This is a genomic window from Kitasatospora sp. NA04385 (genome assembly GCF_013364235.1).
Taxonomy (GTDB): domain Bacteria; phylum Actinomycetota; class Actinomycetes; order Streptomycetales; family Streptomycetaceae; genus Kitasatospora.
In genome coordinates this window covers 4,863,629-5,325,001 of the sequence record NZ_CP054919.1, presented here as the reverse complement: position 1 = coordinate 5,325,001, position 461,373 = coordinate 4,863,629, and the positions used below count along the sequence as shown (strand labels likewise).

390 protein-coding genes, 2 tRNA genes, 7 pseudogenes and 2 riboswitches (2 of these 401 only partly in view) are annotated in these 461,373 nt (G+C 73.6%); of the genes and pseudogenes, 154 read left to right on the top strand and 245 right to left on the bottom strand.

The genetic code is table 11. The annotated features are described in order from the left end of the window. The 5 genes from HUT16_RS23795 to HUT16_RS23775 all read right to left on the bottom strand — a co-directional run. Nucleotides 1-129, bottom strand: partial view of a nucleotide disphospho-sugar-binding domain-containing protein gene (locus tag HUT16_RS23795; protein ID WP_176190116.1) — the 5' portion only. The gene continues 1,092 nt to the left of window position 1, outside the view; 129 of the gene's 1,221 nt are visible here — the first part of the coding sequence; its start codon is at nt 127-129; its stop codon lies off the left edge, out of view. Nucleotides 130-270: 141 nt separating this feature from the next. Further along, the gene (locus HUT16_RS23790) at nt 271-1,464 is read right to left on the bottom strand and encodes a nucleotide disphospho-sugar-binding domain-containing protein (RefSeq protein WP_254897963.1); all 1,194 of its coding nucleotides are present in this window, start codon (nt 1,462-1,464) and stop codon (nt 271-273) included. A gap of 61 nt (nt 1,465-1,525) precedes the next feature. Then, nucleotides 1,526-2,188: a TetR/AcrR family transcriptional regulator C-terminal domain-containing protein gene (locus HUT16_RS23785; RefSeq protein ID WP_176190115.1), complete on the bottom strand. Its 663-nt coding sequence runs from the start codon at nt 2,186-2,188 to the stop codon at nt 1,526-1,528. Nucleotides 2,189-2,329: 141 nt separating this feature from the next. Continuing rightward, nucleotides 2,330-4,015 (bottom strand): MDR family MFS transporter, encoded by a 1,686-nt coding sequence (locus HUT16_RS23780; protein WP_176190114.1) that lies wholly within the window; start codon nt 4,013-4,015, stop codon nt 2,330-2,332. A 38-nt stretch (nt 4,016-4,053) separates the two neighbouring features. Continuing rightward, a complete protein-coding gene (locus tag HUT16_RS23775) occupies nt 4,054-5,130 on the bottom strand; it encodes a ketoacyl-ACP synthase III family protein (protein WP_176190113.1) in 1,077 nt (358 codons plus the stop codon). Between the two features lie 230 nt (nt 5,131-5,360). Here HUT16_RS23775 and HUT16_RS23770 point away from each other — a divergent pair, with 230 nt between their 5' ends. Beyond that, nucleotides 5,361-7,070, top strand: a complete 1,710-nt coding sequence (locus HUT16_RS23770; RefSeq protein ID WP_176190112.1) for an MDR family MFS transporter — start codon at nt 5,361-5,363, stop codon at nt 7,068-7,070. A gap of 55 nt (nt 7,071-7,125) precedes the next feature. Here HUT16_RS23770 and HUT16_RS23765 read toward each other — a convergent pair whose 3' ends face one another. After that, complete coding sequence (locus tag HUT16_RS23765; protein WP_176190111.1) at nt 7,126-8,136, bottom strand: ketoacyl-ACP synthase III family protein; 1,011 nt, start codon at nt 8,134-8,136, stop codon at nt 7,126-7,128. Between the two features lie 157 nt (nt 8,137-8,293). Between HUT16_RS23765 and HUT16_RS23760 the strand changes: the two genes are divergently transcribed. Then, nucleotides 8,294-8,953: a TetR/AcrR family transcriptional regulator C-terminal domain-containing protein gene (locus HUT16_RS23760; protein WP_176190110.1), complete on the top strand. Its 660-nt coding sequence runs from the start codon at nt 8,294-8,296 to the stop codon at nt 8,951-8,953. Here the strand turns inward: HUT16_RS23760 and HUT16_RS23755 are convergent. The 11 genes from HUT16_RS23755 to HUT16_RS23705 form a co-directional block, all read right to left on the bottom strand. Next, a complete protein-coding gene (locus HUT16_RS23755; protein WP_176190109.1) occupies nt 8,926-10,329 on the bottom strand; it encodes a class II 3-deoxy-7-phosphoheptulonate synthase in 1,404 nt (467 codons plus the stop codon). The genes HUT16_RS23760 and HUT16_RS23755 overlap by 28 nt on opposite strands. Before the next feature lie 76 nt (nt 10,330-10,405). Next, on the bottom strand, nt 10,406-12,601 hold the full coding sequence (locus tag HUT16_RS23750; RefSeq protein WP_176190108.1) for an anthranilate synthase component I: 2,196 nt from the start codon (nt 12,599-12,601) through the stop codon (nt 10,406-10,408). 32 nt (nt 12,602-12,633) lie between these two features. Further along, nucleotides 12,634-14,295, bottom strand: a complete 1,662-nt coding sequence (locus tag HUT16_RS23745) for an AMP-binding protein (RefSeq protein ID WP_176190107.1) — start codon at nt 14,293-14,295, stop codon at nt 12,634-12,636. Between the two features lie 330 nt (nt 14,296-14,625). Further along, nucleotides 14,626-16,245, bottom strand: coding sequence for an FAD-dependent oxidoreductase (locus tag HUT16_RS23740; protein ID WP_176190106.1), 1,620 nt, complete (start codon nt 16,243-16,245; stop codon nt 14,626-14,628). Next, nucleotides 16,242-17,228 carry a dTDP-glucose 4,6-dehydratase gene (gene rfbB, locus HUT16_RS23735; protein ID WP_176190105.1) on the bottom strand — a complete coding sequence of 329 codons (987 nt, stop codon included), beginning with the start codon at nt 17,226-17,228 and terminating at the stop codon, nt 16,242-16,244. Before rfbB ends, HUT16_RS23740 begins: the two co-directional genes overlap by 4 nt. Continuing rightward, nucleotides 17,225-18,289, bottom strand: coding sequence for a glucose-1-phosphate thymidylyltransferase (locus tag HUT16_RS23730; RefSeq protein ID WP_176190104.1), 1,065 nt, complete (start codon nt 18,287-18,289; stop codon nt 17,225-17,227). The genes rfbB and HUT16_RS23730 overlap by 4 nt, the downstream gene beginning before the upstream one ends. A 296-nt stretch (nt 18,290-18,585) precedes the next feature. Continuing rightward, the gene (locus HUT16_RS23725; RefSeq protein ID WP_176190103.1) at nt 18,586-19,827 is read right to left on the bottom strand and encodes an FAD-dependent monooxygenase; all 1,242 of its coding nucleotides are present in this window, start codon (nt 19,825-19,827) and stop codon (nt 18,586-18,588) included. Nucleotides 19,828-19,912: 85 nt separating this feature from the next. Next, complete coding sequence (locus HUT16_RS23720; protein ID WP_176190102.1) at nt 19,913-20,671, bottom strand: SDR family oxidoreductase; 759 nt, start codon at nt 20,669-20,671, stop codon at nt 19,913-19,915. Continuing rightward, entirely contained in the window at nt 20,664-22,832 is a 2,169-nt protein-coding gene (locus tag HUT16_RS23715) for an AMP-binding protein (protein WP_176190101.1), read from the bottom strand. The genes HUT16_RS23720 and HUT16_RS23715 overlap by 8 nt, the downstream gene beginning before the upstream one ends. Further along, complete coding sequence (locus HUT16_RS23710; RefSeq protein WP_176190100.1) at nt 22,825-23,775, bottom strand: aromatase/cyclase; 951 nt, start codon at nt 23,773-23,775, stop codon at nt 22,825-22,827. The genes HUT16_RS23715 and HUT16_RS23710 overlap by 8 nt, the downstream gene beginning before the upstream one ends. Before the next feature lie 29 nt (nt 23,776-23,804). After that, the gene (locus HUT16_RS23705) at nt 23,805-24,587 is read right to left on the bottom strand and encodes an SDR family NAD(P)-dependent oxidoreductase (RefSeq protein ID WP_176190099.1); all 783 of its coding nucleotides are present in this window, start codon (nt 24,585-24,587) and stop codon (nt 23,805-23,807) included. Nucleotides 24,588-24,760: 173 nt separating this feature from the next. On the opposite strand from HUT16_RS23705, the gene HUT16_RS23700 reads away from it, so the two are divergent. Next, nucleotides 24,761-25,201 (top strand): nuclear transport factor 2 family protein, encoded by a 441-nt coding sequence (locus HUT16_RS23700; protein WP_176190098.1) that lies wholly within the window; start codon nt 24,761-24,763, stop codon nt 25,199-25,201. A 221-nt stretch (nt 25,202-25,422) separates the two neighbouring features. On the opposite strand, the gene HUT16_RS23695 is transcribed toward HUT16_RS23700, so the two are convergent. The 6 genes from HUT16_RS23695 to HUT16_RS23670 form a co-directional block, all read right to left on the bottom strand. Next, nucleotides 25,423-25,692 (bottom strand): acyl carrier protein, encoded by a 270-nt coding sequence (locus tag HUT16_RS23695; RefSeq protein ID WP_176190097.1) that lies wholly within the window; start codon nt 25,690-25,692, stop codon nt 25,423-25,425. Nucleotides 25,693-25,758: 66 nt separating this feature from the next. Next, entirely contained in the window at nt 25,759-27,012 is a 1,254-nt protein-coding gene (locus tag HUT16_RS23690) for a ketosynthase chain-length factor (RefSeq protein ID WP_176190096.1), read from the bottom strand. Continuing rightward, nucleotides 27,009-28,280, bottom strand: a complete 1,272-nt coding sequence (locus HUT16_RS23685; RefSeq protein WP_176190095.1) for a beta-ketoacyl synthase — start codon at nt 28,278-28,280, stop codon at nt 27,009-27,011. The genes HUT16_RS23690 and HUT16_RS23685 overlap by 4 nt, the downstream gene beginning before the upstream one ends. A 160-nt stretch (nt 28,281-28,440) precedes the next feature. Next, on the bottom strand, nt 28,441-29,187 hold the full coding sequence (locus HUT16_RS23680) for a thioesterase II family protein (RefSeq protein ID WP_254897962.1): 747 nt from the start codon (nt 29,185-29,187) through the stop codon (nt 28,441-28,443). After that, nucleotides 29,184-29,954, bottom strand: a complete 771-nt coding sequence (locus tag HUT16_RS23675) for a cyclase family protein (protein WP_176192839.1) — start codon at nt 29,952-29,954, stop codon at nt 29,184-29,186. The genes HUT16_RS23680 and HUT16_RS23675 overlap by 4 nt, the downstream gene beginning before the upstream one ends. 135 nt (nt 29,955-30,089) lie before the next feature. Beyond that, nucleotides 30,090-30,908 (bottom strand): AfsR/SARP family transcriptional regulator, encoded by an 819-nt coding sequence (locus HUT16_RS23670; RefSeq protein ID WP_176190093.1) that lies wholly within the window; start codon nt 30,906-30,908, stop codon nt 30,090-30,092. 274 nt (nt 30,909-31,182) lie between these two features. On the opposite strand from HUT16_RS23670, the gene HUT16_RS23665 reads away from it, so the two are divergent. From HUT16_RS23665 to HUT16_RS23650, 4 genes are all read left to right on the top strand, one after another. Continuing rightward, the gene (locus tag HUT16_RS23665) at nt 31,183-31,353 is read left to right on the top strand and encodes a hypothetical protein (protein ID WP_176190092.1); all 171 of its coding nucleotides are present in this window, start codon (nt 31,183-31,185) and stop codon (nt 31,351-31,353) included. Beyond that, nucleotides 31,350-33,629 carry a TOMM precursor leader peptide-binding protein gene (locus tag HUT16_RS23660; RefSeq protein WP_176190091.1) on the top strand — a complete coding sequence of 760 codons (2,280 nt, stop codon included), beginning with the start codon at nt 31,350-31,352 and terminating at the stop codon, nt 33,627-33,629. Before HUT16_RS23665 ends, HUT16_RS23660 begins: the two co-directional genes overlap by 4 nt. Nucleotides 33,630-33,675: 46 nt before the next feature. Continuing rightward, nucleotides 33,676-35,220, top strand: a complete 1,545-nt coding sequence (locus HUT16_RS23655; RefSeq protein WP_176190090.1) for a SagB family peptide dehydrogenase — start codon at nt 33,676-33,678, stop codon at nt 35,218-35,220. Between the two features lie 122 nt (nt 35,221-35,342). Further along, on the top strand, nt 35,343-36,509 hold the full coding sequence (locus tag HUT16_RS23650; protein WP_254897961.1) for a sensor histidine kinase: 1,167 nt from the start codon (nt 35,343-35,345) through the stop codon (nt 36,507-36,509). 25 nt (nt 36,510-36,534) lie between these two features. On the opposite strand, the gene HUT16_RS23645 is transcribed toward HUT16_RS23650, so the two are convergent. The 19 genes from HUT16_RS23645 to HUT16_RS23560 form a co-directional block, all read right to left on the bottom strand. After that, on the bottom strand, nt 36,535-37,140 hold the full coding sequence (locus HUT16_RS23645; protein WP_176190088.1) for a DNA-binding response regulator: 606 nt from the start codon (nt 37,138-37,140) through the stop codon (nt 36,535-36,537). 161 nt (nt 37,141-37,301) lie between these two features. Then, nucleotides 37,302-38,156, bottom strand: a complete 855-nt coding sequence (locus tag HUT16_RS23640; RefSeq protein ID WP_176190087.1) for a 4'-phosphopantetheinyl transferase superfamily protein — start codon at nt 38,154-38,156, stop codon at nt 37,302-37,304. Next, a complete protein-coding gene (locus tag HUT16_RS23635) occupies nt 38,144-39,880 on the bottom strand; it encodes an acyl-CoA dehydrogenase family protein (protein ID WP_254897960.1) in 1,737 nt (578 codons plus the stop codon). Before HUT16_RS23635 ends, HUT16_RS23640 begins: the two co-directional genes overlap by 13 nt. Beyond that, complete coding sequence (locus HUT16_RS23630; protein WP_176190086.1) at nt 39,877-41,586, bottom strand: fatty acyl-AMP ligase; 1,710 nt, start codon at nt 41,584-41,586, stop codon at nt 39,877-39,879. The genes HUT16_RS23635 and HUT16_RS23630 overlap by 4 nt, the downstream gene beginning before the upstream one ends. Nucleotides 41,587-41,717: 131 nt before the next feature. Beyond that, entirely contained in the window at nt 41,718-42,053 is a 336-nt protein-coding gene (locus HUT16_RS23625) for a DUF6059 family protein (RefSeq protein ID WP_176190085.1), read from the bottom strand. A 229-nt stretch (nt 42,054-42,282) separates the two neighbouring features. Then, nucleotides 42,283-42,477 carry a LuxR C-terminal-related transcriptional regulator gene (locus tag HUT16_RS38495; protein WP_303392094.1) on the bottom strand — a complete coding sequence of 65 codons (195 nt, stop codon included), beginning with the start codon at nt 42,475-42,477 and terminating at the stop codon, nt 42,283-42,285. Between the two features lie 31 nt (nt 42,478-42,508). Then, nucleotides 42,509-45,304: an AAA family ATPase gene (locus HUT16_RS38490; protein ID WP_254897959.1), complete on the bottom strand. Its 2,796-nt coding sequence runs from the start codon at nt 45,302-45,304 to the stop codon at nt 42,509-42,511. Nucleotides 45,305-45,378: 74 nt separating this feature from the next. Continuing rightward, entirely contained in the window at nt 45,379-45,591 is a 213-nt protein-coding gene (locus HUT16_RS23615; protein ID WP_176190084.1) for a hypothetical protein, read from the bottom strand. A gap of 190 nt (nt 45,592-45,781) precedes the next feature. Further along, nucleotides 45,782-47,281: an Asp-tRNA(Asn)/Glu-tRNA(Gln) amidotransferase subunit GatB gene (gene gatB, locus HUT16_RS23610; RefSeq protein WP_176190083.1), complete on the bottom strand. Its 1,500-nt coding sequence runs from the start codon at nt 47,279-47,281 to the stop codon at nt 45,782-45,784. After that, entirely contained in the window at nt 47,278-47,883 is a 606-nt protein-coding gene (locus HUT16_RS23605) for a DUF4276 family protein (protein ID WP_176190082.1), read from the bottom strand. Before HUT16_RS23605 ends, gatB begins: the two co-directional genes overlap by 4 nt. Nucleotides 47,884-47,906: 23 nt before the next feature. Beyond that, nucleotides 47,907-49,172 carry an AAA family ATPase gene (locus HUT16_RS23600; protein ID WP_176190081.1) on the bottom strand — a complete coding sequence of 422 codons (1,266 nt, stop codon included), beginning with the start codon at nt 49,170-49,172 and terminating at the stop codon, nt 47,907-47,909. A 33-nt stretch (nt 49,173-49,205) separates the two neighbouring features. After that, complete coding sequence (locus HUT16_RS23595) at nt 49,206-49,445, bottom strand: hypothetical protein (protein WP_176190080.1); 240 nt, start codon at nt 49,443-49,445, stop codon at nt 49,206-49,208. After that, a complete protein-coding gene (gatA, locus tag HUT16_RS23590; protein ID WP_176192836.1) occupies nt 49,442-50,944 on the bottom strand; it encodes an Asp-tRNA(Asn)/Glu-tRNA(Gln) amidotransferase subunit GatA in 1,503 nt (500 codons plus the stop codon). Before gatA ends, HUT16_RS23595 begins: the two co-directional genes overlap by 4 nt. Further along, entirely contained in the window at nt 50,941-51,237 is a 297-nt protein-coding gene (gene gatC, locus HUT16_RS23585) for an Asp-tRNA(Asn)/Glu-tRNA(Gln) amidotransferase subunit GatC (RefSeq protein WP_014138188.1), read from the bottom strand. The genes gatA and gatC overlap by 4 nt, the downstream gene beginning before the upstream one ends. Nucleotides 51,238-51,404: 167 nt before the next feature. Further along, nucleotides 51,405-52,931: a bifunctional diguanylate cyclase/phosphodiesterase gene (locus tag HUT16_RS23580; protein WP_303392093.1), complete on the bottom strand. Its 1,527-nt coding sequence runs from the start codon at nt 52,929-52,931 to the stop codon at nt 51,405-51,407. A gap of 364 nt (nt 52,932-53,295) precedes the next feature. Continuing rightward, a complete protein-coding gene (gene ligA / locus HUT16_RS23575; protein ID WP_176192834.1) occupies nt 53,296-55,701 on the bottom strand; it encodes an NAD-dependent DNA ligase LigA in 2,406 nt (801 codons plus the stop codon). Between the two features lie 29 nt (nt 55,702-55,730). After that, a complete protein-coding gene (locus tag HUT16_RS23570; protein ID WP_303392144.1) occupies nt 55,731-56,750 on the bottom strand; it encodes a methionine synthase in 1,020 nt (339 codons plus the stop codon). A 70-nt stretch (nt 56,751-56,820) separates the two neighbouring features. Continuing rightward, nucleotides 56,821-57,510 carry an SDR family oxidoreductase gene (locus HUT16_RS23565; protein ID WP_176190078.1) on the bottom strand — a complete coding sequence of 230 codons (690 nt, stop codon included), beginning with the start codon at nt 57,508-57,510 and terminating at the stop codon, nt 56,821-56,823. An 11-nt stretch (nt 57,511-57,521) separates the two neighbouring features. Next, nucleotides 57,522-58,058 carry a TIGR00730 family Rossman fold protein gene (locus HUT16_RS23560; protein WP_030919470.1) on the bottom strand — a complete coding sequence of 179 codons (537 nt, stop codon included), beginning with the start codon at nt 58,056-58,058 and terminating at the stop codon, nt 57,522-57,524. A 437-nt stretch (nt 58,059-58,495) separates the two neighbouring features. Between HUT16_RS23560 and HUT16_RS23555 the strand changes: the two genes are divergently transcribed. Next, nucleotides 58,496-60,133, top strand: coding sequence for a HEAT repeat domain-containing protein (locus HUT16_RS23555; RefSeq protein WP_176190077.1), 1,638 nt, complete (start codon nt 58,496-58,498; stop codon nt 60,131-60,133). Here the strand turns inward: HUT16_RS23555 and mnmA are convergent. The 4 genes from mnmA to HUT16_RS23535 form a co-directional block, all read right to left on the bottom strand. Next, nucleotides 60,130-61,263, bottom strand: coding sequence for a tRNA 2-thiouridine(34) synthase MnmA (gene mnmA / locus HUT16_RS23550; RefSeq protein ID WP_176190076.1), 1,134 nt, complete (start codon nt 61,261-61,263; stop codon nt 60,130-60,132). The genes HUT16_RS23555 and mnmA overlap by 4 nt on opposite strands. Before the next feature lie 41 nt (nt 61,264-61,304). Then, on the bottom strand, nt 61,305-62,660 hold the full coding sequence (locus tag HUT16_RS23545) for an MFS transporter (RefSeq protein WP_254898354.1): 1,356 nt from the start codon (nt 62,658-62,660) through the stop codon (nt 61,305-61,307). 151 nt (nt 62,661-62,811) lie between these two features. Next, the gene (locus HUT16_RS23540) at nt 62,812-63,303 is read right to left on the bottom strand and encodes a MarR family winged helix-turn-helix transcriptional regulator (protein ID WP_176190074.1); all 492 of its coding nucleotides are present in this window, start codon (nt 63,301-63,303) and stop codon (nt 62,812-62,814) included. Between the two features lie 48 nt (nt 63,304-63,351). Continuing rightward, complete coding sequence (locus HUT16_RS23535) at nt 63,352-64,533, bottom strand: cysteine desulfurase family protein (RefSeq protein ID WP_176190073.1); 1,182 nt, start codon at nt 64,531-64,533, stop codon at nt 63,352-63,354. Nucleotides 64,534-64,636: 103 nt separating this feature from the next. Between HUT16_RS23535 and HUT16_RS23530 the strand changes: the two genes are divergently transcribed. Beyond that, entirely contained in the window at nt 64,637-65,458 is an 822-nt protein-coding gene (locus HUT16_RS23530) for an IclR family transcriptional regulator (protein ID WP_176190072.1), read from the top strand. Here the strand turns inward: HUT16_RS23530 and HUT16_RS23525 are convergent. The 6 genes from HUT16_RS23525 to HUT16_RS23500 all read right to left on the bottom strand — a co-directional run bounded on the left by HUT16_RS23525 (nt 65,394) and on the right by HUT16_RS23500 (nt 68,886). After that, nucleotides 65,394-66,053 carry a trimeric intracellular cation channel family protein gene (locus tag HUT16_RS23525; RefSeq protein ID WP_176190071.1) on the bottom strand — a complete coding sequence of 220 codons (660 nt, stop codon included), beginning with the start codon at nt 66,051-66,053 and terminating at the stop codon, nt 65,394-65,396. The two genes, HUT16_RS23530 and HUT16_RS23525, sit on opposite strands and share 65 nt — an antisense overlap. A gap of 45 nt (nt 66,054-66,098) precedes the next feature. Then, nucleotides 66,099-66,878: a ferritin-like domain-containing protein gene (locus HUT16_RS23520; protein ID WP_176190070.1), complete on the bottom strand. Its 780-nt coding sequence runs from the start codon at nt 66,876-66,878 to the stop codon at nt 66,099-66,101. A gap of 208 nt (nt 66,879-67,086) precedes the next feature. Further along, nucleotides 67,087-68,001: a hypothetical protein gene (locus HUT16_RS23515; protein ID WP_176190069.1), complete on the bottom strand. Its 915-nt coding sequence runs from the start codon at nt 67,999-68,001 to the stop codon at nt 67,087-67,089. A gap of 58 nt (nt 68,002-68,059) precedes the next feature. Further along, nucleotides 68,060-68,341, bottom strand: a complete 282-nt coding sequence (locus HUT16_RS23510; protein WP_176190068.1) for a hypothetical protein — start codon at nt 68,339-68,341, stop codon at nt 68,060-68,062. Further along, nucleotides 68,338-68,646 carry a hypothetical protein gene (locus tag HUT16_RS23505; RefSeq protein ID WP_176190067.1) on the bottom strand — a complete coding sequence of 103 codons (309 nt, stop codon included), beginning with the start codon at nt 68,644-68,646 and terminating at the stop codon, nt 68,338-68,340. Before HUT16_RS23505 ends, HUT16_RS23510 begins: the two co-directional genes overlap by 4 nt. Before the next feature lie 39 nt (nt 68,647-68,685). After that, nucleotides 68,686-68,886: a hypothetical protein gene (locus HUT16_RS23500; RefSeq protein ID WP_176190066.1), complete on the bottom strand. Its 201-nt coding sequence runs from the start codon at nt 68,884-68,886 to the stop codon at nt 68,686-68,688. A 176-nt stretch (nt 68,887-69,062) separates the two neighbouring features. Between HUT16_RS23500 and HUT16_RS23495 the strand changes: the two genes are divergently transcribed. Continuing rightward, nucleotides 69,063-70,343, top strand: coding sequence for a helix-turn-helix transcriptional regulator (locus HUT16_RS23495; RefSeq protein ID WP_176190065.1), 1,281 nt, complete (start codon nt 69,063-69,065; stop codon nt 70,341-70,343). Here the strand turns inward: HUT16_RS23495 and HUT16_RS23490 are convergent. Then, a complete protein-coding gene (locus HUT16_RS23490) occupies nt 70,329-70,955 on the bottom strand; it encodes an HAD family phosphatase (RefSeq protein ID WP_176190064.1) in 627 nt (208 codons plus the stop codon). The genes HUT16_RS23495 and HUT16_RS23490 overlap by 15 nt on opposite strands. 227 nt (nt 70,956-71,182) lie before the next feature. Between HUT16_RS23490 and HUT16_RS23485 the strand changes: the two genes are divergently transcribed. After that, entirely contained in the window at nt 71,183-71,911 is a 729-nt protein-coding gene (locus HUT16_RS23485; RefSeq protein WP_176190063.1) for a GntR family transcriptional regulator, read from the top strand. Between the two features lie 380 nt (nt 71,912-72,291). On the opposite strand, the gene HUT16_RS23480 is transcribed toward HUT16_RS23485, so the two are convergent. The 7 genes from HUT16_RS23480 to HUT16_RS23450 all read right to left on the bottom strand — a co-directional run bounded on the left by HUT16_RS23480 (nt 72,292) and on the right by HUT16_RS23450 (nt 80,731). Continuing rightward, a complete protein-coding gene (locus HUT16_RS23480; RefSeq protein WP_176190062.1) occupies nt 72,292-73,341 on the bottom strand; it encodes an ABC transporter ATP-binding protein in 1,050 nt (349 codons plus the stop codon). Nucleotides 73,342-73,369: 28 nt separating this feature from the next. Further along, nucleotides 73,370-74,434, bottom strand: coding sequence for an ABC transporter ATP-binding protein (locus HUT16_RS23475; protein ID WP_176190061.1), 1,065 nt, complete (start codon nt 74,432-74,434; stop codon nt 73,370-73,372). Further along, nucleotides 74,431-75,429 carry an ABC transporter permease gene (locus HUT16_RS23470; protein ID WP_176190060.1) on the bottom strand — a complete coding sequence of 333 codons (999 nt, stop codon included), beginning with the start codon at nt 75,427-75,429 and terminating at the stop codon, nt 74,431-74,433. Before HUT16_RS23470 ends, HUT16_RS23475 begins: the two co-directional genes overlap by 4 nt. Nucleotides 75,430-75,545: 116 nt before the next feature. Beyond that, the gene (locus HUT16_RS23465) at nt 75,546-77,321 is read right to left on the bottom strand and encodes an ABC transporter substrate-binding protein (RefSeq protein WP_176190059.1); all 1,776 of its coding nucleotides are present in this window, start codon (nt 77,319-77,321) and stop codon (nt 75,546-75,548) included. Between the two features lie 28 nt (nt 77,322-77,349). Beyond that, a complete protein-coding gene (locus HUT16_RS23460) occupies nt 77,350-78,348 on the bottom strand; it encodes an ABC transporter permease (protein WP_176190058.1) in 999 nt (332 codons plus the stop codon). Nucleotides 78,349-78,995: 647 nt separating this feature from the next. After that, a complete protein-coding gene (locus tag HUT16_RS23455) occupies nt 78,996-79,820 on the bottom strand; it encodes an enhanced serine sensitivity protein SseB C-terminal domain-containing protein (protein ID WP_176190057.1) in 825 nt (274 codons plus the stop codon). Between the two features lie 143 nt (nt 79,821-79,963). Continuing rightward, nucleotides 79,964-80,731, bottom strand: coding sequence for an enhanced serine sensitivity protein SseB (locus HUT16_RS23450; protein WP_176190056.1), 768 nt, complete (start codon nt 80,729-80,731; stop codon nt 79,964-79,966). Between the two features lie 143 nt (nt 80,732-80,874). Then, nucleotides 80,875-80,977: riboswitch (glycine riboswitch) on the top strand. Nucleotides 80,978-81,126: 149 nt separating this feature from the next. Between HUT16_RS23450 and gcvT the strand changes: the two genes are divergently transcribed. The 6 genes from gcvT to HUT16_RS23420 all read left to right on the top strand — a co-directional run bounded on the left by gcvT (nt 81,127) and on the right by HUT16_RS23420 (nt 86,377). After that, nucleotides 81,127-82,245, top strand: coding sequence for a glycine cleavage system aminomethyltransferase GcvT (gene gcvT / locus HUT16_RS23445; RefSeq protein ID WP_176190055.1), 1,119 nt, complete (start codon nt 81,127-81,129; stop codon nt 82,243-82,245). Nucleotides 82,246-82,346: 101 nt separating this feature from the next. Then, on the top strand, nt 82,347-82,721 hold the full coding sequence (gcvH, locus tag HUT16_RS23440; protein ID WP_030919412.1) for a glycine cleavage system protein GcvH: 375 nt from the start codon (nt 82,347-82,349) through the stop codon (nt 82,719-82,721). A gap of 18 nt (nt 82,722-82,739) precedes the next feature. Continuing rightward, entirely contained in the window at nt 82,740-84,008 is a 1,269-nt protein-coding gene (glyA, locus tag HUT16_RS23435) for a serine hydroxymethyltransferase (RefSeq protein WP_176190054.1), read from the top strand. A gap of 159 nt (nt 84,009-84,167) precedes the next feature. Next, nucleotides 84,168-85,535, top strand: coding sequence for an L-serine ammonia-lyase (locus HUT16_RS23430; protein ID WP_176190053.1), 1,368 nt, complete (start codon nt 84,168-84,170; stop codon nt 85,533-85,535). 124 nt (nt 85,536-85,659) lie between these two features. Beyond that, entirely contained in the window at nt 85,660-85,929 is a 270-nt protein-coding gene (locus tag HUT16_RS23425) for a type II toxin-antitoxin system Phd/YefM family antitoxin (RefSeq protein ID WP_176190052.1), read from the top strand. Next, nucleotides 85,919-86,377, top strand: a complete 459-nt coding sequence (locus HUT16_RS23420; protein ID WP_176190051.1) for a type II toxin-antitoxin system VapC family toxin — start codon at nt 85,919-85,921, stop codon at nt 86,375-86,377. Before HUT16_RS23425 ends, HUT16_RS23420 begins: the two co-directional genes overlap by 11 nt. 259 nt (nt 86,378-86,636) lie before the next feature. Here the strand turns inward: HUT16_RS23420 and HUT16_RS23415 are convergent, their stop codons facing one another. From HUT16_RS23415 to HUT16_RS38485, 5 genes are all read right to left on the bottom strand, one after another. Continuing rightward, the gene (locus tag HUT16_RS23415; protein WP_368662708.1) at nt 86,637-87,155 is read right to left on the bottom strand and encodes an ATP-binding protein; all 519 of its coding nucleotides are present in this window, start codon (nt 87,153-87,155) and stop codon (nt 86,637-86,639) included. A 142-nt stretch (nt 87,156-87,297) separates the two neighbouring features. Then, nucleotides 87,298-88,515: an Ig-like domain-containing protein gene (locus HUT16_RS23410; RefSeq protein WP_254897958.1), complete on the bottom strand. Its 1,218-nt coding sequence runs from the start codon at nt 88,513-88,515 to the stop codon at nt 87,298-87,300. Nucleotides 88,516-88,701: 186 nt separating this feature from the next. Beyond that, complete coding sequence (locus HUT16_RS23405; RefSeq protein ID WP_254897957.1) at nt 88,702-89,946, bottom strand: Ig-like domain-containing protein; 1,245 nt, start codon at nt 89,944-89,946, stop codon at nt 88,702-88,704. 191 nt (nt 89,947-90,137) lie between these two features. Further along, on the bottom strand, nt 90,138-91,142 hold the full coding sequence (locus tag HUT16_RS23400) for an Ig-like domain-containing protein (protein ID WP_254897956.1): 1,005 nt from the start codon (nt 91,140-91,142) through the stop codon (nt 90,138-90,140). Further along, nucleotides 91,115-91,321, bottom strand: a complete 207-nt coding sequence (locus HUT16_RS38485) for a hypothetical protein (protein WP_254897955.1) — start codon at nt 91,319-91,321, stop codon at nt 91,115-91,117. Before HUT16_RS38485 ends, HUT16_RS23400 begins: the two co-directional genes overlap by 28 nt. 222 nt (nt 91,322-91,543) lie before the next feature. On the opposite strand from HUT16_RS38485, the gene glgX reads away from it, so the two are divergent. The 7 genes from glgX (at nt 91,544) to HUT16_RS23365 (ending at nt 103,390) form a co-directional block, all read left to right on the top strand. Then, nucleotides 91,544-93,745, top strand: a complete 2,202-nt coding sequence (glgX, locus tag HUT16_RS23395) for a glycogen debranching protein GlgX (RefSeq protein ID WP_176190048.1) — start codon at nt 91,544-91,546, stop codon at nt 93,743-93,745. A 151-nt stretch (nt 93,746-93,896) separates the two neighbouring features. Next, a complete protein-coding gene (locus tag HUT16_RS23390; protein ID WP_176190047.1) occupies nt 93,897-95,741 on the top strand; it encodes an ABC transporter ATP-binding protein in 1,845 nt (614 codons plus the stop codon). Continuing rightward, entirely contained in the window at nt 95,738-97,570 is a 1,833-nt protein-coding gene (locus HUT16_RS23385) for an ABC transporter ATP-binding protein (protein ID WP_176190046.1), read from the top strand. Before HUT16_RS23390 ends, HUT16_RS23385 begins: the two co-directional genes overlap by 4 nt. A 166-nt stretch (nt 97,571-97,736) precedes the next feature. Continuing rightward, nucleotides 97,737-99,689, top strand: coding sequence for a discoidin domain-containing protein (locus HUT16_RS23380; protein WP_176190045.1), 1,953 nt, complete (start codon nt 97,737-97,739; stop codon nt 99,687-99,689). A gap of 82 nt (nt 99,690-99,771) precedes the next feature. Beyond that, nucleotides 99,772-101,493: an ABC transporter ATP-binding protein gene (locus HUT16_RS23375; RefSeq protein ID WP_176190044.1), complete on the top strand. Its 1,722-nt coding sequence runs from the start codon at nt 99,772-99,774 to the stop codon at nt 101,491-101,493. Beyond that, nucleotides 101,490-101,630, top strand: a complete 141-nt coding sequence (locus HUT16_RS23370; protein WP_176190043.1) for a hypothetical protein — start codon at nt 101,490-101,492, stop codon at nt 101,628-101,630. Before HUT16_RS23375 ends, HUT16_RS23370 begins: the two co-directional genes overlap by 4 nt. Continuing rightward, nucleotides 101,627-103,390 carry an ABC transporter ATP-binding protein gene (locus tag HUT16_RS23365; protein ID WP_176190042.1) on the top strand — a complete coding sequence of 588 codons (1,764 nt, stop codon included), beginning with the start codon at nt 101,627-101,629 and terminating at the stop codon, nt 103,388-103,390. Before HUT16_RS23370 ends, HUT16_RS23365 begins: the two co-directional genes overlap by 4 nt. A 56-nt stretch (nt 103,391-103,446) precedes the next feature. Here the strand turns inward: HUT16_RS23365 and glgP are convergent, their stop codons facing one another. Next, nucleotides 103,447-106,131 (bottom strand): alpha-glucan family phosphorylase, encoded by a 2,685-nt coding sequence (gene glgP, locus HUT16_RS23360; RefSeq protein ID WP_176190041.1) that lies wholly within the window; start codon nt 106,129-106,131, stop codon nt 103,447-103,449. A 1,028-nt stretch (nt 106,132-107,159) separates the two neighbouring features. Here glgP and HUT16_RS23355 point away from each other — a divergent pair. The 7 genes from HUT16_RS23355 to pyk all read left to right on the top strand — a co-directional run bounded on the left by HUT16_RS23355 (nt 107,160) and on the right by pyk (nt 120,279). Next, on the top strand, nt 107,160-109,115 hold the full coding sequence (locus HUT16_RS23355; RefSeq protein WP_176192832.1) for an alpha-1,4-glucan--maltose-1-phosphate maltosyltransferase: 1,956 nt from the start codon (nt 107,160-107,162) through the stop codon (nt 109,113-109,115). Further along, complete coding sequence (treS, locus tag HUT16_RS23350; protein ID WP_176190040.1) at nt 109,112-110,830, top strand: maltose alpha-D-glucosyltransferase; 1,719 nt, start codon at nt 109,112-109,114, stop codon at nt 110,828-110,830. The genes HUT16_RS23355 and treS overlap by 4 nt, the downstream gene beginning before the upstream one ends. A 269-nt stretch (nt 110,831-111,099) precedes the next feature. After that, nucleotides 111,100-112,590: a maltokinase gene (locus HUT16_RS23345; RefSeq protein ID WP_254897954.1), complete on the top strand. Its 1,491-nt coding sequence runs from the start codon at nt 111,100-111,102 to the stop codon at nt 112,588-112,590. 451 nt (nt 112,591-113,041) lie between these two features. Continuing rightward, nucleotides 113,042-115,201 (top strand): 1,4-alpha-glucan branching protein GlgB, encoded by a 2,160-nt coding sequence (gene glgB / locus HUT16_RS23340; protein WP_254897953.1) that lies wholly within the window; start codon nt 113,042-113,044, stop codon nt 115,199-115,201. A 179-nt stretch (nt 115,202-115,380) separates the two neighbouring features. Next, nucleotides 115,381-117,534, top strand: coding sequence for a phosphate acetyltransferase (pta, locus tag HUT16_RS23335; protein WP_176190039.1), 2,154 nt, complete (start codon nt 115,381-115,383; stop codon nt 117,532-117,534). Further along, nucleotides 117,531-118,736, top strand: coding sequence for an acetate kinase (locus HUT16_RS23330; RefSeq protein WP_176190038.1), 1,206 nt, complete (start codon nt 117,531-117,533; stop codon nt 118,734-118,736). The genes pta and HUT16_RS23330 overlap by 4 nt, the downstream gene beginning before the upstream one ends. A gap of 112 nt (nt 118,737-118,848) precedes the next feature. Next, nucleotides 118,849-120,279: a pyruvate kinase gene (gene pyk, locus HUT16_RS23325; RefSeq protein ID WP_176190037.1), complete on the top strand. Its 1,431-nt coding sequence runs from the start codon at nt 118,849-118,851 to the stop codon at nt 120,277-120,279. A gap of 92 nt (nt 120,280-120,371) precedes the next feature. Here the strand turns inward: pyk and HUT16_RS23320 are convergent, their stop codons facing one another. The 4 genes from HUT16_RS23320 to HUT16_RS23305 form a co-directional block, all read right to left on the bottom strand. After that, on the bottom strand, nt 120,372-121,610 hold the full coding sequence (locus HUT16_RS23320) for a hypothetical protein (RefSeq protein ID WP_176190036.1): 1,239 nt from the start codon (nt 121,608-121,610) through the stop codon (nt 120,372-120,374). Next, nucleotides 121,607-122,245, bottom strand: a complete 639-nt coding sequence (locus tag HUT16_RS23315) for a DUF6114 domain-containing protein (RefSeq protein WP_176190035.1) — start codon at nt 122,243-122,245, stop codon at nt 121,607-121,609. The genes HUT16_RS23320 and HUT16_RS23315 overlap by 4 nt, the downstream gene beginning before the upstream one ends. Before the next feature lie 153 nt (nt 122,246-122,398). Next, on the bottom strand, nt 122,399-123,049 hold the full coding sequence (locus HUT16_RS23310) for a DUF6230 family protein (protein WP_176190034.1): 651 nt from the start codon (nt 123,047-123,049) through the stop codon (nt 122,399-122,401). Nucleotides 123,050-123,638: 589 nt separating this feature from the next. Further along, nucleotides 123,639-124,619, bottom strand: a complete 981-nt coding sequence (locus HUT16_RS23305) for a tetratricopeptide repeat protein (protein ID WP_176190033.1) — start codon at nt 124,617-124,619, stop codon at nt 123,639-123,641. A gap of 400 nt (nt 124,620-125,019) precedes the next feature. Here HUT16_RS23305 and HUT16_RS23300 point away from each other — a divergent pair, with 400 nt between their 5' ends. Next, nucleotides 125,020-125,622 carry a TetR/AcrR family transcriptional regulator gene (locus HUT16_RS23300; protein ID WP_176192829.1) on the top strand — a complete coding sequence of 201 codons (603 nt, stop codon included), beginning with the start codon at nt 125,020-125,022 and terminating at the stop codon, nt 125,620-125,622. 7 nt (nt 125,623-125,629) lie between these two features. Here HUT16_RS23300 and HUT16_RS23295 read toward each other — a convergent pair whose 3' ends face one another. The 4 genes from HUT16_RS23295 to HUT16_RS23280 form a co-directional block, all read right to left on the bottom strand. Then, nucleotides 125,630-126,502 carry a sigma-70 family RNA polymerase sigma factor gene (locus HUT16_RS23295; RefSeq protein WP_176190032.1) on the bottom strand — a complete coding sequence of 291 codons (873 nt, stop codon included), beginning with the start codon at nt 126,500-126,502 and terminating at the stop codon, nt 125,630-125,632. Between the two features lie 117 nt (nt 126,503-126,619). Continuing rightward, nucleotides 126,620-128,320 carry a methylmalonyl-CoA mutase gene (locus tag HUT16_RS23290; protein ID WP_176190031.1) on the bottom strand — a complete coding sequence of 567 codons (1,701 nt, stop codon included), beginning with the start codon at nt 128,318-128,320 and terminating at the stop codon, nt 126,620-126,622. Nucleotides 128,321-128,497: 177 nt separating this feature from the next. Then, nucleotides 128,498-128,839: a DUF3817 domain-containing protein gene (locus tag HUT16_RS23285; RefSeq protein WP_176190030.1), complete on the bottom strand. Its 342-nt coding sequence runs from the start codon at nt 128,837-128,839 to the stop codon at nt 128,498-128,500. Nucleotides 128,840-128,916: 77 nt separating this feature from the next. Continuing rightward, nucleotides 128,917-129,456, bottom strand: coding sequence for a MarR family winged helix-turn-helix transcriptional regulator (locus HUT16_RS23280; RefSeq protein ID WP_176190029.1), 540 nt, complete (start codon nt 129,454-129,456; stop codon nt 128,917-128,919). 463 nt (nt 129,457-129,919) lie between these two features. Here HUT16_RS23280 and HUT16_RS23275 point away from each other — a divergent pair, with 463 nt between their 5' ends. Continuing rightward, nucleotides 129,920-131,554, top strand: a complete 1,635-nt coding sequence (locus HUT16_RS23275; protein WP_176190028.1) for a M4 family metallopeptidase — start codon at nt 129,920-129,922, stop codon at nt 131,552-131,554. A gap of 78 nt (nt 131,555-131,632) precedes the next feature. Here the strand turns inward: HUT16_RS23275 and HUT16_RS23270 are convergent, their stop codons facing one another. Further along, nucleotides 131,633-131,956 carry a DUF3817 domain-containing protein gene (locus tag HUT16_RS23270; RefSeq protein ID WP_254897952.1) on the bottom strand — a complete coding sequence of 108 codons (324 nt, stop codon included), beginning with the start codon at nt 131,954-131,956 and terminating at the stop codon, nt 131,633-131,635. Between the two features lie 168 nt (nt 131,957-132,124). On the opposite strand from HUT16_RS23270, the gene HUT16_RS23265 reads away from it, so the two are divergent. The 4 genes from HUT16_RS23265 (at nt 132,125) to HUT16_RS23250 (ending at nt 135,311) form a co-directional block, all read left to right on the top strand. Further along, complete coding sequence (locus HUT16_RS23265) at nt 132,125-132,898, top strand: DUF2127 domain-containing protein (protein ID WP_176192828.1); 774 nt, start codon at nt 132,125-132,127, stop codon at nt 132,896-132,898. Nucleotides 132,899-133,015: 117 nt separating this feature from the next. Then, complete coding sequence (locus HUT16_RS23260; protein ID WP_176190026.1) at nt 133,016-133,654, top strand: AIM24 family protein; 639 nt, start codon at nt 133,016-133,018, stop codon at nt 133,652-133,654. Then, the gene (locus HUT16_RS23255) at nt 133,654-134,304 is read left to right on the top strand and encodes an AIM24 family protein (protein ID WP_176190025.1); all 651 of its coding nucleotides are present in this window, start codon (nt 133,654-133,656) and stop codon (nt 134,302-134,304) included. Before HUT16_RS23260 ends, HUT16_RS23255 begins: the two co-directional genes overlap by 1 nt. Before the next feature lie 218 nt (nt 134,305-134,522). Continuing rightward, complete coding sequence (locus HUT16_RS23250; protein WP_254898352.1) at nt 134,523-135,311, top strand: AIM24 family protein; 789 nt, start codon at nt 134,523-134,525, stop codon at nt 135,309-135,311. 65 nt (nt 135,312-135,376) lie between these two features. Here the strand turns inward: HUT16_RS23250 and HUT16_RS23245 are convergent, their stop codons facing one another. From HUT16_RS23245 to HUT16_RS23220, 6 genes are all read right to left on the bottom strand, one after another. Then, nucleotides 135,377-136,564, bottom strand: coding sequence for a cytochrome P450 (locus HUT16_RS23245; protein ID WP_176190024.1), 1,188 nt, complete (start codon nt 136,562-136,564; stop codon nt 135,377-135,379). Next, nucleotides 136,561-137,109: an ATP/GTP-binding protein gene (locus HUT16_RS23240; RefSeq protein ID WP_176192826.1), complete on the bottom strand. Its 549-nt coding sequence runs from the start codon at nt 137,107-137,109 to the stop codon at nt 136,561-136,563. Before HUT16_RS23240 ends, HUT16_RS23245 begins: the two co-directional genes overlap by 4 nt. A gap of 67 nt (nt 137,110-137,176) precedes the next feature. Further along, the gene (locus HUT16_RS23235; RefSeq protein WP_176190023.1) at nt 137,177-137,530 is read right to left on the bottom strand and encodes a DUF742 domain-containing protein; all 354 of its coding nucleotides are present in this window, start codon (nt 137,528-137,530) and stop codon (nt 137,177-137,179) included. Further along, nucleotides 137,527-137,946 carry a roadblock/LC7 domain-containing protein gene (locus HUT16_RS23230; RefSeq protein ID WP_176190022.1) on the bottom strand — a complete coding sequence of 140 codons (420 nt, stop codon included), beginning with the start codon at nt 137,944-137,946 and terminating at the stop codon, nt 137,527-137,529. The genes HUT16_RS23235 and HUT16_RS23230 overlap by 4 nt, the downstream gene beginning before the upstream one ends. Further along, nucleotides 137,943-139,310: an ATP-binding protein gene (locus tag HUT16_RS39315; protein WP_176190021.1), complete on the bottom strand. Its 1,368-nt coding sequence runs from the start codon at nt 139,308-139,310 to the stop codon at nt 137,943-137,945. Before HUT16_RS39315 ends, HUT16_RS23230 begins: the two co-directional genes overlap by 4 nt. 110 nt (nt 139,311-139,420) lie before the next feature. Further along, entirely contained in the window at nt 139,421-140,392 is a 972-nt protein-coding gene (locus HUT16_RS23220; RefSeq protein WP_176190020.1) for an MBL fold metallo-hydrolase, read from the bottom strand. Nucleotides 140,393-140,582: 190 nt separating this feature from the next. On the opposite strand from HUT16_RS23220, the gene HUT16_RS23215 reads away from it, so the two are divergent. Beyond that, nucleotides 140,583-141,101, top strand: a complete 519-nt coding sequence (locus HUT16_RS23215; RefSeq protein WP_254897951.1) for a MarR family winged helix-turn-helix transcriptional regulator — start codon at nt 140,583-140,585, stop codon at nt 141,099-141,101. Nucleotides 141,102-141,129: 28 nt separating this feature from the next. On the opposite strand, the gene meaB is transcribed toward HUT16_RS23215, so the two are convergent. Then, nucleotides 141,130-142,083, bottom strand: a complete 954-nt coding sequence (gene meaB, locus HUT16_RS23210; RefSeq protein WP_176190019.1) for a methylmalonyl Co-A mutase-associated GTPase MeaB — start codon at nt 142,081-142,083, stop codon at nt 141,130-141,132. A gap of 85 nt (nt 142,084-142,168) precedes the next feature. After that, nucleotides 142,169-143,359: an acetyl-CoA C-acetyltransferase gene (locus tag HUT16_RS23205; protein ID WP_176190018.1), complete on the bottom strand. Its 1,191-nt coding sequence runs from the start codon at nt 143,357-143,359 to the stop codon at nt 142,169-142,171. A 243-nt stretch (nt 143,360-143,602) separates the two neighbouring features. Here HUT16_RS23205 and mce point away from each other — a divergent pair, with 243 nt between their 5' ends. Both mce and HUT16_RS23190 read left to right on the top strand, forming a co-directional pair. Next, nucleotides 143,603-144,037 carry a methylmalonyl-CoA epimerase gene (gene mce / locus HUT16_RS23200; protein ID WP_176192824.1) on the top strand — a complete coding sequence of 145 codons (435 nt, stop codon included), beginning with the start codon at nt 143,603-143,605 and terminating at the stop codon, nt 144,035-144,037. A 4,846-nt stretch (nt 144,038-148,883) separates the two neighbouring features. Beyond that, the gene (locus tag HUT16_RS23190) at nt 148,884-149,813 is read left to right on the top strand and encodes a cellulose-binding protein (RefSeq protein WP_176190016.1); all 930 of its coding nucleotides are present in this window, start codon (nt 148,884-148,886) and stop codon (nt 149,811-149,813) included. Nucleotides 149,814-149,915: 102 nt separating this feature from the next. Here HUT16_RS23190 and HUT16_RS23185 read toward each other — a convergent pair whose 3' ends face one another. Then, nucleotides 149,916-150,707, bottom strand: a complete 792-nt coding sequence (locus tag HUT16_RS23185; protein WP_176190015.1) for an alpha/beta fold hydrolase — start codon at nt 150,705-150,707, stop codon at nt 149,916-149,918. Nucleotides 150,708-150,803: 96 nt separating this feature from the next. Here HUT16_RS23185 and HUT16_RS23180 point away from each other — a divergent pair, with 96 nt between their 5' ends. Both HUT16_RS23180 and HUT16_RS23175 read left to right on the top strand, forming a co-directional pair. Further along, entirely contained in the window at nt 150,804-151,820 is a 1,017-nt protein-coding gene (locus HUT16_RS23180) for an ABC transporter ATP-binding protein (RefSeq protein WP_176190014.1), read from the top strand. A 1-nt stretch (nt 151,821) separates the two neighbouring features. Further along, entirely contained in the window at nt 151,822-152,589 is a 768-nt protein-coding gene (locus tag HUT16_RS23175) for an ABC transporter permease subunit (RefSeq protein WP_176190013.1), read from the top strand. Nucleotides 152,590-152,596: 7 nt separating this feature from the next. Here HUT16_RS23175 and HUT16_RS23170 read toward each other — a convergent pair whose 3' ends face one another. After that, entirely contained in the window at nt 152,597-152,911 is a 315-nt protein-coding gene (locus HUT16_RS23170) for an ATP/GTP-binding protein (RefSeq protein ID WP_176190012.1), read from the bottom strand. A 399-nt stretch (nt 152,912-153,310) separates the two neighbouring features. On the opposite strand from HUT16_RS23170, the gene HUT16_RS23165 reads away from it, so the two are divergent. Then, nucleotides 153,311-154,423 carry an LLM class flavin-dependent oxidoreductase gene (locus HUT16_RS23165; RefSeq protein WP_176192823.1) on the top strand — a complete coding sequence of 371 codons (1,113 nt, stop codon included), beginning with the start codon at nt 153,311-153,313 and terminating at the stop codon, nt 154,421-154,423. Nucleotides 154,424-154,593: 170 nt separating this feature from the next. Here HUT16_RS23165 and HUT16_RS23160 read toward each other — a convergent pair whose 3' ends face one another. Further along, nucleotides 154,594-154,986, bottom strand: coding sequence for an SCO5389 family protein (locus tag HUT16_RS23160; protein WP_176190011.1), 393 nt, complete (start codon nt 154,984-154,986; stop codon nt 154,594-154,596). Between the two features lie 606 nt (nt 154,987-155,592). Between HUT16_RS23160 and nucS the strand changes: the two genes are divergently transcribed. Further along, complete coding sequence (gene nucS, locus HUT16_RS23155) at nt 155,593-156,252, top strand: endonuclease NucS (RefSeq protein ID WP_033214724.1); 660 nt, start codon at nt 155,593-155,595, stop codon at nt 156,250-156,252. 364 nt (nt 156,253-156,616) lie between these two features. Here nucS and HUT16_RS23150 read toward each other — a convergent pair whose 3' ends face one another. The 29 genes and pseudogenes from HUT16_RS23150 to HUT16_RS23015 all read right to left on the bottom strand — a co-directional run bounded on the left by HUT16_RS23150 (nt 156,617) and on the right by HUT16_RS23015 (nt 187,947). Continuing rightward, nucleotides 156,617-158,908 carry an ATP-binding protein gene (locus HUT16_RS23150; protein ID WP_176190010.1) on the bottom strand — a complete coding sequence of 764 codons (2,292 nt, stop codon included), beginning with the start codon at nt 158,906-158,908 and terminating at the stop codon, nt 156,617-156,619. Between the two features lie 143 nt (nt 158,909-159,051). After that, entirely contained in the window at nt 159,052-159,387 is a 336-nt protein-coding gene (locus HUT16_RS23145; protein WP_176190009.1) for an STAS domain-containing protein, read from the bottom strand. 576 nt (nt 159,388-159,963) lie between these two features. Further along, nucleotides 159,964-160,536: a cob(I)yrinic acid a,c-diamide adenosyltransferase gene (locus tag HUT16_RS23140; protein WP_176190008.1), complete on the bottom strand. Its 573-nt coding sequence runs from the start codon at nt 160,534-160,536 to the stop codon at nt 159,964-159,966. Nucleotides 160,537-160,597: 61 nt separating this feature from the next. Further along, entirely contained in the window at nt 160,598-161,098 is a 501-nt protein-coding gene (locus HUT16_RS23135; protein WP_176190007.1) for a DUF2550 domain-containing protein, read from the bottom strand. A gap of 127 nt (nt 161,099-161,225) precedes the next feature. Continuing rightward, entirely contained in the window at nt 161,226-161,609 is a 384-nt protein-coding gene (locus HUT16_RS23130; RefSeq protein ID WP_176190006.1) for a F0F1 ATP synthase subunit epsilon, read from the bottom strand. A gap of 217 nt (nt 161,610-161,826) precedes the next feature. Further along, entirely contained in the window at nt 161,827-163,281 is a 1,455-nt protein-coding gene (gene atpD, locus HUT16_RS23125; RefSeq protein ID WP_176190005.1) for a F0F1 ATP synthase subunit beta, read from the bottom strand. 2 nt (nt 163,282-163,283) lie between these two features. After that, nucleotides 163,284-164,198 carry a F0F1 ATP synthase subunit gamma gene (locus HUT16_RS23120; protein ID WP_176190004.1) on the bottom strand — a complete coding sequence of 305 codons (915 nt, stop codon included), beginning with the start codon at nt 164,196-164,198 and terminating at the stop codon, nt 163,284-163,286. Nucleotides 164,199-164,231: 33 nt separating this feature from the next. Further along, nucleotides 164,232-165,806 carry a F0F1 ATP synthase subunit alpha gene (gene atpA, locus HUT16_RS23115; RefSeq protein WP_033252986.1) on the bottom strand — a complete coding sequence of 525 codons (1,575 nt, stop codon included), beginning with the start codon at nt 165,804-165,806 and terminating at the stop codon, nt 164,232-164,234. Nucleotides 165,807-165,960: 154 nt separating this feature from the next. Next, on the bottom strand, nt 165,961-166,776 hold the full coding sequence (locus tag HUT16_RS23110) for a F0F1 ATP synthase subunit delta (protein ID WP_176190003.1): 816 nt from the start codon (nt 166,774-166,776) through the stop codon (nt 165,961-165,963). Beyond that, the gene (locus HUT16_RS23105) at nt 166,773-167,327 is read right to left on the bottom strand and encodes a F0F1 ATP synthase subunit B (RefSeq protein WP_176190002.1); all 555 of its coding nucleotides are present in this window, start codon (nt 167,325-167,327) and stop codon (nt 166,773-166,775) included. Before HUT16_RS23105 ends, HUT16_RS23110 begins: the two co-directional genes overlap by 4 nt. A gap of 41 nt (nt 167,328-167,368) precedes the next feature. After that, complete coding sequence (atpE, locus tag HUT16_RS23100; RefSeq protein WP_176190001.1) at nt 167,369-167,599, bottom strand: ATP synthase F0 subunit C; 231 nt, start codon at nt 167,597-167,599, stop codon at nt 167,369-167,371. 80 nt (nt 167,600-167,679) lie between these two features. Continuing rightward, complete coding sequence (gene atpB, locus HUT16_RS23095; protein WP_176190000.1) at nt 167,680-168,489, bottom strand: F0F1 ATP synthase subunit A; 810 nt, start codon at nt 168,487-168,489, stop codon at nt 167,680-167,682. Between the two features lie 282 nt (nt 168,490-168,771). Beyond that, nucleotides 168,772-169,125: a hypothetical protein gene (locus HUT16_RS23090; RefSeq protein ID WP_254897950.1), complete on the bottom strand. Its 354-nt coding sequence runs from the start codon at nt 169,123-169,125 to the stop codon at nt 168,772-168,774. Nucleotides 169,126-169,477: 352 nt separating this feature from the next. Continuing rightward, nucleotides 169,478-170,851 (bottom strand): glycosyltransferase family 4 protein, encoded by a 1,374-nt coding sequence (locus tag HUT16_RS23085; protein WP_176189998.1) that lies wholly within the window; start codon nt 170,849-170,851, stop codon nt 169,478-169,480. Between the two features lie 163 nt (nt 170,852-171,014). Further along, complete coding sequence (glyA, locus tag HUT16_RS23080; RefSeq protein ID WP_176189997.1) at nt 171,015-172,277, bottom strand: serine hydroxymethyltransferase; 1,263 nt, start codon at nt 172,275-172,277, stop codon at nt 171,015-171,017. Between the two features lie 165 nt (nt 172,278-172,442). Further along, nucleotides 172,443-173,078 carry a protein-tyrosine-phosphatase gene (locus HUT16_RS23075; RefSeq protein ID WP_176192822.1) on the bottom strand — a complete coding sequence of 212 codons (636 nt, stop codon included), beginning with the start codon at nt 173,076-173,078 and terminating at the stop codon, nt 172,443-172,445. A 35-nt stretch (nt 173,079-173,113) separates the two neighbouring features. Then, entirely contained in the window at nt 173,114-173,761 is a 648-nt protein-coding gene (locus HUT16_RS23070; RefSeq protein WP_176189996.1) for an L-threonylcarbamoyladenylate synthase, read from the bottom strand. 239 nt (nt 173,762-174,000) lie between these two features. After that, nucleotides 174,001-174,867, bottom strand: a complete 867-nt coding sequence (prmC, locus tag HUT16_RS23065) for a peptide chain release factor N(5)-glutamine methyltransferase (RefSeq protein ID WP_176189995.1) — start codon at nt 174,865-174,867, stop codon at nt 174,001-174,003. 19 nt (nt 174,868-174,886) lie between these two features. Continuing rightward, nucleotides 174,887-175,963 (bottom strand): peptide chain release factor 1, encoded by a 1,077-nt coding sequence (prfA, locus tag HUT16_RS23060; RefSeq protein ID WP_176189994.1) that lies wholly within the window; start codon nt 175,961-175,963, stop codon nt 174,887-174,889. Nucleotides 175,964-176,083: 120 nt separating this feature from the next. Beyond that, on the bottom strand, nt 176,084-176,308 hold the full coding sequence (gene rpmE / locus HUT16_RS23055) for a 50S ribosomal protein L31 (protein WP_033214688.1): 225 nt from the start codon (nt 176,306-176,308) through the stop codon (nt 176,084-176,086). A 124-nt stretch (nt 176,309-176,432) separates the two neighbouring features. Then, nucleotides 176,433-177,650 (bottom strand): LCP family protein, encoded by a 1,218-nt coding sequence (locus HUT16_RS23050; RefSeq protein ID WP_176189993.1) that lies wholly within the window; start codon nt 177,648-177,650, stop codon nt 176,433-176,435. Between the two features lie 145 nt (nt 177,651-177,795). Further along, entirely contained in the window at nt 177,796-179,229 is a 1,434-nt protein-coding gene (gene rho / locus HUT16_RS23045; protein WP_303392092.1) for a transcription termination factor Rho, read from the bottom strand. Nucleotides 179,230-179,734: 505 nt separating this feature from the next. Further along, nucleotides 179,735-179,878: pseudogene (locus HUT16_RS39310) on the bottom strand (hypothetical protein); the annotation flags it as partial. Between the two features lie 533 nt (nt 179,879-180,411). Continuing rightward, entirely contained in the window at nt 180,412-181,329 is a 918-nt protein-coding gene (thrB, locus tag HUT16_RS23040; protein WP_176189992.1) for a homoserine kinase, read from the bottom strand. A gap of 282 nt (nt 181,330-181,611) precedes the next feature. Further along, nucleotides 181,612-182,709 (bottom strand): threonine synthase, encoded by a 1,098-nt coding sequence (thrC, locus tag HUT16_RS23035; protein ID WP_176189991.1) that lies wholly within the window; start codon nt 182,707-182,709, stop codon nt 181,612-181,614. Between the two features lie 11 nt (nt 182,710-182,720). Continuing rightward, a complete protein-coding gene (locus tag HUT16_RS23030; protein ID WP_176189990.1) occupies nt 182,721-184,013 on the bottom strand; it encodes a homoserine dehydrogenase in 1,293 nt (430 codons plus the stop codon). A gap of 132 nt (nt 184,014-184,145) precedes the next feature. Beyond that, nucleotides 184,146-185,537: a diaminopimelate decarboxylase gene (gene lysA, locus HUT16_RS23025; RefSeq protein WP_176189989.1), complete on the bottom strand. Its 1,392-nt coding sequence runs from the start codon at nt 185,535-185,537 to the stop codon at nt 184,146-184,148. A gap of 100 nt (nt 185,538-185,637) precedes the next feature. Beyond that, nucleotides 185,638-187,293 (bottom strand): arginine--tRNA ligase, encoded by a 1,656-nt coding sequence (gene argS, locus HUT16_RS23020; protein ID WP_176189988.1) that lies wholly within the window; start codon nt 187,291-187,293, stop codon nt 185,638-185,640. Between the two features lie 117 nt (nt 187,294-187,410). Further along, the gene (locus tag HUT16_RS23015; protein ID WP_176189987.1) at nt 187,411-187,947 is read right to left on the bottom strand and encodes a response regulator; all 537 of its coding nucleotides are present in this window, start codon (nt 187,945-187,947) and stop codon (nt 187,411-187,413) included. 214 nt (nt 187,948-188,161) lie between these two features. On the opposite strand from HUT16_RS23015, the gene HUT16_RS23010 reads away from it, so the two are divergent. After that, nucleotides 188,162-188,233: transfer RNA gene (locus HUT16_RS23010), tRNA-Arg, on the top strand. A 102-nt stretch (nt 188,234-188,335) separates the two neighbouring features. Beyond that, the gene (locus HUT16_RS23005; RefSeq protein ID WP_176189986.1) at nt 188,336-188,683 is read left to right on the top strand and encodes a hypothetical protein; all 348 of its coding nucleotides are present in this window, start codon (nt 188,336-188,338) and stop codon (nt 188,681-188,683) included. Nucleotides 188,684-188,901: 218 nt separating this feature from the next. Here the strand turns inward: HUT16_RS23005 and HUT16_RS23000 are convergent, their stop codons facing one another. The 4 genes from HUT16_RS23000 to HUT16_RS22985 all read right to left on the bottom strand — a co-directional run bounded on the left by HUT16_RS23000 (nt 188,902) and on the right by HUT16_RS22985 (nt 194,212). Continuing rightward, complete coding sequence (locus HUT16_RS23000) at nt 188,902-189,876, bottom strand: serine protease (protein WP_254897949.1); 975 nt, start codon at nt 189,874-189,876, stop codon at nt 188,902-188,904. Nucleotides 189,877-190,093: 217 nt separating this feature from the next. Continuing rightward, a complete protein-coding gene (locus tag HUT16_RS22995) occupies nt 190,094-191,590 on the bottom strand; it encodes an MFS transporter (RefSeq protein ID WP_254897948.1) in 1,497 nt (498 codons plus the stop codon). Nucleotides 191,591-191,762: 172 nt separating this feature from the next. Further along, entirely contained in the window at nt 191,763-193,475 is a 1,713-nt protein-coding gene (locus HUT16_RS22990) for a DUF885 domain-containing protein (RefSeq protein ID WP_176189985.1), read from the bottom strand. 56 nt (nt 193,476-193,531) lie between these two features. After that, the gene (locus HUT16_RS22985; protein ID WP_254897947.1) at nt 193,532-194,212 is read right to left on the bottom strand and encodes a rhomboid-like protein; all 681 of its coding nucleotides are present in this window, start codon (nt 194,210-194,212) and stop codon (nt 193,532-193,534) included. 108 nt (nt 194,213-194,320) lie between these two features. Between HUT16_RS22985 and HUT16_RS22980 the strand changes: the two genes are divergently transcribed. Continuing rightward, nucleotides 194,321-195,082: a TetR/AcrR family transcriptional regulator gene (locus tag HUT16_RS22980; RefSeq protein ID WP_176189984.1), complete on the top strand. Its 762-nt coding sequence runs from the start codon at nt 194,321-194,323 to the stop codon at nt 195,080-195,082. 211 nt (nt 195,083-195,293) lie between these two features. On the opposite strand, the gene HUT16_RS22975 is transcribed toward HUT16_RS22980, so the two are convergent. From HUT16_RS22975 to HUT16_RS22965, 3 genes are all read right to left on the bottom strand, one after another. Further along, on the bottom strand, nt 195,294-196,133 hold the full coding sequence (locus tag HUT16_RS22975; RefSeq protein ID WP_176189983.1) for a fumarylacetoacetate hydrolase family protein: 840 nt from the start codon (nt 196,131-196,133) through the stop codon (nt 195,294-195,296). Between the two features lie 183 nt (nt 196,134-196,316). Then, nucleotides 196,317-197,426 carry a DUF6745 domain-containing protein gene (locus HUT16_RS22970; protein WP_176189982.1) on the bottom strand — a complete coding sequence of 370 codons (1,110 nt, stop codon included), beginning with the start codon at nt 197,424-197,426 and terminating at the stop codon, nt 196,317-196,319. A gap of 70 nt (nt 197,427-197,496) precedes the next feature. Further along, complete coding sequence (locus HUT16_RS22965; RefSeq protein WP_176189981.1) at nt 197,497-197,823, bottom strand: hypothetical protein; 327 nt, start codon at nt 197,821-197,823, stop codon at nt 197,497-197,499. A gap of 202 nt (nt 197,824-198,025) precedes the next feature. Between HUT16_RS22965 and HUT16_RS22960 the strand changes: the two genes are divergently transcribed. From HUT16_RS22960 to HUT16_RS22940, 5 genes and pseudogenes are all read left to right on the top strand, one after another. After that, nucleotides 198,026-198,976: an STM4015 family protein gene (locus tag HUT16_RS22960; protein WP_176189980.1), complete on the top strand. Its 951-nt coding sequence runs from the start codon at nt 198,026-198,028 to the stop codon at nt 198,974-198,976. A gap of 15 nt (nt 198,977-198,991) precedes the next feature. Continuing rightward, nucleotides 198,992-200,065: pseudogene (locus HUT16_RS22955) on the top strand (STM4014 family protein); the annotation flags it as partial. A gap of 270 nt (nt 200,066-200,335) precedes the next feature. Next, nucleotides 200,336-201,157, top strand: coding sequence for an STM4013/SEN3800 family hydrolase (locus HUT16_RS22950; protein WP_176192818.1), 822 nt, complete (start codon nt 200,336-200,338; stop codon nt 201,155-201,157). Continuing rightward, nucleotides 201,154-202,503, top strand: a complete 1,350-nt coding sequence (locus tag HUT16_RS22945; protein ID WP_176189979.1) for an STM4012 family radical SAM protein — start codon at nt 201,154-201,156, stop codon at nt 202,501-202,503. Before HUT16_RS22950 ends, HUT16_RS22945 begins: the two co-directional genes overlap by 4 nt. Further along, nucleotides 202,500-203,351 carry an STM4011 family radical SAM protein gene (locus HUT16_RS22940; protein WP_176189978.1) on the top strand — a complete coding sequence of 284 codons (852 nt, stop codon included), beginning with the start codon at nt 202,500-202,502 and terminating at the stop codon, nt 203,349-203,351. The genes HUT16_RS22945 and HUT16_RS22940 overlap by 4 nt, the downstream gene beginning before the upstream one ends. Nucleotides 203,352-203,382: 31 nt before the next feature. Here the strand turns inward: HUT16_RS22940 and HUT16_RS22935 are convergent, their stop codons facing one another. The 6 genes from HUT16_RS22935 to HUT16_RS22910 are packed head-to-tail and all read right to left on the bottom strand — an operon-like array spanning nt 203,383 to nt 208,742. Beyond that, nucleotides 203,383-204,372: an ABC transporter substrate-binding protein gene (locus HUT16_RS22935; protein ID WP_176189977.1), complete on the bottom strand. Its 990-nt coding sequence runs from the start codon at nt 204,370-204,372 to the stop codon at nt 203,383-203,385. 30 nt (nt 204,373-204,402) lie between these two features. Beyond that, on the bottom strand, nt 204,403-205,176 hold the full coding sequence (locus HUT16_RS22930; RefSeq protein ID WP_303392091.1) for an amino acid ABC transporter ATP-binding protein: 774 nt from the start codon (nt 205,174-205,176) through the stop codon (nt 204,403-204,405). Beyond that, nucleotides 205,173-206,120, bottom strand: a complete 948-nt coding sequence (locus HUT16_RS22925) for an amino acid ABC transporter permease (protein WP_176189976.1) — start codon at nt 206,118-206,120, stop codon at nt 205,173-205,175. The genes HUT16_RS22930 and HUT16_RS22925 overlap by 4 nt, the downstream gene beginning before the upstream one ends. A 14-nt stretch (nt 206,121-206,134) precedes the next feature. Beyond that, entirely contained in the window at nt 206,135-207,061 is a 927-nt protein-coding gene (locus HUT16_RS22920; protein ID WP_176189975.1) for an ABC transporter substrate-binding protein, read from the bottom strand. After that, on the bottom strand, nt 207,058-207,621 hold the full coding sequence (locus HUT16_RS22915; RefSeq protein WP_176189974.1) for a GNAT family N-acetyltransferase: 564 nt from the start codon (nt 207,619-207,621) through the stop codon (nt 207,058-207,060). The genes HUT16_RS22920 and HUT16_RS22915 overlap by 4 nt, the downstream gene beginning before the upstream one ends. Beyond that, complete coding sequence (locus HUT16_RS22910; RefSeq protein ID WP_176189973.1) at nt 207,618-208,742, bottom strand: LLM class flavin-dependent oxidoreductase; 1,125 nt, start codon at nt 208,740-208,742, stop codon at nt 207,618-207,620. Before HUT16_RS22910 ends, HUT16_RS22915 begins: the two co-directional genes overlap by 4 nt. Before the next feature lie 582 nt (nt 208,743-209,324). Here HUT16_RS22910 and HUT16_RS22905 point away from each other — a divergent pair. The 3 genes from HUT16_RS22905 (at nt 209,325) to HUT16_RS22895 (ending at nt 214,583) form a co-directional block, all read left to right on the top strand. After that, nucleotides 209,325-210,335, top strand: coding sequence for an amino acid ABC transporter permease (locus HUT16_RS22905; protein WP_176189972.1), 1,011 nt, complete (start codon nt 209,325-209,327; stop codon nt 210,333-210,335). 5 nt (nt 210,336-210,340) lie between these two features. Beyond that, nucleotides 210,341-212,227, top strand: a complete 1,887-nt coding sequence (locus HUT16_RS22900; protein WP_176189971.1) for an FAD/NAD(P)-binding domain-containing protein — start codon at nt 210,341-210,343, stop codon at nt 212,225-212,227. A gap of 70 nt (nt 212,228-212,297) precedes the next feature. Next, nucleotides 212,298-214,583 (top strand): FdhF/YdeP family oxidoreductase, encoded by a 2,286-nt coding sequence (locus tag HUT16_RS22895; RefSeq protein ID WP_176189970.1) that lies wholly within the window; start codon nt 212,298-212,300, stop codon nt 214,581-214,583. A gap of 38 nt (nt 214,584-214,621) precedes the next feature. On the opposite strand, the gene HUT16_RS22890 is transcribed toward HUT16_RS22895, so the two are convergent. Next, entirely contained in the window at nt 214,622-216,160 is a 1,539-nt protein-coding gene (locus HUT16_RS22890) for an NlpC/P60 family protein (protein ID WP_176189969.1), read from the bottom strand. A gap of 286 nt (nt 216,161-216,446) precedes the next feature. Here HUT16_RS22890 and HUT16_RS22885 point away from each other — a divergent pair, with 286 nt between their 5' ends. Both HUT16_RS22885 and HUT16_RS22880 read left to right on the top strand, forming a co-directional pair. Further along, the gene (locus HUT16_RS22885; protein ID WP_176189968.1) at nt 216,447-217,610 is read left to right on the top strand and encodes an inorganic phosphate transporter; all 1,164 of its coding nucleotides are present in this window, start codon (nt 216,447-216,449) and stop codon (nt 217,608-217,610) included. Between the two features lie 14 nt (nt 217,611-217,624). Next, nucleotides 217,625-217,852, top strand: coding sequence for a hypothetical protein (locus HUT16_RS22880; protein ID WP_176189967.1), 228 nt, complete (start codon nt 217,625-217,627; stop codon nt 217,850-217,852). 114 nt (nt 217,853-217,966) lie between these two features. Here HUT16_RS22880 and HUT16_RS22875 read toward each other — a convergent pair whose 3' ends face one another. Next, a complete protein-coding gene (locus tag HUT16_RS22875) occupies nt 217,967-219,544 on the bottom strand; it encodes an MDR family MFS transporter (protein ID WP_254897946.1) in 1,578 nt (525 codons plus the stop codon). Between the two features lie 107 nt (nt 219,545-219,651). Next, nucleotides 219,652-220,116, bottom strand: a complete 465-nt coding sequence (locus HUT16_RS22870; protein ID WP_176189965.1) for a MarR family winged helix-turn-helix transcriptional regulator — start codon at nt 220,114-220,116, stop codon at nt 219,652-219,654. Nucleotides 220,117-220,238: 122 nt separating this feature from the next. Between HUT16_RS22870 and HUT16_RS22865 the strand changes: the two genes are divergently transcribed. Next, entirely contained in the window at nt 220,239-221,282 is a 1,044-nt protein-coding gene (locus tag HUT16_RS22865; protein ID WP_176189964.1) for an ABC transporter permease, read from the top strand. A 46-nt stretch (nt 221,283-221,328) separates the two neighbouring features. Here HUT16_RS22865 and HUT16_RS22860 read toward each other — a convergent pair whose 3' ends face one another. The 3 genes from HUT16_RS22860 to HUT16_RS22850 form a co-directional block, all read right to left on the bottom strand. Further along, on the bottom strand, nt 221,329-221,862 hold the full coding sequence (locus tag HUT16_RS22860; protein ID WP_176189963.1) for a GtrA family protein: 534 nt from the start codon (nt 221,860-221,862) through the stop codon (nt 221,329-221,331). 90 nt (nt 221,863-221,952) lie between these two features. Continuing rightward, on the bottom strand, nt 221,953-224,346 hold the full coding sequence (lon, locus tag HUT16_RS22855; RefSeq protein ID WP_176189962.1) for an endopeptidase La: 2,394 nt from the start codon (nt 224,344-224,346) through the stop codon (nt 221,953-221,955). A gap of 147 nt (nt 224,347-224,493) precedes the next feature. After that, nucleotides 224,494-225,195 (bottom strand): rhomboid-like protein, encoded by a 702-nt coding sequence (locus HUT16_RS22850; RefSeq protein WP_176189961.1) that lies wholly within the window; start codon nt 225,193-225,195, stop codon nt 224,494-224,496. Between the two features lie 307 nt (nt 225,196-225,502). Here HUT16_RS22850 and HUT16_RS22845 point away from each other — a divergent pair, with 307 nt between their 5' ends. From HUT16_RS22845 to HUT16_RS22815, 7 genes and pseudogenes are all read left to right on the top strand, one after another. Further along, nucleotides 225,503-226,228, top strand: a complete 726-nt coding sequence (locus HUT16_RS22845) for a response regulator transcription factor (protein WP_033212075.1) — start codon at nt 225,503-225,505, stop codon at nt 226,226-226,228. Between the two features lie 130 nt (nt 226,229-226,358). After that, nucleotides 226,359-227,516 carry a cell wall metabolism sensor histidine kinase WalK gene (locus tag HUT16_RS22840; RefSeq protein ID WP_254897945.1) on the top strand — a complete coding sequence of 386 codons (1,158 nt, stop codon included), beginning with the start codon at nt 226,359-226,361 and terminating at the stop codon, nt 227,514-227,516. A gap of 301 nt (nt 227,517-227,817) precedes the next feature. Continuing rightward, nucleotides 227,818-231,559, top strand: a pseudogene (locus HUT16_RS22835) (multifunctional oxoglutarate decarboxylase/oxoglutarate dehydrogenase thiamine pyrophosphate-binding subunit/dihydrolipoyllysine-residue succinyltransferase subunit). Between the two features lie 214 nt (nt 231,560-231,773). Continuing rightward, entirely contained in the window at nt 231,774-233,645 is a 1,872-nt protein-coding gene (locus HUT16_RS22830) for a serine/threonine-protein kinase (RefSeq protein ID WP_176189959.1), read from the top strand. A gap of 60 nt (nt 233,646-233,705) precedes the next feature. Continuing rightward, on the top strand, nt 233,706-233,888 hold the full coding sequence (locus HUT16_RS22825; RefSeq protein ID WP_176189958.1) for a DUF6104 family protein: 183 nt from the start codon (nt 233,706-233,708) through the stop codon (nt 233,886-233,888). A gap of 237 nt (nt 233,889-234,125) precedes the next feature. After that, on the top strand, nt 234,126-235,019 hold the full coding sequence (locus HUT16_RS22820; RefSeq protein ID WP_176189957.1) for a DUF4097 family beta strand repeat-containing protein: 894 nt from the start codon (nt 234,126-234,128) through the stop codon (nt 235,017-235,019). Continuing rightward, nucleotides 235,019-236,035, top strand: coding sequence for a PadR family transcriptional regulator (locus HUT16_RS22815; RefSeq protein ID WP_176189956.1), 1,017 nt, complete (start codon nt 235,019-235,021; stop codon nt 236,033-236,035). The genes HUT16_RS22820 and HUT16_RS22815 overlap by 1 nt, the downstream gene beginning before the upstream one ends. Before the next feature lie 75 nt (nt 236,036-236,110). On the opposite strand, the gene HUT16_RS22810 is transcribed toward HUT16_RS22815, so the two are convergent. Beyond that, nucleotides 236,111-237,073 (bottom strand): zinc-binding dehydrogenase, encoded by a 963-nt coding sequence (locus HUT16_RS22810; RefSeq protein ID WP_176189955.1) that lies wholly within the window; start codon nt 237,071-237,073, stop codon nt 236,111-236,113. A gap of 153 nt (nt 237,074-237,226) precedes the next feature. Next, the gene (locus HUT16_RS22805; RefSeq protein WP_176189954.1) at nt 237,227-238,420 is read right to left on the bottom strand and encodes an NADP-dependent malic enzyme; all 1,194 of its coding nucleotides are present in this window, start codon (nt 238,418-238,420) and stop codon (nt 237,227-237,229) included. A 560-nt stretch (nt 238,421-238,980) separates the two neighbouring features. Here HUT16_RS22805 and HUT16_RS22800 point away from each other — a divergent pair. The 5 genes from HUT16_RS22800 to HUT16_RS22780 all read left to right on the top strand — a co-directional run bounded on the left by HUT16_RS22800 (nt 238,981) and on the right by HUT16_RS22780 (nt 243,807). Then, nucleotides 238,981-239,952 (top strand): ABC transporter substrate-binding protein, encoded by a 972-nt coding sequence (locus HUT16_RS22800; protein ID WP_176189953.1) that lies wholly within the window; start codon nt 238,981-238,983, stop codon nt 239,950-239,952. Between the two features lie 338 nt (nt 239,953-240,290). Continuing rightward, entirely contained in the window at nt 240,291-241,229 is a 939-nt protein-coding gene (locus tag HUT16_RS22795; protein WP_176189952.1) for an ABC transporter substrate-binding protein, read from the top strand. A 36-nt stretch (nt 241,230-241,265) separates the two neighbouring features. Then, on the top strand, nt 241,266-242,264 hold the full coding sequence (locus HUT16_RS22790) for an amino acid ABC transporter permease (protein WP_176189951.1): 999 nt from the start codon (nt 241,266-241,268) through the stop codon (nt 242,262-242,264). Between the two features lie 38 nt (nt 242,265-242,302). After that, nucleotides 242,303-243,055: an amino acid ABC transporter ATP-binding protein gene (locus tag HUT16_RS22785; RefSeq protein WP_176192816.1), complete on the top strand. Its 753-nt coding sequence runs from the start codon at nt 242,303-242,305 to the stop codon at nt 243,053-243,055. A 164-nt stretch (nt 243,056-243,219) separates the two neighbouring features. Beyond that, nucleotides 243,220-243,807, top strand: a complete 588-nt coding sequence (locus tag HUT16_RS22780; protein ID WP_176189950.1) for a CGNR zinc finger domain-containing protein — start codon at nt 243,220-243,222, stop codon at nt 243,805-243,807. A gap of 243 nt (nt 243,808-244,050) precedes the next feature. Here the strand turns inward: HUT16_RS22780 and sodX are convergent, their stop codons facing one another. After that, nucleotides 244,051-244,458: a nickel-type superoxide dismutase maturation protease gene (sodX, locus tag HUT16_RS22775; RefSeq protein ID WP_176189949.1), complete on the bottom strand. Its 408-nt coding sequence runs from the start codon at nt 244,456-244,458 to the stop codon at nt 244,051-244,053. A gap of 104 nt (nt 244,459-244,562) precedes the next feature. On the opposite strand from sodX, the gene sodN reads away from it, so the two are divergent. From sodN to HUT16_RS22755, 4 genes are all read left to right on the top strand, one after another. Further along, nucleotides 244,563-244,958 carry a superoxide dismutase, Ni gene (gene sodN / locus HUT16_RS22770; RefSeq protein ID WP_030457790.1) on the top strand — a complete coding sequence of 132 codons (396 nt, stop codon included), beginning with the start codon at nt 244,563-244,565 and terminating at the stop codon, nt 244,956-244,958. A 361-nt stretch (nt 244,959-245,319) separates the two neighbouring features. Further along, nucleotides 245,320-245,799 (top strand): GNAT family N-acetyltransferase, encoded by a 480-nt coding sequence (locus tag HUT16_RS22765; RefSeq protein ID WP_176189948.1) that lies wholly within the window; start codon nt 245,320-245,322, stop codon nt 245,797-245,799. 168 nt (nt 245,800-245,967) lie between these two features. Further along, nucleotides 245,968-246,381 (top strand): anti-sigma regulatory factor, encoded by a 414-nt coding sequence (locus HUT16_RS22760; protein WP_043915977.1) that lies wholly within the window; start codon nt 245,968-245,970, stop codon nt 246,379-246,381. A 37-nt stretch (nt 246,382-246,418) separates the two neighbouring features. Continuing rightward, nucleotides 246,419-247,411, top strand: a complete 993-nt coding sequence (locus tag HUT16_RS22755; RefSeq protein WP_176189947.1) for an RNA polymerase sigma factor SigF — start codon at nt 246,419-246,421, stop codon at nt 247,409-247,411. Nucleotides 247,412-247,496: 85 nt separating this feature from the next. On the opposite strand, the gene HUT16_RS22750 is transcribed toward HUT16_RS22755, so the two are convergent. Then, on the bottom strand, nt 247,497-247,925 hold the full coding sequence (locus HUT16_RS22750) for a hypothetical protein (RefSeq protein ID WP_176189946.1): 429 nt from the start codon (nt 247,923-247,925) through the stop codon (nt 247,497-247,499). A gap of 51 nt (nt 247,926-247,976) precedes the next feature. On the opposite strand from HUT16_RS22750, the gene HUT16_RS22745 reads away from it, so the two are divergent. Next, nucleotides 247,977-248,948: a diacylglycerol kinase family protein gene (locus HUT16_RS22745; protein WP_176189945.1), complete on the top strand. Its 972-nt coding sequence runs from the start codon at nt 247,977-247,979 to the stop codon at nt 248,946-248,948. A gap of 342 nt (nt 248,949-249,290) precedes the next feature. Further along, entirely contained in the window at nt 249,291-249,542 is a 252-nt protein-coding gene (locus HUT16_RS22740) for a WhiB family transcriptional regulator (RefSeq protein ID WP_014138019.1), read from the top strand. Between the two features lie 354 nt (nt 249,543-249,896). On the opposite strand, the gene HUT16_RS22735 is transcribed toward HUT16_RS22740, so the two are convergent. The 3 genes from HUT16_RS22735 to HUT16_RS22725 form a co-directional block, all read right to left on the bottom strand. After that, complete coding sequence (locus tag HUT16_RS22735) at nt 249,897-251,417, bottom strand: sensor histidine kinase (RefSeq protein ID WP_176189944.1); 1,521 nt, start codon at nt 251,415-251,417, stop codon at nt 249,897-249,899. Nucleotides 251,418-251,870: 453 nt separating this feature from the next. Next, complete coding sequence (locus HUT16_RS22730) at nt 251,871-252,929, bottom strand: SIS domain-containing protein (RefSeq protein ID WP_176189943.1); 1,059 nt, start codon at nt 252,927-252,929, stop codon at nt 251,871-251,873. 193 nt (nt 252,930-253,122) lie between these two features. Beyond that, complete coding sequence (locus HUT16_RS22725) at nt 253,123-254,424, bottom strand: extracellular solute-binding protein (protein WP_176189942.1); 1,302 nt, start codon at nt 254,422-254,424, stop codon at nt 253,123-253,125. Between the two features lie 1,211 nt (nt 254,425-255,635). Between HUT16_RS22725 and HUT16_RS22720 the strand changes: the two genes are divergently transcribed. The 8 genes from HUT16_RS22720 to HUT16_RS22685 all read left to right on the top strand — a co-directional run bounded on the left by HUT16_RS22720 (nt 255,636) and on the right by HUT16_RS22685 (nt 264,692). Next, on the top strand, nt 255,636-256,931 hold the full coding sequence (locus HUT16_RS22720; protein WP_254897944.1) for an extracellular solute-binding protein: 1,296 nt from the start codon (nt 255,636-255,638) through the stop codon (nt 256,929-256,931). Nucleotides 256,932-257,111: 180 nt separating this feature from the next. Next, nucleotides 257,112-258,077 (top strand): carbohydrate ABC transporter permease, encoded by a 966-nt coding sequence (locus tag HUT16_RS22715; RefSeq protein ID WP_254897943.1) that lies wholly within the window; start codon nt 257,112-257,114, stop codon nt 258,075-258,077. Next, nucleotides 258,074-259,000, top strand: a complete 927-nt coding sequence (locus HUT16_RS22710) for a carbohydrate ABC transporter permease (protein WP_176189940.1) — start codon at nt 258,074-258,076, stop codon at nt 258,998-259,000. Before HUT16_RS22715 ends, HUT16_RS22710 begins: the two co-directional genes overlap by 4 nt. 64 nt (nt 259,001-259,064) lie before the next feature. After that, entirely contained in the window at nt 259,065-260,639 is a 1,575-nt protein-coding gene (locus tag HUT16_RS22705) for a glycoside hydrolase family 3 protein (protein ID WP_176189939.1), read from the top strand. Nucleotides 260,640-260,822: 183 nt separating this feature from the next. Further along, entirely contained in the window at nt 260,823-261,608 is a 786-nt protein-coding gene (locus HUT16_RS22700) for a GntR family transcriptional regulator (RefSeq protein WP_111554193.1), read from the top strand. A 235-nt stretch (nt 261,609-261,843) separates the two neighbouring features. After that, nucleotides 261,844-262,152: a DUF3311 domain-containing protein gene (locus HUT16_RS22695; RefSeq protein WP_368662707.1), complete on the top strand. Its 309-nt coding sequence runs from the start codon at nt 261,844-261,846 to the stop codon at nt 262,150-262,152. A 20-nt stretch (nt 262,153-262,172) separates the two neighbouring features. Further along, on the top strand, nt 262,173-263,768 hold the full coding sequence (mctP, locus tag HUT16_RS22690; RefSeq protein ID WP_176192813.1) for a monocarboxylate uptake permease MctP: 1,596 nt from the start codon (nt 262,173-262,175) through the stop codon (nt 263,766-263,768). 165 nt (nt 263,769-263,933) lie between these two features. Beyond that, nucleotides 263,934-264,692, top strand: a complete 759-nt coding sequence (locus HUT16_RS22685; RefSeq protein ID WP_176189938.1) for a histidine phosphatase family protein — start codon at nt 263,934-263,936, stop codon at nt 264,690-264,692. A gap of 74 nt (nt 264,693-264,766) precedes the next feature. Here the strand turns inward: HUT16_RS22685 and HUT16_RS22680 are convergent, their stop codons facing one another. Then, entirely contained in the window at nt 264,767-265,750 is a 984-nt protein-coding gene (locus HUT16_RS22680) for a GlxA family transcriptional regulator (RefSeq protein WP_176189937.1), read from the bottom strand. Nucleotides 265,751-266,019: 269 nt separating this feature from the next. Here HUT16_RS22680 and HUT16_RS22675 point away from each other — a divergent pair, with 269 nt between their 5' ends. The 3 genes from HUT16_RS22675 (at nt 266,020) to HUT16_RS22665 (ending at nt 270,467) form a co-directional block, all read left to right on the top strand. Beyond that, complete coding sequence (locus HUT16_RS22675) at nt 266,020-266,526, top strand: GNAT family N-acetyltransferase (protein WP_176189936.1); 507 nt, start codon at nt 266,020-266,022, stop codon at nt 266,524-266,526. 193 nt (nt 266,527-266,719) lie between these two features. Further along, nucleotides 266,720-266,858: riboswitch (cobalamin riboswitch) on the top strand. A gap of 175 nt (nt 266,859-267,033) precedes the next feature. Continuing rightward, complete coding sequence (locus HUT16_RS22670) at nt 267,034-269,448, top strand: ribonucleoside-diphosphate reductase subunit alpha (RefSeq protein ID WP_176189935.1); 2,415 nt, start codon at nt 267,034-267,036, stop codon at nt 269,446-269,448. After that, nucleotides 269,448-270,467 carry a ribonucleotide-diphosphate reductase subunit beta gene (locus HUT16_RS22665; RefSeq protein WP_176189934.1) on the top strand — a complete coding sequence of 340 codons (1,020 nt, stop codon included), beginning with the start codon at nt 269,448-269,450 and terminating at the stop codon, nt 270,465-270,467. Before HUT16_RS22670 ends, HUT16_RS22665 begins: the two co-directional genes overlap by 1 nt. Before the next feature lie 74 nt (nt 270,468-270,541). On the opposite strand, the gene def is transcribed toward HUT16_RS22665, so the two are convergent. The 8 genes and pseudogenes from def to HUT16_RS22625 all read right to left on the bottom strand — a co-directional run bounded on the left by def (nt 270,542) and on the right by HUT16_RS22625 (nt 278,066). Then, the gene (gene def / locus HUT16_RS22660) at nt 270,542-271,180 is read right to left on the bottom strand and encodes a peptide deformylase (RefSeq protein WP_176189933.1); all 639 of its coding nucleotides are present in this window, start codon (nt 271,178-271,180) and stop codon (nt 270,542-270,544) included. A 72-nt stretch (nt 271,181-271,252) separates the two neighbouring features. After that, on the bottom strand, nt 271,253-272,236 hold the full coding sequence (locus HUT16_RS22655; RefSeq protein ID WP_176189932.1) for a hypothetical protein: 984 nt from the start codon (nt 272,234-272,236) through the stop codon (nt 271,253-271,255). Between the two features lie 22 nt (nt 272,237-272,258). After that, on the bottom strand, nt 272,259-273,680 hold the full coding sequence (locus HUT16_RS22650; RefSeq protein WP_254897942.1) for an HD-GYP domain-containing protein: 1,422 nt from the start codon (nt 273,678-273,680) through the stop codon (nt 272,259-272,261). Beyond that, nucleotides 273,677-275,032, bottom strand: coding sequence for an HD-GYP domain-containing protein (locus tag HUT16_RS22645; protein WP_254897941.1), 1,356 nt, complete (start codon nt 275,030-275,032; stop codon nt 273,677-273,679). The genes HUT16_RS22650 and HUT16_RS22645 overlap by 4 nt, the downstream gene beginning before the upstream one ends. Before the next feature lie 225 nt (nt 275,033-275,257). Next, nucleotides 275,258-275,620, bottom strand: a complete 363-nt coding sequence (gene rsrA, locus HUT16_RS22640; protein WP_100836423.1) for a mycothiol system anti-sigma-R factor — start codon at nt 275,618-275,620, stop codon at nt 275,258-275,260. Continuing rightward, entirely contained in the window at nt 275,617-276,330 is a 714-nt protein-coding gene (locus HUT16_RS39305) for a sigma-70 family RNA polymerase sigma factor (protein WP_100836424.1), read from the bottom strand. Before HUT16_RS39305 ends, rsrA begins: the two co-directional genes overlap by 4 nt. A 320-nt stretch (nt 276,331-276,650) precedes the next feature. Beyond that, nucleotides 276,651-277,275, bottom strand: a pseudogene (locus HUT16_RS22630) (alpha/beta family hydrolase). 53 nt (nt 277,276-277,328) lie between these two features. Further along, nucleotides 277,329-278,066 (bottom strand): SOS response-associated peptidase, encoded by a 738-nt coding sequence (locus tag HUT16_RS22625; protein WP_176189930.1) that lies wholly within the window; start codon nt 278,064-278,066, stop codon nt 277,329-277,331. Between the two features lie 134 nt (nt 278,067-278,200). On the opposite strand from HUT16_RS22625, the gene HUT16_RS22620 reads away from it, so the two are divergent. The 5 genes from HUT16_RS22620 to hisN all read left to right on the top strand — a co-directional run bounded on the left by HUT16_RS22620 (nt 278,201) and on the right by hisN (nt 282,565). Beyond that, nucleotides 278,201-278,905, top strand: a complete 705-nt coding sequence (locus tag HUT16_RS22620; RefSeq protein WP_176189929.1) for a M50 family metallopeptidase — start codon at nt 278,201-278,203, stop codon at nt 278,903-278,905. Between the two features lie 28 nt (nt 278,906-278,933). Further along, nucleotides 278,934-280,253: a 3-phosphoshikimate 1-carboxyvinyltransferase gene (gene aroA / locus HUT16_RS22615; protein WP_176189928.1), complete on the top strand. Its 1,320-nt coding sequence runs from the start codon at nt 278,934-278,936 to the stop codon at nt 280,251-280,253. A gap of 15 nt (nt 280,254-280,268) precedes the next feature. Then, nucleotides 280,269-281,324 (top strand): ribosome small subunit-dependent GTPase A, encoded by a 1,056-nt coding sequence (rsgA, locus tag HUT16_RS22610; RefSeq protein WP_176189927.1) that lies wholly within the window; start codon nt 280,269-280,271, stop codon nt 281,322-281,324. A gap of 100 nt (nt 281,325-281,424) precedes the next feature. Then, nucleotides 281,425-281,748, top strand: coding sequence for a multidrug efflux SMR transporter (locus tag HUT16_RS22605; protein ID WP_176189926.1), 324 nt, complete (start codon nt 281,425-281,427; stop codon nt 281,746-281,748). 19 nt (nt 281,749-281,767) lie between these two features. Next, nucleotides 281,768-282,565, top strand: a complete 798-nt coding sequence (hisN, locus tag HUT16_RS22600; protein WP_176189925.1) for a histidinol-phosphatase — start codon at nt 281,768-281,770, stop codon at nt 282,563-282,565. A 73-nt stretch (nt 282,566-282,638) separates the two neighbouring features. Here the strand turns inward: hisN and HUT16_RS22595 are convergent, their stop codons facing one another. The 4 genes from HUT16_RS22595 to HUT16_RS22580 all read right to left on the bottom strand — a co-directional run bounded on the left by HUT16_RS22595 (nt 282,639) and on the right by HUT16_RS22580 (nt 290,319). Then, nucleotides 282,639-284,570 (bottom strand): tetratricopeptide repeat protein, encoded by a 1,932-nt coding sequence (locus HUT16_RS22595; RefSeq protein ID WP_176189924.1) that lies wholly within the window; start codon nt 284,568-284,570, stop codon nt 282,639-282,641. A gap of 353 nt (nt 284,571-284,923) precedes the next feature. After that, nucleotides 284,924-286,945, bottom strand: a complete 2,022-nt coding sequence (locus HUT16_RS22590; protein WP_254897940.1) for a glycosyl hydrolase family 18 protein — start codon at nt 286,943-286,945, stop codon at nt 284,924-284,926. Between the two features lie 273 nt (nt 286,946-287,218). After that, nucleotides 287,219-287,292, bottom strand: a tRNA-Met gene (locus HUT16_RS22585). Between the two features lie 57 nt (nt 287,293-287,349). Next, complete coding sequence (locus HUT16_RS22580; protein ID WP_176192811.1) at nt 287,350-290,319, bottom strand: UPF0182 family protein; 2,970 nt, start codon at nt 290,317-290,319, stop codon at nt 287,350-287,352. Between the two features lie 163 nt (nt 290,320-290,482). On the opposite strand from HUT16_RS22580, the gene HUT16_RS22575 reads away from it, so the two are divergent. Continuing rightward, a complete protein-coding gene (locus tag HUT16_RS22575; protein WP_176189922.1) occupies nt 290,483-291,043 on the top strand; it encodes a PPA1309 family protein in 561 nt (186 codons plus the stop codon). A gap of 34 nt (nt 291,044-291,077) precedes the next feature. Here the strand turns inward: HUT16_RS22575 and HUT16_RS22570 are convergent, their stop codons facing one another. From HUT16_RS22570 to HUT16_RS22555, 4 genes are all read right to left on the bottom strand, one after another. Next, on the bottom strand, nt 291,078-292,163 hold the full coding sequence (locus HUT16_RS22570) for a PDZ domain-containing protein (protein ID WP_176189921.1): 1,086 nt from the start codon (nt 292,161-292,163) through the stop codon (nt 291,078-291,080). Nucleotides 292,164-292,241: 78 nt separating this feature from the next. Beyond that, the gene (locus tag HUT16_RS22565) at nt 292,242-292,409 is read right to left on the bottom strand and encodes a hypothetical protein (protein WP_176189920.1); all 168 of its coding nucleotides are present in this window, start codon (nt 292,407-292,409) and stop codon (nt 292,242-292,244) included. Nucleotides 292,410-292,569: 160 nt separating this feature from the next. Next, nucleotides 292,570-293,010 carry a molybdenum cofactor biosynthesis protein MoaE gene (locus tag HUT16_RS22560; protein ID WP_254897939.1) on the bottom strand — a complete coding sequence of 147 codons (441 nt, stop codon included), beginning with the start codon at nt 293,008-293,010 and terminating at the stop codon, nt 292,570-292,572. 171 nt (nt 293,011-293,181) lie between these two features. Beyond that, complete coding sequence (locus tag HUT16_RS22555) at nt 293,182-294,231, bottom strand: NAD-dependent epimerase/dehydratase family protein (protein ID WP_254898349.1); 1,050 nt, start codon at nt 294,229-294,231, stop codon at nt 293,182-293,184. Between the two features lie 290 nt (nt 294,232-294,521). Between HUT16_RS22555 and HUT16_RS22550 the strand changes: the two genes are divergently transcribed. Together HUT16_RS22550 and HUT16_RS22545 are read left to right on the top strand one after the other, a co-directional pair. Then, nucleotides 294,522-296,177, top strand: coding sequence for a zinc-dependent metalloprotease (locus HUT16_RS22550; protein ID WP_176189917.1), 1,656 nt, complete (start codon nt 294,522-294,524; stop codon nt 296,175-296,177). An 11-nt stretch (nt 296,178-296,188) separates the two neighbouring features. Next, entirely contained in the window at nt 296,189-296,743 is a 555-nt protein-coding gene (locus HUT16_RS22545; protein WP_254898348.1) for an NUDIX hydrolase, read from the top strand. A gap of 129 nt (nt 296,744-296,872) precedes the next feature. On the opposite strand, the gene HUT16_RS22540 is transcribed toward HUT16_RS22545, so the two are convergent. Further along, nucleotides 296,873-297,592: a M48 family metallopeptidase gene (locus HUT16_RS22540; protein WP_254897938.1), complete on the bottom strand. Its 720-nt coding sequence runs from the start codon at nt 297,590-297,592 to the stop codon at nt 296,873-296,875. Between the two features lie 218 nt (nt 297,593-297,810). Between HUT16_RS22540 and HUT16_RS22535 the strand changes: the two genes are divergently transcribed. The 4 genes from HUT16_RS22535 (at nt 297,811) to HUT16_RS22520 (ending at nt 301,701) form a co-directional block, all read left to right on the top strand. After that, complete coding sequence (locus HUT16_RS22535) at nt 297,811-298,920, top strand: ThiF family adenylyltransferase (protein ID WP_176189915.1); 1,110 nt, start codon at nt 297,811-297,813, stop codon at nt 298,918-298,920. Nucleotides 298,921-299,209: 289 nt separating this feature from the next. Then, nucleotides 299,210-300,550 (top strand): AarF/ABC1/UbiB kinase family protein, encoded by a 1,341-nt coding sequence (locus HUT16_RS22530; RefSeq protein WP_176189914.1) that lies wholly within the window; start codon nt 299,210-299,212, stop codon nt 300,548-300,550. Between the two features lie 24 nt (nt 300,551-300,574). Beyond that, entirely contained in the window at nt 300,575-301,159 is a 585-nt protein-coding gene (locus HUT16_RS22525; protein WP_176189913.1) for a hypothetical protein, read from the top strand. Continuing rightward, nucleotides 301,138-301,701: a barstar family protein gene (locus HUT16_RS22520; RefSeq protein WP_176189912.1), complete on the top strand. Its 564-nt coding sequence runs from the start codon at nt 301,138-301,140 to the stop codon at nt 301,699-301,701. The genes HUT16_RS22525 and HUT16_RS22520 overlap by 22 nt, the downstream gene beginning before the upstream one ends. 21 nt (nt 301,702-301,722) lie before the next feature. Here the strand turns inward: HUT16_RS22520 and HUT16_RS22515 are convergent, their stop codons facing one another. The 5 genes from HUT16_RS22515 to HUT16_RS22495 form a co-directional block, all read right to left on the bottom strand. Continuing rightward, nucleotides 301,723-302,793 carry a phosphotransferase gene (locus HUT16_RS22515; protein ID WP_176189911.1) on the bottom strand — a complete coding sequence of 357 codons (1,071 nt, stop codon included), beginning with the start codon at nt 302,791-302,793 and terminating at the stop codon, nt 301,723-301,725. A 229-nt stretch (nt 302,794-303,022) separates the two neighbouring features. Beyond that, complete coding sequence (locus HUT16_RS22510) at nt 303,023-303,268, bottom strand: hypothetical protein (protein ID WP_033212161.1); 246 nt, start codon at nt 303,266-303,268, stop codon at nt 303,023-303,025. 164 nt (nt 303,269-303,432) lie between these two features. Then, nucleotides 303,433-303,801 (bottom strand): WhiB family transcriptional regulator, encoded by a 369-nt coding sequence (locus HUT16_RS22505; RefSeq protein ID WP_285734674.1) that lies wholly within the window; start codon nt 303,799-303,801, stop codon nt 303,433-303,435. Nucleotides 303,802-303,972: 171 nt separating this feature from the next. Then, nucleotides 303,973-304,389 (bottom strand): hypothetical protein, encoded by a 417-nt coding sequence (locus HUT16_RS22500; RefSeq protein ID WP_176189910.1) that lies wholly within the window; start codon nt 304,387-304,389, stop codon nt 303,973-303,975. Nucleotides 304,390-304,548: 159 nt separating this feature from the next. After that, nucleotides 304,549-306,837, bottom strand: a complete 2,289-nt coding sequence (locus HUT16_RS22495) for an ATP-dependent DNA helicase UvrD2 (RefSeq protein WP_176189909.1) — start codon at nt 306,835-306,837, stop codon at nt 304,549-304,551. A gap of 168 nt (nt 306,838-307,005) precedes the next feature. On the opposite strand from HUT16_RS22495, the gene HUT16_RS22490 reads away from it, so the two are divergent. After that, complete coding sequence (locus HUT16_RS22490) at nt 307,006-307,257, top strand: mycoredoxin (protein WP_030917164.1); 252 nt, start codon at nt 307,006-307,008, stop codon at nt 307,255-307,257. 232 nt (nt 307,258-307,489) lie between these two features. Here HUT16_RS22490 and HUT16_RS22485 read toward each other — a convergent pair whose 3' ends face one another. From HUT16_RS22485 to HUT16_RS22460, 6 genes are all read right to left on the bottom strand, one after another. After that, on the bottom strand, nt 307,490-308,281 hold the full coding sequence (locus HUT16_RS22485) for a GntR family transcriptional regulator (protein WP_176189908.1): 792 nt from the start codon (nt 308,279-308,281) through the stop codon (nt 307,490-307,492). Between the two features lie 254 nt (nt 308,282-308,535). Further along, nucleotides 308,536-309,477 carry an NAD(+) diphosphatase gene (gene nudC, locus HUT16_RS22480; RefSeq protein ID WP_176189907.1) on the bottom strand — a complete coding sequence of 314 codons (942 nt, stop codon included), beginning with the start codon at nt 309,475-309,477 and terminating at the stop codon, nt 308,536-308,538. A 43-nt stretch (nt 309,478-309,520) separates the two neighbouring features. Then, nucleotides 309,521-310,918 carry a dipeptidase gene (locus tag HUT16_RS22475; RefSeq protein WP_176189906.1) on the bottom strand — a complete coding sequence of 466 codons (1,398 nt, stop codon included), beginning with the start codon at nt 310,916-310,918 and terminating at the stop codon, nt 309,521-309,523. Between the two features lie 77 nt (nt 310,919-310,995). Further along, nucleotides 310,996-313,824, bottom strand: coding sequence for an FtsX-like permease family protein (locus HUT16_RS22470; RefSeq protein WP_176189905.1), 2,829 nt, complete (start codon nt 313,822-313,824; stop codon nt 310,996-310,998). Continuing rightward, on the bottom strand, nt 313,821-314,585 hold the full coding sequence (locus HUT16_RS22465; protein ID WP_176189904.1) for an ABC transporter ATP-binding protein: 765 nt from the start codon (nt 314,583-314,585) through the stop codon (nt 313,821-313,823). Before HUT16_RS22465 ends, HUT16_RS22470 begins: the two co-directional genes overlap by 4 nt. Nucleotides 314,586-314,615: 30 nt before the next feature. Continuing rightward, complete coding sequence (locus tag HUT16_RS22460; protein ID WP_176189903.1) at nt 314,616-315,233, bottom strand: PadR family transcriptional regulator; 618 nt, start codon at nt 315,231-315,233, stop codon at nt 314,616-314,618. 78 nt (nt 315,234-315,311) lie between these two features. Here HUT16_RS22460 and HUT16_RS22455 point away from each other — a divergent pair, with 78 nt between their 5' ends. Beyond that, nucleotides 315,312-316,220, top strand: coding sequence for an endonuclease/exonuclease/phosphatase family protein (locus tag HUT16_RS22455; RefSeq protein WP_217712094.1), 909 nt, complete (start codon nt 315,312-315,314; stop codon nt 316,218-316,220). Between the two features lie 182 nt (nt 316,221-316,402). Here the strand turns inward: HUT16_RS22455 and HUT16_RS22450 are convergent, their stop codons facing one another. The 4 genes from HUT16_RS22450 to HUT16_RS22435 all read right to left on the bottom strand — a co-directional run bounded on the left by HUT16_RS22450 (nt 316,403) and on the right by HUT16_RS22435 (nt 324,673). Continuing rightward, nucleotides 316,403-317,590, bottom strand: coding sequence for a PP2C family protein-serine/threonine phosphatase (locus tag HUT16_RS22450; protein ID WP_176189902.1), 1,188 nt, complete (start codon nt 317,588-317,590; stop codon nt 316,403-316,405). A 200-nt stretch (nt 317,591-317,790) separates the two neighbouring features. Beyond that, on the bottom strand, nt 317,791-320,979 hold the full coding sequence (locus tag HUT16_RS22445) for an ATP-dependent DNA helicase (protein WP_176189901.1): 3,189 nt from the start codon (nt 320,977-320,979) through the stop codon (nt 317,791-317,793). Continuing rightward, nucleotides 320,966-324,238 carry an ATP-dependent DNA helicase gene (locus tag HUT16_RS22440; RefSeq protein WP_176189900.1) on the bottom strand — a complete coding sequence of 1,091 codons (3,273 nt, stop codon included), beginning with the start codon at nt 324,236-324,238 and terminating at the stop codon, nt 320,966-320,968. The genes HUT16_RS22445 and HUT16_RS22440 overlap by 14 nt, the downstream gene beginning before the upstream one ends. A gap of 105 nt (nt 324,239-324,343) precedes the next feature. Then, a complete protein-coding gene (locus HUT16_RS22435; RefSeq protein WP_176189899.1) occupies nt 324,344-324,673 on the bottom strand; it encodes an MGMT family protein in 330 nt (109 codons plus the stop codon). A gap of 142 nt (nt 324,674-324,815) precedes the next feature. Here HUT16_RS22435 and HUT16_RS22430 point away from each other — a divergent pair, with 142 nt between their 5' ends. Continuing rightward, a complete protein-coding gene (locus tag HUT16_RS22430; protein ID WP_254897937.1) occupies nt 324,816-327,521 on the top strand; it encodes a lysylphosphatidylglycerol synthase transmembrane domain-containing protein in 2,706 nt (901 codons plus the stop codon). A 377-nt stretch (nt 327,522-327,898) separates the two neighbouring features. Here the strand turns inward: HUT16_RS22430 and HUT16_RS22425 are convergent, their stop codons facing one another. After that, nucleotides 327,899-328,810, bottom strand: coding sequence for an NAD-dependent epimerase/dehydratase family protein (locus tag HUT16_RS22425; RefSeq protein ID WP_176189898.1), 912 nt, complete (start codon nt 328,808-328,810; stop codon nt 327,899-327,901). A 153-nt stretch (nt 328,811-328,963) separates the two neighbouring features. On the opposite strand from HUT16_RS22425, the gene HUT16_RS22420 reads away from it, so the two are divergent. Further along, complete coding sequence (locus HUT16_RS22420; RefSeq protein WP_176189897.1) at nt 328,964-329,677, top strand: TetR/AcrR family transcriptional regulator; 714 nt, start codon at nt 328,964-328,966, stop codon at nt 329,675-329,677. A gap of 61 nt (nt 329,678-329,738) precedes the next feature. Here HUT16_RS22420 and moeZ read toward each other — a convergent pair whose 3' ends face one another. From moeZ to HUT16_RS22395, 5 genes are all read right to left on the bottom strand, one after another. Further along, nucleotides 329,739-330,917: an adenylyltransferase/sulfurtransferase MoeZ gene (moeZ, locus tag HUT16_RS22415; RefSeq protein ID WP_176189896.1), complete on the bottom strand. Its 1,179-nt coding sequence runs from the start codon at nt 330,915-330,917 to the stop codon at nt 329,739-329,741. Nucleotides 330,918-331,077: 160 nt separating this feature from the next. Beyond that, entirely contained in the window at nt 331,078-332,022 is a 945-nt protein-coding gene (locus tag HUT16_RS22410) for an NAD(P)-dependent oxidoreductase (protein WP_176189895.1), read from the bottom strand. Beyond that, a complete protein-coding gene (locus HUT16_RS38465; RefSeq protein ID WP_176189894.1) occupies nt 332,019-333,317 on the bottom strand; it encodes a hypothetical protein in 1,299 nt (432 codons plus the stop codon). The genes HUT16_RS22410 and HUT16_RS38465 overlap by 4 nt, the downstream gene beginning before the upstream one ends. After that, the gene (locus HUT16_RS22400) at nt 333,314-334,885 is read right to left on the bottom strand and encodes a DUF3492 domain-containing protein (RefSeq protein WP_176189893.1); all 1,572 of its coding nucleotides are present in this window, start codon (nt 334,883-334,885) and stop codon (nt 333,314-333,316) included. Before HUT16_RS22400 ends, HUT16_RS38465 begins: the two co-directional genes overlap by 4 nt. A gap of 285 nt (nt 334,886-335,170) precedes the next feature. Continuing rightward, the gene (locus HUT16_RS22395; protein WP_176189892.1) at nt 335,171-336,088 is read right to left on the bottom strand and encodes an alpha/beta fold hydrolase; all 918 of its coding nucleotides are present in this window, start codon (nt 336,086-336,088) and stop codon (nt 335,171-335,173) included. 233 nt (nt 336,089-336,321) lie between these two features. Here HUT16_RS22395 and HUT16_RS22390 point away from each other — a divergent pair, with 233 nt between their 5' ends. From HUT16_RS22390 to HUT16_RS22380, 3 genes are all read left to right on the top strand, one after another. Then, entirely contained in the window at nt 336,322-336,978 is a 657-nt protein-coding gene (locus HUT16_RS22390) for a TetR/AcrR family transcriptional regulator (RefSeq protein WP_176189891.1), read from the top strand. 141 nt (nt 336,979-337,119) lie between these two features. Continuing rightward, nucleotides 337,120-337,347, top strand: coding sequence for a DUF3107 domain-containing protein (locus HUT16_RS22385; protein ID WP_030459953.1), 228 nt, complete (start codon nt 337,120-337,122; stop codon nt 337,345-337,347). A 121-nt stretch (nt 337,348-337,468) separates the two neighbouring features. After that, nucleotides 337,469-337,744 (top strand): hypothetical protein, encoded by a 276-nt coding sequence (locus tag HUT16_RS22380; RefSeq protein WP_176189890.1) that lies wholly within the window; start codon nt 337,469-337,471, stop codon nt 337,742-337,744. Nucleotides 337,745-337,766: 22 nt separating this feature from the next. Here the strand turns inward: HUT16_RS22380 and HUT16_RS22375 are convergent, their stop codons facing one another. Beyond that, nucleotides 337,767-338,492, bottom strand: a complete 726-nt coding sequence (locus HUT16_RS22375) for a ferritin-like fold-containing protein (RefSeq protein ID WP_176189889.1) — start codon at nt 338,490-338,492, stop codon at nt 337,767-337,769. Between the two features lie 573 nt (nt 338,493-339,065). Between HUT16_RS22375 and HUT16_RS22370 the strand changes: the two genes are divergently transcribed. The 5 genes from HUT16_RS22370 (at nt 339,066) to HUT16_RS22350 (ending at nt 344,843) form a co-directional block, all read left to right on the top strand. Next, on the top strand, nt 339,066-341,402 hold the full coding sequence (locus HUT16_RS22370; protein ID WP_368662706.1) for a DEAD/DEAH box helicase: 2,337 nt from the start codon (nt 339,066-339,068) through the stop codon (nt 341,400-341,402). Between the two features lie 213 nt (nt 341,403-341,615). Continuing rightward, nucleotides 341,616-342,458, top strand: a complete 843-nt coding sequence (locus tag HUT16_RS22365) for an alpha/beta fold hydrolase (protein WP_176189888.1) — start codon at nt 341,616-341,618, stop codon at nt 342,456-342,458. A 426-nt stretch (nt 342,459-342,884) separates the two neighbouring features. Continuing rightward, entirely contained in the window at nt 342,885-343,028 is a 144-nt protein-coding gene (locus tag HUT16_RS22360) for a hypothetical protein (RefSeq protein WP_162869915.1), read from the top strand. Nucleotides 343,029-343,276: 248 nt separating this feature from the next. Further along, nucleotides 343,277-343,915, top strand: a complete 639-nt coding sequence (locus HUT16_RS22355) for a DUF6758 family protein (RefSeq protein WP_176189887.1) — start codon at nt 343,277-343,279, stop codon at nt 343,913-343,915. Nucleotides 343,916-343,994: 79 nt separating this feature from the next. Next, the gene (locus HUT16_RS22350) at nt 343,995-344,843 is read left to right on the top strand and encodes a PHP domain-containing protein (protein WP_176189886.1); all 849 of its coding nucleotides are present in this window, start codon (nt 343,995-343,997) and stop codon (nt 344,841-344,843) included. Between the two features lie 38 nt (nt 344,844-344,881). Here HUT16_RS22350 and HUT16_RS22345 read toward each other — a convergent pair whose 3' ends face one another. Continuing rightward, entirely contained in the window at nt 344,882-345,550 is a 669-nt protein-coding gene (locus HUT16_RS22345; RefSeq protein ID WP_254897936.1) for a suppressor of fused domain protein, read from the bottom strand. A gap of 437 nt (nt 345,551-345,987) precedes the next feature. On the opposite strand from HUT16_RS22345, the gene corA reads away from it, so the two are divergent. Further along, nucleotides 345,988-347,103, top strand: a complete 1,116-nt coding sequence (gene corA / locus HUT16_RS22340; protein WP_176189885.1) for a magnesium/cobalt transporter CorA — start codon at nt 345,988-345,990, stop codon at nt 347,101-347,103. Nucleotides 347,104-347,134: 31 nt separating this feature from the next. Here corA and HUT16_RS22335 read toward each other — a convergent pair whose 3' ends face one another. Next, complete coding sequence (locus HUT16_RS22335; protein ID WP_254898346.1) at nt 347,135-347,995, bottom strand: DMT family transporter; 861 nt, start codon at nt 347,993-347,995, stop codon at nt 347,135-347,137. A gap of 179 nt (nt 347,996-348,174) precedes the next feature. Here HUT16_RS22335 and HUT16_RS22330 point away from each other — a divergent pair, with 179 nt between their 5' ends. The 5 genes from HUT16_RS22330 (at nt 348,175) to HUT16_RS22310 (ending at nt 352,478) form a co-directional block, all read left to right on the top strand. Beyond that, the gene (locus tag HUT16_RS22330) at nt 348,175-348,708 is read left to right on the top strand and encodes a hypothetical protein (RefSeq protein ID WP_176189883.1); all 534 of its coding nucleotides are present in this window, start codon (nt 348,175-348,177) and stop codon (nt 348,706-348,708) included. A gap of 163 nt (nt 348,709-348,871) precedes the next feature. Beyond that, entirely contained in the window at nt 348,872-350,158 is a 1,287-nt protein-coding gene (locus tag HUT16_RS22325; protein WP_176189882.1) for a CBS domain-containing protein, read from the top strand. A 76-nt stretch (nt 350,159-350,234) separates the two neighbouring features. Beyond that, nucleotides 350,235-350,801, top strand: coding sequence for a DUF1003 domain-containing protein (locus HUT16_RS22320; protein ID WP_254898345.1), 567 nt, complete (start codon nt 350,235-350,237; stop codon nt 350,799-350,801). 56 nt (nt 350,802-350,857) lie between these two features. Next, complete coding sequence (locus HUT16_RS22315; RefSeq protein ID WP_176189880.1) at nt 350,858-352,018, top strand: Mrp/NBP35 family ATP-binding protein; 1,161 nt, start codon at nt 350,858-350,860, stop codon at nt 352,016-352,018. 145 nt (nt 352,019-352,163) lie between these two features. Beyond that, complete coding sequence (locus HUT16_RS22310) at nt 352,164-352,478, top strand: hypothetical protein (RefSeq protein WP_176189879.1); 315 nt, start codon at nt 352,164-352,166, stop codon at nt 352,476-352,478. A 12-nt stretch (nt 352,479-352,490) separates the two neighbouring features. Here the strand turns inward: HUT16_RS22310 and HUT16_RS22305 are convergent, their stop codons facing one another. The 4 genes from HUT16_RS22305 to sigE form a co-directional block, all read right to left on the bottom strand. After that, nucleotides 352,491-353,144 carry a hypothetical protein gene (locus HUT16_RS22305; protein WP_254897935.1) on the bottom strand — a complete coding sequence of 218 codons (654 nt, stop codon included), beginning with the start codon at nt 353,142-353,144 and terminating at the stop codon, nt 352,491-352,493. 242 nt (nt 353,145-353,386) lie between these two features. Beyond that, nucleotides 353,387-353,809 (bottom strand): sec-independent translocase, encoded by a 423-nt coding sequence (locus HUT16_RS22300; RefSeq protein WP_176189877.1) that lies wholly within the window; start codon nt 353,807-353,809, stop codon nt 353,387-353,389. A 133-nt stretch (nt 353,810-353,942) separates the two neighbouring features. Further along, nucleotides 353,943-354,824, bottom strand: coding sequence for an anti-sigma factor (locus HUT16_RS22295; RefSeq protein WP_176189876.1), 882 nt, complete (start codon nt 354,822-354,824; stop codon nt 353,943-353,945). Further along, entirely contained in the window at nt 354,821-355,642 is an 822-nt protein-coding gene (gene sigE / locus HUT16_RS22290; RefSeq protein WP_176189875.1) for an RNA polymerase sigma factor SigE, read from the bottom strand. The genes HUT16_RS22295 and sigE overlap by 4 nt, the downstream gene beginning before the upstream one ends. Before the next feature lie 175 nt (nt 355,643-355,817). Between sigE and HUT16_RS22285 the strand changes: the two genes are divergently transcribed. Further along, the gene (locus tag HUT16_RS22285; protein WP_176192807.1) at nt 355,818-356,450 is read left to right on the top strand and encodes an O-methyltransferase; all 633 of its coding nucleotides are present in this window, start codon (nt 355,818-355,820) and stop codon (nt 356,448-356,450) included. 108 nt (nt 356,451-356,558) lie between these two features. Here HUT16_RS22285 and HUT16_RS22280 read toward each other — a convergent pair whose 3' ends face one another. Further along, nucleotides 356,559-356,726, bottom strand: coding sequence for a DUF3117 domain-containing protein (locus HUT16_RS22280; RefSeq protein ID WP_014137929.1), 168 nt, complete (start codon nt 356,724-356,726; stop codon nt 356,559-356,561). Nucleotides 356,727-357,043: 317 nt separating this feature from the next. On the opposite strand from HUT16_RS22280, the gene HUT16_RS22275 reads away from it, so the two are divergent. Beyond that, a complete protein-coding gene (locus HUT16_RS22275; protein WP_176189874.1) occupies nt 357,044-357,844 on the top strand; it encodes an enoyl-CoA hydratase/isomerase family protein in 801 nt (266 codons plus the stop codon). A gap of 127 nt (nt 357,845-357,971) precedes the next feature. Here the strand turns inward: HUT16_RS22275 and HUT16_RS22270 are convergent, their stop codons facing one another. After that, a complete protein-coding gene (locus HUT16_RS22270; protein ID WP_176189873.1) occupies nt 357,972-358,541 on the bottom strand; it encodes a DNA-3-methyladenine glycosylase I in 570 nt (189 codons plus the stop codon). Continuing rightward, the gene (locus HUT16_RS22265; RefSeq protein ID WP_254897934.1) at nt 358,538-359,008 is read right to left on the bottom strand and encodes a DivIVA domain-containing protein; all 471 of its coding nucleotides are present in this window, start codon (nt 359,006-359,008) and stop codon (nt 358,538-358,540) included. Before HUT16_RS22265 ends, HUT16_RS22270 begins: the two co-directional genes overlap by 4 nt. Nucleotides 359,009-359,191: 183 nt before the next feature. On the opposite strand from HUT16_RS22265, the gene folP reads away from it, so the two are divergent. Continuing rightward, entirely contained in the window at nt 359,192-360,004 is an 813-nt protein-coding gene (gene folP / locus HUT16_RS22260) for a dihydropteroate synthase (RefSeq protein WP_176192805.1), read from the top strand. Nucleotides 360,005-360,023: 19 nt separating this feature from the next. Here the strand turns inward: folP and HUT16_RS22255 are convergent, their stop codons facing one another. Together HUT16_RS22255 and dapE are read right to left on the bottom strand one after the other, a co-directional pair. Continuing rightward, nucleotides 360,024-360,806 (bottom strand): TIGR00730 family Rossman fold protein, encoded by a 783-nt coding sequence (locus tag HUT16_RS22255; RefSeq protein ID WP_176189872.1) that lies wholly within the window; start codon nt 360,804-360,806, stop codon nt 360,024-360,026. 135 nt (nt 360,807-360,941) lie between these two features. Beyond that, complete coding sequence (gene dapE, locus HUT16_RS22250) at nt 360,942-362,015, bottom strand: succinyl-diaminopimelate desuccinylase (protein WP_176189871.1); 1,074 nt, start codon at nt 362,013-362,015, stop codon at nt 360,942-360,944. A 209-nt stretch (nt 362,016-362,224) separates the two neighbouring features. Here dapE and HUT16_RS22245 point away from each other — a divergent pair, with 209 nt between their 5' ends. Then, on the top strand, nt 362,225-363,196 hold the full coding sequence (locus HUT16_RS22245; protein WP_176189870.1) for a hypothetical protein: 972 nt from the start codon (nt 362,225-362,227) through the stop codon (nt 363,194-363,196). Between the two features lie 409 nt (nt 363,197-363,605). Further along, nucleotides 363,606-363,746, top strand: a pseudogene (locus HUT16_RS22240) (ATP-binding protein); the annotation flags it as partial. A gap of 799 nt (nt 363,747-364,545) precedes the next feature. Here HUT16_RS22240 and dapC read toward each other — a convergent pair. After that, a complete protein-coding gene (dapC, locus tag HUT16_RS22235) occupies nt 364,546-365,691 on the bottom strand; it encodes a succinyldiaminopimelate transaminase (protein ID WP_303392090.1) in 1,146 nt (381 codons plus the stop codon). 22 nt (nt 365,692-365,713) lie between these two features. Next, nucleotides 365,714-366,040 (bottom strand): ferredoxin, encoded by a 327-nt coding sequence (gene fdxA, locus HUT16_RS22230; protein WP_030459925.1) that lies wholly within the window; start codon nt 366,038-366,040, stop codon nt 365,714-365,716. A gap of 127 nt (nt 366,041-366,167) precedes the next feature. On the opposite strand from fdxA, the pseudogene HUT16_RS22225 reads away from it, so the two are divergent. Together HUT16_RS22225 and HUT16_RS22220 are read left to right on the top strand one after the other, a co-directional pair. After that, nucleotides 366,168-367,174: pseudogene (locus tag HUT16_RS22225) on the top strand (GNAT family N-acetyltransferase). 49 nt (nt 367,175-367,223) lie between these two features. Continuing rightward, the gene (locus tag HUT16_RS22220) at nt 367,224-368,093 is read left to right on the top strand and encodes a transglutaminase-like domain-containing protein (RefSeq protein ID WP_176189869.1); all 870 of its coding nucleotides are present in this window, start codon (nt 367,224-367,226) and stop codon (nt 368,091-368,093) included. A 55-nt stretch (nt 368,094-368,148) separates the two neighbouring features. Here the strand turns inward: HUT16_RS22220 and HUT16_RS22215 are convergent, their stop codons facing one another. The 5 genes from HUT16_RS22215 to HUT16_RS22195 all read right to left on the bottom strand — a co-directional run bounded on the left by HUT16_RS22215 (nt 368,149) and on the right by HUT16_RS22195 (nt 373,952). After that, on the bottom strand, nt 368,149-368,787 hold the full coding sequence (locus tag HUT16_RS22215) for a response regulator transcription factor (RefSeq protein ID WP_176192803.1): 639 nt from the start codon (nt 368,785-368,787) through the stop codon (nt 368,149-368,151). A 1-nt stretch (nt 368,788) separates the two neighbouring features. Further along, complete coding sequence (locus HUT16_RS22210) at nt 368,789-370,027, bottom strand: sensor histidine kinase (protein ID WP_176189868.1); 1,239 nt, start codon at nt 370,025-370,027, stop codon at nt 368,789-368,791. An 8-nt stretch (nt 370,028-370,035) separates the two neighbouring features. Next, nucleotides 370,036-370,758: an ABC transporter permease gene (locus HUT16_RS22205; protein WP_176189867.1), complete on the bottom strand. Its 723-nt coding sequence runs from the start codon at nt 370,756-370,758 to the stop codon at nt 370,036-370,038. Continuing rightward, the gene (locus HUT16_RS22200; protein ID WP_176189866.1) at nt 370,755-371,714 is read right to left on the bottom strand and encodes an ABC transporter ATP-binding protein; all 960 of its coding nucleotides are present in this window, start codon (nt 371,712-371,714) and stop codon (nt 370,755-370,757) included. The genes HUT16_RS22205 and HUT16_RS22200 overlap by 4 nt, the downstream gene beginning before the upstream one ends. A gap of 120 nt (nt 371,715-371,834) precedes the next feature. Continuing rightward, the gene (locus HUT16_RS22195) at nt 371,835-373,952 is read right to left on the bottom strand and encodes a prolyl oligopeptidase family serine peptidase (protein WP_176189865.1); all 2,118 of its coding nucleotides are present in this window, start codon (nt 373,950-373,952) and stop codon (nt 371,835-371,837) included. Nucleotides 373,953-374,191: 239 nt separating this feature from the next. Here HUT16_RS22195 and HUT16_RS22190 point away from each other — a divergent pair, with 239 nt between their 5' ends. The 3 genes from HUT16_RS22190 (at nt 374,192) to HUT16_RS22180 (ending at nt 375,788) form a co-directional block, all read left to right on the top strand. Further along, nucleotides 374,192-374,386 carry a DUF2304 family protein gene (locus HUT16_RS22190; protein ID WP_176189864.1) on the top strand — a complete coding sequence of 65 codons (195 nt, stop codon included), beginning with the start codon at nt 374,192-374,194 and terminating at the stop codon, nt 374,384-374,386. A 62-nt stretch (nt 374,387-374,448) separates the two neighbouring features. After that, on the top strand, nt 374,449-375,336 hold the full coding sequence (gene mshB / locus HUT16_RS22185; protein WP_176189863.1) for an N-acetyl-1-D-myo-inositol-2-amino-2-deoxy-alpha-D-glucopyranoside deacetylase: 888 nt from the start codon (nt 374,449-374,451) through the stop codon (nt 375,334-375,336). Then, the gene (locus tag HUT16_RS22180) at nt 375,333-375,788 is read left to right on the top strand and encodes a DUF6113 family protein (protein ID WP_176189862.1); all 456 of its coding nucleotides are present in this window, start codon (nt 375,333-375,335) and stop codon (nt 375,786-375,788) included. Before mshB ends, HUT16_RS22180 begins: the two co-directional genes overlap by 4 nt. Before the next feature lie 592 nt (nt 375,789-376,380). Here the strand turns inward: HUT16_RS22180 and HUT16_RS22175 are convergent. Continuing rightward, nucleotides 376,381-376,524 (bottom strand): hypothetical protein, encoded by a 144-nt coding sequence (locus HUT16_RS22175; protein ID WP_176189861.1) that lies wholly within the window; start codon nt 376,522-376,524, stop codon nt 376,381-376,383. 2,072 nt (nt 376,525-378,596) lie between these two features. On the opposite strand from HUT16_RS22175, the gene HUT16_RS22165 reads away from it, so the two are divergent. The 6 genes from HUT16_RS22165 (at nt 378,597) to HUT16_RS22140 (ending at nt 386,978) form a co-directional block, all read left to right on the top strand. Continuing rightward, complete coding sequence (locus tag HUT16_RS22165; RefSeq protein ID WP_176189859.1) at nt 378,597-380,321, top strand: ABC transporter family substrate-binding protein; 1,725 nt, start codon at nt 378,597-378,599, stop codon at nt 380,319-380,321. Between the two features lie 496 nt (nt 380,322-380,817). Continuing rightward, on the top strand, nt 380,818-381,861 hold the full coding sequence (locus tag HUT16_RS22160; RefSeq protein ID WP_176189858.1) for an ABC transporter permease: 1,044 nt from the start codon (nt 380,818-380,820) through the stop codon (nt 381,859-381,861). 89 nt (nt 381,862-381,950) lie between these two features. Further along, nucleotides 381,951-383,711, top strand: coding sequence for an ABC transporter substrate-binding protein (locus HUT16_RS22155; protein ID WP_176189857.1), 1,761 nt, complete (start codon nt 381,951-381,953; stop codon nt 383,709-383,711). An 82-nt stretch (nt 383,712-383,793) separates the two neighbouring features. After that, nucleotides 383,794-384,771, top strand: coding sequence for an ABC transporter permease (locus HUT16_RS22150; RefSeq protein ID WP_176189856.1), 978 nt, complete (start codon nt 383,794-383,796; stop codon nt 384,769-384,771). A gap of 61 nt (nt 384,772-384,832) precedes the next feature. Then, nucleotides 384,833-385,900 (top strand): ABC transporter ATP-binding protein, encoded by a 1,068-nt coding sequence (locus HUT16_RS22145; RefSeq protein ID WP_176189855.1) that lies wholly within the window; start codon nt 384,833-384,835, stop codon nt 385,898-385,900. 10 nt (nt 385,901-385,910) lie between these two features. Beyond that, a complete protein-coding gene (locus HUT16_RS22140) occupies nt 385,911-386,978 on the top strand; it encodes an ABC transporter ATP-binding protein (protein ID WP_176189854.1) in 1,068 nt (355 codons plus the stop codon). Nucleotides 386,979-387,047: 69 nt separating this feature from the next. Here HUT16_RS22140 and HUT16_RS22135 read toward each other — a convergent pair whose 3' ends face one another. From HUT16_RS22135 to typA, 11 genes are all read right to left on the bottom strand, one after another. After that, entirely contained in the window at nt 387,048-388,067 is a 1,020-nt protein-coding gene (locus HUT16_RS22135; RefSeq protein ID WP_176192802.1) for an ABC transporter ATP-binding protein, read from the bottom strand. A gap of 55 nt (nt 388,068-388,122) precedes the next feature. Continuing rightward, complete coding sequence (locus HUT16_RS22130) at nt 388,123-389,175, bottom strand: ABC transporter ATP-binding protein (RefSeq protein ID WP_176189853.1); 1,053 nt, start codon at nt 389,173-389,175, stop codon at nt 388,123-388,125. A gap of 18 nt (nt 389,176-389,193) precedes the next feature. After that, entirely contained in the window at nt 389,194-390,207 is a 1,014-nt protein-coding gene (locus HUT16_RS22125; protein WP_176189852.1) for an ABC transporter permease, read from the bottom strand. Next, nucleotides 390,200-391,126, bottom strand: a complete 927-nt coding sequence (locus HUT16_RS22120; RefSeq protein WP_176189851.1) for an ABC transporter permease — start codon at nt 391,124-391,126, stop codon at nt 390,200-390,202. The genes HUT16_RS22125 and HUT16_RS22120 overlap by 8 nt, the downstream gene beginning before the upstream one ends. Nucleotides 391,127-391,208: 82 nt before the next feature. Then, a complete protein-coding gene (locus HUT16_RS22115) occupies nt 391,209-392,831 on the bottom strand; it encodes an ABC transporter substrate-binding protein (RefSeq protein ID WP_176189850.1) in 1,623 nt (540 codons plus the stop codon). A gap of 151 nt (nt 392,832-392,982) precedes the next feature. Further along, nucleotides 392,983-394,002, bottom strand: coding sequence for an ABC transporter ATP-binding protein (locus HUT16_RS22110; protein WP_176189849.1), 1,020 nt, complete (start codon nt 394,000-394,002; stop codon nt 392,983-392,985). Beyond that, nucleotides 393,995-395,047 carry an ABC transporter ATP-binding protein gene (locus HUT16_RS22105; RefSeq protein WP_176189848.1) on the bottom strand — a complete coding sequence of 351 codons (1,053 nt, stop codon included), beginning with the start codon at nt 395,045-395,047 and terminating at the stop codon, nt 393,995-393,997. Before HUT16_RS22105 ends, HUT16_RS22110 begins: the two co-directional genes overlap by 8 nt. 17 nt (nt 395,048-395,064) lie before the next feature. Continuing rightward, complete coding sequence (locus HUT16_RS22100; protein WP_176189847.1) at nt 395,065-396,015, bottom strand: ABC transporter permease; 951 nt, start codon at nt 396,013-396,015, stop codon at nt 395,065-395,067. After that, the gene (locus tag HUT16_RS22095) at nt 396,008-396,934 is read right to left on the bottom strand and encodes an ABC transporter permease (protein ID WP_176189846.1); all 927 of its coding nucleotides are present in this window, start codon (nt 396,932-396,934) and stop codon (nt 396,008-396,010) included. The genes HUT16_RS22100 and HUT16_RS22095 overlap by 8 nt, the downstream gene beginning before the upstream one ends. A gap of 141 nt (nt 396,935-397,075) precedes the next feature. Then, nucleotides 397,076-398,710: an ABC transporter substrate-binding protein gene (locus tag HUT16_RS22090; protein WP_176189845.1), complete on the bottom strand. Its 1,635-nt coding sequence runs from the start codon at nt 398,708-398,710 to the stop codon at nt 397,076-397,078. Between the two features lie 356 nt (nt 398,711-399,066). Continuing rightward, the gene (gene typA, locus HUT16_RS22085; protein WP_176189844.1) at nt 399,067-400,971 is read right to left on the bottom strand and encodes a translational GTPase TypA; all 1,905 of its coding nucleotides are present in this window, start codon (nt 400,969-400,971) and stop codon (nt 399,067-399,069) included. Between the two features lie 212 nt (nt 400,972-401,183). On the opposite strand from typA, the gene HUT16_RS22080 reads away from it, so the two are divergent. Next, a complete protein-coding gene (locus tag HUT16_RS22080) occupies nt 401,184-402,320 on the top strand; it encodes a hypothetical protein (RefSeq protein WP_176189843.1) in 1,137 nt (378 codons plus the stop codon). Here HUT16_RS22080 and HUT16_RS22075 read toward each other — a convergent pair. The 5 genes from HUT16_RS22075 to HUT16_RS22055 all read right to left on the bottom strand — a co-directional run bounded on the left by HUT16_RS22075 (nt 402,317) and on the right by HUT16_RS22055 (nt 410,121). After that, entirely contained in the window at nt 402,317-404,740 is a 2,424-nt protein-coding gene (locus tag HUT16_RS22075; protein ID WP_176192801.1) for a SpoIIE family protein phosphatase, read from the bottom strand. The genes HUT16_RS22080 and HUT16_RS22075 overlap by 4 nt on opposite strands. Nucleotides 404,741-404,935: 195 nt before the next feature. Beyond that, on the bottom strand, nt 404,936-407,731 hold the full coding sequence (locus tag HUT16_RS22070) for a SpoIIE family protein phosphatase (RefSeq protein WP_254897933.1): 2,796 nt from the start codon (nt 407,729-407,731) through the stop codon (nt 404,936-404,938). A gap of 245 nt (nt 407,732-407,976) precedes the next feature. Continuing rightward, nucleotides 407,977-408,369 carry an NUDIX domain-containing protein gene (locus tag HUT16_RS22065; RefSeq protein ID WP_176192799.1) on the bottom strand — a complete coding sequence of 131 codons (393 nt, stop codon included), beginning with the start codon at nt 408,367-408,369 and terminating at the stop codon, nt 407,977-407,979. Between the two features lie 599 nt (nt 408,370-408,968). Further along, nucleotides 408,969-409,181 carry a hypothetical protein gene (locus HUT16_RS22060; RefSeq protein ID WP_176189842.1) on the bottom strand — a complete coding sequence of 71 codons (213 nt, stop codon included), beginning with the start codon at nt 409,179-409,181 and terminating at the stop codon, nt 408,969-408,971. Between the two features lie 130 nt (nt 409,182-409,311). After that, nucleotides 409,312-410,121 (bottom strand): methyltransferase domain-containing protein, encoded by an 810-nt coding sequence (locus HUT16_RS22055; protein WP_176189841.1) that lies wholly within the window; start codon nt 410,119-410,121, stop codon nt 409,312-409,314. Nucleotides 410,122-410,269: 148 nt separating this feature from the next. On the opposite strand from HUT16_RS22055, the gene HUT16_RS22050 reads away from it, so the two are divergent. The 4 genes from HUT16_RS22050 to HUT16_RS22035 all read left to right on the top strand — a co-directional run bounded on the left by HUT16_RS22050 (nt 410,270) and on the right by HUT16_RS22035 (nt 412,819). After that, the gene (locus tag HUT16_RS22050) at nt 410,270-410,854 is read left to right on the top strand and encodes a pyridoxamine 5'-phosphate oxidase family protein (protein ID WP_176189840.1); all 585 of its coding nucleotides are present in this window, start codon (nt 410,270-410,272) and stop codon (nt 410,852-410,854) included. 93 nt (nt 410,855-410,947) lie between these two features. Next, on the top strand, nt 410,948-411,643 hold the full coding sequence (locus HUT16_RS39850; protein ID WP_176189839.1) for a dihydrofolate reductase family protein: 696 nt from the start codon (nt 410,948-410,950) through the stop codon (nt 411,641-411,643). Next, the gene (locus HUT16_RS39845; RefSeq protein ID WP_176189838.1) at nt 411,630-412,091 is read left to right on the top strand and encodes a deaminase; all 462 of its coding nucleotides are present in this window, start codon (nt 411,630-411,632) and stop codon (nt 412,089-412,091) included. The genes HUT16_RS39850 and HUT16_RS39845 overlap by 14 nt, the downstream gene beginning before the upstream one ends. A gap of 71 nt (nt 412,092-412,162) precedes the next feature. Next, on the top strand, nt 412,163-412,819 hold the full coding sequence (locus HUT16_RS22035; RefSeq protein WP_176189837.1) for an HAD-IA family hydrolase: 657 nt from the start codon (nt 412,163-412,165) through the stop codon (nt 412,817-412,819). A gap of 270 nt (nt 412,820-413,089) precedes the next feature. On the opposite strand, the gene HUT16_RS22030 is transcribed toward HUT16_RS22035, so the two are convergent. The 11 genes and pseudogenes from HUT16_RS22030 to HUT16_RS21980 all read right to left on the bottom strand — a co-directional run bounded on the left by HUT16_RS22030 (nt 413,090) and on the right by HUT16_RS21980 (nt 425,850). Continuing rightward, the gene (locus tag HUT16_RS22030) at nt 413,090-414,391 is read right to left on the bottom strand and encodes an alpha/beta fold hydrolase (protein WP_176189836.1); all 1,302 of its coding nucleotides are present in this window, start codon (nt 414,389-414,391) and stop codon (nt 413,090-413,092) included. 47 nt (nt 414,392-414,438) lie between these two features. Then, nucleotides 414,439-415,827: an MFS transporter gene (locus tag HUT16_RS22025; protein ID WP_176192798.1), complete on the bottom strand. Its 1,389-nt coding sequence runs from the start codon at nt 415,825-415,827 to the stop codon at nt 414,439-414,441. Between the two features lie 143 nt (nt 415,828-415,970). After that, on the bottom strand, nt 415,971-416,558 hold the full coding sequence (locus tag HUT16_RS22020) for a TetR/AcrR family transcriptional regulator (RefSeq protein ID WP_176189835.1): 588 nt from the start codon (nt 416,556-416,558) through the stop codon (nt 415,971-415,973). A 145-nt stretch (nt 416,559-416,703) separates the two neighbouring features. After that, nucleotides 416,704-416,949 (bottom strand): annotated as a pseudogene (ilvN, locus tag HUT16_RS22015) (acetolactate synthase small subunit); the annotation flags it as partial. After that, nucleotides 416,946-418,748, bottom strand: a complete 1,803-nt coding sequence (locus HUT16_RS22010) for an acetolactate synthase large subunit (RefSeq protein WP_303392089.1) — start codon at nt 418,746-418,748, stop codon at nt 416,946-416,948. The gene HUT16_RS22010 and the pseudogene ilvN, both read right to left, overlap by 4 nt. A gap of 316 nt (nt 418,749-419,064) precedes the next feature. Then, nucleotides 419,065-420,279 carry an MFS transporter gene (locus HUT16_RS22005; protein WP_176189833.1) on the bottom strand — a complete coding sequence of 405 codons (1,215 nt, stop codon included), beginning with the start codon at nt 420,277-420,279 and terminating at the stop codon, nt 419,065-419,067. A 31-nt stretch (nt 420,280-420,310) separates the two neighbouring features. Further along, the gene (locus HUT16_RS22000) at nt 420,311-421,375 is read right to left on the bottom strand and encodes a methyltransferase (RefSeq protein ID WP_176189832.1); all 1,065 of its coding nucleotides are present in this window, start codon (nt 421,373-421,375) and stop codon (nt 420,311-420,313) included. 11 nt (nt 421,376-421,386) lie between these two features. Next, entirely contained in the window at nt 421,387-423,213 is a 1,827-nt protein-coding gene (locus tag HUT16_RS21995; RefSeq protein WP_176189831.1) for an FAD-dependent monooxygenase, read from the bottom strand. Then, a complete protein-coding gene (locus HUT16_RS21990; protein ID WP_217712092.1) occupies nt 423,192-424,358 on the bottom strand; it encodes an FAD-dependent monooxygenase in 1,167 nt (388 codons plus the stop codon). The genes HUT16_RS21995 and HUT16_RS21990 overlap by 22 nt, the downstream gene beginning before the upstream one ends. Before the next feature lie 3 nt (nt 424,359-424,361). Continuing rightward, the gene (locus HUT16_RS21985; protein ID WP_176189830.1) at nt 424,362-425,030 is read right to left on the bottom strand and encodes a cupin domain-containing protein; all 669 of its coding nucleotides are present in this window, start codon (nt 425,028-425,030) and stop codon (nt 424,362-424,364) included. Then, a complete protein-coding gene (locus HUT16_RS21980) occupies nt 425,014-425,850 on the bottom strand; it encodes a sugar phosphate isomerase/epimerase (RefSeq protein ID WP_176189829.1) in 837 nt (278 codons plus the stop codon). The genes HUT16_RS21985 and HUT16_RS21980 overlap by 17 nt, the downstream gene beginning before the upstream one ends. 585 nt (nt 425,851-426,435) lie before the next feature. Here HUT16_RS21980 and HUT16_RS21975 point away from each other — a divergent pair. Next, on the top strand, nt 426,436-427,272 hold the full coding sequence (locus HUT16_RS21975) for a UbiA family prenyltransferase (protein ID WP_176189828.1): 837 nt from the start codon (nt 426,436-426,438) through the stop codon (nt 427,270-427,272). A 29-nt stretch (nt 427,273-427,301) separates the two neighbouring features. Here the strand turns inward: HUT16_RS21975 and HUT16_RS21970 are convergent, their stop codons facing one another. Further along, complete coding sequence (locus HUT16_RS21970) at nt 427,302-427,916, bottom strand: helix-turn-helix transcriptional regulator (RefSeq protein ID WP_176189827.1); 615 nt, start codon at nt 427,914-427,916, stop codon at nt 427,302-427,304. 268 nt (nt 427,917-428,184) lie between these two features. After that, complete coding sequence (gene ychF / locus HUT16_RS21965; RefSeq protein WP_176189826.1) at nt 428,185-429,258, bottom strand: redox-regulated ATPase YchF; 1,074 nt, start codon at nt 429,256-429,258, stop codon at nt 428,185-428,187. A 330-nt stretch (nt 429,259-429,588) separates the two neighbouring features. Here ychF and HUT16_RS21960 point away from each other — a divergent pair, with 330 nt between their 5' ends. After that, nucleotides 429,589-430,023 carry a DUF6542 domain-containing protein gene (locus HUT16_RS21960; RefSeq protein WP_176189825.1) on the top strand — a complete coding sequence of 145 codons (435 nt, stop codon included), beginning with the start codon at nt 429,589-429,591 and terminating at the stop codon, nt 430,021-430,023. A gap of 40 nt (nt 430,024-430,063) precedes the next feature. Here the strand turns inward: HUT16_RS21960 and ppgK are convergent, their stop codons facing one another. Both ppgK and HUT16_RS21950 read right to left on the bottom strand, forming a co-directional pair. Next, on the bottom strand, nt 430,064-430,840 hold the full coding sequence (gene ppgK, locus HUT16_RS21955; protein ID WP_176189824.1) for a polyphosphate--glucose phosphotransferase: 777 nt from the start codon (nt 430,838-430,840) through the stop codon (nt 430,064-430,066). Nucleotides 430,841-430,993: 153 nt separating this feature from the next. Continuing rightward, nucleotides 430,994-431,968, bottom strand: a complete 975-nt coding sequence (locus HUT16_RS21950; protein ID WP_176189823.1) for a 4-hydroxy-3-methylbut-2-enyl diphosphate reductase — start codon at nt 431,966-431,968, stop codon at nt 430,994-430,996. Between the two features lie 84 nt (nt 431,969-432,052). Here HUT16_RS21950 and HUT16_RS21945 point away from each other — a divergent pair, with 84 nt between their 5' ends. From HUT16_RS21945 to HUT16_RS21935, 3 genes are all read left to right on the top strand, one after another. Beyond that, the gene (locus tag HUT16_RS21945) at nt 432,053-433,405 is read left to right on the top strand and encodes an APC family permease (protein WP_176189822.1); all 1,353 of its coding nucleotides are present in this window, start codon (nt 432,053-432,055) and stop codon (nt 433,403-433,405) included. Nucleotides 433,406-433,414: 9 nt separating this feature from the next. After that, complete coding sequence (gene xseA / locus HUT16_RS21940) at nt 433,415-434,632, top strand: exodeoxyribonuclease VII large subunit (protein ID WP_176189821.1); 1,218 nt, start codon at nt 433,415-433,417, stop codon at nt 434,630-434,632. A gap of 167 nt (nt 434,633-434,799) precedes the next feature. Continuing rightward, nucleotides 434,800-435,516, top strand: a complete 717-nt coding sequence (locus HUT16_RS21935; RefSeq protein ID WP_176189820.1) for an RNA polymerase sigma factor — start codon at nt 434,800-434,802, stop codon at nt 435,514-435,516. Here HUT16_RS21935 and HUT16_RS21930 read toward each other — a convergent pair. Further along, complete coding sequence (locus HUT16_RS21930; protein ID WP_176189819.1) at nt 435,450-435,929, bottom strand: GNAT family N-acetyltransferase; 480 nt, start codon at nt 435,927-435,929, stop codon at nt 435,450-435,452. The genes HUT16_RS21935 and HUT16_RS21930 overlap by 67 nt on opposite strands. A 73-nt stretch (nt 435,930-436,002) precedes the next feature. On the opposite strand from HUT16_RS21930, the gene HUT16_RS21925 reads away from it, so the two are divergent. Beyond that, nucleotides 436,003-436,242 carry an exodeoxyribonuclease VII small subunit gene (locus HUT16_RS21925; protein WP_176189818.1) on the top strand — a complete coding sequence of 80 codons (240 nt, stop codon included), beginning with the start codon at nt 436,003-436,005 and terminating at the stop codon, nt 436,240-436,242. Between the two features lie 134 nt (nt 436,243-436,376). Continuing rightward, nucleotides 436,377-436,970: a malonic semialdehyde reductase gene (locus HUT16_RS21920; protein ID WP_176189817.1), complete on the top strand. Its 594-nt coding sequence runs from the start codon at nt 436,377-436,379 to the stop codon at nt 436,968-436,970. 107 nt (nt 436,971-437,077) lie between these two features. On the opposite strand, the gene HUT16_RS21915 is transcribed toward HUT16_RS21920, so the two are convergent. After that, complete coding sequence (locus HUT16_RS21915) at nt 437,078-437,608, bottom strand: DUF4245 domain-containing protein (protein WP_254897932.1); 531 nt, start codon at nt 437,606-437,608, stop codon at nt 437,078-437,080. A gap of 224 nt (nt 437,609-437,832) precedes the next feature. Here HUT16_RS21915 and glpX point away from each other — a divergent pair, with 224 nt between their 5' ends. Beyond that, nucleotides 437,833-438,873 (top strand): class II fructose-bisphosphatase, encoded by a 1,041-nt coding sequence (glpX, locus tag HUT16_RS21910; protein ID WP_176189816.1) that lies wholly within the window; start codon nt 437,833-437,835, stop codon nt 438,871-438,873. 87 nt (nt 438,874-438,960) lie between these two features. Here the strand turns inward: glpX and HUT16_RS21905 are convergent, their stop codons facing one another. Together HUT16_RS21905 and HUT16_RS21900 are read right to left on the bottom strand one after the other, a co-directional pair. Next, nucleotides 438,961-439,296, bottom strand: coding sequence for a WhiB family transcriptional regulator (locus tag HUT16_RS21905; RefSeq protein ID WP_254898342.1), 336 nt, complete (start codon nt 439,294-439,296; stop codon nt 438,961-438,963). Nucleotides 439,297-439,551: 255 nt separating this feature from the next. Further along, nucleotides 439,552-440,289 carry a DUF1707 domain-containing protein gene (locus HUT16_RS21900; RefSeq protein ID WP_176189814.1) on the bottom strand — a complete coding sequence of 246 codons (738 nt, stop codon included), beginning with the start codon at nt 440,287-440,289 and terminating at the stop codon, nt 439,552-439,554. Nucleotides 440,290-440,450: 161 nt separating this feature from the next. Between HUT16_RS21900 and HUT16_RS21895 the strand changes: the two genes are divergently transcribed. Then, nucleotides 440,451-442,112 (top strand): fumarate hydratase, encoded by a 1,662-nt coding sequence (locus HUT16_RS21895; protein ID WP_176189813.1) that lies wholly within the window; start codon nt 440,451-440,453, stop codon nt 442,110-442,112. Nucleotides 442,113-442,193: 81 nt separating this feature from the next. Here HUT16_RS21895 and HUT16_RS21890 read toward each other — a convergent pair whose 3' ends face one another. After that, nucleotides 442,194-442,403 carry a hypothetical protein gene (locus tag HUT16_RS21890; protein WP_176189812.1) on the bottom strand — a complete coding sequence of 70 codons (210 nt, stop codon included), beginning with the start codon at nt 442,401-442,403 and terminating at the stop codon, nt 442,194-442,196. 211 nt (nt 442,404-442,614) lie between these two features. On the opposite strand from HUT16_RS21890, the gene HUT16_RS21885 reads away from it, so the two are divergent. From HUT16_RS21885 to HUT16_RS21875, 3 genes are all read left to right on the top strand, one after another. Next, a complete protein-coding gene (locus HUT16_RS21885) occupies nt 442,615-445,587 on the top strand; it encodes an AfsR/SARP family transcriptional regulator (RefSeq protein ID WP_176189811.1) in 2,973 nt (990 codons plus the stop codon). A gap of 425 nt (nt 445,588-446,012) precedes the next feature. Then, complete coding sequence (locus HUT16_RS21880) at nt 446,013-446,750, top strand: bifunctional 2-polyprenyl-6-hydroxyphenol methylase/3-demethylubiquinol 3-O-methyltransferase UbiG (RefSeq protein WP_176189810.1); 738 nt, start codon at nt 446,013-446,015, stop codon at nt 446,748-446,750. Nucleotides 446,751-446,802: 52 nt separating this feature from the next. After that, the gene (locus tag HUT16_RS21875) at nt 446,803-448,557 is read left to right on the top strand and encodes an ATP-binding SpoIIE family protein phosphatase (RefSeq protein WP_176189809.1); all 1,755 of its coding nucleotides are present in this window, start codon (nt 446,803-446,805) and stop codon (nt 448,555-448,557) included. Here the strand turns inward: HUT16_RS21875 and HUT16_RS38455 are convergent. The 4 genes from HUT16_RS38455 to HUT16_RS21855 form a co-directional block, all read right to left on the bottom strand. After that, nucleotides 448,554-449,318 (bottom strand): HNH endonuclease, encoded by a 765-nt coding sequence (locus HUT16_RS38455; protein WP_254897931.1) that lies wholly within the window; start codon nt 449,316-449,318, stop codon nt 448,554-448,556. The genes HUT16_RS21875 and HUT16_RS38455 overlap by 4 nt on opposite strands. Beyond that, nucleotides 449,315-449,875, bottom strand: coding sequence for an AAA family ATPase (locus HUT16_RS21865; RefSeq protein WP_176189808.1), 561 nt, complete (start codon nt 449,873-449,875; stop codon nt 449,315-449,317). The genes HUT16_RS38455 and HUT16_RS21865 overlap by 4 nt, the downstream gene beginning before the upstream one ends. Next, nucleotides 449,815-450,222: an ATP-binding protein gene (locus HUT16_RS38450; RefSeq protein WP_303392088.1), complete on the bottom strand. Its 408-nt coding sequence runs from the start codon at nt 450,220-450,222 to the stop codon at nt 449,815-449,817. Before HUT16_RS38450 ends, HUT16_RS21865 begins: the two co-directional genes overlap by 61 nt. A gap of 153 nt (nt 450,223-450,375) precedes the next feature. After that, on the bottom strand, nt 450,376-451,317 hold the full coding sequence (locus HUT16_RS21855; protein WP_176189807.1) for a LysR substrate-binding domain-containing protein: 942 nt from the start codon (nt 451,315-451,317) through the stop codon (nt 450,376-450,378). Nucleotides 451,318-451,482: 165 nt separating this feature from the next. Here HUT16_RS21855 and HUT16_RS21850 point away from each other — a divergent pair, with 165 nt between their 5' ends. Together HUT16_RS21850 and HUT16_RS21845 are read left to right on the top strand one after the other, a co-directional pair. Next, nucleotides 451,483-452,034 (top strand): peroxiredoxin, encoded by a 552-nt coding sequence (locus HUT16_RS21850; RefSeq protein ID WP_176189806.1) that lies wholly within the window; start codon nt 451,483-451,485, stop codon nt 452,032-452,034. A gap of 4 nt (nt 452,035-452,038) precedes the next feature. Beyond that, nucleotides 452,039-452,572, top strand: a complete 534-nt coding sequence (locus HUT16_RS21845) for an alkyl hydroperoxide reductase (protein ID WP_176189805.1) — start codon at nt 452,039-452,041, stop codon at nt 452,570-452,572. A gap of 94 nt (nt 452,573-452,666) precedes the next feature. Here the strand turns inward: HUT16_RS21845 and HUT16_RS21840 are convergent, their stop codons facing one another. The 4 genes from HUT16_RS21840 to HUT16_RS21825 all read right to left on the bottom strand — a co-directional run bounded on the left by HUT16_RS21840 (nt 452,667) and on the right by HUT16_RS21825 (nt 457,945). Next, entirely contained in the window at nt 452,667-454,094 is a 1,428-nt protein-coding gene (locus tag HUT16_RS21840; RefSeq protein ID WP_176189804.1) for an AI-2E family transporter, read from the bottom strand. 449 nt (nt 454,095-454,543) lie between these two features. Then, on the bottom strand, nt 454,544-455,152 hold the full coding sequence (locus HUT16_RS21835; protein ID WP_368662705.1) for a transglycosylase SLT domain-containing protein: 609 nt from the start codon (nt 455,150-455,152) through the stop codon (nt 454,544-454,546). A 475-nt stretch (nt 455,153-455,627) separates the two neighbouring features. Then, entirely contained in the window at nt 455,628-456,959 is a 1,332-nt protein-coding gene (locus HUT16_RS21830; RefSeq protein WP_176189802.1) for a PhoH family protein, read from the bottom strand. 191 nt (nt 456,960-457,150) lie between these two features. After that, nucleotides 457,151-457,945: an isoprenyl transferase gene (locus HUT16_RS21825; RefSeq protein WP_176189801.1), complete on the bottom strand. Its 795-nt coding sequence runs from the start codon at nt 457,943-457,945 to the stop codon at nt 457,151-457,153. Between the two features lie 336 nt (nt 457,946-458,281). On the opposite strand from HUT16_RS21825, the gene HUT16_RS21820 reads away from it, so the two are divergent. After that, on the top strand, nt 458,282-459,889 hold the full coding sequence (locus tag HUT16_RS21820; protein ID WP_176189800.1) for a chitinase: 1,608 nt from the start codon (nt 458,282-458,284) through the stop codon (nt 459,887-459,889). A 102-nt stretch (nt 459,890-459,991) separates the two neighbouring features. Here the strand turns inward: HUT16_RS21820 and HUT16_RS21815 are convergent, their stop codons facing one another. Further along, nucleotides 459,992-460,660 carry a prepilin peptidase gene (locus HUT16_RS21815; protein ID WP_176189799.1) on the bottom strand — a complete coding sequence of 223 codons (669 nt, stop codon included), beginning with the start codon at nt 460,658-460,660 and terminating at the stop codon, nt 459,992-459,994. A gap of 118 nt (nt 460,661-460,778) precedes the next feature. On the opposite strand from HUT16_RS21815, the gene HUT16_RS21810 reads away from it, so the two are divergent. After that, a protein-coding gene (locus HUT16_RS21810; protein WP_176189798.1) for a pyridoxal phosphate-dependent aminotransferase crosses the window boundary here: on the top strand, nt 460,779-461,373 show its 5' end (the start). The gene runs 620 nt beyond the window's last position; 595 of the gene's 1,215 nt are visible here — the first part of the coding sequence; the start codon lies at nt 460,779-460,781; the stop codon falls past the right edge of the window.

Here is a 461,373-nt window from a genome sequence, read left to right as displayed (position 1 = left end):
GACGTGGGCGGTGCAGTTCGGCGGGACGGCGACCCGCACCTCATGGCCCGCCGCCTGGAACGCCCAGGCCAGCGGGACCATCGGGAAGAGGTGGGACGGTGAGGCCCAAGTGGTGAAGAGGACGCGCACTGTTCTCCTCCATGCGCTCGATTCGGCGGACGACGCGTCCAGCGTCCCGTCCCCCGCTCGAACGGGGCTGGAAAACGGAGCGGGGCGCTCGGCCCCGGCGCGCGGCTTCGGCGCACGAACGGCTTCGGCGGACGGACGGCTTCAGCGCGCGGCGGCGAGGGCGGCCAGGTCGGCGACCAGGTCCGCGGGCGCCGGGGTGGCCAGCATCTCGGCGCGCAGCACGGCGGCGGCGGCGCGGTGGGCCGGCTCCTCCAGCAGCCGGGCGGCGGCGGAGGCCACCGCCGCCGGGTCGCGCTGCTGCTCGGCGGCGGGCAGGCTCAGGCCGGCCCCGAGCTCGGTGGTGCGCTCGGCGTGCTCGGCGGTCCACGGGGTCTGCGGCAGGACCAGCTGCGGCAGGCCGCGGCCGATCGCGGCCAGGCCGGTGCCGCTGCCCCCGTGGTGGACCACCAGGTCGCAGCCGTCCAGGAACAGGTCGAGCGGGGTGGGGTCGACCAGCCGGACGTTGCCGGGCAGCGGGCCGAGGGCCTCCCGGTGCTCGGCGCCGACGGTGGCCACCGTCTCGGTGCCGGGCAGCTCGGCCAGGCCGCGCAGCGCGCCGGCCAGCACCGCCGGGCCCTCCAGGGCGAGGGTGCGCAGCCCCAGCGAGACGCAGATCCGGCGCCGGTCCGCGGGGCGGGCGGCCCAGTCCGGGCGCACCCCGGTGCCGTTGCTGGGCACGAAGCGGACGGGGGTGGCGGGCGCGGCCTCCGGGTGCTGGAGGCTGGGCGGGCAGGGGTCGAGCACCAGGTCGGGCCCGGCCAGCCCGGACAGGCCGTGCGCGGCGCAGGTCGGCGCCAGTGCCTGCTGGACGCGGTCGAAGCTGCGGCTGCTGAACGAGTCGACGCCCCAGCGGTGGTGGACCACCGGGACGCCCAGGACGCCGCCGACGACCAGCGAGGCGTACTCCAGCGGGTCGGCCAGCACCAGGTCCGGCCGCCACTGCCCGGCCAGGTCGAGGGCGGGGTCGAGCACGTCCTCGACCCGGGCCCGCCAGCGCTCGGCGAGGGACTCCCACGGCGGCTCCCGGCGCGAGCCGCCCTCCGCGCCGGGGTCGGCCTCGCCCCGGGCGCGCCGCTCCCGGCGGGTCTCGATCTCGCGCTGCTCGTGCCCGATCACGGCGATCGGCAGACCGCCCTCCCGGGCGGCCCCGACCAGGTCGGGCTGGCCGGCGACCAGCACCTCGTGGCCGGCCGCCCGGGCCGCCCAGGCGACCGGGAGCAGCGGGAGCAGATGCGTGGGAACGGGGCTGGCCATCAGCAGGACGCGCACGGCGGTGTCCTCTCTGTCGGTGCTCACGGAGGGATCGGGGGTGTTCGGGGTGTTCGGGGTGTTCGGGGGCCGGACCGGCGGCGGGCGTTCAGGGGCCGGACGCGGCGGCGGCGGGAAGCGCGGGAGCGGGAAGCGCGGTGGCGAGGCCGCGCAGCAGCAGGTCGAGGCCGGCCAGGAAGGGTTCGGTGCGGTCGACGGGCCACTCGGTGAGCCAGTCGGCCATGTGCGGGAAGCCCTCGGCCCGCAGCGCGCCGGCGAGTTCGCGGGCCCGGGCGTCGTCCCTGGTGCGGGGGCCGCGGGCGTCCTCCTGGAGGGCGAAGCCGGTGATGTAGCTGAGCAGGGCGTCGCCCGCGAAGGCGGCGGTGGTCAGGTCGAAGCCGGCGCCGCGCAGGACGGCGATGATCCGTTCGGCGATCCGCATCGCGTTGGTCGGGCCGGGGGCGGCCTGGGCGGTGGCGACCAGCCGGGCGGCCTCCTGGTGGGCGAGCAGCGCGGTGCGGACGGCGACGGCGAGGCGGCGCAGTTGCTGCTGCCAGGGGCCGTGCGGCGGGGCGAGGCCGGCGACGACCTCGCCGAGGATCAGGTCGGCGACGCCGGCGAGCAGTTCCTGCTTGTTGGCGACGTGCCAGTAGAGGGCGCCGGGCCGGACCCCGAGCCGTTCGGCGAGGCGGCGGGTGGAGAGGGCGTCGAGGCCGGCCTCGTCGAGCAGTTCGAGGGCCGAGCGGACGACCTGGTCGCGGCGCAGGGCCATGGTTCTCCTCGGGTCTCCCCGCGCGCGGCGCGCGGGTGCCGTACGGGGCGTCGTGCGGACGGCATGCGGCCGGCACGTGGGCGGCACGTGGGCGGCATGCGGGAACGGCCCCCGGCGGGCCGGGGGCCGTTCTGGCGGGGTTCAGCCGCTGGTGGCGGGCTGCGGTGCGGTGCCGGTGGCCGGTCCCGCGCCGGTGCGGGCGGCGGTGGCGGACCCGGCCGGCCCGGCGGCCTCGTCGTGGACGACCTCGTGCTCCAGGTCGATGACGTCCATGTCGCTGATCTCCCGCAGCGGCATGTCCCGCAGGAAGAAGGAGAGCAGCAGGGAGATCACCAGGACGCCGGCGGCGACCAGGAAGACCCGGTCGGTGGCGTCGGAGAAGGCGCGGATCGCGAGGTCCCGGGCCTGGGCGGGGAGGGCGGCGAGCTTCTCGGCGTGGAAGCCGTGCTCGCCGGGGGCCTGGACGCCCTTGCCGTCGATGAAGGAGTCGTAGTTGACGGTGAGGATGGCGCCGAACACCGCGCCGCCGAAGGACTGGCCGAGGGTGCGGAAGTAGGTGGCGGTGGTGGTGCCGGTGCCGAGGTCCCGGGAGGGGACGGCGTTCTGCACGGCCAGCAGCAGGACGCTCATCAGCAGGCCCATGCCGATGCCGAGCAGGAACACGGCGACGGCCAGCAGCCAGTAGCTGCTGTCGGGCTTCATCAGGCCGAGCAGGGCGAGGCCGGCCACCGAGGCGGCGGAGCCGATGATCGGGAAGATCTTGTAGCCGCCGCGGGAGGAGATCATCCCGCCGGAGGCGATCGAGGCGCCGAGCATGCCGATGACCAGCGGGATCATGTGCAGGCCGGCCGAGGTGGCGGAGTAGCCGAAGACCACCTGGAGGTAGGTGGCGACGTAGATGATGCCGCCCATCATGGCGAAGCCCATCACGAACAGCATCGGGGTGGCGATGGCGACCACCGGCTCGCGGAACAGCCGCAGCGGGATGATCGGTTCGGCCGCCCGGGCCTGCCGCCACACGAACAGCGCCAGCAGGGCGACGCCGGCCGCGGCCAGGCCGAGGATCTGCCAGGAGCCCCAGGCGTAGCGGTTGCCGCCCCAGGTGGTGAGCAGCAGGATCGCGGAGGTGCCGGCCACGGCGAGCGCCGAGCCGAGCAGGTCGAGGTCGCGGCCGCGGGAGCGCTTGGGCAGCTTCAGGGTGAAGTGGACGACGGCCAGGCCGACCAGGCCGATCGGCAGGTTGACGTAGAAGATCCAGCGCCAGTTGGTGTGCATGCCGAACAGCGCGTGGTCGCCGGTCAGGTAGCCGCCGAGGATGGGGCCGAGGACGGTGGAGACCAGGATGACCACGGCGGCGATGCCCTGGAACTTCGGGCGGTCCTTGGGGGCGACCACGGTGGCGAGCACGATCAGCGAGACGCTGTAGAGGCCGCCGGCGCCGAGGCCCTGGATGACCCGGGCGCCGATCAGCTGGACCATGCTCTGCGAGACGCCGCACAGGGCCGAGCCGGCCACGAAGATGCCGGCCGCGGACAGGAAGACCCGGCGCGGGCCGAAGATGTCGGAGATCCGGCCGTACAGCGGCTGGGTGGCGGTGGACGCCAGCATGTAGGCGGTGATCAGCCAGGGCATCAGGTCGATGCCGGAGGCGGGGTCGAGGTCGCGGACGATCGGCAGCGTCGCGACGGCGACGATGGCCTGGTCGAGGGCGCTGAGCATGGCGGCCAGGATGACGCCGGCGACGGTCCACTTGACCTGTCGTGGTGTCATCAGGAACCGGTCGCCGACCGGGGCGGCGGCCCCCGCGGCGGTCGTCGGGGCACTCATGGGGTTCTCCATTCGGATGTGGCGGTGGTCGTCGCGGGTCAGCCGGTCGGGCCGGACGCGTCGCGGGGACCCGCCTGGACGGGGAGGTGGGCGGCCGGGTCGAGGATCTCGACCACGGCGGCGCCGAGGGTGATGCCGGCACCGAGGCCGACGACCAGGAGGTGGTCCCCGGCGGCGAGTTCGCCGCGCAGGAGCAGCTGGTCCAGGTCGAGCAGCGGGTCGCTGGCGCCCGCGTGGCCGAGGGAGCGGCCGATCTCGAAGGTCGAGGCGGACATCGGCAGGCCGAGCGGTTCCATGACCCGGTCCTCGGTGCCCTTGCCGCTCATGTGGGTGAAGGCGACCCGGGTGACGTCGGAGAGTTCGACCCCGGCCTCGTCCAGGGTGCGGCGGATCAGTTCGTCCTGGCCCTTGACCAGCAGGTCGCGGCCGGCGGCCACCGCCTCGCCGCCGTGGGTGCGGAACTCGACCATGCGCCGGACCAGGTCGATCGGCTGCTCCAGCGGGAGGTGGGGCGGGTACATCGGCTCCACGCCGCGGTGCATCTGCTCCAGGGCGGAGATGGTGACGGTGTTGACGGCGCGCAGCCGGGCGAAGCCGGGGCGCCGGGTGAGCACCACGGCGGTGCCGGCGTCCCCGAAGAGGAAGCCGGGGCACAGCCGCCAGCGGTCGGTGTTCGGGTGCGAGAAGTTGTCCGCCGAGGTGATCATCACGGACTGCCGGTCGGGGTCGGCGGCGAGCTGCCCGACGGCGAGCTCGAACGCGGCGAGCACGCCGGTGCAGGCCTGCCGGACCTCGTAGGCCGGGACCGGGCGGGCGTCGAGCCGGCGGGCGACGTAGGCGCCCGGGTGCCAGAGCTCCAGGCCCTGGTTGAAGACGTCGACGTGGATGAAGGCGTCGAACTCCTCGCCGCTCCAGCCGTACCGCTCCATCGCGGCGCGGCCGGCGGCGACCGCCAGGTCGACGGCCGGGGTGTCCTCGGCGACGAGCGCGCCGGTGAGGCCGTGCACGGCGAGCTGGTCGGCGTCGCACTGCCCCCGGGCTATCGCGTCCTCGGTGTCGACGCGGTCGGGAAGGTGGACGCCGAGCGCGCCCAGGTAAATATTCGGCGTGCGCACGTCAATTTCTCCTCGCTCCCGGGCGGCCCCGGCGCGCGACAGCGGTCGCCGGACGATGGCCCACCGAGTCTGCGGGCCGCCGCTCGGCCGCCGCTCGAGTCCGGGTGGAGCCCGCGCGCGGGGCGCCCGGGACGCGCCGTCACCCTTGCGGGGCTTGCGCGGTGCCGGGGCCGTGGCTAAATTGAACACTGACCAATTGGTCACCGTTCAATTTTCCGGGGAGTGTCGTCATGGCCGTCGCACGGAGCACCGCACCCGAGCCCGCGGGCTCGCCGACCGCCGGCGCCAGGCCGAGCCGGCGGATGATCTGGGCCCTGGTGGGCGTGGTGGTCACCTCGTTCCTGAGCGCCCTCGACCAGACCGTCACCGCGGTCTCGGTGTTCCCGATCGCCCGCGACCTCGACCCGGTGAACGGCGTCAGCCTGATGTCCTGGGTGATCGGGGCCTACATGCTGGGCTCCACCGCGACCCAGCCGCTGTACGGCCGGATCGCCGACATCTTCGGCGCCAAGCGGGTGTTCCTGTTCTCCGCCGTCGGCTTCCTGGTCGCCTCCGGGCTGTGCGGCGTCGCGCAGAGCATGGGGCAGCTGATCGCCTTCCGGGCCCTGCAGGGCATCGGCGCGGGCGGCCTGTACAGCGTGTCGCTGATCCTGATGGCCCGTTCGGTGGCGCCCAAGGACCGGGCGAAGTTCCAGGGCATCGCCGGCATCGTGATCCTGCTCGCGACCATCGCCGGCCCGCTGATCGGCGGCTTCCTGACCGGTGACCACACGGTGTTCGGCCTGCACACCTCGTGGCGCTGGATCTTCTACGTCAACCTGCCGATCGGCGCGGTCGGCATCACCATGGTCGTCACCCTGCTGAAGCTGCCGCACGAGCAGCGCTCGCACCGGGTCGACTACCTGGGCGCGCTGCTGGCCTCCGCGGGCACCGCCCTGCTGCTGCTGATGACCACCTGGGGCGGTACCGAGTACCCGTGGTCGGACCCGCTGATCTGGGTGCTGGGCGCGGGCGGCGCGGCGCTGCTGGGGCTGTTCCTGTGGCGGCAGGCGAAGGCCCCCGAGCCGCTGGTCCCGCTGAGCCTGTTCCGGGTGCGGACGGTCGCGGTCTCCGGTCCGATGCTGTTCGTGGTGGGCTTCGCGATGATGGGCGCGATCACCTACGTCGCGCTGTACCTGCAGCTGGTGAACGGCCTCAACCCGACCCAGACCGGCCTGCGGATGATGCCGATGATCCTGGGCATCCTGGTCTCCTCGATCGGCTCCGGCATCGTGATCTCGGCCCGCGACGGGCGCTACCGGATCTTCCCGATCATCGGCGCGGCGGTCTCCGCGGCCGGCCTGGGCGTGCTCGGCCTGCTCTCGGCGGGCAGCTCGTACTGGCTGCTGGCGGGCGGCCTGCTGCTGCTGGGCGCAGGCCTGGGCCTGCTGATGCAGGTGCTGGTGCAGGCGGTGCAGAACTCGGTGCCGAACGCCGAACTGGGCTCGGCCACCACCTCGGCGATCTTCCTGCGCACCCTGGGCCAGTCCTGCGGCGCGGCGGTGTTCGGGGCGATCCTGGCCAACCGGTTCGACGCCCGGGTGGCGCTCCACCCCGAACTGCCGGCCGGCCTCAAGCCGGAGGGCCTGGCGCACCTGGCCGGCTCGGCCCGGGACGCCGCGGTGGACGCCTTCACCGGCTCGCTGGACGTGGTGTTCCTGGTCGCCGCCGCGGTGATGCTGGTGGCCTTCCTGCTCTCCTTCCTGCTCAAGGAGATGCAGCTGCGCGAGATCGACGACTTCGAGGCGCTGGCCAGCGAGCTGGGCGACGAGTCCCTGGCCGGGGGCGCGGCGGTGGCCGGGAGCCCGGCGGCGGCCGGGAGCACGACCGCGGCCGGGGGCGCGGCGGTGGCCGGGCCGCGCGGCCCGGAGGACGACAGCGCGCCGAGCACCCTGCGGTGAGCGGCGCGGAAGGGCCCGGGGCGGTCGCTCGCCCCGGGCCCGGTCCGGTTCCGGATCAGCTCCAGTCGGGCACCTCGAGGATCTCCACCACCGCGGCGCCGATCGAGATGCCGGGCCCGACGCCCAGCATCAGCACCCGGTCGCCGGGGGCGACCCGGCCGGCCGCGACGATCCGCTCCAGGGTGACGAACTGGTCGCTCGCCCCGAGGTGGCCGAAGCCGCGGCCGAACTCCCAGCCGGAGCGCTCCATCGGCAGCCCGAGCGGTTCGATCAGCCGCTTGGCCACGTGCGGGCGGGAGTTGTTCATCGACACCACCCAGGCGACCTCGTCCAGCTGGGTGCCGGACTCGGCCAGCACCCGGGCCAGCACCTCGTCGCGGGCCTTGCCGAGCAGCTCCTGCCCGTCCGGCACCAGCTTCAGCTCGGCGAACTCCCGCACCCGGGCGCCGAAGTCGAGCGGCCGCCCGGCGGTGGCGCCGGGCGGGAAGAGCGGTTCGGCGCCGCGGTGCAGTTGCTCCAGCTGCGGCACCGAGACGGTGGCCAGCGAGCGCAGCCGGGCGAAGCCGCCGCGCCGGTCGATCACCAGGGCGACGCCGGCGTCGCCGAGGTACGAGCCGGGGTGGGCGGTCCAGCGGTCCACCAGCGGGGAGTCGAAGTTCTCCGCCGAGGTGAGCAGCGCGGCCGGGTGGGACGGGTCGGTGACGAGCCGGCCGATCGCCAGCTCCAGCGCGCTGAACAGGCCGTTGCAGCCCTGCCGGACCTCGATCGCGGGGACGTCGGTGCCGAGCGTCTCGCGGGCGATGTACGAGGGCGGCAGCCAGCCGTCCGGGCCCTGGTGGAAGACCGAGGCGTGCAGCAGGAGCCCGATGTCGGCGGGGTCGACGGCGCCGCGCGCGAAGGCCTGCCGGACGGCGCGGGCCGCGAGCTCCGGCGGCGCCACGTCCCCGGCGACCAGGGCTCCGGTGAGGCCGCCCTCCTCGGAGGACTGGGCGTCGGGGGCCGGCGGCGGCACGGACTCGGGCACGTGCGTCCCGAGCGCCCTGAAGAAGACGCTGTCGACCTGCACGGTTTCCTCCTGCGTACTGGGGGTTCCGGGCGGTGGGCCCCGGGCGCGTCGATTCTGCGGCGGCGGCCTCGAAGCCCCCTGGAGTACCGCTTCCCTACGATGGGACCCCTGGCCGCGCCCGTACCACGGCGCGGCGGAGAGAACGAGGTGACACCCGATGCCGCTGCAACGGACCGACGTGGTCGACGCCGCGATGAGGCTGCTGGACGACACCGGGCTGGACGGCCTGAGCACCCGCCGGCTGGCGACCGAGCTGGGGGTGCGCCCGGGCGCGCTGTACTGGCACGTGGCCAGCAAGCAGGACCTGCTGGACGCGCTGGCCGAGCGGGTGCTCGGCGAGGTGCCGGAGCAGGCCGGCCCGGCCGGTGCGCACTGGACCGAGCGGACCGCGGCGCTGGCCCGGGCGATGCGGGCGGCCATGCTGGCGCACCGGGACGGCGCCCGGCTGCTGGCCGGGGCGTCCGCGCTGGGCCCCAACCGGCTGGGCTTCGCGGAGCGGCTGATGGAGGTACTGGGGCACTCGGGCGCCCCGCTGGCGGCGACCGCCGCCGCGGGGGACGCCGTGATGAGCTACGTGACGGGCTTCGTGCTGCAGGAGCAGAGCAGCCCGCAGATCGGGCCGGAGGGCTTCGATCCGGACGGCGGGGACGGGCCGCGGGGGGCCGCGGCGGCGCCGTTCGACGCCGGGCGGTTCCCGCACCTGGCGGCCCGGCTGACCCAGTGGTCGCCGGACACCCCGCGGCAGACCTTCGCCGCGGGCCTGGAGATCCTGGTCGAGGGCCTGACGGTCTACCTGGGGAAGGCCGCGGCGGCCTGACGGCCCGTCCGCCCGCCCTGGCCGCGCAGCAGTTCGGCGGTGCGGAAGGCCAGGTCGACGGACTGGCTGCGGTTGAGCCGCGGGTCGCAGCCGGTCTCGTAGCGGCGCGGCAGGTCGGCGAAGGTGACCTCGTGGGAGCCGCCGACGCACTCGGTGACCTCCTCGCCGGTGAGTTCCAGGTGCAGGCCGCCGGGGTGGGTGCCGAGCGCCCGGTGCACCTCGAAGAAGCCGGTGACCTCGTCCATCACGTCGTCCAGCCGGCGGGTCTTGTGGCCGGTGGGGGCCTGCACGGTGTTGCCGTGCATCGGGTCGCACACCCAGGCGACCGGGGCTCCCGCCGCGGCGATCCGCTCGACCAGCCGGGGCAGCCGGTCGCGGACGGCGCCGGCGCCCATCCGGGAGATCAGGGTGAGCCGGCCGGGCTCGCCGTGCGGGTCGATCCGCCGGACCAGCTCCAGCACCTCGTCCGGTTCGGCGGTCGGCCCGATCTTGACCGCGACCGGGTTGCGCAGCGAGGCGGCGAACGCCACGTGCGCGCCGTCGATCCGGCGGGTGCGCTCGCCGATCCACAGCAGGTGCGCGGACAGCGCGTAGCGGGCGCCGGTGTACGGGTCGAGCCGGGTGAGCGCGTCCTCGTAGTCCAGCAGCAGCGCCTCGTGGCTGGTGAACACCTCGGCGGGGCCGCCGATGCCGCCGCCGCGGGCGCCGAAGGCGCGCAGCAGCCGCAGGGTGGCCTCGAAGTCGCGCACCGGGCCGCGGTAGCGCTCGCGGGCGGGCGAGTCGGCCACGAAGTCCCGGTTCCAGGCGTGCACCCGTTCCAGGTCGGCGCTGCCGCCGTCGCTGGCGGCCCGGATCAGCTCCAGGGTGCGGGCGGCGGTGCGGTGGGCGGTGCGCAGCCGCTCGGGGTCGGGGCGGCGCTCGTCGGCGGTGAAGCCGGCCCCGTTGACGGCGTCGCCCCGGTAGGAGGGCAGGGTGCGGCCGTCGCGGGTCTCGTGACCGCTGGAGCGCGGCTTGGCGTACTGGCCGGCCATCCGGCCGACCTTGACCACCGGCAGCGAGGAGGCCTGGGTGAGCAGCAGGGCCATCTGCTGGAGGGTGCGGACCTTGTCGCTGACCTGGCCGGCCGAGACGCCGTCGAAGGTCTCCGCGCAGTCGCCGCCCTGGAGCAGGAAGGCCTCGCCGCGGGCGACGGCGGCGAGCCGGTCGCGCAGGCGGTCGCACTGGCCGGCCGAGACCAGCGGGCGGGCGGCGGACAGGTCGGCCAGCACCCGGCGCAGCGCCACCGGGTCGGGCCAGTCGGGCTGCTGGTCGGCGGGCAGGTCGCGCCAGGAGCGGTGGAGGGTGCGGACGGGGGCTTCGAGCGGAACGGTCGTCATGGTGTGGGCTGCGCGGTGCGGGCCGGCGCAGCGCTCCTTCCTGTTCCTGGGCCTGGGGCCGGTTTCCGGAGGTCGGTCAGCGGGTGGCGGCGGTGCGGGTGAGGGCGGCGACGGCGTTGGCGACGAGCCGTTCGCCGACGCCGTCTTGGCCGCTCATCAGCGACTCGGGGTGGAACTGGACGGCGGCCAGCGGCTCGTCGCGGTGCTCGACCGCCATCGGCACGCCGTCCGCGGTCTCGGCGGTGATCCGCAGCTCGGCGGGCAGCCGGTCGGGCAGCGCGTACAGCGAGTGGTAGCGGCCGACCCGGAACCGCTCGGGCAGCCCGGCCAGCAGCGGGCTCTGCGGGTCGAGCACCCGGACCTCGGACGGCTTGCCGTGCACGGGCCGGTCCAGGACGCCGAGTTGGCCGCCGAAGTACTCGACCAGGCCCTGCAGGCCGAGGCAGACGCCGAACACCGGCAGGCCGAGCCGGCGGGCCTCGGCGATGGTCGCGCCGACCGCGAAGTCGTGCGGGCGGCCGGGGCCGGGCGAGAGCACCACCAGGTCGGGGCGGGTGCCGCTGAGCAGCGACAGGTGCCGGCCGGCCCGGTAGGTGTCGACGGTGGCGCCGGTGCGGCGGAAGTAGTCGGCGAGGCAGTGGACGAAGGAGTCCTGGTGGTCGATCAGCAGGATCCGGCGGCCCGCGCCGGGCCCGGCGGTGCGGGCGGCGGGCCCGGCGGCGGGGCGGCGCGGGCGCTCCTGGTCCAGCACCGCCAGCAGGGCGCTGGCCTTGAGCTCGGTCTCGGCCTCCTCGGCCGCGGGCACCGAGTCGTGCAGCAGGGTGGCGCCGGCCCGGACGGTGGCCACGCCGTCGCGGATCTGGATGGTGCGCAGGGTGAGCACCGTCTCCAGGGTGCCGTCGAAGCCGATCCGGCCGACCGCGCCGCCGTACCAGCGGCGCGGCGAGCGCTCCTCGCGCTCCAGGAACTCGACGGCGGCGAGCTTGGGCGCGCCGGTGACGGTGACCGCCCACAGGTGGGTGAGGAAGCCGTCCAGGGCGTCCCGGTCGGGGCTGAGCACGCCCTCGACCCGGTCGACGGTGTGGATCAGGGTGGAGTACAGCTCGATGCTGCGCCGGGAGGTGATCCGCACGGTGCCGGGCTCGCAGACCCGGGCCTTGTCGTTGCGGTCCACGTCGGTGCACATGGTCAGCTCGGACTCCTCCTTCACCGAGCCGAGCAGTTCGCGGATCCGCTCGGCGTCCTCGACGGCGTCCCGGCCGCGCGGGGCGGTGCCGCTGATCGGGGCGGACTCCACCACCAGCCGGTCGCGGTCGGCGCCGAGTTCGCGGCGCACCCGGACGAAGGTCTCCGGGGAGGCGCCGACCAGGTACTCGCCGCCGCCGAGGTTCATCAGCAGGCTGTGCGGGGCCGGGTTGGACTCCCGCAGCCGGCGGAACAGCTCGGACGGCGGGGCCGGGCAGGCCCGCCGGAACACCTGGCCGGGGACGACCTCGAACAGGTCGCCGGCCCGGAACAGCGGCATCGCCCGGGCCACCACCTCGGCGTACTCCCCCGGCCGGTGGTCGCGCGGCTCGTCCGGGACGCCCGGGCGGAACGCCGACTCCTCGTTCCCGCCGGGCAGTTCGGCGGTGCTCGCGCCGTCCACCGCGTAGGCGTAGCGGTGCCGGACGGCCTCGTCGCGGCGCAGGTCGAGTTCCAGGATCTCGTCGGGCAGATGCAGCACCAGGTCCCGGTCGGCGGCGGCGCGCTCCTGGCGGGCCTCGACCCGCAGCAGCTTGAGCACCAGGTCGTAGCCGAAGGCGCCGTACAGGCCCAGCAGGCGGTCGTCGGGGGCGGTGAGGGCGGCGGTCAGCGCGCGGACGGCGGTGAAGACGCCGGCCTGCCGGGTGCGGTCCTCCTCGCGGAAGCCGTCGGGGCCGGCCGGGATCCGGCCGTGCAGCCGGTCGGGTCCGTCGGCCTCCAGGACGAGGGTAACGGCCAGGGCGGTGCGCAGCGCGGGCAGCAGCAGCCGGCCGCGGGCGTTCAGGGCGTGCAGCTCCAGCCGGTCGCCGCGGGCGGTGAGGGCGAGCGGCGGGTCGACGTAGCCGACGGCTCTGTCGGCGCCCTGGAAGGCGAGCAGTCCGCTGCGCCCGTCGAGCGCGGCCTCCAGCCGGGTGCGGGCCAGGGCGGCGCTGCCGGCGGGTTCGGTGGTGCGGGTGATCCGGACGCCGGCGGGGGTGGTCCAGGACCACTGGCCGGCGGTGGGGGCGGCGGTGTCGAGCACGGTCATCGCGGTTCTCCTCGGGTGGCGGGTGCGGGTGGTCAGGCGACGGGCTCGAACGCGTCGCGGGCGGGGGCCGGCAGCGGCTGGGCGGCGACCGCGCGGAGCACGTTGCGCTGGAGCTTGCCGGTGTTGCCGTGCGGCAGCCGGTCGACGAACTCGACGATCCGCGGGTACTTGTAGGGCGCGATGGCGGACTTGACGTGCGCCTGGAGCTCGGTGGCGGTGCGCTGGTCGGCGGGGGTGCCGGGGGCGAGCACCACGAAGGCCTTGACCACGTTGCCGCGCTTGGGGTCGGGGACGCCGACCACGCCGCACTCGGCGACCGCGGGGTGGGTCTGCAGGGCCTGCTCGACCTCGGGGGCGGCGATGTTGTACCCGGCCGAGACGATCATGTCGTCGGAGCGGGCCTGGTACCAGAAGTAGCCGTCGGCGTCCCGGACGTAGGTGTCGCCGGTGAGGTTCCAGCCGTCCCTGACCTGGGTGCGCTGGCGCGGGTCGTCCAGGTAGCGGCAGCCGGTGGGGCCCTGGACGGCGAGCAGGCCGGGCTGCCCGTCGGGCACCGGGCGGCCGTCCTCGTCGACGATCCGGGCCCGGAAGCCGGGGACGACCCGGCCGGTGGCGCCGGGGCGGATCTCGTGGTCGGCGGCGGAGATGAACACGTGCAGCATCTCGGTGGAGCCGATGCCGTCGATCAGCCGGATGCCGGTGGCGTCCCGGAACGCCCGCCAGGTGGCGACCGGCAGGGTCTCGCCGGCCGACACGCAGCGGCGCAGGGTGCCCAGGTCGTAGCGGTCGAGGTGCGGGAGCACCGCGCGGTAGCCGGTGGGGGCGGTGAACAGCACGGTGACCCGGTGCCGGGCGACGGCGGCGAACAGTTCGTCGGGGGTGGCGCGCTCCAGCAGCAGGCTGGCGGCGCCGACCCGCAGCGGGAAGACCAGCAGCCCGCCGAGGCCGAAGGTGAACGCGAGCGGCGGGGTGCCGGCGAACACGTCGTCGGGGCGCGGGCGCACCACGTGCGCGGAGAAGGTGTCGGCGATGGCCAGCACGTCGCGGTGGAAGTGCGCGGTGGCCTTGGGCACCCCGGTGGTGCCGGAGGTGAACGCGATCAGCGCCACGTCGTCCGCGGCGGTGTCCACCGCCCGGAACGGGCCGGGCCGGGCCGCCGCCAGCCGGGCCAGCTCGCTGTCCGCGCCGCCGAACCGGACGACCCGCAGGCCCTCCGCCGCCAGCGGGTCGAGGTCCTCGGTGTGCCGCTCGTCGCAGAGCGCCAGCCGCAGCCGGGCCCGGTCGACGACGGTGCGCAGCTCGCCGGTGCGCAGCAGGGTCAGGGTGGTGACGGCGACCGCGCCGGCCTTCAGCACGGCCAGCCAGCAGGCGGCCAGCCAGGGCGTGTTGGGGGCGCGCAGCAGGACGCGGTGGCCGGGCAGCACGCCGAGGTCCTCGGTGAGCGCCCGGGCGATCCGGTCGGTGGTGTCGCGCAGTTCGGCGTAGGACCAGGTGGTGCCCGCGTCGTCGATCAGGCAGGGGCGGTCGCCGCCGAGCCGGGCGATGGTGCCGTCGAGCAGTTCGGCGGCGGCGTTCAGCCGGTCCGGGTACGCCAACTCGGGCAGGTCGCGCACCAGTTCGGGCCACTCCCCGGCCGGCGGCAGGCGGTCGCGGGTGAAGGTGTCGACGTGTCCGCTCGGGGACGGGTGTGCCATGGCTCCTCCGTACGTGGTGGCCGGGGTCCGGTTGCGGGAGTGTCGGAACGCCCGCCTGAGCCCTGCTGCACCGGGGGTGGAGTCCGCCTCGAACCGGGCCCGGGCGCCGGGCCCGGCGCCCGGGCCCGCGGGCACGCGCGAGGGCCGGCCCGACGGGTGGTCGGACCGGCCCTGCGGCAGAACGGAAGAGGGGGTGCGCGACGACAAGGGCGCGGGAGGGCACGGAAAGGCGCGGCGGGGCGCGGCCGGCCCGGGTGCCCGTGCGGGCACCCGGATCGGCCGTCGCGCGCCGCCGCGTCCCCGGTGCGGCCCGCGGCCGCCGACCGGGCCTCAGCGGGCGGGTAGCGGGTCGGCGGCGTGCTCGCGCAGCCCCAGGGCGCGCAGCGCCCGCTCGGGCCCGGAGGCGGTCAGGCCGGGCCCGGAGGCGGCCAGGTAGCCGTCGGGGCGGACCAGCAGCCAGCCGCCGGCCGGCACGCCGAGGTCGGCGGCGATCCGGCCGTCCGGGTCGGCCAGCGGGCCGGGGACGTCGGGGCGGCCGGTGCGCACCACGGTGCGGACCCGGACGGCGGGCCAGGCCTCGGCGAGGCGGCGCAGTTCGGCGTGGTCGGCCTCGACCGCGAAGGACAGCAGCGTCCAGCCGGGGGTGCGCAGTTCGTCCAGCAGCAGTTCCCAGCCGGGGGTGGGGTCGGTGACCAGGGCGATCCGGCCGCCGGGGGCGACCTTGGCCGTGCCGGGCCCGGCGGGCCCGTCCGGCAGGGCGAGCGGCCCGGCGCCGTAGCCGAGGCCGAGGGCCGACATGCCGCCCATGATCTTGCGTTCCAGCTTGGACTTCACCGGCTTGAGGTTGCGCAGCACGGTGAACAGGGTGCGCAGCGCGGCGGCGGCCCGGCGGCTGCGCAGCTGCACCAGCATGGTGGCCATCTTCGTCGACCGGAGCAGTTCGGCGCCGACCGGGACGCGCTCCTCGCCGTAGCTGTCGAGCAGTTCCTCCCCGGCCTGTCCGGCCAGGACGGCGGCGAGCTTCCAGGACAGGTTGACGGCGTCCTGGACGCCGGTGTTCATGCCCTGCCCGGAGGCGGGGCTGTGCACGTGGGCGGCGTCGCCCGCGAGCAGCACCCGGCCCCGGCGCATCTTCTCGATCATCCGCTGCTGGATGGTGAACACCGATACCCAGCTCGGGAGTTCGACCCGGGCGGGCTTGCCGGTGCCGGTCGCGATCTTCTCGGCGAAGCGGCGGGCCACCGCCTCGTCGCTCTCGTACGAGGCGTCGGCGGTGTCCAGCAGCCGCCACTTGCCCGGGTCCGGGAAGGGGACCATCATCACGGTCCCGGCGGGGGTGCGCATCCAGTGGATGCTGTCCCGGGGCAGGTCGCAGTCGACGATCGCGTCGGCGATCAGCCAGGTCTCGCTGGAGTCGCCGAGCAGCGGCATGCCGAGCTTCTTGCGGACGGTGCTGCGGCCGCCGTCGCAGCCGACCAGCCAGTCGAAGCCGACCGTCTCGGCGCTGCCGTCGGGCAGCCGGAGCACGGTGGTGACGCCGTCGCCGCCGTCCTCGAACTCCTCCAGCCGCACGCCCCACTCGACCTGGACGCCGAGCCGGGCGACGGCGGTGCGCAGCACCTCCTCGGTGATCACCTGGTCGACCATCAGGGTGAACGGGAAGCGGGTGGGCAGCCGGCTGTAGTCGGTGTCGAAGCGGACCAGCCGGCGGCCGTTCTGGTGCAGCGTGAAGTGCTCGACGCGCTGGCCGCGGGGCAGCAGGTCGTCCAGCACGCCCATCTGGTCGTAGGTCTCCAGGGTGCGGGCGTGGGTGGCCAGGGCGCGGCTGGTGGTGGCCGGTCCGCTCGCGGCGTCGACCAGCCGGACCTTCACGCCGTGCCGGGTCAGTTCGTGGGCCGCGGTCAGCCCGACCGGGCCCGCGCCGACCACGAGTACCTGTGCGTCGCTCATGCTGCCTGCTCCTCCTCGCGGTGCTTGACGGCCTTCCACCAGGCCGGGTTGTCGCGGTACCAGTCGACGGTCTCGGCCAGGCCGCGGGCGAACGGGACCTGCGGCCGGTAGCCGAGCTCCTCGCGGATCTTGCTCTCGTCGAGCGAGTAGCGCAGGTCGTGGCCCTTGCGGTCGGCGACCTTGCGGACGGCGCTCCAGTCGGCGCCGAGGTGGTCCAGCAGCAGTTCGGTGATCTGCCGGTTGGTCAGTTCGTTGCCGCCGCCCACGTTGTAGACCTCGCCGGGGCGGCCGCCCTCCAGCACCAGCTGGATCGCCCGGCAGTGGTCGTCCACGTGCAGCCACTCGCGGATGTTGGCGCCCTCGCCGTACAGCGGGACGGGCCGGCCCTCCAGCAGGTTGGTGGTGAACAGCGGGATGAGCTTCTCGGGGTGCTGGTACGGGCCGTAGTTGTTGGAGCAGCGGGTGATCGACACGTTCAGCCCGTGGGTGCGCCAGTAGGCGCGGGCGATCAGGTCGGAGCCGGCCTTGGAGGCGGCGTACGGGGAGTTCGGCAGCAGCGGCCACTCCTCGGTCCAGGAGCCCTCGTCGATGGTGCCGTACACCTCGTCGGTGGAGACGTGCACCACCCGGCCGACGCCGGAGCGCAGCGCGGCCTCCATGACGTTCTGGGTGCCGCCGACGTTGGTGCGGACGAACTCGGCGGCCGACTCCAGCGAGCGGTCGACGTGCGACTCGGCGGCGAAGTGCACCACCGCGTCGTGGCCGGGCATCAGCCGCAGCAGCAGGTCGAGGTCGCAGATGTCGCCGTGCACGAAGTGCAGCCGGGGGTCGGCGGCCGGCAGGTTCTCGCGGTTGCCCGCGTAGGTCAGCTTGTCGACGACGGTGACCTCGGCGCCCTCGGCGCCGGGGTAGCCGTCCGCGAGCAGGGTCCGCACGTAGTGCGATCCGATGAAACCGGCACCACCGGTGACCAGGACCTTCATGCCGCCACCTCCACCTGGGTGTGGTCACCGACCACCAGGCGGTGGTGGTGCTTGCTGCGCACGCTGGTGACGGCCGCGGACCGGCCGATCAGCGAGCCGTGCACGCCGCGGACGCCGGAGACCGTGGCGCCGTCCAGCGCGATCGAGTGGTCCACCCAGGTGTCGCTGAGCAGGCAGTCCCGGCCGATCGCGGTGTGCGGGCCGATGTGGCTGTTCTCCACCACGCTGCCGCGGCCGACCACCACCGGCCCCTCGATCCGGGAGTTGACCACCCGGGCGCTCTCCTCGACGATCACCTCGCCGATCAGGACGCTGCGCTCGTCGACCTCGCCGCGCACCGAGCGGGTGATCCCGTCCAGCAGCTCCCGGTTGCACTCCAGGACGTCCTCCACCCGGCCGGTGTCCTTCCAGTACCCGGAGTACTCGCGGGCCCGGACGTCGGCGCCCTCGGCGACCAGCCACTGGATGGCGTCGGTGATCTCCAGCTCGCCGCGCGCGCTGGGCACGATCGCGGCGACCGCCCGGTGGATGTCCGGGGTGAAGAAGTAGACCCCGACCAGCGCGAGGTCGCTGCGCGGCTGGGCCGGCTTCTCCACCAGCCGCAGCACCCGGCCGTCCGGGTCGACCTCGGCGACGCCGAACGCCCGCGGGTCGGGGACCTTGCACACCACGACCTGGGCGCTGGGCCGCTCGGCCCGGAACTCGGCGGCGATCTCGGTGACGCCCTGCGGCAGCATGTTGTCGCCCAGGTACATCACGAAGTCGTCGTCGCCGAGGAACTCCCGGGCGACGGAGACCGCGTGGGCCAGCCCGAGCGGCTGCTGCTGGCTCAGGTAGGTGATCCGCACGCCGAGCGCGGAGCCGTCGCCGAGCACGGCCTCGATCTCCGGGCGGCGCTCGCCGACGACCACCCCGACCTCGGTGACGCCGAGGGCGCGGATGCCGTCGAGCACGTGCTCGATGACCGGGCGGTTGGCGATCGGGATCAGCTGTTTGGGCATGGAGTAGGTGAAGGGTCGCAGGCGGGTGCCCGACCCACCTGACAGCACCAGAGCCTTCATGGATCCTCTTCTCAGCGAATCTTCTCAGCGAGTACGGCGTGCACCGGGCTCCCGGACAGCGGGAGGATCCGAGCGTCCGGTCGAGAAACGCTGGAAGCGGACTGCACCCGGCCCCGACCTGGAACGATGCCGCACCGGCCGGCCGCGCGGCACCGGCGCCCCCGGGCCGGCCCGCGCCCGGGCACGCCGAAGGGGCGCCCCGCCGGACTGGATCGGCGGGGCGCCCCGGGGCGCGGTCGTGCGGACGGACGGACGGGCGAGCGGGCGGTACGCAGGTAGGGATCAGGAGGCAGGGGTCAGCCGCGGTCGGTGAAGCACTCCTCGGCGATCCGCACCCGGCGGTTGCCGAAGGCGATCCGGTCGAGGATCTTGCGGCCCAGCGGGGTGCGCTGGACGAACCCGGCGAGCTTGGGCCGGATCCGGGCGGCCAGGCCGCCGGTGGAGAGCATGGCCTTGCTCTGCAGGCCCTGGAGCTTCATCACGGCGGCGATGTCCGGCCCGCGCCGCGCCTCGAACTCGCCGAGCCGGGCGGCCGAGGTGTCGCCGTCGGCGAGCGCCCGCACCAGGATCGGGTGCAGCACCACCGCGTCCTGGATCGCCAGGTTGATGCCCTGGGCGCCGATCGGGCTGTGGGTGTGCGCGGCGTCGCCGATCAGCACCAGGCCGTCGTCGGCCCAGCGTTCGGCGCGGCCGGAGAACACGTCCAGCAGGGTGACGTCGCGCGGTGAGCGGATCTGTTCGCGGATCAGCTCGGCGTACGGCGGGATCGCCCCGGCCAGCTGCTCCTTGATGTGCTCGATGCCGCGGCCGGCGATCTCCTGGTAGCCCTTGTGCGGCAGGGTCCAGCCGATCTGCGCGCCGTCGGGGTAGGAGTCGTAGGCGAGCACCGGGTTGCCGCCGTCGCGGAAGACCCGCACGTCGCGGCGCTCGCCCGGGGCGCGCTCGGGCAGCTTGAGCTTGAACCAGAGCACGTCCAGGTCGAAGGCCTCGGTGCGGCCGGCCTCGATCCCGGCCAGTTTGCGCACCTTGGAGTAGCGGCCGTCCGCGCCGACCACCACGGGGGCCCGGACGGTCAGCGCGCCGGCCCGGACGCCGGTGGTGCGGCCGTCCTCCCGGAGCAGTTCGCCGACCCGGTGGCCGTCGAAGTACGCGAAGCCCTCGAACTTCTCGCAGTGCAGCAGCAGTTCGTCCAGCAGGTGGGCCTGCGGCAGGCTCAGCAGGTGGTCGTGCGGGGCGGGCAGTCGGCGGTAGTCGATGTCGAGCAGCACCCGCTCGCCCTCGACCAGCCGGAACCGCTCGTGCGGGTGGGCGCCGCGGGTGCGGGCGCCGGAGAGCACGCCGAGCCGGTCCAGCAGCGCCATCGCGCCGGGCTGCAGGATCTCGCCGCGGAACTCCCGCTGGTGGGCGCGGGCGCGTTCGACCACGGCGACCCGCAGCCCGGACTTCAGCAGCAGCAGGGCCAGCACCAGCCCGGCCGGTCCGGCGCCGACCACGCAGACGTCCGCACCGGCCTCGCGGCCGGTGTCCTCCTCGGTCATGGAACAGCTCCTCTCGGTGGGGTGCGGCCGGGGGTGTGCGGCCGGGGTGTGCGGCCGGTGGTGTCCGGCAGATGGTGTTCCGGCCCTAGAGCAGGCCGAGCCCGCCGTCGGCGGTGACGGTCTGGCCGTGCAGCCAGGCCGCTTCGGGGCTGCACAGCAGGGCCACCACGTCGGCCAGGTCCTCCGGGGTGGTGAGCCGGCCGGCCGGGGTGCGGGCGGCGAGGGCCGCGGCGACCTCGGGCTGCGGGGTGGCCGGGCCCTTGTCGAGCTTCATGGTGGAGACCGCGTTGACGGTGATGCCGCGGCCCGCCAGTTCGACCGCCAGGTAGCGCACCAGGCTCTCCAGCGCGGCCTTGGCGACGCCCGCGGCGACGTACCGGGGCACCACCGAGCGGGCGCCGCTGCTGGAGACCGCGACGATCCGGCCCGGCCCGCCGCCCATCAGTTCGGCGATCCGGGCGCCGCCGCGCAGCAGCGGGTCGAGGGCGGCGCCGACGGCGGCGGTGACCGCCGCGGCGTCACCGCCGACGGCGGGGGTGGGCCGCCAGGGGGCGGCGTTGTGGACGAACACGTCGAGCCGGCCGTACCGGTCGCGGACCTCGCCGAGCAGCAGGTCGAGCCCGGCGGCGGTGGTGACGTCGGCCCGGACGGCGACCGAGGCGCCGGGCAGGCCGTCGAGCTCCTTGAGGGCCAGTTCGGCGTCCTGGTCGGAGTGCGCGTAGTTGACCACCACCCGGGCGCCCCCGGCGCGGAGCCGGCGGGCGACCGCCAGCCCCACGCCGCGGGTCGCCCCGGTGACGACGGCGGTGCGGCCCGCCAGCCGGAGGTCGGAGTGCTCAGACACCGGTGGGCACCGCGGGCGTGCGGGTGCCGGCCACCGGCGCGGCGGTGCGGGCCTCGGAGTCGGCGAGCGCGGCCAGGTCGGCGTGCTCGGGCAGCGCGCGGGCCGCCGCCAGGGCCGCCGCGTCCGCCCAGCGGGTGAGCGCGGTGTAGCCGCCGGGGCGCATCAGGGCCTTGGCCAGGTCGGCCTGGGCGAGGCCGACCCGCTGGGCGGCGGCGGTCCAGGCGGCGAAGGCGGCCTCGAACTTCTCGGCGTCGCCGGTGACGGTGAAGCGCTCGACCGCCAGCACGGTGCCGGTGTCCTCGCCGTCGACGCGCAGCACGCCCGTGGACGGCTCGGCCTGGACGTCCACCAGCTGGTGGAACTCCTTGGCGTGCGCCTGGAAGGTCTCGCTGCCCAGCACCTGCTGGAAGTCGGCGGGGGTGGCCCACCAGCCGAAGTTGACGTACACGCCGGTGTCCACGGTGTCGCGCACCGCCTGGTGGGCGCGGAAGCCGAACTGGGCGCGCATCCACTGGACGTGGTCGAGGAAGCGCTGCTCGAACGCCTCGCCGCCGGCCGGGTCCTTGAGGACGAAGGTGTTGATGACGGTGAACAGCGGGGCGGCCATGCCCTCGCTCCCTTCGGTCTGCGGGTCGCTCAGGCCCAGCCGGGCGGCGAACTGCCCGCCCAGGACCCGGCGTTGGATCTTTCCGTTGCCCGAGCGCGGGATCGTGTCGACCGCCTCGGCGTGCACCAGCCGCTGGTAGTAGGGCAGCTCGGCGTTGACCTGCCCGAGCACCTCGGCGAGCCGCTCGGGCTCGTCCAGCACCAGCAGCGCGCCGGCCACCCGGTAGCCGTGGCCGTCGGGCAGCCCGACCACCACGGCCTCGCGGACCAGCGGGTGGGCGGTGAGGGCCTGTTCGACCTCGGACGGGGCGACCAGGAAGTTGTCGACCTTGAACACGTCGCCGAGCCGGTCGACCAGGAACAGCCGGCCCTGCTCGTCGGTCCGGCCGATGTCGCCGGTGGTGAACCACTCGTCCGGGGCGCGCTCGGGCCCGCCCAGGTAGCCCTTCATCACCTGCGGGCCGCGCAGCTGCACCTCGCCGGGCTGTCCGGCGGGCAGTTCGGCGCCGCTGTCCAGGTCGACCACCCGGCACTCGGTGCCGGGGACCGGGCGGCCGACCGAGCCGTGCGCGGGGTGGTCGGGGTCGTCGCTGTGGGTCAGCGGCGAGGTCTCGGCCAGGCCGTAGCCCTGGAACACCGGGATGCCGAAGCGCTCGGTGAGCGTGCGGGCGGCCTCCACCGGCAGCGCGGAGCCGCCGGAGGCGATCCGGGTGACGGTGCGCAGCGCCAGCCCGTCGAGGGCCGGGTCGGCGGCCAGCCGGGCGAGCCGGACCGGGAGGCTGTAGAAGTGCGTGGCGCCGTGGGTGTTGGCGGCGTGCACCGCGTCGACCGGTTCGGGCGCGGTGCACAGCACCTGGGTGGCGGCCGCGGCGACGGCCGAGTTGAGGTGCATCGGGTGGTAGGTGGGCAAGTGGTTGAGGGTGACGGCGTCGGCGTCGAGCAGGTGCGCGGCGGCGATCTGCTCGGCGTTGACGGTCAGGTTGCGGTGGGTCAGCCGGACGGCCTTGGGCAGTCCGGTGGTGCCGCTGGTGAACTGGATGCAGGCGGTGTCGTCGGGGTCGACGGCGGGCGGCCGCCAGCCCTCGTCGGCGGGGGCGGTGTCGACCAGTTCGTCCAGGGTCGGGGTGGTGCCGTCCTCGGCGCCGCCGATCAGCACCACCTCGCGCAGGTCGGGCAGGTCGGCGCGGACGGCGTTCAGCTTGGGCAGCAGCCCGGCGTCGACGAAGGCCAGCCGGGCCCGGCTGGTGGCCAGCACGTGCCGCACGCCGATCTCCGGGATCAGCGGGTTGACCACCGCGACGACCTGGCCGGCCCGGGCGGCGCCGTAGTAGGCGACCGCGAAGTCCGGGTGCAGCGCGGAGGCCACCGCGACGGTGCCGGGGCCGTCCAGCCGCTCGGCCAGGGCCCGGGCCACCGCGGTGGCCCGGGCGTCCAGCGCGGCGAAGTCCAGCGCGGCGGTGCCGTCGGTGACGGCGGTGCGCCCGGGGTGCGCGGCGGCGGCCCGGGCGGGCAGCGCGTCCAGCCGGCCGGCCCCGGACGGCGTCCGGTCAGCCACGGCGGGCCTCCGCGAAGGCCGCCGCGTGCTTGAGCGTGGTGGTGCTGTTGGTGCTCAGCGCCCGGTGCACGTAGGCGCGGGCGTCGGCGACGGTCTTGCCCTCGCCGAGGATCCGCTCGATCGCGGACGGCTTGAGGGTGACGGTGTGCCGGGAGGTGACGTCGACGCCGCCCTCGACCGGGACGATGGTCCAGCGGCCGGTGTGCGCGGTCATCAGCGCGGGCACGGCGATCTGCTTGTAGACGATGCGGTCCTCGCCGAACACCACCCGGATCGACTTGGTGGTGTGCACCGAGCCGTCGGCGGTGCTGGTGTCCATCGCCATCACCTGGACGCCGGGGACGTCCTCCTGGAGGTCGAGCGCGGCGACGTGCGGCAGGCGCTCGGGCCACAGGTCGGCCCGGTTGAGGAAGTCGAAGACGTCCGCGCCGGCGCCGGCCACGTGCACGGTGTCGTCGAAGCTGAAGACCAGCTCGTCGAGCTCGGCGCCCAGTTCGGCGATCTGCCGGATGCCGGCCAGCTCGGACTCGCTGTTGCGGTCCAGCGCGGCGTTGATCCAGGCGACGTTCTCCGGCAGGTCGTCGACCGCGGTGAAGTCGTGGTGGAGCTCCAGCAGGGAGTGGCCCTCGTCGACCGGGGTGACCAGCCAGGTGCCGCCCATCGAGGCCACCGGCGCCTGGGACACCTCCTGGCGGAAGGTCACCTTGAGGTTCTCGGCGTCCAGTTCGCGGCGCGAGACCCAGCTCTTGACCTCGCCGTTGGCGGTCGCCCAGATCCGGATCCGCTCGCTGCCGGCGGTCTGCTCCAGGTGCTCGACGTGCACGTTGGGCGCGAAGTACTGCGGCCAGGTGGTGACGTCCGCGACGATCCGGTAGACCGTCTCGGCGGGGGCGTCGACGGCGGTGCTGTGCAGGGTGCGGTACTGCTGCAGGGTGTCGGACATGTCAGGTCTCCTTCGGCCCGCGGCGGGGCTCAGTAGTTGCCCAGCCCGCCGCAGACGTTCAGCGCCTGCGCGGTGATGGAAGCGGCGGTGTCGGTGGCCAGGTAGCCGACCAGGCCGGCCACCTCCTCGGGGGTCGAGTAGCGGCCGAGCGGGATCTTGGCCTGGAAGCGCTCCAGGATCTGGTCCTCGGTGGCGTCGTACGCGGCCGCGTAGCCCTGCCGGACCCGCTGCGCCATCGGGGTCTCCACGTAGCCGGGGCACACCGCGTTGACGGTGACGCCGGTCTTCGCCAGCTCCAGGCCGAGGGCCTTGGTGAAGCCGACCACGGCGTGCTTGGAGGCCGAGTAGGGGGCGCCCAGCACGACGCCCTGCTTGCCGCCGGTGGACGCGATGTTGACCACCCGGCCCCAGCCGCGCTCCTGCAGGCCGCCCCGGTTGAGCACCTCGCGGGTGGTCAGGAACACGCTGTTCAGGTTGGTGTCGATCACGTCGTACCAGAGCTCGTCGGCGATCTGCGCGGTGACGCCGCCGCCGCTGCGGCCGGCGTTGTTCACCAGCACGTCGATCCGGCCGTACTGCTCCAGCGCGGCGTCCACCAGGGCCTTCACCTGCTCGGGGCGGCGGATGTCGGCAGTGGTGCCGGACACCTCCAGGCCCTCGGCGCGCAGCTCCTTGACGGTCAGTTCGACCGTCTCCGCGTTGCGCGCGCAGATGAACACCGCCAGGCCGCTGGTCGCCAGGCCGCGGGCGACGGCCAGGCCGATCCCGCTGGTCGCGCCCGTCACCAGGGCCACCCTCTGCTCGCCGGTCATCCTGTGCTCTCCTCTCGGTGGGTCGACGCGACCAGCGTGCCGACGCCTTCTCGACACCCGATCGAGCGGCACTGGACGCCGCTGCTCCAGTTCCGTTCGAGGACCGTGCGACCCCGGACGGCCAGGCTCGTCGCTGTCAGAACCGACGGGTTGCCAGCTGAGAGGACCACCCCATGACCACCGTGACGGCGCAGGTGCCCGCCACCGCCGAGCTGTACTTCGAGGTCCAGCAGTTCTACGCCCGGCAGATGCAGCTGCTCGACAGCGGCCGGGTCGCCGAGTGGGCCGACACCTTCACCGAGGACGGCGTCTTCGCCGCCAACGCCCACCCGGAGCCGGCCGTCGGCCGGGCCGGGATCACCTCGGCCGCCCAGGCCGCCACCGACGCCTACGCGGCCAAGGGCATCCAGCGCCGCCACTGGCTGGGCATGGTCTCGGTCGAGCCGCGCGGCGAGGACGCCGCGTTCGGCCGCTGCTACGCCCTGGTGATCGAGACCCCGAAGGGCGGCCAGGCGATCGTCAAGGTCAGCACCGTGTGCGAGGACCTGCTGGTGCGCGGCGCCGACGGCGCCTGGCTGGTCAAGGACCGCCAGGTGTACCGCGACGACCTCTGATCCCCCCGTTCCACCTCCCCCGCCGGTGCCCGCCGCCTCTCTCCCCCGGAGGCGGCGGGCACCGGCACGTGCGCGTCCGGGACCGGGCGGGCGGGCGGCTCTCCCGGGCGGCGCGCCGGAACGCCGGAACGCCGGAACCGCGCGGTGCGGAGGGCTGCTCGGGGTGAGCCCTCCGGACCGCGCGGTTCCGCGCTGCGGGTGCGTGTCGCCGCGTCGGCGCGTCAGGCGGCGACGGCGGCCTGCTCGGCGAGGCTGGCGTTGATGAACTCCAGCAGCAGGCGCGGGGTGTGGGCCTCGGCGACGGTGTCCTCGGCCAGCTCGATGTCGTACTCGCGCTCGATCCGGCCGGTGGTCTGCAGGACCGCCAGCGAGTCGTAGCCGAGGTCGTCCAGCGGGGTGTCGAGGACGTCGCCGCTGAGGTCGACGCTCTCGTCCTCGCCCGCGCACTCGCGCAGCAGGGTGGTCAGCTCGTCCAGGGTCATCTGGGACATGTCGGTGGTTCCTTCCGTGGTGGGGTGCCGCTTGAGGGTGTGGTGGTGGGGGTGGCTCGGACGGGGTCAGGCCGCGGTGACCACGGCGGCGGAGTTGAAGCCGCCGGCGCCCCGGGCGAGGACCAGTGCGGTGCGGACGGGGGCCGGGCGGGCGCTGCCCAGCACCAGGTCGAGGTCCAGGCCCTCGGCCGGGTGCTCGACGTTGACGGTGGGCGGGATCACCTGGTCGCGCAGGGTCAGCAGGGCCGCCGCCAGGTCGAGCGAGCCGCCGCCCGCGTAGAGCCGTCCGGTCATCGTCTTGGGGGCGGTGACCGGCACGCCGCGCGGCCCGAAGACCTCGCGCAGCGCGTCGGCCTCCTGGCGGTCGAGCGCGGGGACGCCCGCCGCGTCGGCGAACACCACGTCGACCTGGTCGGGGGTCAGCTCGGCCTCGGCGAGGGCGAGTTCGATCGCCCGGCGCAGTCCGGGCGGCAGGCCGCGGCCCGGTGCCGGGTCGAAGGTGGCGGCGTACCCGGCGAGCCGGCCGTACGTCGGCACGCCGCGGGCGGCCGCGGACTCGGCGCTCTCCAGGATCAGGATCGCGCCGCCCTCACCGGCCACGTGGCCGCCGGCGGCGGTGTCGAAGGGCAGGTAGGCGCGGGTCGGGTCGGCCTCGGTGGAGAGCCGGCCGCCGGCCAGCTGGGCGGCCCAGCCCCAGGGGCAGATGGCGCCGTCGACGCCGCCGGTGACGATCATCCGGCTGCCCTTGCGGAGCTGCCGGCGGGCCTGCGCGACGGCGTCGATGCCGCCGGCCTGCTCGCTGACGATGACGCCGCTGGGGCCGCGCAGGCCGTGCCGGATGGAGATCTGGCCGGTGTTGACGGCGTAGAACCAGGCGAAGGACTGGTACGCGGAGACGTACTTGCCGCCCTGGCTCCACAGCGCCTGCAGTTCGCGCTGGCCGAACTCGAAGCCGCCGGCGGAGGCGGCGGTGACCACGCCCGCCGCGTACTCGTCGATCTGCTCGGGGTCGAGGCCGGCGTGGCCGATGGCCTCCTCGGCGGCGACCAGGGCGAGCCTGGTCATGTGGTCGGTCTGCGGCAGCAGCCGGCTGGGGATGCGGGCGGCCGGGTCGAAGCCGGGGACCTCGCCGGCCAGGGTGGCCGGGTAGCCGCTGGCGTCGAAGCGCTGCACCGGGCGGATGCCGCTGCGGCCCTCCAGGGTGGCCCGCCACCAGTCCTCGGTGCCCAGGCCGTTGGGGGCGGCCACGCCGATGCCGGTGAACACGGCGGCGACGGTGCGGGCGGCCGGGGCGGTGTGCTCCAGCAGTTCGGCGGTCATGCGGCGGTCCTCCGCTCGGGTCGGGTGAGCACGATGGCGCTCTGGAAGCCGCCGAAGCCGCTGCCGACGCTCAGCACGGTGTCGATCTTCCGCTCGCGGGCGGTGATCGGGGTGTAGTCGAGGTCGCACTCCGGGTCGGGCTCGTGCAGGTTGGCGGTCGGCGGGACGACGCCGTGCTCGATGGCCAGGGCGGAGGCGGCGATCTCCAGCGAGCCGATGGCGCCCAGCGAGTGGCCGATCATCGACTTGATGGAGCTGACGGGGGTGGCGTACGCGTGGTCGCCGAGGCTGCGCTTGAACGCGGCGGTCTCGTGCCGGTCGTTCTGCTTGGTGCCGGAGCCGTGCGCGTTGATGTAGTCGACCGCGGTGCCGGGCAGCCGGGCCTCGTCCAGGGCGACCCGGATCGACTCGGCCATCTCCTTGCCGTCGGGGCGCAGGCCGGTCATGTGGTAGGCGTTGGAGCGGGTGGCGAAGCCGCCGATCTCGGCGTAGACGTGCGCGCCGCGGCGGCGGGCCGCCCCCAGCTCCTCCAGGACGAAGATCGCCGAGCCCTCGCCGAGCACGAACCCGTTGCGGGTGCGGTCGAACGGCCGGGAGGCGTGCTCCGGGTCGTCGTTGCGCGGCGAGGTGGCCTTGATGGCGTCGAAGCAGGCGACCGAGATCGGCGAGATCGGGGCCTCGGTGGCGCCGGCGACCATGACGTCGGCGCTGCCCTCGCGGATCAGCTCGACCGCGTGGCCGACGGCGTCCAGGCCGGAGGTGCAGCCGGTGGAGACCACGCCGGCCGGGCCCTGGGCGCCGACCGCCCAGGCCACCTCGGTGGCGAAGGAGCTGGGGACGAAGTGGTCGAACAGGTGCGGGACGGCGTAGCGGTGGTCCACCAGCCAGCCGCGGCCGCCGTCGCTGACCACGTTGTACTCGGTGTCCAGGCCCATGGTGGCGCCGACCGCGCTGCCGATGGTGATGCCGATCCGGTGCGGGTCGGCGGCGGCCAGGTCGAGTCCGCTGTCGGCGACCGCCTCGCGGGCGCTGACCACGGCGAACTGGGCCGCCCGGTCCATCCGGCGGATCTCCTGCGGGCCGAGGCCGGCCGCGACCGGGTCGAAGTCGGCCTCGGCGGCGATCCGCGAGCGGAACGAGGAGGCGTCGAAGAGCGAGATCGCCCTGGTCGCGGTCCTGCCGTCGGTGAGCAGCGACCAGAACGCCTTGGTGCCGACCCCGCCGGGGGCGACCACGCCGATCCCGGTGATGACCACTCGCCGGCTCATGGCCGCCTCCCCTTGATCGTGTTCACGCCCGTTCCTTCCTCTCGTGGCCGCTCGCGGCCTCTTCACGGCTTTCCCGGCCCTCCGGGTGGCCTCGGGTACCTCTCGTGCTCCGCGGACCGCGACCGCACCGTGTTCCGGCCGGTAGCCTGCGCCGTCCGCCTCAAGCCGCGCTCGACACCAGCCGGGGCGCCGCCGCGGCCTCGCCGAGCACCCCGGCGAGCAGGGCCGGCAGGGTGCGTTCCCGGACGAAGAAGTGCCCGCCGGGGACGGTCCGCAGCTCGAACCCGTCCAGCGCGTAGCGGCTCCACTGGGCGACGCCCTCGGGGGTGGCGATGGCGTCGCCCCGGCCCGCGACGGCCAGCACCGGGCTGTGCAGCGCCGCGCCGCCGGCCGCGCACAGGGCCTCGCCCAGCCGCAGGTCGTCGCGGAGCGCGGGCAGCACCCGGCGCCGCCACAGGCCGGTCTCCTGCGGGTCGACCGCGCCGGGCGGCAGCACCCCGTGGTCGACCAGCCGGTGCAGCAGTCCGTCGTCCGGGAGGGCGGCGGCGGCGAGCACCGGCGAGCGCAGGTGCGGGGGCAGCACGGCCCCCACGGCGACCAGCCGGGGCAGCGGCCGGCCGGAGCGCTGGAGCGCGGCGGCGTAGGTGTGGGCGACCAGGCCGCCCAGGCTGTGCCCGTAGAACGCGAACGGGCGTTCCAGCAACGGCCCGATCAGGGAGTCGAGTTCGGCGATCAGCCGGTCGGGGTCGGTGATCCGCTGCTCCCTGATCCGCGGCCCCCGGCCGGGCAGCAGGACCGGCACCACCTCGGCGGCGGAGCCCATCGCGCTCTGCCAGCGGGCGAACGCGGAGACGCCGGCCCCGGCGTGGTGGAAGCAGATCAGCCGGGGCGGGCCGCCGGTGCTCACTCGTCCACCAGGGCGACGGCGCGGGTCCAACCCGCTCCGGCACCGGCGATCTTGACGGGGAAGCAGGAGACCCGGAAGCCGTGCGCAGGCAGGGTGTCCAGTGCGGCGAGCCGTTCGACCTGGCAGTACTCGCGGCGCCGCCCGGCGAAGTGGGCGGGCCACAGCACGGACTTGTCGCCGGTCTCCTGGTAGGCGCGGATCATGTGCCCGAACGGGGCGTCCAGGCTCCACGCGTCGGTACCGATCACCCGGACGCCGAGGTCGAGCAGGAGGTCGGTGGCCGGGCCGTCGAGCCCCGCGAAGTCGGTGAAGTACCGCGGGGTCCCGGCGTGCCGCGAGGCGCCGGTGTGCAGCAGCACGATGTCCAGCGGGTCGGGGCGGCGGCCGCAGTCGGCGAGCGCCTTCTCGATCCGCTCGACGCCGATCACGCCGGTGCCGACGTCGCTGACGTCGAGCACCTGGGCGGGCCGCAGGAACCAGTCGAGCGGCATGGCGTCGATGTGGCGCGGCACCCCGTAGTCGCCGACCGAGCCGTAGTGCGAGGGCGCGTCGACGTGGGTGCCGGTGTGGCTGGTCAGGGTGAGCGTGTCCAGCGAGAGCAGCTCACCCCCCGGCAGGTCGGCCGGGTCGAATTCGAGACCGAAGTGCAGGCGCATCTCCTCGGCCATGTGGCGGGCGCCCTCGGCGGGCGTCATGATCTCGTGGACGATCGGGTCCGGCTCCCAGCCGGCCGCGTCCACCGGTGACGACAGGTCGATGATCCGCAACTTCTCCCCCACGCTCGGGTCGGGTGCTCCGTCGCCGGGGTGGCGGCGGATCGCGTGGGAGCACTGTGCTGGCCCGGTCTCGAACCCCGTTCGAGGCTCGGCGGAGCGGAACCGGGGCCACCGGTCGGACGCGGCTCAGGCGGCGAACAGGTCCAGCACGGAGGTGCGCTGACGCGGCGTGCGGTCCAGCGCCGGGTCGGCCGCCAGCATCGCCTGCTGGAGCTTGCGCACCCGGGGCGACGGCTCCAGGCCCAGTTCCTCCACCAGGCGCCCCCGCAGCCCCTGGTAGACCTCCAGCGCCTGCCACTGCCGGCCGGAGCGGTACAGCGCCACCATCGCCTGGGCGTGCAGCCCCTCGTGCAGCGGGTGGCGGACGGTGAGGCCGGTGAGCTCGGCGACCAGGTCGGCGTGCCGCTCCAGCCGCAGGTCGGCCTCGATCCGGCGCTCCAGCACCCGCAGCCGGCTCTCCTCCAGGCGGGCCAGCTCGATGTCGAGCAGCGGCCCGGCCTTGACGTCGACCAGGGCCGGGCCGCGCCACAGCGCCAGCGCCTCCCGGTAGATGACGGCGGCGGCCTCGTCGTCGCCCGCGTCGGAGGCATCCCGGCCGAACTCGGCGAGCCGGTCGTACTCGTGCACGTCGACCGCGCCGGGCTGGACCTCCAGCAGGTAGCCGCCGTGCCGGGTGACCAGGACGTCCTTGGCGCCGCACGGGGCGTCCGGGCCGAGGCCCTGGGCGATCAGCCGGCGCAGGTGGAGGATGTACGTCTGCAGCGTGGTGAGCGCGCTGCGCGGCGCGTCCATGCCCCACAGCTCCTCCAGCAGGGTGGGGACCGGGACGACCTGGTTGGCGTACAGGGCGAGCAGCGCCAGGATCTGCCGGGGCTTGCCGGCGCTGGGCACGATCGAGCCGAACCGGGTCTCGGCTTCGAGGGGACCGAGCACTCTGATGTCCATGGGTGTTCCCTCCGTGTGGTGACCCGCGGGCGGCCTGGGGCTCGTCCGGGGGGTGCGGTACCTGACCGGTTCCGCTGCCGTACCAGGCTCCCGCGGCGGCGGTGCGGGCAACCAGTGCCAGGCTCCCGAGGGGAGTGTGCGTTTCGGCAGGCCCCGACCGTGAATCCTTCACATCCGAGTCGTGAGCCCGGCACTGGCCGCCCCGGGGCGGACGGCGGAACACTCTGTCGCATCGAGCCAGCCCCGATCACGACCCGACCGCAAGGAGACCGCCATGGGTGCCAACGCCTCCGTCCTGGGCCACGCCGACGACCTGTTCATCGAGGATCTCGGCCAGAGCGCCGCGGCTGCGGCCGGGCCCGTCACCGGCACCCTGTGCTTCTGCCGGGCCGCCGACGCCTACCTGGCCGCCCCCGCCGAGACCACCACCGGGCGCCGGGCGTGAGCGGGCTCCTCGGCCCGGCCGGCGACGGTCCGTTCCTCTCCTTCCGGCCCCACCTGAGCGTGGAGCAGGTCCCCGGCGAGGCGGTCTACCTGATATCGGACCAGCAGGTCACCGCCCTGCACGGGGCACAGATCGCCCGGCTGGCACCGCTGCTGGACGGGACGAGGAGCCTGGACGGCCTCCAGCGGGACACCGCGGGGGAGCTCACCGCGGAGCAGACCGCCGGCCTGGTCGGCAAACTGCTGCGGGCCGGGCTGGTGCACGAGCGCCCGGCCGGCCGGCCCACCGACCAGGAGGTCTACTGGTCCGCGGCCGGCCGGGACGGCCACCGGGCCGGCCGGCTGCTGGGCGCGGCCACCGTCGCCGCGCTCGACCCGGCCGGCACCGACCCGGCCGAACTGCGCGGCGCCCTGGACGCCGCCGGGCTGCGCACCGCGGACGGCCCGGACGGCGCCGACCTGTCGGTGGTGCTCTGCGAGGACTACCTGGACCCGCGGCTGGCCGGCGTCGACGCCGCGCACCGGGCGGCCGGCCGCCCCTGGCTGCCGGTGCGGGCCAACGGCGTGCAGACCTGGATCGGCCCGTTCTTCGGCGCCGCCGACGGCCCGTGCTGGTCCTGCCTGGCCGACCGGCTGTGGCGCGGCCGGCAGGTCGAGGCGCACGTGCAGCGCTCGCTCGGGCACGACGGCCCGGTGCCGCGCCCCGGCTGCTCGCTGCCCGCCGCCCGGACCGCCGCGCTGCAACTGGCGGCCCTGGAGGCCACCAAGTGGCTGGCCGGGCACCGCTACGAGGGCCAGCGGGCGCTGTGGTCGCTGGACAGCCTGACCCTGGAGGGCCGCCGCCACCCGGTGACCCGCCGCCCGGAGTGCCCGTGCTGCGGCGACCCGGGCCTGGTCGCGGCCCGGATCACCGCCCCGGTGGTGCTGCGCCCGCGCCCCAAGGCGCACGTCGACGGCGGCGGGCACCGGGCGCTGACGCCCCGGCAGGTGATGGACCGCTACGGCCACCACGTGGACCCGCTGACCGGCCTGGTCAAGGAGATCCGCCGGGACGAGCGCGGCCCGGCCGAACTGAACTGCTTCCACGCCGGGATCAACCCGGTGGGCGGCGCCGGCGGCCTGGCCTCGGTCCGGGCCGGGCTGCGCGCGCACGCCTCCGGCAAGGGCGCCACCCCGGCGCAGGCCGAGGTCGGCGCGCTGGCGGAGTCGCTGGAGCGCTACTCCGGGCACCTCCAGGGCGACGAGCCGCTGGTCACCGGCCGCTACCGGGACCTCGCGGCGGACGCGGTCCACCCGGACGCGGTCCAGCTGTTCGACCCCCGGCAGTACGAGGGCCGGGAGCGCTGGAACGCCGGACAGGGCGCCTTCCAGCAGATCGCCGACCCGTTCGACGAGGACGACGAGATCGACTGGCTGCCAGTGTGGTCGCTGACCGAGCGCCGCCAGAAGCTGATGCCCGCCGCGCTCCTCTACTACAACGCCCCGCAGCGGCGCGGCCGCCGCTACTGCCTGGCCAGCTCCAACGGCGCGGCGGCCGGCGGCACCCTGGAGGACGCCGTGCTGCAGGGCTTCCTGGAGCTGGTGGAGCGCGACGCCATCGCCCTGTGGTGGTACAACCGCACCGTGCAGCCCGGCGTCGACCTGGACTCCTACCGCGACCCGTGGATCACCCGGGTGCGCGAGCTGCACGCCTCGCTGCACCGCGAGGTGTGGGCGGTCGAGCTGACCAGCGACCTCGGCATCCCGGTGGTCGCGGCGTTCTCCCGGCGCACCGACAAGCCCGCCGAGGACGTCATGCCCGGCTTCGGCGCCCACCTGGACCCGGAGATCGCCCTGCGCCGCGCGCTCGCCGAGGTGAACCAGCTGCTCCCGAACGTGGTGGACGCGCGGGCCGACGGCACCGGATACGGTTTCACCGACCCGCAGGCGATGGCGTGGATGCACACCGCGAAGGTTGCCGAACTCCCTTACCTGCTGGCCGATCCGAGCCGGCCGGCGGGCCGGATCGCCGCTCCGGCGTTCGCCCCGCACGACGACCTGCTGGACGACGTGGCGGCCGCCGAGCGGCTGGTGCGCCGGGCCGGCCTGGAGATGCTGGTGCTGGACCAGACCCGTCCCGAGGCCGGCCTGCCGGTCGCCAAGGTCGTGGTGCCGGGCCTGCGCCCGCACTGGAACCGGTTCGCGCCCGGCCGGCTGTTCGACGTGCCGGTGCGGCTCGGCCGGCTCGCCGCTCCGACCCCGTACGACCTGCTCAACCCGATTCCCCTGTTCGTCTGACCGCACTCACCCGTGCTCGTCCGGACCTGGCGCGGACCGCGCCTGGATGGCTATGCGTATCGACAACCTGGTAGCTCCACAGCTCAGCGAACTCTGGTCGCTGCGCGAGGACACGTTGGTGGAGAGTGACGACGGGCAGGCCTCGCTGACCGTCCACGACCGTTGGGGCACCGTGGTGTTCGAGGACCCGGACCCGGCGCTGCGGCAGGCCCTGGAGCGGATGACGCTGGGGCCGGTCTCGCTGAGCAACGTGCTGCCCGGCTTCCCCGGGCTGTGGGAGGTCGACCGGCCCGGCGGGCACGGCGCGGAGGTGACCAGGCTGCTGCGCGACCTGGACCGGATCCGCGGCAGCCTGGTGCGCTCGCTGGCGCTCGGCGGCACGCCGGTGCTCAGCGTGGTGCCGCTGGCCCGGGGCGCCTGGTTCACACCGCGCCCGGCGCCCGCGGACCGGCCGTGCCGGCTGTCCCGGTTCACCGTGATGCGCTGGGCGGAGGGCGGGCTGCGGCTGGAGTCGCCGCTCGCCCACCACCGGGTGCAGCTGCACCGCTCGGAGGCGATGCTGCTGCTCGGCATGCTGGACGGCACCGCCCAGGCCGGCGGCCCCCGGCTGGACCCGGAGCTGGCCCGCACCGCGATCGGCTACCTGGTGGCCGCCCGGATCGCGGTGGTCGCCGAGGACGCCGGGGAGCCCGGCCCGGACCGGCCGTCCCGGTTCACCGAGGACGACGACCCGCGGCTGGTCGGCTGGTCCCCCGACGACCTGCTGGTGCACTCGCGCAGCCGGCTGGGCCGCAGCGACGGCCCGTTCGGCGCGACGTACGCGCACCAGGGCCGGATGCCCGCCGAGCCGGTGGTCAAGCCGCTCGGCAACCGGCCGGCGCTCGCCCTGTACCGGCCCGACCTGGAGGAACTGCGCGGCGGGGACGAGCCGTTCACCTCGGTGCTGGAGCGCCGCCGCTCGGTCCGCGACCACGGCCCGGAGCCGCTGACCGAGGACCGGATCGGCGAACTGCTGTTCCGGGCCTGCCGGGTGCGCGAGAGCGCCGGCGCGGGCCGGACCCGCGGCGCCGGCACCGGCGCCGGCACCGGCCCGGGCGGCGACGGCGCGGACGCGGCCTGGAGCGACCGCCCGTACCCGAGCATGGGCTCGGTGTACGGCCTGGAGCTGTACCTGGTCGCCGGGCCCGGCACCGAGCTGGCCCCGGGCGCCTACCACTACGACCCGCTCGGCCACCTGCTGGAGCCGCTCGACGCCCCGCCCGGCGATCTGGACGAACTCCGTTCCACCGCACGGACGTTGATGGGCTCCGAGCAGCAGCCGCCGCTGCTGCTGGTGATCACCGCGCGGTTCCGGCGGGCCACCCACGCCTTCAGCGGGATCGCCTACACCAGCCTGCTGAAGGACGTCGGCGTGCTGCTGCAGAACCTGTACCTGGTGGCCACCGCGATGGACCTCGCGCCGTGCGCGCTCGCCTCCGGCAACTCGGACACCGCGGCCCGCGCCTTCGGGCTGGACTGGCCGGTGGAGTCCAGCGTCGGCGAGTTCGTGGTCGGAACGAAACCGCGGGAGGCGGACCCGCCCACGGCGTAGCCCCGTCCCGTACGATCCGAGGGCAGCGGGAACCGTACGAGTCCCATGGGGGAGCAGTGAACGAGACGACGGCGTGGCCGGCACTCGATCCGGGGGGCCGGCAGCTGGCCCCGAAAGCAGCGGTGACCATCACCGCCCTGGTGTTCCTCGGCTATACCGGAGTCGCCACCGCCTACATTCTGGCACTGGATCCGAGCGCCCTGCTGCTGACCGGTTCGGTGGCCCTGCTCTTCGCCCTGCTGGGCCTCCAACTGGTGCACTCCTTCCCGAGGTTGGCGCCCGCGCTGGCCAGCAGGTGGCCGCTCACCTTAGCCCTCCAGGCGGTGATCACCTACGGGCCGATGTTCTTCCTGGGCGAGCTGTGGATCGGCATGCCGAGCTTCCTGGCCGCCTCGCTGCTCCTGCTGCTGCGCCCGGCCGTCGCCTGGCCCGGCTTCGTCGCGGTGGTGGTGGCCAGCAACCTGCTGATGCTCTGGATCGGCGACGGGCTCGGCCAGACCTTCTACATCAGCGTCGCCACCACCACCAACGGCCTTGTGGTGTACGGCCTTTCGCGACTGACCGACCTGGTGATCGAGGTGCACCGCTCGCGCGCCGAGCTGGCCACCCTGGCGGTGGCGCAGGAGCGGCTGCGCTTCGCCCGGGACCTGCACGACCTGCTCGGCTACAGCCTCTCCGCGATCACCCTGAAGTGCGAGCTGGCGTACCGCCTGGTGCCAGGTCAGCCGGACGTGGCGCAGCAGGAGTTGACGGAGATCCTGCAGACGGCCCGTCAGGCCCTTTCCGACGTGCGGGCGGTGGCCCGCGGCTACCGGGAGATGTCGCTGAGCGCCGAGGCGGAGAGCGCCAAGGCGATGCTGGCCACCCTGGGGGTGCGCTCGGTGGTGCGGCTGGACTTCGGGCTGGTGCCGCAGCAGGTGGAGACGGTGCTGGCGACGGTGCTGCGCGAGGGACTGACCAACATGCTCCGGCACAGCAAGGTCGAGCACTGCGAGATCTCGACGGTCCGCGACGGCCGCACGATCCGCTTCCGGCTGGCCAACGACGGCGTGGGCCGCGGCGGTCCGGAGTCGGCGGCCGCCCCGCGGGACGCCTCGGGCGGTTCCGGGATCGGCAACCTGGCCACCCGGGTGCGCGAGCTGGGCGGTTCGCTGACCGCCGGGCCGCAGGGCCAGGAGTGGTTCGTGGTGGAGGCGGCGATCGACCTGGACGCGGCGACGCTGGCGCTGTCCGGCAGCGGCGGGCGGCAGGGCGCGGCGGCCGTGCCGGCGGCGCCCGCGGTGGCCTGAGCGGCCGCGGACGCCGCACGGGCCGTCATATCCAGTCGGCGTCCCGGGCGATCCGGATCGCGTCCACCCGGTTGCGGGCGTTCAGCTTGCCGACCACGGTGGTCAGGTAGTTGCGCACGGTGCCGGCCGACAGGAACAGCTTGGCCGCGATCTGCCCGGCCTCCAGGCCGTCGGCGGCCAGCCGCAGCACCTCCCGCTCCCGGGTGGTGAGCGGGGACGGGTCGCTGTCCAGTGCGGCGAGCGCGAGCGCCGGGTCGATGGCCCGGCCGCCGGAGGCCACCGTGCGGATCGCGGCGGCGAGTTGGCCGGGTTCGATGTCCTTGAGCAGGAACCCGGCCACGTGCGCGGCCATCGCCCGGCGCAGGTTGCCGGGCCGGCCGAGGCTGGTGAGGATCAGCGTCCGGCAGGTCGGCAGCGCCTCGGCCAGCTGCCCGGCGGCGGTGATGCCGTCCGCCCCGGGCAGGTCGATGTCCAGGACCGCGACGTCCGGCGAGGTCTCCTTGGCCCGGGCCAGCACCTCGTCGCCCGATCCGAGTTCCGCCACCACCTCGATGTCCGGTTCCAGCTGCAGCAGAGCGACCAGGGCTCTGCGGAGCACTTGCATGTCCTCCGCGATGAGAATGCGGATCAATGACGCCCCCGTGAGTGATTCGCGCCGTTCCGGATGAGTGATCAGCTGAACGATATCGGCACGGGAGGCGATTCAGACCGACTCGGGCATCCTGGATGTCCCCGGTCCGTCACCCGTTCGAGAGCGGCGGCGGCCCGGTGCTGGTGGGGGCCGGGCGGCGGTCAGGGGCGGCCTCCGGATCCCAGCGACCTCACCACCTCTCCCAGGAAGCCCTCATCGAGCATGGTCGACACCGCGGTGTCCGGGACGGCCTCGTGCCCGGCGTCGTGGCAGGCGATGCTGACCAGGTAGCCGCGCTCCAGCTCGTGCGTGCCGAAGGTCCACTCGCCGTGCGCGGCGCTGCGGCCCTGGGGGGTGAGCAGGGCCGCGCCGCCCGGGTCGAACCCGAACTCGGTGAAGCCCAGCCGCATGCCCTGCCCGAGCGCCTTGGTGTACGCCTCCTTGCGGGTCCACAGCCGCAGCAGCTCGCGCTCCTGTTCGGGCTCGTCCAGGGCGCCGAGCCAGCGCCGCTCGGCGGGCGTGCACAGCAGGCGGCGCATGTCCCGGTAGCGGACCGTGCGGTCGGCGATCTCGGTGTCCACGCCGATCCGGCCGCGCCGGTTGAGGCCGACCACGATCAGGTCGCGGGTGTGGCTGATGCTGACGCCGATCTGGTCGCAGCCGCGCAGGTACGGGCGGCCGCCGGGCTTGTAGCCGAGCTCGACGGCGTCCGGGGGGACGTGCAGGGCGGCCCCGGCGGCGTACCGGACGAGCAGCCGGGAGGCGGCGAAGCGCTCCCGGGTGCGGGTCCGCTCCAGGGTGGTGAGGCGCTGCCAGTCGCGGGCGCCGAGCAGCACCCGCAGGTCGGGTTCGGCGAGGACGGCGTCCTGCCACTGGTCGGTGTAGGCGTGCACCACGGCGTGGCCGCTCCAGGCCATCGCCCGGCGCACCCGGAGCCAGGGGGCGTCCGGTCCGGCCATCAGCATCGGCGCCTCCACCCGCGGGGCGGGCGGGGCGCCGGTGGTCAGGGTGTCCATCGGGGCGCGCCCCCTTCCGCGAGCGGGGTGTCGTGCAGGTCGTAGGAGCGGGCGCCGGCCAGCCGGGAGAGCACCTCCTCGTACAGCCGCCGCACGCACGCGGGCGACGGCGGGCCGGTGCCGGGCAGGCCGAGCCGGCTCGCCAGCCGGGTCAGCGCGAGCACCGGCCAGGCCGGGTCGGCGAGGAAGCCGCCGCCGTCGCGGGCGGCCTCCCAGGTGCCGAGCACGGCGCCGGCCGCGGCCAGCAGCGCGTACCGCTCGACCTGGGCGCACCAGACGGGGCTGGCGAGCGTGGTGGCGCCGTCCGCGGCCAGCTCCAGGCAGCGGGTGCGCAGCGCGTCGAGTTCGGCGGCGAACGCCCCGGCCAGGTCGGCCAGCCGGGCGCCGAGCTCGCCCGCGGGCGGCCGCCGCCGCAGCCGGCCGGCCGCGGCGGTCAGCGTGGCGGTGAGGAAGTCGGTGCCGCCGGCCACCGCGAGGGCGCCCAGGTCGAGCGGCGGCAGCGGCTCGGTGAAGGCGTACAGCGCGGCCGGCGGTTCGGCCGCCCGGCCCCAGGACTCCCGTGCCAGCAGCGGCAGTTGCGGGATCAGCACGGCCTGGCAGGCGGCGGTGCCGACGTGGCCGAGGCTGGCGGCGGGCAGGTCCCGGAAGAGCTTCTGCAGACTGCCGGGGCCGCCCTCGCGGTCGTACCCGGCGGCGCCGAGCACGGTGGACAGCTCCTCGACGTCCTCCTGGAGCAGGTCGGGCACCAGGTACTTGACGGCGGCGGCGCCCAGGTGGGCGCTGTCGGGCAGCAGGTGCAGGGCGCGCAGCACGGCGGTGGCCGTCGCGTCGGCCATCAGCAGGTCGGCGAGGACCCCGGCGAGCAGGGCGCGGTGGCGCGGTCCGGCGGTGCCGCTGCCGTCCGGTCCGGTGGTGGCCGCCGCGGCGGCCCGCAGCACGGTGTCGGCGGCGGCCAGCACCAGCGCGGGGATCAGGGTGCGGTTGAGCTGGAAGGTGCGCAGCGCCAGCCGGACGCCCTCGCCCGGGGCGCCGACCCGGGCGTCGCCGGACACCGCGAGGTCGGTGAACTCCAGCCCGGCGAAGTGGCAGCCGCGCAGGCCGGTGCTGGCCCGGCGGGGCAGCACCGCGAGGCCGCGGTCGGCCTCGGCGGGGTCGACCAGCAGCACCGAGTGGCTGCCGCCGGCCTCGGGCGCGACGGCGGCGTAGACCACCACCGCACCGGCCCGGTCGGCGTTGATCACCACGTCCTTGCGGCCGTTGAGCCGGTAGCCCGCGCCGTCGGGGGCGGCGGTGAACTGGCCCTGCCACATGGCGTTGCCGTGCGCGAGCTCGTGGTGGGCGATGGCCACCGTCCGGCCGTCCAGCAGCAGGGCGGCGAGCCGGCGGCGCTGCCGCTCGTCGCCGGCCGCCCAGACCGCGGCGGCGGCGAACAGCGAGGTGATGCCGTGGCCGAAGCCCAGCGAGACGTCCCGGCGGAAGACCGGGCGCAGCACCCGGGCCAGGGTGTCGGCGCGGTCGAGGCGGCCGCCGAGCTCGACCGGCACCAGTTCGGCGCCGAACCCGCCGTCGTGCAGCACCCGGACGGCGCCCTCGGCGGGTTCGGCGCGCTCGTCGGCCCGCATCAGGGCCCGGAACCCGGCCGGGTTGTCCGGGTCGCCGGGGTCGCCGAGGCGCTCCTCCCAGGCGGCGACCCGCTCCCGGACCCGTGCTTCCACGGCGTTCACGTGACCACCTCCGGAACGAGCAGACCGTCGTCCAACTCGGCGTACAGCGGGCGCAGTTCGCCGCGCAGGAAGAGCTGGCGCATCATCGACCGGCGGACCTTCCCGCTGGTGGTGCGGCGCACCGAGCCGGGGCTGACCAGCAGCACCCCGGCCGGGCGGGCGTCGAACTCCTCGGCCAGGCAGCCGCGGACCTTCGCGGCCAGCGCGGCCAGCGCGGCCCGGTCCCGGCCGGGCCGGCGGACCTCCTGGACGACCACCAGCCGGTCGGGCTCGTCCGCGCCGAACACCACGGCGGAGGCCAGGCGTTCGCCGCAGTCGATCAGCCGGCGCTCCATCTCCTGCGGGTGGACGCTGCGCCCGGCCACCACCACGGTGTCCTTGAGCCGCCCGGTCAGGTACAGCTCGCCGCCGTGCAGCACGCCGAGGTCGCCGGTGCGCAGGAAGCCGCGGGCGCCGGCCGCGGTGACCGCGCCGAACACCTCGGCGGTCTCCAGCGGCCGCTGCCAGTACCCGGCGGCGACGGACGGGCCGCGCACCCACACCTCGCCCTCGGCGCCGTCGGGCAGTTCGGTGCGGCTGGCCGGGTCGACGATCCGCACCTCGCCGCCGCGCGGGCGGCCGCAGCTGACCACCCGGCGGGCGGGCGGGGCGCCGTCGGGCAGGCCCGCCGCGAGCCGGACGGGGTCGGTGCCGGTGGTGCTGACCAGCAAGGTGGCCTCGGCGAGGCCGTACCCGGCGACCATCGCGCCGGGCCGCAGCCCGGCCGGGGCGAACCGGGCGGTGAACGCCTCGACGGTGGCCGCGGACACCGGCTCGGCGGCGTTCACGGCGTGCTCCCAGCGGGACAGGTCGAGTCCGGCCAGGTCCGCGTCGGTGACCTCGGCGGCGCACCGGGCGTACGCCGAGTCGGGGGCGGCGGCGACCGTCACCCCGTAGCTGTCGATGGCCCGCAGCCAGCGGGCCGGGCGGGCCAGGAACAGCCGCGGCGGCATCAGCACCGCGGTGGCGCCCAGCCACAGCGGGTGCAGCAGCTGCCCGATCAGGCCGAGGTCGTGGTAGCAGGGCAGCCAGCCGCCGATCCGGGTGCCGCGGTGGGTGCCCAGGGCGCGCTGGATCTCCGCCATGGTGGCCAGCAGGTTGGCGTGGGTGACCTGGACGCCGCGCGGGGCCGCGGTGGTGCCCGAGGTGTACTGGACCAGCGCGACGTCGGTGGGCCGCGGCCGGGCCGGCCGCCAGCCGTCCGCGTCCTCGGCGGCCTCGGGCAGCGGGCGGTCCACGGCCAGGCACAGCACCTGGCCCCGGCCGGCCTCGGACAGGCCGCGGGACATGTCGGCCGCGTGCCTGGCCTCGGTCAGCACCACCGGAGCGCCGCTCTCGCGGGCGATCGCGGAGGTCCGCTCGGCGGCGGCGGGCGACGCCGAGGGCGGCGGCACCGGCACCGCGACGGCGCCCGCGTACAGGCAGCCGACCACGGCGACGGCCAGGTCGGCCCCGGTCTCCAGGGCGACCATGACGGGCCGGCCGGCGGCCTGCCGCCCGGTCAGCCAGCGGGCCAGCACCCGGGCCCGGCGGTCGAGTTCGGCATAGGTCAGGGTGTCCGCACCGGCGCCGGGGTCGGTGTCGCGGAGCGCGACGACCGCCGGGTCGGCAGCTGACCGGGCGAACCGGTCGACCAGGGCTTCGGTCAGGCTCTCTGGCTCCCACATCCCGCACCTCCGGCGGCTGAGAACCCGGGCCGGACCTCGGACCGGGCTCCGTCCAGTCTCCGGCGGGCCGCTCAACCGCCTCTTGAAGCCCGCTCTCCTCCGGCTCGGCCGGTCCGCCGGGGCCACCGCGCTCATCGGCGGTTCTCCCCGGGCATCAGCCGGTCCAGGTGCGCGAGCTCCGAACGGAGCGTCAGCTCCAGCGGGGTGAGCGGGACTTCGGGGATCAGCCGCTCGGGGTGCCCCGGCGGCGGCGAGAGCAGCGTGATCGGCGGGTGCAGCGGCGCGTGCAGCGACGGCCGGAACGTGCCGGGGCGCTCGCCGAGCAGTCGGCGGTCCTCCTCCTGCTGCATCTCCAGGTACGCCTGCACCCCGCCGTGCGCGTGCATCCCCCCGAGCATCGCCAACGCCCGGACCACCCGCCGCGCCACCATCGCGAGCAGCCGTACCGAATCGGTCGGCCCGGCCATGTCTCACCACCTCCTCCGTGTCCGACGCTTGCCGGTGGGCAGGATGCGGCTTCGTCCTGGAGTACGGCCTGAGGACGGCCGGAGCGCGGCCGGAGCCCCACCGGGAGGACGGCAGGAGTACGGCAGGAGCCCGGGTCGAACGCGGACCCGGCCCGGCCCGGCCTGGCGCGGGCCGGACGGCGGGCCGTCCGGGCCCCGGGCACGACGGCGGAGCGCGCCGCGGGCCCGCTCAGGAGGGCTGCGCGGCGGGTTCCTCGTCGGGGAACAGCCGCAGCCGGTGGGCCAGGGCGGCGGCCTCGCCGCGGCCGCCGACGGCGAGCTTGGCGAGGATGTTGGAGACGTGCACGCTGGCGGTCTTCGGGGAGATGAACAGCTGCTCGGCGATCTGCCGGTTGCTGCGGCCGAGGGCGAGCTGGCGCAGCACGTCCCGTTCGCGCGGGGTGAGGCCGAGGCCGTCACCGGGGCCGCCCGCGGGGCTCTCCCGGTGGCCGAGGCCGAGCCGTTCGGCGAGCAGCTCGGCGTCCTGCCGGGTGGTCAGGTCGCCGCGGCGGCGGGCGAGTTCGGCGGCCTCGCGCAGGTGCGCGGCGGCCGCCTCGCGGTCGCCGGCCGCGGCGGCGTCCTCCGCGGCGCGCAGCAGCGCGAGCGAGAGCGGTCCGGGAGGGCGGCGGCGCGCAGTTCGGTGACGGCGCCCTGCCGGTGGGCGGCGGTGGGCGGCCGGCCGCGCGGGCGAGTTCGCCGGCCAGCAGGGCGGCCCAGCCGCGGTGCAGGGCGCAGCGCGGGGTGAGCCGGGCGGCGAGGTCGGCGATCCGGGCGAGGGCGGCCTCGCCCTCGGGGGTGCGCGGGTGCTGGTCGGCCTCGGCCTCGGCGGCGTGGGTGAGCAGCGGGAGCAGGTGGCCGTCCTGGCCGGCCAGGACGGTGCCGTCGAGTGCTTCGGCGAGCCGGGCGCGGGCCTGGTCGGGGCGGCCGAGGCGGACGGCGAGCCGGATGCCGAGGGCGGCGGTGGGCAGCACGTGCTGGGGCTGGCCGCCGCCGCCGCCGCTGGCGTGGGCGGCGGCCCAGTGGGTCTCGGCCTCGGCGGTGTCGCCGCGCAGCAGGGCGAGTTCGCCGCGCAGGCGGTCCATGAACTCGCCGTGGGTGTCGGCCTCGGGCTTGTCGTCCCAGTCGGCGAGGACGGCGGCGGCCTCCTCGGTGCGGCCCGCGGCGAGCAGCGCCTCGGCGAGGTTGCCGGTGAGGATGGGGCCGGTGTTGAGGAGCAGTCCGCTGCGGCGGGCGGCGTCGAGGCCGGTGCGGGCGGCGGTGGCGGACTCCTCGGCGCGGCCGTAGGAGAGCAGCAGGCTGGCGAGGTTGTTGAGGCTGCGGGTGTGGACGTCGTCGTTGCCGAGCGGCCGGGACTGTTCGACCGCCTCGGTGAGCAGGGCGACGGCGCGGTCGCCCTCGTCGAAGTCGCCGAGCAGCCCGGCCAGGGTGACCCGGGCGTGCACCTCGACGGAGGGCGCACCGGCCCGGCGGGCGATGGCGACGGCGCGTTCGGCGGTGGCGACGGCCGCGGGGCCGGGGTTGCGGAGCAGGTTGTGCGCGGCCTCCAGGGCGAGCGCCTCGGCCTGGACGGCGGACGGGCCGAGGTCCTGCACCAGCCGGTGGGCGTACTGGATCTCCTCCAGGCCGCCGGTGCGCTTGAGGTGGTCGAGCATCTTGGCGCGCTGCAGCCGGAACCAGGCGGCGCGCAGCGGGTTGCGGGTCTCGTCGACCAGGGCGAGGGCGCGGCGGGCCAGGCTCTGGCCGCGGTCGCGGTCGCCCGCGCGGCGGGCGGCGACCACCGCTTCGGCCAGCACGTCGACGAGTTGGAGCCGGTCGCAGCCGTCGTGCTCGTCGTCGTCGCAGGCGCAGGGCGGGTAGGTGTCGGCCCAGTCGTAGGGGCGCAGGGTGGTGGCGAGGGCCTGTTCGGAGACGGCGTCCCAGAGTTCGAGGGCGCGTTCGAGCATCTTGAGCTGTTCGGCGAAGGCGTTGCGCCGGCGGGCGCCCCGGGCCGCGTCGAGGGCGGCGGGCAGCGCCCGGGCGGGCTGGTGGGCGTGGTACCAGTAGTCGGCGAGCCGGGCGGTGCGCTGTTCGGGCCGGACGAGTTCCGGGTCGGCCTCCAGGACGGTGGCGAACCGCCGGTTGATGCCCTGCCGTTCGCCGGGCAGCAGGTCGTCGGAGACCGCCTCGCGGACGAGGGCGTGCCGGAACCGGTAGCCCTCGCCGTCGGTGTCGGGGCGCAGGATGTTGGCGCCGACGGCGGTGCGCAGCGCGGAGATCAGCGCGTCCTCGCCGCCGGCCCCGCTCTCGGCGACGACGGCGGCGAGCAGGGCGTGTTCGATCCGGGAGCCGCCCTCGGCGGCGATCCGGACGATCCGCTGGGTCTCCTCGGGGAGCGCCTCGACCCGGACCAGCAGGATGTCGCGCAGCGACTCGGTGACGCAGGCCAGACAGCCGTTGCGGTAGGCGGTGGCGAGTTCCTCGACGAAGAACGGGTTGCCCTCGGAGCGGCGGTGGATGCGGTCCACCACGTCCCGTCCGGGGGTCTCGGGGCCGAGGATGCCGGCCAGCTGGGCGGCCACCTCGGGCCGGTCCAGGCGTTCCAGTTCGAGCCGCTGGACGGTGCGCAGCCGCTCCAGCTCGGCCAGGAACGGGCGCAGCGGGTGGCGGCGGTGCAGGTCGTCGGTGCGGTAGGTGGCGACGATCAGCACCCGGGAGCGGTGCAGGGTGCGGACCAGGTAGGCGAGCAGCTCCCGGGTGGAGCGGTCGGACCAGTGCAGGTCCTCGACGGCGAGGACCAGCGTCCGGCCCTCGGTCAGCCGCTCGAAGAGCCGGGCGGTGTGCTCGAACAGCCGGGCCCGGCCGTACTCGTCGTTGCCCTCCCCGTCGGCCTCCCCGAAGTCCGGCAGCAACCGGGCGAGGTGGCCCTCCAACCCGGCGGCGGCGGCGTCCAGTTCGGGGCCGAGCCGCCGGTGCAGGCGGCGCAGCGCGGCCGAGAGCGGCCCGTACGGCAGGCCCTCGGCGCCGACCTCCAGGCAGGCGCCGAGCGCGGTCACCGCCCCGTCCGCCTCGGCCCGCGCCAGGAACTCCTCGACCAGCCGGGTCTTGCCGACCCCCGCCTCGCCGCCGACCAGCACGGCCTGCGGCTCCCCCGCCCCCGCCCGGCCCAGGGCCGCGCCGAGCAGGTCGGTCTCCCGGCCGCGTCCGACGAACACCGGGCTGACTGTCTGCTCCATGTCCGCGAGCATGCCACAGCCCTCGGACCACGCCGAACGGTTATCCCGATCCGCGGACGGGCCGGCCCCGCCGGTCACCCGGCGCAGCCCGCCACGGCGCCCGAACGGCCCTGCTCCGCACCGGACTTGGCCTGCGCCACCGGCGCGGCCTCCCGGCGCACCGCCCGCACCACCCGCTCGACCAGCCCGCTGCGCGACGCGCGGACCGCCTCGCGGGCCAGGCGCTCGGCGGCGGCCCGGCTGTGCAGTTCGCGTTCCCGTACCTTGAACAGCTCGTACTCGTACACGGTGTTTCCCCTCGTCGTCTGCTGGTGTCCAGCCTCCGCTCCCAGGGGGGTGCGCCACATCGGGAGCCTGCCCGATCTGCGCGGGCGGCGGACGGGGAAAACGCCGGTGCCCGCCCCCTCCGGGGGCGGGCACCGTGCTGGGCGGGGCCTAAGGAGCCTCCTTAGGCGGCCGCTCTCGGCCTAGGACTGCTTAGACGAGCTTCTCCAGGATCAAATCCTTGACCCTAGCCGCGTCGGCCTGCCCGCGGGTGGTCTTCATGACCGCGCCGACCAGCGCGCCCACCGCCTGCACCTTGCCGTCGCGGATCTTCGCGGCGACGTCCGGGTTGTCGGCGATGGCCTGGTCGACGGCCGCGCCGAGCGCCGAGTCGTCCGAGACGACGGCCAGGCCGCGCTTCTCGACCACCTGGTCCGGCTCGCCCTCGCCCGCGAGGACGCCCTCGATGACCTGGCGGGCCAGCTTGTCGTTGAGCTTGCCCTCGGCGACCAGCGCGCACACCCGGGCCACCTGGGCCGGGGTGATCGGCTGCTCGGACAGCTCGGTGCCGGTCTCGTTGGCGCGCCGCGCCAGCTCGCCCATCCACCACTTGCGGGCCTGGTCGGCGGGGGCGCCGGCCGCGATGGTCTCCGAGATCGGCTCCACCGCACCGGCGTTGAGCACCGACTGCATGTCCTTGTCGGTCAGGCCCCACTCGGCCTGCAGCCGGGCCCGGCGGACCCGGGGCAGCTCCGGCAGGGAGGCCCGCAGCTCCTCGACCCACTCCCGGGCCGGGGCGACCGGCACCAGGTCGGGCTCGGGGAAGTACCGGTAGTCCTCGGCGTTGTCCTTGATCCGGCCGGCCGTGGTGGAGCCGTCCTCCTCGTGGAAGTGCCGGGTCTCCTGGACGATGGTGCCGCCGTCGGTGAGCACGGTGGCGTGCCGCTGGATCTCGAACCGGGCGGCCCGCTCGACGCTGCGCAGCGAGTTGACGTTCTTGGTCTCGCTGCGGGTGCCGAAGGTCTCGGTGCCGTTGGGGCGCAGCGACAGGTTGACGTCGCAGCGCATCTGGCCCTTGTCCATCCGGGCCTCGGAGACGCCCAGCGCCTTGATCAGCTCGCGCAGCTCGGCGACGTACGCCTTCGCGACCTCCGGCGCCCGGTGGCCCGCGCCCTGGATCGGCTTGGTGACGATCTCGATCAGCGGGATGCCGGCCCGGTTGTAGTCCAGCAGCGAGTACTCCGCGCCGTGGATGCGGCCGGTGGCGCCGCCGACGTGGGTGGACTTGCCGGTGTCCTCCTCCATGTGGGCGCGCTCGATCTCCACCCGGAAGACCTCGCCGTCCTCCAGCTGCACGTCGAGGTAGCCGTTGAAGGCGATCGGCTCGTCGTACTGGCTGGTCTGGAAGTTCTTCGGCATGTCCGGGTAGAAGTAGTTCTTCCGGGCGAACCGGCACCACTCGGCGATCTCGCAGTTCAGCGCGAGGCCGATCCGCACCGCCGACTCCACCCCGACCGCGTTGACCACCGGCAGCGAACCGGGCAGCCCGAGGCAGGTCGGGCAGGTCTGCGAGTTCGGCTCCGCGCCCAGCCCGGTGGAGCAGCCGCAGAACATCTTGGTCTTGGTACCCAGCTCGACGTGGACCTCAAGGCCCATCACCGGGTCGTACGAGGCCAGTGCGTCGTCATAGGACACCAGGCTCATGGTGCTCACAGGAATCCTTTCAATTTCAATGCGTGTTCGGTGTCCGCAAGCCATCGCTGGTACGAGGGCAGCTGGCCGAGAAGGTCGAGATCGATGTGCTGTGCCAGTAGTTCCATGCTGTCGTCCAGCGCCCCGCCGTGGCCCTTGCCGGCGATCGCCTGCCAGACGCGCTTCGCGTAGGCGGGGTGGTCGGGGCTGTTGTGCGCCTTCTCCACGTCACCCGGCTGCTTGTAGGGGTAGGCGGTGAGATCCGCTCCGCCTACCGCGGTGGTGATCGCCTTCCGGTCGGCGAGCATCCACGACTCGGTCATCCGGACGGGGACCAGCACCACCGGTTCGGCGGCTTTTGACCCTTGGGCCCATTCCCTCAGTTCGGCCGCAAGGTCATCCGCCTTCGCGCGTTCCTTTTCGTCGCTGTGCAGAAACAGCAGATGGCAGTCCAACGCCAGCTCCCGAGCCGCTTTCGCCACGCCTGCGGCGGTGATCCTCACAGGCGAAACCTCGCATGGCTGCACGTCCACTGGACCTGGTGCCTTGGCCAGCAGTAGACCCTCCAGCTGACGGGTGATCAGCGTGCGCAGGAACGGCTCGTCGCTGACGCCCTCTGCCACCAACCCGAGTGCCAACCATCGGCTCATGACGTCGCCTGTCCGAGAGCCCTCAGCAGGCGCTCGACCGCTTGGGGTGTCATGGAAGTGCCCGGCTCAGTGTCCGGGGTCCGCGGCAGCAGCGGTCGGGGCACCGTGATCCGCGAGACCGTGCCGCTCCTCGGATCCACATGATTGGCCTGTTCCAGGAAGACGACTCCTCCGGAGACATCGTTCCGAAGTGAAGCCAGCAGGGCGGGCGAGTGCGTGGTGACCAACAGTTGACCGTTGCCGGACAGCCCCGTGCCACGACCGAGCCGGCGCACCAACTTGGAGACCTGTGCCAGGTGCATCCCGTTCTCGATCTCCTCCACGGCGAGCAACCCCGTCCGCTCAGGATCCCAGTACGCGGCGAGCAGCGCGAGCGCCCGCAGCGTGCCGTCGGAGAGCGAGGCGGGCGAGACCCATCCGGTGTGCTCGAACTCCACCTCGAAGTCGAACTCTCCCCGGGTGCGCAGCATTTCGGTGCGGATGCCCCGTACCCCTGGCACCAGAGCCGCCAGATCGGCCACCAGCCGGGTGAAGCGCTCGGGAGCGGTCTCCTCGATCCGGCGCACCACGACGGCCAGGTTGCTGCCGCGCGGCTCCAGCAGCCCGTCGGCCTCGGGGCGTCCGAGTTCGCGCAACGCGGCAGGTTCCAGGACGTACGGTTGCCAGTCCCCGCACTCCTGGGCCACCAGCCCGAGAAGTTCCCATGCTTGAGGCATGTCAGGCAAGGGCAGAGCTTCCTGGTCCTGCAGCAATCGATCAGTGCGTCGAGTTCGCAATCCGACCACCGAAACACCGGTCCTGCGCACGAAGGCGTCCCGCGTCTCCCGAAGGCCGGATCGCAGCTCGTCCGGGTAACCGAGCCGGTCCATCCAGTCCGTGTGCTTCAGTGCGGACACCCAGATCCGGCTGCGCCGTGGATCCATGCCCGCTCGGGAGCCGAGCAGGCGTGCGCACAGTCGTACTCGAACGGGTAGCGGGCCGTCCGGCGACGGAACGAGCATCCCCACCGTGATGGTGAACTCATCCCGCAACGGTTCCCGTTCCACCCCACCTCGGTGGAATAGGTCGCGCACGGCTAGTCGCCGGTCGCCTGCCAGGGTTTCGCTGAACCCCTGGCGGACCGTCCCGGCGACCAGCCGCAGCGCATCGAACAGATTGGACTTGCCGGCCCCGTTGACGCCGAGGAGGACGGTCACCGGATGCACATCCAGCTCGAAGCCGACGAACGACTTGAAGCCGTCGATGCGGATCTGCGTGATCATCTCTTCTCCTCGACCTCTCCGGAACCGGCGCCGCTAGCCGAGCAGGACGTCGTCGTCGCCGAGACGCTTGAGCTCGCGGACGAGGAGTGCGGTGCCGGTGATCAGGGCGGCGACGCCGACCAGGGCGTTGACCAGCTTGAGGGTGTCGTTCTCCTCGCGGGCCTTGCGGACGTCCTTGGCGATGGAGACGGCGCCGAAGGCGCTGGTGCCGATGGACAGCCACAGGCCGGGCTTCGAGTGCTTCCAGCCCTTGGCCTTCTCGATCTTGCTCATAGTGCCGGTGCCTCCTCCAGCAGGGCGTGGCCCCACTTGTCGTTGAGCGCGGCCTCGACGGCGCCGCCCACGCGGTAGAGGCGGTCGTCCGCCATCGCGGGGGCGATGATCTGCAGGCCGACCGGGAGATTGTCCTCCGGGGCGAGCCCGCAGGGCAGCGACATGGCCGCGTTGCCCGCCAGGTTCGAGGGGATGGTGCACAGGTCGGCGAGGTACATCGCCAGCGGGTCGTCGGTGCGCTCGCCGAGGCGGAAGGCGGTGGTCGGGGTGGTCGGGGAGACCAGCACGTCCACGCCCGCGAAGGCGGCGTCGAAGTCCCGCGAGATCAGGGTGCGGACCTTCTGCGCGGAGCCGTAGTAGGCGTCGTAGTAGCCCGAGGACAGCGCGTAGGTGCCGAGGATGATGCGGCGCTTGACCTCGGCGCCGAAGCCGGCCTCCCGGGTGAGCGCGGTGACCTGCTCCGCGGAGCGGGTGCCGTCGTCGCCGACCCGCAGGCCGTAGCGCATGGCGTCGAACCGGGCGAGGTTCGAGGAGGCCTCGGACGGGGCGATCAGGTAGTACGCGGGCATCGCCAGCGTGAAGGACGGGCAGGAGACCTCGACGACCTCGGCGCCCAGTTCGCGCAGCAGCTCGACGGACTCCTCGAAGCGCTGCATGACGCCGGCCTGGTAGCCCTCGCCGGCGAACTCCTTGACCACGCCGATCCGCATGCCGCGCACGTCGCGCATCCGCGCGGCGGCGACCACGGCCGGGACGGGCGCGTCGATGGAGGTGGAGTCCAGCGGGTCGTACCCGGCGATGGCCTCGTGCAGCAGGGCCGTGTCGAGCACGGTGCGGGCGCACGGGCCGCCCTGGTCGAGCGAGGAGGAGAAGGCGACCAGGCCGTAGCGGGACACCGAGCCGTAGGTGGGCTTGACGCCGACGGTGCCGGTGACGGCGCCGGGCTGGCGGATCGAGCCGCCGGTGTCGGTGCCGATCGCCAGCGGCGCCTCGAAGGCGGCCAGCGCGGCCGCCGAGCCGCCGCCGGAGCCGCCGGGGATGCGGCCGAGGTCCCACGGGTTGCCGGTGGGGCCGTAGGCGGAGTTCTCGGTGGAGGAGCCCATCGCGAACTCGTCCATGTTGGTCTTGCCGAGGATGACGACGTCGGCGTCCTTCAGACGCTTCGTCAGGGTCGCGTCGTACGGCGGGACCCAGCCCTCCAGGATCTTCGACCCGCAGGTGGTCGGCATGCCCCGGGTGGTGAAGACGTCCTTGAGCGCCAGCGGCACGCCCGCGAGCGGGCCCAGCTCGGCGCCGGAGGCGCGCTTGGCGTCGACGGCGCGGGCCGCGGCCAGCGCGCCCTCGTGGTCGACGTGCAGGAAGGCGTTGACCTTCTCGTCGACGGCGTCGATCCGGTCCAGGTGGGCCCGGGCGACCTCGACCGCCGAGACCTCGCCCTTGGCGATGGCGCCGGCCGTCTCGGCCGCCGTGTACTTGATCAGCTCGGTCATCTCGGTCAGTCCTCCCCGAGGATCTGCGGCACGCGGAAACGCTGGTCCTCGCTCGCCGGGGCGCCGGACAGCGCCTGCTCCGGGGTCAGCGACGGCCGCACCTCGTCCGCCCGCATCACGTTGGTGAGCGGGAGCGGGTGGGAGGTCGGCGGGACGTCCTGCCCCGCGACCTCGGAAACGCGGGCGACCGCGCCGATGATCACGTCGAGCTGCTCGGCGAAGTGGTCCAACTCCTCCGCCTGCAACTCCAGACGCGACAGCCGGGCGAGGTGGGCGACCTCCTCGCGCGTGATGCCAGGCATGCAGCGATCCTCAAGGGTGAGTTCTGGTGGACCGGGCCTTGCCCCTCGGGCACCCCGGTCCTTTCGGTCCTAAGGGGCCATCCTATGGGCAGACGGCGCACGGCCGTCCGGCCGCACGCGGCGGGGCCCGCCCGGGACGTCCCGGGCGGGCCCCGTCGGGCGGGCGCTCAGCGCGGCAGCGACTCCACCGGCGGGGCGTCGTTGCGCCGCACCAGCAGCCAGGCGGTGGCCTGGTCGGCGGGCAGCGCCGCGGAGACCAGCCAGCCCTGGACGGCGTCGACGCCCATGTCCTGCAGGCGCTCCCAGGTCTCGTCGTCCTCGACGCCCTCGGCGACCACGGTCAGGCCCAGCGAGTGGGCGAGTTCCACCGAGCAGCGGACCACGGCGGCGTCGTGGTCGTCGGCGACCATCCGGGAGACGAAGGAGCGGTCGATCTTGAGTTCGCCGACCGGCAGGCTGCGCAGCCGCACCAGCGAGGAGTGGCCGGTGCCGAAGTCGTCCAGGGACATCCGGACGCCGTAGCGGCGCAGTTCGGCGAGGGTGTCGGCGGCGCGTCGGCTGTCGTCGAGCAGCAGCCGCTCGGTGATCTCCAGTTGGAGCGCCGCGGCGGGGACCTGGTGCCGGGTGAGGTGTCCGGCGACCCGGGCGGCGAAGCCCGGGTTGAGGACGTCGCGCGGCGAGACGTTGACGGCGACCGGGACCATCAGGCCCTGGTGGCGCCAGCGGGCGATCTGGCCGACGGCGCTCTCCAGCACGTAGTCGGTGAGCCGGGGCATCAGCCCGGAGGACTCGGCGAGCGCGATGAACTCGTCGGGCGCCACCCTCCCCTGCCCGGCCCGGTCCCAGCGGACCAGCGCCTCCAGGCCGACGACGCTGCCGTCGAAGGCCACCTTGGGCTGGTAGTGCAGCTGCACCTCGTTCATCTCGATGGCCCGCCGCAGGTCGCCGAGCAGGCCGATCCGGTACGGGGTGTCGAGGTCGCGCGCCTCGTCGTAGCGCTCGACGCCGCTGCGGCCGTGCTGGGCGTGGCCCATCGCGACGTCGGCCCGGCGCAGAAGCGATTCTGCATCCTGGGCGTTGGCGGGGTAGGCGCACACGCCGGCGCTGGCCTCCAGGACGAGCAGTAAGCCGTCCAGCCGGATCGGCGCGGCGAGTTCGGCGATCAGCGCCTTCGCGGTCCGCTCCAGCACCTCGGTGCTGCCCACCCCCGGCAGCAGCACGGCGAACTCGTCGCCGCCCATCCGGGCCACCACCGGGCGCTCGCCGCGCCGCACCGGCGGGGGCAGCGCGGTGCCGTCCTCGCCGTCCCGGGGGTGGCCGGTGCCGGTGCGCAGGGCGCGGTGCAGCCGGCGGGCGATGTGCACCAGCAGCCGGTCGCCCGCGGTGTGGCCCAGGGCGTCGTTGAGCGAGCGGAAGCGGTCCAGGTCGAGCAGGATCAGGCCGACCCCGTAGCCGGGTTCGGCCTGGTGCTTGGCCAGCGCCTCCTGGGTCGCGATCAGCAGCGCCTGCCGGTTGGGCAGGTCGGTGAGCGGGTCGGTGAGCTGGTCGCGCGCCCGGTCCCGGGCGATCCGCCAGGCGGCGACCAGGACGGCCAGGGGAACCGAGAACAGCGGCAGCAGTTCGGGTTCGTAGCGGTACACCAGGACGGCGAGCGGGATGAGCGGCGCGGCTCCGGCCAGCAATACGCCGAGCAACAGGACCGCTCCTGCCACCCCCTGCGGCGGGCGTGTGGGCGCGCCGCCGGTCGTACGATCCATAAGCCCAGTCCTCCGTCGGGCCCGCCCCCCGGCGGGGCCGCCTCACGGTGAGGCACCCCTCTCCGCAGAGGTGCCGGTGGACGTCAGACGAGGGCGTGTCCCCGGGACACCGGTGGAAAACCGGCGCCACACACTCCTGCTGACAGTTCGTAGCGCCCAGGGTAAGCCGGGGTGCCCCACCTGGGCGCACTTTCGGGCCAGCTCTGAGCGCAACGTCATATCCGCGCGTTGTTCAGTGACACAATGCCCGATTTCCTTCTCGAACACCCGACTGACGCGGCATCAGGACGATAACGACCCGTCAGGAAACCTTCTTTTCCGTCTCTTCTCCGGCATTCTCCCCCACCGCGTCCGCTTCGTTCGTACCGGCCCCGCCGGCCTGCGGAGCCGTTCCGTCCGCTCCTCCGACGGCGCCGGGCGCGGCTTTCGCGCCCTTCTCCGGCGCCTTCGCGGCGTCCGGCCCGGGGGTTTCCAGGGGTTCCAGCCCGAGGTGCGCCCGGGCCGCGTCGGCGCCCTGCTCCAGCAGGACGGCGAAACCCGCGTCGTCCAGCACCGGGACGCCCAGCTGCAGCGCCTTGTCGTGCTTGGAGCCGGGGTTGTCGCCGACCACCACGAAGTGGGTCTTCTTCGACACCGAGCCGGTGACCTTGGCGCCGCGCGAGGTGAGCGCCTCCTTGGCGCCGTCCCGGGTGTGCCCGGCGAGGGTGCCGGTGACCACCACGGTCAGGCCGTCCAGCGGGCGTTCGCCCTGCTCCTCGGCGCCCTGCTCGGTGAAGACCACGCCCGCGGCGCGCCACTTCTCCAGGATCTCCCGGTGCCAGTCCTCGGCGTACCACTCCTTGACGGCCCGGGCGATGGTCGGCCCGACGCCCTCGACGGCGGCCAGCTCGCTCTCGTCGGCCGCGAAGACCCGGTCCAGGTCGCGGAACTCGCGGGTCAGGGCCTGGGCGGCGACCGGGCCGACGTGCCGGATCGACAGGCCGTTCAGGAAGCGCCACAGCGGGCGGTCCCGGGCCTTGTCCAGGTTGGCGAGCAGGACGCCGGTGTTCTTCTTCGGCGCACCGGCGTTGTTGGCGAAGAAGAACACCTCCTTCTCCTTGCCGGTCCGGTCGTCCGGCTTGGGCATGCCGGTCTTCGGGTCGCGCACCAGCACCTTGATCGGCAGCAGCCGCTCCTCGGTCAGGCCGAAGATGTCGCCCTCGTTGCGCACCGGGGGCTCGACCGGGGGCAGCGGCTGGGTGAGCGCGGTGGCGGCGACGTAGCCGAGGCCCTCGACGTCCAGGCACTGGCGGCCGCCGAGGAAGGCGATCCGCTCGCGGATCTGGGCCGGGCAGTGCTGGGCGTTGGGGCAGCGCAGGTCGATGTCGCCCTCGGACATCGGGCGCAGCACGCTGTCGCACTCCGGGCACTTCTCGGGCATCGTGAACGGGGTCTCGTCGCCGTCCCGCAGGTCGTAGACCGGGCCGAGGATCTCCGGGATGACGTCGCCCGCCTTGCGCAGCACCACGGTGTCGCCGATCAGCACGTCCTTGGCCTTGACCACCTGCTGGTTGTGCAGGGTGGCGTACTGCACCATCGAGCCGGCCACCTTCACCGGCGCGGCCAGCACCGCGTACGGGGTGGCCCGGCCGGTGCGGCCGATGCCGATCTCGATGGCGGCGAGCCGGCCGGTGACCTCCTCCGGCGGGTACTTCCAGGCGATCGCCCAGCGCGGCGACTTGGAGGTGGCGCCGAGCCGGCCCTGCAGGGCGATCTCGTCGACCTTGACCACCACGCCGTCGATCTCGTGCTCGACCGAGTGCCGCTGCTCGCCGAAGTGCCGGATGAACGCCCGCACGTCCTCCAGCGTCCCGACCACCTTGTTGTGCTTGGCGGTGGGCAGGCCCCAGTCGTGCAGCAGTTGGTACGCGTGCGACTGGCAGTCGATGTCGAAGCCGACCCGGGCGCCGATGCCGTGCACCACCATCCGCAGCGGGCGGGAGGCGGTGATCAGCGCGTCCTTCTGCCGCAGCGAGCCGGCGGCGGCGTTGCGCGGGTTCATGAACAGCCGGATCATCGCCCGGGGCCGCTTGCCCTCCTTGGCCCGCTCCTCGTTCTCCTGGCGGCGGCGCTCGTTCTCCGCGGCGAAGGAGGCGTTCAGCGCGTCGAACTCCTCGGTGGGGAAGTAGACCTCGCCGCGGATCTCGACCAGCTCCGGCAGGTTCTCGCCGTGCAGCCGGTGCGGGACCTCCGCGATGGTGCGGACGTTGGGCGTGATGTCCTCGCCGACCCGGCCGTCGCCGCGGGTGGCGGCCTGCACCAGCACGCCGTGCTCGTACGTCAGGTTGACGGCCAGGCCGTCCACCTTCAGCTCGCACAGGTAGTGGTAGTCGATGCCGGACAGCTCGGTGGCGACCCGCTCGGCCCAGGCGGCCAGCTCCTCGTCGTCCATCGCGTTGTCCAGGCTGAGCAGCCGCTCGCGGTGCTCGACCGGGGCGAACAGCACGGTCGGCGCGCCGCCGACCTTCTGGGTCGGCGAGTCGGGCGTCACCAGCGCCGGGTGCGCGGCCTCCAGCGCCTCCAACTCCCGCATCAGGGCGTCGAACTCGGCATCGGTGACGACCGGCGCGTCCTGCTCGTAGTACCGGGAGCGGTGCTCCTCGACCTCGGTCGCCAGCTCGGCGTGCCGCGTCCGCACCGCCGCCGGGATCTCCTCCCAGCCCTCCACAGCCGCCACCGCGCCGTCCTCCTCGTTCGTCACTCCGGGTTGTCCACCAGGCTCCGGGCGGCCCGCACCGCCGCGGCCAGCGCCCGCCGCGCGTGCACCGGGGACGCCCCCGCCAGCCCGCAGGTCGGCGTCACCACCACGCGCCGGCCCAGCAGCTCGGGGGCCAACCCGAGCCTGCGCCACAGCGTCCTGACACCCTGGACACTACCGGCCGGGTCCGACACCGCTTTTGATTCGGCGGGTGTCGCGTCGGTGGACGGCACGACGCCGGCCAGCAGCAGCGTCCCGCCCTCGACGGCCTCGCCGAGGTCGTCGTCGTCGCGCTCGGTCAGCAGGCCGAAGTCCAGGCTGATCCCGGCCGCACCGGCCCGGCGCAGCAGCGGGATCGGCACCTTCGGCGCGCAACTGTGCACCAGGACGGGCGCGTCCAGGGCGCCGATCAGCTCGCGCAGGGCCTGCTCGGCGAGTTGGCGGTCGACCGCGCGCAGCCGCTGGAAGCCGCTGGCGGTCTTCACCGACCCGTCCAGCACGGCGGGCAGCAGCGGCTCGTCCAGTTGCAGGACGACGGTGGCGCCGGGGACGCGGCGGCGGACGTCGGCGAGGTGGCGGCGCAGGCCCTCGGTGAGCGAGCCCGCGACGTCCCGGCAGGCGCCGGGGTCGCTGAGCGCCTTCTCGCCGTGCCGGAGCTCGATCGAGCCGGCCAGCGTCCACGGCCCGACGGCCTGCACCTTGAGCAGGCCGGTGTAGCCCTGGGTGTACTCCTCCAGGGCGTCCAGGTCCTCGCCGAGCCAGGACACCGCCCGCCGGGTGTCGCGCCCGGGGCGGTCGGTGAAGCGCCAGCCGCTGGGCTCGGTCTGCACGAACAGCTCGGTCAGCAGCCCGGCGCCGCGCCCGATCATGTCGGCGCCCGGCCCGCGCGCGGGCAGTTCCGGCAGGTGCGGCAGCTGCTCCAGCTCGGCCACCACGCCGCGGGCCATCTCCCGCGCGTCCCCGCCGGGCATCGATCCGACTCCGGTCGCCGCACCGGACAGCTCCGCGAAAACGTCCACGTCAGTCACGGGGAGAGCCTACGAGCCCGGCGGGGGGCGCGGGAAACCGCCCGCACCCCCGGTGGTCGTCCTACCGGCCCGGGCGGACGGTGATCTCGGTGATCTCGGCGTCCCGCGGCAGGTCGATCGCGGTGAGGACGGCGGTGGCCACCGACTCCGGCGCGATCCAGCGCTCCGGGTCGTACTCCGCGCCCTCCTGCTGGTGCACCTTGGCCTGCATCGGGGTGGCCGTCCGCCCCGGGTAGACGCTGGTCACCCGGACGCCGTTGGCGTGCTCCTCCTGCCGCAGCGCGTCGGCCAGCGCGCGCACCGCGAACTTGCTGGCCGCGTACGAGCCCCAGGTCGGGTCGGCGCGCAGCCCGGCGCCGGAGTTGACGAACACCACGTGGCCGCGGGCCAGCCGCAGCGAGGGCAGCAGCAGCCGGGTCAGCTCGGCGGGCGCGACCGCGTTGACGTTGAGCTGGTGCTGCCAGGCCTTGACCGGGGTCTCGGCGACGGTGCCGAGCTCGACCACCCCGGCGACGTGCAGCAGCGAGTCCAGCTCGACCGGCAGCGTCTGGTGCCCGAAGGCCCAGGACAGCTTGGCCGGGTCGTTCAGGTCGCCGACCAGGGTCCGCGCGTCGGGGTAGCGCTCGCGCAGCTGGGCGGCGCGGCGGGCGTCGCGGACGAGCAGCCAGAGCTCCTCGCCGCGGGCGGTGAGCTTGTCGGCGACGACGGCGCCGATGCCGGAGCCGGCACCGGTGATCAGGTGGACACCCACGATGGTCTCCCTTACTGGGGCTGGTGTGCGGACAGGTGGGCGAGCGCCTCGGCCGGGGTCTGCGCGAAGGCCACCAGCTCGGCGAGCGGGCGGGGCAGGAAGCCCTCGGCGTCCATCCGCTCCAGCTGGAGGCGCAGGCCGGTGTAGAAGCCCTCGCTGTCCAGGACGACCACCGGCTTGTCGTGCAGGCCGTGCTTCTTCAGCTCCAGCACCTCGGTGATCTCGTCCAGCGTCCCGACCCCGCCGACCAGCACCACCAGTGCGTCCCCGTGCGCCAGCAGCTCGGCCTTCCGGGTCGGCAGGTCCGGCATGGTCACCAGCTCGTCCGCGCCCTCGTACGCCTTGTGCCGCAGGAACTCCACCGAGATCCCCACCAGCCGCCCGCCGGCGGCCTTGACCCCGTCCGCGAGCTGCCCCATCAGCCCGGCGTGCGACCCTCCCCACACCAGCGTGTGCCCGGCCTCGCCGAGCAGCCGGGCGAACTCGGCCGCGGGGGCGGTGTACTTGGCGTCGAGGGAGTTGGCGGAGCAGAAGACCGTGATGTTCATAGTGCTCCCAGTCCTATCACCGCCCGCCGCGCCCGGGTCAAACCGGTTTCCGCCCCCGGCTCACTGCAACAGCCCCCACCACGCGAACGCGGCGACCAGCACGCCCGCGCTCGCCCAGGACAGGAACCGGCCCCTACCCGCAGCAGCCACATCCCGACGGTCGAGGCGACGGCTACCGACCGCACCGCCCCGAAGACGTCCTCGACCCCGCCCTCGCCCTTGCGGTAGCCCCGGCCGGTCGTCGGCGGCACCGGGCTGTCGCTGATCACCTGCGTCCTGTCGTCCAGCCGGTGGACGTACCTGTCCTTCATCGAGGCCCCCTGTCGTCCGCCGCCCCGGAGCGCCGATTCCAAGCGGAACCCCACCTTCCCGGCAGCCCTCCAGCGCCCCCGGAAAACCCCTGGCCCCCGCTCCCCCCGCCTGCCACCATGCCGCGCGTGACGACGGTGGACGAAGCGTGGCGGCAGTTGACGGTACGGGCCCGCGAACCGGTGCTGGAGCAGTTGCGGCGGGCCGCCCGGGGCGAGCCGGTCGTTCCGGCGCTGTACCGCTGGGACAAGGGCATGGACCCGGCCGCACCCGCCGCGCTGCCGTTCCTGATCGCCCTGGTCCGCGAACCGGACCGGCCGAACCGGGAGGAGCTGCTGAGCGCCCTGGCGCGCCTGGTCGGCGTCGGCCGACAGGAGGCCGCCGAGCGCCACGCGCACGGCTGGGCCGCCGCCTGGCGCGAGCACCGCACCGCCGTGGAGCCGCTGCTCGACGACCCGGAGCCAGAGGTCCGCCGGACGGCCCTGTACCTGACGGAGCGGGCCGCACCGCTGCTGGCGCGTATCCCCGAGGAGAGCGAACCCTGGTTTCGAGCAAAGCAGTTGATCCGTCTGGGCGAGGTTGCCGACCCGGCCGACGACGCGGCCCGCGCCCTGCTCACCGACACCCTGCACGGCGCCGACGGCCCGGACGCCGCCGCCCACCGACTGGCCGCGCTGTGGGGGCTGGCCGCGCTGGACGCCGCCGAGCCGGAACGCTGGGCCGACCAGTGGGTGGCGGCCGTCCTCGACCCGGCGGCGCCCGCCGTCGTCGAGCGGCTGTGGACCGAGCCCGACGACGACCACCCGGCGACACTGGGCCGGGAGATCATCTGGACCGGCCGCAGCCTGCCGCTGCGCCTCGCGGCGCACCTCACCGTCCGGCTGGCCCGAGCGGCTGCGGAGGCGGGCCGCCACGAACTGTGCGAGGTCGCGCTGGATGCCGGCTGGCGCCCGCTGCTGGCTCTCCCGTCCGTCGGCCCGCTCTGGCCCGCCACCGCCGGCGCGCTACTGTCCTCGCCCGCCCCAGAGGTCCGGCACCGGGCGGCAGCCGCCCTCGCCGTGCTGGGCCGCGCGGCCGTCCCGTACGCCGACGCGCTGCACGCCCTGCTGGACGACACCGACAGCGACGAGTGCCTCGACGGCAGCACCGCCGACCAGGCGCGCTGGGCACTGGCCCGGATCGGCGACCCGCGCGTCCTGCCCGACCTGGTACGGCGGTTGACGGCGGTGGAGCGGGAGAACGGCCGGGGCTTCGTACGCGGCGACCCGCGCCGCCCCGAACCGTACGACGCGCTGCTCCCGCTGCACGAGCACGCGGCGGTGCTGCGCCCGCAGGTCGCCCGGTGGGCCCGGGAGGGCGAGTCGCACGCCTGGCCGGACCACCACCCGGGCGTGCGGCTGCTGGCCGCCTGGGACGCCCCCGCCGATGACGCGAAGCCGCCCCCGCCCCCGGACCCGGAGGCGGCGGCCCGCGGGCTGCTCCGGATACCGCCGGTCCGCCGGTCCCACGAGGACCCCGCCCCGTACCTGCTCGGCACCCGGGCCGTCGCCGCCCTGTCCTGGCGCGGCCCGCTCTCCGCCGGGGCCCGGGCCGCCGTGGAGCACGCGCTGTCGCTGGACCGTCGGCTGTCCTGGCTCAGCGACTACCGGGCGGTGCTGGACGACGAGCGGCTGCGCGAGGTCCTGCGCCGGGCGCTGCGCGGCGAGGCGGTCACCGTGCCGCCGCTGTCACACCTGGAGGAAGTCGACTTCGAAGTGGGGCACTAGACCGCGACGGCCCGTTCGGTGCTCGCGATGGTGGCCGAGCCGACCACCCGGGTGCCGTCGTACAGCACCACGGCCTGGCCGGGGGCGATGCCGCGGGCCGGGGTGTCGAGGCGGACGTGCAGTTCGTCCTCGCCCAGGACGGCGGTGACCGGGACCTCCTCGCCGTGGGCGCGCAGCTGGGCGGTGTAGCGGCCCTCGCCGACGGCGGGGGTGCCGCACCAGCGGGGGCGGATGGCGGTCAGGGCGTGCACGTCGAGTCCTTCGACCGGGCCGACGGTGACGGTGTTGTTCACCGGGGAGATGTCGAGGACGTAGCGGGGCTTGCCGTCGGCGGCGGGGCGGCCGAGGCGCAGGCCCTTGCGCTGGCCGATGGTGAAGCCGTACGCGCCGTCGTGCTCGCCGAGCTTGGTGCCGTCGGTGTCGAGGATGTCGCCGGTGGCGGTGCCGAGGCGCTCGGCCAGGAAGCCCTGGGTGTCGCCGTCGGTGATGAAGCAGATGTCGTGGCTGTCGGGCTTCTTGGCGACGGCGAGGCCGCGCCGTTCGGCCTCCGCGCGGATGACGTCCTTGGTGGTGTCGCCGAGCGGGAACAGCGAGTGGGCGAGCTGTTCGGCGTCGAGCACGCCGAGGACGTAGGACTGGTCCTTGGCGGCGTCGACGGCGCGGTGCAGTTCGCGGGTGCCGTCGGCGTGGTCGACGATCCGGGCGTAGTGGCCGGTGCAGACGGCGTCGAAGCCGAGCGCGACCGCCTTGTCGAGCAGCGCGGCGAACTTGATCTTCTCGTTGCAGCGCAGGCACGGGTTGGGGGTGCGCCCGGCGGCGTACTCGGCGACGAAGTCGTCGATCACGTCCTCGCGGAAGCGCTCGGCCAAGTCCCAGACGTAGAACGGGATGCCGATCACGTCGGCGGCGCGGCGGGCGTCCCGGGAGTCCTCCAGGGTGCAGCAGCCGCGGGCGCCGGTGCGGAAGGACTGCGGGTTGCTGGCGAGCGCCAGGTGGACGCCGGTCACCTCGTGGCCGGCCTCGACGGCCCGGGCGGCGGCGACGGCGGAGTCGACGCCGCCGGACATCGCGGCGAGCACGCGCAGGCGGCCGGTGGACGGGGTGGTCGGGGCGCCGGGGAAGTCAGTCATGGTGCCTCCAAGCGTAACGGGGACGGCCGGCGCCCCGGCGGTCAGCCGTGGACCAGGGCGGGGGGCTCGGCGCCGGCCGGTTCGGCGCCGGCGGCGGGCCGCTGCCGGGGCAGCGCGAGGGCCAGCAGGAACGCGGCGGCCAGCAGCGCGGCGCCGGTGCCGAAGGCGAGGTGGAAGCCGCCGGTGCCGCGTCCGGCGGCCAGCGCGGTGAGGACGGCGACGCCGAGCGCGGCGCCGACCTGCTGGGTGGTGTTGAGCAGGCCGGAGAGCAGGCCGGCGTCCTCGGGGCGGGCGTCGGCCATGCCGAGCGCGGTGAGGGCGGTGGCGGCGAGGCCGAACCCGGCGGCGCCGAGCAGGGTGGGCAGCACGTCGGCGGCGTAGTCCAGGTGTCCGGCCGGGAGCCGGGTGAGCAGGGCGATGGCGACGGTGAGCAGGGCTAGGCCGAGCAGCAGGGTGCGGCGTTCGCCGAGCCGGGCGATGGCGCGGGCGGCGAGCAGCAGCGAGACGGCGGCGATGGTGAGGGCGGCGGGCAGCATGGCCAGGCCGGTGGCCAGCGCGCCGTAGTGCTGGACCTGCTGGAGGTACAGGGCGAGCAGGATCTGGAAGCCGAACAGGGCGGCCAGCATCAGGAGTTGGATCAGGTTGGCGAGCGCGGTGGTACGCCGGGCGAGGATCCGCAGCGGGAGCAGCGGGGTGGCGGTGCGGGCCTGCCGGAGCAGGAAGGCGGCGAGCAGGACGAGCGCGGCGGCGCCGGTGGCCAGGGTGCGGGCGGAGGTCCAGCCGGCCGGGCCGCCCTCGACGATGGTGTAGACGCCGAGCATCAGTCCGCCGGTGACCAGGGCGGCGCCGGGGGCGTCGGCGCCCGCCTTGAGGCCGGGGCCGCGGTCGTCGGCGAGCAGGCGGCGCCCGGCGAGCAGGGCGGCGGCGCCGATCGGCAGGTTGATGAAGAAGATCCAGTGCCAGCCGAGGCCCTGGGTGAGGACGCCGCCGAGCACCTGGCCGAGCGAGGCGCCCGCGGCGCCGGTGAAGCCGACGGCGCCGAACGCCCTGGCCCGCTCGGCGGGGTCGGGGAACAGCGCGACCACCATGCCGAGGCCGACGGCGGAGGCCGTCGCGCCGCCGACGCCCTGCAGGAAGCGGGCGGCGATCAGCGTCCCGGCGTTGACGGCGAGGCCGCAGAGCACGGAGGCGACGGTGAAGCCGGCGATCCCGGCGAGGTAGACCCGGCGGCGGCCGAGCAGGTCGCCGAGCCGCCCGGCGAGCAACAGCAGTCCGCCGAAGGCGACCACGTAGGCGTCCACCACCCAGGCCAGGGCGGCCGGCCCGGTGTGCAGGTCGGCCTGGATGGCGGGCAGCGCGACGGTGGTGATGGACCCGTCCAGGATCACCATCAGCATTCCGGCGCACACCACCGCGAGGGCCAGCCAGCGGGCGCGCGACGGGTTCTCGGACACGGTTCTCTCCCTCCCCGGGGGTGCGCGGACGCGCTCTCCCGACAAGAGAGACCGTAGCAGATAGTTTTGTAGTAGACGATCTGGAAGTGAACGGTCAGCCCTGCCGGGCCCGCCGCGGCCTGCGCACCACGCCGCCCTCGCCCGTCATCGGGAACTCGGCCGCCTGCTGGAGCCGGTCCAGCGCATCCACGAACACCTGCCGCTCCCCCGCCGACAGCTCGCCCAGCGCCTCCCCGTGCACCCGGTCGACGATCACCTCGCCGCGCCGCACCAGCTCCTCGCCCGCGGGGGTGACCCGGATGACCTTCACCCGCCGGTCGGTCGCGGACGGGTGGCGCTCGGCCAGGCCGTCCCGCTCCAGCTCGTCGGCGGTGACCACCATGGTCGTCTTGTCCAGGCCGGCGATCGCGGCCAGCTGGGACTGGGTGCGCTCGGCCTCCATCGCGTGCAGCAGCACGCAGTGCTTGCGCGGGGAGCTGTCGATCGCGGCCAGCGCCAGCGACAGCCGGGTGTTCATCGCGTGCGCGGCCTGGACCAGCATCCCGGTCAGGTCGCGGACGGTGCGCTCGGGCAGGGGTGCGTTCATGCCCCCAGAGTACGTCCCGAAGCAGAAGGTCCCGTACGGAACCTCAGCTCACCGGGCGGCGCGCACCAGCCCGGCCCGCCGGGCCCGCTCCACCGCGCCGGGCAGCGCCGCGGCCAGCGCCGCCACGTCCGCGGCGGTGGAGGTGTGGCCGAGCGAGAACCGCAGCGAGGCCCGGGCCGGCTCCGGTTCCACGCCCATCGCCAGCAGCACGTGGCTGGGCTGCGGGACGCCGGCCGAGCAGGCCGAGCCGGTCGAGCACTCGACGCCCGCCGCGTCCAGCAGCATCAGCAGCGCGTCGCCCTCGCAGCCGGGGAAGGAGAAGTGCGCGTTCGCGGGCAGCCGCCCGTCCGCGCCCGGGTCGCCGTTGAGCACCGCGTCCGGCGCGGCCGAGCGGACCGCGGCCAGCAGCTCGTCGCGCAGCGCGCCGACCGCGCCCGCGTACCCGGGCTGCCGCTCGACGGCCAGCGCGGCGGCCACCGCGAACCCGGCCGCGCCCGGCACGTCCAGCGTGCCGGAGCGCACGTCGCGCTCCTGGCCGCCGCCGTGCAGCAGCGGGACGGGCTTGGCGGAGCGGGCCAGCAGCAGCGCGCCGACGCCGTACGGGCCGCCGATCTTGTGGCCGGTCACGGTGAGCGCGGTCAGCCCGGAGTCGGCGAAGGACACCGGCACCTGGCCCAGCGCCTGCACCGCGTCGGAGTGCATCGGCACGCCGAACTCGGCGGCGACGGCCGCGAGTTCGCGGACCGGCTGGATGGTGCCCACCTCGTTGTTGGCCCACATCACGGTGACCAGCGCGACCGACCCCGGATCCCGCTCGATCGCCTCGCGCAGCGCCTCCGGGTGGACCCGGCCGAGCCCGTCCACCGGCAGGTACTCGACCTCGGCGCCCTCGTGCTCGGCCAGCCAGTGCACCGCGTCCAGCACCGCGTGGTGCTCGACCGGGCTGCTCAGCACCCGGCGGCGGGCCGGGTCGGCGTCGTGCCGGGCCCAGTACAGGCCCTTGACCGCCAGGTTGTCGGACTCGGTGCCGCCGCCGGTGAGGACGATCTCGCTGGGGCGGGCGCCGAGCGACTCGCCGAGCGACTCCCGGGACTCCTCGACCACTCTGCGGGCCCGCCGGCCGGCGGCGTGCAGCGAGGAGGCGTTGCCGACGACGCCGAACTGCGCCGTCATCGCGGCGATCGACTCGGGCAGCATCGGGGTGGTGGCGGCGTGGTCGAGGTATGCCATAGCGGGAACCAGTGTAGGCGGCCGAAGAGTCACGATTTGGCCATTGCACCCTCTGCAACGCGCCGTTAGCCTTCCGGCCACGCTGCTGTGAGAGGGAGGGGCCGTGTCCCAGACGGTCGACCGTGCGCTGACCATCCTGGCGTCGCTGGGCGAGGGCCCGGCCTCGCTGGAACAGGCCGCCGCGAAGATCGGCGTGCACAAGTCCACCGCGCTGCGGCTGCTGCGCACCCTGCAGGAGCACGGTTTCGTCCACCGGCAGTCCGACCAGCGCTACCGCCTCGGCGGCCGGCTGTTCGCGCTCGCCCACCAGGCCCTGGAGGGCATCGACATCCGGCAGGTCGCCGCGCCGTACCTGGCGGTGCTCAACGAGCGCTACGGGCACACCGTGCACCTGTCGGTGCTGGAGGCGGACGAGGTGCTGTACCTGGACAAGGTCGAGGCCAAGTACCCGGACCACGGCCTCGGCTGGCTGGGCGAGGCCAGCCGGATCGGCCGGCGCGCGCCCGCGGTGGCCACCGCGGCGGGCAAGGTGCTGCTCGCGGACCTGCCCGCGGACAAGCTCGCCGCCTTCCTCGCCGAGGCGGACTTCCCGGCCCGCACCCCGCAGTCGATCCGCGGCCCGGAGGAGTTCCGGGCCGAGCTGACCGAGGTGCGCCGCCGCGGCTGGGCGGTGGACCAGGCCGAGTACCAGGAGGCGGTGAACTGCATCGCCGCCCCGATCGCCGGCACCGAGGGCACCGCCATCGCCGCCTGCTCGATCTCCGCCCCGGTCCGGGTCGCCTCGGTGACCGAGCTGAGCAAGCTGCTGCCGGAGCTGCTCTGCACGGTCGAGGCGATCTCGCTGGCGTACGGCGGCTCGCCTACTCCTCGCTGGTGCGAGAACCGTTGCGGTGCCAAGCACGAGGTGCGCGCCAGCCGTACTTGAGCGCCAGCATCCGCATCGCGAACGCGGCCACCGCGGCCAGCGAGGCGGCCAGCGGGGTCAGCCGCCCCATGCCGATCAGGATCGCCACCAGGGCCGAGCCGACCAGCGCCGGGACGGCGTATATCTCGCGGTCCCAGCGCAGCAGCGAGGGCGGCTCCATCGCCAGCAGGTCGCGGATCACGCCGCCGCCCGCCGCGGTCAGCATGCCGCAGGCCACCGAGGGGACGGCGCCCAGCCCGTAGGTGTGCGCCTTGATGGTGCCGGTGACGCAGAACAGGCCCAGGCCCGCCGCGTCCAGCACCATCACCGCCCGGGTGATCCGCTCCACCTCGGGGTGCAGGAAGAACACCACCACCCCGGCGACCAGCGGGGTGGGGAAGTACCCGAAGCTGGTGAACGCGGCCACCGGCAGCGCCCCGATCACCAGGTCCCGCAGCACGCCGCCGCCCAGCGCGGTCGCCTCGGCCAGCACGCAGATGCCGAAGATGTCCATGTTCTTGCGGACCGCCATCAGGCCGCCGGACAGCGCGAACACGAAGATGCCGACCAGGTCGAGGACCTGCTGGACGTTGTGCGGGAAGATCTCGGATGTCACCTGGTCAGTCTGCACACCGGGCCCCCGCGGCCGGCCGCCGGGCGGTCAGGCGAACTGCTCGTGCGGCGCGGGCCCGCCCAGCGCGTTCAACCGGGTCGGCATCTTCAGCGTGGTCATCCGCCGCCAGCCGCCCGCCCGCTCGTACGCGTACACCGCGTGGATGCCCGCCGCCAGCGCCGCCGACTTCGCCCGCGGCCAGCGCAGCAGCTCGCCCAGGTGCGCCATCACGGCCAGGCTGACGTCCCGGTAGGTGCGGATCTCGGCCCGGGCGGTGGCCTGCAGGGTGTCCAGGATGGCCCGGCCGTGCCCGTGGTACGCGAGCCGCAGCAGCTCCTCGTGGCAGAACGCCAGGTGGTTGTCCTCGTCGTTGGAGATCATCCGCACCGCCCGGCCGAGCTCGGGGTGGTCGCCGAAGATCCGCTTCAGCATCAGCATCTGCTCGGAGGCCCGCTGCTCGGTCACCCGGCTGTGCGCCAGGTACGTGATCACGTCCTGCTCGGTCAGCGGCTCGTCCCGGCGCAGCCGGGAGTGCGCCAGGCCGATGCCCTGCCGCTCCAGGATCATCGTGTAGTCGGTGTCGTCCGGGACGTCCCGCTCGGCCAGGCCGCGCTTGTGCATCAGCGCCTTGAAGATCCGGCCGTGCTTGTCCTCGTCGGCACCGTGCCGGGCCACCTTCGGCGCCAGCTCCGGGTCCGGCACCAGCCGGGCGATCCGGCCGTTCTCCCAGCCGCCCTGGTCCTCGCCCTTGGCGGCGATCGAACAGAACAGCCGGAACGCCTGGTCGTCGTCGTGGATCTCCTGGAACAGACTGCGGGCCGACAGCATGGTGACCTACCCCTCGCACGGGAGCCGGGACATTCCGCTCCAGTCAAAGCACCGCCCCCACCCCCGGCAACAGCTCGGGCCCGCGGCTGCGCCGTACGAAGGACGGCCTGACCTGCGGCGGCCGACCACGACCAGGCGGCGGCCGCGGGCCTAGCCGACCAGGCGGGCAGCGGGCCTAGCCGACCAGGCGGCGGCAGCAGCAGCGACCCTAACCGACCAGGCGGCGGCGCCAGTCCAGGCCGGTCACCCGGATCGCGTCGCCCGGCTCCCCGTTCCAGGCGGTCGTCAGGCCCGCCCCGGCCAGCGCCGCGACCACCTCCCGGCCGACGGCCGCGGTGGTCTCCGCCGAGCCGTCGAAGCCGCCGTACAGCAGCCACAGGTCCCCGCCCCGGGCCGCGCCCTCGGTGCACTGGGCGTGGAAGAAGACGAAGCCGCGGGCGCCCGGCGCCGACTCAGCCCCGATCTCGGCGTTGCCGCAGCTGCCGCAGCAGGTGAAGTTCTCCCGGGCGGTGATCCCGGCCGCGTCCAGGGCGGCGAACGCCCGGGCCAGCCGCTCCGGATCGGTCTCGCCGACCCAGGTGCGCTGCTCGGCCACCCGCTCCAGCCACAGCCGGTCGGCCAGCTGCCGGGCCTGCTCCTTGCCGACCGGCCGGTGCTCCCCGTCCACCAGGTACTCCTCGGCGACCTCGGCCGCCTGCGCCAGCGTCGCGTACCCGCCCACCAGCAGCAGCCGCACCTCGGCCGTCAGGCTCTGCTCGTCCTCCTCCGACAGCTCCAGCGGCGCGGGCTCCGGATCGGGCCCGAAGTCGATCCGCTCCCACTCCTCCCCCGCCGCCCAGTCCGCGTCCTGCCGGGCCCACCCCGCCAGCAGTTCGACCACCCGCTCCGGCTCGGCCACCCGCGCCCCGAAGTGCCGCGACTGCGCACCGTCCCGGTACTCGACCGTCCAGGCCCCGTCCTCCGGACAGGTCTGCACATAGGTGTCCGGCAGGTCGGGCACCCGCTGCACCACCAGGAAGGCCCCCGGCCACTGCGCCATGTCCCCCACCAGATCGGCGAGTTCGTCCTCCGTGACCCGCACCCGCACGACGTCGTCCTGGTCCCTGACCGCGATCTCCAGCATGCCGCCCACCCTGCCACCCACCACCGTCACTCCCCCGCCCGGGAAACCGGGCCAAGCCCTAACCGCTCAGCGCGGGCGGGTCGCGGCGGACTTCGCTCCAGACGGTTTCGCGGGCGGTGCCGCCGTTGCGGGAGGGCGGCGAGTAACGGTGACCCCACCGGTCGCCCAGGGCGAGGGCGTCCAGGACGGCCCGGTGGTCGTCGGTGCCGTGCGGGCGGAGGTCGTCGAGTTCGATCCGGTAGCGTCCGTCGGGGGTGACGGTCAGCCGGGCCTCCCCACCACCGGTCCTGGCGAGCTGTTCGGCGATCTCCCAGGCGCGTTGCCGCAGCGCGTCGCTCACGAGACACCGTCCAGCACGGAGGCCTGGAAAGGAACGGGCAACTCGCCACGCAAACAGGCAAGTTCGACCAGCGATTCGGCGAGCTTCTGCACCCAGGGCAGTCCGACACACCCCAGTGCGACCGCCCCGAACTCCGGCAGCACGTCGTCCCGGTAGACGGGCGACAGCCCCGCCGGCGGGTCCAACCTCGCCGCCTGGAAAGCCCGTTCCAGCAGATCGGCGGCCCGCTCGGCTTCGGTGAACCTGCCGCGCAGGAACCGGTGGAGGACGTCGCCCTCCTCCACCGGCTGTCCGGTGTACAGCACTTGCTTCCCTCCGTTGGTGCTCGGTGTCGTGGAATGCGTTCAGGCCACTTCGGTGACGGCGCAACGCGGGCAGGCGCAGGCCGGCCAGGTCAGCGCCGGAACCAGCGGTGGGATCTCCTCTTCGTCCGAGAAGCAGGAGGAGACCTCCACCCGGCTCCCGTCGGACCGCACCCGGTAGACCCGGATCGTCAACTTGGCCTTCTGGTCCGGTTTTCCCGGCAACGGGTGGTGTGTCGTCATGGCTGGTGCTCCGTGGTGCGGGCTTGTCGTACGCACTGGGCATGTGGGCTCAGGCCGACGAGTTCCGGTCTTCGGGTGGCTTCGATCTGTGCCGAAACAAGCACACAGGGCAATCGGCCGGGAGACAATGGATCAGGGCGATCCAAGAGCGATCCCATTCTCGAGGTGCACCTTTGATGCCTGATCAGCTGCGTGACGATTTACGAGCAGCCCGTCGGGCATCAGGTATGTCGTGGGCGGACTTCGCCCACGCGGCCGGCTTCGGCGAGGCGTACCTGCGCAACGTGGAGAACGGCAACCGGCGGGTGACGGACCAGGTCGCCGAGGCTTACGACCGGGTCCTGCAAGCCGGGGGCAGGTTCACCCGTGAAGCAGCCGCAGGCGGGGGACCGGCAGCCGTTCCGTGGAGCCAGGACGGAGCGGCCCTGACCGTCCTGACCAACCTGGCCGGTGGGAGACAAGTGGACCGCCGCGACTTCATCTCAGCCGGAATCGCCCTGTCCGTGTCCGCGACCAACTGGGGAACGGCCATCCGTGGCCGCGCGTCGAGTTCCGAAGGAACAGTGGACGGCCCATCGCTGCTCCTGGGGCTGGAGAGCCGTCTCGAACACCTTCGCAGGGTGGACGACGGACTCGGCAGCGGCGAGGTGTTCCACGCCGCACGCAGCGACCTGTCCCTGGCGGTGACAGCGATCAAGTCCGGCCGCTTCACCGGCACGCTCCTGGACCGCCTGTACGCAACGGCAGCCGAAGCATCCCGCCAGGTCGCCTGGGCGGCGTTCGACCAGGGCCGTCCCGGGGTCGCGCAGTCCTACTTCGACGCGTCACTGCGGGCGTCGGCCGAGTGCGGGGACGTGATCGGCGGCGCCTACGCCCTCTCCTTCGCCGCGATCCAGTGCTACTCCACCCCCGGCCAGGCCCGGCGCGCCGTCGACATCCTCGACACCGCCCGAGCCCGGGTCCGCGGCCGGTGCACCCCGCGGATGGAAGCGATGCTGGCCTCCCGCACCGCCCGCTCGCTGTCCAAGACCGGAGACGCGGCAGGGGCCGCACACTGGCTCCACCTCGCCCGAACCGCTCTGGACAAGGGAGTTCACGACGACGACCCCGCCGTCCTCTACTGGGTCACCGAAGGCGAGATCGAGATGATCGCGGGCTCCTCCGCCCTCGAGCTCGGTGACACCCGGGAGGCCCTGCGTCGGTTCAGCACCGGCATGACCATCTACCGGGGTGACGAGGAGTACCCCCGAACGCACGCCATCTACCTCGCCCGCGCCGCCGAGGCCCATCTCGCCGACCACGATCTCGATGCCGCGATCGCCACCGCCCGGCACGCCGCCAAGTGCCTCGGCGGTGTCGACTCCGCCCGCTCGGCCTCCCAGCTCAAGGGACTGCGCGAGAAACTCGCCCCGCACGGCCGCTACCGGCCGGTCGCGGAGTTCCTAGCAGGCGGGTAGCCCCAGCAGTTCACGCAGTTGCCGGGCCACCACCTGCTCGTCCAGTCCGAGCAGTGCGGTGAATCCGAGCTCGGCCGCAGCCTCGACGTTCGTCTCGCTGTCGTCCACGAACAAGCACTCCGCGGCCTCCAGGCCCAGACGGCCCAGCACCACCTGGAACAGGGCCGCGTCCGGTTTGCGCAGGCCGTGGTCGGCGGACAGCACCACGGCGTCGAAGGTGCCGTTCAAGTCGAAGCCCGCGTAGGGGTCGTAGGGCTGTCGGCCGAGGGAGTTCGACAGCACGGCCGTCCTGATGCCTGCCGACCGCGCCTGCCGGACGACCTCCAGCACCGGGTGGGCCGGGAAGGCGTCGTGCAGGTACCGGCCCAGCAGACCGTCCGGCCGCACGCCCATCAGGGCGGCGAAGCCGGTGTTCCAGTCCTCCTGGGTGATCTCGCCGAGTTCGAGCCGGCGGAACAGCTCCTGCCCCCGGGGGTCGGCCCACGCCGTCAGGAACGTCCCCGGCCTGATCCCCTCCCGGGCCTCGAACCACTGGATCACCTCGACCATGTTGGCCGTGAGCACACCGAAGAAGTCGAAGACCGCACCACGAAGAACCCGCCCGCCAGTCATCCCCACAGCGTACGAGCCCGGGCCGGGTCCGGGAGCGTGAAATCCCACGTTCGTCCGGAGTCCCCGTGAACATGCTCAAGAAGCCTGCGGGCGCCTCGTGCTCGCGAACCCTTCGGAGCTGCCGCCACGATCGAAGCCGAATGCGCCTCCAAGTTCTCCTCCACCGGTTTCGAGTGAACTAGCCTTCTTTGGAGGGTACTTACCCCCACGTGCGATGGTGAGGACTCATGCCCAGCAGGACTCCGAAAACCTGGTCCGTCATCGCGGACCACTACCGGCAGCGCATCCTGTCGGGCGAGCTCGAACCCGGCTCCAAGCTCCCCGGCAACAAGGAGATCGCCGGCCGCTGGAACGTCGCGGTCGCGACGGTGAGCCGCTCGCTCCAGCACCTCCAGGTGGAGGGCTACCTCCGGACGTCCCCGCGCGGGACCTTCGTCGCGGACGACCCCCGGGTGACGGCCAGCAGCCGTGACCGGCTGGAGCGGGTCCAGCGCGCGCGGTCCAGCCTGATGGACGGCGAGACCAGCCGCGTGACGGCCGCCGGTCTCGTCGTCCCCCCGCTCTACGTGGCCGACCTGTTCGACCTCGAACACGGGGCGCAGCTGGTCCGGCGCGAGTACATCGCGGGCCGGGGCAAGTCGCGGACCCTCTTCGCGGTGTCGTGGTACCCGGCCCACTTCGCCGCGCTGGTGCCGGACCTGCTCAACACGGCCCCCGGGCGCAACGACGGCATCACCGCCAAGGTCCTCGAAGCCACCGGGCGGACCATCACGGCGGCGCGCGACGACATGCACGCCCGGGAGGCCGACCAGCGCGAGGCGTCGGCGCTGGCGGTGCCCGTCGGCAGCCCGATCCTCGCCCTCGTGCACCGCTGGTCGGACGAGGAGGGCCTGATCGAGTACACGGAGTCCTGCCTCCCCGCCCGGTTCACGATCGGCTACGAGTACACGCCCTGACGCTCCCGCAGCACCGCACGAAGGAGCCGGCGGTGCGGGCAGGGGCCGGGCATCGGCGCGCAGGAGTGGGCGGCGGCGGTCGTCGCCGACCCGGGTCTGGCGCTGTTCGTTCCCGAAGGCGGCTGGCCCGGGGAGCCGCAGTGGATCGCCGAGCCGGCGGTGCGGCCGGAGTCCGGAGGGGCGCTGCACTGGCAGGACGGACGGGTCTCGGCCAAGCACCCGAGCGATGAGCTGCTCGCCGGGATGTGCCGGGTGGCGCGGGTGCTGGGCGCCCGGGTGCAGGGCGACGACGGCCCGGCCCGGTGCACGAACGGCCGGGTCCGCCCGGGGGAGCGTCGGCTCCTCCGGGCGGACCTCGTGGCGGGCCCCGGGCAGGGGCGCTACTCGCCCGCGTTCTCCGGGAAGTGGCACGCCACCTGGTGTCCGGTGCCGGTGGTGGCGAGCGGCGGTTCCTGGCTCGCGCAGACCTCCTGCGCCTTCCAGCAGCGGGTGCGGAAGCGGCAGCCGGACGGCGGGTTGAGCGGGGAGGGCACGTCGCCGGTGAGCAGGATGCGCTCGCGGCGCTCCTTGCGGCGCGGGTCCGGCACCGGCACCGCGGACATCAGGGCGTTGGTGTAGGGGTGCATCGGCCGGGCGTACAGCGCGTCCCGGTCGGCGATCTCGACCACCTTGCCGAGGTACATCACGGCGACCCGGTCGGAGACGTGCCGGACCACCGAGAGGTCGTGCGCGATGATCAGGTAGGTGAGGCCGAGTTCCCGCTGGAGGTCGTCCAGCAGGTTGACCACCTGGGCCTGGATGGAGACGTCCAGCGCGGAGACCGGCTCGTCGGCCACGATCATCTTGGGGCGCAGCGCCAGGGCGCGGGCGATGCCGATGCGCTGGCGCTGGCCGCCGGAGAACTCGTGCGGGTAGCGGTTGTAGTGCTCGGGGCTGAGCCCGCAGAGTTCCAGCAGGTCCTGGACGGCCCGCTTGACGCCGTGCTCGGTGGCCACCTTCTGGAGCCGGAAGGGCGCGCCGACGATGGTGCCGATGGTGTGCCGGGGGTTCAGCGAGGAGTACGGGTCCTGGAAGATCATCTGGATGTCGCGCCGGAACGGCCGCATCGCCGCGACGCCCAGGTGGGTGATGTCGGTGCCCTCGAACTCGACGGTGCCGCCGGTGGGTTCGTCGAGCCGGGTGACCAGGCGCCCCATGGTGGACTTGCCGCAGCCGGACTCGCCGACCACGCCGAGCGTCTCGCCGGCGTTGACCGCGAAGTCGATGCCGTCGACCGCCCGCACCGCGCCGACCTGGCGCTTCAGCAGTCCCTTGGTGACCGGGAAGTGCCGGGTCAGTCCGGTGACCCTCAGCAGGGGTTCGCGGTCGGGCCCGGGCGCCTGGGCGGGCACCTTCGCGAGCTGCGGCACCGCCGCCTGACTGTCCGTCATCGCTGCTCTCCAAATGGGTGGTACGTGCTCACAGCCGGGGCGCGATCTCTTCGGTGAAGATCCGGTGGCGTTCGGCGATCGGCAGGTGGCAGGCGGCGTGGTGCCGGGGCGTGGCCTCGGCGAGCACGGGCACCTCGCTGGTGGAGCGGCCGCCGGTGAGCTCGGCGTACGGGCAGCGCGGGTGGAACGCGCAGCCGGACGGCACGTTGATCAGGCTCGGCGGGGTGCCCTTGACCGGGGTCAGCCGGTCCTGGAGCTCCCGGTCGAGGCGGGGCATCGAGCCGAGCAGGCCCCAGGTGTAGGGGTGCTCGGGGGATTCGAAGACGGCGGCGGCGGGGCCGCGCTCGACCGGCTTGCCGCCGTACATCACCAGGATGTCGTCGGCGAGTTCGGCGACCACGCCCAGGTCGTGGGTGATGATGACGACCGCCGAGCCGAACTCCTTCTGCAGGTCCCGGATCAGGTCGAGGATCTGCGCCTGGACGGTGACGTCGAGCGCGGTGGTCGGCTCGTCGGCGATCAGCAGCGCGGGGTCGTTGACCAGCGCCATCGCGATCATCGCGCGCTGGCGCATGCCGCCGGAAAACTCGTGCGGGTAGTTGTCGACCCGCCGGTCGGGCTGCGGGATGCCGACCCGGTCGAGCATCTCGATCGCCCGGGTGCGGGCCTGCTTCTTGGAGGTGCCGGGGTGGTGGGCCCGGTAGCCCTCGACGATCTGGGCGCCGACCGTGAAGTAGGGGTGCATCGCGGTCAGCGGGTCCTGGAAGATCATCGCCATCTTCTGGCCGCGGAGCCTGCGCACCCGCTCGGGGCCGGCCGTGATCAGCTCCTCGCCGTCGAGCCAGATCTCGCCGCTGATCCGCGGGGCGCCGCGCTTGGTGCCGGTGCGGTGCAGGCCCATGATCGACAGCGAGGTGACGGACTTCCCGGAGCCGGACTCGCCGACGATGCCGAGCGTCTTCCCGCGTTCGAGGTCGAAGCTGAGCCCGTTGACGGACTTGACCAGCCCGTCGTCGGTGGGGAAGTGCACCTTCAGGTCGCGGACGGACAGGAAGCTCTTGTCTGCCAGGTCGGGCTGGTCGGTGTTGCTCATGTCAGCCTCACCCGGGGGTCGACGACGGCGTACAGCAGGTCAACCACGAGGTTGGCCATGATGATGAAGAAGGCGGCGAACAGGGTCACGCCCATGATCACCGGGAGGTCGCTGGACTGGATCGAGGTGACCGCCTCGTAGCCGAGTCCGCGCAGGTTGAAGGTCTTCTCGGTGAGCACGGCGCCGCCGAGCAGGGCGCCGAGGTCCATGCCGAAGATGGTCAGGATCGGGGTCATCGTGGAGCGCAGGGCGTGCTTGCCGATGACCACCGGCTCCTTGAGGCCCTTGGCCCGGGCGGTGCGGATGTAGTCCTCGCCGAGGACTTCCAGCAGGGTGGCCCGGCTGAGCCGGGCGTACGTCGCGGCGAACAGGAAGGCCAGGGTGACCCAGGGCAGCACCAGCCCCTGGAACCAGGAGACCGGATCGTCCGTGAAGTCGGTGTAGTTGTTGGGGAACCAGCCGAGCTGGTTGACGAAGACCGCGAGCGCGACCAGGCCGGTGAAGTACATCGGCAGCGAGACGCCGGCCAGCGCGACGGTCATGGTGATGCGGTCCAGGGCGGTGCCGCGGCGCAGCGCGGAGATGACGCCGGTGGCGGTGCCGAACACCAGCCAGAGCACGGAGGCGCCGATGGCCAGCGAGACGTCCACGCCGACCCGGTTGAGCAGCAGCGGCCAGACCGCCTGCTCGGTCTTGAACGAGTAGCCCAGGCAGGGGGCCGCGCAGTGGGTCATGTCGACGCCGGCGTTGTAGTCGCGGCCGGCGAACACCCCGCGCAGGAAGAGCCAGAACTGTTCGATGATCGACTTGTCGAGGCCCATCTTGTGGCGGATGCCCTCGATCGCCGCCTTGTCCGCGATCTTGCCCACGTAGAGCATCGCGGGGTCGGTCCCGGTCAGTTTCGGCACCATGAAGAAGATGCCGAAGGTCACCGCGGCGACCACCAACAGCATGAAGACGACGTTGATCAGCCGCCTGAAGAGATACACGAGCACTGCGGTCGGCCCTGCCGCGGGCCGGCCGGGCGCCCCGGTGGGGGTGCCGCGGCCGGCCCGGGCAGGGCCTTCACCTGCCCTTCGGACTAGCGGTGCGAACTAAGGGGCGGGCCAGGTCACTTGCCGTCGGAGACGCCGAGCGCCTGGAAGTCCACCTCGCCGAAGGCGTCGGTGATGTAGACGTTGGTCAGGCGCGGGTTGCGCCAGTTCAGGGCCTTGTCGGCGACGATCGGCAGGTAGTAGGCGCCGTCGACGACCTTGTGGTTGATCTTCTTGTAGAGGTCGGCGGCCTTGGCCGGGTCGGCCTCCTGGGCGGCCTGGTCGAACCAGCCGTTGATCTCCGGGTCGTTGATCTCGGAGTAGTTGTTGTTGCCGTTCTGGGTGATGAAGCGGCCGTCGACCAGCGGCTGGAGGAAGCCGGAGCCGGTCGGGTAGTCGGCGCCCCAGCCCATCACGATCAGGCCGTAGCCCTTGGTCTTGACCACGTCGGGCGAGCCGATGACCGAGGAGATCAGCTTGCCGTCGTACTGGTCGACGGTGACGGTGATGCCGACCGCCTTGAGCGCGTTCTGCAGCGCCACCGCGGAGTTGACCTCCTTGGCCTTGTTGCCGCGGACCGCGATGGTGGTGCTGAAGCCGTCCGGCTTGCCGCAGGCGGCCAGCTCCTCCTTGGCCTTGGCCACGTTCGGCTTGCCCTTGGTCAGGCCGAACGGGTCGTAGTCGTCGGAGCCGAGGATGTTCGGGGGCAGCATCGAGCCGTACACCGAGCCGGAGACCGAGCCGCCGCGGGAGGTCTGCAGGGCGGTGGTGTCGGCCGCGTACAGCACCGCGTTGCGGCAGTGCACGTTGTCGAACGGGGCGACCGACGGCGCGATCGAGACGTACCGGATGAAGCCGTTGTACGGGTCGTCGGTGTTGGCCTTGAGCGCCTGGTCCTGGAGCACCTTGACCTGGGCGGCCTGCGACAGGCCGGTCTGGGCCCAGTCGAGGTCGATGGTGTTGGCCAGCAGGCGGGAGTCCATGTCGTCGGCGTTGGTGGTGATGGTCAGCTTGACGACGTCCGGCAGCGCCTTGCGGAACGGGTCCGAGGCCGGGTCCCAGTTCTCGTTGCGGACCAGCTCGTAGCCCTTGCCCGGCTCGACCGACTTGAACTTGTACGGGCCGGAGGAGACCGGCTTGCTGCCGTAGGTGGCGCCGGTGTCCAGCTTCTGCGGGACGGGGGCGGCGGAGCCCATGGCCAGCAGGTACGGGAAGGTCGAGTTCGGCTTGGCCAGGGTGAAGACGATGGTGGTGTCGTCCGGGGTCTGCACCGACTTGAGGCCGAGCTTGTTCGGGTCGCTGTCGGTGTAGGGGCCCTTGTAGTCCTGGCCCTGGTCCAGCTCGTTGATCAGGTAGGTCGGACCGCCCGAGACGACGTCCTGGGCGAAGATCCGCTCGATGCCGTACTTGATGTCCTTGGAGGTGATGACCGAGCCGTCCTCGAACTTCAGGCCGGGCTTCAGCTTGAAGGTGTAGGTCTTCCCGTCCGCGGAGACCTCCGGCTTGGCGGTGGCCAGGTCGGGGACCAGCTCCAGGCCTTCCTTGCCCGGCTTGCCGTCGTAGGCCAGCAGGGTGCGGGTGTAGAAGCGCTCGTAGTTCCACACCGAGGCGTAGTACGCGCGACCGGGGTCGAGCGAGTCGACGTCGGTGCTGCTCCACAGGTTGAGGGTGCCGCCCTTCTTGTCGGACGGGTTCACCACCTTCTCGGCCGCGGCGTTGAAGCCGGCCGCACCGCCCTTCGTGGCACCGGCCTTGTCGCCCCCCGAGCCGCCCTTGGACCCGCCGCAGGCCGCGGTGGTGAGGGCGAGGGCGGCCACCAGGGCGGCCGCGGCGAGCGTCCTGTTTCGCTTCATGGGTTGGAGAACCTCCAGAGTTGCGGGCTCAGTTGCCCTTGGGGTCGAGAGCGTCACGCAGGCCGTCACCGAAGAGGTTGAAGGCGAGCACGGTGATGAAGATGGCGAGACCGGGGATCACCATGTAGGTGGGATCCGCCTGGTAGATCCCGACCGCGTCCGAGAGCATCTGCCCCCAGGACGGGGTGGGCGGCCGGACGCCGGCCCCGAGGAAGCTGAGTGCCGCCTCGTTCAGGATGTTGGTGGGGATGATCAGGGTCGCGTAGACCAGGATCGGCGCCACCAGGTTGGGCAGGAGCTCGCGGAACAGGATGTGGGCGCGGCCCGCGCCGAGGCTGCGGGCGGCGTCCACGAACTCGCGTTCGCGCAGGGACATCGCCTGGCCGCGGACGATGCGCCCGATGTAGGGCCAGCCGAAGAAGCCGATGACCACCGCCAGGATGGCGACCCGGAGCCACTTGTCGGAGAGCCCGAAGGCGGCGTTCGGCATCACCGAGATCAGCGCCATGCTGAACAGCAGCTGCGGGAAGGCCAGCAGGACCTCCATGATCCGGCTGATCACCGAGTCGACCCAGCCGCCGAAGTAGCCCGCCATGACGCCCATCACGACGCCGATGCAGACCGACAGCACGGCCGCGCCGAGCGCCACCAGCAGCGAGATCTGCGCGCCGTAGAGGATCCGGGAGAACACGTCGCGGCCGAAGACCGGGTCGAGCCCGAGCAGGAAGTCGCCGCTGATGCCGCCGAACGCGCCCTTGGGCAGGCCCAGGTCGGGGTTCATCTGGTCCGGGTGCGGCTCGCCGACCGGGTGCCCGAACAGTGCGGTGAGCACCGGGGCGAAGACCGCCGCCAGCACCAGCAGGACCACGACGGCGCCGCCGGCCAGCGCGACCTTGTCGCGCTTGAGCCTGCTCCAGGCGATGCGCCCCGGCGAGCGGCCCTCGATCTGCTTGGCCGGAGCCGGAGTTGACGCAGCGTCGGGCTGCTCGCCGGCCGCCGGGCCGGAGGTGTCGATGGGTGTGGTCATGAGTCGTTCCGTCCCCCTCGCCGGCGGTGGCCGGTCTACGGAGTCGCGTGCGGTGCGGATGGTGCTGGGGCAGGTGCGGTGGTGTCGGCGTGCCGTGCTGCTGCGGGTGTGCGGGTTGCCCCGGACACCGCCGAGCCGTGGTGGGCGGGCGGTGGCGCGTACGGAGCGGTGGTGCGAAGTGCGGTGCGTGCGGTGCGAGTCGGTCTCGGTGCAGGCAGTGCGGTGGTGCTGACGACACGAGCGGGTGGAGCCGGGGACAGCAGGCTGGCCGGATGCCGCACGGAACGGTGTGCCGTGCGGTTCGGGTGCCGGCGGTGGCGCGCTCTCCTTCGGCCGAAGGCGCCGCGCTCCGCATTGCGCAGCACTCTCCGTCATGGGGAGCGCCGGGCGGAAGACCTCGATCGCGAAGGATGCCTAACTGTGATCTGTCAGCATGCAAGATCGCCCAGGTCGCATATCGCTCTTCACACAGCTGTTACGTGTCCGTCAAGAGGAACACTGACGACACCCCGCCACTGGCGGGAAAACGCCAGGTGGCACCTGGGGTTTCGCGCGTAGATCATGAGTCGGCAAAAGCTGGCAAAAAACCCCCGCCGACCGGGGGAAAGATCGGAGCGGGGGTTTTCGGACAGCGCGTCAGGGTAGGGTCAACCGCCCGGACGACCCGGCCACTGGGGCTGTCCCCAGCCCTGGGCGGGCCCGGACGGCGGTTGCGCTGCGTGACCGAAGCCGGTCGGGTGGCCCTGCGGGGCGCCGTGCCGGTCGAAGAACGGGCGGGCGTTGGCCCACATCCACATCGCCACCGGGTCGAACTCGTCGGCCATCATCACGGTGGACACCCCGGGCCCCTCGGGCGCCTGCGCGGCCGCCCGCTGCACCAGCGCCCGGGCCGCCTCGACGGACGGCGGCGAGGCGTCGTACAGGTCCAGCCCGATCGCCAGGTACGCCTCGCCCAGCACCGGCTGCACCCAGGCCCGCCGCAGCGAGCGCAGCGGCCGCACCTCGCCGGCCTGCTGCTCCAGCACGGCGAAGAACGGCGAGGCCGGGGCCGGGGGTTCGGAGATCCGCAGCGGGCCGGCCGGCAGCCGGTCCAGGCCGAGCGCGATCCGCCTCAGGTCGGCCCAGGGCACCCCGACGCCGCCGCCGGGGCGGTGCGGGTCGAGCCACAGGCCCCAGCGCGAGCGGTACAGCGCGGCGGCGATCTCCGGCCCGGAGACCACCTCGTGGGCCCGCGTCCAGCCGCTGGCCGCCAGTTGGGCCGGGGAGGTCGCGCAGGGCGCGTAGCCGTGCCCGCCGACGTCCATGTTCCCGTACTGGGCGTCCGGGCTGCCGGGGCTGCCGTGCCACAGCAGCATCCAGACCTGCCCGCCGGCCAGGGCGCGCAACAGGCCCTCGTACGCCTCCCAGCGCTCCGGTGCGACCGCTGCGAGGGCGCGCTCGACCGCCCCCGGGTCGCCGGCTGCTCCCGTCACGTCGCCGCCCCACTCTCTCGTCCGCTCGCCACCGCGCTCCGGTGTGCCGGGGCAACCCTATGGGGAGCACCCGACGGTCGTCATGCCGCCGTACCGTGCGCGGCCGGCCGGGGCCGGGCGGGCCGTCCGGCGGGGAGCCGCCGTCAGGGGCGCACGTAGAACGGCTGTACCCGCCCCAGCAGCCAGTCCACCACCGGATCGGCGACCAGGTCGAGCAGCACCAGGTGGACGCCCCAGCTCGGCGGCGCGGTTCCGAGCGCCCGGCCCAGCGCGGTGTTGACCTCGGCCGGGTCGGCGGGGGCCGCCGGGTCCAGCTGCACGCCGACGTACAGCAGGGTCGGCTCGCCCTCCACCCGGGCCAGCGCCCGACGGGCCGTCAGCACGCCCGGCAGCGCCACCAGTTCGCCGGTCGCGGCGGCCAGGAAGGCGAACGGCTCCTGGTGCGGCTCGGGCTCCTTGAGCGCCACCCGGGCACCCTCGGTCACCCCCTGCGCCTCCCACTCCTCGCCGCGCGGCCCGCGCCGCAGCTCGCCCACGCCCTCCGGCGGCACCGGGATGCCCACCGGCGCCTCCGGGTTGACCGCGATGCCGATGCCCAGCGGCAGCCCGCGGGCGAACTCCCACATCGGGGCGATCGCGAACGGGATGCCCGGGCAGTGCTGGAGGTACTGCTCCTGCGAGGAGTACACCGGCACGTACGGCGCGCCGGCCAGCTCCAGCGTCGGCAGGTCCAGCGCCTCGGCGTCCGGCGCGGTGCCGGACGGCAGCGGGATCCACACCTGGCTGCGGGCCAGCACCTCGATCACCCGGGGGGTCGCCCCCGGGTCGCCGAGCGCGGCCGTCAGCACCCGCTCCAGTTCGTTGGCCGGCCAGGCCCCGCCCTCCGGAACCCCACCCAGCGGGAACCCCATGTCGCCCCTCCACGTCAGCAGTTGCGATCAGGTTAGCGGCGCGCGGGGGCGCCCCGGTGCGCCGGTGGCCGGGCCCCTCTCCCGCGGGCGGCCCGGGCGTGCCATGATGGGCCCGCTCGAAGTCAAACTTCATACCGGCCGCTCGAACCCGCGCGGGAGAGCCGGAACGGCCCACTGGGCCGCGACCGGCGCCGAAGGAGCAAGTCCTCCCCGGAATCTCTCAGGCACCCCTACCGCCCGGGCGAGGCAGATCTGGAAAGTGGACACGGCCGCGCCGTGCGCCCACCCACGGTGCAAGCCGCCATCCTGTTGGAAGGCGGTGAAGCTCTCAGGTTCGACGACAGATGGGGAGATTCGCCCCAGCCTGCCCGTTTCCAGATCCCGGGAGTCCCGTCGTGTCCCTCCGCCTGACCGCGCTCGACGCGCTGCACCGTTCGCTCGGCGCCACCATGACCGACTTCGCGGGCTGGGACATGCCGCTGCGCTACGGCAGCGAGCGCGAGGAGCACCTCGCCGTCCGCACCCGGGCCGGCCTGTTCGACCTCTCGCACATGGGCGAGATCACCGTCTCCGGCCCGCAGGCCGGCGAGCTGCTCGACCACGCGCTGGTCGGCTTCATCTCGGCGCTGGGCGTGCTGCGCGCCCGCTACACCATGATCTGCCGCGAGGACGGCGGCATCCTGGACGACCTGATCGTCTACCGCACCGCCGAGGACGAGTACCTGGTGGTCGCCAACGCCTCCAACGCCCAGGTGGTGCTGGACGCGCTGACCGAGCGCGCGGCCGGCTTCGACGCCGTGGTCCGCGACGACCGGGACGCCTACGCGCTGCTCGCCGTCCAGGGCCCGGAGGCGGGCGGCATCCTGGCGAAGCTGACCGACGCCGACCTGCCCGGCCTCAAGTACTACGCCCTGCTGCCCGCCACCGTGGCCGACCGCGAGGTCTGGCTGGCCCGCACCGGCTACACCGGCGAGGACGGCTTCGAGGTGTTCTGCGCCCCCGCCGACGCCGAGCACCTGTGGACCGCGCTGACCGGGGCCGGCACCGCCGAGGGCCTGGTCCCGTGCGGCCTGTCCTGCCGCGACACGCTGCGCCTGGAGGCCGGCATGCCGCTGTACGGGCACGAGCTGTCCACCGACCTGACCCCGTTCGACGCGGGCCTGGGCCGGGTGGTGCGCTTCGACAAGACCACCAACGACGGCGCCTTCGTCGGCCGCAAGGCCCTGGAGGAGGCCGCCGCCGCGGCCGAATCCAACCCGCCGCGCAAGCTGGTCGGCCTGGTCTCCGAGGGCAAGCGCGTCCCGCGCGCCGAGTACTCCGTGGTGGACGCCGCGGGCGCCGTGATCGGCCGGATCACCTCCGGCGCGCCGTCCCCGACGCTGGGCCGGCCGATCGCCATCGCGTACGTGGACGCCGCGCACGCCGAGCCCGGCACCGCCGTCGCGGTGGACGTGCGCGGCAAGGCCGAGCCGGTCGAGGTCGTCGCGCTGCCGTTCTACAAGCGCGCCCGCTGACCGCCGCTCCCCCTCGGTTCCCTCCCGAACGGTCCTCCTCCGGTTCGTCCGCCCAGCGGACGGCCGCGCCCTCCCCTCCCGCGATCCTGGAGAATGACGCCATGAGCAACCCCACGCACCTGCAGTACACCAAGGAGCACGAGTGGCTGACCGCCGCCGTGGACGGGGTGTCGACGGTCGGCATCACCGCGCACGCGGCCGACGCCCTCGGCGACATCGTCTACGTCCAGCTCCCGGCGGTGGGTGACACCGTCACCGCGGGTGAGACCTGTGGCGAGCTTGAGTCCACCAAGTCGGTCAGCGACCTCTTCTCCCCCGCCACCGGCGAGGTCACCGAGGTCAACCAGGCGGTCATCGACGAGCCGGCCCTGGTCAACTCGGAGCCCTTCGAGGGCGGTTGGCTGTTCAAGGTCCGGGTCGAGGCGACCGACGAGCTGCTCGACGCCGACGGCTACACCGCCTTCACCGGCGCCTGACCGGGAGACCTTTTACTCATGACGGTTCTCAACCAGTCCCTGCACGCGCTCGACCCGGAGATCGCCGCCGCGGTCGACGCCGAGCTGCACCGCCAGCAGACCACCCTGGAAATGATCGCCTCCGAGAACTTCGCCCCGGTGGCGGTCATGGAGGCCCAGGGCTCGGTGCTCACCAACAAGTACGCCGAGGGCTACCCCGGCCGCCGCTACTACGGCGGCTGCGAGCACGTCGACGTGGTCGAGCAGATCGCCATCGACCGGATCAAGGAGCTGTTCGGCGCCGAGCACGCCAACGTGCAGCCGCACTCCGGCGCGCAGGCGAACGCCGCGGCGATGTTCGCGCTGATCCAGCCGGGCGACACCATCCTGGGCCTGAACCTGGCCCACGGCGGCCACCTGACCCACGGCATGAAGATCAACTTCTCCGGCAAGCTCTACAACGTGGTCGCCTACCACGTGGACGAGAAGTCCGGCCAGGTCGACATGGCCGAGGTCGAGCGCCTCGCCAAGGAGCACCAGCCCAAGCTGATCATCGCCGGCTGGTCCGCCTACCCCCGCCAGCTGGACTTCGCCGAGTTCCGCCGCGTCGCGGACGAGGTCGGCGCCCTGCTGATGGTCGACATGGCGCACTTCGCCGGCCTGGTCGCCGCCGGGCTGCACCCCTCCCCGGTGCCGTACGCGGACGTGGTCACCACCACCACCCACAAGACCCTGGGCGGCCCGCGCGGCGGCGTCATCCTCTCCAAGGCCGAGCACGCCAAGAAGATCAACTCCGCGGTCTTCCCCGGCCAGCAGGGCGGCCCGCTGGAGCACGTGATCGCCGCCAAGGCCGTCGCGTTCAAGGTCGCGGCCTCCGAGGAGTTCAAGGAGCGCCAGCGCCGCACCCTGGAGGGCGCGAAGATCCTCGCCGAGCGCCTGCTCCAGGAGGACGTGGCCGCCTCCGGCGCCTCCGTGCTGTCCGGCGGCACCGACGTGCACCTGGTCCTGGTCGACCTGCGCAACAGCGAGCTCAACGGCCAGGACGCCGAGGACCGCCTGCACGAGGTCGGCATCACGGTCAACCGCAACGCCGTCCCGAACGACCCCCGCCCGCCGATGGTCACCTCCGGCCTGCGCATCGGCACCCCCGCGCTGGCCACCCGCGGCTTCGGCGCGGAGGACTTCCGCGAGGTCGCCGACGTCATCGCCGAGGCGCTGAAGCCCGGCTTCGACGAGGCCAAGGCCCAGGCCCTCAAGGCCCGGGTGAGCGCCCTCGCCGACCGGCACCCGCTCTACCCGGAGCTGTAGCACCCCCGCTCGTCCGGCCGCCCGACCGGCGGCCCACCCGAGCTTTCCCGGGGCACCGCGCACACTGGAAGACGTGCGCGCGGTGCCCCGTCCCATGCCGCGCCCCGTCCACCAGACGGGACCCAGCACCACCACGAGACCGGACAAGGACGTCACCCCGTGGCCATCAGCGTCTTCGACCTCTTCTCCATCGGCATCGGCCCCTCCTCCTCGCACACCGTGGGCCCGATGCGCGCGGCCCGGATGTTCGCCCGCCGCCTGAACTCGGAGGGCCTGCTGGAGCGGGTCGCCACCGTCCGGGCCGAGCTGTACGGCTCGCTCGGCGCCACCGGCCACGGCCACGGCACCCCCAAGGCCGTCCTGCTCGGCCTGGAGAACCACTCCCCCCGCACGGTCGACGTCGACCGCGCCGACCTCGACGTCGAGCGGATCCGCACCGAGAAGCGGCTCAGCCTGCTCGGCCGCCACGAGATCCCCTTCGACCCGGACCACGACCTCGTCCTGCACCGCCGCAAGGCGCTCCCGTACCACGCCAACGGCATGGCCCTGTGGGCGTACGACGCCTCCGGCGAGACGCTGCTGGAGAAGACCTACTACTCGGTCGGCGGCGGCTTCGTGGTCGACGAGGACGCCATCGGCGCCGACCGGGTCGTCCCCGACGACACCGTGCTGCGCCACCCCTTCCGCACCGGCGAGGAACTGCTGCGGCTGACCCGGGAGACCGGCCTGTCCATCTCCGGCCTGATGCTGGAGAACGAGAAGGCCTGGCGCACCGAGGCCGAGATCCGGGCCGGCCTGCTGGAGATCTGGGCCGTCATGAAGGAGTGCGTCGCCGCCGGGATGGCCCGCGAGGGCATCCTCCCCGGCGGCCTCAAGGTCCGCCGCCGCGCCGCGAGCGCGGCCCGCGCCCTGCGCGCCGAGGGCGTCGGCCCGGCCAACGCGATGGAGTGGGTCACCCTCTACGCGATGGCCGTCAACGAGGAGAACGCCTCCGGCCGCCGGGTGGTCACCGCCCCCACCAACGGCGCCGCCGGCATCATCCCGGCCGTCCTGCACTACTACCTGAACTTCATTCCCGGCTCGGACGAGGACGGCATCGTCCGCTTCCTGCTCGCCGCGGGCGCGATCGGCATGCTCTTCAAGGAGAACGCCTCCATCTCCGGCGCCGAGGTCGGCTGCCAGGGCGAGGTCGGCTCGGCCTGCTCGATGGCCGCCGGCGGCCTCGCCGAAGTCCTCGGCGGCACCCCCGAACAGGTCGAGAACGCCGCCGAGATCGGCATCGAGCACAACCTCGGCCTCACCTGCGACCCGGTCGGCGGCCTGGTCCAGATCCCCTGCATCGAACGCAACGGCATGGCCTCCGTGAAGGCCGTCACCGCTGCCCGGATGGCCCTGCGCGGCGACGGCCGGCACCACGTCTCCCTCGACAAGGCGATCAAGACCATGAAGGAGACCGGCGCCGACATGAAGGTCAAGTACAAGGAGACCAGCCGCGGCGGCCTCGCCGTGAACGTCATCGAGTGCTGACCCGCCGACCCGCCGGGAGGCCGCGCGGGCACCCGTCGAGCACGTGCACGCGGTGCCCGAAACCGTCGGCCTCCGGGTGTGCCACTCCGTAGCACTCGGTGGCACACCCGGCTAGCCTGGTGGCATGACACTGCAACCGGAGATCACCCAGCGGGACCTGCGCAGCAGGTCACGAGAGATCATGGACGCCGTCGAGGCCGGGCAGTCGTTCACCGTCACCCGGGACGGCCATCGCATCGGCGAGTTGGTCCCGCTCAAGCGGCGCAGGCGCTTCGTCCCCCGGGCGGAGTTCGCCGCGATGTCCCGCAGCGCGCCCGGGATCTCCCTGGACACCTTCCGGGCGGACCAGGACGCGACGGCCGCCCAGGAGACGGACGATCCCTATGCCCGCTGAGCACGACCGGGGGTTGCTCGACACCAACATCATGATCCTGCGCCGCTGGGTGGACCCGGCCGAACTGCCGGGCGAGATGGCGATCAGCGCCGTTACCATGGCCGAGCTCTCCGCCGGACCGCACGAGGTCCGGCGGAACGAGGAGCAGGCCGACTACGACGAGTACGCGGAGCGGGCACGTCGGCTCGATGTGCTCCAGCGCGCCGAGAACGAGTTCGATCCCATCCCCTTCGGCACGGAGGCCGCCCGCGCCTACGGCCGGATCTGTGCCGCCGTGATCGGCGCGGGCCGGAAACCCCGGCGGCGCGTGGCCGATCTGATGATCGCCGCCGTCGCCGTCGCCGAGGGCCTTCCCCTGTTCACGACCAACCCCGACGACTTCAAGGGGTTGGAGACGCTCCTGACCGTCGTGCCGGTCACCCGTCCGGCACTCGCGGACGGCAGTTGAACGGCCACCGGTCGGCGCCGTAGCGGCCGGGCCGCACCCGGGAAACGGTACGGGGCCCCTGTCCGCGGTTGTTTCGCGGTCCGGGGCCCCTGTGCGTCCTCCGGGGGCCAAGGGGGTGCGTGCCGCCGGAGGGGAAGTGTCGGGTTGTGCTGCCCGACTTGGATGACTATCGCACGCTATGCGGGGGCGGGCAAAATTGAAAAGAAGGCGTGTGCTTCAGTTCACCTTCGGATGCCAGGCGGGCGGCGGAGGGGGCGGGTCAGCCGCCGGTGGTGGCCCGTTCGCGGATCTTCATCTCGAACCAGACGCCCTTGCCGCGCGGCAGCAGGTCGGCGCCCCAGCGGTCGGCGATCGACTCGACCAGGCGCAGGCCGTGGCCGTTGCGGTAGCCGACCTCGGGGGCCTGGATCAGGCAGGGCAGGGCGCGCGAGGAGTCGCGCACCTCGACCCGCAGCCAGCCGGGGCGGCGGGTCACCTTCAGTCCGATCATCCGACCGCCGGTGTGTCGGACGGCGTTGGCCACCAGTTCACCCGTGAGCAGCTCCACCGCCTCCCCGAGCTGGTGGAGTTTCCACGTCCGTAAGACCGAGAGCACCAGCCGCCGGGCCACCCCCGCCGACTGCGGGCGGGAGGGCAGCCGCACCTCCTCCGCGGCGTCGGGGTCGCCGAGCACGCCGAAGAAGAGGTGCTCCATCTCCTCCGGCGTCAGCCGCTCCAGGTCGGCCAGCACCACGCCGGCGCCGACCACCGACGGGTCGTCACCTCGGGTGCCGGCCACTGGAAATGATGACCGCTCTGCTTCGCCCCATGCCGCCATGCGCCCCATCATTGCGGAACGCGAGCAGGTGCGTACGGACAATGAGCAAACGATCACTATTCGTTTGGCATATGCCGACCGCAACCGAACGGACGACCGAGGGTTACCACTGCGCCCAGGGGACGTTCCAACCGCTCAGGCCGTTGGTCGGGTCGACCGTCTTGCCCTTGGAGTTGACCACCTTGAACACGTCCCCGACCAGGCTGGAGTCGTAGAGCTTGCCCGCCGGGGCGCTCGGGCTGCCGGCCTTGGTGTCGGTCACGCCGATGCAGCCGTGGCTGCCGTTGGAGTGGCCGATCACGCCCGCGCTCCACGAGTTGCCGTGCACGTAGGTGCCGGAGTCCGTCAACCTCATGGCGTGCGGAACCACCAGGTCGTACTCGTCGCCGGAGCCCTCCTTGGTGACGCCGGCCGAGGTCATCCGGGTGGTGCCCTCCTTGGCCTCCACCACCATGACGCCGTTCCAGGTGTCGTAGCCGGGCTTGCCGGCGGTGAACTCGACGGTGTCGACCTGCTGGCCGTCCCGGACGACCGCCATCTTGTGGGTGTTGACGTCGACGGTGGAGATCTGCGAGCGGCCGATGGTGAACGGCTCGTCCTTGTCCACGTCGCCGTAGACGCCGGGCGCGGTCTCCACGTTCTTCAGCTTGTAGTGGATGGTGACCTTGGTGCCGGGGTTCCAGTAGTTCTCCGGGCGGAAGTCCAACCGGTTGTTGCCGAACCAGTGGCCCTTGACCGTGGTGCCGTCGGAGGTCTCGAAGGTGATGCCGCCGAGCACCGCGTCCTTGTTCTTCACCGCCCGGTCGAAGCGCACCGAGACGATCATGCCGACGCCGTACTCCCCGTTGTCGGCGATGTTGTCGCTGGTGCCGGCGTCCTTGTCGGGGGTGAGCGTGGTGAAGGTGGAGCGCGCGTTGGCGACCACGCCCTTGGCGTCCTCGGCCAGCGCGTCGACGGTGTAGGCGGTGCCGACGGCCAGACCGGCCTTGGGCGCCCAGCCGGTGCCGTCGGGGGTCAGGTCGCCCGGCACCTCGACGCCGTCCGGGCCGGTGACCTTGACCGAGGTGAGCTTGCCGTTGCCCGCCGTCACCTTGACCGCGCCGGTGGGCTTGACCCCGGTGGAGCCGCTGGCGGGCTCGATGGCTATGGTCGCGGCCGAGACGGCGGGCGAGGCATCGCCGGAACCCGCACTGGCACCGGCGCTGGCCGAGCCCTTGGGGCTGTCCGCCTTCGCCGAGTCCGTGCTGCACCCGGCCGTGGTCATCAGCACCAGGGCGCCCGCGAGCGCCCCCACCACCGCGTAACCCCCGCGCTTGACCATCACGTTCGCTCTCCCCACACACCGGCCCGTCGGGTGACAGGTCTTTCGGTTGATATGACGGGTCGGAACGCGGAAACGTTGCGGAAGAAGTGTCCCGGTACGGTCACGAACGTCCGGTGGCCCGGCGGTCGGACGACCGCCGGGCCACCGGCACGCGCGGGGCGCGCAGGACGAGCGGGGCGCGGACTACCACTTGCTCCACGGGATGGTCCAGCCGCTCAGGCCGTTGTCGCCGTCGACGGTCTTGCCCTTGGAGTTCTTGATCCTCACCACGTCCCCGATGATCGAGGACTTGAAGAACTTCCCGCCGTTGGAGGTGTCGCTGCCGCCCTTGACGTCGGCCAGGCCGACGCAGCCGTGGCTGGCGTTGGACTTGCCGAAGGCGCTGCTCCAGTAGTTGCCGTGCACGTAGGTGCCGGTCCGGGTCAGCCGCATCGCGTGCGGCACGTCCTGGACGTCGTACTCGGCGCCCTTCACGTTGGCGACGGTCGCCGAGTTCATCCGGGTGACCACCTCCTTGGAGTAGATCAGCATGGTGCCGTTCCAGGAGGGGTTGTCGTCGTTGCCCGCGGTGATCGGGATGGTCTGGGTCTTGCCGCCGCCGTTGTCCACCGTCATGGTGTGGGCCGCCGCGTCGACCGTGGAGACCTGGTAGCGGCCGATGGTGAACGGCTCGTCCTTGTCCACGTCGCCGTACACGCCGGGGGACACCTCGACGTTCTTCAGCCGGTACTTGACCGTCACCTTGGTGTTCGGCGTCCAGAACTCCTCCGGGCGGAAGTCCACCCGCTTGTCGTCGAACCAGTGGCCCTTGGCGGTCTTGCCGTCGGAGCTGGTCACGGTGATGCCGTCCAGCACCGCGGCCTTGTTCTTGATCGGCTTGCCGAAGGTCACCGAGACGATCATGCCGACGCCGTAGGTGCCGTTGTCGGCGATGTTGTCGCCGGTGCCGGCCGTCTTCGCCGGGGTCAGCGTGGTGAAGGTGCTGGTGGAGGCGGCCACCAGGCCCTCCGCGTCCACCGCCTGGGCGGAGACGGTGTAGGTGGCGCCGACGCCGAGCTGCCCGCTGGGCTTCCAGCTCAGGCCGTCGTCGGAGACCTTGCCGTCGACCGGCTTGCCGTTCTTGTCGGTCACCGTGACGGTGGTGAGCTTGCCGCCGGCCACCGCCACCTGCAGGCCGTCCTTGGGCTGCACGTCGGTCGCGCCGTCGGCGGGCGTCACGGTCAGCCGGGCCGCCGAGGTCTTCGGGGCCGTGTCGGCCGGGGCCGAGGACGAGCTCCCGCCGCCGGACGCGCCGGACGTGCCCCGGGCGTCCGCGGAGCCGCCGCCCCCGCCGTTGTCGTCGTTGCAGGCCGTGGTGCCGAGCAGCAGTGCGCCGCCCACCAGCAGGGCCGCCGCGGACCGCCTGGCCCGGCGCCCGCGTCCTGCCACCGCTCCGGTCGTACGAACCGTCTCCACCGCGCTGCTCCCCTCCCGGTATTCCCACGAATACCCGTGCTGGCGCCCGGGACGCCTCGCTCCGGGCCGACCGCGCCCCGGGCCCGTTCGGACGGGTTCCGGTGGCGAGCGGCCAGGATAACCGGCCCGTCCGGGTGAAGGTCCGGCGGGAGCGGGGTGCCGGTTCAGTGAACCGCGCCGCCGGCCCGCCAGCGCGCCCAGTCGAGGTTCCAGTCGGAGAGGCCGTTGTCGGGGGCGACCCGCTCGCCGCGGGAGCCGCGCACCTCCACCACGTCGCCGATCCGGACGTGCCGGTAGAGCCAGCCGGCCGGGGAGTCGTCCGAGCCGCCCTTGGCGTCGGCCAGGCCGATGCAGCCGTGGCTGGTGTTGGCGGCGCCGAAGACCGCCGGGTCGCTCCAGTAGTTGCCGTGCACGAACGTCCCGGAGGCGGTCAGCCGCAGCGCGTGCGGGACGTCCGCGATGTCGTACTCGTCGCCGAGCCCGACCGTCTGCGAGTCCATCCTGGTCACCGGGTGCCGCTCGGAGACCACCATGGCGCCCAGGTAGGTGCCGTGCTCGGGGCTGCCGCCGCTGACCGGCAGGGTGCGCAGCACCCGGCCGTCCTGGCGGACGGTCATGGTGTGGGCGTCCAGGTCGACCGCGGCCACCAGCGAGCGGCCGACGGTGAAGTGCACGTCCTTGTCCTGGGTGCCGAGGTAGCCGGGCGCGCCCTCGACGTCCTTGAGCCGCAGCAGCAGGGTGACCCGCGTCCCGGCCGGCCAGTACGCGCGGGGGCGGAAGTCCAGCCGCCGGTCGCCGAACCAGTGCGGGGCGATCTCCAGCGGCGGGTCGGAGACGACCGCGACGGCCCGCTCGACCGCGGCCCGGTCCGCGATCGGGTGCGAGAAGCGCAGCGAGACGGGCATGCCGACGCCGACGGTGGAGCCGTCCTCGGGGGTGAAGGAGCCGACGAAGGTGTGGGCGGGGGCGGCGGTGGTGAAGGCGGTGCGCCGGGCGGCGCGCAGCCCGGCGCCGTCCTCGGCGACCGCGTCCAGGGTGTAGGAGGTGGCGGTGGCCAGCCGGTGGTCGGCCGTCCAGCCGGTGCGGTCGGCGCTGAGCGTGCCGGGGACGCCGACGCCCCGGTCGTCGGCGAGCCGGACGCTCAGCAGCCGCCCGCCGGCCACCGACACCGCGACCGGGCCGTCCGCCGGGACGTCCTGCGCGCCGTCGCCGGGCTGCGCCGACAGCCGCGCCAGGACTGCGGCGGGGCGGCCGCGTCGCCCGGCGGGCCGCCGCCCGAGCAGCCGGTCAGCAGCAGCAGGACGGCCGCCGCCGCCCGCCGGGCCCAGAGCCGTCCCGCGGCGCGCATGCCGCCCTCCCGTGTTCCCTCACCCGTCCGATACCACCCGATACCGGTCACAACGATCGATTCCGCCCACCGGACACGGCCGGATGGTTTCCGCCCCCGGCTCCACTGGGCACATGATCGATCACGGTGCGTCACGCCGCCCGACCCGGGGTGACGAGGGCCGTCGGACAGGGAACAACCGGAAGAACGGGGACGGGCCCCCGGATGGCTGGGAGGGTCGCCATGACGGCGTGGCAGGAGCTGAGTGCGGGCACGGGCCGTCAGGAGCGGTCCGCCGCCCGGTGGAACGGCCCGGCGCCCCGGCCCGGCGGCGCCGAGCCGTGGCCGGGCGGCTGGCAACCGCTGGGCGCCAGGTTCCGCACCGACGCGGAGGGCGGCCGGGGCACCAACTTCGCGCTCTGGGCGCCGGGCGCCGAGGCGGTCGACCTGTGCCTGTTCGACGAGCACGGCCGGGAGAGCCGGCACCGGCTGTCCGAGCAGACGTACCAGACCTGGCACGGCTACCTGCCGGGCGTGCTGCCCGGCACCCGCTACGGCTTCCGGGTCCACGGCCGGTGGGACCCGTGGACCGGCGCCCGGCACAATCCCGCCAAACTGCTGCTCGACCCCTACGCCCGGGCGATCGACGGCGCCTACACCGCCCACGACGCGACCTGCGGGGCCGTGCGCAACTGGCCCGAGCGGGACGTGGCGGACACCGTCCGGGACGACCGGGACTCCGCGCCGTACGTGCCCAAGGCCGTCGTGGTGCACGACGCCGACGACTGGTACGACGACCAGCGGCCGAAGACCCCGTGGGCCGAGACGGTGCTGTACGAGCTGCACGTGCGCGGCTTCACCATGCGCCACCCGGACGTGCCGCCCGAGCTGCGCGGCACCTACGCGGGGCTGGCGCACCCGGCGGCCCTCGCCCACCTGACCCGGCTGGGGGTGACGGCGGTGGAGCTGCTGCCGGTGCACCACCACGTCAGCGAGGACCACCTGCAGGCGCGCGGGATGGTGAACTACTGGGGCTACAACACGCTCGGCTACTTCGCCCCGCACGCGGGCTACTCGGCGGGCGGCAGCCGGGGCCAGCAGGTCGGCGAATTCAAGCGGATGGTGCGGGCGCTGCACGCGGCGGGCATCGAGGTGATCCTCGACGTGGTCTACAACCACACCGCCGAGCAGGGCGTGATGGGCCCGACGCTGTCCTTCCGCGGCATCGACAACGCCGGCTACTACCGGCCGGACCGCTCCCGCCGCGGCTACGCCGACTACACCGGCTGCGGCAACACGCTGGACACCCGCCGCCCGCAGGTGATCCGGCTGATCACCGACTCGCTGCGGTACTGGGTCGCCGAGATGGGCGTGGACGGCTTCCGGTTCGACCTGGCCGCCGCGCTGGCCCGCGGCGGGGACGGGGTGGAGATGGAGCACCCGTTCCTGGCCGCCGTCTCGCAGGACCCGCTGCTCAGCCGGGTCAAGCTGATCGCCGAACCGTGGGACGTCGGCCCGGGCGGCTACCAGGTGGGCGGCTTCCCGCCGCTGTGGGGCGAGTGGAACGACCACTACCGGGACACCGTCCGGGACTTCTGGCGCGGCGCCCGGCCGGACGTGCGAGAGCTGGCGACCAGGCTCTCCGGCTCCTCCGACCTGTACCAGCGCGGCGGCCGCCGCCCGTACGCCTCGGTCAACTTCGTCACCGCCCACGACGGCTTCACGCTGCGCGACCTGGTCAGCTACGACCGCAAGCACAACGGGGCCAACGGCGAGGACAACCGGGACGGCACCGACGACAACCGGTCGTGGAACCACGGCGCGGAGGGCGAGAGCGACGACCCGGCGGTCCGCTCGCTGCGGGTGCGCCAGCTGCGCAACCTGCTCACCACGCTGCTGCTCTCCAGCGGGGTGCCGATGCTGACCGCGGGCGACGAGATGGGGCGCACCCAGGGCGGCAACAACAACGCGTACTGCCAGGACAACGAGACCGGCTGGCTGGACTGGTCGCTGCTGGACGACCCGGACTGGCGCTCGCTGACCGAGCTGACCGCCAGGCTGGTGCACCTGCGCCGGGCGCACCCGGTGCTGCGGCAGCGGGCGTTCTTCTCCGGCCGCCCGGCCGGGCCCGACGGGCAGCGGGACCTGACCTGGCTGACCCCGGCGGGCCGGGAGATGACCGACGAGGACTGGTTCTCGCCGGGGCAGGCGCTGGCGATGCGGCTGTCGGGCCGCGCGATGTCCGAGCGCGACCAGCGCGGCCGCGAGGTGCGGGACGCCGACTTCCTGCTGCTGCTGAACGCCGCCGCCGAGCCGCGGCGCTTCACGCTGCCCGCGCCGCACGTCCCGGTGCTGGACACCGCGCTGGCCGGCGAGCCGGACCCGGCGCCGGTGACGTCGGTGCTGCTGACCGGCCGTTCGGCGGTGCTGCTGACGGCGGGGTGAGGCGGCGGTGCCGGGGCGTCGGGCGGGCGCGCCGGAGCGGGCGCACGCCGTGCCGGAGCGGGCGCACGCCCCCCGGGGCCTGGCCGGATCCCGCCGACAGGGGCAAAAAACCGGATGAGAAATGTCAGCGGTCCGGCCTACCCTCTCGGCGATGGCCGAGAACCAGACCTCAGCTCCGCCCACCCCCGCGGATTCGAACAACCCGTCAACCGACGGCCCGACAGATTCACCCGTACCGGCACACCGGTCCGCGGTGCGCTCGCTGCTGCGCCTGTGGCCCTACGCGCGCGAGGCCCGCTGGCGGATCCTCGGCTCGATGGCGGCCGCCGGGCTCGCCTCGCTCAGCGTGCTGGCCGTCCCGGTGGTGCTGCGCCGGATCGTCGACGGCCCGGTCGCCCACCGCGACCTGTCCGGCCTGTGGCCGCTGGCCGGCGCCCTGCTGCTGCTCGGCGTCGCCGAGGCCGTCCTGTTCGGCGTCCGCCGGGTGATCGTGGCCCGCCCGCTCGCCCGGGTCGAGACCAGGCTGCGCGGCGAGCTGTTCGCCAAGCTCCAGCGGCTGCCGATCTCCTTCCACGACCGCTGGCCCTCCGGCCAGCTGCTCTCCCGGGCCACCTCGGACCTGTTCGTGCTGCGGCTGTTCCTGGCCTTCCCGCTGGTCTTCCTGGTGGTCAACTCCACGGTCTTCCTGACCGGCACCGCGCTGATGTTCGTGCTGGACTGGCGGCTCGCCCTGATCACCCTGCTCCCGGCGATCCCGCTGATGTTCTTCACCCGCCGCTTCGAGGCCGGGTACTCGGCCGCCTCCCGGCTCGCCCAGGACCAGAACGGGGACCTGGCCACCGTGGTCGAGGAGTCGGTGCTCGGCATCCGGATCCTCAAGGCCTTCGGCCGGCACCGCACCATGGCCGAGGAGTTCCGCGACCGCAGCGCCGCCCTGCGCGAGACCGAACTGCGCAAGGCCGGCCTGCTGGGCAACCTGTGGGCGGTCATCGTCGGCCTGCCCGAACTGGCCCTGGGCGCCGTGCTGGCCGCCGGCGCCGTCCTGGTCGCCCACGACCAGCTCTCGGTCGGCACCCTGGTCGCCTTCCTGTCCACCGCGATGGCGCTGCGCTGGCCGGTCGAGTCGATCGGCTGGCTGCTCGGCTTCGCCGCCGAGGCCGCCAGCGCCGCCGACCGCTACTTCGAGGTGATGGACGAGCCGGAGCCCGTCGAGCCCCCGTCCGGCCGCACCCCCTCCGCGGACCTCGGCATCCGCTTCACCGGCGTCCGCTTCCGCTACCCCGACGCCCCGGCCGGCTCCCCCGACCTGCTGGCCGGCGTCGACCTGCACGTGCGCCCCGGCGAGACGCTCGCCCTGGTCGGCGCCACCGGCAGCGGCAAGACCACGCTCACCGCGCTGCTCCCCCGCCTGTACGAGCCCACCGCCGGGTCGATCACCCTGGACGGCACCGACGTCCGCGACCTGCCGCGCGCCGAGCTGCGCCGCCGGATCGCCGTCGCCTTCGAGGACCCGACCCTGTTCTCCGCCACCGTCGGGGAGAACGTCCTGATGGGCGCCCCCGACGCCGCCCCCGAGCAGGTCGCCGCCGCGCTCGCCACCGCGCAGGCCGGCTTCGTCGACCGGCTCCCCGCCGGGCTGGACACCGAGGTCGGCGAGCAGGGCCTGAGCCTGTCCGGCGGCCAGCGCCAGCGCCTCGCGCTGGCCCGCGCCGTGGTCGGCGAGCCCCGCTTCCTGGTGCTGGACGACCCGCTCTCCGCGCTCGACGTGCACACCGAGGCGCTGGTCGAGCGCGCCCTGCGGGAGGTCCTGTCCGGCACCACCGCCCTGGTCGTCGCGCACCGCCCGTCCACGGTGCTGCTCGCCGACCGGGTCGCGCTGCTCGCCGACGGGCGGATCGCCGCCGTCGGCACCCACCAGGAGCTGCTGCGCTCCTGTCCCGCCTACCGGGCCCTGATGTCCGGCGAACCCGAGCTGGAAGGGGCGCTGGCCCGATGACCACCGCCGTCGCCGCACCCGTCGCCGAGGAGGACGAGCTCCTCCCCCGGGCCGAGGACGACCAAGACATCCCCGTCCCGCCCGGCGCCCCGCGCGCCCTGCTCGGCTCGCTGCTCGCCCCGCACCGCCGCCGGATCGCCGTCGCCGTGCTGGCCGTCCTCATCCAGCAGGCCGCGCTGCAGACCGGCCCGCTGCTGGTCGCCTACGCCATCGACCGGGGCGTCCCGGCGCTGCGCGGGCACGACTGGGGCCCGCTGGTCGCCGTCACCGCCGCCTACCTGGGCTGCGCGCTGGCCGCCACGCTGCTGCAGCGGACGTTCATCCGGCTCGCCGCCCGGATCAACCAGGACGTCCTGCTGGAGCTGCGCGGCCGGATCTTCCGGCACGCCCAGCGGCTCAGCCTCGACTTCCACGAGCGCTACACCTCCGGCCGGATCATCTCCCGCGCCACGGGGGACGTGGACACCCTGCGCGAGCTGCTCGCCGAGGGCCTGCAGGAGCTGCTGATGGTCGGCCTGTCGGTCGGCTACATCACCGTCGTCCTGCTGGTCGTCGACTGGCGCCTGGGCCTGGCCGCGCTGGCCTCCTTCCTGCCGATGTACCTGATCGTCCGGTCCTTCCGGCGCCGCTCCCGGCAGGTCTACCGCCGCTCGCGCACCGTCAGCGCCGGGCTGATCGTCCGCTTCACCGAGACCATGAACGGCATCCGCCCGGTGCAGGCGTTCCGCCGCGAGGCCGCCAACGACGCGGCGTTCGACACCGTCAACCGGCAGTCCGCCACCGCCACCGCGGACGGCCTGCTGGAGATGGCCCGGTACGTCTTCCTGTCCCGGCTGACCGCCAACGTGTGGATCACCGGCGTGGTGGTCCTCGGCGCCTTCCTGGTCACCGACGGCAGCCTCGAACTGGGCGTGCTCACCGCCTTCGTGCTCTACCTGCGCCGGCTGTACGACCCGATCGACCAGCTGGCGATGTTCCTCAACAGCTACCAGTCCGCGGCCGCCGCGCTGGAGAAGATGGCCGGACTGCTGGCCCACGAACCGTCCGTCCCCGAGCCCGCCGAGCCCGCCGCGCTGCCCGCCGCCGGCGGCCGGGGCCGCGAGGTCGCCTTCCGGGCCACCGCCTTCGGCTACGCCGACGGCGGGCAGGTGCTCCCGCCGTTCGACCTGCTGCTGCCCGCCGGGCGGACCACCGCGGTGGTCGGCGCGACCGGCGCCGGCAAGTCGACGCTGGCCAAACTGCTGGCCCGGTTCTACGACCCCACCGCGGGCGCCGTCACCCTCGACGGCGTCGACCTGCGCGCGCTGTCCACCGCCGACCTGCGGGCGAACGTGGTGATGGTGACCCAGGAGTCCTTCCTGTTCTCCGGGACGGTCGCCGAGAACATCGCCGTCGGCAGGCCGGACGCCACCCGCGCCGAGATCGAGGCCGCGGCCCGGGCGATCGGCGCGCACGCCTTCATCACCGCCCTCCCCGACGGCTACGACACCGACGTGCGCAAGCGCGGCGGCCGGATCTCGGCCGGCCAGCGCCAGTTGGTGGCCTTCGCCCGCGCCCTGCTCGCCGACCCGGCCGTGCTGATCCTCGACGAGGCCACCTCCTCGCTCGACGTCCCCGGCGAGCAGGCCGTCCAGCACGCCATGCGCACCGTGCTGGCCGGCCGCACCGCGGTGATCATCGCCCACCGCCTGTCCACCGTGGAGATCGCCGACCGGGTCCTGGTGATGGACCGGGGCCGGATCGTCGAGGACGGCACCCCCGCCGAACTCACCGCCGGCGAGGGCCGCTTCGCCACCCTGCACCGGACCTGGCGGGACAGCCTGGTCTGAGGCCCCGCACCCCCACCCGCTTGCCTGCATTCGAGACTTGCACGAACCCTGCCAGTTTCTTGCGCTGTTTGTCACAAGTATTGCTGCCGCATGTCCACCTCACTACCATCCCGACGGCAGGTCGAGGACCTGACAAGGTGTCGGTCAACCGGGCGGAGGCAACGGCATGGTGGTATCGCGGCGCGTTTTCCTGCAGGCGGCGGCAGCGGCGGGCGTGGTCGGAGCGGTGGGTCTGGGCGAGGGCGCGGCGCACGCCGCGAGCCCGGCGGGCGACGTGGTCGGCAAGGTGACGGTCGGCTACCAGGGCTGGTTCGCCTGCCAGGGCGACGGCGCCCCGATCAACGGCTGGTGGCACTGGGCGCAGAACTGGGGCCAGACGCCCTCGAACACCAACAGGTCGATCGTCGCCTGGCCGGACGTCCGCGACTACCCGAAGACGTACGCCACGGCCTTCGCCAACCTGAACAACGGTCAGCAGGCCGCCCTGTTCTCCTCCTACGACCAGTCCACGGTCGACGTGCACTTCCGCTGGATGAAGCAGTACGGCATCGACACCGCCGCCCTGCAGCGCTTCAACCCGACCGGCGGCGAGGGCCCGACCCGGGACGCGATGGCGGGCCGGGTGCGCAGCGCGGCGGAGTCCCAGGGCGTCAAGTTCTACGTCATGTACGACGTCTCGGACTGGACGGGCATGCAGTCGGAGATCAAGGCCGACTGGACGGGCAAGATGCGCGCCCACACCGCCTCGCCCGCGTACGCCCGGCAGAACGGGAAGCCGGTGGTGTGCGTCTGGGGCTTCGGGTTCAACGACAACCAGCGCCCGTTCACCCCCGCGCAGTGCCTGGACGTGGTCAACTGGTTCAAGGCGCAGGGCTGTTACGTGATCGGCGGGGTGCCGACCTGGTGGCGCACCGGCGACCGGGACTCCCGGCCCGGCTTCTCGGACGTCTACCACGCCTTCGACATGCTCTCGCCCTGGCTGGTCGGCCGGATCGGCAGCGCGGCGGACGCCGACAACTTCTACAACGTGGCGACCGTCCCGGACCTGGCGGAGTGCACCGCGCACGGCATCGACTACCAGCCGTGCGTGCTGCCCGGCGGGGTCGGCGACCGGCAGCGGGCGCACGGCGACTTCATGTGGCGGCAGTTCTACAACATGGCCCGGGCCGGGGTGGCCTCCGCGTACATCTCGATGTTCGACGAGTACAACGAGGGCAACCAGATCGCCAAGACCGCCGAGTCCCAGGCCTGGGTGCCCGCCGGGTCCGGGTTCCTGGCGCTGGACGAGGACGGCACGGCCTGCTCCTCGGACTACTACCTGCGGCTGACCGGCGACGGCGGCCGGATGCTCAAGGGGCAGCTGCCCGTGACCGCGGCCCGCCCGACCCGGCCGTTCCCGACCGCGCCGCCGGACACCACCGCCCCGAGCGCGCCGACCGGCCTGCGGGTGACCGGGCAGAACGACACCACGGTCTCGCTGGCCTGGAACGCCTCGGTCGACGACGTGGGCGTCACCGGCTACCGGGTCCTGCTCGGCGACGCGGTCGCGGCCGCCACCGCCGCCACCTCGCTCACCGTCACCGGCCTGTCCCCCTCCACCGCGTACGCCTTCACCGTCCGGGCCCTGGACGCGGCGGGCAACCTCTCCCCCGCCTCCGGCCAGGTCACCGCGACCACCTCCGCCGCCACCGTCCCCACCGGCAACCTGGCGCTGCGCCGGCCGACCGCGGAGAGCGGCCACACCCAGAACTACGGCTCCGGCAACGCGGTGGACGGCGACCCGAACAGCTACTGGGAGAGCCCGAACAACGCCTTCCCGCAGTGGCTCCAGACCGACCTCGGCGCCGCCCTCCCGGTGCGCCGGATCGTCCTCTCCGTCCCCCCGGCCGCCGCCTGGGCCACCCGCACCCAGACCGTCGAGGTCCAGGGCAGCACCGACGGAACCACCTTCACCCGCCTGCTGGCCCCCGCCGGCCGCGTCTTCGACCCGGCCACCGGCAACACCGCCACCCTCGCCCTCCCGGCCGGCAGCAGCACCCGGTACGTCCGCCTGGTCTTCACCGCCAACACCGGCTGGCCGGCCGGCCAGGTCGCCGAACTCCAGGTCTACGCCTCGTAGTCCGCGCAGCCCGCCCGGGCCGGGGGCGCGACGGCGGGAAACCCCGTCGCCGCGCCCCCGGCCCGGCCACTAGCCTCGCTGCGTGAACGGTCCGACGGCCGGCGACCCCGGCGAACCAGACGTCCGCAGCCCTTTTCGCTTCCTGTGCTGGCTGGCCACCAGCCAGCTCCGCCGCTCGCTGGCCGGCACCTTCTTCGGCACCGCCTGGATGCTCGGGCTGACCGTCCAGCCCTACCTGCTCTCCCGCGCCGTGGACGACGGGCTGCGGGCCGGCCGGAGCGCCCCGGTGCTGGGCTGGGCCGCCGCGATGCTCGGCTTCGGCCTGCTCACCCTGGTGCTCGCCTGGTACCGGCACCGCACCATGACGCTGGTCCGCAACGACGCCACCTTCCGCACCGTCGCCGTGGTGCTGCGGCACAGCACCCGCCTGGGCGCGGCGCTGCCCCGGCAGGTGACCGCGGGCGAGGTGGTCACCATCGGCATCTCCGACGTGGTCCGGATGTCCCTGGCGCTGACCTTCGTCGGCCCGGGCGTCGGCGCGGTGGTCTGCTACCTGACGATCGCCGCGCTGCTGTTCGGCCTCTCCCCGCTGCTGGCCCTGGTCGTCCTGCTCGGCATGCCGCTGCTCGGCCTGGCGGTGCGGCCGCTGTTCGCCCGCCAGCGCGGCGCCGAGAACCGCTACCGCGACCGCCAGTCCCGGCTGACCGCCCGCTTCGAGGACCTGGCCGGCGGGCTGCGGGTGCTGAACGGCCTCGGCGGCAAGGACGTGTACGCCGCCCGCTACCGGGACGACTCCCGGCTGCTGCGCGCCGAGGGCTACCGGGTCGGCGCCGTCACCAGCTGGATCCAGGCGCTCGGCACCGGCCTGCCCGTCCTGCTGCTGGCCGCCGTCACCTGGCTCGGCGCCCGCCTCGCCGTCGCCGGCCAGCTGACCCCCGGCCGGCTGGCCGCGGCCTTCGGGTACACCGCGGTGCTGGTCGCCCCGGTCTACTTCCTGCTGGAGAGCGGCCAGGACATCGCCCGCGGCCTGGTCTGCGCCCGCCGGGTGGTGGACTTCCTCACGCTCGCCCCCGAACCCGACCGCGGCACCGCGCAACCACCCGTCGCGGAAGCCGAGTTGACCGACCCCGAGTCCGGCGTCCGGCTGACCCCCGGCACCCTGAACGTGCTCGCCGGGGCCCGCCCCGCCGACAGCGCCGCCGTCGCCGAACGGCTCGCCCGGCTCGCCCCCGGCACCACCGCCGAGTGGGGCGGCACCCCGCTCGCCGACCTGCCGACGGCCGCCGTCCGCGACCGGATCGCCCTGGCCGAGAACGAGGCCGCCCTGTTCGCCGGCACCCTGCGCGAGACCGTCCGCGGCCGCACCGGCGCCGACGACGCCGCCCTGCTGGCCGCGATCGGGGCCGCCGCCGCGCAGGACGTCCACGACGCCCTCCCCGGCGGCCTGGACGCCCCGATCGCCGCCGGCGGCCGCAACCTCTCCGGCGGCCAGCGCCAACGCCTGCGGCTGGCCCGCGCGTTGACCGCCGACCCGGAGTTCCTGCTCGCCGTCGAACCCACCTCCGCGGTCGACGCCCACACCGAGGCCGCGATGGCCGCCGGCCTGCGCACCGCCCGCGCCGGCCGCACCACCCTGCTCACCAGCACCTCCCCCCTCCTCCTCGACCGCGCCGACACCGTCCACTACCTGGTCGACGGCAAGGTCGCCGCCACCGGCACCCACCGCGAGCTGCTCCGCACCCACCCCGACTACCGCACCCTGGTCGCCCGCGACGCCGACTCCCCCGCCGAGGAGCCCGGTTGAGCACCACCACGCCGACCACCGCCCCCGGCAGGCCGCTCGCACACCCCCACCCCCGACCCGCCACCGCCGCACCGCACTCGGCAGCCCGAACGCCCACCGACTCCCCCACCGACTCCCCCGCCGAGGAGCCCAGTTGAGCATCCTTCCGATCGCCGACGCCCGCCAGGTCCGGCGGGCCGCCGTCGCGCTGGTCCGGGCCGACGGGCGGGCCTTCGCCGCCGTGCTGGGGCTCAACGCCGCGGCCGCCCTGCTCGGTCTGGCCGGGCCCTGGCTGCTCGGCCGGATCATCGACCGGGTCGCCCACGGGGCCACCACCTCCGACGTCGACCGGCTCGGCCTGCTGCTGCTCTGCTGCGCCGTCGTGCAGATCCTGCTCGGCCGGCAGGCCCGCTACCTGGCGCACCGGTTCGGCGAGCGCTCCGCCGCCAAGGTCCGCGAGCAGCTGCTCGACCGGGTGCTCGCCCTGCCCGCCGCCACCGCCGAACGCGCGGGCACCGGCGACCTCACCGCGCGCGGCACCGCCGACGCCACCGCCGTCGGCGAGACGCTCCGGGACGCCGCCCCGGAGCTGCTGGTGGCCGGCGCGCAGGTCGTGTTCATCCTCGGCGCGATCCTCACCGTCAGCCCGCTGCTGGGCAGTTGCGGGCTGCTCACGGTCCTCGGCATCGCCCTCGGCTCGCGCTGGTACCTGCGCCGCTCCCGCCCCGCGTACCTCGCCGACCGCGCCGCCACCGCGGGGCTCGCCGAGACGCTCTCCGCCACCGCGAACGGCGCCCGCACGGTCGACGCCCTCGGCCTGGGCGGCCTGCGCCTCGCCGCCGGCCGCGAGGCCGTCGCCACCGCGCACCGGGCCCGGATGCGCACCCTGGACCTGCGGCTGCGCTACTTCGCCGCGATCAACCTCTCGTACACCCTGCCGGCCGTGCTGGTCCTCCCGCTCGGCGCCGTCCTGGTCGCCCACGGCACGGTGACCGCGGGCACGGCCGTCGCCACCGCGCTGTACCTGCAGCGCGTCATCGACCCGCTCGACACCATCGTCATCCTGCTGGAGGGCCTGCAGAGCAGCACCGCCGCGTACGCCCGCGTCGAGGGCCTGGCCCCGGCCCCCGCCCCGGCCTCCGCCCCCGTCCGGGCCTCCGTCCCCGCCCAGGCCCGCACCGGGGAGGACGGCCCCGCCGACGACCGGATCCGGGTCAGCGGCGTCCGCTACGCCTACCCGGAGGGGCCGGACGTCCTGCACGGCCTCGACCTCGACCTGACGCCGGGCGAGCGGCTGGCCGTGGTCGGCCCCTCCGGCTCCGGCAAGACCACCCTGGGCCGCCTGCTGGCCGGCGTCGACCGCCCGCGGACCGGCAGCGTCACCGTCGGCGGCGTCCCGCTCGCCGACCTCGCCCCGGAGCGGCTGCGCCGCCAGGTCGTCCTGGTCACCCAGGAGCACCACGTCTTCCTCGGCACCCTCCGCGACAACCTGCTGATCGCCGCCCCCGGGGCCGACGACGCGGCGCTCACCGCCGCGCTGGACGCGGTCGGCTGGCAGCACGACCTGCCCGCGGGCCTGGACACCGAGCTCGGCCCCACCGCGACCCGGCTGGACGGCGCCCGGGCCCAGCAGCTGGCCCTCGCCCGGGTCATCCTGGCCGACCCGCACACCCTGGTGCTCGACGAGGCCACCGCCCTGCTCGACCCGGCGACCGCTCGCCACACCGAACGCGCGCTGGCCGCCGCGCTCACCGGCCGCACCGTCATCGCCATCGCGCACCGGCTGCACACCGCCCACGACGCCGACCGGGTGGCCGTGCTCGACCGGGGCCGGCTGACCGCCCTGGGCTCCCACGAAGAGCTGCTGGCCGCCCGGGGCCCGTACGCCGACCTCTGGCACACCTGGCGCACGACCTGACGGCGGGAGGCGGCGGGGCCCCTCGCTCCGGGCCCCCGACGCCTCCCGCCGACCGGCTACCTGAGCACGCCCGCGTCCATCCCGCCGGTCTCGGCCGGCGCCGCCAGCAGCCCCAGCTCGGCGACCGAGGCCAGCCTCGGGTGCGTGGGCAGGACGCGGACGGTGTACCCGAACGGGCCGGTGCGGGAGAGTTCGAGGTGGCCCTCGTAGCGGATCCGCCCGTCGAGGTCGGTGCCGCCGCCCGCGGGCTTGAGCGCGAGCGTGGTCGCCTCGGAGATCCGGTCGCTCTCGTCGACCCGCCCGGAGACCACCTGCACCTCGACGTCCTCGGGCCGCAGCCGCCCCAGGTTGACCTGGACCCGCAGGGCGAGCGTCGCCCCCAGCTCCTGGGCCTCGCCCGCCCCGTCCGCCTCGACGTGCTCGACCCGCACCGCGGGCCACGCCTCCCGGACGCCGGCCTTCCAGCCCGCCAGCTCCTTCGCCGCGGCGTAGTCGCCCGCCGCGCCCTCCAGCCGCCGCTTGGCCGCGGCCGCCGGGGCGTACAGCCGCTCGACGTACTCGCGGACCATCCGGCCGGCCAGCACCTTCGGGCCGAGCGTGACCAGGGTGTGCCGGACCATGGAGATCCACCGGTGCGGGAGGCCGTCCGCGCCCCGGTCGTAGAACCGGGCGGCGACCTGGTGCTCGATCAGGTCGTAGAGCGCGGCGGCCTCGATGTCGTCGCGCCGCTCGGCCTCCTTGCTCTCCGGGTCGACCACGCCCTCCCCGGTGCCGCCGTCGGCGGTGGGGATGGCCCAGCCGTTCTGGCCGTCGTACCACTCGTCCCACCACCCGTCGAGGATGGACAGGTTGAGGCAGCCGTTCAGCGCGGCCTTCATCCCGGAGGTGCCGCAGGCCTCCAGCGGGCGCAGCGGGTTGTTCAGCCAGACGTCGCAGCCGGGGTACAGCGTCTTGGCCATCGCCATGTCGTAGTCCGGCAGGAAGACGATCCGGTGCCGCACCGCGGGGTCGTCGGCGAACGCGACCAGCTGCTGGATCAGCCGCTTGCCGCCGTCGTCCGCGGGGTGCGCCTTGCCGGCGATGACGATCTGCACCGGCCGCTCGGGGTCGAGCAGCAGCGCCCGCAGCCGGGCCGGGTCGCGCAGCATCAGGGTGAGGCGCTTGTACGAGGGGACGCGGCGGGCGAAGCCGATGGTCAGCACGTCCGGGTCGAGGACGCTGTCCGTCCAGCCCAACTCGGCCTGCCCGGCGCCGCGTTGGCGCCAGGAGGCGCGCAGCCGGCCGCGGGCCTCGTCGACCAGCTGGGCGCGCAGCGTGCGGCGCAGCTCCCAGACCTCGGCGTTGCCGATCCGCTCCAGGCCGGTCCACTGGCCGGCGGTGCCCACGGCCATCGCGGCCTCGGCGCGCTCCTGGCCGATCTCGGTGGCGCCGAGCCGGACGACGGCCGGGTCGATCCAGGTGGGGGCGTGCACGCCGTTGGTGATCGAGGTGATCGGGACTTCGGGCGCGTCGAACCCGGGCCACAGGCCGCGGAACATCTCCCGGCTGACGGCGCCGTGCAGGGTGGAGACGCCGTTGGCGCGCTGGGCGAGGCGCAGGCCCATGGCGGCCATGTTGAACAGCTTGGGGTCGCCGCCGCTCCAGCTCTCCGCGCCGAGCGCGAGCACCTGGTCGACGGGGACGCCGGGCAGCGCCGCGTCGCCGCCGAAGTGCCGGGCGACCAGCTCGCGGTCGAAGCGGTCGATTCCGGCCGGAACGGGCGTGTGGGTGGTGAACACGGTGCCGGCCCGGACGGCCTCCAGCGCGTCGGCGAAGCCGAGTCCGGGGTGGGCGGTGGTGAGTTCGCCGATCCGCTCCAGGCCGAGGAAGCCGGCGTGGCCCTCGTTGGTGTGGAAGACCTCGGGCTCGGGGTGGGCGGTGAGCCGGCAGTAGGTGCGGACGGCGCGGACGCCGCCGATGCCCAGCAGTATTTCCTGCAGCAGCCGGTGCTCGCTGCCGCCGCCGTAGAGCCGGTCGGTGACGTCGCGTTCGGCGGGGCTATTGGCCTCGACGTCGGAGTCGAGCAGCAGCAGCGGGACGCGGCCGACCTGGGCGCGCCAGACCTGGGCGGCCAGGGTGCGGCCGCCGGGGAGGGCGAGGTCGATCCGGCAGGGGGTGCCGTCCTCCTCGCGGAGCAGGGTGACGGCGAGCGCGTCGGGGTCGAGCAGGGGGTAGCGCTCCTGCTGCCAGCCGTCCCGGTCGAGGGACTGCCGGAAGTAGCCGTGCCGGTAGAACAGGCCGACGCCGATGATCGGGACACCGAGGTCGGAGGCGGCCTTGAGGTGGTCGCCGGCCAGGATGCCGAGCCCGCCGGAGTACTGCGGGAGGGCGGCGGCGATGCCGTACTCGGGGGAGAAGTAGGCGATGGCCGCGGGCAGGGCGCCGTCGGGCTCGGCGGGGTCGCTCGCGCCCTGGTACCAGCGCGGGCCGGTGAGGTAGTCGCGCAGTTCGTCGGACAGGTCGCCGAGGCGGCGCAGGAAGCGCCGGTCGCCGGCGAGCGCGGCGAGTCTGGTCGCGGGGACCTCGCCGAGCAGTCGGACCGGGTCCTCTCCGACGGCGGCCCAGACCTCCGGGTCGACGGAGCGCAGCAGCTCCCTCGTCTCGGGGTGCCAGGACCAGCGGAGGTTCAGCGCGAGCTCGTGCAGTGGCTGCAGCTGTTCGGGCAGGACGGTGCGGACGGTGAACCTGCGGATTGCCTTCACGCCATGGAGCGTAGCCCCGGACGCACGCCTGAAGGAGCGTCAACCGGCAGGCGCCACACCCGTTCGGAGCAGTGTTGAGATCGTTCCGGGCGCGTGGTGGCAAATCCCGGCGCGCAGGGGGCGCACGCTAGGAAAAGACGCGCCGTCGGGTGTGAACTTCTGGGGACGGAGGTGTTTCGGGTGTCTGTTTCACCGTTGCATACCGGCTGAAACCGCGCGCCTACCCGCACGTAGCCCTTGCCGGTGGTGCGAGGATGCAACAAGGTCGTGAGTGCCGCTGGTGCGCGATCGGGTGGTCGCCCCCTGCTGCCTCGGCCGCTGCATGCCTTGTTCGACGGACCCTCACATTCCTTAGCCCATTCGGCCCCAGTCGCCGCGTCCCCGCGTGTCCTTGTTCCCTGCCCGGTCGTTTTCCGGTGGGTTGGGTCACGCGGGGGGCGTGCACCGAACGACGCGCGCCGGGACACGTGCGTCGTGCTCGGCGCGCCGCCGCGTGGCCGCCGACCGGCGGGCGGGACTGCCTGGGCCGTCGGCGCGGGCAGGCTCCGGTCGCACGTCCTTCCTCACCCCTGTAGTCCTCCCGGTACTCCCGCGGCGCCGCTGCCGCGGGAGCTGCCGCCGATCTCGGGCAGGAGCATTGGCATGCACGGCGACACGCGGGACCAGTCCACGGTGCCGACGGACGACGCACCCGACACCCCGTCGAATCCAGTAGCACCGGCGGACGCCCCGGCGGCCGGGGAGCCCCCGGTCCCGGCCCCGCGCGCCGGGGCGGCCCGCCGGAAGGCCGCCGAACCGGCCGCGAAGCGCGGCCGCGGGCACCCCGCAAGGCCGCGGCGAAACGGACCACCACCGTCAGGTCCACCGCCGCGGTGGACGCGGCCGCCGGCGCCGCGGCCGGTGCCGTGGCCGCCGCGCCCGCCCGGAAGACCGCCGCGGCGCCCACCGACCCCACCGGGACGTCCGGGCGGCCGGCCGCCAAGCGCGCCGCCGCCCGTCCCGCCCGCAAGACGACAGAGAGCGACACCGTGATCGGCCGCATCCCCGTGCTTGACGTGAACCCGCTCGTCGACGCCGGTCGGCGTCCGGCCAAGGCCGTGGAGGGGGAGCGCTTCCTGGTCTCCGCGACGGTGTTCCGCGAGGGCCACGACGCGGTCGGCGCCAACGTGGTGCTGCGCGACCCGCGCGGCCGCAGCGGCCCGTGGACGCCGATGCGCGAGCTGTCCGAGGGCAGCGACCGCTGGGGCGCGTACGTCACGCCGACCGCCCCGGGCCGCTGGTCGTACCTGGTGGAGGCCTGGTCCGACCCGGTGGCGACCTGGAAGAAGCACGCCGCGGTGAAGCTCCCGGCCGGGATCGACACCGCGCTGGTGCTGGAGGAGGGCGCGCAGCTGCTGGAGCGCGCGGCCGCCGGGGTGCCGAAGAAGGACGGCCGGGCCCAGGTGCTGGCGGCGGTGGACGCGCTGCGCGACACCGGCCTGCCGCCGCTGAGCCGCTACGCGGCCGCGCTGGACCCGGAGGTGACGGCGCTGCTGGCCCGCCACCCGCTGCGCGAGCTGGTCTCGGCGACCCGCTCGCAGCCGCTCCAGGTGGACCGCAAGCGGGCGCTGTTCGGCTCCTGGTACGAGTTCTTCCCGCGCTCGGAGGGCGCGGTGGTCGACCCGTCCGGCGTCGAGCCGCCGGTGTCGGGGACGTTCCGGACGGCCGCCGAGCGGCTGCCCGCGGTGGCCGCGATGGGCTTCGACGTGGTGTACCTGCCGCCGGTCCACCCGATCGGCCGGGCCCACCGCAAGGGTCCGGACAACTCGCTGACGGCCGGCCCGCGCGACGTCGGCTCGCCGTGGGCGATCGGCTCCCCGGAGGGCGGCCACGACGCCGTCCACCCGGACCTGGGCACCCTGGAGGACTTCGACCACTTCGTGGCGGAGGCGGGCGCGCTGGGCCTGGAGGTGGCGCTGGACTTCGCGCTGCAGTGCTCGCCGGACCACCCGTGGGTGCACAAGCACCCGGAGTGGTTCAGCCACCGCGCGGACGGCACCATCGCGTACGCCGAGAACCCGCCGAAGAAGTACCAGGACATCTACCCGGTCAACTTCGACCAGGACTTCGACGGGATCGTCCGCGAGACGGTGCGCATCCTGCGGTTCTGGATGGCCCGCGGGGTGCGGATCTTCCGGGTCGACAACCCGCACACCAAGCCGGTGAACTTCTGGGAGAAGGTGCTCGCGGACGTCGCGCGCACCGACCCGGACGTGCTGTTCCTGGCGGAGGCGTTCACCCGCCCGGCGATGATGCACACCCTGGGCAAGGTGGGCTTCCACCAGTCCTACACGTACTTCACCTGGCGCAACACCAAGGCCGAGCTGACCGAGTACCTGACCGAGCTGACCGGCGAGGCGGCCGCCTACATGCGGCCGAACTTCTTCGCCAACACCCCGGACATCCTGCCCGAGTACCTGCAGCACGGCGGCCGGGCCGCGTTCGCGGTGCGCGCGGTGCTGGCGGCGGCGCTCTCCCCCAGCTTCGGGGTGTACGCGGGCTTCGAGCTGTTCGAGAACGAGGCGGCGGCGCCCGGCTCGGAGGAGTACCTGCACTCGGAGAAGTACGAGCTGCGCCCGCGCGACTGGTCCCGGCAGGACTCGCTCGCGCCGCTGCTGACCGCCCTGAACCGGCTGCGCCGCCGGCACCCCGCGCTCCAGCAGCTGCGGGACCTGCGCTTCCACCCCGTCGACAACGAGCGGGTCATCGCGTTCTCCAAGACCGCCGTCACCGAGGACGGCCTGGAGGACCACGTGATCTGCGTGGTCAACCTGGACCCGCACCACGTCCAGGAGGCCACGGTGACGCTCGACGTGCCGGGGCCGCTGACGGTGCACGACGAGCTCACCGGCGCCACCTACGCCTGGGGCCGTCACAACTACGTCCGGCTCGATCCCTCTTCCGGGCCGGCCCACCTCCTCACGGTTCGGAGGAACCCGCAGTGACAGTCAACGAGCCCGTCCCCGACACCTTCGCCGACACCCCCGCCCGGGACCGCGACCCCGAGTGGTTCAAACGCGCGGTCTTCTACGAAGTGCTGGTGCGCTCGTTCCAGGACAGCAACGGCGACGGCGTCGGTGACCTCAAGGGGCTCACCTCGCGGCTCGACTACCTCCAGTGGCTGGGTGTGGACTGCCTCTGGCTCCCCCCGTTCATGAACTCCCCGCTGCGGGACGGCGGTTACGACGTCTCGGACTACCAGTCGGTGCTCCCCGAGTTCGGCAACCTGGCCGACTTCGTGGAGTTCGTCGACGCGGCGCACGCGCGCGGCATGCGGGTGATCATCGACTTCGTGGTCAACCACACCAGCGACCAGCACGCGTGGTTCCAGGCCTCCCGCAACGACCCGGACGGGCCGTACGGCGACTTCTACATGTGGGCCGACGACGACAAGCAGTACCCGGACGCGCGGATCATCTTCGTCGACACCGAGTCCTCGAACTGGACGTTCGACCCGGTCCGCAAGCAGTACTACTGGCACCGCTTCTTCAGCCACCAGCCGGACCTGAACTACGACAACCCGCAGGTGCAGGAGGAGGTGATGGCCGCGCTGAAGTTCTGGCTGGACCTCGGCATCGACGGCTTCCGCCTCGACGCGGTGCCGTACCTGTACGCCCGCGAGGGCACCAACTGCGAGAACCTGCCGGAGACCCACGACTTCCTGCGGCGGGTCCGCAAGGAGATCGACGCCAACTACCCGGACACCGTGCTGCTGGCCGAGGCCAACCAGTGGCCGGAGGACGTGGTCGACTACTTCGGCGACTTCGGCTCCGGCGGCGACGAGTGCCACATGGCGTTCCACTTCCCGGTGATGCCGCGGATCTTCATGGCGGTCCGCCGGGAGTCCCGCTACCCGGTCTCCGAGATCCTGGCGAAGACCCCGGAGATCCCCTCGGGCTGCCAGTGGGGCATCTTCCTGCGCAACCACGACGAGCTGACCCTGGAGATGGTCACCGACGAGGAGCGCGACTACATGTACGCGGAGTACGCGAAGGACCCGCGGATGCGGGCCAACGTGGGCATCCGCCGCCGGCTCTCCCCGCTGTTGGAGAACGACCGCAACCAGGTCGAGCTGTTCACCGCGCTGCTGCTCTCGCTGCCCGGTTCGCCGGTGCTGTACTACGGCGACGAGATCGGCATGGGCGACAACATCTGGCTGGGCGACCGGGACGGCGTCCGCACCCCGATGCAGTGGACGCCGGACCGCAATGCGGGTTTCTCGTCGGCGGACCCGGGCAGGCTCAGTCTGCCGCCCATCATGGATCCGGTGTACGGCTTTCAGGTGACCAACGTCGAGGCGCAGCAGAGCAGTTCGAGTTCGCTGCTGCACTGGACGCGTCGCATGATCGAGATCCGAAAGCTCAATCCCGCGTTCGGCCTCGGCAGCTACACCGAGCTGCCCTCCAGCAACCCCGCGGTGCTGGCCTTCGTGCGCGAGCACGAGGGCGACCTGGTCATGTGCGTGAACAACTTCTCGCGGTTCGCGCAGCCGACCGAACTGGACCTGCGGCAGTACGGGGGGCGGTACCCGGTCGAGCTGATCGGCGGCGTGCGCTTCCCCGCCATCGGAGAGTGGCCGTACCTGCTGACGCTGGCCGGCCACGGGTTCTACTGGTTCCAGCTGCGCCAGGACCGGACGAAGCCGTCCGGGTCGCGGTAGCGGCCGGAGCACCTCAGCACGTCCAGGAAGTAACGATCCCTCAGGCCCCGAACGGGACGTCACCCTCCGCGGGCGCGCGGGAAGTCTCGCGCGCCCCCGGAGGTCTTCGCACCACCGCGTACGGAGAACAGCCCAACGGCCACCCACACGAAGGCGTGACACCGAGCCGCTGCTCGCGTGCCGTCGCCGCCGCGCCGCCGAAATCCGGAAGACTGCTGGGCCCGGCCACGATTCGTCGGGCAGCCGCCCGCTTCCGGGGAAAGGGAGTCATGTCCGAACCCTCCCGTTCTCAAGCCCACGTGCACCGTGAGCCCTCCGACGCCGCCACCGGGCCGGTGGGAACGCGCACGCCGGGGGTCCGGAGAACCGCCGCCGGAGTCAGCGAGCTGGTCCAGGCGGCGCTGCCGCTGATCGCCGAGTGGCTGCCCACCCAGCGCTGGTACGCCGGCAAGGGCCGGCCGATCGCCGCGCTCACCCCGGTGGTCGGCACTCCGCTGCAGGTCGGCGACCCCGCCCTGCTGCACCTGCTGCTGCGGGTCGAGTACGGCGGCTCCTCCCCCGGCCCGGGGGACGTCTACCAGCTGCTGCTGGGCATCCGCTCGGAGCAGCCGGCCTCGGTCGGCCCGATGGCGGTGCTGGGCCGGCTGACGGGCGGCACCTACGACGGGGCGACGCTGTACGACGCGGTGCACGACCCGGAGCTGACCGGGCGGCTGCTGGAGCACCTGGCGACCGGCGACCGGTTCGGCTCGCTGTCGTTCCGGCGCACCCCGGGCCCCGGCCTGCCGGGCAACCTGCCGGGGCGGGCGTCCACCGCCGAGCAGTCCAACTCCTCGGTGATCTACGACACCGAGTTCATCCTCAAGCTGTTCCGCCGGATCAGTCCGGGCACCAACCCCGACCTGGAACTCTCGCTGGCGCTGTCCCGGGCCGGCTCGACCCGCATCCCCCGGGTCGCCGCCTGGTTCGAGTGCCGGCTGGAGCGCTCCGAGCCGGCCACCCTGGGCCTGCTCCAGCGCTACCTGGCGGACGCCGAGGACGGCTGGGAGCTGGCCCTCGACCAGGTCGCCCGGCTCAAGGGCGACCCCTCGCCCGGCAACTTCGCGATCGAGGCGCACCGGCTCGGCCGGGCCACCGCCGAGGTGCACCGGGTGCTGGCCCGCTCGATGCCCACCGCCCGGCTGGACCGGGCCCGGATCGACGAGCTGGCCGGGGCGATGGCCGACCGGCTGGACTCGGCGGTCACCGCCGTGCCCGGCCTGATGCGCTACCGCCCGGCGCTGCGCGCCGCGTTCCAGCAGCTCACCGAGGCCCACCTGGACGGGCTGCCGGTTCAGCGGATCCACGGCGACCTGCACCTGGGCCAGGCGATGCGCACCCCGCAGGGCTGGGTGCTGCTGGACTTCGAGGGCGAGCCGGCCAAGCCGCTGGCCGAGCGCCGCCTCCCGCAGCCCGCGCTGCGGGACGTCGCCGCGATGCTCCGCTCCTTCGACTACGCGGCCGCCCACCTGCTGGCCGGCGCCCCCGGCCAGGACCCGGAGCTCGCCCTGCTGGCCTCCGCCTGGGCCGCCCGCAACCGGGCCGCGTACTGCGCCGGCTACACCGCGGGCGGCGGCCTCGACCCGGCGGGCACGCCGGAGCTGATGCGCGCCCTGGAGATCGACAAGGCGGTGTACGAGGTGGTGTACGAGGCCAGGCACCGGCCGAGCTGGCTACCGATCCCGCTGGCGGCGATCAACCGCCTGGCCGACTCCGTCTGATCCGCCGCCCGGCCGCCCCGCGGGGCGGCCGGGCGGACCGTCTCGCCCGCACCACCCGGGACCCCCCACCCAGCACCCCCGGCCCCACCCGCACCGCCGTCGACCCACGACTCCCGCGTCCCCGCGCAAGGCACCCGATCCTGGAGGATTCCGCCGTGACCCCGCTCGGTCCGCTCGACCCGTCCGCCGACCGCCAACCGGCCGTCCCGGCCACGTTCCGCAGCGGTCCGCGCAGCAAGGCCTCCGCCGGGCGGCCCGCTGCCAAGGCCCCCGCGAAGGCTCCCGCCAAGGCCCCGGCGAAGGCTCCCGCGAAGGCCGCCCCAGCAAAGGCCGCCGCGGCGAAGCTGGCCGCCCGGGCGGCCGCGGCCGGCGCGGCGGACGCCGCCCCGGCGCGGCCGCAGGCCGGCGGGGCGCGCTGCGGCTGCCGGAGGCCCCGCTGCCGCCCGCCGAGGTGGACCGGCTGGTCTCCGGCGCGCACCACGACCCGCACGCGCTGCTGGGCGCGCACGCGCTGCCCGAGGGCACCGCGATCCGGGTGCTGCGGCCGTTCGCGGAGCGGGTGGTGGTGGAGACCGAGCTGGGCCCGGCCGAACTGACGCACCAGCAGGGCGGGCTGTTCACCGGCCTGCTGACCGGGCAGCGCTTCCCGCGCTACACCCTGCGGGTGACGTACCCGGGCGGCGAGCCGCTGGCCCAGGAGGACGGCTACCGGTTCGCGCCGACGCTGGGCGAGCTGGACCTGCACCTGATCCGGGAGGGCCGGCACGAGCAGCTCTGGCAGGCGCTGGGCTCGCACGTGCGCACGGTGGACGGGGTGAGCGGCACCGCGTTCGCGGTGTGGGCGCCGAACGCGGTGGGTGTGCGGGTGATCGGCTCGTTCAACCACTGGGACGGCACCGCGCACCCGATGCGCTCGCTGGGCTCCTCCGGCGTGTGGGAGGTGTTCCTGCCGGACGTCGGCGAGGGCGACCGCTACAAGTACCAGATCCTCACCCGGCAGGGGCACCGGCTGGAGAAGGCGGACCCGCTGGCCCGGGCCGCCCAGTGCCCGCCGGACACCGCCTCGGTGGTGACCGTCTCCCGCCACGCGTGGCAGGACGCCGAGTGGATGGAGCGGCGCGCCCGCGCCGTGCACCACCGCGCCCCGCTGTCGATCTACGAGCTCCACCTGGCGTCCTGGCGGCCGGAGCTGACCACCTACCGGGAGATCGCCGAGGTGCTGCCCGGGTACCTGAACGAACTCGGCTTCACGCACGTCGAGTTCATGCCCGTGATGGAGCACCCGTTCGGCGGCTCCTGGGGCTACCAGGTCTCCGGCTTCTACGCCCCGACCGCCCGGCTCGGCACCCCCGACGACTTCCGCCACCTGGTCGACACCCTGCACCGGCACGGCATCGGCGTGCTGGTCGACTGGGTGCCCGCGCACTTCCCGAAGGACGACTTCGCGCTGGCCCGGTTCGACGGCGAGCCGCTGTACGAGCCGGCCGACCCGCTGCGCGCCGAGCACCCGGACTGGGGGACGCTGGAGTTCGACTACGGCCGCACCGAGGTGCGCAACTTCCTGGTCGCCAACGCGGTGTACTGGTGCGAGGAGTTCCACGTCGACGGCCTGCGGGTGGACGCGGTCGCCTCGATGCTCTACCTCGACTACTCCCGCGAGGGCGGCGCCTGGACGCCCAACCAGTACGGCGGCCGGGAGAACCTGGACGCGGCCTCCTTCCTGCAGGAGATGAACGCCACCGTCTACCGGCGCTGCCCGGGCGTGCTGACGGTGGCCGAGGAGTCCACCGCCTGGGACGGCGTCACCCGGCCGACCGACAGCGGCGGCCTGGGCTTCGGCCTGAAGTGGAACATGGGCTGGATGCACGACTCGCTGGTGTACATCGCCAAGGAGCCGGTGCACCGCAAGTACCACCACAACGAGATGACCTTCTCGATGGTGTACGCCTACTCGGAGAACTACGTCCTGCCGATCTCGCACGACGAGGTGGTGCACGGCAAGCAGGCGCTGGTCTCCAAGATGCCCGGCGACTGGTGGCAGCAGCGCGCCAACCACCGCGCCTACCTGGGCTTCATGTGGGCCCACCCGGGCAAGCAACTCCTGTTCATGGGGCAGGAGTTCGCCCAGGGCGCGGAGTGGGACCACGAGCACGGCCCGCAGTGGTGGGTGCTGGACGAGGGCTGGCCGGGGCACGCCGACCACCGCGGCGTGCAGCGCCTGGTCGGCGACCTGAACCGGGTGTACCGGGACACCCCGGCGCTGTACGAGCAGGACACCGTCCCGGCCGGTTTCAGCTGGCTGGACGGCGGCGCGGCCGAGGACAACGTGCTGTCCTTCGTCCGGTTCGCGGCCGACGGCAGCCCGCTGGTCGCGGTCAGCAACTTCTCGCCCGTGGTGCGGCACGCCTTCCGGGTCGGCCTGCCCCGGCTGGAGGGCGCCGAGCAGCTGTGGGAGGAGGCGCTCAACACCGACGCCGAGTGCTACGGCGGCAGCGGCGTGGCCAACTCCAGCCCGGTGAAGTCCGAGGCCGGGGAGTGGAACGCCCAGCCCCGCTCGGCCGAGCTGGTGCTGCCCCCGCTGGCCACCGTCTGGCTCCGCCCGGCCCGCTGAGCCCCCGCCACCGCCGGGCGGCGCCCGGCGGTGGCGCCCCTCCCCCCCTCCCCCCGCCGACCCGTGCGGCGGTAGCCGCGGCGCCGCGAGCGAGTTCCCCGTGTTGTCCGACGGTATGGTCGGTATGACCGCAGCCCGGGACGACCGCAGCCCGGGACGACCGGACGGAGAGCTCCACCGTGGCGAGCAGCGTGTACGTGACCGGGATCGACCGGGGGGACGGCCGACAGGCCGTGGAGCTCGGGGTCATGGAACTGCTCACCCGTCAGGTGGACCGGGTGGGCGTGTTCCGCCCGCTGGTGCACGGGCCGGACGGCGGCGAGGGCGGCAGCGACCACGTGGTGGAGCTGCTGCGCAGCAGGTACCGGGTGGACCTGCCGGTGTCGGAGCTGTACGGGCTGACCTACGACGAGGCGGCGGCGCTGCAGGCCGCGCACGGGCAGGACGAGCTGGTCTCGGCGCTGGTGGACCGGTTCCACCAGCTGGAGCGGCGCTGCCAGGCGGTGCTGGTGCTGGGCACCGACTTCTCGGAGACCAACATCCCGGACGAACTGGCCTTCAACGCCCGGCTGGCGAACGAGTTCGGGGCGGGCGTGCTGCCGGTGGTCGGCGGCCGGCACGAGGACCCGCAGGCGGTGGTCGCGGAGGTGCGCAACGCGCACCGGGCCTACCGGGACCTGGGGTGCTCGATCCTGGCGATGGTGGCCAACCGGGTCCGCCCGGGGGCCAAGCAGCAGGTGCAGCGGACGCTGACCGAGAAGCTGCCGGTGCCGGTGTACGTGATCCCGGAGGAGCCGGCGCTGGCCGCGCCGACGGTGGCGCAGCTGGTGGAGGCGACCGGCGCGACGGTGCTGCTGGGTGACGCGGCGGGCCTGTCCCGGGACGTGCGGAACTTCGTGTTCGGCGGGGCGATGCTGCCGACCTTCCTGAACGCGCTGACCGAGGGGGCGCTGGTGGTGACCCCGGGCGACCGGGCGGACCTGGTGATCGGGTCCCTGGCGGCGCACGCGGCGGGCTCCCCGCCGATCGCCGGGGTGCTGCTGACGCTCGGTCAGCACCCGGGCCCGAACGTGATGGCGCTGGCCTCCCGGCTGGCCCCGGGGACGCCGGTGGCGGAGGTGGCCGAGGGCTCCTGGCTGACCGCGGCGGCGCTCACCCACCTGGAGGGCCGGATCGGCCCGAACAGCCCGCGGAAGGCCGAGATCGCCCTGGGCCTGTTCGAACTGCACGTGGACACCGTCGAGTTGACCAGCCGGATCGAGCTGAGCCGGTCCGAGCGGGTGACCCCGATGATGTTCGAGCACGCGCTGCTGGAGCGGGCCCGCGCGGACCGCAGGCACATCGTGCTGCCGGAGGGCACCGAGGACCGGGTGCTGCGCGCCGCCGAGGTGCTGCTGCGCCGCAACATCTGCGACCTGACCCTGCTCGGCGACCCGGACGCGGTGCACCGCAGGATCGCCGCGCTGGGCATCGAGCTCCCGCAGCCCGGCGACGCGGGCGCGCAGGCCCGGATCGTCGACCCGGCGGCCAGCCCGCTGCGCCAGCGCTTCGCCGAGCTGTACGCGAAGGCCCGGGCGCACAAGGGCATGACGGTGGAGCGGGCGCTGGACGTGGTCACCGACGTCTCGTACTTCGGCACCCTGATGGTGCAGGAGGGCATCGCGGACGGCATGGTCTCGGGCGCGGTGCACTCGACCGCGGCGACCATCCGCCCGGCCTTCGAGGTGATCAAGACCTCGCCGGGGGCGGCGATCGTCTCCTCGGTGTTCTTCATGTGCCTGGCCGACCGGGTGCTGGTGTACGGCGACTGCGCGGTCAACCCGGACCCGGACGCCCGGCAGCTGGCCGACATCGCGATCCAGTCGGCGGAGACGGCGGCCCAGTTCGGGGTGGAGCCGCGGGTGGCGATGCTGTCGTACTCGACCGGCGCCTCGGGCTCCGGCGCGGACGTGGACAAGGTCCGCACGGCGACCGAGCTGGTCCGGGAGCTGCGGCCGGACCTGCTGGTGGAGGGCCCGATCCAGTACGACGCGGCGGTGGACGCGCGCGTCGCGGCGACCAAGCTGCCCGGCTCGGCGGTGGCCGGGCGGGCCACCGTGCTGGTCTTCCCGGACCTGAACACCGGCAACAACACGTACAAGGCGGTGCAGCGCTCGGCCGGGGCGATCGCGGTCGGGCCGGTGCTGCAGGGCCTGAACAAGCCGGTGAACGACCTGTCCCGGGGCGCCCTGGTGGAGGACATCGTGAGCACCGTGGCGATCACCGCGATCCAGTCCCAGACCGCCGAAGCCCGGCCCGCCGTCGAGACCCCCGCCGCAGGAGGCGCACAGTGACCACCGGTACCCGTGTCCTGGTGCTGAACGCCGGGTCGTCCTCGGTGAAGTACCAGCTGATCGACATGCTGGACGGCTCGAAGCTGGCGTCCGGCCTGGTGGAGCGGATCGGCGAGGAGCGGGGCCGGCTGCTGCACCTGCCGCTGACCGGGGAGCCGCGCGAGCGGCTGCGCCGCTTCGGCGGGCACGACGCGGCGCTGACGGCGGTCGCCGAGGAACTGGCCGCGGACCTGATGGGCCTGGACTCGCCGGAGCTGGCGGCGATCGGTCACCGGGTGGTGCACGGCGGGCTGCGCTTCACCCGGCCGACGCTGGTCACCGACGCGGTGCTGGCCGAGATCCGCCGGCTGATCCCGGTCGCGCCGCTGCACAACCCGGCGAACATCACCGGCATCGAGGTGGCCCGGTCGCTGCGCCCGGACCTGCCGCAGGTCGCGGTGTTCGACACCGCGTTCCACGCCACGCTGCCCGAGCACGCGGCCCGCTACGCGATCGACCGGAAGACCGCCGACGAGCACCGGGTGCGCCGCTACGGCTTCCACGGCACCTCGCACCAGTACGTCTCGCGGGCCACCGCCCGGCTGCTCGGCCGGGACCCGGCGGAGCTGAACGTGATCGTGCTGCACCTGGGCAACGGCGCCTCGGCCTCGGCGGTGGCGGGCGGGGTGTGCGTGGAGACCTCGATGGGCCTGACCCCGCTGGAGGGCCTGGTGATGGGCACCCGGTCGGGCGACGTGGACCCGGGCCTGGTGTTCCACCTGCACCGGGTGGGCGGGATGAGCGTCGACGAGATCGACGACCTGCTGAACCGGCGCAGCGGCCTGCTGGGCCTGTGCGGGGACAACGACATGCGCGAGGTGGTGCGCCGGGCCCAGGACGGGGAGGAGGACGCCAAGCTGGCGTTCGACTCGTACGTGCACCGGATCCGCCGCTACCTGGGCGGGTACTACGCGGTGCTGGGCCGGGTGGACGCGGTGGCGTTCACCGCGGGTGTCGGGGAGAACTCCGCCGAGGTGCGGGCCGCGGTCTGTGCCAACCTGGAGGAGCTGGGCATTTCGGTCGACCCGGAGCTGAACGCGGTGCGCTCGCGGGACGCCCGGACGGTCTCTCCGTCCTACTCGCGGGTCACCGTCGCCGTGGTGCCGACCGACGAGGAGCTGGAGATCGCCCAGCAGGCGTTCGCGCTGGTCCGCGCGGTGTAGGTCCGGCGCGGGATGACTACCCGTCAGTATCCCACCCCTCGGAATGTTCGTTGGCGATATCTGACGATTCGAGCTGAATGCACCGATAACACGAACGGATAGACTGACGGATATGCGCCGAGCGAAAATTGTCTGCACCCTGGGTCCCGCGACGGACTCCTACGAACAGCTGAAGGCCATCGTCGAAGCGGGCATGAACGTCGCCCGCCTCAACATGAGCCACGGCTCCCACTCCGAGCACGAGGACCGGTACCGCCGCGTCCGCCAGGTCTCGGAGGACACCGGCCGCACCATCGGTGTGCTGGCCGACCTGCAGGGCCCCAAGATCCGTCTGGCGACCTTCGCCAACGGTCCGGTGACCGTTGACAACGGCGACACGTTCACCATCACCACCGAGGACGTCCCCGGTGACCAGCACATCTGCGGCACCACCTACAAGGGCCTGCCCGGCGACGTGCAGCCCGGCGACCCGATCCTGATCAACGACGGCGTCATCGCCCTGGAGGTCGTCAGCGTCGACGGCCCGCGGGTGAAGACCGTGGTGGTCGAGGGCGGTGTGCTCTCCAACAACAAGGGCATCAACCTGCCCGGCGCGGCGGTGAACGTCCCCGCGCTGTCCGAGAAGGACAAGGACGACCTGCGCTTCGCCCTCCAGCTGGGCGTCGACATGGTCGCGCTGTCCTTCGTCCGCAACGCCGCGGACATCGACGACGTGCACAAGGTCATGGACGAGGTCGGCATTCGTGTGCCGGTCATCGCCAAGATCGAGAAGCCCCAGGCCGTCGAGGCCATGGAGGAGATCGTCCTCGCCTTCGACGCGATCATGGTGGCCCGCGGCGACCTCGCCGTCGAGTACCCGCTGGAGAAGGTGCCGCTGGTCCAGAAGCAGCTGGTCACCCTGGCCCGCCGCAACGCCAAGCCGGTCATCGTCGCCACCCAGATGATGGAGTCGATGATCCACGCCTCGCGCCCCACCCGCGCCGAGGTCTCCGACGTCGCCAACGCCATCCTGGACGGCGCGGACGCGGTCATGCTGTCCGCCGAGTCGAGCGTCGGCAAGTACCCGGTCGAGACCGTCAAGACCATGAGCAAGATCGCCGAGAAGGCCGAGGAGGAGCTGCTCTCGCAGGGCCTCCAGCCGCTCAACCCGGGCCGCAAGCCGCGCACCCAGGGCGGCTCGGTCGCCCGCGCCGCGTGCGAGCTGGGCGACTTCCTCGACGGCAAGGCGCTGGTCGCGTTCACCAAGTCCGGTGACACCGCCCGCCGGCTGTCCCGCTACCGCTCGCCGATCCCGGTGATCGCCTTCACCCCGGACGTCGCCACCCGCAACCAGCTCTCGCTGAGCTGGGGCGTCGAGGCGTACGTCTCGGAGCAGGTCGCCACCACCGACGAGATGGTCGAGCAGGTCGACCGCGAGCTGCTCAAGATGGGCCGCCTCGCCGAGGGCGACACCGTGATCGTCACGGCCGGCGTGCCGGTCGGCATCCCGGGCACCACCAACATGGTGCAGGTGCACCACCTGGGCGCCCGCTCGGAGGACTGAGCGCCGCGCGACCCGCAGTGAGAAGCCCGCAGGGGCGGGACCCGAGGACCGGGTCCCGCCCCTGCGGGCTCTGCGGTGGAGCCGACGGCGGGTCAGCCGTCGTACGGCTCCTTGTCGTTGAACAGCCGCATGCCGGGGATGGTCAGGTCGCCGCCGAACTGGCCCGCCTGCACCGCCTTGGCGTTGGTCAGCGTCAGGTCCAGCGGGATCGGCACCGCGCCCAGCAGGTCCCACAGCCACTTGGGCAGGGTGTCCGGGGTGAGGGTGATCTGCCCCAGGTCGATCGGGATCGGCAGGCCGTAGACCGCCGCCAGGTTGCCCGACAGGCTCTCCACGTACATGGTGACCGGGCCGTTGCGCATGGTCGAGGTGGACCCCTGACGGCTCTTCACGTGGAAGGTCAGGCCGGGGATCTGGATGGTCGACATGTCGAGGTTCTCGATGTCGACGCTGTCGGTGGTGAACTTCAGCACCCGCTTGGTGCCGCTCTCCGTGGTGACGTCGTAGACGCCGTTGAACACCGAGCCGTGCAGCGACAGCCGGGTCGAGTGCAGCACCCAGTTCTGGTCCGGCACCACGTGGCCCGACGGGGCCGCCTTCGCCCGCAGGCCCTTGGTGCTCACCAGGCAGTTCGGGTCCGCCGAAGCCGAGGCGGAGGCCGAGGGGGACGGGGTGGTACCGGCCTTCGGCGTGCCGCTCTTCGGGGCGGTGGCGCTCGGGGCGGTGGTACTCGGGACGGTGGCGCTCGGGGCCCCGGCCGAGGGCGTGGCGGCGGGCTGCTCGGCGGCCCGGCCGGCCGCGGGCGGGGCGGGCGTCGCCGCGGGGGACGGCGCGGCGTCGGCCGACGGGGCCGGCTTCGCGGACGGGGCGGGGGTCGGGGTCGGCGAGGGGCTCGGGTGGAACAGGTCGTTCCACCAGTCGTCGATCACCCCGGCCTGCTGCACCCCGCCGGTGGCGGCCGCGCCCGCCTTCGGCACGGTGTACACGGCGGACCGCGCGGTGCCGCCGGTGCCGGTGAGCGTCGCGGGGACGGCGGCGGCGCTGCCCGCGGGTGCCTGTCCGACGGCCGCGGCCTGCGACACCGAGGAGTCCGGCAGCACCTTGATCTGGCTCTTCGGGACGGGCGTCTCCTCCAGCACCGTGTCCGGGGCGCAGCTGCCGGTCTGCGGGTCGGCGGCGACCGCCAGCGTGGGCGCGTAGGCGGCGCCGACCAGCAGCGCGGTCGGCACGGCGGCGATCGCCAGCGCCCGGCCGCGCAGCCGGGCCCGCACGCCCTCCCGGGGCACCGCGTGCCGCGGGCCGGGGACGGCCGGACGGTCGTCGCCGGTCACCGCTGCTCCCCCTCGACGGCGGACTGCGGGTGGGCGGGCTGCGGGACGGTGGGCTGCTGGGCGGCGGCCTGCGGGGCCGCGCCGTACTCCAGCGGCTGTTCGGCGGCGGCCTGCGCGGGCAGCTGGGCGGTGGGCGCCCCGCCCTCCGCGGCCTCCGCGGTCTCCGTGCTCTCCACGGTCTGCGCCGCGACGCTCTCGGCGGTGCCCTCGGCCGCCTCCGGCCGGGCCGGCAGCGGCGCCCAGGACACCAGCAGGCCGCCGGCGATCAGGCCGGGCAGGAAGCCCATGCCGAAGCCGCCCAGGTTGGAGACCGGGATGGAGATCAGCGCCAGGATGGTGGTCGCCACCCCGCAGAAGATCCGCACCACCGGCTGGAACCAGGCGGTGAGCCCCAGCACGATCAGCATCAGACCGATGATCAGCGAGCCGGCGCCGGCGGTGGTGGCCATCGCGATCGTCAGCCCGCCCAGGCTGAGCTTGGCGTACGGGAAGTAGAGGATCGGAACGCCGGCGATCATCGCGAGCAGCCCGCCCCAGAACGGCCGGGTGCGCCGCCACGCGCGGAACCCCCGGCGGGTGCGGCCGACCAGACCGGTCGGGCCCTCGGGCCAGGCCTCGACGGTTGCGCTGGACATGGTGCGACTCCTCGATGGTGGGTCCGAGGGGGAAGACGGGCGGCTCCGGGCCGGGCCCGGGGTGCGGTGCGGAGGGGACGGCTCGGCCGCCCCCTCCCACCGGGGTGTGCTGGTCCTGCCGTCGGGCCCGCTCGGCGGGCCCTCAGGGGCGGACTAGTAGCACTCGTAGGTGTTCTTGTCGTCCTGGTGGTTGATGCTCAGCTTGAGGCCGGGCAGCGTGAAGGTGCCCGCCGAGGTCGCCCAGGCGGTCTGCTGGACGTTGCTGAGGTGCGCGGCCTCGGCGGCCTGCGCGAAGCCCTGGGCGCCGCTCGGCAGCGTGCCGCCGTCGTCCTGGAGCTTCTTGACCGCACTGCCCTTGAGGGTGCTGGCGTCCTGGCCGATGTTGATGTTCTTGAACTCGGCGTCGGCGTTCAGCTGGTTGAGGTCGATCAGCAGCTGCTGGGCGTCGACCTGCTTGTCCGGGTTGGTGCTCTCGCCGGCCTTGAGGACCAGGGTCCACTTGCCGAGCGGGCCGAGGTCGGTGACGACCGACTGGCACAGGTTCTGCAGCTTCGCGTGGTCGAAGGCCGAGATGGCCACCGGGTGCGGAGTGCGGTTGGCCTCGGCGTCGACCCCGCCGAACTGCGAGAAGCCCTCGCCGCGGAGGTCGGCGACGGTGACCTTGAACTGCTGGCCGGAGACCGAGAACGAGGCCGCCAGCGCGGAGTTGGCCAGCGAGACGCCGATCGCGGCGGTGGCCGCGACGCTGGGCACCATCACCAGGGCGAAGCGCTTCCAGCGGGTCTTGCCGTAGGACTGGGACATGCGGGTCCTCCTTCTAGGACGTACATCTCCGGTCGTTCCGGTGCGTCCCGCACGTGGTCCGGCCCGGGATGGGAGAGAGCTACGTCCTCGGTAGCGGAGAGCGCCTGCGCCGAGGGGACGGCGACGGCGGTCCCCCCGAGCGACAACCGTGCGGCCGCACGGGTGCGCGGCCGTTGCGAGGCCAGGAACCGCTGCGTGGGATCCGCGGTTACCCCCCTGCCCTCAACCCGGCGGGGACCCCTCGTCGCCGAGGGACCGGGCGTCGCCGATCGTTGTCCAATCCAGGGCTGAGCACAAGAGGTCCGTTACTGACGGGTAATCCAACAGCAACCGGGGCTGATCATGGAATCAGAGGTTCCGCAACGGAGAGTGACCAAAATCGCAGGTTCGACCGTTTTTCACTCGCGGAAACACCAACGAAACACCCCTCCGCCATCACATTCGGTGATGGCGGAGGGGTGATGTCAAGATTTGGTAAACGCGCCCCGAAGGCACTCGAAAGTCGTCAAATCGCCGACGACACCGCAGGTCACCCTCGGTGTCACCGGGTGCCGCGGGACGGCGCCCGGGACGGCGGTCCGGCGGTGCCTCAGAACAGCACCCGGGCCAGCGCCTGCCGGGCCGCCACGGTGCGCGGGTCCTCCGGACCGATCACCTCGAACAGCTCCAGCAGCCGCAGCCGGGCCGCGTCCCGGTCGTCCCCGAACGTCCGGGCGACGGTGTCCACCAGCCGGCCGAAGGCGTCCTCCACGTGGCCGCCGACCAGGTCCAGGTCGGCGGCGCGGAGCTGGGCCGGCACGTCCTTCGGGTCGGCCGCCGCGTCGGCGCGCACCTGCTGCGGGTCGAGCCGCTCCACCCGCTGCAGCAGCTGGGCCTGGGCCAGGCCGAGCTTGGCCTCGACGTGCCCGGGCCGGTCGCTCAGCACGTTCTGGTACGCCTGCACCGCACCGGCCAGGTCGCCCCGGTCCAGCGCGTCGTGCGCCGCCTCCAGCGCCGGGTCGGCCGGCACCCGCGGCTCGGCCGCCGCGCCCTCGCCGCCGCCCGCCGCGCCGCCGACGATGCCGAAGCGCTGCTCGGCCACCGCGATCAGCTGGTCCAGGATCTTGCGGACGTTGGGCTCGCTCTCGGCGCCCTGGAACAGCGGCACCAGCTGGCCCGCCACCACGGCCATGACGGCCGGGATGCCCTGGATGCCGAACTGCTGGGCGATCAGCTGGTTGGCGTCCACGTCGATCTTGGCGAGCACGATCCGGCCCGCGTACTCCTCGGCGAGGCGCTCCAGCACCGGGCTGAGCTGCTTGCAGGGGCCGCACCACTCGGCCCAGAAGTCCACCACCACCGGGACCTCGGCGGAGCGCTGGACCACCTCGACCTCGAAGGTCTCCTCGGTGACGTCCAGCACCAGGGGGTGGTCGGCGGGCGCCGGGCCCTCGCCCGCCGCCGCCTGACGGGCCCGTTCGGCCCTGGTCTGCTCGGCCTTCTGGGCGGCCTCCCCGGCCGCCTTCACCGCGGCGAGGTCCACCGCACCGCGCAGGGCGGAGCTGTTGAGACGCGAATTCCGTGACTGCATGGCTCTATCCTCCCCCGCCGGAGCCGGTGCCGGGCGCCATCCGCCCGGAAAAGCCGGAGCGAGCCGCCCGCCTCCCCGGCGGGGCCCGTACCGTTCGACGCCGGTCCCCACCGGCGTCGCGCGCCCGCCCGATCCCATGGGGCGGGGCGCCGTTGGTCGTCGCTCTTTCGCTACTGGTCGTAGCGTATCTGTCCCCCGGGCTCCCCCCGCAAGCCCCCCGCCCCCTCCCGGAGCGTGAGCTGCCCCACTTTCCGCCACCGGGCGGGTGCCGGTCCGGGCGCCCGGTCGCTACCGTGGGACCGCAAAGTTACTTCTGAGTAAACAGTCTGGAGGCGAGGTGGCCCCCACCACCCGGCAGCCCGCCGAGCACCCGGACCCGCCGGCCGGTGCGGCCCCGCTCGTGCGCGGCAAGGGACGGCCCCGCAGCGCCGCCGCCGACCAGGCCATCCTGGACGCCACCCGCGAGGCGCTCGCCGAACTCGGCTGGGGCGGGCTCACCATGGGCGACGTCGCCCAGCGGGCCGGCGTCGCCAAGACCACCCTCTACCGGCGCTGGCCGTCCAAGAGCGAACTGGTGGTCGACGCCATCGCCAGCCTCTTCGACCAGCTGGAGTGCGCCGACCTCGGCAGCCTGCAGGCCGACATCGAGGCCGTGGTCGCCCGCTTCGCCGAACTGCTCAGCCGGCCCGAGACCCAGGCCGCGCTGCTCGCCCTGTTCGCCGAGGGCTCCCGCGACCCGCAGCTGCGCCGGCGGATCCGGGAGCGCATCGTCCAGCCGCAGAAGCTGCTGGTCGAGCTCGGCCGGGCCAACGCCCAGGCCCGCGGCGAGATGGACCCCGACCGGGACCCGGCCGCCGCGGCCGAGGAGATCGGCATCATCTTCGACACCATCGCCGGCACCGTCGAGCACCGGCTGCTGGTGAGCGGCGAACCCGTCACCGCGGACTGGATCCGCCGCTTCACCACCCTGCTGCTGGGCCCCCTCCCGGGGCTGCTGCGCTGAGCCCGGCTCAGCCGGGCAGCTTGAGCCCGGCCAGCCGGTCCGGGTCGCTCAGCACCTCGATCCGCGCGACCAGGCCGTCCACCACGGTGAACGACATCACCGAGACCGGCTCGCCGTCGACCACCGTCAGCGTGCCGTAGGCACCGTTCACCAGCACCAGGCGGGCGAACGGCGCCAGGTGCCGGAAGTTCTGCGCCGACGACGCGATCGCCGTGTTGCCGCGGATCACCTTGCTGAGCGCCGCCATGGCCGTGCCGCCGTCCGCCCGCAGCACCGCGTCCGGGGCCAGCACCGCCACCAGGCCCGCGAAGTCGCCCTCCCGGGACGCCGCGAGGAAGGCCTCCACCACGGCCCGCTGCGCCGCCGGGTCGCGGTCCGGCTCCGGCGCCCGCTCCTTGACCCGCCTGCGGGCCCGGCTCACCGACTGCCGCACCGCCGCCGGGGACTTCTCCAGCAGCGGCGCGATGTCCTCCAGCGGCACCGCGAACAGGTCGTGCAGCACGAACGCCAGCCGCTCCGCCGGGCCCAGCGTGCCCAGCACCACCTGCAGCGCCAGCCCCACCCGGTCGCCCAGCAGCGCCGCCGCCTCCGGGTCGCCCCGCTCCGGCGCGGCCAGCACCGGGTCGGGCACCGAGGTGTCCAGCTCCTCCTCCCGCCGCCGCTGCCGACCGCGCAGCTCGTTCAGGCAGATCCGGGAGGCGACGGTGGTCAGCCAGCCGCCCAGGTTGTCCACCTCCCCGGCGTGCCGGTCGAGCCGCAGCCAGGTCTCCTGCACCACGTCCTCGGCCTCGCCGAGCGACCCCAGCATCCGGTACGCCACCGCCCGCAGCCTCGGCCGGTGCGTCTCGAACCGCTCGGCGAGCAGCGCTCCCCCACTCATGCGTCCGGGTTCCTTCCCGTCGGTCCTCGATCTTCGATCTTCGAGCTTCGAGTATCGGTGGGCGGAGGAGCGCCTGTCCGGCGGAACCGGGCGGTTCCCCCGGGCCCCGGACGGGCCTCAGAAGCTGGCGTTCTCCCGGTAGGTGCCCCACTCCTCGCGCAGCGCGTGGCAGATCTCGCCGAGGGTGGCCTCGGCCCGGACGGCCCGCAGCATCGGCTCGATCATGTTGGTGCCCTCGCGGGCGGCGGTGAGCATGGCGTCCAGGCCGGCCCGGACGGCGGCCTCGTCGCGGTGCGACTTGCGCGCGCGCAGGACGCGGACCTGCTCGCGCTCGACCTCGTGGCTGACCCGGAGGATCTCCAGTTCGGGGGTGACGCTGCGGGGGTGGCAGTTGACGCCGACCACGCGCTTGTCGCCCTTCTCCACGCCCTGCTGGTAGCGGAAGGCGGCCTCGGCGATCTCGCCGGTGAACCAGCCCTCCTCGATGCCGCGCAGGATGCCGGCGGTCATCGGGCCGATCGGGTGCTCGGCGCCGCGCTCGTCCGGGCTCCCCTTCTCCAGGATGCGCCGGAAGATCTCCTCGACCTGGGCCTCGATCCGGTCGGTGAGCGCCTCGACGTACCAGGAGCCGCCGAGCGGGTCGGCGACGTTGGTGACGCCGGTCTCCTCCATGATCACCTGCTGGGTGCGCAGGGCGATCTCGGCGGCCTGCTCGCTGGGCAGGGCGAGCGTCTCGTCGAGCGCGTTGGTGTGCAGCGAGTTGGTGCCGCCCAGCACGGCGGAGAGCGCCTCGACGGCGGTGCGGACCACGTTGTTGTACGGCTGCTGGGCGGTGAGCGAGACGCCGGCGGTCTGGGTGTGGAAGCGCAGCCACTGCGCCTTCTCGGTCTTCGCGCCGAAGTGGTCGCGCATCCAGCGGGCCCAGATCCGGCGGGCGGCGCGGAACTTGGCGATCTCCTCGAAGAAGTCGAGGTGGGCGTCGAAGAAGAAGGACAGGCCGGGGGCGAACACGTCGACGTCCAGGCCGCGGGAGAGGCCGAGCTCGACGTAGGCCAGGCCGTCGGCGAGGGTGTAGGCGAGCTCCTGGGCGGCCGTGGCCCCGGCCTCGCGGATGTGGTAGCCGGAGACCGAGAGCGGCTTGTAGGCGGGGATGCCGGCCGCGCAGTGCTCCATCAGGTCGCCGATCAGGCGCAGGTGCGGCTCGGGGGCGAAGAGCCACTCCTTCTGCGCGATGTACTCCTTGAAGATGTCGGTCTGCAGGGTGCCGTTGAGGACGCCGGGGTCGACGCCCTGGCGCTCGGCGGCGACCAGGTACATGCAGAAGACCGGGACGGCGGGGCCGCTGATGGTCATCGAGGTGGTGACCTCGCCGAGCGGGATGCCGCGGAACAGCACCTCCATGTCGGCGGCGGAGTCGATGGCGACGCCGCAGTGGCCGACCTCGCCGAGCGAGCGGGCGTCGTCGGAGTCGTAGCCCATCAGGGTCGGCATGTCGAAGGCGACCGAGAGGCCGCCGCCGCCGGAGTCGAGGATCATCCGGTAGCGCTCGTTGGTCTGCTCGGCGTTGCCGAAGCCGGCGAACTGGCGGATGGTCCAGGCGCGGCCGCGGTAGCCGGTGGGGTGCAGGCCGCGGGTGTAGGGGTACTCGCCGGGCCAGCCGATCCGCTCGAAGCCCTCGACGTCCTGGCCCGGGGGCGGGCCGTAGACCGGCTCGACGGCCTCGCCGCTGAGCGTGGTGAAGTCCGCCTCGCGCTTGCGCGCCCCGTCGTACCGCTGCTGCCAGCGCTGCCGCCCGGCCTCGATCTGCTCGGCGTCCATCGGCTCCGACTCCCGCTCCGTGCGGCCGCTCCTCGTGGGGGCGGCAGAACTACTTGGATGTCCTAGTAATTTACTCGGACGTCCTAGTACCTGTCGACGGCCACCCGCCGGACGGGGCGGGGAACGCCGAGCGCCCCTCCCCCGGCGGACGGGGGGAGGGGCGCTCGGGGCGGTCGGTCAGACGCCGGCGGTCTCGCGGGCGGCCTGGGCGGGGACCAGCTTGGTCCGGGCCTCGGCGACCGCCTTGCGCTCGGCGACGAAGGAGGCGAACGGGATGCAGCCGGCGGCCAGGAAGGCGACCATCCGGCCGAGCGGCCACTTGAGCCGCTGGCCGAGCAGGAAGGTCACCACGAAGTAGCCGATGTAGAGGTAGCCGTGCACCATCGCGACGTACGTGGTGGCGTCGGCGCCCGCGTCGAAGCCGTACTTGGCGACGATGAACCCGCAGAACACCAGGAGCGCGACACCGGTCGCGATCGCCAGGGCCCGGTACCAGCCCAGCAGGGGGGTCGCCTTCATCTCTTACCTCGCCTCGCTCGGCCCGTCCGTGGGTCGCGCCCACCTCGGGCGCACCGCTCGTACGAGGGTAACCGCCCCTACGCCCCGTCCCGGCCGGGGCCCTCCTGCCGGGGCAGCTCGAAGTCCCCGGCGGCGACCCGCAGCGGGCGCAGCAGTTCGAAGACCTCCGCGCAGGCGTCGGCGTCGTAGCCGTCCAGGCCGAACTCGACGGCGACGAGTTCGCGGGTGGCCTGCTCGACCACCTGGCGGCCGCGGTCGGTGATGGCGGCGAGGACGCCGCGGCCGTCCAGCGGGTTGGGGCGGCGGGCGACCAGGCCGGAGCGCTCCAGGCGGTCGACGGTGTTGGTGACGCTGGTGGGGTGGACCATCAGGCGCTCGCCGATCTTGGAGAGCGGGAGTTCGCCGGAGCGGCTGAAGGTGAGCAGCACCAGCGCCTCGTAGCGGGCGAAGGTGAGGCCGTAGGGCTTGACCACCGCGTCGACCCGGGCGAGCAGGATCTGGTGGGCGCGCATCACCGAGGTGATCGCCGCCATCGAGGGCACCTTGCCCCAGCGCAGCGTCCAGAGCTCGTCGGCGCGGGCGATCGGGTCGAAGTCGAGGGCGAGGGGCTTGGGCACGCCCCTTACCGTACCCGCGGGCGCGGGCGGGGGTAGCAGGTGTCCACGATGGTGGACAAGCCACCCCACTTGGCGGGATCACGCCAAACAGACGAGAACCGTCCGACGGCGGCTCTTTACCGTGCATATTCCGGCAATATTCAGTGATTGCACCGGAGTTGGGCCTCGGCGCAGCCTGCGCGGCATGGTTCGCAGCGAAACCTCCGATTTCCCGGACCCCCCATTTCCGCCCCGCTGGCGAGAGTTTGCCAATAATCGCCGAACGGCTGTTCCCGGTTGCCGTGCTCTCGTCATGCTTCTGGCCAGCCCCGTTCGACACCGCCGGCCCCACCCCACCGGCGACTGTCGCCTGACCGCACGGAGCTGCACGTCAGCACCCGTTCCGCCCCAGCAGGCACTGACCCCGGTGCCCCGGAGCGCGGTGCGACCGCACACACGCGGTTGATCCGGAAGGAACCCGTACGTGAAGCGAAAGCTCGCTGTCGGCGCCGTTCTCTCTGCCTCGGCCCTGCTGGCCGGTGCGATCCAGGTGAGCGCCGGAATGGCGTACGCCGCCCCCAGCCCCGCCGCCCTGGGCCACGGCGACCAGCTCGCGCTGGCCGCCGCGCAGGCGCCCGCCGCCGCCAAGGCCCTGGGCCTGGGCGCCCAGGAGAAGCTGGTCGTCAAGGACGCCGTCGTCGACGCCGACGGCACCCGTCACTTCCGTTACGAGCGCACCTACAACGGCCTGCCGGTGCTCGGCGGCGACCTGGTCGTGCACCAGGCCGCCAACGGCAAGGTGAAGTCCACCGACAAGGCCGTCTCCGGCAGCCTGGCCCCCGCCTCGCTGAGCCCGAAGCTGTCGGCCGGCCAGGCCGCCGCCAAGGCGACCGGCGCGGTGCAGGCCACCGTCGGCATCACCGCGGACGCCGACGAGGCCGCCCTCACCTCGGTCTCCGGCGCGAGCGGCGACGCCCAGTTGGTGGTCTGGGCCGCCGACGGCGCCCCGCGGCTGGCCTACCGCACCACCGTGGAGGGTGTCCGGGCCGACGGCACCCCGAGCCACCAGGTGCTGGTCACCGACGCGGACAGCGGCGCGCTGCTCTCCAGCCACGAGCAGGTGCAGACCTCCAACGCGACCGGCACCGGCAACGGCGTCTTCGTCGGCAACGTCTCGCTGACCACCACGCTGTCCGGCAGCACCTACACGCTGAAGGACGCCACCCGCGGCGGCCAGTACACCACCACCCTGGCCGGCAAGACCTCCGGCAAGGGCACCGTCTACTCCAAGACCAGCAACACCTGGGGCAGCGGCGCCGCCTCCAACGGCGAGTCCGCGGCCGTGGACGCCCAGTACGGCGCGGCCGTCACCTGGGACTTCTACAAGAACACCTTCGGCCGCAGCGGCATCCGCAACGACGGTGTCGGCGCGTACAGCCGGGTGCACTACGGCAGCAACTACGTCAACGCGTTCTGGGACGACAGCTGCTTCTGCATGACCTACGGCGACGGCTCGGGCAACACCCACCCGCTGACCGAACTCGACGTCTCCGGCCACGAGATGAGCCACGGTGTGACCTCCAACACCGCGGGCCTGAACTACTCCGGCGAGTCCGGCGGCCTGAACGAGGCCACCAGCGACATCTTCGGCACCCTGGTCGAGTTCTACGCCAACCTGCCGAAGGACAACCCGGACTACCTGATCGGCGAGCTGATCAACATCAACGGCAACGGCACGCCGCTGCGCTACATGGACAAGCCGTCCAAGGACGGCGCGTCCGCCGACTACTGGTCCTCCACCGTCGGCAACAAGGACGTCCACTACTCGTCCGGCGTGGCCAACCACTTCTTCTACCTGCTGGCCGAGGGCAGCGGCGCCAAGACCATCAACGGCGTCAGCTACAACTCGCCCACCTACAACGGCGCGGCGGTCACCGGGATCGGCCGGGCCAAGGCCGCCCAGGTCTGGTACCGGGCGCTGACCGTCTACATGACCTCCACCACCAACTACAAGGCCGCCCGGACGGCGACCCTGAACGCGGCGAAGGACCTGTACGGCTCCGGCTCGACCGAGTACAACGCGGTCGCGGCGGCGTGGACCGCGGTGAACGTCAACTGACGCCCGCCCGGTAGCCGAAGAGCCCGCGGCGGTCGAGCCTCCCACGAAGAGGCCCGGCCGCCGCGCACCACGTCCGGGTCAGGCGGTGGCCGGGGCCGGCGCGGCCGACTCGCCGCGCTCCTCCTTGGCGAGCATCCGCTCGGCGAAGAAGCCGCCGGTGGGCACCACCGACAGCAGGAACAGCACGATGCCGCGCTTGGGCTCCCAGCGGCGGGCCTGGTACGCCTGGACCAGGAACACCAGGTAGAGGATGAACAGCACGCCGTGCACCGTGCCCATCACCGGCACGCCGTTGAAGCTGGTGGTGCGCTTGAGCACCGAGCAGACCAGCAGCAGGATGAAGGACAGCCCCTCGGGGCCGGAGACCAGGCGCAGGCGGTGGACGGCGGCGACGCTCTTCACGGGATTCCTCACGGGGGGGCACGGCGGACGGCTGGGTTTGTGAACGGATGCACAAGCCCGCCCCATTATCACCGACCCGACACCGGCGCCGTCGGGAGACCCCCTATCCTGCTGTGCTGCGCGCCCCGAGCGTCGGAGCGCGCGGACCCACGGGGGGAACGCACCATGCTGAAGCGGGACTGGGATCGCCACACCTGCGCCAAGCGCGGCCACATCACCTACGCGCCCGACGAACCCGGCCTGCGCGAGCGCCTGCACGCCGCCACCGCCGTCGGCACCGTCTGGCGCTGCCTGCGCTGCGGCGACTTCGCGCTCGGCGAGCCGCACGGCTCCGGCCCGGCCGAGGACGCGCCGCTGGTGCCCCGCGGCAAGGCCCTGCGCGACCTGTTCATCCTGCGCTTCCTGGCCGTCGAGCGGCTGCTGCGCGGCCTGCTGATCGTGATCGTCGCCTGGGGCGTGTGGAAGTTCTCCAACAGCCAGGACGCGGTGCGCCGGATCTTCGACGAGAACCTGACCGTCTTCAAGCCGGTCACCGAGCACTTCCACTTCGACCTGGAGCACTCGCCGATCGTCGACACCATCCGCAAGACCTTCGACTACAAGCACTCCACCCTGGTCTACGTGGCCGTGGCGCTGGTGGTGTACGCGCTGATCGAGATCGTCGAGGCGTTCGGCCTGTGGTGGGGCCACCGCTGGGCCGAGTACCTGACCGTGGTCGCCACCGCCGCCTTCCTCCCGCTGGAGGGCTACGAGCTCACCGAGCACGTCAGCGCGCTGAAGATCTGCACCCTGCTGCTGAACATCGCCGCGGTGCTCTGGATCATGCTCTCCAAGCGCCTGTTCGGCCTGCGCGGCGGCCGCGCCGCGTTCGAGGCCGAGCGGCACTCGGCCTCGCTGCTGGAGGTGGAGGTCTCCGCGGGGGCGCTGCCGCAGTCGGTCTGAGCTTTTGTCCGGTATGCCCGGCTGACGGTATGTCCGATGTACGGGTTTCGTACCGAACGGGTACCAGCCCGCCCGGCCCCCTCCCCACCGGCGGAGGGGGCCGCTACATTCCCGGACGTGGCACAGTTCCGACTCCAGGGGTCCAGAGTCCTCGCCGTCGATCTCGCCGGGGACACCGTCAAGGCACGCAACGGCTCGATGGTCGCCTACACCGGGCAGATGGGCTTCAAGAAGCTCTCCGGCGGCGGCGACGGCCTGCGCGGCATGGTCACCCGCCGGCTCACCGGCGAGCGCATGGAGGTCATGGAGGTGAAGGGGCAGGGCACCTGCTACTTCGCCGACAAGGCCACCGAGATCAACCTCGTCCGGCTGAACGGCGAGACGCTGTTCGTCGAATCCGACAACCTGCTCTGCACCGAGGCGACGCTGCGCACCGGCACCTCCTTCACCGGCCTGAACGGGATGGCGAGCGGCAACGGCCTGTTCACCACCAAGGTCGAGGGCCAGGGCTGGGCGGCGGTCACCTCCAACGGCCCGGCGGTGATCCTCCGGGTCGCCCAGGGGCTGCCGCTGCGGGTCGACCCCGGGGCGTACATCGCGCACACCGGCAGCCTGCACCGGGCGCTCAAGTCCGGGGCCGGCTGGTCCACGCTGATCGGCGAGGGCGGCGGCGAGGCCATGCAGGTCGAGTTCACCGGCGAGGGCCTGGTCTACGTCCAGCCCTCCGAGCGCACCACGCTGGGAGGCGAGGTCTGATGGCCTTCACCCGGATCAACGGGAAGATGATCTCCGCGCAGATCGTGCCCGGGCAGCGGATCCTCTCCCAGCGCGGCTCGATGCTCGGCTACACCGGCGAGGTCACCTTCCAGCCCAACCTGATGGGCGGCCAGGGCGGCGTGATGTCGATGATCGGCCGCCGGGTCGCCAACGAGGACACCCCGCTGATGACCGTCGAGGGCCACGGCACCGTGATGTTCGGCCACGGCGGCCACCACGTGCACGTGATCGACCTGGTCGGCGACACCCTCTACGTGGAGGCCGACCGGCTGCTGGCCTTCGAGGGCAGCCTCCAGCAGTCCACCATGTTCATGGGCCAGCAGGGCGGCCTGATGGGCGTGGTCCGCGGCCAGGTCACCGGCCAGGGCCTGTTCACCACCAAGCTCGCCGGCCAGGGCGCCGTCGCCGTGCTGGCCCACGGCGGCGTGATCGAACTCCCGATCCTCCCCGGCCAGTCCGTGCACGTCGACCCGCAGGCGTACGTCGCCCACCGGGGCGAGGTCACCAACAAGCTCTCCAGCGCCCTCGGCTGGCGCGACATGGTCGGCCGCGGCTCCGGCGAGGCCTTCCAACTCGAACTGTCCGGGCAGGGCGCCGTGTACGTCCAGGCCAGCGAGGTGAAGCTCTGATGTCCTACCCCCCGCAGCCCCCGTACGGGCAGGACCCGTACGGCCAGAAGCCCCCGCAGCAGCCGTACGGCCAGCAGCCGCCGTACCCGCCGCAGGGGCCGCCGCCCGGGTACTCCCAGCAGCAGTACGAGCAGTCCCACCAGGCCACCCAGGCCGGGATGCACGTCCCCCCGCCGCCGCCCTACCAGGCCGGCCCCGCCGGGCAGTTCGGCGCGCCGGTGTTCCAGCCGCCCGGCGGCGACACCCCGCAGGTCTGGGACGTCGGGACGCTGCCCGCCGACGACAACGTCAACCCGTACTGCTTCTCGGTCGACCTGAACGGCGCGTACTACCTGCAGAAGGGCAAGATGATCGCCTACTACGGCGAGATGCGCTTCTCCGGGATCGGCCGCGGCGTCCTCGACCGCGTCCTGGAGCAGAACTTCAACTCCCCGCTGCACGCCTCCGACTGGGTGGTCGCCGAGGGGCGCGGCAAGCTGCTGCTCGCCGACCGGTCGTACGACCTCAACTCGTACGACCTGGAGGACGGCAACCTGACGGTGCGCTCGGGCAACCTGCTCGCCTTCGAGCCGACGCTGCGGCTCAAGCAGTCGATCATCCCGGGCTTCCTGACCCTGATCGGCACCGGCAAGTTCGTCGCCGCGTCCAACGGGCCGGTGCACTTCGTCGAGCCGCCGATCCGGGTCGACCCGCAGGCGCTGGTCGGCTGGGCGGACTGCCCCGCGCCCTGCCACCACTACGACCACAGCTACCTGCACGGCGTCATCGGCGGCCTGCGGCACCTGACCGGGATCGGCGGCGCGAGCGGCGAGGAGCACCAGTTCGAGTTCATCGGGGCGGGGCAGGTGCTGATGCAGTCCTCCGAGACGCTGATGGCCGACCGCTCGGTCGGCGTCGTCGCGGCCGAGGCCGGCGTCCCGGGCGCGAACGTCCCGCACCAGCAGCAGCACGGCGGCGCCCCCGGGCTGGGCAACCTGGGCGACCTGGGCCGCCGCTTCGGGCTGTAGGCGGGGGCGGAACCGGCCGCGCGGCTCCCCGCGCCCCCGGTTCCGCCCCGGCGCGGCGGCTCTCCCTACACGGGCGTGAACTCGACCGGGAGGGCCGTCAGGGCCCGGTGGATCGGGCCCGGGCGCCACAGGACGTCCGCGGTGGGGACGGCCAGCCGGAGGTCGGTGAGGCGGCTGATCAGGTACTCGACGGCGGTGACCGCCATCAGGACGGCCGGCTGGCGGGCCGGGCAGCGGTGCGGCCCGGCGCCCCAGGCGAGGTGGGCGTAGGAGCCGCCGAGGGACTCGCTCTCGGCGGGGGTGAGCGCCGCCTGCGCGTTGGCGGAGGCGTAGGAGACCAGCACCGGCTGCTCGGGGGTGAGCGGGGTGCCGTGGAAGACGATCTCGTGCCGGGGGTAGTGCGGGGAGAAGTTGGACAGCGGGGGGTCGTGCCAGAGCACCTCGTTGACCGCGTCGTGCGCGGTCATCGCGCCGCTGTGCAGCGAGCCCGCGTACCGGTCGTCGGAGAGCATCCGCAGCAGCGCGTTCGCGATCAGGTTGGCGGTGGGTTCGTGCCCGGCCATCAGGGTGAGCGTGATGTGCCGGACGACCTCGTCGTCGGCGAGCCCCGCGGGGTGGCCGAGGAAGGCGGAGATCAGGTCGTGCCGGGGCGCGGTGCGCCGGTCGGCGACCTGTTCGGTGATGACGGCGACCAGGTCGGCGTACGCGGCGGCGGCGCCGGAGGAGGTCTCGAAGGCCCGGTTCATCGCGGTGCTGATCCGGTCGATGTCCGGGTCGGGGACGCCGTACCAGGAGGTGAGGATGAGCAGCGGCAGCCGGTAGGCGTACTCGGCCAGCAGGTCGGCCTTGCCGGCGGGGGCGAACTCGGCGATGAGCTGTTCGGCGACCGCGGTGGTGTCGCGCTGGAGCAGGTGGGGTTCGAGGATGCCGACGCTGTCGGTGATGACCTGGCGGTAGCGGGCGTGGGCGGGGCCGTCGGAGAACAGCGCGGTGGGGCGCCAGCCGAACAGCGGCAGCAGCGGGGAGTCGGCGGGCTGGGTGGCCTGCCAGCGGCGCGGGTCGCGGGTCCAGGTGTCGGTGTCGCGCAGGACTTCGAGGGCGACGTGGTAGTCGGTGACCAGCCAGGCGTCGACGCCGGGGGCGAGTTCGACCGGGGCGAGCGGCCCGCGGTCGCGCAGCCGGGCGTAGTGGGCGTGCGGGTCGGCCGCGAACTGGGCTCCGTAGAGGGCGGTGCGGGCGGTGCGGGGGGTCACGGGGCGCTCTCCCGGGGCAGGCGGTCCAGGACGTGCTCGGTGAGCGCGATCAGGGCGTCGACGCAGCCCCGGCGCTCCCGGGCGTCGACCTCGACCAGCGGGGTGGCGGGGTCGAGGTCGAGCGCGGCGCGGATCGCGTCGAGCGCGATCGGCGGGGTGTCGGGGAAGCGGTTGACCGCGACGGTGTAGGGCAGGCCGGCCTCCTCGATCAGGTCCATCGCGTCGAAGGCCTCGGCGAGCCGGCGGGTGTCGACCAGGACGAGCGCGCCGAGCGCGCCGCGGGCGAGGTCCTCCCAGAGCGGGAGGAAGCGGCGCTGTCCGGGGGTGCCGAACAGGTAGAGGACGAACTCGCCGCCGGTCAGGGTGAGCCGGCCGAAGTCGACGGCGACCGTGGTGGCGGTCTTGCCGGGGGTGCGGCTGACGTCGTCGACGGGGACGCCGGCCGCGGTCATGGTCTCCTCGGTGTGCAGGGTCGGGATCTCCGACAGGGTGCGCACGAAGGTGGTCTTGCCGACCCCGAACGGCCCGGTGACCATGAGCTTCATCAGGATCGGGTCGGTGGGGGGCAGGTAGGCCGGGGTTCCCGACGGGGCGTCGCCGGCCAGGGCGGTGCTACTTGAGGGCGCGAAGTCCACTGAGGAGCCTTTCGGCGAGGTCCCGGTTGACCGGCTGGGCGGAGGGGATCGGCGCGCGGACGGAGAGCGCGCCGCGTTCGGCCAGGTCGGCGGCGATGAAGACGGTGGCGCTGACCGGCAGCCGGAGGTGGGCGGCGGCCTCGGCGAGGGTCAGCGCGCCGGGGCGGACCAGTTCCCATAACTGGCGGTGCTCGCCGCCGAGTCCGGCCGGGAGGTCGGCGGCGGCGTGCAGCACGCTGAGCCGGTCCAGGTCGTGGGTGCCGGTCGCGGCGGTGCGGCCGTGGGTGGCGAGGTAGGCGGGCACCAGCCGGCGGCGGGGCGGCGTCGTCATGTGCGGCTCGCCTCCCGGGCGGGACTGGCCAGCGCCCTGGCCAGCGCGGCGACCTGGACCTGCATCTGGTAGGCGATGGTGCCGAGGTCGGCGCCGGGGAGGGCGAAGACGGCCAGCGAGGAGTTCTCGCCGGCGGGGGTGACCACGGCGTAGCCGTGCTCGGACTCGACCACGGTCTGGGTGAGCGCGACCTTCTCGGCGCCGGTGAAGGCGGTGGTGAAGGCCCGGGCGGCGGCGTGCAGCGAGGCGGTCATCGCGGCGACCCGGTCGGCGCCGTCCCGGCCGAGGTCGGCGGAGTGGCCGGTGACCAGGCCGTCGCCGGTGGCGATGACGGCGTTCTGCACGCCGGGCAGGTCGAGCAGCGGGGTGAGGACCCAGGAGAGGTCCTCGGTGTGGCGGCGGAGCGGGGCGGTCACGGGGTTTCGACTCCTTCGGGTGCGGCGGGTCCCTGGGGGGCCGCGGGGCGGTCGGCGGCGCTGCGTCCGGCGGCGGTGCCGGACTGGAGTGCCGACCACGCGCTGCGGGCCCGGTCGGGGGTGGTGGTAGCCGGGGCGGGGAGGGGGGAGGGCGCGTCCTGCCGCTGGGTGCGGGGGGACGCCGCGTCCTGCTGCGGGACGCGGGGGGTGCGGCGCTTGCGGGTGGGCAGGGCGTCCCCCGCGTCGAACACCGGGGCGCTCTGGGTGATCGGGCGGGGGGCGAGGGCGGAGAGCGGGGCGGCCGGGTCGGTCAGGGTGAGCAGGTCGGCGGGCAGCCGCAGGATGGCGCGGACGCCGCCGTACGGGGAGGGCTCGACCCGGCAGCCGAAGCCGAACTGGCGGCAGAGCAGGCCGATCACCGCGAAGCCGGCCTGCGGCGGGTCGCCGAGTTCGGTGAGCAGCACCTCGGCCTGGCCGTCGAGCAGGTCGCCGGCCCGCTCCAGCTGGTCGGGTTCCATGCCGACGCCCATGTCGTCGACCACCACCAGGGCGCCGGAGCTGCCCTGTTCGACGGCGACCACGACCCGGGTCTCGGGGTGGGAGTAGGCGGTGGCGTTGCCGAGGATCTCGGCGAGCGCGATGGCGACGGGCTCGGCGGCCCGGGCGGCCACCGCGAGCCGGGGTTCGCGCAGGTGGTTGGTGATCTCGATGCGGGCGTACCCGGCGACCCGGGACTGCGCGCCGACGCAGAGCTCGGCCAGCGGGGAGTCCTCGCGGGTCATGCCGGGCCAGGCGCCGGAGAGCACCGCGAGGGACTGCACCCGGCGCAGGGTGAGTTCGTTGCGGAAGTCGAGGGCGAGCAGCCGGGGGTCGTCGACGGAGAGCTGGATCTCCTCCAGCAGCGAGCGGACCTGGATCAGCAGGGCCTGGATCTTGGAGGCGGCGCCGCGCAGGGCGGCCCGGGCGGCGGCGTCGGTGCGTTCGCGCTCGGCGAGCGCGGCGCGCAGGGCGGCGGCCAGCACGGCGTCCAGGGCGCGGTGCAGTTCCTCGTTGCCGCCCGCGGTGTCGAGCGGGCCGGGGACGGGCGTGCGGGGGTGGGTGAGCGCGGTGGCGGCGGCGGGCAGCCGCTCGTGCGCGAGGTGGGTGAACTCGCGGACTGCGGCGGCCAGTCGGGCCTCGGCGAGGTGTGCCGGGCCTCGGCGGCGTGCGCCCGGGCCTCGGCGCCGCGGGAGCGCTCCTCGCCGGTGCGGGCGCGGTTCTCGGCGGCCCGGGCGCGGACCTCGGCGCCCTGGGCGCGGTTCTCGCTCTCGGCGGCGCGCTGGGTGGCGGCTCGGGCGGTGCGGACGGCGCGCCGGACGGACCACAGCAGGGGTCCGGCGGTCAGGGCGGCACCGGCCAGCAGGGCGAGCACGATCTCGACCATGGGGTCCTCGGGGGGTCGTCGCTGCGGGGACGGGGGCGCTGGGCGGGTCGGTCAGGCGGTGCGCTGCCTGGCCAGGTGGGCCATCCGGCCGACGACCTCCAGCATGGCGGGCGCCTCGGTGCCGTCGAGGTGCCGGTACTCGGTGCCGATGGTGACCAGCAGCCGCTCGGGGAGCCCGAGTTCGGGGTAGCGGTTCTCGTCGATGACGGTGCGGGCGGCGTCGGCGGCCGGGACGCCGGCGGCGTGCAGGGCGTGCGCGCGGTCGCGGACGTAGCGCAGGTAGCCGGCGTGGGTGCGCAGGTCGGCGCGGGTGAGCAGCGGGCCGTGGCCGGGGACGACGGTCTCGGCGCCGGTGTCGAGCAGCCGCTCGACGGCGTCGATGACGTTGCCGAGCGGGCCGGCCCAGTGCACGGGGTGGTCGCCGGGGTGCTCGGGGGTGGAGCCGAAGACCACGTCGCCGGTGAAGACGGTGGAGCGGGTGGGCAGGTGGACGATCAGGTCGCCGCTGGTGTGGGCCGGCGGGAGGCTGCTGACCTGCACCGGGATGGCGCCGACCCGGAGTTCGAGCTCGCCGGTGAAGACGGTGTCGGGGACGACGGGCGGGGTGTCGGCCCAGTCGAAGCACCCGAAGTGCTCGTGCAGGTAGGCGCCGGTGGCGTCGTCCTCGTCGAGGCTCTGCAGCAGGGCGTGCTGCTGTTCGGGGGTGGGCTCGTAGGCGATGTGGTGCAGCGCCTCGCGGGTGGTGATCACCTCGGCGCCGGGCAGGACGCCGGCGCCCCACAGGTGGTCGCCGTTGGCGTGGGTGACCACGATCCGCTCGACCTCGGCGCCGGGGGCGAGGACGGCGCGGGTGCGCGCCAGGAACTCGCCGGCCAGGGTGCGGTCGTAGGGGGTGTCGATCCACAGCGCGGTGCCGCCGTCGGTGACCAGGCCGCAGTTGGCCAGTCCCCAACCCCGTTGCCGCGGCTGCCATGCGTATATACCGTCGGCTATCGAATGGAAGTGCGCGCTCCGCGTCGTCATGGGCGCGATTATGCCCAACTCTGTGTCACCGTCCGACTCCGGCCCACGGATTGAACATGTGCGTTTCAACTCGGCCGGGCGGGAAGGCGGTTGTGCGGGAACGGAGCATTCCGGCCGGGCCGGGAGCGGAGCCCCGGGTCGGAGTTGTGAATTCGTACAACATTGAACAACTTCGGCTATACTCGGGGCCATGGACAACCCCGTGACCGCAGCGCCCGAGGTCTCCCCCGCCCCGGAGGGCGAGGCCGAGGCCCCGTGGCTGGACGCCCGCGAGCAGCGCCTGTGGCGTGCCCACCTGGAGGTCGGCAAGCTCCTCGACCACCAGCTGAGCCGGGAGCTGCAGACCCACAACCTGGCCATCAACGACTACGAGATCCTGGTCGTGCTCTCCGAGTCCCCCGACCGCCGGATGCGGATGACCGATCTGGCCACCGCCACCCTGCAGTCCAAGAGCCGGCTCTCGCACCAGATCACCCGGATGGAGACGGCCGGCCTGGTGCTGCGCCAGGAGTGCCCGGGCGACCGCCGCGGCCTGTACGCGCACCTCACCGAGCACGGCTGGGAGACGCTGCGCAAGGTCGCCCCGGACCACGTGCGCAGCGTCCGCGAGCACTTCATCGACCGGCTCACCGACGAGCAGCTGGACGCGCTGTACGCGGCCCTGGCCCCGATCGCCGAGCACCTGCGCGGGCTCCGCGGCCGGGGCTGACGCGGCGGGCGGGCGGCCCGGCGGGCTGTCAGGCGGTCAGCTCGGCCACCAGCCGGTCGGCCGCCGCGTACGGGTCGAGCTCGCCCGCCGCGACCCGCCCGGCCAGCGCGTCCAGGTGCCGGTCGCCGCGCAGGTCGCCGATCCGGGCGCGCAGCGCGGCCAGCGTGATCGCCTCGACCTCCTGGGCGGCCCGGCGCCGGCGGCGGGCGTCCAGCTCGCCGGTCTCGGCCAGCCAGCCGCGGTGCTTCTCCAGCGCCTCGACGAGCTCGTCCACGCCCTCGCCGCGGGCCGCCACGGTCTTGACGATCGGCGGCCGCCAGTCGCCGGCCTGCCGGGACTCCCCCAGCCCGAGCATGTGGTTGAGCTCCCGGGCGGTGGCGTCCGCGCCGTCCCGGTCGGCCTTGTTGACCACGAACACGTCGCCGATCTCCAGGATGCCCGCCTTCGCGGCCTGGATGCCGTCGCCCATCCCGGGGGCCAGCAGCACCACCGAGGTGTCGGCCTGCGCGGCGACCTCCACCTCGGACTGCCCGACGCCGACGGTCTCCACCAGGATCACGTCGCAGCCGGCCCCGTCCAGCACCCGCAGCGCCTGCGGGGCGGCCCAGGCCAGGCCGCCGAGGTGGCCGCGGGTGGCCATCGAGCGGATGAACACCTCCGGGTCGGTGGCGTGCTCCTGCATCCGCACCCGGTCGCCGAGCAGCGCGCCGCCGGAGAACGGCGAGGACGGGTCGACGGCCAGCACCCCGACCCGCTTGCCGAGCCGGCGGTAGGCGCTGACCAGCGCCGAGGTGGAGGTCGACTTGCCCACCCCGGGCGAGCCGGTCAGGCCCACCGTGTAGGCCCGCCCGCTGTACGGGGCGAGCGCCGCCATCACCTCGCGCAGTTCGGGTGCGGCGTTCTCCACCAGGGTGATCAGCCGGGCCACCGCCCGGGGGCGGCCCTGCCGGGCCTGCTCGACCAGCGTCGCCACATCGGCCATCGAAATCGCTCCTCGCAGCCAGCGGAAAAGACGGACGCCCCGCAGCACCGTACGCGACGGCGCTGCGGGGTCCTCGGACGTTCGGTCAGCCCTGCGCGGGGACCTTGACGATCAGCGCGTCGCCCTGGCCGCCGCCGCCGCACAGCGCGGCCGCGCCGACCCCGCCGCCGCGGCGCTGGAGCTCCAGCGCCAGGTGCAGCACCACGCGGGCGCCGGACATGCCGATCGGGTGGCCGAGCGCGATGGCGCCGCCGTTGACGTTGACGATCTCGTCGCTGACGCCGAGGTCCTTCGTCGACTGGTGGGCGACGGCGGCGAAGGCCTCGTTGATCTCGATCAGGTCGAGGTCGCCGACCTCCAGGCCCTCCTTGGCCAGCGCGTGCCGGATCGCGTTGGACGGCTGCGACTGCAGCGAGTTGTCCGGGCCCGCGACGTTGCCGTGCGCGCCGATCTCGGCGATCCAGCTCAGGCCCAGCTCCTCGGCCTTGGCCCTGCTCATCACCACCACGGCGGCGGCGCCGTCGGAGATCTGCGAGGAGGTGCCGGCGGTGATGGTGCCGTCCTTGCTGAAGGCGGGGCGCAGCCGGGCCAGGCCCTCGACGGTGGTGTCGGCGCGGATGCCCTCGTCCTGGCTGAACAGCACCGGGTCGCCCTTGCGCTGCGGGACGGCGACCGGGACGATCTCGGCCTCGAACACGCCGTCGGCCTGGGCCTTGGCGGCGCGCTGGTGGGAGGCGGCGGCGATGGCGTCCTGCACCTCGCGGGCGATGCCGAGGCGGGTGTTGTGCTTCTCGGTGGACTCGCCCATCGGGATGTTCTCGTAGGCGTCGGTCAGGCCGTCGTACGCCATCGCGTCGAGCATCTCGATCGCGCCGTACTTGAAGCCCTCGCGGGACTTGGGCAGCAGGTGCGGGGCGTTGGTCATGGACTCCTGGCCGCCGGCCACCACGACGTCGAACTCGCCGGCCCGGATCAGCTGGTCGGCCAGCGCGATCGCGTCCAGCCCGGAGAGGCAGACCTTGTTGATGGTCAGCGCCGGGACGTTCATCGGGATGCCGGCCTTGACCGCCGCCTGCCGGGCCGGGATCTGGCCCGCGCCGGCCTGGAGCACCTGGCCCATGATCACGTACTGGACCTGGTCGCCGGTGATCCCGGCCCGCTCCAGGGCCGCCTTGATGGCGAAGCCGCCCAGCTCGGCCCCGGAGAAGCCCTTGAGCGAGCCGAGCAGCCGCCCCATCGGGGTGCGGGCACCTGCGACGATCACAGAAGTAGTCATGGACGAGCCCCTTCGCGCGTCGGACCAGAGGGTACGGGGATGCCGTCAATGTACTGATCGGTCACCTCTGCGTCACCGCCGCGGCGGTGTGATCAGCGCTACTGGCACTCCCCAGTGAACACCGTGCCGGAACAGGGCCGGAACGTGTGAGCAGACTCGCAGGACGGGCTGCTGGCGCCCGGCCGCCGGGATGCGCTGCACTGGGTGCCACCCCTCGCCGTCCCACCCCTCCCGGAGGACACCGTGCTGACCCGCATCGACCACATCGGCATCGCCTGCTTCGACCTGGACCGGACGGTCGAGTTCTACCGCGCGACGTACGGCTTCGAGGTGTTCCACACCGAGGTCAACGAGGAGCAGGGCGTCCGCGAGGCCATGCTGAAGATCAACGACACCGGGGACGGCGGCGCCTCCTACCTGCAACTGCTGGAGCCGACCCGGGAGGACTCGACCGTCGCCAAGTGGCTGGCCAAGAACGGCGAGGGCGTGCACCACGTCGCCTTCGGCACCGCCGACGTGGACGGGGACGCGGCCGCGATCGCGGGCAAGGGCGTGCGGGTGCTGTACGACGAGCCGCGGCGCGGTTCGATGGGCTCCCGGATCACCTTCCTGCACCCCAAGGACTGCGGCGGCGTGCTGACCGAACTGGTCACCAGCGCGGACCCGTCCGAACACTGACCGATTCGGGTACGGAGCTCCCGCGGAAGCGGACCGGCCGGTAACGAACCGGTCGGTAACTTCCGAAAAGCACCTCGCCCCCATTCCCCCGGGACCGGCTCCCACTACAATGCCCAGGTGCGCCGGTACCGACGGTCCGCGCACCGCAGGGGAGTCCACGACGCGGGCACGGCCGGACGGTCGCCGTTCGGATCTGTCACCATTCTCCAGAGGCAACATTTCGCTCAGGAGTCCACCCGGACGGCGGAGCGATTGCAAGGACCAACCGGCCCGCCCGTGGACCACGGGACGGGGCGGCCCGGTCGAGGACGCGACCAGGAGATGGATGGACCGCGGAGTGCGGGGCTACGACCGCTACGAGGCTGAGGATCACCTCTCCAAGTTCGAGGCCGAGCTGGAGAAGGCCCGCAAGGAGCGGGACAAGACCATCGAGCACGCCGACGACCTCGCCTACCAGGTGGAGGTCCTCCGGGCCAAGCTGCACGAGGCCCGTCGGCAGCTCGCTCAGCCGCGCGCCTTCGACTCCGTCTCCGGCCAGGCCGAGCAGGTCCTGCGCAACGCCGAGATGCAGGCCGAGGCGCTGCGCGCGGAGGCCGAGCGCGCGGTGCGCGAGTCCCAGGCCGCCACCCAGCGGATGATGGCCGAGGCCGCCGAGCGCACCGCCCAGCTGGAGGCCGAGTTCTCCACCCGGCGCCGCCGGCTGGAGGAGGAGCTCGCCGAGTTCCGGGCCGCCGCCGAGCGCCACGTCAACGAGAACGTCAACTGGGCCGAGCAGACCCGGGCCGGCACCGAGCAGGAGGCCCAGCGCCTGCTCCAGGAGGCCCGCGCCGAGGCCGACCGGATGATGGCCGCCGTCCGCGCCGAGGCCGCCGCCCTCGCCGACCAGGCCCGCGCCCAGACCGCCGCCGACGTCGACGCCGCCCGCGGCGAGGCCCAGGCCCAGGCGGAGGCCGCCCTGCTGCGCGCCCAGACCGACGCCGAGCGCCTGCTGCGCGCCGCCTCCGAGCAGGCTCAGCAGACCGGTGCCCAGGCCGAGGAGCACCGCGCCGCGGCCCTCGGCGCCGCCCAGCAGCAGCTGGCCGACGCGCACGCCGCCGCCGAGCAGAAGCTCGCCGCCGCCGAGGCCCAGATCACCGCCCTCGAACAGCAGGCCCGCGCCGACCAGGAGCGCGCCGCGGCCGCCCTGGCCGACGCCCAGGCCGAGATAGAGCGGCTGCGCGCCGAGGCCCTGGCCGAGACCGAGCGGGCCCGCGCCGAGGCCGCCCGGATGCGCGAGGAGGCCACCGCCGCCGCCGAACGCCTCCAGGCCGAGGCCACCAGCGAGGCCGAGCGCAAGGTCGCCGACGGCGCCGCCGCCAGCGAGCAGCGCTCCGCCACCGCGCGCGCCGAGATCGCCAAGATGGTGGCCGCCGCCACCCGCGAGGCCGAGCTGATCCGCTCCGCCGCCGCCACCGTGCAGGCCGAGGCGGACGCCGCCAAGGCCGCCGCCCGCGAGGAGAGCGAGCGGCTGCGCGGCTCCGCCGAGGCGGTCGCGGGCGAGCTGCGCGCCGAGGCCGAGGCGGAGATCGCCGAGCGCCGGGCCGCCGCCGAGGCCGAGGCCGCCGCGCTGCGCGAGGCCGCCGCCGCCGAGGCCGAGCGGATCCGCACCGAGGCGGAGGAGGCCGGCCGCGCCGAGGGCGCCAAGGACGCGGCGCTGCGGCTGGCCCGCGCCGCCAAGCAGGCCGAGGAGGTGCTCGCCCGGGCGGGCACCGACGCCGAGGCCACCCGCGGCGAGGCCGCCGCGGAGGCCGAGCGGCTGGTCGAGCACGCCAAGTCCGAGGCCGGCACCCTGCTGGAGCAGGCCCGCGAGGCCGTCGAGCAGGCGCAGAACGCCGCCATGGAGGACGCCGCCTCGATCCGCGAGCAGCTGGAGCGGATGCAGGCCGAGGCCGCGCAGGCCCGCGAGCAGGCCGAGGAGCACCGCGCCGCCGCCGAGGCGGAGGCCGAGCGGGTCCGGGCCGAGGCCCGCCGACAGGCCGCGGTGCAGGTCGAGGAGTCCGCGAAGCAGGCCGAGGAGCTGCTGACCGGCGCCAAGTCCGACGCGGACGCGCTGCGCTCGGGCGCCGGCGAGGAGGTCGAGCGGCTGCGCACCGAGGCCCGCGAGCAGGCCGCCGCCGTCCAGGGCCGGGCCGAGCAGACGCTCGCCCGGGCCCGCGCCGAGGGCGAGAAGATCACCGCCGCCGCCGAGCAGGCCCGCACCGAGACGCTGGCGGCGGCCGAGGCCGCCGCCGAGGAGACCCGGGCCGCCGCCGAGCGGCACGGCGCCGAGCTGCGCGAGCAGGCCGCCGCCGCGGCCGCCACCGTCCGGGCCGAGGCCGACGCCGCCGCCGAGGCGCTGCGGGCCGACACCGCCCAGTGGGCCGAGCAGTACCGCGCCGAGGCCGAGGAGGCCGGGCGGCTCGTCCGCGCCGACGCCCAGGACGCCGCCCGCGCCGTCGCCCAGCGGGCCGAGGCCGCCGCCGAGGCGCTGCGCGAGGCCGCCGCCGCCCGCGAGGCCGCCCGCGCCGGGCTGGAGCGCGACCTGGCGCTGGCCGCCGAGAAGCTGGCCGAGGCCGCCGCGATCCGGGAGGCCGCCGACGGCGAGGCCGAGCAGGTCCGCGCGGCCGCGACCGCCGAGGCCGGGCAGCTGCGCGAGAGCGCCGAGGCGGACGCCGCGCAGNCCCGCACCGAGGCCGAGCAGGACGCGCAGCGGCTGCGCGCCGAGGCCGAGCAGGCCCTCGCCGCCGCCCGCACGGACGCCGCGGAGCTGGGCGCCGAGGCCGCCGCCGACCGGGCCGAGGCGTCCCGGCTGCGCGAGGCCGCCGAGGCGTACGACCGCGAACTGCGTGAGAGCGCCGACCGGGAGACCGCGGAGCTGCGGGCCGTCGCCGAGCGGGAGACCGCCGAACTGCGCGAGCGCACCGACCGGGAGACCGCCGAACTGCGCGAGGCCGCCGAGGCGTACGACCGCGAACTGCGCGAGAGCGCCGACCGGGAGACCGCGGAGCTGCGGGCCGTCGCCGAGCGCGAGAGCGCCGAGCTGCGCGAGCGCACCGACCGGGAGACCACGGAGCTGCGCGAGCAGGCCGAGGCGTACGACCGCGAACTGCGCGAGAGCGCCGAGCGGGAGACCGCGGAGCTGCGCGAGCGGGCCGAGCACGCCGCCGACCAGCTGCGGGCGAACGGCGAGGCGCGGGCCGCCGAGCTGGTCTCGGCCGCCGAGCAGGAGGCCGCCGAGGTCCGCCAGTCGGTGGCGGGCATGCACGAGAAGGCCACCGGCCAGATCGCCGACCTGCGGGCCGCCGCCGAGCGCGAGCGCGCCGAGCTGCGCGAGCAGGCCGAGGCGTACGACCGGGAGCTGCGCGAGCGGGCCGACCGGGAGACCGCCGAACTGCGGGCCGCCGTGGCCGAGTTCGTGCAGCAGCAGCGCGCCGAGGCGGAGGCCGGGGCGCACCGCGTGCTGGCCGAGGCGGAGGAGCTGGCGGCGGCGGCGCTGGCCGACGCCGAGGAGCGGTCGGCCGCGCTGCGCTCGGAGGCCGAGGAGTACGCGCTGGCGACCCGGCTGCTGGCGGAGGAGTTCGACGCGGACATCCGCGGCCGGGCCGAGTCCTTCGACCGGGAGACCCGGGAGGCCGCCGAGTCGTACGACCGGGCGACCCGCGAGCAGGCGAAGTCGGTGCTGGAGCGGGCGTTCGCGGACGCCGAGCAGCTCGGCGAGCAGGCGCAGTCGGAGGCGCTGGCGGTGGCCGCGGCCGCCGAGGAGCAGTCCGACGCGATGGTGACGGCGGCCCGCCAGGAGGCGGAGCGGCTGCGCGCCGAGGCCGAGGCGCAGGGCAAGTCCGAGGTGGAGAAGGCCCGTTCGGACGCGGACGCGCTGCTGTCGGAGGCCCGGCGGGACTCCACGGCGATCCGCGAGCGGGCCGAGGAGCTGCGCGAGCGCACCGACGCCGAGATCGAGGCGCTGCACGAGCGGGCCCGCAAGGAGAACGCGCAGGCGATGAAGTCCGCCGGCGAGCGGGTGGACGCGCTGGTGACGGCGGCCCAGGAGCAGCTGACCGAGGCCGAGGAGCAGGCGCAGGCGCAGGTCGCTGAGGCCGAGGAGCGGGCGGCGGAGCTGATCGCGGCCGCCGAGTCGCGGGCGTCCGAGCTGACCTCGGAGGCGTCGGCGGAGGCGGGCCGGGTGCGGATCTCCGCGGTGCGCAAGGCGGAGACGCTGCTCAAGGAGGCCGAGAACAAGCTCGCCGACTCCACCACCCGCGCGGAGGCGCTGATCATCAAGGCGGAGGCGAAGCTCAAGGCGTCCGAGATGGAGGCCGAGGAGCAGTTGGAGGCGGCGGCCGACGAGGCCGCCTCCAGGCTCAAGCGCGCCGACGACGAGGCCGAGAAGCGGGTCCGCCGGGCCGGTTCGGACGCCGAGGAGCAGCTGCGGCTGGCCGCCGAGGAGGCGGAGCGGCTGCTCGCCGAGGCCCGGGCGGAGGCCAAGCGCGTGACCGACGAGGGCCAGCGGGAGTTGGACGAACTGGTCCGCCGCCGCAAGGACATCAACACCGAGATCTCTCGGGTCCAGGACGTGCTGTCGGCACTGGAGGCGTTCGAGGCGCCCGTGCCGTCGGCCCACCACAACGGGGGAAGCAAGAAGGACGGAGGGCCCAAGGCGAGTGCCGGAGTGGGCTCTCCGCGGTCGGGAGGCAATCGCTCCGGGAGCGCGCCACCCGATTGAGCGGACATTGTCCGCGGACCAACGGCGTTTCGCCGTTGACACTCCGGTACCGTGTCAGGATTCCCTCAACCATCTCAGCGGTTTGACGACAGGAAGCCCAGAAATCCCATGAGCGACAGTCACTCCCCGCACGGCTTCGACCTGGTACGCCGTGGGTACGAGCGCGCCCAGGTCGACGAGCGGATCGCCAAGCTGGTGGCCGACCGGGACAGCGCGCTCTCCCGGATCAGCGCGCTGGAGAAGCGCATCGAGGAACTCCACCTGGAGACCCAGACGGCCCAGGCCGCGGTCACCGAGGCGGAGCCCTCCTACGCCGGTCTCGGTGCCCGCGTCGAGAAGATCCTCCGCCTCGCCGAGGAGGAGGCCAAGGACCTGCGCGACGAGGCGCACCGCGCCGCCGAGCAGCACCGCGAGCTGGCCGAGGCCGCCGCGCAGCAGGTCCGCACCGAGGCCGAGAACTACGCCAAGGACCGCAAGGCCAAGGCGGAGGACGAGGGCCTGCGGATCGTCGACAAGGCCAAGTCGGACGCGGCGCAGCTGCGCGCCGAGGCCAACAAGGACGCGCAGAACAAGCGCGAGGAGGCGGACGCCCTCTTCGAGGAGACCCGCACCAAGGCCGCGCAGGCCGCCCTGGAGTTCGAGACCAACCTGGCCAAGCGCCGGGAGCAGTCCGAGCGCGACCTGGCGGCCCGTCAGGCCAAGGCCGAGAAGCGGCTGGCCGAGATCGAGCACCGCGCCGAGCAGCTCCGCCTGGAGGCGGAGAAGCTGCGCACCGACGCGGAGCGCCGTTCCCGCCAGACCATCGAGACCGCGCAGCGCCAGGCCGAGGACATCGTGGCCGACGCCAACGCCAAGGCCGACCGGGTCCGCAGCGAGTCGGAGCGCGAGCTGGCGGCGCTCACCAACCGCCGCGACTCGATCAACGCGCAGCTGACCAACGTCCGCGAGATGCTGGCGACGCTGACCGGTGCGGCGGTCGCGGCGGCCTCGCTGCCGACCGACGACTCGATGGGCGTGCCGGCGCAGCAGTCGCGCTGACGCCCCGTCGCCCTGTCGGGGACACCGCTGAAGTCCTGAAACAGCCCGCGGGGGCCCGGAGTTCACGCTCCGGGCCCCCGCGGTGCGTTGTCGGCCCGGTGGCTACTTGACGCGCTTGAGCAGGGCCCGGACGGCGGCGTTGAAGGTCTCCGGGGCCTCCAGCGAGGAGAGGTGGCCGACGGCCGGGATGACGGTCAGTTCGGCGTCGGAGAGCGCCTCGGCCATCATCCGGGCCTCGCTGAGCGGGGTGACGGTGTCGAGCTCGCCGACGATGACCGCGGCGGGCACCTCCAGGGCGGCCAGTTCGTCCAGCGAGTCGGGGCGGGCGGCCATCGCGCGCTGCGCCCAGGCGACCGCGGCCGGACTCGCTTCGGCGATCATCTGCCGTACGGCGCCGATGAGTTCGGGGTCGGTGCCGGGGGCGAGCAGGTTCTCCGCCATCCGCTCCTCGATGAGCAGGTCGACGCTGCCGCGCTCTAGGACGGCGGTGGCGACGCGCTCCCGGTTGGCGCGGGCGGCGTCGGTGTCGGTGGTGGCCTTGGTGTCGGCGAGCACGAGTCCGGCCAGCCGTTCGGGGTGGCGGCGGGCGAAGGCCATCGCGACGTAGCCGCCCATCGACAGGCCGCCGAGGACGGCGCGTTCGACGCCGAGGCCGTCCAGCAGCGCGGCCAGGTCGTCGGCGGCGGTGTCCAGCGACGGGGGGAGGCCGCCGAGCGGGGCGGTGCCGAAGCCGCGCTGGTCCGGTGCGATCACCCGGGCGTCGTCCCCGGCCGGGCCGGGTACTCGCTCCAGTTGGACCTCCCACATCCGCGCGGGGAGCGGGAAGGCGTGCAGCAGGACGAGCGGGGTACCGGTGCCGTTCTCGCGGACGGTCGGCGCGCTGGGCGAGGTCATGGTTCCACCGTAGGGCCCGACGGGCACCCCTCGGATGCAGGTTGTCCGGTTCATCCGCTTTCTGTCATAACCTGACCAGAGACCTAGGAGCGACACATGATCGAGTTGCACCACCTGACGAAGCGTTATGGCGACAAGTTGGCCGTCGACGATCTGAGCTTCCGGATCCCGGAGGGCGTGGTGACCGGGTTCCTCGGCCCGAACGGCGCCGGCAAGTCCACCACCATGCGGATGATCCTCGACCTGGACCACCCGACCAGCGGCGAGGTCACCATCAACGGCAAGCACTACGCCGAGATCCGGGACCCGCTGCGCCAGATCGGCGCCCTGCTGGAGGCGAAGGCGGTGCACCCCGGCCGGACCGCCTACGACCACCTGCTGTGGCTGGCCCAGTCCAACCGGGTGCCGCGCACCCGGGTGGACGAGGTGCTGGACATGGTCGGCCTGACCGCGGTGGCCAAGAAGCGCGCCCGCGGCTTCTCGCTCGGCATGGGCCAGCGCCTGGGCATCGCCTCCGCGCTGCTGGCCGATCCGCAGACCCTGATGTTCGACGAGCCGGTCAACGGCCTCGACCCCGAGGGCATCCTGTGGATCCGCAACCTGATGAAGCGCCTGGCCGGTGAGGGCCGCACCGTCTTCGTCTCCTCCCACCTGATGAGCGAGATGGCGCTGACCGCCGACCACCTGGTGGTGATCGGCCGCGGCCGGCTGCTCGCCGACCTGCCGATGGCCGAGTTCATCAAGCGCAACTCCCGCTCCTCGGTGCGGCTGCGCACCCCGCACCAGGAGCAGCTGCTGAACGCCCTGCACGGCGCGGGCCTGACCGCCGAGGCCGGCCCGGACGGCTCCTGGGAGGTAGTCGACGGCGACCCGGTGGTCCTCGGCGACCTGGCCGCCGCGCACGGCGTCACCCTGCACGAGCTGAGCCCCCAGCAGGCCTCGCTGGAGGAGGCGTTCATGCAGATGACCGCCGAATCGGTGGAGTACCGCACCGGCGCCGACGGCGCACCGGCCGCACCGGCCGCACCGGCCGCCGAGGCCGCACCGGCCGCCGAGGCCGCACCGGCCTGGGGCGCCGGCTGGAACGACCGCACGCCCGGGAAGGAGAGCTGAGATGGCCGCGTTCCCCGCTGTCGCACAGTCCGAGTGGACCAAGATCCGCAGCGTCCGCTCCACCGTCTGGACGCTCGCCGCGGCCTTCCTGGTCACCCTGGTGATCGGCGTCCTGCTGTCGCTGGTGACCAAGAACAACTTCGCCGACGTCACCGAGGGCTCCAGCACCCCGTTCGACGCCACCGGCACCGCCTTCTCCGGGATCATGCTGGGCGAGCTGGCGATCGTGGTCTTCGGCGTGCTGGCCATCGGCAACGAGTACAGCAGCGGCATGATCCGGGTGTCGCTGGCCGCCGTCCCGCAGCGCGGCACCCTGCTGGCCGCGAAGGCCGCGGTGATCGGCGGCCTCGCCCTGGCGGTGTCGCTGGTGACGGCGTTCGTCACCTTCTTCGCCGGCCAGGCGATGCTGGGCGAGCACCACACCACGCTGGGCTCGCCCGGCGTGCTGCGCGCGGTGTTCAGCGCGGCGCTCTACCTGACGCTGCTGTGCCTGTTCTCGGCCGGCGTGACGGTGCTGCTGCGCAACCAGACCCTGGCGCTGGGCATCCTGGTGCCGTTCTTCTTCCTGCTCTCGCCGATCCTCTCGGTGGTGCCGAAGGCGAAGAACGTGGCGCACTACTTCCCGGACTGGGCGGGCTCCCGCTCCCTCCAGGTCTACCAGCCGGCCGACCAGCCGTACGGCCCGTGGGTCGGCCTGCTGATCTGCGCGCTGTGGACGGCCGCCGCGCTGCTGTTCGGCTACCTGGTCCTGCAGAAGCGGGACGCCTGACCGTCCGTCAGTACTTCGGAGCGCCGCGGCCCCGCTGGATGTTGGAGCCGCGGCGCTCCCGCGCTCCCCAGCAGGCCCGGTGCCAGTGCCGCCGGTCGTCCACGCCGCCGCCGTGGTCGGGCCAGGCCACCACGTGCCCGACGCCGGGCGGGATCTCCTGGTCGCAGCCGGGGCACCGGTAGTACCGCCCGGCGGTGCCGGCCACGGTCTGCACCACCCACTCCTCGCCCCGGTACTCCTCCACCCGGCGCAGCGAGCTCCCCATCGGTGCGCCGCTGCCGCGGTCCTCGGGCTGGTCGATCCGGTTGCGGCGGGGTGACACGGGACTCCCTCTCCCTCGGTGCGGCGTGCCTCCAAGGGTACGGGGCGCGCCGGGCCCGTAGGGTCGGGACCGCGGCACCGGCCGGGCCGCGCGGCCGTCCCGCCGGCCCCTCGCGCCCCATTAGCACGGGGCCCGGAAGCGCCGCCACCGGTTCGGCGGTAATCCACTCCTCCCTCCGGGAAATCAAGGGTTCGGCGTGCCATTGGCACATGACATGGGTTACTCACGTGGTGACACGGCGGGGCCCGCGACCCTGCGCGGCACCGATGGAGGCACCCGATGACGAAGACCACCGCCCGGCCCGAAGCCCGCCCCGCCGCTCCCCGGACGGCCGGCGGCGGGGCGGCGCCGACGGAGCGGCCCGCCGCCGAGCAGCCGCCGGGCGCCGGCACGGACGCGATCCGGGTGGGCGCCTTCCTGCTGTCCGCGCAGTTCCCCGGCCAGGGCCACGGCGAGGCGCTGGAGCGGACCGTCTCGGCCGCGCTGGCCGCCGAGCGGGCGGGCCTGGACGCGGTGTGGCTGGCCGAGCACCACTTCGTCCCGTACGGGGTCTGCCCGGACGCGGCGACGCTGGCCGCGATGCTGCTGGGGCGCACCCGGCGGATCGGGGTGGGGACGGCGGTGAGCGTGCTGAGCACCCGCCACCCGGTGGCGCTGGGCGAGCAGGCGGCGCTGCTGCACCTGACCTCGGGCGGCCGGTTCACCCTGGGCGTGGGGCGCGGCGGGCCGTGGATCGACCTGGCGGTGTTCGGCGGCGGCCTGGAGGCGTACGAGCAGGGCTTCCCGGAGCGCCTGGACCTGCTGCTGCGCTGGCTGCGCGGGAGCCGGGTGGGGGCGGCGGGGCCGCAGTTCGCCTTCCCGGAGGTGGCGGTGGTGCCGCGGGCCGCGGAGCCGGCCCGGCGGACGGACCTGGCGAACTGGCTGGGCCTGGAGGGCGGCCCGGTGATCCCGCGCCAGCGCCAGGACGAGGCGGCGCCGGCCCGGTCGGGCCCGCCGGTGGTGGTGGCCTGCACCTCGCCGGACGGGGTGCGGACGGCCGCCGAGCGGGGCCTGCCGATGCTGCTGGGGATGCACTCGGGCGACGAGGACAAGCGGGAGATGCTGGCGGCGTACCGGGCGGCCTGGCGGGCGGCGGGGCGCGGCGAGGAACAGCTGGCCCGGGTGGAGCGGGAGCACGTGGCGGCGGGCGTGGCGCAGGTCGACGACCGGGCGGGGGCGGCCCGGGCCCGCCTGCTGCGGACGATGCCGGACTTCTTCGCGCACGGCCTGGGCGCGCACCGCACGGTGGACGGCCGGGAGCGCTCGATGCGCGACCCGCGGGCGTACACCGAGCTGCTCTGCGACCTGCACGCGGTGGGCACGCCCCGGCAGTGCGCGGACCGGCTGCTGGCGACGGCGGAGAGCACCGGCATCCGGCGCTTCGCGCTGCTCGCGGAGGGCTCGGGCGACACCATGGGGACGCTGCACAACCTGGCCCGGCTGGGCGCGGAGGTGCTGCCGCAGCTGTCCTGAGCCCGGGCGGGGGCACCGGGCCGCGCCAGGGCCCCGTGCGGGCCCGTACGGGGCCCTGGCGCGGCCGCGGGCCACCCCGGGCGGCTGGGACCGGGGGGCCCGCGTTCGGCGGCCGCACGGGGCGCCGACGCGCGGTCGGGCCGGGTGCGGTGCGGTGCGCTGACGCCGGGTCAGCAGTCGCGCAGCTCCGGCGACTGGTTGAGCAGCTGGGCCCGGACGGAGGTGAAGCGGGCGAGCCGCTCCTCGGTGTCGGGGCCGGGGGCGAAGACCGCGACGCGGTGACAGTTCTGGAAGGCCAGCCGGACGCCGAAGTGCCGCTGCAGGGCGCCCCGGATCGCGTCGCTGGCCAGGGCGCGGAGCAGCTGGCCGCGCTCCTGCTCGCTCGGCGGGGGGACGTCGTTGTCGGCGAAGTCGGTTCCGTCGACCTTGAGTTGGGCGACCAGCGAGCTGATCATGTCCCAGGCGTAGGGCAGCGAGGTGCGGACACAGTCGACGAACTCCCGCTCGTCGACCTCGCCTCGTTCGGCCTTCTCCAACATGGCCGGTGAGACGTCGAGCGACATGGGTTCTCCTCTCGCGGTCCGCTCCGACGTGGTCGCCGGGGCGGTGGTGCCGGTGTGCTGGGGGGTCGTACGGGTGGTGCGGGCGGTGCGGGTCCTGCCGGTGGTGCGGTGAGGGTGGCGCCGTGGGTGTGCCGGGAGGTGCTGAGGGGGCGCCCGGGGGTGCCGGGACGCATGTGCGGTGAACCGCGCGCGTCGTTCGAGTGGTGACGGTGCGACGGATCGGTGGACGCCGCGCGTGGGGGCTGGGTCCGAGGGGTCAGACCAGCGTGGCAGGACCCCCCTCACCCGGGTTGGTGAATCGGTGGATTGCCGCCCGGAACGCCCCTCCCGGGGCGAGATTGGCCGGAATCCGACGTGTCCCAACCCACCGTGCCGAGCTGGCGCACCTCACCGCACGTGCTCGTGCGGTCACCATGCTTCGCCGCTCCCGCCCGGTCCACACCCGCCGTGCGCGCACTCGCTTCAAACGGCTCCCGGGCGGGGCCCGCCCGGACCGGCTGTCTCGGGATTCCGTCGGCTCGGCCCCACCGGATTCCGGGCCGCCGCCGGGCCCCCCGGAATCGAACACGGACCGGGGCACTCCCGGCGGGCCTTAGGCTTGTCCCCATGCGTCTTGTCATCGCCAAGTGCACCGTGGACTACGCGGGCCGCCTCGCTGCACATCTGCCCTCCGCCGTGCGCCTGGTGATCGTGAAGGCCGACGGGAGCGTCAGCATCCACGCCGACGACCGGGCCTACAAGCCGCTGAACTGGATGTCGCCGCCGTGCTCCCTCAAGGAGGCGGACGGCGTGTGGACGGTCACCAACAAGGCCGGCGAGAAGCTGATCATCACGCTGGAGGACGTCCACCACGACTCCTCGCACGAGCTGGGCGTCGACCCGGGCCTGATCAAGGACGGCGTGGAGGCCCACCTGCAGGAGCTGCTCGCCGACCGGATGGAGGTGCTCGGCTCCGGCTGGCAGCTGATCCGCCGCGAGTACCCGACCCCGATCGGCCCGGTCGACATCCTCTGCCGGGACTCCGACGGCACCACGATCGCCGTGGAGATCAAGCGCCGCGGCGAGATCGACGGCGTCGAGCAGCTCACCCGCTACCTCGAACTCCTCAACCGGGACCCGCTGCTGGCCCCCGTGAAGGGCGTCTTCGCGGCCCAGGAGATCAAGCCCCAGGCCCGGGTGCTGGCCACCGACCGGGGCATCGGCTGCGTGGTGCTCGACTACGACGAGCTGCGCGGCATCGACGACGACAAGCTCAAGCTGTTCTGAGCCCCCGTCCGGGCGGTCGGACCGGGCCGCCCGACTCGGCGCCCGCCCCGGACGGGGGCCGGATCGACGACGGGGCCCGGCCGGGAACGGGCGGGCCCGGCCGCTCGCGGTCCTCGGCCCGTCGTTCGAGCGGCACTTCCGCGCCCGCCGGAGCACCGGCCCGCGCCGCGGTGGCCGCCGCGCTGTCCGCCGTCGCCGCCTCCCGCCGGGCCGAGGCGTGCACGGCCCCGCTGCGGGCCGCCCACAGCGCCCTCCAGGGCACCGCCCGCCGCCTCCCGCGACGCGCCCCGGGCCCGGGAACACCCTGCCGCCCCGCCCGGCCCGGACCGGCCGCCGACGGGCTGACGGTTCGTCACCGCCCCGGCTAGGGCGTGTCGGTGGGCGCCGGAGCGGAGAGCGACGTCGAGGGATCGGTCGACGTGGAGGGCGACGTCGAGGGGTCGGTCGGCGTGGAGGGCGACGTGGCCGGGTCGGTCGGCGTGGAGGGCGACGTGGCGGGGCCGCTGGAGGTGGTCGGCGGCTTGGTCGGCGTGGTGGCGGGCGGCGTGCTCCTGCCCGGCTTCGCGGTACCGGTCGCCGACGGGGAGCCGGTGGGCTTGCGGGTGGCGGAGGGGGTGCTCGTCGCCGGGGCGCTCTCGGAGGGGCTCGGGCTGTCACTGGCGCCGGGGCTGTCCGTGCCGGAGGGGCTGTCGCCGGTGGACGGGCTCGGGGCGGGCGGGGTGGTGCGCGCGGAGGTGGTGGGATCGAGCGGCGGCAGGTCGTCGGCGGAGTTGCCGGTGCGGTCGCCGCCGGGGCGCTCGTCCCCGGTGGCGGTGACGCCGATCGCGGTGCCGATGACGCCGAGCGCCATCACCGCCGCGCCGGCCAGCAGCACCGTCTTGCGGGCGCCGCGCGGGGCCCGCTTGCGCAGCCGGCCCGGCACCACCTGGACGATGGCCCGGATGGAGCGGGGGCGGCGGGCGGGTTCGCTGCCGGAGCCGGCGGTGAGCGCGGCGGTCTCCTCCAGCCGGATCAGGTCGAGCATCCGGCGGGCGCCCGCCGCGCCGCGCTGTTCGCCCGCGGCGGCGCGCAGCGCGATCGCCGCCTCCAGTTCGGCGACGGCCCGCTGCGGGCTGCCCGAGCAGAGCGCGTACACGCCCAACTCGTGGTGGAACCAGCCCTGTTCGGCGTTGGCGCCGAGCATCCTGGCGGCTTCCAGGCCGAGTTGCAGGGCGCGCTCCCAGGCACCCCAGCGCAGCGACAGGGCGAGCGCGGGAGCGGCGGCCCGGGCGAGCCGGAGCACCTCCTCGGGGCGGTCGGCGTCCCGCTCGGCGAGCAGCACGGCGACGATCACCTCGGCCTCGGCGGCGACCTGACGGGTCGACACCGAGGCGTGCCCGACCCACCAGGACAGGTGCTCGGCGGCGCCGTGCGCGATCCCGCCGGGGGCGAACGGCGCGGGCAGGCCGTGGCCGTCGTCCTCGACCTCGGGCAGCAGCGCCTCCAGGACGCCTTCGGTGAGCCGGTGGTGGCCGCCGACGGAGACCGCGAGCCCGTTCTCGACGAGTTCCTGCAGGGCGCTCTCGCCGAGTCCGACGTCGACCAGCGCGGGCAGGTGCGGCGCGGTCGGGCACTCGCCGCCGAGGGCGAGGGCCAGCCGCAGCACCAGCCGGGCCGGTTCGCTCAGGCCCTGCACCAGGCGGCGGGCCGGGGCGGCGCTCTCCCCCACCGAGGGCAGCGGCACCTGGCGGCGCAGTTCGCGTTCCAGTTCGGCCGGGTCGCCGGGCGTCCGGTACTCCTGGACGGAGCCGAACAGGTCGCGCCGGTCCTCCTGGGCGGCGACCAGGGCGTCCACCGTGACGTCGCGCTGGCGCAGCAGCGCGGCGGCCCGGACGAAGCGCAGCGGCAGGCCCTCGGACTCGAACCAGAGGTCCACCGCCCAGGCCCGTTCGACCTCGTCGAGCGGGCGGCCGGCCAGCCGGGCCGCGAGGGTCAGGCAGGCGGGGCGGGACAGGCCGGCCACCAGGTGGTCGCGCAGCCGCGAACCGGGCAGCGGCGGCGGGCCGCCGGGGGCGGTGGCGATCAGGAACGCGCACTCGGGGGCGAGCGCGAGCAGTTCCTCCAGCTCCTCGCCGACCGGTTCCACGTCGTCGATCACGACCACCGCGGCGACGCCGGCCAGCAGTTCGGCGAGCTGTTCCCGGTCGGGCCGGAAGTCGGGGGCCTGGTGGGTGACGGCGAACAGTTCCTGCAGCAGGTCCGGGACGGTCCGCCGGTAGCCGCTGAGCCGCACCACGCCGTCCGGTGCCAGTTCGCCGGCCGCCTCGGCGACGGCGGCGAGCAGCGCGGAGCGGCCCGATCCGGCCTGCCCGACCAGTTGGACGGAGCGGCCCGCCCGGAGCTGTTCCAGCAGGGCCTCGATGTCGTGGTCGCGGTCGAGCAGCCGCAGGTCGCCGGTGCCCAGGGCGAGCGGTCCGACCGCCGGGCTGGGGCCCAACTCGGGCCTGGCCTGCACCAGTCCGCGGATCCGGCGGGGCTGCGGCATCCACTCGTCCGGGCAGTGCCGGGCCTCCGAGCCCTCCGGCCCGCCGACCACCACCAGCCGCTCACCGCTGACCAGTTCCCCGCTGCGCGGGCGCACCCCGTCCCCCCGGAACTCCCCGCTCGGCTGACCCACGTCGCTGCTCCCCGCCACTCGGACACCTGACCGGAGACTTTCCCACACGGCGACGGCGGATCACCACACAGGGGTGGTTCCGGCACCTAGCCGCTCCGCACACGAACCCGCGGGCGGGCGGGGAGACCGGGCGGCGGCGGGTCTCAGCCGAGCGCGGGCAGCGTCGTCCCGCAGGGGTCCTGCACCGCGTCCTCGACCGCGAGGATGCGGTGCAGCCTGGTGGCGACCAGCAGCCGCTGCAACTGCACGGGCACCTCGCGGAGCACCAGCCGGCGGCCGGCCCGGCCGGCCCGGCGGTGGGTGCCCATGATGACGCCGAGGCCGGTGGCGTCCCAGAACTCCAGGCGTCCGAGGTCGAGGACGAGGTCGCCCTCGCCGCCGTCGACGGCGGCGTGCAGCAGTGCCCTGGCGTCGGCGGCGCTGCGCACGTCGAGCCGCCCTTCGATGGCCAGTCCGGTGTGGTCGCCGGTGATGCGCACGCTGTCCTCCTCCTCGGCCGTCTGCCGTACGTCCGTCCGCTCCTGCGTGCGCCCGTACGCCCGCACCCGGGGAACGTCCGCACCCCGTGGGCCGTGTCCGCGCACCGGCCCCTTCCTGAATCTGACGGCGAACCAGTTCCGCAGGTTGCTGTCACCCGCCGGACTGACCCTCAACTTCACCCGTCCGAGGGAATATACGCAGGATGACCTCACACCTACGCTCGATTACCGCCCAAATCACCCGTCTGCGGGGCGGACCGTGAGCAAACTCACCCGGCCGCCCAGAACGCCCCGCACCCGGGCAGCACGGACCACCTGCGGGAGCGGCATCGCTCTCGCCGGACTCTAGTAGGACCGCGCCCGCCGTGGTGCGATCCGGCGGTGTGATCTGCGCCGGAGGGGGTGTGATCTGCACCCCTCCGCCACTGCCCGGCCCCTCCCCCGGCGCGTCCACGGCGGCCAACCCCGGTACGGCGTACGGCTCTTCGGGCACCGCCTCTCGCCGCAGGCCGATCATCCGGCGCGTCCCGGCAGGCCCCTGCCCGCTCTTCCCCGGGCGGGCGGAGTGAGCGCGCGTCAGCGGTTCTCGCCGGGCACCCAGAGCACGTCGCCGCGCTCCTTGTTGGCGGTGCGCGCCAGGATGAACAGCAGGTCGGAGAGCCGGTTCAGGTACTTCGCGGTCAGCGGGTTGATGCCCTCCCCGTGCTCCTCGATCGCCGCCCAGGTGGCCCGCTCGGCCCGCCGCACCACCGTGCACGCCAGGTGCAGGTAGGCCGCGCCGGGCGTCCCGCCGGGCAGGATGAAGCTGCGCAGCTTCTCCAGCTCCTCCAGGAACCGGTCGCAGTCGGACTCCAGCCGGTCCACGTACGACTGCTCGACCCGCAGCGGCGGGTACTTCGGGTCCTCGACGATCGGGGTGGCCAGGTCCGCGCCGACGTCGAACAGGTCGTTCTGGACCCGGGTCAGCACCTCGACCAGTTCCGCGCCCAGCTGCCCGGCGGCCAGTGCCACGCCGAGCGCCGCGTTGGCCTCGTTGGTGTCCGCGTACGCGATCAGCCGGGGGTCGGTCTTGGTGGTCCGGCTCATGTCGCCGAGCGCGGTCGTGCCGTCGTCGCCGGTCCGGGTGTAGATGCGCGTCAGGTTCACCATGCCCGCAGCCTAGCGGGCGGGTTCACCGGCGTTAACAGGGCCTCACCTGCTCCGAGGAGCCTCAGGCGACGTTGACCCTCTGTCCCGGCGGCGCCGCCTCCAGCCAGGCCAGGAAGCCGGTCAGCGCGTCATCGCTCATCGCGAGCTCCAGCGGGGCGCCCTTGTGCAGGCAGCGCAGCACCACCGAGCCCGAGAGCAGGGCGAGCTCCTCCTGCCCCTGCGGGTAGCGGCGGCCCAGCACCTCGATCTCGGTGCGCGGCAGCACCCGGCGCGGCCGGGGCGCGTAGGAGAAGACCCGGAACCACTCGATCGAGTCGCCGCTGTAGCGGCCGATACCAAAAACCCACCCCTTGCCGTCGGTCTGCGGGACCGGGGCGGAGGTGGGTTGGCCGTTCTCGTCGAGATCCGGCTGCGTGGAGGCGTCGGCCGGCATTTTCAGGCGGTAGGAGCAGTCGAAGGTGCCGCCCACCCGCTGGATGAGGCGGCGGCGTACCGCGAAGCCGACCAATCCGGCAATGGCGAGGACCACGACCGCCGCGCACACCACAAGGGCGAGGACCATGCTCACCTACCTCCTCGCTGCCTTCGTCCCCGTGGCGGTCGATGCACGACCGCCCATTCCTACCAACTGATGCGACGGTCCCGGGGTCACGCTCCAGGCGTCCCCGGGACCGTCGCTGAAACCAGGCTCAGTGGTGCGCCTTGAGCCCGCCGGCGGCGAGCAGGCGGACCTCGGCGCGGCGCTCGGCGTGCGAGTCGGCCTCGGTCTTGGCGTTCTCCAGGGCGCGCTCGGCCCGGGCGACGTCGATCTCGTCGGCCAGCTCGGCGATCTCGGCGAGGATCGACAGCTTGTTGTCGGCGAACGAGATGAAGCCGCCGTGCACGGCGGCGACGACCGTGCCCTGGTCGGTGGTGCGGATGGTGACCGGACCGGTCTCCAGCACGCTCAGCACCGGGGTGTGACCCGGCATGATGCCGGTGTCACCGGAGGCCGTGCGGGCGACAACGATGGTGGCCGCACCGGACCACACCTTGCGGTCGGCTGCGACCAGCTCGACGTGCAGCTCAGCCAACGTGGGCTCCTTGGCTCTTGCCGGTCCTCGGGCACCCGGGCGAACGGGCGGCGATCTCGGCAGTTTCGGTAAGAATAACGGTCACGCGGCCCCGGAACGAAACCAAGGCCGGGTACATGACCGGGATCACAGCAGATCCAGCGGTGAGGGGTGGCCCCCGACGGAGAGCCGGGGACCACCCCTCAACGGTTCGGTCTGCCGTGCAACCGGCCTGCGGTTACTTCTTCAGCAGCTCGGCGGCGTTGCGCTCGAGGTCGTCGATGCCACCGCACATGAAGAAGGCCTGCTCCGGGACGTGGTCGTACTTGCCGTCCGCGATCGCGTTGAAGGCCTCGATGGTCTCCGACAGCGGGACGGTCGAACCGTCGACACCGGTGAACTGCTTCGCCACGTAGGTGTTCTGCGAGAGGAAGCGCTCGATGCGGCGGGCCCGCTGCACCGTGACCTTGTCCTCCTCGGACAGCTCGTCGATGCCGAGGATCGCGATGATGTCCTGGAGGTCCTTGTACTTCTGCAGGATCCCCTTGATGCGCACCGCGGTGTCGTAGTGCAGCGTGGTGATGTACCGCGGGTCGAGGATGCGGGACGTGGAGTCCAGCGGGTCGACGGCCGGGTAGATGCCCTTCTCCGAGATCGGGCGCGACAGCACGGTGGTCGCGTCCAGGTGGGCGAAGGTGGTGGCCGGCGCCGGGTCGGTCAGGTCGTCCGCGGGGACGTAGATCGCCTGCATCGAGGTGATCGAGTGACCGCGGGTCGAGGTGATGCGCTCCTGGAGGAGGCCCATCTCGTCGGCCAGGTTCGGCTGGTAGCCCACCGCGGAGGGCATGCGGCCGAGCAGGGTCGACACCTCGGAACCGGCCTGGGTGAACCGGAAGATGTTGTCGATGAAGAGGAGCACGTCCTGCTTCTCGACGTCGCGGAAGTACTCCGCCATGGTCAGCGCGGAGAGCGCGACGCGCAGACGGGTGCCCGGGGGCTCGTCCATCTGGCCGAAGACCAGCGCGGTCTTGTCCAGGACGCCCGAGTCGACCATCTCGTCGATGAGGTCGTTGCCCTCACGGGTGCGCTCGCCGACACCGGCGAACACCGACACACCACCGAAGTTCTCGGCGACGCGGTAGATCATCTCCTGGATCAGCACGGTCTTGCCGACACCGGCACCACCGAACAGACCGATCTTGCCACCCTGGACGTACGGGGTGAGGAGGTCGATGACCTTGATGCCGGTCTCGAACATCTCGGTCTTCGACTCGAGCTCGGAGAAGTTCGGGGCCTTGCGGTGGATCGGCCACTTGACCTGCACCTGGGACTCGAACTCGGCCTTGTCGACGTTCAGCACCTCACCGAGGGCGTTGAACACCTTGCCCTTGGTGATCTGGCCGACCGGGACGGAGATCGCCGCACCGGTGTCGGAGACCTGCGAACCGCGGACCAGGCCGTCGGTCGGCTGCATCGAGATGCCGCGGACCAGGCCGTCGCCGAGGTGCTGGGCGACCTCGAGGGTCAGGGTCTTCTTGCCCGAGCCGTCGGGGTTGTCCACCTCGACGTGCAGGGCGTTGAACATGTCCGGAATCGCGTCGACGGGGAACTCCACGTCGACGACCGGGCCGATGACCCGGGCGACGCGGCCCGTGGCCAGTCCGGCGCCCGTCGGCTCAACAGTGGTGGTCATACTCATTCGCTCCCGCGGCTAGCGTCGGCGAGGGCGTTGGCACCGCCGACGATCTCGCTGATTTCCTGGGTGATCTCGGCCTGTCGGGCCGAGTTGGCAAGCCGCGTGAGCGACTTGATGAGCTCGCCGGCGTTGTCCGTCGCGCTCTTCATCGCGCGGCGGCGGGCGGCGTGCTCGGAGGCGGCCGACTGCAGCAGCGCGTTGTAGATCCGGCTCTCGACGTACCGCGGCAGCAGTGCGTCGAGGACGCCCTCCGCCGACGGCTCGAAGTCGTACAGCGGGAAGATCTGGTTCTTGGCCGACGCGCCGTCGCTCAGCTCGACCTCGTCGAGCTTCAGCGGCAGCAGGCGGTGGTCCACGGCGTTCTGCGTCAGCATCGACACGAACTCGGTCGACACCAGGTGCAGTTCGTCCACCCCGCCGGTCTCCGCGGTGAAGGCCTCGATCAGGTCCGCCGCGACCGTCTTGGCGTCCCCGTAGGTCGGCTTGTCGGAGAAGCCGGTCCAGGAGTTCGCCACCGCCAGGTTGCGGAAGCCGTAGTAGCCCACGCCCTTGCGGCCGACGATGTACGTGACCACGTCCTTGCCCTCTTCGCGGAGGCGGGCGGCGAGCGCCAGCGACTGCTTGATGGCGTTGGTCGAGTAACCGCCCGCCAGGCCGCGGTCCGCCGTGATCAGCAGGACGGCGGCGCGCGAGGCGTTCGGGTTCTCGGTGGTCAGCGGGTGCTTCGCGGTGGACCGGGTGGCCACCGCGGTCACCGCGCGGGTGAGCTCGTCGGCGTACGGAGTGGAGGCGGCCACCGCGCGCTGCGCCTTGACGATGCGCGACGCGGAGATCATCTCCATCGCCTTGGTGATCTTCTTCGTCGCGGTGACGGAGCGGATGCGGCGCTTGTAGACCCGAAGCTGTGCTCCCATTGGGTCGTTACGTCCTTTCCCTCGCTACCGGACTCAGGCCTGCTCGGAGAGCAGCTTGCCGTCAGCCGTGGTGAAGCCCTGCTTGAAGGACGTGATCGCGGCGGTCAGCGCGTCGATCGTGCCCTGCTCCAGCAGGCCGGTCTCGACGATGCCGGCCAGGATGCCCTTGTGCTCCAGGCGGACGTTGTCCAGGAACTCGCGCTCGAAGCGGCGGATCTCCGCCACCGGGACGTCGTCCAGCTGACCGGTGGTGCCGGCCCAGATCGAGACGACCTGCTCCTCGACCGGGAACGGCTGGTACTGGCCCTGCTTCAGCAGCTCGACCATGCGCGCACCGCGCTCCAGCTGGGCCTTGGAGGCCGCGTCCAGGTCGGAACCGAAGGCGGCGAAGGCCTCCAGCTCACGGTACTGGGCGAGGTCCAGGCGCAGACGGCCGGCGACCGAGCGCATGGCCTTGATCTGGGCGGAGCCGCCGACGCGGGAGACCGAGATGCCGACGTTCACGGCCGGGCGGATGCCGGCGTTGAACAGGTCGGACTCCAGGAAGCACTGGCCGTCGGTGATCGAGATGACGTTGGTCGGGATGTACGCCGAGACGTCGTTGGCCTTGGTCTCGATGATCGGCAGACCGGTCATCGAGCCGCCGCCGAGGGCGTCGTTCAGCTTGGCGCAGCGCTCCAGCAGGCGGGAGTGCAGGTAGAAGACGTCGCCCGGGTAGGCCTCGCGGCCCGGCGGGCGGCGCAGCAGCAGGGAGACGGAGCGGTAGGCCTCGGCCTGCTTCGACAGGTCGTCGAAGACGATGAGGACGTGCTTGCCGTCGTACATCCACTCCTGGCCGATGGCCGAACCGGTGTACGGGGCGAGGTACTTGAAGCCGGCCGGGTCGGAGGCGGGAGCGGCCACGATGGTGGTGTACTCCAGCGCGCCGGCCTCCTCCAGGGCGCCGCGGACGGACGCGATGGTGGAGCCCTTCTGGCCCACGGCGACGTAGATGCAGCGGACCTGCTTCTCCGGGTCGCCCGAGCGCCAGTTGTCGCGCTGGTTGATGATCGTGTCGACGGCGACGGCGGTCTTGCCGGTCTGGCGGTCACCGATGATCAGCTGGCGCTGGCCGCGGCCGATCGGGGTCATCGCGTCGATCGCCTTGATGCCGGTCTGCAGCGGCTGCTTGACCGACTTGCGGGCCATGACGCCGGGGGCCTGCAGCTCCAGGGCGCGGCGGCCGGTGGCCGCGATCTCGCCCAGGCCGTCGATCGGGTTGCCCAGCGGGTCCACGACGCGGCCGAGGTAGCCGTCGCCGACCGGGACGGAGAGGACCTCGCCGGTGCGCTGCACCGTCTGGCCCTCCTCGATGCCCGAGAACTCACCGAGGACGACGACACCGATCTCGCGGGTGTCGAGGTTCAGCGCGAGGCCGAGGGTGCCGTCCTCGAACTTCAGCAGCTCGTTGGCCATGACCGAGGGCAGGCCCTCGACCTTGGCGATGCCGTCCATGGCCTCGGTGACCGTGCCGACCTCTTCACGCGAGGCCGCGTCCGGCTGGTACGACTGGACAAAGTCGGCCAGCGCGTCCCGGATCTCCTCCGGACGGATCGTAAGCTCCGCCATCAGGCTTCCCTGCTCTCCTAGTTTGCGATCCTCGGCCCGCCATTGAGGGCCGCAAGTGCTCGACTCTCGGCCGGGTCGGGTGAACCGGCCGTACGTTTTGCCGGCCCACCTGGTGTGGACCGACGCCCGACCGAGGGTCGGATAGTGCTGGTGCTCAGCCTTCGAGGCCCTGGCGAGCGCCTTCGAGGCGGCTCGCGACGGTGCCGTCGATGATCTCGTCGCCGATCTGGACCCGGACACCGCCCTGGACCGCGGGGTCCACGTCGATGTTCAGGTGGACCTGCCGGCCGTAGAGGCCGGCCAGGGCTGCGGCGAGGCGCTGCTTCTGGACGTCCGACAGCGGGATCGCGCTGGTGACCAGGGCCACCACGCGGCCCCGCCGGGAGGCGGCGAGCTTGGAGTAGGACTCCAGGCCGCCTTCCAGGCTACGACCACGCGGGTTGGTGACCAGGCTGGTGACCAGGCGGACGGTGCCCGCGTTGGCGCGGCCGCCGAGGAGCCCCTGCACCAGCGCGGCCTTGGCGGCGGCGTCGGCCTTCGGCTCGGTCAGCGCGGCGCGCAGCTCGTGCGAGCCCGCCACCACCCGGCCGAACCGGAACAGCTCGTCCTCGACGTCGTCCAGCACGCCCGCCTTGTCGGCGGCGATGACCTCGGCGTACGCGGCGAGTTCCTCGACCGCGTCGACCAGGTCGCGCGGGCCGGACCAGCGGGAGCGGACCAGGCCGGAGACCAGGTCGACGCTCTCGCCGGAGACCTGGCCGTCCAGCAGCGAGGCGACCAGCCGGGCCTTGTCCTGGCCGGACCGCGCGGGGTCGGTCAGGACGCGGCGCAGCGAGACCTCGCGGTCCAGCAGCGCGGTGACGGCAGCGAGTTCCCCGGCGAGCTTGGCCGAGTCCACCGAGGTGTTGTCGGTCAGGCTGTCGAGGTTCTCGCGGCCGGCGGCGAGTGCCTCACGGCTCGCGCCGATCACTTGGACGCACCCTGGGCAGCGGCGGCCTTGGACTCCAGCTCGCCCAGGAAGCGGTCGATGACACCGCTCTGGCGGGCGTGGTCCTCCAGCGACTCACCGACGATGCGGGAGGCCAGCTGGGAGGCCAGCGAACCGACGTCCTGGCGCAGGACCGCGGTCGCCTGCTTCTTGTCGGCCTCGATCTGGGCGTGGCCGGCGGCGACGATGGCCTCGCGCTGGCGCTGGCCCTCCTCGCGCATCTCGTTGATCAGGGCGGCGCCCTGCTCACGGGCGTGCTCGGTGATCCGAGCGGCCTCGTGACGCGCCTCGGCGAGCTCGGCACGGTACTGCTCCAGCAGGGCCTGGGCCTCGGCCTGAGCGGTCTCCGCGCGCTTCATGCCGCCTTCGATGGCGTCGCGACGCTCTCCCAGCACCTTCTCGATGCTGGGGAGGAGCTTCTTGCCGAGGATGCCGAAGACGATGAAGAAGCAGAGCAGGCCGATGATGACCTCGGGCCACGCGGGGAGAAGAGGGTTCATCTTCTCTTCCGCGAGGAAGACCTCGGGGGTCATATCAGAACCTTTCGTCGGTATTGGCTACTGGTGCGCCTGGCTCACTGGCCGTAGACGAACGGCATGACGATGCCGATCAGGGCGAGGGCCTCGGTCAGGGCGAAACCGATGAACATGTTGGAGCGGATCAGGCCGGCAGCCTCGGGCTGACGGGCCATCGCCTGCACGCCGTTACCGAAGATCAGACCGACACCGATGCCGGGGCCGATCGCGGCGAGGCCGTAGCCGATGGAAGCGACGGAACCGGTGACACCTTCAGCGAGAGCGGACATCTCAGCTAATCCTTTGCGGGGATGGGATACCGGTGGGTGTTGGCCACCGGGAGTTCAGGGCGCGGCCGGGGCCGCGGGGCTCAGTGCGCCTCTTCCAGGGCACCGGCGATGTAGCTGCTGGCGAGCATCACGAAGATGTACGCCTGCAGGAACTGCACCAGCAGCTCGAAGGCGGTCAGACCGACGGCCACCACGAACGACACCGAGCCGTACAGGGCGCCGATGGTGGGGCTGAGCAGGTACCACGAGGCCACCGAGAAGACGACGATCAGCAGGTGACCGGCGAACATGTTGGCGAAGGCTCGGACCGCGAGGGTGAAGGGGCGCACGAAGATATTCGAGAAGAACTCGATCGGCACCAGGATGACCATCACCCAGCCCGGGATGCCCGACGGCCAGCAGAGGTTCTTCATGCCGCCGACGAAGCCGTGCTTCTTGAAGGTCAGCCCCATGTAGGTGACCCACACGATCGCCGCCAGTCCGACCGGGTACGCGATGCGCGACATCACCGGGAACTGGGCGAACGGGATGATGGACATGATGTTCATGATCCACACGAAGAAGAACATCGAGACCAGCATCGGGACGTACTTCTCGCCCTTTTTGCCGATGGTCTCCAGCACGATGCTCCGCTTGACGAAGTCGTACCCGATCTCGCCGACCAGCTGGAGCTTGCCCGGGAGGAGCTTCGGCTTGGCGAAGGCCGCCCAGAAGAAGCCGACCACCAGCAGGGCGCAGATGATCGCCAGCAGCATCGGCTTGGTGAAGTGGACCCCGGCGACCGTGAAGATCGGCTTGAAGTCGAACTCACCGAGACCGGGGGCCGGGAAGCCGCAGCCGGAGAAAAGGTGGCAACTGGCCTCGGAGGCGAGCTGGACGTCAGCACCCACCACAGACTCCTTCGTTCTGACGCATGGTTACGGCAACCTCGGTGTGTCGGCGTGACCGGGGGCCACGGTGCGGCACTGGGACTTGTCGGATTTCTCGCTGACCCGGCGCGGCGCATATCCCCACCGCGGGATCTTCGAAAGCTTCGTGGAGCCGGGGGGCGATCCGTCCGATCATCGGAGGGACCTGGCCGCTTCCCGTACTCCGCCGTTGGGACGGACGATAGCAGCCCGTCAGGAGGGCATAAACACCGCCCCCCTCGCGAGGGGGACGGTATGCCCCGCTCACGGTTGACGCCCGGATTTCGGCTTGCCGTCGGGTTCCACGTAGAAGGTCTTGGCCTTGAGCCAGCCCCGGACCTGGAAGCCCATCCAGACGATCACCAGGCCGAGCAGGGAGAGGCCGAAGACCTTGTGGTCGAAGAAGGTGAGTCGTTTCGCCACCGCGAGCAGGACGCCGATCACCAGGATCTGGGTGGTGTAGACCACCATCGCGATCGGCATCAGCATCTGCGGGTTGTTGCGGCCCAGCCGGTCGAGCGCGATCTGGCCGGCGCCGAAGAAGGCGATCACGACGACGGTCGCGAGCAGGGCGCCGAGCAGACCCTTCCCTCCGGCGGTGGCGAAGGAGATCGCCATGGCGACGACTCCGGCGACCGCAGTGGGAATTGCGGCGCCACGGAGGATCCGGGCGTCGTGGGACGGCATGTCGGCAACTCCGGCGGCATGTCGGAAACGGGGGACGGAGACACGGGGTGCGAGGACCTCGCCGCGGGCAGCCGGTTGAACGGCGGACCCGTCGAGGGAGACCGACCAGGGACGGAAGTCCTCCACCTGTCAGGTCTTTCGGCGTGTTCTCGGTACTCGTGAACGGTATCACAAACTATTTGATGAGAGCTTTACCATGAACGTGTGGTACCTGTCACACGATGGGCCCAAGGGTGCCGCCGAACGGGTGCCGCCGAACGGCCCAACCGGAGTTGACCGACCGTCAGGACCGCCGCTCGCCGCGCTGCCCGACCGCCGTCGAGCCGGTGCCCAGCCGCCCGAGCATCGCCTTGTCCTCGGCCGACAGCTCGGCCATCGCGGGCACCTCGCCGTCCACCTCCGGTAGCTCCCCGTCCGGTTCGCCGTCCGGTTCGCCGGCCGCCGGGCCCGTCGCCGCGGCAGCGGTCTCCGGCTCCGCCGCCGGGCCCTCGCCGTCCCGGTAGCGGGGCGGCACGAAGGACTGGACGGCCTTGGGCGCGCGCGGCCGGAAGCGCGGCATCAGCAGCACCGCGAGGCCGACCAGGCACAGGCCCGCCATCGCCAGGATCACCGTGCGGCCGGTGTTGGTCACCGACACCGCGACGGTGCCGAAGGCGATCAGCGCGGCCCAGAAGTACATGATCAGCACGGCCCGGCTGTGCGAGTGCCCGACCTCCAGCAGCCGGTGGTGCAGGTGCTGCTTGTCCGCGGCGAACGGCGACTTGCCCGCCCAGGTGCGGCGCACCACGGCCAGCAGCAGGTCGGCCAGCGGCAGCGCGATCACCGTCAGCGGCAGGATCAGCGGAATGTAGATCGGCACCAGGGCGTGCACGGCGGTGGTCTGCGAACCGACCTGCTCGGTGATCAGGTCGGGGTCGACCCGGCCGGTGATGGAGATCGCCGCGACCGCCAGCATCAGGCCCAGCATCATCGAGCCGGAGTCGCCCATGAAGATCCGCGCCGGGTGCAGGTTGTGCGGCAGGAAGCCCAGGCACATGCCGATCAGCACGGCGGTGAACAGCGCGGCGGGCGCGGCGTCGTTGATCCCGTAGCCGAGCCAGAGCCGGTACGAGTAGAGGAAGAAGGCCATCGCGGCGATGCAGACCATGCCGGCCGCCAGGCCGTCCAGGCCGTCGATGAAGTTCACCGCGTTGACCATCACGACGACCAGCGCGACCGAGATCAGCATGCCCTGGGTCGGGGTGACCGGGACGGAGCCGTAGCCGGGCACCGGGATGGCGATCACCGTGATGCCCTGCCAGACCATCACGCCGGCGGCGATCATCTGGCCGCCGAGCTTCACCAGCGCGTCCACGCCCCACTTGTCGTCCAGGACGCCCAGCACGAACATGATCCCGGCCCCGCAGAGCAGCGCCTTGATGTCCGCGCTCTGCACGAACATCCGCCCCAGGCCGGACAGTTGGGAGGCCGCGAGCAGGCCGGCCAGCAGGCCGCCGAACATCGCGATGCCGCCCAGCCGGGGGGTGGGCTCGCGGTGCACGTCGCGCGCCCGGACGGCGGGCATCGCACCGGCCGCGATGGCGAACTTCCGCACCGGGCTGACCAGCAGGTAGGTCACCGCCGCCGAGACGAACATGACCAGCAGATACTCACGCACCACCGGCCTCCATGGACACGCTCGGACGGACGAGTACGCAGGGTACTCCCGTGCTGGTTCGGGGTTCGAGGTGCGTCGCCACGGAGCACACCTTATTGACTCCGACGCCCGGCACCCGCATCGCGGTTCTCCCGAGCGGACGCGCGGGCGCCCGGCGGGCCGCTCAGGGGCGTCCGGCGAACGCCCGGGCCAGCTCCCGCACCCGCTCCCGCACCGGTTCGAGCGGCTCCCCGCCGAGCACCCGGCCCAGCAGCCCGCCGACCTCGCCGAGCTCCTCCTCCCCCATCCCCTGGGCCGCGCACGTCCCGGTGCCCAGCCTGATCCCGGAGGTCTCGGTCGGCGGCGCCGGGTCGTACGGGAGGGCGCACCGGCCGAGCAACAGCCCGGCGGCGGCGCACCGGCGCTCGGCCTCCACCCCGCTCAGCCCCAGCCCGCCGACCGAGGCGGTCACCAGGTGGGTGTCGGTGCCGCCGGTGACCGGCGGCGCCCCGGCGGCGGCCAGCGCCGCGGCCAGCGCCCGGGCCCCGGAGACCGCCCGGCGGACGTAGCCGGTGTGGGCGGGGGTGGCGGCCTGGGCCAGGGCCACCGCCTTGGCGGCCACCTCGTTCATCGCCGCGCCGCCCTGGCTGAACGGGAACACCGCCCGGTCGATCCGGTCGGCCAGCTCCGCGGTGCACAGCAGCAGGCCGCCGCGCGGGCCGCGCAGCAGCTTGTGGGTGGTGGCCACGGTGACGTCCGCGTACGGCACCGGGGAGGGCGCGGCGCCGGCCGCGACCAGGCCCGCGGTCTGCCCGGCGGCGGCGATCAGGTAGGCGTCCACCTCGTCGGCGATCTCCCGGAAGGCGGCCCAGTCGATGTGCCGCGGGTAGGAGATGCCGCCCGCCACGATCGCCTTGGGGCGGTGCTCGCGGGCCAGGTCGCGGACCTGGTCGAGGTCGATCCGGCCGTCGTCGGCGCGCACCCCGTAGCCGTGGAAGCGGAACCAGCGGCCGGAGAAGTTGGCGCGCGAGCCGGCGCTCAGGTGGCCGCCGTGCTCCAGCGACATCGCGAGCACCGCGTCGTCCGGCCGCAGCAGCGCCGCGTAGGCCGCCAGCATCGCCGAAGTCCCGGACCGGGGCTGGACGTTGGCGTGCGGGGCGGCGAACAGCTCGCGGGCCCGGTCGATCGCCAGCAGCTCGACGGTGTCGGCGGGCGCGCAGCCGGTGTGGTGGCGGCGGCCGGGGTAGCCGTCGGCGTACTTGTCGGCCAGCGGGCCGGCCAGCGCGTCCAGCACGGCGGGGGTGGCCAGGCTCTCCCCGGCGAGCAGTTGCAGGCCCAGCGTCCGGCGCTCGGCCTCGGCGGTGAGCAGGTCGGCGATCAGCGGGTCGGCCGCGCGCAGGGCCTCGGCGGCCTCCCAGGGGACGGATGGGGCGTCGGCGACCGTCATGGTGCGGCTCCAGGCTGCGGTGCGGGCAGGTTTCCCCAGCGTAGGTCGGCCCCCGCCGCCCGGCTCGCCCGCACACGCGGGCTTGCGCCTTTCCGGTTGCCACCACGGCCTGCGCACCCAGTCTTCACGAATCCCCCACGGAAACTTTAGTGGAGGGCGCTCAACTCAGCGGGCCACACCCGTCAGTGCGGTCACCACCGGGTCCAGCGCGTCGAATATCTCCTCGCCGCAGTTGCGGAACATCCCGATCGGGGCCCCGTACGGGTCCCTCAGCTCGTCGAACTCGGGCGCGGAGGCCAGCAGCCAGCCCCGCAGGGCGGCGGCCGAACGGACCAGTGCGCGGGCGCGCTCGGTCAGCCGCGCGCCGTCCCTGGGGTCCGGCAGGGTGCCCGGGTCGACCCTTTGCACCAGACGGGTGAACTCCTTGATGGTGAAGGTGCGCAGCCCCGCCGAGTGCCCCATCGAGATGACCTGCGCCCGGTGGTCCAGGGTCGCGGTCAGCACCAGGTCGGCGTCGATCACGTGCTCGTCCAGCAGCTCCCGGCCCGCGAAGCCGGCGCTGTCCGCGCCGTACTCGCCGAGCACCGTCGCCGCGTGCGCCTCCATCGGGGCGCCCTCGTGGCCCCAGGTGCCGGCGCTCTCCACCACGATCCGGCGGCCGGTCCGCACGCCCAGCCGGGCGTCCAGCTCCAGCCGGGCGAGGCGCTCGGCGATCGGGGAGCGGCAGATGTTGCCGGTGCAGACGAACAGGATGCGGAAGGTGTCCAACGGGAGCGGCCCCGGCTCCGCGAAGGGGCTCAGGGCGCTCCCCGCTCCGTACGACGGGGCGGCGGCGGTCAACTGCCGGCCTCCACGTCCGGAACGACCTCCCTCAGCTGCTCGACGCCGATCGCGCCCGCCCGCAGCACCACCGGCACCTTGCCGGTGACGTCGACGATGGTGGAGGGCGTGCCGTAGTCGGCCGTCCCGCCGTCCAGGTAGATCGACACCGCGTCGCCGAGCTGCGACTGGGCCTCGTCGCAGGTGGACGGGGACGGGCCGCCGGTCTTGTTGCCGGAGGAGACCGCGAGCGGGCCGGTGGCGTTCAGCAGCTCCAGGACGACCGGGTGCAGCGGCATCCGGACCGCGACGGTGCCCCGGGTCTCGCCCAGGTCCCAGCGCAGCGACGGCTGGTGGCGGGCGACCAGGGTCAGGCCGCCCGGCCAGAACGCGTCCACCAGCTCCCAGGCCTGCTCGGAGAAGTCGGTGACCAGCCCGTGCAGCGTGGTCGGCGAGCCGACCAGCACCGGCGAGGGCATGTTCCGGCCCCGGCCCTTGGCGGCCAGCAGTGCGCCGACCGCGTCCGGCGAGAAGGCGTCGGCGGCGATCCCGTAGACGGTGTCGGTCGGCACCACCACGAGTTCCCCGCGGCGGATCGCCGTGGCGGCCTCACGCAGCCCGCTGGCGCGGTCCTGGGCGTCGGAGCAGTCGTATCGGCGGCTCATCGGAGCAATCCCCTTCCGGTGGTGTCAGTGGTGCGTACGGCGGGACGCGGCACGCGGTCGTACGGGGCCCGGTGCGCCCGACGACGCCGTCCGGGCCGTCGTGCTGGGCCCGGTGTTCACAACGACGCCGTCCGGGCCGTCGTGCTGGGCTCGATGTTCACAACGACGCCTTTCGGGCTGTCGTGCTGGACTCGATGTTCACAACGACGCCCTCCGGGCCGTCGTGCTGAGCTGGATGTTCACAACGACGCCCTCCGGGCTGTTGTGAAGCGGGGCCGGTTGTTGAGGTCCCGGTGGTCGGCCGCGTCCGTCCAGCCGCCCTCCTCGCGGAAGATCCACGGGACCTGCCCGCCCTGGGTGTCCGCGTGCTCGATCACCACCGCGCCGCCGGGGCGCAGCAGCCGGGCGGCGACCCGTTCGATGCCGCGGATGGTGTCCAGCCCGTCCTCGCCGGAGAACAGCGACATCTGCGGGTCGTGGTCGCGGGCCTCGGGGGCGACGTACTCCCACTCGGTGAGCGGGATGTAGGGCGGGTTGCTGATCACCAGGTCGAAGCGGCCGTCCCAGCCGCGGTCGTCCGCGAAGGCCCGGGTGGCGTCGCCCTGGTGCAGGTGGACCCGGGCCCGGTCGGGGCTGGCCTCGACGTTGCGCCGGGTGTAGGCGAGGGCGCCCTCGTCGAGTTCGAAGGCGTGCACGGTCGAGCGGGGCAGTTCCTGGGCGAGGGCCAGCGCGATCGCCCCGGAGCCGGTGCACAGGTCGACCACCAGCGGCTCGGCCACGTCCATCGCGCGGACCGCGTCTATCGCCCACTCGACCACCGACTCGGTCTCCGGCCGGGGCACGAACACCCCGGGGCCGACCTCCAGTTCGAGGTAGCGGAAGAACGCCCGCCCGGTGATGTGCTGGAGCGGCTCGCGCTGCTCGCGGCGGGAGACCGCCTCCCAGTACCGGGCGTCGAAGTCGCCGTCCGGCACGGTGTGCAGCTGGCTGCGCTTCACGCCGTGGATGTGCGCCGCCAGCTCCTCCGCGTCGAAGCGCGGCGAGGGCACGCCGGCCGAGGCCAGGCGCTGGGTGGCCTGGGCCACCTCGGCGAGCAGCAGGTTCATCCCTCGGCCCCTCTTGTGATCAGTTCTCCTGGGCGGCGGCCAGCTTGGCCGCGGCGTCGGCGTCCACGCAGGACTGGATCACCGCGTTCAGCTCGCCGTCCAGCACCTGGTCCAGGTTGTACGACTTGAAGCCGGTGCGGTGGTCGGAGATCCGGTTCTCCGGGAAGTTGTACGTCCGGATCCGCTCGGAGCGGTCGACGGTGCGCACCTGGCTGCGGCGGGCGTCGGACGCCTCCCGCTCGGCCTCCTCCTGCGCGGCGGCCAGCAGCCGCGAACGCAGGATGCGCATCGCCTGCTCCTTGTTCTGCAGCTGGCTCTTCTCGTTCTGGCAGGACGCCACGATACCGGTCGGCAGGTGGGTGATCCGGACCGCGGAGTCGGTGGTGTTCACCGACTGCCCGCCGGGGCCGGAGGAGCGGTAGACGTCGATCCGCAGGTCGTTGGCGTGGATCTCCACCTCGACCTCCTCGGCCTCCGGGGTGACCAGCACGCCCGCGGCGGAGGTGTGGATCCGGCCCTGCGACTCGGTCGCGGGCACCCGCTGCACCCGGTGCACGCCGCCCTCGTACTTCAGCCGGGCCCAGACGCCCTGGCCGGGCTCGGTGGTGCCCCTGGTCTTCACCGCCACCGAGACGTCCTTGTAGCCGCCGAGGTCGGACTCGTTGGCGTCGATGATCTCGGTCTTCCAGCCGAGCCGCTCCGCGTAGCGCAGGTACATCCGCAGCAGGTCGCCGGCGAACAGCGCCGACTCCTCGCCGCCCTCGCCCGCCTTGACCTCCAGGATGACGTCCTTGTCGTCGTTGGGGTCGCGCGGCACCAGCAGCAGCCGCAGCTCCTCGGTCAGCTCGTCCTGGCGGGCCTCCGAGGACTTCGCCTCGGCGATGAAGTCCGGGTCCTCGGCGGCGAGTTCGCGCGCGGCGACGATGTCCTCGCCGGCCTGCTTCCAGGCCAGGTACGTCCGGGTGATCGGGGTCAGCTCGGCGTAGCGCTTGGCCAGCTTGCGGGCGTTCGCCTGGTCGGCGTGCACCGACGGGTCGGCCAGCCTCTTCTCGAGGTCGGCGTGCTCGACGAGGAGCTCTTCGACTGCCTCGAACATCGGTCCGTCCTACTTCCGTGAGTGTGCCGCGGGGGTGCTGGAGGGGGAAGACGCGAACGGCGCCGGCCCGGACGCCGCCGTGACGAGCACGGGACGTCCGAGACCGGCGCCGTGGAAGCGCTAGGCCTTGCCGCCGGAGAGCTTCTTGCCGAAGCGGGCCTCGAAGCGGGCCACGCGGCCACCGGTGTCGAGGATCTTCTGCTTGCCGGTGTAGAACGGGTGGCAGTTCGAGCAGACCTCGGCGCGGATCTCGCCGCTGGTCTCGGTGGAGCGGGTGGTGAACTCGTTGCCACAGGTGCAGGTCACCTTGGTGAGCACGTACTCCGGGTGAACGTTGGACTTCAAGGGATTCTCCTAGCTGATCGGGAGGGCACCGGGTCGGCGGACTGGGCAGCCGCTCGTGAACCGGGACCGACGGACCAGTGTGCCAGCACTGCCCGCTTCTTCCCAAACCGGGAGCCGGATCCCGCTATTCCGTTCCCCCGTCCACTGCCCCGTCCGCGCCCCCGCCCACCGTGGTCGCCCGCGCGGTGGCGCTCGCCGGGGCGGACGGGGTGCGGCTCGGGGCGGTCGGGGTGCCGGTCGGAGCGTCGGTCGGGATGCCGGACCAGTCGCCGGTCGGGGCGTCGGACGGGGAGGTCTGCACCGGGTTGGTCGGCTGCTCCCGGAGCACCGACTCCGGCACCGCGCCGTCGGCACGCAGCGCCGTCCACAGCTGCTGGGCGTCCGGGGTCCTCGGAACCACCCGGTTGGGGTCGCTGACCGCGTACGCCACCGGGAGGGTGACCATGGTGAGCTGGTCGGGGCCGATCTTCTTGAGCGTCTGAGCCAGGCCCACCAGGGCGCTCACCGAGGCCAGGTCGGAGTCGGTGGTCAGCGAGCTGGTCAGCCGGTCGCCGAGCCGCCACATCGCCACCGGGTTGGAGGCCAGGCCGAGCGAGCCGATCCGCCCGAGCATCGCCTTGACCATCTCCTTCTGGAGCTCGATCCGGCCCAGGTCGCTGCCGTCGCCGATGCCGTGCCTGGTCCGGACGAAGGCCAGGGCCTGCTGGCCGCCCAGGTGGTGGCTGCCGGCGTCCAGGTGCAGCCCGCTGTCCTTGTCGTCGATCGGCACCGTGGTGGTGACGTCCACCCCGCCGATCGCGTCGATCATCGCGGCGAACCCGGCGAAGTCCACCTCGACGAAGTGGTCCATCCGCATCCCGGTGAGCTGTTCGGCGGTCTTCACCGCGCAGGCCGGGCCGCCGACCTCGTACGCGGAGTTGAACATGGCGCTGCGGACCGCGGCGACCGGCTTGCCGTCGGTGCCGGTGCAGGCCGGACGGGGGACGAGGGTGTCCCGGGGTATCGAGACCACCGAGGCGGCGGTGTGCGCCTGGTTGACGTGCACCACCATCGCGGTGTCCGAGCGGGCGCTGTCGCCGGTGTCGCCGCCGGCCAGGTTCCCGTTGGAGCCGCTGCGGGAGTCGGAGCCGAGCACCAGCAGGTTGAACGCCCCGCCGGTGGAGGCGGGCGGCCGGGCGGTGCCCAGCTGGCCGGAGATGTCGACGCCGTGGATGTTCCCGTTCAGCTTCCAGTAGGCGAAGCCGCCGGCCCCGGCGCCGACCAGGACGAGGCCGGCCAGCGCGAACAGCGCGATCCGCAGCCCGCGGCGGCGCGCGGGGCGGTGCTTGGTGTTCTCGGCCATACCGCCTCTTTTCGCCCTGAGTGCGACCTTTCGAGCATAAGTGACACCCCGCCGCGGTGACCGGTTTCGCGTCCGGGCCCGGAAACGGCCGGGACCCCGCACCGCCTCGCGGCGGTGCGGGGTCCCGAACGGGGTGCTACCGGGGTCAGTCGCCCGAACCCGGGGTGTTCTTGGCGATCTGCATCAGGAACTCGGCGTTCGACTTGGTCTGCTTCATCTTGTCCAGCAGCAGCTCGATCGCCTGCTGCGAGTCCAGCGCGTGCAGGACCCGGCGGAGCTTCCAGGTGATGGCCAGCTCCTCGTGGCCCAGCAGGATCTCCTCCTTGCGGGTGCCGGAGGCGTCCACGTCGACGGAGGGGAAGATGCGCTTGTCCGAGAGCTTCCGGTCGAGCTTGAGCTCCATGTTGCCGGTGCCCTTGAACTCCTCGAAGATCACCTCGTCCATCCGGGAGCCGGTGTCGACCAGCGCGGTGGCGAGGATGGTCAGCGAGCCGCCGTTCTCGATGTTGCGCGCGGCGCCGAAGAACTTCTTCGGCGGGTACAGCGCGGTCGAGTCGACACCACCGGACAGGATGCGGCCGGAGGCGGGCGCGGCCAGGTTGTAGGCGCGGCCCAGACGGGTGATGGAGTCCAGCAGGATCACCACGTCGTGGCCCAGCTCCACCAGGCGCTTGGCGCGCTCGATGGCGAGCTCGGCGACGGTGGTGTGGTCCTCGGCCGGGCGGTCGAAGGTCGAGGAGATGACCTCGCCCTTCACCGACCGCTGCATGTCGGTGACCTCTTCCGGACGCTCGTCCACCAGGACGACCATCAGGTGGCACTCGGGGTTGTTGTGGGTGATCGCGTTGGCGATCGCCTGCATGATCATGGTCTTGCCGGTCTTCGGCGGGGCCACGATCAGACCGCGCTGGCCCTTGCCGATCGGCGACACCAGGTCGATGATCCGGGTGGTCAGCACGCCCGGGTCGGTCTCCAGGCGCAGGCGCTCCTGCGGGTACAGCGGGGTCAGCTTGCCGAACTCGGGGCGGCCGCGGCCGCTGTCCGGGTCCATGCCGTTGACGGAGTCCAGCCGCACCATGGCGTTGAACTTCTCGCGGCGCTCGCCGTCCTTGGGCTGGCGGACGGCGCCGGTGATGGCGTCGCCCTTGCGCAGGCCGTGCTTGCGGACCTGGGCCAGCGAGACGTAGACGTCGTTCTGGCCGGGCAGGTAGCCCGAGGTCCGGACGAAGGCGTAGTTGTCGAGGATGTCCAGGATGCCCGCGACCGGGATCAGGACGTCGTCGTCGCTCAGCGGGACCTCGGGGCCGCCGGTGCCCTCGAAGCCCTCGCGGCGGCGGCCGCGGCGGTCGCGGTAGCGGCCCCGACGGCCGCGGCGGCCGTCGCCGAACTCGTCGTCGTCGTAACCGCCCTGCTGCTGGTGGGCGTTGCCGCCGCCCTGCTGCTGCTGGGCGCCGCCCTGCTGCTGCTGGTGCTGCTGCTGGCGGCCCTGGCCGCCGTCCTGCTGCTGGCCGCCGCCCTGCTGGCGGTCGGTGCGGTCGCGCTCGCGGCGGTTGCGGCGGTCCCGGCGGGACTCGCGCACCTCGCCGTCGCCCTCGGCCGCGGGGGCCTCGGTGCGGTCCCGGCGGTCCCGGCGCTCGCGGCGCTCGGCGCGGGCCTCGCCCGGCGGCGGCCGGGCGCTGCGCCTCGGCCTTGGCCTCGGCGGGGCCTGCTCGGTGGCGGTCGCGGCGGCGGCCTCGGCGGTCGGGGCGCCGGCCGCGGCGGTGGCCCGGCGGCGCGGGCGCTCGGCCCGGCGGCGGCGGCTGCGGTCTCGGCGGCGGCCTGCACCGGGATCTCGATCTGCGCCTGCGGCTGCGCCTCGGTGGTGGCGGCGGCGGTGGCGCGGGTGCGGCGGGCCGCCCGCGGGGGGCCGCCGGCTCGCCCTGCTCCTCGGCCGGGGCGGCCGCGGTCCCGGTGGCGGGCGCGGCGGCCTTGGCGGCCTTCTTCGCGGCCGGAGCCGCGGAGCCGGAGGCACCCGCGAGCAGCGGGTCGCCGCCGCTCTTCTCCTTGATGGCCTCGATGAGCTGGCTCTTGCGCAGCCGCCCGGTGCCGCTGATCCCGAGGGACGAGGCGAGCTTCTGGAGCTCGGCCAGCACCAGGCCGTCCAGGCCGGCGGCGGCGGTACGACGGCGTCGCGCCGGAGCCGCCGGGGCGGCTGCGTCCGACGCCTCGGCGTCCGGGCGCGCGCCCATCAGATCGGTGGTGTCGCTCACTAAGGGTCCTTCCCTGGAGCGGACGTCGGCCTGTCTGGCACGGCGACCGGTTGTGCTGTCCTGTCCAGCGGCTCTTCGCGCTGGTCAGGGGCTGGATTCCCGCGGAAGGCTGTTCCTCCCGGGGAGCTGCGGAGTGCGGTGCACTGTGGTGCGAAGCGGTGCGGACGGCCGGTTCTGGTGCCGACCTCGCGTGCGCCTGTCGATGCCCGGGCCCCCGTCGCGCGGCGGCACTGCGGGCCCCGCCCGGCCGGGCCTCAGGGCTGAGGCTTGGGGTGGGAGTCCGGTGCCGTCACGGCTTCGGGATGGGCCCCATTCGCGCAGGCAGGCTGCGTACGCGGTGTGGCGAGCTCCCGGAGAATCGTGCTCCCGAGCTTCCGGCCCCCGTGCGGACGGGGGAACGGGATCGGGATGCGTCGCACCGGCGCCCGGAGGGCACCTGGTGCAGCAATGAGGTTAACACTACCTACCCCCTGACACATTCCCCAGCCCTTTGCTTGTCAATCGTGTCCGTCTCACATGTCGAGCGGGAGGACGGTGGTGCCGGTGCGGTCCAGCTCCAGCCGGTGCGCCGCGAACTGCGCCCCGGCGAAGTTGACGACCTTGCCGACGTGGGCCTCGTCGGTGAGCGCGAGCACGGTCGGTCCGGCACCCGAGATGACGGCGGGGACGCCCTCGGCCCGCAGGGCGGCGACCAGGGCGGCGCTGTCGGGCATCGCGGAGGCCCGGTAGTCCTGGTGGAGGCGGTCCTCGGTGGCGGTGAGCAGCAGCTCCGGGCGGCGGGTGAGCGCCTCGACCAGCAGGGCGGCGCGGCCCGCGTTGAGCGCGGCGTCGGAGAGCGGCACGGTCTTGGGGAGCAGGCCGCGGGCGGTCTCGGTGAGCACCTCGGTGGAGGGGATGAACACGACCGGCACGACCCGGTCGGAGGGGTCCAGCGTGATGGTGCGGGCGCCGCCGTCCTCGGTCCAGGCGACGGTGAAGTTGCCGCGCAGACAGGCCGCGACGTTGTCGGGGTGGCCCTCCAGTTCGGAGGCGAGGGCCAGCAGCGCGTCGTCGTCGAGGGCGGAGGCGCCGCCGATGGTGACGGCGCGGGCGGCGACGATGCCGGCGCAGATCGCGGCGGACGAGGAGCCCAGGCCGCGGCCGTGCGGTATCCGGTTGGCGCAGACCACTTCGAGGCCGCGGGGCTGGCCGCCGAGCCGGTCGAAGGCGGCGCGCATCGAGCGGACCACCAGGTGGCGCTCGTCGCGGGCGAGGTTCTCGGAGCCCTCGCCGGCGATGTCCACGGTCAGACCGGAGTCGGCGACCCGGACCACCACGTCGTCGTAGAGCCCCAGGGCGAGGCCGAAGGCGTCGAAGCCGGGGCCGAGGTTGGCGCTGGTCGCGGGGACGCGGACCCGGACGGCGGCGGCGCGGAACGCGGGACCGGCCATGCGGTGGACACACTCCTGAAAAGGTGGGGGGAGCCAGGCCCGGGCGACGGGGCCTGCGGTGGTACGGGCGGCGGGGTTTCGAAGGGGGCGCGCAGCACGGCGCGGCCCGCCGGGGTCAAGCGTATCGAAGAGAGGTTCCACAGCGGTACACCCCGCTCGGCTTCGATCTTCCGTGTTGCCGCAAGCAGCGCAAAAGCGCCGGTGGGATGACCGGAAAACGGCGGCGAGCGGCCGGCCCGGAGGGGCCGGCCGCTCGCCGGGGCGACGCCTGGTCCGGCGCCGTCAGTCGAGCAGGCCGAGGCGGCGGGCGGCCGTCTCCGGGTCGATCGGGACGACCTGCGGCTGCGGGGCGCCGGCCACCGCCCAGTCCGGGTCCTTGAGGCCGTTGCCGGTGACGGTGCAGACGATCCGCTGGCCGGGGTCGACCAGTCCGGCCTCGGCCTTGGCCAGCAGGCCGGCCACCGAGGCGGCGGAGGCGGGCTCGACGAAGACGCCCTCCTGCGAGGCCAACAGGCGGTAGGCGGACAGGATCTGGCGGTCCGTCACCTTGTCGATGAGGCCGCCGGACTCGTCCCGGGCGGCGAGCGCGTAGTCCCAGGAGGCCGGGTTGCCGATCCGGATCGCGGTGGCGATGGTCTGCGGCTTGAGCACCGGGGCGCCGTCCACGATGGGGGCCGAGCCGGAGGCCTGGAAGCCCCACATCCGGGGGGTGCCGGTGGCCAGGCCGTCCGCCGCGTACTCGCGGTAGCCCTTCCAGTAGGCGGTGATGTTGCCCGCGTTGCCGACCGGGAGGACGTGGACGTCCGGGGCGTCGCCGAGCATGTCGACGATCTCGAAGGCGGCGGTCTTCTGGCCCTCGATGCGCACCGGGTTGACCGAGTTGACCAGGGCCACCGGGTACTTCTCAGAGAGCTCGCGGGCCAGCGTCAGGCAGTCGTCGAAGTTGCCGTCGACCTGGAGGATCTTGGCGCCGTGCACCAGCGCCTGGCCCATCTTGCCGAGCGCGATCTTGCCCTGCGGGACGAGCACGGCGGAGACCATGCCGGCCCGCACCGCGTAGGCGGCGGCGGAGGCCGAGGTGTTGCCGGTGGACGCGCAGATGACGGCCTGGGCGCCCTCCTCCTTGGCCTTGGAGATGGCCATGGTCATCCCGCGGTCCTTGAAGGAGCCGGTCGGGTTGGCGCCCTCGACCTTGAGGTAGACGTCGCAGCCGGTGCGCTCGGAGAGCACCTGGGCGGGGACGAGCGGCGTCCCGCCCTCCAGCAGGGTCACCACGGGGGTGGAGTCGGAGACCGGGAGGCGGTCGCGGTACTCCTCGATGAGGCCGCGCCACTGGTGGGTGTGGCTGCCTCGGGCGGTGCTTTCGGCAATGGCGTTCATACCGGTTTTCCTTATTCCCCTTCGACCCGCATGATGCTGGCCACGTCGCGCACGCTGTCCAGTGCGCGGAGCTTGTCGACCGTCGCCGACAGGGCGGCGTCGGTGGCGCGGTGGGTGACCACGACGAGCGCGGCGTCGCCCTCGCGGCCCTGCTGGCGCACGGTGTCGATGGAGACGCCGTGCTCGGCGAAGACCGAGGCGACCTGGGCGAGCACGCCCGCGCGGTCGTCCACGTCCAGGCTGACGTGGTAGCGGGTGACCACCTCGTCCATCGGCTTGGCGGGCAGCGCGGCGTAGACCGAGTCGCCCGGGCCGGTGGAGCCGTTCAGCTTGTTGCGGCAGACCGCGACCAGGTCGCCGAGGACCGCGGAGGCGGTCGGCGAGCCGCCCGCGCCGGGGCCGTAGAACATCAGCCGGCCGGCCGCCTCGGCCTCCACGAAGACCGCGTTGTAGGCCTCGCGGACGGAGGCCAGCGGGTGGCTGAGCGGGATCATCGCCGGGTGGACCCGGGCGGTGACCGAGGCGCCGTCGGCGGCGCGCTCGCAGATCGCCAGCAGCTTGACCACGCAGCCCATCTGCTTGGCGGAGGCGATGTCGGCGGCGGTGACCTCGGTGATGCCCTCGCGGTAGACGTCCGCGGCGGTGACCTTGGTGTGGAAGGCGATCCCGGCCAGGATGGCGGCCTTGGCGGCGGCGTCGAAGCCCTCCACGTCGGCGGTCGGGTCGGCCTCGGCATAGCCCAGCGCGGTGGCCTCCTCCAGCGCCTCGGAGTACCCGGCGCCGGTGGAGTCCATCTTGTCGAGGATGAAGTTGGTGGTGCCGTTGACGATGCCCAGCACCCGGTTCACCTTGTCACCGGCCAGCGACTCGCGCAGCGGGCGCAGCAGCGGGATCGCCCCGGCGACGGCGGCCTCGTAGTAGAGGTCGACACCGGCGGCGGCGGCCGCCTCGTGCAGTTCGGCGCCGTCCTTGGCGAGCAGCGCCTTGTTCGCGGAGACCACCGAGGCGCCGCCCTCGAAGGCTTTCAGGATCAGCGATTTGGACGGCTCGATGCCGCCCACCACCTCGACCACCACGTCGATGTCGCCGCGGCCGACCAGGGCCTCGGCGTCGGTGGTGAGCAGGTGCTCGGGGACGCCGGGGCGGGGGCGCCCGGCCCGCCGGACCGCGATGCCCGCGAGCTCGACCGGGGCGCCGATGCGCGCGGCGAGGTCGTCGGCCGTCGTCGTCATGATGCGCGCCACCTCGGAGCCCACCACACCACAGCCCAGCAACGCCACCTTCAGCGGGCGCGTACGCATCATCCGACTCCGCTCTGCATTCTTCGGTCCCCGCCGGGGTGCTCCGTCGCCCCCGGGGGCTTGTCTGTCCCCACCAGTCTCCGGGACTTTCCGCACGGATCTACGGCTGGTCCACGTTCTGAGACGAAAATTTCGTCAGCCGATATCGAGACGCAGGAGATCCTCCTCCGTCTCGCGGCGGACGATCACCCGGGCCGCTCCGTCGGCGACGGCCAGCACGGGGGGCTTGAGCGCGTGGTTGTAGTTGCTCGCCATCGAGCGGCAGTAGGCGCCGGTCGCGGGCACCGCGATCAGGTCGCCGGGGGCCAGGTCGGCGGGCAGGAAGGCGTCCTTGACCACGATGTCGCCGGACTCGCAGTGCTTGCCGACCACCCGGACCAGCATCGGCCCGGCGGTGCTGGTCCGGGAGGCCAGCGCCACCGAGTACTCGGCGTCGTACAGCGCGGTGCGGATGTTGTCGGACATGCCGCCGTCCACGCTGACGTAGGTGCGCAGGCCCTCCAGCGGCTTGACGGTGCCGACCTCGTACAGCGTGAAGGCGGTGGGGCCGACGATGGCCCGGCCGGGCTCGACGCTGATCCGGGGGACGGCCAGCCCGGCGGCGGCGCACTCGCGCCGGACGATCGCGCCGAGCGCGGCGGCGATCTCGGCGGGCTCGCGCGGGTCGTCCTCGGGGGTGTAGGCGATGCCGAGCCCGCCGCCCAGGTCGACCTCCGGCAGCTGGACGCCGTGCTCGTCGCGGACCTCGGCGAGCAGGCCGACCACCCGGCGGGCGGCCACCTCGAAGCCGGCGAAGTCGAAGATCTGCGAGCCGATGTGCGAGTGGATGCCGCGCAGCTCCAGGGACGGCCGGGCCAGCACCCGGCGGACCGCCTCGGCGGCCAGGCCGCCGGAGAGCGACAGGCCGAACTTCTGGTCCTCGTGCGCGGTGGCGATGAACTCGTGGGTGTGCGCCTCGACGCCGACGGTGACCCGGATCAGCACCGGCTGCCGGACGCCCTGCGCCCCGGCGGTCTCCGCCAGCCGGTCGATCTCCTCGAAGGAGTCGACCACCACGTGGCCCACCCCGGCCTTCACGGCCTGCTCCAGCTCCCGCACCGACTTGTTGTTGCCGTGCATCGCGATCCGCTCGCCCGGCATGCCGGCCGCCAGCGCCACCTGGAGCTCGCCCGCCGAGCAGACGTCGACGTTGAGGCCCTCCTCGTGCAGCCAGCGCACCACGGCCTTGGACAGGAACGCCTTGCCCGCGTAGTAGACGTCGGCGTCCGCGCCGAACGCCTCCCGCCAGGCCCGGGCCCGGGCCCGGAAGTCGGCCTCGTCCAGCACGTACGCGGGGGTGCCGAACTCACCGGCCAGGGTGCGGACGTCGACGCCGCCGACGGTGAGCACGCCCGCCGGGTCGCGGGCGACGGTGCGCGACCAGACCTTGGGGTCGAGCGCGTTGAGGTCGGCGGGCGGGGCCTGGTAGTGGCCCTCGGGCAGCACGTCGCCGTGGCGGGGTCCTGCCGGGTGGGCGGATCGGCTCATGTCCAGTACTTCCTCGACCTATGGCGAGGGGCGGCGACCGGCCCGCCGTGGACCGGTCCGCCGCCCCGTCGCTGTGTGCTGCGCGCTGGGGGCTTGGTGCTTACATCCGCTCGGGCGCCGAGACGCCGAGCAGTCCGAGGCCGTTGGCCAGCGTCGTCCGCGTGGCGTCGGCCAGCCAGAGCCGGGCGTGCGTGAGGTCGGTGACCTCCTCGTCGCCCTTGGGCAGGATCTGGCAGTTGTCGTAGAACCGGTGGTAGGCGCGGGCCAGTTCCTCCAGGTACGTGGCCACGTGGTGCGGCTCGCGCAGCTCGCCGGCCTTGGCCAGCACCCGCGGGAACTCGCCGAGCTGGCCGAGCAGGTCGTTCTCCCACTCGGTGGCCAGCAGCTCCGGTGTGAAGTCCGCGCTGCGGGTGATGCCCTTCTCCACCGCGTTGCGCCCCACGGAGCACATCCGGGCGTGCGCGTACTGCACGTAGTAGACCGGGTTCTCCCGGGAGGTGCTGGTCACCAGGTCGATGTCGATGGTGATGGTGGAGTCGGTGGACTGCCGCACCAGCATGTAGCGGGCGGCGTCCACGCCGATCCAGTCGATCACGTCGTCGATCGTGATGATGTTGCCCGCGCGCTTGGAGAGCCGGACCTCCTTGCCGTCGCGCAGCATCTTCACGAACTGGCCGATCATCACCTCGATGTTGCGGCCCATGTCGTCGCCCGCGCAGGCCGCGATGGCCTTGAGCCGGTTGACGTAGCCGTGGTGGTCGGCGCCGAGCATGTAGACCGAGACCTCCGCGCCGCGGTCCCGCTTGCTCAGGTAGTAGGCGGCGTCGGCGGCGAAGTAGGTGGTCTCGCCGTCGGCCTTGATCAGGACGCGGTCCTTGTCGTCGCCGAAGTCGGTGGTGCGCAGCCAGATCGCGCCGTCCCGGTCGAAGACGTGGCCCTGCTCGCGCAGCCGCTCGATGGCCTTCTCGACGGCGCCGGAGTCGTGCAGCGTCTGCTCGGAGAACCAGGTGTCGAAGTGCACGCCGAACTCGGCCATCGACCGCTGGATCTCGGTGACCATCAACGTGAGGCCCTCGGTGCGGAACGCCTGGAGCTGCTCGTCCTCGGGCAGCTCCAGCACGCCGGGGAGGCCCTCGGTGACGGCCTTGGCGATGTCGGTGATGTACTCGCCGACGTAGCCGTCCTCGGGGACGGGCTGCCCGTTGGCGGCGGCCTTGAGCGACTTGGCGAACTTGGTGATCTGCACGCCGGCGTCGTTCAGGTAGTACTCGGTCGACACCTCGGCGCCGGTGGCCTTGAGCACCCGGGCCAGCGAGTCGCCGACGGCGGCCCAGCGGACGCCGCCGATGTGGATCGGACCGGTCGGGTTCGCCGAGACGAACTCCAGGTTGATCTTCAGGCCCTTGAGCGCCTCGTTGCGGCCGTACGCCTCGCCCGCCTCGACGATGGTGCGCGCCAGCTCGCCCTGGGTGGCGGCGTCCAGGGTGATGTTCAGGAAGCCCGGACCCGCGATGTCGACCTTCGCGACGCCGGTGATCTCTCGCAGACGCCCGGCCAGGATCTCCGCGACGGCTCGCGGCGGCTTGCCGGCCGGCTTCGCGAGCTGGAGGGCCACGTTGGTGGCGTAGTCGCCGTGGTCCCTGTTCTTGGGCCGCTCGACCGTCACGTGCGCGGGCACGTCGACGGTCAGCTCGCCCGCCGCGATGGCGGTGCTGACGGCGGCCTGGACTGCCTGGGAGAGTTCTGCGGGTGTCACGGTGCCCAGCCTAGGCGAGACGGGGTACCCGGCCGCCACTCGGTTTGCCCGCCGCGGCGCGCGTCGCCGCTCCGGACGTGCTTCGTGTCGTCGGACGCCGCTGCTGGCGGGCACATCTCACGGGCGCGGCTCGTCCGGCCGGACGAGTTCCTGCGCCTGTTCGCTCTGAGCTGAATCGCCCGGGGTCCACCCGGACGCCTGACCTGACACGTGGCCGGACGTCTGGCCGGACGCCTGGCCCGGGCTGCCGAAGTCGTAGGCGAACCGCCGCCCGGTCAGCGCCCCCGCCCGCAGCCGCCGCACCAGCGCGACCAGCTCCGCCGGGTCGAAGGGCTTCGCCAGGTACCCGTCCACCCCCACCGACTCGCCGCGCTCCAGGTCGGCCGGCGTGCAGGCGCTGACGATCGCGATCGGCAGGTGCGCGGTGTCCCGCGCCGCGCGCAGCCGGGCCGCCGTCCGCAGGCCGTCCAGCCGGGGCATCACCACGTCCAGGGTGACCACGTCCGGCGCGACCCGGCGGACCACCTCCAGGCACTCGGCACCGTCGGCGGCGGTCACCACCTCGAAGCCCTCCAGCTCCAGGTTGACCCTGATCAGTTGGCGGATCACCTCGCTGTCGTCCACCACGAGGACCCGCCCCGACGTCGCCGCCACCTCACCGAGGGTAGCCGCGCCCCGCCCCCCGCGTCCGGCCTTTCGGGCACTTGCCGGTCACCGCCGCCGGGCCGGCCGGGAGCCGGCCGGCGCCCCGGCTGACGGCCCGTCGGAACGGCTCCCGACCGGCCGGTGGAAACCCGTGCACGGAGCACGGAGTTTCCCTGGTAGTGTTTTCCCCGTCAGGCCGGGCAGCACCGCCAGGTGAGCCCAGGCCCCCGTAGCTCAGGGGATAGAGCACCGCCCTCCGGAGGCGGGTGCGTAGGTTCGAATCCTACCGGGGGCACTTCACACCGAAGTGCAACAGAGGCTCAGGCCAGTGGAGTTCGTCCACTGTTCTGGGCCTTCGTCGCTTCCGGGCCCGGACGGGCCCGAAGGGGGAGGCGCGATGACCAGGACGGAACCCGTCCCGAACCTGCCGGACGAACGGCTGTGCTGGCTGGCCGTCCGGGAGCAGCTGGGCCGGAGGGCGGCCGGGCCCGGGGCGTTCGGCTGGCTGACGGCGCTGTTCGCCTACAAGAGCGGCCGGTTCGGACGGCAGGCCGCCGGGCTCGCCGGCGACCTGCGGCGCGATCGGGCCTCGGGCCGGCTGCACGCGTACGCCTTCGCCGTGGACACTGCGGCCGAGAAGCTCACCGCCGGGGAGCGCGCGCACCTGCGCGCCACCGGTGAGGTCCCGGACGGGTTCCTGGCCGAGGTCGAGCGGCTGGTCGCCGAGCGGCGCGCGAAGCGCTGAGCGCTCCGACCGGAGGCGGGTGTCGAGGGGCTCGGGGAACGGCGAGAGGCCCCGCCGGGGGCACGGGGAACGGCGAGCCCGGGTCTGCGAGCGGTGCATTGCCGTTGGGCGCATCGGCTTCGGGTTCCGTTCAGGACGCGCAGCAGCACGGACCCGCCGTTCCCCGGGCCCCTGATGATGCCTCCCGCCGTTCCAGCCGAGCCCCTGACGGGGCTCTCTCAGCTGGCCTCGGCGAGGAGTTCGGCGATGGTGTGGTCGAAGGCCGCGCTGTAGGAGGTGTCGTCGGTGGCGCCGCCCTGCTGGTAGCCGCCGATGACGCCGACGACCTCGCCGGTGGCGGCGTCGATGAAGGGGCCGCCGCTGGTGCCGCCGGGGAAGGCGGGGCAGTCGATGCGGCGCTGGTAGGTGTCCTGGCGGGTGGTGGTGTTGGTGCAGAGGATGGGGAGTTCGGCCTTGGCGGGGTAGCCGTAGAGGCGGACCCGGACGGTCCAGGCCGCGTTGGTCCCGAGGGGGTTGCCGCCGACGGCGTCCTCGATCTGGCGGCCGCCGCTGGGGGCCACCGCGAGGATCGCGAAGTCCTCGTCGGGGTCGCCGCCGTTGCGCCAGCCGTCCGCGGTGTAGACCTTGGTGACCTGCCAACTCCCGTACGGCGCCTGGCCGTCGCGGTAGCCGGGGACGAAGGTGGTGCCGTTCGCGCCGGAGAGGCAGTGCGCGGCGGTGAGGATCAGGTTGCGGCCGGGGCTGTCGATGACGCTGGCGGTGCAGAAGTGGTTGCCGGGGGCGGCCGGGCCGGAGAACAGGGCGCCGACCCGGCGGGACTCGGCGTTGTCGGGGGCGGTGGCGGTGACGCCGAGCGGGACGTCCGGCGGGGCGCTGGGCGGGTCCTGCAGGGTGGGCCCGGCGGCGGGGGCGGCCGGTTGCGCGGCGGCGGGCGCGTCCGCGGGTGCGTCCGCGGCGGGCGCGTCCGCCACGGAGGGGGACGGGGACGGGGTCGGCGCGGGCGCGGGCGTCGGCGCGGCGGTGGTGGGGACGGCCAGGGCGACGGTGTCGGTGCCGGGCCGGGCCGGGTGGTGCAGGTGGACGGTGAACAGCCCGGCGGCCGTCATCGCGCCGACGGCGCCGACGGCGAGGAAGGAGGTGAGTGCGGCCGACCGCAGCGTGCGGCGCGCCTCCGGCCTGGTGTGTCGTTCCATCCGCTGCCCCGCTCCCGCCGCTCCTGGTCGTGGCGGTGCCCACGCCGGGGTTCCGGCGCGGGCACCTGTCGCACACCGTCTGCCCCAATATCCGCCGTCCAACTGGGAAAGCCGTCATGACTGCCTGGGAGGCTCGTGAGATTTCCGGCGGCGTGCAGCAGCGTCCCACGGGCGGGGGCGGCCGGAGCGGTCCGACACCCGGCCGGGCGCCGCGGGGTCAGACCGCGGCGCGGGCCTCGGCGGCGGCGTCCTCGCCCCGGGCCTCGCCGGGGGCGGGGCGGTGGTTGATCATCAGGAAGGCGATCACGGCGGCGGCGATCAGGATGGCCATCGCGACGGTGGTGGCGACGGCGTAGCCGTGCACCGCACCCTGGGCCTGGACCAGCGGATCGGTGGGGTTGCGGGCGGCCAGGTAGGTGGCGGTGACGCTGGCCGCGATGGTGTTGAGCAGCGCGGTGCCGATCGAGCCGCCGACCTGCTGGGCGCTGTTGATGATGGCGGCGGCCGCGCCGGTCTCCTGCGGGGCGACGTTCAGGGTGGCCAGGCTCATGGTCGGCATGAAGACCAGGCCCATGCCGAAGCCGAGCAGCAGTTCGGCGGGCAGCACCATGGTGGCGTAGGGGCTGTCGACCTTGATCTGGGTGAGCCAGGCCATGCCGGCGGCGCCGAGCAGCAGGCCGGGGACGACCAGGTTGCGGGTGGGGACGCGGGTCATCAGCCGGGAGGCGATGCCCGCGGCGCTGGTCACGATGGCGGCGGTCATCGGGAGGAAGGAGACGCCGGCCTTGATCGGCGAGTACCCCTTGATCACCTGGAGGTAGTAGGTGAGGAAGAGGAACAGGCCGAACATGCCGATCACGGCGAGCCCGACGGAGAGCGCGCCGCCGGCCCGGTTGCGGTCGCTGATCAGGTGGATCGGCAGCAGCGCGTGCTCGGTGCGCCGTTCGACCAGGGCGAAGACGGCGAGCAGGGCGACGCCGGCGCAGAGCGCGGTGAGCACCAGCCAGTCGTCCCAGCCCCGGGAGACCGCCTCGGAGGTGCCGTAGACGATGGCCAGCAGGCCGCCGCAGCCGAGCACCGCGCCGGGCAGGTCGAGCCGGACCCGGCGGGAGCGGTCGACGTGGTCGCGCACCAGCAGGTAGTACGCGCCGATGCCGGTGACGATCGCGATCGGGATGTTGACGTACAGGCACCAGCGCCAGGACAGGTACTCGGTGAGCAGTCCGCCGGTGATCAGGCCGATCGCCGCGCCGCCGCCGGCCAGCGCGCCGAAGATGCCGAAGGCGGTGGCGCGTTCGCGCGGGTCGCGGAAGGTGACGGAGAGCAGCGAGAGCGCGGACGGGGCGAGCAGTGCGCCGAAGGCGCCCTGGAGGGCGCGGGCGGCGAACAGCATGCCGTCGGTGGTGGCGAAGCCGCCGATGCCCGAGGCGAGGGCGAAGCCGAGCAGGCCGACCAGGAAGGTCCGCTTGCGGCCGAAGAGGTCGCCGATCCGGCCGCCGAGCAGCAGCAGTCCGCCGAAGGCCAGCGTGTAGGCGGTGATCACCCACTGCCGGTTGGCGTCGGAGATGTCGAGCGCCTTCTGCGCGGACGGGAGGGCGATGTTCACGATCGTCGCGTCGAGGACGATCATCAGCTGGGCGATGGCGATGACCGCCAGGGCCCACCAGCGGCGCGGGTCGGCCGCAGGGGTGTCGGGGGCGTGCTGGGTGGTCACCGTGGAGCCGCCTTCCGCAGATCGGGGATCGGGGCAGGGCGCGTACGGCGCTCTTCCCAGGGAAACCCCCGAACGGGACGGCGGCAAGGCGAATTGTCAGGTGGTGTCAGCATTTGGGACGGCGGCCCCGGGTGCCCGGCCGCATCGGCCACCCGGGACGCTGCGGTCGGCCCTAGAGCGCGCTGAGCTCGGTGACCAGGTCGTCCAGGCCCAGCGAGCCCTGGGAGAGCGCCGCCATGTGCCAGGCCTTGGGGTCGAACTCCTCGCCGCGCGCCTCGGCCGCCGCCCGGGCCGCGGCCCGTCCGCGCAGCCAGGCCCGCTCGCCGAGCTTGTAGCCGATGGCCTGGCCGGGCAGGCCGAGGTAGCGCACCAGCTCGCTGTCCAGGAAGTCGGCGGACAGGCCGCAGTACGCCCCGAAGAACGCGCGGGCCAGCTCGGGCGTCATCCGCTCGCCGGGGGCGAACGGCGAGTCGGCCGGGAAGTCCAGCCCGGCGTGCATGCCGATGTCGACGATCACCCGCAGCGCCCGCATCATCTGGGCGTTCAGGTAGCCGAGGCGGTGGCCCGGGTCGGTCAGGTAGCCGAGCTCGTCCATCAGGCGCTCGGCGTACAGCGCCCAGCCCTCCATGTTGGCGCTGACCCCGCCCAGGGTGACCTGGTAGGTGGAGAGCCGGTCGGCGACGTACGTCCACTGGGCGAGCTGCAGGTGGTGGCCCGGGACGCCCTCGTGGTACCAGGTGGAGACCAGGTCCCACTCCGGGAACGCCTCCCGGCCCAGGGTGGGCAGCCAGGTCCGGCCGGGGCGGGAGAAGTCCAGCGAGGGCTGGGTGTAGTAGGGGGCGGCGGCGCTGCCGGGCGGGGCGATCCGCGACTCCACCCTGAGCAGCGGCTCGGCCAGGTCGAAGTGGGTGCCCTGGAGGTCGTTGATCGCCCGGTCCATCAGGGCCTGCAGGTACTCCTGCACCTCCTGCTCGCCGCGGATCGCCGGGCCGTCGGTCTCCAGCCACTTCATGGCCTGCATCGGGGTCGTGCCCGGGCGGACCTTCTCCGCCTCGACCCGCATCTGCGCGTCCAGGTCGTGGAACTGCTCCCAGGCCCAGCCGTACGCCTCGTCCAGGTCGAGCTCGGCGCCGGTCCAGTACCGCACCCAGCGGGTGTAGCGCTCGCGGCCGACCCCGTCGGCGGTGCCCCGGGCGGCGGGGGCGTACGCGTCGCGCATCCAGTCGCGCAGCTCGGCGAGGGCGGCGGTGGCCTCGACGGCGGTGGCGGTCAGCCCCTCGCGCAGGTGCTCGGGGGCGGGGGCGACCAGTTCGCCGAACCAGCCGCCGGGGGTCTCGCCGTCGATCCACTCGCCGAACTGGCCGACCACCGTCTCCACCTGGCGGGGCGCCGACAGCAGGCCGCGCCGGACGCCCTCCTCCAGGCTCTGCCGGTACTGGGCCATCGCCAGCGGGAAGCGGGCCAGCCGGCGGCCCAGCCGCTGCCAGTCCTCGTCGGTGTCGGTGGGCAGCAGGGTGAACATCTCGCGGGTGTTGTGCACCGGCGAGCCCAGGTTCCGGATGCTGCGGAAGCCCTCGCCCGCGTCGTGCACGGCCAGTTCGGCGGTGAGCCGCTCGCGCAGCAGCCGGGCGCAGCGGCGTTCCGCCTCGTCCTCGACCGGACCGGACGCCTCCAGCTCGTCCAGGGCGGCGAGGGTGCGGCGGGCCAGGTCGGCGGTGGCTTCGATGCCCTCCGCCGACAGGTCGGTGAGCCGGTCGTCCTCCGGGTTGAGGCCGAGGTACACCGCGGTCAGCGGGTCCGCGTCGGCGAGCGCGTGGACGTAGGAGTCGGCGAGGCGGCGCGGGGTGGGGCCGCTCGGGTGAGGTACGTTCAGTTCATGAGCCATCCGGCCATCCTGTCGCAGCCTCAGGCGAATTCAACCCCTGTTCGCCCACTGCGTCGTCAGCCCCTGGCGGGGGCGAGCCGGCGGGCGCTGCGCCACGGGTCCCAGGTCGGCCGGCCCCGGGTGATCGGGTAGAACGCCAGGCCGATCAGCACCGAGCAGAAGTGCCCCAGATCGGTGAAGGTGTGCGAGACCAGCAGCGGCACCAGGTAGAACCCGAGCAGCCCGCACCCGTACACCCAGCGCCACGCCCCGGCCAACCGGTACGTCAGCACGCCCTCCACCCCGGCCAGCGCGTACGACACGCCGACGTCCACCGTGGTCGACATGTTCGCCGGGAGCACGTGGTGGTGGACGCCCCAGGCGACCACACCCTCGCTGACGAAGGTGGCCAGCACGTGGGCGGTCAGCGCGACGGTCAGCCAGCGGCGGGTGCCGAGCCAGCGCTCGGCCGGCACGTGGAAGACGTGGAAGACCACGAAGTAGAAGGGGAAGTTCGCCTGCTCGGTCCAGATCAGGCTGGCCAGCAGGGCGTGCACCGGGTGCGAGGTGAGCTGGTCGATGTTGGTGGAGCGCTGCTCCAGGAAGTAGTCCAGCGCCGCCGGGTCCATCCGCGCCACCACGAAGCTGGTGCACGCCAGCAGCAGCAGCCACACGTACGTCCCCGGGGACTTCCCGATCCACCGCCCGACCGCCCGCACCCACCGCACCGGCCGCTCCTCGCCGTCCTCCGCTGGCACCTGCCCACAGTCTGCGGCCGCGGGCCGGGCCGCGCCCGGCGGGAACCCGCCGGTGGCGGCCGTGCGGAGGGGGGTGCGGCGGCCCGCCCGAGGTCTACCCTGGCACGCATGGCAGCGACCCCCTCCCCCGTCGAGGAACCCGTCGACGACCCCACCGCCGCCGCGGGGCGCCCCCGCCGCGCCGCCTACCGGCGACTGCCCGTCCAGCAACGGCGCGAGCAGCTGATCGCCGTCGCCCTCGAACTCTTCGCCGCCCGCCCGCCCGAGGAGGTCTCGCTCGACGACGTCGCGGAGGCCGCGGGGGCCTCCCGGCCGCTCGTCTACCGCTACTTCGCCGGTGGCAAGCAGCAGCTGTACGAGGCGGCGCTGCGCAGCGCCGCCTCCGAACTCACCACCCGCTTCACCGTCGAGCCCTCCGACGGCACCCCGACCCAGCAGCTGGGCGCCGTCCTGCACCGCTACTTCGACTTCGTCGGCGAGCACGCCGCCGGGTACGGCGCGCTGCTGCGCGGCGGCTCGGTCGTCGAGACCGTGCGCACCTCGGCCATCGTCGACGATGTGCGCCGGGCGGCGCTGCGGCGCACCCTGCGCCACCTCGGGGTGCGGGAGGCCGGGCCCCGGCTGACCCTGCTGGTGCGCTCCTGGATCTCGGTGGTGGAGGCCTCCGCGATCAGCTGGCTCGACGAGGGCCGGCAGATCCCGGTCGACTCGCTCTGCGCCTGGCTGGTCGACCAGTTCGTGGTGATGGCCGCGGCCACCGCCGTCCGGGACGCCCAGACCGCGGAGGTCCTGCACGGCTGGCTCCAGTTGGAGACGGCGGACAGCCCGGCGGGAGTGCTCATCGCGCGCCTGCGCGACCTGGGGCTGTGAGAGAGAGCCCCGCCAGGGGCTCGGGGGCGAACGGCGGGAGGCTGGATCAGGGGCTCGGGGAACGGCGAGTCCGTGCTGCTGGCGGCCGGAGCCCACCGGAGGTCCGTGCTGCTGCGTGCAGTGACAGAACCCGAAGCAGACGCGCGCAACGGCAGTGAACCAGCAGCAGACCCGGCCTCGCCGTTCCCCGAGCCCCCGGCGGGGGCTCTCGCTAGGCCTGGCCGAGGGTGGTCTCCTGGCGGCCGAGGCCGGTGACTTCGAGGGCGACCTCGTCGCCCGCGCGGAGGAAGGGGGTGCCCGGGCGGCCGAGGGTGACGCCGGCGGGGGTGCCGGTGATGACGATGTCGCCGGGGTCGAGGCGCATGAAGTGGGTGAGGTAGCGGACGGTCTCGTGGACCGGGAAGACCATGTCCGCGGTGGAGCCGTTCTGGCGCAGTTCGCCGTTGACCCACAGCCGCAGGTCGAGGGCCTGCGGGTCGCCGAGTTCGTCGGGGGTGACCAGCCAGGGGCCGAGCGGGGTGAAGGTCTCGGCGGACTTGCCCTTGTCCCACTGGCCGCCGCGGTCGAACTGGAAGGCGCGCTCGGTGACGTCGTTGGCGGCCGCGTAGCCGGCGATGATCGCGGCGGCCTCGGCCGCGGTGTCCAGGTAGCGGCCGGTGCGGCCGATGACGACGGCGAGTTCGACCTCGTAGTCGGTCTTCTCGCTGCCGCGCGGGACGAGCACCCGGTCGTGCGAGCCGACCAGGGTGTTGACGGGCTTGAGGAAGACCACCGGCTCGGTCGGGATCGCGGCGCCGGCCTCGGCCGCGTGGTCGCGGTAGTTGAGGCCGATGCCGACGATCTTGCCGGGGCGGGCGACCGGCGGGCCGATGCGCTCGCCGGTGAGGTCGGTGACCGGGAGGGCGGCGGGGTCGAGCGCCGCCGGGTCGAACCCGGCGAGGAACGCGCCGTCCAGGTCGGGGGTGAGCGGCCGCAGGTCGCGGGCGGTGCCGTCGGGGGCGAGCACGACCGGTCGTTCTGCGCCCGCCGGGCCCACGCGGAGGAGCTTCACTGCCCGTCACCACCTGTTCGTCGCGGGGGCGGGTCGTCCCCTGCCCCGGGACATCGAGGTATATCAGCGGCGGTCGCCTGCGGAACAGCGGTGCCGCTTCGGCGAATTCCTCCCAATCGGAGGGTGCCGGGCGGAAGCCGAATCGGCGGCCCGCACCCTTGACAGCGGCCGCCCGGCCGCCGGTCAGGTCTCGCGCTGCGGCCGGTAGTCGCCCTCCTCGACGCCGAACGTCCAGGCGACGCCGGCCCGGGCGGTGCGGGTGCCGGGCGGGACGCGCAGGTAGTAGGTGCGGTGGGTGCCGTCCGGTTCGGGGGTGGAGTTGACCACCTCGACCATCACCACCGGTTCGTCGTTCGGGAGCTGGATCCGCCACAGGACGCCGGTCTCGTCCCGGTGCAGCGGTTCGGCGCCGGATTCGGCGAGGTAGCGGTCGTAGCCGAAGTGCTCCAGCATGACGCGGCGCAGTTCGGCGTTCTCCTCGGTGCGGATGCGCTCGGGGGTGAGGCCGGCGAGCCGGTCGAGGAAGTCGGCGGGGACGGGCATGCCGCGCCAGGCGTGCAGCGCGAAGCCGTCGGCGTAGGCGAGCGCCGGGCCGTCGGCGCGGTCGAGCCGGCCGGCCTCGTCGCGGTGCAGCGCGGTGGGGCGCTCGGTGAGCAGCACGGCGCGCTCGTACGGCCACCACCAGCCGGTCTGGCGGGCGACGCCGGCCAGCGCGGCGAGGGCCGCGTCCCCGGTGCCGGCGGTGTCGAAGGCGGCGAGCCAGGCGGCGTCGTGCTGGCCGGCGACGGCGTCCAGCAGGGCGAGCCGGACGCGGCCGCGCCGCTCGGCGGCGGCCTGCCGGACCGCCCGGTTCTCGGGCTTGCGGGCCTCCTGCCAGTCGTCGATCGGCTCGGGCTCGGGGGCGAAGTGGTCGAGCAGCGCGGTGCGGACGCGTTCGGCGGGCAGCGCGGTGGTCTCGGCGAGTTCGGCGCCGGTGGTGTTCCACAGCTCGGCCCAGCCGGCCGGGCCGAGCGCGGCGTGGGCGCCGGTGCGGGCCCGCTCCCAGGCGGCGGTGCGCACCCGCTCGCGCACGCTCGTCCCGAACCGGCCCTCGTGGTCGAGGAGTTCGGCGATCGCGGCGCGCGGCGAGGGGTACCAGCGGAACTCGGCGGGCTCGGCCAGCCCGGCGGCCCGGTAGGCATCCCGGACGGCCTGTTCGGCGGTGGCCCGGTCGGCGGGGCCGGTGGCGGCGGCGACGGCCCGCCAGTGGGCCACCGAGAGGTCGGCCGGACGGCCGGTCAGCTGGCTGCTCATCAGTTCTCCGTGATCCTGGTCGTGGTGCGGGTGGCGGGTCGGCGGGCGGCGGGTCGGCGGGCGGCCGGGCTCAGTCGGCGACCACGCGGACCGCGCCGGGCGTGTACTCGCGCTGGCGCACCACCCGGAACCAGCCGCTGGGCAGGGCGATCGCCGCGTGCTCCTCGTGGACGACCCGGCCGCCCTCCGGCAGGTGCAGCCAGGCGAAGGAGAACGGGCCGCCCTCGCGGACGAGTTCGCCCGGCCCGACCACCGCGTGGGCGTGCCCGGTCACCTCGCCGAGGGCCAGCACCAGCCGCCCCCGGCCGTCCCGGGGCTGGCGCGCCATGTGCGCGACGGCGGCCGGGACGGCGCTCCGCGCGACCGGCACGATCAGTACGTCTCCCTGGCGGTACACGGGGCCTCCCGCTGTCCGGTCCGGCCCGCTGCCGAACTCCACGCACCGGAAACTAGGCCGTGCCACCGACAACCGCGCTCCCGTCGGGTCCTTCGTGCGGGTGAACGTCACGGGCGGCTGGTAGACAGGTCTCCGGCCCACCGCGGGCCCGCGGCACAGCAGCGGCACGACGAGCAGCGGCACCAGCAGCGAGGAGCAGCGCATGACCATCAACGAGCACGCCAAGGAGTTCCACGGCCTGCCGGTCACCGACTTCCGGACCGCCCAGGAGAAGGGGGAGTTCCCGGCTCCGGGCGCCACCGCCTGGCGGGTCGGCCTGGACTGGGACGACGAGGAGGGCTTCGCCGAGCTGTGGCAGAAGTTCCTGGACACCGTCGACCCGGCGCAGGTCACCGCGCTGGTGCTCGGCCGCTGGTTCCCGGAGGAGCCGGAGTCGCTGTCCGAGGCGCTGCCGCTGATCCTGGCCGCCGCCGACCGGATGCCCGCGCTGCGCGCGCTCTTCCTCGGCGACATCACCTTCGAGGAGTGCGAGATCTCCTGGATCCAGATGTGCGACGTCACGCCGGTGTTCGAGGCGTTCCCGCAGCTGGAGGAGCTGGTGGTGCGCGGGGCCAGCGAGGACTACGAGGACACCGCGCGGCTCGGCCTCAAGCCGGTGCGGCACGAGAGGCTGAAGGCGCTGCGGTTCGAGGCCGGCGGCCTGCCCGCCGCGATCGTCCGCGCGGTCGGCGCCTGCGACTTCCCGGCGCTGGAGAAGCTGGAGCTGTGGCTCGGCGTCGCCAACTACGGCGGCGACTGGACGACGGAGGACCTCGCCCCGTTCCTGTCCGGCGCCAAGCTGCCCGCGCTGACGTACCTGGGCCTGCAGAACGCCGAGACCCAGGACCGGATCGCCGCGCTGGTCGCCCAGGCCCCGGTGGTGCCCCGGCTGACCGGCCTGTCGCTGTCGATGGGCGCCCTCACCGACGAGGGCGCGGCGGCGCTGCTGGAGGGCCAGCCGCTCACCCACCTGAAGACCCTGGACCTGCACCACCACTACCTCACCGAGGCCATGCAGCAGCGCCTGCGCGACGCCCTGCCCGGCGTCGGGATCGACCTCTCCGGGGCCGAGGACCCGGGCGACAACTGGCGCTACGTCGCCATCTCCGAGTAGGCGGGGCGGAAGGGAGTGATTTCGCACCAGCCGTCGCCACTGGTCGTCCTGGGCTGCCCGGGGCACCGGCGGGTCACCCTGTTCGCCGCCGCGGCCCGGGCCGCCGGCCGGCCGGAGCCCGCCGTGCTGCCCTGGTCCGACCTGCTGCGCGGGCGGTACGAGCTGCCGCCCGGCGCGGTGGTCCGGCTCGACTCGCCCGGCGAGGACCCGGAGGCCGACCGGCTGCTGCGCGGTCCCGTCCTCGGGGCGGGCTACGCCGCGACCCGGGTCGAGGGCGGCCCCGCCTGGTACGCGGGCGTCACCGCGGCCCTGCGCGCGCTGGCCGCCCGGCCCGGGGTGCGCCTGCTCGGCGATCCGGAGGAGATCGCCGTCATGTTCGACAAGCGGCGCACCCACGCCCTGCTGTCCGCCGCCGGGGTGCCGGTGCCGCCCGCGCTGCCCGGCGGGGCCCCCGGCTCGTACGCGGAGCTGCGGGAGCGGCTGGCGGACGCCGGGATGCGGCGGGTGTTCCTCAAGCCGGTGCACGGCTCCTCCGCGTCCGGCGTGGTGGCGCTGGAGTTCGGCCCGCACGGCCGGGTCCAGGCCACCACCTCGGTGGAGCTCGCCCCGGACGGGCTGCACAACTCGCTCGCCGTCCGCCGCTACCGCGGCGCGGCAGAGGTCGCCGAACTGGTCGACCGGCTCGCCCCCGAGGGCCTGCACGTCGAGCGCTGGATCCCCAAGTCCGGCCAGCACGGCCGCGCGGCGGACCTGCGGGTGCTGGTCGTCGGCGGCCGCGCCACCCACGCGGTGGTCCGCACCAGCCGGCACCCCATGACCAATCTCCACCTCGGCGGCGCCCGCGGCGAGACCGCCCTCGCCCGGGCCGCGGCCGGGGCGCACTGGCCCGGGCTCCTCGCCACCGCGGAGGCCGCCGCGAGGTGCTTCCCGCACGCCCCCATGGTCGGCGTCGACCTCCTCCCCCACTCCGACTGGCGCCGCGCCGTGGTCGCCGAGGTCAACGCCTTCGGCGACCTGCTCCCCCACCTCCCCGGCCTCCCCGAGGGCCCGGCCCCGGGCCTGGACACCTACGCGGCCCAACTGGCCTCCCCGGCGTACGAACCGACCGGCTCGGCAGGAACGCCGGGAAGCGACGCCGGGGGCTCGGGGAACGGCGAGCCCGGGTCTGCTGACGGTGCACTGCCGGAGCGCGCATCGGCTTCGGGTTCTGTCACTGCACGCAGCAGCACGGACCTCCGATGGGCTCCGGCCACCAGCAGCACGGACTCGCCGTTCCCCGAGCCCCTGAAGGGGCCACAGCGCAGCACGGACTCGCCGTTCCCCGAGCCCCTGGTTCCGCCTTCCGCAGGGATTCCCGACATGAACGAGGTCGTCGGCTCGCACGACCTGCTGCTGGTCACCCTCGACACGCTGCGCTTCGACGTCGCGGCCGAGCTGCTCGCGGCCGGGCGCCTGCCCAACCTCGCGAAGGTCCTCCCGCCCGCCGGCTGGGAGCGGCGGCACTCGCCGGGGAGCTTCACGTACGCCGCGCACCAGGCGATCCTGGCCGGGTTCCTGCCGACGCCGGCCTCGCCGGACGGGCCGCATCCGCGGCTGTTCGCGGCGCGGTTCGCGGGTTCGGAGACCACCGAGTCGCGGACCTGGGTGTTCGACGCGCCGGACCTGCCGACGGGGCTGGCGCAGGCCGGGTACCGGACGGTGTGCATCGGCGGGGTGGGGTTCTTCAACAAGCAGGGGCCGCTCGGTTCGGTGCTGCCGGGCCTGTTCCAGGAGAGCCACTGGGCGCCGGAGCTGGGCGTGCCGTCGCCGACCTCCTTCGAGTCCCAGGTGGCGGTGGCCGAGCGGGTGGCGGCCGAACAGCCCGCCGGGCAGCCGCTGTTCCTGTTCGTCAACGTCTCGGCGCTGCACCAGCCGAACTGGTTCCACCTGCCGGGCGCGACCCGCGCGGACGGGGACAGCCGGGAGACGCACGCCGCCGCGCTGGAGTACGTGGACGCGCACGTCGGGCGGCTGTTCGCGGCGATGAGCGCCCGCCGCCCGTGCTTCGCGATCGTCTGCTCCGACCACGGCACCGCGTACGGCGAGGACGGCTACACCGGCCACCGGATCGGCCACGAGGTGGTCTGGACCGTCCCGTACGCGCACTTCACCCTTCCCGCCACGCCGCAGGAGCCCCGATGAGCACCATCACCAGCACCGCCACCAGCACCGCCGAGTCCCCGTACCAGAGCTACGTCTACGCGTACCCGCACAAGACGGCGTACCGCCCGCTGCCGGAGCGGCCGCGGCTCGCCGATCTGTGGCGGGGCGAGAAGCAGGACGCGCTGTCGCTGTACCTGCACGTGCCGTTCTGCGAGGTGCGGTGCGGGTTCTGCAACCTGTTCACCCGGATCGGCAGCCCGGAGGGGCTGACCACGGCGTACCTGGACGCGCTGGAGCGGCAGGCCCGGCAGGTGCGGGAGGCGCTGGCGCCGCAGGCGCGGTTCGCGCTGGCGGCCTTCGGCGGCGGGACGCCGACCTACCTGAGCGCGGCCGAGCTGGAGCGGCTGTGCGACATCGCCGAGTCGCGGATGGGGGCGGACCTGCGGGCGGTGCCGCTCTCGGTCGAGGCCTCGCCGGACACCGCGACGGCGGACCGGCTGCGGGTGCTGGCCGAGCGCGGGACGACCCGGCTGAGCCTGGGCGTGCAGTCGTTCCTGGACGGCGAGGCCAGGGCGGCGGTGCGCCCGCAGAAGCGGGCGGCGGTGGAGGCGGCGCTGGGCCGGGTGCGGGACGCCGGGTTCCCGGTGCTGAACATCGACCTGATCTACGGCATCGACGGCCAGACGCCCGCCAGCTGGATCGCGTCGCTGGACGCCGCGCTGGCCTGGCGGCCGGAGGAGCTGTACCTGTACCCGCTGTACGTCCGCCCGCTGACCGGCCTGGGCCGGCACGGGGCCGCCGACGCACCGGCCCCGGAGTGGGACGCCCAGCGGCTGGCGCTGTACCGGGCGGGCCGGGACCACCTGCTGGCCGAGGGGTACGAGCAGGTGTCGATGCGGATGTTCCGCCGGGCCGGCGCGGCCCGGGCGAGCGCGGGCGAGTACGCCTGCCAGACCGACGGCATGGTGGGCCTGGGCTGCGGGGCCCGCTCGTACACCTCGCGGCTGCACTACTCCTTCGACTACGCGGTGGACGCCCGCGAGGTGCGCCGGATCATCGACGACTACGTGGCCGCGCCGGACTTCTCCCGGGCCGAGCTGGGCTGGGCGATGACGGACGAGGAGACCCGCCGCCGCCACCTGGTGCAGTCGCTGCTCCAGGGCGAGGGCGTCGACCTGGCGGCCTACCGGGAGCGCTTCGGCAGCGCCCCGGAGCTGGACTTCCCGGCCGAGCTGGCCGATTTCGCCGCCCGCGGCTGGCTGGCGGCGGACGACCCGGCGCGGCTGCTGCTGAGCCCGGAGGGCCTGGCCTGGTCGGACGCGGTGGGGCCGCGGCTGTTCTCGGCGGCGGTGCGCGCCAACATGGCGGAGTACGAGGCCAAGTGAGCGACCACCTGAGCGTCCTGTACCGGGGCCCGCTGTCCTCCTGCGACTACGACTGCCCGTACTGCCCGTTCGCCAAGCGGCGGGACACCCCGGAGCTGTTGCGGACCGACCGGGCCGCGCTGGAGCGGTTCACGGCCTGGGCGGCGGCGTACCGGCACGGGCGGCTGTCGGTGCTGTTCACGCCGTGGGGCGAGGGGCTGGTGCGCAGCTGGTACCGGCGGGCGATGGTGGAGCTGAGCCGGCTGCCGCACCTGGAGCGGGTGGCGATCCAGACCAACGCGAGCTGCCGGACCGGCTGGCTGGCGGAGGCCGACCTGGCGAAGCTGGCGCTGTGGGTGACGTACCACCCGGGGCAGGTGGGCGAGCAGCGCTTCCTCGCCAAGTGCGCCGAACTCACCGCGCTGGGCGTGCGGTTCAGCGTGGGCGTGGTCGGGCAGCCGGAGCACCTGGCGGCGGCCCGGCGGCTGCGCGCGGCGCTGCCGCCGGGGGTGTACCTGTGGGTGAACGCGGCGGACGGGCTGACCTACACCGACGCCGAGGCCGCCGACTGGGCGGAGCTGGACCCGCTGTTCGGCTACAGCCGCCACCCGCACCGCAGCGCGGGGCTGCCGTGCCGGACGGGCGAGGGCGTGGTGTCGGTGGACGGGGACGGGACGGTGCGCCGCTGCCACTTCGTCCGGCCGCCGCTGGGCAACCTGTACGACGACTCGTACCGGGCGCAACTGCGGCCGCGGGCCTGCCCGTTGGGGTCGTGCGACTGCCACATCGGCTACGTGCACCTGGAGTCGCTGCCGCTGTACGACGTGTTCGCGGGCGGCGTGCTGGAGCGCATCCCGCACGGCTGGTGAGGGATGCGCTCCGACGGCCTCGGACCGGGCGTCAGCTGTTGGTCTTGGGCAGGCCGGGCGGGTTGATCTCGGAGGTCGGCACGGCCTCGTTGTCCAGGCCCCAGCGCTTGAGGACCTGGGCGTACGTGCCGTTCTTGATGGCCTCGTTGAGCGCCTCGTTGAGTGCCTTGACCAGGCCGTTGTCCTTCTTGGTGGTGGCGGCGATCTTGCCGAGCACGGTGTCGCCGGCGCCGGAGTAGGTGCCGATCACCTCGGTCTCGCCGGTCTGCGCGGAGTGGAAGGCGGTGCCCGGGTTGGGGCCGAGCCAGGCGTCGATCCGGCCGGAGCCGAGGGCCAGGTAGTAGTCGGAGGAGTTCTGGTAGTACTTCACGTCGACCGGCTTGAGGCCGTTCTTGACGTCCTGCTCGCTCCAGGCCAGCAGCAGCTTCTCCTGGTTGGTGCCGGAGGAGACGCCGATGGTGTGGCCGGCCACGTCGGCCGGGCCCTTGACCTTCCAGCTGCCGCCCTTCTTGGCCTCGAAGCCGAGGATGTCGAGCCGGTAGGTGGCGAAGTCGTACTTCTCCTTGCGGGCCTCGGTGACGGTGACGTTGGTGAAGGCCGCGTCGTACTTGCCGCTGTCCAGGCCGACGAAGACGTTCTCCCAGGAGACCGGGTCGATCTCGACCTTGAGGCCGAGCACGTCGCCGACCAGGTAGGCGATGTCGGGCTCGGTGCCGATGACGGTCTTGTCGTCGGTGGCGTAGAAGCCCAGCGGCGGGACGGTGCCGACGTTGGCCGCGACCTCGAGGGTGCCTCTTCGGCGGATCTCGTCGGGGACGAGTGCGGCGATCGCGTCGACCTTCGGGGTGGTGATCCGGTTCTGCTCCGGCGTCAGGTTGATCTTGACGCCGTTGGGCGCGGTGCCCTCCTTCTTGGCCCCGAGGTCGGCGGAGGCGTTGTCCGAGGAGCCGCAGGAGGAGAGCAGCAGGGCGGTGACGAGGGCGGCGGCGGCCGGGACGAAGGTGCGGCGGTACACGGACATGAGGACAACTCCTTGCTGGAGGACGGGGGTTCAGAGGACCTTGGCGAGGAAGGCGCGGGTGCGTTCGTGCTGCGGGTCGTCCAGCACCCGGGCGGGCGGGCCCTGTTCGACGACCACGCCGCCGTCGATGAAGACCACGGTGTCGGCGACCTCGCGGGCGAAGCCGATCTCGTGGGTGACCACGATCATGGTGGTGCCGGTGCGGGCCAGGTCCTTGATCACGTCGAGGACCTCGCCGACCAGTTCGGGGTCGAGCGCGGAGGTCGGCTCGTCGAACAGCAGCACCTTGGGTTCCAGGGCGAGCGCCCGGGCGATGGCGACGCGCTGCTGCTGGCCGCCGGAGAGCCGGCGCGGGTACTCGGCGGCCTTGTCGGCGAGGCCGACCCGCTCCAGCAGTTCCAGCGCGCGGGCCCGGGCCTCCTCCTTGGGCACGCCGAGCGCGCCGACCGGGGCCTCGACCAGGTTCTCCAGCACGGTCAGGTGCGGGAACAGGTTGAAGTTCTGGAACACGAAGCCGAGCCGGGTGCGCTGCTTGAGCACCTCGCGCTCGGGCAGTTCGCGCAGCTTGTCGCCGACCTGCCGGTAGCCGATCAGTTCGCCGTCCACCCGGACGTAGCCCTGGTCGAGCTTCTCCAGGTGGTTGACCGCCCGCAGCAGGGTGGACTTGCCGGAGCCGGACGGGCCGAGCACCACCGTGACGGTGCCCTCCCGGACGTCCAGGTCGATGCCGCGGAGCACCTCCAGCCGGCCGAACCGCTTGTGCACGCCGCGTACTTCGACCATCGCGGTGCCGGTGGCGCTCATGCTCGCCTCTCCTGGATCTCGGTCACGGCGGCGCGCAGGCGCTGCCAGGGGGTGGGCGGCGCGGTGCGTTCGCTGCCGCGGGCGAAGTAGCGCTCGACGTAGTACTGGACGAGCGAGAGCGCGGTGGTCAGCAGCACGTACCAGACGGTGGCGACCATCAGCAGCGGCACCACCCGGCCGGTGCGGCCGTAGATCACCTGCACCTGGTAGAAGAGCTCGCCGATCGCCATCACGTAGACGATCGAGGTGCCCTTGAACAGCGAGATGACCTCGTTGGCGGCGTTCGGCAGGATGCCGCGCATGGCCTGCGGCAGCACGATCCGCCAGGCCTGCCGGAACCTCGGGATGCCGAGCGCGGCGGCGGCTTCGAGCTGTCCGGCGTCCACCGCGAGCACCCCGCCGCGGATGATCTCGGCGGCGTACGCGGCCTGGTGCAGGGCCAGGCCGAGGACGGCCGCGCCGAGGGCGCCGAGCAGGTCCATGGTGCCGAAGGAGACGAAGCTCGGGCCGAACGGGACGCCGATCCCGATCCGCTTGTACAGGTAGGCCAGGTTGAACCAGAACACCAGCTGCACGATCAGCGGGATCGAGCGGAACGCCCACACGTACGTCCAGGCGATGGTGCGCAGGATCGGGCTGCCGGAGAGCCGCAGCGCGGCGATCACCGCGCCCAGGGCGAAGCCCAGGACGGTGCCGTAGGCGGTGAGTTGGAGGGTGACGCCGACCGCGCGCAGGATGCTGTCGGAGAACACGAAGGCGCGGAAGGTCGGCCAGTCCCAGCCGGGGTTGACGGCCAGCCCGTGCAGGAACTGGGCGGCCAGCACCAGCGCGGCCAGGCCGGCCACCAGCCGCCAGGGCCTGCGGTGCGGGACGATGGTCAGCCGGCCGTCCGGTTCCGCGGGTGGTCGCAGGGGCAGGGCTTTCTCGGGTGTCACGGCGGTCATCGGGGGCTCCGTGGTCAGGGGTGCTCGGGCGGGTTGATCCGGGACTCGGTGATCGCCGAGTCGGCGGTGCCCCACTTGGCGAGGATCTTCTGGTAGCTGCCGTCCTTGATCAGCCGGTTGACGGCGGCCTGGAAGGCGGGGGTGAGCGGCGAGCCCTTCTTGAACGCGAAACCGACGTCGAGGCGGTGGTACTCGCCGAGGAAGCGGGTCTTCGCGCCGGGCTGATTCGCCTGGTAGCGCAGGCCGTTGATGGTGGACATCACCACGTCCAGGCGGCCCTGCTGGAGGCCGGTGACCACGGCGCCGTTGTCGGAGAACACCTTCACCTCGTACGGCTTCTTGCCGCTCTGGGCGCAGACGTCCTTCTTGGCGTTCAGGGTGGCCTCGAAGGTGGTGCCCGCGCCGGTGCCGATGGTCAGGCCGCAGAGCTGGGCCAGGTCGGTGACGGTGTTCAGCGCGGTGTTGTCGGAGCGCACCGCGAAGCCCTGGCCGTCGTCGATGTAGGTGACGAAGTCGATGGTCTTCAGCCGGGCCTCGGTGACGCCGAAGTTGCCGGTGCCGACGTCGTACTTGCCGCTGCCGAGCGCGGGCAGGATGGTCTCGAACGCGGCGTCCTCGCGCTGCACCCGCACGCCGAGCACCTTGGCGACGGCGGCGACCAGGTCGACGTCCAGCCCGGCGAGCTCGTGCCCGCCCTCGGGGTAGTACGCCCCGGGCGGGGTGCCGACCGCGCCGCCGAGCTTGACCGTGCCGGCCGCCCGCACGTCGGCGGGCAGCAGCGCGGCCGCGGCCTCGTCCTTCTGCACGCCGGACAGCACGTCCTGGCTCGGCTGGATGCCGACCGGCGCGGACTTCGGGGTGGCCGCGGGGTCGGAGCCGCAGCCCGCCAGCGCCAGCGCGGCGGTGGTGGCCAGGGCGAGGGCGGGGAGGTGGCGCTTCATCGGGTCGGTGCCTTTCCGGCCGCCGCGGCGGCCAGGTCTTGCGGGTGCGGGGCTGGTGCGGTCAGGTCGTGCGGGTGCGGGGCCGGTGCGGTCAGGTCCTTCTCGAACGGCAGCGGCCGCCCGTCCCGGGGCCGGGCCCGGACGTCGAACAGCGGGGTGTAGCCGGCCGCCAGGTAGAGGCCCCTGGCCTCGGGCTGGCGCGGCCCGGTGGTGAGGAAGATCCGGTGGTACCCGGCCTGCCGGGCGGCGGACTCCAACTCGGCCAGGACGCGGCGGCCGAGGCCCTGGCGGCGGTGCCCGGCGGCGGTCCACATCCGCTTCACCTCGGCGGTGCCCCCGTCCGCGTGGCGGCGGTAGGCGCCGCCCGCCACCGGTTCGCCGTCGCGCAGCAGCAGGAGCAGCAGGCCGTGCGGCGGGACGAACTCCTCGGCGCCGTAGCGGGCCATCTCCTGCCGGCCGTCGGGGCCGTAGCGGGTGACGTACTCGTGGGTGAGCTCGCGGACCAGCGGTTCGGTGAGCGGGTCGCCGAGGACGGCCCGCTCGACGGTCAGCGCGCTCATGCCGCGGTGGCCGCGGCCCGGGCGGCCCGGGCGGCGTCGCGCTTGGCGACCTCCTCGCGGACGATCGGGATGACGTGCCGGCCGAAGTCGATCGCGTCGCCGACGTGGTCGTAGCCGCGGGCGGAGAGGATGTCCACGCCGAGGTCGTAGTAGTCGAGCAGCGCCTGGGCGACCGTCTCGGGGGTGCCGACCAGGGCGTTGGAGTTGCCGGCGCCGCCGGTGGCGGCGGCGGTCGGGGTCCACAGCGCGCGGTCGTAGCGCTCGCCGGCCTCGGCGATCTCCAGCAGCCGCTGCGAGCCGGCGTTCTCCGGCTGCCCGCCGGTCGTCGGGCGGTGGCGCACCAGGTCGCCGCCCGCCCGGCGGGCCTTGATCGCGGCGACGGTGCGGTGCGCCTTCTCCCAGGCGAGTTCCTCGGTGGGCGCGATGATCGGCCGGAAGGCGACCTGGATCCGCGGGGTGTCGGTGCGCCCGGCGGCCTTCGCGGCGGCCTTCACCAGCTCGATCTGCTCGGCGGTGCGGGCCAGCGGCTCGCCCCACAGCGCGTAGACGTCGGCCTCGGCGCCGCCGGCGGCGAACGCGGCGGGCGAGGAGCCGCCGAAGGAGACGCCCGGCCGGGGCTGCTGGACCGGGAAGACGTCCGAGACGAAGTCGTGGAAGCGGTAGAACTCGCCCTCGTGGTCGAAGGGTTCGCGGCTGGTCCAGGCCTTCTTGACGATGCCGATGTACTCGCGGGTGCGGGCGTAGCGGCGGTCCTTGGGCAGGAAGTCGCCCTCGCGCTGCTGCTCGTGGTCGTTGCCGCCGGTGATGAAGTGCACGGTGAGCCGGCCGTCGCTGATCCGGTCCAGGGTGGCGAAGGTCTTGGCGGCGAAGGTCGGGTACGAGACGTTGGGCCGGTGCGCGAGCAGGATCTGCAACCGGTCGAGCTTGGCGGCGAGGTACGCGGCGGAGGCGGCGGGCTCGGGCGAGCCGGCGCCGTAGGCGAACAGCACCCGGTCCCAGCCGTGGTCCTCGTGGGCGCGGGCCAGCCGCAGCAGGTACTCGCGGTCGAAGGCGTGGGTGGTGCGGGCGGTGGTCTCCGAACCGTCGCCGGTGGCGGCGATTCCGAGGAACTCGACGGGCATGGTGGAGCCTCTTCCGGTGGTGCGGGGCCGCGTCCGGGCAGAGCGGAGGACGCCTCGGCGGGCGGGTGCGGACGGCGGCGGCGGGTGGGGAGGACGGGCGCGGGCGCGTGACGGTGCGCCGGCTCAGGAGCGAGCGGGGAATGCCAGGGGGCGGCAGCGTGCGCCTGTCGATCCGTCCGGACGGACGGCTTCCCGGCCCGCGCAGGGGCGACCGAGGGAGGACTCCCGGTGGGGAGAAGGGCCGGTCAGGCGGCCCGCTGCCGGGTCAGCCGCGACACGCGGCGGACCACACCCGACCGAAGTCGATGTGGCCCCGCGTCACGAGGGCGGGCTGCTCGGCTGTCATGTCGAACAGTTGAGCAGTGCCGCCGACGGCCCGTCAACCCTTCCGTCGGGGACGAAACATCCGCGTCACACCAGCCTCCTTGACAGCCGCCGCTCGCTCACGCGTACGATCGAGGCGGAGCGAGAACTGCCCGGGCCCGGCCGAACTGCCGCCAGGCCCAGCCGCGTTGAGGGACGCGGCGCGCGTGTAGTGACGGCATGCGGCCACCACCCGCCCCGCCGCCCGTTGGAGCCACCATGGCCTCGCCCGCCGCCCCGTCCGCCGGACTCCGGTCCGCCGCACCGCCGCCCGCCGACCCGCCCGCCGACGCACCCGCCGACCCGGCAGCCGCCTCCACCGCCCCGCCGGTGCTGCCGATCGTGCCCCGCCGCCGCCCCGGGCGGTACGTCAGCGGCGGCCTGGCGCTGCTCGCCACCGCCCTGCTGGTGCGCTCGCTGGCCGGGAACCCGGCCTTCGAGTGGCCGGTGGTCGGCAGCTACCTGACCGCCCCGTCGATCCTGCGCGGCCTGCTGCTGACGCTCTGGCTGACCGGCGCGGTGATGGCCCTCGGCTTCGCCCTGGGCACCGCGCTGGCGGTGGCCCGGCTCTCGGGCAACCCGGTGCTGGGGGCCCTCGGCTGGGGCTTCGTGTGGATCTTCCGGGCCACCCCGCTGCTGGTCCAGCTGCTGTTCTGGTTCAACATCGGGGCGCTGTACCCGACGCTGTCGCTGAGCCTGCCGTTCGGCGGCGAGCTGTTCGCGGTGAAGACCGTCAACCTGCTCGGCCCGGTGCTCACCGCCCTGATCGGGCTGACCCTGCACGAGGCCGCGTTCGCCGCCGAGGTGGTGCGCTCCGGCGTCCAGTCGGTCGACCAGGGCCAGCTGGAGGCGGCCGCCTCGCTGGGCCTGGGCCGCGGCCGGGTGCTGCGCCGGATCGTGCTGCCGCAGGCGATGCCGGCGATCCTGCCGCCCGCCGGGAACATGCTGATCGGCACCCTCAAGGGCACCGCGGTGATCAGCGTGCTGGCCGTCCACGACCTGCTGTTCTCCGCCCAGGTGATCTACAACCAGACGTACCAGGTGATCCCGCTGCTGACGGTGGCCACCGTCTGGTACGTCGTGGTGACCAGCGTGCTGTCCGTCGGCCAGTACTACCTGGAGCGGCACTTCGCCCGCGGCACCACCCGCGCCGGGCTGCCGCCGACGCCGTGGCAGCGGGCCCGGGCCCTGCTGGGCCGGCTCCCCTCGCGGCGCGCGGCCGGACGGTGAGCGCGGTGCCCGTACTGGTCGTGATCGGGGCCGGGCCGCGCGGCACCGGCCTGCTGGAGCGGATCGCCGCCAACGCGTCCGAACTGCTGGGCCCGGGCGTCGAGCTGGACGTCCACCTGGTCGACCCGCACCCGCCCGGCGGGGGCCGGATCTGGCGGCACGCGCAGTCCCCGCTGCTGCGGATGAACTCGATGGCCGAGGACGTCACCATGTTCACCGACGAGCGCACCACCATGGACGGCCCGGTCCGCCCCGGCCCCTCGATCGCCGAGTGGGCCGCCGACCCGGCCGCCCACCCCCCGTACCTGCCGCCCGCGGACCGGGAGGTGGCCGCCGAGCTGCGCGCCCTGGCGCCCACCGGCTTCCCGACCCGGCGCGCCCAGGGCGGCTACCTGGACTGGGTGCTGCGCCGGGCCGTCGCCGAACTCCCGGACAACGTACGGCTGTTCGTCCACCGGGACACCGCCCGCCGGATCACCGGCGGCCCGGACGGGCCGCAGCGCGTCCACCTCTCCGACACCGTGCTGCTCGCCGACCGGGTGGTGCTCGCGCTCGGCCACCTGGACTCCGCGCCCGGCCCCGACACCGCCGCCGCCCGGGCCTTCGCCGCCCGCCACGACCGCACCTACCTGCCGCCCTCGTTCACCGCCGACACCGACCTGTCCGGCCTCGCCCCCGGCGAGCACGTGCTGGTCCGCGGCCTCGGCCTGGCCTTCGTCGACCTGGTCGCGCTGCTCACCGAGGGCCGCGGCGGCCGCTTCACCCCGCGCCCCGGCGGCGGCCTGCGCTACCACCCCTCCGGCCGCGAACCGGTGCTGTACGCGGGCTCCCGGCGCGGCGTCCCCTACCACTCCAAGACCGGCTACCGGCTCCAGGGCCCGCCCCCGCCGCTGCCCCGCTACTTCGGCCCCGACCTCGAACTCCCGGACCGGAACCTCGACTTCCGGCGCGACCTGTGGCCCGCGATGGCCAAGGAGATCGGCTTCGGCTACTACCACGAGCTGTTCCACGGCCACCCCGAGCGCACCACCCTGCCCTGGGCGGAGTTCCTCGCCCGCTACGACCGCCACCCCTGGTACAGCCCCGAGCGCGCCGCCCTGGTCGACGCCGCCGTCCCCGACCCCGAGGACCGCCTCGACCTGGAACGCCTGGACCGCCCGCTGGCCGACCTGCGGGTCGGCAGCCCCGCCGAGCTCCAGCAGCACCTGCGCTCCCACCTGCGCGCCGACCTGGCCCGCCGCTCCGACCTGCGCTACAGCGCCGACCTCGGCGCCTTCTACGCCCTGCTCTCGCTCTACGGCCACCTCGTCCACCTGCTGCCCGCCCACCCGCTCACCGCCCGCTCCACCGCCGCCCACCTCGACGGCTGGTGGACCGGCTTCTTCTCCTTCTACGCCTCCGGCCCGCCCGGCTTCCGGCTGGAGCAGCTGCTCGCCCTCTCCGACGCCGGGCTGCTGCACTTCCTCGGCCCCGAACTGGAGGTCGTCCTCGACGAGGAGCACCGCACCTTCCGCGCCTCCTCCCCCGCCCTGCCCGGCCACCAGGTCCACGGCACCGCCCTGGTCGACGCCTTCCTCCCCCGGCACGCCCTGGACCGCACCAACGACCCGCTGCTGCGCCAACTGCTGCGCGAGGGAAGGATCGACGAGGAGCGACTGACCGACCCCGACGGCCACGCCTACCGCTCCGGGCTGCTGCGCACCGACCCCGAGGCCCGGCTGGTCGACCCCTCGCTGGGCGGCCGCCCGCACCCCCGCCGCACCGCCCTCGGCGCGCCCACCACCACCCGCGCCCCGGCCGCCTTCGCCCGCCCGCGCACCGACGCCCCGTCCTTCCGGCAGAACGACGCCGTCGCCCGCCGCCTGCTCACCGAGCTCCAGAAGGAGGACTGACCGCCGCCGCACGACACGTCCACCCGCACCGGATACGCTCCGAGGACCCGAGCCCTCCGGAGAGTCCGCCATGGCCAAGCAGCCCCCGCCCAGCGACCCCGCCCAGGACGCGCCGCACGTCGCACCCCCGGCCCGCGCCGCCGCCGGCCTGCCCGCGATCGGGCACACCCTGCGGATGGCGTCCGAGCAGATGTCGCCGGGCCGGACGCTGGCCACCCTGCGCAGGATCAACCAGCCCGGCGGCTTCGACTGCCCCGGCTGCGCCTGGCCCGAGCCGGACAAGCCGCACCTGGCCGAGTTCTGCGAGAACGGCGCCAAGGCCGTCGCCGAGGAGGCCACCGAGCGCCGGATCACCCCGGCCTTCTTCGCCGAGCACCCGGTGGCCGACCTCGCCGAGCGCTCCGGCTACTGGCTCGGCCAGCAGGGCCGGCTCACCGCGCCGATGCTGCTGGACGAGGGCGCCACCCACTACGCGCCGATCGGCTGGGACGAGGCCGTCGCGCTGATCGCCGGGGAGCTGACCGCGCTCGACTCCCCGGACGAGGCCGCCTTCTACACCTCCGGCCGCACCTCCAACGAGGCTGCCTTCGCGTACCAGCTCCTCGCCCGCAAGCTCGGCACCAACAACCTGCCGGACTGCTCCAACATGTGCCACGAGTCCTCGGGTTCGGCGCTCACCGAGACGCTCGGCGTCGGCAAGGGCAGCGTCTCGCTCAAGGACCTGTACCAGGCCGACCTGATCATCGTCGCGGGCCAGAACCCCGGCACCAACCACCCCCGGATGCTCTCCGCCCTGGAGCGCGCCAAGCGGGCCGGGGCGCGGATCGTCAGCGTCAACCCGCTGCCCGAGGCCGGGCTGGAGCGGTTCAAGAACCCGCAGACCCCGCGCGGCCTGGTCGGCGGCGGCACCAAGCTCACCGACCTGTTCCTGCAGATCCGGCTCGGCGGCGACCTCGCCCTGTTCCGCGCCCTCAACCACCTGCTGCTCACCACCCCGGGCGCCGTCGACGAGGACTTCGTCGCCGAACACTGCGCGGGCTACCCGGAGTTCGCCGCCCAGGCCGCCGAGCTGGACCGGGAGGCCACCCTGCGCGCCACCGGCCTGCCCTGGGCGCAGGTGGCGGAACTGCACCGGATGGTGCTCTCCTCGAAGAAGATCATCGTCTGCTGGGCGATGGGCCTCACCCAGCACAAGCACTCCGTCCCCACCATCCGCGAGGTGGTCAACTTCCTGCTGCTGCGCGGCAACGTGGGCCGCCCCGGCGCCGGCGTCTGCCCCGTCCGCGGGCACAGCAACGTGCAGGGCGACCGCACCATGGGCATCTTCGAGCGCCCCTCCGCGGCCTTCCTGGACGCGCTGGGCCGGGAGTTCGGCTTCGAGCCGCCGCGCGCGCACGGCCACGACACCGTCGACACCATCCGGGCGATGCGCGACGGCCGGGTGAAGGTGTTCTTCGCGATGGGCGGCAACTTCGTCTCCGCGAGCCCCGACACCGGCGCCACCGAGGCCGCGATGCGCCGCTGCCGGCTCACCGTGCACGTCTCCACCAAGCTCAACCGCTCGCACGTGGTCACCGGCGCCCGCGCCCTGATCCTGCCCACCCTGGGCCGCACCGACCGCGACCTGACCGCCGCCGGGCAGCAGTTCGTCAGCGTCGAGGACTCCATGGGCATGGTGCACTCCTCCCGCGGCGGCCTGCGCCCGCCCGCGCCGGGCCTGCTCTCCGAGGTCGCCATCGTCACCCGGCTGGCCCGCGCCGTCCTCGGCCCCCAGGACCCCACCCCCTGGGAGGAGTTCGCCCTCGACTACGACCGGATCCGCGAACGCATCGCCCGGGTCGTCCCCGGCTTCGACGACTACAACGCCAGGGTCCGGCGCCCCGGCGGCTTCGCCCTCCCGCACGCCCCGCGCGACAGCCGCACCTTCCCCACCGCCACCGGGAAGGCCAACTTCACCGTCAACCCGCTGACCGCCCCCGACGTCCCGGCCGGCCGGCTGCTGCTCCAGACGCTGCGCTCGCACGACCAGTACAACACCACCGTCTACGGCCTGGACGACCGCTACCGCGGCATCACCGGCGGCCGCCGCGTCGTCCTGGTCAACCCTGCCGACGCCGCCGAACTCGGCCTGGCCGAGGGGCAGTTCGTCGACCTGGTGAGCGAGTGGACCGACGGCAGCGAGCGCCGCGCCCCGCACTTCCGGGTGGTCCACTACCCCGTCGCCCGCGGCGGCGCGGCCGCCTACTACCCGGAGACCAACGTCCTGGTGCCGCTCGACTCCACGGCCGACATCAGCAACACCCCGACCTCCAAGTCCGTCCTGGTCCGCTTCGAGGCGGAGGCCCGAGGGGCCTGAACCCCGGCCCGCCGCGCGGCGGCGGGCCGGGCGGGCGCTCAGCCCGCCGACCGGCTCCCCGACGGGGACGCCGGGTCGGTGCCGCTGGGCGCCACCGACCCGCTGGGCGTCCCGCCGCCGCTCGCGCTCGCCGAGGCCGGGCCCGAGCTCGAACCTGAGCCGCTCGGCGAACCCGAGCCGTTCGGCGAACCCGAGCCGTTCGGCGAGGCGGAGCCGGAGCCGGAGCCGGAGCCGGAGGCCGACTCCGAGGGCGCCGTGGGCAGGCCGGGCCACGTCGGGACGGCCGGGCTGCCCGACGGGTTCGGCAGGGTGGGCGTGGCGGGCGCGCCGGGCGTGGACGTCGGCGACGCGGACGCGGGCGGGCTCGGGAGCGTCGAGGGCTTGGCCGGCTGGATCTTCGTCTCGCCCACCTTGACGTCGGGCACCTTCCACTCGCCGCCCGCCTCGTCGGCCGCGCCGTCCCCGTCCGGGCGCACCGCGCCCAGGATCGGCATGGCGCCGACCTGCGAGATCTTCACCACGTCACCGGTGTGCGGGGCCTGGACGATCAGGCCGCCGCCGATGTACATGCCGATGTGCGTCGCGCCGCCGTAGTAGACGATCAGGTCGCCGGGGCGGATCTGGTTCAGCGGGACGTGCTTGAGCTGCGCCCACTGCTCCTGGCTGGTGCGCGGGATGGCCAGCCCGGCGTGCAGCCAGGCCTGCGAGGTGAGGCCGGAGCAGTCGAACACGTCCGGTCCGGCGCCGCCCCAGACGTAGTCCTTGCCGAGCTGCTGGAGCGCCCAGGCGACCGCCTTGCGGCCCGTCGCCGAGGGCGTCCGCTCGCCCTTGCCGAGCGCCCCGGAGGCGAGGAAGGCGAGTTGGGCCTCGTTGGCCTGCTGCTTCTCCAGTTCGGCCAGTTCCTCGCGCTGGGCGCCGGTGAGCGAGCCGACCAGCTGCTCCACCGCGGCCAGCTTGCCGGCCACGTCGTTCTTGGCCTTCTCCTGGTCGGCGGCCAGCGCGGTGGCCTCGTCGAGCGCCTGCTGGGCGGAGGTCCGCAGCGCGGTGAGGGTGTCCCGGTCGGCCTTGAGCCGGTCCAGGAACTCCTTCTGCGAGCGCCCGGCGGAGTGCAGCAGCTCGGCGATCACCACGGCCTCGTACGGGTTCTCGGCCATCAGCAGGTCGGCGTACCCGGATATCTGGCTGTTGCGGTACTGCGCGGCGGCGAGCTGGGCGGCCAGGTCGGTGCCGGCGTCGACGGCCTCCTGCTGCTGCCCGGCCCGGGTGTTGAGGTCGTCGACGGTGGCCTGCTGCTCGGCGAGCGCGGCGACGGTGCCGTTGTACTTCTCGGTGGCGGTCTCGGCCTGCTGGTACAGCTCGTGCAGCTGGTCGAGCAGCGGCCCGAGGGTGCGCTTGGCGTCGGCCAGCGGGTCGGCCCCGGCGGAGACGGTCGGGGTGCCCGGGTCGGGCGCCGCGTACGCGGCCGAGGCGAAGAACGGCAGGGTGAGCGCGGCGGCGGCGAGCACCGCTCCGCAGCGCAGCGCAGCGCGCACCCACGGCCGCAGGCCGGTCGATTCGGTCCGCTGCCCAGCCCCCATCGGCCGGCCTCCCCTGATTGTCCGTCGGCGATCGGACCGATCCTGCCACGCGGACCCCTGTTCGGGGCAGATGGTTTCCGGGCCGCCCGGTGAATTCTCATCCACCGCCGGGTGTGAGAACCGTCTCACCCGGGGCGCCACCTGCACGGAAACCGGCCGTCCCGGCAACTCCCGCGCCACGAACGGAACCGCTGCTCCGCTCCCAGTTAACCTCCCGTTCACCATCGCTTCCTACCTTCACCGAGGACAGCAACGTCAGTCCGACCACTACGACGATTGTTTGGGTATGGAACACATCACGTTCCTGGTGGCCGTTGTGATCATCACGGCGCTCGCCTTCGACTTCACCAACGGCTTCCACGACACGGCCAACGCGATGGCCACCTCCATCGCGACCGGCGCGCTCAAGCCCAAGGTCGCCGTCGCCATCGCGGCGGTGCTGAACTTCGCCGGTGCCTTCCTCTCCGTGAAGGTCGCCACCACCATCTCGGGCGGCCTGGTCAACGAGAAGGCCGGACTGCAGCCCTCGATCATCTTCGCCGCCCTGGTCGGCGCGATCCTGTGGAACCTGCTGACCTGGCTCAAGGGCCTGCCCTCGTCCTCCTCGCACGCCCTGTACGGCGGCCTGATCGGCGCCACCGTGGTCGGCACCGGCCTGCACGGCGTGAACTTCACCACCGTGGTCGCCAAGATCCTGATCCCGGCGGTCGCCTCGCCGATCATCGCGGGCCTGGCCTCCTGGGGCGCCACCAAGCTGGCCTACCTGATCACCCGGGGCGCCCCGAAGGAGGGCACCGAGAAGGGCTTCCGCCGGGGCCAGGTCTTCTCGTCCTCGCTGATCTCGCTCGCGCATGGCACCAACGACGCGCAGAAGACGATGGGCATCATCACGCTGACCCTGATCTCGGCCGGCGCGCTGGACAAGGGCGACGGCCCGCCGGTCTGGGTGATCGTCAGCGCCGGTCTGGCCATCGCGCTGGGCACCTACATGGGCGGCTGGCGGATCATCCGCTCGATGGGCTCCGGCCTGGCCGACATCCGGCCCCCGCAGGGCTTCTCCTCGGAGACCGCGGCCGCGACGGTGATCCTGACCTCCTCGCACATGGGCTACGGCCTGTCCACCACCCAGGTCTGCTCCGGCGGCATCATGGGCGCGGGCCTGGGCGGCCCGTCCGGCAAGCTGCGCTGGGGCATGGTCCGCCGGATGGTCTCCACCTGGGGCCTGACCCTGCCGGCCGCCGCCGTGGTCTCCGGCCTGGCCGCGCTGGTCGCCGACCGCGGCAACTGGGGCGTGGCCCTGGTGGGCCTGGCGCTGGTGGTGGGCTCCGGTTCGATGTGGCTGATCTCGCGCCGCCAGCCGGTGCACGCGGACAACGTCAACGCGGCGGAGGCGGCCCCCGTGACCGTCGAGCTGCCCGCCCCCGCCGCGCCGACCACCCTCGCGGCCTGAGAGGAACCCCCGCCATGAACATCAAGTGGGCCGCACTGGCCGAGACCGCGGGCGTCAGCCTGCTCGTGACCGTCGCCGTGGTCGTGGTCTTCGCGCTCGGCAACCTCGCCCTGTCCCGCCGGGAGGCCGCCGTCACGGCGGGCACCGGCCGGGGCGTCCCCGCCCTGGTCGCCGCGGGCTTCTGCTTCGCGGCCTGCGCCGCCGTGGTGCTGTACGGCATCTCGCTGATCGCCGCGAAGTAGCACCGCGCGCCGCACCGCAGCACCGCGCACGACACGGGCGCCGCGCACGACGAAGGGCCCCCGCCGGGACGGCGGGGGCCCTTCTCGCATGTCGTCGGCCGCGGCGGCGGCCGGTCAGTCGGCGACCAGCTCCGCGGGCTCGGCCGCGGCGGGGGCGGCGGGGCGCTCCTCGTTGGAGGTGCGCAGCGGCACCTCGCGGATGAACAGCACCAGCAGGAAGCCCACCACCGCGAACGGCGCGGCGATCAGGAAGACGGTGCCCACGCCGTGCCCGAAGGCGTCGGTGACCAGCGGGACGACCTGCGCGGGCAGCTTCTTGAGGTCCGGGATGCCGTCGCCGCCCGCGCCGGAGGCGGGGATGCCGGCCTTGGCGAAGTTCTCCGCCGTGTAGCTGGCGACCTTGTGCCCGAGCAGCGCGCCGAGCGCGGAGACGCCCATCGCGCCGCCCATGGTGCGGAAGAAGGTGACGGTGGAGCTGGCGGCGCCGAGCTCGTGGCGCGGCACCGTGTTCTGCACCGCGAGCACCAGGTTCTGGCTGGTCAGGCCGAGGCCGATGCCGGCCAGCAGCATGTAGAGGGCGAGCAGCCCGTACGCGGTGTCGGCCCGGGCGGTGCCCATCAGGCCGAGACCGGCGGCGAGCAGCACGGTGCCGGCGACCAGGAAGCCCTTCCACTTGCCGTACTTGGTGATCAGCTTGCCGGCCACCGTGGAGGAGACCGCCAGGCCGAAGATCATCGGCAGGGTGAGCAGACCGGCCTGGGTGGGGGTCTTCTCCTTGGCGAGCTGGAAGTACTGGCCGAGGAAGGTGGTGGTGCCGTACATGCCGACGCCGACGAAGGCGCTGGCCAGCGCGGCGAGCGCGACGGTGCGGTGGCGGAACAGGTCGAGCGGGATCAGCGGCTCGGCGGCGCGCTTCTCGACCAGCACGAACAGGCCGGCCAGCGCCAGGCCGCCGAGCACCATGACGGCGGTCTGCCAGGAGGCCCAGTCGTAGTTCTTGCCGGCCAGCGAGATCCAGATCATCAGCAGGCTGACCGAGGCGGTGATCAGCGTCGCGCCCAGGTAGTCGATCTTCGGCTTGCGGGTGGCGACCTCGGGGAGCTTGAGGGTGCGCTGCAGCACCAGGATGGCGACCAGCGCGAACGGGACGCCGACGTAGAAGCACCAGCGCCAGCCGAGCCAGGAGGTGTCCACGATGACGCCGCCGATCAGCGGGCCGCCGATGGTGGCGAGCGCGAAGACGGCGCCGAAGTAGCCGCTGTAGCGGCCGCGCTCGCGCGGCGGGACCATCGCGGCCAGACAGATCTGGCCGAGCGCGATGACGCCGCCGGCGCCGATGCCCTGGAGCACCCGGCAGAAGATCAGCATGCCGATGCTCTGCGACAGGCCGGCCAGCGCCGAGGAGAGGACGTAGATCACCATGGCGATCTGGACCAGCAGCTTCTTGCTGACCAGGTCGGAGAGCTTGCCCCAGAGCGGGGTCGCGGCGGTGATCGACAGCAGCGCGGCGGTGACCACCCAGGTGTACGCGGACTCACCGCCGTGCAGGTCGGTGAGGATCCGCGGCAGGGCGTTGGAGACCACCGTGGAGGAGAGCACGGCCACGAACAGGCCGAGCAGCAGGCCCGAGAGGGCTTCGAGTACTTGACGGTGGGACATCCGGTCCTGCGCGTCCGGGAGGGTCGACGACATGCGTTTCCTTCGACTGAAATTTCGTTGCCTCAAGCAACTATACGTGGATAGTTGACTGAGGCAACTTTCTTCAAGCCCAGGTAAAGAAACCCTCCCGACCGGTCGGCTCAGACCCCCTCGGTCAGCTCGTTGAACCGCTCCAGCAGCCGGGCGAACTGCTCCAGCTCCGACAGCTCCCAGCCGGACAGCGACTTCCGGAAACGCGCCATCCGCTCCTCCCGGGCCGCCGCGAACCGCCGCTCGCCCTCCTCGGTCAGCGACACCAGCGAGGCCCGCCGGTCCAGCGGGTCGGTCTCCCGCCGCAGCAGCCCCAGCTCCTCGATCGCCCGGATCTGCCGGCTCACGGTGGCCTTGCCCACCCCGAAGTGCAGCCCCACGTCGGTCACCCGGGCCCGCCCGGACTCGCGGATGAACCCGAGCAGCACGTACGCCCCGGCCTCCAGCCCGGGGTGCACCAGCCGGGAGACCTCGGCCGCCCGCGCCCGGCTGCGCCGGAACAGCGTCGCCACCTCCCGCTCGACCGCGAGGAACGCCGGCTCCGCGGGGCCCGGCCCGCCCAGGGGGTCACTCATGGCGGACAGTATCGCGCAGCCCGCGCCTCCCCCGGCGCGCAACCGCTTCGTGGTACGAAGTACCGGTTTGGGTGCTTCCGGCACCTTCGCCCCCGTACCTCCACCGAAGGAGACGCCGCACCATGGCCCACCAGGCAGAGCCGGCGAAGGGCTTCCTCGGCGACCTCCGGGACGCGGTCACCCCGCGCGCCTTCTTCCTGGTCGTCGCCGTCCTGCTGCTCCAGCTCGGCTTCATCACCTCGTACGTGGGCGCCCTGCACCACCCGAAGCCGCACGAGCTGTCCATCGCGGTGGTCGCCCCGCCGGAGTCCGCGGCCCGGTTGGTCGGCGCCCTGGAGGCCGTCCCGGACAGCGCGGTGCGCGCCTCCGCCCTGCCGGACGGGGACACCGCGCGGGCCCGGATCAAGGACCAGGAGATCTACGCGGCCTGGGTGGTCGACCCGACCGGCACCGAGGACGCGCTGCTGGTCGCCGACGCCCGCGGCCCGGCCGCCGCCACCGCCGCGGAGGGCATCGTCACCAAGCTGGCCGCGAGCCAGGGCCGGACGGTCGTGGTGGACGACACCATCCCGCTGGCCAAGGGCGACGCCGAGGGGCTGTCCGCCTTCTACCTGGTGGTCGGCTGGTGCGTGGGCGGCTACCTGGTCGCCTCGATCCTCGGCATCAGCGCGGGCTCCCGCCCGGCCAACACCGCCCGGGCGGTGCTGCGGCTCGGCACGCTGGCGCTGTACTCGGTCGCGGCGGGCCTGGGCGGCGCGCTGATCATCGGACCGATCCTGCACGCGCTGCCCGGCTCGATCGCCGCGCTCACCGGCCTGGGCACCCTGGTGGTGTTCTCGGTCGGCGCCGTCACCATGGCCCTGGAGTGCCTGTTCGACGTGGTCGGCATCGGCCTGGCAGTGCTGCTCTTCGTGGTGCTGGGCAACCCCAGCGCGGGCGGCGTCTTCCCGCCGCCGCTGCTGCCCGCGTTCTGGCGGGCGATCGGCGAGTGGATCCCGAACGGGGCCGGCACCTCCGCGGCCCGCTCGATCGCCTACCTGGACTCCACCAACCTCACCGTGCCGTTCCTGGTGCTGGCGGCCTGGGCGGTGGTCGGCGTCGGGGTGACCTTCCTCGCGGTGGCGCACACCCCGCGCTTCGGCCGCCCCATCCCTGCCGAGACGTGAGCGGCCGACGGCCCGGTGCGCGGGCGCGGGGGGCGCGGGGGCGGGGTCAGACCCGCTCGGGCTCCCGCCCCGGCTCCTGGTCCTGCCCCTGGGTGATCCGGTCGGAGAACTGGGTGAACACGAAGCGGTTCATCGCCCAGTAGCGGAACACCATCGCCACCAGGGTGCCGATGATGATGCCGCTGGCGAAGTCGGCGATCTCCTGGGTCAGGTGGCTGACGTCCGGCTCGCGCAGGTCGAACACGTACCGGGAGGCCACCAGCGGCAGGTCGTTCACGCCCACCGCCAGGGCGCTGACCACGAAGAACCCGGCCGCCTCGCGCTTGCGCCCCGCCGCGCGGAACGACCACTGCCGGTTCATCACGTACGAGACCAGCGTGGTGATCACCGTCGCGATGGTGAGCGCCAGGACCGGCTTGCTCTCCAGCACGGACATCTTCAGGGCGAAGTTGATCAGCATGGTGAGGACGAAGCAGGTTCCTCCGACCACGAGGAACTTCACCAGCTTGCGGTGCTTGACCAGGAACGGACGGTAGCGCTCCGGAATGGCGGTCAGCGCGCGCTGCGTAGGGGACGGCATGCGGGAAGTGTCCCACGGGCGCGTTTCGGCAACCACCAGGGGCCTCGGAAGTACGCGTACTCCCGGGGCCCCCGCGGTCGCCCGCGCCGGTCAGGCCGCCGCCACCAGCACCTCCGCCGGCTCCAGGGCCAGCGCCAGCACCTCGCGGACGTCCGACACCGGGTGGACCGCCAGGCGCTCCAGCACCTCGGCGGGGACGTCGTCCAGGTCCGCCTCGTTGCGCTTGGGGATGACCACCGTGGTGATCCCGGCCCGGTCCGCGGCCAGCAGCTTCTGCTTCACCCCGCCGATCGGCAGCACCCGGCCGGTCAGCGACACCTCGCCGGTCATCGCCACGTCGGTGCGCACCCGGCGGCCGGACAGCAGCGAGGCCAGCGCCGTGGTCATGGTGACGCCCGCGCTCGGGCCGTCCTTCGGCACCGCGCCGGCCGGCACGTGCAGGTGGATGCCCCGCTCGCGCAGCCCGGTCACCGGCAGCTCCAGCTCCGCGCCGCGCGAGCGCAGGTAGGAGAGCGCGATGTGCGCCGACTCCTTCATCACGTCGCCCAACTGGCCGGTCAGGGTCAGCCCGGTCGAGCCGGTCTCGGCGTCCGCCAGCGAGGCCTCGATGTAGAGGACGTCGCCGCCGGCCCCGGTGACCGCCAGGCCGGTGGCCACGCCCGGCACCGCGGTGCGCCGCTCGGCCGGCTCCTGCGCCGCCTCCGGCACGTGGTGCGGCCGGCCCAGCAGCGCCCGCAGGTCGTCCGCGCCGATCGCGGCGGGCAGCTCGCGCTCGCCCAGCTCGGTCTGCGCGGCGACCTTGCGCAGGATGCGCGCGATCGACCGCTCCAGGTTCCGGACGCCCGCCTCCCGGGTGTACTCGGCGGCCAGCCTGCGCAGCGCCGCCTCGTCCACCGCCAGCTCGTCCGCGCCCAGGCCGGCCTTGGCGAGCTGGCGCGGCAGCAGGTGGTCGCGGGCGATGGCGACCTTCTCGTCCTCGGTGTAGCCGTCCAGGCGGACCAGGTCCATCCGGTCCAGCAGCGGCTCCGGGATGGCCTCCAGCACGTTGGCGGTGGCCAGGAACACCACGTCCGAGAGGTCGAGCTCGACCTCCAGGTAGTGGTCCCGGAAGGTGTGGTTCTGCGCCGGGTCCAGCACCTCCAGCAGGGCCGCCGCCGGGTCGCCCCGGTAGTCCGAGCCGACCTTGTCGATCTCGTCCAGCAGCACCACCGGGTTCATCGTCCCGGCCTCCTTGACCGCCCGGACGATCCGGCCGGGGATCGAGCCCACGTACGTCCTGCGGTGGCCGCGGATCTCCGCCTCGTCCCGCACGCCGCCGAGTGCGACCCGGACGAAGGAGCGGCCCATCGCCTTCGCGACGGACTCGCCGAGCGAGGTCTTGCCCACCCCGGGCGGGCCGACCAGCGCCAGCACCGCTCCCCCTCGACGCCCGCCGATCTGGCCCAGCCCCTGGTCGGCCCGGCGCTTGCGCACCGCCAGGTACTCGACGATCCGGTCCTTCACGTCCGCCAGCCCGGTGTGGTCCGCGTCCAGCACGGCGCGGGCCCCGGCGATGTCGTACGCGTCCTCGGAGCGCTCGTTCCAGGGCAGCTCCAGGACGGTGTCCAGCCAGGTGCGGATCCACGAGCCCTCGGGCGACTGGTCGCTGGCGCGCTCCAGCTTGTCGACCTCCTTGAGCGCGGCCTCGCGCACCTTCTCCGGCAGCGCGGCGGCCTCGACCCGGGCCCGGTAGTCCTCCTCCTCCGTGTCGGCCTCGCCGTTCAGCTCGGCCAGCTCCTTGCGCACCGCCTCCAGCTGGCGGCGCAGCAGGAACTCCTTCTGCTGCTTGGCCACGCCCTCCTCGACGTCCTTGCGGATGGTGTCGTTGACCTCCTCCTCCGCGAGGTGCGCGCGCAGCAGGCCCAGTGCGTACTCCAGCCGGGCCGGGCGGTCCGCCTCCAGCAGCACCTTCAGCTTCTGCTCGGCGGTCGCGAACGGCGCGTAGCCGATGTTGTCGGCCAGCTCGCCGACGTCCTCGATCGCGGCCACCCGGTCGACGATCTGCCAGGCCCCGCGGCGGCGCAGCCACTGGGTGGACAGCGCCTTGTACTCCTTGACCAGCTCGGCGGCCCGGCCGGCGACCGGCAGCCCCTGGTCCGACTCCTTGAACGGCGTGGTCTCCACCCAGAGCGCGGCCCCGGGCCCGGTCGTCCCGGCCCCGATCCGCACCCGTCGGACGGCCCGGACCAGCGCCGCCGGGTCCCCGTCGGCCAGCCGGCCCACCTGCTCGACCGTCGCCAGCGCGCCCACCGCCGCGTACGACCCGTCCAGCCGCGGCACCAGCAGCACCTGCGGCTTCCCCCCGGCGTTCCCGGCCCGGGCCGCCTCCACGGCGGCCCGCACCTCGGGATCCGAGAGTTCCAGCGGAACCACCATGCCGGGGAGCACCACCTCGTCGTCGAGCGGCAGCACAGGCAGAGTGAGTGGAACGGACGTCGATGCCATGATCTCTCCCCAGTCAGTGAAGTTGAGCTGACCTGACTAAGGTTCGGCGATCGCCGATTGTTCCCCGCCCCGCGTTCACCCCGAGTGAACACGTCCCGGGCCCTTGGGGCGGGGGGGGAAGAAGAGGAGAAGAGGAGAGGAGAGGGGCTAGCCCTCGGTGGGGGCGACCCGGCTGCGGGCGCGGGCCCGGACCGGGGCCCGCCGGGGCCCGCGCGGGCCGCGGCCGCGCAGCAGCGGCCACAGGGCGACGCCCACCGCCAGCGCGGCGGGGTGGCCGACCGAGGTGACCAGGTCGGGGTCGCTGACCACCTGGTGGCCGATCAGCGCGAGCCCCGCCCCGAGGGCGACCCGGCGCCCCAGCGGGCCGAGGAGCCCGGCGAGCGCGCCCAGCGAGGCGAGCACCCCGTACGAGACGCCGATGTCCATCGCGTCCAGCAGGCCGGTCTCGGCCCGGTCGGTGGCCACCGCGGCGACCACGACGGTCTGCGAGAGCAGGGTCGCGACGACGTGCCCGGCCGCGAAGACGCCGAGGGCACGAAGTCCGCCGATGCGTCGTTCCAAGGGTGCGACGGTGAGGGCGAAGGCCCAGAAGTAGGGCATCCAGACCGGTCCGGCGACCCAGAGGCCGCTGCCGACGAGGGAGAGCGCGGGGTGGGCGAGCAGGTTGTGCGCGTCGGTGGAGGAGAGGGCCTGGAGCCGGTGCACCGTCTCCGGGTCGCCGAAGCGGGCGTAGAGCGTGGTGCCGAGCAGCAGCGCGAGGTAACCGAGTGCGAACGGGTTGGCCCGCGGGGTGGGTACCGCCCGCAGCCCGGGCCTGATCAGTCGTCGTCGCAGCTCCGCGCTGGTCATGGTGCCTCCCGAACGCCTCGTCCCGCCCACCATAAGGGGGGCGGGTGAGAGGTGTCTGAGGAACTTCTGTGAAGGCCCCTACCCGAGCACGTGCCGCTCGCACACGTACCGTTACAGCTCGCAAGTGCTCCGGGTAAGGTATCGGCCCGTGCCCGTCCGAACGGGGACCTGCCAAACCTGATGCGTCCGCCGGCGGGGCACCCACGACGGAACAGCACGACGGAAACAAGACGACTACGAGCGGAGCCCGCCGTCCCCCGACGGTCGGCCCGCGAGCCCTGGGGGCGGTGGCGTGACCGTGACAGAGATGCAGCAAGAGACGATCAGCAGTGGACCGGTGGGCACCCAGCGACGGGTGCTCGTCGTGGAGGACGAGCCGACCATCGCGGAGTCGATCGCGGCCCGGCTGGGAGCCGAGGGCTTCAAGGTGGCGGTGGCCCACGACGGCCCCGGCGCGGTGGACGGGTTCCACACCTGGCAGCCGGACCTGGTGGTGCTGGACATCATGCTGCCGGGCTTCGACGGCCTGGAGGTGTGCCGCCGGATCCAGGCGCAGCGCCCGGTGCCGGTGCTGATGCTGACTGCCCGGGACGACGAGACGGACCTGCTGGTGGGTCTGGGCGTCGGCGCGGACGACTACATGACCAAGCCGTTCTCGATGCGCGAGCTGGCGGCCCGGGTGAACGTGCTGCTGCGCCGGGTGGAGCGCGCCCAGCAGGCGGCCCGGACACCGGCGCTGGGCAGCCTGCGCTTCGGTGAACTGGAGATCGACCACGTGCAGCGCCGGGTCCGGCTGGGCTCGGGCGACGTGCACCTGACGCCGACCGAGTTCGACCTGCTGGCCTGCCTGGCCGCGCAGCCGCGCGCGGTGCTGACCCGCGAGCAGCTGCTGGCCGAGGTGTGGGACTGGACCGACGCGTCCGGCACCCGCACGGTGGACAGCCACGTGAAGGCGCTGCGCCGGAAGATCGGGGCGAGCTGGATCCGCACGGTGCACGGCGTCGGGTACGCGCTGGAGGCCCCGCTCTCCTGACCGGTCGCCGCCGGTCCGGGCCCCGCGCGGGCTCCGCTCGGCGGCCCGGCCCCCTTCGCCGGGACCTCACCGGCAGCCCACCGGGACGAGTCGCCGGGACGACTCACCGAGGACCAGTCGCAGGGACACCATGACCTTTCCGCAGCAACGCAACGGGGAAGCCGAGCCGGCTTCCCCCCGGCCCCCGCTCGCGCGCCCCCCGCTCGCGGTGCGCGCCGCGCGCCGGGTGTGGGCGGACATCCGCCCCTTCGACCCGGTCCGCTCGATCAAGGGCAAGCTGGCCCTGCTGGTGGTCGTCTCGGTGGTGCTGGCCACCGGGATGGTGGTGGTGGCGATCCGGTCGGAGACCCAGATCCGGATCATCATGATCTTCTCGCTGATCGCCTCGCTGCTGTTCATGCAGTTCCTGGCGAACGGCCTGACCGCGCCGCTGCGCGACATGACGGCGGCGGCCCGGTCGATGGCGGAGGGCGACTACAGCGGCCGGGTCGAGGTGTCCTCGCGGGACGAGATCGGCGAGCTGGCCGACACCTTCAACCGGATGGCGGGCGACCTGGAGGCCGCCGACCGGCACCGCCGCGAGCTGATCGCGAACGTCTCGCACGAGCTGCGCACCCCGATCGCGGCGCTGCGCGGCCTGCTGGAGAACGTGGTGGACGGCGTGGTGAAGCCGGACCCGAAGAACCTGGGCACCGCGCTGGAGCAGACCGAGCGGCTGGGCCGGCTGGTCACCCACCTGCTGGACCTGTCGAAGCTGGACGACGGCGTCGTCCCGCTGGACTCCCACCCGTTCCGGGTCGGCCCGTTCCTGGACGGGGTGCTGCGCGGGGTGACGGTGGACGGCGCGACGGCCGGCGGCGCGTACGACCGGCGCGGGGACGTCCGGCTGGCGCTGGACGTGCGGCCGCCGGACCTGACGGCGGTGGCGGACGCGGAGCGGCTGCACCAGGTGGTGGCCAACCTGGTGGACAACGCCTGCAAGCACTCGCCGGCCGGCGGCACCGTGACGGTGCGGGCCCGGGCGGCGGAGGGCGGCGGGCTGCTGCTGGAGGTCGAGGACCAGGGCCCGGGCATCCCGGCGGAGGACCGCGAGCGGGTCTTCGAGCGGTTCGGCCGCAGCGGTTCGCCGACCGCGCTGGGGCCGGGCAGCGACGGCGGGACGGGGCTGGGGCTGGCGATCGCACGCTGGGCGGTGGACCTGCACGGCGGCCGGATCCGGGTGGCGGAGGCGGCGGCGGGCTGCCGGATCGAGGTCACCCTCCCGGGTGAGTCGCCGGTGCCCGCCTGAGACTGTGGCGGAATCGGTACAAACCGGGGCCGGGCTGCTCGGCCGGGGTGCGCGGCCGGAGCCGCCAAGTGGTCCAGACCACTGGTTCGTCCGATTTTACGCCGGTATGACCACGACCGATCTGGGGGCGAGTTCCCCGATTTCCGGCATTCCTAACGCACGGATCCAGCCAAAAACCCGCCGGGCAATGTGATCTGGGCGACGCCTGACCATCGGGGACTGCGCGATCACTGGTCGGAGGCGTAGCCTTAATCCCCGCTGTCCACCATCCCAAAAGGAAGCGGAAGAGGGCGGTTGCCCCGTGTCGCCACACCAAGAAACCCCCAGCTCGGCAAGTTCCACTGGCTTCGGCCCCAATGAGTGGCTCGTCGACGAGATCTACCAGCAGTACCTCCAGGACCCGGCTTCGGTCGACCGTGCCTGGTGGGACTTTTTCGCCGACTACAAGCCCGGTACCGAGGTGACTCCAGTGACCCAGGCCGCACCGGTCGGCTCCCAGCCGGCCCCTGTCGCCGCTCCCGCTGCCGCAGCTCCGGCCGCGCCCGCACCCGCTGCCCCGGCCGCCGCTCCGGCGCCCGCGCAGCCGGTGGCCGCGCCCGCTCCGCTCCCGGCCGCACCCGCCCCCCGCCCGCGCCGAGGCCGCCGCTCCGGCCGCCGCCGCGCCGGCGAAGGCCGCGGCGGGCCCGGAGCTGGTGCAGCTGCGCGGCCCGGCCAAGGCCGTGGCGACCAACATGGACGCCTCGCTGGAGGTTCCGACCGCCACCTCGGTGCGCGCGGTGCCCGCCAAGCTGTTGATCGACAACCGCATCGTCATCAACAACCACCTGCAGCGCGCCCGCGGCGGCAAGGTGTCCTTCACCCACCTGATCGGCTACGCGCTGGTGCAGGCCGTGAAGGCCAACCCGGGCATGAACTTCACCTACAAGGTGGAGGACGGCAAGTCCTACCTGGTGAAGCCCGAGCACGTGAACCTGGGCCTCGCCATCGACCTGGTCAAGCCGAACGGCGACCGCCAGCTGGTCGTCGCGGCCATCAAGAAGGCCGAGACGCTCGACTTCTTCGGCTTCTGGCAGGCCTACGAGGACATCGTCCGCCGGGCCCGCGCCAACAAGCTGACCATGGACGACTTCACCGGCGTCACGGTCTCGCTGACCAACCCCGGCGGCATCGGCACCGTGCACTCCGTGCCGCGCCTGATGCAGAACCAGGGCACCATCGTCGGCGTCGGCGCCATGGAGTACCCGGCCGAGTTCCAGGGCTCCTCCCCGGAGACGCTGGCCCGCCTGGGCATCTCCAAGATCATGACCCTGACCTCGACCTACGACCACCGGGTCATCCAGGGCGCGGCCTCGGGCGAGTTCCTCCGCTCGATCCACCAGCTGCTGCTGGGCGCGAACAACTTCTACGACGAGGTGTTCGAGTCCCTGCGGATCCCGTACGAGCCGGTGCGCTGGGCCACCGACGTGGCGACCACCCACGACGACGAGGTCAACAAGACCGCCCGGGTCATCGAGCTGATCCACTCCTACCGGGTCCGCGGCCACCTGATGGCCGACACCGACCCGCTGGAGTACATGCAGCGCAAGCACCCCGACCTGGACGTCGTCTCGCACGGCCTCACCCTGTGGGACCTGGAGCGCGAGTTCGCGGTCGGCGGCTTCGGCGGCCAGAAGATGATGAAGCTCCGCGACATCCTCGGCCTGCTGCGCAACACCTACTGCCGCACCGTCGGCATCGAGTACATGCACATCCAGGACCCGGCGCAGCGCAAGTGGCTGCAGGAGCGCCTGGAGAAGCCGTACACCAAGCCCGAGCGCGAGGAGCAGCTGCGCATCCTGCGCCGGCTGAACTCGGCCGAGGCGTTCGAGACCTTCCTGCAGACCAAGTACGTCGGGCAGAAGCGCTTCTCGCTGGAGGGCGGCGAGTCGCTCATCCCGCTGCTGGACGCCACCATCGACGCCGCCGCCGAGCACCGCCTCGACGAGGCCGTCATCGGCATGGCCCACCGCGGCCGGCTGAACGTGCTGGCGAACATCGTCGGCAAGCCGTTCGGCAAGATCTTCGGCGAGTTCGAGGGCAACCTCGACCCGAAGTCGATGCACGGCTCCGGCGACGTGAAGTACCACCTGGGCTCCGAGGGCACCTTCACCGGCCTGGACGGCGAGACCATCAAGGTGTCGCTGGCCGCCAACCCCTCGCACCTGGAGACCGTCGACCCGGTGGTCGAGGGCATCGCCCGCGCCAAGCAGGACATCCTGGACTTCGGCGGCACCACCTTCCCGGTGCTCCCGATCCAGATCCACGGCGACGCGGCCTTCGCGGGCCAGGGCGTGGTCGCAGAGACCCTGAACATGTCGCAGCTGCGCGGCTACCGCACCGGCGGCACCGTGCACATCGTGGTCAACAACCAGGTCGGCTTCACCGCCGCCCCGGCCTCCTCGCGCTCGTCGATGTACTGCACCGACGTGGCCCGGATGATCGAGGCGCCGATCTTCCACGTGAACGGCGACGACCCGGAGGCCGTGGTCCGCGTGGCCCGCCTGGCCTTCGAGTTCCGCCAGCAGTTCCACAAGGACGTCGTGATCGACCTCATCTGCTACCGCCGCCGCGGTCACAACGAGGCCGACAACCCGTCGTTCACCCAGCCGCTGATGTACGACCTGATCGACAAGAAGCGCTCGGTGCGCAAGCTCTACACCGAGGCGCTGATCGGTCGCGGCGACATCACCATGGAAGAGGCGGAGCAGGCGCTCCAGGACTTCCAGGGCCAGCTGGAGAAGGTGTTCTCCGAGGTCCGCGAGGCCGTCGCCGCCCCGGCGCCGACCGAGGCCGGCCGCCCGGTCGCGGACTTCCCGGTGTCCATCCAGACCGGCATCTCCGCCGAGATGGTCAAGCGGATCGCCGCCTCGCAGGTCAACCTGCCGGACTGGCTGACCGTGCACCCGCGCCTGCTGCCGCAGCTCCAGCGCCGCGCCGCCTCGGTCGAGGACAACACCATCGACTGGGCCACCGGCGAGGCGCTCGCCATCGGCTCGCTGCTGATGGAGGGCCACCCGGTCCGGCTGGCCGGCCAGGACTCCCGCCGCGGCACCTTCGGCCAGCGCCACGCGGTGCTGATCGACCGGAACACCGGCGAGGACTACACCCCGCTGATGTACCTGACCGAGGACCAGGCCCGCTTCACCGTCTACGACTCGCTGCTCAGCGAGTACGCGGCGATGGGCTTCGAGTACGGCTACTCGCTGACCCGCCCGAACGCGCTGGTCATGTGGGAGGCGCAGTTCGGCGACTTCGTCAACGGCGCGCAGACCATGGTCGACGAGTACATCGCGTCCGCCGAGCAGAAGTGGGGCCAGCACTCCGGCGTCACCCTGCTGCTGCCGCACGGCATGGAGGGCCAGGGCCCGGACCACTCGTCCGCCCGCCCGGAGCGCTTCCTGGCGCTGTGCGCGCAGGACAACATGACGGTCGCCATGCCGACCCTGCCGTCGAACTACTTCCACCTGCTGCGCTGGCAGGCGCACAACCCGCACCACAAGCCGCTCATCGTCTTCACCCCGAAGTCGATGCTGCGCCTGAAGGCCGCGGCGTCCTCCGCCTCCGAGTTCCTCAGCGGCGGCTTCCGCCCGGTGATCGGGGACAGCACGGTCGACCCGGCGCAGGTCCGCAAGGTGGTCATCACCTCCGGCAAGTTCTACTACGACCTGGAGGCGGCCCGGACCGAGCGCGGCGTCACCGACACCGCGATCGTCCGCGTCGAGCGCCTGTACCCGCTGCCGGTGGCCGAGCTGCAGGAGGAGCTGGGCCGCTACGGCGAGAACGTCCAGTTCGTCTGGGCGCAGGAGGAGCCGGCCAACCAGGGTGCCTGGCCGTTCATCGCGATGAACCTGGTCGACCACCTGCAGGTCGTGGTCGGCCGCTCGGGCGGCAACGCCCGGCTGCGCCGGGTCGCCCGCACGGCGTCCTCGGCCCCGGCCGTGGGCTCCGCGAAGCGGCACGCCGTCGAGCAGCAGGCACTGGTCGAAGAGGTGTTCTCGCTCTGACCCGCTGAGCGCGGCACGGCACCGTCCGCCCCCGTCCCCGTCCCCGATTCCCCGGGGGCGGGGGCGGGGGCGGTTCCGTTTCCGGACCGTGACGCGCTGCGGGTCGGCGTGGGCTGCACGGGATCTGACGGCTCGGTAGGTTATGGTTCGCCGCTTCCGACGCCGGGCGCCGGACGGCCGTCTTCGACACGCTCATCCAAGGGGGACCCGCCGCATGGCAGCCGACACTCCGAAGAACGCCGTCCCGCTCCCGCCGGTCTTCCAGCCCCTGCTGCCGGACGACCCCCGGGAGGTCGGCGGCTACCGGCTGTTCGCCCGCCTCGGCGCGGGCGGCATGGGCCGGGTCTACCTGTCGTACACGCCGGGGGGCCGGCCGGTGGCGCTCAAGGTGGTGCGTCCGGAGTTCGCCGAGGACGGGGAGTTCCGCCGCCGCTTCGCCCAGGAGGTGAGCAGCGCCCAGCGCATCCACGGGCTGTACACCGCGCAGGTGATCGACTCCGGCGGCCTGGAGTCGGGCGCGCCCTGGCTGGTCACCTCGTACGTGCCGGGCCCCTCGCTCCAGCAGGTGGTGCGCGAGCACGGGGCGCTGCCGGTGCGCACGGTGCTGCTGCTGATCGGCGGCATCGCGGAGGCGCTGCAGGCGATCCACAGCGTCCAGGTGGTGCACCGGGACCTCAAGCCGGCCAACGTGCTGGTGGCCTCGGACGGGCCGCGGGTGATCGACTTCGGCATCGCCCGGGCCGCCGACGCGACGGCGCTGACCGGCACCGGCTACCGGATCGGCTCGCCGGCGTTCATGTCGCCGGAGCAGGCCCAGGGCAAGAAGATCACCCCGGCCACCGACGTGTTCGCGCTGGGCGCGCTGGCCGCGTACGTGGCGGGCGGCGCGCCGCCGTTCGGCGACGGCCCGGACACGGCGGTGCTGTACCGGGTGGTGCACGAGGAGCCGGACCTGAGCACGGTGCCGGCGCCGCTGCGCGAACTGGTCGGCCGCTGCCTGGCGAAGGACCCGGCGGACCGGCCGACGCCCGCCGAGATCATCCAGGCGGCCCGGGAGCACCCGACCGTCGGCGGGCAGCTGCGGTTCGGCGAGGACTGGCTGCCCGGGCAGGTGAACACCGAGATCACCCGGCGCTCCGACCTGCCGAGGACCCCGCCGACCCCGCTGCCGGCGGCGCCGCCGACCTTGCCGGCCACTCCCCCGCCGCCGGTCGCCCCGCCGGTGGGTCAGTACCAGCCCGCCCCGCCGGCGCCCCCGTCCGGCGCGTTCGGCCCGCCCACCCCGGCCTCGGAGGCGGTCACCGGCCCGGTGGCCCCGGCCGGTCCGACGGTGCGGCTGACCGAGCAGCACACCCCGCCGCCGGGGCCCGCCGTGCCACTGGCCGCCGAGCCGGCGCCCGCCCCCGCCGCGAGGGACGAGCGCCGGCGCGGGGTGTCCTGGAAGACCCTGCTGGTGGTCGCGCTGGTGACGCTGCTGGCGGGCACCGCGGGCGGGCTGGTCCTGATGAAGACCCTGGGCGAGGACGACACCTCGAACGCGGCGAAGGGCGGGCAGCCGACGCAGAGCTCCCCGGCCTCGCCGAACGCCGAGGGCGTCGGCGGCAGCCGGGACCAGGCGTCGCCGTCGGCGTCGGCGGACGACTCCTCGCCCGCCGCGTCGCCCTCGGCCTCCCGCTCGGCCTCGCCCTCCGCCCGCAAGAGCGGGGCGCCCGCCGGGTTCACCCCCGTCTACACCGACCACGAGCTGTCCGCGCCCAGCAGCGACTACGGCTTCGACCTGCTGAACGGCAAGGTGGTGCCGTACTCCGGCAACGAGGTCTTCCTGCGGCCCGGCTACAGCACGCTGTCCGTGGCGGACGGCTTCGACCGGTACCTCAGCAAGACCGACTCGCTCACCGCGCAGGAGTGCTCGGACGCGATCGACAAGAACCCGAGCGCCGACTTCCCGTACAACGACCTCCCGCCGGGCCGGATGCTCTGCGTGCGCAACCGCCAGACCTGGAGCGTGGCGATCGTGAAGATCCTCAACGCCACCAGCGACGGCGGGGTGTCCATCTCGCTCAGCTACTACAAGTACAACGGCTGACCGGGCCCGCACTATCCTGGGCCCGACAGGCCGAGAACCAGCACCCCGGAGCGAACCACCGTGTACTTCACCGACCGAGGCATCGAGGAACTGGCGAGCCGGCGCGGCGAGGAGGAGGTCACCTTCGAGTGGCTGGCCGAGCGGCTGCGGGAGTTCGTGGACCTGAACCCGGACTTCGAGGTGCCGGTGGAGCGGCTGGCCACCTGGCTGGCCCGGCTGGACGACGAGGACGACGACGAGTGACCGGCTGACGTCGCGTCAGCGCAGCGGCCCGGAAGGCGAGTTCGCCTTCCGGGCCGTCGGCGTTCCCGGGAACGCCCGGCGCCGGGTCTCGGGGTCGACCCGGAGCGGCGTCTCGGGGTGGGCTCCGGGTCGGGACGGGGGTCGGGGCTCCTTGACTTCCCGGCTACGCGATATATCGTGAATAGCAGAAGGACGCGATACATCGCGTATGGCGTACGGGAGGACGGGGAGCCGGAAATGACCGAGTGGACGGTAGACAGCACCGAGAAGATCGCCTTCGACGAGGCCGTGCACACCCTGCACGTGCGCGTCGTCGACGGCACGGTGAACGTGGTGCCCACCGAGGGCCCGGCCCGGCTGGAGGTGGCCCGGCTGGAGGGTGAGCCGCTGCAGGTCTCGCTGGAGGACGGCGTGCTCACCGTCACCTACAAGGACCTCAGCTGGAGCGAGTTCGGCGCGGCCGTGAAGTCCGTGCAGACGGTCAAGTCCTTCTTCTCCGGCCTGCGCCGCAAGCGCAGCGCCGACGTCACGGTGGCCGTGCCGGCCGCCGCCGTGGTCCGGGTCGGCACCGTCTCCGCCGACGCCACCATCTCCGGGATCGCCGGCGAGGTCGGGGTGCACGGCGCCAGCGGCGCCACCACGCTGGCCGGTCTGACCGGCCAGGTCAGCGCCAACACCGTCTCGGGGGACGTCGACGCCGAGGGCCTGTCCGGCGAGCTGAAGGTCAACACGGTGTCCGGCGCGGTCACCCTGGTGGCCGGCTCGGCGACGCGCATCCGCGCGCACTCGGTCTCCGGCGCCGTCACCCTGGACCTGGACGCCGCCACCCCCACCGACATCGCGGTCAACACCGTCTCCGGCGCGGTCGGCGTCCGGCTGCCCGCCCTGGCCGACGCCAAGGTCGAGGCCGGCACCACCAGCGGGACGCTCTCCAGCGCCTTCGCCGAACTGAGCGTCGGCGGCGGCTGGGGCTCCAAGAAGCTCTCCGGCCAGCTCGGCACCGGCCGCGGCCGCCTCGCGGTGACCACCGTCACCGGCGCGGTCACCGTCCAGCGCCGACCCGACGCCGAGGAGGACCGCCCGGCCGGAGAACTGCCGGCGGCCCCGCTCGACCTGACCAAGGAGGCCTGATGACACCGGTGTTCGGGCACGGCCGGCTCCGTCTCTACCTGCTGAAGCTGCTCGACGAGAGCCCCCGGCACGGCTACGAGGTGATCCGCCTGCTGGAGGAGCGCTTCCACGGCCTGTACGCGCCCTCCGCGGGCACCGTCTACCCCCGGCTCGCCAAGCTGGAGGCGGAGGGGCTGGTCAGCCACACCACCGAGGGCGGCCGCAAGGTCTACCGGCTCACCGACGCCGGGCGCAGCGAACTCGCCTCCCGCTCGGACGAGTTGACCGACCTGGAGGCCGAGATCCACGACTCGGTCGGCCAGCTCGCCGGGGCCATCCGGCAGGACGTCCGGGACAACGCCAAGGACCTGCGCGCCGAGCTGTGGAACCAGGCCGCCGCCGACTCCGCCACCACCGGCACCGTCGGCGGGACGCCCTGGCGCGACCAGGAGTCCTGGCAGCGGGCCAAGGAGGAGTTCGCCCGGCTCAAGGCCGAGACCAAGGAGCAGGCCCGGCGGGCCAAGGAGCAGGAGAAGGCCGCCCGGCAGCAGGCCAAGGCCGCCGAGGCGGAGGCCAGGAAGCTGCGCGAGCAGTCCAAAGCCGCCCGCACCGCCGCCCAGCAGGAGGCACTGCGGCTCAAGCGCCGGGTCGAGGAGCAGGTCCGGGCGCACGCCGCGGGCGGCGACTGGTCGGCCGGGCTGGCCGAGGGCCTGGCCGAACTCACCCGCGGCCTGGGCTCGCTGGCGGACGCGGCGCGCTGGGGCACGTCCGAGGAGCCGTCCGTCCGGATCGACCTCGACAAGGACGCGCCGCACCCGGACGCCGCCGGGGCGCCCGCACCGGCCGGGGCGCCCGAGCTGCCCGAGTGGGCGCGCACCGACCCGGCGGGCGACCCGGCCCGCGAGCTGGAGCGCCTGCTGGACCGGTTCCGCGACCACGTCCGGGACACCGCGCGCGACCGCGGCGTCGACGCCGCCCGGCTGGCCCGCGCCCAGCACGCCCTGGCGGCCGCCGCCCGCGCCCTGTACGAGCGCTGAGCGCCGGCTCCCCGAGACCCGGAGCGCCCCCGAGGACGGGTCGGGGGCGCTCCGCCCCCTCCCGTTCCGGGCGGGTCAGGGGGTGAGCACCAGCTTGCCGAACACGTCCCCGCGCTCCAGCCGGGCGAACGCCTCCCGGGCCCCGGCCAGCGGCAGCACCGAGTCGATCACCGGCCGCACCCCGGAGTTGGCGCACAGCGCCAGCAGGCCGGCCAGCTCCTCCTTGGAGCCCATGGTCGAGCCGACCACCTTGAGCTCCAGGAAGAAGATCCGGTTCAGCTCGGCGGACTTCGGGCTGGGCCCGCTGGTCGCCCCCGAGATCACGATCGTGCCGCCCGGGCGCAGCGACTTCACCGAGTGCGACCAGGTCGCCGCGCCGACGGTCTCCATCACCGCGTCCACCCGTTCCGGCAGCCGGGCCCCGCTCTCGAAGGCCGCGTCCGCGCCGAGCTCCACCGCCCGGGCCCGCTTCGCCTCGTCCCGTCCGGTGACCCACACCCGCAGCCCGGCCGCCTTGGCCAGCACCACCAGCGCGGTCGACACCCCGCCGCCGGCGCCCTGCACCAGCACCGTGTCGCCGGGCTTGACGCCCGCGTTGGTGAACAGCATCCGGTAGGCGGTCAGCCAGGCGGTGGGCAGGCAGGCGGCCTGCTCGAAGCTCAGCTCCGCCGGCTTGGGCAGCAGGTTCCAGGTCGGCACCGCGACGCGCTGCGCGAAGGTGCCCTGGTAGCGCTCGGTCAGGATGGACCGGGGCTCGTGCGGGCCCACCCCGTGGCCGCTCTGGCCGACCACCGAGTGGATCACCACCTCGTTGCCGTCCTCGTCGACGCCGGCCGCGTCGCAGCCGAGCACCATGGGCAGCCGCTCGGCGGGCAGGCCGACCCCGCGCAGCGACCACAGGTCGTGGTGGTTCAGGGTGGCGGCCTTCACGGTCACCACGCTCCACCCCGGACGCGCCACCGGTTCGGGCACCTCGCCCAGCTCCAGTGCGCTCAACGGGTCGTCAGGACTGATGCGGGCGGCGTAGGCAGCGAACATGCCCGGACCATAGCCGGGCGGCACCCCGCGCGTTAACCACGACTCACTGTGAACGTCCCCATATTGCTTTTCCGGGGCCGCCGTTGTGCGCGCACGGCGCCGTTGTGCGCGCACGGCGCCGGGGGCGGGCCCCGGCGCCGTGCGGCGCCCCGGTCAGATCCGGGCGAGCCCCTCCGCCCGGGCGGCCTCCGCGACGGCGCGGGTGACCGCCGGGGCGACCCGCTCGTCGAAGGGCGACGGGATGACCTTCTGCGGCGTCAACTCGTCGGCGACGACGCCCGCCAGGGCCTTGGCCGCGGCGAGCTTCATGCCCTCGGAGATCCGGCTGGCCCGGACCGAGAGCGCGCCGGCGAAGATGCCCGGGAAGGCCAGCACGTTGTTGATCTGGTTCGGGAAGTCGGAGCGCCCGGTGGCGACCACCGCCGCGTACCGGTGGGCGACCTCGGGGTGGATCTCCGGGGTGGGGTTGGCCATCGCGAAGACGAAGCAGCCGGGCGCCATGGTGGCGACGGCCTCCTCCGGGACGGTGCCGCCGGAGACGCCGATGAACACGTCCGCGCCGTCCAGCGCGTCGGCCAGGCCGCCCTTGAGGCCGCTGCGGTTGGTGAGCGCCGCGATCTCCGCCTTGACGTCGGTGAGGTCCTCGCGGCCCTGGTGGACCACGCCGCGGCGGTCGCACACCGCGACGTCGCCGATGCCCGCGGCCAGCAGCATCTTGGCGATGGCGATGCCGGCCGCGCCCGCGCCGGAGATGACGGCGCGCAGGTCGCCGACCCGGCGGCCGGTGACCGCGGCGGCGTTCCACAGCGCGGCGGTGGTGACGATCGCGGTGCCGTGCTGGTCGTCGTGGAAGACCGGGATGTCGAGCCGCTCCTGGAGCCGCTTCTCGATCTCGAAGCAGCGCGGGGCGGAGATGTCCTCCAGGTTGACGCCGCCGAAGGACGGGGCGAGCCGGACCACGGTCTCGACGATCTCGTCGACGCCGGTGCAGTCCAGCGCGATCGGCACCGCGTCGACGCCGCCGAACTGCTTGAACAGGATGGCCTTGCCCTCCATCACGGGCAGCGAGGCCTGCGGGCCGATGTCGCCGAGGCCGAGCACCGCGGTGCCGTCGGTGACGACGGCGACGGTGTTGGCCTTCCAGGTGTAGTCGTTCACCAGGGCGGGCTGTTCGGCGATGGCGGTGCAGACCCGGGCCACGCCCGGGGTGTAGGCGAGCGACAGGTCGTCCGCGTCGCGGACCGGGACGGTCGCCCGGATCTCCATCTTGCCGCCGCGGTGGAGCGCGAAGACGGCGTCGACCGGGTCGTCAGTGCTCTGGGTGTCGGTGATGATCTCCGCTGCCACAATGACCTCTTCGTCATATATCAGCGAAGGCGCGCGTCCGACGGACTTTCGACCCGGCCGTGCGCCGATGCACGAGTACGGGCACGCCGTCCGTGGCGTACCCGTGTCCGGGTCGGGGCGCAGCCGTCGGGCGGCGCCCTCGGGGTGAGGGTTTAGGTGTTCTGCGTTGTTCGTCCGGACGTCGGCACCGCACCTGTGCCGGGTCCTTCTTGTCCGCGTGGCCCCCGAAGCGAGGGGTCCGCAGGGCACTCGCAGGAGTGAACGCAGACACGGAGGGGAGCTGGTGCTTCGGATACGGAGCCGGTGACGGCTTCCGTTCCTGGGCACCCCCGGCCCTGTGGCGAACCGGCGGTCTGAGTTCTGCGTCGGGGGTCACCCGATACCAGATTCTGACATACCCGCTACCCGGCCGAGCAGGTCGGGATGGCAATATCCGGTGTTCGACCACCGTTGTCCGGACGTTCCCGCACACGTCGGGCCACGTCCTGCCCCGTCGCACGGTCGCGCACACCAGCGCGCAGCGGCGGGGACCCGCCCCCCTCGCCCACCGGAGGATCCCGATGTCGACGGCCACGCCCCCCGCCAGACCCGGCGCCCGCTCCCGCACCACCGGCCCCGGCGCCGGCCGGACCGCCGCCGCCCTCACCGCCGCCGCGACGGCCGGCGCGCTGCTGCTGACCGGCTGCGGCTCGGCCGCCCCGTCCGGCGGCGACGCCGGCCCGGAGTCCGGGCCGCGCGCCCAACTGCCCGAGCAGATCAGGACGGCGGGGGTGCTGCGGATCGGCGCGGACCTGACGTACGCGCCGATCGGCTTCAAGTCCGAGGGCAACCGGCCGGACGGCCTGGACGTGGACCTGGCCACCGCGCTGGGCGGCGCGCTGGGCGTGCGGGTGCAGTTCAGCGACGTGCCGTTCAACCGGCTGCGGCTGGGGCTGCAGGCCCGCGAGTACGACCTGGTGATGTCGGGGATGACCGACACCCCGCAGCGCCGGGACGGCGTCGACGAGGAGGCCCGCAAGGTCAACGACGGCCTGGACTTCGTCGACTACTTCGTCGCCGGCACCTCGATCGTGGTGACGAAGGCCAACCCGCAGCGGATCTCCGGACTGCAGGATCTGTGCGGGCGGACGGTCGCGGTGCAGCGCGAGACCACCCAGGCCGCGCTGCTGGAGCGGCAGGCCGAGACCTGCGGGAAGAACGGCCGGAAGCTGACCGTCACCGAGACCGACACCGACGACCAGGCGCTGGCCCTGGTCGCGCAGGGCCGGGCCGTCGCGGACCTGAACGACGCGCCGGTGGCGGCGCACGCGGCGAAGAACGGGCGGGGCGGGGCGCAGTTCCAGGTGGTCGGCGCGCAGTTGCAGGTGGCGCCGTACGGGATCGCGTTCGCCAAGCAGGACACCGCGCTGCGCGACGCCGTGGCGAAGGCGCTGGACCAGCTGATCCGCAGCGGCGACTACGACCGGATCCTGGCGAAGTGGGGCCTGGGCGACGGCGCGGTGCAGAGCGCCGTGGTGAACGGGGGCTTCTGAGGGGGTTGCTGAACGGGGGTTGCTGGACCGGGGCTGCTGGAGAGGGGCTGCTGGACGGGGCTTCCGGGCGTGACCTCGGCGGAAGGTCACTCGGTGCATGATTATGCATCGAGTGACATGACCAGGAGAAATGTCCGAATACCGGACAGTCGGCAGTCCTGTTATCCGATTTTGACCTGTGACGGGCTCCGATTTCCCACCCACAGTGGCAGGATTCCCCCCACATCGGATCTACCTGTCACCTCGGCGGAGGGTGGCGAGCACCGACCACGCGCTGTACCGCGCCGCCCCACCAGGCGGCGCGGCACCCCGTCCGATCCCCCAGGAGGAGATCCCCCATGCCCGCTGCCCGTACCCCCATGACCCGGCCGCTCGCCGCGGCCGCCGCCCTCGCGGCCGGCACCCTGCTCCTCACCGCGTGCGGCAGCAGCGCCACCAGCACCACCACGTCGGGCGCCGCGCCGATCCCCACCCAGTCCATCCCCGCCGCGGCGGCCGACCCGGCGCTGGCCGGGCTGGTCCCGGCCGAACTCAAGGCCGGCGGCAAGCTGGTGGTCGGTTCCGACACCTCGTACGCGCCCAACGAGTTCAAGGACGAGAAGGGCAAGATCGTCGGCATGGACGTCGACCTCGGCGTGGCCATCGCCCAGAAGCTGGGCCTGACCGCCGAGTTCCAGAGCGCCGGGTTCACCGACATCATCCCCGGCATCCAGTCGAACAAGTACCAGCTCGGCATGAGCTCGTTCACCGACACCAAGGAGCGCGAGGAGCAGGTCGACATGGTCACCTACTTCTCGGCCGGCACCTCCGCCGCGGTGAAGAAGGGCAACCCGGACAAGATCTCGCTGGACGACCTGTGCGGCAAGAAGGTCGCGATCCAGGACGGCACCACCCAGGCCGACGAGATCAAGGACACCCGCAACCCGGACTGCACCAAGGCCGGCAAGAGCCCGATCCCGAACGACGGCGACCGCTTCGCCCTGCAGACCGACGTCGCCCAGTCGCTGGTCTCCGGCCGCGACCAGGTGATGCTGGCCGACTCCCCGGTCATCGACTACGCCCTGAAGCAGACCGGCGGCCAGCTGGAGAAGCTCGGCGACACCTACGGCGCCGCCCCGTACGGCGTGATCCTGGCCAAGGGCTCGCCGCTCAGCAAGGCGGTCCAGGGCGCGATCCAGTCGCTGATGGCGGACGGCACCTACAAGACCATCCTCGACAAGTGGGGCGTGTCCGCCGGAGCGGTCAGCACCTCCGAGATCAACGCCGCCCAGAGCTGACGCCCCGCCGCCCGAACCCCCTGACGAGGTAATCACGTGGAAAAGACCGACCAGGGGCCCGCGGGCCGGGGCCGGCCCGAGGCCATCAAGGCCGTCCCCGTCCGCCACCCCGGCCGCTGGGTCTCCGTCGCCGTCGTCGCCGTGCTCGGCGCGATGCTGCTGCACGTCCTGTTCACCAACCAGGCGCTGGACTGGGCGTTCGTCGGCGCGGTGCTGCGCGACCCCACCGTCGTCCACGGCATCTGGACCACCCTGGAACTGACCGTCCTGGCCATGCTGATGGGCGTGGTCGGCGGCGTGCTGCTGGCCGTCATGCGGCTCTCGAAGAACCCGGTGCTCTCCGGCGTCGCCTGGTTCTACATCTGGGTCTTCCGCGGCACCCCGGTGCTGGTGCAGCTGGTGCTCTGGAACAACATCGGCTTCCTGTGGAAGGAGATCTCGCTCGGCGTCCCGTTCGGGCCCTCCTTCTGGTCCCAGGAGTCCAACACCCTGGTGCCGGTGTTCACCGCCGCGCTGCTCGGGCTCGGGCTCAACGAGGCCGCCTACATGGCGGAGATCGTCCGGGCCGGCATCCAGTCGGTGGACGAGGGCCAGTCCGAGGCCGCGCACGCGCTCGGCATGAGCCGGACCACCGCGCTGCGCCGGATCGTGCTGCCGCAGGCGATGCGGGTGATCATCCCGCCGACCGGCAACGAGACCATCTCGATGCTGAAGACCACCTCGCTGGTGCAGGTGATCTCGCTGGTGGAGCTGTTCACCGCCGGCCACGACATCGCCACCCGCACCTACAAGCCGATCGCCGCGATGATCGCGGTGTCGGTCTACTACCTGCTGCTGACCTCGATCCTGACGGTCGGCCAGTACTACCTGGAGCGGTACTACGCCCGCGGCGCCAACCGGACGCTGCCGCCCACCCCGCTGCAGCGGGTGCGCGCCCTGTTCGCCGGCCGCGCCCCGGCGAAGACGGCCGCGCCCGCGACACCGGCGGGGACGGCGGCCTCCGACGACGCCCCGGACGGGAGGAAGGACGCATGACCGACCTGTCCAAGCCGCAGGAGGCCCCCGACCGTCCGATGGTCCGGGCCGAGGGCGTGCACAAGTCCTACGGCCAGGTCGAGGTGCTCAAGGGCATCGACCTGGAGGTGCGGCAGAGCGAGGTGTTCTGCCTGGTCGGCCCGTCCGGCTCCGGCAAGTCCACCTTCCTGCGCTGCATCAACCACCTGGAGAAGATCAACGCCGGCCGGCTGTACGTCGACGGCGAACTGGTCGGCTACCGGCAGAAGGGCGACAAGCTCTACGAGCTCAAGGACCGCGAGGTCGCGCTCAAGCGCCAGGACATCGGCATGGTCTTCCAGCGCTTCAACCTGTTCCCGCACATGACCGCGCTGGAGAACGTCGTCGAGGCGCCGGTGCAGGTCAAGAAGGAGAACCGGAGCGCCGCCCGGGAGCGGGCGATGGCCCTGCTGGAACGGGTCGGCCTCGCCGACAAGGCCGGCAACTACCCCTCGCAGCTCTCCGGCGGCCAGCAGCAGCGCGTCGCCATCGCCCGGGCGCTGGCCATGCAGCCCAAGCTGATGCTGTTCGACGAGCCCACCTCGGCGCTCGACCCCGAACTGGTCGGCGAGGTGCTGGACGTGATGCGCGGCCTCGCCGAGGAGGGCATGACCATGATCGTGGTCACCCACGAGATGGGCTTCGCCCGCGAGGTGGGCGACGCGCTGGTGTTCATGGACGGCGGCGTGGTGGTCGAGTCCGGCCACCCGCGCGAGGTGCTCGGCAACCCCCGGCACGAGCGCACCCGCGCGTTCCTCTCCAAGGTGCTCTGACCGGCACACCCGTACGCCCGCACGTCTCACGCCCGTACGTCCCACCCCCGTACGCCCCGGTGCCCGCCCCGCGCCCCCGCGCCCGGCGGGCACCGGCACGTCCGCCCGCACCTGTAATACCCTGGAGTCATTCGACCCGTTACACCCCGCCCGGAAGGACCCCAGTGGAGCTCGCCTCGTACGCCGACTTCGCCGTCCGGCTGGTCAACAGCGAGGAACCCGGCCGCGGCACCGACGACCTCACCTCGGTGGACGCCGTCCGGTCCCTGTTCGGCACCCCCTCCCGGGCCGCGATGCTCGCCGACGAGGCCGACCTGCCCCGGCTGCGCGCCGTCCGCACCCGGCTGCGCGGGGTCTTCGAGGCCGCCGCCGCGGGCGAGGACGTCCGGGCCGTCGACCTGCTCAACAGCCTGATGGTGGAGTACCCCGTCAGCCCGCTGGTCTCCGGCCACGACGACCTGGACGACACCGGCCGCCCCAACTGGCACCTGCACCTGGCCGACAACGCCCCCACCGCCGCCGCCAACTACGCCGCCGTCGCCTGCATGGGCCTGGCCATCCACCTCACCGGCCTCGGCGTCGACCGGCTCGGCATCTGCCAGGCCGCCCCCTGCCGCAACGCCTACCTCGACACCTCCACCAACCGCTCCCGCCGCTACTGCTCCGACCGCTGCGCCACCCGCGCCAACGTCGCGGCCTACCGCGCCCGCAAGCGCCAGGAGGCCCAGCGGGCGCTGGCCGCCCAGGGTTGATGACGCGTCATCAGATGCCGTGACACCGGATGACGTGTCACTGGATGATGTGTCACCGGATGACGCAACACCGGTGTCACGTCACGAGGTTACGCGTCACTGAATGCCGCATCACTGGATGTCGCGACACGAAATGACACGTCACGGGTGTCGCGTCACTGAATGCCGCGTCACGGGTGTCACGTCACAAGGTGCCGCGTCACGGATGTCACATCACAAGGTGTCGCGTCACAAGGTGCCGCGTCACAGCTCCCCGTCGAACGGAACGCTGACCCCCAACCGCTCGGCGAACCGCGGCGCGCGCCCCCGCAGCGCCCGCTCCACCCGGCGCCCGGGCGCCAGCCAGGCCGGCCGGGGGGACAGCCGCAGCAGCACCCGGCCGAGCACCAACTCGTCCGGCACCGCGCCGTACTCGCGGCTGTCGGTGCGCACCAGCGGGTTGTCGGAGAGCATCCACCAGCCGCCCGGCCGCCGCTCCGCCGCGCGCTTGACCACCAGCAGGTCCTGCCGCAGCGGGTGCCGGAACAGCGCGATCGCCCCGGGCCGCAACCGCGCCCCGTAGCGGACCAGCACCCGGTCGCCGTCGGAGAGCAGTCGGCGCATCGACGGACCGGCGATGTCGGCGACGCCGAACGGTGTCCCATATCGCATGGTTCGAACTCCTTCTTTTGCCCTAGGCCACCGGGGCGACGGCGATTTCGGGCCGCCGTGGGGGTAATGTCGGGCCCGGGAAGACGATCTAAGGAAGGACCCCCATGTTCTCTCGTCTGTTTGCTCCGCGAGTCACCGCCCACGCCCACTGCGACCTGCCGTGCGGCGTGTACGACCCGGCCCAGGCCCGCATCGAGGCCGAGTCCGTGAAGGCCACTCAGGAGAAGTACCAGGCCAACGAGGACGCCGAGTTCCGCGCTCGCGCCATCGTCATCAAGGAGGAGCGCGCCGAGCTGGTCAAGCACCACCTCTCGGTGCTGCACACCGACTACTTCAAGGCCCCGCACTTCGAGGCCTACCCGGGCCTGCACGACCTGTTCAACCGCGCGGGCAAGGCCGCCTCGGCCGCCAAGGCGTCCACCGACCCGGCGACCGGCCAGGCCCTGCTGGACCTGATCGCCGAGATCGACGCGATCTTCTGGGAGACCAAGAAGGCCTGACCCCGCGTCAGCCCGCACCGGACACCCGGCTGCCACCGCCCCGCCCCGGGGCCCGGCAGCCGGGTGTCCGCGCTTCCGGGCGGGGCTCCCGGCCGGCTCCGCCCGCCCCTGCGCAAGCCCCTGCACAAACCCCCGCACAAGCCTTCGCGCAAGCCCCCGCGAGAGCCCCCGCGAGAGCCCGCGCCCGCCCGGCACCTCCCCAGCGCCTCCCCAGCGCCTCCCCAGCGCCTCCCCGCTGCCCCCGGCACCCCCGCTACCCCCGCCGCCCCCGGCGCCCGGCCGCGGGCGCCGTTTCCGCCGGTGCCGTCCCGGGCATAAAGGCCATTCCGGATGAAGGGGTGAGATGAGTACGCTCGACCGTATGATCCGCACCGCGACCCCCGCCGACGTCCCCTTCGTCCACGCCATGATCCGCGAGCTCGCCGAGTACGAGCGGGCCCTCGACGAGGCGGTGGCCACCGAGGAGCAGTTGCACGACGCGCTGTTCGGCGAGCACCCCGCGGTGTTCGGCCTGATCGCCGAGGAGGAGTCCGGCGAGCCGGTCGGCTTCGCCCTCTGGTTCCGCAACTTCTCGACCTGGCGCGGCACCCACGGCATCTACCTGGAGGACCTGTACGTCCGCCCGGAGAAGCGCGGCGGCGGCCACGGCAAGGCGCTGCTGACCGAGCTGGCCCGGATCTGCGTGGAGCGCGGGTACCAGCGGCTGGAGTGGTCGGTGCTGGACTGGAACGAGCCGTCGATCGGCTTCTACAAGTCGCTCGGCGCGGTGCCGATGGACGAGTGGACGGTCTTCCGGCTGACCGACGGCGCGCTCGCCGCGCTGGGCTCCGAACCGCGCTGAGCGCGACCCTGTTCGAACGGTGATCCCTCGCTCCCGTGACGGTGGCGCGAGATCACGACAGACCACCCCCGGGCGCGGTAACGTCTCGGGGCACAAGGCAGTTGAACCGAGCCAGTGGTGTTGGCAGCTCCCCGGCCGCAAGCACCGTGCGTCACCCAGGAGGTGAGGGTGTCCCAGATCGACGGCGAGCCCGGAGTGAAGGACTTCGTTGAGGTCCGGCTGCCCGCGGCGGGCGCCTATCTCTCGGTGCTGCGGACGGCGACGGCCGGCCTCGCGGCACGGCTCGACTTCACCCTGGACGAGATCGAGGATCTCCGCATCGCGGTGGACGAGGCCTGCGCGATCCTGCTCCAACAGGCCGTTCCCGGCTCGATCCTGAGCTGCGAGTTCCGCCTGGTGGGCGACGCGCTGCGGGTCACCGTGTCCGCCCCGACCACGGACGGCCGGGCCCCCGAGCGGGACACCTTCGCCTGGACGGTGCTCTCCGCGCTGGCCGGCGAGGTCGACTCGACGGTGGCCGCGGACAACACGGTCTCCATCAGCCTGCACAAGAAGCGCGGCGGGTCGCCGGGCCAGCCGTAGCCAGTGACGTGTTCTCGGAACGGAACGGGTGATCGCCGTGAGTGATCTGGACCGCACAGTTGCCGTCGTACCGCCGCAGGCGAGCGTCGCCCGCACCGCCACCCCTGACGAAGAAGCCCTCCCGAAGGACTCCCACCGGATGAGCCAGCCGACCGATCCGAAGCCCGAGCGGCCCGAGACGGCGCCCGCGGTCGAGCCCGCGGCGGACGACGGCCCGGCGGCCGCCGCCGAGGCCGTCCGTTCGACCGTGCCGGCCCAGGGCCACCGCAGCGGAGCTCCGGACCGCGAGGCGGCCCGGGCGCTGTTCGTGCGGCTGTCCGAGCTGCCGGAGGGGTCCGCGGAGCGGGTGGAGATCCGCAACCAGCTGGTCCGGATGCACATCCCGCTGGTGGAGCACCTGGCCCGCCGCTTCCGCAACCGCGGCGAACCGCTGGACGACCTGACCCAGGTCGCCACCATCGGCCTGATCAAGTCGGTGGACCGGTTCGACCACGAACGCGGGGTGGAGTTCTCCACGTACGCGACGCCGACCATCGTCGGCGAGATCAAGCGGCACTTCCGGGACAAGGGCTGGGCGGTGCGGGTGCCGCGCCGCCTGCAGGAGCTGCGGCTGTCGCTGACCACGGCGACCAGCGAGCTGTCCCAGCGGCACGGCCGGTCGCCGACGGTGCACGAGCTGGCCGAGCACCTGGGCATCTCGGAGGAGGACGTGCTGGAGGGCCTGGAGTCCGCCAACGCGTACTCCACCCTCTCGCTGGACGTGCCGGACAGCGACGACGAGTCGCCGGCCGTCGCGGACACCCTGGGCGCCACCGACGAGGCGCTGGAGGGCGTCGAGTACCGGGAGTCGCTGAAGCCGCTGCTGGCCCAACTGCCGCCCCGGGAGCAGAAGATCCTGGTGCTGCGGTTCTTCCGGAACATGACCCAGTCGCAGATCGCGGCCGAGGTCGGCATCTCCCAGATGCACGTCTCCCGGCTGCTGGCCCGCACCCTGGCCCAGTTGCGCGAGAAGCTGCTCGTCGAGGAGTAGGAGCGCGCCCGGGCCCCGTCACGACGGCGCAGGGCCCGTCCCCCGGGTGGGGGACGGGCCCTGCGCCGTCGTCGGCGTGCGGCGGCTACTGCCGCTCGTCGGGAGCGCCGTACAGCACGGCGGTGACCCTGGGGTTGAGCAGCGCCCCGATGCCGACCAGGCCGAGCAGTCCGACCGCGGCGCCGGCGGCGATCATCGCGCCGCCGGGCTGCCACATGTAGTACGCGACGGGCAGGCAGATCGAGTTGGTCAGCACGGCAGGGCTGCGGCCCCAGCGCTGCCCGCGCAGCAGCGCCCGGCCGGCCAGGACCGGCAGCAGGCCCATCAGCAGCAGGACGGCGCCGCCCAGCTCGGCGCGGCCGAAGTCGTCGGCGCCGGTGAAGCCGGCGACCAGGTTGTAGACGCCCCAGCCGGCCATCGCCGCGCCCTCCAGCGCGGTGAGCGCCGCGCCGACGAGCAGCGGGACGGGCCGGGCGGCGGCGGGGGTGGTGGCGGTGGCGGATTCAGCGGTCACCCGGCCAGGGTAACGGTCGGCCCGTCCAGGGCGGGTCGTAGGCTGATCACCATGCGCGCTCTCCTGGTCGTGAACCCGAAGGCGACCACCACCAGTGGTCGGACCCGGGACGTCCTGATCCATGCCCTGCGCAGCGACCTGAAGCTGGACGTCGCCCAGACCCAGTACCGGGGCCACGCGCGGGACCTGGCGCGGCAGGCGGCCGAGGACGGCTCGGTGGACCTGGTGGTGGCGCTGGGCGGCGACGGGACGGTCAACGAGGTGGTGAACGGCCTGCTGGCGCACGGCCCGGGCGAGCGGGTGCCGCGGCTGGCGGTGGTGCCGGGCGGTTCGACCAACGTGTTCGCCCGGGCGCTGGGCCTGCCGAACGACCCGGTGGAGGCGACCGGCGCGCTGCTGGACGCGCTGGCGGCCCGCCGGGAGCGGTCGATCGGCCTGGGCAAGGCGCTGACCGCCGGGGAGCCGGACCGCTGGTTCACCTTCACCGCGGGTCTGGGCTTCGACGCGGGCGTGGTCGGCCGGGTGGAGCGCCAGCGCCGTGCGGGGCGCAGATCCACGCACGCGCTCTACGTCGTCGAGGCGCTCCGGCACTACGTCACCGAGCGTGAACACCGCCGCTCGGGGCCGATCTCCCTGGAGATCAACGGCCAGGACCAGGTTCCGGGCATGGTGATGGCCATAGTCTCGAACACTTCACCGTGGACGTTCCTGGGTTCCCGTCCGGTCTTCCCCTCGCCTTCCGCGTCCTTCGAAACCGATCTGGACATCTTCGGCATCACTCGAATGACCGCGTTCCGGACCGCTCGAACGGTCCGTCAGATTCTTCGTCCGCTGCCCGCGACGGAGGGCGGTGAACGCCCGGCCGGGCCCTCCGGCAAACACCTCGTGTCCTATCACGACGTTCGGCACTTCACCTTGGTTTCAGAGGAACCGGCCCCGTTTCAGGTCGATGGGGACCACCTTGGAGACAGGAGTCGCGTCAGTTTCACAGGCGTACGGCGGGCACTGCGTGTGATTGTGTGACCAGAAGGGGGTCGTCACCTTGCACTCGAACGTTCGAACCCCTTCACCCCATAGAAGTACCGCCTGTGAGGTAGGCGACACCGAAGAATCAAAAATTTCTTGCCGAAGGGGGTTGTATCCGGCTTCGAGGTTTGCGAACCTCTACATGGCGATCGGGACACACCGCAGCGGGACACCGCGGGAGAGCCCCTCGAATCGCCGAACCCCCCTCAGCACAGACCGCCCGGGCCCGATGGGCCTTAGGTCCCTTTTGCTGTTGCGGGATTCGTGAAAGCGTTCACATTCACAAGCCATTCGAGTGAGTCACGGGCCACCGCCCGCGACCGGAGGAGTTGGACGACCATGGACTGGCGCCACCGCGCTGTCTGCCGCGAAGAGGACCCGGAGCTGTTCTTCCCGATCGGGAACACCGGCCCCGCTCTGCTGCAGATCGAGGAAGCCAAGGCCGTGTGCCGCCGTTGTCCCGTGATGGAGCAGTGCCTGCAGTGGGCGCTCGAAACCGGCCAGGACGCCGGCGTCTGGGGCGGCATGAGCGAGGACGAGCGTCGCGCGATGAAGCGCCGCGCTGCCCGCAACCGCGCCCGCACCGCCTGAAACACCCGCTGACGATCCGTCAGCAGCACTGAAGATCAACCCACGATCAAGGGTTCGGCCGCGACTGGCCGGCCGAGCCTTCCCGAACGGGCCCCGCTCGATCCACGGGTCCGACGACGCGAGCCGCCCAGGCACTTGATACTGTTCACGCAGAGCAATATCGTTGGCCTGTGGCGCTCACCGTGTGCAAGCACGGGGCGGGCGTCGCGCCACACCAGAAGCCCCCGTTCCGGCCGACTCCCCCCGACGGCCGGACCGGGTCGAGAGGCCCTGCCGACCCACCCCCCCCCGGTCGGCAGGGCCTCGTTTCTGTCTCCGCCAGCGGACGGGGCTCCGCCACCGGACCGGGCTCCGCTACCGGACGGGGATCTCCAGCACCACCTTGGTGCCGCCCTCGGGCGCGGCCACCATGTCGAAGGTGCCGCCGAGTTCGCCGGTGGCCAGGGTGCGGACGATCTGCAGGCCGAGGTTGCCGGCCTGCTGCGGGTCGAAGCCCTCGGGCATGCCGCGGCCGTCGTCCTGCACGGTGATCAGCAGGTACTCCTCGGGCTTGGCGCCGTTGTTCCAGGTGTCCGACCAGCCCTTGCCGCCGGAGGGCGCGCGGCCGCGCAGGGCGCTGACCTCCAGGTTGCCGGAGGCGCTGGGGCCGAAGGCGTGCTCCAGGGCGTTCTGGGTGAGCTCGGTGAGGATCATCGCCAGCGGGGTGGCGACCTCGGCGGACAGGATGCCGAAGGAGCCGCTGCGGCGGGCCACCACCCGGCCGTCCTGGGAGAGTTCCATCACCATGGCCAGCACCCGGTCGGCGATCTCGTCGAAGGCCACCGACTCGTCCAGGGCCTGGGAGAGCGTCTCGTGCACGATGGCGATCGAGCCGACCCGGCGGACGGCCTCGTCCAGGGCGGCCCGGCCGGCGGCCGAGTCCATCCGGCGGGACTGCAGCCGCAGCAGCGCGGCGACGGTCTGCAGGTTGTTCTTCACCCGGTGGTGGATCTCCCGGATGGTGGCGTCCTTGGTCATCAACTCGCGGTCGCGGCGCCGCAGTTCGGTGACGTCCCGGCAGAGCACCAGGGAGCCGGTGGGGGTGCCCTTGGGCTTGAGCGGGATGGTCCGCAGGGTCACCACGCCGCCCTGCGCCTCGACCTCGGTCTGCCGGGGCGCCCAGCCGCTGGCCATCTTCACCAGCGCCTCGTGCACCGCGCTGCGGCTGGGCGGCACCAGTTCGGCGGTGGACTTGCCGAGGTGACTGCCCACCAGGTCGGTGGTCAGGCCGAGCCGGTGGTAGGCGGAGAGCGCGTTGGGGCTGGCGTAGGTGACCACGCCCTCCACGTCGAGCCGGATCAGGCCGTCGCCGACCCGCGGGGCGGCGTCCATGTCGGCCTGTTCGGCGCCGGGGTAGGGGAAGGTGCCGGCCGCGATCATCTGGGCCAGGTCGGAGGCGCTCTGCAGGTAGGTGAGCTCCAGCCGGCTGGGGGTGCGGACGGTCAGCAGGTTGGTGTTGCGGGCGATCACGCCGAGCACCTTGCCGTCCCGGCGCACCGGGATGGACTCCACCCGCACCGGCACCTCCTCGCGCCACTCCGGGTCGCCCTCGCGGACGATCCGGCCCTCGTCGTAGGCGGCGTCCAGCAGCGGCCGGCGGCCCCGGGGTACCAGGTGGCCGACCATGTCGTCCTGGTACGAGGTGGGGCCGGTGTTGGGCCGCATCTGGGCCACCGAGACGTAGCGGATGCCGTCCCAGGTGGGGATCCACAGCACCAGGTCGGCGAAGGAGAGGTCGGAGAGCAGCTGCCACTCCGAGACCAGGAGGTGCAGCCACTCCACGTCGGCACCGGTGAGGGTGGTGTGGCGGCGGACGAGTTCGTTCAGCGAGGGCACACGGTGAGGGTATCGCCGACCGCCCCGGGGCATGTTGTCCAGACCAATTGCGGGACGCCTCTGGACAACCCAGATTGGTCTAGTCCACAATGAAGATGCACCAAGGAGAGGCCCTCCGCGCAACTGCCCTGACCGCGCGAGGCCCCTCCTCGGTCGGAGGCGTCGTTCGAGGGTCCCGCACAACCCTCGGACGGTCCCCGTCTCCGGCATACAGCTCCGGGCTACGGTGCCGCACAGGTTGAGGGTCCTGTGTCGGCGCCGTGGCCCGTAGTGTTTTCCGGCCCGTTTCCCGAAGCACCCGTTCCCCGAAGCACCCGTTCCCCGGAGCAGGTGCGCGCGGAACGCCTCGACGCCCGTGCCCGGGTACGCAGGAGCCGCCCCCGCAGAACCTCGCGGGGGCGGCTCCTGCGCGTCCCGGGCGCTCCCGGGCCGGTGTCCCGGCCCGGGCGTGTCTCAGTGGGTCTCGGTGACCTTGGCGAGCGCGCGGGGGGCGTCCGGGTCCTGGCCGCGGGCGATGGTGACCTCGTAGGCCAGCAGCTGCAGCGGCAGGATCTCCAGGATCGGCTGGACCTCCTGGGGCACGCCGGCCGGCAGCGCGAAGCCCGCGCTGGCGGCGTCGACCTGGTCCTGCTGGCCGATCACCACGAGGTCCGCGCCGCGGCCGCGCAGGCGGTCCAGGACGGGCTGCAGGGCCTCGCCGCCCTTGCCGTCCGGGACGATCGCGATGACCGGCGAGACGTTGTCCACCATGGCCAGCGGGCCGTGCAGCAGGTCGGCGCCGGAGAACGGCGACGCCGGGATGTAGGTGGTCTCCATCAGCTTCAGCGCCGCCTCGCGGGCGGTCGGGTAGCCGTAGCCGCGCGAGGTGATGACCAGGCGCTGGGCGAAGCGGTAGCGCTCGGCCAGGTCCTTGACCTCGCCCTGGCGGGCCAGGATGCCGGCCGCCAGCTCGGGCAGCGCCTTCGCCGCGGAGCCGTCGCCGCCGCGCAGGCCCTCGACGAACAGGTACAGCGCCAGCAGCTCGGCGGTGTAGGTCTTGGTGGCGGGCAGCGCCTTCTCCGGGCCGGCCAGCACGTCGATGTGGAACTCGGAGACCTCGGCGAGCGGCGAGGCGGCGTTGTTGGTGACCGCCAGGGTGATCGCGCCGGCCTCGCGGGCCGCCTTGGTGGAGGCCACCAGGTCGGGCGAGCCGCCGGACTGGCTGACCGTGATGACCAGGCAGTCGGTGAGGTCCGGCTTGGCGCCGTACGCGGTGGTGGTGGACATCGAGGTCAGGCCGGCCGGCTTGCCGAGCAGCACCTCGATCAGGTACTTGGCGTACAGCGCGGCGTTGTCGGAGGTCCCGCGGGCGGTCAGCAGGACGAAGCGCGGGTTGCGGGCGGCGATCTGCGCGGCGATCTCACGGATCGCGGGCGCGCCCTCGTCGAGGATGCGCTGCAGGACGGCCGGCTGCTCGGCCATCTCCGCCGACATGATCCTGCCGGGTACGGAAACAGTCTGCGGGTCGGACATCGGGGTGTGCCTCCGTGGAGAGATGGTTCGACCCCGTGGGGCGGGACGCCCGACGGGGACCTCTGAACGGCGGCGAGTCCGCACCCTCGCTGCGTGGAACTGTTCTGAGGCGATCCTACGTGCGACCGGGCCCCGGGGCACACTCCGTGACGGTGTGCCGGGGCCCGGTCTCAGGGTTCGGGACGGCGGCCGGTCAGCCCGCGTCGTTGATCAGCTGGTCCATCTGGGCGTCGGCCTCCTTGGTGGCGTCCTCGACGCTCTTGCCGGCGAAGATCGCGTTCAGCATGTTGGTCAGGATGTTCTGCTTCTCGATCGCGCCCCAGCCGGGGGCCGCCGGGGTGAACCAGGCGTCCTGCACCGCGTTGGCCGCGGCGGCGGTGGTGGCCTTGTTCTTCATCGGGGCCAGCTGGACCAGGTTGTTGGGCAGGGTGTCCTTGTCGACCAGCACCTGCTCGGACTTGGTGCTGGTGAACATCCGCACCCAGTCGGCGGCCGCCTGGGCGTTCGCCGACTTGGCGGTGACCGCCAGGTCGGAGCCGCCGATGAAGGAGGGCAGCGGCTTGTCGTTGGGGCCGGGCATCGCGGCGACCTTGAGCACGTCCTGCAGCGCCGGGGTGCCGGTGATCGGGGCGGTGGCGACGCTCTGCTCCCAGCCGTTGGCGTAGATCAGGCCGGCCTTCTCGTGGCCGAGCACCTTGGCCTGGTCCTGCTCGTTGACCTTCAGGTCGCCCTTGTTGTACTTGCGCACCAGGTCGACGAAGTGCTGCAGGCCCTGCTGGGACTTGGTGTCGTGCAGGGTGCCGTGCCAGTTGCCGGACGAGTCGTAGCGGGCGATCGCGCCGCCGTACGCGTTGACGTAGGACATCGCGGCGTACCAGTAGGGGCCGGGCAGATACAGCGCCGAGTAGCCGGGGGTGCCCTTGTACTTGTTGGCGACCTTGTCGAGGGCGCCGAGCAGCTGGTCCTCGGACTGCGGGAGCTCCGCGGAGCCGGTGGCGTCCTGGAACATCTTCGAGTTGTAGAGGCCGACGCGGGCGCCCGCGTAGTAGGGCACGCAGTAGAGCGTGTCCTTGTAGGTGCAGGTCTCGGCGAGACCCTTGATCCAGTTGTCGGAGTTGTCGAAGCTCCCGCGGTCCAGCTTCAGCAGCGAGCCGTTGACCATGTACTTCAGGGTCTCGGTGTTGCCCAGCTCGACCACGTCCGGAGCCTGGCCGGAGGCGAGCGCCTCGTCCAGCTCGCCGACCTTGGTCCCCCACTCGTGGTAGCTGAGCTTGATCTGGACCTTCGGGTACTTCGCGGCGAACTCGTCGTTGACCTGCTGGACCAGGTCGGGCCAGCTCTTCTGGGCGTCGTTCATCAGCCAGACGGTCACGCTGCCGGTCACGTCCTTCGCGTCGACGTTCGTCGGCGAGGGCGACGGGCTGCCGGACGAGCAGCCCGCGGCGGTGGCCAACAGGGCAGCGGTGCTGAGCGTGGCCAGTACCTGACGCTTCACGCAATCCTCCGGATGGGGGCGGGGAGGTCTGCGCAGTGGTACAGACCAGATTTTCGGATCTTGGCCTAGACCATTTTGAGGCGTCAACGCAGGTGCGGTTTCGCACCCGGCTCGTTGTCAATCCGTTGCCTTCCTTGGCCCGACCACGTCAAACATTGGCGGAGCCATGACCTACGCATGACTTTAGGGTCACTTAAGGTGACCCTCGGTGATCCGAATCGATCAAGCGCAATTGCCGAAATCACCGGCTCCCCGATTTATCCGGCCCGGCCGCCCGGCGGCCCCCGCCCGGCGCGGGGCGGGCACCCGCCGGGGCGGCCGACGGGCGGACCAGCGCCCGTCGGATACGCACGATTTCCCCCCGGAGCGGGATCGGCGCTGCCGGGGGCGGGGCCGCGCGCCCCGCGGACGCCGGGACCTGCGGCGGCGCGCCCGGCCCGCCCGTCGGCGGGCGCCCGGACGGCGGCCCGCCGGGCCCGGTCCGGCGGAAAACCCGGGCGTCCGCGGGCCGCGCGGCGGCGCCGCGGGCGGGCCGGGAAATCCGCGGAACTCCCGGCCGCGATTCCGGCCGGGCATTGCCGGGCCCGCACGGAAAACCGGGGAGGAGGCCCCCGGTATTGGGCCCGACGCATTAAGCCGGGAAACTCCGCCGCTAGTTTCGCCCGCAGGCCCGCCCGCGCGGGCGGGCCTGCGGGCGGACCCGGGGCGGGCGCGGGGCGCGGGCGCGACCGCGCGGAGCGGACGCACCGGCCCGGGCCGGGCCGGGCCGGGGATGCGGCCCCTGCCGCCGGCCCGGCACCGGGGCGGGGTTGACATGGCCGCACAAATATGCCGCACGGAGGAGGTCCGCCACCCGTTCCGGAAGTGGTCCAGTCGTGGTCCGGGCGTTCCGGTGTCCCGATAGGTCCCGTTTCCTCCCCGCCTTGGTCCAGTCCAACACGGCCGAGTCAAGCGTTGATAACGGCTTGTGCAACCGCTCTTTGAACCCTTGACGCTCGTCATTGGTCCATGCCAACCTCCAGGCGTTGGTCTAAACCAATGGTCTACTCCACCTCACGGATCGGCCCGCCGGCCCCGGCAGTTCGTATTCGTGTCACCTGGTGACGTTCCCCCCTACGGCACAACGCAGCTCCAGGCCAGTCGGCCCAGCAGCCCGGTGCCCTACCTTGCTCATCCCTCTGGAGGATGGTTTGAACCGCAAGATCGCAGCCGTGGCCGCTATCGCCACCGTGCTCGTCGCCTCGGCCTGCTCGTCGTCTTCTTCGTCCGACGGCGCCAAGTCGGGTGACATCCTGAGCAAGGACGGCAAGGGCAAGAAGATCACCGTCTGGCTGATGGACGACGCCCAGAAGCAGTGGAACGACGTGGTCGAGGCCGCGAAGACCCAGTTCAAGAACGAGACCGGCGCCGACGTCGACATCCAGTGGCAGACCTGGGCCAACTACACCACCAAGGTCGACACCGCCCTCCTCTCGGACAACGCGCCCGACGCGATCGAGATCGGCAACACCCAGGCCGCCAAGTACATCGACGCCGAGTCCTTCGTCGACCTCACCTCGGTCAAGGGCCAGTTCGACAACTCGGACAAGTGGCTGGACTCGCTGGCCGCCTCCGGCCAGTCGGCCGACGGCTCCAAGACCTACGCCGTCCCGTACTACGCCGGCGCCCGCGTCATGATCTACCGCAAGGACCTGTTCGAGAAGGCCGGCGTCACCACGCCCCCCACCACCCTGGCCGAGCTGAAGACCGCTCTGGACAAGGTCAAGGCCGACAACGCGGGCACCGCCAACTTCTCCGCCCTGTACCTGCCGGGCAAGAACTGGTACACCGCCGTCTCCTTCGGCGCCGGCTCCTACGGCGTGAAGAACGTCATCGGCAAGAACGAGGGCGGCAAGTGGGCCAGCACCCTCAGCGACCCGAAGTTCGTCGAGGGCGTCAACACCTGGAACGAGCTGCAGAAGGCGTACTCGGTCGGCGGCACCACCGTTGACGAGACCGACCAGGACGCCCGCATGGCGCAGGGCAACATCGCCGCCATCATCGGCAACGGCTGGGAGGTCGGCTCGGTCATCGACCCGAAGGCCGGCAACCCGGAGCTGAAGGACAAGCTCGCCACCATCGCCCTCCCGGGTGCGGCGGCCGGCGACCCGACCCCCGCCTTCCTCGGCGGCTCGGACCTGGCCGTGCCGGAGAAGGCCAAGAACGCCGGCCTGGGCGCGTACTTCCTGAAGATCTTCACCAACACCGCGCAGCAGACCGCGCTGGCCAAGCACGCGATCCCGAACGCCAAGAACCTGGTCGACGCCTTCAAGGCCGCCGACCCGGCCAACGAGGCCGCCGGTAACGCCGCCCAGGGCAAGACCTGGTTCATCCCGAACTCGCCGCTGTGGTCCGGCTCGAACGAGACCGAGCTGAAGAACGCCCTCAGCGCGATCGCCGCCGGCGGTGACGCGGCCACCGAGCTCAAGAACGCCGAGGCCAAGGTCGTCGGCTCCCTGAACGGCTGACAGTCAACTGAACCGCAAGGTCGGTCCGGGGAGTCCGGAACTCCCCGGACGGACCACGCACTGAGCGCAGGTTAGGGGGTGGGCAGTCCGCGATCACGCGGGCTGCCCACCCGTGCGCCAGGACCGATCAGATCCGCGGGCCCGGGAAGGACCCTGATGAGCGTGACGACCAACGAGACCGTGACACGGTCCGAAAGCCAGGGGCCCGCCCCGGTGAAGAAGCCGCAGCGGCGCGGTGTCTTCGCGGGCGGCCAGTACATTCCCTACACCCTCCTGCTGCCCGCGATCGTCGTGCTCGCGGGCGTCCTGGTGTACCCGATCTACAAGCTGATCGACCTGTCGTTCCTGAACGTCAACAAGTTCGCCTACCTGGCGCACCCGGAGAAGGCCAGCTACATCGGCTTCGACGGGTACAGCAAGGTGCTGAGCGACGACACCTTCTGGGACGTGGTCCTGCGCTCGATCTACTTCACCGCGGAGCTGGTCATCCTCTCCATGGTGCTGAGCATGCTGCTCGCGCTGCTGCTCAACCGGGTCTCCGCCTGGGTCCGGGTCACGTTCTTCACCGTGATGATGTTCGTCTGGGCGATCCCGGCGCTGGTCAACGGCCAGGTCTTCCGCTGGCTGTTCTCCTCCAACAGCGGCGTGGTCGACTACATCGCCTACCTGCTCACCGGTGACGAGACCTGGAAGCACTACGACTGGTTCGCCGACTCGACCGTCGGCCTGTACGTGGTCGGTGCCTCCGTCGTCATCTGGGGCGCCCTGCCCTTCCTGGTGCTGGGCCTGTACGCCGCGCTCACCCAGGTGCCCAAGGAGCTGATGGAGGCCGCCAAGCTCGACGGCGCCAACAGCCTCCAGGCCTTCCGCCACGTGACCGTCCCGGTCATCCGGCCCTTCCTGATGATCAGCACCGCGCTGAGCTTCATCTGGGACTTCCAGGTCTTCGCGCAGATCTACTCGCTGCGCAACTCCTCCCCCGAGGAGGGCTACCAGACCATCGGCATCTACCTGTACATGCACGGAGTCGGCTCCTCGCAGTACAGCAACGCCTCGGTCATCTCCATCGTGATGATCCTCATGATGCTGGCGGTGCTGGTGTTCTACATCCGCCAGATGCTCAAGATCGGAGCCAACGAGCGATGAGCGACGTCCTTTCCCCCGCTCCGAAGACCCAGCAGCCGCTGCCTCCGGTCAAGAAGCCGAAGAAGTCCCGGGAGACCGAGGTCGGGCGCAGCGGCGTCATGACCTGGATCTGGAACGGCATCGCGCTGTTCTTCGCTCTGGTGATGGCCTTCCCGATCTACTGGATGATCATCACCACCTTCAAGACCAACAAGGACCTGATCTCCCAGGACCCGACGTTCTGGCCGTCGTCGTTCTCGCTGGACAGCTACAAGACGATCTTCGACGACGCGAGCTTCCTGCCGGCGATGCGCAGCACGCTGATCCTGACCCTGGGCTCGGTGGTGCTCGGCGTCGCGATCGGCTTCCTGGCCGCCGTCGCCGTGGCCCGGTTCAACTTCCGCGGCCGCAGCTTCTTCATCGTGACCATGCTGGTGGTCCAGATGGTGCCGCTGATCGCGATCCTCATCCCGCTGTTCGTGGTGATGAACAACGCGAACATGACCGGCACCCTGTTCGGCGTCATCCTCGCCTACCTGGTCTTCACCGTCCCGTACGTGATCTGGACGCTGCGCTCGTTCATCGTGAACATCCCGGCGGAGCTGGACGAGGCCGCGATGGTCGACGGCTGCACCCAGTGGGGCGCGTTCTTCCGGATCATCCTGCCGCTCACCATGCCCGGCCTGGTCACCACCGCGGTGTACAGCTGGATCCAGGCCTGGAACGAGTTCATCGTCGCCAGCATGCTGCTGAGCACCAGCGGCCACAACACGCAGACCGCGATGACCTGGCTGACGTTCTACTCGTCCACGCCGACCCGGGCCGCCGACTACGGCTCGCAGATGGCCGGCGGTCTGCTGGTCTCGCTGCCCGTGATCATCCTGTTCGTGTTCTTCCAGAAGAAGGTGTCGGCGGGTCTCACCGCCGGTGCGGTCAAGGGCTGAGCCCCCTTCCCCACCATCCACCGCACCCGTAACACCCCTCACCTCCAGGGAAGGAACCAAGGCGATGCCCGGTACGGAAAGCGCCGATCTCCTCCGCGACGCCGGAGCGGTCCTGCAGCCCGGTTTCGCCGGTCTGACCGCGCCCGAGTGGCTGCGCCGCAGACTGGGCGACGGCGAGCTCGGCGGCGTCGCCCTGTTCGGCCGCAACATCCGCACCCCGCAGCAGGTCGCCGCCCTGACCTCGGAGCTGTACGCGCTCAACGGGGACCTGCTGGTCGCCACCGACGAGGAGGGCGGCGACGTCACCCGCCTCGAGGTGGTCAGCGGCTCCTCCTACCCGGGCAACCTGGCGCTCGGTGAGGTCGACGACACCGACCTCACCGAGCGGGTCGCCCGCTCCATCGGGTTCGACCTGTCCAGCGTCGGCGTGAACCTGAACTACGCGCCCGACGCGGACGTCAACTCCAACCCGGACAACCCGGTGATCGGCGTCCGGTCCTTCGGCGGCGACGGCGACTTGGCCGCCCGCCACACCGCCGCGTACGTCCGCGGCCTGCAGTCCGCCGGCGTCGCGGCCTGCGCCAAGCACTTCCCCGGCCACGGCGACACGGCCGGCGACTCGCACCTGGGCCTGCCCCGGATCGACCTCGCCCTCGACCAGTTCGCCGAGCACCTGCTGCCCTTCCGCGCCGCCATCGCGGCCGGCGTGAAGAGCATCATGACCGCGCACATCCTGTTCGACGCCTACGACGCCCAGCTGCCCGCGACCATGTCGCAGCGCATCCTGACCGGCCTGCTCCGCGAGGAGCTCGGCTTCGACGGGCTGATCGTCACCGACGGCATCGAGATGGGCGCCATCTCCGGCACCCACGGCGTCGCGGCCGGCTCGGTGCGGGCCATCGCGGCCGGCGCCGACACCATCTGCGTCGGCGGCGGCCTGCAGGACGAGGACGCCTTCGTCTACCTGCGCGACGCGCTGGTCTGGGCGGTCCGCGAGGGCCGGCTGTCCGCGGAGCGGCTGCACGAGGCCGCCGAGCGCAACCGGGCCGTCGCCCGCTGGTCGGCCGGCGTCCGGGCCTCGCTGGTCGGCCAGCAGGCCGAGGTCGGCGTCGGCCTGACCGCCGCCCGCCGCGCGCTGCGGGTCACCGGCGAGCTGCGCCCGCTGGGCGGCGTCCCGCACGTGGTGGAGTTCTCCCCGGGCGCGAACATCGCGGCCGGCGACGAGACCCCCTGGGGCGTGGCCGGCCCGCTGGCCGAGCTGGTGCCCGGCACCACCTCCAGCCGGGTCGCGCCGCCCGCGACCGTGACCGAGGGCTCCGGCCTGCTGCACGTCGCGGTCGCCGCCGAGGACGCCGAGATCGACACCGCCCCGCTGCTGGGCGCCTCGGTCGGCCGCCCGCTGGTGCTGGTGGTGCGCGACGTGCACCGGCACGGCTGGATGCGCCGGGCCGCGCTGGCCCTGGTCGAGCACCGGCCGGACGCGGTGGTGGTGGAGATCGGCACCGCCCACGGCACGGCCGAGCTGTTCGCCCCGTACGGGGTGACCACGCTGGCCACCTACGGCGGCTCCCGGGTCGGCGGGATCGCCGCGGCGGAAGCCCTCGCGGGGCTCGCCGTGACGGCCGCCAAGGCCGGCTGAGACACTCGGGACGGGCCCGGGACGGGCGCCTGGCGCCCGTCCCGGGCCCCTCGCGTACCCGGCGGGCCGCCCCGAATGCGGCCGGGGGCTCACGATTGTTCTGCCGCGCGTGCAAACATGTGCTGTTACATAGGACTTAGGGGTCCGTTAAGGGACCGCCTCCAACGAGGAGTGAGAGCTGCCATGAGTGGCGACAGGGACACGGCGGCGCTCGCCGAGGGCTCCACCGTGACGACCCAGACCGGCCCTGCCACCGCCACGGCCCGGGTCCCCAAGTACTACGGCCTCAAGCGGCACCTGCTGCAGCTGACCGAGACCCAGCCGGCCGGCACGCCGGTCCCGCCGGAGCGCGCCCTGGCCGCCCAGTTCGACACCTCGCGCACCACCGTCCGGCAGGCCCTGCAGGAGCTGGTCGTGGAGGGGCGGCTGGAGCGCATCCAGGGCAAGGGCACCTTCGTGGCCAAGCCGAAGGTCGCCCAGGCCCTCCAGCTGACCTCGTACACCGAGGACATGCGCGCCCAGGGCCTGGAGCCGACCTCCCGGCTGGTCGAGGTCGCCTACATCTCCGCCGACGAGCGGCTCGCCCCGCTGCTGGACATCAAGCCCGGCGGCCGGGTGCTGCGGATCGAGCGCCTGCGCCTGGCCAACGGCGACCCGATGGCGATCGAGGTGGCGCACCTGTCCGCCAAGCGCTTCCCCGCGCTGCGGCGCAACCTGGCCAAGCACAACTCGCTGTACACCGCGCTGCGCGAGGTCTACGGGGTGACCGTCGCGGAGGCCGAGGAGACCATCGAGACCACCCTCGCCAACCCGCGCGAGGCCGGCCTGCTCGGCTCCGACCTGGGCCTGCCGATGCTGCAGCTGTCCCGGCACTCCTTCGACGCGGACGGCGCCCCGGTGGAGTGGGTGCGCTCGATCTACCGCGGCGACAGGTACAAGTTCATCACGCGGCTGAACCGGCCGGCGTAGGGCTTCGGCGGCGGTCCGGTACGGCGCGGCACCACGCGGCTGAACCGGTCGGCCCGAACGGCGGCGCGTCCGGGTGGTCCTGCCGATCTTGTTGACGAGGTAGTGACAACGGTCACCCCCCTGCCCTAACCTCGCGGGGACCTTTCGATCACCGAGGGTGCTGCTCGGCGGGCGCACAGTCGTGTGCGTTGCGGCGCCACTGAGGTGACTCCTCGTCAGTCTCCGGGAGCCGCTCGTGTCGTCGTCGCAAGTCCCCGCCCCGGGCGCACCGCCCGTGGTCTCCCCCGCCCGGGTGTTGGCCGGGCTGTGCCTGCTGGTGCCGGTGGTGGTGATGCTGTGGGTGCCGTCCTACAGCAAGGCCGCGCCGGAGTTCGGCGGGATGCCGTTCTTCTACTGGTACCAGCTGCTGTGGGTGCCGCTGTCGGCGCTGTTCACCGGCGCCGCGTACCTGCTGATCCGGCGTGACGAGGCGGCCCGCCGGGCCGCCTCCGCCGTTCCCGGGCCGGTGCCGCCCGCCCAGCCCGAGGACGGGGGGCGGTCGTGAAGCACGTGGACTGGACCGCGATGACGGTCTTCCTGCTGTTCTTCGCCGCCGTGACGGTGATGGGCTTCCTGGCCTCCCGCTGGCGGCGGGCGGCCGACGCGCAGCACCTGCACGAGTGGGGGCTGGGCGGCCGGAGCTTCGGCACCTGGGTGACCTGGTTCCTGCTCGGCGGCGACCTGTACACCGCGTACACGTTCATCGCGGTCCCGGCGGCGGTGTACGCGGCGGGCGCGGCGGGCTTCTTCGCGGTGCCGTACACGATCATCGCGTACCCGCTGGTGTTCCTGTTCCTGCCCCGGCTGTGGTCGGTGTCGCGGGTGCACGGGTACGTGACGCCGGCCGACTTCGTGCGCGGCCGGTACGGGTCGCGGGCGCTGTCGGTGGTGGTGGCGCTGACCGGCATCCTGGCGACCATGCCGTACATCGCGCTGCAACTGGTGGGCATCCAGGCGGTGCTGGACACCCTGGGGGTGGGCGGCAGCGGGAACTGGTTCCTCAAGGACCTGCCGCTGTTCATCGCGTTCGGCGTGCTGGCCGCGTACACCTACTCCTCCGGCCTGCGGGCGCCGGCGCTGATCGCGTTCGTGAAGGACGCGCTGATCTACGTCGTGATCATCGTGGCGGTGGTGTACATCCCGATGCGGCTGGGCGGCTTCGGGCACATCTTCGACGCCGCGCAGCACAAGTTCGCCACCCCGGGCGCCAACGGCAAGCCCAGCGGCGCGCTGGTGGTCGGGCCGAGCGGCCAGTGGGCGTACGCGACGCTGGCGTTCGGGTCGGCGCTGGCGCTGTTCATGTACCCGCACTCGGTGACGGGCGTGCTGGCGTCGAAGTCCCGCAACACGGTGCGCCGGAACATGGCGATCATGCCCGCGTACTCGCTGATGCTGGGCCTGCTGGCGCTGCTGGGCTTCATGGCCATCGCGGCCGGGGTCGGCAAGGGCGTCAAGGGCTACAACAGCCAGCTGGCGGTGCCGCAGCTGTTCGCGGACCTGTTCCCGTCCTGGTTCACCGGGGTGGCGTTCGCGGCGATCGGGATCGGGGCGCTGGTGCCGGCCGCGATCATGTCGATCGCGGCGGCGAACCTGTTCACCCGCAACGTCTACAAGGAGTTCCTGAAGCCGGCCGCGACGCCGGCCGAGGAGACCCGGGTGGCGAAGATCGCCTCGCTGCTGGTGAAGGTCGGCGCGCTGGTGTTCGTGCTGATGATGGACAAGCAGGTGGCGATCAACTTCCAGCTGCTGGGCGGCCTGTGGATCCTGCAGACCGCGGTGGCGCTGGTGGCGGGCCTGTTCACCCGGTGGTTCCACCGCTGGGCGCTGCTGGCGGGCTGGGCGGTCGGCATGGTGTACGGGACGTGGCAGGCCTGGGGGATCTCCTCGGCGGCGACCAAGCACTTCGGCGGCAACAGCACGAAGATCCCGGTGATCGGGGAGACCGGGTACATCGGTCTGACCGCGTTCGTGCTGAACCTGGTGGTGGCGGTGGTCCTGACGCTGGTGCTGCGGGCCCTGAAGGCCCCCGAGGGCGCCGACGAGACCTCGAAGGCCGACTACTCCGCGGAGGCCGGCGACGCGGCCGTGGAGCAGGCTCCGCAGCCCGCGGCGGCGCACTGACGCACCGGGGGCGCGCACGGTCGCGCCGTGCGCCCTGTGGACGCGCCGTCACCCCGATCGACACTGGGGTGGCGGCGCGTCCTTCCGTTTGGGGCCGCCCGTCCACCGGAGAGACCGGGAGAGACGACCCACCGCACGCGCCACCGACCACGGGGAGCCACCGCCATGACCGACCTCACCACGGTACGCAACGGACACCGTCCCGAGGACGCGGAACCGGACAGAACCGGCCGCCTGCCCTCGGTGCTGGTCGCCACCCGGCACGGCGAGTCGACCGCCAACGTGGAGTTCCGCCACGCGGACGCCAGCGGGGCGCTCACCGTCCCGATCACCTGCCGGGACGCCGACATCCCGCTCTCCCTGCACGGCCAGGACCAGGCCCGCGAGCTGGGGCGCTGGTGGGCCGCCCGGCCGCCCGCCGACCGGCCCCGCTCGGTGTGGTGCTCCCCGTACGTGCGCACCGCGGAGACCGCCCGGATCGCGCTGGCCCAGGCGTCCGGGCTGGGCGGCGTCCCGGTGGGGCTGGCGGTGCGCTACGACGAGCGGCTGCGGGACCGGGAGCTGGGCGTGCTGGAGATGCTCACCAAGGCGGCGATCGAGCGCGACCACCCGGCGGAGGCCGAGCGGCGGCGGCGGATGGGCGAGCTGTACTACCGGCCGCCCGGCGGGGAGTCCTGGCTGGACGTGGCGCTGCGGGTGCGCGACCTGCTGCGCGACCTGGGCGAGGAGGAGGCGGGGCGGCCGGTGCTGGTGGTGGCGCACGACTGCACCGTGCTGATGCTGCGGCACGTGCTGGACCGGCTGCCCGAGCAGGAGCTGCTCGCACTGGACCCGGTGGCGAACTGCTCGACCAGCGTGTGGCGGGCCCGCGACGGGCGGCTGCGGCCGGCCGGCTGGAACCAGACCGGCCACCTGTCGGGCTGACCCCGCCCCGGCCGTCCCCGGCTGCCCCTCCCCGGCTGCCCGCTGCCCGCCGTCCCCCACTGCCCGCCGCCGCCTCAGCCCGCGGGCTCCGGTTCGACGGGCCGCGCCGGGCCGCCGAACGCCCGCCGGTAGGCCTGCGGGGTGGTGCCGAGCCGGCGGCCGAAGTGGTGCCGCAGCGCGGCGGCGTTGCCGAAGCCGCAGCGGGCGGCGACCTCGTCCACGCTCTGCCCGGTGGACTCCAGCAGGCGCTGGGCGAGCAGCACCCGCTGGCCGGTGAGCCAGCGGTGCGGGGTGGTGCCGGTCTCCTGGCGGAAGCGGCGGGCGAAGGTGCGCGGCGACATGTGGGCGAGCCGGGCCAGCTGGTCGACGCCGGTCTCCCGGTCGACGTGGTGGCGCATCCACTCCAGCACCCCGGCCAGCGACTCGCCGTCGGCCTCGGGCAGCGGGCGGTTGATGAACTGGGCCTGCCCGCCGTCGCGGTGCGGGGCGACCACCATCCGGCGGGCGATCTCCCGGGCCACCTCGGCGCCCTGCACCTTGCGGACCAGGTGCAGGCAGGCGTCGATGCCCGCGGCGGTGCCGGCCGAGGTGATCACGGGGTGGTCGTCGACGTACAGCACGTCGGGTTCGACGGTGGTCAGCGGGAAGCGCTCGGCCATCAGGGCGGCGTAGCGCCAGTGGGTGGTGCAGCGGCGGCCGTCGAGCAGCCCGGCCGCGCCGAGCAGGAAGCTGCCGGAGCAGATCGACAGCAGGTGGGCGCCGCGGTCGTGGGCGGCCCGCAGCGCCGCGCAGAGCTCCTCGGGGTAGTGCTCGCGGACGCCGGTGGCGGTGGCGATCACCAGGTCGGCCCCGGCGATCCGCTCGGGCCCGTGCGGGACGTCGAGGGTGAAGCCCGCGTGGGTGCGCATCGGCCCGGGCCGGTCGCCGACCAGGGCGAAGTCGTAGACCGGCAGGCCGGAGTCGCTCCGGTCCAGGCCGAACACCTCGCAGGCCACCCCCAGTTCGAAGGGGTGGATCTCCTCCAGCACCACGACGGCGACGTTCTCCAGCTTCCGCATCCGCCCAGCATCGCAGTGGCAGGATTTCGTGGCAATGGTGCGTTCCTGCCACTCGTCCCGGCCCGCTCCCGGCGGGACAGTGGAGCCATGACCACCGCGCTCGCCCTGCTGGGCCTCATCGGCAGTTTCGGACTCCTCGGCGTCCTGGTCGGCCGCGACCTGGACCGCAACGGCCGCCACGGCCGCGACAACGCGCACCGCCCGACCGGCTACCCGTTCGACCCGGACCTGGCGGACCCGCGCCGCGGCCGTTCCGGCACACTGGCCGGATGCGCTCCCCGACCGTCCGCCCGCTCGTCCGCCGCGCCCTCGACCGCGACCTCGCCGGAGCCGGGGAGGTCAGCGTCGAGGCCTTCGTCGGCGACGGCCACACCCGCCCCGACTCGCCGTACGTCGAGCTCCTGCGCGACGCCGCCCGCCGCGGCCGGGAGGCCGAGCTCCTGGTCGCCGTCGACGACGCCGGAGCCGTGCTCGGCTGCGTGACCTTCGCCCCCGGCGGCACCGCCTGGGCGGACGTCGCCGGGCCCGCCGAGGGCGAGATCCGGATGCTCGCGGTCGGCGCGGCGGCCCGCGGCCGCGGCGTCGGCCGGGCGCTGGTGGAGGCCGCGATCGGCCGCAGCCGGGAACTCGGGCTGGCCGGGATGGCGTTCTCCACCCGTCCGGCGATGACCGCCGCGCACCGGATCTACGCCGCGCTGGGCTTCGTCCGCAGCCCCGAGCGGGACTGGTCGCCGACGCCCGGCACCGACCTGCTGGTCTACACGATGCGGTTCTGAGGCCCGGGAGTCCCCGGTCCCCTCACCGCTCTTTCGCCTGCCGACGATGCCGCCGCCGGGCTCCGACCGGACTTCGACCGGGCTCCGACCGGACTTCGCCGGGGCCCGGGTCGGGCTCCGGCGGGCGGTTTTCGTTGTCTACGCGCGGCGCCGCCGACGCGACACGCGCTACTACATCTGGTGCTTCCAGCTCCAGCCGCCACTACATGTATGCTCACTCTCGCTGTCGACGCAGGGGAATCCGGTGAGAATCCGGGACTGCCCCGCAACGGTGAGCGGGCTGTAGCGACGCCCGCGGAGTCCGAGGACCTGCCGACGGTGTGCGACACGGCATCCCCGCAGACGCCATGCAGCACAGCTTTGCCGTCCGGTCTCGCGGGCGGACCGGGGGTGGTCTTCGGCGCGCCGGAACGCGTTCTCGTTCCTTCGTGCTGCCCTCCCCTGGCCGCGTGCGGTGCCGGACACCCGTAGAGCCACGTCCGCCGCCGCCACAGGAGAGAGTGCGCCTTGACCGTCGCCGCCTCAGTCACCCTGCCGTCCCAGGGATCCGCCGACGCCTTCACCGATCCCGGTGCGGCGCTGCTCCGGCTGCTCACCGACCGCAGCACCGACCTCCCCCAGGTGGACCCCGGCCACGTCGCCGCCGCCGCGCTGCGCGGCCGCCACGCCGGTTCGGACTTCGCCGAGCTGCGCGGGCTGGCCGTGGAGGCCGCCGCGTCGATGATCGCCGAGGACCCGCAGTACTCGAAGCTGGCCGCCCGCCTGCTGGCGCTGGAGATCCGCGACGAGGCCGCCACCCAGCACGTCACCTCGTTCTCCTCCTCGGTGGCCGTGGGCCACGCCGAGGGCCTGATCGGCAACGCCACCGCCGCGTTCGTGGCCGAGCACGCCGACCTGTTCGACTCGCTGATCGACGAGGCCGGCGACGACCGCTTCGAGTACTTCGGCCTGCGCACCGTGCAGTCCCGCTACCTGCTGCGCCACCCGATCACCCGCAAGGTGGTCGAGACCCCGCAGCACTTCCTGCTCCGCGTGGCGGCGGGCCTGGCGGTGGGAACCTCCGAGGAGTCGGTGCGCGAGGTCGCCGAGCTGTACACCCTGATGAGCCGCCTGGAGTACCTGACCAGCTCCCCGACGCTGTTCAACTCCGGCACCCGGCACCCGCAGATGTCCTCCTGCTACCTGCTGGACTCGCCGCTGGACAACCTGGACTCGATCTACAACCGGTACGCGCAGATCGCCCGGCTGTCCAAGCACGCCGGCGGCATCGGCCTGTCCTACTCGCGGATCCGCTCGCGCGGCTCGCTGATCCGCGGCACCAACGGCCAGTCCAACGGCATCGTGCCGTTCCTGCGCACCCTGGACTCCTCCGTGGCGGCGGTCAACCAGGGCGGCCGGCGCAAGGGCGCGGCCTGCGTGTACCTGGAGACCTGGCACGCCGACATCGAGGAGTTCCTGGAGCTCCGCGACAACACCGGCGAGGAGGCCCGGCGCACCCACAACCTGAACCTGGCGCACTGGATCCCGGACGAGTTCATGCGCCGGGTCAACGCCAACGCCGACTGGTCGCTGTTCTCCCCGGCGGACGTGCCGGAGCTGGTCGACCTGTGGGGCGCCGAGTTCGACGCCGCGTACGTCAAGGCCGAACTGGCGGGCAAGGCCGTGCGCACCATCCCCGCGCAGACCCTGTACGCCCGGATGATGCGCACCCTGGCGCAGACCGGCAACGGCTGGATGACCTTCAAGGATGCCTCCAACCGGGCCGCCAACCAGACCGCGCTGCCGGGCCGCACGGTGCACTCCTCGAACCTGTGCACCGAGATCCTGGAGGTCACCGACGACTCGGAGACCGCGGTCTGCAACCTCGGCTCGGTCAACCTGGGCGCGCACGTCGCCCCCGGCGCCACCGCCGCCGACCTGCTGAACGCGATGGACTGGGACCGCCTGGACGCCACCGTCCGCACCGCGGTGACCTTCCTCGACCGCGTGATCGACATCAACTTCTACCCGACCACCGAGGCCGGGACGTCCAACTCCCGCTGGCGCCCGGTCGGCCTGGGCGTGATGGGCCTGCAGGACGTCTTCTTCCAGCTGCGGATCGACTTCGACTCCGCCGAGGCGGTCGCCCTCTCCACCCTGATCGCCGAGCGCATCATGCTCACCGCGTACGAGCGCTCCGCCGACCTGGCCGAGAAGTTCGGCCGGCACGAGGCGTACGGCGAGACCCGCGCCGCCCGCGGCCAGCTGCACGTCGACCACTTCGGTGCGGCCACCCCGCAGTGGACCGGGCGCTGGGACGCGCTGCGCGCCCGGATCGCCGAGGTGGGCCTGCGCAACTCGCTGCTGCTCGCCATCGCCCCGACCGCGACCATCGCGTCCATCGCCGGCGTCTACGAGTGCATCGAGCCGCAGGTCTCCAACCTGTTCAAGCGCGAGACCCTCTCCGGCGAGTTCCTCCAGGTCAACCCGTACCTGGTGCGCGAGCTCAAGGAGCTCGGCGTCTGGGACCAGCAGACCCGGGACGCGCTGCGCGACGCCAACGGCTCCATCCAGGAGTTCAACTGGCTGCCGCAGGAGGTCCGTTCGCTGTACCGCACCGCGTGGGAGCTGCCGCAGCGCGCGCTGATCGACCTGGCCGCCGCCCGCCAGCCGTACATCGACCAGAGCCAGTCGCTGAACCTGTTCATGGCCGCGCCGACCATCGGCAAGCTCTCCTCGATGTACTCCTACGCGTGGAAGGTCGGTCTGAAGACCACCTACTACCTGCGCTCCCGCCCGGCGACCCGGATCGCCCAGGCCGCGTCCGGAGCCGCCCGCACCGCCGCCCCCGTCCCGGTGCAGACCCCCGCCCTCTCCCAGGCCGAGCAGGACGCCATCGCCTGCTCGCTGGAGAACCCCGAGTCCTGCGAGGCCTGCCAGTAATGAGCACCGAAGACCAGAAGAAGATGCTGCTCGACCCGGGCTTCGAGCTGACGCTCCGTCCGATGCGCTACCCGTCGTTCTACGACCGGTACCGGGACGCGATCAAGAACACCTGGACCGTGGAGGAGGTGGACCTGCACTCCGACGTCGCCGACCTCGCCAAGCTCTCCGAGGGCGAGCGGCACATGATCGGCCGGCTGGTCGCGTTCTTCGCCACCGGTGACTCGATCGTCGCCAACAACGTGGTGCTGAGCCTCTACAAGCACATCAACTCCCCCGAGGCCCGGCTCTACCTGTCGCGGCAGCTGTTCGAGGAGGCCGTGCACGTCCAGTTCTACCTGACGCTGCTGGACACCTACCTGCCCGACCCGGAGGACCGCAACGCCGCCTTCGCCGCGGTGGAGAACATCCCCTCCATCGCGCAGAAGGCCCAGTTCTGCTTCACATACATGAACGCGGTCGACCACCTCGACTCGCTGCAGACCAAGGAGGACCGCCGGGCCTTCCTGCTCAACCTGATCTGCTTCGCGGCCTGCGTCGAGGGCCTGTTCTTCTACGGCGCCTTCGCCTACGTGTACTGGTTCCGCAGCCGCGGCCTGCTGCACGGCCTGGCCACCGGCACCAACTGGGTGTTCCGCGACGAGTCGATGCACATGGACTTCGCGTTCTCGGTGGTCGACACCGTCCGCGAGGAGGAGCCCGACCTCTTCGACGACAAGATGGCCCAGCAGGTCACCGAGATGCTGGAGGAGGCCGTCGAGGCCGAGCTCCAGTTCGCCCGCGACCTGTGCGGCGAGGGCCTGCCCGGCATGAACACCGACTCGATGCGCGAGTACCTCCAGGCCGTCGCCGACCAGCGCCTGGCCCGCCTCGGTCTGCCGATCCGGTACGGCTCCACCAACCCGTTCGGCTTCATGGAGCTGCAGAACGTCCAGGAGCTGACCAACTTCTTCGAGCGCCGGGTCTCCGCCTACCAGATCGCCGTCGAGGGCTCGGTCTCCTTCGACGACGACTTCTAGGCCGCTTCCGGGCCGCAGGGCGAAGGGCCGCACCCCCGCGGGGGTGCGGCCCTTCGCGCGCTACGGCCGGACCGTCAGTCGTTCGGGACGGTCGCGTACTTGGGGGTGCCGTCGGCCATCTGCCGCAGCGCGTCCTTGCGGTCGCGCTTGGAGAGCCGGTCGATGTACAGGTACCCGTACAGGTGGTCGGTCTCGTGCTGGAGGCAGCGGGCGAAGAAGCCGGTGCCCTCGACCCGGACGGGGTTGCCGTCCTTGTCCTGGCCGGTGACGGCCGCGTGGTCGGGGCGGGCCAGCTCCTGGTAGGCGGTGGGGACGGACAGGCAGCCCTCCTGGCCGTCGTCCAGGACGCGGCGGCCGGCCGGCAGCTCCTCCAGGACCGGGTTGACCACGTGGCCGACGTGCCGGACGCCCTCGTCGTCGGGGCAGTCGTAGACGAAGACCTTCAGGTCGACGCCGATCTGGTTGGCGGCCAGGCCGACGCCCTCCGCCGCGTACATCGACTGGAACATGTCGTCGATCAGCGCGGACAGCTCGCCGTCGAAGGCGGTGACGGTCCGCACCTCGCGGTGCAGCACCGGGTTGCCGACCACGGTGATCGGACGCGCGGTGCCCCTGGACAGGTCCGGCTCCTCGCCGACCACCCGCTGGGGCTCGGTGTCCTCGTGCGCGTGGTCGTGTCCGTGGTCGTGCTCGTGGTCGTGCTGCTCGGCCATCGCTCGGTTCCGCTTTCGTCCGCATCCGCCTGGTGTACCGGTCCAGGGTACGGGGCGCGGGGCGGCCGGGGGTCAGCAGACCTCTTCGAGGTCCCGGTAGGCGCGGGTGGCCGGGGAGGCCGCGGCCCAGCGCTCCAGCAGCGCCCGGACCAGGCCGGCGGGCGCGGCGATCCCGCACTCGCGCTCGACCTGCCAGGGGCCGCCGGCCGCGCCCTGGCTGAGGTGGCTGAGGTGGCCGGGGTGCAGCGGGTCGCCGTCGTCGTGCGGGTCGTGGTGGGCGGTGTGGCCGTCGTCGATGGCCATCCGGGACTCCGAGCAGGTGCGGCACAGCAGCCGCACCGAGGACGTCCAGTCCTCGGCGGCGTACCCGGCGTCGGCGACGGTGCGCTCCAGCGCGTCCCGGTCGGCGGCGGTGGCGGCCTGCAGCAGCACCACCCAGGTCGGCACGGGGGACGGCGCCCACAGCTCGATCTCGTCGAAGACCGGGTAGGCGACGCCCTCGGCGACCCGCTCGCCGTGCGGGGCGCCGTCGTGCAGCACCACCTCGCCCCAGCGGCGGCCGGAGGACGGCAGCGGGATGGACAGCACCTCGATCCGGGCCGGGTCGAGCCGGCGGCCCCACACCACCTCGGACTCGCCGTCCGGGGACAGCCGCACCGGGGTGGTGCCCAGGTCGAGCTCGATCGGCCCGTCCAGGGCGGGCCCGCCGGGCAGCCGCAGCCCGTACGCCTGCCAGGCGCGGCGGGCCAGCGGCCAGTCCTGCAGGGCGGTGGCGGTGATGCCCAGGTTCCACCAGTCCGGGGCGCCGTGCTGGCGGTCGAGCAGCGCGACGGCGCGCAGGCCGGCCGAGCGGGCCTGCTCCCAGTCCCGGCGGAACTTGTGCAGCAGGGCCAGGTTGAACCAGGAGTCGGACAGCCACGGCTCCAGGTCCGCGGCCATCACCAGCAGCGCCCCGGCGTCCTCGTAGCGGCCGTCGCCGATCAGGGTGAACGCACGGTCGGTGGTCTGCCGCCAGGTCGCCGACGGACGGTGCCGTGCGCGGTGGAAGATCCTCACGTTGGTCCCTTGCCGTCGGTCGTCACCGGGTCGCCCCGCCTCCGGGTCTTCCCGCCACGACCGCATCCAACCACGCCCGCCCCCGGCCGCGCGCCCCGCGCGGCCATTCAGGCCGCCGGGCGGCAGCGCCCGTCCGGACCGCGGGCGGCGCGGTGGCCGCGGCGGCCAGCCGGGCCAGCGCGTCCAGCACCACCGGGTCGTAGCCGTGCCCGGCGTCCAGCCGCAGGTGCTCCACCGGGTCGAGCAGGCCCGCGCGGGGGCGGTCGGCGGCGGCGGTGCGCAGGTCGTCGTGGGCGTTGGCGACCCGGATGATCCGGGAGGCCAGCGGCAGGGTGGGGTCGTGCCGGCCGTCGGCCAGGCGGCACGGGTCGGCCAGCCGGGCGACCTGCTGCCACACCTGCCGGGGCACCCCGGTGCGCTGGATCACCTCGCTGCCGAGCCGGGCGATCCGCTGCTGCTCGCCGTCGGCCAGCAGCGCCGTGGCGCCGCCCGGGACGGGCTCGACCAGCGACAGCTGCCCGATGTCGTGCATCAGCGCGGCGTACTCCAGCAGCGTCAGCTCCCGGCTGCCGAGCCCGAGTTCGCGCCCCAGCGCGCACGCCGTGTCGGCGACCCGGCGGGCGTGCCCCGGGGTGGTGTACCCGGCGATCTCGGTGGCCCGGGCCAGCGTCTCGATGGTCTGCCCGGTGGTGGCCCGCACCGCGGCGGCCCGCCGGAAGGAGGCCTGGGCGAGCAGCAGCGGCAGGCAGAACACCGGCAGCGCCCACAGCCCGGCCTCCCCGGCGAGCAGGCTCAGCAGCAGCCCGGTGGCGACCTGCGCGGAGCCGATGCCGAGCAGCGCGTGCAGTTGGTCGTCCAGCGCGGCGGCGTACCGCAGCCCGGTGCGGGAGCCCTGCTGGGCGGCGGCCAGCACCGCGTCGCCCAGCCCGGCCAGCGCGGCCACGCCCGCCAGCAGCGCGCCGTACGCGGGCCCGGGCATCCGGTCGGTGACGCCGGAGTTGTACAGCGGCTGGAACAGCAGCGCGGCGAACGCGACGGTGACCAGCCGGCGGGCGGCGGCGTCCGGCCCGGGGAGCGGCACGGTCGGCCGGTGCCGGACGGCCGCCAGCAGGCGGTGCCCGGCGAACTGGACGCCCAGCCCGGCCAGGGTGCCCGCCAGGGTGACGGCGGCGACCTGTAGCACCCCGTGCGTGGTGGGCAGCCCGTGCAGCGGCCCGAGCAGCGCGTACGCGAGCGCGACGGCGGTGGCGACGGGGGCGGGCTCGCGGTCGCCGGGCAGCGGTGGCCCGGCGCACTGGCCGAGCGCGACCAGCCCGGCGAAGGCCAGCGCCACGCCGCCCTGGGCGACGCCGTCGACCAGGGCGTGCAGGACGGCGGCGGCGCCGAGCGCGACGGCCGCGGCGAGCAGCAGGTCGGCCGGGACCGGGCGGCGGCGGGTCCTCACGCCGCTCCCCCGGTCGGCAGGCCGGTGCCGGACTGTTGCGGCAGCCGGGCCGGCTCGGGCACGCCCAGCGGGATGTCCGGCACCTCGCCGTCCCAGCCGCCGGGCGGCGGCGGTTCGGGCTGCCAGCCGTGCTCGGTGACGGCCTCGACCAGCGCCGTGACCATGACCGGGTCGAACTGGCTGCCCGCGCACCGCTCCAGCTCGGCGACCGCCTCCGGGACGGGCCGGCCGCGCCGGTAGGAGCGGGTGGAGGTCATCGAGTCGAAGGCGTCGGCGACCGAGATGATCCGGGCGAACTCGGGGATCCGCTCCCCCGCCAGCCCGTACGGGTAGCCGCGGCCGTCCATCCGCTCGTGGTGGTGCAGGATGCCGTCGCGGCCCTCGCCGAGGAAGTCCAGCTGCCGCACCAGCTCGTGCCCGAACACCGGGTGCACCTCCACCGCGCGCCGCTCGGCGTCGGTCAGCGGCCCGTTGCGGCGCAGCAGTTCGGTGGCCACCGCGAGCTTGCCGACGTCGTGCAGCGTCCCGGCGAAGTGCAGGGTGCGCACCCGCTCCTCGGCCAGCCCGAGCTGGCGGGCGATCAGCACCGAGGCCCGGCCGACCCGTTCGCTGTGGCCGCGGGTGTACGCGTCCTTGATCTCCACGGCCTGCACCAGCGCCTGCACGGTGGCCCGGTGCGCGGCCCGCTCGCGGTGGCCCTGCGCGGACAGCCAGGCGGTGATGGTCAGCGGCAGCAGCCCGAGCACCGCGGCGAACGCCCCGTACGGGCCCTGCCACAGCACCGCGATCATCAGGCCGCCCGCGCCGTGCAGCAGTGCGGCGGGCGCGGCCCGGCGGACGGCGCGCAGCGCGCCGGGGCCCGAGGAGCCGCAGGTCAGCCGGACCATGCCGGCCACCAGGACGCCGTTGACCAGGCAGAACGTCAGGATCGCGGCCAGCGCGCCGAGCGCGGCCCCGGGGAAGCGGGTGCCGAGCAGCAGTCGCGTCCCGCCCAGCAGCCGGAACACCTCGGCGGCGGCGGCCGCGGCCAGCGCCAACTGGGCGCCGTTCCACACCCGGCGCAGCCCGCGCGGGTGCACGGCGGGCCCGAGCAGCGCCCCCGGCAGGGCGACCAGCGCGGCGGCGGCGGGCGGCAGCATCAGCACGCCCGCGAACAGCACCGGGAAGAAGCCGCTGCCGCGCGGGTCGGCGGGGGTCTCCTCGGCGGGCCGGCCGCGCAGCCGGCGCCAGACCCGCGCGCACGGGGTGCGGGCGCCCTGGGCCAGCGACTCCAGGCACAGGTGCAGCAGGGCGAGCAGGCCGATCCGGGGCCACTCCAACTCGGGCCCGGCCACCGCCAGCGGCAGCAGCACCGCGAACGCGGCCGCCAGGACGACGGTCAGGTAGCCCGCGGCCCGCCCCGGCAGGGCGGCGCGGTGCTCGCGTCCGCTGGAACTGGCGATCTCGGCCTCCCCCGCCCGTCACGGGCCCTCCGACGTGAGGACTCGTCAGAGAATAGGGCCCGCCCGGACGGACGCGGCGCACGATCGCGCATCGCCGCAGCCGGAGCAGCGACAGCTCACCCGATCGAGTGAGCGCTACTCCGCGGTCGCGACCGCGGAGCCGTGACCGGCCGTTCCGTCGACCGTGACCTCGACGCTCACCGAGGACACCTCGATCACCGAGGTGTCCACCTCGCCGGAGCGCTGGGTGCGGATCGAGTCGATCCGGGCCAGCACCTTGGCCCGCAGGTCGGTCGGGGTGTCGTCGCACCCGCAGGAGCGCTTGATCAGCGCCTTGATGGCCTGCTCCAGGCCGTACTTCTCCAAGCACGGCGAGCACTCGTCGAAGTGCACCCGCAGCTTGGCGCAGTCGCCCTCGGCCATCTCGTTGTCGAGGAACTCGTAGAGGTGGTCGAGCACCTCGCCGCACTCGGTCTCGTGCGGATCTCCGCAGCTCATGAGCCCGCGCCCTTCGCTTCCTGCCCTGCACCGGTACCGGCCGGGACCAGCCCCCGCTCGCGGGCGTAGTCCTCCAGCATGCCGCGCAACTGGCGGCGGCCACGGTGCAGTCGGGACATCACCGTACCGATGGGTGTACCCATGATGTCCGCGATCTCCTTGTACGCAAAGCCCTCGACGTCCGCGAGGTACACCGCGATCCGGAATTCCTCCGGGATGGCCTGGAGCGCGTCCTTCACGTCGCTGTCCGGCAGGTGGTCGAGCGCCTGCGCCTCGGCCGACCGCAGGCCGGTCGACATGTGCGACTCGGCGCGCGCCAGCTGCCAGTCCTCGATCTCCTCGGCCGCGGTGCGCTGGGGTTCGCGCTGCTTCTTGCGGTACGAGTTGATGAACGTGTTGGTGAGGATGCGGTACAGCCAGGCCTTGAGGTTGGTGCCCTCGCGGAACTGGTGGAACGACGCGTACGCCTTGGCGAACGCCTCCTGGAGCAGGTCCTCCGCGTCGGCCGGGTTGCGGGTCATCCGCAGCGCCGCCGAGTACATCGGGTCCAGGTAGCCGAGCGCGTCGCGCTCGAAGCGCTCGCGCCTGGCCTCCTCGCTCTCGTTCTCGGACACCCTGAAGGTGTCCTCGCCGATCGCCTCGGCCAGTTCGTCGCCGGTGAGCTGTTCGCCCTCCGGACGGCCCTGGTCGGCGCCAGCAGCGCCCGACACGGCCGCGTCATCGGTCCCGACGACCGGACCCACCTCCTCGGAAACCCGCACACGGCCCACCTCGGGCCGACCCGCAAGCGAGGATATCGGGCTGACCGGCTTCTCGCCCGCGACAACCCACTCCGACCAGTCCGGCAGGAGCGCAGACTGCGCGGCCCGCTCTTCCGGCCGCTCGCGGCACGCGATCGAACCCATGGACGCTGCCTTTCCACCGGGGGCATGTTCTGACGACTCGTGCAACCCCGTCCGCCGCCCGGACATTCCCGGGGTCCGGCCGTGCGACGCGGCTCACGGCCCGTGCCGCGCCCGGCCGGCCCGGCTCAGGGCCGCCGGAGCCAGTCGGCGACCGCGCCGGTGACCAGCGCCAGGGCGGCCTCCTGGGTGAGCGGGGCCCGCTTGGGGACCTTGAAGGCGTGCGAGGCGTGCGGGACCTCCACCAGGCGGTGGCCGGCGGGCAGCGCGGGGAACTCGGCCGGGGTGCCGAAGGTGTCGGCGCCGCCCTGGACCACCAGGGCGGGCAGGCCGGTGGTGAGCAGTTCGTCCGCCCGGCTCCGCTCCGGCCGGCCCGGCGGGTGCAGCGGGAAGGCCAGCGCGAGGACGCCCGCGGCGCCGAGGGCGGCCGAGGTCCGGCAGGCGACCGGGCGCCCGCGCTGCGGCCGCCCGCGTACACCGGCGGGCCCTCCTCGGCCGCGGCGGCGAACTGTGCGGGCCAGCCCGCGTCGAGCGCGGCCGGGGGGGCGAGCCTGCGCCCGGCCACCCGCCAGGGCTGCTCGGCCAGCACCACGGTGACCCCGGCGGCGGGCAGCGCGGCCGCGAGCGCCCGCAGGTCGGGGCCTCGACGCCGCCGCCCGCGCCGTGGCCGAGCAGCAGCACGGCGTGCGGGCGGGCGGCGCGGTGGTAGTGGAGCCGGGCGTCCCCGGCGGGGGTGTCGACGATCCGCTGCATGCCGCCGAGCGTAGGGCAGGCCCGGCCCCGGACCGGCGCGGACCGGCGCGGCCTCAGAACAGCGTGGTGAGGTCGTCCGCGGTGCGCGGCCGGGTCAGGCCGGGGTGGTCGTTGCGGATGCTGCCGACCTCGTCGGGGACGGCGTGGATGCGCAGGTCGCCGGGGGGCGGCGGGGTGAGGTCGGCGGTCTCGGCGTGCGGGTCGAGCCAGGCGTCCCAGCGGTCGGGGCCCAGGTAGAGCGGCATCCGCTCGTGGACGGGCGCGAGCAGCGGCTCGGCGGCGGTGGTGACGATGGTGCAGGTGACCAGCCAGGCGTCGGGGTGGTCGCCGGGGCGTCCGCGGTCGCGCCAGAACTCGTACAGCCCGGCGAGGGCGAGCGGCGCGCCGTCGGCGCGGTGCACGAAGTAGGGGCGGCGGGGCGGGCGGGAGACGTCGTCGGTGGGGGCGGTCTGCCACTCGTAGTAGCCGTCGACGGGTATCAGGCAGCGCCGGGAGGCGTAGGGCTGCCGGTAGGCGGGCTTCTCGTGGACGGTCTCCGCCCGGGCGTTGATCATCTTGACCGCGGCGTCGGGGCTGCTCGCCCAGCCGGGCACCAGGCCCCAGCGCAGCACGTGCAGTTGGCGGACGGGGCGGCGCTGCCCGCGCGGGGCCCGGTCGAGGACGGCGTAGGTCCGCGCGGTGGGGGCGACGTTCCAGCTGGGGGCGATCGTCTCGGTCGGGTCCCACCGCTCGACGCCGAACAGGGCGACCAGTTCGGCGGGGTCGGTGGAGGAGGCGAAGCGTCCGCACATGGCGTCCAGCTTGCCAGAGCCGGGCGGCCCGGACGGGGCGTCCGGGAGAACCGGCGGCTACCGGCGGGCCGTCCTTCCGTGGGAGGCTGCCCGCCCCGGGCAGGGGAGGCGACGGTGATCGGAGGTCGGCGGCGATGGACTTCGCGCAGCTGTGGGACCGGGTGACGGGCGTGCAGCCGCAGCCGCCGCACTGGCTGGTGTGGGGCAGCGCGGCGGTGGCGCTCCTGGCGGTGGCGGTGCGCCCGGTGTGGCTGTGGACCCGCACGGTGGTGACGATCGCGCACGAGGGCGGGCACGGGCTGACCGCGCTGCTGACCCGGCGCCGGCTGTCGGGCATCCGGCTGCACTCGGACACCTCGGGGCTGACCGTCTCCTCGGGGAGGCCGACCGGCCCGGGCATGGTGCTGACCGCCGCGGCCGGGTACCCGGCGCCCTCGCTGCTGGGCCTGGGCGGGGCGGCGCTGCTGGCGGCGGGGCGGACCACCGCGCTGCTGTGGATCGGGATCGCGCTGCTGGCGGCGATGCTGCTGACGCTGCGCAACCTGTTCGGGGTGGTGGCGGTGCTGGTGACCGGCGGGGCGTTCGTCGCGGTGTCCTGGTACGGGACGGCCGAATGGCAGGGGGCGTTCGCCTACCTGGGGGTGTGGTTCCTGCTGCTGGCGGGGGTGCGCCCGATGCTGGAGCTGTGGGTGACCCGGCGGCGCGGCGGCGCGCCCGGCTCGGACGCGGACCAGCTGGCGCGGCTGACGGGCGTCCCGGGGGCGCTGTGGGTGGCGCTGTTCCTGGTGGTGGCGCTGGCCTGCCTGGGGCTCGGGGCGGCCTGGCTGCTGCCCCGGTAGCGGGGCGGTGCCTCATAGACTTGGCGCCATGACCGACTCCCTGTGGCCCGCTCCCGTCGCCACCGCCGCCGTGGACGCGGCCGTGACCATCCCCGGCTCGAAGTCCGCGACCAACCGCGCGCTGGTGCTGGCCGCCCTCGCGGACGGCCCGGGCTGGGTGCGCCGCCCGCTGCGCAGCCGCGACTCGCAGCTGATGGCGGACGGCCTGCGGGCGCTGGGCGTGACGGTCGAGGAGACGGTGAACGCGGCGTCCGGGGGGACCGGCGGCGGCGAGGCCTGGCGGGTCATCCCGGCCGAGCGGCTGCTCGGCCCGGCCCGGGTGGACGTGGGCAACGCCGGGACGGTGATGCGCTTCCTGCCGCCGCTGGCCACCCTGGCGGACGGCCCGGTGCACTTCGACGGCGACCCGCGCAGCCACGAGCGCCCGCAGCACGGCGTGATCGACGCGCTGCGCGCGCTGGGCGCCCGGATCGAGGACGGCGGCCGGGGCGGCTTCCCGCTGACCGTGCACGGCACGGGCGCGCTGGACGGCGGCGCGGTGGAGGTGGACGCCTCGTCCTCCTCGCAGTTCGTCTCGGCGCTGCTGCTCTCCGGCGCCCGGTTCAACCACGGCGTGGAGATCCGCAACACCGGCGGGCCGGTGCCCTCGCTGCCGCACATCCGGATGACGGTCGACATGGTCCGCAAGGCCGGCGGCCAGGTCGACGCGCCGGAGGACGGCGGCGAGAAGGACGTCTGGCGGGTCACCCCGGGCGCGCTGATCGGCCGCGACCTGGTGGTCGAGCCGGACCTGTCCAACGCGGCCCCGTTCTTCGCCGCGGCGCTGGTCACCGGCGGCCGGGTGACCGTCCGGGACTGGCCGCGGCACACCTACCAGCCGGGCGACCAACTGCGCGAGATCTACACCGCGATGGGCGGCTCCTGCGCGTTCACGGACGACGGGCTGCAGTTCACCGGCACCGGCAAGGTGCACGGCATCGAGGCGGACCTGCACGACGTCGGCGAACTGACCCCGGTGATCGCCGCGGTGGCGGCGCTGGCCGACTCCGAGTCGCACCTGTACGGCATCTCGCACCTGCGCCTGCACGAGACCGACCGGCTGGCCGCGCTGGCCAAGGAGGTCAACGCCCTGGGCGGCGACGTCACGGAGACCGAGGACGGCCTGCGGATCCGGCCCCGGCCGCTGCACGGCGGCGTCTTCCACACCTACGAGGACCACCGGCTGGCCACCGCCGCCGCCGTCCTGGGCCTGGTGGTCGACGGCGTGCTGGTGGAGGACGTGGCGACCACCGCCAAGACGCTGCCGGACTTCCCGCGGATGTGGGCCGACCTCCTCGGCCAGGGCTGACGGGGGATCACCAGCATGCGCCGCTACGACAAGAACGCCGACGAGGACGACATCCGCAGCCGCCCGGGCCGCCGGGGCTCCCGCCCCCGCACCCGCATCCGGCCCAAGCACGAGGACGCCGCGGAGGCGATGATCCTCACCGTGGACCGGGGCCGGATGACCTGCCTGGTCGACGGCGGCACGAGGGACGAGCGCCAGGTCATCGCCATGAAGTCCCGCGAACTCGGCCGCAAGGGCGTCGTCGTGGGCGACACCGTCAGCGTGGTCGGCGACCTGTCCGGCGAGCCGGACACGCTGGCCCGGATCGTCCGGGTCGAGGAGCGCAGCTCGGTGCTGCGCCGCACCGCGGACGACGACGACCCGTACGAGCGGATCGTGGTCGCCAACGCCGGGCAGATGGCCATCGTCACCGCGCTGGCCAACCCCGAGCCCCGCCCCCGGCTGATCGACCGCTGCCTGGTGGCCGCGTACGACGCCGGGATGGAGCCGCTGCTGGTGCTCACCAAGTCCGACCTGGCCCCGGCCGACGAGCTGCTGGAGTCGTACGCGCCGCTGGGCATCCGGTACGTGGTGACCCGGGCCGACGAGTTGGAGACGGCGGGCGCGGAGGCCGTCCGCGCGCACCTGCGCGGGCGCACCACGGTGTTCATCGGGCACTCCGGCGTCGGGAAGACCACCCTGGTCAACGCGCTCGTCCCGGAGCACCGGCGGAGCACCGGCCGGGTCAACGCGGTCACCGGCCGCGGCCGGCACACCACGGTCTCCGCGCTGGCCCTGCGGCTGCCGCCGCCGCCCGGGGCGAAGCCGGGCTCGAAGAAGGCGCTGGACCCGGGCTGGGTGATCGACACCCCCGGCTTCCGCTCCTTCGGCCTGTCCCACATCGACCCGTCCCGGGTCATCCTCGCCTTCCCCGACCTGGAGCCGGGCACCGCCGACTGTCCGCGCGCCTGCTCGCACGACGAGCCGGACTGCGCGCTGGACGCCTGGGTCGCCGACGGCCACGCCGATCCGGCCCGGCTGTACTCGCTGCGCCGCCTGCTGGCCACCCGGGAGACCTCCGAGGGGGACTGAGGGGTCGTCGGGAGTTCCCGGCGGACACGAGTAGCTGGGGCCGCTGCACTGGGTAACGATAGGAGGGTCACACCGTCCTACCTGACAGGGAGTCAACCCGATGGCATGGGCCATGGTGATCCTCGCCGGTCTGCTGGAAACGGGATTCGCGGTCAACCTCAAGCTCAGCCACGGCTTCACCAAGCTCTGGCCCACCATCAGCTTCGCGCTCTTCGCGCTGGGCTCCTTCGGCCTGCTGACCCTCTCCCTGAAGACGCTCCCGGTCGGCAGCGCCTACGCGGTGTGGACCGGCATCGGCGCGGCCGGCACCGCCGTGTACGGGATGGTCTTCCTCGGCGAGTCCTCCTCCACCCTGAAGCTGGTCTCCGTCTCCCTGGTCATCGCGGGCGTGATCGGTCTGCAGCTCAGCGGCTCGGGACACTGAGTCCGCTAGGGTTCCGTGCATGGCCGACTACCACGACGACCTCCGACTCGCCCACGTCCTCGCCGACTCGGCCGACTCGATCACCATGGAGCGCTTCAAGGCGCTCGACCTGAAGATCGAGACCAAGCCGGACCTGACCCCGGTCAGCGACGCCGACAAGGCCGCCGAGGAACTCGTCCGCTCCGTCCTGCAGCGGGCCCGGCCCCGGGACGCCGTGCTCGGCGAGGAGTACGGCCTGCAGGGCTCCGGCCCGCGCCGCTGGGTGATCGACCCGATCGACGGCACCAAGAACTACGTCCGGGGCGTCCCGGTCTGGGCCACCCTGGTCGCCCTGCTGGAGGAGCAGCCCGACGGCGAGCACGTCCCGGTGGTGGGCATCGTCTCCGCCCCGGCGCTCGGCCGCCGCTGGTGGGCGGCGAAGGGCCTGGGCGCGTTCGCCGGCCGCAGCCTCGCCAAGTCGCAGCGCATCCACGTCTCCAAGGTCTCCCGGCTCGCCGACGCCTCGCTCTCCTTCTCCTCGCTCAGCGGCTGGGAGGAGCGGGCCCGCCTCGACGCCTTCCTCGACCTGACCCGGATCTGCTGGCGCACCCGGGCCTTCGGCGACTTCTGGTCCTACATGATGGTCGCCGAGGGCGCCGTCGACATCGCCGCCGAGCCCGAGCTCTCGCTGTGGGACATGGCCGCGCCCTGCATCATCGTCCAGGAGGCCGGCGGCCGCTTCACCGGTCTCGACGGCATCGACGGCCCCACCGGCGCGGACGCGGTCGCCACCAACGGCGTCCTCCACGAGGCGGCGCTGCGCTCGCTCAGCGTCTGACCGCGGGGACGGGGGCGCGCGGTTCCCCGCGCCCCCGGTTCCGCCCGCCCCGCGCGTTCCCCCGCGCGTTCCCCTAGGCGCTGAGTTCCGCGTTGAGCGCCCCCAGCAGCCGTCCCGCGCGTTCGGCGACCTCCGCCGGGCCGTACTCCGCGGCGCGCTTGCACCAGTTCTCGGCCTGGACGGCCTCGCCGCGCCGCAGGGCGAGCAGGGCCAGCCGCAGGGCGGCCCGGCCGTGGCCGGCGTCCGCGGCGCGGGTGTACCAGAGCATGGCCTCGGCCTCGCTGTCCTGGCGGGCCAGCAGCAGGCCGAGGTTGAACGCGGCGCTGCGGCTGCCGCCCTCCGCGGCGCGGCGGTACCAGCTCTCGGCGATCTGCAGCGCGCCGCGCTCGGCGGCGCGCACGCCCATCCGGACCTGGGCCCGGCGGTGGCCGGCGTCCGCGGCGGTGGCGTACCAGTGCTCGGCCTCGGTGTCGGCGTCGCCGCGGCGGTCGAGCAGCGAGGCGAGCCGGAAGGCGCCCTCCGTGGAGCCGCCGTCGGCGGCCTGCCGGTAGCGCTCCAGGGCGCCGGCCAGGTTGCCGCGCTGCTCCTGGGCGACGGCGAGTTGCAGGGCGGCCTCGCCGTGGCCCTCGGCGGCGGCGCGGGCGTACCACTCCTGGGCCTGCCGGGTCTCGCCGCGGCCGGCGTGCAGCACGCCGAGGTTGAAGGCGCCGTCCACCGAGCCGGCCTCGGCGGCCTTGGAGAACCAGGGTTCGGCCCCGGACTCGTCGCCGCGCTGGAGCAGGACGATCGCGAGCGCGTTGCAGGCCTCGCGGTGGCCGGCGTACGCGGCGCGGCGGTACCACTGCTCGGCCTGGGCCTCGCGTCCGGCGCCGGCGCACAGCAGGCCGAGGTTGAAGGCGCCGTTGTGGTCGCCGGCGTCGAGCGCGGCGCGGTACCAGCGTTCGGCGACGGTGCTCTCGCCGCGGCCGGCGTGCAGCGCGCCGAGGGCGTTGGCGGCGGTGCCGTCACCGGCCTCGGCGGCCTCCTGCCACCACTCGGCGGCGGCGGAGAGGTCTCCGGTGTCGCGGAGCAGGAAGCCGAGGGCGCAGGCGGCGCGGGCCTCGCCGTTCTGGGCGGACTGCCGGTACCAGCGGGCGGCCTCGTCGAGGTCGCCGCGGGCTTCGAGCAGGACGCCCAGGCGCAGGGCGGCGCGGGCGTGGCTGCGGGCGGCGGCGGTGCGGTACCAGGTCTCGGCGGTGTCCTTGTCGCCGGCGGCCTCGCGCATCCGGGCGAGGCGGTAGGCGGCCTCGCGGTGGCCGGAGTCGGCGGCGGCCTTGAACCAGCGTTCGGCGCGGACGTCGCGGCGGTGCTCCATCAGGTCGCCGAGGGCGTAGGCGCCGAGCGGGTGGCCCTGTTCGGCGGCGAAGTGCAGCCAGTACTCGGCGGCCTCCTCCTCGCCCTGGTCGCGCAGTTGCAGGCCGAGGGCGTGGGCGGCGGGGGCGGAGCCGGCGACGGCGGCCTGCCGCCACCACTGGGCGGCCTCGACCCGGTGGCCCTGCTGGTGGAGCAGGACGCCGAGGTTGTTGGCGGCGGCGCGCAGCCCGGCGGCGGCGGCGGAGCGCAGGTACGGTTCGGCGTCGCGCAGGTCGCCGCGGCGCAGCAGGAGGGCGCCGAGCTGGCTGGCGGCGCCCGGGTCGCCGGCGTCGGCGGAGCCGCGGTGGCGGGCTTCGAGGGCGGCCTGTTCGCGGGCGGCGAGGGCGGTCTCGAAGCTGTCGCCGCCGTCGCCCTCGTCGTCGGTGCCCGGGGCGAGGTCGCGGGCGGAGGCGGCGGCGACCTGGTCGACCGTCAGGTGGACCAGGCTCTCCGGGCCGTAGCCGGACACGTCGACGGCACCGTCCGCGGTGCCGCGCTGGGCGGGCAGGCCGCTGCCGGTGGCGTGTTCGGTGGGCCGGGCACCGGTGTCGGTGTCCGTGCTGGGGCCGGTGGCCAGTCGTTCTCCCGTCCCGTTGCTGCCGATGAGCTTCATGCCGACTCCCGCTCCCCCCGAGTGTCGCGGCATCCGCCCCGGGCCGTCGGCCGGGGGCCGGTCCCCCAGGGGGCGCGTCGGACCGGCCGGCCCGTCAGTGGCCGTTCCGCGTCCCCCTCGTGGTCCATCGTCGCATCACCCGCACACCGCGTACACCTGCTCCGTCCGTTTTGGCGGAGCGGGGCCGAAGCGCGGCGAGATCGCTTCGGCTCTTTGTCGATTTCCCGACACTTGAGCCCCACAAACCCCGGCCACGCATCGTACCGGAGTCGATCAACTCCGCGCGCCCGCAAGGGGGAAGGCCCGGAGGGGGGAACCCTCCGGGCCTTCCTTAAAACAAGGTTGACTGAGCCTCAGCTGACGCTGAAGTCGTCGGCCTGGTAGGGACTCTGTCCGTACCAACCATGCACCCAGACGGTGACCGAGGTGACCGAGGCGCCGGTGGTGAACTTGGTGGACAGCTTCGTCCACGCGCTCCCGCCGGGGGTCCAGGTCGAGCTGTCCGCGCCGGAGCCGGTGACGCCCAGGTAGGTGTAGTTGCCCTTGACCCAGGCGGACAGCGTGTAGGTGGTGTTCGGTTTGACCGTGACCACCTGCTGGCACTGCGCGGTGTCACCGGCACTGACGTTGCCCTGCAGGGCGTAGGAGCCGGTGTGGCCGCCGCTGACCACGCTGCCGCCGCTGCCCGCGCAGGTCCACGGGCTGAGCGCGCCGGACTCCAGGCCCGCGTTGGCGACGATGCCGCCGCCGGGCGAGGTGGGCGAGGAGGACGGGCTGCCGGACGGCGAGGAGGACGGGCTGCCGGAGGGGCTGGTGGACGGCGAGGTCGACGGGCTGGCCGACGGCGACGGCGAGGAGGACTTCGTCGGCGAGGCGCTGGCGCTCGGCGAGCCGGTCGGCGCGGCCGGGCAGGAGGCGGCCGAGCCGCTGGTGGCCGTCATCAGCGGGTTGAGCAGCGCCGCGTTCGGGTCGTCGTAGAGCGAGAACACGAACGATCCGCCGAGTCCGTTGCAGTGCGCGTAGTCCATCTTGGCCTGGATGGACTTGGCGTTCTCCCCGGACCAGAAGTTGTTGCCGTCGTAGAAGTACGCGGCCTGCGAGGCGGGGTCCCAGTAGGTGTAACTGGGGTTGTCCACCGTCCCGAGCAGTTCCTTGTACATCCGCACGCCGTTGACGTTGCCGGAGTTCGGCGCGCCCTGGGCCGGTCCGCCGGCGGGCTGGAACAGCCCGTGGTTGGCGCCGGCCGCCACGCCCGTCCAGCCGCGGTAGTACAGCGGGACGCCCATGTTCAGCTTGTTCGCCGGGAACCCGCCGGGGATGCCGTACGAGGAGTCGCCGACCGTGTACGCCTTGATCGCCTCGTCGATCGAGTACTTGGCGTTGCCCGGCGGCACGTTGTTCATCGGGTCGTTCGGGTTCTGGTAGATCGGGGTCTGGTGGTTGGTCGGCCCCTGGGCCTCCCAGCCGCCGTGCATGTCGTACGTCATCGGGTCCGCGAAGGTCAGGTACTGCCCGATCTTGTCGGTCTCGATGTACTGGATCTTGTCCTGGCCGGCCGGCAGCGCCGCGCTCAGCGCGTAGGTCTTGCTGTCCGCGGTGCCCTGGGTGTTGAGCTGGTTGCGGAACTCGGCGAGCAGCGCGGTGAAGTTCTGCTTGTCGTTGGGCGAGGCGTGGTTGCCGAGGTGGCCGCCGCCGCCCGGGTACTCCCAGTCGATGTCGAAGCCGTCGAAGATGCCCTTGCCGGTGCCGGCGCCGCCGTAGCCGCCCTGCGCGGGCAGGTTGCCCTTGATGAACATGTCGACGCAGGAGGAGACGAACTTCTTGCGCGCGGCGTCGCTGGCCGCCACGTCGGAGAAGTACTTGGAGTACGTCCAACCGCCGATCGACATCAGGACCTTGAGCTTCGGGTACTTCGCCTTCAGCTCCTGGAGCTGGTGGAAGTTGCCGGCCAGCGGCTGGTTCCAGGTGTCGGTGGAGTTGTCCACGCTGTTGCCGTTGGCGAAGGTCTTGGCGTAGTCGGCGTAGTAGTCGCCCGCGCCATCACCGGCGTTCGGGTTGTTCTCGTCCTGGGAGGCCGCCGAGTTCGGCTCGAAGCAGGTCAGGTTGTTCGGGTCGATGTTGGCGAAGTCGTACAGCAGGTAGTCGAGCTTCCCGGCCATGCCGTTGGTGTCGACGTTCTTCAGGTAGTACGCGTTCGAGTAGATCGACCACTGGTCGAAGTACGCGACCTTGATGCCGCCGCTGGTGGCGGGGGCCCCGGTGGTGTTGCCCGGCCCGGCGGTCGCGCTGGGGGCTCCCAGCAGCGACACCGCCCCGGCGAGCAGCGTGGCGGCCGCGGCCGTGACGGCCCAGGCCCTGCGGTTGGTCCGATGCATGCGGATGTGCCTCTCTCCTGTCACGTGGGGATGCAGGAACGCCGTCCGACACCCGGTCGGGAGAGCGGCAGACGGAGCCAGAACGTGATCGATTTCCGTTGCTGGCAAGGGACTTGCAGCGCATCAGGACGGGCGGTGGGGGCCGCCCGTCATGGGCATGACTCAGGTTGGACTAGACCACATGGGGTGTCAATCGACCGGACACCCAAGGAATGGCAAAGGGAACGACGAAAGGCCCGGAGGCTGATGCCTCCGGGCCTTCGCGCTACTGAGTAGCGGGGACAGGATTTGAACCTGCGACCTCTGGGTTATGAGCCCAGCGAGCTACCGAGCTGCTCCACCCCGCGTCGGTGAAACCACTGTATCACGATCACGGGGCGGGCCGACAAACCGGTTGCCGCAGCTCAGCCGGTGGGCGAGGCCGAGGGCGAGCCGCTCGGTGAGCCGCTGGGCTCACCACTGGGCGCACCGCTCGGCGCGGGGGACGCCCCGCCGCCCGACCGGCCGCCCTTCTGCTCGGCGGCCACCGCGTCGGCGATCGCCTTCTTCAGCGCCTCCTGGGCCTTGCCGTACGCCGCCCAGTCGCCGTTCTTCATCGCCGCCTGGCCCTCGTCGAACGCCTTCTGGGCGTCCGCGAGCGCCTTCTGCACGTCCGGGTCCTGGGTGCCCGGCGCGGTGGGCTTGGTCGGGTCCGTCGGGGTGCCCGGGCTCTCCGGGTCGGCCGGGGCGGTGGGCGTGGTGGCGCCGCCCGCCGCGCTGCCGAGCACCTTGGTCAGCACCTCGCCGAGGGAGTCCCCGATCGCCACGTTGCCGGTGCCGTACACCGCCAGCACCTTCTTCAGGGCCGGCACCTTGGCGCCGCGGGCCACCAGGTAGACCGGCTCCACGTTGAGGATGCCGCCGCCGACCGGCAGGGTCAGCAGGTTGCCGTACACCAGGCCGGACTCGTTGTTGTTGCTCAGCAGGGTCAGCTGGTGGGCGACCTCGGAGTCGGAGTTGAACTTCGCCTGGACCAGCTCCGGGCCGAGCGCGCCCGAACCGGACGGCAGCCGGAGGATCCGCAGCTTGCCGTAGTCCTCGCCGGGGTCGGCGTCCGCCGTCATGAACGCGGCCAGGTTGGTGCGCCCCGAGGGCACGAAGGAGGTGGTCAGCGAGAAGCTGGCCGCCTTCGCGTCCGGCGTCCGCACCGTCAGGTAGTACGGCGGCTGCACCTCCTTGGTGTTGACCGTCGGGTCCGCCGGCACGTCCCAGATGTCGGTGCCGCTGAAGAACGCGGTGGCGTCGGTGATGTGGTACTGCCCGAGCAGGTCGCGCTGGACCTTGAACAGGTCCTGCGGGTAGCGCAGGTGCGGCAGCAGGGTCGACGGGATGTCCGCCTTCGCCTTCACCGTGCCCGGGAAGGCCTTCATCCAGGTCTTCAGCACCGGGTCGGCCTCGTCCCACTGGTAGAGCGTCACCTCGCCGGTGTACGCGTCCACGGTGGCCTTCACCGAGTTGCGGATGTAGTTGACCTGGTTGGTGGCGGTCAGGGTGCGGCCGCGCTGGTCGGTCATCGAGTCCTTGGTGGCGTCACCGAAGGTGGTCTTCGAGGAGAACGGGTAGCCGTCGGAGGTGGTGTAGCCGTCCAGCACCCACACCAGCCGCCCGCCCTGCACCACCGGGTACGGGTCGGCGTCGATCGACAGCCACGGCGCGACCTTCTCCACCCGCTCCTTGGGGGTGCGGTCGTACAGGATCTTCGCGCCGTCCTTGATCGCCCCCGAGTAGAGGAGCTGCGGCTCGGCGAACTTCACCGCGTACGCGGCCCTGGTCAGCGGGTTGTCCATCGAGACGCCGCTGCCGCCGCTGTACTGCGAGGTCTGGTCGGGCTGTCCGTCCCGGGTGTAGTCGATCTCGTCCATGCCGGGACCGACGACCGAGTACATCGTCGACTTCTCGCCGTAGTACACCCGCTGCTCGTACTCGCCCAGGTCGCCGGTGGTCGGCAGCGAGTGCTCGGTGTAGACCGGGTTGCCGTTGGCGTCGACCTGGTTGCCCTTGGCGGACACCACGCCGTAGCCGTGGGTGTACTTGAAGTGGTCGTTGATGAAGTTGCGCTGCTGCACGCCCGACAGGTCCAGCTCGCGCACGCCCAGCACGGTGTCCTGGTCGCCGTAGCGGTCCACGTCCAGGGTCTTCGGGAAGGCGTAGTAGTTGCGCAGCGCCTGGTTCTGCTGGAACGTCGGCGAGACCACGTTCGGGTCCACCAGCCGGATGTCGGTGATGGTCTGCGCGTCCTGCTCCAGCTTCGCGGCGTCGGTGGAGTCGGTCGGCTCGTACTGCTGCTCGACCGCGTCCGCGATGCCGTACGCCTGCCTGGTCGCGTCGATGTTCTTCTGGATGTACGCGGTCTCCTTGGCCTGCTCGTTCGGCTTGACCTGGAACTGCTGGACCAGCGCCGGGTAGAGGCCGCCGACCAGCAGCGCGGAGAGCGCCATCAGCCCGAAGCCGATCAGCGCGGGCGCCCAGGTCCGCCGGATCGGGGTCAGGAAGAACAGCAGCGCGCAGATGACCGCGACGAAGAACAGGATCGTCTTGGCCGGCAGGAACGCGTTGGCGTCCACGTAGCGCAGGCCGGTCCAGCCGTCGACCTTCTTGAACGACTCGCTCTTCACCGCCAGCGCGTACCGGTCCAGCCAGTACGCGACCGCCTTCAGCAGCACGAACACGCCCAGCAGCACGGCCAGGTGGCCCTGTGCCCCGGCGCTCGCCCGCCGCCCGGGCCCCTGCAGCCGCAGGCCCCCGTACAGGTAGTGCACGGCCGTCGCGGCCAGCAGCGAGACCAGCACCGCGCTGAACGCGAAGCCCAGCACGAACTGGTACCAGGGCAGGTCGAACGCGTAGTACGAGACGTCCTTGTGGAACTGGCCGTCCTTCACCCCGAACGGGGTGGCGTTGAGCCAGAGCATCCACGTCCGCCACTGGGCGCCCGCGGCGGCGCCGGCCGCCAGGCCGACCAGCAGCGACAGGCCGACCAGCAGCCAGGTGCGGAACGGCGCGACGCCCGCCCGGTAGCGGTCCAGGCTCTGCTGCTCCACCGACATCGCCGCCAGCGGCAGCCGCAGCCGGTACGCCAGCCACAGGTTGAACCCGACCGCCAGCGCCATCAGCAGCCCGAACACCGCGAACAGGCCGACCTTGGCGCCCAGTTGGGCGGTGAACACCGAGCCGTAGTGCAGGGAGTCGAACCACAGCCAGTCGGTCCACAGCCCCGCGAACAGCCCGAACAGCACGAACAGCGCGGCCAGCACGCCCGCCGTCAGCAGCAGCACCTTCGCCCGGCGCGACGGCGGGCCGACTCTCGCTCGGGAAGGCGGACCTGAGCGGTCCGGCATCTGGAAGGTCAAGGCGCCACCTCAGCTGTCGTCGTTGCGGGTAGGTGCTGCCGCGCCGGCGGCGGACAGCAATCTCCCATGCAACTTAATCAGTCTTTACCTGAGTTCCCGGACGCTGCGTCGGAGTTGGAGACGGCCCCCCCGGACGTGTGAGGATGGCCCCATGTCCGACTCCCCTGACCTGACCGCCGGCGCCGCCGGCCTCCCCGCGGCCACCCCCCTCACCCGGGCCGCCCTGGAGATCGACGAGCACGCCGCGACCCTCGGCTGGGACCTCCCGGCCCGCCTGTTCGCCCTGGTCGACAACGCGCAGATGCGCCGGGCCAATCCGCGGCTCGCCTCGCAGCTCGGCCTGGACGACAACCCGACCGGGCTCACCCCGGTCGAGCAGGAGGAGATCCCCCCGGGCACCGAGCTCGACCGCTTCCTGGGCACCATCGCCTGGCCGGACGGCGTGGTCGGCTGCGCGCTGGTGGTCGAGCGGATGATGCTCCCGCCCGGCGCGGAGTCCTCCCGGCCGAAGAACGCCTCCGACAAGGAGATCAACGACTGGGTGGCGACCCACCCGCAGCGCCAGGAGGTCCGGATCACCGCGGCCGTGCTGCGCGACGGCTCCAAGGAGGTCGCGCTGCGCCTGCGCGAGAAGGACCTCGCCCGCGAGGTGCTGACCGGCCCCGAGCTCGTCCCCAATCTGACGGACGCCCTGCTCGCGACCTTCTCCTAGCCCGGGCCCGCCGGGCCGCCACCGGCTCCGGCCGCTACTTGCCGCAGCCGGGCAGCGCCGCCTTGTCGCCGCTGCGGATGCCGTCCAGCGCCTTCATCGCCCCGTCCAGGTTCTCCACCTTGACCAGGGTGAGGCCGGACGGGGTGCCCTTGGCGGCCTCGGCGCAGTTGTCCGCGGGGGTGAAGAAGTACTCGGCGCCCTTGTCGCGGGCGGCGATCAGCTTCATCTGGATGCCGCCGATCGGGCCGACCGTGCCGTCGTCGTCGATGGTGCCGGTGCCCGCCACGAACTTGCCGCCGGTGAGGTCGGTGGGGGTGAGCTTGTCGACGATGCCGAGGGCGAACATCAGGCCGGCGCTGGGGCCGCCGACGTCCTGCAGGCCGATGTCGATCTTGAACGGGTAGACGTGGTCGACGCTGGGCGTGATGCCCACCACGGCCCGCTCGGGGCCGTCGTCGTCGGACTTGCCGGTGACGACGGTGACCTTGACCTCGTCCGCCGGGTCGGGCGTCGCGCCGGCCTTGGCGTGCGGCACGACGGTGAACTCCACGCTCTCGCCGGGCTTGTGCTTGGTCACCTGCTCGGCGACCTGGAGCCGGTCGGTGATGGGCACGCCGTCCACCGCGACGATCTGGTCGCCCGCGTGCAGCTTGCCCTCGGAGGGCCCGCCGGCGGCCACCGCGGCGACCACCACCTCGGTGCCGACCGGGATGTCCAGCTGCTTGAGGGCCGCGGTCTTGGCGCTGTCCTCGGAGGAGGCGAACTGCTCGGCGTTCTCCTGCTGGGCCTCCTGGTCGGTCTGGCCCTGCGGGTAGACGTTGTCGTGCGGGACGACCAGCACGTCGTCCCGGATCCAGCCGACGATCGCCGAGACCAGGCTGGGCTGGTAGTTCGCCCCGGTGACCTGGACCGTGGTCATGTTGAGGTGGCCGCTGGTCGGGTAGGTCTCGTGGCCGGTGATGGTGATCACCGGGGTGCCGGTCTTCTCCTGCACGCCGAGGGTGTTGTAGGTCGGCCCCGGGCTCATCTCGGTGAACGGCACCTTGAACAGGACCGATGCGCAGAGCAGGCCTATCAGCAGCAGGGTGGCGGCGAGCATCGTCGCCGATCGGCGTGGCATGCCACGACAGTACGGGAAGTGCGGGGCCCGGTGTAGCGCTGGTCCGGGCCCCGCACCGCCGATCGGGGGCGGTGGAGGTCAGTCCCGGACGCCGGTGCTGCGCTCCATCGCGGCGCGGAACCGTTCGTGCTCGGCCAGCGAGCTCGGATCGGTCGTCGCGCGGGGCGGACGGGCCGCCCAGGTGGCCCAGACCGTGGCCAGCACACCGGCCACCACGGGAATACTCAACCAGGCGAGCACAGCCATTTCGAACTCCCCACAGGCTCGTCGTGCGTATCAGCAGATTAGCCGCCTGCATGGGGAACGGCGCGGGCGGCATCCGGGTTACGGGCGGGGGCCGGACCACCCCCTTCCGGGGTACCGCCGAACGGGGAACGAACGCCGCCCGGGGCCGGTCACGGGGGCGTCAGCAGGACCCCGCGCCGACCCACTCCTCCTCGCCGTCGGCGAAGATCTGGTGCTTCCAGATCGGCACCCCGTGCTTGAGGTCGTCGATCAGCCGGCGGGAGGCCGCGAACGCCTCGCCGCGGTGCGGGCAGGACACCGCGACGATCACCGCGACGTCGCCGATCTCCAGCCGGCCGGTGCGGTGCACCGCGGCCAGCGCCCGGACCGGGAAGTCCGCGCAGACCTTCTCGGCGATCCGGCGCAGTTCGCGCAGCGCCGTCGGGTGGGCGCTGTACTCCAGCGCGGCGACCGGCTTGCCGCCGTCGTGGTCGCGCACCGTGCCGACGAACAGCGTGGTGCCGCCGGCCGCGTCGTCGCCGACCGCGGCGTGCACCTCGTCCAGCGAGAGCGGGGTCTCGCGGACGGCGAGCAGGCGGATCGGGTCGTGGTTCTCGGACATGGTCCCCATCATTCCGCATCCCCGGCGACGGACCGCAAGAATTTTCGTATCACGATGAGGTAATTCCATGATGCGAAAATGCGACGCTCGGACTCGGTGCCCGGACTCGGTGCCCGGACTCGGTGCCCGGACTCGGTGCTCGGACTCGGCGGTGCTCGGATCCGACGGTGCTCAGATCCGGCGGTGCTTGCGGGCCCGGCGCACCAGCGCGGCGGTGCCGATCAGCGCGACCGTCGCCCCCGCCGCGCCCAGGCTGGTGGCGGCCTCCTTGCCGCCGAGCCGGCGCCCGGCCACCGCGTGCTTGCCGGACACCTGGGCGAGCAACTCGGCCAGCACCTCCTCGTTGGTGTGCCGCGGCCGCCAGCCCGCCTCGTGCAGCCGGCTGCCGGACACCACCCACGGGTACATCGTGTAGGCGAGGTCCCCCGCCGGGGCCGGGGTCAGGCCGAGCCGGTGCAGCCGGGCCGCGGTGCCCAGGGCCAGCGAGGCGGGCAGTTCCATCCGGCGGATGCCGGACAGTTCCTCCACGTCCTCCTGCTCCAGCCAGCCGTCGCAGCCGACCGTCACCTCGCCCTCCACCAGGCCCAGCGCCGCGTACTCCAGCGCCGAGGCCAGGTCGTCCAGGTGGCAGAACTGCCAGCACGGGCGCGAACCCGCCACCACCAGCAGCCGCGGCGCCTCGAAGTGCCTGGTCAGCACGGTGTCGATGCCGGGGCCGACCACCACGGCCGGGCGCAGCACGGTGATCTGCAGCCCGGGGTGGGCGCGCGGGGCGCGCCGGGCCAGCCGCTCGATCTCCAGCAGGTCGCCGACCAGCGAGGCCTCCTCGGTGGCCCGCAGTTCGGAGTCCTCGGCCAGCGGGACGTCGTTGTCGGGCAGCGCGCCGTAGACCATCGCGGAGGTGCACAGCACCACCCGGTGCACCCCGGCGGCCGCGGCGGCGGTCACCACCGTCTGCGCGCCGCGCACGTTGTACGCGCTGCGGGTGCGCGGGTCGGTCTCCATGCCGAGGTCCATCGCCAGGTGCACCACCACGTCGACGCCGGCCAGCCGCTCGGCCACCGCCGGGTCGCGCACGTCCAGCACCCGCCACTGCACGCCCGGGGCGTCGCCGCGCCGCTCGTCCACCGCCAGCACCCGGCGCACGTGCGGGGAGTCGACCAGGCGCCGCGCGACACGCTCGCCGAGCACGCCCGCCGCGCCGGTGACCGCCACGGTCAGCGGCTTGCCGCCGTAGGCTGGAGTCGGCGAACCGGCATCGGTCGGCGCGTCCTCGCCCCCGGTCAGCCCAGAGCGAACGTCCGAAGGCGGGGAACTCACCGGCCATCCTCCACGGTTAGCTTAAGTGCGGACGTACGAGTGTCACGCACTTGACCATCCTGCCCGAGGCTCGGCCCCGGCGGTGCACCCGGCGCGGTCGCCGCGAGACCATTGAAACCGCTCGGAGCCCCCGGGCGGCAGACTTTCCCGCCACACCACCCGCGTGACGGCCGATCAGATCGAGGACCCCCGTGAGCGACCTCCCCTTCGGATTCGGCGTTCCCCCCGAGGAGCCCGAGGACGGCAAGAACAAGGGCAAGAAGGACGGCGAGCAGGGCGACTCGACCCCGCAGCAGCCGTTCGGCTTCGGCACCGGAAACCCCTTCGGGGCGCTGTTCGGCATGGGCGGCCCCGGCGGGCAGGGCGGGGACAACCCGTTCGCCGCGATGATGGGCGGTTTCAACCCCAACGACCTCGGCGCGGCGTTCCAGCAGCTCGGGCAGATGCTCTCGTTCGAAGGCGGCCCGGTGAACTGGGACCTGGCCAAGAACATCGCCCGGCAGACCGTGGTCGCCGAGCAGCCCGAGGGGAAGAGCAAGGACCGCTCGGTCGGCGCCGCCGAGCGCACCGCCGTCACCGAGGCCGTCCGGCTGGCCGACCTCTGGCTGGACTCCGCCACCGAGTTCCCGTCCGCCTCCTCCGCGGCGGTGGCCTGGAGCCGCGCCGAGTGGATCGAGGCCACCCTGCCGGTCTGGAAGGACCTGGTCGACCCGGTCGCCGAGCGGGTCGGCAACGCCATGGGCGGCGTGCTGCCCGAGGAGATGCAGGCGATGACCGGGCCGCTGATGGGCATGATGCGCTCGATGGGCGGCGCCATGTTCGGCACCCAGATCGGGCAGGCGCTCGGCGCGCTGGCCGCCGAGGTGCTCGGCTCCACCGACGTCGGCCTGCCGCTCGCCCCCGCCGGGAAGGCCGCGCTGCTCCCGCAGAACATCGCCGAGTTCGGCGAGGGCCTGAACGTGCCCGCCGAGGAGGTCCGGCTCTACCTGGCCCTGCGCGAGGCCGCCCACCAGCGCCTGTTCGCGCACGTGCCGTGGCTGCGGGCGCACCTGTTCGGCGCGGTCGAGGCGTACGCGCGCGGCATCAAGGTCGACACCTCGCGGATGGAGGAGTTGGTCGGCCAGATCGACCCGGCCAACCCCGAGGCCCTGCAGGACGCGCTGGCCGGCGGCCTGCTCCAGCCCGAGGACACGCCCGAGCAGAAGGCCGCCCTGGCCCGGCTGGAGACCGCGCTCGCCCTGGTCGAGGGCTGGGTCGACGCCGTGGTGCACGCCGCCGCCGCGCCGCACCTGCCGCACGCCGCCGCGCTGCGCGAGACGCTCCGCCGCCGCCGCGCCTCCGGCGGCCCCGCCGAGCAGACCTTCGCCACCCTGGTCGGCCTCGAACTGCGCCCGCGCCGCCTGCGCGACGCCTCCCGGCTGTGGGCCTCGCTCGCCGACGCCCGCGGCGTCGAGGGCCGGGACGCGCTGTGGAGCCACCCCGACATGCTGCCCACCGCCGCCGACCTGGACGACCCGGACGGCTTCGTGCACCGGGACACCGCGGCGGTGGCCGAGGGCGGCTTCGACTTCGACGCGCTCGACCGGCTGCTGGGCGAGGCGGCCGGCGGCGGGAGCGGCGGCGGGAGCGGGAGCGGGAAGGCGGACCTGAGCAAGGACGGCGGCGCCGCCCCGGAGGCCGGGGCGGACACCTCGGCGGACTCCGCCGAACCGTCCGACGCGGCCGGGTCGGAGTCCGACTCGACCGAGTCCGAGTCCGGCTCGACCGGGTCCGGCTCCGAGGAGGACGGCAAGGACGGTAAGGACGGTAAGGACGGCGAGCAGGGGCCGGAGGGCACCGCCAAGTGACCTCGACCTCGCTGCACGCGGACGCCGTCCGCGCCCTGACCGACTGGGTGCCCGACGGGGCCGGCCAGGACGAGCTGCGCCACGCGTACCTGGCCCACCTCGCCGAACGTGCCGACGGCATGTGGCGGGCCTGCCTGCCCGGCCACATCACCGCCAGCGCGCTGGTGGTCGACCCGGCCGGCGAGCGGGTGCTGCTCACCCTGCACCCGAAGGTCGGGAGGTGGCTGCAGATGGGCGGCCACTGCGAACCCGGCGACGAGACGCTCGCCTCGGCCGCGCTGCGCGAGGCGGTCGAGGAGTCCGGCATCGCGGACCTGGCACTGCTCGCCGTCGCGGGCCGCACCGCGCCGGTGAAGCTGGACCGGCACCAGGTGCGCTGCGCGGGCAAGGACCGGCCGGAGAACACCCACCTGGACGTGCAGTACGTGGCGCTGGCCCCGGCCGGGGCGCGCGAGCTGATCAGCGAGGAGTCGCTGGACCTGCGCTGGTTCGGCTGGGACGAGCTGCCGGCCGACACCGACCGCTCGGTGCGCGACCTGGTGGCGCGGGCCCGCACGCTGGTCTGACCGCCCCGCTCCGCCACCGGACCCCGGCCCCCGCCACGTGCGGGCGGCCGGGGTCCGGTGCGTCTCCGGGGTGCTTCGCGTCCTTCGCGTCCTTCGGGGCCAGGTCGCCGGGTCGCCGGGTGCCCGGCGTCAGGTGGCGCGGGCGGGCGGGAGGTGCGGGAGCCGGGCGGCGGAGGCGACGCCCTCCAGGTAGCCGCGGGCCCGTTCGGTGCGCGGGTAGGTCTCCAGCAGGGCCCAGAACCCGGGGCCGTGGTCGGGGACCAGCAGGTGCGCGAGCTCGTGCAGCAGGACGTAGTCGATCACGTACTCGGGCATGCCCTGCAGCCGGTGGGAGAGCCGGATGGTGCGCTCGCTGGGGGTGCAGGAGCCCCAGCGGGAGTTCTGGTTGGTCACCCAGCGGACCTGCTCGGGGACGGCGCGGCCGTCCAGGTGGAGCAGCGAGAGCTCGCGGGCGCGGGCCTGCAGGGCCTCGTCGCCGAGCATCCGGCGGCTCTCCTGCGCGGCCAGCTTGTCGAGCATCTGCGCCACCCAGCGCTGCTCCTCCGCGTGCGACATCCGGGCCGGGATCAGCACCACGGTGCGGTCGCCCTCGCGGTAGGCGGAGACGGTGCGGCTGCGGCGGGCGCTGCGGCGCACCTCGACCTTGCTGCGGTCGATGCCGCGGTCGGCGGTGCGGTCGGCGGTGCGGTCGGTGCCGCGGCCCGGGTCGGCCGGGTGCTCACGGTCGGATGCGTACTCGCGACCGGCCCCGGTGCTGGCGTGCGCACCCGGCGCCGCGGCCGCCGGTCCGGAGGCTGCCCGGGCACGCCGACGCGACGCCGACCGGTGGGAGTCCCGTTCGGCTGCCATGGCACAGGACGTTACCCCGTCCCTGTGACAGAAGTCCGGCACCGGAACGGCGCGGCACCGGGGACCACCCGGGCGCGTTGTCCACAGGCTGTGCACAGTGATGAGCGGATCGTCCTACCGGGGCTGTGGACAACGGATTTCCGCCCGCCGGGAGGGCCGGGCAAGCTGCGGTCACCGGCGATCCCGACGCCGGGGTCCCGACCCTGGGAGGTACCCGCATGCGCCCCGTGATCAAGCCCGCCCTGGCCCGGCTCTGGCGGGAGAAGCAGACCCTGCAGTTCGGCACCGTGCGGCGGCACGCCCGGGTGATCGAGGGCGTCGACCGCAGGCTGGCCGGCTTCCTGGAGCTGGTCGACGGCAGCCGGGACGGCCCCGCGGTGGTCGCCGCCGGGCAGCGGCTCGGGCTGAGCGCCGAGTACTGCCGGGCGGTGCTCGACTCGCTCGGCAGCAGCGAACTGCTGGACGACGCCCAGGCCCTGCGGGACGTGCTGGAGCTGTACCCACCCGCCCGGCGCGAGCTGCTGGGCCCGGACCTGGCCTCGCTCTCCCTGGTGCACCCGGCGCCGGGCGAGGCGGCGGCCGTGCTGCAGGGCCGGGCCCGGGCCCGGGTCGAGGTGCGCGGGGCCGGGCGGATCGGGGCCGCCGTCGGGGCCGCGCTGGCGGCCGGCGGGATCGGCGAGGTCGCGGTGCTGGACCGCGGCCGGGTCACCGCGCGGGACTGCGCGCCCGGCGGCCTGCCGCCGGGCGACATCGGGCGGCTGCGCGCCACCGCCGCCCGCGAGCTGGTGCACCGCGCCACCGGTGCCCCGGTCGGCGAGCGCTACCGGCGCCCGCCCGCCGCTCCCCCGCCGCCCGCCCTGGTCGTGCTCGCCCCGCGGGACGGCTCGGCCGCGTACACCGGGGCCGCCGTCGACGCCCAGGAGCTGATGCGGGCCGGCATCCCGCACCTGTACACCGGGGTGCTCGAACACCTCGGCGTGGTCGGCCCGTTGGTCGTCCCCGGCGCGTCCGCCTGCGGCAGCTGCGCGACGCTGGCCCGGCGGGACGAGGACGAGGCGTGGCCCCGGCTGCTGGCCCAGCTGATCGACGAGGGCCCGGGCCGGGCCCGCCTGCCAGCCTGCGACGGCGCGGTGGCGGCCGCCGTCGCGGGGCTCGCCGCGCTGCACGTCCAGCTGTACCTGGACGGGTCGCCACCGCCGAGCGTGGACGGCTGGTGCGAGCTGTCCGCCGCCGACGGCATGGTGCGGCGGCTGCGGCTGCGCAGCCACCCGGACTGCGGTTGCCTGTGGCAGTCCTCCGCACCGGGACGAACGGGCACAATGGCCTAAGGACGCGCCCGGAGCCCGTCCGGCCGCTCCCCGCCCGCCTCCGTCCACCGCCGCCCGGCGCACCGCCGCCGGGGTCGCGGGCGGCGGCCGTCGGCGGGAGTGCCGGGCGGCTGCCGGGGGCACCGCTGTACCGACCGCCGGCGGGGCGCCGGTCGGTCCGGAGGATCAGGAGGTCCGGTGAGCGATCTACCGCGCAAGGCAGGGACCGGCACGGCTCGTCCGGTCGTCCGCCCGCGTGCCGGGGCGGCCCCGGCCGGCACCGGCCGCACCGTCCGGACGGGGGCGGCGGATGTCTGAGATGCCGCGCAAGGCGGTCTCCCGGACGGCCCGGCTGGCGGCCCTGCCGCTGAGCTTCGCCGGGCGGGCCACCCTCGGCCTGGGCAAGCGCCTGGGCGGGCGGCCCGCGGAGGAGGTCGCGGCCGAACTGCAGGCCCAGACCGCCGAGCAGCTCTTCGCGACGCTCGGCAAGCTGAAGGGCGGTGCGATGAAGTTCGGGCAGGCCATGTCGGTCTTCGAGTCCGCCCTCCCGGAGGACGTCGCGGGCCCCTACCGGGCCGCGCTCACCAAGCTCCAGGAGTCCGCCCCGGCGATGCCGACCCGCACCGTGCACGCGGTGCTCTCCGCCGACCTCGGCCCGGACTGGGCCGACCGCTTCCGCTCCTTCTCCGACCAGCCGTCCGCCGCCGCCTCGATCGGCCAGGTGCACCGCGCGGTCTGGCAGGACGGGCGGGACGTCGCGGTCAAGATCCAGTACCCGGGCGCGGGCGACGCCCTGCTCAGCGACCTCGGCCAGCTCTCCCGGCTGGCCCGGGTGCTGGGCCCGCTGATCCCGGGGGTGGACATCAAGCCGCTGATCGCCGAGCTGCGCGAGCGGGTCTCCGAGGAGCTGGACTACCAGCTGGAGGCGGAGTCCCAGCAGTTGCACGCCGAGGAGTTCACGGGGGACGCCGACATCCTGGTGCCCCGGGTGGTCGCCCAGTCCGGGCGGGTGCTGGTCACCGAGTGGCTGGAGGGCAAGCCGCTGTCCCGGGTCGTCGCGGAGGGCACCCGCGCCGAGCGCGACCGGGCGGGGCAGCTGCTGGCCCGCTTCCTGTTCGCCGGCCCGGCCCGCACCGGCCTGCTGCACGCGGACCCGCACCCGGGCAACTTCCGGCTGGTCAAGACCGGCCGCACCGCGGCGAGCTGGAAGCTCGGCGTGCTCGACTTCGGCACCGTGGACCGCCTGCCCGGCGGCCTGCCGCTGCCGATCGGCACCTCGCTGCGCCTGGCCCTGGCCGGCGACGCGGGGGCGGTGTACGACCTGCTCCGGCAGGAGAACTTCGTCCGCTCCGGCATCACGCTCGACCCGGACGCGGTGCTCGACTACCTGCTGCCGATCATCGAACCCACCCGGGCCGAGCAGTTCACCTTCAGCCGCGAGTGGATGCGCTCCCAGGCCGCCAGGATCGCCGACCCGCGCTCCCCCGCCTACAACCTCGGCAAGCGGCTCAACCTCCCGCCCTCCTACCTGCTGATCCACCGGGTCACGCTCTCCACCATCGGCGTCCTGTGCCAGCTCGGCGCCACCGTCCGCCTGCACGAGGAACTGCTCCGCTGGCTGCCCGGCTTCGCCGAGCCGGACGCCGACTGAGCCACCAGGACCTGAGGGGCGGGCATGCGGTTCGAGGAGCAGCGGCGGTGGGAACGGCCGTTCCCGGTGCGGTACTTGATCGTGGGCGAGGACGAGGGGGGCGACGAACTGCTGCTGGGCCGGTGCGCGGCCGCCGAGGGGCTGTTCGCCGACCCGCCGCCGCCACCGCGCGAGGTGCTGGTCATGCGCGGCTGCGCGCCGGGGGCGGCGGCCGGGTGGCTCGGGGCGGCCTCGGTCGTCGGCCGGACGGCGAGCGGTTTCGAAGCCTGGTGGACGCTGGTGGACGCCGAGGTCCTGTCGGTCGCACCGAGCCCCGGGGACGTCGCACTGGTGGACGTCCCGATCGGTGCGGGCGTGCGCGCCGACGACTGGCACCGGAGCGCCGACGGCCCGTTCGTCCGCTTCGAACTGGTCGGCGGTCGGGGCGCCGGACACGCGGCGGGCCGGGCCGTCCCCGGGCTGGCGGCCGACCGCCCGGGGACGGCCCGCTGCCGCTGCGGCTGGTCGGCTGCGAGCCCGCCGAGCCGATGCGGGCGGCGCTCCGCCGGCGTCGCGGCAGGCACCCCGGGTACACCGAGCTGTGGTCGTTGGACGACACCGGGCGGGTGATGGACCGGCGGGCGATCGGGTTCGACGCCGAGTGGACCAGGCCGTCGGTGCTCGGCGGGGCCCTGGTCGACGTGCTGCTGACGGTCGACGCCGACGCGCTCCCCGGCTCGGCGGCCCGTCCGGTCTGGCGGTCCTGGCGGGCCGGGCCGCCGCTGCGGCCGGGGAGTTGGCGCGGGCTGTCCACCGCGGCCAAGAAGGCGTGGCAGACGCTGGCGCTGGACCTCCGCGAGCCCGGGCCGGACCGCTCCGGCGGCGAGTACCACGTGGACGGCCGGGCGGTGGAGGACGAGGCGGGCCTGCACTGTGCGATCGGTGAGGCGCTGCTCGGCCCGGGCGGCTACTACGGCTGGGGGTGGGACGCCCTCTCCGACTGCCTGGGCGGCGGCTTCGGGCTCGTCCCGCCGTTCACCCTGCACTGGCACGACTTCGCCGCCACCGAGCGGGAGTTGGCCGAGGAGCACGCCCCGGCCGGCGGCCTCGGGTACCCGGAGGAGCTGGCCCGCGAGCTGGAGCGGCACGGGGTGACGGTCGTGCGGGCCTGACCGGCGGCGGGTCCGGGGCGGTCAGGTCCGTTCGGCGGGGAGCGGGCCCGCGGCGGGCCAGGCGGTGCGGGCGCGGGCGGCGAGGGTGGCGCAGAAGCGGCCGAAGACCGGGAGCGCGGTGTCGGCGTCGGCCAGTTCGGCGACCACCCGCAGGCGGTGCAGGGTGCGGCGGCGGGCGGTGGCGTTGCCCCAGGTCCAGTCGCCGTGGTGGAGCCGGGCCAGGTGGTCGGCGGTGCCGCGTTCGGCCTTGGGGACGAGGGCGTCGCCGCGGATCAGCCAGCCCGCGCAGGCGTCGGCGAGTTCGGCGGCGGTGGGGGCCGCGGTGCCGGTGGCCGCCTGCCAGGCGGTGCGGTAGGCGGCTTCGGCCTCGGCCAGGGCGGGGGCGGGCTGGGCGGTGGAGCACCAGCAGGTCGGAAAGCCGACCCGCAGGTAGGCGAACTCGACCGCGCCGGGGCCGAGGGCGGACTGCTCGAAGTCGACGAACCGGACGCCGTCGGCGGTGTGCAGGTCGTTGCCGGGGCAGGGGTCGCCGTGCAGCAGCGCGTGCCGGACGGGGGCGGTGGAGAGCCGGTCCACCAGGGCCTCGGCCTCGGCCCGGGCGCCGGGCGGGGCGGGCACGTCGAGGATGCGGGCCAGCGCGATGAAGCAGCCGAGGTCGCGTCCGGTCGGACCGGTCCAGGCGGGCAGGTCGGTGCCGGGGGGCGTCCCGGCGAGGTCGTCGAGGTCGGCGGGGGCGCTGGCGTGCAGCGCGGCCAGCGCGGTGGCGTAGTCGGCCTGCCAGCCGGGGCCCGGGGTGCGGTCCTCCAGGCGTTCCATCACCAGCAGGCGGCGGGCCGGGTCGGTGCCGAGCAGCGCGGGCACCACCGGGCCGCCGGGGCGGCCGGGCCGGGCGGCGAGGGCCAGCGCCGCGGCCTCGCGGGCGTACCGCTCGTCGGCGCCGGGCGCGTCGACCAGCTGCTTGACCACCACCGGGCGGCCGGAGAGCTCGGCCCGCCAGACCCGGGAGCGCGGGCTGCTGACCAGGCGGCGGACCTTGCGCGGCGGGCCGAGTACGGTGCGCAGCTTCTCGCCGAGCGGGAGGGTGGGCCACATGGGGCCCATCCTTGCACGACCTGTTCGAGGTGCGAACAGGGGTGCGGAAGCGCGGAATTGGGCCCTGCGGAATGAATCCGGCGGAACCGGACAGACGGTACGGGGGCAGCGCCGGGGGCCCCGGGATGCGCCGACGGCCGACTCCCCGGGGGCGGGGAGTCGGCCGTCGGCGTTCAGGGGTGTGTCACCGGCGGGGCCTCTCGACCGGCCGGCGGGGGTGGAGCGTCCGTCACATCAGGGCGACGGCGAGGGCCTTGCGGGCGCGCAGGGAGGCACGTTCGGCCTTGCGGCGCAGTCGCGCCGCGCGCATCACCCGCAGGCCGAGGCGTTGCTCCTCGGCCTCGTGGAGGCGTTGCTGCATATGCGCGCGCGCCAGGGATTCTTGGAGGAGATTCATCTCAAGGGTCCTGTTCTGGATCTGGAGTTCGGTGGTCTGCTCGGAGCGGACGGTCGGATCGATGCCGGCGGGGTTCATGTGGTGGTCCTGCTCGTGGTGCGTGCTCGGGAAGGGACGGGTCAGTTCTGCGTCGGCCTTGGCGGCCGCGATGCGTACCGAGTGGCGCAGAGCGGTGTCCAGCGGGGGCTGCTCTCCCCTGCGGACGGCTCCGGTGCCGCTGCGGTCGGTCCTGGCTGCGGGGTTCACGCCATGACCTCGGTCTTGCGCGGACGGCCACGGGGACGCTTCCGGGCGACGACGACGCCCTGGACGAAGAGCTCGCCGCCCCAGACGCCCCACGGCTCGCGGCGCTCGATGGCGCCGGTGAGACAGGCGGCCTTCACGGGGCAGGTGCCACACAGGGACTTGGCGTACTCGACATCGGCGGGGGTCTCCGCGAAGAAGACCTCCGGGTCGAAGGCCCGGCACGGGATCGGGAGCCCGAGCGAGTCAGCCTCGTCGATGGCGGTGAGCTGCATGAGTGTTACCTCCGGGGGGTCGGCCTGGTCGGCCTTGACGGTCTTGTCGGTCGGTACGGACGGGAGGGGCGGCGGTGTGATGACCGTGGACACTGTGGGCGTCTTCCTCGTCTTCGATGTGGATCCGGCCGTTCCGCGGTGCGGATCGGGCCGGAGGCCCCGTGGGGCCTGGGTGGGTCTTGCGTACCGGACAAAACAGAAGGGCCGCGGAACCCGGTTACTGGGTTTCCGCGGCCCTGGAGGCACCGCCCGTGACTGACTCAGTCAGGGTCGTTCGCTCCAGGGTCCAGGCCCGCGGAAAGCCTGCTTCCGGCCTGCCTCGGCGCCGCGAACGGCGGCCTCGGCCAGGGAGATCTGCTGGTCCTGCTTGTTGCTTCCGGCACCGATGACGGCCGCATAGCGCCCATGCCGGGCTTCTGCCGCTACTGCCTTCGATGCCTTGGTCGGTCGCTCCTCGGACAGCGAAATGCCGTCGACGAACGTCGCCCAGTCACGGGAGAGACCTGCCTCGACACGGGTGGCCACAGCATTGCCGAGATCACTGACAAAGCAGTGCTCGGACAGCAGGGCTCCGGCGTTGCCGCCGGCCGTACCAAGACCCAGACCCGTAACGCTGACGCGCGAGGGCATGGCGAGGGTGGTCATCAGTTCGGTCACTTTGGTGATCATCTTGGTCTCCACTTCACTCGCCTCCTCTCGGCGTCTCGCGGCACCCGGTCGCCCGGGCTCCGATATCTGGTTGATGGTCAGCGCACGCAGAAACAGGCCCTCTGCGAGCTTCGCGGCCTCGTCCCCTTGACCGCTCCGGCAGGCTATTGCGCCGTACACGCGGCGCGCAAACTATTTTTCCGGCGAGTTCTCAGCCTCGTTCTCAGCCTGGATCGCGGCCTCGTCCCCGGACGGGGCGGACTCCGGCTCCCGGTCGGTCTCCCCCACCGGCTCCGGACTCTCCCCCGCACACAACAAGAGCACGTCGGAGCCGTACTTGTCCAGCTTCATGGCGCCCACCCCGGAGATCCTGGACAGCTCGGCGAGGCTGCCCGGCACGTCCTCCGCGATGGCCGTCAGGGTGGCGTCGGTGAACACCACGTAGGCCGGGGCGCCCTGCTCCTTGGCCTTGACCGAGCGCCACTCGCGCAGCCGCTCGAACAGCGCCTCGTCCATGGTGGAGGGGCAGCCCTCGCAGCGGCGCAGCTTGCGCTCGACGGCGTCGGTCAGGGTGCGGTCGCACACCCGGCACTTGACCGGGCCGCGCGCCCGGCGCGCGGCGGAGCGCTCCGCGCCCGGCTCGACGCCCCCGCGCCCGCCCCGGGTGCGCGCGCCGGGGCTGCCCGAGCCGGGGCGCAGCCCGTCCAGGAAGCGGGTGGGCTTGCGGGAGGCGCGGCCGCCCGGGGAGCGGGAGAGCGACCAGGAGAGGGTGAGGAAGCGGCGGGCCCGGGTGACGCCGACGTACAGCAGCCGGCGCTCCTCCTCGACCTGCTCGTCGGTCTTGGCGTAGATGATCGGCAGCGTGCCCTCGCTCAGGCCGACCAGGAACACCGCGTCCCACTCCAGGCCCTTGGCGGCGTGCAGCGAGGCCAGCGTGACGCCCTCGACGGCGGGGGCGTGCTGGGCGGCGGCCCGGGCGTCCAGCTCGGCGACGTAGGCGGCGAGGTCGGCGCTCTCGCCGGCCGCGGTGCGGGCGGTCTCGAACTCCCCGGCGAGCCGGACCAGCGCGTTCAGCGACTCCCAGCGCTCGCGGACGGCGCCGGAGCCGGCCGGCGGGCTGGGGGCGAAGCCGCGGGTGGCGAGCACGGCCCGGACCTGGGCCGCGAGGTCGGGCGCGCCGGAGGTCAGCGGGTCGTCGGCGGCCCGGGCGGCGCCCTTGAGCAGGACGCCGGCCTCGCGGACCTCCGGGCGCTCGAAGAACCGCTCGGCGCCCTTGAGCTGGTAGGCGATGCCGAGGTCGGCGAGGGCCTGCTCGTACACCTCGGACTGGCTGTTGGTGCGGAACAGCACGGCGACCTCGCTGGCCCGGACGCCGGTGCCGAGCAGGTCGCGGATCAGGCGGGCGGTGGACTCGGCCTCGGTGGGCTCGTCCTGGTACTCGCGGTAGACCGGCTCGGGGCCGGCCTCGCGCTGCGAGACCAGCTCCAGCCGGTGCTGGGCGGCCTGGCCGCGGGCCTGCGAGAGCAGCCCGTTGGCCAGGTGCACCACCTGCGGGGTGGAGCGGTAGTCCCGGACCAGCTTGACCACGGTGGCCTCGGGGTGCCGGTGCCGGAAGTTCAGCAGGTGGTCGGGGGTGGCGCCGGTGAAGGAGTAGATGGTCTGGCTGGCGTCGCCGACGACGCAGAGGCTGGCGCCGCCGTCCCCGCCCGTCCACTGCTCCAGCAGGCGCTGCTGGAGCGGGGAGACGTCCTGGTACTCGTCGACGGTGAAGTGCCGGTACTGGGAGCGGACCTGGGCGGCGACCTCCGGCCGCTCCTCCAGGACGGCGGCGGTGAGCAGCAGCACGTCCTCGAAGTCGATCAGATCGCGCTCGCCCTTGAGCTTCTCGTACGTGCGGTAGACCTGGGCGGTCTCCGCCGGGTCCCGCGGGGCCTCACGGCCGGACTTGGCGAGGGCGGCCGGGTAGTCGTCGGCGACGATCTGGGTGACCTTGGCCCACTCGATCTCGGCCGTCAGGTCGCGCAGTTCGGTGCGCTGGACGCGCAGGCCGCTGCGGCCGGCCGCCTCGGCGACCAGCTGGACCTTGCGCTCCAGCAGCCGGGGGAAGACGCCCCCGATGGCGCGCGGCCAGAAGTACTGGAGCTGGCGCAGCGCGGCGGAGTGGAAGGTGCGGGCCTGCACGCCGTCCGCCCCGAGCTGGCGCAGCCGGCCGCGCATCTCGCCGGCGGCGCGGGCGGTGAAGGTCACGGCGAGGACCTGCGCGGGGTGGTAGACGCCGCTGCGCACGCCGTAGGCGATCCGGTGGGTGATGGCGCGGGTCTTGCCGGTGCCGGCGCCGGCCAGCACGCAGACCGGGCCGTGCAGGGCGGTGGCGACGGCGCGCTGCTCGGGATCGAGCCCGGCCAGCACCGCGTCCGCTCCGGCGGGGACGTGGCCGTACTGCGCGTGGGGGTCGTCGAACCCGAGGAGGTCTTCCTGCATGCCCCCATCCTCGCAGGCGGGCCGGACAGTTCGGACGGGCTTGTCCACAGACCGCCCGTGATGATCGGATCGTCACACCACCACCCGCCCCGGAATGGGCCCGGGCCGCCGGGCGTTGCACCGGGCGGCCGCCCGGCCACCGTCCGTCGACCGAAGGAGTCCCTCGCCATGTCCGGCACCGTCACGATGTACAGCACGACCTGGTGCGGCTACTGCAACCGCCTCAAGAGCCAGCTGGACCGCGAGGGCATCGCCTACACCGAGGTCAACATCGAGCAGGACCCGGCCTCGGCGTCCTACGTGGAGTCGGTGAACGACGGCAACCAGACGGTGCCGACGGTCGTGGTGGTCTCCGCCTCCGGCGAGCAGAGCGTGATGACCAACCCGAGCCTGCGCCAGGTCCAGGCCGCGCTGGTCTGATCCGCCCCGGCCGGAATCGGTCGGAATCGGTCGGGGAGTGGCCGTGAACGGTCACCCTCGACCGCATTCCGGTCGGAATGCACCGCCCGAGCCGATCAGGTTCCGGCCGGAATTCCGACCGGCGCGGCGGGAAACCGCGCGGCGGAAATGCGCCGCGCCGAATTCCGCGTCCGGACGGTGGCCGGACGGTGGCCGGACGGCAGCCGAACGACGGCCGGACGGCCCGGCCCGGTCAGCCCGCGGCCGCGCCCTCGCCGAGTTCGTAGAGCAGCCGGGCCCGGTCCGCGGCGTACCGGGTCTCCACCACCCGGATCGGGCCGCGCCGGTCGCTGCTGATCCGGGTGTTGACCAGCAGCGGCACGCCGGGGCCGAGCCCGAACCAGGCGGCCTCGGCCGGGTCGGGCATCCGGGCCGTGAGGTGGTCGGTGGCGGTGGTCTCGGTCCGGCCGAGCTGCGCCAGTATCCGCTCGTCCCCGCCGGGCACCGGCCGGTCCTGCATCAGCGGGGTGCCGGCGGCCAGCCCGGCCCGGTAGTGGCTCTCCTCGATCGCGTACGGCTCCTGGTCGACCCGGCAGAGCTGACGGCGCATCATCACGGTGTCCTCGGGGCGCAGTCCGAGCCAGGCGGCGATGTCGCGGCGGGCCCGGACGGCGGCGACCTCGAAGTCGACGGTGAGCTGCCGCCCGGCGGCCTGGGCCTCGGCGGCGTACACCTCGCCGCTGGGGGTGAGCGGCCCGCGGCGGGCGGGGCGGACGGGCGGGCGGGCGTGCACCCGGTGGTCGTGCCGGCAGGGCTCGCGCAGGTAGGTGCCCTTGCCCTGGATGCGCACCACCCGGCCCTCGTTGACCAGGACGTCCACCGCGAGCCGGACGGTGTTGCGGGCCACCCCGTACTGCTCCTCCAGCTCGGTCTCGACCGGGAGCCGGCCGCCGCCCGTCCACTCGCCGGATTCGATCCGGCGGCGCAGGTCGGCGGCGAGTCGCTGGTACTTGGGCGGGTGCACGGGGCCGCGGTGGATCGTCACGCGAGTGAATGTAGCCAGTGGGCTCGCGCGGTTTCAGCGGAATCAGCCAACCGCGTCCCGGATCGGCGGGCGGGAAACACCGGCGGAACGTTCCGGGTGCGCCCGAACCTTTCCGGCCGACCGGCCCGGACCGCCCGGTGGACGCACCACGGGGGCGCGCGAAGGAATTCGCACGCCCCCGCGGCCCGCGCACCGTCCGCGACGGCCGCGCACCGGTCACGACGGCCGCGCAGGCCGCCGCGGCCGGTGCGGCGTCACCAGCGGGCGGCCGCCGGCAGCGGTTCGCCGTACCAGAGCTCGACCAGGTACCTGGCGATCGAGATGCCGGACGGCGGCAGGATCTCCCCGGCGGCCATCCCGGCCCGCAGCTCGTCCCGGGTGAACCAGCGGGCCTCGGACAGCTCCTCGCCGTCCACGGTGATCCCGGTGCCGTCGGGCCGGGCCCGGCCGAGGAAGCCGAGCATCAGGCTGGACGGGAACGGCCAGGGCTGGCTGGCCACGTACTCGACCTCGCCGACCCGGACGCCGGCCTCCTCCAGCACCTCGCGGGCGACCGCCTGCTCGATGGACTCGCCGGGCTCGACGAACCCGGCCAGCGTGGACCAGCGGCCCTCCGGCCAGAGCGCCTGGCGGCCCAGCAGGCAGCGGTCCTCGGGGTCGGTGATCAGCATGATCACCGCCGGGTCGGTGCGCGGGTAGTGCTCGGCCGCGCAGGAGGTGCAGCGGCGCAGGTGGCCGGCCCCGGCCTTCTCGGTGGGGTGACCGCAGCGGGAGCAGAAGGAGTGCAGCCGGTGCCAGTGCTCCAGCGCGACGGCGTGCACCAGCAGCCCGGAGTCCCGGTCGCTGAGCGTGCTGCCGACCTCGCGCAGGCCGGCCGGGCGGGCGTCGCCGTCGAGCCGGCCGGGCAGCGACTCGCAGTCCAGCGCGAAGTAGTGGACGCCGTCCTCGTCGGTGCCCAGGAAGTACCGGTGCCCGGTCTCGGGGGCCTCGAAGGAGGGCAGCAGCACCAGTTCGCTGCCGTGGGCGGTGTCCACCACGAAGGCCTCGCCGCCGGCGATCGGCAGCACCCGGGTGGTGGGGTGGCTCCAGGCCGCGGCCAGCCAGGGTTCGTCCAGCCGGCGGTGCGCCGCCCGGTCCACCCCGGCGCGGGCCAGCGCGAGGTGCTTGGTGTCGGGTGCGCTGCTCAACTCGTCCATCCCCGTTCGCGTTCGGTACGGCAGTGGTGGCGGTGCGGACCGGTCATGGCCGGAAGTTCTCCGCGAGGTCCTCCCACAGGTGGGCGGAGGTCTCGACGCCCTTGCGCAGCAGGTCGAGCTCCACCTTCTCGTTGATCGAGTGCCAGCCGTCCGAGGGCACCGAGATGCCGAGGAACAGCACCGGCGCTCCCAGCACGTCCTGCAGGTCGGCGGCCGGGCCGGAGCCCCCCTCGCGGGTGAACAGGACCTTCTGCTCGAAGGCCCGCTCCATCGCCCGGACGGTGGACCGCAGGGCGGGGTGGTCCAGCGGCGTCAGGCAGGGGCGGGTCGCGCCGGGGAAGACGATCTCGTACCGGATGCCCTCCGGGACCTGCGCGGAAACCCAGGCGGCCACCGACTCGCGGACCTTTTCCACCTCTTGACCGGCGACCAGCCGGAAGGACAGCTTCAGGTGCGCCTCGGCCGGGACGATGGTCTTGCCGCCGGGGCCGGTGTAGCCGCCCCAGATGCCGTTGACCTCGGCGGTCGGCCGGGCCCAGACCCGCTCCAGGGTGGTGTAGCCGGCCTCGCCCAGGGTGCCGTGCGACTTGGCGACCCGCAGCCACTGCGCCTCGTCGAAGGGGAGCTCGGCGAACAGCGCCCGCTCCTCGTCGGTGAGTTCGACCACGCCGTCGTAGAAGCCGGGCACCGCGACCTTCCGGTCGGCGTCGTGCAGGCCGGCCGCGAGCCCGGCGGCCACCGCGGCCGGGTTGGGGACGGCGCCGCCGAAGGAGCCGGAGTGGATGTCGCTGTCCGGGCCGTACAGGTCGATCTGGCAGTCGGCCAGGCCGCGCATGCCGGTGCACACCGTCGGGGTGGTCTCGGACCACATGCCGGTGTCGGAGATGATCACCACGTCGGCGGCCAGCCGCTCGGCCTCGCGGCGCACCAGGGCGGCGAAGTTCGGCGAGCCGGACTCCTCCTCGCCCTCGACCAGCAGCTTGAGGTTGACCGCGGGCGCGGTGCGGCCGGTGGCGGCGAGGTGGGCGCGCACGCCCAGGGTGTGGAAGAAGACCTGGCCCTTGTCGTCGGCGGCGCCGCGGGCGTACATCCGGCGGCCGACCACGGCGGGCTCGAACGGGTCGGTGTCCCAGCCGTCCTCGCGGGCGGCGGGCTGCACGTCGTGGTGGCCGTAGACCAGCACGGTCGGGGCGCCCGCGTCGCCGGAGGGCCACTCGGCGAAGACCGCGGGCAGCCCGTCCGTCTCCCACACCTCGGCGACCGGGAAGCCGGTCGCGCGCAGCTTGTCGGCGAGCCACTCGGCGGAGCGGCGGACCTCGCCCGCCCGGCCCGGGTCGGCGGAGACCGAGGGGATGCGCAGCCAGTCGGCGAGGTCGGCCAGGAAGGCGTCCTCGTGCCGGTCGATGAAGGAGCGGACGGCGCTGTCCGGCGTTTTCGTCATACGGACGACTTTAGTTCGCCCGGGTGGGTGCGTGCCCACGGCCTCCCCCGGCCGTGAGCACGGTCACCCGCCGCGGGTCAGCCGGCCCGGCGGGTCAGCCCGACCCGGGACCGGGTGAGCAGCGCGGCCAGCAGCACCGCCACCACCGGCAGGCCGACCAGCAGGGCGGCCAGGTCGGCCCACGGGACGGCGATGACCGGGGCCTCGTGGCCGATCGGCGCCCCGTTGATCCAGATCTCCGCGTTCCGGGCCTCCAGCAGCCGCAGCGCCACCGCCGGGACGGCTCCGCAGAGCAGGCCGAGCACCGATCCCATCGCGGCGATCACCCCGCACTGGAAGCCGGACAGCCGTCGCCGGATGCCGCCGGAGGCGCCGACCGCGGCCAGCGTGGCCAGGTCCTGCTGGGAGTCGGCGGCGGCCAGGCCGGTGGCGATGCCGGCCGCGCCGAGGGCGACCAGGGCGGCGAAGGCGGTCAGGCCGAGCATCTTGACGCTCCGCTCGGCCTTGAAGCCCTGCTCGACGTCCAGGTAGACGGTGTCGTCGAGCTTGGCGAGGTGCGCCTCGGCCTTCTGGACCGTGCCGTCGGAGGCGCGCACGGCGGGCTTCCACAGCGAGCCCTCGGAGCGGACTCCCAGCCCGGCCTTCTGCGCGGCCTCCCGGCTCATCACGATCGAGGCGAACGGGAGCGGCGAGTGCACCTCCACCGCGTCCACGACGACCTCCCGGGAGGTGCCCCGGTAGTCGCCCGCGTCGACCTGCGCCTGGGTGGGCTGCTCCTCGGCCCGCAGGAACGCCTTGCCGTCGGCGACCCGGTCGGGGCGGAACACCAGGGCCTTGCCCGCGGCCAGGGCCTGTTCGGCGGCCGGGTCGTGCACGTCGAGCAGGTTGTGCAGCAGGGCCGGGTCGCCGATCAGGACGTCGCCGAACATGTTGCCCAGCTCGTTGGAGACGCTCCGCATCTCGGTGCACCGGGGGTCGCCGGACAACCGTTCGCGCTCCTCGTGGGTCGTGGCGTCCTCGGCCGGGCAGCGCTTCTCCGGCGTCTTCAGCGCCTGGACGTACCCGCAGTCGTAGCTGACCCCGCAGTCCCGGGGAACGGCGGTCGGACTCAGCACGTCGGCGCGCTCGCCGAGGGCGCCGAAGTCCTTCTCGACGGCCTCGCGCAGGGCGGCGTACTGGACGGCGTCCGAGCGGCCGCCCTGCATCAGGGCGACCGCGCCGGCCGGCAGGCTGGGCCGGTAGTCCTGGCGCTGCTTCTCGACGTCGCTGGCGTGGTAGATGCCGACCGCGACGGCGCCCGCGACGGCGGCCATCACGGCGGCCACGGCGGGGGCGGTGCGGCCGCGGTTGCGCACCGAGTCGCGCAGCGCGAGTCGCGGGCTGAGCGGCAGGTGGCGGCCGAGCCGGCCGAACAGGCCGATCAGCAGCGGGGTGCACAGCAGCATGCCGAGTTCGGCGATCACCGAGCCGCCGAGCAGGCCGGGCACGGGGGCGGTGTTGGTGACCGCGCAGAGCAGGGCCAGCGCGGTGCCGCCGGCCACCATCACGACGCCGAGCGCGGCGACCAGGCGGCTGGCGGGCTTGCTGCCGCCGCGGCCGGTGAGCGCCTCGACCACGTCCTGCCGGGACGCCTGGACGGCGGGGACGACGGCCGCGAGCAGGCCGGTGACCAGGCCGACCAGGGCGACGCCGAGCAGGTCGAGGGGCTGCACGTCGAAGTGGCCGAAGCGCTGCCCGCCGTACTCCTCCAGCGGGCCGCGCAGCAGCGCGACCAGGCCGACGCCGCCGAACAGGCCGAGCACGGCGCCGCCGGTGCCGAGCACCGCGCCGCCCGCCAGCACCACGGCCCGGACGTGCGAGCGGTCGCCGCCGCCCGCCGCGAGCAGGCCGAGCTGGCGGCGCGAGCGGCGGGCGCCGACCGCGAACGCCGGTCCGGCGAGCAGCACGATCTCCAGCAGGGCCATGCCGGGCACCAGCGCGGCGACGGCCAGCAGGCTCTTGTTGACGTAGCCGGAGGAGTACTTGGCCGCCTCGGCGTAGTAGGGCACCTCGGCGCGGGCGGGCGGGTGCAGCAGGACGGCCCGGGAGGCCGCCGTGAAGCCGTACTCGTTGAGCTCCTTCACCTTCGGCCAGTCGAGCGCGGCCCCGGCGGGGAGCTTGACCAGCCAGGTCGTCCAGTTCTGCGGCCCGCTGCGGGCGGCCTCCGGCTCGGCCTGGGCCAGCGCGGAGAGCACCGCGCCGGGGCGGCCGTACAGCTGGTTGTCGTCCAGGCGGCCGGGGTCCTCGGCGACGGCGGTGATGGTGTAGGGCCGGGCGTCCAGGCCGCGCAGCGCGGTGCGGTCGCCGATCCGCAGGCCGGAGCGGTCCAGGAACGCCCGGGTGGCGGCGAGTTGGTCGGGCCGGGTGGGGGCGCTGCCCTCGACCACGTTCAGCTTGCCGTGCCACACCGGGTCGGTCAGGTCGACCTCCTCGATGCTGGTCGACATCCGGCCCTCGACGGTGCTGGCCGAGGTGCTCTTGACCTGCCCGGTGGGCACCAGCACCGCGCCGGGCAGCAGTTCGGTGAGCAGCTGCGCCGGGTCGGTCGAGGCGCTGCGCTGCTCGGCGGGCGTCTTCGGCCGGTCCTTCGGCTCGGCGGGCCCCCGGCCGGTGGTGTCCTGGCCGTCGGGGCTCTGCAGGATGGCTTCGCCGGGCGTCGCGATGGTGACGGCGGCCTGGGCGGTGCCCATCGTGCGGGCGGCCTGCTCGGCCGGTTCCAGCTGGGCGCTGCGGGCGATCACGTCGACGCCGGCCACGCCGAGCACCGGCAGGGCGATCATGGCCAGGACGAGGGCGCTGCGGCCCTTGGCCCGGGCGGCGTCGCGGCGGGCGATCCGGAGGGCGGCGCGCCAGGCGCTCGGCTTCACTGCGGCCCGTCCTTCAGCGCGTTGGCGGCGGCGGTGACGAGCAGGCTGCCGGCGTCCTGCCGGGCGGTCTCGTCGACCAGCAGGCCGTCGCGCAGGAAGACCACCCGGTCCGCCCAGGCGGCGTGCCGGGCCTCGTGGGTGACCATCATGGCGGCGGCGCCGGCGTCGCAGCGGGCCCGCAGCACGGCGAGCACGGACTCGCCGGTGGTGGAGTCCAGGGCGCCGGTGGGCTCGTCGGCGAGCACCAGGCGGCGGTCGCCGATCAGCGCGCGGGCGATGGCGACGCGCTGCTGCTGGCCGCCGGACATGTCGTCGGGGAAGCGGTCGGCGAGTTCGCCGATGCCGAGCTCCTCCAGCGCGGCGAGCGCCTCGCGGCGGGCGGCGCGGGCGGAGGTGCCGTCCAGCTCGCGGGGCAGCGCGATGTTCTCGGCGGCGGTGAGCGCGGGGATCAGGTTGTAGTCCTGGAAGACGTAGCCCACCGAGCGGCGGCGGACGGCGGCCAGCCGCTTGCGGTCCAGGTCGCCCAGGACGGTGCCCTCGACGACCACCCGGCCGCCGGTGGGGCTGTCCAGGCCGCCCGCCAGGGTCAGCAGGGTGGACTTGCCGGAGCCGGAGGGCCCCATCACGGCGACCAGTTCGCCGGGGTAGACCCGCAGGTCGACGGCGCGCAGCGCGTGCACCTCGGCGGCGCCGTGGCCGTGGGTGCGGCTGATCCGGTCGAGGTGCAGGACGGGCTCGGCCGGCTTGAGTTGTTCGGTCATCGCTCCCCCAGGAGTTCGGATGCGGCGAGTTCAGATGCGGCCGCGGTCGCGGCTCTTGGCGGCGCGCCGGGCGGGCGGCGCGGCGGCGGGCCGGGGCGGCTCCGCGGCGGCGGTGCGCTCGGCGTGCTGGGCGAGCCGGGACTCGCAGTGGTCCAGCCAGCGGATCTCCGCCTCGGTCTGGAAGATCAGCTGCTCCAGCACCAGCAGCCAGGCCAGGTCGCCGCCGGAGCCGGAGTCCGCGGCCAGGGCCCGGCCCTTGAGCCGGGTGTAGTCCTGCAGGGCCTGCATGCTGTGCCGGCGCTGGCCGTGCACGACCCCGGCGACGTCCACGCCGGGGACGGTGACCGCCATCGCCAGCTTGATCGCCAGCTCGTCGCGCGGCGGGTTGGTGCGCGGCACCGGGGTGTCGAACCAACGGCGCAGTTCGAGGCGTCCCTCGTCGGTGACGGCGTAGAACTGGTGGCCCTCGTCGTCCTCGCCAGCGGACTCCACCAGGCCGTCGCGCTCCAGGCGGCCCAGGGTGGTGTAGACCTGGCCGACGTTGAGCGGCCAGGTCGCCCCCGTCCTGGCTTCGAACTCGGATCTCAGCTGGTAGCCGTAGCGCGGGCCCTGGTCGAGCAGGGCGAGCAGGCCGTGACGGATCGACATACCGAGTATGTATACCCGGTATGGCACCCTCGGCTCAAGCCGCCCCCGCGTTCACACCCGCCCGGTACGGTCGACGGCGTGACCACACTGCGGATCGCCACGTACAACCTGCTGCACGGCCAGCCGCTCGCCCCCGACGGCAGCCCGGCGCCCTACCCCGGCGAGCCCGGCGCCCCGCTGGCCGACGCCGTCGCCTCCCTCGACGCCGACGTGCTCGCCCTCCAGGAGGTCGACCGCCACCAGGAGCGCTCCGGGCGCACCGACCAGGCGGCCGTCGCCGCGAAGGCCATGGGCGCCGCCGACTGGCGCTTCGCCGCCGCGCTGCACGGCGTCCCGGCGCCCGGCGCCGGCTGGGTCCCCGACCCGGTCCGGCCCGGCCTGGCCGTCTACGGGCCCGGCGACCTGGACGACGACTCCCGGCCCTCGTACGGCACCGCGCTGCTCACCCGGCTGCCCGTGCTGCACTGGCGGGCCCGCCGGTTCGCGCCCGCGCCCTTCGGCCTCCCGCTGCGGGTGGCCGGGCGGCGCGGGCTGACGCCCGTCCCGGACGAGCCGCGGGCGGCGCTCGCCGCGGTGCTGGCCGGGCCCGGCGGGGAGTTCACCGTGGTGGCCGCCCACCTGTCCTTCGTGCCGGGGTGGAACGTCGGGCAGCTCGCCGCGATCCGGCGCTGGATCGCCGACCTGCCGCAGCCCTACCTGGTGCTCGGCGACTTCAACCTGATCGGCGCGGTGCCGCGCACCGTGCTCGGCTCGGCGCACGCGATCCAGCGCACCGCGCGGCGCGAGCGCGTCCGCACCGCCCGGCGCACCCGCCTGCAGGGCTGGTACGACCTCGCCCGCACGCCGACCTACCCCTCGCACCGCCCGACCGTCCAGTTCGACCACATCCTGGGCATCGGCGTCCCCCGCAGCACCGTCGGCTCGGTCGCGGCCCCGCGCACGGCGGTGTCGGACCACCGGCCGCTGGTCGTGGAGATCGAAACGTAGGGAGGCGACATCAGGGGCCCGGGGAACGGCGGGTCCGTGCTGCTGACGGCCGGAGCCCATCGAAGGTCCGTGCTGCTGCGTGTCTTCAACAGAACCCGAAGCAGATGCGCTGGGCGGCAGTGAACCGTCAGCAGCCTGGGCCTCGCCGTTCCCCGAGCCCCTGGTTTCGCTCGCGTGAGCCCCTAGATGCGCGCCTCCCGGCCCTCCGGGGATTCGCTCTGGGCCGGCAGCACGACCGGGTCGAACTGGAGCAGGAGCATGGCCGCGTCGTCGCCGAGCTTGTGGCCGACGTGGCGGACGACGTCGTCGTGGAGGCGGTGCAGGACTTCGACCGGGCCGCCGTCGGCGAGCAGCGGGAGGCGGTCGGTGAGCGGGTAGAACGCGCCGCGGTGGTCGCGGGCCTCGATGACGCCGTCGGTGTAGAGCAGGATGCGGTCGCCGGGCTCGGCCTGGAGGAGCTGGAGCGGGGGGCGCACGTCGGCGGGGTCGAGGACGCCCAGCGGGGGGACGGTCTCGTCGGCGGCGAGCAGGCGCGGCGCGTCCTCGCCGCGGAGCAGGACGGGTGCGGGGTGGCCGCAGTTGGCGATCTCCAGGACGCCGTCGGAGCGGACGCCGATCAGCACCAGGGTGACGAACTCCTCCTCGACGCCCGGGTGGTCGTTCTCGTGCAGGGCCCGGTCGAGGCTGACGGCGAGCCAGCCGGCGACCTTGTCCAGGGCGGCCTCCTGGTGCGCGGCCTCGCGGAACGCGCCGAGCACGGCGGCGGCGGTCTCGACCGCGGCGAGGCCCTTGCCGCGGACGTCGCCCATCACGGCGCGCACGCCGTGCCGGGTGTTGACGACCTCGTACAGGTCGCCGCCGATCGAGGCGTGGGCCGCGGCGGCGGCGTAGCGGACGGCGGCGCGGACCGGTCCGACCCGTTCGGGGACGGAGCGCAGCAGCACCCGGCGGGCGATCTCGGCGACCAACTGGGCTTCGGCCAGGGCCACTTCCTGGCGCAGCCGGAGGTTGGCGCTGAGGTGGCCGATGGCGGCGATGATGACGAGGGCGGCGACCGTGGCGGTGTGCACGGACTGGCCGAGGATGTCGTGGTACCAGGCCATCCCGAAGGCGCAGACCTCGGCGAGGGCGCCGGTCAGCAACGGGTACCAGGTGCGGCGGGAGACCACCGCGGCGAGGGCGGGGACGGCGGTCAGGGCGGGTTCGACGGTGACCTGGCTGTCGGTCAGCAGGTCGAGGGAGAGGATCAGCGCCATGCCGATCAGCGGCAGGGCGTGCGAGGTCTTGGGCCAGGTGCCGGTGACGGTTCCCGGTACCGGGCCTGGGGTGGGGCCGTGGAGGACGTCCCTGATCCATCCGGTCGCGCTCAACGTCGGTCTCTCCAGCGGAAGGTGCGGGTGCTGCTCGGCACCTGCGGGTCTGACGGGAGGTCAAGGGGTCGGGAGAGCCCTGACGGCGGCCGGAGTACGAGGGATGACCGGTTACCGACCCCACAATAGGCACGAAACGTGCAGGGCGCACAGGTTTCGCGTGATCTCGTGACGGGTTGGGTGCTCTGAGTGACTCTTTTCTACCTATTCCCGATCAGAAGATCGCTCAACTCTTTTCGGCCGGGCAGTCCTGACGGGGTTTCGACCCGCCCGGAGCGCACGTAGCAGAACGAGGCGCCGACCCGCTCCGGCGGGACGCCCGCCTGCTCGGCCCAGGCCAGCCGGTAGATGGCGAGTTGCAGCGGGTCGCCGGAGTCCTCCCGGCCGGTCTTCCAGTCGACCACCTCGTAGCGCGGTGACCCTGCGCCACCGTCCGCGTCCCGGTAGACCGCGTCGATCCGGCCGCGCACCACCCGCCCCGCGAGCACCAGCTGGAAGGGCGCCTCGACCCGGTACGGGGTGCGGCGGGCGTAGGGGCCGCGCAGGAAGGCCTCCTTGAGGCGTTCGAGGTCGCGCTCGTCCTCGATCTCCTCGTCGTCCAGGCCGGGCAGCGCGTCGGGGCCGAGCAGCAGCGGCTGGTCGTAGCGGGACTGCACCCAGGCGTGGAAGCGGGTGCCGCGGCGGGCGGCGGGCGCGGGCGGGCGGGGCATCGGGCGGGCCAGGTCGCGGGCGAAGCCGTCGGGGTCGGCGGCCAGCCGCATCAGCTGGGAGGCGGACAGCGAGGCGGGCAGGGCGACGTCCCGGGTGCTGCGCCGGGAGCGCTCCAACTCGCCGAGCAGGGCGGTCAGGTCGCGGTCCCAGGAGGCCAGCAGCCGCTGGTCCTCGGCGCCCATCGGCTCGGGGGCGGGGGCGGGGACGCCGGCCAGCCGCTGCCGCACCACCCGGGCGACCCGGCGGCGGGCGTGCTGCGCGGCCGGGTCGAGCGGCAGCGGCCAGGGGGTCTCCACCGAGACGTCGAACGCGGGGTTCCCGGCGTCCGCCGCGGGCTCCGGCGCCCAGTGCTCGACCTCGCCGTTGCCGGGCCGCTCGCAGTGCGCGCGCAGCGCGGTGAGGAACTCCGACGGCCCGCGCCGGCGCTTCTGGGACGGCCCCCACCAGTGCCCGGAGGCCAGCAGCAGCGAGCGCGGCCGGGTGAACGCGACGTAGCCGAGCCGCAGTTCCTCGACCTCGCCGTGGTGCGCGCTCTCCTGCTTGAACAGGCCCATGCCCTTGGCGGTCCAGGCCGGGTCGGCGGGCAGCGTGGCGGCGTCGCCGCGCAGGGCGTGCGGCAGCACCCGGCGGGTGGAGGTCCAGCGTTCGCGCCCCTGGCCGGACGGGAAGCCGCCCCGGACCAGGCCGGGGACGGCGACCACGTCCCACTCCAGGCCCTTGGACTTGTGCGCGGTCAGCACCTTGACGGTGTCCTCGCCGCCGGGCAGCCCGGCGTCCAGGCCGCGCTCGTACTCCTGGGCGGCGCGCAGGAAGCCCAGGAAGGCGGCCAGCCCGGGGTCGCCGTCCAGGTCGGCGAAGGAGGCGGCGATGTCCAGGAAGGAGTGCAGCGTCTCGCGGCGGCGGGCGGCCAGCGCCAGCGGGGAGGCGGAGAGTTCGACCTCCAGGCCGGTGACGGTCAGCACCCGGTGCAGGACGTCCATCAGCGGTTCGGCCAGCGCCCGGCGCAGCTCGCGGATCTCCCGGGCGAAGCGGGCGAAGCGCACCCGCGCCTCGGGCGAGAACGGCAGGTCGTCGGGCTGTTCGGCGTCGACGAAGGTCTCCAGCGCGTCGGCCAGCGAGACCACCTCGGTCGGGTCGGTCTCGGCGACGGCGGCGCTCAGGGCGTCCTGCTCGCCGGGGCGGGCGGTGCGGACGAGTTCGGCGGCGCGGCGGCCGAGCAGCGCCAGGTCGCGCGGGCCGGTGCGCCAGCGCGGGCCGATCAGCAGCCGGACCAGGGCGGCGTTCGCGGTCGGGTCCTGGAGCACCTCGCAGACCGCCACCAGGTCGGCCACCTCGGGCAGTTGCAGCAGGCCGCCGAGGCCGACCACCTCGACCGGGACCTGCCGGGCGACCAGCGCGGCGTGGACGTCGGGGAAGGCGCCGCCGGCCCGGCAGAGCACGGCGATCCGGCCGGGCGCGGTGCCGGTGCGCACCAGGTGGGCGATCGAGTCGGCCAGCCAGTCGACCTCCTCGGCGTGGGTCGGCAGCAGCGCGACCCGGGCGTAGCCGTCGGCCTCGGCGCCGGGGGCGGCCCGCAGCGCCTCCACGCCCTCGTGCATGGCGCGCAGCGGGGCGGCCAGCCGGTTGGCGAAGTCGAGCAGCCGGCCGCCGCTGCGGCGGTTCTCGCTGAGCGCGAAGCGGTGCGCGTCGCCGCCGTCGGCGCGCGGGAAGTGCCGGGGGAAGTCGTCCAGGTTGGCGACCGAGGCGCCGCGCCAGCCGTAGATCGCCTGGCAGGGGTCGCCGACCGCGGTGACGGGGTGCCCGGCGCCGTCGGCGCCGCCGAACAGGCCCGCCAGCATGAGCCGCTGGGCGACCGAGGTGTCCTGGTACTCGTCCAGCAGCACCACCCGGTACTGCTCGCGCAGCAGCCGGCCGACCTCGGGGCGCTGCTGGGCGAGCCGGGCGGAGGCGGCGATCTGGTCGCCGAAGTCGAGCAGGCCGAGCCGCTGCTTGCGGGCCCGGTAGTCCTCGACCAGGCGCAGCAGTTCCTGCCGGCCGCGGGCGGCCCGCGGGACGGCCCGCAGGTCCTCGTTGGTGAGCTTGACGCCGGCCAGCACGTCGAGCAGCTCCTCGTCGTACCCGCGCAGCCGGGACGGCTCGGCCAGGTGCTCGGCGAGTTCGGAGTCCAGCGCGACGATCTCGGCGACCAGGGCGGAGAAGGTGCCGGTGAGCGCCGGGAAGGGGCCGCGGGCCTGGCGCAGCACCCGGGCGGCGAGCTGGAAGCGGGTGGCGTCGGCGAGCAGCCGGACGTCGGGCTCGATGCCCAGGCGCAGGCCGTGCTCCTTGAGCAGGGTGCCGGCGAAGGCGTGGTAGGTGGAGATCTGCGGTTCGCCGAGGGCGTCCTCGTCCTCCTCGCGGACGCCGGCCCGCAGCAGGGCGGAGCGGACGCGCTCGGAGAGCTCGCCGGCCGCCTTGTTGGTGAAGGTCAGGCCGAGCACCTGCTCGGGGCGCACCGCGCCGGAGCCGACCAGCCAGACCACCCGGGCGGCCATCACGGTGGTCTTGCCGGAGCCCGCGCCGGCCACGATCACGCCGGGTTCCATGGGCGCGCCGATCGCCGCCAACTGCTCGTCGTTGAACGGGATGCCGAGCAGTTCGCGGAGCCGGGCCGGGTGCCCGAGCGGCTCAGTCGACGACATGCCGGCCGTCCCGCTGCGCGGAGCAGCTGCCGCGGAAGGCGCAGCGCCCGCAGCGCTCGCCCGGGGTGGGGGTGAACCGCTCGGCGAGCACCTTCCCGGCGGTCTCCACCAGCAGGTCCTCGATCCAGGGGGTGCTCTCCTCGGGCAGCTGCCGCTGCACCTTGGGGGCCTCGGGGTCCTTCTTGTCCGGGGTGCGCAACTGGACCAGCTCGGCCCCGCCGGGGGTGGCGCCGTCCTCGAAGCCGGGCAGCGGGTCGAGCGCGCCGCGGGCGACCGCGAGCTGGTAGACGGCGAGCTGGCGGTGCTCGGGCATCGACTTGTCGGTCGGGACCTGCTTGCCGGTCTTGAAGTCGACGACGTACGCCCGGCCCGCGGCGTCGGTCTCGACCCGGTCCATCGAGCCGCGGATGCGGACCGCGACGCCGCCGACGTCCAGCGTCAGGTCGAAGCCGTGCTCGGTGGCGACGGTGGCGCGCTCGCGCTCCAGCACGTGCCAGCGCAGGAAGCGCTCCAGGGCGGCCCGGGCCTCGCCCTTCTCCTGGGTGGACTTCCACGGCGCGTCGAAGGCGAGGGCGTCCCAGACGGTGTCCAGCCGCTCCATCAGGACGGCCAGGTCGGCGGGGGTGCGGCCGGAGCCGACCTCGTCGGCGAGGGCGTGCACCACGTTGCCGAAGCCCTGGGCGGCGGAGGCGGTGGTGCCCGCCCGGACGTCCTTCTCCAGGAACCACTGGAGCGTGCAGGACTCCAGCTGCTCCAGGCCGCTGCCGGAGAGCCGGACGGGCTGCTCGGGCTCGCGCAGCGGCTGCGGGGCGGCGGTGGGGTCGTCCAGGCCCCACCACTGGTCGGGGTGGGCGGCGGGGACGAGCGGGCGGCCGTCCTCGTCGAGGGCGGCGGCGAGGGTGGCCAGGCGCTCGGCGGCGGCCCGGCGCAGCTGCGGGGAGCGGGCCGGGTCGACGGTGACGGCGCGCAGTTCGGCGACCAGCGCGGGCACCGACAGCGGGCGGCGCGGCCGGGAGGCGACGTCGGCGACCTTGACCCGGGGGGTGCGCTCCAGCACCTTGCCGGTGCGGGGGTCGAGGGTCTCGCGGTAGAGCTCGCGCAGGAACCGGGAGGGTTCGTCGCCGTCCTCGGCGGGGGCCTTGACGGCGGTGACCACCAGGCGCTCCTTGGCGCGGGTCGCGGCGACGTAGAACAGCCGGCGCTCCTCGGCGAGCAGCGCGGCCGGGGAGAGCGGTTCGGCCAGGCCGTCGCGGCCGATCCGGTCGGCCTCCAGCAGCGAGCCGCGGCGGCGCAGGTCGGGCCACAGGCCCTCCTGGACGCCGGCCACGACGACCAGGCGCCACTCCAGGCCCTTGGAGCGGTGCGCGGTCATCAGCCGGACGGCGTCGGGGCGCACGGCGCGCACGTGCAGGGTGTCGGCGGCGATGTCCTGGGCCTCGACCTCGGCGAGCAGGTCGAGGGCGCCGCGGTGGCCGCTGACCCGCTCCTCGGCGCGGGCGGCGGTCTCGAACAGGGCGCACAGCGCGTCCAGGTCCCGGTCGGCGTTGCGCCCGGCGGGGCCGCCGCGCAGCGCGGCCCGCTCCAGGCGTTCGCGCCAGCGCCGGGAGCCGTCCCACAGCTCCCACAGCGCGTCCTCGGCGCTCGCGCCGCCGGCCAGCAGTTCGCGGACCTTGCGCAGCAGCATGCCGAGCTCGTGGGCGCGGCGGGCGTAGGGGGCGTCCACCAGGGCGAGCTGGTCGGGGTGGTCGAGGGCCTCGCGGATCAGCTCCTCGGCGGGGCGGACCACCCCGGGGGCGCCCTCGGCGGCGAGCGCGCGGCGCTCCTCCTCGCGCAGGGTGCGGCCGAGGCGGCGCAGGTCGGAGCCGTCGAGGGCGGCGAGCGGGCCGGTGAGCAGGGTGTGCGCGAGGTCGGCGGTGAGCGCGCCGGGGCCCTCGGCGCACACCCGCAGGGCGAGCAGCAGCGGGACGACGGCGCTCTCCTCGCGCAGCGGCAGGTCGTCGCCGTCGATCTCCAGCGGGACGCCGGCGGCGGCCAGCGCGCGGCGCACCGCCGGTATGGTCCGGGAGCCGGCCCGGACCAGCACGGCCATCTCGCCCCAGGGGACGCCGTCCTCCAGGTGGGCGCGGCGCAGCAGGTCGGCGACCGAGTCGAGTTCGGCGCCGGGCGTCGGATAGGTGTACACCTCGACGGCGCCGCCCTCCCGGGTGGGCAGCAGGGCGCGGTGCGCGGCGAGCTTGTCGGCGGGCAGCCGGCCCATCGGCATCCGGCGGGCCAGCTCGCGGGAGGCGGCCAGCAGCACCGCGCCGGAGCGCCGGGAGCGGCGCAGCACCCGGACGTCGGCGGGGCGGCCGTCGGCGCGCCGGAAGGCGTCGGGGAACTCCAGGATGCCGTTCACGTCGGCGCCGCGGAAGGCGTAGATCGACTGGTCGGGGTCGCCGACGGCGACCAGGTCCCGCCCGTCGCCGGCCAGGTGCCGCAGCAGCCGGACCTGCGCGGGGTCGGTGTCCTGGTACTCGTCGACGAACACCGCGTCGTAGCGTCCGCGCAGGTCGGCCCGGACGTCCGCCCGGCCGGCGAGCAGCACGGCGCGGTGGACGAGTTCGGCGTAGTCGAGGACTCCGCGCAGGTCCAGCACGTCCAGGTACTCGGCGAGGAAGTGCGCGGCGGCGGCCCAGTCGGGGCGCTCGACGCCCTGCGCGAAGCGCTCCAGCTCCTGTTCGCCGAGGCCGAGTTCGCGGCTGCGGGCGAGCACGGCGCGCACCTCGTCGGCGAAGCCGCGGGTGGTCAGGCAGGCCCGCAGGTCCAGCGGCCAGCGGATGGTGGCGGTGCCCGCCGCGGCGTCCTCGGCGCCGCCGGCCAGCAGTTCGCGGACCATCACGTCCTGCTCGGGGCCGGACAGCAGGCGCAGCGGCTCGGCGTACTCCGCGGGCGGCTGGTGGGCGCGCAGCAGGGCGTAGCAGAACGAGTGGAAGGTGGTGGCCTGCGGGGCGGTGGCGCCGATCCGGGCGGTCATCCGGTCGCGCAGCTCCATCGCGGCCTTGCGGCTGAAGGTCAGCACCAGGACGCGGTCGGGCGCGGTGCCGTCGGCGACCCGCCGGGCGACCGCCTCGACCAGGGTGGTGGTCTTGCCCGTGCCGGGGCCCGCGAGCACCAGCAGCGGCCCCGAGGCGTGCCCGACCACCGCCTGCTGGAACTCGTCCAGCTGCGGCGGGTCGGGCTGGGCCAGGGGGCTGCGCACCAGGCGGAACGGTGAGGTCACTGCGGTCCAGGGTCGTACGGCGGTTCGGCGGCGGGCCGTGGGGTGGCCCGCCGCGACGAGCCTACGATCCTGCACCCACAGACCCCTCCGGCGCACCCCTCCTGGTCAGGGGGTGCCGTCCCAGCGGGCGGCCCGCAGGTCGACCCGCGGCTCGCCGGCCACGCTGCGCAGCGGGGTGCCCTCGGAGCGGTACTCGGGCAGCGCGCGGTGCTCGTGGCCGGGCAGCGGCCGCCCGTCCGCCCGGATCACCCGCCACCAGGGCACCGGCGCCCCGTAGAGGGCCATCACCCGGCCGACCTGCCGGGGCCCGCCGCGGCCCAGGTACTCGGCGACGTCCCCGTACGTCATCACCTTCCCGGGCGGGATGCGCTCGGCGAGGTCGAGCACCGCCTCGGCGTACGGCGGGATCGCGGGAACGTCCTCGGAGTCGGTCATCCGCCGCATTCTTCCCCATCCGGTCGATTTCCAGCACCCCGTGCGGGCGACCCGGCGCGCGGGATGCCGCCCCTGGACCGCACCCGGGTGGCGGGCATGGCAGCATCTTCGGGGCAGTGCGACACACGAGGACGATGACCAGATGACCGGGACGGCCGAATTGAACGTGGACGAGGGCCCTCGGCGGCCCGCCACCGACGGTTCCGCCGAACGGCCGGTCGACCTGCGCAACCGGGTACGGGACGCGCACCACACGGGGGAGGCAACGGTGGCCGCACAGCTGCCGCCGGACGACGGCCCGGACCGTCCGGACACACCGGACCGTCCGCCGGAGCCGGACGACGGACCACCGGCCGAGGAGCCGGCCGGCGAGTACCTGGCCGTCGACGAGCCGCTGCTCGCCCCGCGCGCGCACCGGCCGTCCGACCTGCTGAAGTTCCTGGGCGGACTGTTCCTGATCATCCTGGTGTTCGTGCTGGCGCAGGTGGCGGTCTCCACCACCACCGGCATCGAGAAGGACATCACGGTCAACGCCGACCGGATCCCCGGCGTGCTGTCCAAGATCTCCGCCCTGGTCTCCTCCATCGCGGTGCTCACCGTGCCGCTGGCGTTCGCCGTCGAGCGGCTGATCAAGCGCGACGGCCTGCGGGTCGCCGACGGCGTGCTCGCCTCGGTGCTGGCGTACGGCGTCTCGCTGGGCGTCGACTGGTGGGTGGCGGCCAGCGCGCCCGAGGAGATCCGCAACGCGCTGACCCAGTTCCCGCCGGGCGGCGGCGAGACGCTCACCGACCCGGTGCACGGCTACCTGGCGCCGGTGATCGCCTACATGACGGCGGTCGGCATGTCGAGCCGGCCGCGCTGGCGGGTCGCCCTCTGGGTGGTGGTGATCCTCTCCGGCGCGGCCGAACTGATCAACGGCAACACCACCCCGCTGTCCCTGGTGCTGACCGTGCTGATCGGCTGGTCGGTGGCGTACGGCACGCTGTACGCGATCGGCTCGCCGAACATCCGCCCCACCGGGCAGCACCTGATGATCGGCCTGCGCAAGGTCGGCTTCGTCCCGTCCGCCGCGCACCTGGCCCCGCCCGCGCCCGGCGGCACCCGCCGCTACCTGGTCACCCAGCAGACCGGCCCGCTGCTCGACGTCCACATCATCGACCGCGAGCAGCAGGCCTCCGGCTTCTTCTACCGCGCCTGGCGGCGGCTGCGGCTGCGCTCGGTCGCGGTCCGCCGCAGCCCCCAGTCGCTGCGCCAGGCGCTGGAGCAGGAGGCGCTGATCGCGTACGCGGCGGCCGCCTCCGGGGCCCGCGCCCCGCAGCTGGTCGCCACCTCCGAGCTGGGCCCGGACGCCGCGATCCTGGTGTACGAGAACGTGGCCGGCCGGACGCTGGACGACCTCGCCGACGAGGAGGTCACCGACGCGGTGATGGCCTCGTTCTGGGCCTCCGTCTCCACCCTGCACGAGCGCCGGATCGCGCACCGCCGGCTCACCGGCGAGTCCCTGCTGGTGGTCGACGAGCGCACCGGCTGCCTGGTCAACCTCTCCGGCGGCGACATCGCGGCCGGCGACCTGACCCTGCGCATCGACGTCGCCCAGCTGCTCACCACCTTCGCCCTGCGGATCGGCCCGGAGCGCGCGGTGGCCGTCGCCACCGACGTCCTCGGCCCGACCCGGATCGCCGAGGCGCTGCCGCTGCTGCAGCCCGTCGGCCTGAGCCGGCAGACCCGCGGCGACCTCCAGCGGATGACCAAGGAGCGGAAGACCGCCGCCCAGGCGCTCGCCCTCAAGCAGGTCGCCGCGGGCGAGCGCACCCAGCAGCAGGCCGAGGAGGACATCGCCCAGGCCGGCGAGGACCTGCTCGCCAGGATCCGCGCCCAGATCCTGCAGATCGCCCCCGAGGCCCCGCTGGCCCCCGCCAAGCTGGAGCGGCTCAAGCCCAAGACGCTGATCATGGTGGTGGCGCTCACCTTCGCCGCCTACCTGGCCCTGACCACCATCCGGCCGGACCAGTTCAAGGTCTCCCAGATGAACTGGGCCTGGGCCTCGGTCGCGCTGGCCGCCTCGGCGTCCTCGTACGTGGCCGCCGCGATGAGCCTGACCGGCTTCGTCCCGGAGAAGCTCCCGTTCTGGCGCACGGTGGCCGCCCAGCTGGCCGGCTCCTTCGTCAAGCTGGTCGCCCCCGCGGCGGTCGGCGGCATCGCCCTGAACACCCGCTACCTGCAGAAGGCCGGCATCCGCCCGGTCCAGGCCGTCGCCTCGGTCGGCGCCTCCCAGCTGGCCGGGCTCGGCGGCCACCTGATGCTGCTGTTCGCCTTCGGCCTGATCACCGGCTCGCAGACCAACGGGGACCTCGGCGCGTCCCGGGCCGTCATCATCGGCGTGCTCAGCGCCGCCGTGCTGGCCCTGGTGGTGGCCGCGGTCGCCCCGCTGCGCCGCTTCGTGGTGACCCGGGTCCGCTCGCTGCTGTTCGGCGTTATCCCGCGGATGCTCGACCTGATGCAGACCCCCCGCAAGCTGGTCACCGGCTTCGGCGGCATCCTCCTGCTGACGCTCTCCTTCACCGCCTGCCTAGACGCCTCGGTGCACGCCTTCGGCGGCGGCGCCAACGTCACCTACGCGGCCGTCGCGGTGGTCTTCCTCACCGCCAACGCGGCCGGCTCCGCCGTCCCCACCCCCGGCGGCATCGGCCCGGTCGAGATCGCCCTGATCACCGCCCTCACCGTCGCCGGCGTCCCCGCGACGGCCGCCACCCCGGCGGTCTTCCTCTACCGCCTGCTCACCTTCTGGCTCCCGGTCCTGCCGGGCTGGATCGCCTACAACATCCTCCAGCGCAAGAACGCCCTCTAGGTCTGGAGGGAACGGCGAGTCGGTGCTGCCGCAGTGGCCCCGTCAGGGGCCCGGGGAACGGCGGGTCCGTGCTGCCGCAGTGGCCCCGTCAGGGGCCCGGGGAACGGCGGGTCCGTGCTGCCGCAGTGGCCCCGTCAGGGGCCCGGGGAACGGCGGGTCCGTGCTGCGCAGTGGCCCCGTCAGGGGCCCGGGGAACGGCGGGTCCGTGCTGCTGACGGCCGGAGCCCATCGAAGTGTCCGTGCTGCTGCGTGTCCTGAACAGAACCCGAAGCAGACGCGCGCCACGGCAGTGCACCGCCCGCAGCCACGCGCTCGCCGTTCCCCGAGCCCCTGATTTCGCCTCTCGCCGTTCCCCGGGCCCCCGGCGGTGCGCTCCGTCACGGCACCAGCTCCGCGACGATCCGCTCCCACGGCACCGGCGCCAGCCCGAAGGCCTCCCGGGTCGCGGTGTCGTCGACGACGAACGGCCGCTCGAACTGGTACGCCGTCTCGCGGACGGCGCGGATCACCGGGCTGGCCAGCCCGAGCAGGGCCAGCACCGGGCGCGGGATCGCGGTGACCGCCGGGGCGGGCCGGCCCGCCGCCGCGCAGAGGTCGGCGACGACCTGGCGCTGGCTGCGCGGCGGGTTGGAGGGCACGTGCCAGGCCCGGCCCCAGGCGCGCCGGTCGGCGGCGGCGGTGATCAGCAGCCGGGCGGCGTCCTCGGGCGCGGTCCAGCTGTGCGGGGCGTCCGGGTCGCCGAGGACCTGGACGGTGCGGCCGGCCAGCGCGCGCCCGAAGGCCCGGCCGTCCAGCGCGCCGGTGACGCCGCGGCCGAGGTAGTCGGAGCCGCGCACCTCGGTGGCCCGGACGCGCCCGGCCTCGTGCGCGGCCAGCGCCTCGCGCCACATCGCGGCGCGGACCTCGCCCTTGACCGAGTTGGGCCGCAGCGGGCTCTCGGGGCCCATCGGCCCGTCCGGCGCGCCGTAGCCGTACAGGTTGGAGACGGTGGCGAGCACGGCGCCGCTGCGTTCGGCGGCGGTGAGCAGGGACGCGGCGAGCGGCGGCCAGACCCGGGCCCAGCGGTGGTAGGGCGGGTTGGCGCAGTTGTAGAGCGCCGCGGCGCCCGTCGCGGCGGCGCTGAGCGCGTCGGTATCGGCGGCGTCCAGGTGCAGGCGGCGGATGCCGTCGAGCGGGCGGGTGGTGGCGGCGGTGCGGGTGACGACCACGACCTCCTCGCCGCGCTCGGCGAGGAGCCGGGCGGTGGTGGAACCGATCGGTCCGGCGCCGACGACCAGGTGCTTGCTCATGGGAACGCTCCGCTCGGAGTCCGGGAGAACGGTGTTCTCGCTCGCTCCACAGCCTGGCCCCTCGCCGCACCCACTGTCAAGAACGGTGTTCTCTTCCGAGAACGTCGTATTTGAATGTTGCGCCCGTTCTCGTCCACTGGGAGGATGGCCGGCATGCCGAAGGCCCCCACCCCCCGCGAACGGGTCCGCGCCGAGTTCACCCGCGAGATCAAGGACGCCGCCCGCCGCCACCTCGCCGAACACGGGCCGGCCGGGCTCTCCATGCGGACGCTGGCCAAGGACGTGGGCCTGGTCTCCGCCTCCGCGCTGTACCGCTACTACCCGGGCCGGGACGCCCTGCTGACCGCGCTGATTGCCGACGCCTACGACGCGCTGGGCGACGCCGCGGACGCCGCCGCGGACCCCTTCGACGGCGCCGACCACCTGGGCCGGTGGCTGGCCGTCTGCCGGGCCGTCCGGGCCTGGGCGCTGGCCCACCCGCACGAGTTCGCGCTCGTCCACGGCTCCCCCGTGCCCGGCTACACCGCCCCCGAGGACACCACCGGGCCCGGCACCCGGCTGCCGCTGCTGATCGGCCGGCTGTTCCAGGAGGCCGCGGCGGCCGGCGCCTACCGCCCGGTCGGCGACCCGGCCGTCCCCCCGGCGGCCCGGGCCGCGCTCGCCCCGCTGCTGGACCGGCTGCCCCCCGGCACCCCCGACCACCTGGTGGTGTCCGCGCTGGCCGCCTGGAGCGACCTGCTGGGCGCGCTCTCGCTGGAGCTGTTCGGCCACCTGGCCCGGATCACCGCCGACCCGGAGGCGTACTTCGACCACCTGGCGCACCGCACCGGCGCCCTGCTCGGCCTGACCGGCCCGACGGCCCCCTGAACGCACGGGACCGCCCGGCCGGGGAAGTCCCCGACCGGGCGGTCCCGACCGTGCGCGTCCGTCAGTAGACGGGCTTCTCCGGCTCGATCTGGTTGACCCAGCCGATCACGCCGCCGCCCAGGTGCACCGCGTCCGCGAAGCCCGCGGACTTGAGGACCGCGAGCACCTCGGCCGAGCGCACGCCGGTCTTGCAGTGCAGCACGATGCGCTTGTCCTGCGGCAGGTCCTGCAGGGCGTTGCCCATCAGGAACTCGTTCTTCGGGATCAGGCGGGCGCCCGGGATCGAGACGATCTCGTACTCGTTGATCTCGCGGACGTCGATGATGTCGATCGGCTCGCCGTTGTCGATCCACTCCTTGAGCTGCTTGGAGGTGATCGTGGAGCCGACCGCCGCCGCGGAGGCCTCCTCCGAGACGACACCGCAGAACGACTCGTAGTCGATCAGCTCGGTGACGGTCGGGTTCTCGCCGCACACGGCGCAGTTCGGGTCCTTGCGGACCTTCACCGAGCGGTACTGCATCTCCAGGGCGTCGTAGATCATCAGCCGGCCGACCAGCGGCTCGCCGATGCCGGCCAGCAGCTTGATGGCCTCGTTGACCTGGATCGAGCCGATCGAGGCGCACAGCACGCCCAGCACGCCGCCCTCGGCGCAGGACGGGACCATGCCCGGCGGCGGGGCCTCCGGGTAGAGGCAGCGGTAGCAGGGGCCGTGCTCGGCCCAGAACACGCTGGCCTGGCCGTCGAAGCGGTAGATCGAGCCCCACACGTACGGCTTGCCGAGCAGCACCGCGGCGTCGTTCACCAGGTACCGGGTGGCGAAGTTGTCCGTGCCGTCGACGATCAGGTCGTAGCCGGAGAAGATCTCCATCACGTTGTCGTTGTCCAGGCGCTCCTCGTGCAGGACCACCTCGACCAGCGGGTTGATCTCCTTGACCGAGTCCCGCGCGGACTCGGCCTTGGACCGGCCGATGTCGGACTGGCCGTGGATGATCTGGCGCTGCAGGTTCGACTCGTCGACGGTGTCGAACTCGACGATGCCGAGCGTGCCGACGCCGGCGGCGGCCATGTACATCAGGGCCGGGGACCCGAGGCCACCGGCGCCGACGCACAGCACCTTGGCGTTCTTCAGCCGCTTCTGCCCGTCCATGCCCACGTCGGGGATGATCAGGTGGCGGGAGTACCGGCGGACCTCTTCGACGGTGAGCTCGGCGGCGGGCTCGACCAGGGGTGGCAGCGACACGGGGACTCCGATGGTCGTCAGGTTCTGTTCGACTACGCCAACAGTGTCACGTGCCCGGGGTATTCCGAGACAGCAGGTCCAGTGGGTGAGATGCGCCGCACCGGATGCCGAGACTCCGTCACCCCGGGCCAACCCCCCGGTCAGGACCGGCCGTTCCGGATCACACCCGGCAGGCCGTCTCCAGCCAGACGTCCCCCAGCGACTCCTCCAGCGGCACCTGTGTCCGCCATCCGAGACGGTCCCGGGCGGTCCGGACGTCGGCCTGCCGCCACTGCACCGGCTCGGCCACCGTCCGCGCCTCCACCGCCCGCAGCCCCTCCGCGCCCGCCTGCTGGGCGGGCAGCACCACCTGCCGGGCGTCCTCGGTGACGGTGCCCTCGAAGCCGGACGCCCGCACCAGCAGGTGCGCCGCGTCCCGGGCCCGGACGGCGTGGCCGGAACCGATGTTGATCACCCCGGTGGCCGCCGAGACCGCCGCCGCCTGGATCGCCCGCGCCACGTCCCGGACGTCGACGAAGTCCCGGTAGCCGGACAGGTCGGGCATCCGCACCTGGTGCTCGTCCTGCTCCAGCGCCCGCCGCAGGCCCTCCGCCAGCCGCCCGAACAGCGAGGCCGTCGGCGCCCCCGGCCCCACCACGTCGAACACCCGCAGCACCAGCGCGTCCAGCCCCGAGTTCAGCACCAGCTCGGTGCCCGCCAGCTTCGACACCCCGTACGGGCCCACCGGCCGCGGCTCCGCGCTCTCCGGGATCGGCCCGCCGGGCTGCGCCGGGCCGTACTCGGCCGCCGACCCCACGTGCACCAGCCGGGCGGGCTCCCGGCTGCGCCGGATCGCCTCGCAGACCGTCGCCACCGCGAGCGTGTTGGACCGGATCAGGTTCCGCGACGTCCCGTACGTGGCGCCCGCGCAGTTGATCACCACCTGCGCGGCGACCGCGTCCAGGAACCGGGCCAGCGCGCCCGGACTCCCCGCGGCCAGGTCGAACCGGATGTCGGCGGAATCGCCCCGCCCCAGCACGGTCACCTGGAGCCCCTCCTCCGCCAGCAGCCGGTCGGCCACCCGCCGGCCGATGAACCCGTCGGCCCCCAGCAGCAGCACCCTCATCGGGCCCAAGTCCTTCCATCAGGCCCGGCACCCGCCGGGCGGAACGAGATCTGATCGACACTCCGGAACACCCGCACCGCCCGGCCGCCGGCGGCCCGCCGGGCCACCGCGACGGCGCCCCGGCGGCACCGGCCCGGCCGCGGACCGGCCGCACCGGCAAGCGCACCGGCGGCGCAGGCCCGCGACGGACCCGCCCGACGGACGGCAGCCCGACCGCGCGGGCTGCCCGCCGGGCCACCGCGACGACGTCCGCCCCGCGCCCGTCGCCGGTCGGCGGCGCGCTCACCGGTACGCCCCGGTCTGGTGGAGGGCGGCCAGGCGCAGCTGGCCAGCAGCACGGCGGGGCCGAGGGCGGCGGCCGCGAGGCCGCCGGTCGGCGAGGCGCCCAGCCAGTGCGCGGGGCCAGGCAGGGCCAGCACGGCGGCACCGGCCGCCGCGGTGAGGACGGCGACCGCCGCCGCGCCCGGGCGCCCGGCGTCGCGGACCACGGCGGCCAGCAGCGGCAGGGTGCCGAGCACCAGCAGCGCGGCCCAGCCGGTGGCGGGGGCGTCGCGGGCGACGGCCCAGCCGAGTCCGGCGAGTGCGGCCAGCTGCGCCAGCACGGCCAGCGGCAGCGCGAACCGCAGCCGGGAGCGGAACTCCCCCAGCGTGGCGGCCGCACCCTGCCGTTGACCGAACCGGCGCANCCAGGCCGCCACCGCCGCGGCGCTCGCCCCGCCGATCGCGGCGGCGGCCGCGCCCGGGCGGTGGCGGCGAGCAGGGCCAGCAGCAGCCCGGTGCCCGCGCCCTGGCCGAGCCCGGCCCACGGGAACGGCCGCCGCGGCCGCCCGGCGTCCGGGCCCTCGCCTCCCCGCCGACGGCGGACCAGCCGTGCCGGGCCCCGAGCAGGCCCGCGCCCGCGCCCGCGCCGAGCAGGACGGCGAGCGCCCGCCGGGCGGGCCGCCGGGCGCGGCGGCGGGCAGCAGCGGCAGCAGGTGGGCACCGGCGCCGCGCAGGGCGGCCAGCGGCAGGGTGCGCAGCGGTTCGGCGGCGGGCACCGGCTCCCGGGTGGGCGGGCGGCGCGGGACGCGGGCGTACAGCTCCTCGGCGAGGCCGAACACGTCGGCGTGCCGGTAGCGGGCGGCGCCGTCGACGGCCAGGCCGGAGTCCTCCAGCGCGGCGGCGATCTCCAGCGGATCGACCGCCCGTTCGCACAGCTCCCGGTTGGCGTCCAGCAGTTCGCGGACGGGGTCGGCGGGCGCGCCCGTCGCCGCCGCGCCCGGCACCGCCGTCCCGGTCCCGGGCGTGCCGGTCACAGCGCCTCCGCGAGGGCCGGTCCGGCGGCCGTGCGCACGGGCTCCGCGGTCCGGGCGTCCGCGCCGGCCGGCCCGGCCACCCAGTACTCGGCGGGGCGGGCGAACGGCCGGGCCTGGCTGCCGGGGCGGGCCGGGAAGGCCGGGTAGCGGGAGACCAGGTCGAGGTAGATCTCCCGGAAGGCGCCGACCACGGGTTCCACGGCGAAGCGTTCCTGCGCCCGCAGCCGGCCGGCCAGGCCGAGCCGGGAGCGGCGTTCGCGGTCGGTGAGCAGGGCGAGGCAGGCGGCGGCGAGGGCGCGCGGGCTGCGCGGCGGCACCAGCAGGCCGGTGGGACCGAGCACCTCGCGGGCGACGCCGACCTCGGTGGAGACCACGGCCCGGCCGCTGAGCATGGCGTCGGCGAGCGGCCGGGGGCTGCGCTGGGCGAGCGCGCTGAACACCACCGCGCTGCCGGACTCCCAGGCCTCGGCCGAGCCCGCGGGCCGGCCGGCGAACTCGACGGCGTCCCGGACGCCGAGCCGTTCGGCGATCGCGGTGCAGTGCGCGAGGTAGCCGGGGGCGCCCTCCTCGCCGTACATCCGCAGCCGGGCGGCGGGCAGTTCGGCCCGGACCCGGGCGAAGGCGTGCAGCATCAATTCGGGGTCGCGGCCGGGTTCCAGCGCACCCGCCCAGACCAGGGTCGGCGCGGCGGGCTCCTGCCCGGCGGCGGGCCGCTCGGTGGCGGTGGTGCCCTCGTGGACGATCCGGGTGCGGGCGGCCTCGCCGCCGCAGCGCTGCTGCCACCGCCGGTCGTACTCGCTGCCGGGGGTGAGCACGGCGGCCTGCCGGTAGGTCTCCTCGGTGAGCTGCCGGAAGAAGGACAGCAGCAGGGCGCGCACCGGCCAGCGGTACGGGGCGCTGCGGTAGCCGCGGTACTGCTCGCGCAGGTGCAGGCCGTGCTCGGTGACCACGAACGGGACGCCGTGCAGTTCGCGGGCGACCAGCGCGGGCAGCGCGGCCGGCCCGCCGCCGACCACGTGGCACAGGTCGGCGCCGCCGAGCCCGGCCGGGCCGCTGCCGTACCAGGGCGCGGAGAGCGGGCGCAGGCACTGCTCCAGCAGGTCGGCGGCGACCAGCACGTCGCACACCAGCGGCTGGCCGCCGGCGGTGTCGGCGCCGGGCATCCGCCAGATCCGCTCCAGCGCGCGGTGGGCGTGGCCGGAGGCGAGGAACGCGGGCAGCGCCTCGTCCTCCCGCCCGAGCGCGGCCAGCCGGTACAGCGCGGGCCCGAACCCGGCCCGCTCGCCGGGCATCACGAGTGCTCGGACCAGCTCCTCGTACGCCTTGGTGTACGCCCGGCGGCGCAGCGCGGTCGGTCCGCGCCCGGCGGGGCGGCGGCCCCACATGGGCAGTTCGTGGACGCCGTGCAGGCCGCGGACGCCGGTGGGCGGGGCGGGGCGGTCGGCGGGCAGCAGCCGGTAGAGCCGGAACTCGTGCTCGGGCAGGCCGTCGACCAGGCGGCCGCACCAGCCGCCTTCGCCACGCTGCGCGTTGGTGAGGGTGCCCTCGGTGAGCAGAGCGATGCGCACGACGCCTCCAGAGCAGAGCGTTTCCACTGGGTTCACGGCCCTACGACACAGGGGAGTGCGTCCGTGCTCGACGGTCGCCCGGTCGGCGCCCGCTCCCCGCGGCCGCCGCCCTCGCCGTCTCGCCCCCCACACCTGTTCGGTCCGACAACACGACGGTAGAGCGCCGGGCCGAGCCCCCTAGGGGCCCGGCCCGGCTTGCCACACCATCGAGTGAACGCCCGTGACCTCGCGCGTCCCCGCTCCGTTTTCGGCCTTCCGGCCCCGTGCGCCCCGCGTGCGCCCGGCTCAGCCGCGCCGGTCGGCCTCCGCGAGCAGTTCCCGCACCGCGCGGGCGACCGGCTCGGGGTGCTCCAGCATCGCCACGTGCCCGGAGTCGGGCAGCACCAGCAGCCGGGCGTCCCGGAACGCGGCGCAGGCCCGCCGGGCGGAGCGGTAGGAGACCAGCTTGTCCTTGAGCCCGTAGACCAGCAGCACCGGTGCGCAGACCTGCTCGGCCTGCCGCCACAGCGACTGCTCGCCGCGCTCGGTGTACGCGCTGACGATGCCGCGCGCGGACCCGGTCAGCACGGCCAGGGCGTACGGGAGCGCGGCGCGGCGGCGGTACTCGGCGACCGCGCGGGCCCGGCGGTGGGCGGGGATGCCCGCGGGGTCGGCGTAGACCAGGCCGAGCAGGTCGGCGGTGGCCGTCTCCGGGTCGGCGGCCGGGCCGCGGCGGCGGATCAGTTCGGCGACGCCGGGCAGCGCCAGCATCCCGGTGGACCAGGCGGTGCGCTGCGGGGGCACCTCGGGCAGCGCCGGGGAGATCAGGGTGAGGCTGCGCACCAGGTCGGGGCGGAGCGCGGCGAGCCGGACGGCGACCGCGCCGCCGAGCGAGTTGCCGAACAGGTGGACCGGGCCGCGGCCGGTCTCCTCCAGGTACCCGATGACGGCGCGGACGTGCCCGGAGAGGGACAGGTTGCCGTCCAGCGGCGGGGCGGAGTGGCCGAAGCCGGGCAGGTCGACGGCCTCGCCGTCGACGTCGTCGGCGAGCAGGTCGAGCAGTTCGAGCCAGTTGTCGGCCGAGCCGCCGAGGCCGTGCACGAACAGGGCGGGCGGCAGGCCGTCGCGGGGTTCGGAGTGCCGGCTGACGGCCAGGGCCGCCCCGGGCACCTCGACGGTGCGGTGCGGCTCCAGGGCGGCGAGGGGGTGCTGGGAGGCGCTCATGGAGCACGATGGTAGTGAGCCCCGGGCCCGCCGCCACGGCCGGTCACGGGCCCGTACTGCCCCCGTCACGGGGCCGTCTCGACCCGTGGACAGCGGGGGCCCGGGTCGTATTGTGGGGTCCCGACAAGGGCGGTTGTGCGCTTTACTCGGCTTCACCCGCGCGCGAGCGGGTTACCGAAAAGTAGAATCAATCACCCCGCCAGTCCATCGCAGACCGTGAAGTGAGGAGCGCCGTGACGGCCATCCAGGAGGCGCAGGAGCGCCCGCGCGGTGCCCGCCTGCCGCGAAGCGCCCGCCGTGAACAACTGCTCGGAGCCGCCCAGGAGGTGTTCGTCGCCCAGGGCTACCACGCCGCCGCCATGGACGACATCGCCGAGCGGGCCGGCGTCAGCAAGCCGGTGCTGTACCAGCACTTCCCGGGCAAGCTCGAGCTCTACCTCGCGCTGCTCGACAAGCACTGCGACGCCCTGGTGGACGGCACCCGGGCCGCGCTGGAGGCGACCAGCGACAACAAGCAGCGCGTCGCCGCGACCATGGAGGCGTACTTCCACTACGTCTCCAGCGAGTCGGGCGCGTTCCGGCTGGTCTTCGAGTCGGACCTGACCAACGACCCGGCGGTGCGCGAGCGGGTCGACCGGGCCACCGACCTGAGCGCCACCCTGGTCTCCAAGGTGATCGCCGAGGACACCGACCTGCCCGAGGCCGAGGCCAAGCTGCTCGCGGTCGGCGTCTGCGGCCTGGCCCAGATCACCGCCCGCTACTGGCTCACCCAGGACGGCGAGATCCCGCGCGACGAGGCCGTCCGGCTGGTCGCCAGCCTGGCCTGGCGCGGCCTGAAGGGCTTCCCGATGCACCCCGCCCAGGAGGGCTCCGCCGAGCAGGCCGACTGACCCGGGATTCGGCCCTGAGCGGACCGGCCCCCGACCTTCGCCCTCCGGCCGGGTTGCTGCCTTAAGGTGATGCCCGTACGGCGCGCCCACCGCGAACGGCGGTCGGGGCGCGCGCGGCCAGCTACCGGAGGGACGGAAGCCGTGGAGGTCAAGATCGGGGTGCAGAACGCGAACCGGGAGATCGTCCTGGAGAGCGCGCAATCTGCCGAAGAGGTCGCGGACGCGGTCGCCAAGGCCCTGGACGGCACCAGCAAGCTGTTCACCCTGGTCGACGAGCACGGCCGCCGGGTGCTGGTTCCGGCCGAGCGCCTCGCGTACGTCGAGATCGGCGAGCCGTCCGTCCGCAAGGTCGGTTTCGGCACGCTCTGACGTCCGTGCCGCGGCGCCCCGTTCCCCCGCCCGGGGGGACGGGGCGCCGTGCTGTGCGTACCCGCAGGCCCGGGCGGGTAGGCGGTTGCTGCCGCAGCGTCGCACGTACCGGGAGGCAGCCGTGTGGGAGACGATCACGTCCGTCCTGATCGGGCTGGCCGTCGGGATCGGCGCCCTGCTGGTCCGGCCCGACCTGTACCCGGGCCCGCGCGCGCTGCCGGTGGGCACCGCGCTGGTCTCCGCGGTGCTGGCCGGCCGGATCAGCCACTACGTGATGGACGGGCACGCGCCGCTGGTCCAGCTGGCGATCTCCGCCGCCGCGTCGGTCCTGCTGGTCTCGGTGCCGGCCCGCCCGGACCTGCGGCCCGGGCGCCGCGGGCGGCACCGGCACGCCTGAGCCGTCCGGGCCCGCCCCGGCCCTAGGAGGCCAGGCCCAGCGCCGCCATCCGCTTGGTGTGCGTCTCGGTGATCCGGTTGAACATCTTGCCGACCTCGACCAGGTCGAAGCCGCGCACCCGGGCCCCGCCGACCAGCAGGTTGGACAGCGCGTCGCGCTCGGCGACCACCCGCTGCGCCTGGCTGAGCGCCTCGCCCATCAGCCGCCGCCCCCACAGCGCGAGCCGCCCGCCGACCCGCGGGTCCTCGGCGATCGCCTGCCGCACCCGCTCGACCGCGAACTCGGCGTGCCCGGTGTCGGACATCACCCGCAGCACCAGGTCCCGGGTGTCGTCGTCGAGCCGGACGGCCACCTCGCGGTAGAAGTCGGTGGCGATCGCGTCGCCCACGTACGCCTTGACCAGGCCCTCCAGCCAGTCGGACGGGGCGGTCATCCGGTGGAAGTTCTCCAGCGGCTCGACGAACGGCTCCATCACCGCGACCGGGTCGGCGCCGACCTCGGCCAGCCGGTCGTGCAGCAGCTGGTAGTGCTGGAACTCGGCGGAGGCCATCCGGGCCAGCGCGGCCTTCTCCTCGATGCCGGGGGCGAACTTGGCGTCCTCGGCGAGCCGCTCGAAGGCGCTGAGCTCGCCGTACGCGAGCGCGCCGAGCAGGTCCAGCACGGCCGCCCGGTAGTGCGGGTCGGCGGCCCGGGCCGCCCAGGGCCCGATCGAGTCGGTGAGCTCGTCACCGGGTTCCGGAGTCTCCATGGCACCGACCTTAGTGCTCCCGGCGGCCCCGTCGGGCCGCCCGCAGGGCCCCCGGCGACCGGCCGCGGCCGGTCGGAGTAGCGACCGTCACGTGTTCGAGTCGTCGCTTGACTGTATGGTAGGTGGTGAGGCCAGGTGTAGACCGGCGCGGCCCGTCCGTTCGACGGCAGGCCGCGAGGTCGTGCCGGCGGCGTTCCGCCGCCCGGTGCAGCACCCGGCGCTCACGTACGCGGATGCCCGGTCGGAGACCCGATCGGCTCCGACCTGGCCCGAGCCTCGGGCCCAGGCACCGCATCAGGCCGAGCGAGGGCCGCCGCGGATCGCGCCGACAGCGCGCCGCACGACCCGTCAACGGGACGCCCTCCCCCCGCGCCGCCCGCCCGACGCGCCCCGCACGGGGCTGCCCGGGTACGGCAGGACGCGTTCGGGCTCGGCCCTCCACACGGAAGAGGCAGCACCCTGTCCAGCACGACTGAACCCGTCAAGCAGACGTTCCGCGATCTCGGGATCCTCGCGGAGACCGCCGAGGCCCTGGAGGCCGTCGGCATCGTCCACCCCTTCCCGATCCAGGAGATGACCCTGCCGGTCGCGCTGAGCGGCCACGACGTCATCGGCCAGGCCAAGACCGGCACCGGCAAGACCCTCGGCTTCGGCCTCCCACTGATCGAGCGGGTCGTGGTCGCCGCCGACGTCGCCGCCGGCCGGGCCACCGCCGAGCAGCTCTCCGAGAGCCCGCAGGCGCTCATCGTCGTCCCCACCCGCGAGCTGTGCACCCAGGTCACCAACGACCTGCAGACCGCCGGCAAGGTCCGCGACGTCCGCGTCCTCGCCGTGTACGGCGGCCGCGCCTACGAACCGCAGGTCGAGGCCCTGAAGAAGGGCGTGGACATCGTGGTCGGCACCCCCGGCCGCCTGCTCGACCTGGCCGGGCAGCGCAAGCTGGACCTGTCCCGGGTCCGCGCGCTGGTCCTGGACGAGGCCGACGAGATGCTCGACCTCGGCTTCCTGCCGGACGTCGAGAAGATCATCACCATGCTGCCCGCCAAGCGGCAGACCCTGCTCTTCTCGGCCACCATGCCCGGCCAGGTCATCTCGCTGGCCCGCCGGTACATGAGCCAGCCCACCCACATCCGCGCCGCCGCTCCGGACGACACCGGCACCACCGTCGCCAACATCGAGCAGCACATCTTCCGCGCGCACTCGCTCGACAAGGTCGAGATGGTGTCCCGCATCCTCCAGGCCGACGGCCGCGGCCTGGCGATGATCTTCTGCCGCACCAAGCGCACCGCCGCCGACGTGGCCGAGCAGCTCACCAAGCGCGGCTTCGCGGCCGGCGCGGTGCACGGCGACCTCGGCCAGGGCGCCCGCGAGCAGGCGCTGCGCGCCTTCCGCAACGGCAAGGTCGACGTCCTGGTCTGCACCGACGTCGCCGCCCGCGGCATCGACGTCGAGGGCGTCACGCACGTCATCAACTACCAGTGCACCGACGACGAGAAGACCTACCTGCACCGGATCGGCCGCACCGGCCGGGCCGGCGCCTCGGGCACCGCCGTCACCCTGGTCGACTGGGACGACATCCCGCGCTGGCAGCTCATCAACAAGGCGCTGGAACTGCCGTTCAACGACCCGGAGGAGACCTACTCCAGCTCGCCGCACCTCTACGAGCTGCTGCGCATCGCCCCCGGCACCAAGGGCGTCCTGCCGCGCTCCGAGCGCACCCGGGCCGGCCTGGCCGCGGAGGAGGTCGAGGACCTCGGCGAGACCGGCGGCCGCGGCGGCCGCGGTCGGGGCGGGCGCGACACCAAGGACGCCCGCGACACCCGGGACGCCCGCGGCGGCCGGGCGGCGCCCCGAGAGCCCGGCTCCGGCCGAGCGCCCGTCCCGCCGCTCCCGCGAGCGCCGCCGCACCCGCGGCGGCAGCGCCGCCGCGGCCGTGGCGCCCGAGACGGCGCAGCAGGTCGAGCAGTCGCAGCCGGCCGCCACCGGCCCGGCGAGCGCCCCGGCGGAGGGCCGCAGCCCGCGCCGCCGCAACCGCAACCGCCGCGGCGGTGCGGCCGCGGCCGTCGAGGCCGCCGCCGTCCCGACGCCGGTGGAGGCCCAGGTCGAGGCCCAGGTCGAGGCGCCCGCCCCCGCCCCGTGGTGGAGGCCCCGGCCGCCGAGGCCCCGGCCCGCACCCCGCGCAAGCGCACCCGCAAGGCCGCCCCGGCCGTGGAGGGCGCCACCGAGGCCCCCGCCCCGGTCGCCGCCGCCGCTGCAGTCGTCGCGGAGCCGGTGGCCGCCGAGCCGGTCATCCGCTCCCGGACGCCGCAGCAGCGGGCCGTCCGCAAGCCGGTCACTTCCCTGGTGACCCCCGCCGAGGAGCAGGCCGCCCCGGCCCCGCGCAAGCGCACCGCCAAGAAGGCCGCCGCCCCCGTGGCGGAGGCCCCGGTGGTCGAGGCTCCGGTGGTCCAGGCCCCCGTGGTCGAGGCTCCGGTGACGGCGGCCCCGACCGAGGAGACCGCTGCCCCGGCCCCGCGCAAGCGGGCCGTCAAGAGGGCCGTGGCCGCCACCGAGACCCCGGTAGAGGAGGCCGCCACCCCGGCGCCCCGCAAGCGGGCCGTCAAGAAGGCCGTAGCCACCAACGAGACCCCGGCCGAGGAGGCCGCCGCCCCGGCGCCGCGCAAGCGCACCACCAAGAAGGCCGCCGCCACCGTCGCGGAGGCCCCCGTCGAGGAGGCTCCGGCCGAGGAGGCCACCGCCGCCGCCCCGGCCCCGCGCAAGCGCACCGTCAAGAAGGCCGTGGCCGCCGCCGAGACCCCGGCCGAGGAGACCGCCACCGCCCCGGCGCCGCGCAAGCGGGCCGTCAAGAAGGCGGCCGCCGCCGAGGAGATCCCGGCCCCGCGCCGGACCCGCAAGGCCGTCGAGCAGTAACCGCACCACCACCCCGCAGGGGAGGGCCGACACCACGTCGCCCCTCCCCTGCGGCGTTCCCGCCCTCCGCGAAGCCACGAAGCCGGGGACACGAAGGAAATAACCGCCGGCCCGCCGCGCGCACCGCCCCGCGGCCCTCCCGTGCCGGGGGCGCTGTTCGCCGTAGGGTGGCCCCCGAGACGTCGGGTGACCGGAGACGAGGGGCCGCAGCGGATGAGTACGCCGCCGTTCTTGAAGTTGCCGTCGTGCGCGCAGGCGGTGCGGGTGGCGGGGTTGGCCGCGCTGTGGGGGGAGCCGGCGGGGGCGGTGCGGGGGACGGCGCTGCTGGTGCCGGGGTTCACCGGGAGCAAGGAGGACTTCATCGCGCTGCTGGAGCCGCTCGCCGAGGCGGGTTTCCGGACCGTCGCGGTGGACCAGCGCGGCCAGTACGAGTCCGGCGGCCCGGACGACCCGGCGGCGTACACCGTCCCGGCGCTGGGGGCGGACGTGCGGGCGGTGACGGCCGGGCTGGGGGTGACGGGGCCGGTGCACCTGCTGGGGCACTCCTTCGGGGGGCAGGTGGTGCGGGAGGCGGTGCTCGCGGACCCGGACGACCTGCCGTGGCGGTCGCTGACCCTGATGTCGACCGGGCCGGGGCCGATCGATCCGGCGGAGGCGGCGCGGACGGCGATGCTGCTGGAGGCGCTGGACTCGATGGACCTGGAGTCGATCTGGCAGGTGATGCAGCAGCTGGAGGGCGAGCGGGTGCCGCCGCTGGACCCGGAGGTCGCGGAGTTCCTGCACCGCCGCTGGGTGGCCAACCGCCCGCAGGGGCTGCGGGCGGCGGCGGCGCACCTGATGTCGGCGCCGGACCGGGTGGCGGAGCTGGCGGCGGTGCGCCTGCCGAAGCTGGTGCTGTCCGGGGAGCGGGACTACGCCTGGCCGGTCGCGGAGCAGGCCGGGATGGCGGCCCGGCTGGACGCGGCCCGGCTGGTGGTGCCCGGCTCGGGCCACTCCCCCAACGCGGAGCGGCCGGCCGAGACGGCGGCGGCGCTGGCCGCGTTCTGGTCGGCCTGAGCGGTCCGTCCCACCGGCGGCGGTCCGGCCCCGGGCCGGGCCACCGGCGGGACTCCTGACGGCCGCTCAGAAGTCGGCCCCGGTTTTCACGCGACAAGAATCGTTAGCTCGGGTAATATTTGATTTCGTCCGGGATCGACACCCTCCGACGGCCGCACCCTCCTCCGGCCGCCGAAACCACGGATTTACCGGTGGGCAACCACCGGGAAGCAGCGTCGCGGCACAGTGGGTCATCGGGGCACTTCAGCCTCCCTCTAGTGCCGCAAGGGAAAGTGCCGCTGAACGAGTCCTGCCTGAGAGTGGGGGGAGCGACGGGTGACTGCACCTGCCGGACGTCCGACCCAGCCAGCGCCGACGGGCCACCGCCTGGTGGTCGACCGTAGGCCGAGTCCGCCTCGGACCCCGAGGACGGGAAGGGAGAGACCCATGCGTTTCGAGATTCTGCGCCTGGACCACGCGGGGACGGAGACCGATCGGCTGATCGCCGACGCGGAGACCGTGTCCGAGTACCTGAAGGCCGCCGCACAGACCGGCGAGCGCCTGTACATCCGGCCGTGCAAGGCCGTGTGAGCGGACGCGGACGCACCTCCGAGTCGTCCGACGTTCCGATACCCGGCTGACGCCCCGTCACCGCAGGAGACCCCTGGGACGACGGGGCGTCAGTGTGTTCGGACGCCGCCACCTGCGGGGGTTTGACGGGGGCCCCGCCGGGACATCACCTCTGCCGGACCCGGGCCGTTGCCGGGGCGGCTCGTGACGCACTCCTTACGGGTGATCGTCCTTGACGCAGCAGTCCGGAGGGAGGACCGTTGTCGGTTATGAGGGGCGAGCCAAGCTGCCCGAGGTGCGCCGGTCGGGTCCGCGCCCCCGGCCTCTTCTCCGACACCTGGCAGTGCGATCTGCACGGTGCCGTGCACCCGATGCAGCCGGTGCTGCCCCCGAGCATCGAGGCCCTGAACGTGGCGGTGAACCGCTCGCAGGTGCCGGTCTGGCTGCCCTGGCCGCTGCCGGTGGGCTGGCTGTTCACCGGGATCGCGCACGCCGGTGACGACCTGTCGGGCGCCCGCGCCACCGCCGTCGCCTGCGCCGGTCCGGCCCCGCTGGGCGGGTTCGGCGAACTGGTGCTGGTGGCCGAGGAGCTGGGCATCGGCCTGGGCGCCCGCTACGCGGGGCTGGACGGGCCGGACCCGGGCGATTCGGTGGCGCTGTACAAGCCGGCCGACGCCAAGCTGATGGCGGCGGGCCGGCCGACCCCGATGTTCCACGTGCCGGGCGCGCCGGACGACCGGGCGGTGTACGTCGGCGAGGCGCGCGGCCTGTGGCTGTGGGCGATCGCCTGGCCCGAGCAGTCGGCGCTGCTGATGCACGACGAACTGGTGCTGACCGACCTGCGGGACGCGGGCGCCGAGCTGGGCCTGCTGCCCTGCGGGGCGCTCACCCCCCGGCTGCTGGGCTGACCGGCCCGACCGCACCGCCCGCCGCACGCTGACGGACCGTCCGCCGACCGGGCCGGACGGGCTCCCTATCCTGGGCGGCATGCGCATCGATCTGCACGCCCACAGCAACGCCTCCGACGGCACCGACTCCCCGGCCGAACTGGTCGCCAACGCGGTCGCGGCCGGGCTGGACGTGGTGGCGCTGACCGACCACGACACGGTGTCCGGGTACGGCGAGGCGGCCGCCGCGGTGGCCGGGACGGGGCTGGTGCTGGTGCCGGGCGCGGAGCTGTCCTGCCAGGTGGACGGCATCAGCCTGCACCTGCTGGCGTACCTGTTCGACCCGGCGGAGCCGGCCTTCGCGGCCGAGCGGGAGCTGGTGCGCACCGACCGGTTCCGGCGCGGGCGGGCGATCGTGGAGCGCTGCCGGGAGCTGGGGGCGCCGATCAGCTGGGAACAGGTGGAGCGGATCGCGGGCGACGGCTCGGTGGGGCGTCCGCACATCGCCTCGGCGCTGGTGGAGGCGGGCGTGGTGGGGAGCGTCTCGGACGCGTTCACGGCCGAGTGGCTGGCCAACGGCGGGCGGGCCGACGTCCGCAAGCACGAGACCGACCCGGTGGCGGCGGTCCGGCTGGTGCGGGCCGCGGGCGGGGTGCCGGTGTTCGCGCACCCGGGCGCGGTGAAGCGCGGGCGGACGGTGTCGGACGCGGTGATCGCCGACCTGGCGGCGGCCGGGCTGGGCGGGCTGGAGGTGGACCACGTCGACCACGACGAGGAGACCAGGGGCCGGCTGCGCGGCCTGGCGGCCGACCTGGGGCTGTTCACCACCGGGTCCAGCGACTACCACGGCAGCCGCAAGACCGTCCGGCTGGGCGAGCACACCACCGACCCGGCCGCGTACGAGCGGTTGCTGGCGCAGGCGACGGGGGCGGCACCGATCACCGGCTGATCCCCGCCGCCCGGCCTCCGCCGCCCGGACCGCCGCGGTCAGTCCAGCGGGACGCCGCGGCGGGCCGGGTCGCGCAGGTCGGTGCCGTGCCCCAGCCAGCGCTCCTGGAGCGCCTCGGCGCCCTGGACGCGCTTGAAGGCGGCCTCGTTGGGGGTCATCGGCAGCAGCGGCAGGAAGTGCACCGGGTCGGCGGGAGCGGGCAGTTCGAGGTCGGCGACCAGGCCGCCGGGTTCGGCGGCCAGCACCGAGGTGAAGGGGGCGCCGGTCCACAGCGGGGAGCCCAGGTCGAGCGAGCCGCCGGGGGCCACCACCAGGCCCTCGACCTGCGGGCTGGCGGCGAACACCGCGAGCGCCCTGTGCACCTCGTCGCGGCCGCCGCGGACGGTCAGCACCAGTTCGGCGCGCGGGCCGCGCACCGGGTCGGCGATCGAGGAGGTCGGGTCGGCCATCGGGGCGGCGGCCATGCCGAGCGTCGCGTACCGGACCAGGCCGTCGGCGTCCGGGCCGAACCGCAGCACCTCGATCCGGTCCGCGCCGACGAAGGTGACGGCGGCCCGGCCGGTGGGTTCGCCGAAGGTGTCGGTCAGCCGGGCCTCGACCCGGGTGAGGACGGTCTGCCGGGTCGGGCCCGCGGAGCCGTCCGGGGCCGCGTCCGGGACCGCGTCCGGATTCGAGAAGTCGCCGAAGTGAGGGAAGTCGTGCGCCATGCGGCGACCTTAGCGCGGGCGCGCCGGGCCGAACCTTGGCGCGACCTTTACCCGGCGGAGGACGAATGCCGGGCGCGGCTCCGGGAAGAGCTGTTAATGTGAGCGGTCGGCCTTGTGAATACGAACCAGGGCCGCGACGGCCCCCGCGCGGGCCCCGGCGTGGAGGAGGTGGTCACGGTGGACAGCAGTCGACCATGCAGTACCGGCAGCTCTCTCCGGCCCACCCCGGCCCACCGCCCGCGCGGCTGACCGGGACCACTCCGCAGCGTCGCGCGCGGCCGAGAGAGCACCTTCCCCGGGCCTGATCCGACGAAACCCGCCCAGCGAACGGCTTTCTGACACTTCTTCAGCCCCGGCGTGTCCACCGGTGTTTTCCGCCGTCGCGTTCCCCCGGTACGTCCCGGGGCGCGCCGGTCCGGCCCTAGGGAGCCCGCGCCATGTCGATGATGCACAACCTGCGCGCCGCCGTCGTCCGTCCCGCCCGCCGCCGGGTCGGCGACGGGTTCGAGTCGAAGCCCGGCGACACCCCGTCCGCGGTGGTGGACTGCGCCGTCTACCAGCAGGGCAAGCGGGCCGCCGAGACCTGCAGCCCGCGCGAGGCCGCCCGGCAGGTGAAGGCGGCGCACCAGATGGGGCCCGGCTCGTTCAGCTGGATCGGCCTGCACGAGCCGACCGAGGCCGAGTTCGAGGGCATCGCGCAGCGCTTCGGCCTGCACCCGCTGGCCGTGGAGGACGCGGTGCACGCGCACCAGCGCCCCAAGGTCGAGCGGTACGACGGCATGCTGTTCGCGGTGTTCAAGACCGTCCGCTACGTGGAGCACGAGCAGCTCACGCCGACCAGCGAGGTGATCGAGACCGGCGAGCTGATGGTGTTCGCCGGCCCGGACTTCGTGATCACCGTCCGGCACGGCGCGCACTCCTCGCTGCGCGAGCTGCGGCACCGCCTGGAGGCCGACTCCGAGGGCACCGGCCTGCTCGCCAAGGGCCCGGCCGCCGTGCTGCACGCCATCGCCGACCACGTGGTGGACAACTACCTGCTGGTCGCCGAGCGCCTGCAGAACGACGTGGACGAGATCGAGTACGACGTGTTCGCCAACAAGGGCGGCCGCGGCACCGACGTCGGCCGGGTCTACCAGCTCAAGCGCGAGGTGCTGGAGTTCAAGCGGGCCGTCACCCCGCTGCTGCGGCCGATGCTGCAGCTGTCCGAGCCGACCGCGCGGCTGGTCGACCTCGACATGCAGAAGTACTTCCGGGACGTCGCCGACCACCTGGCCCGGGTCAGCGAGCAGGTGCAGGGCTTCGACGAGCTGCTGAACTCGCTGCTGCAGGCCAACCTGGCGCAGGTCTCGGTCGCCCAGAACGAGGACATGCGCAAGATCACCGCCTGGGCGGCGATCTTCGCCGTCCCCACCATGATCACCGGCGTGTACGGGATGAACTTCGAGCACATGCCGGAGCTGAAGTCGACGTACGGCTACCCGACCGTGCTCGGCGCGATCGTGCTGATCTGCGTCGGCATGTACCGGGGCTTCCGCCGCAACGGCTGGCTGTGACGGCCCGCCGGGCGGGGGCCCGGGCGGGGCGTCAGCGGCGCTCCGCCCGGGCCACCAGCACCAGGCCCAGCAGGATCAGTCCCACCGCCGGGTAGGCCGCCGCCGGGGGCCACTGGCCCAGCCACAGCGCGGCGATCAGCGCCGCGCCCGGGGTCTCCAGCAGGATCGCCGTCGAGGTGATCGACGGGCCCAGGGTGCGCACCACCCGGTTGCTCAGCGAGTGCCCGAGCAGCTGGGCCGTCACCATCAGCAGGAAGATCTGCCACCACGCGCCGGCCGGCCAGCCGCCCAGCCGGGTGCCGGTCAGCAGGCAGGCCGCCAGCAGCGCGAGCGCGCAGGTCGCGTAGCAGACCAGGGTGTACGCGGTGGTCGAGACGGTCCGCCGCACCTCCGCGCCCAGCAGCATGTACCCGGCCGCCGCCGCGCCCGCCGCCAGCGCCAGGGCGTCGCCCAGCAGGGCCCGGGCCGAGACCGTCAGGTCGACGCCGGTCAGCACCAGCACGCCCGCGAACGCCACGCCCGCGCCCAGCCAGACCAGCCGCGGCGCCCGCACCCCGGACAGCCGCATCAGCAGGATCGTCCACAGCGGGGTGGTGGTCACCAGCGCCGTGGACGACGCGACCGAGGTCATCCGCAGGCTGGGCATCCACAGCGCGAAGTGCAGCGCCAGCAGCACGCCCGCCGCCACCGCCAGCAGCAGCGCCCGCCGCGGGATGCCGCGCAGCTCGGCCCGGTGCCGCCACAGCGCGTACGGGCCCAGCACCGCCACCGACATGCCGTTGCGCCAGAACGCGATCGCCAGCGCGGGCGCGGCCGTCGCGCTGATCAGCGGCGCGGACAGCGAGATGCCCGCGATCGACACCGCCAGCAGCAGCAGGTCGGTGCGCGGCAGTTGCCGCCGCTCCCCCGTCGCCGGGGGCGCGGCGGGGGTGGTGGTGCTGACGGCGGTCACGGCGCTCCTTCGGGCAGTGGGGTGGACGGCATACACGGTAAGGGCTGTCCGGCCGTTACGGCACTGTCGTCCGGGGGATGGGACCGGCCCGCCGCGGCCCAGGCCGTACGCTGTGCGGCATGGAGCGTACGACGACCGCGAGCCCGACGGACTTCCTCGACCGGGCCCTGGTGGAGGAAGCCGCCAAGAAGTCCGGCCTGCTCTGGGTCCGGTCCGCCGGGCAGCCGCACGCCCGTCCGCTCTGGCACGCCTGGCACGACGGCGCGATCGTCGTCGTCGGCGACGGCTCCGAGCAGCCCCTGCACGGGCTGGCCGCCGGCACCCCGGCCGAGGTCACCCTGCGCAGCAAGGACAAGTGGGGCCGCCTGGTCGCCCTCACCGCCGCCGTCACCCTCCTGGACCCCGGCACCCCCGCCTGGGCGGGCGCCGTCGAGGAGCTCAAGGGCAAGCGCCTCAACGCCCCCGACACCGACGCCGTCGGCGACCGCTGGGCGCGCGAGTGCCGGGTGCTGCGCCTGGTCCCCGCCGACGGCCCGCTCGCCCCGCTCCCCGACGACGCCCTCGCCGCCGCGCCGCTGCCCACCCCGGCCACCACCCGGCGGCCGGCTCCGGCGGGGCTGCCCAAGCTGCTGTTCAAGAAGCGCAGGGGCTGACCGCCCCCACCCCCTTCCTGGCCCCCTCCCGGCCCCCTGCCCGGGCCGCCCGTTTTGGGGGCACCCCGCTTTTTTGGCAACCCTCGCCCGCGCAACACGCCTCCCTCCCCCTCCGCCGCTAGATTTGGGGGGTTGTGTCCGTTTCCGTCGGAGGGAGTCGCGCATGGCGGGGCCAGGCAGCCGGGTCTTCATCTCCCACCTCGCCGGTGTCTCGGTGTTCGACCCGAACGGCGACCAGGTCGGCCGGGTCCGGGACGTGGTGGTCTCGCTGCGGCTGGGCGGGCGGCCGCCCCGGGTGCTCGGGCTGGTGGTGGAGGTGATCGGGCGGCGGCGGATCTTCCTGCCGATGACCCGGGTGACCAGCCTGGAGTCCGGGCAGGTGCTGTCCACCGGGCTGCTGAACATGCGCCGCTTCGAGCAGCGCCCGTCCGAGACGCTGGTGCTGGCCGAACTGCTGGACCGCACCGTGACCAGGACGAAGACCGCCGACGAGGTGACCGTCCTGGACGTGGCGATGGTGCAGACCCGGCTGCGCGAGTGGGAGATCGACCGGGTCTTCGTGCAGGTCGGCCGCCCGAGCCGGCTGCGCAAGGCGAAGGGCGAGCAGCTGCTGCTGGACTGGTCGGCGGTGACCGGCTTCTCGCTGACCGAGGAGGGCCAGGGCGCGGCCAACCTGCTGGCCACCTTCGAGCAGCTGCGCCCCGCCGACCTGGCGAACGTCATGCACCACCTGTCCGCGAAGCGCCGGGCCGAGGTCGCCGCGGCCCTCGACGACGACCGGCTGGCCGACGTCCTGGAGGAGCTGCCCGAGGACGACCAGGTGGAGATCATCGGCAAGCTCCAGGAGGAGCGCGCCGCCGACATCCTGGAGACCATGGACCCGGACGACGCCGCCGACCTGCTCTCCGAGCTCCCGGAGGCCGACGCGGAGCGCCTGCTGCGGCTGATGGAGCCCGCCGAGGCGGAGGAGATGCGCCGGCTGCTCTCCTACGAGGAGGACACCGCGGGCGGCCTGATGACCACCGAGCCGATCGTGCTGGAGCCGGACGCCTCGGTGGCCGAGGCGCTGGCCCGGGTGCGGATCTCGGACACCAAGCCGGCGCTGGCCGCCCAGGTGTACGTGTGCCGCCCGCCGAACGAGACCCCGACCGGGACGTACCTGGGCACCGTGCACTTCCAGCGGCTGCTGCGCGAACCCCCGTACACGCTGGTCGGCTCGATGGTGGACGACGACCTGGACCCGCTGCCGCCGAACACCCCGCTGCCGCTGATCACCTCCTACCTGGCCACGTACAACCTGGTGGCGGCGCCGGTGGTGGACGAGGACGACCACCTGCTGGGCGCCGTCACCGTCGACGACGTGCTGGACCACCTGCTGCCGGACGACTGGCGCGAGGGCGCGGCGCACGGCATCGACCCCGAGACGAGCGAGGTGCACGGTGGACGCTGACCGCAAGCGCCAGGGCGACGGCACCCCGGGCCAGCGGATCCAGGGCGAGCTGCGCGAACTGCGGCAGCTGCGCGAGCTGCGGGCCCGGGAGCAGCGCGGCCGCCGCGAGGAGCGGCCGGCCGGGCCGGGCGGGCCGCGCTCCCGGCTGGACCAGCCGCGCACCGGCCGGCCCGGGCTGATCCGGCTGCCGGCCTGGGACCCGGAGGCGTTCGGCAAGCTCTCCGAGCGGATCGCGCGCTTCCTGGGCACCGGGCGGTTCATCGTCTGGATGACGGTGGTGATCGTGGTCTGGGTGGTGTGGAACACCCTGCTGCCGGAGGCCGTGCACTTCGACGGCTACCCGTTCATCTTCCTCACCCTGGTGCTGTCCCTCCAGGCCTCGTACGCGGCCCCGCTGATCCTGCTCGCGCAGAACCGGCAGGACGACCGGGACCGGGTCAACATGGAGCAGGACCGGGCCCGCAGCGACCGCAACATCGCCGACACCGAGTACCTGACCCGCGAGGTCGCGGCGCTGCGCCAGGGCCTCGGCGAGGTCGCCACCCGCGCCTTCATCACCTCCGAACTGGGCGGCGTCCGGTCCGAACTGCAGGCGCTGCTGAAGGAGCTGGACGACCGGCGGGAGTCCGCCGACACGCTGTGACCGGCGGCACGCTACCGGCGAGTCGGGGGTGGGGCCCGGCGCCGTACCATCAACACATGGCCAACGAGACAGAGGTGGCGACCGGGGTGACGGAGCAGTCCGTCAGGGAAGCCCTGAGCAACGTCCACGACCCGGAGATCAACCGCCCGATCACCGAGATCGGCATGGTGAAGTCCGTCGAGATCGGCGACGGCGGCGCGGTGAAGGTCGCGGTGTACCTCACCGTCTCCGGCTGTCCGATGCGCGAGACGATCACCCAGCGGGTCACCGACGCGGTGTCCGCCGTCCCCGGCGTGTCCGCCGTCTCCGTCGAGCTCGACGTGATGAGCGAGGAGCAGCGCCGCGAGCTCTCGCAGCTGCTGCGCGGCGGCGCCCCGGAGCGGGAGATCCCGTTCGCCAAGCCCGGCACGCTGACCCGGGTGTACGCGGTGGCCTCCGGCAAGGGCGGCGTCGGCAAGTCCTCGGTGACGGTCAACCTGGCGGCGGCGCTGGCCGCGGACGGCCTGAAGGTCGCCGTGGTGGACGCCGACATCTACGGCCACAGCGTGCCCCGGATGCTGGGCGTCGAGGGCCGGCCGACCCAGGTCCAGGACATGATCATGCCGCCGTCGGCGAACGGCGTGAAGGTCATCTCGATCGGCATGTTCACCCCGGGCAACGCCCCCGTCGTCTGGCGCGGCCCGATGCTGCACCGCGCGCTGCAGCAGTTCCTGGCCGACGTCTACTGGGGCGACCTCGACGTCCTGCTGCTCGACCTGCCGCCCGGCACCGGCGACATCGCCATCTCGGTCGCGCAGCTCGTCCCGAACGCCGAGATCCTGATCGTCACCACCCCGCAGATGGCCGCCGCCGAGGTCGCCGAGCGGGCCGGCACCATCGCCCTGCAGACCCACCAGAAGATCGTCGGCGTCATCGAGAACATGTCGGGCATGCCCTGTCCGCACTGCGACGAGATGATCGACGTCTTCGGCACCGGCGGCGGCCAGACCGTCGCCGACGCCCTCACCCGCACCGTCGGCGCCACCGTCCCGGTCCTGGGCTCCATCCCGATCGACGTCAGCCTCCGCGAGGGCGGCGACGACGGCCGCCCGGTCGTCCTCTCCAACCCCGAATCCCCCGCTGGCGCCGCCCTGCGCACCATCGCCGGCAAGCTCTCCGGCCGCCAGCGCGGCCTCTCCGGCCTCTCGCTGGGCCTGACCCCGAAGAACAAGTTCTGACGGCACCCCGGCAGGACGGACGGCCCCGGGCAGCGCGCCCGGGGCCGTTCGCGTGGGTGCCGCGCGGAACCGGGAGGGGCGTCGGGGCCGTCCACAGGCTGTGAACAGGAGACGGAACACGGGGTGCCTGGCGGCGGTGCTGCTGGTGCCGGGAGCACTGCTGGCGCTGCTCAGCGTGGTTTTCACCATGGAGCTGGAGGACCCGCTGTTCGTGGGCCTGCGCGACAACACCTCCGGGATCGCGGCGGCGGCGCTGGCCCTGGGCATGCTGCTGGTGGTGGTCGGGGCCGCGGTCGGCCTGCTCGGCCGCAGCCGCGGGAGCCGGATCGCGGTGCTGGTCGTGGCGCTGCCGCTGCTGCTCTTCGGGGCCTGGCGGGCGACGGTGCTGGCCCCGATGCTGGGCTGCGACGGCGGCCTGATCGCCCGGCAGGACGACGGCTCGTACGCGTGCTACGAGTGAGCGGCGGCGCCGTCAGCGGCCGTCGTACGCCGCCAGGTCGGTGACGGCGGTGAAGCCGACGCCGTAGGCGGACACCGAGCGGCCGTAGGCGCCGATCAGGACGCCGGGGGCCTCGCCGGCCAGCACCCAGCCGTGCTCGGACTCGCGGTAGCGGAAGGGCTGCGGGAGGCCGTTGACGGGGAGGGTGAGGGTGGACCAGGCGGGGCCGTCCAGGTCGTCGGCCAAGTCCCAGGCGAGGGCGGACTGCTGGTCGAGCCAGTTCTGCCGCAGGGTGCGGTCGAGGTTGCCGGGCCAGGTCGCGGCGAGCAGGCCGGAGCCGGCCAGCCAGGCGGCGGAGGAGGCGGAGGTGGCCTCCAGGGTGCCGGTGTTGTCGGCGCTGCGGCGCACGTCGCGGCGGGCGACGGTGACGACCACGGCGAACCGGCGGGCGTCGCGCGGTTCGGGGCCGCGGGCGGGCTCGTCGCCGTGGCCGAGGGTGCCGTAGTCGGGGGCGTCGGTGTCGGCGGCGGCGCGCTGCCCGGTGCCGACCTGGCCGAGCCAGCGGCGCCCGGTCCAGCCCTCGTCGAGGCCGTACCAGGGGAAGTCGGCGGCGCGGTAGCCGGCCAGCGGGTCTGCGGCGCGGCGGGGGGCGGCGGCGGTGCCTCCCGTACGGTGCGTGACGTCCACTGCGGGCCTCTCCTCAGCTGTGCTCCCCGGGCGCTCCATGGTCGCGCACCCGGGCCCTTCCGTCCGGGGAACCGGGCCGGACGCGGCCGGTCGTGACGGATCCCACAGGGCCCGCCGTCCGGAGGGGTAGTGCCACGATAGCGGCGCGGACGGCGATGCCCCGCCTTGCCGGGGCAGGGCGGGGCGTCGTCGGGGTGTGCGGGGCGTGCGGGGGGCGCGAGACCGTGGGGCCGCGGGGCGCCTCAGGTCGCGTCGGGGTCGAACGGGGGACGCTCGCCGACCGCCAGGGCCGGGCCGGGGTCGGCGGCCTTGGCGAAGTCCACCGAGGCGGTGGGCGTCCGGGTGGAGCCGCCGGAGTCGCCGTTCAGCGCGGACTTGATGTCGACGCTGTCCTTGAGGTCCTTGAGGCCGAGCGGGTCGTCGCCGTCGCCCATCAGCTGCTTGCGGACGAAGGTCTTCGGGTTGAGGTCCTCGAAGTCGAAGTTCTGGAACTCCGGGCCGAGCTCGCTGCGGATGTCCTCCTTCGCGTTGTCCGCGAAGGAGCGGATCTTGCGAATGAAGCCCATCGTGTCCTGGATCAGCTTGGGCAGCTTGTCCGGGCCGAAGATCACGATGGCCATGACGATGATCGTCACGACCTCCAGTCCGCCTATGTCTCCGAACACCTGAACTCCCCAGCACCCGACAACGCTGAATCAAGGGTAAACGCGGTCGTCCGCGGCCCCGGCCCCCGGAGGACGAAACCGTGGTAAAGACCACCCGGGTGACCGGCGTCGACGGCGTGCCGGTGAAGGCAGGCTAGCGCAGGACACGCCCCGGGTCACTGGCGGGCGAGGGCGTCGCGCTGAGCTGGTAGCGGGTGCGCAGCGGGTACTCCTGCACGTCCACCGGCTGCGGGGCGTGCACCGGCTGCTGGGCGTTGACCGGGACGATCGCCCCGCCGACCGGGGTGACGCTGGCCGGCTGCCGGTTGGTGCCCTGGCCCGCGGTGACGCCGCCGACCCCGCCGAGGGTGACGGCCGCCACCGAGAACGCCCCGGCGGCGGCGAACACCAGCCGGCGGCCGCGCGCGGCGGACGGGCGGACGCTGGGCAGCTCGCCGAGCGCGGCGGCCAGCGGACGCGGCATCGCGTCCGGCTCGCGGCGCGGCGCGGCGGCCGGGCGGACGCCGAACAGGCCGGCCCGCGGATCGATGCCGGGTATCGGCGCGTCCGCGCCGAGCGCGCCCCCGCCGAAGCCCGCGCCCCGGCCGAACGAGCCGCCGGTGAGCCGGCTGCCGCCGAACACGCCGCCGGACCCCGGCGGACCGTCGGGGCCCGGCTCGTCCTCGGGCAGTGCGGCGACCGCCATGAGTCTGGCCATCAGGGCGGCCGACGGGCCGGGCGCGGGGGCCTCGCTGAGGGCGCGCTTGACCGACCGGGCCTGCTCGGCCTCGGCCAGGCAGTCCGGGCAGGTCGCCAGGTGGGCCTGGACCCGCTCGCGGGCGTCGTGGCCCAGCTCGCCGTCCAGGTAGCCGGAGAGCCGGTCGCCCAGGTGGTGCTCCTCGACCGGCGGTTCGGCCGGGCGGACGGCCAGCGGGCGCAGCTCGGCCCCCGCCGGGGCCTGTTCGGCCCGGCGCAGCGGCGCCCAGCGCGAGCGGCCCGCGGTGGTGTCCGCGCGCTCGGGGGCGTGATCGCTCATGACCCCCTCCGGTCGCTGACGGCCGGTTCGGCGCCGACCGGCACGGGCTCGGCGGAACCGCCCCGGCGCGAACGGCCCGCGGCGGCGTTCGGCGCCCGGTGCTTGAGGGCGGCGCGCAGGTGCGAGCGGCCGCGGTGGATCCGGCTGCGGACGGTGCCGAGCTTCACGCCGAGCGTCGCGGCGATCTCCTCGTACGAGAGGCCCTCGATGTCGCAGAGCACGACGGCGGCCCGGAACTCCGGGGCGAGGGTGTCCAGCGCCTGCTGGACGTCCGCGTCGAAGTGGGTGTCGCTGAAGTGCTGGGCGGGGCTGGGCTCGCGGCTGGCCAGGCGCTCCGCCGCGTCCTCGGCAAGGGCGTCGAAGCGGATCCGCTGGCGGCGGCGCACCATGTCCAGGAACAGGTTGGTGGTGATCCGGTGCAGCCAGCCCTCGAAGGTGCCGGGGGTGTACGTGGACAGCGAGCGGAACACCCGGACGAAGACCTCCTGCGTGAGGTCCTCGGCGTCGTGCTGGTTGCCCGTCAGCCGGTACGCCAGGCGGTAGACCCGGGCGCTGTGCGCCTCGACGATCTCCTCCCAGCTGGGCGGCGTCCAGCTCTGCGCGTCGGGCCCCTCCGCGAAGGACGCGATCGTGCCGGCGGCCCCGGCCACCGAGTCGTCGGCTGCGGTCGACTTGTCCAGGGGGGAGTGCACAGACTGGTTCATCACGGGCTTCGGCGTACGGATCGACGTGATGCCGCGGGGGTGCCGCTGCACAGGGACGTCGCCCTCGGCCACACCTCCTCGGTCGGCTCTTCTGCCCAGCAGAGCCACCACCATATCCACCTCACCCGTCAAGCCCGGATAAGAGCCGTCGAACAGCGACCGCCCCGGGCGGTCCGGCCGCCCGTAGCAGTTCAACGGCCAGCCGTCGAACGCGGTTCCCGGGCGGCCAGTAGTCTGTCGCTGGAATTTGTCGACTTGGGTCGGCAACGGCGCTCCGGAAGAGGCAGCCATCACCGAGTTCGGGCCCCAGCGAGCGGCCCTCGCCGACACCTACGTCGGCGAGGACGCGGTGCTGACCTACGCCCGGGCCCAGTCGGCCCGCACCGGCATACGCGCGATCGGCCCCAGCGGCGGCGCCGCCCTGCGCCTGCTCGCCGCCGCCCTCGACGCCAAGGCCGTGGTCGAGGTCGGCACCGGCACCGGCGTCTCCGGCGTCTACCTGCTGCGCGGCATGCGCGCGGACGGGGTGCTCACCACCGTCGACTCCGAGCCCGTCCGCCAGCAGTACGCCCGCGAGGCCTACCTGGCCGCCGGGTTCGCCGGCAACCGGGCCCGCTTCATCCCCGGCCGCGCCCGGGACGTGCTGCCCCGGCTCGCCGACGGCCAGTACGACCTGGTGTTCTGCGACGGGGACCCGGCCGACTCCCGGTTCCACCTCACCGAGGCGCTGCGCCTGCTGCGGCCGCGCGGCGTGGTCTGCTTCGAGGGCGTCTTCCAGGAGGGCCGGCTCGCCGAACCCGAGCTCGACGACCCGCAGACCCGCGCGGTGCGCGACCTGGTCGCCGACATCCGGGAGAGCGACACCCTGCTGCCCGCCCTACTGCCGGTCTCCGACGGGCTGCTCTGCGCCGTCAAGCGCTGACCCGCCCCGGGCGCGCGCGGAACGGGCCCGGCCCCCCGCACCGGGGGGCCGGGCCCGTCGAGCACCTCGCGGATCGACCCGGGAGATGCGGGGTCACTCACCTGCAGATCAGCCGCAGGCCTTCTTGAGGGCCTCGCCCAGAGCGTCCGCCTCGTCCGGCGTCAGCTCCACCACCAGGCGCCCGCCCCCTTCGAGCGGAACTCGCATGATGATGCCCCGCCCCTCTTTGGTGACCTCCAGCGGGCCGTCACCCGTCCGCGGCTTCATGGCCGCCATGCTCGTTCCCCTTCCTGCAACCGTTCAGGTACGCACCGGACAGTCCGTCCACCGCCGGTATCGAACGCATTGATCGGAAGCCATTATCCCGCATGCAGCGGCTGGATGACCAACATCACTCTCTGCGCCAACCGTCCCCAACCAGCCGGAAGGCGCTGATTACCTGCCGAAAGCCGCATGCCGCCGCAGTCCGACACGCCCGCCGGAGGTGCGGCACCTCACACTCCCCCGCCCCGCCGCGCTCCGGCATGCTGGCCCACGGCACGCCACTGCGGCGACCACTGTGCCAGCCACCGCGACCCGGGGAGCCCTCACCCATGTCCGACACCGTGCGCCACGAGCGCGACGGCGCCCTCGCCGTCCTCACCATCGACCGCCCGGACGCCATGAACGCGCTCGACGTCCCCACCAAGATCGCGCTCCGGGACGCCGTCACCGCCGTCGCCGCCGACCCGGAGGTCCGGGCCGTGCTGCTCACCGGCGCGGGCGGCAAGGCGTTCTGCGTCGGCCAGGACCTCAAGGAGCACGTCGGCCTGCTCCAGCGCCAGCGCGAGACCGGCGAGGGCGCGCTGCGCACCGTCGCCGAGCACTACAACCCGCTGGTGCGCGCGCTGGCCGGGATGCGCAAGCCCACCGTGGCCGCCGTCAACGGCGTCGCCGCCGGGGCCGGGGCCTCGCTCGCCTTCGCCTGCGACTTCCGGATCCTCGCCGACACCGCGGGCTTCAACACCTCCTTCGCGGGCGTCGCCCTGACCGCCGACTCCGGCGCCTCCTGGACCCTCCCCCGTCTGGTCGGCCACGCCCGCGCCACCGAGCTCCTGATGCTCCCGCGCACCGTCCGCGCCGACGAGGCGCTCGCCCTCGGCCTGGCCAACCGGGTCGTCCCCGCCGCCGAACTCGCCGCCACCGCGCACGAGTTCGCCCTCACCCTGGCCAACGGCCCGACCGTCGCCTACGGCGCGATCAAGGCCTCCCTGGCCTACGCCGCCTCGCACTCCCTGGACGAGCTGCTCGACCAGGAGGACGAACTCCAGACCCTGGCCGGCGAGAGCGAGGACCACCGGATCGCCGTCGACGCCTTCCTCGCCAAGGAGAAGCCGGTCTACACCGGCCGCTGACCGCTCGGCGCCCCGGCCGCCCCGACCCGTCCACCCCGACCGGGACCGGGGCGGTCGGGGCCGGCTCGGGCGGCTGCGGCTGCGACTGCGACTGCGACTGCGACTGCGACTGCGACTGCGACTGCGGCTAGCGTGCGTGGCAGTCGGCCAGGTGGTCGTTGGCCAGTCCGCAGGCCTGCATCAGGGCGTACGCGGTGGTCGGGCCGACGAAGCGGAAGCCGGCGCGCTTGAGGGACTTCGCGAGCGCGGTCGACTCGGGGGTGACCGCCGGGACGTCCGCGAGGGTGAGCGGGGCGGGGCGGTCCGGGTCGGGGGCGTGGCTCCAGACCAGGGCGTCCAGCTCGCCGTCGGCCAGGGCCCGGGCGGCCTTCGCGTTGGCGATGGTGGCCAGGACCTTCGCCCGGTTCCGGATGATCCCGGTGTCGTCCAGCAGCCGGGCCACGTCCGCGTCGTCGAACTCCGCGACCAGCGCGGTGTCGAAGCCCCGGAACGCCGCCCGGAAGCCCTCCCGGCGGCGCAGGATGGTGATCCAGGACAGCCCGGACTGGAAGGCCTCCAGCGAGATCCGCTCGAACAGGGCCCGGTCGCCGTGGACCGGGCGCCCCCATTCGGTGTCGTGGTAGGCCCGGTAGTCCTCGGCCGAGTCGCCCCAGCCGCAGCGCCGCAGCCCGTCGGCCCCGAGGACCGCACCCGTCACGCGCGGTCGCCCTTGCGCTCGGCGTCCCGCTGCGGGGCGTCCTCGTCGGAGACCACCTCGGTGACCTCGGTGACGACCGGCGCCGGCGGCTCCTTCTCCAGGACGGCCGTGAACGACTCCAGGCCGGGCAGCGGCTCCCCGGACGCGGCGGCCGCCACGTCCCCGGACGCCGCCACCGAGCCGCTGACCACGCCGACGGCCTCCAGCTCGGCGATCCGGGCGTCCCGCAGGGAGAGTTCCGCGCCGAGGCGGTCGAGCACGTCGTCGACCTCGTCCATCCGGTAGCCGCGCAGCGCCATCGGGAGGCGGAGCTCGTCCACGTCGGTGCGGCTGAGCGCGCGGTCCTGCGGGAGGCGCACGGCGAGCCGGTCGTGTTCGGCCTCGGGCAGCGTTCCGCCGCCGCCCAGCGCCACCACTGCGGCGCCGCCGACCACCAGGGCCATCGCGATCACGATCACCACGAACACGAGCTGTCCTCCGTCAGTTCCCGGCAGTTCCCGGTCGGCTTCGGCCCGCCCGCGAGGGCTACGGTGGGATCATGGTCCCTGTACAGGCCGGGGCCCATCATTGCACCCGGGAGCGCTGAGGAGGAGACACCGGTGGCACTACGCCTCGGCACGCGGGAGTTCGGCCCGGACGAGCTGGTCGTCATGGCGATCGTCAACCGCACCCCGGACTCGTTCTTCGACCGGGGGGCGACCTTCGCCGACGAGGCGGCCTTCGCGGCCGCGGACCGGGCGGTGGCCGAGGGCGCGGCGATCCTGGACATCGGCGGGGTGAAGGCCGGGCCGGGCGAAGAGGTCACCGTGGAGGAGGAGTTGCGCCGCACGGTGCCGTTCGTGGCGGAGCTGCGCAAGCGCCACCCGGACGCGGTGATCAGCGTGGACACCTGGCGGCACGAGGTCGGCGAGGCGGTCTGCGAGGTCGGCGCCGACCTGCTGAACGACGCCTGGGGCGGTTTCGACCCGAAGCTCGCCGAGGTCGCGGCCCGGTACGGCGCGGGCCTGGTGTGCACGCACGCGGGCGGCGCCGAGCCGCGCACCCGCCCGCACCGGGTCGGGTACGAGGACGTGATGGCGGACATCCTGGCGGTGACCGTCGGCCTGGCCGAGCGGGCGCTCGAACTGGGCGTGCGCCGCGACGCCTTGATCATCGACCCGGGCCACGACTTCGGGAAGAACACCCGGCACTCGCTGGAGGCGACCCGCCGGCTGCCGGAGATGACCGCGACCGGCTTCCCGGTGCTGGTCTCGCTCTCCAACAAGGACTTCGTCGGCGAGACCCTGGACCGGCCGGTGGACGAGCGGCTGCTCGGCACGCTGGCCACCACGGCCGTCTCGGCCTGGCTGGGCGCGCAGGTCTACCGGGTGCACCAGGTCGCCGAGACCCGCCAGGTGCTGGACATGGTGGCCTCGATCCGCGGCACCCGTCCCCCGGCGGTCGCCCGCCGGGGGCTGGCCTGACGGCCCGTCGTCCCGCGCGCTACGCGGGGGTGCCCTTCGGCCCCCGGGCGGCGTCCAGCACCTTCAGGACCTCTGTCACGTCATCGGTGACGTGGAACAGTTCGAGGTCGGCCGGGTTGGCCTTGCCCTGGGCGACCAGGGTCGACTTGAGCCACTCCACCAGTCCGCCCCAGTAGGCGCTGCCGAACAGGACCACCGGGAAGCGGGTGACCTTCTTCGTCTGCACCAGGGTGAGCGCCTCGAACAGCTCGTCCAGGGTGCCGAGGCCGCCCGGCAGCACCACGAAGCCCTGGGCGTACTTCACGAACATCGTCTTGCGGACGAAGAAGTACCGGAAGTTCAGGCCCAGGTCGACGTACTCGTTCAGGCCCTGCTCGAACGGCAGCTCGATGCCCAGGCCGACGCTCAGCCCGCCCGCCTCGGTGGCGCCCTTGTTGGCCGCCTCCATCGCGCCGGGGCCGCCGCCGGTGATCACCGCGTAGCCGGCCTCGGCCAGCGCCCGGCCGATCTCCACCCCGGCCTCGTACTCGGGCGAGCCGACCGGCGTCCGGGCCGAGCCGAACACGCTGATGGCGGTGGGGAGTTCGGCGAGCGCGCCGAAGCCCTCGACGAACTCCGAGGTGATCCGCAGCACCCGCCACGGGTCGGTGTGCAACCAGTCGGCGGGCCCGGTGGTGTCCAGCAGCCGCTGGTCCGTCGTACTCGTCTCGACCTGGTCGCGCCGCAGCAGCACGGGGCCCTTGCGCTTCTCGGGCCACGGCTTCTTCTGCCGGCGGACGGGATCATCTCCGTTGGCTGTCATGACGAAACCCTACGCCTGACGAGGCACGATCCGAGGTAAATAACGGCCGTCGCCCGGACGGGAGTCGGGCGAACCCCCGGCGGTGCGACCACCGTTCGCCGCCGGCCCGGGCGGCGGGCGGCGAGCGCCGGGCGGCTACCGGGTGAGCCAGGCCCGCAGCCGCTCCTCGACCTCGGCGATCGCGCTCAGCGAGCAGTGCTCGTCGCGCTTGTGCGCCAGGTTCGGGTCGCCGGGGCCGTAGTTGACGGCGGGGACGCCGTGCGCGGAGAACCGGGCGACGTCCGTCCAGCCGAACTTGGCCCGGGCCTCGCCGCCGACGGCGGCCAGGAAGGCCCGCGCGGCGGGCAGCCCGAGACCGGGCAGGGCGGCGGGCGAGGCGTCCACCACGTCCAGCTGGTAGCCCTCGAAGACCCCGCGCAGGTGCTCCTCGGCCTGCTCCAGGGAGCGGTCGGGGGCGAACCGGAAGGCGACGTGGATCTTGCACTCGTCGGGGATGACGTTCCCGGCGACGCCGCCGTCGATCCGGGTCGCGTTCAGGCCCTCGCGGTACTCCAGGCCGTCGATCTCCACCCGGCGCGGCTGGTACTCGGCGAGCCGGCGCAGCACCTCGGCGGCCTTGTGGATGGCATTGTCGCCGAGCCAGGAGCGGGCCGCGTGGGCCCGGACGCCGGTGAGCGTGACGTCCGCGCGCAGGCTGCCCTGGCAGCCGCCCTCGACGACGGCGCCGCTGGGCTCCATCAGCACGGCGAAGTCGCCCGCCAGCCAGTCCGGGTGGACGGCGAACAGGTGGCCGAGGCCGTTGCGGGTGGCCTCCACCTCCTCGCAGTCGTAGAAGACGTAGGTGACGTCCCGGTTCGCCTCGGTGAGGGTGGCGGCGAGGCGCAGCTGCACGGCGACGCCGGACTTCATGTCGGAGGTGCCGCAGCCGTAGAGCAGGTCGCCCTCGACGTGCGAGGGCACGTTGTCGGCGATCGGCACGGTGTCCAGGTGCCCGGCGAGCACCACCCGCTCGTCCCGGCCGAAGTGGGTGCGGGCCACCACGTTGTTGCCGTACCGGTCGACGGTGAGGTGCGGGTGGGCCCGGAGCGCGGCCTCGACGGCGTCCGCGAGGGCGGCCTCCTCGCCGCTGACGGAGGGGAAGTCGACGAGGCGGGCGGTCAGCGTTCCGCCGTCGAGGGAGAGGTCGAGGGGCGCGTTCGGGCTGCTCATGGCGGCCACCCTACCGGCGGGGCCGCCCGCGTCGCCGGTGAGGCGGGCGGCCTCGCCGCGGGCCCCCGGCCGGGCGGCCGCACCCCCTCCCACCGGCGGCCGCGCAACCGCGCGGGCCCGTACCGCCGTCCGAGCGGTTACGGTGTCCGCGAACAGCGCGCGCCGGGCCGGGACCGCCGCGACGCGACCACCACCGAGAGGGGCCACCCGTGACCGAGGACGCCGAGTACGACGCGCAGGACGGCGCCGAACCGCGCCGGCGGCGGCCGTGGCGGCGGGTACTGGTCGGGCTGGTGGCGCTGTCGGTGGTCGGCGGCCTGGTGGTGTGGCTGAACCGGGACAAGATCACGCCCCCCGACGAGGGCTGCACCGTCACCACCGCGGCCGGCACCGGCACCCTGGACCTCACCCAGGCGGCGAACGCGTCGACCATCACCGCGGTCGCGATGTCGCGCGGCCTGCCGGAACGGGCGGTGACCATCTCGCTGGCCACGGCCATCCAGGAGTCGAAGCTGCGCAACCTGGAGGGCGGCGACCGGGACTCGGTGGGCCTGTTCCAGCAGCGCCCTTCGCAGGGCTGGGGCTCGGTCGACCAGATCATGGACCCGGTGTACGCGACCAACAAGTTCCTGGACGCGCTGGTGAAGGTCAACGGCTACGCGCAGATGCCGCTGACCGACGCCGCCCAGCAGGTGCAGCGCAGCGGCTACCCGCAGGCGTACGCCAAGCACGAGAACAACGCGACGCTGCTCGCCACCGTGCTGACCGGCCGCGAACCGGCCTCGCTGGACTGCGTGGTGCACGACCTCCCGGCCCCGAGCCCGACCGACCCGGCCGAGGCCGCCCCGAACGCGACGAACCTCTCGGAGCGGGTGCGCCGGGAGTTCGGCAAGGCGGTGACGGTCGCGGGCGCCGAGAAGCCCGCCAAGGACCCGCGCGAGGTGCTGGCGTTCACCCCGCAGCCGACCGCGAGCACGGCGGGCGCCGGCGGCTCGGGCCAGACCGGCTGGGCGCTGGCCCACTGGTCGGTGGCGCAGGCCGCGCAACTGGGCATCGGCCAGGTCGCCTACGACGGCAAGGTGTGGCGGGTCGACAAGCCGGGCCAGGGCTGGAAGCCGCTGGCGGAGGCGCCGTCCGACCGGGTGCTGGTGACGCTGGGCGAGCCGGCCAAGAAGAAGTAGGCCCCGGCGCGGTCCGGTCCGGTCCGGTGCGGCGCGGTCCGGTGCGGCGCGGTCCGGTGCGGCGCGACGGCCTGACGGTGCGTTGACGCACTGGTGCGCGGGTGACCGCCCACCGGGTGATTCGCGTCAACTCCCGCTGACGGCGGGACTGCTGGCGGGCGGCGCCGGGCCGGTGCGCCGGAGGGCCGCCGAGGGCGCGGCCCGCAAGGGAAGTGACGGTTCCTCAGCACCCGCCGTCCGGGCGGTACTTCCGCAATGCCCGAAAAAGGATCGTCCGATCTTTGCCAACCCTTGACCTTGCCCGGCCGAAACCTTCCCGGTGCTCTTGCGGTCATACACGTCGCCCGCCGGGCGGACCGCCCCGCGCCGTCCGCCCGGCGGACCGTCGACCTCACCTCTTAGGAGCACCATGTCCCTCCCCCTCACGCGCCGGATCGCCCAGGCCGCGCTGCTCGTCGCCGCCACCGCGGCGCCGCTCGCGGCCGCGGGCGCCGCCTCCGCCACCGAGGTGGTGCCGCAGACCGACCTGGGCGCCGGCGTGACCAAGCTGGCCGACGTCCCCAACTCGGGCGACGCGGTGCAGGGGGCCACCCACGAGCTGGGCCACGTGGTCGGCACCACCGGCGCCGCGGCCCTCGCGGCGGGCGGCCCGGCCGCCGCCGACGCGGCCGGCAACACCGTCGCGCACAACCTGCCGTCCACCGACGACGCGCTCGGCAAGCTCGGCCCGGTCGGCAAGGCCGGCCAGCTGACCGGCTCGCTGGAGACGCTCACCGGCAAGGTCGCCCCGGCGGTCGAGGAGAAGGTCGCCCCCGCGGTCACCGAGAAGGTTCTCCCGGCCACCGACCGGGCCACGGCCACCCCGCTGTCCACCGTCGCCCGCGGCCTGCCCACCGACAAGCTCACCCAGGGCCTGCCCGCCGCCGACAAGCTCGGCCCGGTCACCGGCGCCGTCCAGTCCCTCCCGATCGCGGGCGCCGTGGCGGGCCTGACCGAGCACGAGTCCGCCAACCGCCTCGGCGGCATGCCGGGCCTCGGCGGCGACAGCCCGCTGGGCGGCCTGACCGGCGCCCTCGGCCCGATCGGCGGCCTGCTCGGCGGCATCCAGGGCGGCGGCCTGCCGATCGGCTGACACGTCACGCATGACGACTCACGCATGACGACTCACGCATGACGACTCACGCATGACGACTCACGCATGACGACTCACGCATGACGGAGGGGGCGGAGCCTGTCGGCCCGCCCCCTCCGTCATGTCCGCGTACCGCGCGGCCCCGGCCCCAGCCCCGGCCTCGGCCCCAGCCCCAGCACCGATGCCAGGCACCGGCACCGGCACCGGGTCACCGGCACTAGCGCTTCAGCCGCTCCACCGCCGAAGCCACCCGCTCGTCGGTGGCGGTGAACGCCACCCGCACGAACCGGTCGCCCGCCGGGCCGTAGAAGTCGCCGGGGGCCACCAGGATGCCCAGCTCGGCGAGTTCGGCCACGGTCTCCCAGCACGGCCGGTCCTGGGTCGCCCACAGGTACAGGCTCGCCTCGGAGTGCTCGATCCGGAAGCCGTACGCCTCCAGCGCGGCCCGCAGGGCGCTGCGCCGCTGGGCGTACCGGGCCCGCTGCTCGGCGACGTGCGCGTCGTCGGCGAGGGCGGCCGCGGTGGCCGCCTGCACCGGCGCGGGCACGATCATGCCGCCGTGCTTGCGGATCTCCAGCAGCTCGCGGACCACCACCGGGTCACCGGCCACGAAGGACGCCCGGTAGCCGGCCAGGTTGGAGCGCTTGGACAGCGAGTGCACGGCCAGCAGGCCCTCGTGCGAGCCGCCGCAGACCGACGGGTGCAGCACCGACACCGGCTCGGCCTCCCAGCCGAGTTCCAGGTAGCACTCGTCGCTGACCAGCAGCACCCGGTGCTCCCGGGCCCACTCGACGGCGCGGCGCAGCTCGGCCGCGTCCAGCACCCGTCCGGTGGGGTTGGACGGCGAGTTCAGCCACAGCAGCCGGACCTTGGAGCCGTCCAGCTCGGAGACGTCCTCGTAGGCGACCGGCTCGGCGCCGCAGAGCAGCGCGCCGACCTCGTAGGTGGGGTAGGCGAGCTTCGGGTAGGCGACCTGGTCGCCGGGGCCGAGGCCGAGCTGGCCGGGCAGCCAGGCCACCAGTTCCTTGGAGCCGACGGTGGGCAGGACCGCCTCGGGGCCGATCTCGGCGCCGCAGCGGCGGTTCAGCCAGCCGGCGATCGCGTCGCGCAGCGACAGCGGGCCCCACACGGTGGGGTAGCCGGGCGTGTCGGTGTGCGCGGCCAGGGCCTGCTGGATCAGCTCGGGCACCGGGTCCACCGGGGTGCCGACGGAGAAGTCGCAGAGCCCGTCCGGGTGCGCCTGGGCGGTGCGCTTGTACGGTTCGAGCCTGTCCCAGGGGAAGACCGGCAGGCGGTCGGAGACGCGGCGCGCCGCCCCCGGGTGGCCCGGGAACGGCGCGTGCGCGCTGTCGTTGGTGCTCACAGCGTGGATGCCACCGATCGGCTCAGTGCTCGGCGTTCTGCGGGGGCAGCGCGGCGATGAACGGGTGGTCGCGCTCGATCAGGCCGAGCTTGGAGGCGCCGCCGGGCGAGCCCAGGTCGTCGAAGAACTCGACGTTCGCCTTGTAGTAGTCCTTCCACTCCTCCGGGGTGTCGTCCTCGTAGAAGATCGCCTCGACCGGGCAGACCGGCTCGCAGGCGCCGCAGTCGACGCACTCGTCCGGGTGGATGTAGAGGGACCGCTCGCCCTCGTAGATGCAGTCCACGGGGCACTCTTCGATGCACGCCTTGTCCTTGACGTCGACACAAGGCTGCGCGATGACGTAGGTCACGCTGTCGTTCCTCCTCGGAAGGGCTGCCGCCCTACTGTTTACTCGGTCGCGCTTTGCGCGCGGCGTCGTCGATGCCCGCACCTAGTATCGCGGGTCGGGGGACGCAAATGCACAGGAGGTGCGCTCGATGATCGGCCCAGTGCCGCTGGAGGCCCGTCCGGAGGTCCGGATAGACCCGTCTGACGTGGGGCGACGCGTGTCGGCCCGGCGTGTCGACGGCGTGGCGGACGGCCGTCCGGTGTTCCGCGATGTGATCGGCGTGCTCACCTCGTGGGACGACACCGGGTTGACGGTCGAGCCGCGCACCGGCGCGCCGGTGCGTTTCGCGGCCGAGCTGCTGGTGGCGGGCAAGCCGGTCCCGCCGTTCCCGGCCCGCCGCACCGCCGCGCCGGCCGTCGACCCGCTCGCCCTGCAGCGGATCGCGGCCCGCTCCTGGCTGGCCGTCGAAGGGGAGCCGCTGGGCGAGTGGACGCTGCGCGCCTCGTCCGGGTTCACCCGGCGGGCCAACTCGGCGCAGGCGCTGGGCGACCCGGGCCTGCCGCTGGAGGCGGCCCTGGAGCGGGTGCGCGCCTGGTACGCGGCCCGTTCGCTGCCCGCGTACGTGGAGGTGGTCTCCCCCGGCTCGCCGCCCGAGCTGGCCGCCGCGCTCGACCGCCTCGGCGCGGCCCTCGCCCCGACGCTGGTGCGCACCGCCCGCTGGGCGACCTGGCCCGGGCCGGGCACCCGGCGGACGTCCGGCTGGCCCGCACCGCCGGGCCCGAGTGGCTGGCGCTGTACCGCCGGGTGGGCGGCGACCCCGCCCTGGAGGCGGCCGCCACCGCGGTGCTGCACGGCGGCCCCTCGGTGTGGTTCGCCCGGGTGGAGGGCCCGGACGGCGCCCCGCTGGCGATCGGCCGGCTGGCCGTCGACGGCGCCTGGGCCTGCTTCGGCGCGATCGAGGTCGCCCCGGCGGCCCGCCGCCGCGGCCTGGCCACCGCCGTGATGGCCGCGCTCGCCGCCCGGGCCGCCGAGGAGGGCGCCACCGGCGCCTACCTGCAGGTGGAGGCCGACAACGGGGGCGCGATCGCGCTGTACGACGGACTGGGCTTCACGACCAGTCACACTTACCACTACGCCCGCCTTCCCCAGCGGTAGCGTGCACCACCAGAAGTGAGCCACGACCGCTGCTGAACCGAAGGCCGCAGTGACCGAGCAGAGCAGAACCCGCTTCCGCACCGAAGCCCGGGGCGAACACCCCGACCCGGTGCTGCTGTGCCTGCTCGCCGCCGCCGAGCACACCCTCGGCGACCCCGGCGACAGCGCCGAGCAGCCCTCCCTGGAGGCGCTCCTGACCGCCTGTCAGGCCGCCCTCGACCGGTACGCCGCGGCCATCCGGCAGGCCGTCGCCGAGCGCCGCCCGAGCGGTCCGGAGGAGACCGCCGCGCTGCTCGCGGCGGTGCTCGGCGGCCGCGAGCGCTTCCACGGCCGGCAGTCCGACTACCTCCGGCTGGAGTCCTCGCTGCTGCCGGAGGTGCTGCGCCGCCGCCGCGGGCTGCCGATCACGCTCTCGCTGGTCTGGCAGGCGGTGGCCGCCCGGGCCGGGCTGACCGTGCACGGCATCGCGCTACCGGGGCACTTCATCGTCGCGGTCGGCGATCCGGCGGGCGGCGACGAGTACGTCCTGGCGGACCCGTTCCACGGCGGCCGGCTGCTCGACGTCCCCGACGTGGAGCGCCTGCTGGCCGCCTCCGGGCACCGGTTCTCCCCCGAACTGCTCACCCCGGCCCAGCCCCTGGACACCGTGCTGCGCGTCCTCGGCAACATCCGCCGCTGGGCCGCCGACCGCCCCGAGCACGCCCGCACCCAGCTCTGGGCCACCGAGCTCGCCCTGCTGCTCCCCCGCCACCCCGCCCAACTGCGGCTCGAACGAGCCGAGTTGCTGGTCAAGACCGGGGACTTCCTGGGCGGCGCCGCCGAGATGGACTCCTACGCGACGATCCTGGACGCCTTCGACCCGGAGAGCGCGGCGAAGGTCCGGCTGGAGGCGAAGTCGGCCCGCCACCGCCTCAACTAGGCCCGCACCGGCTCGACCAGGCGCGCCACCGCCTCGACCAGGCCCGGCAGCCGTCCTACAGCCAGCCCTTCTCCCGGGCCACCCGCACCGCCTCGGCGCGGTTGCGGGCGGCCGTCTTCTGGATGGCCATCGACAGGTAGTTGCGGACCGTCCCCTCGGAGAGGTGCAGCCGGGCCGCGATGTCCGCGTTGACCGCGCCGTCCGCGGCGGCGGCCAGGACGTCCCGCTCGCGGCCGGTGAGCGGGTTGGCGCCCTCCGAGAGGGCCGCGGCGGCCAGTGTGGGGTCGATGACCTTCTCGCCGCGCAGCACGCGGCGGATCGCCTCGGCGAGTTCCGCGGCGGGGGCGTCCTTGACCAGGAAGGCGTCGGCCCCGGACTCCATCGCCCGGCGCAGGTAGCCGGGCCGTCCGAAGGTGGTGGCGATGACGACCTTGGTGGCCGGCCGCACCCGGCGGACCTCCGCGCAGGCGTCGATGCCGGTCATGCCGGGCATCTCGATGTCGAGCACGGCGACGTCGACCCGGTGCTCCGTCACCGCCGCCGCGACCTCGTCGCCGCGCGCCACCTGGGCGACCACCTCCAGGTCGCCCTCCAGCGAGAGCAGCGCGGCGAGCGCCTCCCGCACCATGCCCTGGTCCTCGGCGAGCAGTACCCGCACCGTTCGTGCACCCGTTCCGTCCGTCACGTCGGGCAGCCTATTCCCCTTCGCCGCTGGGGCCGGGCCGCAGCGGGACGAGGGCGCGCAGCCGGAAACCCCGGCCGCGTTCGGCGGGGCCGGTCCGCAGGTGTCCGCCGACCTGCTCCAGGCGCTCGCCGAGGCCCGAGAGGCCGTTCCCGGCCGCGGACTTGCCCGGTCCGGGGCCGTTGTCGACGACTTCCAGGACGGCGTAGCGGCCGTCCTCCTCCCAGGTCTCGTCGAGCCGGACGGTGCACCGGGTGGCCTGGGCGCCGTGCCGGACGACGTTGGTGACGGCCTCGCGCAGTGCCCAGGCGAGCACGCCGGACTCCTCGGCGCCGAGGCCGGGGCGCTCCTCGGCGAGCCGGGGGTCGGCGTCGATCTCGATCCGGCTGGCGGCCAGCGCGGTGCGGGCGGCGGCGAGTTCGACCGGCAGGGTGGGGCGGCGGAAGCCGCTGACGGCGCTGCGGACGTCGGCCAGCGACTGCCGGGCGACCTGCTCGATGTCGGCGACCTGGGTGCGGGCGCCCTCGGCCTGCCCGGCGTCCATCAGGCGTCCGGTGAGCTCGCTCTTGATGGCGATCAGCGAGAGCGAGTGGCCGAGCAGGTCGTGCAGGTCGCGGGCCAGCCGCAGCCGTTCCTCGGAGGCGGCGAGGTGCGCGACGGCGGCCCGGGCCTCGCGCAGTTCGCGCATGGTGGCGACGAGCCGCTGCATGGCGAGCATGGCGAGCCCGGCCATCAGGCAGGGCAGTCCGATGCTGACCATGGTCTCGGCGTCGGCGTGGCCGGTGAGGCCGACGACGGCGAAGAGGCCGGTGGTGGCGAGCACGCCGACCAGTCCGAGCCGGCCGGGGAGGATCACCGCGGCGCACACCGAGGTGTAGGTGAACAGGGTCAGCCAGGCCTCGCCCAGGGTGTACGAGGTGACGACGGCGATCACGGCCATCAGGGCGAGCGGCAGGTACCGCTTGGCCTGCCGGAGGCCCGGGTGGTTGCGGATCACGATCAGCGACAGGTAGCAGGCCAGGAAGACCGCCAGCGCGACGCCGCCGGCGGTGCTCGCCGCCGGGGTGTGCTGACCGGTGGTCAGGTCCTGGACGGGGTAGGCCAGGTAGAGCGCCCAGATGGACGTCCAGGCGAGCTTGGCCAGGAGTTGGCGCCTGGTGTCGACGGGCGCGCCGGGGTAGGTGGCCCAACGCCCGTCCGGCCCGTCCTCCCCGGGCTGGTCGGGGTGGCGGGCCGGTGCGGGGTTCTGCATGCGGGCCATCATGCCCGTCGGGCGTCCTTGCGGTACAGGACGGCCGCGGCGGTGGTGAAGAGCACCAGGAAGGCGGCGAGCACGGCGATCGGCAGTGCGGCGACGCCCTGGCCGTGGATGAACGAGGCCAGCTGGTTGTAGTCGTAGACGGGGTTGAACCGGGCGTAGGCCTTCAGCGACTCGGAGATCGGGAACCAGGTGCCGCCGAACAGCGCCATCAGCATGTAGACGATCATCACGACGGGCTGGACGGCGTCCGGTTCGGCCGCGTAGCCGAGGGCGACGCCGAGCGCGGCGAAGACGAAGCTGCCGAGCCACAGGGCGGCGGCCAGGCCGATCCACTGGACGGCGGTGAGGTCGACGCCCTCGATCGCGCCGATGACGAAGACGACCAGGATGGCGGGCAGCGTGGTGACCGCGCAGGCGGCGATCTTGCCGAGGGTGTAGGCCCGGCCGGGCAGCGCGGTGAGCCGCAGTTGGCGGGTCCAGCCGCTCTTGCGCTCCAGCGAGATGCGCTGCGCGGAGCCGGTCAGCACGGCGCCGACCGCGCCGAAGGTGGCCATCGAGACCATGAAGTACGACTTGACGGAGACGCCGCCGGCCACCGTGCCGCCGCTGCCGTAGGCGCTGATGAAGAAGACGTACAGCAGCGCGGGGTAGAGCACGGTGAACATCAGGTACCGCTTGTTGCGCAGGGTGCGCAGGATCTCCAGCCGGATCAGGGTGGTCATCGGACGTTCGCCCCTTCGCTCTCGTTGCGGTCCTGCTCGCCGGTGATGGTCAGGAAGGCCTGTTCCAGGCCGAGGCTGGTGACTTCCAGCCCGCGCGGGTAGTAGCCCGCCTTGTAGAGCGCGGCGACGCCCGCGTCGGCGTCGGCGGAGCGGATCCGGACGGTGCGCACGCCGTCGGCGCGGGCGCTGACGTCCAGGCCGACGGTGCCGGGCAGGGCGCGCAGCACGGCCTCGTCGAAGGTGCCGCCGTCGGAGGGGTGCAGTTCGAAGCCGATCCGGCGGGCGCCGGCCCGGGCCTTGATCTCGGCGGAGGAGCCGTCGGCGATCAGCCGGCCCTTGTGCAGGACCAGGACGCGGTCGGCGACCGAGTCGGCCTCCTCCAGGTAGTGGGTGGCGAACAGCACGGTGCGCCCGGCGTCGGCCTGGGTGCGCATGGCGTCCCAGAACTGGCGGCGGACCGAGACGTCCATGCCGGTGGTGGGCTCGTCCAGGACGATCAGGTCGTTGGCCCCGGCCACCGCGAGGGCGAACCGGACGCGCTGCTCCTGGCCGCCGGAGAGCTTGTCGACCCGGCGGTCGGCGAGCTCGGTGATCCCGGCGGTGGCCAGCACCTGGTCGACGCCGTATCCCCTGGGGTGCACCCGGCAGGCCAGTTCGACGATCTCGCGGACCTTGACGTCGGTCATCAGACCGCCGCTCTGCAGCATCGCGCCGACCCGGCCGGCCGCGATCGCCTCCCGCGGGGTGCCGCCGAACAGCTCGACCGTGCCGCCGTCCGGTTCGCGCAGGCCCAGCAGCAGGTCGAGGCTGCTGGACTTGCCCGCGCCGTTCGGGCCGAGCAGGGCGACCGTCTCGCCGGGTCGCAGCACCAGGTCGAGGCCGTTCACCGCCTTCACCCGGCCGTAGCTCTTGCTGACGTTCCGGAAGGCCGCGACCTCCCCCGTTCCCGTCGCCATCTGAACCAAGTCCTTTCGAGAGCCGTTCTCTCCGACTCCTCAAGGCTCCTCGGAACGGGGGTGTCCGCGGCAGTGCCCGCCGTCGTGGCCTCCGCATGACGGATGTCACGGCCGGGGCCGTTACAGCAGGCCGAGCGACTCCTTCAGGAACCGGACCTGGAGCAGCAGCAGGTTCTCCGCGACCTGCTCCTGCGGGGTCATGTGGGTCACCCCGGACAGCGGCAGCACGGTGTGCGGGCGGCCGGCCGCGAGCAGCGCGGTGGACAGCCGCAGGCTGTGCGCGACCACCACGTTGTCGTCGGCGAGGCCGTGCACGATCATCAGCGGCCGGCTCAGCGAAGGGGCCATCTCCACCAGCGAGTTGGCCCGGTACGACTCGGGTTCGGCGGTCGGGTCGCCGTAGTAGCGCTCGGTGTAGTGGGTGTCGTAGAGGTCGTGCTCGGTGACGGGCGCGCCGGCCACCGCGGCGTGGAACACCCCGGGTTCGCGGAGCACCGCGGCGGCGGCCAGGTAGCCGCCGTACGACCAGCCGCGGACGGCGACCTTCGACAGGTCGAGCGGGAACTGCTCGGCGAGCGCGTGCAGCGCGTCGACCTGGTCCTGGACGGAGACCTCGGCGGTCCGCCGGTTGATCGACTTCTCCCAGCCGGGGCTGTGCCCGGGGGTGCCGCGCCCGTCGGCGACGATCACCGCGAAGCCCTGGTCGGCGAACCACTGCGACACCAGGTGCGGGTTGTGCGCCTGCACCACCCGCTGCCCGTGCGGGCCGCCGTACGGGTCCATCAGGACGGGCAGCGCCCCGTCGGCGTCCGGGTCGTAGCCGGTGGGCAGCAGCACCGCGCAGGGGATGCGCCGCTCGCCGGCGAACCGGAACACCGGCCGGGCGGCCAGCAGCGGGGTGGCCGCGTGCGAGGCGACCACCAGCGGTTCGGCGCCCGCGCGGTGCACGGTGACGGTGGTGCCGGGCCGCCGCGGGTGGGCGGTGGTGAGCACGGTGGTGCCCGCGCCGCGCACCGCGCCGAGCGCCCCGTCGCCGACCTCCCGCACGCCGTCGGGGCCGGCCTCGAAGACGCCCAGCCAGCCGGGCGGGCGGCGCTCGAACTCGGCGGCCCCGGCGGAGGCGGTGAACAGCACGCTCTCCCCGTCCGTGCCGAGCACCGAGCGGACGTGCAGTCCGGCGTCGGTGAGCGGCTTCTCGTCGACGGTCAGGACCCGCGCGCCGTCCCGGTCGGTGATCCGCACCAGCCGCCCGTCGGCCAGCCGCACCGGCACCCCGCCGAACAGCTCCAGCCAGTCCGCGTCCCGCTCGGTGACCAGCACCGTCGTCTCCCCGGTGGCGGTGTCGGCCTCCAGGACCAGCTGCTCGCGCTGGTCGCGGGCCTGCACCTGGAGCAGCGGCGGCCCGCCGGCCGACCAGTGCACCCGGGCCAGGTACGGGTACGCGGCGCGGTCCCAGCGGATCTCGGTGCGCTCCCCGTCCAGGCCGAGCAGCCAGAGCCCGACCTCGGCGTTGGGCGTGCCGGCCGCCGGGTAGGCGACCTCGACCGGCGGGCGGCCGGGGTTGGCCGGGTCGGCGATCCACCAGCGGCGCACCGGGGTGTCGTCGACCCGGGCGGCCAGCAGCGCGCGGCCGTCGGGGGCCCACCAGTGGCCGCGGTCGCGGCCCATCTCCTCCTGGGCGATGAACTCGGCCTGCCCCCAGCTGACCCCGTCCGCCCCGGGCGCGGCCAGCAGCCGGTCGCCGCTGCCGTCGGCGGCGCTGACCCGCAGCTCGCCGTCCGGGGTGGCGTAGGCGACGTGTGCGCCGTCGGGGCTGGGCCGCGGGTCCAGCAGCGGGGTGGCGGCGGGCAGTTCGCGGGCCTCGCCGGTGACGGTGTCGACCGCGAACAGCCGCCCGGAGAGCGCGAAGGCGGCGGTGCGCCCGGCGGCGTCCAGGGCGTAGCCGACGATCCCGGCGGAGGTCTCCCGGCTGCGCTCGCGGCGGGCCCGCTCGGCGGCGGACAGCTCCTCCGCGCCGCCGCCGAGCAGCACCGCGGGGTCGGCGAGCACGCTCTCGGCGCCGGTGGCGGTGTCGAGGCGCCACAGCAGGTTGGCCGGGTTCCCCTCGCCGCGGGAGCGCAGGAACAGCACCCGGGCGCCGTCCGGGGAGACGCTGAACGAGCGGGGCGCGCCCGCGGTGAAGCGCCCGGTGCGGGCGTACTGCCGGGGGAAGGTGTCGTGCGGCTTCTCGGTCGTCATGCCGTCGACCCTACGACCCGGGCCGCCGGTGATCACCCGGACGGCGCAGCCCGCCCGGACGGGGGCGTACGGCCGTTCGGAGGCCCGCTGACCGGGGGCGCAGCGGGTGGCGGCGGCGCGACACCCCGGGCGGGATCACGGAACGTCGTCCGGGCGTCACTGATCGGGTATCAGTTGACCATCGTTCCGCCCGCTGCCCCGCCCCGGGGCCGCGCACCCGAGGAAGGGTGTGAGCCGTCATGGCTTTGTCCGTCTCCGCCGTGTTGCTGATGCTGGTCGTGGTCGTGGTCCTGGTCCGCCGTTCGACCCTCAAGGTGAGCCACGCCCTGGTGTGCGCGCTGCTCGGCTTCTACCTGGCGTCCAGCTCGATCGCGCCGTCGATCCAGCAGGTGACGGCCAACCTGGCCGGGATGCTCAACGGGCTGAACCTCTAGCCCGCCGCACGCGTCCGGCCTGTTCGGGGTGTCCCCCCGGGCAGGCCGTTAAGCTGCCGGGCATGACCTCCGTACCCCCGGCCGACACGCACGGGCTGCTGCTGGTGCACGCGCATCCCGACGACGAGTCGATCAACAACGGCTCCACGATGGCCCGGTACGCGGCCGAGGGCGTCCGGGTCACCCTGGTGACCTGCACGCTGGGCGAGGGCGGCGAGGTGATCCCGCCGGAGCTGGCCCACCTGGCGCAGGACCGCGACGACGCCCTGGGCGGGCACCGGATCGGCGAGCTGGCCGCCGCGATGCGCGAACTGGGCGTCACCGACCACCGCTTCCTGGGCGGGGCGGGCCGCTGGCGGGACTCCGGGATGATGGGCGTCCCGGACAACGACGACCCGTCCTGCTTCTGGCGGGCGGACGTGGACGAGGCGGCCGGCCTGCTGGCCGCGGTGGTCCGCGAGGTGCGGCCGCGGGTGCTGGTGACGTACGACGAGAACGGCGGCTACGGCCACCCCGACCACATCCAGGCGCACCGGGTGGCGCTGCGCGGCTACGAGCTGGCCGCCGACCCGGCGTTCGGCCCGGAGCTGGGCGAGCCCTGGCGGATCGCCAAGGTCTACTACAACCGGATGCCCCGCTCGGTGATCGAGGCCGCGCTGGCCCGGACCTCCGCCGAGGCGCGGTTCGGGGGCACCGCGCCGGTCGACCAGGTGCCCGGCGTGGTGGACGACCGGGTGGTCACCACCGTGCTGGACAACGCGGCGCACGCCGGGGCGAAGGCCGCCGCGATGCGGGCGCACGCCACCCAGGTCACCGTGGACGGCGACCACTTCGCGCTCAGCAACGGCCTGGGCCAGCCGCTGCTGGCCACCGAGTACTACGAGCTGGTGCGCGGCCCGCTCGGCCCGGGCGCCCCGGAGACCGACCTGTTCGCGGGGGTGGAGCGGTGAGGTTCACGCACGCCCTGCTGGGCACCCGCGAACAGCGCCTGGCCGAGCCGATGCCGCCGCGCGGCGTCCGGATCGCGGCGTACGCCGTGCTGTTCCTGCTCGGAGCGGCGGTGTCCGTGTGCGGAGCTTTCGTGCAGGCCCTGTGGGGCGGCTTCGGCGTGGTGCCGGCCCTGGCGGGCTGCGCGGGGCTGTTCTACGGGGGGCTGCGGGCGACCGGCACCAAGCTCGGTGCGGGGTGCGCGCTGGGCGGCTGGTTCCTGGTGCTGGCGGTGCTGCTGGCGCCCCGTCCGGAGGGTGACCTGGTGCTCTCCGCGACACCGTCGGCCTACCTGTACCTGTTCGGCGGCGCGGTGCTCGGGGTGGTCTGCGCGACCCTGCCGACCCGCTCCGGGTTCCTGTTCGGCGTACCGGCGCCGGCGCCCCGACGGACCGTCAGGGACGGCGACCGCTAGCCCGTACCGGGGCGTTCCGGACCATCCGGATGCCCCGGTCGTCCGACGGCCCGGATGGCTTGTCGGTAAGGTGGTGCCCCGGCGGGCCACCCCCCTGTCCGGCCCGGCCGGGCCGGAGGGTAGCTTCGGCACCACTCGCGTGGCGGGGGCGCGCTCGCCGCAGCCGACACGTGAACAGCTGAGTCCCCGGGGCCGGTCGGCCCGCCGCACGCCGCACTCCGTCGTCCGGCGGTCTCCCGCCCCATACGCAGCGGACGGCCCGGCCGGCCCGGCCGCGAACCCGGAGCAGAGCAGCATTGAGCAGCCGCGAATCTGACAACGCCCACCCGCAGCCCCGCCGCGGCGGCCCCGACGCGTACCCGTCGGGCACCCCGCCGTACGGCACCGGCTTGCCCGGTGGGACCGGCGCGGACCCGGCCGCCGGACGGACCGCTCCCGGTCCGCGCGCCGACGAGGCCGACGCGCCGAAGACGACGGAGACCACGCTGACCACCCGGGTGCGGATCAACATCCCCGGTTCGCGGCCGATCCCGCCGGTCGTGGTGCAGAGCAAGGTCAAGGACGAGAAGCCCGCGGAGCCGTCCGGCCCGCGTCACCGTGGCGGCGCGGGCGACCCGGTGCTGGGCGTGATGGACTCGGGGGCGCGCACCGCCACCCCGCCGAACCTGCCGCCGGAGTGGCAGGAGCCGGCCGCGCCCCGGCCCGGCGCCCCGAAGGCGTCCGAGTCGGAGTCCACCGGCGAGTGGTTCAAGCCGCGCCAGAAGGGCCGCCCGGAGCCCGCCCCGGCGGCGGCCGCCCCGGCCGCTCCGGCCCGGCCCGGGCAGCCCGCCGCGGGTGCCCCGAAGGGCGCCGCCCCGGCCCCGCAGCCCGCCGCGCAGCCCGCCCCGCGCCCGTCCGGTGCGCCCGCCTCGCCGTTCGCCCTGGCCGACCTTCGGCGGCGTCCTCCCGCACCGGCGGCCACCCGCTGCCGCGCCAGGACGCGCCGTTCGCCGCGGCCCGGGACCCGTTCGCGGCCGAGCCGGACCCGTTCGGCCAGGACCCGTTCGGCCAGGACCCGTTCGCCCGGCCGCAGGACCCGTTCGCGCCGGACGCGTTCGCCCAGCAGCAGCCGCAACAGCCGCAGCCGNAGCCCCCGGCCGCCGCCCGGGACGCCTTCGACGGCCCGCAGGGCGCCGGGCGGGCGGTCCCGTCGGCCGACCCGTTCGCCGGGCCGCAGGACCCGTTCGCGGCGGACCCGTTCGCCCAGCCGCAGCAGCGCCCGCCGGCCGGTGAGGACCCCTTCGCCGCGCCGCGCCCCGGCGCGCAGGCGGCGCGGGCCGCCGCCGGTGAGCCGGAGGACACCCAGATCGGCGGCTTCGACCCGATCACCGGCGACGAACCGGCCCCGGGCGCCGACATATCGGACCCGCCGACCACCCAGCTGTTCCTGAAGGCCCCCGGTACCCCGGGCGACCCGTTCGCGCCGGACCCGTTCGCCGACCCGTTCGCGGACGCGCCCAAGCCCCGCCCGGCCGGTGACGGCGGCGGCCGGTTCGCCGACCTGCCCGCCGCGCAGCCCTTCCCGGGCGGTCCGCGGGCCGCCGCGCCCAAGCGCGAGCAGGCCCCGGCCGCCCCGCCGCCGGCCGCGGAGCCGAAGCCCGCCGCCCCGGCCGCCCCGGCGGCGAAGAAGAAGGGCGGCGGCCGCGGGAAGAAGCTGGTGGTGACCGGCCTCGGCGGCGTGCTGTTCCTCGGCGCGGCGGCGTACGGCGCGGGCCTGATGATGAACCAGTCGGACATCCCCAGGGGCACCACGGTGCTGGGCACCGACATCGGCGGCGACTCCCGCGACCAGGCGGTGAAGGTGCTGGACGGCGCGGTCGCCAAGGTCGGGCAGCAGCCGGTCCGGCTGAAGCTCGGCGAGCAGTCGCTCACCCTGGACCCGGCCAGCGCGGGCCTGAGCTTCGACACCACCGCGACGGTGGACGGGCTGACCAGGCACAGCTACAACCCGGTGGACGTACTGGGTTCGCTGACCGGCAACGCCAAGGCGGTCGAGCCGCAGGTCCGGGTCGACCGGGCGAAGCTGAAGGCGGCCCTGGACGAGCTGGGCGGCAAGTCCGGGCAGAGCCTGCAGGAGGGCTACGTCCGGTTCACCGAGACCGGCGGCACCGAGGTGGTCCCGGGCAACGCCGGCAAGGCGCTGGACTCGGCGGCGGCCGCCGACCTGGTCGAGCAGGCCTACCGGGGCCGGGCCGCGGGCCGGCCGGACGGCGAGGTGGTGCTGCCGGTCGCCGACGCGCAGCCGAAGGTCGGCCAGGACGTGCTGCAGGCGGCCGCCGACGGCCTGGGCAAGCAGGTGATGAGCGGCAACGTGACCGTCACGGCGGGCGGGCGGCAGTTCGCCTTCGGCCGCAACACCGCCGCCAAGGCGCTGGTGCTGGCCCCGGACTCGACCGGCGCCGTGGTCCTGAAGTGGGACCTGAACCAGCTGACCAGCGCGATCGGCACCACTTTCGACAAGGTGAAGACCACCAGGAACGGCCAACAGGTGCCGGTCACCGCCCAGGACGTGGCGGACGCGATCGGCCAGGGCGTGACCAAGACCGGCAAGGACCGCACGGTCAAGATCCCGGCCTGACGGCACGTCAATCCACGGGCCGGGCCGGGGCGCTGGACGGGCGCCCCGGCCCGGCCCGCTGGCGAGTCCTCGCCAATGGCGTCACGGAACGGGACGAAACGGACGCCGCAACCGCACGGCCACGTCGCGTTACCAATCCTTGATCCGCCGCAGGTCGACAAGTCGGATCGCCGGTACGCAAGATGTGCCGCGTGCCGAGACCCCGCTTCCTCCCGCTCCCCCTGACCGCCACGGTGGCGGCGCTGTCCATCGCGCTCTGCTCGTGCAGTTCCGCGCCGGGCTCCGCCGACGGCGGACCGGCCCGGGCGGCGGCCGCGGCGGGCGACGACGCACCGCGGATGACCCAGCAGGAGATGAACGCCCGGCCGCGCGACGCGCTGCGCCGGGGCGGCACCCTGGTGTGGGCGATCGACCAGTACTCCAGCCAGTGGAACCCGCTCCAGGCGGACGGCTCGGAGGCCTCCACCAACGACGTCGTCAAGGCGCTGCTGCCGACCTTCTGGCGCTCCGACGCGGGCGGCGTGCAGACCCCCAACCCGGCCTACCTCTCCGACGTGCGCAGCGAGACCCGGCAGGGCAAGCAGGTCGTGGTGTGGACGCTCAACCCGAAGGCGCACTGGTCCGACGGCACCCCGATCACCTGGCGCGACCTGCAGGCCGACTGGCAGGCGCTGAACGGCCAGGACCCGGCGTACCGGACGGCCACCAGCAACGGCTTCGACCAGGTGGAGAGCGTGGTCCGCGGCCAGGACGACTTCCAGGCCGTGATGACCTTCAAGGAGCCGTACTCGGAGTGGCAGGCGATGTTCAACAACGCCGGCAACGCCCCGCTGCTGCCCGCGAAGTACGTCGCCACCCCCGAGCTGTTCAACACCTCGTTCAAGAACCGCATCCCGGTCACCGCCGGCCCCTTCACGGTGGGCTCGCTGGACGCCGGGTCGCGCACCGTCACCGCGGTCGCCGACCCGCAGTGGTGGGGCGACGAGCCGCTGCTCGACAAGATCGTCTTCAAGGCGTACGACACCGGCGCGATGCCGCAGGCCTTCGCCAAGGGCGAGATCGACTTCTACAACAACGGCCCCAACACCGAGGGCTACCGGCTGATCCGGTCCACCGCGGGCGGCGAGGTCCGCAAGGCCGGCGGCCCCAACCTGCGGCACCTGGTGCTCAACGGCAGGAGCCCGCTGCTGGAGGACGCCAGGCTGCGCCAGGCGCTGGTCCAGGCGATCGACCGGGCCGAGATCACCCGCACCGACCTGGCCGGTCTGGACTGGCCGTACGTGCCGATGAACAACCACTTCCTGGTGCCCTCCCAGCACGGCTACCAGGACAACTCGGAGGGCCTGAGCCGCTTCGACCCGGACGCCGCCAGGGCGACCCTCGACGCGCTGGGCTGGAAGCCCGGGGCGGGCGGCGTGCGGGCCAAGGACGGCAAGGAGCTGGTGCTGCGCTACGTGGCGCCGGCCGCGAACAACCTGGCGGAGAACGAGAGCGAGGAGGTCACCCGGATGCTCGCCGCGGTCGGGGTGACCGTGCAGGTCCAGACGGTGCCGGCCGGCGACTACTTCGACGGCTACGTCTACAAGCACGACTTCGACCTGACCTCGTTCTCGCTGCTGGGCACGCCCTTCCCGGTCTCCAACTCGATCAGCACCTTCCAGCAGGACTCCGGCTCCAACTGGGCCCAGGTCGGCAGCAAGGCGCTCGACCGGGCGATGGCGGACGCCGCCAAGGCCGACAGCGCGGACGAGGAGACGGCGGCGCTCAACCGCGCCGACGCGGAGGCCTGGCAGGTCGCCGGACTCGTCCCGCTGTACCAGCGCCCGGCCATCTACGGGGTGCGCAAGGAACTCGCCAACATCGGCGCCGCCGGCCTCGGCGATGTCGTCTACGAGAACATCGGCCTGCTGAAGTAACAACCGCGGCGCTATCGGCGCGGCGAAGACTCGCCAATGGCGAGAAAATGCCAGTCGGGCGGCACCCCGGACGCCACCCGAATTGGGTGAGCCATACCCATGAATTCGCCCCGGCACGCCCGAAAACACCGACGTCCGATAATCGGACACTCAATTGCACCCGTCAATTGCGATGAATGACACCAAAACGGACATCGCCTCTACGCGCGTCATCCGACCCGGGCCGCGAACTCGCCGTCCTGATACCGGAGCTGACAGTGCATCGTTACGGACATGTGAACACTGTTTGATCGAGTTTGTCCGGTTTTGACCGTCTCGCTGGGCCGATGTCAAGAGTCCGAGAACTACGAAGTGGTTGACATTCCAGCACGAAGGAGGAAATGCGCCGTCGACAACTGAGGAACTCTTGACGTTCGATAAACGACTTGCAAGAGTCCATTCATCCAAGTTCTTACTCCTTGCTTCTGCACGGACCACGGTCGGGAGCTTTAGCACCATGACGACGCCTACTGGGGCCACGACGGACGGGAACACCTCCCGTCCCGGGTCGACGTCGGACCTCGCGGCCAACGCCACGGCCGACGCACCCGCCGATCAGGGCTTCCGGGGCCTCTCCCCCGGGCAGCTGATGTGGCGCCGCTTCCTCCGCGACCGCACCGGCGTGGTGAGCGCGTGCGTGGTGCTGTTCTTCATCGCGGTGGCGATCCTCGCCCCGCTCATCTCGCTGGTCTACGGCAAGGACCCGAAGACCCACTACGGCCAGGAGGGCACCGGTCTGCTGACCGACTCCGGCCTGCCGATGGGCCCCAACGGCGGCATGAGCGGCGACTTCTGGTTCGGCCTGGAGCCCGGCCTCGGCCGCGACGTGCTGACCCTGCTGGTCTACGGCATCCGCACCTCGCTGATCATCGCCGTCGCCACCTCGCTGCTGACCACCGTGATCGGCGTCGCGCTCGGCATCGCGGCCGGCTACCTCGGCGGCAAGACCGACTACTTCATCGGCCGGGTGATCGACGTCCTGATGTCGTTCCCGTCGCAGATCTTCCTGATCGCGACCATGCCGGTGGTCACCGGACTGCTGGTCGCCCGGGACGAGAACCCGCCGGGCTGGCTGCCGTTCGTCGCGGTCACCCTGGTGCTGTCGCTGCTCGGCTGGATGAGCCTGGCCCGCATCCTGCGCGGCGTGTCGCTGTCGCTGCGCGAACGCGAGTTCATCGAGGCCGCCAAGGTCACCGGCGCCTCCCCGATGAGGATCATCTTCAAGGAGATCCTGCCCAACCTGTGGACGCCGATCCTGGTGCAGTCCACCCTCGCGCTGCCCGCCTTCGTCACCGCGGAGGCCGGTCTCTCCTACCTGGGCGTGGGCGTGACCGAGCCGACCCCGGACTGGGGCCGCATGATCGCCGACGGCGCGGGCTTCCTCCGGACCGACGTCACCTTCCTGCTCTTCCCGGGCCTCGCCATGGTGGTGTTCGTTCTGGCCTTCAACCTGCTCGGCGACTCCGTCCGGGACGCGTTCGACCCGAAGACCAACCGCTGACAGGCCCTCAAGACTCCGGGGGGACGGGAAAGCCAGGCCCCGGGCACACCCACGAAGATTTCCGCACAACTATCCCAGGCAGGATGAAGATGAGCTCTCGCAAGACGCGGCTCGCGGCCGCCATTCTCGTGGCCGGGGCCCTGACCGTCACCACGGCGTGCTCCAGCGGCCACAGCAACGGCGACGGCGCCAGCGCCTCCAAGGCCCCGGTCAAGACCACCGCGATCTCGGTCGGCACCGCCGAGGACTCGAAGGGCCCGGCGGCCCAGGAGCCGAACGCGAAGAAGGGCGGCACGGTCAACATGATCGACCGCGACGACTTCTCGCACCTCGACCCGGGCCAGATCTACCTGAACTACAACTCCGAGGTCTCGCTGCTGTTCACCCGTCAGCTGACGGGCTACAAGACCATGCCCGACGGTTCGCAGAAGCTGGTCGGCGACCTCGCCACCGACACCGGCACCACCACCGACGGCGGCAAGACCTGGAAGTTCACGCTGAAGGACGGCGTGAAGTGGCAGGACGGCACCCCGATCACCTCGGCCGACGTCAAGTACTCGATCGAGCGCCTCTACGCGACGTTCATCAAGTCCGGCCCGACCTACATCCAGTCCTGGCTCTCCGGCGCCGACTACCGCACGGCCTACGAGGGCCCGTACAACGGCAAGCAGCTGGACGCGGTCCAGACCCCGGACGACAAGACCGTGGTCATCGCCTTCCAGGACATCCACCCGGACGCCAACTTCACCCTGGCGATGACCGGTTACGGCGTCGTGCCGCAGGCCCACGACACCAAGGAGGAGTACGACAAGAAGCCGTTCTCCTCGGGCCCGTACCAGATCACCGAGCACGTCACCGACCGCTCGCTGGACCTGGAGCGCAACCCCAACTGGGACCCGGCCACCGACCCGATCCGGAACGCCTACCCGGACAAGTGGCACATGACCTTCGGTGTCCAGCTGCAGCAGTCCACCGAGCGCTTCATGGCGGACAACGGCGAGGACAAGACCGCGTTCACCTTCCACAACACGGTCGACCCGAAGTACATCGACGAGGTCAAGGGCAACGACAAGTACAAGTCGCGCACCCTCGAGGGCCTGACCCCGTACGTCGACTACTACTACATCAACAACGACCGCATCAAGGACAAGCGGGTCCGCGAGGCGCTCATCCGGGCGTTCCCGCACAAGCAGACCCGCCAGCTCCAGGGCGGCACCTCCTACGGTGACTACGCCACCTCGTACATGAGCCCGACCGTGCTCGGCTACGAGTCCTACGACGCGTACGGCATCCTGAAGAAGCCGGAGGGCGACCCGGAGGCGGCCAAGAAGCTGCTGACCGAGGCGAACGCGCTGGGCACCACCATCGTCTACCCGTACAACAACACCCCGATCCAGCAGAAGGTCACCGAGGCCATCCGCGACGCGCTGGAGAAGGCCGGCTTCAAGTTCGTGCCGAAGCCGCTGGACGCCAAGACCTACTACGACACCGTCGCCCTGCTCGACAACGGCGCCGACCTGTACTGGGGCGGCTGGGGCGCCGACTGGCCGACCGGCTACACCTCGCTGCAGCAGGTCTGGGACGGCCGGGTCATCGCCGACGGCGGCCAGAACCTGGCGCACGTGAACAACCCGGAGATCAACTCCGCGATCGACGCCGCCGCCAAGATCGCCGACCCGGTGGCGCAGGGCAAGGCGTGGGCCGCGATCGACAAGCAGCTGCAGGACAACGCCTACTCGATCCCGGACGTGTACCAGCGCTCGCTGAGCCTGTACGGCTCGGGCCTGGGCGGCGTGAAGTTCGACTCGCTGGCCGGCCTGCAGTCCCCGCTCAACATCTACGTCAAGTAGTAGTCGTCACCGAGCAGTAGCTCACGGCGGGGCACCGGCACGATCTGCCGGTGTCCCGCCCCGATCAGGAGAGCCCCGTCCGATGCTCCGATTCCTCGTCCGCCGAACCCTCGGCGCTCTCGTCATCCTGCTGATCGTCTCGATGATCACGTATGCGCTGTTCTTCGCGATCCCGGCGGACCCGGCGAGGCTCTACTGCGGGAAGGTCTGCACGCCCGAGAACCTGGCCCTGATCAAGCACGACATGGGCTTCGACCACGCCTGGCCGGTCCAGTACTGGAACTGGCTGAGCACCATCTTCACCGGTGGCACCTTCAACGGCGTGCACTGCGGCGCCCCGTGCTTCGGCTACTCCTTCGACAAGAAGGAGCTGGTCGGCGGCATCCTGCTGGACCGCTTCCCGACCACCCTGTCGCTGACCGTCGGCTCCGCCGTGGTCTTCCTGGTCATCGGCATCGGCACCGGCATGCTGGCCGCCCACAAGCAGGGCAAGGCCGCCGACAAGATCGCCAGCTCGTTCTCGCTGCTGGCCTCCTCGATGCAGATCTACGTCGCCGGACCGCTGGCGCTGTGGGCGCTGTGCTACAGCACCGACCTGCTGGAGCTGCCGACCTACGTGCCGTTCACCCAGGACCCGCTCGGCTGGGCCGGCGGCCTGCTGGTGCCGTGGATCGTGCTGTCGCTGATCTGGACCGCGAACTACACCCGGATGACCCGTTCCTCGATGGTCGAGCAGCTGTCCGAGGACTACGTGCGGACCGCCCGGGCCAAGGGCATGTCGGGCACCTCGGTCTTCATGCGCTACGCCTGGCGCGGCGCGATGGGCACCATCGTCACCGTCTTCGGTATCGACCTGGGCGTGCTGCTCGGCGGCGCCATCATCACCGAGACGACGTTCAGCCTGCACGGCCTCGGCGAGCTGGCGATCCACTCGTTCCGCGACTCCGACCTCTCGCTGCTGGTCGGCGTGACCGTGGTGGCCGCCACCCTGATCGTCTTCTTCAACATCGTCGTCGACGCCGCCTACGCCCTGATCGACCCGCGCATCCGCCTGGCCTGACGGCCACACCCCGGCCGAGCAGCAGTCCCGACCTCACGTACCGCACCGAGGAGCCCAGTCCATGACCACCCAGGCCAAGCCCGAGGAGGTGTCCGCCGGCAGCGGCGGCACGCCGTTCCTCTCAGTCCGCGACCTCTCGGTCCGCTTCAGCACCGAGGACGGCGTGGTCCGGGCCGTGGACAACCTCTCCTTCGACGTCGCCCCGGGCTCCACGCTCGGCATCGTCGGCGAGTCCGGCTCCGGCAAGTCGGTGACCAACCTGGCCGTGCTGGGCCTGCACAACCCGGACCGCACCGAGATCACCGGTTCGATCAGGCTGGACGGCCGGGAACTGGTCGGCGCGCCGAACAAGGAGCTGGAGAAGCTCCGCGGCCGGAAGATGTCGATGATCTTCCAGGACCCGCTGACCGCGCTGTCGCCGTTCCACACCATCGGCAAGCAGATCGGCGAGACCTTCCGCAAGCACACCGGCGCCTCCAAGAAGGAGGCCCGGGACCGGGCGATCGAGATGCTGACCAAGGTCGGCATCCCGCAGCCCACCAGCCGGGTGGACGACTACCCGCACCAGTTCTCCGGCGGCATGCGCCAGCGCGCGATGATCGCCATGTCGCTGGTCTGCGACCCCAAGCTGGTCATCGCGGACGAGCCGACCACCGCGCTGGACGTCACCGTGCAGGCCCAGATCCTGGACCTGCTGAAGGACCTCCAGCAGGAGATGGGCACCGCGATCATCCTGATCACCCACGACCTGGGCGTGGTCGCCAGGACCGCGCAGGACATCATGGTGATGTACGCGGGCCGGGCCGTGGAGCGCGGCACCGTCCGCGAGGTGCTGAAGGCCCCTCAGCACCCGTACACCTGGGGCCTGCTGTCCTCGATGCCCAGCCTCACCGGCGACGTGGACGTGCCGCTGCGGCCGGTCCGCGGCACCCCGCCGAGCCTGATCAACCTGCCGTCCGGCTGCCCGTTCAACCCGCGCTGCGACTTCCGCGAGCAGGTGGTCGGCGGCGGCTGCACCTCCGAGCGCCCGCCGCTGTCCCCCGCCACCGGGCACGCCGCCGCCTGCCACCTCACCCCGGCGCAGCGGCAGGACATCTTCATCGACCAGATCAAGCCGCGGCTCGGCTGAGAGGGACACCATGAGCAACGAACTGACCCTCAAGCCGGCCTCCGGGGCCTCCGCCGGTTCCGGCGACCCGCTGCTGTCGATCACGGGCCTGAAGAAGCACTTCCCGGTGACGGACGGCTTCCTGTTCAAGCGCCAGGTCGGCGCGGTGCACGCGGTGGACGGCGTGGACCTCCAGGTGTTCCCCTCCGAGTCGGTGGGCCTGGTCGGCGAGTCCGGCTGCGGCAAGTCGACCACCGGCCGCCTGGTGACCCGGCTGCTGGAGCCGACCGCGGGCGAGATCCGCTACGCCGGCCAGGACATCACGCACGCCGGCCGCAAGGAGCTGGCGCCGATCCGGTCCGAGATCCAGATGATCTTCCAGGACCCGTACTCCTCGCTGAACCCGCGGCACACCGTCGGCTCGATCATCGGCGCGCCGATGGAGATCAACGGCATCAAGCCGGCCGGCGGCGTCCAGCGCCGGGTGCAGGAGCTGCTGGAGACGGTCGGCCTGAACCCGGAGCACTACAACCGCTTCCCGCACGAGTTCTCCGGCGGCCAGCGCCAGCGCATCGGCGTGGCCCGGGCGCTGTCGCTGAACCCGAAGCTGATCGTCGCGGACGAGCCGGTCTCGGCGCTGGACGTGTCGATCCAGGCGCAGGTGGTCAACCTGCTCCAGGAGCTGCAGCGCGAGCTGGGCATCGCCTTCCTGTTCATCGCCCACGACCTCTCGGTGGTGCGGCACTTCTCGCAGCGCGTCGCGGTGATGTACCTCGGCAAGATCGTCGAGATCGCCGACCGCAAGTCGCTGTACGAGTCGCCCCGGCACCCGTACACCCACGCCCTGCTGTCGGCCGTCCCGGAGGCCGACCCGGACGACGACCGCGAGCGCATCCGGCTCACCGGTGACGTCCCGTCGCCGCTGAACCCGCCGTCGGGCTGCCGCTTCCGCACCCGGTGCTGGAAGGCCCAGGACAAGTGCGCCACCGAGGAGCCGCCGCTGGTCCGGCTCTCCGGCAACGCGGAGACCCACCTGACGGCCTGCCACTTCCCCGAGGGGGACGCCGCCGCCGTTCCCCCCCAGCGCGCCGAGGTCTGAGCCCCCGGCAGCACCGCGAAGGGCCCCGCCGATCCGTTCGGCGGGGCCCTTCCGCGTCGGTGCGGCGGGTCAGATCAGGTTCTCCCGCTCGCCGGCGAAGTGGCAGGCCGAGTCGTGCCGGGCCCGCCCCTCCAGCCAGTCCCGCACCGTCAGCTCCGGGTCCTCCTCGGCGCACTTCTGCTGGGCCTTCCAGCACCGGGTGCGGAAGCGGCACCCGGACGGCGGGTTGGCCGGCGAGGGCACGTCGCCGGTCAGCACGATCCGGTCCCGGTGCTCGCGCGCGGCCGGGTCGGGCACCGGCACCGCGGACAGCAGCGCCTGGGTGTACGGGTGGGTGGCGTGGTCGTAGATCTCCAGGTCGCTGCCGATCTCGACCATCCGTCCCAGGTACATCACGCCGACCCGGTCGGAGATGTGCCGGACGATCGAGAGGTCGTGCGCGATGAACATGTACGACAGGTTGAACTCGCCCTGCAGCTGCTCCAGCAGGTTGATCACCTGGGCCTGCACCGACACGTCGAGCGCGGAGACCGGCTCGTCGCAGATGATCACCTCGGGCTTGAGCGCCAGGCCGCGGGCGATGCCGATCCGCTGGCGCTGGCCGCCGGAGAACTGGTGCGGGTACCGGTTGATGTACTCCGGGTTGAGCCCCACCACGTCCAGCAGGTCCTGCACCGCCTTGCGGCGGTCGCCCTTCGGCGCCACCTCGGGGTGGATCTCGTACGGCTCGCCGATGATGTCGCCGACCGTCATGCGCGGGTTCAGCGAGGTGTACGGGTCCTGGAACACCATCTGGATGTTGCGGCGGACCGCCTTCAGCGCGGAGCCGGACAGGTGCGAGATCTCCTCGCCCTTGTACTTCACCGACCCGGCGGTGGCGGGTTCCAGGTTCATCAGGACCTTGGCCAGGGTGGACTTGCCGCAGCCGGACTCGCCGACGATGCCGAGCGTCTCGCCCTGCATCAGGTCGAAGGAGACCCCGTCGACGGCCTTGACCGCGCCGACCTGCTTCTTGAACAGCACGCCCCTGGTCAGCGGGAAGTGCTTGCGCAGGTCGCGGACCTCCAGGATGGGTTCGCCGCGCGGCACGTCCTGGGCGAACGCGACCTCCTCGGGGGTGGTCGCCCCGAGCGGGGTGGCACCGTTAGCCGTCACGGAGGGTCTCCTTCCAGAAGAAGCAGGCGCTGCGCCGTCCGGGCAGCGGCGTGCCGTCGTCCTCGGTCACCTCGGCCAGCGGCGGCACCTCCTGCCGGCAGATCTCCTGCGCCCGCGGGCAGCGCGGGTTGAACGCGCAGCCGGGCGGAATGCGCAGCAGGTTGGGCGGCAGCCCCTTGATCGCGAAGAGCTCCTGGCCCTTCTGGTCGAGCCGCGGGATGGAGTCCAGCAGCCCCCGGGTGTAGGGGTGGGCGGGGCGGGCGTACAGCTCGTGCACCGGCGCGGTCTCGACGATCCGGCCCGCGTACATGACGGCGATCTTGTCCGCGACGTCGGCGACCACGCCGAGGTCGTGGGTGATCAGGATCAGGCCCATGTGGTACTCGGCCTGGAGCTCGGCGAGCAGGTCCATCACCTGGGCCTGGACGGTGACGTCCAGCGCGGTGGTCGGCTCGTCCGCGATGATCAGGTCCGGCTCCAGGGCCAGCGCCATCGCGATCATGATGCGCTGGCGCATGCCGCCGGAGAACTGGTGCGGGTAGTCGTTGACCCGCTCCTTGGCGGCCGGGATGCGGACCCGGTCCATCAGCTCGATCGCCTTGGCCCTGGCGTCCTTGCGGTTGTCGCCGCGGTGCTTGCGGTACATCTCGCCGAGCTGGTACCCGACGGTGAGCACCGGGTTGAGCGAGGACAGCGCGTCCTGGAAGATCATCGCGATCTTCTGCCCGCGGATCTTGCGCCGCTCGTCCTTGGACATCTTGAGCATGTCCCGGCCGCGGAACAGGATCTCGCCCTTGGGGATGCTGGCCGGCGGCATGTCCAGGATGCCCATGATGGCCTGCGCGGTGACGGACTTCCCGGAGCCCGACTCGCCGAGCACGGCCAGCGTCTCGCCCGCGCTGACGGTGTAGTTGACGCCGTTGACCGCCCGGGCGACGCCCTCCCGGGTCTTGAACTCGACGTGCAGGTCCTTGACGTCCAGCAGCGGTCCGGTGAACGGCTCCTCGCGGGCCGGTCGGGCCTGGTCGGCGACGGTGCTCATGTGCCTTCTCCCCTTCGCTCAGCGCAGCTTCGGATCGAGGGCGTCGCGCACCGCGTCGCCCAGCATGATGAAGGCCAGCACGGTGACGGAGAGCGCGGCGGCCGGGAAGAACAGGGCGAACGGCGCCTGCCGGATCACCTTCTGCGCGGAGGAGATGTCCACGCCCCAGGAGATGGTCGGGTCCTGCAGGCCGATGCCGAGGAAGCTCAGCGTGGCCTCGGCGGTGATGTAGCCGCCGAGCGCGATGGTGGCGACCACGATCACCGGGGCCACCGCGTTGGGCAGGATGTGGCGGAACATCAGCCGCCCGGTGCCGGCGCCGAGCGCCCGCCCGGCGACCACGTAGTCGGACTGCTTGACCGTGATCACCGAGCCGCGCATCACGCGGGCCAGCTGCGTCCAGCCGAGGAAGGCCAGCGCGATCACCACCGACCACACGGTGCGCGTGGAGAACGCGTTCAGCAGCACCAGGGCGCCGAGCAGCAGCGGGATGCCGAAGAAGATGTCGATGATCCGGGAGATCACCGAGTCGGTCCAGCCGCCGAAGTACCCGGCGGTCATCCCGGCCAGCCCGCCCAGCACGGTGACGGCCAGGGTGACGCAGATGCCGACCGTGATGGAGGCCCGCGCGCCGTACAGCACCCGGGCGTAGATGGAGCGGCCCTGGCCGTCGTAGCCGAACCAGCCGGCCCCGAAGAAGTCGGTGTAGTCGGGCTTGCGCAGGTAGTCCTGGGTCAGGTTGGCGGCCCGCGGGTCGGCATTGGTGAACAGGCCGGGCCAGATCGCGATCACGATCAGCAGAATGATCAGCAGCGTCGAGATGATGAAGGTGGGCCGCTTGCGCAGGTCCCGCCAGGCGTCGCCCCACAGGCTGCGGGCCTGCTCCCGCTTGGCCGGGTCGGGCTCGATCAGCGTCTCCTGCTCGACGGCCAGGCCCTGCTGGCCCACGTAGTCCAGGTGGTCGCTGTCGGTGGGCTGGATGTTGCGCAGCGGGTCGTTGTCGTCGGGGATGTCCTCGTTGCGCTCAGGCATAGCGGATCCTCGGGTCCAGGACGGCGTACAGCAGGTCGACGACCAGGCTCGCGACCAGGTACACCAGCACCAGCACGGTGACGATGCCGACCACCGTCGGGCCTTCCTTCTGGTTGATCGCCTTGTAGAGGACGTTGCCGACGCCGGCGATGTTGAAGATGCCCTCGGTGACGATCGCGCCGCCCATCAGGGCGCCCAGGTCGGTGCCCAGGAAGGTCACCACCGGGATCAGCGAGTTGCGCAGCAGGTGCCGTCCGATGATGGTGTGCCGGGGCAGGCCCTTGGCGACCGCGGTGCGCATGTAGTCGGCGCGCAGGTTCTCGCCGATCGAGGTGCGGGTGAGCCGGGCCACGTACGCCAGCGAGAGGGACGCCAGCACCAGGCCCGGCAGGATCAACTGGCTGATGTCCGTGGAGTCCTGGACGGTCGCCGTCACCCAGCCCAGGTTGATCGCGAAGATCGTCTGTGCGATGTAGCCGAGCACGAACACCGGGATCGAGATGACGATCAGGGTGAGCACCAGCACCAGGGTGTCGGCGACGCTGCCGCGGTAGAGGCCCGCGATCAGGCCCAGCGGCAGGCCGATGAAGATCTCGAAGAAGAAGGCGACCAGGGCCAGCCGGATGGTCACCGGGAAGGCGTCCGCCATGATCTCCGAGACCGGGCGGCCGGTGAAGCTGGTGCCGAAGTCCAGGTGGAAGATGTTGTTCATGTAGTGCAGGTACTGCTTCCACAGCGGCTGGTCGAGGTAGTACTTGTGCCGCAGGCTGGCCACCTGCGCCGGGTCGGCCGCCTTGTCGCCGAACATCGCGGCGATCGGGTCGCCGGGCAGGCTGTACACCATCAGGAAGATCAGCAGCGTGGCCCCGAAGAACACCGGGATCATCTGGAGCACGCGGCGTAGCACGTAGTGGCCCATGGGAGCCCTCCCTCCGAAGGGGTGACGTAGTACCGGAGCCCCGCCCTCCGTGCGGGGAGGACGGGGCCGGCGCCTGGCACGGTCAGCCCTTGACCTCGACCTGGGTCCAGGCCGGGTTGCCGAAGGAGTCGAACGTGACGTTCTGGACGTTGGTGGAGTAGCCGGAGTTGGTCCGGTAGTACCAGAGCGGGATGGCCGGCATGTCGAGCGCCAGCTGCTCCTCGGCCTTCTGGTAGCCGGTCGCGGTGTCCTGGATGGAGGCGGCCTGGTCGGCCTCGGTGGAGAGCTTGTCGAACTCCGGGCTGGAGTATCCGGTGTCGTTCGAGGCCGCGCCGGTGCGGTAGACGTCCGCCAGGAAGTTGGCGTTCAGCGGGTAGTCCTGCACCCAGCCGGTGCGGAACATGCCGTCGATCTGGTGCCCGGTGATCGCCGCGCGGGCGGTCTTGAAGTCGGTCTTCGGGTCGCCGCTGCAGTTCACCCCGGTGGCCTGCCGGATCGAGTTGCAGACCGCGTCGACCCACTCCTTGTGGCCGCCGTCCGCGTTGTACGTGATCTTGACCGCGTTGCCGGGGACGCCGCCGCCCTCCTGGATCAGCTGCTTCGCCTTGTCCGGGTTGTACGTGCAGAAGTCCCCGCAGGTGCCGGACTTGTAGCCCTCGACGCCCTCGGCGACCCAGGCGGTGGCCGCCTTGCGCGAGCCCTGGAGCACCGTCTTGGTGATGGTGTCCCGGTCGATCGCCATCGACAGGCCCTGCCGGACCTTGGCCTTGTCCTGGCCCTGCCAGTCGGACTGGTACAGGGTGAAGCCGACGTTCTGGATCGCGCCCTGCGGGGCGTCGATCGCCCGGTCGCCCAGGTCGTTCTTGTAGTTCGCCAGCGCCGACGGCGGCACCTGGTCGATCACGTCCAGGTTGTTCGACTGCAGGTCGGCGTAGGCGGCCTCGGCGGTGGTGTACATCTTGAAGACGACGCCGCCGTTCTTCGGCTTGTCCACGCCCTGGTAGTTGGCGAACGTCTTGGTGACCACCTGCGAGTTGTGGTCCCAGCTGACGAACTCGTACGGCCCGTTGCCCACCGGCTTCTGCCCGTAGCCCGCCGGGTCCTTGAAGAACCCCTGCGGGAGCGGCGAGAAGGCCACGTACCCCAGCTTGTACGGGAAGTACGAGACCTTGTTGTACAGCTTGATGGTGAAGTGGGTGTCGTCCTGGACGGTCAGGCCGGACATCTTGTCGGTGGTCGGCGAGCCGTTCTCCGGGTGGACGTCCTTGTAGCCCTCGATGTCGCCGAACCAGGAGCTGTTGATCTGGTTGTTGCCGACGTTGGCCGCCCAGTTCCAGGCGTCCACGAAGCTCTGCGAGGTCACCGGCGTGCCGTCGTGGAAGGTCCAGCCCGACTTCAGCGTGACGTTGTAGGTCTGCGCGTCGCTGGTGTCGATGGAGTCCGCGACCTGCATCCGCAGCTTGCCGTTGGACGGGTCGTAGTCGGCCAGGCCCTTGAACAGGTTCTGCACGATGCGTCCGCCGCCGGTCTCGTTGGCGTTGGCCGGCTGCAGCGGGTTCTGCGGCTCACTGCTCTGGTAGGTGAAGGTCTTGCTGGCGTCGGACGAACCGCCACCGGAGCCGCCGCTGCTGCCGCAACCCGTGGCCACCAGGGCCACGGACGTCGCACTGACAACGGCCCAGCGCACACGGGTGCCTGCAGGCATGGAGCTTCCTCCTCAGGGGTGTATGACGCATCTCACCTCATGAGAAGGGCCGCGCAGTTGCGACGCGACCGCAGTAGGGCCGGACGGGGGAGGCACGCCGAAGGGGCACCGGGCGTGTCTCCCGGTGCCCCTTCGGCGCTGCTCGGCGGTGTCACGCCGCCGCGGCGGACTCCCGCTCGGCCGCGAAGTGGCAGGCCGACTCGTGCCGGGCCCCGCCGGCCGGCAGCTCGGGGACGGCCAGCAGCGGCACCTCGGTGGAGCAGCGCTCCTCCGCCTTCCAGCACCGGGTGCGGAAGCGGCACCCGGACGGCGGGTTGGCCGGCGAGGGGATGTCCCCGGAGAGGATGATCCGCTCCCGGTTCTCCCGGTCGCTCGGGTCCGGCACCGGCACCGCGGACAGCAGCGCCTGGGTGTACGGGTGGGTGGCGTGGTCGTAGATCTCCAGGTCGGTGCCGATCTCGACCATCTTGCCCAGGTACATCACGCCGACCCGGTCGGAGATGTGCCGGACGATGGAGAGGTCGTGGGCGATGAACATGTAGGAGAGCTCGAAGTCCTGCTGGAGCTGCTCCAGCAGGTTGATCACCTGGGCCTGCACCGACACGTCGAGCGCGGAGACCGGCTCGTCGCAGATGATCACCTCGGGCTTGAGCGCCAGGCCGCGGGCGATGCCGATCCGCTGGCGCTGGCCGCCGGAGAACTGGTGCGGGTACCGGTTGATGTACTCCGGGTTGAGCCCGACCACGTCCAGCAGGTCCTGCACCGCCTTGCGGCGGTCGCCCTTCGGCGCCACCTCGGGGTGGATCTCGTACGGCTCGCCGATGATGTCGCCGACCGTCATGCGCGGGTTCAGCGAGGTGTACGGGTCCTGGAACACCATCTGGATGTTGCGGCGCACCGCCTTCAGCGCGGAGCCGGACAGCCGGGAGATGTCCTCGCCCTTGTAGAGGACCTGGCCGGCGGTCGCCCGCTCCAGGTTCATCAGGACCTTGGCCAGGGTGGACTTGCCGCAGCCGGACTCGCCGACGATGCCGAGCGTCTCGCCCTTGCGGAGGGTGAAGGAGATGCCGTCGACGGCCTTGACCGCACCGACCTGCTTCTTGAACAGCACGCCCTGGGTCAGCGGGTAGTGCTTGACCAGGTCGCGGACCTCCAGGATGGGCTCAGCCATGGAGGGTCTCCTTCCAGAAGTGGCAGGCGCTCTTGCGCCCGGCGAGCTCGGCGCCGTCCCGGTCGGTGACCTGGTGCAGGGCGGGGCTCTCGGTGCGGCACAGGTCGGTGGCGGCGTCGCAGCGCGGGTTGAACGCGCAGCCGGCCGGGACCTTGTAGAGGTTGGGCGGCAGGCCCTTGATCGCGTACAGCTCCTCGCCCTTCTGGTCCAGTCGCGGGATCGACCGGAGCAGGCCCTCGGTGTAGGGGTGGGCGGGGTTGGCGTACAGGTCGTGCACGGGGGCGGTCTCGACGATCCGGCCCGCGTACATGACGGCGATCTTGTCCGCGACGTCGGCGACCACGCCGAGGTCGTGGGTGATCAGGATCAGGCCCATGTGGTACTCGGCCTGGAGCTCGGCGAGCAGGTCCATCACCTGGGCCTGGACGGTGACGTCCAGCGCGGTGGTCGGCTCGTCCGCGATGATCAGGTCCGGCTCCAGGGCCAGCGCCATCGCGATCATGATGCGCTGGCGCATGCCGCCGGAGAACTGGTGCGGGTAGTCGTTGACCCGCTCCTTGGCGGCCGGGATGCGGACCCGGTCCATCAGCTCGATCGCCTTGGCCTTGGCCTCCTTCTTGGAGGCGCCCTCGTGCACCCGGAACATCTCGCCGAGCTGGTAGCCGACGGAGAGCACCGGGTTGAGCGAGGACAGCGCGTCCTGGAAGATCATCGCGATCTTGCGGCCGCGGATCTTCCGGCGCTCCTCGCCCGACATCTTCAGCATGTCCTGGCCGCGGAACAGGATCTCCCCGGAGGTGATCCGGCCGGGCGGCATGTCGAGGATGCCCATGATGGTCTGCGCGGTGACGGACTTGCCGGAGCCGGACTCGCCGAGCACGGCCAGCGTCTCACCGGCGGCGACCGAGTAGTTGACGCCGTTGACGGCCTTGGCGACGCCGTCCCGGGTCTTGAACTCGACGTGCAGGTCGCGGACTTCGAGCAGCGGAGTGCCCGGGGTCGGGCGGTCCTTCGCCGGGGTGGTCTTCTCAAGTGCGGTGGTCATGATGCGGGCCGCCTCTCTCAGCGCAGCTTCGGGTCGAGGGCGTCACGCACGGCGTCGCCGAGCATGATGAACGCCAGCACGGTGACGGAGAGCATGCCGGCCGGGAAGAACAGCACGAACGGCGCCTGCCGGATCACCTTCTGGGCCGAGTTGATGTCGATGCCCCAGGAGATGGTCGGGTCCTGCAGGCCGATGCCGAGGAAGCTCAGCGTGGCCTCGGCGGCGATGTAGCCGCCCAGCGCGATGGTGGCGACCACGATCACCGGGGCGATCGCGTTCGGCAGGATGTGCTTGACCATGATCCGGCCGGTGCCGGCGCCGAGCGCCTTGGCCGCGGTCACGTAGTCGGACTGCTTGACCGTGATCACCGAGCCGCGCATCACGCGGGTCATCTGCGTCCAGCCGAGGATGACCAGCGCGAAGACCACCGACCAGACCGTGCGGACCTGGAAGGCGTTCAGGATGACCAGCGCGCCGAGCAGCAGCGGGATGCCGAACACCATGTCGGTGAAGCGGGAGACGATCGTGTCGACCCAGCCGCCGTAGTAGCCGGCCACCATGCCCAGCAGGCCGCCCAGCAGGGTGACGCCGGCGGTGACGCAGATGCCGACGATCACCGAGGCGCGGGCGCCGTAGATCATCCGGGCGTAGATGGAGCGGCCCTGGCCGTCGTAGCCGAACCAGTCGGCCTGGAAGAAGTGCAGGTAGCTCGGCTTGCCCAGGTAGTGCTTGCTCAGGTCGCCGGCCCGCGGGTCCACCGAGGTGAACAGGCCGGGGGCGATCGCGAACAGCACCAGCAGGACGATCAGCACCGCGGAGATGATGAAGACCGGGCGCTTGCGCAGGTCGTGCCAGGCGTCCAGGCCGAGGCTGCGGGGCTTCTCGGTCTTCACCGCGGGAACGACGACCCGCTCGGCGGGGGTCTCGCCGTCCCCGGCGGGGGCGTTCTTCTCGATCAGGTCAGGCATACCGGATCCTCGGGTCCAGGACCGCGTAGAGCAGGTCGACGAGCAGGCTGGCGAAGAGGAAGACCAGCACCAGCACCACGACGAAGCCGGAGACGGTCGCACCCTCGCTGCGGCCGATGGCGTGGTACAGCGAGTTGCCGACGCCCTGGACGTTGAAGATGCCCTCGGTGACGATCGCGCCGCCCATCAGGGCGCCCAGGTCGGTGCCCAGGAAGGTGACCACCGGGATCATCGAGTTGCGCAGCAGGTGGGTGCCGATCACCTTGCGCTTGGGCAGGCCCTTGGCGACCGCGGTGCGCATGTAGTCGGCCTTCAGGTTCTCCGCGATGGAGGTCCGGGTGAGGCGGGCGACGTACGCGAGCGAGATCGAGCCGAGCACGACGGCGGGCAGGATCAGCTGGCCCAGGTTGGTGGAGCTCTGCACCGTCGGGGTGACCCAGCCGAGCTGGATCGCGAAGACGTTCTGGAAGATGAAGCCGAGCACCGGGACCGGGATCGAGATCAGCAGCAGGGTCAGCACCAGCGTCGACTTGTCGAACGCCTTGCCGCGGCGCAGGCCGGCCAGCAGGCCGATGCCGATGCCGACGACCAGCTCGAAGACGAAGGCCAGCAGCGCGAGCCGGATGGTGACCGGGAGGGCCTCACCGATCACGTCGATGACCTTGCGGCCGTTCATGGTCTTGCCGAAGTCGCCGGTGAACAGGTCCCCCATGTAGTTGAGGTACTGCTGCCACTTGGAGACGTCGAGTCCCATGTCGTGCTTGAACGCGGCGAGCTGGGCCGGGTCGGCGGCCTTGTCGCCCCACATCGCGGCCGCGGGGTCACCGGGCAGCATGCGGGTCATGAAGAAGATGATCGTGACCGTGCCCAGGAACACCGGGATCATCTGGAGCAGTCGCCTCGCGACGTAGCGCCCCATCGTGCCTCCAATTGACTGCTCTGACGTGCCGTCAGTCCCGGTGTCAGAGTTCCGGACGTGACAACGGCCGGTGCCGGGCCGCCCGGTGGGGCGGTGCACGGCACCGGCCGTGTCTGTTCGAGCCGTGCGGTGCCGGCTCGGTTACTTCTGCTTGACCTCGACCTGGGTGAAGACCGGGTCACCGAAGGAGTCGTACTTCACGTTCTGCACGTTCTTCGAGTAACCGGCGGTGGTCTTGTAGTACCAGAGCGGGATGGCCGGCATGTCCTTGGCCAGCTGCTCCTCGGCCTTCTGGTACAGGTCCGCGGTCTCCTTCACCGAGGTGGCCTTGTCCGCCTCGGCGGCCAGCTTGTCGAACTCCGGGCTGGAGTAGCCGGCGTCGTTGGCCGCGGCGCCGGTGCCGTACACGTCGCGCAGGAAGTTGGCGTTCAGCGGGTAGTCCTGCACCCAGCCGGTGCGCATCAGACCGTCGACCTTCTTGTTCTTGATCAGGTCGCGGGAGGACTTGAAGTCCGGCTTCGGGTCGCCGACGCACTCGACGCCGGTGGCCTGGCGGATGGAGTTGCAGACCGCGTCCACCCACTCCTTGTGGCCGCCGTCGGCGTTGTACAGCACGGTGATCTTGTTGCCGGGGACGCCGCCGCCCTCGGTGACGAGCTGCTTGGCCTTCTCCGGGTTGTACGTGCAGTACTCGCCGCAGGTGTTGTCCTTGTAGCCCATGGCGCCCGGGGCGACCCAGGAGTTGGCGGGCTGGCGGGAGCCGTTGAGCACCGTCTTGGTGATGGTGTCGCGGTCGATCGCCATCGACAGGCCCTGGCGAACCTTGGCCAGGTTGGCCGGCTTCCAGTCGTCCGCGTAGAGCGAGAAGGAGATCGACTGGATGGCGCCCTGGGCCTGGTCGACGGCGCGGTCGCCCAGGTCGGTCTTGTAGGAGGCCAGGTCGCTCGGGTCGACCTGGTCCAGCACGTCCAGGTTGTCGGAGACCAGGTCCTTGTAGGCGCCCTCGGCCTGCGAGTAGTTCTTGAAGACGATGCCGCCGTTCTTCGGCTTGTCGATGCCCGCGTACTTGTCGTAGGCGGCGACGGTGACGGCCTTGTTGTGCTCCCACGAGACGAACTTGTAGGGGCCGTTGCCGATCGGCGACTGGCCGTACTTGGCCGGGTCGGTGAAGAAGACCTCGGGCAGCGGCGAGAAGGCGGTGTAGCCGAGCTTGTACTCGAAGTACGAGACCGGGCCGGTCAGCGCGATGGTGAAGTGGGTGTCGTCGACGACCTTCAGGCCGGACATGGTGGTGGCGGTCGGGTCGCCCTCGTCCGGGTGGACGTCGGCGTAGCCCTGGATGTCCGAGAACCAGTCCGAGTTGATCTGGTTGTTCTTGGTGTTGGCCGACCAGTTCCAGGCGTCCACGAAGGACTTGGCGGTCACCGGGGTGCCGTCGTGGAAGGTCCAGCCCGACTTCAGGGTGACGGTGTAGTTCTGCGCGTCGGTGGTCTCGATCTTGTCGGCCACCTGGTTGCGGAGCTCGCCGTTGCTGGGGTCGTAGTCCACCAGGCCCTTGAACAGGGTCTTGATGATGCGACCGCCGCCGACCTCCATGGCGTTCGCCGGCTGGAGCGGGTTCTGCGGCTCGGTGCTCTGGTAGCTGAACGTGCCCTGAGCGTTGGCGGCGCCGTTGGAGCTGCCGCCGGAAGAGCTGCCACCACTGCCGCAAGCGGTAGCGGCGAGGGCGACCGCGACGGCTGCGACAACCCACTTGGCCTGGCTGGCACCACGCATTGGGTGTCCTCCTGAAATCGTGTTGCAGATCACTCGCGGCCTGGCGCGCACCCCTGCGCAGGAGCCTCGACCCGAGCTCGACTGCACCCACTATCGGTCACTCACGGATACGGAACTGACCAATACGGATTTCAATTTGGTCACATGAACGGTGGATGAATCCCGGAAAACGGACATTAAAGACATACTCAGACATGGGCGAAACGGACAGTTGTCACGGATGACGATGCGTGACGTCCGATTAACGAACGACCCGCGCCTGTCCGGACGTGACGGTGCGTCACCGAAAACACGACCGGCCGGCGTCCGCGAGGACGCCGGCCGGTCGGCCGGTCAACGGGGTGCGACCCCGGGCGTCAGCCCTTCTTGGCGCGCGAGGCGGTGCGGCCGCGCTCCTTGGCGTCCAGGACGACCTTGCGGATGCGCACGGTCTCCGGGGTCACCTCGATGCACTCGTCCTCGCGGCAGAACTCCAGCGACTGCTCCAGCGAGAGCTTGCGCGGCGGCACGATGGACTCCGCCACGTCGGCGTTCGAGGAACGCATGTTGGTGAGCTTCTTCTCCTTGGTGATGTTCACGTCCATGTCGTCGGAGCGGGAGTTCTCGCCGACGATCATGCCCTCGTACACCTCGGTGCCGGGGTCGGTGAACAGCACGCCGCGCTCCTGCAGGTTGGTCATCGCGAAGGCGGTGACCACGCCGGAGCGGTCGGCGACCAGGGAGCCGTTGTTGCGGGTGGTCAGGGTGCCGAACCACGGCTCGTAGCCCTCGTGGATCGAGTGCGCGATGCCGGTGCCGCGGGTGTTGGTGAGGAACTCGGTGCGGAAGCCGATCAGGCCGCGGGACGGCACCACGAACTCCATCCGGACCCAGCCCGAGCCGTGGTTGGACATGTTGTCCATCCGGCCCTTGCGGATGCCCATGAGCTGCGTGACGGCGCCCATGTGCTCCTCGGGGACGTCCACGGTGAGGCGCTCGACCGGCTCGTGGGTCTTGCCGTTGACCTCGCGGGTGACCACCTGCGGCTTGCCGACGGTCAGCTCGAAGCCCTCGCGGCGCATGGTCTCGATCAGGATGGCCAGCGCCAGCTCGCCGCGGCCCTGCACCTCCCAGGCGTCCGGGCGCTCGGTCTCCAGCACGCGCAGCGACACGTTGCCGATCAGCTCGCGGTCCAGGCGGTCCTTGACCTGGCGGGCCGTCACCTTGCGGTCCACCTTGTTGGTGGACTTGGCGTCGGCGCCCTTGCCGGAGCCGCCCTTGCCGACCAGCGGCGAGGTGTTGGTGCCGATGGTCATCGAGATCGCCGGCTCGTCGACGGTGATCAGCGGCAGCGCGATCGGGTTCTCGGTGTCGGCGAGGGTCTCGCCGATCATGATGTCGCCGATGCCCGCGACGGCGCAGATGTCACCGGGGCCGGCCACCTCGGCGGGCTTGCGGGTGAGCGCCTCGGTCATCAGCAGCTCGGAGATCCGGACGTTCTGGATCGAGCCGTCGCGCTTGATCCAGGCCACCGTCTGGCCCTTGCGCAGCTCGCCCTGCTCGACCCGGAGCAGCGCGATGCGGCCGAGGAAGTTGTCGGCGTCCAGGTTGGTGACGTGCGCCTGCAGCGGGGCGTCCTCGTCGTAGACCGGGGCCGGGACGTGCTCCAGGATGGTGGAGAAGAACGGCTCCAGGTTGTCGGAGTCGGACGGCACGGTGCCGTTCTCCGGCTTGGTCAGCGAGGCCACGCCGTCGCGGGCGCAGGCGAAGACGATCGGGAACTCGATCTGGTCCTCGTCCGCGTCCAGGTCCAGGAACAGGTCGTAGGTCTCGTTGATGACCTCGTCGATCCGGGCGTCCGGGCGGTCGGTCTTGTTGATGCACAGGATGACGGGCAGCCGCGCGGTGAGCGCCTTGCGCAGCACGAAGCGGGTCTGCGGCAGCGGGCCCTCGGAGGCGTCGACCAGCAGGACGACCGCGTCCACCATCGACAGGCCGCGCTCGACCTCGCCGCCGAAGTCGGCGTGGCCGGGGGTGTCGATGATGTTGATGGTGATCGGCGCGCCACCGTCCTTGGGGTGGTACTTGACCGCGGTGTTCTTCGCGAGAATGGTGATGCCCTTCTCGCGCTCCAGGTCGTTCGAGTCCATCATCCGGTCGTCGAGCTGCTGGTGGGCGGCGAAGGCGCCGGCCTGCTTCAGCATGGCGTCGACCAGGGTGGTCTTGCCGTGGTCGACGTGGGCGACGATGGCGACGTTACGAATGTCGTTGCGCGTGGGCATGCGGCGCTGATTCTCCCGGAATCGTGGGTCACGGTGCCCGGCCCGCGTCAGCATTCACCGGTCCACCCGCCGGGCACGGCACATGCCTCGGCTTCTTCCCATCGTACGGGGAAGGCCCCAACGGAGCCGAAACGGGCAGCTGCGGGGCGGTGCGGATCACAAGTGCGTCTCGTTCCTTCCCGTACGCACCACGGGATCGGGAAGCTACGCCGGTGAAGAAGAAGACCCGGTTGCTGATCGCCTTCGCGATCTTCGTCGCGCTGCTGTCCGCCCTGCTGCTGTCCGGGGCCGAGTACCCGCCGCCGTACGTGGCGATGCCCGCGGTCTACGGCGGTCTGCTGGCCGGCAACCTGCTGACCCAGTCCGCCCTGACCCTGCTCGGTCGCCCCGCCGGGCTGGTCCCGACCGGGTACGGGCTGGGGGTGGGCCGGATGGTCCGGGTCCGGCGGCTGGGCGGGGCCCCGCTGGCGCTGCGGTCGGTGCCGCTGCCGCTGGTCGTCTGCGCGCGCCTGCTCGTCCCGGCCCCCCGCCCGCGGGCCTGGGCGGCGGTGACGGCCGCGTACGTCCCGGCGCTGGTGCTCGGCGGGTGGCTGGTGGCGGCGACCCGGGGCGGCTGGCAGCTGTTCGGCCTGATGACGGCGGGGCTTCCGCTGCTGGAGGTGGCCCTCCAGAGCCGGTTCCCGGGCTGCCCGGGCTGGGTGGTCCTCCGGCTGCCCACCGCCTCCCCCGCGCTGCTGGCCGAGGCGTACGCCTCCCCGGCGCAGCTGGCGGCCGCCCGGGCGCTGCTGGACGGGCGGCCCGCCGACGCGGTGGCCGCCCTGGCCGCCGAACCGGCGGGCGGCACCCTGAGCGGCGACGTGCTCCGGGTGCGGGCGCTGCTGGCCGCCGGCGCGTGGGAGGAGGCCCTGGAGCGGGCCGGGCGGATCGTCCCCGCCGCGCCGGTCGCCCACCTGGGCTGGGCCGCCGACCTCGCCCGCGCCGAGGCGCTGGTGTGCGCGGCGGACGCCGGACTGCTGCCGCCCGCCGACTACCTGCCGCGGCTGGCGGCGCTGACCTCGGCGTTCGAGGACCACACCCGACGGACCCCGGTGCGGGCCGACCTGCTGCGGCTGCGCGGGGAGCGGGAGGCGGCCGTGAAGGCGGCCGACCGGGCCGTGGGGCCGCAGCTGGACCTGCTGTCGGTGGCGGGTGCCGAGTGCTCGCTGGCGGCGGCGCTGCTCGCCGCCGGCCGCCCCGAGCAGGCCGCGCGGGCCCTGGACCGGGCCCGGAGGCTCTCCCCCGGCCTGGCCCGGATCGCCCTGGTGGAGCGCCGGGCCGCGGCCGTGGTGCTGGAGGGCCCGGCGGCCTAGAGCGCCAGCTCGAACCAGACGATCTTGCCCTTGGGGGTGCGGCGGCTGCCCCAGCGCTCGGCCAGCAGGGAGACCAGCTGGAGGCCGCGGCCGCCCTCGTCGGTCTCCTGGGCGCGGCGCTGGCGCGGCTGGGCGTAGGCGTCGTCCCAGACCTCGCAGACCATGGTCTTGTCGCGCAGCAGGCGCAGCCGGATCTCGCCGCGGCCGTGCCGCAGCGCGTTGGTGACCAGCTCGCTGACCAGCAGCTCGGAGGTGTCGACCAGCTCGTCCAGGCCGCGTTCCAGCAGCCAGCCGCAGGCGGCCTCGCGGGCCTTGGCGACCGAGGTCGGCTCGGAGGGGAAGCGCCAGTCGCCGACCGAGCCCTTGGGCAGGCCCTTGACCTTGGCCATCAGCAGGGCGATGTCGTCCTCGCCGTGGTGCGGGTTGAGCTCGTCCAGGACCTGGTCGCAGAGCTCCTCGATCTGCTCGGACCCGGCGGCCAGCGCGGCTCGGAAGGCGTCGATGCCCTCGTCGAGCTGGTGCTTGCGGGACTCCACCAGGCCGTCGGTGTAGAGGGCCAGCACGGCGCCCTCCGGCAGGTCGACGGTGACCTCCTCGAACGGCTCGCCGCCGACGCCCAGCGGCAGGCCGGGCGGCACGGTGATGGTGCGGGCGCCCTGGCCGGGGGCGAGCAGGACCGGCGGGAGGTGGCCGGCGTTGGCGAAGGTGCAGCGCTGCTTGACGGCGTCGTACACGGCGTAGACGCAGGTGGCGAGGTAGACCTCGGCGCTGGAGCGGTCCGGGTCCTCGTCGTTGCCCAGGCCGCGGGCGATCTCGTCGAGGGCGGAGAGCACCTCTTCGGGGTCGAGGTCGAGCATGGCCAGGGTGCGCACGGCGGTGCGCAGCTGGCCCATCGCGACGGCGGCCCGCAGGCCGCGGCCCATCACGTCGCCGATCACCAGGGCGGTGCGGCTGCCGGGCAGCGGGATGACGTCGAACCAGTCGCCGCCGACCTCGGTGTTGTTGTTGCTGGGCAGGTAGCGGCGGGCGATCTCCAGGCCGGAGGCGGCCGGGTTGCCGGGGGGCAGCAGGCTGCGCTGGAGGATCAGCGCGCGCTCGTGCTCGCGGCGGTACAGGCGGGCGTTGTCGACGCAGACGGCGGCGCGGGCGACCAGCTCCTCGGCGATCGCGACCTCGCGGGCGTCGAACGGCTCGCTGCCGATCGCCCGGGACAGCTGGACCAGGCCGAGCACCTGGTCGCGGGCGACCAGCGGCACCACCAGGGTGGAGCGCAGCAGCGGATCGGGCCCGGGCTGCGGGACGACGCTGCGGCCGGTGCGCAGGGCCCGGGCGTGCGGGGAGCGCGGCGGGTAGCAGAGCGTGCCGCCGGCCTCGGCGACCCGGACGCCGCCGCGCTCGCTGCCGAGCACCGAGGGGGCGTTGCCGACCACGCTGGAGACGGCGACCCGGCGCAGTTCGCCGCTCTCCGGGTTGGCGCTGAGCGGGGCGGAGTCTCCGGTGAGCAGCGCGGTGTACAGGTCGACGGTGGCGACGTCGCAGAACTGCGGGACGATCACGTCGAGCAGTTCCTTGGCGGTGGTCTCCAGGTCGAGGGTGGAGCCGATGTGGGTGGAGGCCTCGTTCAGCAGGGCGAGGCTGCGGCGCACGCCGGCCGCCTCGCGTTCGGCGATGTGCCGGCTGGTGACGTCCTGGACCTGGCCGGCCACGCCGATCGGGCGGCCGCCGGCGGCGGTGAGCCGGTACAGCGAGACGGCCCAGGTGCGCTGGTCCTCGTCGCGGCCGGCGCTGGGGCGGGCGGCCCGGACCGGGCCGGACAGCCGCAGGTCGAGGACGGGCTCCTGGCCGGTGAGCACCTTGCGCAGGGCGAGCAGCAGCCGGTCCGCGTCGGAGGGGCGGAACACGTCGCCGGGGGCGAGGCCCTGGAGGGCGGCGGGGCTGCGGCCGACGCCGGCCGCGAAGGCGGCGTTGACCCGCTGGAGCCTGAGGTCGGTGTCGAACAGGAAGAAGCCGGTGGGGGTCTGGCCGATGACCGCCTCGGAGGCGGCCAGGTCGGTCTCGATGGCGCGCAGCCGGCCGAGGTCGACGGCCAGGCAGGTGGCGGAGCCGTCGGCGCTGGCGGGCATCGCGTAGACCTCGGCGAGGCTCTCGGCGCCGCTGAGGTCCCGGTAGGGGGCGGTGCCGACCCACTCCTCGCCGGACAGGATGCGCTCCAGCCGGGCCCGGCCGCGCTGCCACAGCTCGCGCGGGATGAACGCGGTGATCGGGTCGGCGCCGACCGCCTCCGCGGCGGGGACGCCGAAGAACTCGGCGGCCCGGTCGCTCCACTGGGCGATCCGCCCGTCGGGGCCGATCGCGAAGGTCGCGACCCTGATGTAGTCGTAGATGGTGCCCGAGGCGCCCCGTCCCCAGCCGAGCGGCAGCGTGGCGGGGGTCGTCGGGGCACCCGGCTGCTCCGGCACCGCGGCATAGCCGCCGCTGCCGTGCGTCACGTTCCGTGCCGGGAAGCTGTTCAACGGACCGACCCCTCCAACCCGCGCCCATCCGGTGTCGAGAAGACCGAGTATTCGATGTCCGAGTATTCATCATCTGGGTGCGGGCGCACACGCCCTTCAACGTCACAACATCGAATCGGGTAGTTGAACCTCCGAATTCGCGAGCTCGAACCAGACCACTTTGCCCAGTCCCTCGGCCCTGGTGCCCCAGCGCAGGGCGAGCCTGCGGACCAGCTCCAGGCCGCGCCCGCCCTCGTCGCCCGCCCCGGCGTGGCGCTCGCGGGGCGGGTCGGGCAGCGGGTCGGAGATCTCCACCAGGAGCAGTTCGCCGAGGGTCAGCCGGACGCCGATCGGGGCGCTGGCGTACCGGACGGCGTTGGTGACCAGTTCGCTGACGAGCAGTTCGGCGGTGTCGGTGAGTTCCTCGGCGCCCCAGTCGGACAGCGTGCCGCGGACCAGCCGGCGGGCCCGGGAGACCGCGGTCGGTTCGGCGGGCAGCGTCCAGCCGGCGGTGGGCACGTCGGCCCGGCCGCGGCCGAGCCGGGCCAGCAGCAGGGCCACGTCGTCGGGCTCGCGGCCCTGCTCCATGGTGTCGAGGACGGCCTCGCACGCCTGCTGGATCGAGGCGTACGGCTGTTCGAGCACGCTGATCAACCTCCCCAGTCCCACGTCCAGATCCTTGTCCCGGGACTCCACCAGCCCGTCGGTGCACAGGGCGAGCAGGCTGCCGTCCGGGATCTCCATCTCGATGGACTCGAACGGCACCCCGCCCACGCCGAGCGGCGCGCCGGAGGGCAGGTCGAGCACCTGGCCGGCGCCGCCGGGCAGCGGGCCGCCGGAGCGGGCCGGCTCGGCGTCGGCGCCGGGCACCACCAGGACCGGCGGGATGTGGCCGGCCTTGGTGACGGTCAGGCTGCGCCGGGCGGGGTCGAAGACCGCGTAGACGCAGGTGGCGAGCAGGGCCTCGTCGGGGCCCTGGGCGAGGTCGTCGGTGAGCTCGTGGACGTGCCGCAGGACGGCCTCGGGGGCCAGGTCCAGGGCGGCCAGCACGCGGACGGCGGTGCGCAGCCGGCCCATCGTGGCGGCGGCCCGCAGGCCGTGGCCCATCACGTCGCCGACCACCAGGGCGGTGCGGTCGCCGGGCAGCGGGATGACGTCGAACCAGTCGCCGCCGACCTCGGTGCCGCTGGAGCCGGGCACGTACCGGTAGGCGACCTCGACGCCGGTGGGCTGCGGGACCTGCTGGGGCAGCAGGGTGCGCTGCAGGGTGAGCGCGGCGGTGCGCTCGCGGGCGTACAGGCGGGCGTTGTCGAGGGAGCTGCCGGCCCGGTCGGCGAGCTCGACGGTGAAGGCGAGGTCGTCGCGGTCGAAGCCCTCGCGGTAGCCGGCCCGGCTGACCACCAGCAGGCCGATCACGATGCCGCGGGCCCGCAGCGGGACCACCAGCCGGGAGTGGACGCCGAGTTCGCGGGCGGCCTCGACCTTGGGGTCGCCGGCGAAGGACAGCTCCTCGGCGCCGTTGCCGCCGGAGAGCATCTCGGGGACGCCGCTGCGCAGCACCCGGCCGAAGACGGAGTCCTCCTCGAAGGTGATCCGGGCGCCGTGCCGGAGCATGGTCTCCACGGCGGGGCCCTGCTGGATCGCGGCGACGCCCAGTTGCAGCAGCGAGGTGCGCCGGTCGTGGCCGTGCCGGGGCAGGTCGTCGCCGTGCGCGACGGCCTGCAGCAGGATCACCCCGGCGTAGTCGGCGAGCCGGGGGACGACCGCGCCGGCCAGCTCCTGGGCGATCATCGAGGCGTCCAGCAGGTCGCCGACCCGGGAGCCGAACTCGTTGAGCAGCGACAGCCGGCGCCGGGCGCCCTCGACCTTGGCCACCGCCCGGTAGCGCTCGGTGACGTCCATCACGGTGCCGGAGATGCCCAGCACCCGGCCGGAGCGGTCGGTCATCCGGCTGTAGGAGATCGACCGGTAGCCGGAGCGGGCGGTGGACGGGGAGGCCAGCGTGACGTCGATGACCGGCTCGCCGGTGGCCAGCACCTGGCGCTGGACGGCGGTGATCTCGTCGGCGGAGCGCTCGGGCAGCGTCTCGCCGGTGGTGCGGCCGATGTGCTCCTCGGCGGGCAGGCCGTTCATGTCGGCCAGGGTGCGGTTGACCGCGGTGTAGCGCAGGTCGGTGTCGAGGACGGCGATGCCGAGCGGGGACTGCTCGAACAGGGCGTCGCGGACCGCGAGGTCCCGTTCGACGGCGCGCAGCGCGGCGGCCTCGGTGAGCGCGGCCTGCACGTACGGGGCGCCGTCGCCGTCGACCAGCAGCGAGAGCCTGGCCTCCACCTCGACCTGCAGGCCGTCCCGGTCGGCGAGTTCGGTGAAGCCGTGCCAGGAGCCGCGGCGCAGCGTCTCCTGGACGGCGGCGCGGATGCGCCGCACCTGGTCCGGGTCGGGGATCAGCTCGTCGACGGCGCGGCCGACCAGCACCTCGCTGGGCCAGCCGAGCATCTCCTCGGCGGCGGGGCTCCACAGCACCACCCGGCCCGAGGTGTCGAGGATGACGATGGCCACCCGGACCACGTCCAGCAGGCTGCCGCCCTCGGTGCGGCGGCTGGGGTGCAGGGAGGTGGGGCCGGTGTCGGCCGGGGCGCCGGGGTGCACCTCGGGCGCGCCGGGGAAGGGCCGGGCGGGGCGGCCGCGGGCCGGGAGCCGGGCGGGGCCGGGCGCGGTGGGCGGCTGGGGGCGGGGCCGGCGCTCGGGGAGCTGCCGGGCAGCACGGCGGGGCGCGGTCTGGCCGGGGCGGCCGCGCCGCAGCCGGGCCCGGGCGGAGGCCCGCCCGGCGCCGCCCGCGGGGCCGCCGGAGCGCCGCGCCCCGCGCGGGGGCAGGCCGGACGCCTCGCGCTCTCCTCCGCCGTCACCCGGCTTCGCCACCTACGGGGCCTCCCCACCGCCACTGGGACGCCCCCGGCGGGTCGCCGGGGCGCGGGCCGCGGCCACGCCGTGCCGTCGCGGGCTCACGGATCGTGACGAATGCTGCCGAACTCTGCCATACCCAGGGAATCGCGCCGCTATCCCGGCATACCTCGCGTCTGTCCGATTGGCGTACAGATCGGGCGCCCGGGGTACCGGGGGGCGGCTCCCGTACAGGTCGGCCCGGGCCCCGGGCCCGGGCGGGCCTAGCGCAGCCGGCCGGCGCGGTGCAGGTCGTCGAAGAGGACCTGGTCGACCGGGGGGACGCGGTCGCGGTCGTCGTAGCGGAACCACGCGACCTCCTCGATCTCGCTGCTGGCGGCGAGGGTGCCGGTGTAGTCGGCGGTGTAGCAGGCCATCGAGACGACGGCGCCGGGGGCCTGGGCGTGGGCCGCGGCCCGGTAGGTGTCGACGTGGGCGACGGTGTCGGGGAGGAGCGTGACGGAGAGTTCCTCGGCGACCTCGCGGATCAGGGTCTGCAGGTCGGTCTCGGCGCCCTCGCGCTTGCCGCCGGGGATGTAGAAGACGTCCTTGCCGCGCGGGCGGGCGCACAGGATGCGGCCCTCCTCCAGCCGGACCCACGCCACCGTGTCGATCAGCTCCGGCTCCGCCGGGCGCGCGCCCGTCGCGCCGGGGCCGACCGCGTACCAGGGGCGGGGCGGCTCGGTGGCGGTGGCCAGGTTCCGGTTGGCGAAGGCGGGGCGGCCGGTGACCTCGGGGCCGAACCAGGGCGGCGGGGTGAACGCGTCGGCGGCCCGGCGGTCGGTGAACTCGACCTCGACGGTGCGCAGTCCGGCGAGCCGGCCGTGGAAGGTGTCGACCACGGCCTCGTGCGGGCCGAGCGGGACGACCCGGCGGGTCTTGTGGATCCGGGTGCCGTCGGTGGCGGGCCACAGGACGGCGAACTGCTCGGTGTCCAGCGGGGTCTCCCACTCGCCGCGGACCAGCCCGGAGCCGCGCTTGACGGTCAGCGAGTAGGCGCCGTCCTGCCGGCGCAGCCGCGCCTCGCCGCCCTCCGGGTCCGCCGCCAGGTATCCCTGCCGGACGTCGAACTCCCGTCCGTCGGGGACGGTTTCGCCGTCCGGTACGAGGAACTTGCGCTCGATCTCGACGCCCACCGGGCCTCCTCCGCACACGTGCTGGGGCGGCGGCCGCCGCCGGGCGCCATGCTATGCGGGCGGGGCCGGGCGGCCGGGGATCAGCCGGAGCCGGCCCGGCCCGCGGGGTCCGCCGGTTCGCTCGGGTCCTCGGGTTCGACCCAGTAGAGCTGCTTGTGGCCGCGGGCCTCGAACTCGGCGGCCAGCGCCTCGGCCCGGGCCCGGTCGAGGCCGCGGGCGAGCAGGAAGCGGTTGCCGTTGTCGTCCTGGCGCATCACCCGGTGGGCGGTGCCGGGCGGCGGTGGGCGGTCCATGCCCACACGGTAGCGGTCCGACCCGGTGGGGGGCGGGTCGGACCGCCCGTCCGGCCTCCAGGCTGGACGGTGCGTGCTACCGGGCGGTACGCGTCCGGTCAACGTCTCGTTAACTCGGGGGCGTGCCCAACTAGCTTACGCGCACCAGCAGTTCACCGTGCAGTACGGCGAACCAGCCGTCCGGGTCGGCTCCCCAGCGGGTCCAGCCGGCGGCGATCCGCTCCAGGTCGGCGGGGGTGGCCAGTCCCTCGGCCACCGAGGTCTCGGCCGTCCTGGACTGCACGGTGCGCCCGGACCAGACCTCGGACCACCAGGCCCGCTCGGCGTCGGTGGCGAAGGTCCAGGTGCTGGAGGAGGACGTCAGGTCGGCGTCCGGCAGGCCCGCCGCGCGCGCCCAGGCCAGCAGGCGGCGGCCGGCGTCGGGCTCGCCGCCGGAGAGCCGGGCCACCCGCTGGTACAGCTCGGCCCACTCGTCCAGTTCGGGCACCCGCGGGTACCAGGTCATCGCGGCGTAGTCCGCGTCGCGGACCGCGACCACCCCGCCGGGGGCGGTGACCCGACGCATCTCGCGCAGCGCGGCGACCGGGTCGGCCAGGTGCTGAAGCACCTGGTGGGCGTGCACCACGTCGAACGCGCCGTCGGCGTACGGCAGCCGGTACACGTCGGCGACCTCGTACGACAGGTTGGCCAGCCCGCGCTCGGCGGCCAGTCCGGCGGCCCGGGCCAGCACCCCGCCGTCCGGCTCGATGCCGACCACCCGGCCCTCGGGGCCGACCAGTTCGGCGAAGTCGGCGGTGATCGTGCCCGGGCCGCAGCCGACGTCCAACAGCCGCTGTCCGGGGCGCAGTTCGGGCAGCAGGTAGGCGGCGGAGTTGGCGGCGGTGCGGCTGACGTGCGAGCGCAGCACGGTGGCGTGGTGGCCGTGGGTGTAGGCGGGCATGGCGGGACTCCCTCTCCCTCGAAGGCGGTTCCTCGTGGCTCCTCCAGCATAGGAAAACGTTCCACTGATCGGACAAACTCGTCTCGCATGTCAAGACTGATGGGTCATCACCTCGCCATCCGCGCCCGCCGGGAGCAGAATCCTCCGCATGGGAAAGACCTATGAGCGCATTGACGCCAGGCTCCGCGCGTTCATCGAGAAGCAGCCCGTCTACTTCGTCGGCACCGCCCCGCTGGCCGCCGACGGATTCCTCAACCTGTCGCCCAAGGGCCGGGTCGGCACCCTCGCGGTGATCGACGAACTGACCCTCGCCTACCTGGACTTCGGCGGCTCGCACGCCGAGACCATCGCGCACCTGCGGGAGAACGGCCGGATCGTGCTGATGTGGTGCGCCTTCGAGGGCCCGCCCACCGTGCTGCGGGTGCACGGGCACGGCGAGCCGGTGTTCCGCGACGACCCGCGCTTCGCCGGGCTGCTCGCGCACTTCGACCCGGCGGCGGACGGCACCGCGCTGCGCGCGGTCATCCTGGTCCGGGCCGAGCGGGTCAGCGACTCCTGCGGCTTCGCCGTCCCGTTCATGGACTACAGGGAGGACCGCACGCTGCTGGCCGACTTCTTCGACCGCAAGGGCGAGGACCGGTTCAGCGAGTACTGCGAGGGCAAGGAGAACGTCGCCGTCAGCATCAACGGGCTGCCCGCCCTGCCGCTGCCGGTGCCGCCCCGCCCGGCCTGAGCGGCCGCCCCGGCCCCTGGCCCGAGCGGCCGTCGCGCCGGGGGCGCGGCGTACGGTGGGAACCCCGCCGTCCGCCGAACCTGGAGCCGCGCCGTGCCCCGCCCCCACGTCCTGCTGAGCGCCGCGGTGTCGCTCGACGGCCACCTCGACGACGCCTCGCCCGAGCGGCTGCTGCTCTCCAACGCCGAGGACTTCGACCGGGTCGACGCGCTGCGCGCCGACAGCGACGCCGTGCTGGTCGGCGGCGGGACGCTGCGCGCCGACAACCCCCGGCTGCTGGTCAACTCGGCCGAGCGGCGCGCCGCGCGGACGGCCGCCGGGCGGCCCGCGTACCCGCTGAAGGTCACCCTGAGCGCGAGCGGGCGGCTGGACCCGGCGCTGCGGTTCTGGCACACCGGCGGCGCCAAGATCGCCTACACCACCGACGCCGTCGCACCCGTGCTGGGCGCCGCGCTGGCCGGGGCGCCCGGCACCGAGGTGGTCGGCCTGGGCGCGGAGGTGCCGCTGGGCGCGGTGCTGGACGACCTGGGCGCGCGCGGGGTGCGGCGGCTGATGGTCGAGGGCGGCGGCGGCGTGCACACCCGGTTCCTGGCCGAGGGCCTGGCCGACGAGCTGCAGCTGGCCGTCGCCCCGCTGCTGGTCGGCCAGGCCGGCGCGCCCCGCTTCCTCTCCCCCGCCGCCTACCCGGGCGGCCCGGCCCGGCGGATGCGGCTGCTGGGGGCACGTACGGTGGGGGACGTCGTCCTGCTGCGGTACGCCCCGAAGGAGTCCCCCGATGAGCACCGGTGATCGCGAGCTCGACCTGCGCCGACTGCGCCGCGCGATCGAGCTGTCCCGGCACTGCCCGCCGTCCGGAACCGCCTTCTCGGTCGGCGCGGTGGTGGTCGGCGCGGACGGCGAGGTGCTGGCCGAGGGGTACAGCCGCGAGGTGGACGCCGTGAACCACGCCGAGGAGGCCGCGCTCGGCAAGCTGCCGGCCGGCGACCCGCGGCTGCGCACCGCCACCGTCTACTCCACCCTGGAGCCGTGCGGGCAGCGCGCCTCCCGGCCGCACCCGTGCGCGGAGCTGATCGTCGCGGCCGGGGTGCCGCGGGTGGTGGTGGCCTGGCGGGAGCCCGCGCTGTTCGTCGAGGACTGCCGGGGGGCCGCGCTGCTGGAGGCCGCGGGCGTCGAGGTGGTGGAGCTGCCGGAGCTCGCCGAGGAGGCCCGGGCGGTCAACGCGCACCTGGTGGGCTGAGCGGCCCCACCGCCACCGGTTTTGTACGATTGAGGAACAAACCAACCGTACGAGGCCCCCGAGGAGCCCCGATGCCCGTCCTGACCCCGCCGGTCCGGGCCGTCCTGCTCGACATGGACGGCACCCTGGTCAACTCCGACGCCGTGGTCGAGCGCTGCTGGCGCCGCTGGGCCGGGCGCAACGGCCTGGACGGCGACGAGGTGATGCGGGTCGCGCACGGGCGGCAGGGGCACCTGACCATGGCCCTGCTGCTGCCCGACCGCCCGGTGGAGCAGAACCTCGCCGAGAACGCGGTGATGCTCGACGAGGAGTCCGCCGACACCGACGGCGTGGTCGAGGTCCCGGGCGCCGCCCGGCTGGTGGCCTCGCTGGCCGGGCTGCCGCACGCGCTGGTGACCTCCGCCGACGACCGGCTGGCCCGGGTCCGGATGGCCGCCGCCGGCGTCCCGCTGCCGCCGCTGATGGTCACCGCCGAGCACGTCGGCGCCAGCAAGCCCGACCCGGAGGGCTTCCTCAAGGCCGCCGCCCAGCTGGGCGTCGCCCCCGCCGAGTGCCTGGTCCTGGAGGACTCCGAGGCGGGCATCGCCGCCGCCCGGGCGGCCGGCATGCCGGTGCTCGGCATCGGCCCGCGCGCCGCCGCCCACCGGCCCGACCACCACGTGGACGACCTGTCCGGCGTCTCCGTCAGCCGCGCCGAGGACGGCGCCCTGGCGGTCGAACTGCCCTGAGGCGCGGGCCGGTCGCCCACCGCGCGAGCTTCGCCCGACGCGGCGGGGGCCGGAGGACGCACCCCGGGGCCGGGCCGGTCGGTCGTGCCGGATCGGCGCGCGGCTCCCCCGGCCCCTCGGGAGCCGGGAGGCGCCTCCCTTCGCGCCCCGCCGGGCGGGCCGGCCCGACCACTCGGGTACGGGGTCGGTGCTGCTGGGTGACGGGAGCGCCGGATCGCCCCCGGGGCCGGGGGCGATCCGGCGTCGCGGGCCCGGCGCGACCAGGCGGCCCTAGCCCGCGCCCAGCAGCGCCGCCGCCACCCGCTCGCACTCCTCCGGGTGCTCGCCCAGCCAGCGGCCGAGCAGGTGGTCGGCGCCCGGCAGGGTGAGCCTGGCGTACGGGGGCGCCGCCGGGCGGGTGCGCAGGGCCGCGTCCAGCGCGTCCGTCACCCCGGCCGGGATCACGCCGTCCGTCTCCGGCAGCACCAGCACCGCCCGGCCGCCGAACGCCGCGAGGGTGTCGAAGGCCGTGCTGCTGCGCCAACTCCCCTCCTGGCGCAGGACTTTGGTGAACTCCGGATTGGCGAAGGGCAGTTCGCGCACCTCGCGGGCGTAGGCGGCGGGTGCGCAGAGGGCCACCGCCTCGGTGCGGACCGCGAGTTCGGGCATCCGCAGCAGGTCGGTGACGGTCTGGCCGCCCATCGAGAAGCCGACCAGCAGCAGCGGGCCGACCGGGGCGTGCCGCTCCAGCACGGCGCGGGCCTGCCGGGCCCGGCGGGCCAGCGAGAGCTCGCCGAGGGTGCCGCTGCTCGCGCCGTGCCCGGCGAAGTCGAACACCACGGCGCGGCACCCGGCGGCGGCCAACTCCCTTGCCAGCGGCAGGCAGCGGTGCCGGTCGCCGCTGCCCGCGCCGTGCATCAGCAGCGCGGTGAGCGGCAGCGCCGAGGCGGACGGCTGCGGAGCGAGCGGCAGCGCCGAGGCGGACGGCTGCGGAGCGAGCGGCAGCGCCGAGGCGGACGGCTGCGGAGCGAGCGGCAGCGCCGAGGCGGACGGCTGCGGAGCGAGCGGCAGCGCCGAGGCGGACGGCTGCGGGGCGAGCGGCAGCGCCGAGGCGGACGGCTGCGGAGCGAGCGGCAGCGCCGAGGCGGACGGCTGCGGAGCGAGCGGCAGCGCCGAGGCAGACGGCTGCGGAGCGAGCGGCAGCGCCGAGGCAGACGGCTGCGGAGCGAGCGGCAGCGCCGAGGCAGACGGCTGCGGAGCGAGCGGCAGCGCCGAGGCAGACGGCTGCGGAGCGAGCGGCAGCGCCGAGGCAGACGGCTGCGGAGCGAGCGGCAGCGCCGAGGCAGACGGCTGCGGAGCGAGCGGCAGCGCCGAGGCAGACGGCTGCGGAGCGAGCGGCAGCGCCGAGGCAGACGGCTGCGGAGCGGACGGCAGCGCCGAGGCAGACGGCTGCGGAGCGAGCGGCAGCGCCGAGGCAGACGGCTGCGGAGCGAGCGGCAGCGCCGAGGCGGACGGCTGCGGAGCGGACGGCTCGACCACGGTGCAGGCCAGGCGTTCACCGTCCGCCTCGACGGTCGACTCGACGAAGTCCATGCGGGTGCTCCCTGGCGGTTGGCGGTCGGTCGGCGGGGCGGCGGCGGTCAGCCGGAGAGGGTGGGGCGGCGGCCCGGCCGGACCGGGCGGCGCCGCCCCGCACCCGCCCGCGCCGCCTCGTTCCGCCATCCGCCCAGGGTGTCACGCCCCGCCGACGGCGGTCCGCGCCGCCCGGCGGGCCGGGCGCCGGGCAGGGCGGCGGGCAGCAGGCCGAGGGCGGCGAGCGCGGCCAGGACCGGCAGGGCGCCGTGCGCGCCCGCCCCGGTGGCGGCCGCGATGCCCAGGGTCGGGCCGATGTTCGCCGCGGTCTGCTTCAGACCGCCGACCGTGCCCGCGTACCCGGCCGGGGCGTCGCCGACCACGGTGCCGGTCGCCGTCACCATCACCGCCGCGAACCCCGCCCCCAGCAGCGCCGAGGCCGCCCCGGTGGCGAGCTCCGCCCCGCCCCCGCCGCCCGGGCCGGCCAGCCCCGCGATGCCCGCCACCAGCAGCGCCACGCCCGCCAGCGCCGTCCGCCGGGGCCCGTGGACGCGCAGCGCCCGCTCGGCCGCCGGGGCGCCCAGCACCATCAGCGCGGTCAGCGGCAGCATCCGCAGCGCCGTGCCCAACGGGCCCACGTGCAGGGCGTCCTGGAGCCGGAACGTGGTGCTGAACAGGGTGCCGAACAGCCCCGCCGAGGCCGTCAGCAGCAGGACCAGCGAGGCCGCCACCGGCCGGGACGCCGCCACCGGACGCGGCACCACCGGGCTCGCGGCCCGCCGCTCGTGCGCCACCAGCACCGCGAACAGCCCGACGGCGCCCGCCAGTTCGGCCGACGTCCCGCCCCAGCCGCGCTCCGGCACCCGGGAGAGCGCGTGCACCAGGACCGCCAGCGCCGCCGCCAGCAGGGCCGCGCCCGCCAGGTCGAGCCGCTGCCCGTCCGCCCGCGCCCGGCCGGGGCGCAGGGCGAGCGTCATCCCGGCGATCAGCGCGGCCGCCGGGACGTTGATCCAGAACACCGCGCGCCAGCCGAACGCGTCCACCAGCAGCCCGCCGAGCAGCGGGCCCGCGCCCGCCGCGACCGCGATGGCGCCCGTCCGGACGGCGATCGCCCGGCCGAGCCGCTCCGGCGGGCAGCACAGCCGCAGCAGCGCGAGCGTGCCGGGCTGGAGCAGGGCGCCGAACACGCCCTGGACGGTCCGCAGCCCGATCACCCAGCCGAGGGTCGGGGCGAGCGCGATGCCCGCCGAGGCCGCGCCGAAGCCCAGCACGCCCACCAGCAGGGTCGGGCGGTGGCCGTAGCGGTCGCCGAGCCGGCCCGCGAGCACCAGCAGGGCCGCGACGGCGACCAGGTAGCCGGTGCTCGTCCACTGCAACTGCGCCGTGCCGGTGTCGAGTTCGCGCCGCATGCCGGGCTGCGCCATCAGCAGCACGGTGCCGTCCAGGGCCACCAGCATGGCGGCCCCGGCGCTCACCGGCAGCGCGAGGCGGCTCGCGCCACGCCCCGCGCCACGGCCCTCGTCACGACCCGTGCCATCGCCCTCGTCACGCCGCTCGTCACGGCTCGCACCACGACCCGCGTCACGACCCGCGCCGCGGCTCACTCGGCGGCCCCGAGGTGCGCCGCCAGCACCGCTTCCAGCAGCTCCTCCTCGCGGCCCTCCCCCAGCATCAGCGCCGTGCTCCCCCACCCCCGCAACTGCGCCAGCCCGTGCAGGTTCGCCCACAGCGCGGCCGTCGCCACCGGCGCCCGCCGCTCGTCCCCCGTGCACCGCGCCACCAGCCGCGCCAGCTCCCCGAACAGCGGCACCGTCGCCTCCCGCAGCCGGGGGCCGGCCGGCGCCGACCCGTCGCCGTTCAGCAGGTCGTGACGGAACATCAGCTCGAACATCCCGCGCCGCTCGGCGGCGTACGCCAGGTACGCCCGGGCCAGGCACGCCAGCCGGGCCCGCGGGTCGGGCTCCCGGACCGCCGCGAAGCGCGCCGCCAGTTCCTCGAACCCGCGCCGCGCCACCGCCGACAGCAGTTCCCGGTGCGTCGCGAAGTACCGCCGCGGCGCCCCGTGCGACACCCCGGCCCGCCGCGCGATCTCCCGCAGCCCGACCGCCCCCGACCCTTCGGCCAGCACCAGTTCGACCCCGGCGTCCACCAGGCGCTCCCGCAGGGGGCTCCGCTCGTCATCGCTCACGGACACTGTCTACCAGCGCCGAGTAGACAGTGTCTACCGGCGCTGGCGGACCGGCCCCGGAAAACGGCCCGGGCCGCCCTCCGTGGCGGAGGGCGGCCCGGGCGCGGCGGCCGGACGGGTGTCAGGCGGGGGAGGGGACGGACTCCGCCCGCCCGCGGCCGACCTCGGTGACGCTCAACACGTTGATGAGCTTGTCGAGTTGCTTGGTCACCTGCTCCAGCGGGGTGTCGTCCGCGTCGACCACCAGGGTGACCCGGGAGAGCCCCGCCGTCTCGGCCGGGACGACGACGAGGGAGTCGATGTTGAAGCCGCGCCGGCTGAACAGGGCCGTGACCCGGGTGAGCGCGCTGGGCTTGTCCTCGACGAGGACCGACAGGGTGTGCTTGCTCATGAGCCGTCGCTCTCCCACTTCGGAGTCATGTCTCGGGCGATCTTGATGTCGTCGTTGCTGGTGCCGGCCGGGACCATCGGCCAGACCATGGCGTCCTCGTGGACCACGAAGTCGATGACCACCGGCACGTCGTTGATCTGCATCGCCTTGGCGATCGTCGCGTCCACGTCCTCGGGCCGGGTGCACCGCAGGCTGACGCAGCCGTAGGCCTCCCCCAGCTTCACGAAGTCGGGGATGCGCTGGGCCGTCTGCAGGTCGGAATTGGAGTACCGCTCGCCGTAGAAGAGCGACTGCCACTGGCGGATCATGCCGAGGTTGCCGTTGTTGATGACCGCGACCTTGATCGGCACGCCCTCCAGCGTGCAGGTGGCCAGCTCCTGGTTGGTCATCTGGAAGCAGCCGTCGCCGTCGATCGCCCAGACCACCGTGTCCGGCCGCCCCATCTTGGCGCCCATCGCGGCGGGCACGGCGTACCCCATCGTGCCCGCGCCACCGGAGGTGATGAAGGCGCCGGGCTTCTCGAAGCCGACGAAGTGGGACGCCCACATCTGGTGCTGGCCGACGCCGGCCACGTAGAGGGCGTCCGGTCCGCCGATGGCACCGAGCCGCTCCAGGACGTACTGCGGGGCCAGCGTGCCGTCCCCGAAGTCCTCGTACCCGAGCGGGTAGGTCTCCTTCAGCTTGTCCAGCTGCGCCCGCCACTTGACGTAGTCGCCGGGGCGGTCGACCGCCTGGACGAGGGCGCCGATGACCTCCTTGCAGTCGCCCACGATCGGGACGTCGGCCGTCCGGTTCTTGGAGATCTCGGCCGGGTCGATGTCCGCGTGGATGACCTTGGCCCGCGGCGCGAAGGACGACAGCCGGCCGGTGACCCGGTCGTCGAACCGCACGCCCAGGGCGATCAGCAGGTCCGCCTGCTGCAGCGCGCCGACCGCCGAGACGGTGCCGTGCATGCCGGGCATGCCCATGTGCAGCGGGTGGCTGTCGGGGAAGGTGCCCCTGGCCATCAACGTGGTGACGACCGGGATGCCGGTCAGCTCGGCCAGGCGGAGCAGTTCCGCCGAGGCGCGGGCCTTGTGCACGCCGCCGCCGACGTACAGCACCGGGCACTCGGCCTCGGAGATCAGCCTGGCCGCCTCCTGGATCTGCTTGGCGTGCGGCCGGGTGACCGGCCGGTAGCCCGGCAGGTTCGCCGTCGGCTCCCAGTGGAACTCGGTGGTGGCCTGCAGCGCGTCCTTGGTGATGTCGACCAGCACCGGGCCGGGGCGGCCGGTGGAGGCGATGTGGAAGGCCTCGGCGATGGTGCGCGCGATGTCGCCGGCGTCGGTCACCAGGAAGTTGTGCTTGGTGATCGGGAGGGTGATGCCGCAGATGTCGGCTTCCTGGAAGGCGTCCGTACCGATCATGGTGCTCGGCACCTGGCCGGTGATGGCGACCAGCGGGACGGAGTCCATGTACGCGTCCGCGATCGGGGTGACCAGGTTGGTGGCGCCCGGGCCGGAGGTGGCCATGCAGACGCCGACCTTGCCGGTGGCCTGGGCGTACCCCTCCGCGGCGTGCCCGGCGCCCTGCTCGTGCCGGACCAGCACGTGGCGGATCCTGGTCGAGTCGTACAGCGGGTCGTAGGCGGGGAGGATGTGGCCGCCCGGATATCCGAACACCGTGTCGACCCCGACGTGCTCCAGCGCCCTGACCAGAGCCTGGGCACCTGTCATCTGTTCGGTCATCTGCTCGTTCCTCTTGGCTTGGCTCGAATGCTGGGCGCGCCCGCCGGCCCGATTCGGACCGGCGGAGGGCACCCGTTCGCAAGACTGATTCGAAGGGCAGCGCGCGGAATTCAGCAGTCGGACGGTAAGTCCGGAAGTACTACGGGATGGCGCGCAAAGAGCGGTGTCGGGTGACGACTACGCGCTCAGCGGCTCCGAGGGAACAGAACTCTCGTCGGAGCAGGGCGAATCCGTTCGTGACGGCTCAAGCAAGTTCTCGCGCAAATCGCGGGAATGCGAGACTTCAGCCTACCTTCCCGCTGTGTGCGGATGCCAATCATTCCGGTGACGGATCACCGCATCGGTGCTTTCCGGCAAACGGGTTGACGACCCGTCAGGGATGGCCGGATCAGACGGCCGGCACGGTGCGCCGCGGCACCAGCTCCGTCAGGTAGTAGAGGCCGGCCACCAGCGGGAAGGCGATCCCGCACCAGGCGATGCCCTGCCACCCGTACGACTCGTACACCGAGCCGGCCACCGCCGACCCGACCGCGCCGCCGACGAAGAAGATCGCCATGTAGAGGCCGTTCAGCCGGCTGCGGATCTCCGCCCCCAGCGAGAAGATCGCCCGCTGGCCCAGCACCAGGTTGCACGAGATGCCCACGTCGAGCAGGAGCGCCGCGACGAACAGGGCCGCGACCATGTGCCCGCCGCTGGTGAACACCAGCAGGAAGCAGAGCACGACGGCCAGGATCGCGAGGCCGGTCGCGGGCTTCGTCAGACCGCGGTCGGCGATCCGGCCCGCGACCGGCGCGACGAACGCCCCGAGCACCGCCGCCAGCGAGAACAGGGCGATCCCGCCCTGGCTCAGCCCGCACGCCGGGCTCGCCAAGATCAGCGGCACGGCGGTCCAGAACAGGCTGAACGCGCCGAACAGCATGGCGTGGTAGAACGCCCGCCGCCGCAGGATCGGCGTGCTGACCAGCAGTTTCCCCATCGACGCCAGCAGCGCCGGGTAGCGGACGGAGGTGGTCGGCTTCCGCTCCGGGAGGACCGAGCGCAGGGTGAGGGCGAGCACCAGCATCAGACCGGCGGAGATGGCGAAGATCGCCCGCCAGCCGAGCAGGTCGGTCGTCATGCTGGCCACCGGACGCGCCAGCAGGATGCCCAGCAGCAGGCCGCTCATGACGTTGCCGACGACCTGCCCGCGGCTCTCCTCCGGGGCGAGGTGGGCCGCGAAGGGCACCAGCATCTGCACCACGACCGAACTCAGGCCGATCACCAGCGAAGTGCCGAGGAACAGGGCCGCGTTGGACGCGACCGACGCGCTCAGCAGCGCCGCCGTGCACGCCACCAGGGTGACCGTGATGAGCCGGCGGTTCTCGAAGATGTCGCCGAGCGGGACCAGGAAGACCAGGCCCACGCCGTAGCCGATCTGGGTCAGCGTCACCACGAGGCTGGAGGCGCTCGCGCTCAGGCCCACGTCGGGGCCGATCAGCGCGACCAGGGGCTGCGCGTAGTAGATGTTGGCCGCGACCGCGCCGCAGGCCAGCGCCATCAGGAAGGTCAGGCCGCGGTCCATGCCGACCTGCACCGTCCGCCTTGCTGCACTCTCAGTTTTCATTGCTCTCTCGACAGGATCGGGTGATCGACGTTCAGACTGCGGTCGCCTGGACGACCGCGAACTCCGGACGCGCGGACAGGACCCGGGGGGCGGAGAAGCCCGTCGCGTCCAGGAGCCGCGCGAAGTCGTCCAGGGTGCGCTCGCGCCCGCCGTGCAGGACCTGCATCTGCAGGTCCAGCACCAGGTCGAGCGGGTCGCAGTCCTGCGGGGACTCCTGCAGGACGCGGTCCACGATGACGAGCCGGGCGCCGGGAGCCATCGCCGTGCGGCAGTTGCGCAGGACGGCCTCCGCCTTCCCGTCCGGCCAGTCGTGCAGGATCCACGACAGGACGTAGACGTCTCCGCCCACGGGTACCGCGTCGAAGAAACTGCCCGCGCAGGTGCTCAGCCGGGCGTGCCCCGACCCCGCGGGCAGGGCGGAGATCACGCTGGCCTGGTCGTAGACGATGGCCTGCACCTCCGGGTTCCGTTCGAGGACCGCCCGCGCCAGGCTCCCCGTCCCCCCGCCGACGTCGATCACCCACTCGCCGGGCTCCACCGGGAGCACGTCGGCGATCGCCGCGTAGCGCCCCGGGTACCCGCTCGCCATGTAGCGCTGGTAGAGCGCCTCCTCCTCCGGGCTGGCGTTCATGTAGGCGAAGAAGTCCTGGCCGTTGACGGGCGAGAACGCCTCCTCGCCGGTGCCGGCGCAGTGGCTCAGCGCGCCCCAGGAGCGCCAGATGCCCGGCATCCCCCAGAACCGCGCGGCCCAGTGGAGCGAGGGGCCGTCCGTGGTGGTGGTCAGCAGGCGGGACGCCTCGTTGTGGCGGATTCCGCCGTCCGCGTCGACGTCGAACACGCCCTGGGACGACAGGGCCCGGGCGATCCGGGTCAGGACGCCCGCGTCGGCCTTCAGGCGTTCGGCCAGGGCGGTCAGCGAGTCCCCGTCGTCGCCCACCGCGTCGGGGAGGCCGAGCTCGCAGGCCGCGGCGATCATCTGGGTGACCGCCATGCCGCGGATCAGCTCCTGCATCCTGCGGATCTCGCCGGCGGGCGTCCGGGCCGCGGGGTCCCCGTGCGTGACGGGCCCCGCCGGAGCAGACTCCTGGATGGTCATGCGCACCCCTCCTAGTTGTTCATCGCCATGGCCGGACGCGCCGCCGGAGCGGGCTCGTCCTCGGTGCGCGCCGACCCGTCCGGATCGTCCCGCCCGTCCGAAGCCCGCCCGAGGATGCCGTGCAGGGCCGTGCGCAGCGCGTCCTCGGCCGCGGCGCAGTCCTCGCTGCGCCAGCCGATGAACGCGTCCGGACGCACCAACAGGCAGCCGTCCTCCGGCAGTTCGGTGACGTCGGCCCAGTCCCCGTAGAGGTCCTGCAGCTCGTGGCCGGGGCCGATGACGTGCGCGGCGACCTCGATGCCCAGCTCCGCCGAGAGGAGCTCGGCGGCCCGGAGCCAGCCCTGCCCGTTCAGCCCCGTCAGCAGGGTGAACCTCCCCTTGCCCACCACGTCCAGGCTGGAGACCTGCGCGCCGCGCCGGTCGAGCCAGACGTGCGGCAGGCGGGCGCCGGGCCGGCTGGACGCCTGGTAGTACAGCTCGGGGTCGCGCTCCCACTCGGGGTGCCCGGCGCCGTCCGGGCGGACGGCGTGCGACGCGTAGCGCTGGTTGAGCTCGACGCCCTGGGTCGCGAACTCGTACGACTTGAGCTCGATGGCCTCGCGCAGCATCTTCCGCTTCTCGGCGCCCGCCGCGGAAGCCTCTTTCAGGACGGACATGTTGAGGCGCATCTGGTCCGCGTCCAGCTTCGCGTCCAGCCCGAGGGCGGAGAATATGCCCCCGAACTGCTCGATGCTCTTGTTCGCGCGCTCGACTATCTGCTTGCCGATCGGAGCGCGCTCCTGGTCGTAGGTGTCCAGCAGCCGTTCCGACGCCTGTCCCTTCAGGACCATCGCCATTTTCCACGCCAGGTTGTAGGCGTCCTGAATCGAGGTGTTCGAACCCAGGCCGTTGGACGGCGGGTGACGGTGCACCGCGTCGCCCATACAGTAAACCCGGCCGTTGGAGTACTTGGTGGCGTATTTCTGGTTCACGGTCCAGGTGGAGACGGAGCGGATGGTGATGTCCACCGAATCGTCGCCGATCAGTTGGCGGGCGATGCCGACCGCGTCGATCTCGGAGACGTCGGGCTCGCCCGCGCTCATGTCGTAGCCCCACACGATCTGCCACTCGTTCCACGGCCGGACCATGCGCAGCAGGCCCATGCCGATGCCGCCGACGTTGGCGCCCGGCTGCATGATCCACCAGAGGTAGCCGGGGCGGTGCGCCACGAGGTGCGAGAGGTCCGCGTGCAGGATGATGCTGATGCTGCCGGCCAGGCCCATGTGGCCCTCCATCGGCAGGCCGAGCTGCTCCGCCACCAGGCTGTTGCCGCCGTCCGCGCCGATCAGGTACTTGGCCCGGATCTCGTAGCGCTCGCGCTTCAGCCGGTCCAGCACCTGCGCGGTGACGCCGTCCTCGTCCTGCCGGAACCCCAGCAGCTGGGTGTCGAACCGGACGTGGCTGCCGCGCGCGGCGGCGTTGGACAGCAGGATCGGCTCCAGCAGGGTCTGCGGCAGGTCGCAGTGCTCGGCCGGGCTGGCCAGCGCGTAGTCGCTCTGCCGCCGCGCCCGGTTGGCGCCGTAGGGCAGCCGCCCCAGCTCCTCGCCCACCAGGCTGGTGCAGAAGACGACGTTGCCCATGACCTCCTTGGGCGAGGCCTTGGCGAGGATCTCGTCCGCCACGTCCAGGTCCCGGAAGACCTCCATGGTGCGCTGGTTCTTGTAGTGCGCGCGGGGGGTGTCGGCGAGCCAGCGGTGCTTCGTGATCACGAGGTTGTCGATGCCGTACGTGCTCAGCATCAGCCCCGCGGACGATCCGGCCGGGCCGCTCCCGACGATCAGGACATCAGTGTCGTACACGTGGAGTGCCTCCTGGATTCGGGTAGGTCGACGTTCATCGCGTCGTAGCTGAAGACCCAGGCCGGGTCTTCGGTGTCCTTGAGCCACGAGTTCGCGGCGGACACGGCCTGGATCCGGGTGGTGCGCTGCTTGCGGCTCTCGGCGTAGCGCCAGAACGCGTCCTCGACGTCGTCCTCGGCCTCCAGGCAGCGCAGCAGCAGCACGCCGTCCTCGATGGCCATGGCCGCGCCCTGCGCCATGTGCGGCCGCATGGGGTGGCAGGCGTCGCCGAGCAGCGCGACCCGGCCCCGGCCCCACTGCTGCAGCGGCGGGCGTTCGAAGAGCGGCCACTTGGTCAGCGAGCGGGCCGCTTCGAGCAGGGTGCGGACCTCGTCGCAGGAGCCGGCGAAGGCGTCCAGCATCTCGTCCCGGTCGGCCTCGACCCAGGACCGCGGGTGCGGCCACGCGTCGGCCGCCGTGCCGGCGACGAAGTAGTAGTCGCCGCTGCGGGAGTCGGTCGGGTAGCCGATGACGAAGCTCTCCCCGGCCCACCACTTGGTGATGCACCGCCGGTCGACGGGGACCGGGGTGCCCGCGGGCACGGTCGCCCGGTACGCGATCTGGCCGGAGAAGCCGGGGCGTTCGGCGCCGTGCATCCCCTCCCGGACCCGCGACCCGAGGCCGTCCGCGCCGATGACGCAGTCGGCCTCGGCGGTGCTCCCGTCGGCGAAGTCCAGCCGCACCCGGGCGCCCCGGTCGTCGAACGAGACCAGCCGCTTGCCGTACCGCACGGTGCCCGGCCGCAGGGCGCCGAGCAGTTCCCGGTGGAGCACGCCGCGGCCGACGGTGAGGTAGGGGGCTCCGTACCGCGCCCGCACCCCGGCGCCGAGCGGCAGCGCGCACCTGACGGAGTTCGACGCCAAGTCCCGGCTGGTGAACGACTCGGGCAGGTAGCCGGCCCCGACCAGGGCGTCGGCGACCCCCACCCGGTCCAGGACGCGCATCACGTTGGGCGTCAGGTGGATGCCCGCGCCGGCGGGCTCGAACGCGCCCGCCTGCTCGAACACCGTCACGCGGTGGCCGGCCCGCTGCAGCAGCGCGGCCGTCGCGGCTCCGCCCAATCCGCCGCCGACGACGGCGATCGAGGTCTTCCGGTCGATTCCCACGGGCTACTCCTGCGCCTCGATCTCGTCGTGGAACAGGTTCAGCAGCCGCGCGCGGCCGTCGCTCGGCAGCCACGCGGGCCGGTCCTCCACGACGTCCTTGACGAAGTCCCAGAAGTCCGCGCTCTGGTTGATGCCGTAGTCGCGGGCCATCGTGACGAGCCGGATCCGGGACAGGAAGTCCGGCTCCGTGATGTCCTGCTCGTTGGCCACGACCTTCCCCGCGTTCATGAAGTACGGGAGGATGGAGCTCTCCGGCGTGTCCGGCGACCAGACCAGCCACATCTCCTGGTTGGTGGTCGTCGTGTTGACGAAGCCGTGGGTGTAGTGGCGCGGGACGTAGAGCAGTTCCTTCGGGCGCATCGGCAGCATGGCGACCGTCTCCCGGTCGGCTCCGTCGCCCGGCGTGACGTCCAGGTCGGGGAACTCGTTGGGCCCCATGAAGATGCTGAACCCGCCGTTCGGCGCGTAGAACCACTCGTCGGTGCGGTGGTGGATGTGCGGCGGCGGGCCGACGTGCGGCGGCACGGTCAGCTTGGAGAACAGGAATTTCCCGCCGTTGCTCTCACCGGTCTGCACGAATTTGAAGACCTCGCCCGCCGGGCCGAGTACCAGTGGCTTCTCCGGGCCGGGTTCGATGTCCGGGAAGTCGAATACTTCATATTCGGTGCTCATGGAACTGCCTTCCTCCTCGGGAAACCGACAGCATCGCCGCCGACGTGACGTCGCGCAGTGCGCTCATTCCCTGCCGCGCGAGCGGCGCCAGGGGCCACGCCTTGTAGGTGTCATTGAATATCTCCAGCGAGATCGGGCCGTCGTAGCCGTTGGCCAGCACCGGCGCCAGGAAACCGGTCACGTCGAAATCCCCCCGGCCCGGCAGGCAGCGGTGGTGCCGGCTCCAGGACATGACGTCCAGATTCATCCGGGGGGCGTCCGACACCTGGATCAGCGCGATGCGGTCGGGCGGCACCTCGGAGAGGTCGTCGAAGCGGTCGTTCAGCGCCAGGGTGTGGAAGCTGTCCAGCACCAGGCCCACGTTCTCGGCGCCGGAGCGCTCGATCAGCCGCCAGGCCTGGCGGAAGGTGTTGACCCGCAGCCCCCAGGACAGCGCCTCGTAGCCGATCGAGAACCCCCTGGCCGCGGCCCGCTCGCCGAGGAGTGCCAGGTCACCGGCGACTTCGTCGTCGTCGAGGTCCGACACGTCGGTGACGTTGCTGCACAGGATCAGGGTGCTCGTCCGCAACTGCTCCATGCGGTCGAAGACCCGCTCGACCCGGTCCAGCTTGGCCGCCAGCTGGTTCCTGGGGCCGCCTTCGAAGTCCCTGAGCGGCTGGTAGTTGACGATCTCCAGGCCGAGGTCGTCCGCCATGGCCCGGGCGACGGGCGCGGAGAACCCCTGCAGGTCCCACTCCATCAATTCGATACCCGAGAAGCCGGCGGCGGCGATTGCTTCCAATTTGTCCGGCAGCGAGCCACCCAGGGTGACCGTACCCATATGGTAATCCACTTCGCCTACCTCCCGATAGTGGAACGGCACGTCACAGTGCAGGTCGACGGCTTTTCCGAAGTTTTCACCGCGGAGTGGAAAGCCGTCTCGGAACCGGAATAGACCGGCGCCGGGAATGCAGTGAACGTGTTCCCGGCGCCCGGGTCAAGCAGGCCGGAGCGGCCCGAATCCACCGGTGGTGTTCCGGCGAGCGTTCCGGGCGGCCTTCGGCAGATCGGTAGTCACGCGCCTGGCATTTTTGACGCCGGCCCTCATGACCCTCTCCTGCTTCCTCGGTCGACCCATACGATGTCAACCCGGAGCGGTCGGCAGGGGGAACTGCACCCAAGGATGCACCGGGTCGGAACGACGACCGGTACGCCGCGGGGACGCCGGTCGGACGGGTGCGCGGACGGGGTGCATCCTTGGGTGCAGTCTCACCCTCCCGGAGGACCCGTTCCTCGTAGGCTGAACGCCGTGACATTGACCTCCGGCAGGATTCCCCTGCCCGAATCGCGGTCCCGTGTTCCGCTCCGGGCCCCGCTCCGGCGCGGCCTGCGTTACGCGGGTCTGAGCCTGGGCGAGGCCCGGCCCGTGGTCCAGATCGTGTTCCTCCTGCGGTTCGCGGTGGGCGCGGCCTTCGTCTCCCAGGGGCAGGCGGACGGACCGCACCTGGCCGCCGGGGTCCTCGTCTGGTGGCTGGCCGTGGTGGCCGCCTACCTCGTCAACGGCGTGCTGGACGTCAAGGAGGACCGCGCCAACGGGTCCGCCCGGCCGATCGCCCGGGGCGACCTGCCGGAGCGGACGGCGGCGCTGCTCACCGCGGCCGTCGCCGCGGGGTCCCTGCTGCTGTCGCTGTACGTCCCCGGCCTCACCCCGTGGGTGGCGCTGTTCCTGCTGCTGGGCTGGCTGTACTCGGCGCCGCCGTTCCCGGCGAAGCGCTGGAGCAGCACCTGCGCGGTGGTGGTGTTCGGCCTCGGCTGGACCTCGTTCGCGGCGGGCGCCGCCACCACGGGCGGCACGCTGAGCCCGGCCGGACTGGTCTTCGCCACCGTGATGAGCGCCTGGATGGCGCTGGTGGGAGCGGTCGTCAAGGACCTCGGCGACGCCGAGGGGGACGCGGTCGGCGGGCGCCGCACGGTGGCCGTGCGGCACGGGGCCGGCCGGGCCCGCGCGGTCGCGGCGGCCGGAGCGCTGCTGGTCGGGGCCGGCGGGGTGCTGGCGGCGCTGGTCTGGGCCCCGCTGACGCTGGCCGGGGCCGTCCCGCTGGCGGTCGGCGCCGGCTGCCTGGTGGTGCAGATCGTCCGGACGGCCGGGGACACCGGCGGGGACCGGGAGACCCGTCGCAGCGCCTACCGCGTGTTCATGCGCACCCAGTTCGCGGCGAACGCCGCCATGCTGCTCGCGCTCCTGCTGCCCGGTCTGGTGTGACGGCCGCCGCCCGGGCGGCGGCCCGCGGGTCAGTGCCGCCCGAAGGCCTTGTTGACGGCGTCGATGCGGGAGACCGCGCCCAACTTGCCGTAGATGTTGTTGAGGTGGCGCTTCACGGTCGCCGTGGTGATGCCGAGCTGGCGGGCTATCTGACTGTTGGTCATCGCCTTCGCCACCCCGTCCAGCACCTCCTTCTCGCGCCGGGAGAGCGCCACGCCCGCCCCGGCGTGCAGGGGCGCCGCCTCGGAGACGCCCGCCGGGACGACGGCGTCGTCCGCCTCCGCCAGCGGGTCGGGGGCCCGGACGACGGCCCCGCCGTAGCCGACGGCGCCCGCGTAGAGCCGGCTTCCGGCGCTGGCCCGGAACGCGGTGCTGATCAGCAGCAGCGCGGGGGCCCGTCGCGCGGGGGCCTCGTGCTGCACCGCGGCGTTGATGGTCGGCTGCATGGCGCTCCACAGGATCTCCACCGCGCGCACCGACTCGGCGACCGCGATCCCCTGGTTGGCGCGGTCGGTGCCGACCAGGTGCGAGTACCGCCAGGCCTCGGCCGATTCGAGCGGCCCCTCCCCGGTCAGGCGGGCGACGCAGTCCTCCACGATCGCCTGCGCCTGCTCCCGGCACTTCGGCCACGCCTCCTTGCGCATGGCCAGGGGACTGCGGACCGTTCTCAGTGCCGTCCGGTAGGCGTGGATGACGTCCGGTATCGCGCCACGCAGAAACTGCGCCGCAGCTGGGTAACGCAAATTCCCTCCCTGCTGCAGCCCTCTTGAACGCGTCGGATGACCCGGTCAGCGGCCGTAGCTCAGTGTGACATGCTCAATCCGCACACGATAGCGAACACCCCTGCCGGGGCCCCCGGCGCCCCGGGCGCCCCGCGGCACCGCGCCGACCGGCGCGGTGCCGTGCCGACCGCTAGACGTTGAAGCGGAACTCCACCACGTCGCCGTCCTGCATGACGTAGTCCTTGCCCTCGATGCGGGCCTTGCCCTTGGAGCGGGCCTCGGCGAGGGAGCCGGCGGCGACGAGGTCGTCGAAGGAGGTGACCTCGGCCTTGATGAAGCCCTTCTGGAAGTCGGTGTGGATGACACCGGCGGCCTCGGGGGCGGTGGCGCCCTGCCGGATGGTCCAGGCGCGGGTCTCCTTGGGGCCGGCGGTGAGGTAGGTCTGCAGGCCGAGGGTGGCGAAGCCGACCCGGGCGAGGGTGGCGAGGCCGGGCTCGTCCTGGCCCATCGACTGGAGGAGTTCGAGCGCCTCGTCGTCGTCGAGCTCGATCAGCTCGGACTCGATCTTGGCGTTGAGGAAGATGGCCTCGGCGGGGGCGACCAGGGCGCGCTGGGCGTCCTTGAAGTCCTCGTCGGAGAGCGCGTCCTCGTCGACGTTGAAGACGTAGAGGAACGGCTTCGAGGTCATCAGGTGCAGGTCGCGGACGGCGGTGGTGTCGAAGCCGGCCTCGAACAGGGTCTTGCCGGTCTCCAGGATTGCCTGGGCGGCCTCGGCGGCGGCGAGCACCGGCGCGGTGTCCTTCTTGAGCCGGGCCTCCTTCTGCAGCCGGGGCAGCGCCTTCTCGATGGTCTGCAGGTCGGCGAGGATCAGCTCGGTGTGGATGGTCTCGATGTCGTCCTTGGGCGAGACCTTGCCGTCGACGTGGACCACGTCGGGGTCGGTGAAGGCCCGGACGACCTGGCAGATCGCGTTGGCCTCGCGGATGTTGGCGAGGAACTTGTTGCCCAGGCCCTCGCCCTCGCTGGCGCCGCGGACGATGCCGGCGATGTCGACGAAGTCGACGGTCGCCGGGAGGACGCGCTGCGAGCCGAAGATCTCGGCGAGCTTGCCCAGCCGCGGGTCGGGGACACCGACGACGCCGACGTTCGGCTCGATGGTGGCGAACGGGTAGTTGGCCGCCAGCACGTCGTTCTTGGTCAGGGCGTTGAACAGGGTCGACTTGCCGACGTTCGGCAGGCCGACGATTCCGATCGTGAGCGACATGGAGAGTGGTGTCCCGGGGCTTGGAGGGCGTCGAGGTGGCCCGGTGCGGGCCGATCCCCCAGTCTACGGGGCGCACGGGGAGGGCCGGGCAGCGCGGGTGGGGCGCGCACCGGCCGGACACGGACAATTGCCGGGGTGGCATTACACACGGTGTCGATGATCGGACCGTACGTTGGTCGGGTGGAGCAGAGCACCCGTACCCAGCCGCCAGGGCCGAGAAGGCGACCGCCCGGGCGCGGCGCCGGCGAGGCCGCCGTTCCGGGGCAGAGTGGCCCCCCCGAGTCCCGGCTGCGGTCGGCGTCCGGCACCCGGACCACCGGCCCGCAGGCGGTGAAGCGCGCGGCGCAGCGGCTGCTGGCGGCGCGTCGGCGGCGCGGCGGGAGCGGGCGTCCGGCCCGGCTGACGGCGGTGGGCACCGGGGTCGCGGCGGTGGCGGGGACGCTGGTGTCCGCCGGGGTGGACCGGCTGCTGTTCGGCGGACTCGGGGTGCTGTTCGGGCTCGGCTATCTGGTGGTGTGCTTCCAGCTGGCCGTGCGGGTGCGGTACTCGGACCTGCCGGCGGCGCCGATCTGCGGGCCGATCGCCTTCGCGGCGGCGCTGGTGGTGCTCCAGCCGGGCCCGGCGCAGGGCGTCACCGGCGAGGTGGTGGCGCTGGCCGGCGGGCTGGCGCTGCGGGCGGGCTGGCTGTTCGCCGGCACCGCCCTGGCCGCCGCGATCGTCACCGCGCGTCACCTGGCCCAGCGCCGCCGACGCCGGGCCCGCTAGGGCCGGTCCGGTCCCGGCGGGTCCGCGTCGGGCGGCCGGGTCAGTCGCCGACCGGGGGCTGGGCGGCGGGCACGGTGGGCCGGCGGGCGGCCGCCATCGCCGCGCCGACGATGCCCGCGTCGTTGCGCAGCCCGGCCGGGACGATCTCGGCGCGGCGGTCCTTGAGCAGCGGCAGGAACTTCTCGTGCTTGCGGCTGACGCCGCCGCCGATGATGACCAGCTGCGGGGAGAACAGCATCTCGACCAGGTCGAGGTACTCGTCGACCCGCTCGGCCCACTGCGGCCAGCTGAGGTCGTGGCGCTCCTTCGCGGCGGAGGAGGCCCGCCGTTCGGCGTCCTTGCCGCGCAGTTCGAGGTGGCCGAGTTCGGTGTTGGGGACGAGCACGCCGTCGGAGAACAGGGCGCTGCCGATGCCGGTGCCGAGGGTGAGCAGCAGGACGACGCCGGCCCGGCCGCGTCCGGCGCCGTGGGTGACCTCGGCGATGCCGGCCGCGTCGGCGTCGTTGACGACGGTGGCGGGCAGGCCGAGCGCGTCGCTGAACCGGGCCTCGGCGTCCAGGCCGATCCAGCCCTTGTCGACGTTGGCCGCGGTCCTGGTGTGCCCGTCGACGACCACGCCCGGGAAGGTCAGTCCGACCGGTCCGCGGTGGTCGAAGTGCCGGACGACCTCGCAGACCGCGCCGATCACCTCGTCCGGGCCGGAGGGGTGCGGGGTGAGCACCTTGTGCCGCTCCTGGGCGAGCACGCCCTTGTCCAGGTCGACCGGTGCGCCCTTGATGCCCGAGCCGCCGATGTCCACGCCGAAGACCGTCGTCACTGCCGTCGCCTCCCGTACCCCCGGGGGCGTCCGCTGCCCGCCGGTCCTCGCACCAACGTACGGGGGGACGGGGGCGGGCGCAGCCCGTTCGGACGGACGGCGCCCGGCCCCGGCGGGCGGGACCGGGCGGGACCGGGCGGCGGGCGGGGCGGGTCAGAGCTTGCCGGCGGCCTCGGCGCGCAGGTCGCGGCGGAGCTCCTTGGGGAGCGAGAAGGTGAGGTGCTCCTCGGCGGTCCTGACGATCTGGACGTCCTGGAAGCCGTGCGCGGCGAGGAGTTCGAGCACGCCCTCGACCAGGATCTCCGGCACGGAGGCGCCGCTGGTCAGGCCGACCGTGGTGACGCCCTCCAGCCAGGCCGGGTCGATCTCCTCGGCGAAGTCGACCAGGTGGGCGGCCTTGGCGCCGTACTCGAGGCCGACCTCGACCAGCCGGACCGAGTTGGAGGAGTTCTTGGAGCCGACCACGATCAGCAGGTCGGCCTCGGGGGCGAGCTGCTTGACGGCGACCTGGCGGTTCTGGGTGGCGTAGCAGATGTCGTCGCTGGGCGGGGAGACCAGCAGCGGGAAGCGCTGCTTGAGGGCGCCGACGGTCTCCATGGTCTCGTCCACCGAGAGGGTGGTCTGGGAGAGCCAGACCAGCTTGGACTCGTCGCGGACCTCGATGGTGGCGACGTCCTCGGCGCCGTCCACCAGGTGGATCCGCTCGGGGGCCTCGCCCATGGTGCCGACGACCTCCTCGTGGCCCTCGTGGCCGATCAGCAGGATGTCGTAGTCCTCGTCGGCGAACCGGCGGGCCTCCTTGTGCACCTTGGTGACCAGCGGGCAGGTCGCGTCGATGGTGGCGAGCCGGCCGGCCTCGGCCTCGTCGTGCACGGACGGGGCGACGCCGTGCGCGGAGAAGACCACGATCGAGCCCTCGGGCACCTCCTCCGTCTCGTCGACGAAGATCGCGCCCTGCTTCTCCAGGGTCTGCACGACGTACTTGTTGTGGACGATCTGCTTGCGGACGTAGATCGGCGCCCCGTACTGCTCCAGGGCCTTCTCCACGGCGATCACGGCGCGGTCGACGCCCGCGCAGTAACCCCGGGGGGCGGCGAGCAGGACACGGCGCTGGGCGGTGGTCGACATGGCTCCATCGTACGGGCGAGTCCCGCGGGCCCTCGCGCGCGTCGCCGCGGCCGGGGCGGGTGCGGCCGGGCCCGATCGGGTGGAATGGCCAGGGTGAGCACACAGGTACGGACGGCTGAGCTGCGGCGCACCCTCGGGGTGCGGGATCTGATGGTGTACGGGCTGCTGTTCATCGCCCCGATGGCGCCGGTGGGCGTGTTCGGCGTGCTGGACGCGAAGAGCCACGGCGCGGTGGCGGCGGTGTACCTGGTGGCGACGGTGGCGATGGGGTTCACCGCGCTGTCGTACGCCGAGATGGTGCGGGCGGTGCCGCGGGCCGGGTCGGTGTTCGCGTACGCGCGGGCCGGGCTGGGCGAGGGGCCGGGGTTCGTCGCCGGGTGGATGGCGATGCTCGACTACCTGCTGATCCCGGCGGTGGCGTACCTGTTCTCCGGGATCGCGCTGAACTCGCTGGTGCCGGACGTGTCGCGCTGGGTGTGGACGGTGCTGGCGGTGCTGGTCACCACCGCGCTGAACCTGGTCGGGGTGCGGACGGCGGCGGTGGTGGGGTTCGCGGTGCTGGCGATGGAGGTGGTGGTGCTGGCGGTGTTCGTGGTGGCGGCGGTGGTGGTGCTGGCCCGGGACGGCGCGGCCCGGGACTGGGGCTCCCCGTTCGGGGGCGTCGGCGCCTTCTCGTTGACGGCGGTGCTGTCGGCGGTGTCGGTGGCGGTGCTCTCCTACCTCGGCTTCGACGCGATCGCCTCGTTCGTCGAGGAGGCGGTCGGCGCGTCGGCGGCGGTGGCCCGGGCGGTGCTGTGGTGCCTGGCGCTGGCCGGGCTGCTGTTCGTGGTGCAGACCTACCTGGCGGCGGTGCTGGAGCCGACGACGCCGCAGCAGCTGGCGGCCGACCCGCAGGCGCAGGGCTCGGCGTTCTACGACACCGTGGAGTCCGCCGTCGGGCACTGGCTGCACGTGCTGATCGCGGCGTCCAAGGCGATCGGGGCGGCGTTCGCGGCGCTGGCCGGGCAGGCGGCGGCCGGGCGGCTGGTCTTCGCGATGGGCCGGGAGGGGCGGCTGCCGCGGGCGCTGGGCGTGGTCGACGGGCGGACGGCGGTGCCCCGGCGGGCGCTGCTGACCGCGGCGGTGATCACGCTGGTGGCGGCGGTCTGGGCGGCCCGCCGGGACGACGGCCTCGACCAGCTGACCTCGGTGGTCAACGTCGGCGCGCTGACCGCGTTCGTCCTGCTGCACGCCTCGGTGGTGGGCTGGTACGTGGTGCGCGGCGGCTCGCGGGACTGGCTGCGGCACGCGGTGGTGCCGCTGCTGGGCGTCGCGGTGCTGGTGGCGGTGGTGGTGGAGGCCGCGCACACCGCGCAGGTCGTCGGCGCGGTGTGGCTGGCGGTGGGGCTGGTGGTGCTGTTCGCGCAGCGCGGGCGGGGTGTCGCCGAGGGCGGCTAGCCTCGGGGGATGGCCAATGCGAGCAGTCCGGAAGCGCCCCTGCCGGTGGGGAAGGTCTCGGCGTTGATCGGCGGGTGGGTCGACCGGCTGGGCGAGGTGTGGGTGGAGGGGCAGATCGCGCAGCTGAACCGGCGGCCGGGGGCGGGGATGGTGTTCCTGACGCTGCGCGACCCGGACCGGGACGTCTCGTTGACGGTGACCTGCTTCCGGCAGGTGTTCGAGCAGGTCGCGGACGCCGTCCAGGAGGGCGCCCGGGTGATCGTCCGGGCGAAGCCGGAGTGGTACGCGGCGCGCGGCGCGCTCTCGCTGCGGGCCTCCGAGCTGCGGCTGGTCGGGCTGGGCGAACTGCTGGCCCGGCTGGAGCAGTTGAAGCGGCGGCTGTTCGCCGAGGGCCTGTTCGAGGACGCCCGGAAGAAGCGGCTGCCGTTCCTGCCGGGCTGCGTGGGCCTGGTGACCGGCCGGGGCTCGGCGGCCGAGCGGGACGTGCTGGAGAACGCCCGGCGGCGCTGGCCCGCGGTGCGCTTCGAGGTGCGCAACGTGCCGGTGCAGGGCCCGCAGGCGGTGGGCCGGGTGTGCGCGGCGGTGCGGGAGCTGGACGCGCTGCCGGAGGTCGAGGTGATCGTGGTGGCCCGCGGCGGCGGCAGCGTGGAGGACCTGCTGCCGTTCTCCGACGAGGAGTTGGTGCGGACGGTGGCGGCGGCCCGGACGCCGGTGGTGAGCGCGATCGGGCACGAGCCGGACCAGCCGCTGCTGGACTTCGTCGCGGACTTCCGGGCGTCCACGCCGACCGACGCGGCCAAGCGGGTCGTGCCGGACGTGGGCGAGGAGCTGGCCCGGGTGCGGCAGGCGCGGGACCAGGCGCGGCGGGCCGTGCTGCACCGGGTGGAGCGGGAGTCGGCGGGGCTGGCCGCGGTGCGCAGCCGGCCGGCGCTGGCGGCGCCGGCCGAGGCGGTGACGGCCCGCGGCGCGGAGGTGGCGGCGCTGGTGGAGCGGGCCCGGCGGGTGGTCGGCCACCGGCTGGACCACGCGCAGACCGACCTGGGGCACGCGCTGGCCCGGGTGGTGGCGCTGTCGCCGCTGGCCACCCTGGAGCGCGGCTACGCGGTGCTGCAGAAGGCGGACGGCACGGTGCTGACCGACCCGGCGCAGGCCGCGGACGGGGAGGCGCTGCGGGCCCGGGTGGCGGGCGGGTCGTTCGGGGTGCGGGCGGACCTCGGCGAGGGCTGACCGTCCGTCGGCGGTCCGGCACCGGCTCGCGGAATTGCCCGCGAGCCCCCCTCCGCGCGGGAATTCACGGGAATGCCCGCCGCTTTCCCGTGAACTGCTTGCACCGGGTCGGAGCCGGTCATAGTGTGACGGGCCTTCCCTTTTCCGGCAATTTCCGGAGGTTTGGCATGGACGTCTCCCCGTCGGACAGACCGGCGGTGACGCCCGCGCTGATCGAAGCCGCCAAGTCGGGGAACCGCGAAGCCTGGGCGGACATCTACCGCTGCTACCACGGGGCGGTGCTGGCGTTCCTGCTGCGCCGCACCGGGAGCCGGCCGCTGGCCGAGGACCTGGCCCAGGACACATTCGTCCGCGCCATGGCGGGAATTCGCGGTTTCCACTGGACGGGCACGGATCTCGGCGCGTGGATGTTCACCATCGCCCGCAATGTGCTGCTGGACCACGAGAAACGGCGTTCCACCCGCCGGGAGTCGGCGGTGGCGGCGGTCGCCGACCACGATTCCGGGGTGCGGGTGGAGGAGTCGGTGATCGCGGCGGCCGAGGCGGAGCGGGTGGGCGCGGCGCTGTCGGCGCTGAACGAGCGCCAGCGCTCGGTGCTGCGGCTGCGCTACTGGGACGGGCTGAGCTCGGTGGAGATCGCCGACCGGATCGGGCTGCGGGTGGGCGCGGTGAAGACGCTGACCTACCGGGCCCGGCTGAACCTGCGGCGCACCCTGGCCCCGGAGGCGCCGGCGCCGGTCCGGCGCGCGGTGGGGCCGCGCCGGACGGTCGGGGCGGGGACGGGGCGGACGGTCGGGGCGGGGACGGGCCCGGCCGGTCAGCCGGCGGGCGGGCGCTGCCGGGAGAGCGGCGTGGAGTGCTCCTGGAAGCCGAGGCTGCGGTAGAGCGCCTGGCCGTCCTCGGTGGCGTGCAGGTCGACCCGGGTGGCGCCGCGCGCGTCGAACCAGGCGAGCAGGGCCTCGGTGCAGGCCCGGGCGTGGCCGCGGCCGCGCCGCTCGGGGCGGGTGCAGATGCCGAAGACGAAGCCGAACAGGCCGTCGGGGTGGCCGGGGGCGGGCAGCCGCCGCTCCAGGGTGCCGACGGCGCAGCCGAGCAGCCGGCCGGGGCGCTCCGGGTCGTCGACCACGTACGCCTGCAGCGTGCGCTCCGGCTCGGCGAGCCGGCGGACCAGCAGGTCGGCGGCGGTGCGCTGCCAGGGGCCGGGGCGGGCCTCCCCGTGCATGGCCTCGAACATCAGCGTGCGGAGTTCGACCAGTTCTTCCGCGTCCGCGGGGACGGCCGGGCGTGGGGTGCTCATGGACCGCAGGGTAGGGCGGGGCGCGGGGCGGGGCGCAACGGGTTTGTCGGGGCGGGCGCCTACCCTGGGCGGTATGGCAGATCAGCAGGGGCAGCGGGGAGCGGGTCCGCGGGAGTCGCTCGGCTACGAGCAGGCGCGGGACGAACTGCTCCAGGTGGTGCGGCAGTTGGAGACCGGCGGGACGACGCTGGAGGAGTCGCTGGCGCTGTGGGAGCGCGGCGAGGAGCTGGCGAAGGTCTGCCAGCGCTGGCTGGACGGCGCCCGGGCCCGGCTGGACGCGGCGATGGCCGCCGAGGAGCCCGCCGGGGAGTGACCCGGGGCCGGATGTGCCGCACGTCACACCCCCCTCCGGGAATGGTTTAAGTTTCATCGAAGTTGGACCTGATCGTGCGGCACCCAGGCCGCCGATCGAACCCCGGTCCCCAGCTTTGAGGTAGGACACAGACCATGACCCTGGCACTCGACGCCGCCGCCCAGGACCTGCTCTTCCGCGAGGCCCGCACCGCCAACACCTTCTCGGACGAGCCGGTCAGCGACGAGCAGATCCAGGCCATCTACGAGCTGGTGAAGTTCGGCCCGACCGCCTTCAACCAGCAGCCGCTGCGCATCGTCCTGGTCCGCTCCGAGGAGGGCCGCGCCCGCCTCGTGCAGCACATGGCCGACGGCAACAAGGCCAAGACCTCCGCCGCGCCGCTGGTCGCCATCCTGGCCGCCGACAACGAGTTCCACGAGGAACTCCCCACCCAGCTGCCGCACTTCCCGCAGGCGAAGGACATGTTCTTCTCCGAGCGCCCGGTCCGCGAGGCCTCCGCCACCCTGAACGGCGCCCTGCAGGCCGCCTACTTCATCATCGGCGTCCGCGCCGCCGGCCTGGCCGCCGGCCCGATGACCGGCTACGACGCCGAGGGCCTCAACAAGGAGTTCTTCGGCAACGGCGAGCACTCGGTGCTGGCCGTGGTCAACATCGGCAAGCCGGGCGAGGACGCCTGGTTCCCGCGCAGCCCGCGCCTGGCCTACGACGAGGTCGTCACCACCGTCTGATCCCGGTCGACGCCCCCGCCCGACAGCGAAGGCCCCCGCCGTTCCCGGCGGGGGCCTTCGTCGTGCCGTCTGCGGGCGGCCGTCGCGCGGTCGCCGCGCTCCGGGGCCTAGCCCAGCGTCTCGGCGAGCTGCGCGAGCTCCTCGTACGAGGCGGTGCCGGTGAGCACCGTGGTGCCGGTGTCGCCCGCCGGGCGGACCAGCGCCCGGTAGCGGTCGCCCTGCACCCGCTGCCACTCCTGGCCGGCCACGGTGGCGGTGCCGTCCGGCTCGGCGCCGGGGACGTTGCGCTCCACCACGTCCTCGGGCTTGCCGTCGGCCTGCTCGACCGCCGCGTACTGGCCGGAGGCGGTGTTCAGGCCCAGGTGCCAGGCGGCGCGGCTCTTGTCGTTCCGGCCGTAGGTCACCGAGGTGGCCGTCCAGCCGTCCGGCAGCTGCTGCGGCCCGAGCAGCGGGTACGGCGCGGCCCGCTTCGCCGAGGCGAGTTCGACCCGGTACGGCACCGAGTGCACGCCGTTGCCCTTGCCGTCCGCGCTGGGGATCGAGAAGTACGCGACCACCACCACGACGCCGACCGCCGCCATCGACAGGACCATGTCCCGTACCGTCTGACGGCCCCTCTTGCTGCTGTTGCCTGCCACCCGCCCATGGTAGGCGGCGCTTACACCGGCGCCGCGCGCCGGTGTGCCGGTGCGTGCCGGTGCGTGCCGGTGCGTGCCGGTGCGTGCCGGTAAGGAGCGCGGGAGGCGGGCGCCACAGACACCCGTTCCACCTGCCGATACGATCGCAGCAACCCTCGACGCAGCACTGGTGACCCTCCGTGTCCCGGTGCTGACTGGCCGTCGCGTACAGAGAGGTAACGACGATGACCACGCAGTACCCGCACCACCTCCCCTCCGCGCTGGAGGTCGCTCCGGAAGCGCCCGACCGCAACCTCGCCCTCGAACTGGTCCGGGTCACCGAGGCCGCCGCGATGGCCGCCGGCCGCTGGGTCGGCCGGGGTGACAAGAACGGCGCCGACGGCGCGGCCGTCAAGGCGATGCGCACCCTCGTCTCCACCGTCTCGATGAACGGCGTCGTCGTCATCGGCGAGGGCGAGAAGGACGAGGCCCCGATGCTCTACAACGGCGAACGGGTCGGCGACGGCACCGGCGCCGAGTGCGACGTCGCCGTCGACCCGGTGGACGGCACCACCCTCGCCGCCAAGGGCATGCACAACGCCGTCGCGGTCCTCGCGGTCGCCGACCGCGGCACCATGTTCGACCCCAGCGCGGTCTTCTACATGGACAAGCTGGTCTGCGGCCCCGAGGCCGCCGACTACGTGGACATCACCGCCCCGCCCGCGGTCAACATCCGCCGGGTCGCCAAGGCGAAGGGCTCCTCGGTCGAGGACGTCACCGTCGTCGTGCTGGACCGGCCCCGGCACACCGACCTGGTGCGGGAGATCCGCGAGGCCGGCGCCCGGGTCAAGTTCATCTCGGACGGCGACGTGGCCGGCGCGATCATGGCCGCCCGCGAGGAGACCGGCGTCGACCTGCTGATGGGCGTCGGCGGCACCCCCGAGGGCATCATCGCCGCCTGCGCGATGAAGTGCATGGGCGGCGTCATCCAGGGCCGGCTGTGGCCCAAGGACGCGGCGGAGCGCCAGAAGGCGCTGGACGCGGGGCACGACCTGGACCGCGTGCTGACCACGGACGACCTGGTCAGCGGCGAGAACGTGTTCTTCGTCGCCACCGGCATCACCGACGGCGAACTGCTGCGCGGCGTCCACTACCGCCAGGAGACCGCCACCACCTCGTCGCTGGTCATGCGCTCCAAGAGCGGGACGATCCGGCGGATCGACTCGACCCACAAGCTGGCCAAGCTGCGGGCGTACAGCGCGATCGACTTCGACCGGGCGAACTAGCGCGGGAGCGCGGAGCCGGGGGCGGGGGGACCGCGGTGTGCGGTCGCCCCCGCGCCCCCGCCTCCGCGGCGTCCGGCGCGGCGGGCCTCAGCCGGCTATCCGGGCCGGGAGGCGGATCTCGCTCTCGCGGCGGCGGCGCCGGGTGAGGACGACCCGGCGCTCGGCCGCGGTGAGCCCGCCCCAGACGCCGTACGGCTCGGGCTGGGCCAGGGCGTGCTCGCGGCACTCGATCAGGACCGGACAGCGGGCGCAGACGCGCTTGGCCTGTTCCTCGCGGGCGAGGCGGGCGGCGGTCGGCTCCTTGGAGGGGGCGAAGAACAGCCCGGCCTCGTCGCTGCGGCAGGCGGCCGAGGTGTGCCAGGGGTTGTCGTCCGGCTCCGGCTGGGCCGCCGGGCGGCGGGCGGCGGTGGCGCTGGACTCGATCGGATGCAGCACGGTAACTCCTGACCAGGCTCAAGGCTGGGGAACGAGGTCGCCTCCTGCCCGGCTGCCCCGTGCTCCCTCGCCGTGGCGCCGTCGCCGACCCGCGGGATCACAGCCGTTCAGGAACGATGTGCGATTGGAACTACCCCGCCGCCCCGGGATTCATGCACACCGCACGCAACCGACTACACCCTGCACTCGCGGCAACGGCGAGTGCCGCCAGGCGAGTTGACGACCGGTCGGGAACTGCGCAGGTCAGCCGTCGAGCTGTCGGCGCACCCACTCCTTGAGCTTCTTGCCGCGCCGCGGCTTGGCCTCGACGCCGCCGAACACGGCCGCGCCCTTGACCCGGACCACCGGCGCGTACGGCTCGGCGGCGGTCTGCTCGCGCACCTCGAAGCCGCCGAACACCCCGGCGCCGCCGCCGTGCAGGCTGACGTTCTCCGGGACGCGGATCTCGACGCCGCCGAAGACCGTGTACACCTCGATGACCACCTCGGGGGACTCGAAGACCGCGTCGGTGAGGTCGATCTCGATGCCGCCGAACACGGCGACCGCCTTGAGGTGCGAGCCGACCCGCCAGCGGCCCTTGCGGGCGGCGCCGCCGAACACCGCGAGCATGGTGGGCGCCTCGGCCCGGGCCGGGGGCAACGGGGCCTGCGCGGCGGGGGCGGCCGCCAGCGGGGGCTTGGTGAGGTTGTGCCGGATCGCCCCGGGGTGGCTGGGCAGGTCGCGGGTGAGGGGCTCCAACTCGCCGAAGGTCCGGGCGCCGTAGGCGGCCTCGATCCGTTCGGCGTGCTCGTCGACGGTCAGCCGGCCCTCGGCGTACGCGTCGCGCAGCAGGTCGGCGACGCGCTCGCGGTCGGCGTCGGAGGCCTTCAGCTCGGCGGCCAGGTCGGTGCCGGGGGCCCGGGCGGGCACCGGCGCGGGCTCGTTCTTCGACAGCTGGGCGGGCAGCGCGCCCTGCGGGTCCTGCTCGGGAGAGTCGTCCACGTCACAAAGCCTAGCGAGCCCACCCGCGGACCGAACGGCGGTTCGACGCAACGGGAGTGACCCCGGTCACGCAGGCGAACCTGGGCGCGGGGCCCGCGGCGGGTGCGCCTAACCTGGAGGGTGCCTCGTCGACGAAGCCGAAAGAACCGAAGGATCACCCCATGGCCCCAGAGTTCGCCTACCGCGACCTGCTCCCGCTCGGCACGGACACCACTCCGTACCGCAAGCTCACCTCCGAGGGGGTCTCGACCTTCGAGGCCGGCGGTCGCACCTTCCTGCAGGTCGAGCCGGAGGCGCTGCGGCTGCTGACGGCCGAGGCGATGCACGACATCTCGCACTACCTGCGCCCGGCGCACCTGGCGCAGCTGCGCCGGATCCTGGACGACCCCGAGGCCAGCCCGAACGACCGGTTCGTGGCGCTGGACCTGCTGAAGAACGTCAACATCTCGGCCGGCGGCATCCTGCCGATGTGCCAGGACACCGGCACCGCGATCGTGATGGGCAAGCGCGGCCAGCACGTGCTGACCTCCGGCGGGGACGAGGCGGCGATCGCCCGCGGCGTGTTCGACGCGTACACCAAGCTCAACCTGCGGTACTCCCAGATGGCCCCGGTGACCATGTGGGACGAGAAGAACACCGGCAACAACCTGCCGGCCCAGATCGAGCTGTACGCCACCGACGGGGACGCCTACAAGTTCCTGTTCATGGCCAAGGGCGGCGGCTCGGCCAACAAGTCGTACCTGTACCAGGAGACCAAGGCGATCCTCAACGAGGCGTCGATGCTGAACTTCCTGGAGCAGAAGATCCGTTCGCTGGGCACCGCGGCCTGCCCGCCGTACCACCTGGCCATCGTGGTCGGCGGCACCAGCGCCGAGTTCGCCCTGAAGACCGCGAAGTACGCCTCCGCGCACTACCTGGACAACCTGCCCACCGGCGGCGACGCGCGGACCGGGCACGGCTTCCGCGACCTGGAGCTGGAGCAGAAGGTCTTCGAGCTGACCCAGAAGATCGGCATCGGCGCGCAGTTCGGCGGCAAGTACTTCTGCCACGACGTGCGGGTGATCCGGCTGCCGCGGCACGGCGCCTCGCTGCCGGTCGCGATGGCGGTGTCCTGCTCGGCGGACCGCCAGGCGCTCGGCAAGATCACCGCCGAGGGCGTGTTCCTGGAGCAGCTGGAGACCGACCCGGCGAAGTACCTGCCGGAGACCACCGACGAGCACCTCGACGACGACGTGGTGCGGATCGACCTGGACCGGCCGATGGCCGAGGTCCGCGCCGAGCTGTCCAAGTACCCGGTGAAGACCCGGCTCTCGCTCACCGGCACGCTGGTGGTGGCCCGCGACATCGCGCACGCCAAGATCAAGGAGCGGCTGGACGCCGGGCAGGGCATGCCGCAGTACCTGAAGGACCACCCGGTCTACTACGCGGGCCCGGCGAAGACCCCGGAGGGCTTCGCGTCCGGCTCGTTCGGCCCGACCACGGCCGGCCGGATGGACTCCTACGTCGACCAGTTCCAGGCGGCGGGCGGCTCGATGGTGATGCTGGCCAAGGGCAACCGCTCCCAGCAGGTCACCAAGGCGTGCAACGAGCACGGCGGCTTCTACCTGGGCTCGATCGGCGGCCCGGCGGCCCGGCTCGCGCAGGACTGCATCAAGAAGGTCGAGGTGCTGGAGTACCCGGAGCTCGGCATGGAGGCGGTCTGGCGGATCGAGGTGGAGGACTTCCCGGCGTTCATCGTGGTGGACGACAAGGGCAACGACTTCTTCGCCGAGGTCACCGACGGCCCGCTGATCACCAACCTGCGGGTGCGCTCGGCGCAGTAGCGGCGGCGCGCACGAACGGGACGAGCCCCGGCCGGTGAGGGTCGGGGCTCGTTCTGCTCGCGCGGGCGGGACCGGCGAGGGTCACGGGCAGTTCAGGACGGTGCCGAGCGGCTCGAAGGTCTCGCCGTCCTTGGGCTCGATCTGCTCCACGGCCGGCGCGGTGGGCTGGCCCTCGGCCAGCACCTCCAGGGCGTGCTCGATCGCGTTCGGGTCGGTGGCGTCGGCGGTGTGCTCGACCGGGGCCGCGGTCTGCGCGGCCTCGGGAACGGTGGTGGTGGTCTCGTCGGCCATGGGGCGGGCCGCCTTTCAACTGAGAGGGTTCGATCACCCGGACGACTGTCCTCGGGCGCGCGGACAGTATCGTAGGAACCGCTAAATGTCTTATAAACGTCGCACCGCGCATCCACTTGGTGGACGTTTGCACGCTTCCTCATAAGCTGTCGCCCCCACACGACCGGCGGCTGCGTGGGGAACAGACGGTTCATCGGCCACAGGGGAGGACATGGAGCATCAGGACACGCGCTCCGCCGAGGCGTTGCGTTTCCAAGTGCTCGGCCCTGTCCAGGCGTGGCGCGGCGACGTGCCGCTGGCGCTCGGATCTCCGCAGCAACAGGCCGTCCTGGTGGCCCTGTTGCTCAGCGAGGGCCGTCCGGTCACCACCGACGACCTGGTGGACGGCATCTGGGGGGACCGCACCCCGCCGCAGGCGGTGGCCGCGCTGCGCACCTACGTCTCCCGGCTGCGCTCGGTGCTGGAGCCCAACCGCGCCGCCCGCAAGCCCGCCGAGGTCCTGGTCTCGATGACCGACGGCTACGCGCTGCGGATCCCGGCCGACGCCCTGGACCTGGCCGTCTTCGAACGGCACGTCGTCGAGGCGTCCGGCGCCCGGACCGAGGGCGGCCTGCGCCCCGCCCACGACACCCTGGTCGCCGCGCTCGACCTGTGGCGCGGCCGCCCGCTGCCCGGCGTGCCCGGCCCGTACGCCGACGCCCAGCGCACCCGGCTGGCCGAGCGGCAGCTCGCGGTGGCCGAGGAGCGCTGCGCGCTGGCCCTGGAGATCGGCCTGCACGCCGACGTGGTGGCCGAGTTGAACTCGCTGTCCGCCGCGTACCCGCTGCGCGAGCGGCTGCGCGAACTGCTGATGCTGGCGCTGTACCGCAGCGGTCGGCAGGCCGAGTCGCTGGGCGTGTACGCCGACACCCGCAAGCTGCTGATCGACGAGCTCGGGGTGGAGCCGGGCGGCGGGCTGTCCACGATGCACCACCGCATCCTGGCCGGCGACCCGGAGCTGCTGGCGCCGCCGGTCCGCGCGCCGAAGGCCGCCGAGGAACCGGTCGCTTTCGTTCCGCCCGCCCAACTCCCGGCCGACGTCTCGGACTTCAGCGGGCGCAGCAAGATGGTGAACGAACTCCGGGACGTGCTGAGGGCGGGTTCCGGCCAAGCCGTCGTGGTGACCTCGCTGGCCGGCATCGGCGGCGTCGGCAAGACCACCCTCGCGGTGCACGTCGCGCACTCGCTGCGGCCGGACTTCCCGGACGGGCAGCTGTACGTGGACCTGCGCGGCGCGGGCGCCTCCCCGGCCGACCCGGCCGTGGTGCTCGGCGACTTCCTGCACGCGCTCGGCGCCTCCGACGCCCCCGACTCGCTGGACCAGCGCGCCGCGCTGTACCGCTCGCTGCTGGCCGACAAGCGGATGCTGATCCTGCTCGACAACGCCCGCGACGCCGGGCAGTTGCGGCCGCTGATCCCCGGTGTCTCCGGCAACGCCGTGATGGTGACCAGCCGCTCCCGGCTGGCCGAACTCCCCGGTGCGCACCTGGTGGACATCGAGGAGCTGACCCCGGACGAGGCGCTGGCGCTGTTCTCGGCGATCGTCGGCGCCGAGCGGGTCGGCGCCGAGCCCGAGGCCGCGCTCCAGGTGGTGACCTCCTGCGGCTTCCTGCCGCTGGCGGTCCGGATCGCCGCCGCCCGGCTGGCCAGCCGTCCGCGCTGGAGCGTCTCCGACCTGGCCCGGCGGTTAGCGGACCAGCGCAACCGGCTCCAGGAGCTCCAACTCGGCAACCTCGCCGTGGAGACCACCCTGGGGCTCGGTTACGCCCAGCTCCGCACCGAGGAGGCCCGGGCGTTCCGGCTGCTCGCCCTGGTGGACTCCCCCGACCTGCCGCTGTCGGCCGTCGCCGCGCTGCTCGACGCCTCCGAGCAGGAGGCCGAGGACCTGGCGGAGGCCCTGGTCGAGGCCAACATGCTGGAGTGCTTCACCCCCGGCCGGTACCGCTACCACGACCTGCTGCGCCTGTACGCGCAGCGGCAGAACACCAAGCTGGCGGACACCGAGCAGCAGCAGGCGGCGCTGCTGCGGCTGCTGGACCTGCTGCACGCCACCGTGCGCAACGTCCAGCGGGCGATCGAGCCGGACGACCTGGCCATCGAGCTGCTGCACCGGGCCGACGCGACCGGTCGGTCGTTCTCCGACGGCCACTCGGCCCGGGCTTGGCTCCGGTCCGAGGTCGCCGTCCTGCTGGGCGCCGTCGAGGCCGCCGCCGACGCCCCCCTCGGCCTGCTGCAGCCCGCCGTGGACATCCTGCAGACCCTGACGTTCGTGAGCGAGGAGCCGACGCTCGCCCCTCGGGTGCGCGCCATGCTCCGGGCCGCCGCGGCGAGCCCGGTGGCCCAGCGGGACCCGGACACCCTGGCCTCGGTGCACCACTCGCTCGGACAGATCCACCGGATCGCCTCCGAACTCGCCGAGGCGGAGGAGTCACTGGCCCGCAGCCTGGCCCTCCAGCCCACCGGCCGGTCCACCGCGCTGCGGATGGCCACCGCCAACGGCCTGGCCATCACGCTGTTCCTGGCCGGCCGCCCGGCCGAGGCGCTGCCCGTCTACCAGCAGGCACTGGAGACCGTCCGCCCCCTCGACTCCCCGATCAGCGAGGCCCGGCTGCTCGCCAACATGGCCCGCGCCTACGTCGGTCTGGACCGGCACGCCGAGGCGGTGGAGTCGGCGCGCGCCGCGGTGGCGGCGGCCCGGGCGTCCGGGAACGTGCCCTGCCTGGCGGACACCCTCTACCAGTTGGGCGTGGTGCTGCGCTCGACCGGCTCGCCCGGCGAGGCCGCGGTGCACCTGCGGGAGGCGCACCAGCTGTACCACCAGCAGCAGCACCCGATCTGGGAGGGCTACTCGCTGGCCCGGCTGGCGGCCTGCCTGCTCGCGGACGGTCAGTTCGCGGCGGCGACGGCGGCCGCCGAGGAGTCGTTGTCGATCGCCCAGGAGATCGAGGCCGCGTACTGCCAGGGCATGGCGAACGCGGCGCTGGGCGAGGCGCTCCTGGAGACCGGTCAGCCCTCGCGCGGGCTGGCCTGCCTCCAGGAGGCGCTCACGGTGTTCACCCGGCTCGGTGTGCCCGAGGCCCAACCCGTGCAGGACCTCATCGCATCGCGACACACCGAGCCTTCCCCTCCCCCGGTCGCGCCGTAGGCTTCCGTTCCCCCCGCGGTACCCCCCTGGTCCCCCCGGCCGGACGCCTTCCCCCCGGGAGCGTCGGCGTCCCCGCAGCCCCCCGGCTGCGGGAACACCTTGACGCTTCCCCGGCGCTGAGAAGACTCTGACAGGTGTCGATTGACGTTCGATAAACGCCCGCGGCAAGGCCGTTGACCGGGCGTCGGCGCAGGTCGGGGGCGTGGCGCGGACGCGCCACGCGGCGTGCGGGGCCCGGCGTGCTCCGTCGCGGGCCCCGGCGTGCTTCCCCCGGCGGGCGATAAGCGCCCAACGGCGCACGAGTTGGCCGGAAACGGGCTCCACGGTGCGGTGATCGCGTTTATTCTCGAAGGCCAGGGTCGGGAGTGGAGCGCGGGCCACGACGGGCAGGGCAGGACGCACGCGGGAGAGGTGCCCAGATCATCGTGACGGACGAACAGAACGCCGCCTCCGCCGACGCCGACCGGGCGTCCGCGGCGGGTGCGCGCCGGGTCGAACGGGCCCGCCAGGCCGCCGTGTTCGACGCGATCGGGGGCCGCTACCAGGAGGTGTTTCCGGCCAGGGCCGGGCAGCTCGCCTGCGGCGACTGGCTGCTGGCCGAACTCCCCGCCGGTGCCCGGGTGCTGGACGTGGGGTGCGGAGCCGGCGAGCCGACCGCCCGCCAGCTGGCCGACGGCGGGCTGCGGGTGACGGGCGTCGACCTGTCGGAGGGCATGCTGGCGCAGGCCCGGGCGGCCGTGCCGGCGGCGTCCTTCCACCGGCTGGACGTCCTCGACCTGGGCCTGGAGAGCGCCGGTTCCCGTTGGGGCGTACCGGAGTTGGGCCCGGACGGGGACGGCTCGTGGGAGGCCGCGGCGGCGTTCTTCTCGCTGCTGATGCTGCCCCGCGCGGAGATCGCCGAGACGCTCGGCCGGGTCCGCGGGCTGCTGCGCCCGGGCGGCCTGCTGGCGCTGGGCATGGTCGAGGCCGACCTGGACGACGCGCCGCTGCCGTTCCTGGAGCAGGAGATCCGGGTCAGCGGGTACCTGCGCGAGGACCTGGCGGGGCTGCTGGCCGGCGCCGGTTTCGCGGTGGAGGCGGTGGACAGCCGGTCGTACGCGCCCGCCGGGTCCGCGCAGCCGCCGGAGACCCAGCTGTACCTGCGCTGTCGGCGCACCGGCTGACGAGACGTCAGTCTCCGTTCCCGAGACCACATCTGCACAGATCGGGCAGCCCGTGCGCGACCACCTGGAGCCCTTGGCGGGGCAGCAGCCCGCCGTACCCGTCCAGCGGCACCCGCCGCCCGGCGCGGGTGCCTCCGGCGAGGCGGCCCCCGGCGCGCCCGGGCGGCTGGCGGAGCGGCTGGCCGCGCTGGACCGGGCGGCCCGGCGGATCAACAGCTCGCTGGACCTGACGGCCACCCTGCGCAACCTGGGCCGGGTGCTCGTCCCGGCGGTGGCGGACGCCCTGGTGGTGCTGGTCCGCGACCCGCTGCCGGACGTGGAGCGCGAGCAGGGCCCGCCCGGGCGCTGCGGGTGCGGCACACCTGCGGCACCCGGCTGGGCCGCCGCGCGGGGGTGCGCCCGGTGCTGCCCGGCAGCGGCCTGGAACGCGCTGGCCCACCGCGCCCCGGTCGGGCCGACGGTGCTGGGCGCCGGGCGCGGCGGCCTGGCCGCCGAACTGCTGGGCGCCCGGGCGCTGGGCCGGCTGCCGGCCGGGACGGCGCTGCTGGCGCTGCCGCTGCACGGGCGGCGGGCCGCGCTCGGCATGCTGCTGCTGGTGCGCCGACCGGGCCCGGACGGCAGCGCGGCGGGCTTCGACCCGGCCGACACGGCGACCGCCGCGCACCTGGCCACCCACGGCGGCCTGGCGGTGGACACCGCGCTGCGCTACACCCGCGAGTGGGAGATCGCCGACGAGTTGCAGCGCTCGATGCTGCCCGCGCACCTGCCGCAGCCGCACGGCGTCCGGCTGGCGCACCGCTACCTGCCGGGCGAGCGCGGCGCGCAGGTCGGCGGCGACTGGTACGACTCGATCCCGCTGCCCGGCAACCGGGTCGCGCTGATCACCGGCGACGTGATGGGCCACTCGCTGACCTCGGCCGCCGTGATGGGCCAGCTGCGCACCTCCGCGCAGACCCTGGCGGGCCTGGACCTGCCGCCGCACGAGGTGCTGTACCACCTCGACGAGCAGGCCCAACGGCTGGGCCGCGAACACCACTTGGCGACCTGTGTGTACGCGGTGTACGACCCGATCGCGGGCCGGGTGCGGATCGCCAACGCCGGGCACGTGCCGCCGGTGCTGATCGGCCCGGACGGCACCAGCGAGCTGCTGGACCTGCCCTCGGGCGCGCCGATCGGCGTCGGCGGGGTGGACTTCGCCTCGGTGGAGCTGCCCGCACCGCCCGGTTCGGCGCTGCTGCTGTTCACCGACGGCCTGGTGGAGACCCGCCGCCGCCCGCTGGGCACCGGCCTGGAGCTGCTGCGGGCCCGGCTGGCGGGCGGCAACCGGCTCACCCCGGACCAGCTGTGCCAGGAGGCGCTGCGCATCCTGCCGCCGGGCGACCGGGCCGACGACATCGCGCTGCTGGCGGCCGCGTTCGACGGCATCCCGGCCGGGGACGTCGCGCACTGGCACCTCCAGCCCCGGCACGAGACGCCGGGCCGGGCGCGTCGGCTGGCGGGGCACGCGCTGCGCCGGTGGGGTCTGGAACACCTGTCGGAGAACTGCGAGTTGATGGTCAGCGAGCTGGTCACCAACGCGATCCAGCACGCCACCCGGCCGGTGACGCTGCGCCTGGTGCGCACCTCGCTGCTGCGCTGCGAGGTCGGCGACGACTCCCCGGCGCTGCCCCGCACCCGCCGGGCCGGGCCGGAGGAGGAGCGCGGGCGCGGCCTGCAGATAGTGGCCAGGTGCGCGGACCGCTGGGGTGCGACCCGGCTGGGCGCGGGCAAGGTGGTCTGGTTCGAGCAGCGGCTGGACCGGCCCTAGGCGCCGGCCGCCCGGTCCTCCCCGGCCCCCCGTTCCTCCCCGGCCTGCCCGGTTTCCCGCACCAGCCGGTCGAGCGCGTCGAGCACGTCGGGGCCGAGCACGGCGAGGGCCAGCGGGCGGCTGCGGCGCAGGGCGAGGACGGTGCGCAGCACGTCGGCATGGTGGATCTCGCGCAGCGCGGCGGCGTACTCGGCGGCCTCGGCCGGGGTGGCGGCGGCCCGCCAGGTCAGCAGCAGGGCCTTGACCACGGCGAACATCATCCGCCGGCCGCGCACCAGTTCGGGCCGCTCGTTGAGGCCGAACACCTCGATGGTGGCCTCGCCGCGGACGGTCAGCGGGTCGTACGCGCCGGAGTCCAGGTAGAGCCGCAGGTGGTCGGCCGGGTCCTCGCGGCAGGGGTCGACCAGCAGGCCGTCGCCGGTGGCGGGGTCGCGCGGGAAGCGGTCGCGCTTGCGGTTGCTGTTGCAGTGCGCGCAGGCCAGCAGGTGGTTCTGCCAGTCGAAGGTGCGCAGCGGGGCCTGGGCGATCGGCTCGAAGTGGTCGATGTCGGTGCCCAGGTTGTCGCCGCAGTACATGCAGCGCTCCAGGCCGGGTGCCATCTGCCGCAGCATCAGCCGGAGTTGGGCCTTGGGGCGGACGGCGCGGCGCCAGGCGGCCCGCCCGGAGGCGGTGTTGAGCCCGGCGGCCCGCACCTGGGCGGTGGCGCGTTCGAGTTCGGCGGCCAGCCGGGGCTGGAGCGGCGGCCGCTGGAGCGGGATCACCCGTCCCTGCCGAGCAGCCGGGCGGTGACCTCGTCGACCCGGGCGGTCAGCGAGCTGTTCAGCTTGGCGCCCAGTTCGCGGTACTCGGCGAGTTCGGCTTCGCTGGCCTGCCCGGCGTACATCTTGCGCTCCAGGCGCACCAGCATCCGGCGTTCGGCCTCGGCGGCGGGCGAGTAGGCGCTGGGCAGCGCGAAGAGTTCGGACAGCGCGGTGTCCTCGCCGCTGCCGTACAGCACCCGCTGCCGCAGTTCCTCGTCCAGCCGGCGGGGGGCGCGCTCCTCGTCCGGGCCGGGCAGCCGGATCAGCGCGCCGGGGTCGGCGGCCTGGCAGACGTACGGGCTGTGGGTGGCGACCAGGAACTGGGCGTGCGGGAAGCGCTCGGTCAGCCACGGGCCGATCCGCTGCTGCCAGGCCGGGTGCAGGTGCCGGTCGACGTCGTCGAGCAGCACCGGGCCCCGGAGTTCGGGGGCGGCCGCGAGCTGGCTGGCCAGCCGGGTCAACCCGGCGGTGCCGTCGCCGAGTTCGTCCAGCGGGAGTTCCAGGCCGGCGCGGGCCACGGTCTGCCGCCGCGGGTCGGCGACCCGCCAGCCGGCCGGCAGCACCTCGGCCGCCAGCTCCGCGTCCAGCGGGACGCGGCGGCCCTCGGCGCGCAGCGGGTAGCGGGCGCGGGCGGGCCCGGCGGGTCGCCGACCCGCCAGCGCGGGGCCGGGTCGGCCCGGACCCAGCCCCCGGTGCCCCAGTGCGCGGCGGGGCCGGGGGGCAGGGCGCCGAGCGCCATCGCGAGCACCCGCAGCAGGGCGGTCTTCCCGCTGCCGTTCGGCCCGGCGAACACCGTCCACCCCGGGCCGGGCGGGATCGTCACGTCGACCTCGCGCACGCCCTCGAAGCACTTCACCCCGGACACCCTGATCCGCGACACGTACACCGGACCACCCCCTCGGAGCGGTTTATGCCCATGCCCCGGCCCGCACACGCCCGGCCGGGAGGTGAACGTGACGCGGCGTCAACCCGGCCGCGGGGCGGCGCCGTCGCCCGTTCGGGTGAGGCGGCGGGCCCGTCAGGCGGCGAGGCGGACCGGCAGCCCCCGCAGGGCCTCGCGCAGGGCCGCCGCGAAGCGGCCGTACTCGCCGGTGCGGGCGGAGCCGGGCCGGTGGGCGAGGCCGATCCGGCGGCCGGGGGCGGGGTGGGCGAAGCGGACGGCGGCGAGCCGGTCGGTGCGTCCGGTCTCGACGTCGAGCGCGGTGGCGGGCAGCAGGGTGACGCCGAGGCCGCCGGCCACCAGCTGGACCAGGGTGGAGAGCCCGGCGGCCCGGGTGCTGCCGCCGGCCGGTTCGGCGCCGACCTCGCGGCAGATGTCGAGCGCCTGGTCGCGCAGGCAGTGCCCCTCCTCCAGCAGCAGCACGTCCAGGTCGAGCAGCGCGTCGCGGGGCACGTCGATCCGTCCGGCGAGTTCGTGCTCGGGCGGCACGACCAGCACGAAATCCTCGTCGAACAGCGGGATCTCGGCCACCGGCAGCGCCCCGCCGGCGGGCAGGGCGAGCAGCAGCAGGTCGAGCCGCCCGTCGCCGAGGCCGTTCAGCAGCGAGGGGGTGCGCTCCTCGTGGACGTGCAGTTCGAGGTCGGGGTAGGCGTCGCGGACCAGCCGCAGCACGGTGGGCAGCAGGTAGGGCGCGACGGTGGGGATCACCCCGAGGTGCAGCGGGCCGGTGAACGGGCGGCGGGCGGCCTCGGCCTCCTCGGTGAGCGCGTGCAGCGCGGACAGCACCCGCCGGGAGTGCTCGGCGATCCGCTCGCCGAGCGGGGTGATCACGACCCGCCGGGTGGTCCGCTCGACCAGCTGCGCGCCGAGCGAGTCCTCCAGCGCGGCGACCGCCCCGGACAGCGCGGACTGGCTGGTGCCGATCGCGGCGGCGGCGTCCCGGAAGTGCCGGTGCTCGGCGACCGCCGCGAAGGCCCGCAGCTGGGAGACGGTGGGGGTGCGGGGCGCGCTGGGTTTCACGGTGCTGCTTCCTGCCGGCGGAGGTGCTCCGTCCAGTCTGCCGCACTGATCGGACTTGCCTATCGGAGGCTCCCGCAGAACCGATTTCACTGATCAGTAACCGTGTGCAAGGGTGGGAGGTGTCCGCAATCCGGACATCCCTCGTCCCAACCCTGGAGATGCGACGTGCTGACGATCGGCGACAAGTTCCCCGAGTACGAACTCAACGCCTGCGTGGACCTCGAGGCCGCGAACGCCTTCGCCGAGATCAACCACAAGTCCTACGAGGGCAAGTGGCGCGTCGTGTTCTTCTGGCCGATGGACTTCACCTTCGTCTGCCCGACCGAGATCGCCGCGTTCGGCAAGCTGAACGAGGAGTTCGCCGACCGCGACGCCCAGATCCTCGGCGTCTCCGGCGACTCCGAGTACGTCCACCACGCCTGGCGCAAGGACCACAAGGACCTGCGCGACCTGCCGTTCCCGATGCTCGCCGACATCAAGCACGACCTGATGCGGGCCTGCGGCGTCGAGGGCGCGGACGGCACCGCCCAGCGCGCGGTGTTCATCGTCGACCCGAACAACGAGATCCAGTTCGTCATGGTGACCGCCGGCTCCGTCGGCCGCAACCCCAAGGAGGTGCTGCGGGTCCTCGACGCCCTGCAGACCGACGAGCTGTGCCCGTGCAACTGGAACAAGGGCGAGGACACCCTCGACGCCCAGTCCCTGCTGGCCGGCTGACCCGATGGCGCTCGACGAACTCAAGGCCGCCCTGCCGGACTACGCCAAGGACCTGAAGCTCAACCTCGGCTCGGTGATCGGCAACTCCGACCTGCCGCAGCAGCAGCTCTGGGGCACCGTCCTCGCCTGCGCGATGGCCACCCGCTCCCCGATCGTGCTGCGCGAGCTGGAGCCCGAGGCCAAGGCCAACCTGAAGCCCGAGGCCTACGAGGCCGCGAAGGGCGCGGCCGCGATCATGGCGATGAACAACGTCTACTACCGGACGCTGCACCTGCTCTCCGACAAGGAGTACGGGACGATGCGGGCCGGCCTGCGGATGAACATCATCGGCAACCCGGGCGTCGACAAGGTCGACTTCGAGCTGTGGTCCTTCGCCGTCTCGGCGATCAACGGCTGCGGCCAGTGCCTCGACTCGCACGAGGGCGTGCTGCGCAAGGCCGGTGTCGACCGCGAGGTGATCCAGGCCGCGGTCAAGATCGCCGCGACCGTCCAGGCCGTCGCCGCGGTGCTGGACGCGGAGGCGCAGCTCCCGCGCTAGGCGCGCGAGACGGCGGGGTCCGCCCCGGGAGGGTTCTCTCCCGGGGCGGACCCCGCCGCGTTCCGGGCCGGTCGCCCGCGCTCGTGACCGGGGGCTAGCCCTTCCGGGCCGCTTCGATGGCCTGGAAGACCTCCTGCCCGGCCGCGTTGCGTTGGCGCAGGTGGCCGGTGACGGTGTTGGTGACGGCGATCAGCGGGACGGCGACGATCGCGCCGGGGATGCCGCCGATGATGGAGCCGGCCGCGACGCCGAGCACGACGGCGAGCGGGTGCACCCGGACGGCCCGGCCGAGGATGAGCGGCTGCAGGATGTGGCCCTCCAGCTGCTGGACGCCGATCAGGATGACCAGCACCGCCAGGGCCTTGCCGACGCCGCCGGTGGTGACCAGCGCGATCAGCACCGCGATGGTGCCGGTGACCAGCGCGCCGACCAGCGGCACGAACGCGCCCAGGAAGATGATCACCGCGAGCGGGATCGCCATCGGCACGCCGACCATGCTGATCCCGATGCCGATGCAGAGCGCGTCGATGAAGGCGACGGTGACGGTGCCGCGCACGTACGCGGTGAGGGTGGACCAGGCCTTGGGGCCGGCGCCGGCCATCGCGTAGCGGGAGTGCCGGGGCAGCCCGCGCAGCACCCAGCTCCAGATCCGGGCGCCGTCGTAGAGCAGGAAGAAGGTGGTGAACGCGGTGAGCACCACGCCGGTGAGCAGTTCGACGGCGATGGTGACGCCGGTGAAGCCGGCCGAGGTGAGCGCCTCGGAGTTCTTGCCGATGGCGGTGGTGATCTGGTTGGTGAAGTTGTTGAGCTGGTCCGGGGTGAGGTGGAAGGGGCCGTTCAGCAGCCAGTCGCGCAACTGCCGGACGCCGTCCTGGACCTGGGTGGTGACCGAGTCGAGGTTGCTGGAGACCTGCCAGAACACGAACCAGCCGACCAGGCCGATGCTGGCCAGGCCGGCCAGGAAGGTGACGACGGCGGCCAGCGAGCGGGGGACGCCGTGCCGGCGCAGCCAGGAGACGGTGGGTTCGAGCAGGGCGGAGATGAGCAGGGCGGCGATCGCGGAGAAGGCGACCAGCTTGAGGGTGTCGATGACCCGGAAGACCACGTAGAGGGCGACGCCGATCAGCAGCAGCCGCCAGGTGGACTCGGCGGCGACCCGCAGCGTCCAGGGCACGGCGTCGACCGGGTTGGCGGGGCGGCCGAGCGGGGCGCTGCCGAGCGGGTGCTCGGGGGGCTCCGGGGCGCGCGGGGCGGGGACGGCGTCGTCGGTGCGCACGGCCGCTCCTTCCGGTGGTGTGCCGTCCCCGCCCTGCCGTCCGGCGAACTGGCGGGCCGCCTGTTCGGCGGACAGCAGGGCGGCCCGTTCGGCGGCGAGTTCGACGGCCTGTTCGGCGGCGAGGACGTGCGCCTCGGCGGAGATGGCCGCGCGGCGGCGGCGTTCGGCGGCGGCGAACAGGCCGGCCGCGACCGCTCCCATCTTGGCGATGCCGCGCCAGCGGCCACCGCCCGTCTCTTCCGTCACTGCCCGGTCTCCCCCGTGTCGTCTGCCGTGGGCCGCGGATCGCGCGGCCGTCGGTGAGGAACGCTACCCGCCGTCGGGGGGCCCGGTCCCGGGGGTGTCTCGACCGGCGGCCGGACAGGCCCGGCAAATCAGCCGTTATACGAACGTTTCGCCGGATGCCCGCGGGGAAGGGGTGAAAACAGAACGGACCTTCTGCAGGCGGACCGGCCGGGAGCGGAGGAAACCAGGACCCGCTCCGTTCCCCCGCGTCCGCACCGAGCCGTCACCGCCCGCGGCGCACTGGTCAGCGTCGCCGGGGCGGGGCGGCCCGCGCCGTGGCCGCCGCCGCGCGGCGGCAGCAGCACGAAGGGCCCCGGTCCCGTGGGCGGAATCGGGGCCCTTCCGCGTGCGCGGCGGCCGGTGGCCCGGGGCGGTCGGCCGGGCCGGTGGGCCCGGTACCGGCTGCGGGCCTAGTACCAGTTGTGGGCCTGCCAGAACGACCAGGCGCCGCAGGGGCTGCCGTAGCGGCTGTTCATGTAGCTGAGGCCCCACTTGATCTGGGTCTCGGGGTTGGTCCGCCAGTCCGCGCCGGCCGAGGCCATCTTGGAGCCCGGCAGCGCCTGGACCAGGCCGTAGGCGCCGGAGGAGGCGTTGGTGGCGGTGTAGTTCCAGCCGCTCTCGCGCTTCACGATCTGGCTGAAGCACTGGAACTGGTTCGGGTCGCCGACGATCTGGAGCGCCATGTCCTGGACGGACCCGGGGCTGACGGTGGCCAGCACGCTGCGCGCGGCGGCGCGGTTGGCCTCCTCCTTGAGCCGCTTCTCCTCGGCGGCCTTGGCCGCCTTGTCCGCGTCGGCCTTGGCCTGGGCGTCGGCCGCGGCCTTCTGCCGGGCGGCCTCCTCGGCGGCCTTCTTCGCGGCGGTGTCGGCGGAGACCTGCTGGGCGTCGGCCTGGCGGCCGATGCCGTCGCTGACGTTCTGGGCCTGCGCGCCGGTGGGGGCGTCGGCGAGCAGCGTGGCGCTCGCGACGTCGACCGTCTGGACGGCGGCCTTGCCCTCACTGCCAGAGGCCGCACCCACGACGGCACCGACGGCGGTCACCGCGGTGGCGGAGGCGACAGCGACTCCCCGGACCGAGATCCGAGTCACATGGTTTCCTTCCAGCGTCGCCCGTCCTGTGACCGTACGGGCGCGTATCTGCCCCTGGCACTGGCCTCCGTCGAACTGGTCACGGGAGGCTCGGGCTCGGCCGCCTCCCGGGCACAAGCGTCGGGAACTGCGGCTGCGACGAGCGGCGTACGGCTCTGCGGTGTTCAGTTGTCCGCCCGCCGACCTGGGGTGCCGGGCGTGCATTGCCGTACGCGGGGCCTGACAGAACCCACACCATGCCGCACGCGGGTGTGTCTACGCAATTCCCTGTGCCGTGGCGGATCTCACAAACTTTTCGACCTGCGCCTTTGGCCGGCGGCGGGCCGAGGCGACGTCAGTTCGACTGACAGCGAAGGGGCCTGACGCTATGCGCCAGGCCCCTTTGCACCGTTGTGTCCCGTTATGCCTAGGGCTGGATGTCCTCCAGCATCTCGGTCACCAGTGCGGCGATCGGCGAGCGCTCCGAACGCGTGAGCGTCACGTGGGCGAACAGCGGGTGGCCCTTCAGCTTCTCGACCACGGCGACCACCCCGTCGTACCGGCCGACCCGGAGGTTGTCGCGCTGGGCGACGTCGTGGGTGAGCACCACCCGGGAGTTCTGGCCGATCCGGGAGAGCACCGTGAGCAGCACGTTGCGCTCCAGCGACTGGGCCTCGTCGACGATCACGAAGGCGTCGTGCAGCGAGCGGCCGCGGATGTGGGTGAGCGGCAGGACCTCCAGCATGCCGCGGGAGATGACCTCCTCGATCACGTCCGGCGTGGTGACGGCGGAGAGGGTGTCGAAGACCGCCTGCGCCCAGGGGCCCATCTTCTCGGCCTCGCTGCCGGGCAGGTAGCCGAGTTCCTGGCCGCCGACCGCGTACAGCGGGCGGAACACCATCACCTTGCGGTGCTGGCGGCGCTCCAGGACGGCCTCCAGGCCGGCGCACAGGGCGAGCGCGGACTTGCCGGTGCCGGCCCGGCCGCCCATCGAGATGATCCCGATCTCCGGGTCGAGCAGCAGGTCGAGGGCGATCCGCTGCTCGGCGCTGCGGCCGCGCAGGCCGAACGCCTCGCGGTCGCCGCGGACCAGCTGCACCCGGCCGTCGGGGGCCACCCGGCCCAGCGCGCGGCCGCGCTCGGAGTGCAGCACCAGGCCGGTGTGGACGGGGAGCTGCTCGGCGCCCTCGACCTGCAGGGCGTGCTCGTGGCCGGCGAACAGCTGGTCGACCTGGTCGGCGGGGACGTGCAGTTCGGTCATGCCCGTCCAGCCGGAGGTGATCGCCAGCTCGGCCCGGTACTCCTCGGCCAGCAGGCCGACCGAGCTCGCCTTGATCCGCAGCGGCAGGTCCTTGGAGACCACCGTGACGTCGTAGCCCTCGGCCTGCAGGTTGCGGGCGACCGCGAGGATCCGGGTGTCGGCCTCGCCGCCGCCGACCCGGTAGCCGGCCGGGAGGATCGAGGTGTCGGAGTGGTTCAGTTCGACCCGGATGGTGCCGCCGAGCTCGCCCACCGGGATCGGTTCGTCCAGTCGGCCGTGCCGGACCCGGTAGTCGTCCAGCATCCGCAGCGCCTGACGGGCGAAGTAGCCCAGCTCCGGATGGTGCCGCTTGGCCTCCAGCTCCGTCACCACGACGACCGGGAGGACCACCTCGTGCTCCTCGAAGCGCGTCATCGCGAGGGGGTCGGCCAGGAGCACGCTGGTGTCGAGGACGTACGTGCGCCGGTCAGGTGTCCGGCGGCTCTTGGAACTGACCACTAGCCCTCCAGAGCGGGTGACCCGACGTCACCCGCGGCCCACCGGTCCCCGCGGCCCCGCTGGCCGGGGGGACGGTCTGAAGGGTGTATTCCCAGGCGAGGGGCCCCGCATTCGCGCCGGAGCGAACAGCGGGATCACAACGGGTGAACGTTTTCCCACCCGCCCCAGGGGTAGTGGACCCTGACCCGGGGTCAGCGGCCCATCCGCCGGTTGCGCAGCTGGTAGTCGCGCAGCGCCCGCAGGAAGTCGACCTTCCGGAAGGCCGGCCAGTAGGCCTCGCAGAAGTAGAACTCGCTGTGCGCGGACTGCCAGAGCAGGAAACCGGACAGCCGCTGCTCGCCGGAGGTCCGGATCACCAGGTCCGGGTCGGGCTGGCCCTTGGTGTAGAGGTGCTCGGCGATGTGCTCGACGTCGAGGACCTCGGCCAGTTCCTCGATCGAGGTGCCGCGGCCGGCGTGCTCCTGCAGCAGCGAGCGGACGGCGTCGGCGATCTCCTGGCGGCCGCCGTAGCCGATCGCCACGTTGACGGTCAGTCCGTCGACGTGCTCGGTGTCCTGGGCGGCCTGCTTGAGCACCCCGGAGGTGCGGGCGGGCAGCAGGTCGAGCGCGCCCACCGGGTGGACCTTCCAGCGGCCGGCCTCGGCCAGGCCCTGCACGGTGTCCTCGATGATGCCCAGCAGCGGGACGAGCTCCTCGGCGGGGCGGGCCAGGTTGTCGGTGGAGAGCATCCACAGGGTGACCACCCGGACCTCGGTCTCCGCGCACCAGCCCAGGAACTCGCTGATCTTGTCGGCGCCGCGCTGGTGCCCGTAGGCGGTGGTGCCGCCGGTGGCCTTGGCCCAGCGCCGGTTGCCGTCCAGGATCACCCCGATGTGGTGCGGGGTGTTGGCCAGGTGCACCTCCACCCGGCGGCCGTAGAGCCGGTAGGCCTTGTCCAGCAGGGTGCGCAGCCCCGGCGTACGTTCCACCACATCGCGCAGACCCATCGTGAACGGCCCCTCCGTGCTGATTGCTCCGGGTGCGAAATCCCTGCGGCAGCCTACTCCGCCCGGGTTTGCGGGCGGCAAAACCGCAGGTACCGGTCTTGTCACAGTGCGCGCACGGGACAAGCTACGGAACGGTATCCGAATCCTTAAACGGCCCCTAAACCGGATTCCGGGTCTTGACGCTTGCCATTGGTCTAGTCCAGCGTGTGGTCAGCACCACAGCGGACCCTCCCCCACAGCGGAGCCGCCGCGACCCCCACCGCGGCGGCTCTCCCCGACATTCCCGGCGTGCCTCCCCACACCCCACACCCCCACTCCCCTGCACTGGAGCCTGTCATGGCCCGTACCCTGCAGCAGCCGTCCCACCGGCGCCGCAACAAGATCCCGGCCGTCCTCGCCACCGCGACCGCGCTGGCCCTGGCCGGCACCGGCCTGGCCCTGTCGGCCGGCGGTGCGAACGCCGCGGTCGGCAACCTGGTCAACAACGGCGGCTTCGACTCCGGCCTCTCCGGCTGGAACTGCGTCGGCACCACCTCCGCGGTCTCCACCCCGGTGCACTCGGGCACCGGCGCGCTGTCCGCCACCCCCGGCGCCGGCGACACCGCCGAGTGCACCCAGACCGTCTCGGTCCTCCCCAACACGGCCTACTCGCTCAACGGCTGGGTCCAGGGCCAGTACGTCTACCTGGGCGCCCGCGGCACCGGCGGCACCGACCCGTCCACCTGGTCCGCGCAGAGCGCCTGGAACCAGCTGAACACCACCTTCACCACCGGCGCCAACACCACCAGCGTCACCCTCTACGTGCACGGCTGGTACGGCCAGCCCACGTACTACGCGGACGACATCCAGCTGATCGGCCCGGGCGGCACCGCCTCCCCGACCCCGTCGGCCTCCGCCACCTCGGCCTCGCCGTCGGCCTCCGCGTCGCCGTCCAGGAGCGCCTCGCCGTCCGCGTCGGCCTCGCCCTCGCAGAGCGCCTCCCCGTCGGCGTCCTCCTCGCCGTCGCCGTCCGCGTCGTCGAGCACCAGCAACCCGCCGTCCAACAGCACCCTGCCCAAGCACGTGCTGACCGGCTACTGGCAGAACTTCGACAACAACTCGACCGTGCAGAAGCTGCGCGACGTGCAGTCCGCGTACGACATCATCGCGGTCTCCTTCGCCGACGCGACCACCACCCAGGGCGCGATCTCCTTCACCCTGGACCCGGCGCTGGCCACCAAGCTCGGCGGCTACACCGACGCCGACTTCAAGGCCGACATCGCCGCCAAGCACGCGGCCGGCAAGAAGGTCGTCCTCTCCATCGGCGGCCAGAACGGCGCCATCTCGGTCGCCAGCTCCGCCGCCGCCACCGCGTTCTCCGACTCGGCCTACAAGCTGATCCAGCAGTACGGCTTCGACGGCATCGACGTCGACCTGGAGAACGGCGTCAACGCGACCTACATGGCGCAGGCGCTGCACACCCTGGCGGCCAAGGTCGGCCCGAACTTCATCCTGACCATGGCGCCCGAGACCATCGGGATGTACTCCACCGCCGGTGCGTACTTCCAGCTGGCCCTCGCCACCAAGGACATCCTGACCGTCGTCAACACCCAGTTCTACAACTCGGGCGGCATGAACGGCTGCGACGGCAAGGTCTACACCCAGGGCACCATCGACTTCATCACCGCCCAGGTCTGCACCCACATCCAGGGCGGCCTGCGTCCGGACCAGGTCGGCATCGGCGTCCCGGCCTCCACCAAGGCGGCGGGCGGCGGCTACGTCAACTCCACCGTGGTGAACAACGCGCTGGACTGCCTGGCCACCGGCAACCACTGCGGCAGCTTCGTCCCGCCGGCCAAGTGGCCGACCATCCGCGGCGCGATGACCTGGTCGACCAACTGGGACGCCAACAACGGCAACGACTTCTCCAACAACGTCGGCGCCTTCACGCACAACATGCAGTAACCGGAGAGCCGGTGCACCGCTCCTCGAGGGTGGGGCAGGTGCACGACACAGGGGCCCGTCGTACCGCTGGGGTACGGCGGGCCCCGCCCGTTCCGGGGCCGGTCAGCCGCCCGCCGCCAGCACCGCCGCCAGGGTGCCCAGCAGCATCGCCGGGCCGAACGCCAGCTCGCTGCGCCGACCCGCCCGGCGCAGCACCAGCAGGGCCACCGCCCACAGCGCCGCGACCACCCACATGTAGAGGACACCGGCGTACACCGCCGGCCAGCCCGCCAGGCCCAGCACCGCGCCCAGGCTCGGCGCCAGCTTGGCGTCGCCCAGGCCCACCGGGGCGAGCAGCGCCAGCAGCAGGAACGCCAGCCCGAGGGCGGCCGCCGCCAGCGCGCAGCGCAGCCACACCGCCGGGCGGTGGTCGGCGAGCGGCACCAGGACGGCGGTGCCCAGGAACAGCGGGAGCGTCAGCGCGTCCGGCAGCCGCTTGACCGCGGCGTCCACGAAGCCCAGCACGGTGCCGAACAGGGCCAGCCACACCAGCACCGGCAGCCACCGCTCCGGGGCCCAGGCGCCCAGGGCCGCGCCGGTCGCCGCGGCCGCCGCCTCGACCGCCAGCGGCGGCGGGCCGACCCGCTCGCCGTGCCGCGCGCACCGGCCGAGCGGGGTGGGCAGGCAGCTGCGCCACGGCTCGCCGGAGGGCACCGCGTACCTGGCCGCCGCGGGCCTGAGCAGCGCTCCCGCGAACAGCCCCAGCACGGCCCCGACCACTGCCCCGACCATCCGGCCCTCCCCTGGCGCTCGGTCGCGACCCTACCGTCCGACAGCCGTTCGCCCGTCCGTGTCCAGGTGGCGAACAGCACTCGGTGATCGGCGTAACGCGCCCGTAAAGTAGGCGGGTATGCAGGTCATCCAGTCCAGCAAGCTCGCCAACGTCTGCTACGACATCCGCGGCCCGGTCCTCGACGAGGCGATGCGGCTGGAGGAACAGGGCCACCGCATCCTGAAGCTGAACACCGGCAACCCCGCCGCGTTCGGCTTCGAGGCGCCGCCGGAGATCCTCCAGGACATCCTCCGCAACCTGAACTCCGCGCACGGCTACGGCGATTCGAAGGGCCTGCTCTCGGCGCGCCGCGCCGTGGTCATGCACTACGAGGAGCGCGGCCTGCACGGCCTGTCGGTCGAGGACGTCTACCTCGGCAACGGCGTGTCCGAGCTGATCCAGCTCGCCATGACCGCGCTGCTCGACGACGGCGACGAGGTGCTCGTCCCGGCGCCCGACTACCCGCTGTGGACGGCCTCGGTCTCGCTGGCCGGCGGCACCGCGGTGCACTACCGCTGCGACGAGCAGGCCGAGTGGTACCCGGACCTGGCCGACATCGCCGCGAAGATCACCGACCGCACCCGGGCGATCGTGGTGATCAACCCGAACAACCCCACCGGCGCGGTGTACCCGCGCGAGCTGCTGGAGGGGATCGCCGAACTCGCCCGCCGAC

Bases quoted from the DNA above. Each gene is read 5' to 3' on its own strand.
- HUT16_RS22890 (WP_176189969.1), bottom strand. From the start codon at position 216,160: ATGGGGGCTGGGCAGCGGACCGAATCGACCGGCCTGCGGCCGTGGGTG.
- dapE (WP_176189871.1), bottom strand. From the start codon at position 362,015: ATGAGCAGCCCGAACGCGCCCCTCGACCTCTCCCTCGACGGCGGAACG.
- HUT16_RS23005 (WP_176189986.1), top strand. From the start codon at position 188,336: ATGACCAGGACGGAACCCGTCCCGAACCTGCCGGACGAACGGCTGTGC.
- HUT16_RS23460 (WP_176190058.1), bottom strand. From the start codon at position 78,348: ATGACCACACCCATCGACACCTCCGGCCCGGCGGCCGGCGAGCAGCCC.
- HUT16_RS23420 (WP_176190051.1), top strand. From the start codon at position 85,919: ATGCCCGCTGAGCACGACCGGGGGTTGCTCGACACCAACATCATGATC.
- HUT16_RS22535 (WP_176189915.1), top strand. From the start codon at position 297,811: ATGCGCCCCGTGATCAAGCCCGCCCTGGCCCGGCTCTGGCGGGAGAAG.
- HUT16_RS23140 (WP_176190008.1), bottom strand. From the start codon at position 160,536: ATGGTGAACCTGACGCGCATCTACACCCGGACCGGCGACGACGGCACG.
- sigE (WP_176189875.1), bottom strand. From the start codon at position 355,642: ATGGTGGTGGCTCTGCTGGGCAGAAGAGCCGACCGAGGAGGTGTGGCC.
- HUT16_RS23655 (WP_176190090.1), top strand. From the start codon at position 33,676: ATGGCTATGCGTATCGACAACCTGGTAGCTCCACAGCTCAGCGAACTC.
- HUT16_RS22280 (WP_014137929.1), bottom strand. From the start codon at position 356,726: ATGGCGGCCATGAAGCCGCGGACGGGTGACGGCCCGCTGGAGGTCACC.
- HUT16_RS23515 (WP_176190069.1), bottom strand. From the start codon at position 68,001: ATGCTGGAGATCGCGGTCAGGGACCAGGACGACGTCGTGCGGGTGCGG.
- rsgA (WP_176189927.1), top strand. From the start codon at position 280,269: ATGCGCCGCTACGACAAGAACGCCGACGAGGACGACATCCGCAGCCGC.
- HUT16_RS22370 (WP_368662706.1), top strand. From the start codon at position 339,066: ATGACCCTGCCGGTCGCGCTGAGCGGCCACGACGTCATCGGCCAGGCC.
- HUT16_RS23345 (WP_254897954.1), top strand. From the start codon at position 111,100: ATGTCCGAACCCTCCCGTTCTCAAGCCCACGTGCACCGTGAGCCCTCC.
- HUT16_RS23310 (WP_176190034.1), bottom strand. From the start codon at position 123,049: ATGTCCCAGTCCTACGGCAAGACCCGCTGGAAGCGCTTCGCCCTGGTG.
- gcvH (WP_030919412.1), top strand. From the start codon at position 82,347: ATGAGCAACCCCACGCACCTGCAGTACACCAAGGAGCACGAGTGGCTG.
- HUT16_RS22200 (WP_176189866.1), bottom strand. From the start codon at position 371,714: ATGGCGACGGGAACGGGGGAGGTCGCGGCCTTCCGGAACGTCAGCAAG.
- HUT16_RS22840 (WP_254897945.1), top strand. From the start codon at position 226,359: ATGACCTTTCCGCAGCAACGCAACGGGGAAGCCGAGCCGGCTTCCCCC.
- HUT16_RS22130 (WP_176189853.1), bottom strand. From the start codon at position 389,175: ATGAGCACCGTCGCCGACCAGGCCCGACCGGCCCGCGAGGAGCCGTTC.
- HUT16_RS22935 (WP_176189977.1), bottom strand. From the start codon at position 204,372: ATGTCCGTGTACCGCCGCACCTTCGTCCCGGCCGCCGCCGCCCTCGTC.
- HUT16_RS23450 (WP_176190056.1), bottom strand. From the start codon at position 80,731: ATGGGGTTCCCGCTGGGTGGGGTTCCGGAGGGCGGGGCCTGGCCGGCC.
- HUT16_RS23305 (WP_176190033.1), bottom strand. From the start codon at position 124,619: ATGCAGTCACGGAATTCGCGTCTCAACAGCTCCGCCCTGCGCGGTGCG.
- HUT16_RS22345 (WP_254897936.1), bottom strand. From the start codon at position 345,550: ATGGCGCACGACTTCCCTCACTTCGGCGACTTCTCGAATCCGGACGCG.
- HUT16_RS23185 (WP_176190015.1), bottom strand. From the start codon at position 150,707: ATGACCTCGCCCAGCGCGCCGACCGTCCGCGAGAACGGCACCGGTACC.
- HUT16_RS22375 (WP_176189889.1), bottom strand. From the start codon at position 338,492: ATGGAGACTCCGGAACCCGGTGACGAGCTCACCGACTCGATCGGGCCC.
- HUT16_RS22210 (WP_176189868.1), bottom strand. From the start codon at position 370,027: ATGCAGAACCCCGCACCGGCCCGCCACCCCGACCAGCCCGGGGAGGAC.
- HUT16_RS22120 (WP_176189851.1), bottom strand. From the start codon at position 391,126: ATGGGCCACTACGTGCTACGCCGCGTGCTCCAGATGATCCCGGTGTTC.
- glgX (WP_176190048.1), top strand. From the start codon at position 91,544: ATGACGGCGTGGCAGGAGCTGAGTGCGGGCACGGGCCGTCAGGAGCGG.
- HUT16_RS21945 (WP_176189822.1), top strand. From the start codon at position 432,053: ATGGCCAGGGTGAGCACACAGGTACGGACGGCTGAGCTGCGGCGCACC.
- HUT16_RS23665 (WP_176190092.1), top strand. From the start codon at position 31,183: ATGGGTGCCAACGCCTCCGTCCTGGGCCACGCCGACGACCTGTTCATC.
- HUT16_RS22510 (WP_033212161.1), bottom strand. From the start codon at position 303,268: ATGAACCCCGCCGGCATCGATCCGACCGTCCGCTCCGAGCAGACCACC.
- HUT16_RS22950 (WP_176192818.1), top strand. From the start codon at position 200,336: ATGAACGAGGTCGTCGGCTCGCACGACCTGCTGCTGGTCACCCTCGAC.
- HUT16_RS22495 (WP_176189909.1), bottom strand. From the start codon at position 306,837: ATGCAGGAAGACCTCCTCGGGTTCGACGACCCCCACGCGCAGTACGGC.
- nucS (WP_033214724.1), top strand. From the start codon at position 155,593: ATGCGTCTTGTCATCGCCAAGTGCACCGTGGACTACGCGGGCCGCCTC.
- HUT16_RS38490 (WP_254897959.1), bottom strand. From the start codon at position 45,304: ATGGAGCAGACAGTCAGCCCGGTGTTCGTCGGACGCGGCCGGGAGACC.
- HUT16_RS22565 (WP_176189920.1), bottom strand. From the start codon at position 292,409: ATGGCTGTGCTCGCCTGGTTGAGTATTCCCGTGGTGGCCGGTGTGCTG.
- meaB (WP_176190019.1), bottom strand. From the start codon at position 142,083: ATGGCCGATGTGGCGACGCTGGTCGAGCAGGCCCGGCAGGGCCGCCCC.
- HUT16_RS22035 (WP_176189837.1), top strand. From the start codon at position 412,163: ATGCCCGTCCTGACCCCGCCGGTCCGGGCCGTCCTGCTCGACATGGAC.
- HUT16_RS22970 (WP_176189982.1), bottom strand. From the start codon at position 197,426: ATGAGCAGCCAGCTGACCGGCCGTCCGGCCGACCTCTCGGTGGCCCAC.
- thrC (WP_176189991.1), bottom strand. From the start codon at position 182,709: ATGAACGCCATTGCCGAAAGCACCGCCCGAGGCAGCCACACCCACCAG.
- HUT16_RS22990 (WP_176189985.1), bottom strand. From the start codon at position 193,475: ATGGCTCATGAACTGAACGTACCTCACCCGAGCGGCCCCACCCCGCGC.
- HUT16_RS23290 (WP_176190031.1), bottom strand. From the start codon at position 128,320: ATGGACGCCGAGCAGATCGAGGCCGGGCGGCAGCGCTGGCAGCAGCGG.
- HUT16_RS23295 (WP_176190032.1), bottom strand. From the start codon at position 126,502: ATGAGTGGGGGAGCGCTGCTCGCCGAGCGGTTCGAGACGCACCGGCCG.
- folP (WP_176192805.1), top strand. From the start codon at position 359,192: ATGGCGATCGTCAACCGCACCCCGGACTCGTTCTTCGACCGGGGGGCG.
- HUT16_RS23545 (WP_254898354.1), bottom strand. From the start codon at position 62,660: ATGCTGATGGTGATCCTGGACGGGTCCATCACCACCGTCGCGCTGCCC.
- HUT16_RS22160 (WP_176189858.1), top strand. From the start codon at position 380,818: ATGACGACGCCTACTGGGGCCACGACGGACGGGAACACCTCCCGTCCC.
- HUT16_RS23315 (WP_176190035.1), bottom strand. From the start codon at position 122,245: ATGTCCAGCGCAACCGTCGAGGCCTGGCCCGAGGGCCCGACCGGTCTG.
- HUT16_RS22140 (WP_176189854.1), top strand. From the start codon at position 385,911: ATGAGCAACGAACTGACCCTCAAGCCGGCCTCCGGGGCCTCCGCCGGT.
- HUT16_RS23190 (WP_176190016.1), top strand. From the start codon at position 148,884: ATGAGCGACAGTCACTCCCCGCACGGCTTCGACCTGGTACGCCGTGGG.
- hisN (WP_176189925.1), top strand. From the start codon at position 281,768: ATGGCCGACTACCACGACGACCTCCGACTCGCCCACGTCCTCGCCGAC.
- HUT16_RS23725 (WP_176190103.1), bottom strand. From the start codon at position 19,827: ATGACCGAGGAGGACACCGGCCGCGAGGCCGGTGCGGACGTCTGCGTG.
- HUT16_RS22435 (WP_176189899.1), bottom strand. From the start codon at position 324,673: ATGACCGACTCCGAGGACGTTCCCGCGATCCCGCCGTACGCCGAGGCG.
- HUT16_RS23625 (WP_176190085.1), bottom strand. From the start codon at position 42,053: ATGGCCGGGCCGACCGATTCGGTACGGCTGCTCGCGATGGTGGCGCGG.
- HUT16_RS22665 (WP_176189934.1), top strand. From the start codon at position 269,448: ATGAGCACCGAAGACCAGAAGAAGATGCTGCTCGACCCGGGCTTCGAG.
- ychF (WP_176189826.1), bottom strand. From the start codon at position 429,258: ATGTCGCTCACGATCGGAATCGTCGGCCTGCCGAACGTCGGCAAGTCG.
- HUT16_RS23730 (WP_176190104.1), bottom strand. From the start codon at position 18,289: ATGAAGGCTCTGGTGCTGTCAGGTGGGTCGGGCACCCGCCTGCGACCC.
- HUT16_RS22880 (WP_176189967.1), top strand. From the start codon at position 217,625: ATGAACATCAAGTGGGCCGCACTGGCCGAGACCGCGGGCGTCAGCCTG.
- HUT16_RS22095 (WP_176189846.1), bottom strand. From the start codon at position 396,934: ATGGGGCGCTACGTCGCGAGGCGACTGCTCCAGATGATCCCGGTGTTC.
- HUT16_RS21920 (WP_176189817.1), top strand. From the start codon at position 436,377: ATGACCCTGGCACTCGACGCCGCCGCCCAGGACCTGCTCTTCCGCGAG.
- HUT16_RS22330 (WP_176189883.1), top strand. From the start codon at position 348,175: ATGGAGCGTACGACGACCGCGAGCCCGACGGACTTCCTCGACCGGGCC.
- HUT16_RS22905 (WP_176189972.1), top strand. From the start codon at position 209,325: ATGGCCTCGCCCGCCGCCCCGTCCGCCGGACTCCGGTCCGCCGCACCG.
- HUT16_RS22515 (WP_176189911.1), bottom strand. From the start codon at position 302,793: ATGTGGCCCACCCTCCCGCTCGGCGAGAAGCTGCGCACCGTACTCGGC.
- HUT16_RS21985 (WP_176189830.1), bottom strand. From the start codon at position 425,030: ATGAGCACCGAATATGAAGTATTCGACTTCCCGGACATCGAACCCGGC.
- HUT16_RS22910 (WP_176189973.1), bottom strand. From the start codon at position 208,742: ATGCCCGTCGAGTTCCTCGGAATCGCCGCCACCGGCGACGGTTCGGAG.
- HUT16_RS22275 (WP_176189874.1), top strand. From the start codon at position 357,044: ATGTCCGACACCGTGCGCCACGAGCGCGACGGCGCCCTCGCCGTCCTC.
- HUT16_RS22960 (WP_176189980.1), top strand. From the start codon at position 198,026: ATGACCATCAACGAGCACGCCAAGGAGTTCCACGGCCTGCCGGTCACC.
- HUT16_RS22590 (WP_254897940.1), bottom strand. From the start codon at position 286,945: ATGCATCGGACCAACCGCAGGGCCTGGGCCGTCACGGCCGCGGCCGCC.
- HUT16_RS22190 (WP_176189864.1), top strand. From the start codon at position 374,192: ATGGCTTTGTCCGTCTCCGCCGTGTTGCTGATGCTGGTCGTGGTCGTG.
- HUT16_RS22430 (WP_254897937.1), top strand. From the start codon at position 324,816: ATGACCGGGACGGCCGAATTGAACGTGGACGAGGGCCCTCGGCGGCCC.
- HUT16_RS23685 (WP_176190095.1), bottom strand. From the start codon at position 28,280: ATGAGCCGGCGAGTGGTCATCACCGGGATCGGCGTGGTCGCCCCCGGC.
- HUT16_RS23490 (WP_176190064.1), bottom strand. From the start codon at position 70,955: ATGACTGGCGGGCGGGTTCTTCGTGGTGCGGTCTTCGACTTCTTCGGT.
- HUT16_RS23160 (WP_176190011.1), bottom strand. From the start codon at position 154,986: ATGTCGCTCGACGTCTCACCGGCCATGTTGGAGAAGGCCGAACGAGGC.
- HUT16_RS23595 (WP_176190080.1), bottom strand. From the start codon at position 49,445: ATGAGCAAGATCGAGAAGGCCAAGGGCTGGAAGCACTCGAAGCCCGGC.
- HUT16_RS23630 (WP_176190086.1), bottom strand. From the start codon at position 41,586: ATGTGGGAGCCAGAGAGCCTGACCGAAGCCCTGGTCGACCGGTTCGCC.
- HUT16_RS22930 (WP_303392091.1), bottom strand. From the start codon at position 205,176: ATGAGCGCCACCGGCACCGCGATGGTCGAAGTACGCGGCGTGCACAAG.
- prmC (WP_176189995.1), bottom strand. From the start codon at position 174,867: ATGAACCTGCTGCTCGCCGAGGTGGCCCAGGCCACCCAGCGCCTGGCC.
- HUT16_RS22675 (WP_176189936.1), top strand. From the start codon at position 266,020: ATGCGCTCCCCGACCGTCCGCCCGCTCGTCCGCCGCGCCCTCGACCGC.
- HUT16_RS39845 (WP_176189838.1), top strand. From the start codon at position 411,630: ATGAGCACCGGTGATCGCGAGCTCGACCTGCGCCGACTGCGCCGCGCG.
- HUT16_RS23205 (WP_176190018.1), bottom strand. From the start codon at position 143,359: ATGACTACTTCTGTGATCGTCGCAGGTGCCCGCACCCCGATGGGGCGG.
- HUT16_RS22055 (WP_176189841.1), bottom strand. From the start codon at position 410,121: ATGCCCGCCTACACCCACGGCCACCACGCCACCGTGCTGCGCTCGCAC.
- HUT16_RS22060 (WP_176189842.1), bottom strand. From the start codon at position 409,181: ATGGACCGCCCACCGCCGCCCGGCACCGCCCACCGGGTGATGCGCCAG.
- HUT16_RS21925 (WP_176189818.1), top strand. From the start codon at position 436,003: ATGGCAGATCAGCAGGGGCAGCGGGGAGCGGGTCCGCGGGAGTCGCTC.
- HUT16_RS23240 (WP_176192826.1), bottom strand. From the start codon at position 137,109: ATGAAGCTCATGGTCACCGGGCCGTTCGGGGTCGGCAAGACCACCTTC.
- HUT16_RS23380 (WP_176190045.1), top strand. From the start codon at position 97,737: ATGGTGGTATCGCGGCGCGTTTTCCTGCAGGCGGCGGCAGCGGCGGGC.
- HUT16_RS23500 (WP_176190066.1), bottom strand. From the start codon at position 68,886: ATGACGACACACCACCCGTTGCCGGGAAAACCGGACCAGAAGGCCAAG.
- HUT16_RS23740 (WP_176190106.1), bottom strand. From the start codon at position 16,245: ATGAGCGACGCACAGGTACTCGTGGTCGGCGCGGGCCCGGTCGGGCTG.
- HUT16_RS38485 (WP_254897955.1), bottom strand. From the start codon at position 91,321: ATGCGCGCCGCGGGACGGCTCTGGGCCCGGCGGGCGGCGGCGGCCGTC.
- rsrA (WP_100836423.1), bottom strand. From the start codon at position 275,620: ATGAGCTGCGGAGATCCGCACGAGACCGAGTGCGGCGAGGTGCTCGAC.
- HUT16_RS22110 (WP_176189849.1), bottom strand. From the start codon at position 394,002: ATGGCTGAGCCCATCCTGGAGGTCCGCGACCTGGTCAAGCACTACCCG.
- atpE (WP_176190001.1), bottom strand. From the start codon at position 167,599: ATGTCCGCTCTCGCTGAAGGTGTCACCGGTTCCGTCGCTTCCATCGGC.
- HUT16_RS22810 (WP_176189955.1), bottom strand. From the start codon at position 237,073: ATGTTCGCTGCCTACGCCGCCCGCATCAGTCCTGACGACCCGTTGAGC.
- HUT16_RS22875 (WP_254897946.1), bottom strand. From the start codon at position 219,544: ATGTCGTCGACCCTCCCGGACGCGCAGGACCGGATGTCCCACCGTCAA.
- HUT16_RS23105 (WP_176190002.1), bottom strand. From the start codon at position 167,327: ATGACCCCCGAGGTCTTCCTCGCGGAAGAGAAGATGAACCCTCTTCTC.
- HUT16_RS22685 (WP_176189938.1), top strand. From the start codon at position 263,934: ATGACCGACCTCACCACGGTACGCAACGGACACCGTCCCGAGGACGCG.
- HUT16_RS22815 (WP_176189956.1), top strand. From the start codon at position 235,019: ATGACACCGGTGTTCGGGCACGGCCGGCTCCGTCTCTACCTGCTGAAG.
- HUT16_RS23690 (WP_176190096.1), bottom strand. From the start codon at position 27,012: ATGACCGCCGAACTGCTGGAGCACACCGCCCCGGCCGCCCGCACCGTC.
- HUT16_RS22255 (WP_176189872.1), bottom strand. From the start codon at position 360,806: ATGACAGCCAACGGAGATGATCCCGTCCGCCGGCAGAAGAAGCCGTGG.
- HUT16_RS22850 (WP_176189961.1), bottom strand. From the start codon at position 225,195: ATGACCAGCGCGGAGCTGCGACGACGACTGATCAGGCCCGGGCTGCGG.
- HUT16_RS23070 (WP_176189996.1), bottom strand. From the start codon at position 173,761: ATGAGCCGCCGATACGACTGCTCCGACGCCCAGGACCGCGCCAGCGGG.
- HUT16_RS22740 (WP_014138019.1), top strand. From the start codon at position 249,291: ATGGACTGGCGCCACCGCGCTGTCTGCCGCGAAGAGGACCCGGAGCTG.
- HUT16_RS23385 (WP_176190046.1), top strand. From the start codon at position 95,738: ATGACCACCGCCGTCGCCGCACCCGTCGCCGAGGAGGACGAGCTCCTC.
- HUT16_RS22765 (WP_176189948.1), top strand. From the start codon at position 245,320: ATGATCCGCACCGCGACCCCCGCCGACGTCCCCTTCGTCCACGCCATG.
- HUT16_RS21930 (WP_176189819.1), bottom strand. From the start codon at position 435,929: ATGAGCACCCCACGCCCGGCCGTCCCCGCGGACGCGGAAGAACTGGTC.
- HUT16_RS23255 (WP_176190025.1), top strand. From the start codon at position 133,654: ATGGCCTTCACCCGGATCAACGGGAAGATGATCTCCGCGCAGATCGTG.
- HUT16_RS23485 (WP_176190063.1), top strand. From the start codon at position 71,183: ATGCCCAGCAGGACTCCGAAAACCTGGTCCGTCATCGCGGACCACTAC.
- HUT16_RS22315 (WP_176189880.1), top strand. From the start codon at position 350,858: ATGGCCAACGAGACAGAGGTGGCGACCGGGGTGACGGAGCAGTCCGTC.
- HUT16_RS21815 (WP_176189799.1), bottom strand. From the start codon at position 460,660: ATGGTCGGGGCAGTGGTCGGGGCCGTGCTGGGGCTGTTCGCGGGAGCG.
- HUT16_RS22540 (WP_254897938.1), bottom strand. From the start codon at position 297,592: ATGGCAGCCGAACGGGACTCCCACCGGTCGGCGTCGCGTCGGCGTGCC.
- HUT16_RS22980 (WP_176189984.1), top strand. From the start codon at position 194,321: ATGGCAGCGACCCCCTCCCCCGTCGAGGAACCCGTCGACGACCCCACC.
- HUT16_RS23120 (WP_176190004.1), bottom strand. From the start codon at position 164,198: ATGGGAGCACAGCTTCGGGTCTACAAGCGCCGCATCCGCTCCGTCACC.
- HUT16_RS21825 (WP_176189801.1), bottom strand. From the start codon at position 457,945: ATGGGTCTGCGCGATGTGGTGGAACGTACGCCGGGGCTGCGCACCCTG.
- HUT16_RS23535 (WP_176190073.1), bottom strand. From the start codon at position 64,533: ATGGCATACCTCGACCACGCCGCCACCACCCCGATGCTGCCCGAGTCG.
- HUT16_RS23640 (WP_176190087.1), bottom strand. From the start codon at position 38,156: ATGGACACCCTGACCACCGGCGCCCCGCCCGCCCCGCGGGTGGAGGCG.
- HUT16_RS22410 (WP_176189895.1), bottom strand. From the start codon at position 332,022: ATGAGGGTGCTGCTGCTGGGGGCCGACGGGTTCATCGGCCGGCGGGTG.
- HUT16_RS21895 (WP_176189813.1), top strand. From the start codon at position 440,451: ATGGCCCCAGAGTTCGCCTACCGCGACCTGCTCCCGCTCGGCACGGAC.
- HUT16_RS23050 (WP_176189993.1), bottom strand. From the start codon at position 177,650: ATGGCCGAGAACACCAAGCACCGCCCCGCGCGCCGCCGCGGGCTGCGG.
- HUT16_RS22700 (WP_111554193.1), top strand. From the start codon at position 260,823: ATGAGTGGCGACAGGGACACGGCGGCGCTCGCCGAGGGCTCCACCGTG.
- HUT16_RS22745 (WP_176189945.1), top strand. From the start codon at position 247,977: ATGCGCGCTCTCCTGGTCGTGAACCCGAAGGCGACCACCACCAGTGGT.
- HUT16_RS23520 (WP_176190070.1), bottom strand. From the start codon at position 66,878: ATGCTGTCGGCCCGCAGTCTGTTCCAGGAGATCCACGACGACGACCAG.
- HUT16_RS22885 (WP_176189968.1), top strand. From the start codon at position 216,447: ATGGAACACATCACGTTCCTGGTGGCCGTTGTGATCATCACGGCGCTC.
- HUT16_RS22360 (WP_162869915.1), top strand. From the start codon at position 342,885: ATGCGTTTCGAGATTCTGCGCCTGGACCACGCGGGGACGGAGACCGAT.
- HUT16_RS22295 (WP_176189876.1), bottom strand. From the start codon at position 354,824: ATGAGCGATCACGCCCCCGAGCGCGCGGACACCACCGCGGGCCGCTCG.
- HUT16_RS23000 (WP_254897949.1), bottom strand. From the start codon at position 189,876: ATGGAACGACACACCAGGCCGGAGGCGCGCCGCACGCTGCGGTCGGCC.
- glyA (WP_176189997.1), bottom strand. From the start codon at position 172,277: ATGACGGTCGCCGACGCCCCATCCGTCCCCTGGGAGGCCGCCGAGGCC.
- HUT16_RS23030 (WP_176189990.1), bottom strand. From the start codon at position 184,013: ATGATGCGTACGCGCCCGCTGAAGGTGGCGTTGCTGGGCTGTGGTGTG.
- HUT16_RS22000 (WP_176189832.1), bottom strand. From the start codon at position 421,375: ATGACCATCCAGGAGTCTGCTCCGGCGGGGCCCGTCACGCACGGGGAC.
- atpD (WP_176190005.1), bottom strand. From the start codon at position 163,281: ATGACCACCACTGTTGAGCCGACGGGCGCCGGACTGGCCACGGGCCGC.
- HUT16_RS21970 (WP_176189827.1), bottom strand. From the start codon at position 427,916: ATGCGCAAGGAGGCGTGGCCGAAGTGCCGGGAGCAGGCGCAGGCGATC.
- HUT16_RS23745 (WP_176190107.1), bottom strand. From the start codon at position 14,295: ATGGCACACCCGTCCCCGAGCGGACACGTCGACACCTTCACCCGCGAC.
- HUT16_RS22530 (WP_176189914.1), top strand. From the start codon at position 299,210: ATGTCTGAGATGCCGCGCAAGGCGGTCTCCCGGACGGCCCGGCTGGCG.
- HUT16_RS22845 (WP_033212075.1), top strand. From the start codon at position 225,503: ATGCAGCAAGAGACGATCAGCAGTGGACCGGTGGGCACCCAGCGACGG.
- mctP (WP_176192813.1), top strand. From the start codon at position 262,173: ATGACGGTCTTCCTGCTGTTCTTCGCCGCCGTGACGGTGATGGGCTTC.
- HUT16_RS22005 (WP_176189833.1), bottom strand. From the start codon at position 420,279: ATGAAAACTGAGAGTGCAGCAAGGCGGACGGTGCAGGTCGGCATGGAC.
- HUT16_RS22195 (WP_176189865.1), bottom strand. From the start codon at position 373,952: ATGACGACCGAGAAGCCGCACGACACCTTCCCCCGGCAGTACGCCCGC.
- HUT16_RS23425 (WP_176190052.1), top strand. From the start codon at position 85,660: ATGACACTGCAACCGGAGATCACCCAGCGGGACCTGCGCAGCAGGTCA.
- HUT16_RS22820 (WP_176189957.1), top strand. From the start codon at position 234,126: ATGACCGAGTGGACGGTAGACAGCACCGAGAAGATCGCCTTCGACGAG.
- HUT16_RS22710 (WP_176189940.1), top strand. From the start codon at position 258,074: ATGAGCGACGTCCTTTCCCCCGCTCCGAAGACCCAGCAGCCGCTGCCT.
- mnmA (WP_176190076.1), bottom strand. From the start codon at position 61,263: ATGACTGACTTCCCCGGCGCCCCGACCACCCCGTCCACCGGCCGCCTG.
- lon (WP_176189962.1), bottom strand. From the start codon at position 224,346: ATGGCATCGACGTCCGTTCCACTCACTCTGCCTGTGCTGCCGCTCGAC.
- HUT16_RS22595 (WP_176189924.1), bottom strand. From the start codon at position 284,570: ATGAAGCTCATCGGCAGCAACGGGACGGGAGAACGACTGGCCACCGGC.
- HUT16_RS23215 (WP_254897951.1), top strand. From the start codon at position 140,583: ATGGACAACCCCGTGACCGCAGCGCCCGAGGTCTCCCCCGCCCCGGAG.
- HUT16_RS22425 (WP_176189898.1), bottom strand. From the start codon at position 328,810: ATGAGCAAGCACCTGGTCGTCGGCGCCGGACCGATCGGTTCCACCACC.
- HUT16_RS22355 (WP_176189887.1), top strand. From the start codon at position 343,277: ATGAGGGGCGAGCCAAGCTGCCCGAGGTGCGCCGGTCGGGTCCGCGCC.
- HUT16_RS21935 (WP_176189820.1), top strand. From the start codon at position 434,800: ATGGACGTCTCCCCGTCGGACAGACCGGCGGTGACGCCCGCGCTGATC.
- corA (WP_176189885.1), top strand. From the start codon at position 345,988: ATGTCGATGATGCACAACCTGCGCGCCGCCGTCGTCCGTCCCGCCCGC.
- HUT16_RS23090 (WP_254897950.1), bottom strand. From the start codon at position 169,125: ATGGCGATCTCCTTCGCCACCGCCGGAGGGAAGGGTCTGCTCGGCGCC.
- HUT16_RS22090 (WP_176189845.1), bottom strand. From the start codon at position 398,710: ATGCGTGGTGCCAGCCAGGCCAAGTGGGTTGTCGCAGCCGTCGCGGTC.
- HUT16_RS21820 (WP_176189800.1), top strand. From the start codon at position 458,282: ATGGCCCGTACCCTGCAGCAGCCGTCCCACCGGCGCCGCAACAAGATC.
- HUT16_RS22945 (WP_176189979.1), top strand. From the start codon at position 201,154: ATGAGCACCATCACCAGCACCGCCACCAGCACCGCCGAGTCCCCGTAC.
- HUT16_RS22490 (WP_030917164.1), top strand. From the start codon at position 307,006: ATGTCCGGCACCGTCACGATGTACAGCACGACCTGGTGCGGCTACTGC.
- HUT16_RS23695 (WP_176190097.1), bottom strand. From the start codon at position 25,692: ATGTCCCAGATGACCCTGGACGAGCTGACCACCCTGCTGCGCGAGTGC.
- HUT16_RS23235 (WP_176190023.1), bottom strand. From the start codon at position 137,530: ATGACGACGCCGCCCCGCCGCCGGCTGGTGCCCGCCTACCTCGCCACC.
- gatC (WP_014138188.1), bottom strand. From the start codon at position 51,237: ATGCCTGGCATCACGCGCGAGGAGGTCGCCCACCTCGCCCGGCTGTCG.
- HUT16_RS23390 (WP_176190047.1), top strand. From the start codon at position 93,897: ATGGCCGAGAACCAGACCTCAGCTCCGCCCACCCCCGCGGATTCGAAC.
- HUT16_RS22475 (WP_176189906.1), bottom strand. From the start codon at position 310,918: ATGACGAAAACGCCGGACAGCGCCGTCCGCTCCTTCATCGACCGGCAC.
- HUT16_RS22865 (WP_176189964.1), top strand. From the start codon at position 220,239: ATGGCCCACCAGGCAGAGCCGGCGAAGGGCTTCCTCGGCGACCTCCGG.
- HUT16_RS22525 (WP_176189913.1), top strand. From the start codon at position 300,575: ATGCGGTTCGAGGAGCAGCGGCGGTGGGAACGGCCGTTCCCGGTGCGG.
- HUT16_RS21845 (WP_176189805.1), top strand. From the start codon at position 452,039: ATGGCGCTCGACGAACTCAAGGCCGCCCTGCCGGACTACGCCAAGGAC.
- HUT16_RS23770 (WP_176190112.1), top strand. From the start codon at position 5,361: ATGGCCGTCGCACGGAGCACCGCACCCGAGCCCGCGGGCTCGCCGACC.
- HUT16_RS22105 (WP_176189848.1), bottom strand. From the start codon at position 395,047: ATGACCACCGCACTTGAGAAGACCACCCCGGCGAAGGACCGCCCGACC.
- HUT16_RS22420 (WP_176189897.1), top strand. From the start codon at position 328,964: ATGCCGAAGGCCCCCACCCCCCGCGAACGGGTCCGCGCCGAGTTCACC.
- HUT16_RS22915 (WP_176189974.1), bottom strand. From the start codon at position 207,621: ATGAGCGCGCTGACCGTCGAGCGGGCCGTCCTCGGCGACCCGCTCACC.
- HUT16_RS22730 (WP_176189943.1), bottom strand. From the start codon at position 252,929: ATGTCCGACCCGCAGACTGTTTCCGTACCCGGCAGGATCATGTCGGCG.
- HUT16_RS22625 (WP_176189930.1), bottom strand. From the start codon at position 278,066: ATGTGCGGACGCTTCGCCTCCTCCACCGACCCCGCCGAACTGGTCGCC.
- HUT16_RS22465 (WP_176189904.1), bottom strand. From the start codon at position 314,585: ATGACCGAACAACTCAAGCCGGCCGAGCCCGTCCTGCACCTCGACCGG.
- HUT16_RS22925 (WP_176189976.1), bottom strand. From the start codon at position 206,120: ATGACCGCCGTGACACCCGAGAAAGCCCTGCCCCTGCGACCACCCGCG.
- HUT16_RS22350 (WP_176189886.1), top strand. From the start codon at position 343,995: ATGCGCATCGATCTGCACGCCCACAGCAACGCCTCCGACGGCACCGAC.
- HUT16_RS22795 (WP_176189952.1), top strand. From the start codon at position 240,291: ATGCCCGCTGCCCGTACCCCCATGACCCGGCCGCTCGCCGCGGCCGCC.
- HUT16_RS22830 (WP_176189959.1), top strand. From the start codon at position 231,774: ATGGCAGCCGACACTCCGAAGAACGCCGTCCCGCTCCCGCCGGTCTTC.
- HUT16_RS23705 (WP_176190099.1), bottom strand. From the start codon at position 24,587: ATGACCGGCGAGCAGAGGGTGGCCCTGGTGACGGGCGCGACCAGCGGG.
- HUT16_RS22050 (WP_176189840.1), top strand. From the start codon at position 410,270: ATGGGAAAGACCTATGAGCGCATTGACGCCAGGCTCCGCGCGTTCATC.
- HUT16_RS23710 (WP_176190100.1), bottom strand. From the start codon at position 23,775: ATGTCCGACACCCTGCAGCAGTACCGCACCCTGCACAGCACCGCCGTC.
- HUT16_RS23285 (WP_176190030.1), bottom strand. From the start codon at position 128,839: ATGAAGGCGACCCCCCTGCTGGGCTGGTACCGGGCCCTGGCGATCGCG.
- HUT16_RS22920 (WP_176189975.1), bottom strand. From the start codon at position 207,061: ATGAAGCGCCACCTCCCCGCCCTCGCCCTGGCCACCACCGCCGCGCTG.
- HUT16_RS22395 (WP_176189892.1), bottom strand. From the start codon at position 336,088: ATGAGCGCCTCCCAGCACCCCCTCGCCGCCCTGGAGCCGCACCGCACC.
- HUT16_RS22575 (WP_176189922.1), top strand. From the start codon at position 290,483: ATGTCCGACTCCCCTGACCTGACCGCCGGCGCCGCCGGCCTCCCCGCG.
- lysA (WP_176189989.1), bottom strand. From the start codon at position 185,537: ATGAGCCGATCCGCCCACCCGGCAGGACCCCGCCACGGCGACGTGCTG.
- HUT16_RS22115 (WP_176189850.1), bottom strand. From the start codon at position 392,831: ATGCCTGCAGGCACCCGTGTGCGCTGGGCCGTTGTCAGTGCGACGTCC.
- HUT16_RS22460 (WP_176189903.1), bottom strand. From the start codon at position 315,233: ATGTCGATCCGTCACGGCCTGCTCGCCCTGCTCGACCAGGGCCCGCGC.
- HUT16_RS22580 (WP_176192811.1), bottom strand. From the start codon at position 290,319: ATGCCGGACCGCTCAGGTCCGCCTTCCCGAGCGAGAGTCGGCCCGCCG.
- prfA (WP_176189994.1), bottom strand. From the start codon at position 175,963: ATGTTCGAGGCAGTCGAAGAGCTCCTCGTCGAGCACGCCGACCTCGAG.
- sodX (WP_176189949.1), bottom strand. From the start codon at position 244,458: ATGCGATATGGGACACCGTTCGGCGTCGCCGACATCGCCGGTCCGTCG.
- aroA (WP_176189928.1), top strand. From the start codon at position 278,934: ATGACCGACTCCCTGTGGCCCGCTCCCGTCGCCACCGCCGCCGTGGAC.
- HUT16_RS23760 (WP_176190110.1), top strand. From the start codon at position 8,294: ATGCCGCTGCAACGGACCGACGTGGTCGACGCCGCGATGAGGCTGCTG.
- HUT16_RS22205 (WP_176189867.1), bottom strand. From the start codon at position 370,758: ATGACCACCCTGATCCGGCTGGAGATCCTGCGCACCCTGCGCAACAAG.
- HUT16_RS22705 (WP_176189939.1), top strand. From the start codon at position 259,065: ATGCCCGGTACGGAAAGCGCCGATCTCCTCCGCGACGCCGGAGCGGTC.
- HUT16_RS22365 (WP_176189888.1), top strand. From the start codon at position 341,616: ATGAGTACGCCGCCGTTCTTGAAGTTGCCGTCGTGCGCGCAGGCGGTG.
- rfbB (WP_176190105.1), bottom strand. From the start codon at position 17,228: ATGAAGGTCCTGGTCACCGGTGGTGCCGGTTTCATCGGATCGCACTAC.
- HUT16_RS22860 (WP_176189963.1), bottom strand. From the start codon at position 221,862: ATGCCGTCCCCTACGCAGCGCGCGCTGACCGCCATTCCGGAGCGCTAC.
- HUT16_RS22620 (WP_176189929.1), top strand. From the start codon at position 278,201: ATGGACTTCGCGCAGCTGTGGGACCGGGTGACGGGCGTGCAGCCGCAG.
- HUT16_RS21980 (WP_176189829.1), bottom strand. From the start codon at position 425,850: ATGGGTACGGTCACCCTGGGTGGCTCGCTGCCGGACAAATTGGAAGCA.
- atpA (WP_033252986.1), bottom strand. From the start codon at position 165,806: ATGGCGGAGCTTACGATCCGTCCGGAGGAGATCCGGGACGCGCTGGCC.
- HUT16_RS22785 (WP_176192816.1), top strand. From the start codon at position 242,303: ATGGTCCGGGCCGAGGGCGTGCACAAGTCCTACGGCCAGGTCGAGGTG.
- HUT16_RS22800 (WP_176189953.1), top strand. From the start codon at position 238,981: ATGTCGACGGCCACGCCCCCCGCCAGACCCGGCGCCCGCTCCCGCACC.
- typA (WP_176189844.1), bottom strand. From the start codon at position 400,971: ATGCCCACGCGCAACGACATTCGTAACGTCGCCATCGTCGCCCACGTC.
- HUT16_RS23670 (WP_176190093.1), bottom strand. From the start codon at position 30,908: ATGGACATCAGAGTGCTCGGTCCCCTCGAAGCCGAGACCCGGTTCGGC.
- glpX (WP_176189816.1), top strand. From the start codon at position 437,833: ATGACCACGCAGTACCCGCACCACCTCCCCTCCGCGCTGGAGGTCGCT.
- HUT16_RS23175 (WP_176190013.1), top strand. From the start codon at position 151,822: ATGGCCGCGTTCCCCGCTGTCGCACAGTCCGAGTGGACCAAGATCCGC.
- HUT16_RS23700 (WP_176190098.1), top strand. From the start codon at position 24,761: ATGACCACCGTGACGGCGCAGGTGCCCGCCACCGCCGAGCTGTACTTC.
- HUT16_RS22680 (WP_176189937.1), bottom strand. From the start codon at position 265,750: ATGCGGAAGCTGGAGAACGTCGCCGTCGTGGTGCTGGAGGAGATCCAC.
- HUT16_RS22445 (WP_176189901.1), bottom strand. From the start codon at position 320,979: ATGTCGTCGACTGAGCCGCTCGGGCACCCGGCCCGGCTCCGCGAACTG.
- HUT16_RS22605 (WP_176189926.1), top strand. From the start codon at position 281,425: ATGGCATGGGCCATGGTGATCCTCGCCGGTCTGCTGGAAACGGGATTC.
- HUT16_RS22325 (WP_176189882.1), top strand. From the start codon at position 348,872: ATGGCGGGGCCAGGCAGCCGGGTCTTCATCTCCCACCTCGCCGGTGTC.
- HUT16_RS21885 (WP_176189811.1), top strand. From the start codon at position 442,615: ATGGAGCATCAGGACACGCGCTCCGCCGAGGCGTTGCGTTTCCAAGTG.
- mshB (WP_176189863.1), top strand. From the start codon at position 374,449: ATGACCTCCGTACCCCCGGCCGACACGCACGGGCTGCTGCTGGTGCAC.
- pyk (WP_176190037.1), top strand. From the start codon at position 118,849: ATGCGCCGAGCGAAAATTGTCTGCACCCTGGGTCCCGCGACGGACTCC.
- sodN (WP_030457790.1), top strand. From the start codon at position 244,563: ATGTTCTCTCGTCTGTTTGCTCCGCGAGTCACCGCCCACGCCCACTGC.
- HUT16_RS23540 (WP_176190074.1), bottom strand. From the start codon at position 63,303: ATGAACGCACCCCTGCCCGAGCGCACCGTCCGCGACCTGACCGGGATG.
- HUT16_RS21950 (WP_176189823.1), bottom strand. From the start codon at position 431,968: ATGTCGACCACCGCCCAGCGCCGTGTCCTGCTCGCCGCCCCCCGGGGT.
- xseA (WP_176189821.1), top strand. From the start codon at position 433,415: ATGGCCAATGCGAGCAGTCCGGAAGCGCCCCTGCCGGTGGGGAAGGTC.
- HUT16_RS23495 (WP_176190065.1), top strand. From the start codon at position 69,063: ATGCCTGATCAGCTGCGTGACGATTTACGAGCAGCCCGTCGGGCATCA.
- HUT16_RS23600 (WP_176190081.1), bottom strand. From the start codon at position 49,172: ATGATCACGCAGATCCGCATCGACGGCTTCAAGTCGTTCGTCGGCTTC.
- HUT16_RS22895 (WP_176189970.1), top strand. From the start codon at position 212,298: ATGGCCAAGCAGCCCCCGCCCAGCGACCCCGCCCAGGACGCGCCGCAC.
- HUT16_RS21890 (WP_176189812.1), bottom strand. From the start codon at position 442,403: ATGGCCGACGAGACCACCACCACCGTTCCCGAGGCCGCGCAGACCGCG.
- HUT16_RS23410 (WP_254897958.1), bottom strand. From the start codon at position 88,515: ATGGTCAAGCGCGGGGGTTACGCGGTGGTGGGGGCGCTCGCGGGCGCC.
- HUT16_RS23135 (WP_176190007.1), bottom strand. From the start codon at position 161,098: ATGGTCCTCGCCCTTGTGGTGTGCGCGGCGGTCGTGGTCCTCGCCATT.
- glyA (WP_176190054.1), top strand. From the start codon at position 82,740: ATGACGGTTCTCAACCAGTCCCTGCACGCGCTCGACCCGGAGATCGCC.
- HUT16_RS22870 (WP_176189965.1), bottom strand. From the start codon at position 220,116: ATGAGTGACCCCCTGGGCGGGCCGGGCCCCGCGGAGCCGGCGTTCCTC.
- HUT16_RS23465 (WP_176190059.1), bottom strand. From the start codon at position 77,321: ATGAAGCGAAACAGGACGCTCGCCGCGGCCGCCCTGGTGGCCGCCCTC.
- HUT16_RS22145 (WP_176189855.1), top strand. From the start codon at position 384,833: ATGACCACCCAGGCCAAGCCCGAGGAGGTGTCCGCCGGCAGCGGCGGC.
- thrB (WP_176189992.1), bottom strand. From the start codon at position 181,329: ATGGCCGGTCCCGCGTTCCGCGCCGCCGCCGTCCGGGTCCGCGTCCCC.
- HUT16_RS22025 (WP_176192798.1), bottom strand. From the start codon at position 415,827: ATGCTGGTGGCCCTGGACGGCACCGTGCTGCTGATGGCGCAGCCCGGC.
- HUT16_RS22570 (WP_176189921.1), bottom strand. From the start codon at position 292,163: ATGCCACGCCGATCGGCGACGATGCTCGCCGCCACCCTGCTGCTGATA.
- HUT16_RS23560 (WP_030919470.1), bottom strand. From the start codon at position 58,058: ATGAACATCACGGTCTTCTGCTCCGCCAACTCCCTCGACGCCAAGTAC.
- HUT16_RS22125 (WP_176189852.1), bottom strand. From the start codon at position 390,207: ATGCCTGAGCGCAACGAGGACATCCCCGACGACAACGACCCGCTGCGC.
- HUT16_RS23480 (WP_176190062.1), bottom strand. From the start codon at position 73,341: ATGACGGACAGTCAGGCGGCGGTGCCGCAGCTCGCGAAGGTGCCCGCC.
- HUT16_RS23785 (WP_176190115.1), bottom strand. From the start codon at position 2,188: ATGGCCCTGCGCCGCGACCAGGTCGTCCGCTCGGCCCTCGAACTGCTC.
- def (WP_176189933.1), bottom strand. From the start codon at position 271,180: ATGGCCGAGCAGCACGACCACGAGCACGACCACGGACACGACCACGCG.
- HUT16_RS23220 (WP_176190020.1), bottom strand. From the start codon at position 140,392: ATGACGACGCGGAGCGCGCACTTCCATTCGATAGCCGACGGTATATAC.
- HUT16_RS23755 (WP_176190109.1), bottom strand. From the start codon at position 10,329: ATGACGACCGTTCCGCTCGAAGCCCCCGTCCGCACCCTCCACCGCTCC.
- nudC (WP_176189907.1), bottom strand. From the start codon at position 309,477: ATGGACGAGTTGAGCAGCGCACCCGACACCAAGCACCTCGCGCTGGCC.
- HUT16_RS22150 (WP_176189856.1), top strand. From the start codon at position 383,794: ATGCTCCGATTCCTCGTCCGCCGAACCCTCGGCGCTCTCGTCATCCTG.
- HUT16_RS23475 (WP_176190061.1), bottom strand. From the start codon at position 74,434: ATGAGCAACACCGACCAGCCCGACCTGGCAGACAAGAGCTTCCTGTCC.
- HUT16_RS23750 (WP_176190108.1), bottom strand. From the start codon at position 12,601: ATGACCGTGCTCGACACCGCCGCCCCCACCGCCGGCCAGTGGTCCTGG.
- HUT16_RS23780 (WP_176190114.1), bottom strand. From the start codon at position 4,015: ATGAGTGCCCCGACGACCGCCGCGGGGGCCGCCGCCCCGGTCGGCGAC.
- HUT16_RS22155 (WP_176189857.1), top strand. From the start codon at position 381,951: ATGAGCTCTCGCAAGACGCGGCTCGCGGCCGCCATTCTCGTGGCCGGG.
- HUT16_RS22100 (WP_176189847.1), bottom strand. From the start codon at position 396,015: ATGCCTGACCTGATCGAGAAGAACGCCCCCGCCGGGGACGGCGAGACC.
- HUT16_RS23180 (WP_176190014.1), top strand. From the start codon at position 150,804: ATGATCGAGTTGCACCACCTGACGAAGCGTTATGGCGACAAGTTGGCC.
- HUT16_RS22560 (WP_254897939.1), bottom strand. From the start codon at position 293,010: ATGTCCGAGAACCACGACCCGATCCGCCTGCTCGCCGTCCGCGAGACC.
- HUT16_RS22030 (WP_176189836.1), bottom strand. From the start codon at position 414,391: ATGGACTTCGTCGAGTCGACCGTCGAGGCGGACGGTGAACGCCTGGCC.